The organism is Marinobacter sp. DS40M6 (assembly GCF_028581595.1).
Lineage (GTDB): Bacteria > Pseudomonadota > Gammaproteobacteria > Pseudomonadales > Oleiphilaceae > Marinobacter > Marinobacter salarius.
Genome location: NZ_JAFCAE010000001.1, coordinates 1 through 461,373, shown reverse-complemented (window position 1 = coordinate 461,373; position 461,373 = coordinate 1). Strand labels below are relative to the sequence as shown.

The following is a 461,373-nucleotide window of genomic DNA, read 5'->3' as shown; positions in this document are numbered from 1 at the left end:
AGGGGCTGATCACTGTCGCCAAGACGCATATCCAGGGAGGCCACCTCGCCAGTGCCGCTAAAGGTACCCGTCAGCGGGTCTTGCTGTTGATCGAGATCCAGATTGCCATCGACAGACAACAGGCCATCCCTGACATCCAGGTTCGCCGCCTGGTTGATATAGGCGCCAAACTGCGACAGGGCAATCCCGCTGCCAGACAGCCCGGCTTCCAGCGTGAAAGGTGCCAACGTGGCCTGACCATTGATCGACAGTTTCCCACCACCGTTCAGCGCACCACTGGCGTTGTAATTGACCGGTTCCTCCAGGCGATGGGAGATCTCATCGATGCTGATCGACAGGTCCTCAAGGGCCAGTTCTGCGGGCAGTTGCGACTGCTCGTCCCGCCAACTGACCGCGCTGTTGGCCAGTTCCACGCCGGCCACCGTCCAGCGGAAAGGCGCTCCTGTGCCAGTGTCGTCACCACCTGATTCATCCGCACTATTCTGAAGTGGCGCCAGAAGATTGAGCTGGCCGTTCGCATCACGGAGCAGTGACAGGCTGACACCATCGATGTTCACGGTGCCAGTGGACAGCTCCTGTTCGCTAAGCCCGAAACGGATATCACCTACGCTCAGACGATCCGCACTCAGAAGCCCATCATCGGCATCAGCCTCAACGCCGAGATCGACATCGTCGATCGTGAGCTGGCCCTCCGAGGTGGTCAGATACAGTTCACCGGCAGAACGCAGTTCGTACTGCGAGCTAAGGGTCACACTGCCGTTACGAAGCTGATAGGGAAGATAGGGCTTGAGAAAATGCTGCAGGGTTTCATGGGACACGTCACCCAGTTTGAGGAACCCTTTTGAATAGAGAGGGGCGATGCTCAGGTCGCCTTCCCACTCAATGGTCTGGCTGCCGACCGCCGCCAGCAGGTAATAGCTGCTGTCGGCGTCCTCGCGGGGCCAGGTGGCCAGGTCGTTCAAAGCCAGATCCAGGGGCGTAACCCGAAATTCTTCCTGGCCTTGCTGACTGAAATCCCGGAACAGCAGTTCGCCACCCGAGACCCTGATCCGGTCAAAATAGATTCTGGGCGGTTCTCCGGAATCCGCCTCCTCGGGCGCCGGTTGTTCGCCACCCGGATTATGGGCCTGCCAATCCCGGGCGAAGTTGACACTGTAGTCCTCCAGCAAATCCAGGCGAACGTAAGGGTCTTCCAGTTCGATGTCCTGCAGCGCGACAATTCCGGTGAGCAATCGCCAGACCCCGAGGTTGGCATAAAGGCTGTCAAAGGCAACCACCGGTTCGCCTTCAGCGTCCCTGGCCTCCAGGCCAACGGCTTCAACGCTCATGGCGAAGGGGTTCACCTGGACCTCTTCAATCTCGGCCTGCCACCCCATGTGTTGTTCCAGCCGCTCCGGCAGCGTTCGCTCCAGCCACCACGGCAATAGCGCAAACCCGGCGATGGCATAGATCACCACCAGAACCAGTACCACTATCGAGATATTTCTGGCAGACAATCGTCGTTTGCGGTTCGCAGGCACCGGGCTCTCCTTGTTGTCCATTGCTGACAGGCGCGATCTGTCGCCAATCTATCCACCAAGGATAGCCCGCCGGTGACCGGTTTGTCAGCCGGATGGGTTGATGAGGAGGGTGATGAGGAAGGTGATGGGGGGTTATAGAGGGTGATGGACTGACATGGGGCAACGAACCCGATATTCTGTTTTCACTGACTCAGGCAACGAAATCCCTCATTCAGGAAACCCGGATGGATATTAGCGATATGCGCCGAGACTTCGAAAGCGAAGGCCTTGAGCGCGATGCCCTTGATGACAACCCCGTCAGACAATTCCATGTCTGGTTCGAGAATGCCCGTGAGGCCGGCATTCTCGAGCCCAATGCCATGTCACTGGCCACCTCAGGCGGAGACGGCATGCCCGACATACGGACCGTCCTGTTGAAATACTTCGACGACGCCGGTTTTGTGTTCTATACCAACTACGGCAGCCGCAAGGCCCACGAAATGGCAGAAAATCCAAAAGCCGCCCTGCTGTTCCCCTGGATCGGGCTGAACCGCCAGGTGCGGATTCAGGGCCATGTGGAAAAGGTCAGCAAATCCGAATCCCTGAGGTACTTCACCTCTCGCCCCCGGGGCAGCCAGATCGGTGCCTGGGTATCGGAACAGAGCAGGGCGATCAACTCCCGCGGATTGCTGGAACAGAAAGTGGCCGAGATGAAACGCCGGTTCAAGGACGGGACGATCCCGCTACCCGATTTCTGGGGCGGTTACCGCGTGGTGCCGGAACGAATCGAGTTCTGGCAGGGGCGGCCAAGCCGCCTGCATGACCGCTTTGAATACGTCAGGCAGGGCGATCGCTGGCACATCGACCGTCTACAGCCGTAACCCGCACCGCTCCACCAACTTCAGACGAGAAGGCAGGACTATGGACAATCAACAACGCTGCCCCTGGTGTGGCGATGACCCGCTCTACGTTCACTACCACGACACCGTATGGGGCCGCCCCGAGTACGACGACCTGGCGCTGTTTGAGAAGCTGTGCCTGGATGGCCAGCAGGCGGGCCTGAGCTGGATCACCATACTCAAGAAACAGGACAACTACCGCGCCGCCTACGACCATTTCGACCCTGAAAAAATCGTCCGTTATGACGAGGCCAAAGTCGACGCCTTGATGCAGGACACTGGCATCGTCCGTAACCGCCTGAAAGTCGAGTCCATCATCCGCAACGCCCGGGGCTACCTGGAGCTACGGGATCAGGGCCACTCGTTCAGTGACTTCCTGTGGTCGTTTGTCGGTGGAGAGCCTATCCAGAATCACTGGCAGCGTTTTGCCGACGTGCCGGTTTACACGCCCGAGGCCGAAGCCATGTCCAAGGCACTGAAAAAACGCGGCTTCAACTTTGTGGGGCCCACCATTGTATATGCCTTCATGCAGGCCACGGGCATGGTCAATGACCACCTCGTTCAGTGCCCTCAACACGCCGCCTGCCGTGAGCTCGCGGACAATGTCTGACTATTATTTCCTCGGCGTTACACGACTGGAATGATCCCAAACGATCCGTTGCTCGTAAGTCCGTGGGTAGCACATCATCCCCGCGTTTTACGGTGAGAGTCATACGGTGAGAATAACCCTGGAAGAACTCAGGCAGTCGATCAACCCGGCCATTGAGTTGGTGGGTACGGAGCCCGCCGCTATCGGACCAATGAGGATTCGGGTTCAGGGGAAGCACTCGTGATTGCCGTCGCCAGACTGGCGATCGTGGTGGGCATTGGCGGGCTGCTACCGTTCCTTGCCGCCATTTTCGGACTCTTTGCGCTGCCTGAACAAAGCCTGGCCATCTCCCGCTATTTCTACCTGTACAGCGCGGGCATTCTGGCCTTTATGGCGGGCATCTACTGGCCACTGGCCATGCAGCTTGAGAATCGCTGCTACCCGATTTCCCCCCTGGTAACCATGTTGTTGAGCCAAGTGTTCTTCATCACCGCCGGCATTGGTCTGCTGCTGCCCATTGCCGGCCAGATCCTGGTTTACACGCTGGCCTATGTCGCGCTGTATGTGGTCGACGCTCGCTGGATGAGGGGTTATTGGCCGGACTGGTATCTGAAGTTGCGGCTGGGACTGACAGCTGTTGTCCTGGCGTGCCAGGTAGCGGCGGGCGCCTGGTTCATTCTGGCCCAGGGCTAAGCCGGTCGATACCGGCCCTGAATACTAGCCCCGGAGCTCGTCGTTAGGGTCGATAAAACGGCCCCGTAACTTTTTCAGGGCGCATTTCTCTATCTGCCGCACCCGCTCCCGGCTTATTCCCAGGTCATCGGAGATCACCTGCAAGGTTTCCGGTTCTGGGAGGCCCAGGCCGTAACGCCTGGCCAGGACATCCTTTTCCCGCGAACTCAGTTCCGCCAAGAGAGCGGTCAGTGTCCGTTTGCGGTCACGCTGGGCCATGTCGTGGTCCGGCGCGGACTGATCGTCTGCACTGAGGCTGTCACCCAGCGTAATGCCACCCTCCATGCCCACCGGCAGATCCACTGACACTTCCAGACTGGCCAGCGCCCGCAGCTCACCAATGCGGGAAGGCGACACCTCAATCTCCCGCGCCAGTTCGGTCTGCGACGGCGTGCGGCCCAATGTCTGGTGCAGTACCAGGGATTTTTTCTGCAACAGGCGGATTTCATCGACCACGTTTTCAGGGGTATGCACAAGCCGGGTTCCACGCTTCATGCACCGCTTCACCTCTTCGCTGATCCACCAGTAGGCATAGGTCGAGAAACGAAAGCCCTTGGTAGGATCAAACCGCTCCACGGCCTTGATCAGACCGACATTGGCATCCTGAATGACATCCGACATGGGAATGCCGCGGTTGGCGTAGCGCCTTGCGATGTGCACCGCGAGCCGGAGATTGCTGCGAATCAGCCGCTGACGACTGGCGGTGGCGAGATGGTAGGCACGACGACACCGCCTCGAAAAAGCACAGGCGTCGCCCAGGCTTCCAACCACTTCGCGGAATGTCTGAGGGGTGCCTTCCGGCAAGGCAAGCTCGGTAGATATGATCCGATAGCAGAAGGTCAGGCGCCGTGAAAGTCGGCGCTCGCCCTCATTGGTGAGCAATTCGTAACGGGACGCATCCCTGAAGTACAGCCCTACCAGGGATTCCGTTTCGCCGGAATGGGCTATGGTCGGAGACGGCCCCGGGCTCTGAACGTCAGTCATGGCACAGGTTCCGATCGCGAATTTCCAGAGAATACGCGCGGAACAGCGTCGTGGATCCCCCGTTGCCGGGGGCACAGACTGTCCGTTGTGGCAATTACCGACGTAGAGAAACCAGCAGGTTACGCTGCAACAATCGCGTACTCGTGGTTGTGAGGCTCAATCAGCGCGCCGTGAAGCGCCACAATGGTCTTCTCATAGGCGTCTTCGTCCACTACGAACTGGATGTCCACCTGCCGCATGCACTGGTGCAGGGCCAGAACGCTGATATCCTCGTCCGCCAGGGCCTTGACTGACCGAGCCAGGATGCCCGACACCTTGATATCGCTGCCAATGGCAGACACGATCGCCACCTTGCGAGTGCTGATTTCGGCGTTGGGAAATTCGTCTTTCAGCGCCCTGACCACCCGTTTGACGTGTTTGAGCGTACTGTCCACGTAGTGGGTAATGGTGTTGGCGTTGGTGTCCTTGGATACGAAACGCACCTTGAAGCGACCCAGCACTTCCAGAATGCGACGGTCGGAACCGGGCTCACCCTGCATGTCCTGATCGAACACCTCAATGGCAAACACGCCTTTGTTACCCGCGATGATCTCTACCTGAGGCTTCTCACTGACGTAGTCGCCGGTGATCAGGGTACCGGTGTGCTCCGGCTCGAAGGTGTTCATCACCCGCAGCGGAATCTCGTTCTGACGCATGCCCTTGCCAGCGCGCGGGTGGATCGCTTCCATACCGAGGTTCGCCAACTGGTCAGCAACGTCATAGTTGGTGCGCCCCAGGGGGACGACCTTATCCGCACCGACAATGTTGGGGTCCGCGGAACTGAGGTGGTATTCCTTGTGGATGATCGCTTCGCGGGCGTTGGTAATCACCGCGACCCGGCTGAAGGTCATCTCGCTGTAGCCCCGGTCGAAGGTACGCATCAGGCCTTCCTTGCACTGGGCATACCCCGTCACGATCGGCAGCTCACGGCTCAGGTCCACCGCGTCGAATGCCTGCTTGAGCTTTTCATCCAGCGGCAGCAGTTCATTGTCGCGCCACCCGGTCAGGTCCACGAACCGCGCATTGATGCCTTCCTGCTGAAGCTTCAGGGCAGTGTTGAAGGCACTGTGGGCCTCACCGATACCGGCCAGCATTTCACGAACCGTCAGCAGATGCTCCTCAAGCTGGAACTGCCCGTAGGAACACAGACGTTGCAAATCAATCAGGCAGCCGCGAACGCCTTCGATGCGGTCAGTGATGAACTGGTCCGCCTGCTGCTTGAGCATGGGGTCCGGGAACAGCTCGCCATTGATGTCGGTCAGGAACTGGATCAGTTTGGTGAGGTCGTCGCCCCAGGCCCAGTCCGACTCGGCATCGGCGAACAGGGCATAGACACCCGGTTCTCCGGTTTTCTTGTGCTCCAGCAATTCGTCGGTGACACCGCCATAGGCGGAGACCACGAAGATGCGCTGGTACAGGTCGTCCTTGGAGCGCCCGCCGAGAATGATGTTGTCGCGCACCGCCTCATAATTGCTCATGGAGGTGCCGCCGATTTTCTCTACGGTATGTTGTTCGCTAGTCATAATGTTACCGTCGTTATCCTGCAGAATGAGTGTCGGGAGATGGCAGGCGTCTCAGGACGCCTTGCTCATTCCCTCCTGCATGATTTCGTCCACGCTTTGACCTAGAAGTTTAGCACCTTTGCGCAGATCGTCCTCGCTGGTGGTCAGCGGCATCAGGCATTTGATCACTTCGTCATTGGGGCCGCTGGTTTCAATAATCAGGCCCTTCTCAAAGGCACGACCGGTGATCTTGTCCGTCACTTCAGCGTCGGTGGCTTCAATGCCACGCATCATGCCCCGGCCTTTCATCTTGAACTCGCCCGGGTACTTGTCACAGATTGCCTGCAGCCCTTCAGCCAGAACCTCGGTCTTGGCTTTCACTTCATTGGCAAAGGCATCGTCTTTCCAGTAGGTCTCGACCGCTGCGCGGGCGGTTACAAAGGCCATGTTGTTGCCCCGGAAGGTGCCGTTGTGCTCGCCCGGCCCCCAGACATCAAGCTCCGGCTTGAACAGCACCAGGGCCATCGGCAGGCCGTAACCGCTCAACGACTTGGATACCGTTACGATATCCGGCTTGATGCCCGCAAATTCGAAACTGAAGAACTCGCCGGTACGGCCGTTCCCTGCCTGGATATCGTCGACGATCAACAGAATGTCGTACTTTTTGCACAGCTTCTCGAGGCCCTGCAGCCATTCAGCGCGGGCGACGTTCAATCCGCCTTCGCCCTGGACCGCTTCAACGATGACCGCTGCCGGCAGTTCAAAGCCGGAGGAGCCGTCGGACAACACCTTGTCCATGATTTCCAGGGTGTCTACGTTCTCACCCAGGTAGCCGTCATAGAACATGAAGTCCACATTCCCCAGCGGGGTGCCAACGCCACCACGGTGGTGCTTGTTACCTGTGGCCGCGACCGCGCCCATGGTGACGCCGTGGAAGCCATTGGTGAAGGACACGATGCCATTGCGGCCTTTCACCTTGCGAGCCAGTTTCAGGGCCGCTTCCACGCAGTTGGTGCCGGTAGGACCGGTAAACTGCATTTTGTAGTCCAGGCCACGGGGGTCCAGGATGTGCTTCTTGTACGACTCAATGAAATCGTGCTTGGCGGTGGTAAACATATCCAGGCCCTGGCTGACACCATCGCTTTCAATGTACTCGAGCAGCGCTTTCTTGAGAATGTCGTTGTTGTGGCCATAGTTCAGTGACCCGGCGCCGGCCAGGAAGTCCAGGTATTCCTTGCCATCTTCGGTGTACAGGTGCGCGTTCTTGGCACGGTTAAAGATCACCGGAAAGGCACGGGAATAAACGCGTACTTCGGATTCGGTCGACTTGAAAAGTTCCATTGTCTTGCCTCTTAGCATGTCAGGTTCGAGGTAACTGTGCGGTAGCACGTTGGTTGAAGCCGTTGTGACAGATTCACCTCAGCAATCTGCCGGCTAGTCCAAACAGGGGGATCGGTCGTTCGGGAAGGCTGCTACGCCGTCTTTGTGAAAGGCCCGATGCGGAGCAGGAACTCGGAGTCGTGCTTGCCGCCAAAGTGGGTGTCTTTCTCAAAGTGCTCGTGGTAAGTCAGTTCAGCACCCATGTCACGGGCAAAGGACCGGAACAGCGCCCAGGAAGCCTCATTGTCTTCAGTGATGGTGGTTTCCATGTGGGTCACGTCTTTACACGCGTCCCTGGCCACAATCGCCTTCAACATCCGCTTGGCAAGACCTTGCCCACGACCTTTCTCGTGAACGGCCACCTGCCAGACAAAAACGGTTTTGGGCTGTTGGGGGGGAATATATCCGGAAATAAAGCCGACCAGATCGCCGTCTATCTCCGCGGCCACGCCGGTTTCGGCAAAATGGCTGCACTGCAGGAGGTTGCAGTAGATCGAGTTAGGGTCCAGCGGGGGGCATTGTGCCACCAACTGGTGAAGCCTGTAGCCATCATCCTTGACCGGCGTGCGGAGGGTGATGGCGGTGGTATTCGAGCCTTCTGATGTCATAACGTGATCGATTCGCCTCAAAAAGTTAGCGTTAAATTATATAGACCACAAAATATATTTCAAGTCGGCGCTCTGGGGCCGCCAGCCCCGATGGCTACCTCTCACCTTCAGAATAGACATTATTACACCAACCGCCAGTGACAAATTCGTTACCCTATAGAGCCCCTTCCAGGGGGAAACGTAATATCGTCTGCGGTTATCGAAGTCCCTCCAACGATCCGGTCCCGGTACGACACAGCGGCGGCCGAACCCGCCGGCCAGAGCCGGTCAAACTGCTCTAACCAGGCGTCGACGTCATAGTCCACGGGTAACAGTGAGACATTCAGGCCCTGCCGCTCAAGACCGGCAACCGGCTCAGCCACGGGGCTCGCCAGACCGATCCGGGTGATCAACCCACGGGGGTCCTGCCGCAGATTCCCCATTCCGGCTGCCCCGTTGTTGGCAACCACACAACGTCGCTCGTTCACCATTCCCGACCACAGTACTGGCAGGCAGGTGTGGGTGGAGACAATCACATCAGCACCGCTGGCCAGGAACCACTCCGTCAGCTTCGCCTCGTTACCAGCCACAAAGGATTCATAGGCCAACCCCCAACCGGCGAGGGACTCCGGATCGCCGTGAATCACCAAAACCTTTAGGCCTCCAAATATCAGGCAACGGTAACGGGGTAAGAGGGATAACCGCGCCTGAATATCGGAATGCTCCCCGGCCACCCCCTGCAGCCGCCCCATAATGGCGTTGGAACGTGCCACGACGCCCTCATCCACGAAATCCGGATAGGCACAACCGCAGCCGGCGCCATCATTGGGGTTGGCCAGTTCATAATCCACGTTGCCCAGGCTGACGGTGTGCTCCAGCACCCGATTGTTGATCTCCCGGAACAGCCCGTCGGTGGCGTTAAACCAGTTAAAATCCCCGTTAAACACCAACGTCACCCGGCGACCCTGTCGCTCCTCCGCCCGTGCCAATCGCTCGATTTCATCCAGGGCAAGGGGATTTCCGTACAGGCCACCGATAACATACAGCACGTCCCCGGCCACCTGTTGCGGCTCAGCACACAGCGACGCCGGATCGTAGCGATACGCCAGCGGACAACTCCGGCCCTCGGTCACGACACCACCTCCTAAACCTCCCCGGCCGCCAGAGAGCGCCCGGCAAGTCGGCGGACGACCAGCGGCACAAAGAAACCGGCGGTGCAGATCAGGAAGCCGTAGGCGTTTACACCCAGCAGCATGGCGTATTTGCCGTCACCGATGGCCCAGCTGGCGGGAATCAGCCCCGTTGCCAGCAGCACACCCAGACCCAGGCCGGTCCAGAAACTGAGATGAAAGCTCCAGGGCGACCAGCGGGTAAAACCGTAAAACAGGAACACCGGTGCCAGCCCCATCACCATGGTGCCGGAAATGGTGGTGGCCTTGAGAATATCGGTGCCGGCAAACATCGGCAGGTTACCCAGCAGTGCGAACACAATCATGATGACCGCGCCCACGCGAACGCTCGGCAAGCGGTCTTTGGCACGTTTCGCCAGCCGTGGCAGATCCACCGCCAGGGACTTGGCCAGTGAACTGAATGTGGAATCCAGCGTGGAGCCGGCGGAGGTCATCATCACCACACTCATGAAGAAGAGCGCCGCCAACCCAAGCGATTGTCCGACAGCCGCGGGCGCATTACCCATGGCCTCAATGCCATTGAGCCGTGCGTGAACACCGACGAGGCTGAAGATGAACACCGCCACAAAGCCCAGCAGTCCTGCCACCACGAAGCTCTTCAACATCGTTTTTTCCTTGTTCACAAAGCCGCGGTCGGTTAGCACCGGATCGTGGAAGGGGTAGCTGAACATCTGCAACAGCGCGACGAGCAACAGGTCAAAGCCGGCATTGAGCTTGAACTCACCGTCGGTGAGCAGGGCACTGGTGTCATTGGCCGGCACAATCAGGAACAGCACCGCGCCGACAAAGAACACAAACACGAACGCCTGAATCACATCCGTGAATATCGACGACCGCAGGCCACCTTTCAGGCTGTAGGCGAGAGTAAAGACGGTAAACAGCATCGCCGCGGAGTAGTACTCCCACTCACCCGGCAGCCCGAAATAGCCGCCCACCACGGCGGTGTTACTCCAGACTTCGTTATACAGACGGATCAGGATGGCCGCCGCAAACGCCAGACTGGCCAGCCGGCCAAAGCGCGACGTGAGGAAATCCTGCAGGCTGCGGGCACCGGTCTGGGTCCGAATCAAATAGATGATGTAGCCGGCCACGGGAATCGACAGCCAGTAACTGGCGTACGCCAGACCGCCGGTGACACCATAAGCAGCCCCCAGGTTGGCCGCGTTGGTCACCGACTTGGCAAAGATCCAACTGATGAAAATACTCGCCGTCAGCGACCACTGACTTACCGGGTTACCCTGATCATCCGCACCTTTATAGAACGAATTGGCGTTTTTGCTCTTGGGCGACAACACATACATCACCACCCCATAAACCACCAAAAACCCCCAAAACAGGGTCGCTTCCGTGAAATTCATCGTCTGTCTTTTCCTCGTCCGTTCTTTGTTCTAATCCAGCGAATTGCAGTCATTCAACCGCGGTCTGGGGGTGGTGTTTTATTTCCGCCAGGAAAAAGGTGTCTGAACAAAGCGAGTTCTTTTTCTCAAGGAAATAAAACACCACCCCCAGACCGCCAACTCCCAGCAACCAGTCCTAAAAAAGAATCACCCAGGCGCCGAACAACTAGCCCCAAACCGATAACAGGCAAAACACCGGTGATGCCGCAACATAATCCGCTCATCCATGCTCTCCGCCAGTGTCCCGCCAAGGTCATACTGCGGATCGTCATCCACCAACGTACAGGCATACACCCGCACCCGGTCATCCCGCTTCACCAGCATGCGCGTATAAGTGCACATGAAGTGCGACCGTGCCTCTTTGGTGGGGTATTTCTCCATGCAGGTTTCGGTAATCTCCGGGCTGCCGTCTTCTGAGCCGGGCGTCCCCAGATCAGGGAACGCGGTGAATGCCAGCGTTTCAGGAATGCCCCAGTCCCGCAGAATCTCGCGGAAAGCCGCTTCCACATCCGCCGGAATCTCCTCCGGATCGGTCTGGCGAGCAATCGATACCTGAAAACCCTGGTCGACCAGCCAGCGAATCCCCTCCAATGCCTTATCGAAACTGCCTTCACCCCGGTCCACGTCATGCCGGGCCCGGTCAGGGAAGTCCAGGCTGACGCGGAAATGGATCGGGTACGCGTTGTCCAGTAACGGCAGCACCTGATGACGGCGTTTGAGCAGCGGATCCGTGGCATTGGTCAGGACAAAGCAGGGACGGTGCTGGCTGGCGTAATCGAGGATATTGATGAAATCCTTGATCACGAAAGGCTCACCGCCGGTGAAGGAGAACTGCTCCACCCCCATATCCAGGGCTTCGTGAATAAAGGGTTTCACGTCGCTCAACTTCATGCCCGGAATACGGCCATCGCCGGGGTGTGACCCTTCCAGGCAAAACGGGCAGGCCAGGTTGCAGGCGGTGCCGGTATGAATCCACAGTTCCTTGAGCTTGTCGGAATCAATGTAGCCGCGCGGGTCGCCGTTGCGGGTGTGGGTCCAGCTGTCGCGGGCCCTCGGTTCCAGCACTTCCACGGCGGGAATACGTCTTTCGGCGGTTTGGGTCAGGGGCATAGCTGCTCCGTGTTGACGATGAATCTATGAGTGCCAAAAAAGGTGCAGGCCCTGTAACACCTGCACTTATTCTGTTTTACGTTGTTACTTCCCGGCCGGCCTTGTCGCCGGTCTGTTTGCCACGGCGCCAGCCGTGAAGTTTCTCAAGCAGTTTGAGAATGCCCTGGGGTGCGTGTTCGCGCTTCCACTCTCCAGCGGCATACTTGGCTGATTCGTTCCAGGTCGGGTAAGGGTGGATAGTGCCCAGAATTTTGTTCAGGCCCAGGCCGTGCTTCATGGCCAGGGTGAACTCGGCCAGTATCTCGCCGGCGTGCACACCGACCACGACGGCACCCAGAATCTTGTCCTTCCCTGGCGGCGTGAGCACCTTGATAAAACCGTAATCCTCACTCTCAGCAATGGCACGATCCAGGTCGTCCAGGCCATAGCGGGTGACTTCGTAAGCCACACCTTTTTCCTTGGCTTCGGCCTCGCTAAGGCCGACCCTGGCCACTTCCGGCGAGGTAAAGGTCACCCAGGGCATCACCCGGTAATCCACCTGGAAACGCTTGAACTCGCCAAACAGACCGTTCACTGCCGCGTACCAGGCCTGGTGAGCCGCCGCGTGGGTAAACTGATAGGGCCCGGCCACATCGCCACAGGCGAAGACGTTGGGGAAGCGCATACTCATGTCTTCTGCCACTGGCACAGTGCCATTGGGCAGGGTTTCCACCCCTATCTTTTCCAGCCCCAGGCCGTCAGTTCGAGCGGCACGACCAACAGCAACCAGAACCTGGTCAAACACGATCCTCACGCGCTCGCCGTTGAACTCGCAGTAGGCCACCTTTTCTCCGTCCTCGACAGCGAACTCCTTGGCGGCGTGGTTAAGCCGCAGATCAATGCCATCCTGTTCAAACTGTTTCCGGATGACCTCGGAGACATCGGCGTCTTCCTTGGCCAGCAAACGCTCGCCCATTTCCACCTGGATCACCTTGCTGCCAAGCCTCGCAAAGGCATGGGCCAGTTCCGAGCCAATGGGGCCGCCACCAAGTACCAGCAAGCGCTCAGGCTGGGTCTGCAGGGACCATAGATTGTCCGATGTCAGCGGCTCCATGTCCGCCAAACCGGGAATGGGCGGCACTGCCGGCTTGCCCCCAGTGGCCACCACAATACTGCGCGCGGTCAGGCGCTCGGTGTGACCGTCGCTATGGACCACTTCCAGCTCCCAGGGCGATACGAAGCTGGCGGTACCGGAGATGCAGTCAACACCCAGTTTGCGGAAGCGCTCGGGCGAGTCGTGGGGTTCCACCTTGGCGATGACTTCTTTCACCCTCGCCATGATATTGGCAAAGGAGCCTTTTACCGGTACCGACTCCAGGCCATAACGATTCGCCTGGCGCAGGGTGTCGGCCGCCTTGGCACTGCGAATCAGCGCCTTGGACGGTACGCAACCGGTGTTGAGGCAGTCTCCGCCCATTTTGTCTTTCTCGATCAGCGCCACCTTGGCCTTAACCGCTGCGGCAATGTACGCCGACACCAGGCCCGCCGAGCCACCGCCAATCACCAGCAGGTTGTAATTAAACGACTCTGGTTTCTGCCAGCCGGCGTACACCCGGCGCTTGCGAATGAAACCGACAACAAACTTGGCGATCAGCGGGAACACCCCCAACAGCGCGAAAGACAGCAGAATATTGGCGGACACAATGTCGCTGGTGGTTTCAATCGTCGACAGCTGAGTGCCGGCGTTTACATACACAAAGGTACCCGGCAGCATCGCCGCCCAGCTCACCAGAGCGTAGGTCTTCAGCTTCATGGCGGTCAGGCCCATCGCCAGGTTAATCAGGAAGAACGGAAATACCGGTACCAGACGCAGGGTGGCAAGATAGAACGCACCGTCTTTTTTGATGCCACGGTCCATCTTTGCGACGGTTTCCGCGTACTTCTCCCGCAAGGTATCCCGCATCAGAAACCTGGCCACCAGGAACGCAAGTGAGGCACCGATGGTCGATGCGATGGATACTGCAACCAGACCATAGACATTACCGAAAAAGGCACCGCCGGCCAGCGTCATGATCGCGGCACCGGGCAGCGACAGCGCCGTTACCACCACATACACTCCAGCAAACCCAAGCACCGCCGCCAGCAAATTCTGATTGATCCACTGTTCAATGGCAGACTGGTGTTTCTGCAGGTTTTCCAGCGTGAGTATCTCGTGACCGCCAAAACTGACAAACAGTGCAACCACGACACCGATAACCAGCAGCAAAACGAGCTTTTTGGAGTTCATAGCTAAATCCATAAATTAAAAGTGAAAACGGTTGCTCTGAGAGACACGCCAAAGCGCTGGATGTTACAGCAGCCAGGGTCTAAAATTTTTTTGAGCAGTGACTCATCATTACTGGAACTAATGGCTGCGACTATAGACATACCATTGTCCAGGCCGCTCTGGATGTCCAATAACATGTTTATAACAACGCTCTAACGCGGGTGTCCTGGGGTATACGGAATGGAAACCACAACGCACCAATCTGACGACGACATCCTCATCACCGGCCTGAAGTCGGGGAACCAGGGCGCCTTTCGCGAGGCTGTGCGTTTATACACCCCTGGCATGATGGCCGTCGCCCGCTTTTACCTTGATCACGCCTCGGCAGAGGAAATTGTCCAGGATTGCTGGGTGACGGTTATCGACGCCGTTCAGACATTTGAGGGCCGTTCCGGCCTGAAGACATGGTTGCACCGTATCGTGGCAAACCGGGCCAAGAATCATCTCCGAAAGACCAAGAGGGAAGTGAACGCGGATTTTTCGGAAGCGCTGGACCCGGACCTCGCCGCCCGCTTTGCGCCCAATGGTCGCTGGGCCACACCGCCGAGCCTGAAAACCAATGAGTCCGCCCAGGCACTGATGGAGAACGGTGCACTGAGCGACTGCCTTGATCGACACCTGTCCGCACTGCCGGAAACACAACGATCAGCATTGATGTTGTACGAAGCGCATCAGCACAAATCCGACGACGTGTGTAACATTCTGGATGTCAGCGCCTCTAACCTGCGCGTGCTCCTGCATCGGGCACGGCAGAAAATCTTTCTGATGGTTGAGACATTTCAGGAGACAGGCGAATGTTAATGTGCCGGGATCTGGCTCGCATCGCCAGCGATTACATTGACGGTGAGCTGGGCACCGGGAAAGTAATGTCTGTGAAAATGCACCTGCTGATGTGCGGTCGATGTCGTAGCTTCATTGGCAGCCTGCGGGCCAGCATAGAGCTTATGAACGCCCACTCGAGCCAGCAGCTGGACGAAGATCTGGTACGCCGGATTGACGAACGTGTCAGTGAGTCGCTCAACGCTCGGCACTCCGGAAACGACACGTCGGACCCGTGATGCTCTTCGCTTTCGTTTAACGACACCCGCCCCTTCCGGACGTTACACCAGGCTCTGACAGAACCACTCTTTTCGCTTGCCAATGGAACTCCCACACCGCCGCTCTGTCTCTGGAACGATCATTCAAAATTCGAAAGGAGATATGGAATGCCCAAGCAGTTACCCCTTGCCCTGCTGTTACTTCGACTTGGTGTTTTCGTTGTTTTTCTGGTCTGGACCCTGGATAAACTGGTTCAGCCCGAGCACGCTATCAAGGTTTTCGATTCATTCTACGGGCTCGATGGCCTTGGCGAGACAGCCGTCTACCTCATCGGCATCGCACAACTTGTGCTGATACTGATGTTTGTTGCTGGCCTTCTGAAAACCTGGACTTACGGCGCACTCCTGATCTTCCACGGTGCTTCCACCCTGTCCTCATTCGCGAAATACCTGCAGCCTTTCGATAACCTCCTGTTCTTTGCGGCCTGGCCCATGCTCGCCGCATGCGCGGCGCTGTATCTGCTTCGTGATTACGATACGCTTACGCTTTCGAGGCAACCGGCTCCCACTGCTGCGTAAAACGGCGCCAGGGCGTTGTAACAGTCAGTCCGGTTGTTTGTCCTTGTTGCTATCAACCTACCGCCAACAACCGGAGTACCGATGCTACTGAACTGGCTGTCACGGCGCCTGACCACCTATCTTTCAAAGCAGGTCACCCAACACTCGGTGCGCACCTCCGCCTGGGAGGCCCTGGAAAAAACTCTTCAGCCCGGCGACGTTTTACTGGTGGAGGGAAATACGCGAATCAGTGTAGCCATCAAGTACCTGACTCAGTCAACCTGGTCGCACGCCGCCCTTTACCTGGGACCGAACGCGGGCCTTGGCGCCGCCGGCAATGGCGAGCCACATGTACTGATCGAGGCGGATCTTGAGGAAGGTATTCGCCCGCTTTCGCTGTCGGCATACCGCAACACCCATACCCGCATCTGTCGCCCGGTCGGACTCACCGACAATGATATCGACAAGCTTGTGGATTACTCGAAAAGCCGGCTCGGCCACCAGTACGACCTGAAAAACGTCTGGGATCTGGCACGCTACCTGTGCCCGACGCCACCGGTACCGTCCCGTTACCGACGTTCGCTTCTGGCCCTTGGCAGCGGTGATCCCACGCGGGCGATCTGCTCCACATTCATCGCCGAGGGATTCCAGGCCCTCCGTTACCCGATACTGCCCGTAAGCCTGTCCGAATCAGAAGGTGATCCGGCTTGCGACGCGCAAAAGCGCGAGTACTTCCGGATTCGCCACCATTCTCTATTTGCGCCCCGGGATTTCGACGCCTCCCCCTATTTCGACGTCGTTAAACCCACGCTGGAACAGGGGTTTGATTACCGGGGGTTCCGGTGGGCGGAATGACACTGAGAATCGCCATCGTTGTTGTGGTAATGGCTGCCCTGGCAGGTGCCTGGTGGCTGCTGCAGATATTGGGAATACCTGCGGACCTGTCTCCAGATGCCCTTGCACAATGGCTGAAAAGCCAGGGGGCTGCCGGCCCACTGTTGCTGATGCTGCTGATGACGATGGCGGTTGTGATAGGCCCGATTCCCACACTTCCGGTCAGTGCAACCGCAGGTCTGGCGTTTGGTGTGCTTGAGGGAACCGCCATTGCAGCAACCGGTGCCCTGCTGGGCGCCATGGCGGCGTTCTGGGTTGCCCGTTGCCTCGGACGCGAGGTGATCTGCAAACGTTTTCCGGACAACCCTGTGCTTGCACGGGATGGCTCGCAACGCTTTCTCACCATTGCCATCCTGCTGACCCGGCTGATACCCGTTTTCTCGTTCGCCCTGATCAGTTACGCCGCCGGCGTCACTGCCATACGCGCCTGGCGCTTTGCGATTGCCACCTTCGTTGGCATGCTGCCAATGACGGTGGTGTTTGCAGGCCTGGGGAACACGTTCACGTTGAATCCGGTACTTACCGTCGCCGCAGGCGCGATTATCCTGGCAGTGATGGTATGGTTGCCGTGGTCCATCAGCCGAAACCCCGGCTCGCAGCTGGCGCGCTGGCTTCAACTTAACCAATAACAACAAAGAGACGACCTTATGCGCCGTCCGGTCAAAGCCGATGTTATGCCCTGGCTCGCCCGTGCCCTTTCCAGTGCGCCCAGATACGCTCTGCAACGATCCCTTCACAACATACGGGCAAAAACGCGGGGTGAGAGCGATCTTGTCCAGGTGTTCGTAAACCCCCGAGACCCATTTGGGCTGCCCCTGTTGCAGGCGCTTATCCAGCTACAGGAACGTTTTTATGTGCGTTTCCGGGTCCATACTGTCTGGCAACTGGACGACAACATGTACCCCGAGCCGGCTCTCTGGCGCACCTGGGCGCAACAGGACGCCACAAGGCTCGCACAACTATACGGCTTCACGCCTCCAGACCGGCCGACGGCGCCCTCCGAGACCGAACTGACGACAGCCACGGCCCGTCTGCTCAATGCAGAAAAAACCGGTGAAGGGCTGATAACCGCCGTGCGTGTGCTGGAAGATCTATGGCATTCACATTCCGGCTCGCCACCGGACACAGCGCCCGCAAGGTATGACCACGCACAGCTGTCCGAGAATGAACGGTTGCTCCGGAGGCTAGGGCACTATCAAGGCAGCATGACGAGGTACCTGGGTGAATGGTTCTGGGGTGTGGACCGCCTGGATCATCTTGAGCGGCGTCTAAACGAACAGGGACTGAACCGGGACGTCCCCGATGCGGTCCTTTTCACGCGCACATGGTCCGATTTGATGAGTAGCAGCCCCAGCCCGGCTGACGGCCATCGAGCGACCACCACCCTTGAGGTCTTCTTTTCCATCCGCAGCCCATACTCCTATCTGGGCCTGGAGCGAGCAGTCCAGTTGGCCAAGGCGTGGAATATTCCTCTTCAACTGAAACCGGTTCTGCCCATGTTGATGCGCGGGCAGTCGGTACCGGATGCCAAAAAGTGGTACATCTTCCACGACACCAAAAGGGAAGCCAACAAACTGGGCATTCCGTATGGTTTCGTCGCCGATCCTTTGGGGCCGGGCGTGGAAAGATGCTATGCCTTGTTCGAATACGCCCGCTCACTCGGTCGCGAGACCGACTACATGCTGGCCTACGCCAGGGCCGTCAATGCCGAAGGCATCCGCTCCGAAACCGATGCCGGTCTGAAAGTAATCGTCGAACGAGCCGGCCTGGACTGGCAGAAAGCCAAGGCTTTATTGAACGATCAAAGCTGGCGTGAGTGGGCGGAAAACAACCGCAAAGCCATGTATGACTGCGGGCTATGGGGCGTTCCCAGCTTCCGTTACGGGGAGGTCAGCTGTTGGGGGCAGGATCGGTTGTGGGTGATCGAAAAGAGCATCGTCGCGGCTACCGCGACTCTCAATAAACGCCAAGGGCGCGTATGATAACTCCATGCTCGTCCCAACGTGGGCCGTGAAGGCGACAAACTCTGGAAGGAGGTTCTATGAAAACACTATTGATTCATTCGTTGATCATCGTATCCATGATGGTAAGTGCTCCTGCTCTTGCCCAGGGAGACCCCTTGAGAGTCGGAATGTCCGGCCAGTATTTCCCGTTTACCTTTGTGGAGCAGGATACCCTCAAAGGGTTTGAAGTTGATGTGATGAACGCAATTGGCAAGGAAATGGGGCGTGAAATCCAGTACCAGACCGCCAACTTCTCAGGCCTGTTTGGCATGTTGGAATCCGGGCGCATCGACACCGTTGCCAACCAGATCACCATCACCGAGGAGCGCCAGAAGGCCTACATTTTCAGCGAACCGTATGTCTATGACGGTGCTCAGGTAGTAACCAAGGAAGGCAACACCGAGGTCGAGGGTGTGGAAGATCTGAAGGGTAAAACCGTCGCGGTGAATCTGGGCTCCAACTTCGAGGCCCTGTTGCGGGAACTGCCCTATGCAGACCAAATCAACATCAAAACCTATGAGAGCAATCTGGAGCGTGATACCGCTCTGGGTCGCGTGGACGCCTTCGTTATGGACCGGGTCAGTGCCAGCCAGATCATCAAGGAGAAGCCACTGCCGCTGGAGCTCGCCGGCCCAACGTTCTCCCAGATCACCAACGCCTACCCGTTTCGCGACACGGACGCCGGACGAGCGCTGCGTGATGAAGTAAACGCAGCCCTGACAGCCCTGCGTGACAACGGAACCCTGGCCTCCATTTCAGAGAAGTGGTTCGGCACCGACATCACCCAGCCCTGAGGGGCGCCACCAAGGCCTGACTCGCTATGGACGTGTTGAACGTCGAATACATGCTTGGGCTGGTACCTGTGTTGCTCGGGTACCTGCCCCTCACCCTGCAACTGGCCGGCGTCGGGATGGTGCTGGCGCTGATCCTTGCCTGCCTGTTCGCCGTCGTCCGGGTGCTGCGCATCCCGGTGCTCAATCAGCTGACCATCGTGTTCATTTCCTTTTTCCGGGGCACTCCGCTGCTGGTGCAGTTGTTCCTGTTCTATTACGGGCTGCCGCAACTGGTCAGTGCATTGACGGTCATAGACGGCGTTACGGCGACCATCATGGGCCTGACCATGCATTTTTCGGCGTACATGGCGGAATCGATACGTGCCGCCATCGTGGGTGTGGACCGCAGCCAGACCGAAGCCGCCCTGTCGATCGGCATGACCAACGGCCAGCTGATGCGACGGATAGTGTTGCCCCAGGCCACACGTGTGGCACTGCCCACGCTGATGAACTACTTCATCGACATGATCAAGGCCACCTCCCTGGCATTTACCCTGGGGGTTACCGAGCTGATGGGTGCCACCCAGAAAGAGGCCGCCGGCAGTTTCCTGTACTTCGAGGCCTTCATTGTTGCCGCCATCATGTACTGGATCGTTGTTGAGATGCTCTCCAAGCTTCAGCACTACCTGGAAATCCGTCTGAACAAGGCCTACAGCCGATGATCAAACTGGAATCACTGAGCAAACATTTTGGCAAGGCCGTGGTTCTCGACGGCATCGATCTCGCCATCGAAGAAGGTGAGATCGTGGTGATCATCGGTCCCTCAGGGACCGGAAAATCCACCCTGTTGCGCTGCGTCAACTTTCTGGAACAACCCACCAAAGGCACCATGACCGTGGGTGATCTGACCGTGGACGTGAACCGCGCCAGCCGCGCGGACATTCTCTCCATGCGCCGGCGAACCGCGTTCGTTTTCCAGAACTATGCCCTGTTCTCCAACAAGACCGCGTTGCAGAACATCGCGGAACGGTTGCTCGTGGTGGATCGCTGGCCGAAAGAAAAAGCCTACCAGCGCGCACGGGAGATACTTGATCGGATCGGCCTCGCCGACAAGGCAGATGCCTATCCGGCGTCCATGTCCGGCGGACAGCAACAGCGGGTCGGTATCGGCCGTGCCATGGCAACGGGCGCGGAAGTCATCCTGTTTGACGAGCCCACCTCGTCACTCGACCCCGAGTGGGTGGAAGAAGTGCTGGGGCTGATGAAACAGTTGGCCTCGGAACGCCAGACCATGATGGTGGTTACCCACGAAATGTCCTTCGCGCGGGACGTGGCCGACCGTGTGATCTTTATCGACGGAGGTCGAATCGTGGAGCAGGGGCCTCCCAGTGAGATTTTCCATAATCCCAAGGACCCACGAACCAAGGACTTTCTGAAGAAAATCCTGGCCACCAATCCGGTATGAACGGCGGTCGGGCCGACCAACACCGATTATCGGAATTCAGAAAAATTGTCGGGCTTGTTAAGCGCCCAGTCGTAATCGATGTACTCCATCGCAGACGTTTGCGCGACGCGACTCGCCACTGACGCATCCGCCCAGGCCCTGATAAACGCCTTTGGTGTTCCCGATGCCTCTTCGAAATCCGTCGCGTACCACTTGAACAGTTCGGTGACATACGCTGTATCAGTATCGATCCTCAGATGCCGATCCGTATTGAACGCACGCCGGGTATTCTCTGCCAGCAGGTTTTCCAGATTGTCAGCCGTGTAGACAGTCTCCCGCAATGGCGGGCAGCCAACGGACGCACAATTCACCGCGAAGTGTACCCGCGCGTCTTTCCACCCTTTATCTGCGTATTCCTCCCCAAGAAGGATATCCTTCTCCATCTGGTTCAGGCTGTATTCCTGTCCGCCTATCTCAAACTTTTCCCGGTCAAAAACACTGTCCACAAAGGGATTGACGCGACCGCCGTAGTCCCAGACCGAGTCGACGAGTTCTCCGTCCGGTCGCTCAGTCAGGATCTGGTCGATCATGAAGAAATTATAGGCGTTGAGCCAGAAGGCGACGGATTCAGCCTCGCCATCGAGGGTGCCGGTATCGAAATCTGCAAGGCGGTCACGCTGATCCGCCAGCAGGCCGTCGGTCTGCGATGAGGCCAGGGCCGCCTCATAGTCAAATGCAGAAACCAGGCCACCGTCGGTCGTTGTCGACTCTGTCAGGTACTGTGTTAGCAGACGCTGAAACGGGTCAAACGTTGCTTCAGCGGCGGCAGCGGTCACCGGCATGATGACGGCGAACATCATCAGGCCTATCAATCGTCCAGGTTTGTTCACGTCACTCTCCACAGGTCTAAAGGTTCCGAAGGTCTACAGGTTCATCGACTTTGCTCTTTCACCGACACGAAAAGCCGGCCATTGTTACAATGCAATTAGTATTGATAATCGATTACATTTAGTTTAGTTTCCGCATCGTGACGAAAAACAACCATCAGGTGCCGAGAACCATGCTCAAACAACCCAACCCTCTTCGCTATTCCCTGATCTTCGCGCTTGGATGCGCCACAACCGCAACTGCTCAGGAAGGCACCGATCAGGCACCGAAATCTCTTGATACACTTGAAGTAACCGCCACTCGCGGTCTCGACTCCCTCAACGTTAACCCCGGTGCGGTCACCGTGGTTGACCGCGACGCCATCGACAAACAGTCCTCATTGGGTGGCAACGTGGGCGATATTCTGGCCAAAACCGTTCCAGGCCTGTCGCCCTCTACCCACGGTTTAACCAGTGTGGCGCAGACGCTGCGTGGCCGAAACCTGTTCGTACTGATTGACGGCATCCCCCAGACCATCAGCCTGCGCGACGGGCTTCATTCCCTGAACTCCATTGACCCGTCATCGATCGAGCGCATCGAAGTGATCCGGGGCTCCAATGGTGTGTACGGCTTTGGCGGTACCGGCGGCATCATCAACATCATCACCCGCAAGAACGAGAAAGGCGCCCCCCTATACCGCACCGAACTGAATGGTGGTTTCTCGACCGAGCACATCAAGGACAGCGAACAATTCGGGCTATCCCAGAGCGTGACCGGTGGCTCAGGAGCCCTTGACTACCAGCTCCGAGGCTCCTACGAAAAACGCGCTAATGTCTTCGATGCCGATGGCGACCGCATCCCGCCGGACCCGAACGGCCAGGGTGGCATTGCCGACTCCCGCGAGTTCGACGTGCTGGCAAAGCTCGGCTTCGACCTGGACGCCGACAAGCGCCTGGAACTGACCACCAGCTACTACGACATCAAGCAGGACACCAATTACGTCCTTGAAGCGGGCGTGTACGGCGAGCAGAAAACCCGCGCCGTCAAAGGCGACCCGGGCGGCGAGGATCAGGGCACTGAAAACCTGAACGTGAACCTGACCTACAGCGACCAGCAACTGTTCGGCAATACCTCACTGGGTGCGCAGCTGTATTATCGCGACTACATGACCCGATTCGGGTACTTCGCCACCTTCTATCCCGGCGGTGGACAGTCGCTGACCGAATCGGAGCGCATCGGCTCCCGTCTGGACTTTGAAACGCCGTTTGACGTCATGTCTGGCGCCAAGTTGCTCTGGGGCCTGGACACCCTGATGGAAACCACGGCCCAGCCCCTGGAAGACGGGCGGACGTTCGTACCTGAAATGGACCAGAACAGTGTGGCGCCGTTCCTGCAGGCGGAACTTCGGCTGAATCCGAAGTGGACCGTTAATGCTGGTGTCCGCTACGAAAAATTCTGGTTCGAGGTGGACGACTACACCACGGTGTTTGGTGCAGACGTCGAAGGCGGTGAGCTGGAGTACAGCGAAACGGTCTTCAATACCGGGGCCCGATACCAGGTGAACGATGTCTGGGCAGCCACCGCCAGCTTCTCTCAGGGCTTCACGGTGCCGGAGATTGGCCGCACCCTGCGCCAGCCCCAGCAGGGCACATCGCTGGATCAGATCCGCCCTGAGCCACAGGTGGTCGACAACTACGAGGTTGGCACCGAGGCCGTCTGGGATCGCGCCGATCTTGCACTGACGCTGTTCTACAGTGAGTCGGAACTGGGAACCAGCCTTGCGGCAGCCAACGCCAACGAGCCCATTCCCGTGCTGCGCAGCCCTGAACGTATCTACGGTTTCGAGGCAGAGCTCAACACCTATCCCACCCGCGACCTGAGTGCCGGCGGCACCTTCACCTGGATGGAAGGCAAAGTCGATTCTGACGATGATGGCAGCTACGACACCTATCTTGCCGGCAACCGGATTTCACCACTCAAGCTCACCGGCTATGTGGAACACGATACTACTGCGCGCTGGAGCAATCGCCTGCAGGCCATGGTCGTGGGTGATCGCGACCGCTTTAGCGGTAGCGGTTTTGGCCAGGGCGAGGTGGAGTCCTTCACGGTTCTGGATCTGACCAGCACCTGGCGGACCGGCAACGGGGATATCACCCTGGCCATCAACAATCTGCTGAATGAGGATTACTTCCCGGTGATCTCGCAGATCTACAATTTCGACACCCAGTACACCACTGCACCCGGCCGATCGGTGATGGTCAGTTACGGGGTCGACTGGTAAACGGAAGACTGGCAGAACCACACATAAGGCCGCTCAAAGCGGCCTTATGTTTTTTACCACCCAGCAAAGCGACGCCGTAGGGCCCTCGTCCAGGTCCGCACAGGTATCGACGCGCACGACCTCCATGGTGCCGCATCGGGCTGTCAGTGCCCCGGAATCATCATTCGACGCCCAGTCCACTTGCACCACAACCTCCTTGCTGTCATCACAGGAAGCTTCCGGACCAACTGACAGTGCCGCACAAATGTTTCTGTCAGAAAGCCACTCCAGGGCGGAGATTTCAGCGCACTGTTGGGCAGGCGTCAGCAGCGACTGGCCACGATAACAGGGCAGGTAGGGAAGGCCATCTGCCTCATGCTGCAGAAAAGGCAGCACCTGTTCCGGCGCAACGCGGCCGTATTTACGCATGGACGGGAACACCATGATGCTCGCCGCAAGCCGGCATCCGCCCAGATGGGAACTTTCCCAGACCTCAAACGGCAGGTCCCGGTCTGCGACTGTACGGGCGAGCTCCTGATAGGTCGCATATCCAAACTTGGCACAGCACTTGTCCTTGCGGCCATGGGTGCAACACAGCACCAGGGAGTCGGTCATCGCTGCGCCGGCCCACCCACTCAGGTCGTTGCCGGACGCCAGGGCCTCCAGAAACGCCGGCAGGTCACGCCGCTCAACGTCAAAGCTGCGGCCTTCCGGCAACAGGTAAAGCCGGTGACTGTGCTCCGGACGACCACGCTGGTGAATCAGGTTCACCCGCCGTCCACTGGCCGCAAGACGATTGATCCGTGATGCCAGGTCGTCATCCATATCACGGGCGATTCGCAGGCTTCGCGACCACTTCGGCCGCGGCCAACTGATCAGCAGATTGCTCTCGGCATGGGTTGCTGTGCCGGCAAGAGGATCGCCGGCCTCAATACTGTCGACAGTACAGAACCGATGGACGGAGGCACTCATGCCGTTGCCGCCGGCGAGGTGAAGGAAGCAGTCTCTGCCACGGTTCGTTTTACCGGCACACAAACAGGCCGGCCCGCCAAAGGTTCACGGATGACCTGGGCATCAAGATCAAACACCTGCTTGAGGTTGTCGGCGGTAAACACGGTCTCCGGTGGGCCGTCGTGCAGAATCCGGCCCGCCTTCATCATTACCAGCCGGTCGGCGTAGGCCGCCGCCAGGTTGAGGTCGTGGAGCACTACCAACAGCGTCCGCCCCTGTGTGTGCGCCAGGGATACCAGCAGTTCCAGCAGGTCCACCTGTACCTTCAGGTCCAGAAACGTGGTGGGTTCATCAAGCAAAAGCAGATCGGTTTCCTGGGCCAGCACCATGGCAATCCAGCAGCGTTGACGCTGCCCGCCACTGAGCGCATCCACCGGCCGGTCGGCAAACGTCGCAACATCAGCCACCCTCATGGCCTCCTCAACAGCGGCTTCGTCGCGCCGGGACCACTGGCGCATCAGGCTCTGATAGGGGAAACGTCCAAGCCCTACCAACTCCCTGACAGTCAGCCCATCCGGTGCGGTGGGGCTCTGTGGCAGTATTCCGAGCCGTTGCGCGACGGTGCGGGTGGGCTGACGATGGATATCGCTGCCGTCAAGAAACACCTTGCCGGCGCTGGGGGCCAGAGTTCGGGCCAGGGTTTTCAGCAGGGTGGACTTGCCCGAGCCATTCGGTCCCAACAGAACGGTGACACTGCCCTCACGCACCGTGAAATCCACGTCCGTCAGCACCTGCCGGCCGTCGTATCCCGCGCACACTGAGTCACCCCGCAGTCGCGGCTGGCGATCGTAATCCGGGGATGGGGAATGTCGATTCAGGGGCATATTAGAGTCGCTTTCGAGTGAAGTCAGATGATATTATCTCCCATTCTCATTATCAAATTGACCCCATCAAATCAGCCCATAGTTGCTGTCCGCTAAACAACCGGATTTATCATGCACCGCTACGCCAGCTTCCTGCTGCTCGTTACCTGCTTCTTTCAATTCCCCGCAGCAATCGCTGCCATCGCTACCATCCCAACTACTCCGGTAACCACCGTGGAGCATGCCCTTGGTGAAGCAACCATCACGGGCCGGCCAGATCGCGTGATATCCCTGTATCAGGGCGCCACCGATACCGCTGTGGCGCTGGGGATCGAACCCATAGGCGTGGTGGAGTCCTGGACCGAAAAGCCGATGTATCAGTATCTGCGTGAAGACCTTCAGGGCGTGACCTATCTGGGACTTGAAACCCAGCCTGACCTGGAGCGCATCGCCTGGCTGTCGCCGGACCTGATTGTCGGCGCCAGAAACCGGCATCGCACCGTCTACCCCCTGCTGGAGCGCATCGCGCCCACGGTCATACCGGGCGATGTCTACGACTTCAAGGCGCTGCTTACGATGATGGCAAAGGCCACCGGCCGCACGGCTCGCGGTGAGGAATTGCTGAAGCGCTGGCAGGAACGGGTTGCGGATTTCAGAACCCGCATCCGCCAAAAGCTGGGTGAACAGTGGCCTCAGGAGGTGGCAATCCTGAGCTTTCGGGCCGACCATGCCCGCATCTACTATGGCGGCTTCGCCCGCTCCGTGCTGGACGAGCTTGGCTTCTCCGCCCCAGCCTCCCATCGCCAGGAAAGCTGGGGCATAAAACTCACCAGCCAGGAAAGCATCCCGGCCATGGACGCCGAAGCCGTCTTCATCTTCATGGAGGACGATCCCGCCGTTCAGCGCACGTTCAACACCTGGTCCAGCCACCCCCTATGGAAAAACCTGAAGGCCGTGCGGCAAAACGACGTCTATCAGGTGGACCCGGTCACCTGGAACATGGGCGCTGGTATTATTGCCGCCAATCGGATGCTGGACGAACTCTACCAGCACTACGACCTTCACCAACCTGAACATCAGGGGTGCCCACGATGCTGACCACCCCACCGGCAAAAACGCTGGGCGCCATACTCTGCCTGGGACTGCTGCTGGCCGCGACGGTATCAAGCCTGATATTCGGACACATTCCTGTGTCACTGGAGATGCTGATCAACAGCCTGACGGACTACGATCCCGGATCCCTCGAACATCTGGTCATTCACTCGGAACGCTTTTCGCGAACCGTGACCTCCGTGGTCGTAGGTGCCGGCCTGGCCATTGCCGGAGCGCTGATGCAGACGCTGACCCGCAACCCACTGGCGTCACCCGGCATTCTCGGCATCAATGCCGGCGCCATGTTTTTCGTGGTTGTCGGCGCCACGCTGTTTTCGCTGACCTCGCCATCGCAACTGGTATGGGCCGCCTTTACCGGCGCCGCCACGGCCGCCGTGCTGGTGTATTTCCTGGGGCAGGAAGCCGGGCGCGGTGTTTCGCCCGTGCGCACGGTGCTCGCCGGCGTCGCGGTGACAGCGCTGTTTGTCTCCTTTGCCCAGGGGTTGCTGATCCTCAACCAGGACCGTTTCGAAAGCATCCTGTTCTGGCTGGCGGGTTCCGTTTCAGGGCGCGACCTGGATGCGATAGCGCCATTGTTGCCGCTGTTCGGCGGCGCCCTGATCCTCGCGTTGCTATTGTCCCGGCAACTGAACCTGCTCGGGCTGGACGATGAGGTCATCCGCGGCCTGGGGCTCAGAGTAGGGCAGGTGCGATTGTTGATCGGTCTGGTGGTGATTGTCCTGGCAGGCACTTCGGTGGCCATGGCGGGGCTGATCGGCTTTGTCGGCCTGATCGTGCCACACATGGCTCGTGGCCTCTTTGGCACGGATCATCGCTGGCTGCTACCCCTGTCGGCCATTATTGGCGCCACGCTGCTGCTGGCAGCCGACACCCTCGCCAGGCTGGTGATACCACCCCAGGAGATTCCCGTGGGAGTCATGACAGCGCTGCTGGGCACACCGCTGTTCCTCCATCTCGCCCGACACGTGAGGAAAGTATCGTGAGCCGAACCCTGATACTTCGCTCCCGTAACGACCACTGGTCGATCAAACTCAATACCAGGGTTCTGGTGGTCACCAGTGTGCTCGCAGTGTTACTGGCTGTCAGCAGTGTTCTCGCGCTTACATCCGGCAGCCATCCCACCTCGGTTACAGACGTACTCGCCACCCTGGCCGCCCCGGATCAGTCAGAGCTGGCACTGATTATTCTGGAAATTCGCCTGCCCAGAATACTCATGGCCATACTGGTGGGCGCTGCTCTGGGCTCAGCCGGTCTCATCCTGCAAGGTCTGGTGAGAAACCCGCTGGCGTCACCGGATGTCATTGGCATCACCAGTGGGGCGTCGGCCGCAGCGGTGCTGTTTCTCTGGCTCGGAGGTGTCACCGGTACCTCGCTGTTACTGGCGCCCGTCGCCATGGGGGGCGCCTTTGCCGTGGCCCTGGGCATTACGGCCCTGGCCTGGCAGGGGGGGATCAGCCCCGCCAGGCTGGTGCTGGTGGGCGTCGGGCTGGCAGCCGGGCTGACCGCAGTGACCACCCTGCTGTTGGTCCTGAGCCCCGATGCCACCGCAATGAACGCCTATATCTGGCTCACTGGCAGCCTCTACGCCTCGCAGTGGCACGACGTCACCGCCCTGGCTCCCTGGCTGATGGTGTGCTGGCCCCTGGCGCTGATCAAGCTCAGACACCTCGATGCACAATCCATGGGGGAAGATATGGCGCTGGGCCTGGGTAGCGCCCTACAGGGCCATCGTTTGCTGTTCCTGATGCTGGCAGTGGCCCTCGCCGGCTCTGCCGTGGCCTATGCCGGGGCGGTCGGGTTCATCGGCCTGATTGCGCCACACATGGCGCGACAACTCGTCAACAGTGGCCACACGGGGCTGTTGCCCATCGCGGCGCTGGTCGGCGCGTTGATTCTTCTCTATGCGGACTGGGTGGGTCGGGTAGCGTTCATACCCAGGGATCTACCGGCCGGCATTTTCGTTGCGGGCATCGGTGCGCCCTTCTTCGTGTACCTGCTGTACCGACTCAGGCGGGAACTGGGGTGACAGTAAAAGCCCGGAGCACTGAGGCCCCGGGCTTTGGGATGCCGACTGCTCAGAAGTCGAGCTGATAACCAAGGGTGACGGTGCGGCCACGGCCCTGGAAATAGTACTCGTCACTCACCCGGGCAGACTGGGAGTAGTACGTGAAGTAGTCCTTATCCAGCAGGTTCTCGATGCCCAGGGAGAACTTCCCGGCACGGGTCCGGTAGGCCATAGAGCCATCCACCAACCCGTATCCGTCGAAGTCCAGGTCATCTCCTTCGATGTCCCGGTCCAGGAACTGGGTGAACTGAAGGTGGCTCGACAGCCTCTTCGTCCAGGCAGCTGACCAGCTCAGTTTCAGGGTTTCCGGCGCAATATTGATGCCGCTCAGCTCAGTGTCTACATCGCCATCACCGTCGGTGTCGGACTCACCATCCGCATAGGTGTAGGAAAACGCCAGGTTATGCGCGTCGTTCAGGTCCGCATCGGCGGTGACTTCCACGCCCTGGATTTCGGTTTTTTCACGCTTGCCGACCCAGGTGCCATTCACTTCGGTCAGGCGCTCACCAAAGTCAGAATCCGACTCGTAATAACTCACCTCCAGATGGTAACGGTCCCAGTCAAAACGACCACCGATCTCACGGTTATCGGTTACGATCGGCTCCAGCACCAGCAGGTTGTCAACATCCTGACCTTCGTCGCTGATTCCGCGTAGTACACGGCCAACATCTGGCATGCCAAACCCTTCGGAATAGTTGGCAAACAGTTGCACATGATCCGTCGCCTGATAGACAACACCCGCATTGAACAGGGTTTCGTTGAAATCCGGATTGCCACCCTGGACGGTGACGTTGTCCTGGGTGACATTGCTACGGTCGATGGTGTTGTAGGTATCAACCTTAAGCTCCGCATGTTCATAGCGGACACCGGTGTGCAGGGTCAAACGGTCGGTGGCTGCAACATCGCCCTGCAGGAAGGCTGCGTAGTTGCGGAACTGCGATTTGGGTACGTAGGTACGCCCGGTTTCCACCAGCGTCTGGCGGGTTTCATCCTGAAGAACATCCAGGCCCGTTGTCAGGGTCAGGTAATCGTTCAGCAGGCCGTCGCGGGTGAGGGTGAACTTGGCGCCCACCTTGTCGGATTCGTTGCGGGTCTGGTCGAGCTGATCGTTGCCATTGGCGTCCACATAGGGGAAGAACGGCGTGGTGGCAAACCGGGCCCGGAAGGTCTGGCTGTATAGCTGGGTATCCACCTGGTTGCCCAGCCAGTCGCCGTGCGAGTAGGAAAGACGAGCGGTGGTAACCTCATTTTCTCCGGGCTTACCGTCAATGATGCCCGGGCGTGCGGTTGTGGGCACGCCGCGGTCACGGTCTCCAGGTTGTGGCTTTACCGGTACGTATCCACCCTTGCCTTCAAGTTGAAAACGGTTGATGAAAAATTCCACGTTCTGGTCATCGTCCAGCCAGTAACCCAGCTTGGCCAATACGTCATAGCTTTCGGTGTTCTGGAGTTCACCGGGATAAGCCACACCGATCAAGCGATCCTCACCGTCGTAGAACACACCGCGCTCCTGAATGTTCCCGCCCAGAAGATAGTCCCAGCGGCCCTGCTGACCGCTGATCCGGTAGCCCACTTTGTAACCCTGGCCATCGGAGTCCACGTTGTCGTCACTGGTCACGCTGGCCGACACAGACTGGGAAACCTCACCGCTGTCGGGCCTGCGAGTTACAAAATTGATGATGCCACCCGTCGCACCCAGGCCGTGCTCAGCACTGGCACCGTGGATTACTTCGATACGTTCGACCATATCCAGATCGATGGTGTAGCTGTCCCGCGCGCTGTCCCGCAGTGGATTGCTCTGCGGCACACCGTCCACCAGGAACAGGGGTGACCGGCCCCGGAAGGTTTCACCGGCGTTGGACAGTTTCTGACGGCCCGGAGAGTAGGAAGGAATCAGGTTGCTCAGCACCTGGCCGGGGTCATTGGAAATCGCCTGCTGTTGTTCGATCTGCTCGCGGGTAATGATGGTTGTCTTCTGCGGAGTCTCTCCCGCTGTGCTTTTGTTGCGGGTGGCCGTGATAACCAGGTCCGGTAACGCTTTGGCGTTGTCGCCGGATTGGGTATTGGACGAAGATTGCGCCAGTGCAGAACCGTGAACAGCCGCTATGGCCAGCGCCAGCAGCAGGGGACGTGACTCCGGAGTTTTCATAGACAAATCTCGAATGGTTAATGCATTTTGCCCGCACCTTCAGGATGACAGACATTACCTCATGTTAACGAGGTGCAAATGCTAACAATTCTCATTGTCTAAATCAAAACCATCAGTTCTTACAACGAGAGGCGCTCGACGGCCAGCCGGGAAACGGCATTCAACTCTGCCCCGTCCGACGTTGCATAATCGCTGATCTGCTGTTTCATACTCCGGGCCCAGAACTTCCTGATGTGGGTGGCGACCACCTCCGCCGCCTCGCCCTCATCGCCATGATGGAGGTTGTTATCACTGATCTGGTTGATCATCTTGATCAGGTTCCGCAACTGCTGGTCACTCATGCTCGCGTTCCTCGGAAGGTTGGCCACTGTCGCCCCGATTGTAGATGACATGCCGCCCAGGGCGGGCGAACCCGATCAGGGTCATGCCGGCCGTTCGCGCTTCCCGGACCGCCAGTGCCGTGGCCGCAGAGACAGCCACCAGGCAACCGATACCGACACTGGCACTTTTCTGCACCATCTCGAAGCTGGCGCGACTGGAAACCAGTGCAAAGCCATCGTCGAAGGCCGACTCGCCCTTCTTGTGTATCCGTGCGCCGATCAGTTTATCGAGTGCGTTATGACGGCCGACATCTTCCCGAACCAGTTCGATGCGGCCCTGGCTATCGCACCAGGCTGCACCGTGGGTGGCGCCGGTCTGTTCCTGCAGGGGCTGGTAGTGCCGAAGGCTGCTCAGAGCGCGCTGAACGTCTTCATCATCCGGTATCGGGCGAAGCGGCACGCGTGGGATCGCCCGGACCGCATGGGCCAGGGATTCGGTGCCGCATAGCCCGCAGCCGGTTCGTCCGGTCATATTCCGTCGCTGTTGGCGCAAACGGGCAAAACAGTCGCCGGCGATGTGCATCTCGATAGCGATGCCCTCGTCGACGGCATGTACGTTCAGGTTAAACAACTGCCCGGGGCTGTCGATAATGCCTTCGGTCAGACTGAAACCCAGTGCAAAATCCTCCAGATCACAAGGCGATGCCATCATTACCGCATGGGATATGCCGTTATAAACCATCGCCACCGGCACCTCTTCGGCGACACTATCCTGACCGGGGGCGCCCTCAATGCCCCCATGAACCTCCACCGGGAGGTCACAGGACGCTGGCGCACCCTTCTCAGGGTCCGGCCCCATCACTGGCATGACTGCCAGCTCCGGGTTATTTGAGTGCCGTGGCATCGGGTTGCTCCATATGGCTGGCCGACGGTTCCAACAACCCTTGCTGGCGCTGGTCAAACTGCTCGAAGTGGCGTTGCCATTCCGACGGCTGCGAGACCTTCTCCACCTGCACCGCAGTCACCTTGTATTCCGGGCAGTTGGTGGCCCAGTCAGAACTGTCGGTGGTAATCACATTGGCACCGCTGCCCGGGTGGTGGAAGGTGGTGTACACCACCCCCGGCAACATGCGATCACTGATTCTTGCCCGCAGGACCGTCTGGCCCACACGGCTGGTGATGCCCAGCCAGTCGCCCTCGCGGATGCCCCGGAGTTCGGCATCGCTGGGATGAACTTCCAGTACATCCTCCTGATGCCACTGGCTGTTCTCGGTGCGTCGGGTCTGGGCACCGACATTGTACTGGCTCAGGATGCGACCGGTGGTCAGCAACAGCGGGAACTTGCGATTGGTTTTTTCCTCGCTGGCAACATACTCGGTGACCGCAAACTTGCCCTTGCCGATCGGGAAATCGAGGGTGTGCATGGTGGGCGTGCCGTCGGGATGCTCGTCGTTACAGGGCCACTGGATGCTGCCCAGTTCGTCCAACTTGTCGTAACTGACACCGGTAAACGTCGGCGTCAGCCGGGCGATCTCATCCATGATATCGGACGGATGACGGTACTGCATCGGATAGCCCAGCGCGTTCGACAATGCCATGGTGACTTCCCAGTCTTCCATGCCCGCCACCGGCGCCATCACTTTACGCACCCGGTTAATGCGGCGCTCGGCGTTGGTGAAAGTGCCGTTCTTTTCCAGGAACGTCGAACCCGGCAGCAGCACATGGGCGTACTTGGCGGTTTCGTTGAGGAAGATGTCCTGCACGATCAGGCAATCCAGCGAACTGAGCGCGGCTTCCACATGCTGGGTATTGGGATCGGACTGGGCAATGTCCTCGCCCTGCACATACATAGCCTTGAAGCTGCCGGCGATGGCGGCATCAAACATGTTGGGAATCCGCAGGCCCGGCTCATCGTCAATGGCCACATTCCAGGCCTCCTGAAACCTGGCTCGAACGGCCGGGTCGCCCACATGCTGATAGCCCGGCAGTTCGTGGGGGAAGGAGCCCATGTCGCAGGAACCCTGAACGTTGTTCTGCCCCCGTAACGGATTCACGCCAACGCCTTCACGGCCGATGTTGCCGGTGGCCATGGCCAGGTTGGCAATGCCCATCACCATGGTGGAGCCCTGGCTGTGCTCGGTGACCCCGAGGCCGTAATAGATGGCGCCATTACCCGCTTCACCATAGGCCCGCGCGGCCTGGCGTACCAGGTCGGCAGACACCCCCGTGACCGCCTCGAGGGCTTCCGGAGAGTGTCGCTCCTCGGCAATGAATTCCCGCCATTGTTTGTACTGCGCGGGCTCACACCGGCTTTCGATGAACGTTTTGTCTTCCAGGCCCTCGGTCACAATCACATGGGCCAGGGAATTGATCATCGCCACGTTGGTGCCCGGGCGTAGCGGCAGGTGAATGCCTTCGGTGCCGTGAGGTGTTTTCAGCAGGTCGATGCGGCGTGGATCGATCACAATCAGCTTCGCGCCCTGGCGCAGCCGCTTGCGCATCTGGGAGGCGAACACCGGGTGTGCATCGGTAGGGTTGGCACCGATTACCACGATGGTGTCGGCCTTCATCACCGAATCAAAGGTCTGTGTTCCCGCGGACTCGCCCATGGTGGTCTTCAGACCAAAGCCGGTGGGGGAATGGCAGACCCGCGCACAGGTATCGGTGTTGTTGTTGCCGAACGCGGCGCGGATCAGCTTCTGCACCAGATAGGTTTCCTCATTGGTGCAGCGTGAGGAGGTGATACCACCGATGCTTTCCCGGCCATATCTGGCCTGGGTGTCCTTGAGCTTTCTGGCGGAGAACTCGATGGCCTCCTCCCAGGACACCACTTTCCAGGGGTCGTTGATGGAGTCCCGGATCATCGGCTCCTTGATGCGGTCCTTGTGGGTGGCATAGCCAAAGGCAAAGCGGCCTTTCACGCAGGAGTGACCGTGGTTGGCATCGCCGCCCTTGTAGGGAACCATGCGCACCAGCTGGTCGCCTTTCATCTCCGCCTTGAACGAGCAGCCCACGCCACAGTATGCACAGGTGGTGACCACGCTGTGCTCGGGCTGGCCGGCGTCGATCACGCTCTTTTCCATCAATGTGGAGGTGGGGCAGGCCTGCACGCAGGCGCCGCAGGACACGCACTCGGAATCCATGAACGGATCGTTCTGGCCCGCAGATACCTTGGAGTCGAAGCCGCGGCCGTCAATGGTCAGGGCAAAGGTGCCCTGCACTTCCTCGCAGGCACGCACGCAACGTGAGCAGACAATGCACTTGCTGGGGTCGAAGCTGAAGTAGGGGTTGGAATCGTCCACTTCCACGTCCAGGTGGTTCTCGCCCTCAAAACCGTAGCGCACTTCCCGCAAACCCACGGCGCCGGCCACGTCCTGCAGTTCACAGTCGCCGTTGGCCGGGCAGGTCAGGCAGTCCAGCGGGTGGTCGGAAATATACAGCTCCATGATGTTGCGCCGGAGCTTGGCCAGCTTGCCGTTCTGGGTAGTGACGGCCATGCCCTCGGACACCGGCGTGGTACAGGAGGCCGGATAGCCGCGGCGGCCCTCGATCTCCACCGCGCACAGGCGACAGGAACCGAAGGCTTCGAGGTTGTCCGATGCGCACAGCTTGGGAATGTTGATACCCGCCAGGGTGGCTGCCCGCAGCACCGAAGTGCCTTCGGGCACTGCGATATCGGTGCCGTCAATGGACAGGCTAACCAGGGTTTCGGAGGTGCTGGGCTGCGTACCATAGTCGATATCGGGGTTCAGGCCGCCTGTACCTCGATTACCCGTACCTCGATTTAAAGTGCCCGGATCAAAATATTGCAACATCGTTATTGCCTCCACTCGCGTCGGTCAGGCTGTCAGGTCGTCCGGAAAATGTGTCATCACGCTCTGTACCGGGAACGGGGTCATGCCCCCCATTGCGCAAAGGGAACCGTCGACCATGGTCTCGCACAGCTCTTCCAGCAGAACCAGATTGGCCTCACGGTTCTCACCGGCGCGTATCCGGTCAATCACCTCCACACCACGTACCGATCCAATCCGGCAGGGCGTGCATTTGCCGCAGGACTCCACGGTGCAGAACTCCATGGCGAACCGGGCCTGCTCTCCCATGTCCACGGTGTCGTCAAAAACCACCACGCCGCCATGGCCGATACCCGCGCCAAGCTGGCCGAAGGCCTCGTAATCCATGGGCGTGTTCCACTGATTTTCCGGCATATACGCCATTAGCGGGCCGCCCACCTGGACGGCTTTCATGGGTCGGCCCGAGAAGGTGCCGCCACCGAAATCTTCGAGGATCTCCCGTAAACTAACGCCAAAGGCCAACTCGATCAGGCCACCCTGGCGGATGTTGCCCGCCAACTGGATCGGCAGGGTGCCCCGTGACTTGCCCATGCCGTAGTCCGCATAGGCCTGGCCACCCTGAGCCAGAATGAACGGCACAGCGGCAAATGACAGTACGTTATTGACCACGGTAGGCTGGCCGAACAGCCCCTTGATCGCGGGCAGGGGCGGCTTTGCCCGAACCAGGCCGCGCTTGCCCTCCAGGCTTTCCAGCAGCGAGGTTTCCTCACCACAGATGTAGGCGCCCGCCGCCAGCCGCACTTCCAGATGGAAGGCACGACCGCTGCCCCGGACATCCTGGCCCAGATAGCCTTCGGCTTCGGCACGGCGGATCGCTTCATTCAGAATGCGGTGCGCCACCGGGTATTCCGAGCGCAGATAGATGAATCCCTGGGTCGCCCCCACCGCCAGCCCGGCAATAGTCATGCCTTCAATCAGCATGTAGGGGTCGCATTCCATGGCGAGCCGGTCTGCGAAGGTGCCGGAATCGCCCTCATCGGCGTTGCAGACGATGTACTTCTGCAGCTGCCAGGGCTCGTCATGCACCGTCTGCCACTTGATACCGGTGGGAAAGGCTGCGCCACCCCGACCACGGAGGCCGGAGGCTTTGACCTCGTCGACAATGCCCTGGGGCTCCACGCTGATCGCCGTTTCCAGGCCGTCAAAGCCGCCATGATCACGATAGTCGGTAATCGACAGCGGATCGGTGATGCCAATACGGGAAAAAGTCAGGCGTTGCTGGCGTTTCAGGTAGGGAATATCGGCCACCGGGCCAAGAAACAGAGGATGGTCGGGCGCACCATCGAACAACCCGGCCTCCACCAGCCCCTGAACGTCATCCGGTTCCACCGGGCCATAGCCGATCCGGCCGCTGGCCGTCTCGACTTCCACCATTGGTTCAAGCCAGAACAACCCTCGGGAACCGTTACGAACCAGTTCAATAGCCACACCCTGAACTCCGGCATGGTGTTCTATCAGTCTCGCCACGTCATCCGCCCCCATGGACAGGGCGGTGGTATCGCAGGGCACGTAGATTCTGGTTGCCATCATCGATGCTCCCGTGATCACCGGATGTCCAGCGCGGATGTGGTGAGCTTGTCCGCCAGGCGATCAAACTTCTGCGGCGTCATCCGACCGTGGATATCGTCATTCACGCGGATGGAAGGGGCACAGGCGCAGTTGCCCAGGCAGTAGACTGGCTCAAGGGTGAATTCGTTGTCGGCAGTGGTACCGTGATAGTCCACACCAAGGCGATCCTTGATGTGGGCTTCGAGCGCCCGGCCGCCCATGGACTGGCAGGCTTCCGCACGGCACACATGGATAACCTTGCTGCCCACCGGATGAGTGCGGAAATGGTGGTAGAAGCTGATCACACCATGGACTTCGGCACGGGTCTGCTGCAGCGCCTCAGCGATGATGGCCACGGCGCCCTCGGGGATGTAACCAATCCGGTTCTGGACGGCGTGCAGGATGGGGAGCAGGGCGCCAGGCTTGTGTTTCAGGGCGTCCACTTCCGCCCGGACCATGTCAGGTGTCCAGTCGCTGGCGTAAGCCATGGCGCCGAGTGATTGCTGATTCACCTCTGACATATGCATAATTGTTCCTATTATTTCTTGTTCTGTTACAGTATCTGAACAGTGATAGTCATACGCTACCACTCCATCATCGCCGACGGAATATGAATAGGAATGCATAAGAAAAGGCTGTCTATTTCCCCTGCCTGGGTCTTCCGAACCGATAACGGTGAGCTGTTCGAGCCGGTATTATTCCGCCTGCTCGAAACGATCCGAGACAGCGGCAAACTGACCGCGGCGGCAGAGGCGGCCGGCGTGTCTTACCGCCACGCCTGGAACCTGCTCAATCGCAGCTCCGATGTTTTCGGAATGCCACTGGTGATCATGCGCAAGGGGCACGGCACCGAGCTGTCCGCCCTGGGCGAGAAATTGCTGTGGGCAGATCAGCGGGTCAAAGCCCGGCTCGGGCCTCAGATCGACAGCATGGCGTCCGAATTTAACGACCAGATCCAGCAACTGCTGGCCGGTGAGCACCCGGTCCTTCGCCTTCACGCCAGTCATGGTTATGCCGTGGCCCTGCTCCCGGAGTTCTCAGATCGCGTTGAAGTCAACCTCCAATACCGCAACCCCGAAGAGGCACTGACCGCCCTCAATCGCGGCGAATGCGACCTGGCAAGCTTTCACTTTCCCACCTGCCCGGAACGGGCCCGGGAAATCATGGCCCATTACCAGCATCAGCTGGCCGGCAAACAATTCCGGCTGATTCGTTTTGTCACCCGGCGCGAAGGCCTGATGATGCGCAAAGACGCCCCGGTGAAGGTCCATAACCTGTCGGAACTGGCCGCTTCCGGGCTCCGTTTTATCGGCCGTGATCGCCATTCCGGCACCCGCATCCTGTTCAACCTTCTGCTACGTCAGGCGGGACTCACTGAAAAGAGCATCAACCGCTCGCCTCAGCACGAGTTCACACACACAGCCGTCGCTGCCTTTGTCGCGTCGGGAATGGCGGATGTAGGCTTCGGCGTGGAAGCGGCGGCCAGCCAGTTCAACCTTGATTTCGTGGAAATGGCCAGCGAGCACTACCTCCTGCTCTGCCATGAAGAGCGGCTGGGGCAGGACAACCTGTCGCACCTGATTGAGCTGATGCGCTCGCAGGCCTTTATCGATCGGATCGAACACCTTCCCGGCTATGAGCCGGACAGTCCGGGAACCATCACCACCTTTGAACAGCTACTCGCAGGCACGGGCTGAACCGAGTCGAAAATCCCCGTAAATGGTCGCGCATAAAAAAGCCGGACGTCGGTCACCCGACATTCCGGCTTTCTTGCGGATGGCGCCTGTCTGTGGCTACTCAGTCTTTACGTAAATCCGGATTCAGCGTGTAGGTACCGGTCACCCGGGCGCTGGCCAGAACGTGACCTGCCATGGCTTCACGAACTGCGGCACCATCGAACTCACCATCCAGCCCCAGAGTTTCAACATCCAGCGCGTGCACTTCGTAGTGGTAATGATGGAGGATCTCATCGTTCCAGGGCGGACAGGGACCATCGTAACCGGCATAGGTTCCTGCCATGTCGGGATTGCCAGCCAGGAACTGGGTGTAGTTGTTCACGCCACGAATACCGATCGGGCCCGGACCGGGCTCCTTTCCCTTGGGAATCACACCATCGCTGTCCTCGCCCTCGGGGATGCGGGACGTGGCGGCCGGCACGTCCACCAGCAGCCAGTGGAAGAAATCCACCCGGGGAATGTCCTTCGACACGGTTTTGCCTTCCTGATTGACGTCGTCCGCCACGCTGGGCACGTCCGGGTCAAACATCATCACCACGAAACTCCTGGTGCCCTCCGGCGCGTCCTCCCAGACCAGTTCCGGGTTGCGGTTGGGGCCAAAGCTCATGTGGTCCTGTTCGCTGTAGACACCAAACGCGAATTTCTCCGGCACCGGCTGGCCTTCTTCAATACCTCGAACCTTGATTTTCACAGTCCTGTTCTCCTGTACCCTTGATGGTTTTGCTTACCTGATAGCACGGTTTTAACAGTGGCGTTGTGGGTCTGTCCAGATCCATACCGTACCCAAGTCCAATTCTTGGCTGGCTCCAGGCGTGTTACGGTTGCCCAAGATTCGCTATGAAACCAGAGGAAAACCATGAGCCACGACAAGCCAACCAGGCCCCAGAACCCCGACAATCAACAGGACGAAGACGCCATTGCTTTCGCCCAGGGGTTGTTCGAACTGGCCCGGAATGGTGGTGCCGGCCCCCTCAGCGTGATGCTCAACGCCGGCGTACCCGTGGACATCCGCACCAACACCGGTGACAGCCTGCTGATGCTCGCCTGCAGCAACAGCCACAAAGACACCGCGCGCCTGCTGCTGGAACAGGGTGCCGACCCCAACCTGGCCAACGACCAGCTACAAACGCCCCTGGCCAGCGCGGTGTATCAGGGCAATACCGACATTGTAGACCTGCTGCTGACCTCCGGCGCCGACGTCGACCATCGCCCGGCAGGCGCCAAAACACCGCTGATGGTCGCCGCCATGTTCAATAGGGTGGATATGATTGGGCGTTTGCTGGAAGCAGGCGCGGATAAATCGTTGAAAGATGAGGATGGGCAAACGGCAGAGGATCTGGCCCGGACCATGGAAGCGAACGAGGCTATCGGGGCGTTGTCGTCGTAGCGGCAGAATCACGAACAAAACGCCTCAGCGTGACTTCGACCGTCACCGCCAGGGTTTCGAGTGTCTCGGCACGAACCCGCCCCTCCGCAGGCGCCCGGTAAAAATGCGGCGTCATCGCCAGCAGGTCGGCAATCGCCTCCTGGCTTTCCAAGGTCAGTGAATAACGAATCGTCTCTGTCCCCAGACTCAAAAAACCTTCAGGCACGTCAACAGCTGGCGGCTTTTCGGGTTTGAGCGACGGATAGATAATCTCCCGCAGTTCCCGCAGGTGATCGGGGCCAGCGTCGGCCTGGATCAGGATGCCGCCGGGTTTGAGCACACGGGCAAACTCACTGTAGACGGGAAAGCCAAACAGGCAGAGTACGCAATCCAGGCTGCCGTTCAACACCGGCAGGTTAGCGTTACTGCCGACCAGCCAACGGGGGCGCTTATCCTGCTTCGCGGCGGCCAGGGTCGCCCACTTGGAGATATCCACTCCCACCAGCGCAAGAGACCTCTCCGTATTTGCCGCTGCCAGTTGCCGGAGGTAATAGCCCTCTCCACACCCAGCGTCCAGGCAGGCCAGTGGTTTGGCATCGGCGGCTCCGGGCGCCACCGCTTTGTTCACGGCCTCGGCAATGGGCTGATAGAAACCGGCATTCAGGAAGCGCCGGCGCGCCGCCACCATGTCCTTGCTATCACCCGGGTCCAGCGAGCGCTTCTTCTGGACCGGCAGCAGGTGCAGGTAGCCCTGGCGGGCAACATCAAAACTGTGACCAGCCGGGCAACGCCAGCAGGTACCGGACTGGTTCAGGGGCTCACCGTCCAACGGGCAGGCCAGGGCGCTGAAGGTGTCCATGCTCACAGGCTCGCGGCCTCCGGCCCTGACGTGCGGCTTGAGAAGCGGCGGATAAATGCCCAGAATAACGACGCAGCGATCAGACAAGGGACGCCACCGTGAAGGGCGAGATTATCCATTACACCCGGGACGCACTCGGTGGCATTCTGGTGGTCGACTATCGCAAACATCGGGTGATGACCTTTGATTCGGTGTTTGAGCAAAGCAAGATAGATCGCCGCAGGCCCCATCTTCCCGTTCATGAGTACAGCCGCGCCATGCTGTTGCCAGTTGCCTTTGCACAGCCCGCACACGCCACGATTCTTGGCCTCGGCGGCGGCGTGATGGCCGGTGCGCTGTTGCACCTGCTGCCTGACTGCCAGGTACACGCGGTGGAATTGCGGCCCCGGGTGCTGGAGGTGGCCCGCGAATACTTCAGCCTGCCGCATTCCGCCAACCTGACAATGACCATCGGCGATGCCAGGGACGCCCTCGGCAAAGCGCCGGACGGTAGCAGCGACCTCATCCTGGCCGACATGTACAACTCCGACCGCATGAGCCCGGCCCAGGCCCAGCGGCAGTTTATCAGACAATGCAGCCGGGTACTTGGCGACGACGGCTGGCTCGCCATCAATTATCACCGCACGCCGGACATCAATGGTCCGTTGTTCCACCAGCTGCGCGCGGGGTTTGCAGTCCTCCTGCTGTTCAAGAGTAAAACCAACAACACGGTGATCTTCGCCAGCAAGCGCCCCTTTGAAGCCCTGCACACCAAAGACCCCACCCTGGTGGCGCTGGAAAACCGCCTGCCTATCGACTGGCGACGTTTAATGGGGCGGGTGATTCGCCTGAACTGATCGACCTCTGCTTTCCTTCTCAGCCTCCATTTCTCCTCACAAAGTAGCACCTGCCCGGCCCGGAGGTCGCATTGTGCCCGCATGGCAAATCTCTAGCATGGATCTGACCAACAACAAGAAATCGATGGAGAGAGACCATGCCCTTGCGGCTATTGCTGCTGTTGGTCCTAGCCTGTTTTCCCCTGGCGACGTATGGCGCCCTGGACGATGAGAAGCAGACGTTAATCCAGGAACTATTCCCCAAGGCCACAGACATTCGTGACCGGTTGCCGGACTACCCGGTGTACCCGGTGTATCAGCTTCAGGAGCTGATAGGCTACGCCTACGAATCCCGCGATATCAGTCCACTCCAGGGCTTTGCCGGGAAACCCGTCAGCATGTTGATCGGGCTCGACAGCCGCGGCCGCTTTACCGGCATTCGCATTCTCAACCATCACGAACCGGTGTTTCTTCATGGACTTGGCGAAGAGCCACTGTTCGAGTTCATCGACCAGTACGAGGGCCGCTCCCTCACCGAACAGATTGTTATTGACACGTCAGGCTCTCGCAGCGGCAAAAGCCCGGACGGCAACGTGGTGCATTTCGACGGCGTGAGTAAGGCCACGGTGTCCGTGCTGATCATCAACGACACGGTTCTGTCCTCGGCCCTCAAGGTGGCTCGAAAGAAGCTCGCCGGATTTACTCAGGAAGCGCCTACCCGGGCGAAAACCGATCTCTACCAACCGCTGTCGTGGGCGCAACTGTTCGAACGGGGGTACATCGGCCACTGGCGTATCAGCTCTGCGGCGATCGAACAGAAACTGGGCTCGCCCCTGGTGGATTATCCCGAGGCGTCGCAACCTGACCCTGGCGAGCCTTTCGCCGAGCTGTTTTTCGGCTACATCAACGCACCAATGGTGGGCCGCAATCTGTTGGGCGACGAAGGTTTCCAGCGGCTGAAAGAAAAGACGGGGCCAGACGCCCAGATACTGGCCGTCATGTCCCGCGGACTTTACCCACACCTACCGGATGACTTCACCCCAGGAAGCTCACCGGATCGCCTGGGATTGCAGCAAAATAGTCTGTCGCTGGACATTCGCGATATCAACGTGTTCGACCAGAACATACAGATCAACGCCGACGGCATGCCGGAGTTCGCCCGGACAACCCTGTTCCGGGTCGGCGGCAACGCAGGCTTCAATCCCGGTGCCGAAGCGACTCTGAAGCTGGGCGTCACATTGCGGAAGAATCACCTGGTTGCCGACAGCACCGAGCTGGAGATCCCGATGGCCTTTGCGCAGGAGCTGTTCGAAGCCGTCGAGGTGACACCTCGGCCAGAAGACAATCGCCAACCGGTGTGGATCGGGCTATGGAAGGAACGCTGGTTGACCATTTCCCTGTTGGTCCTCAGTCTCACCCTGTTGACGGTGTTCTTCGCCCGCCAGCGCACCCTGAGCCAATATCCGAAACTGGTGCATCGGTTCCGCTGGGGCTTTCTGTTCTTCACCCTGTTCTTTATCGGCTTCTATGCTCAGGGTCAGCTTTCGGTGGTGAATATCTACACCCTGTTCCTGGCCATCTGGGACGGTTTTTCACTCAACGTATTCCTGATGGACCCGGTGCTGTTTATCCTGTGGACCTACACCTTTATCAGCCTGTTTGTCTGGGGGCGCGGGCTGTTCTGTGGCTGGCTATGCCCCTTTGGCGCGTTGCAGGAGATGGCGGCCTGGTTGGGCGAGAAACTGAAGTTCCGCCAGGTGAAAGTACCGGAAAAATGGCATCGGCGGCTGATTCTATTGAAGTACCCGATACTCCTGGTGCTGGTGGGAACGGCGTTCTATTCACTGGAACTGGCGGAGAAGCTGGTGGAAGTGGAACCGTTCAAAACCGGCATCACGCTCATCTTCGTGCGTTATTGGCCGTTCGTGGCCTATGCCGTTGGCCTGCTGGTGGTGGGCATGTTCATCCACAAGTTCTACTGCCGCTACCTTTGCCCGCTCGGGGCCGGCCTGGCGGTTCTGGGCAAGCTGCGCCTGTTCAGTTGGCTCGACCGGGTGGAGCTGTGCGGCAAGCCTTGCCAGCACTGCAAGAACAGTTGCGGAATCAATGCGATCCATAAAGATGGCCGGATTGACTACAACGAATGCATCCAGTGCCTGGAGTGCGTGGTGATTCTGAAAGACCAGAGCCAATGCGTGGACAAGGTGCTGGAGAAGAAACGCCAGCGCCAGGCGCAAATACTGGCAACGGATGCGGGCTGAACCGCACCCGTAGCGTCAGGGAATCGTTCCGTTACTTCTTCTTTTCCCAGGCAAACTTCTGGAATGGCTCGTCAACCGGCGTTTCCGCAATGTGGTTGATGTAGTTGCTCATGACTTTCTGGGACAGCACCAGGATCACTTCCAGTACCTGACGATGCTTGTAGCCAGCACCATAGAACGCATCCAGGTCTTCCTTACCGACATTGCCTTTCTTGTGCATGACAGCCAGCGTGAACGTCCTCAGGGCTTCAAGCTTGTCACTGGGCAGTGGCGTCTCGTCGCGCAACGCGTTGATGATGTCGTCCGACACTTCCATCATCTTGGCGATTCCGGTGTGCGCCGGTACGCAGTAATGGCAGGCATTCTCTACGTTGATGGTCTGCCAGACAACGGTTTTCTCATCATTGTCAAAACTGCTTTCCAGCACCAACCGGTGCAAGGTCTGATAACCCTCAAGAGTTCCTGGTGCTTCTGCCATGATCCCGTGCAAACTGGGAATCATGCCAAAGCCCTTGACTGAATTTTCCAGAAGCGGTTTTGATTTTTCGGGCGCCGATTCGACATCGTGGATGGTGAAATCCGTCATAACACTCTCCTTTCGGTTAATATTGAGCGTTCATTCAATTACAGACCCACGGTAACTGTTTTTGAGCGATCACTCAAGTTATCATTACGAGGAATTAAATCACCCGTCGTTGGCAGGTACCCATGGCCAGAAACGCTCGTTACGATCGACAAATCGCGCTAGACAAAGCAATGAACCTGTTTTGGGAGCGGGGCTATGCCGGCGCTTCCATGAAGCAGATTGAGCAGGCTCTGGACATGCGCCCTGGCAGCATTTATGCAACCTTTGGCAGCAAGGATGGACTGTTCAGCGAAGCGCTGGCTGCCTATGCACAGAGAAGCGGGCTGGAACTGCGCGAGCACTTGGCTGGAAGTCCGTCGGTGATGGACGGGCTGCAAGAGCACCTTCGTTGCATCGCACGACAGGCCAGCCCCGGCGGCGAGTCGCCATCCCGCGCCTGCATGGTCGTTAAAACCCTGCTCGAAGCCAGTAACACCAATACGGCCATTGCAAACCAGGCGAACTCGATCCTGAGCGCTATTGAGCAGGCCCTGACTGAACTTCTGGAGCAGGCGAAACGCCAGGGCGAGCTGGCACCAGGAACCCATTGTGCCCGGCTGGCAAGACTGCTTCAGGCACAGATCATTGGCCTCCGGTCTTTTGCCCAGCGGGAGATCAGCTCTGAACAGGTCGCTGAGCTTGCCGAAGACATGGCCGCCATGCTCGATCACTATCGTGCCCGCCACTAGACCCCGCCCGCTCAGGGCCTGCCCCGGATATAGGTACTAACGGCGAATTGTCCCTGTCACAACAGTGCGTTAGCATTACCGCTCTGTGTCGTTGCCTTCCCCAGTGAGGACAGCCAAGGGTTTTTGACGAGAGTTCTTGGCTATCTTCACTTCAGGAACCCTTGTCATGGATAATCTGCATCACATCGTCGTCGTAGGCGGCGGCGCGGGCGGTCTTGAGCTGGCCACCCGCCTCGGTAACAAACTCGGAAAGAAACGCAAAGCCCGTATCACCCTGGTCGACGCCGGCCTGACCCACGTCTGGAAACCCCTGCTTCACGAAGTGGCCTCCGGCTCGCTTGATGCCAACGCCAACGAAATCAACTACCGGGCCCACGCACGCAAGCATCACTATGAATTCCAGCTCGGGCGCATGAACGGCCTGGATCACAACGCCAGGGAAGTGATCATCGCGCCATTCCACGATGAGGACGGCGGCGAAGTCGTGCCGGAACGCCGCATCGGTTATGACACCCTGGTGATTGCCGTGGGCAGTACAGCGAACGACTTCGGAACCCCCGGCGCCCAGGATCATTGCCTGTTCCTGGACAGCCTCAACCAGGCCCGGCGTTTCCACAACCTGATGCTTAACGCATTTTTGCGTAAGAACCACGATGCCCAATCCGGCAATGGCCATGAACTGCCCATCACCATCATTGGCGCCGGCGCAACCGGCGTTGAACTGGCAGCGGAACTGCGACTGGCTTCCAGGGAACTGCCCATATACGGTATGAATCACCTGCGGCCGGAGGATGTATCCATTACCGTTGTCGAAGCCGCTGACCGCATTCTGCCGGCGCTGCCGGCCCGGCTCTCCGAGGCTGCAACCCGCGAACTGGATCACCAGAATGTCAGGGTGATGACTGGCGAACCCGTCAGCGAAGTCCGCGATGGCGTGGTGGTGCTCAAAGACGGCACTGAAATCGCCTCGGAGATGACCATCTGGGCCGCCGGCATCAAGGCGCCTGCGTTCCTGGCAACACTGGACGGCCTGGAAACGAACCGTGGCAACCAGATCAAGGTGAAGCAAACCCTGGAGGCCACCACGGCTCCGGCCATCTTTGCCTTTGGCGATTGCGCGGAGTGCCCCCAGCCCCAGTCAGAACGGCCCGTACCACCGCGTGCTCAATCCGCGCACCAGCAGGCGGACACTCTTTTCAAGACCCTGTGTCATCGACTGGAAGGCCGTGAGGCGGTTCCGTTTGTCTACAACGACCATGGTTCGCTGATCAATTTCAGCCGCTACACCACCGTGGGGAACCTGATGGGGAATCTCTCCGGTCGCAGTATGTACATCGAGGGCAAAGTCGCGCGCCTGTTTTACCTGTCGCTCTACCGCATGCACCAGGTCGCGCTGCACGGCGTCGTTCGAACCGGAATCATCTGGTTGATGGACCGGATAAGCCGGGCCATGCACCCGCGTCTGAAACTGCACTGATCCGCTCGTGACCCTGCTATCATCGAGACATATTCCCAGGCCGGAGCAGGAATGGATCCGCTAGTTACTCTGATCGGCGCTCTGATGCTGGTCATCAGCATCATGCTCAGCCCGCTGTCCAGCAGGCTGGGCATGCCGGTACTGCTGATTTTTCTCGTGGTCGGCATGATCATGGGGGAAGACGGTCCCGGTGGCATCCTCTTCGACGACTTCGAGCTGGCGTTCCTGATTGCCAACCTGGCGCTCGGCGTGATCCTGCTGGATGGCGGCATGCGCACCCGGGCAGAAACCTTTCGTGTCGGTCTCCGCCCGGCATTGGTACTCGCATCCGTTGGCGTATTCCTGACCGCCTCCGGGGCCGGCCTGGTGGCCTGGTGGGTGTTCGACATGCACTGGCTGACAGCACTGCTGATCGGCGCCATTATCTCCTCCACCGATGCAGCGGCAGTGTTTTCACTGCTTCAGGGGCGCGGCCTTCATTTGAACGAACGGGTCAGTGCAACCCTGGAAATCGAGTCCGGCAGCAACGACCCGATGGCGATTTTCCTGACCCTGATGCTGGTCACCATGATTGAGGCAGGCGGAACATCCGAAGGCTGGATGGCGCTGATAATGCTGGTGAAGCAATTCGGCATTGGCGGTGCGGTAGGCGTCGCCGGCGGTTTTATCGTAGTGGAACTGGCCAACCGGGTTCGGCTGACCCCGTCGCTATACCCTTTGCTGGTGGTGGCCGCCGGCATCATGGTGTTCTCCGGCACCAACGCGCTCGGAGGCAGCGGTTTCCTGGCGATCTATCTGGCCGGTGTGGTGGTTGGCAACCGCCCGGTTCGAATGATGCCGATGATTCTCCAGGTTCACGATGGCCTGGCCTGGCTGGCCCAGCTATGCCTGTTCCTGATGCTGGGGTTGTTGGTCACGCCCTCGGAACTGTTGCCTCTCGCCGGGGGCGGTCTGATCCTGGCGCTGGCGCTGATTTTCCTGATCCGGCCGCTGACGGTGATGGCGACACTCTGGCCGTTCGGCTTTAATCGACGCGAGCTGGGCTTTATCAGCTGGGTTGGTTTGCGAGGCGCCGTGCCCATTGTGCTGGCGTTATTCCCGATCATCGCCGGGCTGCCGGAGGCGCAGCTCATCTTCCATGTCGCCTTCTTCATCGTACTGGTGTCGCTGGTGGTTCAGGGGACCACCATGGCGCCACTGGCCAGGAAGCTGCGACTGGAAGTCCCCGCCGGTGAAGATCCCTACCGCCGCCTGCCCCTCGATGTCCCGGCCGCCGGGGATCACGAACTGATGCTGTTTCCGCTCCGGGGCGGCGCCTGGGAGTCATCCAGACCCCTGGGCCAGCTCCGGTTACCGGACAACACGGCCATTGCTGGCGTTTTCCGCAAACGGACGTGTTATCAGCCGAGCCCGGATATGGAAGTCGCCAGCGGCGATGTACTGGCAATGTTTGCAACGCCAGCGATGCTGCCCGAGCTGGGCAAAGCCCTCAGCGGTCGCCATGCCCCCAAATACCTCGCCGAGCGCGCCTTCTTTGGCGACTTCGTGCTTAATGGTGATGCTCTGCTGGGGGATGTCGAACAGGTCTACGGCATCGAGTTTGACCAGTTGCCCCCAGAATTGTCCCTGGCGGAATGCTTTGCACGGCGCACCAAAGGGCATCCGGTGGTGGGCGACAAGGTGGTACTGGGCCCCGTTACCCTGGTCGCAAGGGCAACCGAGGCCGACCGGGTGACGAAGGTAGGCCTGAAAATGGACAACCAATAAAAATCTTTAACAAAAACACTCAAAACCCTGGTTCGATTAACAAAAGTCCTGTGCTATAACGTGTACAAAGATTAATCATTGACTCCTTATGCTACTGAAAATGTCGATTTCACTCTCCGGCACCGGCCGGTCCTCAGTTGCCATTGCCAGCTTTCTGGCCTTTGCTTTCTCGTTGTTGCTGGCGCCCCTATCTCCGCTATCGGCATCGGAGCTGCCGATGGGTGCCATGGATGAAACGCCGGAAGTCAGCGAGGTTCTGGTTCGCAAGGAAGAGCGCAGGCTTTACCTGCTGTCCGGTGACCAGGTGGTGCGCAGCTACCGTATCGGGCTGGGCGACAACCCCTCGGGGCACAAGCTCTACGAAGGGGATAAGCGCACCCCCGAAGGTAAATATGTGCTGGATTGGCGGAACTCCAACAGCGATTTCTACAAATCCATCCACATTTCCTATCCCAATGCTGAAGACCGCGAGCAGGCTTCTGCCTGGGGGCTCGATCCCGGCGGTAGCATCATGATTCACGGTTTGCCAAACGAGGCCGGTGATATGGCATTCGCGTTCCTCGGATTGGACTGGACCGATGGCTGCATCGCCGTCAGTAACGAGGAAATGGACGAAATCTGGCAATTGGTGGCTGATGGTACGCCAATACGGATTGTCCCCTGACACTGATCCAATCCCCGCTTCATGCGTAGATTCTTGCTGCAATATTAAGTTGTTGTCATAACCTAGGAACTTTTACGTATCCTTAGTTAACATTTCTGTCTAGACTGATTTACACTGTTTGACGATGTCGTTGGCCAAACGCTAACGACCCCGTTTTGACAGAATGTCTGCACCAACGACTTCTGGAACGCAGGAAATAAAACGACCAATAAGGGGATATACAATGCGTAAACTGACGATCGCAGGGTTTGCACTGGCCACCGCACTGACCGCAGGTTGTGCGACAACCGACCAGGGCGCTCTCGACGAAGCAAATGCAACCGCTTCTTCCGCCGAGCAAACCGCTGAAAATGCACTGAACACCGCTAACAGCGCTTCCAGCGCTGCACGCTCCGCTCAGCGCACTGCTGACGAAGCACTGGCTGCCGCCAAGGCTGCCCAGAAGGCTGCTAACGAAGCCAACGAGCGCGCCAAGCGTATGCTCGAGCGTGCCAGCCAGAAGTAAGGCTGTTACGTAAAAAAAGGCCGGGATTCGTCCCGGCCTTTTTTGTGGGCGCCTGGTAGCACTCATCAGGATTCGTCGTTATCGCTCTTCGGCTTCTGTGGTGAGGGCGTTTTGCTCATAAAGGCAGACATCATTTCCATCGGCAGCGGGAACACAATCGTGGAACTGTTGTTGGTGCTCATATCCGCCAGGGTTTGCATGTAGCGCAGCTGCATTGCTCCAGAGTTGGCGGACATAACTTCGGCCGCTTCAACCAGCTTTTTCGATGCCTGCAATTCACCCTCCGCGTGAATCACCTTGGCACGACGCTCCCGCTCTGCCTCCGCCTGACGGGCAATGGCACGAATCATCGACTCGTTCAGGTCCACGTGCTTGATTTCAACGTTGGCGACCTTGATGCCCCATTCCTCGGTCTGGGCGTCGATAATACTCTGGATATCCGAATTCAGCTTGTCACGCTCTGAGAGCATTTCATCGAGATCATGCTTACCCAGTACCGAACGCAACGTCGTCTGGGCCAGTTGACTGGTAGCAGAGCCGAAATCCTCGACCCGTATAATCGCACGCTCAGGGTCGACCACCCGGAAATACAGCACGGCATTGACCCGCACGGTCACGTTGTCTTTCGAGATAACGTCCTGGCTTGGCACGTCCAACGCAATAACACGCAAATCCACGCGGGTTATCTGTTGGATACCTGGGATTACGATGATCAGGCCAGGCCCTTTGACACCCTGAAAGCGCCCCAGGAAGAAAACCACGCCACGCTCGTATTCCGGCAGAATCTTGATCGCCGACCCAAGAATCAGCAGGAGCACCACCGTGGGTGCGATATAGGGAATCAGGTCTGTGATGTTCATAAGGCCTCCTTCGTTGGCTTGATCGCCGGGTAACCTGTCAACATTCTCCAGGCCGGCGTCAGGGTTCCGCTTTGTCGGCTTCGACGTACACCGTCAAACCTTCCAATGCAGTCACCCTCAGCTTGTCACCGTTGCCTACTGGGGATTTACAGGCGGCATTCCAGCGTTCACCGCTCATGCGCACGTGCCCCCTGAAATACCCGTCGTCTTCCTGAAAGTCATCAAGTGCGGTCACTCTCTCGTGGACAATCTGTTCGCTTCCGCTGACCGGGTGCTTCCGGCGCAAGCCGATGAACTTGATGACGGTCCAGAGGATAAAGCCGGCCGCGACCAGTGCCGTGCCACCGATGGTGGGCAGTGAAATCTCCTGATGGCTGCCGTCCATCAGTATGATGGAACCGGCTACAAACGCGACAATCCCCCCTATGCCCAGTATGCCGAAGCTGGGCATAAAGGCCTCGCCGACAATGAAGGCAAGCCCCAACAGAATCAGCGCCAGGCCCGCGTAATTGACGGACAGCACCTGGAAGGCAAACAGTGCGAGGATCAGGCAGATAGCGCCAATCACACCCGGGAATATCGCCCCGGGGTTGGATAATTCGAAGATAATGCCGTAGAAGCCGATGATCATCAGGAAGTAAGCGACATTCGGATTGGTGATCACCGATAGCAGTCGCGTGCGCCAGTCCGGGTCTGCTCGCGTCAATTCAATGTTCGCGGTGGCCAGCGTTTTCTCGCCATTGGCCATTTTCACGGTGCGCCCGTCGATCTGCTGCATCAGGCTGTCCATGTTGTCAGCCACCACATCGACCACGTTCTGCGCCAGTGCTTCTTCGGCGCCCAGGTTGACGGCTTCGCGCACTGCCTGCTCCGCCCAGTCGGCGTTGCGGCCATGTCGCTCCGCCAGGCCACGGATGTAGCTGACGGCATCTTCCAGAACCTTACGCTCCATGGCCGTGCCGCCTCGGCGTTTATCGGAGGCGTCATCCTGCGCCGATTCCTCGTTTCCGGCGCTTTCCTTGTCATCGGGATTGGCATCCCCGGCATCTTCTGCAGGCTTCTGTTCCTCGGAACCGGGCAGCCCGCCCATCTGGACCGGCGTGGCCGAACCCAGGTGGGTGGCCCCTGCCATGGCCGCCACGTGACTGCCATAGAGAATGTAGGTACCGGCGCTGGCGGCACGCGCCCCTGCCGGCGACACCCAGGTCACCACGGGTACCTCTGAAGAAAGGATTTCCTTGATGATACCGCGCATGGATTCCATCAGACCGCCAGGGGTATCCATCCGGATAACAAGCAACTCGGCACCTTCGGACTCGGCGCGGCGAATGCCACGCACCAGGTAGTCCATGGTGGCAGGGCCGATAGCCCCGTCGACGGTCAACACAAGACCTCTCGGAGCGTCATCCTGCTGGGCGATAACCGTATGGGACAGAGAGGCCAATGCCAGCACCAGGCCCAGCAGGAACACGGCCAGCCACCAGTGCAGGCGGCCGGAGGGATTGGATTGGTTGGGTCGGTTAGCGATCATCACTCCTCCCCGGATCCGTTCAGCGGATCAGAGCCTTCGGTATCAGAACCAGAGGCGTTGCTTCTCACCTTTATTGCCATCTGGGGTACTTCGCATCGGCCCGGCAGACTCATCCGCGACGCGGGTCAGACGTTCACCCACCATCCGCGGCAGGCCGTCCGCCTGGTCCACAGCCAGTTCAATGGCCATGCGCTTCACTTCCACACCGGGCATTTTCTGGCGGAAGTCTTCCACCTTTTTCTGCACCTGCTTCCACAATTGTTCACGGTCCTGCTGACTGTAGTCTTCTTCAGGGCGGTGTACCTCCAGCCAGACCTCATTACCTTTCAGGCCGATCTTCACGGGCTCATGGATAACCTGCACCGGCGTGCCCTTACTGACTTCGTAGACAAACCGCGATATATCCTCGTTGTACATGCGGAAACAACCGTGACTGACCTGCATGCCCACTCCGAACAACTTGTTGGTACCGTGAATCAGGTACCCTTTCTCACTGAGCATCAGTGCGTGGGACCCCAGAGGATTACCCGGCCCCGGTGGAATCATCCTGGGCAGGTACTCTCCCGCAGCTTCGTATTCGGCACGGATGCTTGCAGGCGGATACCAGGCCGGCGACTCCAGTGGCATGGTCACTTCAGCGTTGGTCAGTGGCGATGGGTTGTCATCGGTGCCTACCCCCACCGGATAGACCTGTACCTTTCCCTCAGTAAAGTAGTACAAACGGTATTCCGCCAGATTGATGATTATGCCCTCGCGCTTTACATCCGGAAGCACGTAGTGTCGGGGCACGGTTATCCGGGTGCCATCACCGGGCAGCCAGGGATCAACACCGGGGTTGGCCTTAACGAGTTCCAGATAACCAAGACTGTTCTGATTGCCAATGGCCGCAAAGGTGTCTTCATAGCGGGTGGTCATCACCGACAGCTCCCCGGCCAGATCCCCGTCAATGGAAAACCGGGGAACACGGGGCTTCTCGGGGGTGTCGCTTTTTCCTTTGGCTGTAGTCAGTTCCTGACCCGCGGCCTGCGCTTCCGTTTCGGCACCAACCACGTTGGCCGACACCAGGGCCAGCAAAACCAGCAGAAAACCTGTCAACTGCGTTCGATACATAGCGTCTCAATCCGATATCCGGTCTGCGGCGACAACAACGCGCTTCAAACCGACGTCAGGGCTGTCCAAACGGTGGCAACAGCCAGAATCATAAATAGAAGGCTGGCTCCAATTCTGGCCGTCGCCAGTGGTAACCGCTCCATCAACCATTTACCAGCCATGATAACCGGTATATTAGCCAGCAGCATACCAACGGTGGTGCCCATAATCACCCAGAAGGTGTCCGTATATCGCGCGGCCAGCACCACGGTTGCAACCTGGGTCTTGTCGCCGATCTCCGCCAGGAAGAACATCACCGTCGTGGCCATGAAGGCGCCCATCCCCAGGAACGCCGAATCGCCATTGTCATCCTTGTCCGGAATCAACAACCAGAGCGCAATGGCCACGAAGCTGGTAGCCAGGATCCAGGGTAGCCAGGCTTGCGGAATCCACTCTGCGATCCAGGCACCCAACAGCGCTGACAAGGCATGGTTCAGCAGGGTGGCGACAAGTATGCCAAGAATGATGGGCGCACGCTTGGCGTAACGGGCAACCAGGAAGAGAGAGAGTAGTTGGGTCTTGTCGCCGATCTCCGCAATGGCGACCGCAAACGTTGAAGCGAGAAAAGCGTCCATGAAAAGCTCCGGGGCGGACATTCAGACATGAGACAGCCCACCTTCCGCCCTGGGAGGTGAAACTGCCTCAGGTCTTGCCAATTTCACCAATGTACCGGTGAAACATGATAGCCACGGAGATTGAGCCCCAAGTATGTTGACTACCATCCGCCCCTGGAAACGGGTTCCGTTGCGGAGGCTACTCCCCTGAAGAGTGCCGAAATGTTAATCAATACCTGGGCGGATGGCAACTATACGCGCATTTTCCACACTGGAATGGCCGCCATCGCCACGAATACAGCCACCAGCCACCAGGCTGAATGAAATGCCCCAATGGTGGGGATGCCGCCACTGTGGTCACCAAATTCAATGGTCAGGGCCACGATATTGACGCCAAAGGCCCCACCCAGCTGGCGGGTAAAGTTAATGGTGCTCGAACCGGCACCGAGTTGCTCCGGCGCCAGTGGATTCAGGGCACCCGTTGAGAGGGCTGGCAGCATGAAGCCGATACCGATTCGCCCCAACACGGTCCATAGCGCCAGCCAGCCGAAGGCGAGCTCAATGTCCGATACCGCAAACAACATGGCAGACATGGCGAACAGGACAATGCCGAATATCACCAGCTTACGGGCGCTCAGGCGGTCCGCCAGTCTCCCGGCCAATGGAAAGGTCATGCCCAGCACAATGCCTGCTGGCAACATCAGCAAACCGGCTTCGGTGGCGGTGAATTCCAGGGCCGTCTGCACAAACAGGGGTACCAGGTAGGTGGAGCCAAACAAGGCGAGCCCCAACGCCATGGCGCCCACGTTGGCGTAAACGAAGGCCGGATTGCGTAGAAGCTCTATGTTCACCAATGGGTGTCGGGCGCGTCGCTCACGAATCACAAACAGCACCAGGGCGATGACCGCAACAGCGCCCTCGATGGCAATTCGTGCTTCCTGTCCCGCCAGTTCCTGAAGCCGGTTGAGGGTGTCCAGCGACAGACCGATGGCAGCGCCCAGGAGCACCAACCCAGGAAAGTCAAAACGGTAGGGAGCCGGGCGGGAGACCGGCAGCGGCAGAAAGCGCCATGCCATAAACACCCCGGTCAGGGTGACGGGCACGGGGGCGAACATCACATAGCGCCAGTCCAACTGATCCACCAGGAAGCCCCCGAGAACCGGGCCCAGGGCTGGAGCGAGAATTACACCCATGCCGTAGATACCCATGGCCTGCCCACGACGGTTGCGGGGGAAAATCCGGAACACCAGATACATACCCATGGGCTGCATGAGCCCCGCCATGGCACCCTGGCCAATGCGGGCGGCAATCAACTGTTCCGGGGAGGTGGCAAAACCACCAAGGAGGGAGATCACCGTGAACAGGAACATGGCCGTCGCCAGGGTCTTGCGCACGCCAAAGTGATCCAGAAGCCACGACGAGGCCAGCATGGTGGTGGTCATGGCCGCGATGAACCCGGTGGCCAGCCAGTGCACCTGGCCCTGCCGAATACCGAATTCCAGCATGATGTCGTGCAGGGCAACATTGACCACGGTTGCGCTGAGCACCGTTGCCATGGTGCCCAGCATGACCGTGGCAACCGCCAGCCAACGCCAGCGTTCGCCGTAACGGGCCCTTAACCCCTCAACCGTGTTATCACTCAGACCAAGACCCCTTCAGGCCGAGATATCGACCGCACACCATTACCGTTGCCGCTCCGCATTCTCCAGGATCCTGTGGAACACCTTGACGGCACCTTCGATGTCCCGGTCGCTAATACCCTCCAGCATCTCTTCACGCAGGCGGGCCGCACGCTCGGTCAGGACGTTCATGAATTCGGTCCCGTCCTTGGTAAGGTGAAGACGGCGGGCACGACGATCATTGGGACAGGGACGGCGCTCAATCAGGCCCTGCTGCTCCAGGCTGTCCAGCAATCGCACCAGCGTCGGATTCTCAATGGCCATCAGGCGGGCGAGCTCACGCTGGGTCAGCCCTTCGCCCCCTTGTTGCAGATAGACCATGGTGGTCCAACGAGCCTGGGTGACACCCAGATCCTTAAGGCGTTCATCCAGCAATTTGCGCCAGCGACGGGTGACCCGGGCTACGGCAAAGGGAAACTGATCTCTCATGATCTGGGACTCCGGTAATGGGGTATCGACTGCTGTACTACCTGTAACGAATACCACTGCCGAAACGGTGCAGTGACGGACAACGTTACCAATAGTAAGCTAACCATTACGATAAAAACAGATATGCAAGGTGAAACAAAATTGGGGAAAACCGAGAGACGCGGCCCGATAGGCGAGAAAGACCGGCCTATCAGCCGGTCCTGTGTAGGTCTTCGTGACGCTCCTGAGCCGCTGGTGACTCGTGAAATTCCTCGTTACGGGGGTCCATTTCCGTCAGCACCGGCGAGGTCTCAGGCATGGCAGGTATGAAGTGTTCCTGCTCCGCCACCGGCACGTCTTCCGTGTGGCTGATGCGATAACTGGTGATAATCGCCAACACCACCAGGAAACCGGCGTTGCCGAAGAACAGCCCCCTGGGGCCCAATATGCCCACCAACTCGGCCATCACGATGGGGCCAATGACACTGCCCACGCCGTAACTCAGCAGCAGTGTTGCGCTGGCGGCCACAATACGATTACTTTCCATCCGGTCGTTGGTGATTGCAACCGCGATCGGATACAGCGTGGCCGAGAGGCCCGTAAACAGGCCAACCAGCAGGGTCAGTAGCCACATCCGTTCAGCCCCGAGGATGCCAACCGACACCGCCGCGGTGCCCGCTGCCACCGCCACCCAGAACATGACGCGGCGACGATCAAACCGGTCACACACCAGCCCCAGCGGCCAGGCCAGGAGCATGGCCGCCACAATGGCACTGGCCATGAAGGTGGACACCCGGCTGACCTCCAGACCCACCAGGGTGGCGTATACCGGGCCGAGCGCATAAAAAGAACCGATCATGACACCGCAGATCAGCGCACCGGAAACCCCGGTGAACGACTCACGGGCCAGGGTGAAGAATGACAGTCGCTCGGACTGCTCAATCACCGGGGCATCCATACGTGTCAACGACAATGGAATCAGCGCCAGCGTCAACAGGACAGCGGCGAGCGAAAACGGTATGAACGAAGACGGCTCACCGACGTTGATCAGCAACTGGCCACCGGCGGCGGACAGGTAGAACACAATCTGGTAAACCGCAAAAAGGGCGCCCCGGTTGGCGTTGGTGGCGCGACTGCTGAACCAGCTCTCAATCACCACCAGAACGCCGGCCACACTGAAGCCCGACAAGGCACGCAAAATGGCCCAGAACACCTCGGACACCGCCATGGGATACAGCAGGGCGCACACCGCCGCCATGGCGGCAAAGACCGCGAAAGCCCGGATATGCCCGACACGACCGATGATGAGATGGACGTAGAGCGTACCCAACACGAAGCCAATGGAGTAACACACCAGGATCCAGCCGATAATGTTCGGCGAGACCGCTTCAATACTCAGTCGCACACCCAACAGAGTCATCAGAAAGGCGTTGCCACTGACCAGCAGGACAATACTGAGGATCAGGGCTGAAAGCGAGGTGACCATTCGGGTCATCGGTCTGGCTCCGGCGTACTTTAAACAGGTTGATACAGGAATGTAATGAAACTAGCAGCAACGCCGGAACATTGCAGAGCACGAATTAGAACAGGGCGTAATTCACAAAACCACTACGCAGTTCCCGAAATCCCCAATACCGCTTGCAGCGCCGTGATGACTGGATTTAACATCATTTTACATTAAGGTGACGTAACACACGCTGGCGACCTGAAGGGTTAACATGTGGGTAGTTTGATCGCTGCCTATTTGAACCCACGAGAGTCTCTCATCTCATGCAATCCACGCTAACCATGAGCGCCTGGTTATGAAAAAGACGGACTGGCCCATTCGATGGGATCTGTTGCTTCGCTACCGGCTGATTGAAATCATCGCCCTATGGGAAGGACGGCTCACCACCAATCATATCTGCCACAGTTTCGGCATTGGGCGACAGCAGGCTTCCAAGGATATCAACACCTACCTGCGGGAACTGGCACCGGACAATCTGGTTTACGATCGCCACCTTAAAGGCTATGTGCCATCGTCCAGTTTCCGGCCGGTGGTCACCGCCGGCAACGCCAGTGAATACCAGGATCTGCTGGCTCGCCAGGACGCCCTCAGTGACACCTTTGAATCGCTTAATATCAGCTTGCCTGACAGCACCATCGTCCGTGGCCCGGAACGGGTTGTTAAGCCGGAAGTCATGCGTGCCGCAGTTGCAGCAGCTCGCCACGGCCGGGTGATGAAGGCAGAGTATGCCTCCCTAAGCCCTGCTGGCGTTTCCCAGCGCACTCTGGAACCCCACACTCTGGTGTGTGTCGGCCAGAACTGGCACCTCCGTGCCTGGTGCGACGCCAACCGGGAATTTCGGGACTTCGCCCTCAGCCGTTTCCGCGGCAAGCCGGAAACCACCCGGCAACGCAGCCGTCACACCATCCAGCATGATGATGACTGGAACCGTCAAGTCTCACTGGTGATGATGCCTGATAGCCGTTTGAACAAGGCACAGCAGGATATTGTTGCCACCGATTACGGCATGGTCAGCAACCGGCTCGAACTCACCATTCGCGCGGCCCTTGCACCCTACGTACTGTCCCGGCTCGGCCTGGGTTCAGACAGCCAGCACCCGGACCCAATGGTCCAGCAGCTGGAACTGGCCAACGAGGAGCAGCTGGGCATTGCCGAGTCGGCTCGCGAACGGGCTATTAAAGCAGTAGCGGGGCTCTGCTAGACTGAGCGGGTGATCACAACCAACCCTTTCCTGTTCTGGCGCCTTGCCCTCGCCCTACTCATAGGCCTGCCCGCTGTCGCGGCGGGGGATTGTGGTACCGGGGTTATCCCGGTTTCCCGCATTCAGGGCACGGGCGATCATTCCTCTTTCGCCGGCCAGACCGTTTCCGTTGAAGGCATCATAACCATGGATGCTCGCCAACGAGGCGGCTTCCGCGGTTTTTATCTGCAACAAGCCGATGGCGAAACGGACAACGATCCGCAAAGCTCCGAGGCCCTGTTTGTTTACACCCATCGCACCGACGGACAGCACGGGGATAGGGTGCATGTCTCAGGGCGGGTGAAAGAGTTCCATGGCCTGACCGAGCTCACCGATATTACCTCCATCACCCGTTGCGGGAATGGCCGTCTGCCTGAGCCTGTCTCCGTCACGCTGCCGTGGCAGGATGGCGAACCTCCGGAACACCTGGAAAACATGCGGATCAACGTCGCCGGCGAGCTAACGGTGATCAATCACTATAACCTGGCCCGTTACGGTGAACTCACCCTCGCGGCAAAGCCTCAGACGATGGCCACGGAAATCCTGGAACCAGGGCCGGGCGCTCAATCGCGCCACAGGTGGCAGGCGATCAACCGACTGTTGCTGGATGACGGCCTGGGGGCGCGCAACCCGCGCCCGATTCCCTGGCCTGGGCCACAACTGTCCGCAAACAACACGGTTCGCACCGGCGACAAGGTCAGCGGGTTAACAGGCATACTGGATTTTCGGTTCGGCGCCTGGCGACTGCAGCCGCAATCAACGCCGGCGTTCAGCCCCGCCAATCCACGCGCACCAGCACCCGAGCGACCGGAGTCGGCCACGCTCAGGGTGGTCACACTCAATCTTGGCAATTTCTTCAATGGCGATGGCCGTGGCGGCGGTTTTCCGGCAGCTCGGGGGGCCCGATCCGCCACTCAGTTTGAGCAACAGAAAGCACGGCTGGTTGCCGCGCTGACGGCGCCGAACCCGGACATCATCGCTGTCACAGAAATGGAAAACGACGGCTATGACGGCGACAGCGCCATTGCCGAATTGGCCGGCGCCTTGGGTTCACACTGGCGCTACGTGGAAACAAGCGACAACACTGGCAGTGATGCCATACGCACCGATCTGCTGTACCGCAGCGACCGTGTGGTCGCGGAAGGCTCTCCCAGCCGCCTGACAACAACACCATTTGATCGTCGTGGCCGGCCACCAGTCACTCAGGTATTCCGGCTCATTCACAGTGATCGAGCCCTGAGGGTTGTCGTTCCTCACTTGAAATCAAAGGCCTGCCGTGGCGCCAGTGGTCAGAACCGGGATCAGGACGACGGCCAGGGCTGCTACAATCACAGCCGCGAACAAGCGACCCGGGCCATTATCCGCTGGACCAATGCCCTGCCGCACCCGGATGGCCTGTCCGGCACCCTGATCACCGGGGATATGAACGCCTACGCCCGGGAGACGCCGCTGCAACTGCTGGAAGCGGCAGGCTTTATCAACGCCGTTCGTCACATCCACGGCTGCACCAACACCACCTGTAAGCACACCAGCTATAGCTATCACGGCCGTAGCGGAACCCTGGACTACAGCCTGGTCTCGAAAAGGCTGCTCCCACGGATCGTCGATGCCCGCACCTGGTCGATAAATTCCGATGAACCCCGGGCGCTGGGCTACAAGGGGCCGGTTACCGTACCCACCGGCCAGCCCTGGCGCTCATCGGACCACAACCCGGTCATCACCGACCTGTCACTCTGATTCCACCTTGCCCGCGAGCCGCAGCATCAGGGCAGGCAGGCCAAAGCCCGGCGCGGGATACGCGGTACACTGGCTCCAATCCAGTTGAAACGGAAACCGACCGTGAAAATACCCACTCCAAACTTATGGCCTGCCGCCCGCACCAGTCAGCGATGGCTGGTACAGGCAAAACGTCGTGAAACCGTGATCGATGGCCACCGCATGGTGTATCTGGAAAAAGGGACCCCTACCGGGGACCAACCCACCGTTATACTGATGCACGGTTTTGCCGCCATGAAAGAGAACTGGGCGCTCTGGCTGCAGCGGCTGCCCGAACACTGGCACATTCTGGTTCCGGACCTGCCAGGGCTTGGAGAAAGCGAGTACCGTTCGGACGCCGATTACGGCTACGAGGCCCAGGCGTCAAGACTGGAAGCCTGGATCGAGACTCTGGCCACCAACAACCTTCACCTGGTCGGCAGCTCCATGGGGGGTGCCATTGCCACCGTCCTCGCTCACAAAATGACGCCCGCACCCGCTTCCCTGACGGTGCTGAACAGCGCCGGCATACCCGAACATACAAACGTGGACCTCGATGCCCCCTTCGAGTCCGACCGCGACGCCATTCTGATTCCCCGGGACTGGGCCGGTGTCTACCGGATGTTCAACAGCGTCGGCACTGGCAGGCCAACGGCTATGGGCGTCGCCATGACGGGGCTCCTGGGGCCGGACCTGCTGCAACGAACCACGTCCTTGCGTCACATTTTCAACGATATGCTCGCCGACGCGTTGGCACCAGCACGCTACCTTGGCCCCAACACACCTCCCCTTCAGGTCCAGTGGGGGGACCGGGACGTGATCACGCCCACACGCTGTGTGGACTGGTATCGAAAGGTGACGCCCCAGGCCGATATCCACGTGTTCCGGCGGGTAGGCCATCTTCCCATGCTGGAGAATCCCGGTCGCTCAGCCCGTAAACTGGCAGCCTTCATCGACCGCCACTCAGCGGGCGGCCAGCTCTGTTAATTGGCCTGCATATCCTGTTGACCCGTCAGCGAAGTCATGGGGTGGGAGGAACATTCCGTTCATAATCGTGGAAGAAGTTTCATCCCTGACATAACAACAACAGGAAACACGAGGAAATCCCATGCGCGCCTCAGTATCTACCACTCAGGATCTGGGCATGCCGGCCATTTACCTGCACTTGCTGGCGGAGTTGCTTAGTACCATCGGCGTCGATGAAAAAGCGCTGCTCAAGCGTGTCGGCCTGGACCCGGTGCGCCTGCAGTCAACCGATTTAAGAGTCAGTCAGTCACAGGCCAGCGAGTTCGTGACCCGAGCCATCATCGAAAGCGGCGAGCCCGGGCTCGGCATCATGCTGGCCCGGGAGCTTCGACTGCCACTGCACGGAGCCCTGGGCACCGCGGTCATGAGCAGCCGCACGCTGGCAGAGGCTCTGGACCTGATGACGCGATACCTGACCCTGCGCGCCCCGCACCTGCACGTCAAGCGCCGACAGCAGGATGGCCAGTCTATCTACGCCATCTCGTGTGGCATTGATCTGGGCCCATTGCAGGGCTTTATCATGGACGCCATGCTGTTCGGCTGCGCGTCCATGGGAGCACAGCTAACGGGCTCACCGGTCGCCGGCTCGTCGATTCAGCGACGCGGACCGGAACCGGCCTACTTCCATCGCTTTCGCCAGCAAATCCCCATCCCCGTGGTGTACGGCGCTGGCGAAGATGCGATTGTTATTCCCGATCCGCAGCTGGCATTGCCCATCCGCTTCTCTGACGATCAGTTGGCCGCCTCCTCGAAAGCCCAGTGTGAGGAAGCCTTACGCCTTCTAACCGAAGATGCCGGCTTTGCCTGTCGGGTCAGGCGGGTGATTGAAACCAGTCACCCGTTCCCGCCGAAACTGGCCAGGGTAGCCACAACGCTGTTTGTGTCGGAGCGCACCCTGAAACGGCGTTTACAGGCGGAAGAAGCCAGTTTTCAGCACCTGGTGGATCAGGTGCGATTGGAAAGAGCGGGGGAGTTGCTGCAGCAAACTGCCATGAACCTGAGCCAGATTGCCGACGCCCTGGGCTACGCCGACGCCGCCAACTTTACCAGGGCGTTCAAGCGCTGGACCGGACAGAGCCCCAGCCAGTACCGAAACCAGGAGTCATTGCCAACAACAACGTCGATCAAGAGAACACCAACCAGTGCGATGGCCTGAAACACTCAGTCGATGCCTATGATCTTGTGCATCTGCAGGGTCAACCGCCACTGCGGGTGGGTCAGGCAGTAATCCGTGGCTTTGCGGGTGTTACTTTGCTTGACGGGGTCAGCCTCACCCTCTGAGACAGTCGGCGACGCCATTGGCGAAAGGAAATAGTGGCTGGCGTTAATGTCGGTGAAACGCTCCGGCATCGCCAGGGGCTGAGGGTACACCACTTTCAGCTCGTCACACTGGCGCAATACCACCGGCGCGTCCGCCTTGGGGCTCACACACAACCAGTCAATACCGGACGGTGCCGGCAGTGTGCCGTTGGTTTCCACGCCCACTTCAAAGCCGGCCCGGTGAAAGGCATCCACCAGCTTGTCATCCAGTTGCAGTAGTGGCTCACCACCCGTGCACACCACATAGGGTTGCCCAGGCGCATCCGGCCAAAGGCGACGAATATGCGCCGCCAGCGCATCCGCGGTTTCAAACTGGCCGCCGTTCTGACCATCGGTACCTACGAAGTCGGTATCGCAGAAGCTGCATACGGCATTGGCCCGGTCCTTTTCACGGCCAGTCCAGAGATTGCACTTGCTGAAGCGGCAAAACACCGCTGCCCGCCCGGCCTGGGCACCCTCTCCCTGCAATGTATAGAACGCTTCCTTTACCCGATACATCAGGTTTCCACCTCATACCGCAAGGGATCTGAAACGCCGTTGGCGGCAAACGCCTCCAGGCGCTCCACGCAGGAGCCACAAACGCCACAGGCTCGGTCCCGGCCGTTGTAGCAGGTCCAGGTTTTGCCGTAATCGAGCCCCAACTTCAGGCCCTCGGCCAGGATGGCCCCCTTGTCCGAGCCCATGAAGGGCGCTTCTATTTTCACCGGCTCATAGTTCGCCACCTGACAGACGGCGTCCATTTTCTCCACGAACTCCGGTCGACAGTCCGGATAGATCGCGTGATCGCCGCCATGGGCGCCGTACCAAACAGCAACAGCACCGGCGGTAACCGCATAGCCGGTGGCCAGCGACAACAGAATCATGTTGCGGTTGGGCACCACGGTGGCCTTCATGTTGTCTTCTTCGTAGTGCCCCTCGGGCACGTCCACTGCGTCCGTCAGGGCCGATCCGGCCATGACTTCACTGAGCGCACGAATATCGATCACCTTGTGCGGCACCGATAATTCTTCGCACACCTGGCGGGCGCATTCCAGTTCGCGAACGTGCCGCTGGCCGTAGTCAAACGACAGGGCATGAACCTTATACCCTCGGGCACGGGCAAGGTGGAGCAGGGTGAACGAATCCATTCCCCCAGAGTAGATTACAACGACGGTTTCGGTCATCAGGTCATCCCGGTTTCAGACAGCCAGCAGGGCGTCACTGGATTGTTATAGGGTCGGAGTAACATCCGTGGACACATTGTAACAGTGGAATGCGACGATGGGTTCGCGTCTGCAGTAGCGTGCGGGTAAACTCTGATGACGGCACATCAACAAAAACCAGGCGGAATGAGAACCAGAACCAGCCCAGCCTTTATTGACTTCGAGGCCTCCAGCCTCGATCTGATCGCCAGCTATCCGATCGAGGTGGGCATATGCTTGCCCGACGGCACCTTGCACAGCTGGCTGATACAACCCCATGTACTTTGGCAGGACTGGTCAGAAAGTGCCGAGCAGGTTCACGGAATCACCCGGGAAACCCTGGAAACGGAGGGTACACCGGTGTCGGAGGTTGCGGCACACCTGAACCAGCTGCTCTCGGGGCAGGTATTCTGTGATGCCTGGACGTTTGACAGCTTCTGGCTTCATCGCCTGTTTCGAGCCGCCAACACCCGCGCCGACTTTCAACTGGAATCCATTTCCATGTTGCTGGATGCCAATCAGGTAAGGCACTGGTCGGCATCGCGTCAGCAGGTTATCAAGCGTCTGGGGTTGCCCGTGCACAGGGCGGCAAACGACGCGCTTATCCTCCACAGAACCTGGGAAGAGATCCAACTGTTCGCTGCGGACGACCAACCGCTTCACGGACGCAGCCGGCAGGTCTGAGGTTTCCATCATGGAGCACAGCGCGCCGGCATGGAACTCAGCGCTGGGGACTATTCACCTTGGGGACGAGGACTTCGAGTCACCTTGAGGGCGAGGACTTCGAGGCCATCACGCATGGTGTTCAGTGTCCAGTAGGTTACCAGCACCATCAGCGCCGCCCCAATGACGGTAAAGGAAAAATTATCACCCACCATCTGGCTGCGGGCGATGAACAGGTATACGGCGAGCGCGAGGACAAGCAGCACTTCGACTATGGCGTGTGACTGTAACCGGTTTTTTGCAGATCCGTTTTCTTCGGACATCTTACTGGGTTTCAACCTCTCATTTCTGACGATACATTGCATTGATTAGTGTGCAAATTATCGCCAAATATGGTCCGGGCGTCTGTACGAACTAGTGGCTACGAGGTTTCCACGATGCCGTCAGGAACACACTTTTCGGACGGCCAAAAAAAACGCAGCCCCGAGGGCTGCGTATAAAGGAGAGATCCATGCGGTACGCCACAGATAAAAGGTGGGCACCGGAGGATTGCACAACGTAAAACACGTGACAGAACAAATTATGATCGCTTCGAGGAGCCGCGTCTGTAGGGGTTTGCCGAAGCACTCTGCCCCTTGCAAAGCCATGGGCACGCGATACACTGATGACAGTACCGAAACCGATATGCTCGGCAAACGATGCCGGAAAAGGCCCATGACAATGCTTCAGAAATACCAGTATCTGATGATTGACGCGATTGCGCACCGCAAGGGTGAAGCGTGTGCGCACTCCATGGTGAACGACATCTAACGGCTTTCGGTCAGTCCCGGGAGCCTTTGGAGCGACCGGGCAAGCTTCTCCGCGAGACCCCGGTTGCCCAGAGCGCCGGGGTTTTGTTTTTGCAGCCGCAAAACGACAAGGAGAAGATCATGAAGAGACATCCGACAAAAGCAGCAAACCAGCCGGCAAGCAGCCGCACGGGGCCTATTCGGCGCCCGGAAAAGCTGCCTCTGCTGGATGCCATCTGCAAAAAACTGAACCAGCGCGTCAACCTGGACGACGAACAACGGGTGCTGGGGCTGTATGAGCGAGGCTGGATATTCAAGGGTGTTCTGGGCAATCTGAACGATGGCGAGGCACGATACGTGCGTGCTCTTGCCACTCGCTACGGTTCCTGGATCGCCCGCCAGGTTGCGTAATGGGAAACCCGATGGGCCGAACCGTCAATGCTGGCGGTTCAGTCCCTGTATCATGGCGGCATCGCCGCCGTGCACCATGGCGTAGTTGTTCACCACGTCGTGAATTTTTTCCTGGGAATAGGGTTTGACCACGTAACCGTTGGCCCCGGCACTGATTGCTTTCTGGATGCTGTCGATGGAGTCATCCGCTGTCACTAAAACAATGTGCTGATCCTTGCGCTTGGCCTTGAACTCCTCCATCAACTGATGACCGTTGCCGTCCGGCAGCCCCAGGTCCAGCAAGATGATCTGGAAGACGTCAGCCTCAAAGGCAGCCCTGGCACCCGCAATGTCCGGACACTCAACCACACTGCTTGCACCTGCCGTGTAGAGCATGTCTACCAACCGCTCCCTCATGACCGGCTCGTCTTCCACCACCAATATTCTCATATCACTCATACCCCGCCTCCTGATTCTATTTTATACCCGGTCCCACAAGGCACTTCAAAGGGAATCACCGCCGGTTCGCCGGGGAATCGCCAGCGGCTCATGCTGGGCAGTGGCTGGCGCAGGTTCTCCAGTCTCGTCCAGGCGAGCGCCAGCAGTGCGGGACGAACTGGCGTTTACCCCGCCGGACCGGGTCAGAATATTACTGATACTGACGGCCGTGGTGTAGAGGGAAATCGCGATGATCAGCAGGATAGGCTGAACAAACGCCACGAACCCGGGCACTTCGCGATGACCAGCGATACTGAGCATAAGGATGATGGCCGGCCCCAACACTACAAACAGCGTCAATGCGATAAAGAACACAATACGCTCCTTGAAACGGCCCAAGTCGCGGTTACTGACCAGCCCCAGCACGAATTTTCCGATGGCCAGCCCGGCCAGTATCGCAGCCGCAATGCTCAGATCGGGCCTGAGTAGCGTCTCATAAAGCTGGCCATCCCATAACCGTTGCATGCTGATGACCAGGAACGGAAAGAGGACAAACAGAATGTCGGCGTAGGTGCCATACATCATACTCAGCGAGTGCTGTTCGCTTTGCTGGAGGTTTTCACTCATCAATCACGATTCCTGTTTTATCGGTAGCCGAAATGTCGGTTGTCATAGACGTGCCTCCCGCCCCTGCAATGCCCTGTCGATCATGTCAGCCAGGGCTTGCAGCTGGCTGTGAACGTGGTCCCAGTCACGGTCTTCAACGTTCACGCAAGCCTCCAGTTTCCCTGCCTGCCGTGTCATGTCAGGGTAGCCCATGGCGCCGGCGGTGCCTTTGATCTGATGGGCTTCCGATGCCAATCGCTGCTGATCACGACGCGCGGCTGCGGCTTCCATGGCCACTTTTCGGGACGCCAACCCATCGAGGAAGCGTTCGACGAGGTGACCAATGTCCTCATCCTCCGTCGAGTCTCTGCTCGGGCCATTGGACTCTGGGAGGAAATGGTCCAGCGTGCTCAGCAAATGCCTACTGTCGATGGGTTTGTTCAATACGCCATCGCACCCGGCCGCCATCAACGCATCGGTTTCCGACTGGTCACCGGCGGTGAAGGCAATAACTGGCCGGCGGAAGCCCGTCTGCCGCAGTAACCGGGTAGCCTCCACTCCGTCCAGACCCGGCATATGGCGGTCCATCAGCACCATCTGCACCGATTCGGACAGCGCCGTTCGGACCGCATCATCGCCACTGGCAACGGTGATGACATCCAACCCCTGGGCCCCGAGCATGCGCTCCACCAGACGACGGTTGTCCTCGTTGTCCTCCGCGACCAGTATTGTGCTGCAATAGCGCCGGTGGCCATCGGATTCACTCTCCGTCCGCACCACCAGATATCTGGCCATGACTTCGTAGAAACGCTGTTTGTCGATGGGTTTGGCCAGATGGTCATTACAGCCTGCGAGGCGATAGTCTGCAATATCCTCCGCCATCACGTTTGCCGTCAATGCAATGACCGGGATATTCAGGCCAGCTTCACGAATGGCCGCCGTTGCATCCCGACCGTTCATGACCGGCATCTGTATGTCCATCAGAATCAGATCAAAGGGCTCCCTCAGCGCCAGATCCAGTGCTTCAGCGCCATTGCCGACATGGACCAGCTCAGCGCCCGTGCGACCCACCAGCAGGGACACCAGGCGACGATTCACGTCATTGTCCTCCGCCAGCAGGATACGGCCGGAAAGCCTTGGCGCAAGCACCATGGGAATGCTCCGCCGACGTTGCGACAATTCCGACGCGTCGCGCAGAAAGTGGACATCCTCCAATGGGCCGGTGGCGATGGAAAGCTCAAACTCACTGCCTTCGCCATACGTGCTGGAAACGGATATGTTGCCACCCAGCAACTCCGCCAGCCGACGGGAAATGCTCAACCCGAGACCGGTTCCTCCATATTGCCGGGCAATCGCGGCGCTACCCTGGGCGAACGGGTCAAACAGCCGGCCCAACTGTTCGGGTTTCATGCCGATGCCGGTGTCCACCACCCTGGCCACCAGGGCCTGGCGCTCGCGATCACACCGAACATTCAGAGAAATAGAACCATTTTCCGTGAATTTAAGCGCATTTCCGCACAGATTTATGATGATTTGGCGAAAGCGGGTCGGGTCCGTGGCAACCTTTTCGGGCAGGGGATACTCACAGATGATATGAAATTCCAGCCCCTTTTCCCGCGCCCTGGGTGCGAAGAAAGCGCGGATTTCGTCAAGCAGTTCCGGCAAATTAACCGACACTATATCCACATCCAGCTTATTGGCGTCGATCTTCGAGTGATCCAGGATGTCGTTAATCAGGTCCAGCAAGTGACGGCCACTGCGCACCACCGTTTCCGCACTGGTGTGTTTCTCCCTCTCGGTCAGGTCGGGATCGAGCAGGGTTTCGCCATAACCGATAATCGCCGCCAACGGTGTGCGAATTTCGTGGCTCATGTTGGCCAGGAACTGGCTTTTTGCTTCGGCCGAATTGCGGGCCAGTTCTTTTTCCAGACGTTCCTGCTCCCTCTCCCGCTCGATACGCTGGCGCTGATGGCGCTCGGTGGCGTCAATGCAGGTGCCCTCAAGATGGGCGGGATCGCCATCGGGGGTATACACGGTATGTAACGAAATGGTGGCCCAGCGCTCTTCACCGGAACGGGTGTAATAGCGTGCTTCGATACCCTTGACGGTGCCCCGGGATTCCAACTGCCCAATCACCCAGCGGCGCACTCTCTCATCCGCAAAACAGGTTTCCAGGACGTCCGGGTCAAGATCCAGCAGCTCCCGGCTGCTGGTGTAGCCCATCAACCTTGCCATGGCGGGGTTGGCGGTGACGAAACGTCGGCCCAGCGACATCTGGAACACGCCCTCTATGGCGTTGTCGAACAGCGACTGGTATCGACGCAGGTTGGCCAGAGCCCGCTGGCTCCAACCCAGGGCTTCGCCCTGCACCTGTTTGATCCGGTCAGCCAGGGCAAAGGAAAACAGGATAATCTGGGCCGTCAGGCCGAACTGCGGGGCGTAGGAAGTGAACATGTTCAACGGCAGGTAGCCCATCACGGTCAGACCATAGATACCGAAACCCACCAGCGCCAGGGTCCAGGCAAAAAAGTAGGAGCGCGCAGCCGGGTTGTAATAGCGCCAGGACAGGTAACTGACCACAATCAGGATGATGCTGAGCAGGATCGACGCCAACACGATCCATTCCATCGCCGTGTGATAGGGCAGGAACAGGGATAGCACAAAGGTCGCCACAATGGCGTACAGGCAAAGCTGGATCACCTTGTCCAGGTCCGCCGACCGCTCCCGGGTTTCCAACAGGGACCGGGCCATCAACAGGCCCCAGAACCAGGTATTGATGATCTGGTAATGGAGGTATTCCTTGTGCAACAGCGCAGGACGATTCTCCAGTAGCTGGATACCGTGCACCTGCTCGGTGGCGATGAATACCGTGGCTGATACCAGATACATCACGTAGTAGATATTGCTGCGCTCGCGAACCGACACGGCAACAAACAGGTTGTAGGCGAGAATGGCCAGGATGCTGCCTAGCAGAATGCCCCGCACGGCTTCATCGACCGACACCTTCTCAATATAAGCATCGGGGTGCCACAGGGTGATCGGCAGGCGGAAAGTGTTGGTATTGGTGATGCGCAAATAAATGCGGGTTGAGCTTCCCGGTTCCAGTGACAAACGGAACGTGGGGTTGGGTACGGCCAGGTCACGCCCGGACCAGTCACCCTCGTAGCCAGCACGGCGCTGCTCTATCAGCTCACCATCCTGGACCAGATAGAGCACCACCTCATCCACCAATGGCAGGGCGAGCTCCAGTATCCAGTCTGTCAGTGCTGCGCCAGCTCCTACCTCGACATCAAATCTGGCCCAGTATGCCGATTCCGTGTAGCCAAAGTTCAGCACACCGCCTTCGTGACGGGTGAAAGGCGCGGTATCGCCACTCAGTATATCGTTGAAATCGACGGCGTGTTCCGGGTCCTCCAGGTACCAGATACAACTACCCAGATCACGCACACTGCTGGTGGCGCTGTTCAGAACAATCTCGCCGTCCTGGCATCGCTCCTGCGCTGCGGCGGAGGCCGGAATAATAATAGCCAGAACCGCAAGCGCGATGAAACGGAACCATCGGGCGTGGCATTCCCATTGCTGCAAAATGTGATCTCCGCGAGGGCAGATGCCTTTTTTATGGTTTATTGTCAGCAGTCACGCAGGTGCCGAATGAATTCAGCGGCACCCTGGCTAAACACTTTAGCGTTTTACCGACAACGACGCATCTCAGGGTCACTTGAAATGAGACATTCCTGCATTTTCGCCACCGTTCCCCTGTTTGCCCTGACATTGGCCGGCTGTGGGCCAGATGACTCTTCAGACAGTAATTTCATCAACCCGGCAACCAGCGTGGCGTTGACGTTCGAAAGCTTTGATATCCAGAACGAAGATGGGCTGCCCCCCGTACTGCCCCAAACCATATTCTACGATTTTTACCGGGGCGTTGAGCCCGCTGACGGGGAGGACGACGAGGGAATAGCAACGCAGCTGCGTGAGCGTCTTAATACGCTGATGGGCCTGACGCCAAGCAACGATGGTACCCGCTACACCAGTGCCCGCAATCCGATGGACTTCCTGCAACATGTCATTTCATCGAACCAGGTGGACTCATTCAACCGGGGCCGCCGACTGATGCGGGACAGCATGAACAGCGGTGACCCCGCTACTTACAACACACCGGACAAGAACGCGCAGATCCACTTTACCGAAACCGGTGGCAACAATGGAACCGAGCCTGAACCTGACCAGATCTGGGTCTATCCGCTACTGGACTGGACCAGCAACCCGCAACTGAACAAGATTTTCCGGTCCTTTCAGTTTATCGCCAGGGCGCCCGATCAGAATGACAGTTCACCGTCAGAGATTGCCAGTGCGTTCTGGAGTGGCCGCTTTGCAAATGAAAGCTTCTCGGTGAGCGGTTACAACCGGCCAGAGTTTGCGTCGCTGAGTTTTACCGGTCGCTCACTGGGCCACGGGGAACTGTTTCAGGAGTTCATCAGAAACAAATCAGACATGCTGACATTCCTGGACACATCCGGCATTACCGTTGACGGCCAGGAACCGGACTGCATTCGGGTCAGAGTGGACTATGAGGCTGCAGAAGTGCGCGTTTTTACATCCAGTGGCGAAGACCCTACCATCGAGGATGACGAAACCGGGGAAACCTCTCCCAATCCGGCACATTGCGGAAACCAGCAGAACGGCAGCGAGGCCATTTTCTACCAGTCCGTGACTATCGATGAGCGTCAGTAACCGGTATTGCCCTGCATATCCCAGTTCTTGAGGAACCCCTTCTTGCGGTCGATCATGCGCTCGTAGGTCGAGATCATGATGGCGGCATGAGGGGCTTTGGTCAGTCGGAGGGTTTCAATACGGCGCTCAAGGCGTGCCACTTCGGTACTGACCTGCTGGCAGACGTGGGACCGAACACTGTCGTGATGGTCAAGCTTGACCGGGCGCGGCTGTTCCGGCCCAGGCTGTGGCTGCGTGTGTTTATCCATGATCGTCCTCTTCCACTGAGTATCCAATGATCAATACGCCGAAACCGATGATTCCGCCCATGTTTTAGTGGCTCTTTTTGGCCGGGCTGGAAGTCCTTTTATCCTTCTGTTTCGTCGGGCTTTTCCAAAGCCTCAGTACATACTGTAGCAGGCTTTGTCCACGTTGTATGATTTGGCGTAATTCTGCACAACTGTCGGACAAAACTCAATAAAAATGAATAGAGTTTCATATTTTTTGCAGCGAATACGACGCTGCTACCCAAACTACACGAACAAACCCCTGCTATAGTTCCCTTCAGATCACCATATATGCGCAGCCATTTGCCGTAACAGCCCCATTCCATCCCGGCCAGGAAGACCGCTTATGAACCAGACATCCGTTGCCGACACACTAAGGGAATACCTTTCCCTGCTGGAGCTGCTTGACGATGCGTACTGGGAGGCGAGCTCCATTCAGCACAAGGACATGCTTTACGACATCATCAGCATCTTCAGTCAGGAAGTGGCTGAGATCAACAAACTCAGCATCATGGACCACCATTACCCCTACGAAGTTATCACTGAGGGAATCCGGCGGGTGGTCCCCAAGCTGGAGCGGCTGGATGAAAGTCGGGAGGATGTGATCCAGCGAACCCAGACACTCACCGACTTCCGGGATATCCTGTCGTCAGTGCTGGGGATACTGGAGGAACAGCTGGCGACCCTTTAAGGGGTCAGGCCGCCACCAGGGGCCTGCGGTTTTCCGGTATCAACGGAAAACGGTCGCACACTGTGTAGACAAACCGCGCCAGCGCCGGCAGATGGTGGCCAACAATGGGGATGCCGGTGTTGAGCAGGCTGACGGAAATGTCCCGGGCTGCATCGGCCCAGCACAGCTTGTTGATCAGACCAATGTGACCAAAGGCATGCCTGCTTTGCTGGCCCCAAAGCCCCACGGGGTTGCCTCCAAGCATCATGCCCGCACTGAAGCGCATGGGGATCATCATCGTGCGGTCAATCTGTAGCGAGCCAAACTGTTGGATGGAGCGCCTCACGGTCATCTCGCCGCAAATACGTTTGCCATTCCAGACCCCGCCATTGAGCATCATCTGAAAGAAACGCCCCATTTCCTCGGCGGTGCCACACAGGTTGCCTGCAGGGATAACCGCCTCCTGGAAGCGGGGATCATTGGAGACTCGTTCCACGGTGCGTATATCGCCTCCCAGCGCCCGGTTCACAATCCAGGATACCGGAAAGCGCGGCGTTGGGCCGGTGGCATAGTTGCCGGCCAGCTTATCCACGTCTGCGGGTGCAATCCCATAGGTAAACCACTTCATACCCATGGGCTTGCGGAGGTGTCGGTCGATATACGCCTCAATGGTATCGCCGGTCACTTTCTCCAGTACCCGCTGCAACACAAAGCCCCCGGTGATGGCGTGGTACGCCACTTTGGCACCATCCACCTCCACCGGCTTCGCTTCACACAGCAGGCGCCAGATTTCGTCCCTGTCCCAGAGCACATCAATGGGGGTTTCCCGGGGAATCGCCGGAATGCCGCCACGGTGGGACAACACCTGGTGAATGGTAATGGTGCGCTTACCACCCCCCGCAAACTCCGGGCAGTAATACGACACCGGGTCCATCAGATTGACCAGTCCCTGTTCCGCCAGGATGTGGATTAGCAGGGCCGTGACTGCCTTGGAGGCGGAGAAATAGCAAATGGGTGTCTCGGTGGTCATCGGCACCTTCAGCGCGTCCACGGCGTCATGGGGCCCGTTGCCACTGGCATGGCCGATGGCTCGATGCAGGATCTGTTCGCCCCGGTGCCTGACCGACAGCTGTATGCCCGGATGCACTCCGGTTCGGTACAACCGCTCAACGCTGTGCCAGATGGCCTCGACAACCTCGGGGCTCACTCCGGCCAGCTCCGGTTTCTCGCCAGCCTCATCGCGGTGGGTTACTGACGCCAGGTCAGTGGGAACGGCGGAGGTGTGGAGCGCACGGCGGGCAATTCGGTTCATCGCTTGACCTTTGATTCCGGAGACTGTCTTTTCGCACATCCTGACGCTGGATATCACCCGGCACATTGGCCGGATAGCGGGCCTGGCTGCGTCAACTCATCCAGCACATCGTCTTCAGGGATTATGGGCTTCCTCGGTCAAGGGTGCCAGTACCACCTGATTGCGGCCATCGGCCTTGGCCTGATACATGGCCCTGTCGGCTGCCGCGCACAGGGTATCGGCGCTTTCACCATGGTCGGGAAATACGGAAACGCCGATACTGACGGTCAGTGCGACCGTGTTGCCACTCCCCAGAGACTGTGGGGCATCACTCACCAGTCGGCGCAGTCGCTCTGCGGTATCCAGAGCCTCGCGATAGTCCATTTCCGGCAACAGGATAACAAACTCTTCGCCGCCAAACCGACCGACACTATCCACACTCCGCACGCTCTCTGCCAGCAATGCGCTAACCGCCTTCAGCACGGAATCGCCAGCGGCGTGCCCGTACAAGTCATTGATGTGCTTGAAATGGTCAAAGTCGACCCAGAGCAACGCCAGGTTTCGACCATAGCGCGTGGCACGGACAATTTCCTCATCCAGCAACCGGGCCATCTCCCGACGATTCAGCAACCCTGTCAGCGGGTCCCGGGCCGCCATCTCGGACAACTCGTTTTCAAGTGCTTTACGGTCAGAGATATCCAGCACAATCCCCTCAAGCACCAGCTCACCCTCACCTTCGACACTGCGGCCGCATTCCCAGACCCAGATCCGAGTTCCATCCTTGCGAACAAGGGAATACTCGATGGAAAACAGCTCCGCATTGCCGACGGCCAGGTCCACTGCTTGCAGCGTCGCCTCATCGATGCCTTCTGCGATCAGCTCGGCAAAACTGATCACTTTGTTGTTGATCAGTTCATCCGGCTCGTAGCCGGTCAGCTGACGACAGCCTTTGGAGGCGGATATCAAGGTCCAGTGCTCATCGTATAGGCAGCGGTAGGCCATGCCGGGCAGGCTATCCAGTATGGTGGCTAACTGGCGCTCACGCTGACGGGCCATAGTCTCCGCCTGGCGAATATCGGTAATATCCTGTCCGATAGCGATTGACCCTGCGAGTTCACCCGTTTCATTCCGCAGGCTGCGCGAGTTCCAGGACAGCTGTCTCTCACGTCCATCGCGGGTGGTTATCCAGGTTTCGTAACCGACAACCTCGCCCTCATCGCGGAGAATTTCGTTCGCCCTCTCACGGATTCTGGCCCTGTTTTCCTCATCGGGATACAGCAGCTGCCAGATCTCATCGGACCCGATCACTGCCTCCCTGGGATAGCCGCTGATGTCTTCCGCGGCCTTGTTCCAGAGTACCACCCGGCCCTCCGGATCCAACACGTTGATCCAGACATTGGCGCGCTCAATCACGCTTTCACGGAACTGGCTCAGTTCCCGATTTTCCTTGCGCTGATGGCGGTAGAGCGACAACAACTTCCGGTCATTGGTGAACTGTCGAATCAACAACAGGAAAAGTGCGAGCCCGGTCACCAGGACGAAAAGCGCGCCCTTGTAGGTTTGTATCCTGCTAACTACGTCCGGATCGGGAAACCATTGCTGCACCAGATAGTCGGAAAACGTAATCCACAACCATCCCACCAGCAAGTAGGTTCCAACAACCCACAACGAACGTCGCAGCGGCGTAGGACGGCCTTGAAGTTTCTCCATCTAAACAGTTTCCCCGGGTTCCGGCTGCTTCCCTGTTGGTGTGAACACCTCGGGCCCAAATCGAAGGCATGACACCCTGAAAATAGACACAGACGGCGCCGCCGTCGAGCGAATATTGCAATTGATGAGGCATAAAAAAACCCGGAGGGTGCTTCCACCGTCCGGGTTTTGCCAGGCTTTATAGACTTACTTTACCTGAGCGCGAGCCTCTTCGAGAATGCGATTGAAGGTCTCACTGGGCTGCATGATCTTGCAGACGTTCTCGGCCGGTGGGTGATAGTAACCACCGATATCGGCCGGATGGCCCTGGATCACACTCATTTCTTCCAGGATTTTGTCCTTGCTGTCTTCCAATTGCTTCGACAGCTTCGCGAAGAAGTCCTTCAGATCCTTGTCGTCATCCTGGTTGGCCAGTTCCTCTGCCCAGTAACGGGCAAGATGGAAGTGGCTGCCACGGTTGTCCAGTTCACCGGTGTTGCGCGACGGTGACTGGTTGTTCTCCAGCAGGCGCTCGGTGGCCTTGTCCAGGGTCAGGCCCAGCAGGCGCGCACGTTCGTTGTTCTGCTTCTCACCCAGTTCTTCCAGGGAAACAGCCGTCGCCAGGAACTCACCCAGCGAGTCCCAGCGTAGGTGATTTTCCTGCAGCAGTTGCTGAACGTGCTTCGGCGCGGAACCGCCAGCACCGGTCTCGTAAAGGCCGCCGCCGTTGAGCAGGGGCACGATGGACAGCATCTTGGCACTGGTGCCCAGCTCCAGGATCGGGAACAGGTCGGTGAGGTAGTCGCGCAGGACGTTACCGGTGACCGAGATGGTATCCAGACCACGAATCAGTCGCTCCATGGTCCAGCGAATGGCACGTACTGGCGACTTGATGAGGATATCCAGGCCGTCGGTATCGTGCTCCTTGAGGTACATTTCGACTTTCTTGATCAGCTCAGCGTCGTGCGGGCGCTCATCGTCGAGCCAGAACAGGGCGGGCATGCCGGTGGCACGGGCACGGTTAACGGCCAGCTTGACCCAATCACGGATCGGCAGGTCCTTGGTCTGGCAGGCACGCCAGATGTCGCCCTTCTCGACTTTGTGCTCAGTCAGTACGGCGCCGTCTTCAGCAATAACGCGAACAACCCCGTCTTCCTTGATTTCAAAGGTCTTGTCGTGGGAACCGTATTCCTCGGCCTTCTGCGCCATCAGACCAACGTTCGGCACCGTGCCCATGGTGGTGGGATCAAACGCGCCATGGGTCTTGCAGAAGTTGATCACTTCCTGATAGATGGTGGCGTAGGTGCTTTCAGGCATCACCGCTTTGGTGTCCTTGAGCTTGTTGTCCCGGGCCCACATCTTGCCGGAGTTACGGATCATTGCCGGCATGGAGGCATCAACGATGACGTCGCTGGGTACGTGCAGGTTGGTGATGCCCTTGACGGAATCTACCATGGCAATTTCCGGACGATGCTCATAGCAGGCGTGCAGGTCTTCAAGGATCTGCTCCTGCTTGGACTCCGGCAGTTGCTTGATCTTGTCCGTCACACTGGAAAGACCGTTGTTGGGGTTCACGCCCAGTTCGTCAAACAGTTCGCCATACTTGTCGAACAGCTCCTTGTAGAAGATCTTTACCGCGTGACCGAAGACGATCGGGTGGGAGATCTTCATCATCGTGGCTTTGACGTGCAGGGAGAACATCACACCGGTTTTTTCGCAGTCTTCAATGCAATCATCAAAGAACTTGCGCAGCGCCTTGCAGCTCATGAACATGCCGTCCAGCACTTCGCCTTCCTGCAGTGCCAGCTCACTCTTGAGAACGGTCTGCTTACCTTTGGCGTTCTCGAAGACGATGCGGGCGTTGGTGGCCTTGTCCAGTGTCAGTGACTGTTCGTTGGAGTAGAAATCACCACCGCGCATGTGGGCCACGTGAGTGCGTGACGCCGGGCTCCACTCGCCCATGGTGTGGGGATGTTTACGGGCAAAGGCCTTGACGGCGGTCGGAGCACGACGGTCGGAGTTGCCTTCACGCAGGACCGGGTTTACCGCGCTGCCCAGGACTTTGGAGTAGCGGGCGTGGATTTCTTTCTCTTCGTCTGACTCAGGGTGTTCCTTGTACTCGGGAACCTTGTAACCCTGGTCGTTAAGCTCCTTGATGGCAGCCCGCAGCTGGGGAATTGAGGCACTGATGTTGGGAAGCTTGATGATGTTGGCTTCCGGGTCCTTGGTGTAGTCACCCAGCTCTTTGAGGTCATCCGGGACTTGTTGCTTCTCTTCCAGGTAATCAGGGAAGAGCGCGAGAATACGGGCAGCAAGCGAGATGTCGCTGGTGCCGAACTCGATGCCTGCGGGCTTGGCGTAAGTTTCGAGGATGGGAAGAAGTGACCGTGTCGCGAGGGCGGGGGCCTCATCGGTCAGTGTGTAAATGATCTTGGCTTTGGATGATGTCATTTTCGTCCTCAGGCTGATGGGTGAGTTCAGGACGGTCACCGCAGGGTCAGCCGTCTTGTGAACGTCTGGCTTGAGCGATGACTGATTCGGGAACTTTTGATAGACCTACTAAGATAGCATTTTTTTGCCAATTCTGGTTACGATCTTAGTATAAGAACCGACTAAAAGTTCGCTAAAAGCCGTTACAGGGTGATGAAAAGGCAGGAATTTACGAAACTTTCGGACATTTAGGTTTGGGAGTATCGCGCTGGGGGTAGGGGCAACCAAAACACGCTCAAGCACATCCCTGTGGCGCTTGGGCTCCGCCATCCATGGCTCCGCACAGTTTTGGTTGCCCCTACCCCCAGCGCTCGGCAAATTTCATGCATGCCCGCCGGTTACAGCAGCCACCGTAGGTCGGATTAGGCGAAGCCGTAATCCAACAACAAGGCTCAAACATCAGCCCCCGTCGCATTTCGCTACGCTCTATACGACCTACGAGCTAACTCACCCCTTCGGCAACAACCCCGCCTCGTCTAGGCATTCCCGAATCCGGTCCAACGCCTCCGGATTGCCAAGAGCATCCCGGTTGTCGGCTTTGTTGGAACCGTTGATCAGGCGCGCCACCGCCAGCTCTACTTTCTTGCCGCTGCGCGTGTAGGGAATATCCGGCACCTGGATGATGTGTTTCGGTACGTGGCGCGGGCTTGCGCCCTGGCGGATGCGGGTTTTGAGGTTTTTCTGAAGGTCGTCGGTGAGGGCCTGGCCCTCTGCCGGGACCACCAGCAAGACCACTTCCACGTCACCTTCGATCTGACGACCAACAACCAGGCTGTCTTTGACTTCCGCCACGGTTTCCACCTGGCGGTAGATCTCAGCGGTACCGATTCTCACACCGCCCGGGTTAAGGGTGGCATCTGAACGGCCGTAGATGACGGCGCCGCCGTGTTCGGTGAATTCGATGAAGTCGCCGTGGGCCCAGACATCCGGGAAGGTGTTGAAGTAGGCGTCTTTATAGCGCTCGTTGCCGGGGTCGTCCCAGAAGGCGACGGGCATGGAAGGCAGCGGCTGCCGGCAGACGAGTTCGCCTCGACCGCCACTGACGGGCTGGCCGTCGTCGCCGTAGGCCACGGCGTCAACGCCCAGGAAGCGGCACTGGATTTCGCCACGGCGCACCGGCAACAGCGGTGTGGAGCCCACGAAGCAGCCGCAGATGTCGGTGCCGCCGGCGATGGAGCCCAGCAATACGTTGGGGGCGCCGTCGCTGTAGATCCAGTCATAGTCTTCCGGCAACAGGGGTGAGCCAGTGGAGAAGACGACTCTCAAGGCCGTCAGGTCCAGGTTTTTCGCCGGGGCCAGTTCAGCCTTGCGACAGCCGGCGATGAACCGTGCGCTGGTGCCGTAATGGGTGACTTTCTCGTCGGCCACCACCTGCCATAGATAGTTCAGGTCCGGGTAGCCAGGTGAGCCGTCGACCGTGATGACGGCCGCGCCAGTCAGCAGGGCAGACGCCTGCCAGTTCCACATCATCCAGCCGCAGGTGGTGAAGTACAGGAAGCGGTCGTCGGGGCCGACATCGCCATGGAGCATCAGTTCTTTGGCGTGGTTGACCAGCAGGCCAGCGTTGCCATGCACGATGCACTTGGGTTTGCCGGTGGTGCCGGAGGAATAGAGGATGTACACCGGGTGCTCCGGTGGCAACGGTGTGAAGGAGGGCGCCTGGCCCTGTCCCTCGGCAAGGGCCTCGTCCCAGTGGGTAACCTTGTCGCCAGCGACGGCGGGTTCGCCTGGCAGCTGTTCGATGCTGACAACGCAGCGCAGGCTGGGCAGGCCGTCAATCAGGCCGGCGAAGTCATCCTGGCGGTTGAAGACCTTGCCGCCATAGCCGTAGCCGTTGACCACGATCAGCGCTGCCGGCTCAATCTGGCCGAAGCGATCAAGGATGGCGCCCACGCCGAAATCCGGTGACGCGGAACTCCAGACGGCGCCCAGGCTGGTGGCCGCCAACATACCCACAAGGGCCTCATAACCATTGGTGACCACACCGGCCACGCGGTCACCCTGTCGAATCCCTTTGTTGCGCAGGAAGGCTTCCAGGGCACCGGTGTCCGCTTTCAATTCAGCGTAGGTGCGGCGCAGTACCGGGCGGGTTTCGCAGTAGGCCACAACCGCTTCGCGCTCGGCGTGGTCGCCTTCCGCCAACCGCAGCAGGTTGGCCGCAAAGTTGAGTTTCATACCTGGGAACCACTCCGCGCCGGGCATATCACGTTTGCCCAGAACCGCATCGGCTGGCGTGTCGCATACCAGGCCACAGTAGTCCCATACCTTTTGCCAGAAGGTCTCTAGGTTCTCAATGGACCACCGGTGGAGGGCGTGGTAATCGGCAAACGGGCCGAAACCCTGTTGCTCCAGCCAACCCTGGAACTGGCCCATCTGGCAGTGTTTCAGTGTGTCCTGCGAAGGAGACCAGACCACTGGTGATTGTTCTGTGTTGCTCATCCGTCTCTCCTGTTGCTTACTGCATATGCCAGCCGTGACTGACCACAATGGATTGGCCAGTCAGTGCCGCCGAGGGGAAGGCCGCCAGGTGCACTGCCAGCTCGGCGACGTCTTCCAGGGTGGTGAATTTGCCATCGACGGTATTCTTCAGCATAACCTTACTGATGACCTCTTCTTCGGAAATGCCCAGCTCCTTGGCCTGCTCCGGGATCTGCTTGTCCACCAAGGGCGTTCTGACAAAACCGGGGCAGATGATGTTACTACTCACACCATGCTCGGCACCCTCTTTCGCCACCGCCCGGCACAGGCCCAGCATGCCGTGCTTCGCCGCCACGTAGGGCGCCTTGAGGGGAGACGCTTCCAGGGAGTGGACAGACCCCATATACAACATGGTCCCGCCCCCACTGGCGTACATCTGTTTGAGGGCTGCTCGCGTTACCAGAAACGCCCCGTCCAGATGAACATTCATCACTTTACGCCAGTCGGCAAAGGCCAGTTTATGCAATGGGTCGATATGCTGGATACCGGCGTTGGCCAGGGCCACGTCGAGGCCACCCCATTTTTCCACGATGGCGGCCACGCCTTGGTCAACCGCCTTCTCATCCGTAACGTCCATGGCCAGGGCCATGGCGGTGCCCCCTGCCTTTTCAATGGAATCAACGGCGTCCTGGGCGCTTTCCAGGGTGAGGTCGGCCACGGCCACCCGGGCGCCCTCACGGCCATAATGTTCGGCTATGGCCCGGCCAATTCCGCGCCCCGCCCCGGTGATCAGGGCTATCCGGTTTTCTAGACGCATGTTTCTCTCTCCTTAGTCGTAAGCCACGCTAGGCAGCCAGGTCGCGATTTCGGGCACCAGGAAGACAATCGCCAGAGCCACCAGCTGAATAATGATGAAGGGTATGACGCCCTTGTAGATGTCGGTCACCTTGATTTCCGGCGGTGCCACACCCTTGATGTAGAACAGTGCAAAGCCGACAGGTGGCGTCAGGAACGACGTCTGCAGGCACATGGCGAAGAGGATGGTGAACCACACCAGATCAAAGCCCAGTTGCTGAACCACCGGTGCCACCAACGGCAGGATGATCAGGGTGATCTCGACCCAATCCAGGAAGAAGCCGAGCAGAAAGACACCAAACAGGATGGTAAGAATCACGCCATAGGGGCCGAAAGGCAGTCCCAGCAGAGCGTCCTCGATAACCTGGTCACCACCCAGCCCCCGGAGGACGACAGAGAACGCCGTGGCACCCAGGAAAATGGCAAAAATGAACGCCGCCGTGCGGGTTGTCTGCTGCATGGAAGAGTTGAGCACTTTCATGCTCAGGCGACCCGACATCAGCGCCAACAGCAAAGCGCCCAATGCGCCAACACCGGAGGCTTCCGTTGGTGTTGCGATTCCGGCAAAGATAGAACCCAGCACGCCCAGAATTAACGCGGCTGTCGGCACAACGGCCTTTGCCACTTCCCAGACGATGCCCCAGGTCACTTTCTCAGTACCCTCGGGCACCGGCGCAATGTGCGGTTGCAGCATTGGGCGGATAATGGCGTAGGCCACGTACATGGCCCCCAGCATAAGGCCAGGAAAGAACGCACCCATAAACAGATCGCCAACTGACGCGTCAGGAACCGCCAGCCGATCCGCCATCAATACCAGCATGATGGACGGAGGAATCAGGATGCCCAGGGTTCCAGTCGCACAGGCCGTCCCCACAGCAAATCCCTTGTCGTACTTGTTCTCCATCATCACGGGCAGGGATAGCATGCCCAGCAGCACAACGGACGCACCGATGATACCCGTGGTCGCGGCCAGCAGTACGCCGATAACAATCACGGTTACCGCATAGCCGCCGCGAACAGCGCCAAACAGTTTGACCATACTGTTCATCAAACGCTCAGCCACCCCGGACTGGTCAAGCATGATGCCCATGAAAATAAACATGGGCAGAGCAACAAGAGTCTCGCTGTTTACAACCTTCCATATCCGCTCGGGCACGAGCCCCATGGAGGAGGAATAGTCAAACCACAGATTTGCTCCAAAATTCTCGACGGCGATTACACCGACAACGGTCCAGATAACTGCGGTGCCACCCAACACCCATGCAACCGGAAAACCGGTCATCAACAATGCTCCAAATGTCAGGAACATGCCGATTACGAAAAGGGTTTCAAGCTCCATCAGGACGCATCCTCTTTATTGTTATCCCCGGACTCGATCCGAATTGGCTTCGGAAAACCGAAAAGCAGAGCAGTGACTTTCAGCAGACGGGATAGCGCTGCCAGAATCAGAAGAACAAAAGACAGTGCCAGGATACTCTTGAGAATCCAGCGATAAGGAAGCCCGGCAGGCGCTTGGCTGGTCTCGCCCTGGGCCCAGGAACTGAAGGCATAGGGGATCATTTCGTAAACTGCCAGCCCGAGAAACGGTAACAGCAGGAATACAAGTCCGAGCAGTTCGATCCAGGCCTGGCCCCTGAGAGACAGGCGCTCATGGATCACATCGACTCTGACATGGTCATCCGTCACCAGGGTATAGCCCAACCCCAATAACCAGCCTGCACCGGCCAGATGCCATTGGACTTCTTCCAGAGTGACCGAACCCATGCCAAAGGCATAGCGACCTACCACTGCATAGATGATCACGCCGGTGACCACGATCCAGAGCCAGGAAGCACTCTTGCCTATTGCGGAAATTACACCGTCCATAAACTGGCTGAGCCAGGTCGTCGGGAATTCCGTGTGATGATGAATAAATTGACCGGCGTCCGACGCCGATGCATGCACATCGGGCGGTGAGCCTTTATCAGACACTGTCATACAACAGTTCCTCGTTCAGAAAGCCTGCCGTGAAACAAGGATGGCCCCGAAGGGCCATCCAGACTTAATCAGAGAATACCGACACTCTGGTCGGCATCTCGGGGTCAGCCCCGAACCTTACAGGTCCGCCGGAACATAGGCGCGGGTGTCCCACACCTTGTAGGATTCCATGAACTCCTGCTGGCTTTCATAGACGCGCTTGAAGTCAGCATCCTTGGAGGCTTCTTCTTCGAGCACTTCCTGAGTTACTTCCTTCAGCTTGAGCAGAACGTCGCGGGGGATCTGATCGGCCTGAACGCCCTTGTCCTGGAACTCGGCCAGAACCTTGCCGTTCTTGTACTCGCCTTCTGCGAGACCACGCGTGGTCGCTGCGGTGCAAGAAGCCTCAACCAGCGCCTTCTGGGCGTCAGTCGCACGAGCCCACTCATCCTTGTTGATCAGCATATACTGAGCCGTGAACTGCTGGTGCCAGCCCGGGAACAGGTTGTACTTGACCACCTGATTGAAGCCGAGAATCTGGTCGATGGCGGGCATGGAGAATTCGGTGGCATCAATGGTGCCTTTCTCCAGTGCCTGGTAAAGCTCGCCGCCGGGCATCATGGTGACGGACGCGCCAAGCTTCTCCAGAACCTTGCCACCCAGGCCGGCGAAGCGGATCTTCAGGCCTTTGTAGTCTTCCAGTGTTTCGATGGGCTTGGAGTACCAACCCGCTGTTTCAGGCCCAATGATGCCGCACAGTTGTGCGTGTACATCGAAGCCTTTATTGGCATAGGTTTCCTGCAGCATTTCATGCCCACCGCCGAAGTAATACCAGCCGATATAGGCGGGTGGCTTCATGCCGAACGGAACAGCGGCAAACAAGGGAATCGCTGGCACCTTGCCCTGGTCGTAACCAATCCAGGTGTAGCCGGCGGATACCTTGCCATCGGAAACCGACTGCAGAATATCGAACGCAGGTACCAGCTTGCCGGGCTCGTAGACCCGAACCTGGATGCTGCCATCGGAAGCGGTATTGAGGTTGTCGGCGACCCAGGCAGCAGGTGACCCCAGGCCGGGCAGGTTAGTGGCGAAGGCGACCGGCATTTTCCAGCGCAGGTCATCTGCGAACGCCGATCCGGTAGTCAGGGCGATCGCACCGGCGATACCGGTAAGTGCCTTGAAGAGTTTCATTGGCAAGTCTCCTAGCATTGTTGTTGTATTCGGCCAAACAGGAACGTTCCCGACGGGCCTTATCTGAGTGTAGTCAGACATCGCAGGAAACGAGACAGACAAGATGTGTTTTGGGTCCAACGATAGCGCCAGTCTTGTTTTCTGCGTTGTTCTGACGTCCTGCATCCGGGATATAGCAGGCACTGTGCCAATCACAATATTTTGTTATTTATCAAACAGATAAAAACGAGGAAAGACATCGCACATGACAGACAGTCCGGAAAACCGGACGCATATAGACATCCGTCGTAGGGGTTTGTACGGATAACAGGACAGGTGTCCTGATTTCAGGACATCTTGGCGAGTTTTTCGTAAAGCACCGAACGCGAAATACCCAGCAGTTTGGCTGCCCGGGTACGATTACCACGACTGGCGACCAACGCTTCTTCAATTGCCTGGGCTTCGGCATCGGCCAGGGTTTTAGCCAGTGGACGCACTGGCTGTGGCACCAGCGATGAGGCTGGCCGGTTGCCATTGCGGGGCAACACCTTGAAAATGGCATCGGCGTCCAGCAGACCACCGTCTTCACCCATGGTCAGGGCCCGCTCCAGCACATTGCGCAGCTCACGGATATTACCGGGCCAGTCGTAACCGCCCAAAGCTGCCACACCAGCGTCGGTGATTTCACCCCGCATCTCCAGACCGTCGCAGATTTCACCCAGCAGGGCCTCACACAGCACGCCCAGATCGGCCAGGCGGTCCCGCAACGGAGGAATAGGGATTTCCAGCACGTTCAGCCGGTAATACAGGTCCGACCGGAACTCACCTTCGGCAATCATCGCCTCCAGGTTGCGACTGGTCGCGGCAATGACCCGCACATCCACCGAGGCCACCTTGTTGGAGCCCAGAGGCTCAATCTCACCTTCCTGCAACGCCCGCAGCAGTTTTGCCTGCAACGGCAGTGGCATATCCCCGACTTCATCCAGAAACAGGGTGCCGCCGTTGGCGAGCTGGAACTTGCCTTCCCGGGTGCGGCGATCCGCCCCGGTGTAGGCTCCGGGTGCCACGCCGAAAAATTCAGCTTCCAGCAGGTTGTCTGGAATAGCCGCAACGTTCACGCCCACGAAAGGTTTTTCGGCACGGGTTGAAACGGAATGAATGGCCTGCGCCAGCACCTCCTTGCCTGTGCCGGTTTCTCCCAACAACAACACCGGCATGTCACGACCGGCCGCCAATCGGGCCCGGCGCTTCACCTCCAGCGCTGCGGGACTGGCCCCCACAAAGTCGGCGAGGTTGTAGCGAGTGCCACGCGCTTTCTTCGCCAGCGCCTTGCGGGCTGCGGCCAGATCCTGGTGCAGGCGACGGTACTTGGCCACCAACGGCGTCAGCGGTTGCAGGTCGTCATACAGCACAAACGCCACCGCCCCCATGATGCGCCCTTCGTCGTCATAAAACGGCAGCCGGGTCACCACCAGTTGTTGCTTGCTGTGCTCCATGATATCGAGCAGCAAGGGTTTACCGGTTTCCACCACTTCCGGCATGCGGCTCTGGGGGATCACCTGGCGAACAGGTTTACCGATGACGGCCCTGGGGTCTTCCAACCCGAGCAGATGGGCATAACTGTTGTTGATCCAGGTAATACGGCTTTGGTGATCAACCGCAATCGCGCCGGCACTGGCTTCCTCAAACATGGGAAACAGTGCCTCGATCAGATCCCTGGTCAGGCCACTCTTGTTATTCTCGGTAAACAGCTCTGTCATGTACCCTGTACCACCGGGTTGGATGTTATTCATGGCAATATCCAGAGCACCCGGCGAACCGGGTGCAGAGACGGAAGTATATGGCGCCCCCGGAACAGGGGCAAACAATGCCGGCCCGGAACCTGCCCGGGCCGACCGACAGGTGTGTCAGTCTGGAATCTGTACCTGATCGTCAGCGAACACGATGCGGTCGCCGGCATCCGGGGCAGGATCGATCGGGGTCAGGTTAGCCTCAGACAGAGGGGTGGCCATATCGCCACGCGGTACTGTTCTGACCACCTGACTGGGCGGCAAGGCCTGCTTGTCGGCAAGGTTCGCCCACACCAGATCCAGGGCCTGGAAGAAGTAGTGATGCAGCGGCACATACCGATCCGCAATACCCGGGAAGCCGTTGAGGACATCCAGGTGATGGGCATTGAGAATCTCGTAATACCTCAGCTTGCTGTTGCTGCCCTCAACCCGCTGGTTCAGCCCGAAATAGGGCCGCGAGGTGTGGTTGATGGGCAGGATGGCGTCGGCACGACCGGTCACAAAGACCGTTGGCTTGCCCCGCAGGTTGCCAGACGCGCGAATTTGCTCAACGCCATCAGCAATACGCTCTGACCATTCCGCGGCATCACCCGACAGCGGGCTTCCGGTCACGGCATCGGTGCCCAGGGCAAGGCTTCTCAGACACAGCAGAGCATCCAGACCGTAATCCTGCTGACTGGTGCTGGGCGATGCACTGGCACCCAGATTGGTGGGCTGACCTTCGGCACCGTCGTAAACCAGATTCACCCCGGCACTGGGGGGAATACCGTTACTCGCGGAGAACAGCGCTGCTTCCTGCGCCGCAGTGATCGGCGTGACCGCTCCGCCAGCCCCCGTAGCCGCCAGGCTGATATCACACAACCTGTCCTCAACACCGGCCTGACCGTAGGCGTTGGCATAGGTGGTGGAGATGCTCTGGGCAACCGCCAGCCCGAAATGAACCGGTGCCAGCAGGTTCTGCTCCGGCTGGATACCCACTTCCTCTTCCAGGATGCGCAGCGCATCGGAGGCGCGGTCGTCGGTGGTAGCGCCTGTCACCAGGCCCTTGTTGGCCAGCGAGTTACAGATGTTCTCCGCAATCGTGAAGTTGTTGAATGTGGCGTTCAGTGGCGCCACATCACGCACTTCCGGTGCAATGTTCGCGCAACCCTGATACACCGCCAGCGCCGTGGTGTAATCCAGCAGGCTGCGGCTGTGTTCGGCCAGTTCGGGGCCACTGCCCTGGCGGATGGTAAAGCTGGTATCCACCTGCGGATTGACGTTGGGCTCCGACACCGCCACCCCGTCGATCAGCCCCTTATCGTCAAGCTCAGCGGCACGGACCGAAGCCCCACCGCCGTTGGAAACGCTGGACGCAATCACCAGGGTATCCTTCGGCTTCACCTTGATCACTTTGCGACCATTTCCGGTTTCCTGCCCGAATTCCTCGTTCAGCACATAGAAGCCGAATTCAATCGACTGCAGTACATGCCGCCCCCAGTCAGCCTCGGGGTTGGCCTTGGAGTGAGCGTGCTTGTAGGCGAAACGGTCCGGCCAGGCGGCATCAAAATCAGCCCGCGCCTGGGCATCCAGATCGGCCCGGAACTGCACCGGCTCATCCGCCTGGGTAAGAGTACCGTCGATACGCTGGGCAGAGTTGGTGGCCAGGTTGTGGGAACCGGTTCCCGTGCCCTTGTCGGTGTAGACCACGGCGCAGCCTTTCTTCAGGCCCCATTCGCCGGCGGTGCCGATCGCGCCGTAAATGCCGCGGGAGCCGGACGAGGGCGCCGTTACCATACAGGCCTGCTCGGGGTCGAAACTGGCCGGAACCTGGACCATCACGGTCACCGGCACATCACTGCCATTAACCGTCATGTAAGCCAGGTATTCATTACCCGCAATCAGCCCCTCACCACTGCTATCGACCTGGGGACCAAAGAATTCGCCGTAACCACCACCGGGCACGGTGTCCACAAGAGCCCGATAGTTGTTGTAGATGGCCAGCGTCCGGAGTTCTTCAGGCGTGGGGTTGAGCGGATCATCAAAGGCCGGTGCCGTTGCACTGGCCAGGCCGCTGGCGCCAAGGCCACCGGTCAGGAGATCATCGGTGACGCCATCATACTGGGTGGAATGGACCTCTCCCTGGATGAATCCCGGGAGTTGGTTGAACGGTTTCTTGCTGCTGTCGTTGCAGGCGGTACCCGTCAGAGCCACCGCACCAATCAGCGTGTACTGAAATAGCGTTTTCATAGGTTGTTCCCTGTTGTTTTTGTTAGACATGAGAACCCGGCGTACACGAACGAAGCCGGGTACCATGACAGGGGCCATGCGTATCCTGTGCCAATACAGCAGGACGTTGATTTTCATTGCTTTTTCTTTGAATTGCTCTAATTCTCAAGCACTATTTCCGGATTTCCGGACAGTGGTTAGAGGGGGAGGTGGGCGGAAATGCCCTCTACGGGCCGTCTCGCGACATTGTCCTGAAGCCAGGACAGTGTCCCGTTTTCAGGACAGCGCTGAGCACCGCACAATGCATCCGTGGTCATATTCGAGACGTATAAGTCTTCGTTTCCGCCCGGATGAACGGAGAGTCCATGCACATCAACCGCCTGCTGGCATTGGCCGCCAGCACCTTGCTATCTGCCTGCGCCTCACACCTGAACGCGCCAGCGGAAACGGTGTCGGTACCCGATACCGGCTTTCGCACCACAACTGGCATCACCTATTCCCCGGACAACTGGCCTCAGGAGCTCCAGGCGGATCTTTATCTGCCAGACAGCCCCGACCCCGCACCTGCAGTACTCCTGGTGCATGGCGGTGGTTGGGAACGGCGTTCGCGGAAGGACATGACATGGATCGCAGAGCACCTGGCCGGCCGGGGCTTTGCCGTGATGAACATTGATTATCGGTTTGCACCTGAACACACCTTCCCGGCGCAACTCCACGATCTTCAGATAGCCATGAACTGGCTTCATGCCAGGGCGGGAGCCTACAACCTGGACCGGAATGCGATCAGTGCATTTGGCTTTTCTTCCGGCGCTCACCTGGTCAGCTTGTTGGCCGTGATTGCCGAAAGCCAACACCCGTTGAACCAACCACACGGAGGCGCGGACGCGCGGCCGGTGGCTGTTGTTGCCGGTGGCTTGCCAGCCGACCTGCGAACCTTCGGGTCCGGAAAGCTGATCCGTCAGTTCCTGGGCGGTGATCTGCAGGACATTCCGGGTGTTTATGAGGCCGCCTCGCCGATCACCCACATTACCGCCGGCACGCCTCCGTTTTTCCTGTTCCATGGCGCCCAGGATATGCTGGTGCCTGCGGATCAGGCGCGGGATTTTCGGGCACGCCTTGCGGAGCATCACGTTGAGAGTGAGCTTTACCTGATGCACCTGCGAGGCCACATCACCAGTTTCCTGACGGCCGGCAATGCTGTTGAGAAAGCCACAGACTTCCTGATCCGGCACACGGAAAAGCGGCCGGAGTGACTAAAGAGTCACAAACGGAGCAATTGTTAATGCCAGGATGACAACGATGGCCAGGCAAGCCGCCAGGGTCGTCACCGGCTTGCGGCGAAGCCGATGCCAGAATCCGCCGACCCGGCCCGCCGCCAGATCCTCCTCGTAAGCGTCACGCTGACGCTGCAGGCGCTCCTGCTGGTAGGTTTGCAGCAATTCCCGGGCTCGTTGGGCCTCCTCATTGTCGTGGACCCAGAATCCACCCATGCTGATACCCCAGCGACTGGGAGGCGTCTCGTAGTAGGACACGTTGTGCGTCTCGAACAGCTCGCGTATTTCGTCCGCCTCGTCGTCGGGGACGTGACGAAGGTTCATGAGGTGGTTGGTCATGGTAGGTCCGACACCGGTTTATGGGATACCCTTATCATCCTAGACCCTTATCCTAGCATTCCGCGGCGGCTCTCACCGCCCAGTCGATCAGGATACTCGATGCCAGACAGCGCCATTCGACGATTACTGGAGTTCGACAATCAGGTTCAGCGCGACCGCGACCAGAACCCGGTGTTCCTGCACCGGCGGGATCGCCGTTTTGCCCTGGACTGCCACAACCAGGGCGTCAGCCCGGGTCCGGATCGGTGGCTTGAACATGTCAGGCGCCTGTCCCGCCGTAGACCGACCGATGACCCGTTGAAATTCTGGCGAAGGGTGACCACAGGTTTTGCCCTGGCGGGGCTCGTTGCCGGAACGCTGGCCATGCTGGGGCTACTGTTCTACGACGGTGGCCAGCGAATCAATCTGACGGTGATCCTGGCCTTCGTGCTGCTCCAGTGCATCCTCGCTGTGGTTACCACTGTCCAGGCCTTTGCCGGCTGGCAGCCCTGGCGCTGGCTGCTGAGGAAGTTTGCGGTCGCACGCCCCTCGGGCGCCCTGCGAACACTGCAACCACTGTTAATGGCCCGTGCCGCCCATACCGGCGGACTGGCGTTTGGTGTCGCCGGACTGATAACCCTGCTGGTACTGGTGGTGATCCAGGATCTCGCCTTTGGCTGGAGCACCACCCTGAATACCGGCACCGACAGCTACTACCGCATGCTATCCGCCATCGCCACACCCTGGCAGCATCTGTGGCCTGCGGCGATGCCGGACCGCGAACTGGTGGATGCCACCCGGTTCTTCCGCAGCCAGTCTTCCACAACGACCGATCCGGCCCTCTGGGGGAGTTGGTGGCCGTTCGTGGCAATGGTCTGGATGATCTATGTCGTCCTGCCCCGGCTCGCTCTGCTGATGGTGGCGATCGTTCATCCCCAAATGCGCGCGCGTAAGGCGCTCCGAGCCCATCATGGCTGGGTCGCCCTCCAGTACCGCATGGAGACACCCACCGTGGACACGGGCAATCGCCACAATGACGCCGCCGACCAACCGGATACGACAACGTCTGCGAAATTGCAGCCTATCCCCAGGGCCCAGGCTATTATTCGCTGGGCGGAAGCCGGCAGGCCAGCGCTGCCGCAAACCATCATCGCAGGAGACCAGGAGCCCCTCGCCGCCGGCGGTAGCGCCTCGCTCGAGCACGACCATCACATCATCGAACTGGCAAACCAACGACTGACCAGTGCTCTCACTCCCGCGGCCATTATCGTCACCCGCAGTTGGGAACCACCCACCGGCGAGCTTGCGGATTTTCTACAACAGGCCCGCGAAACATGGCCAAGGCAGACCACCATTGCGCTGGTACCGATGGCAGCTCAACCAGACCAGTCGCCACCGGACCATCAACTCAGCCAGTGGCTGCGGTTTGCGGAGCGTACGGAGGATGAGAGGATGGTGGTCAGCACGCCGATTACAACACCGCCGGATATCCTTATGCACCGCGCACTGCAGGACCAGGACGAATAATGAAAGCCCCCGTGTTTGCCGTGGTCGGCCACCCCAACAAGGGCAAATCCAGCATTGTGGCCACGCTGTCCCAGAACGACGCCATTGCCATCGCGCTGGAGCCTGGAACCACCCGTAAACATCAGGCCTATCCGTTGGCTGTCGATGGCAAGACACTGTACACACTGGTGGACACGCCGGGGTTCCAACGCCCCCGGCGTGTCCTGGAATGGCTTGAAGCCCACAGCGTGTCTGCCTCTGACCGGGCCGAAACCGTCGAGGCCTTTGTGGTCCAACACCGCCAGGACAACGGCTTTGTCGATGAATGCGAGCTCTTGCAACCGCTCATTGAAGGCGCGGGCATCATCTACGTGGTTGACGGTTCGGTTCCCTACAGCACCCAGCATGAAGCGGAGATGACCATCCTGCGCTGGACCGGCCGGCCGAGCCTCGCCTTGATCAACAGTATTGGTGAAGACGACTACAGCGACACCTGGGCCAGGGCGCTCGGCCAGTTTTTCCAGGTTGTCCGGACCTTTGATGCGGTTCGCGCGCCCTTCGAGCAACACCTCAGCCTGTTGCGAGCCTTTGGGCAACTTGAGCCGGACTGGGAGCAGCCCCTGGACAGCGCGACGGCGTTTCTCTCGGCGCAGAGACGGCAACGCCGCACCCAAGCGGCCACACTCATCGCCCGTAGCCTGGAAGACATGATGTCCTTCCGCGAAAAACGGACACTGACCACACTCCAGACCAGCGAAATCTCCGATCACGACCTGGCCGCACAGTTGCGCAAAAGCTGGTATGACAACCAGAGAAAACGGGAACAGCACCTTCGAATTGCCATTGAGAAGCTCTACGAGCATCACCGTGTACAACGACAGGAAGCGGAACTGGAATGGCACAGTGAACACGACCTGTTCAGCGAAGACAGCCACAAAGCCTGGGGAGTAAACCGCCGCTACCTGGCCACCGCAGGCTTCGGGGCCGGTGCCGTGAGCGGGGCCGGGGTGGATGCGTTGACCCTTGGCCATTCACTGGGCGCCGGAGCCCTGGTAGGCGGGCTGATCGGTGCCGCAGGCAGCTATTTTTACGGCGACCGCCTGGCACTGCCGGTGCTCAATACCGGTGTACTGAAAAATGGGCTCAGGACCGCCACCTTCGGGCCTGTACAAGACAGCCAATTCGGCTATGTTGTATTAGGAAGGGCCGTTAATCACTGGTGGCATATCAGCCACCGAAATCATGCCGGCCGGGAACTGCTGGATCTTGAACCTGCCGATGACCATTGGCTTGAGCAACTCGACCGCAGGCAACGCCGGACCATCCATCAGGCCTTTGAACGTTGCCGGAAAAAGCGCGCCCTGGATGACAAAATGAGGATAGCCTTTATAGTCGCCATCGAGCAGTCGCTGGACGCCTACGACGATTGGCGGTTGAACCGAACCTGACGGGGATGTTTATACTGTAAGGCTGCTCCATCACACAGCGAGGGATAAGTATGAAAATTGTACGAGTTCAGGACATCATCGGCTCCGAGCGCGAAGTATCAGGGCCGGGCTGGACCAGCCGCCGCATGCTGCTGAAAAAAGACGGCATGGGCTTTTCATTCCACGAGACCATCATCCCTGCGGGCGCCGAGCTGAACCTCTGGTACAAGCATCACCTTGAAGCTGTATATTGTGTCGCCGGTAACGGCAGCATCTACGACAAGGCCACTGGCGAAACCCACGAGATTTCCGATGGCACGCTTTACGCGCTGGACAAGAACGACCCGCATACGCTGCGTGGTGGCACCGAAGACATGCGACTGATCTGTGCCTTCAACCCGCCCGTCACCGGCCGTGAAGTCCACGACGAAGACGGCGCCTATCTCCCGGACACCGGCGACAACTAAGCCCGGCCCCAGTGGCTGACGTTTCAGGCACAACAACACCGCCACCGGCAGCCAAGCTGCTCCCGGTGGCGGTGTTGCTTTGGCTGGCCGGTGTTTATCTGCGCATACCGGTATTGGTTGCACCTCCCCTGGCGCCGTTCATCAGCGACGAACTCAGCCTGTCCCAGGCTCTGACCGGTGCGCTCACCACTCTTCCAATATTGATGCTGGCTGTCGGTTCCATGCCCGGTTCCCTGGCCATCGCACGGATGGGCCCACGCAATACCCTGGCGCTGGCCATGGTGATCATGGTCATCGGTTCCGCCGGTCGCGGGCTGTCACCCGATACCATCACGCTTATGCTGGCGAGTGCCGTCATGGGCCTGGGTGTGGCCATGATGCAGCCCTCCCTGCCGGCACTCCTGCCACGCTGGCTCGAACCCAAACATCTGGCCATCGGCTCCGCTATCTACATGAACGGCATGCTGATGGGCGAGTTCATCGGCGCCGGCATCACCCTCCCGGTACTGATGCCACTGATGGACGACAGCTGGCGCGCCACCCTGCTGGCCTGGTCACTGCCCGCGTTGCTGGTCGCTGCCGCTCTGTTCCTTCCCCGCCGGGAAATGGCACGGCCGGTGAAAAAACCGGCCTGGCTACCCGACTGGAAAAACCCACTGACTCTGCGAATTGGCCTGCTGCTGGGCCTGTCAGGCTCCCTGTTCTTCGGCCTTAACGCCTACATGGGCAATATCCTGGAGCAACAAGGCAACTTCGACATGCTGGCGGACGCCTTGTTCTGGTATAACTTCGCCCAGGTGATCGCCTCCCTGGTCATGCTGAAAATGGCGAGATATTGGGTAGGCCTCAAAGGCCCCATCATGGTGATGGCAACCTGCAGCATCCTGGGCACAGTGGGAACGGTCGTCTTCACTGGCTGGTGGTCAATAGCCAGCGCAACGTTTATGAGCTTCACGGCCGGCATTCTGCTGATCCTGCTGGTGGCTTTACCCCCTGTACTGGTGGAATCAAGAGAAACGGGGCGACTCTCAGCAGGAAACTTTCTGGTTGGTTACACAGTGGCGTTTTCTGTTCCCATGATCGGCGGGTTACTGGCCGATTGGGGCAACGACGCCCGATACGCCATTATCTTTATCATCGCCTATTGCGCTCTGGTTCTTCCCCTGACTTTTACCCTGGACCTGAAACGACAAAAGGGCCAACCCGAAAGTTGACCCTCTGTCTGGTGCCATTGATCTATGCTTTGCCGGGCCGCGGGGTGGGGGTATTTTTTCCTTGGAAATGGAACTCGCTTCGCTCAGACACCCATTTCTGGCGGAAAATATACCCCCACCCCACGTCCTTACCGCTGGCTTAGATGTAATAGTCCTTTAACGGGGGGAAACCGTTAAACTCTATGGCACTGTACGTCGTGGTGTAGGCACCGGTGGACAGCCAGTACATGCGGTCGCCGATGGCCAGATTCAGCGGCAACGGATACTTGTGGTGTTCGTACATGATATCGGCGCTGTCGCAGGTTGGGCCTGCAATTACACAGTCCTCGCCTTCGCCGGATTTCTCTGTATAGATCGGGAACTTGATGGATTCATCAAGCGTTTCGATCAAGCCACCGAATTTACCAACATCGGTGAATACCCAACGGTGTAGGGCAGTACGCGATTTACGTGAAATCAGCACCACTTCACTTACCAGAACACCTGCGTTGGAAATCAGCGAGCGGCCCGGTTCGATAATAATCTCCGGCAAATCATCGCCAAAATCCTCATCCAGGAAACGCTTGATCTCTTCCGCGTAGGTTTTCAGGTCATTCGTACGGGTGATGTAGTTGGCCGGGAAGCCGCCGCCCATGTTGATCATCTTCAGTTCGATGCCGTCTTCTTCCTTCAGACGCTCGAAAATCACCTTCACCTTGCCCAGGGCGGCGTCCCACGCGCCGATTTCCCGTTGCTGGGAACCCACGTGAAAAGAGACGCCGTAAGGCACCAGGCCCAGATCGCGGGCCAGGATCAGCAAGTCCATGGCCATGTCGGTCTGGCAGCCGAACTTGCGGGACAGCGGCCAGTCAGCGGTCAGGGTGCCTTCGGTCAGGATGCGAACATACACTTTCGAGCCCGGAGCCGCCTTGGCGATGTTGCGCAGGTCCGCTTCCGAATCCGTCGCGTACAGGCGAACACCTCGCTCGTAGAAGGTGCGGATATCCTTGGCCTTCTTGATGGTGTTGCCGTAACTGATGCGGTCGCCCGTCACACCCAGGCCCATGACCTTGTCGAGTTCGTACACCGACGCGATATCAAAGCTGGCGCCCTTGTCCCGCAACATCGTCAGAACCTGCGGGGCAGGGTTGGCCTTCACCGCATAGTAGACGTTGGCATAGGGAAAGCCTTCCACCAGTTCATCGTACTGGCGGTTGATGGTCGCGGTATCAATCACGACGCAGGGCGTGTCCTTGGTATCGGCAAATGCCTTGATACGGGCAAAGGTCTCGGCGTCGTAGTAGTCAGTGATGATGGCGTTGGTGGATTCGGTCATGGATAGGGTTTCCCTCCAAAGGGCAAACGGGTCGTTCAAACAACATAGGTACCGATCCGGTACCCGTCAATCGCGCGATCATCGGTTCTTTTCCGGGGGCGTGATATGAGCATATCTACCCATAACCACCGTCTGGCCCGTTTGCCTTCAGCTCACACTGCGACTGGCCACAACGGCGCCGGCCCGGTGGGGCCGTTCGGGTCTTCGGGCTCGTCCTGGCGCTGCAGGTAATCCAGAATCGCAGTTTTCAGATCACTACCCTGACCGAGTCCCTGATTGCCGAATAGCCGATTGAACTCAAGCACATAGGGATACCCCTCCACCAGGGCAATATCAAACCCCGCGTGATCCACCTCCAGCTCCCGCGCAAGGCGCAGTGCCAGATCGGTTACCACGGAAGGCACTGGCCCCCGGTCGATGCGCCCACCCTGCGACACGTTATTGTAGAACCCCTGGTCCGCCTGGGTTCGCCAGTAGGCGGATACCACGTTGTCCCCGACAATCACTACCCGCACATCCCGATCAATCGGCAGGTATTCCTGGGCATAAAGAACATGGGTCCGCTCGCAATAACGCTGCCAGTCGGCTTTGTTTTCAATCAACCACACGCCTTCGCCCATGCTGGCCTTGGGCAGCTTGGCTACAAAGGGCACGACCATGGCATCCCACACCGCCTGCCGTTCCTCCGGGCCGTTGGCTTTAATCAGAGTCCAAGGGGTATGCTCAGGTGCGACCGTCTGGAAAGCCCGGGTCATTTCCACCTTGTCGTGGCCGATGCGATAGCTGGCGACACTGGGGAAAACGCGGCATTTCAGCCCGTGTACGAGGGCATTCAGCTGCCAGTATTCCGGGAACAGTACCCAGTCTGCATCTTTAAGCAGTTCTTTGTGGGCCAGGAATTGTTCGGGCTTTAGGGTTTTGGTATTCGGGAAGCCGAGGGTGCGGAATATGTCGAAGGAGACCAGTTTCATTTGGGTTGGGTGCGTGGTTGGGTTGGTCGCATTTTATACAGGTTTGGGTTGGGTGCAATGTTTATTCTTTGCTTTGGCTTTGGGTTGGACTGGGGGTTTAGGGGAGGGGCATGGGGGTGTTTTATTTTTCAAATGAAAATGAACTCGCTTCGCTCAGACACCATTTTCTTTATTGAAAAATAAAACACCCCCATACCCTTAGTTAACAACAGTTGTCGCGACGATTTACCCTGATTTTTCCTGGGTTTGTCGGAGAGCTCGAAATCAAAACACCGCCAGACCCTCGCTTTCCGTAACGACATCACCCTTTGCCAATAGAGCGGGGAGGTGGGGGTATTTTTCCGCCGGGAATGGGTGTCTGAGCGCAGCGAGTTCCATTCCCAAGGAAAAATACCCCCACCTCCCCGATCCCCACAAAGGCCTCAGTCCTACCCAAAGCCAAAGGTAAAGAATCAACGAACAGGACGCTTCTTAGTCCCCTGACTCGCATCTGCCGTCAGGGGATCTTCCGGCCAGGGGTGCTTGGGATACCGACCGCGCATGTCCTTGCGGACCTCCGGGTAGGCGTTCTGCCAGAAGCTTGCCAGGTCGGCCGTGACGGCCAGAGGGCGCTGGGCTGGGGACAGCAGGTGGATCACCACCGGCACTTGGCCTCCGGCAACCGTAGGAGTTTTGGTCCAGCCGAACAGGGCCTGGAGCTTGGCCGCCAGTACCGGGCCATTTTCTGCGGTGTAATCCAGCGCCACGGACTGGCCGGTTGGGATCGTCAGGCGGGTGGGCGCCAGGTCTTCCAGTGCCTGTTGTTGCGGATACTCCAGCAGGCTGGCAAGAGCCTGGATCAGGTTGAGCTTGTCCAGGTCACGCCAGTGGGTCATCCCTGCCAGGAACGGACCAAGCCAGGTTTCCAGGTTATCTGTCAGCCAGCGCTCGCTGACCGTTGGCCATTCTCCGGGAAAGTACTCTGCCAGCAGGGTGACCCGGGCAAGCCACTGCTCCGCCGCCGGCGTCCATGGCAGGCTCCCAAGGCCCTTCTTGCGCACGGCGGCGAGCAGCCCCTGCTGCACCAGTTCCGGTGACGGGGCCGGCAAGGCTGTTTCCTCCAGCTCCAACTGCCCCAGTTTTCGGACGCGACGGGCCACCACGGTTCCGCGTCGCTCGTCCCAGACCGCCTCCTCGTATTCTTCAATGTGGCCGGACAGGTCCTGTTCCAGCACCGCTGGGGTAACCGGTGCAGCAAGATAAATCGTGGCCTCCCTGGCCTTGCCGTCCAGTTCAGCTGCAACCAGCCACTCATAGCGAGCCAGCCGGTCGTCGCTGCGAAGGGCTGCGCCGCGGCCGTTGCTGAGCTGGTATCGCGGTTCCTCGCCCCGCCGTTTACGGGCAATCCGGTCCGGGTAGGCCTGTGCGAGCACGCGTCCTACCTCATCCTCGGAGGGCATCGCCTGTGGTCGTTCAAGCCCTGCCGCCAGGCGGGACACCGACTTGGTGATCGATATCACCCTGGCGGTATCCACACCCTGTCGCGGGCCAGAACCCCGCAGCATCCTGACCCGCTCCTGCATATCCGCCCCGGCTGATCGGCCCGCCAGATCCCGTTCTTCCAGCAGCGCCGCCAACTCGGCCGCGAGATAGCCATGGCCAATGTCCCGTCCGCGTAGAATCATGTGCGCCAGCCGTGGATGAACGCCCATGTCCCGCGCCGCCTTGCCATGTTCGGTAATGGCGCTGTCGGCATCCAGCATATCCAGCCACTGCAACAACGCCACAGCCTGCTGCCAGTGCGCAGCAGGGGGCGGGTCAATCCAGTCCAGCTGATCCGGCGACCGCGCGCCCCATTGCGCCAGTTCCAGCACCAGGGGTGCCAGGTCCGCTTCCTGTATTTCCGGCGGGGTGAACTCGGCCAGACCAAACTGGGCGGACTCGCTCCACAGCCGGTAACAGGCGCCAGGCTCAATACGCCCGGCCCGTCCCTTGCGCTGCTCCGCAGACGCTTTTGACACCCAGCCCGTCACCAGCCGTGTCATACCGCTGTTGGCATCAAACACCGCCCGGCGTTGTTGACCGCTGTCGATGACGACGCGCACGCCTTCAATGGTGAGACTGGATTCGGCAATAGCCGTGGCCAGAACCACTTTGCGGTAACCTTCGGGCGCCGGCGCGATGGCCCGGTCCTGCTCCTCGCTTTTCAGGTTGCCGTACAACGGTGCCACGATCACATCGTTGCCTGTCTGGTTCTGAAGCTGACGCTCAACCCGACGAATCTCGCCCGCACCGGGAAGAAACACCAGCAACGACCCACTCTGATCCGCCAGTGCCTCATGAATAACGGACACCACCTGTTGCTCGATCCGGCCATTACGCGGAATGGGGCGATACGCCACCTCCACAGGGAACGCCCGGCCGTCACTACTCAGCACCGGCACATCACCCAGCAACCGGGCGATGGGTGCGGTATCCAACGTGGCGGACATGACGATGATCCGCAGGTCCTCCCTCAAGGCCTGGCGGGCTTCCCGCACCAACGCCAGGCCCAGATCGGCCTGCAATGACCGTTCGTGAAACTCATCGAAAATCACAACGGCGTAGTCTTCCAGCGCCGGATCATTCTGGATCAACCGCGTGAGAATACCTTCGGTGACCACTTCTATCACCGTGGCAGACGTCACCTGCGTATCAAGCCGTGTGCGATAACCAACGGTCTGGCCCGGCTTCTCCCCCATCTGCCCGGCCATGTACCTTGCCGCGGACCGGGCTGCCAAACGTCTCGGCTCCAACATCAGGATCTTGCGATTCTCACGCCAGGGGGCATCCATCAAAGCCAGTGGCACCCTGGTGGTTTTACCGGCGCCCGGTGGTGCCTGTAGCAGGATGGTTGTTTGGGACTCCAGGTTGTTCAGGAGGTCCGGGATGATGTTGTTGATTGGGAGCATTTGTTTTTGGCTGTGTTCAGGACTGGTTGGGTTGGGGGAGGGGCGTGGGTGTGTTTTATTTTTCAAATGAAAATGAACTCGCTTTGCTCGGACACCATTTTCTTTATTGAAAAATAAAACACACCCACACCCTTAGGTAACTCGTCGATTTCTCAAAAGCGTACTATGGGCCTGCTCCGGTTTGCACGAGACAGCGATGCTCATACCTCCTCAGACGCGATAACTGTGCGTTACATAAGAGTGGGGTGGTGGGATATTTTATCCGCCAGGAATGGGTGTCTGAGCACAGCGAGTTCCATTCCCAAGGAAAAATATCCCACCACCCCGCTCATGCACCCTAACGATCAGTCCTGCCAGGACATCCAGGCAAAGGCACAAAAAACGCAAACACTGCTCCAAGAGCCAACGCCACCACCCCGATGCCAAAGGCTGTGGTCAGGGTGCCGCCGGCTTCCAGCCATTGCTTGGTGAGCCACGGGCCGGCCATCTGGGTGAAGCCGTAGACCGACACCATTGCCGCTGACAGTCGCGGCCCCTGGTGCGGATGCAGGGCCCGGCCGATGCGTTGGGTGAGCATCACCGTACCCACGAACGTGCTGCCCACCAGGGCGGCACAAACCGCCAGGCCCAAGGCACCAGGCAAGATCACTGCTGCCAGGACGCCGGCAAGCTGTACCACGAAATTCATGCGCAATGCAGGGAGATCGCCGATTTTTGCACCAAGATAGTTCCATATCGAGGGTGACAGGATCGTCGCCACAGCCGCCAGGAACCAGGCGCCATCCAGCAGCCAGTGGTCGGCCGGTAACTGGTCCTTGGCCAGCAATGGCAAGAACGTCATCGGCAGTATGTAACCGAGACCAGCCCCGGCGTAGGAGAGAAACAGGGGCACACTTGCCCGGTCAAACAGGGGCGATTTTCCCGGCGGGGTTTCGCCGTCGCTTTGCGCCCTCACCGGTACGTCCAGTCGGAGTAACCGCGCCGTGGCCCACCAGGCCAGGGGGATGGAAAGCACGACGGCAGGCCACCAGCGTTCAGTCCCCTCAAGCCAGTGGGCGCTGGAGCTGACCAGGCCACTTGATACCAAAAGGCCCAGGCCTACACCAATGTAGAGATGCCCACTCAGAGTGGCGCGGTTGCGCAGCACCAGCCATTCCAGGATCAACGCCGGAGCCTGGACAAAGACAACGCCGTTGGCGATGCCATTGAACAGGCGGGCGGCGGACATGGCCACAAGGTGGTCAGTCTGCGTCATCGCAAGGGTGGTCAACAGATGAACCACGAGGGACGCCGGCAGCAGCATGCGAATGTGGCTGATGGTGTGCCAGCGGATGGCCAGCAAGGCGCCAAGCAGGTAGCCAAGGTAGTTCCAGGTAGCCACCGCAGCACCCTGCCCGGCAGTGATCTGGCCATCGTCCACCAGATACGGCAATAGCGGCGTGTAGATGAAACGGCCCAGGCCGTGGGTGACCAGCAACAGAATGGCACCCGCTACCACGACCAGATAAAGATCCCGCGGCGGTGTGCAGGAAGGGTGGGAATTTGGCATCACAGAACCCCTGGGGAAAGCCGGTAGGCAGTCAAAGTCAGTGGGAGCAGGAAGTCAGCCGAGTCAAAGCGAGGAGCGCAGGGTCATGACTGGGACGCTCGCGGATGATTTTCCCGGGCCCACTCGTAGATCTCACGATAGGCCTCAACCAGGTCTTCCGGCTTGTGGGGAGGCTGAAGCACGGCGGTCATTTCGCCGTCCGGGTTGATCAGCGTGAAATGCCCGCTGTGTTCCACCAGCCGTTCGCCATCCACCTGACGTTGGGAGAAAACCGCGTTCATGCTTCTGGCGAGCTCTCTCAGTGTCTCAATGTCGCCAGTCAGGCCGTGAAAGTCGTCGCCGAAAAAGCCCACATAGTCTTTCAGTCTCTGGGGCGTATCGTGTTCCGGGTCGGCGGAAATCAACAGGAACTCCGGCTGCGGTAGCTCCTCCGGTAGCATTTTGTCGGTTTTCCGCAGGGTCGCCATGGCGGCGGGGCAGATGTCCGGGCAATTGGTATAGCCAACGAAAGCAAACGTCCATTTGCCCTTCAGGCTGTCCCGGGTGACCGTTTCGCCCTGTTCGTTAAGCAGCTCGAACTCTGCAAGTTTACGACTGTTGTCGTACACGTAGGCGTTGATACTGCTGAGTTCCGGTGGGGGTGAAGGCTGGTCATTTCCGACCAGCAACACCTGCCGTCCAACCACCAGCCCGAAGATCAGCACGACAACCAACAGCAGCAGGATCAGCGTCAGGCGAATCGAACGGTCCATGAAATCTCCGGTAAATCAGCATTCAGAAAAACACAAAGTGGTCGACCAGCAGCACCACAAACAGGGCCATCAGATAGGTGATGGAATATTTGAAGGTGTTGAGCGCAACACGACGGTCATCACCTCTGAGCAACCGTACGGCATACTGCAGGAAACGCAGGCCGAGGGCCAGTGCACCCACCAGATAGATAACGCCAGACATACCGGTGACAAACGGCAGCAGGCTGACAGCAAGCAGCATCAGGGTGTACAGGAGTATATGTAACTCTGTGTACTTGTTGCCATGGGTGACTGGCAGCATGGGAATACCGGCCTTGGCGTATTCTTCCTTGCGATGGATGGCCAGTGCCCAGAAATGCGGTGGCGTCCAGGCGAAGATGATCAGCACCAGCAACAGGGCGTGACCTTCCACCTGCCCGGTCACCGCGGTCCAGCCCAGCAAAGGCGGCATCGCGCCGGCCAGGCCACCGATAACGATGTTCTGCGGGGTCATACGCTTGAGAAACAGGGTGTAGACGCCCGCATACCCCACCAGTGACGCCAGGGTCAGCCAGGCTGTCAGCGCATTCACCTGCCACACCAGGATGACCATGCCGGCAACCGCCAGCACCGTTGCGAACAGCAGTGCGTCCAGCGGCGAGATTTTCCCGGTGGCGACGGGCCGTTTGCGGGTACGGGCCATGACCGTGTCGATTTTCTGATCCACCACGTGATTGACCACGGCTGCCGCGCCCGCCAGCAGGGCGATGCCCAGGTTACCGTAGAGCATAACCTCCCAACCCGGCACGCCCGGTGTGGCCAGTAGCATGCCTATGACTGAGGTGAGGATCATCATCGCCACCACAGTGGGCTTGGTCAGCTCCAGAAAATCCCGCCAGGAAATGCCCGCGGCAGCGGACTCGTTGGTCGTTCCCTGCGCCGGCAGTGCCTTTACGTGCTCGCTCATGCCGTCACCTCTCGCTCGATTGTTGTTGTAGGTTCTGTTTTTGCTGCCTCTGGCAGGGCCTGTTGATGAAATCGCCAGAGCAGATTGATCACTGCCAGCAAAAGCCCTGCGCCCATTGCGTTGTGCGCCACCGCCACTGACAGAGGTATATGAAACACGATGTTGGCCAGGCCCAGCGCAATCTGCGCAACCAGGGCCACGGCCACCAGCTGCACATGCCACGCCAGTGGTGTTCGCTTTGTCCTGCGCCACAGTAATGCCAGAAAAACCGTGAAGTACGCAAGCACTATCATCGCTCCCAGCCGGTGACTGACATGGATGGCGACACGACCGTCAGCCGTTAGCTGCCCGCCCAGGTAATTCGGCCCCACATGCTGGGTGACATCGAACCCATGCTGGAAGTCCATCTCAGCCGGCCACCATTCGCCCTGGCAGGTGGGCAGGTCAGTACAGGCCACAGCCGCGTAGTTGGCCGCTGTCCAGGCCCCCAGGGCAATTTGCATAACAACCAGCGCCAGACCACCGTATAGCCACGGCCGGAAACGGCGCAACCCGGGGGGCCGGCCTGCGCCGGGTGATTCCCCTTCAGGTTGCGGTCTACGGCGTAGGCGAAGCGTGAGCAGTGTCAGCAGGCTCAGGGTGGTAAAGCCCCCTAACAGGTGCAGGGCAACCACCTGCGGCCAGAGCTTCAGGGTCACTGTCCACATGCCGAAGGCGCCCTGGAGCAGAATGAAGGCAGCAATAAACAGTGGCAACCGAAGCGGCACGCCGTCACGACGATGACGGAACGCGTAGGCCGCCAGGCCAAACACCACCAGCCCCAGCGTGCCGGCGGCGTATCGGTGGATCATTTCAGGCCAGCCTTTTTCCACGTCGACGGGCGTGTCGGGAAAGCGCGCATTGGCGATGGCCATCCGCGACTCATCATGGGGCACCGTCAGAAACCCGTAACAACCGGGCCAGTCCGGACAGCCAAGGCCCGCGTCCACCAATCGGGTCCAGGCCCCAAGCATGATGACGACCACCGCTAGCAGGGTGGCCAGTAGCGACCAGCGCGCCATGAGGTGGGCCGGGCGGGAAAGACGGGGTTGGGTGGTGTTCAACGGGGCATCTCCGGTTACTGATGGTCAGCCGATCTGTGACAGCTTCAACAGGTGTTTCAGATCCTTCAGCATATCCTTTCCCGTGTGTTCGGTGCCGTAGTGCATGATCACGTTACCAAAGGGGTCCACCAGCAGAATCCGTGGCTGGTGCTCCGGGTTGATGCCGGACGGCCATTTCGGAGCGCGGCCCTCCAGGATACTCAGCCGTTCCATGGAGCTGTATTCGTCGCTCCAGCGAGCCGAAAGATCGTCAGGGATAGTGCCGAGCCAGGCCGAACGATTTACCCGGTTAGCATTCTTGCCCAGGGCAATATTGACCTGGCGCGCCAGATACAGAAGCTCTTCACACTCCGAGGCGCATTGCTCGGAAACCACCACCATCATCCATTCGGCGTCGGGTTCGTCAGGGCCAAAGCGGTCGACAAGCGGGTTGCCGCTGGCTCCCTGAAGCTGCATTTGAGCCAGGGGCGCCGGCGGCTGGATCAGCTCGCCATTATTGCTATTGCCGGCAGGATTCAGCCAGCCGGTGTAGTACATGATAGTGGCAAAAATCATCGGGCCGAAACCGATGGCAAACAGTAAAAGGGCGGTTCGCCTGCCGCGGCGTACCTGCTCTGGAGAGACGTTGTCGTCCGGGTCTTTCTGGTCCATGCGCTCAGCCGTTGTCATTGTGATTACGGACTCCTGTTTTGCGATAGCTCGCTACGACCGTCAATATAACCAGCGCGATGGCCAGTGAAAACCATTGCACCGCATATCCATAATGGGTTTGTGGCCCCATCCGGTCTGGAGCCCAGTCGGCGCGGTAGGCGCCAGGTTGCTCCGGCCCGGAAAGCCTGAGTACCAGGCTGGCAACATCATTCTCAATTTCCCGAGCCTGCCCGTGGGACAGCGACTGTGTTCGCTTCGGCCAGCCCGCTTTGTCAGATGGCACGGACTTGAGCACCGGGGGTTCCGGAAACTCACTCAACCGCCCCTTCACACTAAGCTCTCCGGACGGATAACTGACATCGGGCAGTTGATCACGTCGCCGGGGAGCTTGTACCCAACCGCGATTCACAACCACCGGGCGGCCCTGAACCGGGTGGAACAGGGTCAGTACCTCATAGCCCGGCGCGCCATCGCGTGTACGGTTATCGAGGAGCCAGGATACCTCGCTGTAACGGCCGGACAGTGTCACCGGTTGCCCGGCTTCGTGGCCGGCCGCCAGATGTTGCGACCAGCTCAGGTTTACGGCCTGTTGCTGCCACTGTTCAAGCTGGGCCTGTTTCTCTCCTGCTCGCTCCAGCTGCCAGATCCCCAGGCCTAACAGTACCGGCAGAAAGAAGCCGGCGAACACCAACAGGCGCCAATCAAAGTGCCATTGGCGACGAGAACGATCGGTTGGATCAGACATGCTCTGCTATAGTGGGCTCTGGATCTACATTCCCGTTTACAGGATTTCCCATGCTGAAGATTCTCATTGTCGTACTCATGCTGGCCGTTCTGGTGAGCCTGTTCAGCGGTCTGTTCTTCCTGATCCGGGATGGCGGGAAAACGAACCGTGTCCTGAATTCCCTGGCGTTGCGGGTCGCCCTCAGCGTACTGCTGCTGGCAGTCATTCTGATTTCGGTATGGCAAGGGGGCCTGACCCTGAATCCGACCCCCTGACGCGCGTCGTCAGAGCACGTAAACGAAGACGAACAGCCCGAGCCAGACCACATCCACGAAGTGCCAGTACCACGCCGACGCCTCGAAACCAAAGTGGTAATCGCCGGTGAAATGGCCTTTGTGTATGCGGATCAACATGATCGTGAGCATCAGGGTACCCAGTATCACATGGGCGCCGTGAAACCCGGTCAGCATGAAGAAGGTGCTGCCATAAATGCCGGACTGCAGGGTCAGGTTCAGATCCTGATAGGCGTGAGCGTATTCATAGCCCTGGACACACACAAAGATCAGCGCCAGCGCAATGGTGGCGCTCAGCCAGAGTTTGACCTTCTTGCGGTTGTCTTCCTTGAGGGCATGGTGCGCAACCGTAACCGTAAAGGACGACGTCACCAGCAGAATGGTGTTGATCAGTGGCAAACCCCAGGGGCCGATAATGCCTTCCGGTGCCGGGTAGGCGTCGGGGTCAGGATTGTTGATCAGCGGCCATGTCGCCTGGAAACCTTCCCAGAGGATATTGGAACTGCCACGGTCGCCTTCACCGCCAAGCCAGGGCACCGCGAACATCCGGGTGTAGAACAGGGCACCGAAGAAAGCCGCGAAGAACATGACCTCGGAAAAAATGAACCAGCTCATACCCCAGCGGAAGGAACGATCCATCTGTGGGCTGTACAGGCCTGACCGGCTTTCCTTGATGACGGTCCCGAACCATCCAAACAGCATGTAGGCCATGATCAGGGAACCGATCAAGAACATCACCCAGGAGCCGGTGGTGCTCTCACCCTGCTGGCCGTTCACCATAATGGCCGCCGCGCCGTAGAGGGTAACCCCCAGCCCGACGGTGGCGACAATCGGCCACTTGCTCTGTTCCGGAACGTAGTACGTCTGGTTTTCCGCCATGACAATCTCCGATGGCTTATCCGTTATCGTTTGTTGTTGTGGGCGCCAGTCAGCCTCTGTTTCACTTCACTTCCGGCGGCGTGGCAAAGGTGTGGTAGGGCGCCGGAGAGGGCACTGTCCACTCAAGGCCTTCGGCACCGTCCCACGGCTGGGCAGAGGCCTTTTCACCGCCTTTGACGCACTTGACCACAATCACCAGGAACAGGATCTGACTGGCACCAAACATGAATGCGCCAATGCTGGACACCATGTTGAAGTCGGCAAACTGCAGCGCGTAATCCGGAATACGCCGCGGCATACCCGCCAAACCGAGGAAGTGCATCGGGAAGAAGGCCAGGTTCATACCGATGAACGACAGCCAGAAATGCGTCTTGCCCAGTGTTTCGTCGTACATATGGCCGGTCCACTTGGGCAGCCAGAAATACGCCGAGGCAAAGATGCCGAAGATGGCGCCCGGTACCAGTACGTAGTGGAAGTGTGCTACCACGAAGTAGGTATCGTGATACTGGAAGTCAGCCGGTGCAATGGCCAGCATCAGGCCGGAGAAACCGCCGATGGTAAACAGGATGACGAAGGCGACCGCAAACAGCATCGGCGCCTCGAAGGTCAGTGACCCCCGGAACATGGTCGCCACCCAGTTGAACACCTTCACGCCCGTGGGCACGGCAATCAGCATGGTCGCATACATGAAGAACAGCTGACCGGCGATGGGAATGCCGACAGTGAACATATGGTGAGCCCAGACCACAAACGACAGCAGGGCGATGGCGCCCACCGCATATACCATCGAGGCGTAGCCAAACAACGGCTTGCGGGAGAACGCCGGAATAATGTGGGACACCGCCCCGAACGCAGGCAGGATCATGATGTAGACCTCGGGGTGCCCGAAGAACCAGAACACATGCTGGAACAGTACCGGGTCACCACCGCCGGAGGCATCAAAGAAGCTGGTGCCGAAGTTGATGTCCATCAGCATCATGGTGACGACGCCGGCCAGCACCGGCATAACGGCAATCAACAGGAACGCCGTAATCAGCCAGGTCCAGACGAACAGGGGCATCTTCATCAGCGTCATGCCTGGTGCCCGCATGTTCAGGATAGTGGCGATCACGTTGATAGCACCCATGATCGACGACACACCCATGATGTGAACGGCGAAGATAAAGAACGTGGTGCTCGGTGGGCCATAGGTCGTCGACAATGGCGCGTAGAAGGTCCAGCCAAAGTTGGGCGCCCCCCCTTCCATAAACAGCGTGGACACCAGAATCAGGAACGCGCAGGGCAGGAGCCAGAAGCTCCAGTTGTTCATTCGCGGCAGCGCCATGTCCGGGGCACCCACCATCAATGGAATCATCCAGTTCGCCAGGCCAACGAAGGCCGGCATCACCGCACCAAACACCATGATAAGACCGTGCATGGTGGTCATCTGGTTAAAGAATTCCGGCTCAACAATCTGCAGGCCAGGCTGGAACAGTTCCGCCCGGATCACCATGGCCATGGTTCCGCCGAGCAGGAACATCGCAAAACTGAATATCAGGTACATGGACCCGATATCTTTGTGGTTGGTCGTCAGCAGCCACCGAGAAAAGCCCTTTGCGGGGCCGTGGTGATGATCGTCCTGGGCGTGGGTATCTGCAACCGCACTCATGAAAAACCCCCGTTACCGCCGTATATTCAGGCTGGTGATGTCATTAATCTGGCGTCATTGGATAGGGTGGACTGGAGCCTTCGCTCCACCCCACCCGGTTCATCATTCCTGATTCTTGTACTCGAAGACTTCTTTTGGCGTCACCATTTCACCGGTGTCATTACCCCAGGCATTCCGCTCATAGGTGATGACCGCTGCGAGGTCGACTTCGCTCAGCTGACCGCCAAACGCTTGCATGGCGGTGCCGGAAACGCCGTTTACAACAATATCCATATGCGCCTGCATGTCTTCGGTCACGACTTTACTGCCCTTCAGAGCCGGGAATGCTGGCGGCGCACCGCTACCGTCCGCCTGGTGGCAGGCAGCACACGCGCTGGCATAGGCTTTTTCGCCACGTGCCATCAGCTCCTCCAGGGTCCAGTCTTTCTCGGTCAGCTCACGCTCACGCTGGGCCGCCTCCTTCTGCTCAGCCACCCAGGCATCGTATTCGTCCTGAGGCACCGCCTTGACCACCACAGGCATGAAACCGTGCTTTACGCCACACAGCTCGGTGCATTGACCACGATAGATACCGGGCTCGTCGACCCTGGTCCAGGTTTCGTTCACAAAGCCGGGAATGGCGTCCTTTTTCACGCCGAAGGCAGGCACCCACCAGGAGTGGATAACATCATTGGCGGTGACCAACAGGCGGATTTTCGCTCCAACAGGCACTACCATCGGGTTGTCTACTTCGAGCAGGTAGTTCTCGGTTTTCTCGGTGCGGTTGTAGATTTCGTCATCGCTGGTGGTGATATTGGAAAAGTATCCAAAATCATCCTCTATGTAGTCGTATTTCCAGCGCCACTGATAGCCGGTGACCTTGATGTCTACGTCAGCTTCGCTGGTGTCGTACATGTCCACAAGCGTTGCAGTGGCAGGAATCGCCATTACCACCAGAATCACGAGGGGAATGATGGTCCAGAGAATCTCGACCAGGGTATTCTCGTGAAAGTTTGCCGGTTTTCGGCCCGGGGACTTGCGATGGGCGAAGATGGACCAGAACATGACCCCAAACACCACGATGCCGATGACAACGCAGATCCAGAGGATCGTCATGTGAAGGCTGAAGATTTCATTGCTGGTACCGGTGACCCCGGGACTCATGTTCAGCGTCCAGTCCGCCATGGACAACGCTGGCGTCATAAGCCCGCCCAAGAGGACACCTGCCCGCTTAGCGTGCACGCGCATAATACTGTGTCTCCACAGAGTGTTATTCTTGTCGGATTTTGCGTCCAATCCCCCTGTTCCAGACAGTGCTCGCACACACTATCCAGGTCAGGGTGGAAGTCTGCTATGGATAATACACAACCCAGTATAGACACAGATCAAAAAAATGCGAAAGTCCGTCCACCCATAAATGTATTAAAGAAGGAAAGCCTCTCATTCCCATAGAATCCGCTCCGCAACTCGCCACCACCGACCGCAGGCTCTGGGCGCTGGCCTGGCCACTGATGCTCACCAATCTCACTGTGCCGCTGCTGGGGCTTGTGGATACGGCCGTGCTGGGACACCTCGATACACCGGAATATCTGGGGGCTGTCGCGGTGGGCGCAAACCTGTTCAGCATACTCTACTGGACCTTTGGCTTTATGCGCATGGGCACGACGGGGCTGGCTGCCCAGGCCTGGGGCAAACGCGATGAGTTTGCGCAGATTGCCCTGCTGCTACGCTCCGTGTTGCTGGCTATCGGTATCGGCCTGTTGCTGATTCTGTTCCATCAGCCGTTGATCAAACTGGGCCTGACTCTGATGAACCCCAGTGAACGTGTTGCCGCGCTGGCAGCAGAGTACGCCAGCATCCGTATCTGGAGCGCGCCGGCCGTGCTCTGCCAATACACGCTGGTGGGCTGGCTGATAGGCACCCAGTACGCGCGGGGCCCCATGGTCATGCTGATTGTGGCCAACGGGCTCAACATTGTTCTCGATGTGCTCTTTGTGACCGGTTTTGGCTGGAACAGCCGGGGCGTTGCCATGGCCACCGTGATGGCAGAGTACTCGGCGGCCGCCATCGGGTTCTACATGGTGCTGAAACGCATGCCGGACGGCCAGGGGTTTGAGCGGGCGCTGTTCGGGCAGCTGCGGGACTACCTCAGAATATTACAGGTCAACCGGTACATCATGGTGCGCACCATTGCCCTGCTTCTGGTGCTGGCCTTCTTCACCGCACAGGGTGCGCGACAGGGCGACACCATACTGGCCGCCAACGCGGTGCTGATTACCTTTCTACTGATCATTTCCAACGGCCTTGACGGCTTTGCCAATGCCGCCGAGGCACTGATTGGTGAAGCGGTGGGAAGAAACAATCGGCGCCAGTTCAAAAACGTCTTTCGGGTGGCATTCCGGTGGTCGTTGTGGGGTTCCGTGCTGTTTACCGTCGCCTTTGTTCTTGGCGGGCGCTTCCTCATCGGCTTGCTGACCGGTATCGAGGAAGTGCGCGCAACCGCCTGGGACTATCTGCCCTGGCTGTGGATGCTGCCGCTGGCCTCGGTGTGGGGCTTCCTTCTGGATGGCGTGTTTATCGGCGCAACCCGCACACGGGACATGCAGAACACCATGCTGTTTTCGGCGCTGGTGGTCTTCCTCCCGGTCTGGTGGCTGACGACCGGGTGGGGTAATCATGGACTGTGGTTCTCGCTGATCTGCCTGATGCTGGCACGGGCAATTTCCATGGGTTGGCTGTTTTTGAGCCATTCGCGGCACGATCGCTGGTTTTCAGAACAGTGAAGAAGCTTGAAGCCAATCCATGGACAACACGTTCAGGTTTAATGCACACACCACAGCAGCCTGTTAAATCTCGTCTACACTTGTGAGAAAAGGCAGGCATGTTGCGGTAGCCAGCCGCTTCCCCATGCCCCTGACGATCCCATGCGTATAACGGGAGGCGCCTTGCGACCCCATTCCGTTCAGAGACCGGCATCTCCTGAAATGACACCAAAGGTAGTTCTCGACATCATTGATCAGGCCCGACGGCAGGAAGCCCGTTCCGGCACCTTTCTCAAGCAGATGCGGGAAAGGGCGTCGTCGCTGCCTGCCACCATCACCATTGACGGTTACCAACCGGCGACCTGCCTGTTCCAGTTTGCCATTGAGTACATCGAAATGGCGCCACGACTGATTGAGTGCGTGGAAGCCTGTGCGAGAGAAGCCGGCAAGGCCGAGTTGTTTGCGCCTTTTGTAGAGGCTGCCATCGGTTATTTTACTCAACCGTCGGTTCTTCTGGTACGTTATGATGGCCTTGACGGGCTTCTGATCCGAGCCTATCTCTGCCACCGCCTGATGGAGGAAATGTACGAGAACAACCGCTCCACCCGCGCCAGCGAACTGGTCGACGTGGAGGCAACACGGGCAAATCTGCTGGCGCATCAGTTGATCGGCGAACCGTTCGCCAACGAACTGGACCAGTCCATCACCGTCACCGTGTTGCAGATTGCCGGCTCACCGGACTATTACGAACTAAACTTGGACCCGTTCGTAGAACAGACAAGGAACGTTGCATGGGACTGGATGAGACACTATTGGGAAAACCTGCTGGTCCGTAACCACATACGCTTGTCGTTAGGAGCGGGTCTTTAGAAAATACGGATGAACAACATTGATGTACAAGCTGACCGTTACCCTGTTTCTGTTGCTTGCAGGCTCTCTCTGCAACGGCGCCGAGACCAACACCGTACCTCTTCAACTGACCGATAACCTGTCAGGAAAGCCGGTCGCCAATGCCGTGGTGATTCTGGAAAACGGCCTCTCGGAATCCCCCGTAGAAGCTGAGATTGTCCAAAAAAATCGCAACTTTCACCCCCATACGTTGATCATACCCAAGAATTCCAGAGTGGATTTTCCCAACCAGGACAACACTCAGCACCACGTCTACTCATTCTCACCCGCCAAGGCATTCAACATTGAGCTATACGCCGGACGTCCGACGGAACCGGTTGTCTTCGACAAGACCGGTGTGGTGGAAATTGGCTGCAACATCCATGACCACATGCAGGCGTTTATTCTGGTCACCGACAGCGCACCCTCCGGCCGAACCGATGAACAGGGCCGTTTGACGGTTGAGATTCCGCCGTCGGCAGACGATGGGTCCGGTAAGATTGAGCTCCAGATATGGCACCCCCGATTGACAGACAACACCCGTATGGCCCGATTCACCGTTGAGCAACCCTACCCTGCATCACTCGAACTGTCGGTGGAATTGTCCCCGGAACCCGCGAGTGATGACAGGCTGGATGGCCTGCAAGAACGTTTCCGGGAGCTTTGATGGCGGTCGCTAGCCGAATAGGGTTTCGTGGACGTTTGGTGACCGTCATGGTCACCATGGTGGCCATCGTCAGCCTGAGCATCGGTGCACTGTTGATGCTTTACCTGTTCGAGGATGAAAAGGCACGTGCACTTGAGCAATTGAGTCTCGGCGAGCAAGTGGCAGAGGAGGTGCTTGAGCGCCGCACCAGCCTGATTCTTTCCCGGCTGGACGTTGTGATCCGTGATTTTGGCTTTCGCTCTGCCGTCGCCAGCGGAGATCGCGCCACCACAGACAGTGCGCTGACCAATCAGGCCCGAAGGGTGAATGCCGATTTTGCCGTCTTGCTTGGCAGCGACGGGCATATCCTTGCCGACACCGATGGGCTGCCCGATGCGTTTGCCAATAGCCCGCTGGTTACAGAAATGCTCTCCAAGGCGCGACAAACAGGCTTTGCCAGCCAGATGAGCGTTTTCGGTGCGGACGGCTTTGAACTGCTCACCATTCCGGTGGAAGCACCTGGATTAAGGGCATGGCTGATTGCCGGTTTTAACCTCAACAATGATCTTACCGACATTATCGGTCGACTAAGCGGAACCGAGGTGTTGTTCAGGGCCTCCTCTGGTGAGGAAGGCAGTTATCAGATTCTTACCGACCCGGGTTCCATCAACGCATCGAGGCTCGATGAACTGAACAATGCCATGGCCAGGACGTCCGGCGAGGACCAGTTTCTTGAGAGTACACATTACTTCACCCGCATCATAAGCCTGACCGGGGACGAAACGCCGGCCCTGCAGCTGCTGCTCTTAATCAACCGTGAGGCCCGTCTCAGCAACTACTATGAGCGTGCTGTGGAAATTCTTACGCTGGTCAGTGCCGTTCTGGTGCTGGCTGCCCTGATTGCGCTCATTATCGCTCGCAACATGGGGCAACCAGTCCTGCAACTGGCGGACTATGCCAAGGCCATCGGCGATGGCCACACGCCCGCACCTCCCCGTATCCGCGCCGGCGGTGAACTGGCCGAATTACGCAGGGCGCTCGGCGACATGCTGAGCAAACTGCGGGACCGCGAGGAGCAGATACACTACGCCGCCAGCCACGATGAAATTACCGGGCTACCCAATCGAAACGCCTTCCTGTCGCGCCTGCGGGAGCAATTCGACAACCACCGCCCCTGCAGCCTGATGGGCCTGCGCCTCAATGATATTTCTGACGTCAATGACACTCTGGGCCTCGAGTTCGGGGACAAGGTTTTACAGGCGGTGTCGGCCAGGTTGGAGGAAGCACTGCCCGGCAGCTCAGCACTGGCAAGGACCGGAGGCGCCGAATTCCTGATGATGACTGGTCTCCAGCCGCAATCCGAGCTCGATAAACTTGCCACCAGGATCAGCGAAATCGTGGAATCGCCGTTGTTCATCGACAACACTCCGTTCTCCCTTCGCTGCACCATGGTTACGCTGCAGCTACCCCAGGACGCCATCGATACCGACCAGGTTCGCAGGCGCCTGAACCTCACGTTCGAACAGGCACAAAAAAGCCGGCTGCCCGTAACCCATTATCAGCCAGGGCAGGATGAGAACCACCTGAGGGAACTTCAGCTGATCTCTGATCTGCACCACGCCATTGCCAGCAACGGCTTGCATATGAACTACCAGCCCAAACTTGATATGGCGTCTGCCGGCTTTCATCAGGCCGAAGCACTGGTGCGCTGGATTCACCCGGACCTGGGGTTCATCTCGCCGGAAGAATTCATTTTCCTGGCGGAGCAATCCGGCCAGATCACCGAACTGACCCGACACATCCTCCGCCGTGTTGCCAACGATGCTGGCAAGTGGCACGCCGCGGGCCTGAATATTGGTGTTGCCATCAACCTGTCGGCGCTCGACCTGACCCGCCCGGAACTCGCCAAGGAAGTTGCCGAGGCGTTCTCCCAATGGCAGTTACCCATGTCCAGTATCACTCTGGAGGTAACCGAGAGCGCCCTGATGGAGGAACCCGAAACGGCCTTTGAAACCCTGCGGCGCTTACGCCAACTCGGTGTCACACTGTCGGTGGACGACTTTGGCACGGGCTATTCCTCGCTGTCGCAATTGCGCAACCTGCCGGTGCAGGAACTCAAGATCGACAAATCCTTCGTCCTGCGCCTGAATACCGAACCCCAGGACCAGCTCATCGTGCGCTCCACCATAGATATGGCCCATGGCCTGGGGTTGCGGGTTGTCGCGGAAGGAATCGAGAACGCCGAAAGCTGGGCGCTGTTGCGGGACTGGGGCTGCGAGATCGGGCAGGGGTACTTTCTCAGCCGCCCCGTCGCCGCTGGCGACCTGAAGGAGACAGAACAGTCGCTGACGGACCGTCAGCAGGAACTCAGATACGCAGGAGAAACCACGTCATGACACGCTTGGCCAGGGTACTAGGCACCGGTTTACTGGCATTAACGGCATCGGCGAACCTGTTCGCAGACACGGGCAGCAGACTCTGGGCCACCGGTGGGGTAACGTCCATCGGGGGTGCCGCCGGGGGCGGTCTGTCACCCTGGGCCCTGCTTGGCGGTTATGCCAGCGATGAAGAGTGGGGGGGCACGCTGACCCTGTCCCGCGCCGAAACCGACGACTATACCCTGTCGGTGGTCGGGACAGGCGTCACCTGGAACAATCGTGTTGAGCTCACGCTGGCACGCCAGACTCTGGACCTGGATAGCCTGGTGTTCACCCTGAAAAACGGCTTTGGCCTTGAAGAGGACGAACTGGTACAGGACGTTTTCGGGCTCAAAGTGAGACTCGCCGGCGACGCCCTCTACAGCCCCTGGGGGCAATGGTCAGCCGGGCTTCTGCACAAACGCAACCGCGAGTTTACCGTACCCGACGCCATCGGCGCCAAAGATGACAGCGGCACCGATATCTACGTCGGAGGCAGCAAACTCTTCTTCGCGGCGGTGATGGATCGCAATCTGCTGGTCAATGCCACCGTTCGCGGGACCAAGGCCAACCAGGGCGGCCTCCTGGGTTTCGGTGGCGACCGTAACGACAGCTACGAGGCGATGTTTGAAGGCAGTGTCGGGTTGTTTGTGACCCGCCAGTGGCTGGTGGGTACCGAATACCGCCAGAAACCGGACAACCTGGGTTTCGCCACCGAGGACGACTGGTGGGATGTTTTCGTAGCCTGGGTACCCGACCGTCGCTTGTCGGTCACGGCCGCCCTGGTCAATCTTGGTGACGTTGCCACTCTGGAAGACCAGCGCGGTGCCTACCTGTCACTGCAGGCCAGTTTCTGACAACCCGGGAGGATACTATGAAACATTCCGTCATCATCATGGTTCTGCTGCCCCTGCTGGTCCTCTCCGGTTGCCAGTCCATGGTTGAATCCAGTCAACAGAATACTTCTCTCTATCAGCAGCTTGGGGAGCGTTCCGGCATTGCCGATATCGTCGAAGACCTGCTCTACCGGATTGTCGAAGACGAGCGTATCAACGATCAGTTTCGTGGCATTGACGTGCGCCAGTTCCACACCAACCTGACGGACCAACTCTGCGAACTCAGTGGTGGGCCGTGCACCTATTCCGGGCGCGGAATGCGCGAAAGCCACGCCGATATGAACGTGACGGACACCCAATTCAATGCCCTGGCTGAGAACCTCATCCTGGCCATGGAAGAGAACGGCATACCCACGGGTGCGCAGAACCAACTGATCAAAAAACTGGTGCCGCTGTACCCCCAGATCCGCAACCTTTGAGCCGGGCGACAAACCGGTTAAGCTTGCCCGCTGACCAATAAACCTTTCCTGACGGGAGAATAAACCTTGCTCGACAACGCGGATCTGGGAAAACTGATTGTTCGACTGACCCTGGGCGGACTATTGCTGTTTCATGGCATCGCCAAGCTGTTCCATGGCGTGGGCTTCATCGAAGGCCAACTGGCCAGCCATGGGATTCCCGCCTTTTTCGCGTGGGGCGTGTTCATTGGTGAGTTGCTGGCACCATTAATGGTGATCCTGGGCTACCAGACCCGTATCGGCGCCTTACTCATCGCCTTCAACATGCTGGTGGCCATAGCGCTGGTACACAGCCATGAACTGATGACATTGGGCAATCACGGCGGCTGGGCACTGGAGCTGCAGGGTTTCTTCCTGTTCATCGCGGTAGCCGTTATTTTTCTCGGCCCCGGCCGCTACAAGCTGAAAAACTGACGTTAGGAACCGGCGATGGCCTCTGCGCCCGACTCCCGGAATACCATCACCTGGTTACGCCCTGCGCCCTTAGCGGCATACAGGGCCTCATCGGCCCTGCCGATGAGGTCCTCGGGGCGGCTACCCGGTTCCGGCAGGATGGTGGCCACCCCGGCGCTCACCGACAGGTTCAATGGGCTGCTGTGGTCACCAACGTAAACCGATGTGCCCGCCACAGCCACCCGCAAGCGTTCAGCCACATTGGCGGCCCCGGCCTCCGGCGTCGCCGGCAGGAGCACACTGAATTCCTCGCCGCCGTATCGCGCCAGCAAATCTCCTGAGCGCTGGATTTCGGCGGCGCAGACCCACGCGACACTGACCAGGCAATCATCCCCCGCCAGATGGCCAAAGTTGTCGTTCACCCGTTTGAAGTAATCAATATCCAACAGGACCAGGCTCAGGGGATGTCCCTGGCGCAGGGCACGGTGCCATTCTGCCTCCAGTTTTTCGTCAAACTGGCGACGATTGGCAACCCCGGTCAAGCCATCAGTAATGGAAACCGCCTTGAGTTGCTCATTGACTTGCTCCAGCTCTTCCGTACGCGCCTGAACGCGGGCTTCCAACGTCTGGTTGGCTTGCAGCTGGATGTCCAGGGCATGGTCCTGGGCCTCAATCCTGAGGCGGCGCTCAAGGTTGATTCTGTACGCCAGTGCAAACGACATCAAAATGACCTCCAGCGCCACACCCGTCTGGGGTGCAAGCTCTGTTACCGTGCTGGTAGGAATAAGGCCGATTTTACTGATCGACATAACCAGATGCCCGAGCAGTAACGGGGTCCATGCCACCACGTAGAACCCCGCCAATGCCTGGCCCTTGCGCCAGACGACCAGGCCAAGAATCCAGGTAAGGGGAGTGATTACCGCCGCGAATACGCTGATGATGGCTGTAGAGCTCTGGTAAGACCCGAAAAGGCCGTAGACAAGACTGCACCCACTGACCAATGCCACCAATTGCAACACGCGGTAGGACACCCGGCTGTAATTTCGGACGGCGAGAAAGTTCAGTGCAAACATCACCGCAAACAGAATGTTGGCCGATATGGCCGGGGCCGTGAAGTAACGGTTCAGAATCGGCAAATCCGGCCAGAGCCACTGGAACACCAGGCCGTTGAAGTTCAGCAACACCAGTGCAGAAGCAACCACGGTCAACACGTACCACAGATAGGCCTGTTGACGGACGATGACGAATACAAACAGGTTGTACAGGGCCATGGCAATCATGATGCCCAGGAAAACCGCCTGCCAGCCGTAGTCCAGTTGCTCACGCGCCAGAAAGTCCGCCGACTCGACAACCTGGGCCGGGATCTGCACCGCCCCCTCACTCTGAACACGGACATACGCTGTGGTGGGGTCACTGTTCGAAGGTACCGGAAAAACAAAGTTGCGGTGGTAAATCGGGCGGGAGCCGAACTTGCGACTGTCCCCGGTGACATGGCGTTCCACCTGCTCGCCCCCGATATACCAGTAGACCCGCACATCGTCCAACAGGGGATAGCCGATTTCCAGCACCCGGTTAACCGGCTCAGCAGGCACCTCAACTCGTAGCCAATAGGTGCTTTTGGTGAAGCCAAAATTCAGGGTTTGTTTACGGGCAACTGGTTGCCATTGCGCTTCCGCCAGGCCACGGATATCCTCCACATCCGTCTCCGGCCCCGATGCTTCAAACCAGGCAAACGATGCCCTTTCACCGTAGGCAGGGCCCGCGGCCATGGTCAGCGCCAGCAACAGTATCCGCACCAGTCGGCAAACTGAAAAAGTGCTCATAGTGGCCGTGTTACCCGGAACAGGAAAACTCAACTAAACTGTCGATGCCAACAGTCAGTCCCAATGCCTCCTTGCGTTTACTTCTTACCAGTCTAGACGTTTACTGGGAGTAAGTCCGCCTCAAAAATGCGTAGCAATCAACTACGTATGGAGAAACACGATGACCGATAAGAAATCAGAGCTACGCCCTGGCCGCTACCGCCACTACAAAGGCAGGGACTATGACGTTATCGGCGTGGCCCGCCACAGCGAAACCGAGGAACCGATGGTCGTTTATCGCTGCCTGTACGGCGACTACAGCCTATGGGTACGACCATTGGCGATGTTTCAGGAAACCGTGGAAGTCGCTGGCGAGGACGTTCCCCGGTTTACCTACGTGGCTGACGACCACACGTAAACACGATTTTTGACTGCAGCACGCGTTTCCGGCACATTAGCGCGCTTTCCTGAACCGCCCCACCTCCGGGGCGCTGAAAGCCATCCCCGACATCCCGGAGTCTGCCATGAATGCCGTTGTTGCTGCGGTAGCGATCATGCTTGTACTGAGCCTGTGTCGCATCCACGTTGTTGTTGCCCTGATTATCGGTGCCGTTGCCGGCGGCCTGATCAGCGGCTTGTCACTGGACGCCACCATTGCCGCGTTTAACGAGGGCCTGGGAGGCGGCGCAACCGTTGCCCTGTCCTACGCCACCCTCGGTGCCTTCGCCGTTGCCATCGGCAAATCCGGCCTGGCCCATGCCCTGGCGGACAAAGCCCTGAACCTGGTGGGCCGGCAGGACAACGGCAAAGCCGCTGGCGGCATCCGCCTGCTGATCGTTGGCCTGCTACTGGCCATTGCCATGTCGTCCCAGAATATCCTGCCCATTCACATTGCGTTTATTCCTCTGGTTGTACCGCCACTGCTGTATGTGATGGCCAAACTGAACATGGACCGCCGCCTGGTGGCCTGCGTGCTCACGTTCGGCCTGATCACACCCTACATGTTCCTGCCTGTGGGTTTCGGAGGGATTTACCTCAATGAAATCCTGCTGGCGAACGTGGGTGACAACGGCATCGACGCCACCGACCTCAACGTCATGTCCGCCATGGCCTTGCCAGCACTCGGCATGCTCTGTGGACTTCTCGTCGCCGTCTTTTTCAGCTACCGCGGCGACCGACACTACAACCTGGACGCCATCGCCCGCACCGAACGGGTGGATGTGACCTACAACGGCAGCACGCTGCTCATGGCCCTGGTCGCCATCGTGGCGGCGTTCGTGGTTCAACTGTGGTTGGGTTCGATGATCCTCGGGGCGCTGGCTGGCTTTGTACTGTTCAACCTGTCCGGGGTGGTGAAATGGAAAGAAGCCGACGACCTGTTCACCGAAGGCATGAAAATGCTGGCAATGATCGGCTTCATCATGATCGCCGCCTCCGGCTTTGCGGAAGTCATGCGCGAAACCGGTGACATCGCCACTCTGGTGGAGGGCTCCGTCTCTGCCATCGGCGACAACAAAGCCCTGGCCGCCCTGCTGATGCTGGTCGTCGGTCTACTGATCACCATGGGCATCGGTTCATCCTTCTCCACCATCCCCATCATCGCCGCCCTCTACGTGCCACTCGCCCTGGAACTGGGCTTCAGCCCCCTGGCCATCGTGGCCCTGGTCGGCACCGCCGGCGCGCTGGGCGATGCCGGCTCCCCGGCCTCGGACTCCACCCTCGGCCCTACCGCTGGCCTCAACGTCGACGGCCAGCACAACCACATCTGGGATACGGTGGTGCCGACGTTCCTGCACTACAACCTGCCGTTGTTGGGCTTTGGGTGGTTGGCGGCTATGGTTCTTTAGGCTTTTGGAGTTTGCCCTCCTTTTCTAGCCTGGTTGGTGTGGGGGCTGCGAGGGGGCAGGGGGAGTTATTGCTCTTGAAATGGAACTCGCTGCGCTCAGACACCCATTTCTGGCGAGTAAAAATCCCCCTACCCCCTCACGAACGAACCGCGTCAATATCGCCTAGAGAAAGCCGTGAGCTCGACTCGAACGGCGATATCCGTGTGGTTCAAACCGGAGGGTGTTGGGGTGCTTTCTGCCGGGAAAAAGGTGTCTGAGCGCAGCGAGTTCTTTTTCCCAGAAGAAAGCACCACGACGCCGTCCAGGCCTCCAAAACCAGCAGGCTACAACAGGAAGGCAAACTCCAAAGCCTCAATCATCCTTGGAAGAAAAGAACACCACCTGCTTAACGGTATGATCATCTTCGTTGCCGAGCTTGTTCACCCGGGTTTCCAGTTCGGGATTGGTCGGCTCCGGGGTATCAGACACCGCATCCGTGAAACCGCAGGCCACGCACTCGCGAACCTGATCATCGTCGTCGGTGGTAAACATCATGATTTTGTCCATCTCCGCACAGCGGGGACAGACAGCGCCGGCGATAAAACGTTTGGGGGTCGCCATGGTTAGAACTCCAACAATTCCAAAACCCGGCCAGCCACAACACTGACCGGGTGATATCGGCTTAAGCCGCGTCTTCGGTGATACCCGTCTGTTTCAGCAGGGCACCCACCTCCGGTTCACGGCCACGGAACGCCTTGAACAGTTCCATCGGTTCCTGGGAACCGCCTTTTTCAAGGATGTTCTGCAGGAACGCCTTGCCGGTTTGCGGATCGAAGATACCCTTCTCCTCGAACAGCGAAAACGCATCCGCCGCCAGCACCTCGGCCCATTTGTAGCTGTAATAACCCGCGGCGTAGCCACCCGCAAAAATGTGGGAGAAGCTGTTGGGGAAGCGGTTGAATGACGGTGCTTCCACCACCGCAATCTCGCTACGCACCTTGCGGTGCATATCCAGCGGGTTAGTGGGGGCATCCAGGGTGAATTCCGCGTGCAGGCGGAAGTCAAACAGCGAAAACTCCAGCTGACGCACCATCGCCATGCCGGACTGGAAGTTCTTGGCCGCCAGCAGCTTTTGCAGCAGGTCGTCCGGCAGCGGCTCACCGGTTTCATGGTGCGAGGCGATCAGGGCCAGGGACTCGGGGTTCCAGCACCAGTTTTCCAGGAACTGGCTGGGCAGCTCGACGGCGTCCCAGGCAACGCCATTGATTCCGGATACGTCCAGCACATCCACCTGGGTGAGCATGTGGTGCAGGCCGTGCCCGAACTCGTGGAACAGCGTGGTGACCTCATCGTGGGTCAGCAGTGACGGCTTGCCGTTCACCGGCGGCGTGAAGTTACAGGTCAGGAAGGCCACCGGCAGTTGCAATTGGCCGCGCAGGTTTCGCCAGCGTACCCGGCAGTCCGCCATCCAGGCGCCGCCACGCTTGCCTTGGCGAGCGTACAGGTCAAGGTAAAACCAGGCCAGGGGTTCGCCATTGCAGCTGATGCAATAGGCGGTCGCGTCCGGGTGCCAGGTTTCTACGTCTGGTTTGGCTTCAATCTGCACGTCGAACAGCTTCTCGGCCACGGCAAACAGGCCCGGGACCACCTTGTCCACCGGGAACCATGGGCGCAGGGTTTCCGGGGAAATGTCGTAGCGTTCCTGGCGCAGTTTTTCACTGTAGTAGCCGATGTCCCACGCCTGCAGGTCGTCAACGCCGTGGGTGTCCCTGGCGAAGGCCTTCAGCTCGGCAAACTCCCGCTCGGCAATGGGTTTGGACTTGGCCGCCAGCTGGTTCAGGAAGTCCAGCACTTCGTCCACATTGCGGGCCATCTTGGTGGCCAGTGAGCGCTCGGCGTAGTTGTCGAATCCGAGCAACTGAGCCATGGCGTGACGACGCTTGAGGATTTCCGCCATCACTGGCGTGTTGTCCCAAGTGCCAGCATCCGGGCCCATGTCGGACGCTCGGGTCACAAAGGCTTCGTAGACTTCACGGCGCAGGTCGCGGTTGTCACCGTAGGTCATCACGGGGTAAAAACTGGGAAAATCCAGGGTGATCACATAGCCGTCCAGATCCTTCTGTTGTGCTGCCTGCCTGGCGCCATCGAGTGCGCTCTCAGGAACACCCGCCAGCTCTTCCACATCGGTGATGTGCTTGAACCAGTGTTGGGTGGCATCCAGAACGTTGTCGCTGAAACGGTTGGAGAGCTCCGACAGCTCCATCGACAGATTGGCGTACTGCTCTTTCTTTTCCTGGGGCAGATCGACGCCACCGAGGTGGAAGTCCCGCAGGGTGTTGTCCACGGATTTACGCTGTGCCTCGCTGAGTTCATTGTACTGGTCGCTTGCTGCCAGCTTCTTGTAAGCCTCGCAGAGCTCAGCATTCTGGCTCAGCTCGGTGCTGTACTCGGTGAGCTTTTCCAGGCAGTTCTTGTACACTTTGCGCAGGTCGTCGCTGTTCATCACACCGTTCAGGTGGGAAATCACCGACCAGGCTCTTTCCAGCCGGTCTTCGGTTGCCTGCATCGGTTGCGCCAGGGTTTCCCAGGTGGGTTCGTCCTGCTGCGCCAGTTGTGAGATTTTCACGCGGTTCTCGCTGAGAATCTGGTCGATTGCCGGTTCCATGTGCTCGGTGCGAACATGGTCAAACTTGGGCAACAGGTCGTCGGTCAATAACGGGTTATTCATAAGTCCCCTTCTCAGCTCCGGGTGTCTGATGTAATTTGAAGTAACTCCAACGCTTGGGGAGTCTCTGGGTGAGGCCTTTCCAAAACTGTGCGGAGCCATGGATGGCGGAGCTCAAGCGCCACATGGATGTGCCTGAGCGTGTTTTGGAAAGGCCTCACCCAGAGACTCCTTCCCCACAAGCAATAATCCATTTCAAGAGTATATGTAATGTCGAATGTACGAACACACAAGGGTAACACGCCACAATTTGGAGAACGCGCCTGGATTGACCCAAGCGCAGTAGTCATCGGGGATGTCCAGACCGGGGATGACGTCTCTATCTGGCCGATGACCGTGGTGCGCGGCGACATGCACAAGATTCGCATCGGCAACCGCTGCAGCATTCAGGATGGGTCGGTGCTGCACATCACTCATGCCAGTGATTATAACCCCGGTGGCTATCCACTTCAGGTCGGGGATGACGTGACCGTTGGCCACAAGGCGCTGCTGCACGGCTGCACCATTGGTAATCGGGTGCTGGTAGGTATGGGTTGCATCATCATGGACGGCGCCGTGGTGGAGGACGAGGTGATTGTCGCTGCTGGCTGCCTGGTGCCGCCGGGCAAAACCCTGGAGTCCGGTTACCTGTACGTTGGGTCACCCTGCAAACAGGCCCGGGCGTTGTCGGATCAGGAAAAGACCTTCTTCAAGTATACCGCAGCCAATTACGTCAAACTCAAGGACGACTATCTCAATGAGGTTTAGTGGAGAGATCCGCCATTGAAGCGACTGTTACTCACCACCATCCTGCTGAACGTTCTGTTTCTGGCGTTGCTGCTGCCTCACTATTCCCAAATGCCCTGGTTGGCTGCGGAAGCCCTGTTGATAAGTGGACTGTTCGCTCTTCTACCTGAAAGCACGGGGAAGCGTGTCGGAGCGGCAACTGTTGGCGCTCTCTTTGGCCTGCTCGCCTTCTTTGCACTGAGTGATGTTCTGGTTCGCCACAGCATCGGGCGACCTTTCAATCTCTATCTCGAGTTGGGCCTTGCCGGTTCGGTGTTTAACCTGTTGCAGAGCAACCTGGGCGTGACGCTGTCGCTGGTGCTGATCGTCATGGCCCTGGCTGTCTTCGTGGGGTTGGGCATCTGCGTGAGCCGGTTGCTCCGGCAGGTTGATGCAAACCGTTCCCGCGCCGCGGCAAGGGCTGTTGCGTCTCTGGGCATCGTCGCCATCGGGGTAACATTCTTACCGCAACCATTCGTAGGCCTGACGGCAGCCCGGGCAGCCACTCAGCAAGTTGAACTGGCCGCTGATACCTATCAGTCAACGGCCTCTTTCCAACAACATTTGATGGATAACCCGGGCGCCAGCCAATCCAGGCCACTGCAGGCGCTTGCTCAAACCGATGTGATCCTGGGGTTCATTGAGTCCTACGGCATATCATCCGTCACCGACCCGCGTTACGGGCGCCTGATCCAGCCTCGCCTCCAACAAATGGAGCAGGTGCTGGCGAACGCCGGCCTGCATATGGTCACGGGCCGCCTGCAATCCCCCGTTCAGGGTGGTCAATCCTGGCTGGCGCATACCACGCTGCTCAGCGGCCAATGGATCGATACCCAACTCGATTACGACACTTTCCTGGCCAGTGACTATCCCACACTGATTGACGATATGGGCGCGACTGGCCATGATTCCGTGGCTGTTATGCCCGCCATTACCCGCGAGTGGCCGGAGGGTCTTGCGTTCGGCTACAACCGCATCTATCACTCCACCTCCATGGGCTATCGTGGACCCGCCCTGAACTGGGTCACCATGCCGGATCAGTACACCTGGTCATGGTTCCAACGCCAGATTCGGGAGCGCGCCGATCATACCCCTGTGTTCGCTGAAGTGGCACTGATCAGCAGCCACGCGCCATGGGTCCCCATACTCCCGGTTCTGGACGATTGGGACAGCATTGGCGATGGAGAAATCTTTAACCGCTGGAAAGATGCCGGCGAAGCACCAGCAAGCCTGTGGCGGGACCCCGAGCGCGTACGCGATCACTACGCCCGCTCGCTGGATTATGCGCTGAACGTGGCCACCGAGTACGCCAAACGTCATGTGGATAACAAGACCCTGCTGGTGCTGACAGGTGACCATCAGGCGGCCCCTTTGATCACCGGCGACAACGCCAGCCGCGACGTCGTTGTTCATGTGATCAGCGCCGACCCCACAATGCTGGCACCGTTTGTTGGCAGCGGTGATCAGGAAGGCTTACGCGGGTTCCGTTGGGGCGCGCGCCCCCACTTGGGTCAACGGGGGCCTTCAATGGCCAGTTTCCGGCCCTTCCTTCATCGGACTTTCAGCGGTCCGCACATTCCGGTAAAAGTATCCGCTTCAGGCTTTATTAAGCAGTAACCCGCAAAGAAGGAGAACGGCGAGATTCAGCTCCCGGCCTCCGCCATTGTTTTTGCGCCGGCTTTGCGAAGTGTCTCAGCGTAAGCGGTGCTACGACGGTGCCGCGACACCAGGTCCAGGATAGTCTCACCATTTTCATCAACTGCGTTGAGATCCCGCCCCGCTTCCACAAAGAAACCGACGAAACGGTCAAAGTCTTCGGCAATCATGGCCTGGTAGGCCTTGATCAGGGCATTGAAGTCAGGATTGATGTTGCTGTCGTAGGGCGTAATGGCCAGGAAGCTCTTTACCCGCTCATCGCTCCATTCCTCACCAATCACTTTCGGTTTGTCAGGTCCGCTCATAATCTCTCTGGCCTTTTCGTTACAGCTTTTTACAGCAAATAGTTACGACAAATGTGTTTGCGTTGGGCTGCACAGTATAAAGATCTAAAAGCGCCGGGGTTATATAAATTCACTATGAGGAGCTTCCCGGCAGGCATATGCGAACTTCACGGGTTAATTTCCACCGGTAACTGATCCGTCTCCACGCTGTCGTCGCATTGCGGGTTGCGGATGGCGATCTCCACTCTTCGGTTCTTGGCCCGGTTCTCCGGGCTGTCGTTGGGCGCCAGCGGGTTGGTTTCCGCCCGGCCCGCCGCGACAACCCGCTCCGCCGGCACCTGACGATTCAGCACCAGCTCGTGAACCACCGACACGGCACGCGCGGCAGACAGGTCCCAGTTAGAGCGATAGCGGCCACTGGCTATCGGGCGGTCATCCGTGTAACCCGCCACCAGAACGTCACCGGTGCAACCAGACAACACCTCTACCACGCGCTCGATGATCGGCACCATTCCCGGCTTGATCGCCGCTTCTCCGGAGCGGAACGTGGCTTCCTCCGAAAACCGGATCACCACCCGGCTTTCATCGTAGTTGACGCTCAATGCCTCCGAAGCCACTTCCGGTTCAAGCTCTTCGATCATTCGGCTGGCCAGATCGATCACACCCGCCGGAATTTTGGTCGGGGCATCCCCCTCCGCGCGTTCATCAATAAATTCGGGCTCGTCGGTCGCCGTCTCCATTGGCTCCGGCAGGGAAACCGTATCCGACTCAATCAATGTCAGCGGCGAGCCCCCCACCGCATCGCCGAGCACCTGGTTGCTGCCGAAGGCCACCGCCATGGAATTGGCCATAGCACGGTATTTTTCAACATCCATTTCGGCGAAGGACAGCAACAGGATAAAAAAGGTCAGCAGCAGGGTGGCCAGATCGGCAAAGGTGACGATCCAGGCCGGGGAGCCACGACCATGCTTCTTCTTTTTAACGGGCTGGCGGACCACCAAAACCTACGCCTCCCGCTCCGGCGCAAGACCGTTGCGCTGCTCCGGCGTTACGAAGGACGACAGCAGTTCGGTCATCACCCGGGGATTCTCGCCGCGCATGATAGTACGCATCGACGTGGTGATCAGTACCTGGTTACGTGCCTCATCTTCGGCCTTGAGCTGCAGCTTGTCGGCCAGGGGCAGGGCGATCAGCTGGGCGATGAAGGCGCCATAGAGCGTGGTCAGCAGGGCGATCGCCATGGCCGGGCCAATGGAGGACGGATCGTCGAGGGTGTTGAGCATCTGCACCAGGCCAACCAGCGTACCCAGCATACCGATGGCCGGAGCGGATTCACCAATACCACGAAATACCCTTTCGGAGACTTCGTAACGCTCAGCCGTCTGTTGGGTTTCCTGGGCCAGAGCTTCTTCAACCAGCTCCGGTGGGTGGCCGTCCACGCACAGATTGATGGCCTTTTGCAGAAACTCGTTTTTGGTGGGGTGGTTTTCCAGGCCCAGGATACCTTCCTTGCGAACGACAAGAGCCAATGTGCCAACTTCGCGGATCAACTCCGCCGGCCGTTCTACGCGGTCCTTGAATGCCGCTGAAAACGCCAGCCTGAAAGCACTCATCACCGAAGGCAGACGAAACTTGATCAGGGTAACGGCAAACGTGCCACCCAGCACAATCGCCAACCCCGGAAGGTTGAAAAAAGTCAGTATCGACGCGTTAGCCAGCATCGCAAGCACGACAATCAGTACGCCTGCCACCAGCCCGACAAGGGTGAGTATATCCATCAGAGACCTTAAATCAGCGATTAATCAGCGATCTTCGGGAACCGTTTGCACCTGCGAAGCATAGCCCATTCATCCGGGTTGGGCTCAGTCGTTTCGCAATTCTTCAATCACCGGACGGGTGTCCGGAGTTTTTCCACGCCATATCCGGAACGACTCCGCCGCCTGTTCCACCAGCATGCCCAGGCCATCGAACACCCGGGTGGCTCCCTGGTCCAGAGCCCACTGGTTGAAGGTGGTGGTCTGCAGAGAATACATCATGTCGTAGATCACCGTGTCGGCACCGATCACACTTGTGGAAACCGGCGGCAAATCTCCCTGCAGGCTGGCACTGGTGCCGTTGATGATAACGTCGAAAGCGTCGGCCGGCTGTTCGAATCCGCAGGCCTCCAGGTGCGTATCGCCGGCCACGGATTCAAAGAAACTGACCAGCCCCTCGGCTTTTGCCAGGGTGCGGTTGGCAATCGTCAGGGCAGCGGGCTCTTCAGCAAGAATCGGCCCCAGAACACCACGAACGGCCCCGCCTGCGCCCAGCACCAGCAGGCGTTTACCCGCCAGGCGAACGCCATGGTTGACCATCAGGTCGGTAACCAATCCTTTGCCATCAGTGTTATCGGCGGTAAGTGAGCCTTTACTGTCTTTGTAGAGTGTGTTCGCCGCACCCGCTCGCTCGGCGCGCTGGGTCCGCAGGTCCGCCAACTGCCAGGCCTGCTCCTTGAAAGGCACGGTGATATTCAACCCTTTGCCACCGCGTTCAAAAAAGCCTTTTACGGTATTCGCGAAATCGTCTTCCGGCGCCTGTATGGCCGTGTATTCCAGCTGCTCGCCGGTCTGGCGGGCAAACAGGCTATGAATGCGGGGGGATTTGCTGTGACTGATCGGATTGCCAACCACCGCATACAGATCATTGTGCATCAGCGCTCTCCAGCCAGTCCCGCCCGGTAAGAAAGTAGTCCGTCAGCCGCGCTTCCTCCGATCCGGGCTCCGGCACGAAGTCGTACTCCCAGCGCACCAGCGGAGGCAGCGACATCAGGATGGATTCGGTACGGCCACCGGACTGCAGGCCAAACAGGGTGCCCCGGTCGTACACCAGGTTGAACTCCACGTAGCGGCCGCGGCGGTACAGCTGGAAATCGCGCTCGCGATCGCCCCACACCATGGCTTTTCGTCGCTCGATAATGGGCTCATAGGCATCGATGAAGCTGTCCCCGACTGACTGCATCAAGGCAAAATCACGGCTGAAATCCCCGGTGTTGTGGTCGTCAAAAAACAACCCTCCCACGCCCCGCGGCTCGTCCCGGTGTTTGAGGTAGAAATAGTTGTCACACCAGTGCTTGTACTCACGATACAGTTGGTCGCCGAAAGGATCACAAGCGGCTTTCGCAACCCGGTGCCAATGGACGCAATCCTCGTCGAAGCCGTAATAGGGCGTAAGGTCATAACCCCCGCCAAACCAATAGACCGGCTCTGCATCCTCGGGGGTCGCAACAAAAAACCGGACGTTGGCGTGGGACGTGGGTACGTAGGGGTTCGAAGGGTGCATGACCAGAGACACCCCCATGGCTTGCCAGGGCGCACCCGCCAGGTGGGGTCTATGCGCGGTGGCTGACGCAGGCATGGTCTCGCCCATCACATGGGAGAAGTTTACACCGCCTTTCTCGAACACCTCGCCATCGGTGATCACCCGGCTGATGCCACCTCCGCCCTCGGGCCGGTCCCAGGCATCGGTTTCAAAAACGCCCTTGCCATCGACCGCAGCCAGCCGTTCGCAGATTCGATCCTGCAGGCCAAGCAGGTATTGTTTCACGGCATTGGTGTCGGGGTGCTGGACAGGGTGCTGAGACATGGGAACTCCTAGCGCAGTTGCTTTCCGCTGACGATATCGATGATACGGCTGGGTTGACGATTACCGCCCAGGTCTCCTGGCACCAGCCAATCCAGTTGGCCCTCGAAGTAACGACGTACCTGCCAGGAGGAACGGGCCGGCTGGCGTCCTGCCGGATTACAGGAGGTTGAAACCAGGGGAAAGCCGACCGCCTCGCACAAGGCGCGCACAACAGGGTGGTCACTGACCCTGACAGCGATGGAGCTGTGATGCCCCCGAACCTGTTGTGGGATTTGCTTGCGGATATCCGGCAGAAGACAGGTAACCGGGCCAGGCCAATGACTCATCGCCTGGCGCTGCTGCTCCTTCGGCAATGGGTCCAACAGGAACCGTATCTGATCAACAGACGCCGCCACAAGGATCAGTCCCTTCTCCATGGGACGCTGCTTGAGCGACAGGACCCGTTCAACGGCGTCCTGATCCCAGGGGTCACAACCCAGCCCCCAGACGGCTTCCGTGGGATAGGCAATGACCCCGCCACCAAGGACGGTGCGGCGGGCGCAATGAAGGTGCCAGTCGGACAAAGGTTGCTGTGGTAATTTCATGAAATCTTCAAGTCTGTAAACGTGGCTCAGCCAATCCGTTGAAACCCTCCCGGCGCAGAATCCACCAATCCCTGTAACTCCAAGAGAAGCAGCGACTGCATCAACTGATCGGCGGGAAGACCGGTCACTGAACACAAATCATCGGTTGACTGCGGATCATACCCTAAAGCCTCCAGCACCGCGATTTCCCGGGAGTCCAGGCCTTCGGGTGCTGGCCTTTTCATGATCACCGAAGAGGAATCGCCCTCGTTCTGACTGGTCCACCAGCCGCCGAGTTCCTCGCAGATATCGTCCACGGTTTCCACCAGCTTCGCACCCTGGCGTATCAGGTGATGGCAGCCCCGTGCCAAAGGATTGTGGACCGAGCCCGGAATCGCAAATACCTCCCGCCCCTGTTCCAGCGCCAGTCGGGCGGTGATCAGGGAGCCGCTTTTGAGTCCCGCCTCTACCACCAGGATACCTCGACTAAGGCCGCTGATAATCCGGTTTCGGCGAGGGAAATGGCCCGCCTTGGCGGAGGTGCCCGGCGGGTATTCGGACACAATCACTCCCTCTCCGGCGATGCGCTCACTGAGCGTGCGGTGGCGGTAGGGGTAAGGCTTATCAACACCATTGCCAATCACGGCGACGGTCGGGAAGCCGGCATCCAGGGCGCCGGCATGGGCGGCGCCGTCCACCCCCAGTGCCAACCCGCTGGTCACCAGCAAGCCTTTTTGGCCGAGCGCCGCGGCAAAGGAACGGGCATGTTCCAGCCCGGCCCGGGTGGCGTTGCGGCTACCCACAATACCGATCTGCTCGCGCCCCAGCAGGGAGCGATCACCGCGCACATAGAGGACCAATGGCCCGTCGTGAATATGCCTGAGAGGCTCGGGGTAGTCGGCATCGGCGATGGTCAGGATAGCCGTGCCGGTCCGCAGGCAATCCCGGTATATGCCGTCGGCGCTGGCGATCACAGGGTGAGCGCTATCCTGGCAACGCCATGCTTCCAGAGCGTTGATCGTTTCCGTCGCCAAACCCAGTGCTTTCAGCGTGGCGGCATTATGGGTCAGGAGTTGCTGAAAATCCGGAATCTGTTCGAGGATCGCCTGCTGGCGACGGGCTCCGAATTTCGGCAGACAGGACAGAAATATCCAGAACCCGTGTTCCGACTGGAACAGGTTCGGGACAGACAGGGGCTCGGTAGAGAGGGGCATGGCATCCTTCCGTGGATCAGGGTTGGGTAATGGGGGCTTGCCTTCCTGGCAGGCCGAGGGTGAATTATGCCATAAAAAAAGGAGCCGGCGATGCGGCTCCCTTATCTACGGACATCTTACGCTGTGGTCCGCTCAGGGATTGGTCACCTTGTCACCAACCGACAACGGACGGGTCGCCTGCAGGATCAGGCCATAGCTCATTTTCTCGTAGGTCTGGAACACCATCATCAGCCCGGCACGCTCGGAGGGCAGCTCAATGGTTTCATTGGTGACCGGATCCCGAACCAGATTGCCACTTTTCAGCACGGCCATGACATTGCCCGGCTTCAGACCTTCCCGTTCACCGCGGTTGATAGCCACCACGTCAAACTGCCCGATCTGGCTGACACCACCATCGACCGAGATCATCTGGGCCTCGATGTCACTGTCGGGAGAGCTGGGCACAAAACTGGTGGTGATGCGACGCTCTTCGCCAACCAGCAGACGGTCCCCGATGCGCACTTCCTCATTGGACTGCTTCAGTCGGAGTGTCAGAACGTCTTTATTCTCGGCAATGACTTCACCGCGGGCAATACTCCGGGCCTCAAGGCCAAGAAACTCGCCGGTTTCCGGATCGCGGAATTCCTTGCTGCGGCGGAAGACGCCCACATTGTCAGCCGGCTTCTCACCACGGGCGTAAATCCGATCACCCGCGCCGGTAATAATCCGGCCGTCCTCGCCTTCCAGCACGTAAGGCGCGCCATTGAGTGCCTCAACGTCAACAATACGCGTGTCGGTCAGGAAACTGCTGATCGCATCCAGGGGAATCGCGGGAATCGGCGTATCGATGGGCTCGGAACGCACTTTTGGTGAAAGCTTCACCACCCGATCACTGGAAACCTTGGTAACACGCGGCTTGCCGTCAATATAGACCAGCGCCAGCTCGTCACCCGGATAGATCAGGTGTGGGTTTGCAACCTGTGGATTCACGTGCCAGATTTCCGGCCAGTACCAGGGGTTATTCAGGAAGCGGGCGGAAATATCCCACAGGGTGTCACCCTTCACGACAGTGTAACGCTCGGGATGATCGGACCTCAGTTCCGGGGCGGCGTGGGCCCAGGAGGTTAGCAGCAGCATGCTTGCTGCCAGAGCGTACAGCAGTTTCCTCATTGTTTAAGTCCTTGATCGCGTGCCTTGAATCGATAGATTCTGTTCTTGGTAAGCAGCCGGTACTCTGCCTTTTATACCACTACTATAGAAGATGTCTCGCAAATTGTGATGTTATCTTTTGTTCTTCCAGTAAATTCTACGCTATGGTCGAAAGCTTTTGACTATCAACTGATCAGTTTGTACTCAATGAGCGAGTTGAGGGATAATAGCACCATAAACGGCAAAAACCCGTTGAAACCGGCTCTTTCATCCCGATCATAATAGTCACGGGATGGAAAAATGCGCAGTACGCTGTCGCATTTCGGAGACAGTATTCACACCGTTACAAAAGATAACGGTGAAAGCCAGAATCAGACACCAAAAGTACGAGCGCCATGATACTAGATATTCTCGAATACCCGGACCCCCGCTTGCGCACCCTTGCCAAGCCAGTGGACGAGGTAACAGACGAGACCCGCAAGCTGATCGACGACATGTTCGAGACCATGTACGATGCGCCCGGCATTGGCCTGGCAGCCACCCAGGTCAATGTACACAAGCAGATCATCGTCATGGATCTGTCCGAAGACAAAAGTGAACCGCGGGTATTCATCAATCCGGAAGTGGAAGTGCTTGATGGCGAGCTTGAGGAGATGCAGGAAGGCTGCCTGTCGGTACCGGGTTTCTACGAGGACGTCTCCCGTATCGAACACTGCATGATCAGGGCTATTGGCCGTGACGGCAAACCCTTTGAGCTGGAAGCCCGTGGCCTGTTGGCGGTATGTATCCAGCATGAGATGGATCACCTCAACGGCAAGCTGTTTGTGGACTACCTGAGTTCACTGAAGCGCACCCGTATTCGCAAGAAACTGGAAAAGCTTCACAAGAAAAGCGCCTGAAGCCGCCAAAACAGCGTAAATCGGGACCGGGTGAAAACCCGGTCTTTTCGTATTCAACGGACCAGGAAGCGATACCCGTGCGACTTGTTTTTGCCGGCACCCCCGAATTCGCAGCCACCGCGCTGAAGGCACTGCTCACGACCCATCATCAGGTGGTTGGCGTTTACTCCCAACCCGACCGGCCCGCTGGCCGTGGCCGCAAACTGACACCCAGCCCGGTCAAACAGGTGGCGGTTGAGGCGGGCATTCCCGTGTTTCAACCAGAGTCCCTGAAATCGCCCGAAGCGCAGGAACAGCTCCGCAGTCTTAACGCAGACGTGATGATCGTCGCTGCCTACGGACTGATTCTGCCGCAGGCGGTGCTGGACCTCCCTCGTCACGGCTGCCTGAACATCCATGCCTCGTTACTGCCTCGCTGGCGCGGTGCCGCGCCTATTCAGCGCGCGATCGCCGCGGGTGACCGGGAAACCGGTATTACCATCATGCAGATGGACGCTGGCCTCGACACCGGCGCAATGTTGCTGAAAGCCATTACCCCAATCGAAGACGCGGATACCGGCGGCAGCCTTCACGACCGTCTGGCTGGCCTGGGTGGCGAAGCCATCGTCAAGTCGCTGGAGCAGCTTGAGAAAGGCGAACTGCAGGGCGAAGTCCAGGACGAGGCTAGGGCTTGCTATGCCCGTAAACTCAGCAAGGAAGAAGGGCATATCGACTGGACCCGGGATGCCCCCGCCATCAGCCGGCTGATTCGTGCCTTTAATCCCTGGCCGGGCACCTACACCGACCTGGACGATCTGCGCATCCGCATTCATCAGGCGGAGATTCTGGACGACACCAGCGACAAACATCCCGGCACGGTGATTCGCCGCGACCGCGAGGGCATCGACATTGCCTGCGGCCTGGAATCCCTGAGGATCACCCGTTTGCAGTTGTCCGGCTCGCGGCCACAATCGGTGAACGACCTGATCAACGGCGGCAAGGACATACTGATGCCCGGCCAGGAGCTGAACTGAATGAGCCAGCAGGGCCAGCCACTGCGGGCGGTTGCTGCCCGGGTTTTGCAATCCGTTGAGAACGGCCAGTCGCTGTCCCAATGCCTGCCCCACGCCATGGGTGATGTGGCAGACAACGAACGACCACCACTACAGGCACTGTGCTACGGCACCTGTCGCTGGTTTCACCGGCTCGATGGCGAGTTACAGGCGCGCCTGAAAAAACCGCTGCGCAAATCCGACCGGGTGGTCCACCACTTGATGCTGGTGGCACTGTTCCAGCTTCGCTTCAGTCAGCAGGCCACCTACGCGATTCTGAATGAAACCGTGGAAGCCTGCCGCGCCCTCGAAAAACCACACCTGACAGGGCTGGTGAACGGCGTTCTTCGGGCTGCGGAGCGGGAAGGGGAGCCGCCCATTGCCGACGAAATCGGTCGTTTCAGCCACCCTCCCTGGATGCTTGAAAAACTGCGCCATAACTGGCCTCACGACTGGCAGGCTATTCTCGAAGCCAACAACACCCAGGCCCCCATGACCCTGCGGGTGAACGCCCTGCGCTTCAGCCGCGACGACTACCTGCAATTACTGTCCGATGCCGGTATCGATGCCAACGCAACCGTGTTTGCGCCCCACGGCATCCAATTGGCCGCCCCGGTGCCGGTGGATCTTCTGCCCTGGTTTTCCGAAGGCGCGGTCAGTGTGCAGGATGAAGCAGCCCAGCTCTGCACCACCCTGATGGACCTGGCGCCCGGCCAACGGGTGTTGGATGCCTGTGCCGCACCGGGAGGCAAAACCTGCGCTATCCTTGAAAGCTGCGGACAACTGGAAGAAGTGGTCGCTATCGACGAATCCGCTGATCGACTGCCACGGGTGCAGGAAAACCTGGAACGGCTGGATCTCGTGGCGACACTGAAACAGGCCGATGCCGCAGATATTGACCAGTGGTGGGACCGGAAGCCGTTCGATCGCATCCTGCTGGACGTTCCCTGCAGCGCCACCGGCGTGATTCGCCGCCATCCGGACATCAAGTTGCTGCGCCGTGAATCAGACATTGTCCCGCTCGCCAGCATTCAGCTGGGTCTGCTGGAGTCGATGTGGCAAGTGCTCGCACCCGGAGGGCGCCTGGTCTATGCCACCTGTTCGGTGTTTCCGCAGGAGAATCACCGTATAATTCGTCGATTCCTGAAGCAGCAGGACGACGCTGCCCTGGTGGAGCCCGATGTCCTTTGGGGGCGCGATATGGAAACAGGCCGCCAGATGCTGCCTGTTCCCGAAAGCCACGATGGATTTTTCTACGCTGTGCTGGAGAAACCCGAACCATGAAAATCCTGATTCTCGGTGCCGGCCAGGTGGGCGGGACCCTGGCAGAAAACCTCGCCAACGAAGCCAACGACATCACCGTGATCGACAGTGACAGTACCCGCCTGCGGGAGCTTCAGGATCGACTGGACATTCGGACTGTCCAGGGCATGGCCTCCTTTCCCACGGTTCTGCGCCAGGCGGGCGCTGAAGATGGTGACATGGTCATCGCCGTGACCAACAGTGACGAGGTCAACATGGTGGCCTGCCAGGTCTCCAAGTTGCTCTACAAAACCCCGACAACCATCTGCCGGGTCAGGGCCAACGCCTACCTGGCAAAACCAGAACTGTTCTACCAGCGGGATCAGAAAAAGGATCTGGACAGCCTGCGGGGTTTCCCCATCGATGTTCTGATCAGCCCGGAGCACCTGGTCACCAAGCACATTACACGACTGATCGAATACCCCGGCGCGCTGCAAGTACTGGAGTTTTCCAAGGGGCTTGTTCAGTTGGTCGCCATTCGGGCGACGGAAGGCGGCCCACTGGTTGGCCACGAGTTGTCGTACCTGCGTAGCCATATGCCCAAAATCGAAACACGGGTCGCCGCCATTTTCAGGAAAGACCGGGCGATCATGCCTCAGGGGGATACGGTGATTGAAGACGGCGACGAGGTCTTCTTCATCGCTGCCTCCGACCATATTCGCTCGGTCATGAGCGAGTTGCAGCCACTGGAAAAACCCTACAAGCGCATCTTCATCTGTGGGGGTGGTAACATTGGCCAGCGCCTGGCCCATACTCTCGAATCCCGCTACCAGGTGAAACTTCTGGAACGGGACCACGAACGTTGCGTGATGCTGTCCGAGAACCTTCGCAAAACCGTGGTGCTGGAGGGCAACGCCGCCAACAAGGACATTCTGCTGGAAGAGAACATCGAAAATACCGATGTTTTCTGTGCAGTCACCAACGATGACGAAGCCAACATCATGGCGTCACTGCTGGCCAAGCGCCTGGGCGCCCGCAAGGTACTGACCCTGATCAACAACCCGGACTACGTTGACCTGATCCAGGGCGGCGACATTGATGTCGCTATTTCGCCCCAGCAAACCACCATTGGCAGCCTGCTTACCCACATTCGCCGCGGGGACGTAGTGAACGTTCACTCACTCCGTAGGGGCGCTGCCGAGGCCATTGAGGCCATCGCCCATGGCGACCACCGGTCCTCCCGGGTAGTGGGTAAGCGGCTTGACGAAATCAACCTGCCGGAAGGCACCACCATCGGCGCCATCGTCCGCCACAGCGAAGTCCTCATTGCCCACGACCACCTGCGGGTACAGCCGGATGACCACGTCATCCTGTTCCTGGTGGACAAGTCGCGGATACGGGATGTGGAGAAACTGTTCCAGGTGGGACTGACGTTCTTCTAGCGCAAAATCAATCTTCTGAACCCAACTTAGAAATACGCGATTGGCAAGCGTATAATGCCCCTTTTTTCCGGAGTGCCCCGGCCAGATGCCCGGGCACCACACACAGACTGACCAGCAGGCAAACGTCGTGACAGACAAGGCAACTTCCGCAAACACGCCGGACATCAAAACCTTCCAGGGCCTGATCCTCGCCCTGCAGAACTTCTGGGCGCAGCACGGCTGCGTGGTCCTCCAGCCACTGGACATGGAAGTGGGTGCCGGCACCTTCCACCCGGCCACCTTCCTGCGCTCCATCGGTCCGGAAACCTGGAACGCCGCCTACGTTCAGCCCAGCCGCCGCCCCACCGATGGCCGCTACGGGGAGAACCCCAACCGCCTGCAACACTACTACCAGTTCCAGGTGGTGCTGAAACCGTCCCCGGACAACATTCAGGAACTGTACCTGGATTCCCTGAAGGCTCTTGGGCTGGACCCACTGGTCCACGATATCCGTTTTGTTGAGGACAACTGGGAATCACCCACCCTCGGCGCCTGGGGCCTGGGTTGGGAAATCTGGCTGAACGGCATGGAAGTAACCCAGTTCACCTACTTCCAGCAGGTGGGTGGCCTGGAATGCTATCCGGTCACCGGCGAGCTCACCTACGGGCTTGAGCGCATTGCCATGTACCTGCAGGGCGTGGACAGCGTCTACGACCTGGTCTGGACCGAAGGCCCGGATGGTGTGGTCACCTACGGCGACGTGTTCCATCAGCAGGAGGTGGAGATGTCCACCTACAACTTCGAGCACGCCGACACCGAGTTCCTGTTTCACAGCTTCGATGTGCACGAACGCGAGAGCGCGCGCCTGATCGAAGCCGGCCTGGCATTGCCCGCCTATGAGCAGGTGCTCAAGGCTTCACACACTTTCAATCTGCTTGACGCCCGCCACGCCATCTCCGTGACCGAGCGCCAACGTTTTATCCTGCGGGTTCGCACCCTGGCCCGGGCCGTTGCCCAGGCGTATTTCGACAGCCGCCGCAAGCTTGGCTTCCCGCTGGCACCGGATGCCCTGCGCAAAGAGGTACTGGCAGCGACCGAGGCCGCCGCCGAAAAGGCGAATGGCAAGAAGGGTAAGAAAGCGAAAAAAGCTCAGCAGGAACAGGGGAACGCATAATCATGGCAAAACAGGATTTTCTGGTCGAACTGGGCACTGAAGAGCTGCCTCCCAAGGCCCTCAAGCCACTGTCGGACGCGTTTACCCGTGGCATTACCAATGGCCTGGAAGAGGCCGGTATTCGGTTCGGCAAGGTGGAAGCCTTTGCTGCACCACGCCGGCTTGCCGTCAGGGTACGGGACCTGGAAGACGCTCAGCCGGACAAACCGGTGGAAAAACGCGGCCCGGCCGTGAAAGCTGCGTTCGACGATTCCGGCAACCCCACCCGGGCACTGACCGGCTTCGCCACCTCCCTGGGCGTGACACCGGACCAGCTTGATACGATGGAAACCGACAAGGGCGCCTGGGTAGTCTATCGCACCATCGAGAAAGGCCGTCCCACCGTTGAACTGATGCCGGAACTGGTAGACCAGTCCCTGGCCGCACTGCCGATTCCAAAACGCATGCGCTGGGGCGCGCACAGAACCGAGTTCGTGCGTCCAGTGCACTGGGCCATCCTGCTGTTCGGCAACAAGGTGATCGACACCCCGATCATGGGGCTGACTCCGGGTAACAAAACCCGCGGTCACCGTTTCCACTGCCCGAAATCATTGATCGTGCCCACGCCCGGCGACTACGAAGTGGTGCTGCGCCAGGAAGGGTATGTGACCGCTGACTTCGCCGAACGCCGCGAGCAGATCCGCGACGGCGTCACCGCCATTGCCAGGAAGGAAGCGGGCGGCCAGGCGGTTATCGATGAAGACCTGCTGGACGAAGTCACCGCCCTCAACGAGTGGCCTGTGCCGCTCATGGGCCGTTTCGAGGAACGCTTCCTGGAAGTTCCCGCCGAGGCACTGATTTCCTCCATGAAGGAACACCAGAAGTACTTTCACGTCGTCTCCGCCGACGGCCGGATGCTGCCGCTGTTCATCACCGTTGCCAACCTGGAAAGCAAGGACCCGCAACAGGTCATTTCCGGCAATGAGAAGGTCATCCGCCCACGCCTGTCCGATGCGGCTTTCTTCTATGACACTGACCGCAAGACCCGGCTGGAAGACCGCATCGACCAACTCAAGCCGATCGTGTTCCAGGACAAGCTGGGCAGCATTTACGACAAGTCCGTGCGGGTGGCCGCACTGGCGAAGAAGATCGCCGACGCCATTGGCAGCGATCCCGTTCTGGCTGAACGCGCTGCCATGCTCGCCAAGACCGACCTGGTCACCGAGATGGTGCTGGAATTCACTGACCTGCAGGGCATCATGGGCCAGTACTACGCCGCCAACGACAGCGAGAACGAAGACGTGGCCAGCGCACTGAACGAGCAGTACATGCCCCGCTTTGCCGGTGACGACCTGCCCGCAACACTGACGGGCTGCGCCGTGGCCATTGCCGACCGCATCGATTCCCTGGTGGGGCTGTTCGGCATTAACCAGCCACCGTCCGGTACCCGTGACCCGTTCGGGCTGCGTCGAGCCTCACTGGGCGTATTGCGCATCATCATCGAGCGGGAGCTGCCACTGGACCTGCAAACCCTGTGCGAGTGGGCGGTAGAGGAACACAACAGCATCACCGAACCGAATGTGGCCAACACAGTGGTGGACTATATGCTCGAGCGGTTCCGTGCGCATTATGAAGAGCAGGGCATCAGTGCCGAAGTCTACCTCGCCGTGCACGCCCGCCGTCCAACACGCCCGCTGGACTTTGACCGCCGGGTGAAAGCCGTGGAAGCCTTCCGCCAGCTACCGGAAGCCCTGGCCCTGGCCGGCGCCAACAAACGGGTGTCCAACATCCTTACCAAGCAGGGTGGCGACAGCATTGGTGAAAGCATCGACAGTGAGTTGTTGCAGGACAAGGCGGAAATAACGCTGGCCGACCAAATTCGCCAGCAAGCCGACAAGGCATTGCCACTGTTTGAAAAAGGCGATTACGCGACGGCCTTGAGCTCTCTCGCCAGCCTGCGGGAGCCGGTGGATAACTTCTTTGATGAAGTCATGGTGATGGCTGACGACGAGGCCGTGCGTAATAACCGCCTGGCCATGCTCAACCTGCTGCGTAACCTGTTCCTGCGGGTGGCGGATATCTCGGTATTACCCACTGCCAGTGGGCAGTGAAAATCATACGGGGGCTGGTAAAAAACCAGCCAATCCGTATAATACCGGCCGTTGATCGGCGTGTGGCGCAGCTTGGTAGCGCACTTCGTTCGGGACGAAGGGGTCGCAGGTTCGAATCCTGCCACGCCGACCATTTTCCCGCATCTCAGTCCCTTCTTTACGACGAAATACTCCCCTTTAAGCGACTCTTTTCTTTCAATTGACATAAAGCTTTCACATTGGACATGTACAACGGTGCTCTCATCCCAACGGAGCAGCAGTAATGTCCGACCAATCCTCCCTTTTGGTAGAGAAGCTCTGGCGACTCAAACGTCGCATCGACAAGGGCCAGTGCCCGAGCGTCGACTTTGTCCATCTCAACGTCTTGCTGAGAGAGCCCAACTACCGCAATGACGTTCTGATGCGTGTGGAAGCCAATGGCACGCCAGAGCTTCAGGCGCTGGCACGCGAGATCATGGCCAACGATGATGGCCGTCCGCTGATGGCCAAGTCCTCGAACCAGAAACTTCAGGCCAGTCCCGTCACGCCGCAAAAAAGACGCGGTTGGTTTGCCCGTCACGCGCTAGTACTGGTTCCCGTCATTGGCACGGTTGTCGCCACGGTCGCCGGTTTTACCGCATTTGAGAATCGCAACGTGCGTATCAGCGCCGACATTACCACAGACACCGTCTGGGAAAGCGGTCATCGATACACCCTTGAAAACACCGTGTTTGTGGAAGGCGCGAACCTGACCATTGAACCCGGCGTAACCATAGAGGGCGAACCCGGTTCCGCCCTGGTTGTCACGTCCAGTGCCAAACTGTTTGCCCGCGGCAGCCGTAACCAACCGGTGGTCTTTACCAGTAGCAAGGAACCCGGAGCACGGGCTCGCGGTGACTGGGGTGGCGTTGTGCTTCTTGGAAAGGCACCGGTGAACGAGCCGAACGCCCGCATTGAAGGCGTACCTGAAAACGACACCCGTGGGCAATTCGGTGGCAGCGACACGCAGCATAGTTGCGGCGTGGTGCAATACACCCGCATTGAATTTGCCGGTTTCGAGGTCTATCAGAACAACGAGCTGAACGGCTTAACCCTGGGTGGCTGTGGCTCCAACACCATCATCCAGAACGTGCAGGTTCACCGTGCTCTGGACGACGGTATCGAAATGTTCGGTGGCACCGTCGACCTGAAAAACATCCTGGTGACCGGTGCTGCCGATGACAGCATCGACTGGGACTGGGGCTGGCGAGGCAGGGTACAGTTTGCCATTATTCAGCAGTACCGGGATGTCGGCGATAACGCCTTTGAGGGCGACAACAACGGTTCCAGCCACTCGGCCGTGCCACGGTCCGAACCCACATTCTACAACGTCACCCTTTATGGCAGCGGCCGTTCCGCCAAAGAACACCGCGCTATTATGCTAAGAGAGGGATCCGGCGGCCACTTCCACAATATGATCATCGACAGTTACGCCATTGAGGCCCTGGATACCAGGGATGAGGTCACCGCGCTGGTGGGCATGAATGCCCTGACGTTCAGCCACAACCTGCTTGCCAACAACGGTAGGTTAGGCAACCTCACCATTGTGAACGAAACCGATGATGACGATTTCGGCTTCAACGAAGAGTTGTGGATACGCAGCCCCGAACTGCAGAACACCGTACAGGTTGAAACCGGCTTGCAACCCTCTGTCACCAGCGAGTCGTCGCCGCATTTCCGCCCCAGAAGCTCAGTGCGCGCCATGACTGCCAAACGGCCTCCGAAAGCCGAATTCTTTGATGAGTCGGCAATGTACCAGGGCGCTGTTAACCCCAGGGCCACATCGACCTGGCTGGATGACTGGACGGCATTTCCGGAATCCTGACGAGCTTACCAATGCCTGGGAGGGTGGCTACCTCCACAAAGGAATGCAGAGGTCTGAACTTTTCTGTACCCTGCGCGGCTCTTCGCGAAAGGAACAACCATGACCTCCCAGACAAACTCCCTGGCTACCGATGAACGGCCGGGCGCTTTCTCCGATAGCGACCCGATCGTTCTGACGCTTACGATTGGCTTCATCCTGCTGTTCGTTGGTGCTTCCATTATTGACAGCAGCGCCGTCGCCACAGCGATTGGCGCCGGATTCACCTGGACGGCAAAGTACCTGGGGTCGTTCTTCCAACTACTCCTGCTGGCAACCTTTTTCATCGCACTTGGAACAGCGGTCAGCAAGGCCGGCAATGCACGGATTGGTGGCCTGGACCGGCCGGAAATCAGCCGTTTTCGCTGGCTTTCAATGATCATGTGTACATTGCTGGCCGGTGGAGGGGTGTTTTTCGCCGCCGGGGAACCGGTCTATCACTTTGTGGTAACACCACCGGCGTTTGATACCGAAGCCGGAACGGCTGCGGCCACCGCTCCCGCCATGGCGCAGTCGTTTACTCACTGGGGCTTCCTTGCCTGGGCCGTGCTCGGCTCGCTGACCGCACTGGTTCTCAGCAGGGCTCACTATGATCAGGGCAAACCGCTGCAGCCGCGAACCCTATTGTATCCGGTGTTTGGTGAGAACGCTGTTCAAGGCAAGCTGGGTGGGGTGATTGACGCCCTTTGCGTCATTGCCGTGGTGGCGGGAACCGTCGGCCCTATCGGTTTCCTGGCAACCCAGGTGAGTTTCGGGCTGCACGAGCTGTTTGGCATCACCGATGGCTATGGCACCCAGCTCGCGGTACTGATCATTCTGGCCGGGGTGTACATGACCTCCGCCATGACCGGCCTGCACAAGGGTATTCAGTTGCTCAGCCGGTTCAACGTGCTCCTCGCCCTGGCCATCGCCGCGGTGATTTTCCTGTTCGGTCCCACACTGTTTCTGGCCAACACCTTTACCCAGTCATTCGGCGAGTACCTGACGTCTTTCATGGCAATGTCGACGATGACCGCTGAAACGGCGCCGGACTGGTGGATGAAATGGTGGACGGTGTTTTTCTTCGCCTGGTTTATTGGTTACACGCCTTTGATGGCAGTGTTTGTGTCGCGAATTTCCCGCGGACGCACGGTTCGTGAAATGATCCTCGCGGTTGCCGTATTGGCACCTATTGCCACCACAATCTGGTTTACGCTGCTGGGTGGCTCGGGGATCTATCACCAGCTGGCCGGCACCTTTGACCTGACCGAAGCGTTGAACAATTTCCGTTTTGACGTCGCCACACTGACCGTGGCCCAGGCGCTGCCAGGAGGCACCTGGATGGCCGCCGCGATACTGCTGCTCACCACCATTTTTGTCGCCACCACCGGCGACTCCATGAGCTATTCCATTGCCATGGTGGGTGCGGGCCATGATGAGCCAAATCCTTGGATCCGGGTATTCTGGGGCGGTGCTATGGCGATGATGGCCGCCATTCTGCTGTATATGGGTTCAGGGCAGATTGGCGTGCTTCAGCAGTTCATTGTGATAACCGCCATACCGGTCTCCTTTGTCATACTGCCATCGCTATGGACAGGGCCGAAAGCGGCTATGGCCATGGCCCGTGATCAGGGGCTTGCCTGACCATCATCACCAGTTCGATGCTGCTGTTCCCAGAGCCTGGCGTAATGCCCCTTCTGGCCCAGCAGCTCGACGTGGTTGCCACTCTCGACAATGCAGCCGCCGTCCATCACCAGAATGGTATCCGCATCGCGCGTCGTCGACAGCCGATGAGCGATAACCAGGGAGGTGCGCTGGCGGCTGACTTCCTTCAAGGCCCCCAGAATCGCCTGTTCAGACAGCGAATCCAGAGAAGATGTGGCTTCGTCCAGAATCAATAACGGTGGGTTCTTGAGAAGTACCCGGGCAATGGCGACCCGCTGTTTCTCGCCGCCGGAAAGTTTAAGCCCCCGCTCACCAACCTGTGTGTTATAGCCATCGGGCAGGCTGTGGATAAACTGTTCCAGGTGCGCCATTCGGGCTGCCCGGTACACCTCTTCCTCGCTGGCATCAGGCCGACCGTAAGCCAGGTTCCGAAAAAGCGTGTCGTTGAACAGCACCGTATCCTGGGGCACCACGCCAATGGCGGAACGCAGGCTGTCCTGGGTGACCTCACGGATATCCTGACCATCGATGGTGATACTGCCCCGGTTCACATCGTAAAACCGGAAAAGCAGGCGGGCGAGGGTCGATTTCCCCGCGCCGCTGGCGCCCACGACGGCTACGGTATGCCCAGCGGGAATAGAGAAACTCACGTTCCGGAGGATCTGACGGTTGGGACGATAACCAAAGTGAACCTGGTCGAAACGAACCTCGCCTTTGTCCACCACCAACGCTTTGGCGTTCGGCGCGTCCTCAATGACCGGTTCGTCGCCGAGCAACCCGAACAGCCGTTCCACATTCACCAGCGCCTGGCGGATCTCCCGATACACGAACCCCAGTGCATTGAGCGGTATAAACAGCTGTAACAGGTAGGCATTAATCATGGTGAAATCCCCCAGGGTGATCTCACCACTGGCGACTTCCTGCACTGCCATGGCCATGATGACGATCATCGCCACACCGATGATCAGGGCCTGGCCCGAGTTCAGGGCGGCCAGCGACAGCCGGTTTTTGAGCCGTGCCTGTTCCCAGTCATCCAGGTCCTTGTCGTAGAGCGCTGCCTCGAAGCGTTCGTTATTGAAATACTTTACGGTCTCGTAGTTGAGCAGGCTGTCTATCGCGCGGGAATTGGACTGGTTGTCCCGGGCATTGGCTTCGCGCACGTATTTCGTGCGCCACTCGGTAACCTTGATGGAAAACACCACATACACCACCACCGCTACCAGGATCGCCAGCACATAGCCCACGTTGAACACCACGAAGAGAATACCGGCCACCATCAGGATTTCGAGGAGGGTGGGGACAATGTTGAAGAGAGTGAAACGCAGTAGGAAGCTGATGCCGTTGGTGCCCCGTTCAATGTCCCGGGCCAGTCCGCCGGTTTTCCGGTCCAGGTGAAAGGACAGCTCCCGGTTGTGCAGATGTTCGAAAACCCGCAGTGACACTCGTCGCATGGCCCGTTCCGCGACTCGGGCGAACACCGCGTCCCGCAATTCGCTGAACAGGGTGCTGCCAAATCGGAGCAGGCCGTAGGCGACGACCAGTATGACCGGTATCCACAGCAGTACCTCGCCGCCCTGATTTTCGTCCAGATAGTCGACGATGTATTTCAGGGCGACCGGTGTAGCCACCGTCGCCAGTTTGGAGAAGATCAGGAACCCCAGTGCCAGCATGACTCGACCACGGAATTCCGCCAGATAGGGCCATAGGCCGGCGATGACTTTCCAGTCGGGTTTGTGGTTGGCGGGGTACTCGTTGTCAGCGTAGGCGCGCACTCGGGTTTCCCTTCAATAACGGAGTAGTCGAGCGCACGAGATGGGACTTGTCTGCCAGGACACGCTGTAAATACGTCCCTGTACGCTCGACAAAAGCCATCCATGGCTTTTGACAGTCCTGGCAGACAAGTCCCACCCCGCACGCTCTTACGTAGCTGTATGATAGGTTCTAATACGAGTAAAAACCGTATTGTTATCGGAGTTTACAGTACCCCTTATCCTGGAGGCACACCATCAACACCCGTCATCGGAAGGCTCTGAAACTGGTTGTCGATTTTATCAGCCCTTACAAAAGGGCTGTTACCGGCGCTCTCGTGGCTCTGGTTATTACAGCCGGCATCACACTTGCCCTGGGTCAGGGCCTACGGATTCTGGTGGACCAGGGCCTTGCCACCCAGTCTCCCGCGATGTTGTCCAAAGCGGTTGGGCTGTTTTTTGTCCTGGTGATTGGTCTCGCCATTGGCTCCTTCGCTCGTTTTTATCTGGTGTCCTGGATTGGCGAAAGGGTGGTGGCGGATATTCGAAAGCAGGTGTTTAACCATCTGATCGACCTTCACCCTGGCTTCTACGAGAAAAACCGAAGCCTGGAAATACAGTCGCGGTTTACCGCTGATACGACAGTGCTGCAATCTGTCATCGGCTCCACGGTCTCCATCGCGCTGCGCAACACCCTGATGCTGGTGGGCGGTCTGATCCTGCTCTTCATAACCAATGCCAAACTTGCCGGTATCATCATCCTCGGCTTCCCACTGGTGATCATTCCCATCCTGATCTATGGTCGCCGTGTGCGTCAGCTGTCCAGGCTGAGCCAGGACCGGGTCGCGGAAGTGGGCAGCTACGTGGGGGAGAACCTCACCCAGATCAAGACGGTGCAGGCGTTCAACCATCAGCCTCATGACCGCCGGTTTTTCTCACAGGTGGCGGAAAATGCCTTCGAGATTGCCCGTGTGAGGATTCGCCAGCGGGCCTGGCTGACCACCATCGCCATTACCCTGGTTATGGGTGCCATTGGCGTGGTGATCTGGATTGGCGGGCTGGATGTGATCTCAGGTCGTACCAGCCCGGGCGAGCTGGCGGCATTTGTATTCTACAGCCTGTTGGTGGGACTGGCCGCCGGCGCCATCAGTGAAGTGATTGGTGAGTTGCAACGCGCAGCCGGGGCAGCGGCGCGGATTTTCGAGCTGCTGCAGACACCCAGTGAAATCCTCAGTGGGGCAAACGCCACCCAGGCTCCGCCCGACCCCCTTCGCGGCGACATCGAGATCAGCAATCTGACCTTTTCCTATCCGGCCCGTCGCGATATCGAGGTTCTGCAAAGCCTTTCACTTCACATCCAGGCAGGCGAAACCGTGGCACTGGTTGGTCCCTCCGGTGCTGGAAAGTCTACGTTGTTCGATCTGCTCTTGAGGTTCTATGACCCCGACACGGGGCAGATTCTTATCGACGGCGTCGACAGTCGTAAGTTAGCGCTTACAGACCTGCGCCAATGCTTTGCGCTGGTGCCACAGAACCCCGCGCTGTTTCACGGCACCATTGCCGACAACATCCGCTACGCCCGCCCGGAGGCCAGCGACACTGCCATGGTGGAGGCCGCCAGGATTGCCCATGCCGATGAGTTTATCCGCAAACTGCCAAAAGGCTATGAAACGCCACTGGGCGATACGGGTCTCGGGCTATCGGGGGGGCAGAAGCAGCGGCTGGCGATTGCCCGCGCACTGCTTGCGGATGCGCCTATACTGTTATTGGATGAGGCGACCAGCGCACTGGATGCAGAAAGCGAACACCTGATCCAGCAAGCCATGCCGGGACTGATGTCCAACCGCACGACATTGGTCATCGCACACCGGCTGGCCACCGTCAGGCACGCCGATCGTATCATTGTGATGGACGCCGGAATTATTCAGGATATCGGCAACCACGATGAACTTGTCGAACGGAATCCGCTGTACCGGAGACTTGCGGAGCTTCAGTTCCGGGAGGACATTGGCGGCCGCAGTACGTAGAAACAACAGGGCCGGGTTTTCAAACCGGGCCATCATTTCGTGTATGCTGACAGTACCAAACCGAATTCGAGGAGAGGCAAAGTGACGAACAAAGAATTGCAGGCACTCAAAGAACGTTATGTCGCGGCCGGTGCTGCCAGCCCCAACGAGCAGTTTGCCGACCATGCGACCAATGCCGAGCTCTGGGATGCCGATGGCAAGCGTATGATCGACTTCGCCGGCGGCATTGGTGTACTGAATATCGGCCATCGTCACCCCAAAGTGGTTGAAGCGGTGAAGGCGCAGTTGGACAAGCTGATGCACACCTGCCAGACCGTCATGCCCTATGAGGGCTATGTGAAGCTGGCGCAGAAGCTCAGTGAAGTGGTTCCGGTAAAGGGCCACGCCAAGGTCATGCTGGCCAACTCCGGCGCAGAAGCCCTGGAAAACGCCATGAAGATCGCCCGCGCGGCGACCGGCAAAACCAATGTGATCTGCTTTGACGGCGGTTATCACGGCCGTACCTTCTACACCATGGCCATGAACGGCAAAGCCGCTCCTTATCAGACCGATTTCGGCCCAATGCCGGGCACCGTCTTTCGCGCCCCCTATCCGGTTCCCTATCACGGTGTCAGTGAGGATGAAGCGCTCCGTGGCCTGAAGATGGCCATGAAGGCCGATTCACCCGCCAGTGACACCGCCGCCATCGTGATTGAGCCGGTATTGGGTGAGGGTGGTTTCTACGCCGCACCAGCCAGCTTCCTCAAAGAGATCCGCAAGATCTGCGATGAGAACGGCATCCTGATGATCGCGGATGAGGTTCAGAGCGGCTTCGGCCGGACTGGCAAGATGTTCGCCATCGAACACAGCGGTGTTGAGCCCGACATGATGACCATGGCCAAGAGTATGGCCGATGGCATGCCGATCTCAGCCATTGTCGGTACCGACAAGGTTATGGACTCGTCCGGCCCGAACTCCCTCGGCGGCACCTACACTGGCAGCCCGACGGCCTGTGCGGCAGCCCTGGCAGTATTTGACGTGTTCAAGGAAGAAGACATTCTGGGCAAGAGTCAGCGCCTGGGTGACACCCTGCGCAAACGCTTTGATCAGTGGCAGGAACAGTTCCCCCACGTGGACAACGTGCGCAACCTCGGGCCCATGGCTGCGATTGAACTGGTCACCGACAAAACCAGCAAGGAACCGCGGGCAGACCTGGCGGCGGCCGTTACCAAGAAAGCCAAGGAAAACGGCCTGATCCTGCTGAGCTGCGGCATGTACGGCAATACCTTGCGTTTCCTGATGCCGGTCACCATCGAGGACAATATTCTTGAGGAAGGCCTGGCGATCGTTGAGCAGGCACTGAAAGAGGTGGGCTAACACCTTCTGGCAGGGTCATTAACACACCTGCCGCTGTATACCGGAACGCTGGTCAGTGTGAAGCTGACCAGCGTTTTTTTTATGGGCTCTATCCGTTCTAGATCAACTTCCTGATTTCCTTCCACAAGCGCCGATAGGCATCGGCAGCTGCGGATGACCGATCCATCAGTTCCACCGGCTGGCCACTCTCACCCATCTTCTCCACCACACTGGCATTGGGAATCAGCGCGTTCAGCCCATTCTCGAGGCGCTGTTTGCGATGGATCACCATCTCGCGATGCAGATTCTTGCGGCGGTCGACGATGGAGAAAAACGGGTGCAGACGACCGGGTTTGAGTTTCTTGTCCTTGGCGAAGGACTGGAGCTGTTGCCAGCTATTCAGAGCGAGCCAGGTCGGAACCACCGGCACGAACACGCCATCGGCGGTTTTCAACACCTGCTCGGACAACCGCGACATCGAGGGCGGGCAATCCAGTACGACCAGGCTGGTTTCCTCCGATAGCGGCGCCAGCCAGTTTTTGAGGGTATTGGCGCTGTCGTCCTTATCCAGCCGGACATCAAGGTTGCGAAAACTGTTATGGGCCGGGATAAAATCGAGGTCAGGGTAGGCGCTGGCCCGAATGAATTTGCCGATGGGGGTCTTGCCATCCATCAGTGCAGCCAGTTTCCGACCCTTGATCTCGTCGGTTCCCGCCAGGTACCAGCTGGCCGCGCCCTGAGGGTCGAGATCCCATAGCAGGGTGGGAATGCCAGCCTGGCTGGCCAGGTAGGCAATGTTTACAGCCGCAGCGGTTTTACCGACACCGCCTTTAAGGCTGTAAAACGCAATGATCTTCATGCTTCCTCCTAAAGCCCCGTCAAAACACCGGCTGCAAGCTTAACCGATCCCACTGGCAGGCGTGTTTCAGTTTAGTGACACGTATTCAGAAGCTACGTAAATATTGCAACTCCTCCCCCTGACTACTCCCCGCAAACTGCCTGAAAGGATGTTTTGGCTAACGATTGAACACTTCATGTTGACGATGGACATCCACAACTGCCGTCAACAGCCGGCAGTGGCCATTGGATCGTCTCCACAACAAATACAAGACAGGAGCACACAATGATCTCCATACAACGCCTGGTAACCGGTGTCAGTCTCGGCCTGACACTTGCGTTGCCCATTAATACCGCCCACGCCGGTACCTTTGTCCATCTGTTCGAATGGAAGTGGAGCGATGTCGCCACTGAATGTGAACAGTTTCTTGGGCCCAAGGGTTACAGCGCCGTTCAGGTGTCACCGCCGCAGGAACACATTCAGGGCAGCGCCTGGTGGACGCGCTATCAACCGGTCAGCTACCAGCTCCAGAGCCGCAGTGGTAACGCCAACCAGTTCGCTAACATGGTTTCGCGCTGCAACGCGGCCGGAGTGGATGTTTACGTGGATGCAGTGATCAACCATACCGCCAATGGTACGGGAACCGGCACCGCCGGGTCCTATTACAGCAGCGATTCCCTGACCTATCCTATCTACAGTGGCAATGATTTCCACGCCGAATGCAGTATCAACGGCTCGGATTACAGTTCGGATGCCTGGCGCGTTCGCAATTGCCGACTCGTCGGCTTACCGGACCTGGATACCGGAAGCGGCTACGTGCGCGACACTCTGGCCGGCTATCTCAATCAGCTCACGTCGCTGGGTGTGAAGGGTATACGGGTGGATGCCGCCAAACATATGTCGCCCGGTGATATCGGCGCCGTCATCAATCAGGCCGGCGGCCCGCTGTACGTATTCCAGGAGGTGATCGACCTGGGTGGCGAAGCCGTCAGTGCCACTGAGTACACGGGTACGTCAGACGTCACCGAGTTCCGCTACAGCGCGTCCATCGGCAACGTCTTCAAGAACCAGCAACTGGCCAACCTCAACGCCTTTGGTGAGAGCTGGGGCTTCCTGTCCGGCGGTGATGCCGTTGTATTCACCGACAACCATGACAACCAACGTGGCCACGGTGCCGGTGGCAGCAATGTGTTGACCTACAAGGATGGTGATCTCTACAACCTGGCCAACGTGTTCATGCTGGGCTGGCCTTATGGCTACCCCAAGGTAATGTCGAGCTACGCATTTTCCAACGGTGACCAGGGCCCTCCAGCCCAAAACGTCTACCAGAACGGCACTGCTCAGTGCGGGTCCGCCTGGGTATGCGAACATCGCTGGGACTCCATTGCCAACATGGTTGCCTTCCGAGCTGAGACCGACGGCCAGGGCGTGAACAGCTGGTGGGACAATGGCAATAACCAGATCGCCTTTAGTCGGGGCAATAAGGGGTTCGTCGCCATCAACCGTGAAGGCAGCACACTGTCACGGACTTTCAACACCGGGCTGGCCGATGGAAACTATCGCAATGTGGCTGGCAACGGTGCCTGCGTAACGGTGCAGAATGGCCAGGTGGCACTGACGGTACCGGCGATGGAGGCAGCGGCACTTCATAGCGGTGCCCCCTGTGACGGAAGCGATCCCAATCCGCCAACAGCAGGGACGGCATCCGTCACCTTCCAGTGCCAGAACGGCACTACCACCATGGGGCAAAGTGTGTACGTTACCGGCAACAACAATGCTTTGGGTAACTGGTCACCTGCCGATGCGGTAAAACTGGATCCAACAGCCTACCCAACCTGGAGTGGGTCGATCAATCTACCAGCGGAGACCTCCATCGAGTGGAAATGCCTGAAGCGCAGCGAAACCGATCCCAGCGCCCAGCAGCAGTGGCAGTCAGGGGATAATAACCTGGTACAGACCGCAGGTGAGGGCACCAGCAGTTCCACTTCCGGTTCTTTCTGAAGCGCATCTGCCACTACCACACCAACTGAAACGGCCCGCGTTAGCGGGCCGGTACCGCCGACCTCGGTTACTCACACTCACGGTTTCATCGTATACTGCCTGACGACTTTTTCGGTATGCTGGATTCCACCGGCATCACTTCCCCGAACGATCAGGCTGATTTATGACCGACCCGGAAATCCAATCTCCACCGACCCACAAGCCAAGGCCCTGGGTTGATCTACTCGTGAGTATCATCATTCCCTCCGTCATTCTGATGAAATTGAGCGGGGATGAATATTTGGGCAGTGTCATGGCCCTGGTCATCGGGCTTGCGTTCCCCCTTGGATGGGGACTGTTCGAGTTGGTGCGCTATCGCAAGTACAACTTTATTGCGGTGCTCGGCATTGTCAGCGTCGGTTTGACCGGCGGTATCGGCCTGATGGAGCTGGATGCCGGCTGGCTGGCGATCAAGGAAGCGGCTGTTCCCGCCGTCATCGGTATTGCCGTGCTTGTTTCAACCCGTACACGCTATCCGCTGGTTAGAACGCTGCTGTACAACCCGTCCGTGCTCAACGTGGACAAGATTCAGGCGGTGCTGAAAGAAAACGGAAGTGAGGAAGAGTTCGAGGCCCGCCTGCTCAAGGCCAGCTATTTCTTCAGCCTGACCTTTCTGTTCTCCTCCATCATGAATTTCGTGCTGGCCAAGTGGATTGTCACCAGCCCGTCCGGAACCCAGGCGTTCAATGAAGAACTGGGCAGGATGACCTTGGTGAGTTATCCCATGATCGCTATTCCCTCGATGATCATGATGATCGCCATTTTCTACTACCTCTGGCGTTCCATTCGCCGGCTCACCGGCTACACCCTTGAGGATGTTATGGCGCCGCACCTTGCGGCCCAGCACGACAACAAGTCGTCTGACACATCCACAGGTAACGGTAGCTGACGCCAGTCAGAAATACTGAATTCCTCTAAATAACTGAATTATAAATAAAAAAGGCGACCACCAGGTCGCCTTTTTCGTATCCCCGGATAACCCGGGTCCGATCAAAAACCCGCCGTGATCACACGTCCAGGTTGGTCACTTCAAGCGCATTACTCTGGATGAACAGGCGCCGTGGCTCGACGTCATCGCCCATCAGGGTGGTGAAGATCTGGTCCGCCGCAATGGCGTCCTCGATGGTGACCTTCATCATGCGACGAGTCTCCGGATCCATGGTGGTTTCCCATAACTGCTCCGGGTTCATCTCACCCAGCCCCTTATAGCGCTGGATGTTCAGGCCGCGTTGGGCTTCCTTCATCAGCCATTCCAGAGCGCCCTCGAATGACAGCACCGCCTGCTTGCGCTCGCCACGCTGGATATAAGCGCCGTCTTCGATCAAGCCGTCCAGTGTCTCACCCATCCTCGCGATGGCCGCGTAAGAGGACGACTCGAAGAACTCATGGCTGAACACGTGGTTATGGGGAATCCCGTGCACATAAATCACCACCTTCGGCAGGTAGAGATTGCGCTCGGTGTCCTTTTCCACCGAGAAGGTGTACTTGGTGCCGGTGCGAGTATCCAGCTGAAGGCCGTCACCCAGGCGAGCCACCCAACGAGCCACTTCTGCCTCTTCCTTCAGGTGTTCCGGCTTCAGGGTCACGTTATCCAGCATTTGTTGGAGTACCTTGGCCGGGTAGGCGCGGGACAGACGATCAATCATCGCCATCACCGCCTGGTAGTCCTTCACCATGGTTTCCAGAGCGGAATCCTTGATAGCCGGCGCTTCCGGATTGACATAGAGCTGGGCGCCTTCCAGGGCGGTCTGTGTCAGATACGCTTCCTTGGCTTTCTCGTCTTTCAGGTACTGCTCCTGCTTGCCACGCTTGACCTTGTACAGCGGCGGCATGGCAATGAACACATGGCCACGCTCAATAATTTCACGCATCTGACGGAACAGGAAGGTGAGTAGCAGCGTACGGATGTGGGAACCGTCCACGTCCGCATCGGTCATGATAATCAGGGAGTGGTAGCGGAGTTTTTCCGGATTGAATTCCTCTCGCCCGATGCCGCAGCCCAGCGCAGTAATGAGCGTACCCACTTCCGCCGAGGACAACATCTTGTCGAAGCGGGCCTTCTCCACGTTCAGGATCTTACCCTTGAGTGGCAGGATGGCCTGTGTCTTCCGATCGCGCCCCTGTTTGGCACTACCACCGGCGGAATCACCCTCCACTATGAACAGTTCGGAAAGAGCGGGGTCTTTTTCCTGACAGTCCGCCAACTTGCCCGGCAGACCGGCAATGTCCAGCGCCCCCTTGCGGCGCGTCATGTCACGGGCCTTGCGGGCCGCTTCACGGGCGCGGGCCGCTTCAATCATCTTGTTGACGATCAGCTTGGCCTCGTTGGGCTGCTCCTGCAGGAAGTCCGCAAAGGATTGATACAACTCCTGCTCAACCGCGGTTTTGACCTCGGAAGAAACCAGCTTGTCCTTGGTCTGGGACGAGAACTTGGGGTCAGGAACCTTCACGCTGATAATAGCCGTCAGACCTTCCCGAGCGTCATCACCGGACGTGCTGACCTTGGCCTTTTTGCCCAGGCCTTCGTGCTCAATATAGTTGTTGAGCGAACGGGTCAGGGCCGCACGGAACCCAGCGAGGTGGGTACCACCGTCGCGCTGCGGGATGTTGTTGGTAAACGTATAGATATTTTCCTGGAAGGCATCGTTCCACTGCATGGCCACTTCCACCGCAATACCGTCTTCACGTTCCTTGATGAAATGAAACACGCGGTTGATCGGTGTCTTGTTGGAGTTCAGGTGCTCAACAAAGGCACGCAGGCCACCCTCGTATTCGAATACCTCTTCCTTGCCACTACGCTCATCCTGCAGGCGGATACGCACACCGCTGTTCAGGAACGCCAGCTCCCGCAGGCGTTTGGCCAAAATATCCCAGTGGAATTCAATGCTGGTAAACGTATCCGGGGATGGAATGAAGTGAACCTTCGTACCACTGGCGTCGGTGTCGCCAACCACATCGAGCGGCGCTTTTGGTACGCCGTTGTTGTAGGTTTGCTCGTAAACCTTGCCATCACGTCGAATGGTCAACGTAAGGGAGGAGGAGAGGGCGTTTACCACCGACACCCCAACACCGTGAAGCCCGCCTGAGACCTTGTAGCTGTTGTCATCAAACTTACCACCGGCATGGAGAACCGTCATGATAACTTCCGCAGCGGAGACACCTTCTTCCTTGTGAAGGTCGACCGGAATACCACGGCCGTTATCCCTAACCGTGACTGATTCGTCCGGATGGATGATCACCCCGATTTCAGAACAGTGCCCAGCCAACGCCTCGTCAATGGAGTTGTCCACCAACTCAAAGACCATGTGATGCAGGCCCGTGCCATCATCAGTGTCACCGATATACATGCCGGGCCGCTTCCGAACGGCATCCAGTCCTTTCAATACCTTGATGCTTGAGGAGTTGTAGTTCGATTCACTCATTAGGGTACTCCTGAAGGGTGATTTCCCGGCGTGAAGCCATTGCCGCTGTTATTTTAGAGCGATGAAAGTGGATCATCCGGGTTCCTGTTCTTCCGTCAATTTGCCATGTTCCACGTGGAACAATCTGTATTCCGGCATGGTGTGCCGCCATAATTCATCCGGCCTGGGCGCCTCTATCGATGTCACAAACACCTGACATCGTAATTCGTAGAGCTTTTGGGCAAGCATGGCCCTGTGGACGACATCCAGCTCCGCATTGATATCGTCCAGCAAAAAGGTAACCTGCTTTCCAAGATCGCTTAGCACCATGCCTTGCGCGATCTTCATCAAAATGACCAACGTCTTTTGCTGGCCCCGGGAGAAGGTCTCCGCCACAGGCCTTCCCTGGTATCGCAAACGGATGTCAGCCCGATTGGGACCGTACAGGGTATGGCCCATTTTCTGTTCCTGCTCCCGGTGGGAACGTAGTACCTCGACCAGGGGTTGGCTGGCGTCCCAGCCCACGTAATAGTCCAGCTTAAGCCCATCAACCCAGGGGGCGTCTATCTCACCGAGTAAACTGTAAAAAGCCTTGGTAAAGAGCCGAAAGGTTTCGTTCCGGGCTTGCGTCAGGCGCTCTGCCAACTCCGTGTACTGGGAATCCCAGACCTTCATCAGAGCGTCATCTATTCTACCATTTCTCAGGATCTGATTCCGCTGTGACGTCACTCTTTGACACTGCTGCCACAACGAAGCAAACGAAGGTTCCACGTGGAACACTGCCCAATCGAGAAACTGCCGGCGTTTTCCGGGTCCGCCGGCAACAATATCAAACACCCCCGGATCGATAACCGAGACGGGCAGATGCCGGGCAAGCGAAGACAGGTTACGAACTGCTTCCCCATCCACTCTAAGCGTGGTTTCTTTAGCGGTCACATCCCTGGAGATGCCCACACGATGGTTAAGCTCTCCAACTGATGATTGTTCCCCTCCCGACATTCCCTGATCCAGGCCACCGAACACCGTCAGTTTGTGTTGGCCGTGGCTAACCACCGCCTGATGTCGACTTACCCGGAATGAGCGGCCAAGCCCCAGGTAGCCAATCGCTTCCAGAACGCTGGTTTTTCCACTGCCGTTGGCGCCATATAACAAATTAATGGAAGGTGAGAAACTGACCGGCGCAGGCGAGAGATTGCGGAAATGTTCCGATTGAAGTTTAACAAGCGCCATAGGTCACGATAGGTTATTAACCAGCAGGAGACGGGGACAAAAAAGGCAGCGTGCCTTACCGACAACGCTGCCCCAGTGTACAAAACCTCGCGGGTGAACGCGATTAATGCAGCATGTTCAACCGCTCGTCCATGAAGACATCCATTTCCGGCGCCAGTATGTGAACGTAACGGTCGAAATACAGGAACTGCTTCAACAAGAGCGCAAACTCTCTTGGAAAATGCAGCCCGTGGCCCTCACCAATCCGTACCATATCCATCAGGATGTTGTTCACGTCATCCTCAGCTTGTTCAGCCTGATACGGCACTTCATCCGGCACCATGGTGTCCATTTGCTGGTAAAGGCGCCGCAGGTCGGCTGCCAGTTCAGCCACCTGAACCTTTTGATGGGTGATACCGATACGAATCATCGCGTCGGCCATGCCTTCAAAATTGCCGACCATGACCGTTGAAATAAAATCGCTGACGGCCTGCCAGGTATCCGGACGGATGCGACCGACAATACCGAAATCAATAAAACCAACCCGGCCGTCTTTCAACACCATCAGATTGCCCGCATGAACATCGGCGTGGAAAAACTCACACTGGGTGAGGCTGGAAAACCAAGTGTTCATTGCCGTAATCAGCGTGCGCTCCGGATCCCGCGCGTAACCCCGGATGCTTTCAAGATCCGTCAGAGGTACACCGTGGAAACGCTCCATGGTAAGAATGCGACGAGTACTGGAGCTTTCGTAGACCCGTGGCACGGTAGCATCTTCATTGTGGGTGTTATGGAGAAATTCCCGGAACACCTTAAGGTTGTTCGCTTCCTTGATGAAGTCGCACTCCTCCAGCATGGTGCGCTGGATTTCCTCCACGATTCCGGACAACGAAGTCCAAGATAGTTTGGGCGCCAGGGTCTCCAGAATTTTCGCGGACAGGTACAGGAAATTGAGATCCGTCAGCAGAATGTTTTCCACACCCGGCTTTTGCACCTTGATCACCACATCCTCACCAGTAACCAGCTTTGCGGCGTGAACCTGTGCAATCGATGCCGACGCCAAAGCCACCGGGTCAATGTCAGAGTAAACGTCTTCGATTGGTCGGCCCAGTTCGTCCCGGATAATTTTCCGGATCACACTGAATGGCAGGCTTGGGGTACGGTCCAGACAGTATTGGAATTCCTCCACGTATTCCTTGGGGAAAAACGTGGGGGAGCTGGCAATAAACTGGCCGAGCTTGATGTAGGTGGCACCCAGGGATTCAAACGTCTGCCTGAGCAACCGCGGCGCGGGCGGGCGGTCGCCCCGCACCCAGTTCACTCCAGCGCGTCCCAACACCGATACGGTCTGACCGATTCGAAAGGCACCCTTGAGGCTGTTCGTCACCGTTCCCATGACTCTCTTCCTTACTGATCCGGTAAATATCTGGCGGCCACAACCAATCCGGCGGACCTACAGCCGCATCGGCATGACGACATAGAGGCAGCGATTGTCGTTCTCGGCCTCAATCAACGCACTGCTATTGGGATTCGCCAGGGTTATCTTGACCTGATCTTCATCCAGCGCGTTCATCACATCCACCAGGTAGCCTACATTAAAGCCAATCTGTAGTGATTCGCCCTGATACTCGACCGGCAGCGCGTCTTCGGCCTGTTCCTGATCCGGGTTGTTGGCAAATACCTGCAACTCGTTGGGCGCCAGGTTCAGGCGTACGCCACGGATGTTTTCATGGGATAGAATGCCGGCGCGCTGGAGTGTGTTCTTGAGGGTAGCGCGATCCGCCAGGACAACTTTATCCCCACCGCGGGGAATTACCCGGTTATAGTCCGGGAACTTGCCTTCGATCAACTTCGAGGTAAAGGTATAGGAGCCTACCGTCGCGCGCAGATGATTGTCTCCGATCACCAGGGTCACCGGGGTTTCCACATCATCCAGCAAGCGCGCCAGTTCCAGCACACCCTTACGCGGCACGATCACCTGGCGGGGTTCCGGGCAGCCGGTGGGCAAATCAAAATGCGCCATGGCCAGGCGATGGCCATCAGTAGCCACGGTGCGAACGTGATCCTTGTCGACTTCCAGCAACAGCCCGTTCAGGTAATAGCGAACATCCTGTTGAGCCATTGCAAAAGCAGTGGCGTCGAACATTCGGCTGAGTTCTTTCTGGGGCAGTTCCAGGCCGAAACTTTCCGCATCATCCTCAACGTTGGGAAAATGCTCCGCCGGCAAGGTCGACAGCGTAAAGTGGCTAGCGCCACAACGCAGATGCAGGCGGTCGCCCTCCAACGCCAACTCGATAGGCGCCTCATCACCCAACGCCCGGCAAATATCAGACAGTTTCCGCGCCGGAACTGTAATGCGGCCAGGCTGGTCAACGTGCACCGGTGACACCCGGCCCACCAGTTCCACTTCCATATTGGTACCAGTCAGCGTGAGGGTATTATCCTCGGCCACCAGCAACACGTTGGAGAGAACGGGCATTGTCTGTTTTCGCTCCACCACACCGGCAATGGACTGAAGGGGGGTGAGCAGAGATTCTCGGCTGATCGTCAGTTTCATGGCACTCAGCATTCTTTTATTGGAAGGTGAATGTGTATTGGCTGCCGCTAACCCGGTCAGGTTGTCAGTAGCCGCATAAAGTTCTGATAATCCTCTCGGATGCCAGGATCCGTTTCCTGCAGCTCTACAATCTTTTTGCAGGCATGCAATACCGTGGTGTGATCACGGCCACCAAACGCATCGCCAATTTCCGGCAGGCTGTGATTGGTCAATTCCTTGGCCAGGGACATGGCAACCTGTCTTGGCCGGGTCACAGTGCGGGTACGCCGTTTTGACAACAAATCGGCCACCTTGATCTTGTAGTACTCCGCCACCGTGCGCTGGATATTATCGATGCTGACCTGCTTTTCATGCAGCGCCAACAGATCCTTGAGGCTTTCCCGGATAAACGGCGGGGTGATCTCCGAACCAGTGAAGTGAGCATTCGCTATCACTAGGCGCAGCGCCCCTTCCAGCTCACGAACGTTCGATCGAATTTTTTGCGCGATGAAAAACGCCGCCTCGCTGCTGAGTTTGACGTTCACCTGCTCCGCCTTTTTCATCAGGATGGCGACCCTGGTCTCCAGCTCCGGTGGCTCTACCATCACGGTCAGGCCCCAGCCGAAACGGGATTTAAGGCGCTCTTCCATATCCACAATTTCTTTCGGAAAGCGGTCACAGGTCACAATAACCTGCTGTCCGCCTTCCAGTAACGCATTGAAAGTGTGGAAGAATTCTTCCTGAGAGCGCTCCTTGCGGGCGAAAAACTGAATATCGTCTATCAACAATGCGTCCACAGAGCGGTAATAGCGCTTGAACTCATTGATGGCGTTTAACTGAAGTGCCTTCACCATATCCGCCACAAAACGCTCGGAGCGAAGATAGGCCACCTTGGCTCTCGGGTTGCGCCGTACAATGTCATTACCAATGGCATGCATCAGGTGGGTCTTACCCAGACCCACACCACCATACAAAAACAGTGGGTTATAAGCTCCACCAGGGTTCTCCGCCACCTGCATCGAGGCCGCCCGGGCCAACTGGTTCGATTTACCCTCCACAAACGTGTCAAAGGTAAAGCCTTCGTTCAGGAAACTCTGGTGCTTGATGTCACCCTCAACCTGAACCGAACGTCGTTCGCTGGTGCTCTTGGCCTTCACCGAAGGCGTGGTCACTGTGGCCGCAACGCCTTTCTCTTCTTCCGTTACCCGGCTACCCGCTTCTTCCTGCTCGGCGGCCACACCACTGACCGCGTTCTCGGAACGGACCACCAGGTCAGATGACCGTGGCGCGGAACCCACCTTCATATCAATCCGAGGTGCCTGGCCACCGTGCAGATCCTTCAGGACTTCTTCAATTCTTCTGAGGTATTTTTCGTTCACCCAGTCCATGACGAACCGATTGGGTGCGAACAGCATCAACTGACCCTCGCGGTGATCCGACTGCAAGGGTCTAAGCCAGGTGTTGAATTGCTGGGCGGGAAACTCGTCCCGGAGTACTTCCAGACACTGATGCCATATGTTGTTCGGCACGACAGTCTTGCCTCCGATGCCTCAGAAATTTCTCGTCACGGATCTCCATGACCCGACGAAAGAGATGACCAAGGATTCTAACCTGAGGGCCTCCCGAGTGAAAGAGCCAAACGCATTTAATAAACAGCCTGTGGAAATTTATTTTCTTTTATTTCAATTTTTTACAGACTTACCTACAGGCTTGTGTACAGAAATATCGTGCATAAAAAGTTACCCACAGACCTGTGTGTACAAAGCGCTCTCAACCCTGTGGACGACACCCCGATGTTCGGTGGATAAATCGCGATCTGAGCAAACCTCCAACTTACCCACATTTCCTGCCTCGGATATACACAGGCCTCATCCCCACTTCTCAACCACTTTATGAACCATCCAATCCACTGTTTCCAAATCAATTCCATCGGTTTTCCACAGAAAAAGGCCTGCCTAATAACAGTAATAATAATCCTTAAAGAGAATACAAAAAGACCTAATGAATTTATTACCTGAACCGTGAATCAGCGGAGATGGAAATAACCCGACACTGGTCTCGAATAACCATTGAATTCCACCGCCACATTGCATAGAATGCCGCTCCTGTTTTGGCTGTTCATTTTCCAGCCAACGATTGAATTTCCAACATCTGTAATGTGAGACCGACACCATGAAAAGAACGTTTCAACCAAGCGTACTGAAGCGTAAGCGCGTTCACGGTTTCCGTGCCCGCATGGCAACCGCCAACGGCCGTAAGGTAATTTCCCGTCGTCGCGCCAAGGGCCGTGCCCGTCTGTCTGCATAAGACATTGACCGCCTGATGAAGGCTTTGACCTTTCCAAAATCGTCCCGGCTGCTCAAGCCATCCGATTACGGCAAAGTCTTCGATGACGTACAGTTAAGGGTTTCGCACCGACATTTCCTGATCCTGGCCACACCCAATACTCTGGGGCACGCCAGGATTGGGTTGGTGTTTTCAAAGAAGAATCTCAAACTGGCTGTACAACGAAACCGCGTTAAACGCCGGGTTCGGGAAACCTTCAGGCACGAACGGGAATACCCTGCCCTGGACATCGTGGTTCTTGGACGGCGAGGATTGACGGAGCTTGATAATGCCGCGCTCAATGCTACCCTGACGGAGCTCTGGGCACGCCTCAGGAAGAAAAACCGCCAGCTCCAGAAACCAACCACATCGGAACTTTCCGGTACCGGCAAAGGAACGGGTTAATGCGCAAACTGCTGCTCCTGCCCATCCGAGTCTACCAGTACGCGATCAGCCCGATGATGGCCAGTCATTGCCGTCACTACCCCACTTGTTCCCAATACGCTGTCGAAGCCATCACCGCCCACGGCGCCATTAGAGGCCTTTTTCTTTCGGTCAAACGTCTAATGAGGTGTCATCCATGGGCAAAAGGCGGGTATGATCCCGTTCCGGGCACTGACGTTCGCACTGAGGTAGTACCTTCCATCTGCTGCGGGCCGGCCAGCCAAACCCATAACGCTAACCAGACCAAACAGTAAGTTTATGGATATTCAACGCATTGTATTATTTGCCGGCCTTGCCATTGTCAGTTACATGATGGTGCTTGCCTGGAATGAAGACTATAACCAGCCGCAGACCCAACCCGCTACGGAACAGGCCAGTACCAGTACCCAGCCTGCATCGACGGATGACATGACTCTCCCGAGCGAGAGCGCCAGTGGCCCGGATACCTCAAGCGAAGAATTCACCACTCCGGAAGGCGATGGCCAGACAATCTCGGCCTCGGAGACATCCTCCGTTTCTGCCAGTGATCAACTCATCACCGTGCGTACCGATGTCTACGAACTCAAGATCGACCGTGTAGGCGGTAATCTGATTGAAAGTTCTTTGTTACAGCACGACCGGTCCCTCGACAGTGAAGAATCACTGAGGGTGTTGACCAATACCAGCAAGCGCACCTACATCATGGAAAGCGGGCTGATTGGCCGCGATGGCATCGACAGCAAACGCAATGGCAGTGCTCCGGTTTACAACACGTCTGCGTCAGAATACGAACTGCAGCAAGGCGAGAATACACTGACGGTCGATCTCACCTTCACCACGGACAACAATGTCGAAGTCACCAAACAGTATCTGTTTAGCCGTGACAGCTATGAGATTGATGTTCGTTATCAGATCAACAACCAGTCCGATAGCGTCTGGCAGGCAAACATGACGGGCAAGATTGTCCGTGATCAGGCACCGGACCCAACCGCACAGAACAGCCTGGGCATACGTGCTTTCCTGGGCATGGTGGTCAGTTCGCCAGAAGATCCTTACGAGAAGTTCGATTTTGACGATCTCTCCGAGAACCCGATCAACCAATCAGTGACCAATGGCTGGTTGGCCTTCCTCCAGCATTACTTCCTGGCTGCCTGGGTGCCCGAACGTGATCAGCCGGCCCAGTTCCAGTCCACTCGTCGTGGCCCGCTCTATGTCATGGGCTTTGTGTATCCCGCGACCGTCGTGGAGCCGGGTCAAACCAGCGAAGTGTCCGCCAAGGCCTATGTCGGTCCCAAGATCATTGAGCGCCTTGAGAACGTTGCCCCGAACCTCGACCGGACGGTTGATTTCGGCTTCCTGTTCTTCATTGCCCTGCCATTGTTCATTATTCTCGACTGGTTCCACGGGCTGGTTGGCAACTGGGGTGTGGCTATCATCCTGCTGACAGTGCTGGTCAAGGCGGTGTTCTTCAAACTGTCGGCGACCAGTTACCGGTCCATGGCAAGAATGCGTGCGGTAGCTCCCCAGCTGACACGGTTGAAAGAACTGTATGGCGACGATCGCCAGCGCATGTCCCAGGAAATGATGGCGTTGTACAAGCGGGAGAAGATAAACCCGTTGGGTGGCTGCCTGCCGATACTGGTGCAGATGCCGGTCTTTATATCCCTGTACTGGGTGCTGTTTGAAAGTGTCCAGTTGAGACATGCTCCCTTCATGCTGTGGATCCAGGATCTGTCGGTCATGGACCCCTATTTCATCCTGCCTATCCTGATGGGTGCCAGCATGATGTTGCAGATGAGTCTGAACCCGACACCACCGGACCCGATGCAGGCGAAGATCATGAAGCTGATGCCGCTGATCTTTACCGTGTTCTTCCTCTGGTTCCCGGCAGGTCTGGTTCTGTACTGGTTGGTCAACAACATCCTGTCCATCAGCCAGCAGTGGTACATTACCCGCAAGATTGAAGCAGAAGTTGCGGCCAAGAAGAGCTGACCGGTCATCCAACGGTTCCAGTGATTGCGGAGGCTCCTTTTGGGAGCCTCTGTTATTTCAGGGGCCCCAATGGGCAAGGGGGAAGGGGAAAGTAACGATGTTTTATGCCACCGATACCATTGCAGCAATTGCCACGGCCCCGGGCCAGTCCGGGGTGGGTATTGTTCGGGTATCTGGCCCGCAGGCAACGGCCATTGCGCGCCAGATGCTGGGGTTCGAGCCCAGGCCGCGTTACGCACACTATGGTCCGTTCCTGGACACTCGGGGGGAACTGATCGACGAAGGTATCGGGCTGTATTTTCCCAATCCCCATTCGTTTACCGGCGAGGATGTGTTTGAGCTCCAGGGCCACGGTGGCACCGTTATTCTCGACCTGCTGTTGAGAACGGTGTGCGAACTTGGGGCTCGCCTGGCCCGGCCCGGAGAATTTTCAGAACGGGCTTTCCTGAACGACAAACTGGACCTGACCCAGGCCGAGGCTATCGCCGACCTGATTGAAAGCAGTTCGGAGCAGGCAGCGCGCTGTGCGGTGCGTTCCCTGCAAGGCGTATTCTCCCGCAGAATTGACGCCCTGGTTGAGGCTGTTACCCACCTACGGATATATGTCGAGGCTGCGATCGATTTCCCGGAAGAGGAAATCGATTTCCTGGCTGACGGCAAAGTGGCGAACGACCTGCAGCTCATTATCCAGGACCTGGATGTTATCCTTGAGGAAGCCCAGCAAGGCACTATTCTACGAGATGGTATGAAGGTGGTGATTGCCGGGCGTCCCAATGCTGGCAAGTCCAGTCTGCTCAATGCCCTGGCGGGACGGGAGGCGGCCATTGTGACCGCAGTTGAAGGCACCACCCGGGATGTGTTGCGCGAACACATCCACATTGATGGCATGCCCCTGCACATCATCGATACCGCCGGCCTGCGGGACAGCCCCGACGAAGTGGAACAGATCGGGATTGCCAGGGCCTGGGACGAGATTCGTCAGGCCGACCGTATATTATTGATGGTAGATGCCACCACCACACCGGAAACTGAACCCCATCAACTGTGGCCAGACTTTATCGACCAGTTACCACCCGGCGCGCCCCTGACCGTCATCCGCAACAAGGTGGACCTGACTGGCGAACCAGCGGGCATCGAGCAACTGGACGCCAGTGCCGCGCCGGTGGTGCGCATTGCGGCCAAGTCAGCGGACGGTCTGGAAGTGCTGCGCGATCATCTGAAGCAGTGTATGGGATTTGCCAGTACCACCGAAGGCGGCTTTATCGCCCGGCGTCGTCACCTGGATGCCCTTGAGCGGGCCCGCGTTTCCCTGCTGCAGGGCGAGGACCAGTTACAGGGCTATGGAGCCGGTGAACTGTTGGCAGAGGACCTTCGTGCTGCCCAGGATTCTTTGGGGGAAATCACTGGTGTAATGACACCTGATGACTTACTGGGGAAAATCTTCAGCAGTTTTTGCATCGGCAAATAAGCCTCAAAAGAAACGGTTTGAACCTGCCTTCTTCCGTGTAAAACTAGTCGCTTCATCGACTGCTGAAAACGGCTAGTGAGTGTAGATGTATCGTCCGTATTCCTGTCTTCTGATTTTGCTCTTTCTAAGCGGATGCGCAAGCGTCGACGGTGATCGCTTGTCCAAGGCGTCGTCGGATTTGCTGGAACGAACCGGGCAGGTGATGAAGAAGATCGTTAACCCGCAAACGCCGAATTCCTACCAACGGGAACAGCGGGCGTTGTTTGAACAGCCGTACATCGACCCGCTGACGGAATACCTTGCGGAGTACCGCGACGATCCATCCCGCGCTTCCGTACTACATAACGTGGAACGGGAACGGGATCTGCGTTGTGAAGCCATTGCAGACGAGTACGCCAATGAGCCGGCGACCAACGCGATGCTTCAGCGCTATCAAGCCGGCTACCGTTACTCATGCCCGGGCGAGGTTGCCGCCTTTGCGGAGCGGGTGAAGCGGCAGCCGTCGACACCGGAACCCGAACCTCGTGCTGAGCCGGAGTCAGCCACGGTAGACGTTGCCGATGAAAGCGGCGTTTCCGACCAGGCCCTGAGTGACTGCTACCTGTTGATGGCCATTCGCAATTACAGTGAAGCCAGAGAGGCCTGCCAGGGTCCGGCTGACAACGGCGACGTGCGCGCGCAGTCCAATATGGCCATTATTTTCCATGCCTTTGAAGACTACGCCAGTGCACGGGTATGGGCCGAAAAGGCGGCGCCTGCCTCTGGCGAAGCCGCGTTTCTGTTGGGCCAGATGTACGCCACCGGACGTGGTGTCGGGCAGGATATGGATCAGGCCGTTTATTGGTACACTGAGGCTGCCAAGCGGGGCCACAAGCAAGCACAGGCAGCGCTGGACCGGCATCTGGAAGACCTCCCTGCCGGAGACACCTGACTCACTGCCCGAGGATATCCGTAATGCCGGGGATACTTCCCAGCCGCCTGACTCGTCGGAAAACCCCGTCCTCACGCCAATCCATCATGTGGATGCTGGGTTTGTTATTGCTGGTGTTTGTTGTCGGAATGCTTCTGTTATCCAGCCTGAATCTCAGTTACTCACGGGATGCCCTCTCCGAGCTTCGGAGGCAACAGATCAATGAGGTGGTGGGTGCAGGACTGTCGCGCATCAATGCCCGTCAATCCGCTTTGGCAAGCTACACCATTACCCTCGCCAACGTTGGTGAGAGTTTCCACGAGATGGTCGAGAGTGGGATGTCCGGTCGTGCTCTGTCTATAGTGCGTGGGAGCCTGGAGCACACCTTGAACGCCCATTTGCAGGATTTCGAGGGAGCGGCGGGTGCCGGGCTCTGGTTTGAGCCGGGCGTGTTGTCAGAAACAGGCACCAGCTATATGCCCTACTTTTTGCAGGGTAGCGACGACAACACACTGACAAGGCTGGATACTGAATCCCGTTTTGACCACTATCGCAACGCTCCCTGGTTCGGTCGCACATTGGAACAGGAGTGGACGGCCGATCCCGACAATTCCGGACACGTGTACTGGTCGCCGGTGTATTTCGATCTCAATACTGAACGCGCGGTGCTGACGCTCGCCAGTCCTATGTACGATCGTGACGGCAACCTGTTGGGCATGGCTACAACTGCTTGGGGCGCTGACCAGATCATCGATGTTGTCAGTCGCATCACCGTCACCCAACACAGTTTCGCGTTCCTGAATGACCGCAACAATCGCAATCTATCGAGCCTCAGTCAGGGGAAAGACACCCGCAGGGAGCAGGCCCTGATTGATGCCATCCTGGCGCTGGATCTTGGTGCTGATGTTGACTCAGCACGGTCCTTGGGCGAGGTCGGGGAACTGACCACTCGAGGCCTCTCAGCGGGCAATGAAGACTATGAGCTTTACTATGCCGCCACCGCTGGGGGCATGGTGTACGGGGCCGGCGTTCCGCGAAATGAGATCAATGCAGTGCTGCTGCCGATGGAGCGCACCAATTACCGGATTCTGGTCGGTACCGTCTCGGCGATGCTGATCCTGAGCCTGTATCTGTTGTACCGGATTATCCAGCTGATTCGTGAATTGCAGGCGTCCTATACCGACGACCTTACCGGTCTCCCGAACCGTGTCCGTTTGTTGCGGGATCTCCAGAACCGCCAGGCAGCCGCGTTGCTGATCATCAATCTGGACCGCTTCAACCAGATCAACAGCTTGTTCGGTAATGTCTGTGGCGACCATGTGCTTTTGGCGGTTGCCACACGATTGACCGCGTTCAGCCGCGATCATAACCGCGAAATTTTTCGGGTATACCGTCTTCCCGGTGACGAATTTGCTGTCCTGGCACCGGCAATGGCGCCGGAAGTGGCTCACCAGCTTGCTGTCCAGGTCCGGCATCTGGTTACTGGCGACCGGGTGTATTGGCAGGAACAGCGCCTGACGGTGGATGTCAGTATCGGCATCGCGCTTCGCAATAACCGGAAGCCGGAAGATGCCGCCGATCAGTTGGTCAGCCAGGCAAAAGTGGCGGTATTACAGGCCCGGGAAACAGGACGCCATCATCTGTTGTATGACCCGGCCGTAGGGGTTGAGGAAAACTACGAAAACAATCTGTACTGGGCCAATCGCCTGAAAGAAGCCATTGACCATGATCGCCTGGTGCCGTGGTTTCAGCCTATCCAGGATAACCAGAGCGGCCGTATCTCCAAGTACGAATGCCTGGTGAGGATGGTGGAGCCGGATGGCAGCGTGATCAGTGCTGGCCGCTTTATGGACATCGCCAATAAACTGCGGCTGAACCGACGAATCACCGAACTGATGATCGAGAAATGTTTTGCTTGTTTTACCGGGCGCGACGACGAGTTTTCGATCAACCTCTCCTACGGTGACATCACCGAGCCGGAGACCGTCGCTCAGATCCTCTCCGCCATCGAAACCTCAGGCATTGGCGATCGCGTTATCTTCGAGATCCTGGAATCGGATGGTATTACCAACTACGACGACATCCGCACGTTCATCGAACAGGTCAAACCCTATGGCTGCCGTATTGCCATCGACGATTTCGGCACTGGCTACTCCAATTTTTCCCACCTGCTGAGCCTGAACGTGGACTTCATCAAGATTGATGGCAGTCTGATTCGCAACCTCCATGAAGATCAAACCGCGTTCCTGGTGACCAGTGGCATCGTCCAGTTCGCCCGCAGTCTGGACATTCAAACGGTGGCGGAATTTGTCCACAACGAGCCGGTTCAGGCAAAGGTAAGGGAGTTAGGGATCGACTTTTCACAGGGCGAGTACGTCAGCATGCCGGTGCCGGCCCCCGGGTCTGCTGACTAGGCAGATGCCGGTTCATTCCATTACGAAAACACACATTTTTATTGTCAAATACCGTGAAAACCTGGGGTAGACTCCGGCGACACAGAGAATGACAGACCGTGACATCAGCTCATGGCGACCACGCATATCAAGGAGATAAACCGTGCGGAACCTGCCAGTGTTCTTACTCGCTGCCCTCGTCTTGATGACGGGTGTTTCCAGCGCCCAGGCTTCAGACAAGCTGTATCTGTATACCGAAAACTTCCCCCCGTACAACATGAGCGCTACCGGCCGGGCGTTCGAGCATAACGGCACCAACATTGATGGTCTGTGCACGGAAATGGTCAAGGCCATCCTGAACAACACCGATCTGGATTACGTGATCAAGCTGCGCAATTGGGATTACGGTTACAACCGGGCACTCAGCAAGCGTAACCACGGTATTTTCTGCACCACCTACACGGAGTCCCGCGCGCCGCGTTTCAAATGGGTTGGCCCGCTGACCCGGAACCTTTGGACCATTTTCGCGCCGGCGGGTACAAACCTGCAGATTGATAACCTTGAGGACGCCAGGGGGCTGCGTTTTGGCGGCTATCGCAATGACGTAATGACCGAATACCTGCTCGAGCGCGGCTACGAGGTGTCCACTCTGGACAGCGATGACCTCAACCCGAAACGCCTGGAGCTCGGCCAGATTGACCTGTGGATCGCAGACCGCCTGGCCGGCCCTTATTTTGCGTCCCAGCAGAACGTTGAGGGGCTGGATCCGGTCTACTCGTTTAACGACACCGAGCTTTTCCTGGCGATCAACCTGGATACGCCGGACGCCACGGTCGAAAAGCTTAACGCCGGGCTTCGAAAGGTTCATGAAACCGGCATGTTTGAGGCCATCGAAACCAAGTACGGCCTGTAAGTTCGTACTACAGGCCGTACTCGCTTCAGTCGGTGAAGGCCATGTGCTCGGGCGCCAGTTGCATCAGGCTTCTTGTCGGGCTCAACATGCAGGTGGCGTGAGCCTGCGCCCGGGGCAGCAGGCGTTCATAGTAGAACTCTGCCGTGGCCAGCTTGGCATGGTAGAAATCTTCCGAGTCGTCACCACTCTTGTCCAGTTTCTCTGAAGCGACCGCCGCCATCCTTGCCCACATGTAGGCCATGGTCACGTAACCGCTGTACATCAGGAAGTCGTTGGCAGCGGAACTCACCACATCGCGGTCCTTGCGGGCGGCCAGCATCAGCCGCACCGTAAGCACATTCCATTGCGCTGTCAGTTTGAGCAACTCCACCGAGAAAGGCCGTACCCGTTTGTCGGTCAGGGTCTTGCGGGCAAAATTGGCGACCTTGAGGGTGAACTCCCTGACCGCCCCGCCCTGAGTCATCAGCAGCACCTTGCGGCCCAGCAGGTCCAGCGCCTGGATACCGGTGGTCCCTTCATAGAGCGTGGCAATGCGGGTGTCGCGGACAATCTGCTCCATGCCGTGCTCGCGGATATAGCCGTGGCCGCCGAACACCTGTACCCCCAGATTGGCGGCTTCGTTGCCCAGCTCGGTCAGGAAGCCTTTCAGAATGGGGGTCAGAAAGCCCAGCCTGTCATCGTAAGCATCCGCTTTCTTCTCATCACCAGCGGTGTGGCCTTCCACCATGTGATCGGCCAGCCGTGCGGCGTAGTACAGCATGGCACGCCCGCCCTCGGCGATGGCTTTCTGGGTCAGCAACATGCGGCGGACATCGGCATGGTGAATCAGGCTGTCGGCCACCTGGTCGGGTTCTTTCTTACCCGACAGGGCGCGCATGGAGCGGCGTTCCCTGGCGTAATCCAGCGCCCACTGGTAGGACAGTTCCGCCGGGCCGACACCCTGGATGGCAGTGCCGATCCGCGCGGTGTTCATGAAGGTGAACATGCAGTTCAACCCTTCGTTCTCCGGGCCGATCAGGAAACCGGTGGCATCGTCGAAGTTCATCACGCAGGTGGCTGAGGCCTTGATCCCCATTTTCTTTTCCAGGCTGCCACAGGTCACGCCATTGGCTTCGCCAACGCCACCGTTCCCGTCGGGCAGGAACTTGGGCACGATGAACAGACTGATGCCCCGGGTGCCTTTCGGGGCATCCGGCAAACGGGCGAGCACAATGTGAACGATGTTCTCGGTCAGATCATGGTCACCGGAGGAAATGAAGATCTTGGTACCGGAGAGCTTGAAGCTGCCGTCTTCCTGAGGGGCCGCTTTGGTTTTCACCTGTCCCAGATCGGTCCCGCACTGGGGTTCGGTCAGGCACATGGTGCCACCCCAGCGGCCTTCGGTCAGCGGCACCAGGTAGGTTTGTTTCTGGTCTTCGCTACCGTGAAGAAAAATGGTATTCATGGCGCCCATCGACAGGCCCGGGTACATGGAGAAGGACCAGTTGGCGGTACCCATCATCTCCTGCTTGAACAGGCCCATGGAGGCCGGCAGTCCCTGCCCGCCGTACTCCTCCGGTGCAGACAGGCCCTGCCATCCGCCCTGCGCGTACTGTTGATAGGCTTCACGATAGCCTTTGGGGGTGATGACTTCGCCGTTATCCAGTTTGCAGCCTTCCTCGTCGCCGCTCTGGTAGAGCGGGCTCAAGACTTCTTCGCAGAATTTGCCGCATTCGTTGAGTATCGCATCGACGATATCAGGAGTGGCGTTCTCACCGGTTTTCAATCGTGTGTAGTGCCCCGGGTAGTCGAAAACCTCGTTGAGCAGGAACTTCATGTCGCGTAGGGGTGCCTTGTACACCGGCATAGCAAATACCTCTGTGGTTCTGTTTCCATTGCCCGATGTTTTACGGCATTGCCGGCGACCTGCCATTGACGGAAACCGCCATGCCCCCTGTCAGAAAGGACAATTGGCTGAAATGACGCGAGCATGGATGTCGACGTTGCCTAATGATCGATAACAACGCTATAGGCGTATTTGAAGGACCGACCATCCGTTCTGAATCGCCAGGGGAGTGTAAATATCATGCAAATATCGATTGGGACCAACAGGATCACTGGTCTGCCCCGCTGTCTCTGGTTATTGTTGGCGACAGTGTTGCTTGCGGGCTGTGCCGGGCCGTCGCTTGAGGATTACAGTGACCGCGGGCCGGTGTTGACGCCCCAGGAATTTTTTACCGGCGAACTTTCTGCCCGGGGTGTGGTCAAGGATTTCTCGGGCGAAGTGATTCGCACTTTCGATGCGGACATTTCCGCCAGTTGGGACAGCACCGGCATCGGCACTCTGAATGAGGAGTTCCGCTTCGACGACGGCGAAGTCCAGACCCGGGTATGGACGCTGACACCCGACAACGGTGCATTGCACGCCGATGCCGGTGATGTGGTGGAGCCGGGCACCATGCGTTGGCAAGGCAATGCCATTAATATGAATTATGTCCTGCGGGTGTCCTATGGCGACGGCACCATTGATGTCCGCATGGATGACTGGATGTACCTGATTACACCGGACACCCTGATTAACCAGACCACCATGACGAAATGGGGGATAGAAGTCGGGGAGATCGTGCTGGTGATCAGCAAACGATAGCCCATGTCGAACCTTCAGCCGGTTGTTGGGGCACAATCAAGCAGACGGATAATGCAATTATGGTTAAGCAATGGTTGATCGCTCTGGTACTCGTGGCTTTGGCCGCCGGGGGGGCATTCTCCTGGCAGCATCTGACCGGGGAGCAGGCGGCGGACGCCCAGCGGGAACGCCCTGCCAGCAAGGTGAATACGGTCACCCCCGAAATGGAGCTGGTCAGTGACACCGTCAGGGCGGTGGGTAGCCTTCGGGCCCGGGATCAGGTGGAACTGACCACCGAAGTCAGCGGTCGTGTCGTTGAAATGAACCTCGATGCGGGAAAGCGGGTCCAGTCCGGTGACCTGTTGCTGCGGCTCGATGATCGTCAGGCCAGCGCCGATCTGCAGGTGGCGGAAGCCACCCTCTCCGACGCCCGTCGCCAGTACGATCGCGCCCGGAAACTCCAGGCCAACAACAGCATATCCCAGTCCCAGGTGGATGAATTGCGCACCGCTGTCGATGTGGCGGAAGCTCAGCGCGAGGCGGCCCGCACCCGCCTCGACAACCACCGTATTGAAGCGCCGTTTGCCGGGGTTATTGGCCTTTCCGATATCAGCTTGGGAACTTATCTCGGTGCAGGCACGTCGGTGGCCACCCTGGATTCCACCACCAGGATGGAACTGGGGTTCGCAATCCCCGAGCGTTTCCTCGGCCAGATTCACACTGGCCAGACCGTGCGGGGCACGTCGCCGGCCTATACCGGGGAAACCTTTGGCGGTGAACTGGTGGAGTTGGGCACGCGAATTGATGAACTGAGCCGAACACTGCCGGTCAGGGCGCTGATCGACAATCCCGATGGCAAGCTCCGGCCTGGGCAGTTCATGTTGGCCACGCTGACACTCCGCGAACGGGAATCCCTGGTCATTCCCGAGCAGGCAGTAATGATTCGCGGTGACGAGAAGTATGTGTTCGTGGCCGAAGACGGTATCGCCCGACGGGTTTCGGTGACCCTGGGGTCCCGGATGCCTGGCCTGGTGGAAATCGTTGACGGACTGTCGCTGGACGAGCAGGTGATTGTAACCGGCCAGGACAGATTGAGCAGTGGCGACAGGATCAGTGTGGTGGAAGGGGAAAACGTGATTCCCGACAACCGCTTTGCCAACTCCCTGGAGTCCTGAACCGTGATCCTGTCTGATGTCTCCATCAAACGCCCTGTCTTTGCGACGGTTCTCAGTCTTCTTATTGTAGTTTTCGGGTTGGCGGCGTTGCTGGGGCTTCCTGTGCGGGAGTATCCGGACATTGACCCACCCGTGGTGTCCATTTCCACGGATTACATCGGCGCCGCCGCCGAAGTGGTGGACACCCAGATCACTCAGGTGGTTGAAGGGGCTATCAGCGGGATTGAAGGTATTCGCTCCATTGAGTCCTCCACCGAACAGGGCGAATCCCGAACCAGTATCGAATTTACCATTTCCCGCAACGTCGACATCGCCGCCAACGATGTGCGCGATGCCGTGTCCCGCATTGCCGATCAGCTGCCCGAAGAGGCTGAGGCGCCGGTCGTCCAGAAGGCCGACTCGGACGCCCGCCCGATGATGTGGGTGACCTTGCGCAGTGACATCTGGGACAGTGCGGAATTGAGCGATTTTGCCGAACGGGTGCTTGCCGACCGACTGTCCGTGCTGGATGGCGTTGCCGACGTACGCATTGGTGGTGAGCGGCGCTACGCCATCCGGGTCTGGCTGGACCGTGAACGGTTGGCCGCGCGGGATATCACCGTGGCCGAAGTCGAGCGCTCACTGAGGGCCAATAACGTTGAACTGCCCGCCGGCTCGGTGGACTCTTCCACCCGTAACTTCACGGTGCGTGCGGAAGGCCGGCTCACCAATGTGGAGCAGTTCCGTGATCTGGTGATTCGTCGCGACGGCAATGATCTTCTGCGCCTCGGCGAGGTGGCCAATGTCCAGATGGGGGTTGAGTCCGATGTCAGCCGACTGCGGGCCAACGGCAAGACTGCAATCGGCATGGGCATCATTCGTCAATCCAAGGCCAACACGGTGGCGGTGTCCGATGCCGTGCGTGCGGAGCTGGAGAAGATACGCGAGACCCTGCCCCCGGAAGTGACTATTGCCGAAAGCTACGACGAGTCGATATTCATCCGCGCGTCGATCAAGGAAGTGGTGTTTACGCTCGCCATTGCGGTGTCCCTGGTCATTCTGGTGATCTTCCTGTTCCTGCGGTCCTGGCGGGCTACCTTGATACCGGCGGTGACCATCCCGGTGGCGGTTATCGGCGCCTTTATCGGGCTGGGCTTCCTCGGTTTCTCCATCAACGTACTGACCCTGCTTGCAGTCATTCTGGCCATTGGTCTGGTGGTGGACGACGCCATCGTCATGCTGGAAAACATCCAGCGCCGGATCGATGAGGGCGAACCGCCACTGCTGGCGTCCTATCGCGGCGCCAAGCAGGTGGCCTTTGCCGTTATTGCCACCACGCTCACCCTGGTGGCGGTGTTTGTGCCGATTTCGTTTATGGGCGGCAACATCGGGCGACTGTTTGCCGAGTTTGGCTTCACCCTGGCGGCGGCGGTGGTGGTGTCCAGCCTGGTGGCGCTCACCCTGGCGCCCATGCTGTGTTCAAAATGGTTGCGACACAGCCCGGAATCGGCGGAAGGACATCGCTTGTGGGCGGCCAGTGAAAAAGTGCTCAATGGCCTGACCCATGGTTACGAACGCATGCTCCGATTCGCCCTCAACCAGCCCGGATTGTTGCTGGGACTTGGGCTTGTCGGGCTTATCGTTGCCACAGCGATTTTTCCAAGATTGCCGCAGGAGTTGGCGCCTACGGAAGACCGGGGCGTGATCATCATGCCGACCAGTGCCCCCCGGGGCTCGACGGTCGAGTTCACCGATCATTACGTGCGTCAGGCGGAGCAGGAACTGTTGCCCTATCTGGAAGACGGTGTCTCCAATCGGTTGTTGTCGATCGTGGGCTTCCGCGACGAAGAGGACAACGCGTTCATGATCATGGGCCTGGTGCCCTGGGAAGACCGTGAGATCAAACAACAGCAGATCACCAGCGAGCTGCGAGGCAAGCTTAGCCAGGTCACAGGTATTCGCGCGATTGCGGTGAACCCACCGGGGCTTGGGCAGCGCGGCTTTGATCAACCAGTGGAATTCGTAGTGGCCGGGCCGGATTACGAAAGTGTGCAGGCCTGGAGCGAGGAAATCGTCGAGCGGGCGAAGGACAACCCGAACCTGCTGAATCTGGACACTGATTTCGAACTGACCCGCCCCGAACTGCGTGTGTCCATCGACCGGGAGCGCGCCGCGGACCTGGATGTCACCATCGAAGATGTGGGCCTGACACTGCAGACCATGCTGGCATCACGGCAAGTCACCACCTACCTGGACCGCGGACGCGAATACGATGTCATCCTCCAGGCCGCGGACGCTGACCGGGCAACGCCGTCGGACCTGGGGCAGATTTTCCTGCGCCCCCGTGAGGGAGGCACCCTGATCCCTCTCCAGGCGCTGGTGTCGGTGGAGGAGATCGGCGCCAATCCCGACCTGAGACGCATCGACCGCTTGCCGGCGGTTGTCATCAGTGCCTCCCTGGCCGATGGCTATGATCTTGGGGCGGCACTGACGTATCTGAACAACCTGGCTGTGGATAACCTGCCGCCGGAGGCGAGGGTAAGCTACAAAGGGCTATCGCGGGAATTCCAGGAATCGTCGTCGGCGATCTACGTCACTTTTGGCCTGGCATTCGTGATTGTCTTCCTGGTGCTGGCTGCCCAGTTCGAAAGCTGGATTCACCCGCTGATCATCATGCTGTCGGTCCCATTGGCGGTTACCGGAGCCCTGCTGGGCCTGTGGTGGGCCGGCATCAGCCTGAATATCTACAGCCAGATCGGCATCATCATGTTGCTGGGGTTGATGGCGAAGAACGGCATATTGATTGTCGAGTTTGCCAACCAGCTCCGGGATAAGGGCTATGAAGTGAGGGACGCGATTTTGGAAGGTGCCAGCCTGCGCTTCCGGCCGGTGTTGATGACCACCATATCCACGGTCTTCGGTGCCGTGCCTTTGGTGCTCGCAACGGGCGCGGGGGCGGAAAGCCGGGCGTCGATCGGTATCGTGATCCTCGGCGGGCTGGTGTTCGCCACCACCCTGACCCTTTTTATTATTCCGGTGCTGTACAACCTGTTGGCACGGTTTGCCAAATCCACCAACGCGATTGCACTGGAGCTTGAACAACAGGCCAGCCAGTCTCCTGGTGGTCGCGGCATGACGGCCGCCCCGCAATCGAAAGAGATGGATCAGTTCTGACGACCGCAGGCAGCACCAAGCTGTGGATAATTTATTGGATAACCTTCGGATAAGCTTTGGTTAGAACAAAAATAAGTTATTTAAAACAAATAGTTAGGCTGAATAATAAGGCGTTATAGGGCACATCTGATATGTGGATAACTTTCTTGAAAAGTTTTCTGAGAAGGTGTCTACAAGCCGCTGATATCTGTCAGATTTCGGTTATCCACTATTCGTGAAACCCTGCGTGAAACCGCGTGTATCGGGTAGGTAGCGCTCGGGGTCTTTCGATAACCCGCCTGTCTGGTTAAAATTTGCACATTCTGACTGCAATTTACCGGGTGAGACGTTATACTCCCCGCCCTGATTTTCAGGCAGTTTCCTGATACCGAGAATTTTTCTGAGTCCCCGTTTGCCGAGGTGATGTTGTGGATTATCCGACCCGTTTCGATGTCATAGTCATTGGTGGTGGCCATGCCGGCACTGAAGCCGCTCTGGCGGCTGCACGCATGGGCTCCCAGACCCTGCTGCTGACCCACAACATCGAGACCCTGGGTCAGATGTCCTGCAACCCCGCCATTGGCGGCATCGGCAAGAGTCATCTGGTCAAGGAAATCGATGCTCTCGGCGGCGCCATGGCGATGGCGACTGACAAGGCGGGCATCCAGTTCCGCGTGCTCAACTCGCGCAAGGGACCGGCAGTACGAGCCACCCGCGCCCAGGCAGACCGGGTGCTGTACAAGGCGGCGATCCGCGAAATCCTCGAGAACCAGCCCAACCTGACGCTGTTCCAGCAGGCTGCTGACGACCTGATTGTGGATGGTGAGCGCATCACCGGCGTGGTGACCCAGTCGGGCATCCGTTTTCGCGCGCCCACGGTGGTGCTGACCACCGGAACCTTCCTTGGCGGTGTTATCCACATCGGCATGCAGCAGCATTCCGGTGGCCGTGCCGGTGACGCACCGGCCAATGCGCTGGCACAGCGTCTGCGGGAACTGCCGTTCAACGTCGGGCGCTTGAAAACCGGCACCCCACCCCGTATCGATGCCCGCAGCGTGGATTTCTCCGTGATGCAGGAGCAATGGGGTGATGACCCGGCGCCGGTGATGTCCTTCCTGGGTTCCCGCAACCAGCATCCTGAACAGGTCTGTTGCTACGTTACCCGCACCACCGAACAAACCCACGACATCATTCGCAGTGGCTTTGACCGGTCGCCCATGTTTGCCGGTAACATCGAAGGCATCGGGCCTCGCTATTGCCCGTCCATCGAGGACAAGGTCAACCGGTTTGCCGACAAGGACTCGCACCAGATTTTCGTGGAGCCGGAAGGGCTGACGACGAATGAGCTGTACCCCAATGGTATCTCCACCAGTCTGCCGTTCGATATTCAGTTGGCGGCTGTGCGCACCATTCCCGGCTTCGAGAATGCCCACATTACGCGGCCTGGCTACGCCATCGAGTACGACTTCCTGAACCCACAGGATCTGCGCCACACGCTGGAAACCAAGTTCATCCAGGGCCTGTACTTTGCGGGCCAGATCAATGGCACTACCGGTTATGAAGAAGCCGGTGCCCAGGGCCTTCTCGCAGGTATCAACGCGGCATTGCGTGCTCAGGACAAGGACGAATGGTACCCCCGCCGTGACGAAGCCTACCTCGGCGTTCTGGTGGACGACCTGATCACCATGGGTACCTCCGAGCCGTACCGTATGTTTACCAGCCGTGCTGAATACCGGCTGATCCTGCGGGAGGACAACGCCGACCTTCGCCTGACGGAAACCGGCCACAAGCTCGGGTTGGTGGATGACCAGCGTTGGCAGGCCTTTAACAGCAAGCGCGAAGCCATCGCCGCAGAACGTCAGCGCCTGGAAACCACGCGCATTCATCCGGGAACATCTGGCGGCGACGCCGCCAACAGCCACCTGCGTCAGCCCATGAACCGAGACCAGACACTCGCAGAGCTGCTGCGGCGCCCGGAAATCAACTATCGCCACATTGCTGACATGGCCGAAGGCCAAGCAGACGACCCGGCGGTGGCGGATCAGGTGGAAATCGAGATCAAGTATGAGGGTTATATCTCCCGCCAGGCGGACGAAATCGAGCGTCTGCGCCGGAATGAAAATACCCGTTTACCGGATGATATTGATTTTGATGCCATTGGTGGCCTGTCCAATGAGATCAAGCAGAAGCTCAAGGAAGTACGGCCGGAAACCGTGGCCCAGGCCTCACGCATCCAGGGCGTGACCCCGGCCGCCATTTCCCAGGTGCTGGTGCATCTCAAGAAGCGCGACCTGCTGCGCAAGCAATCCGCCTGAGTGCGCCCATGAGCGACGCACTCTGGCAACGCCAGCTCACCCAGGGCCTGGCTGACCTCAACCTGGAACTGGACAGCGCCAGCCAGCAACAGTTGCTGGCGTTTCTGGCCCTGCTGAATAAGTGGAACCGGGCCTATAACCTGACGGCTGTACGGGAGCCACGACAGATGGTGTCGCGCCAGTTGTTGGACAGCCTCAGTATCCTGCCATTTGTTACCGCGGACCATCTGCTGGATGTTGGCGCCGGAGGAGGGTTGCCTGGCATCCCCCTCGCAATCACGTTGCCCGAAAGGCGTTTTACCCTACTGGACAGCAACAGCAAGAAAACCCGCTTCCTGACCCAGTGTGTGCTGGAACTCGGCCTGAAGAATGTGGAGATCATTCACGGCCGGGCTGAAAGCTGTGATCCCGCGATCCGATACCAGCAGATCAGCAGTCGAGCGTTTACGGCACTGGATAACCTCGTCAACTGGTGCGGGCATCTGCTTGCGGATGAGGGCGAGTTCCTTGCCATGAAAGGCCAGTTTCCGGATGATGAGGTGGCTGCCCTGCCAGTGGGTTGGCAGGTAACATCCCGACAGTCATTATCGGTACCTGGCTCGGACGGCGACCGGCACCTGCTGGTGATCGGTCGGGATTCCAGCCATCAGAATTTCACGACAGGAGGCGAGTCATGGCGCGTGTGATTGCAGTGACCAATCAAAAAGGCGGTGTGGGTAAAACCACCACCTGCGTCAACCTGGCTGCGTCATTGGCCGCAACCAAGCGCCGCGTGTTACTGGTGGATATGGACCCCCAGGGCAACGCCACCATGGGCAGTGGTGTGGATAAGAATGCCCTGGAGCTCTCCGGCTACGACATGCTCACCAAACGGGCAACGGCAGCCGAGGTGATTTTCCGGGCCGAAGTCTCTGGGTTTGACATATTGCCGGCTAACGGCGACCTGACCGCCGCCGAAGTGGAGCTGATGAACGAAATCGGCCGCGAGCATCGTCTGCGCCTGGCCCTGAACAAGGTTCGGGAGAACTACGACTACATCCTGATCGACTGCCCGCCGTCCCTCAGCCTGCTGACCGTCAATGCGCTGTCAGCGGCGGATACGGTGCTGATTCCCATGCAGTGCGAATACTATGCCCTGGAAGGTCTGGCGGCCTTGATGAACACGGTTGAGCAGATTCAGGAGACCGTCAACCCGGATCTGCAGGTGGAAGGCATCCTGCGCACCATGTATGACCCCCGCAACAGCCTGACTCTGGATGTGTCCAGTCAGCTCAACGAGTTTTTCGGTGACAAGGTCTACCGCGCGGTGATCCCCCGCAACGTGAGGCTGGCGGAGGCCCCCAGCTATGGTATGCCGGCCCTGAAATACGACCGCGCGTCCAAGGGCGCGGTGGCCTATCTGGCCCTGGCTGGTGAGATGGTACGCCGGCATGGATCGCAAAAGACATCCGCGGCTGTTGCCGTGTAAACTACCTCTCCTTTGCACACAGATATTTCATCGGGAAGAATGACAAACACCATGGCGGCGAAGAAACGAGGACTGGGTGAGCGCGGACTGGGCGCTCTGTTGCAGGGCTCCAGGGTCAACCTGGACCAGGAACTGAAGGATCACGATGGTGAGCTCCGGGAAGTTCCGATCGACCTGATCCAGCGTGGCCGGTTCCAGCCTCGCCGTGACATGGATCCGGCGGCCCTGCAGGAACTGGCTGACTCCATTCGCCAGCAGGGCGTGATGCAGCCCGTGGTGGTGCGTCCGATTGCCGAAGGCCGCTTTGAGCTGATCGCCGGCGAGCGCCGCTGGCGAGCCACCCAGATGGCCGAGCTCGACCGCATTCCCGCCATTATCCGCGACGTGCCGGATGATGCCGCTATCGCCATGGCGCTGATTGAGAATATCCAGCGCGAGAACCTCAATCCCATCGAAGAAGCCTTTGCGCTACAACGCCTGCAGGATGAGTTCGGCCTGACCCAGGCTCAGGTCGCGGAAGCGGTGGGTAAGTCCCGTACCACCATCACCAACCTGCTGCGGCTGATCAGCCTGTCGGAAGACGTTCGTGTCATGCTGGAGCACGGTGATCTGGAAATGGGTCATGGTCGGGCCATGCTTACGCTTCAACCCGAGCAGCAGATGCAGGTGGCGCGACAGGTGGTCGCGAAATCCCTGTCAGTGCGGCAGACGGAAGCCCTGGTTCGCCGGGTGCAACAGGAATCGCCGAACCGCAAGAAAGCCAAGGGTGAAGTGGATCCGAACATCCGTGCCCTGCAGGACGACCTGGCCGAGCGACTCGGTGCCCGGGTGTCGATTGACCATGGCCAGCGCGGCAAGGGCAAGCTGGTGATCGAATACACCTCCCTCGACGAACTGGATGGCATTCTGGGCCATATCAAGTAACGTCCCTGGCAGGATTTCCATAGCGCCACTGTTAACAATTTAGTGTTGGCACTCTGCGACCAACGGCGGGGTACCAAAGGTCAGTTTTGACTAGGTACCACTACATATAGTGCTGCCCCTTCATGTTGGTGTCTATTTGTGTCCCTCATGCCCCCCAACGCCAGTTTTTCTGCGTGTTTCGGGGCGGAGCGACCGTTCCGGTTTTGTTGATTCGTGTAGATTGAACACATATAATCTGCGGCGCTTGTATCGGTGCGATTGTCTAATTAATAAACGGCACCGAACCAAAGCGGTGTGGCAACCGGGAAATACCATGACGAAGGCTGAACAGGGTGGCATACAGCGTCCGCCCATCGCACGATGGTTTGTAATAGAAAGTGTGGTATTGGTCGTCGTCAGTCTGGCATTCCTCTTTAAAAGCCAGGTGGCCGGTTATTCAGCACTGTTTGGGGGGCTTATTTTTCTTCTGCCCCACGGTTATTTTGCCTTCAAGGCTTTCCGCTACTCCGGCGCGCGGTCTGCCAGGCAGATCATGAGTTCTTTTTACCAGGGTGAGGCCGGCAAGCTCATCCTGTGCGCCATCCTGTTTACGATGGTGTTCAAATGGATTCCGTCGCTTGATATAGCGGCACTTTTTTTATCATTTGCGATCATGTTGGTCACCAATTGGTTGACTCCGCTCCTAGCGGGCCGCAGAACGCAGCGAAGCTAACAGGACCTGAGAGAACGTTATGGCAGGCAGCGCATCAGAGTATATCCAGCACCACCTCCAGAACCTCACCTACGGTAAACTTCCGGCCGGTTACGAGCGTGCGGACGGTTCGGTGATGTCAGAAGCGGGCTGGACCATGGCCCATAATGCCCGGGAAGCCTCCGATATGGGATTCTGGGCCGTTCACGTGGATTCTCTTGGATGGGCTGTTGCACTGGGCGCCCTGTTCCTGATCCTGTTTCGCATGGCGGCCAAGCGTGCTACCTCTGGTCAGCCCAGCGGCCTTCAGAACTTCGTTGAAATCCTGATCGAGTTTGTTGATACCAGCGTGAAGGAGACCTTCCACGGCCGAAACAAGGTGATTGCACCCCTGTCGCTGACCATCTTCTGCTGGGTCTTCCTGATGAACCTGATGGATCTGGTGCCGGTAGACTTCCTGCCCCAGCTGTTCCACATGATGGGTCTGGAATACATGAAGGTGGTGCCGACCACGGACGTTAACGTCACACTGGGCATGTCGCTCTCCGTGTTCTTCCTGATTATCTACTACAGCATCAAGGTCAAAGGTGTTGGTGGTTTTGTCGGCGAGCTGACCCTGCACCCGTTCTCTTCCGACAACTTCTTTCTCAAAGTACTGCTGGTACCGGTCAACCTGCTGCTGGAAGGCGTGAGCCTGCTGGCCAAGCCCATTTCACTGGCACTGCGTCTGTTCGGTAACCTCTACGCCGGTGAGCTGATCTTTATCCTGATCGCCCTGCTGCCATTCTGGGCACAGTGGGCGCTGTCGGTACCCTGGGCCATTTTCCACATTCTGATCATCACGCTGCAGGCGTTCATCTTTATGATGCTGACGATTGTTTACCTGAGCATGGCTCATGAAGACAGTCATTGATCGGAACCATTAAACCGTAGTTTGAAAACCGAAACCCTTAAACTGAAAACCTAACTGAAAACTGGGAGTTATCATGGAAACTGTAGTTGGAATGACCGCGATTGCCGTTGCACTGCTGATCGGCCTGGGTGCCCTGGGTACTGCTATCGGCTTTGGTATCCTCGGTGGCAAATTCCTGGAAGGCGCCGCGCGTCAGCCGGAAATGACCCCGATGCTGCAGGTTAAAATGTTCATCGTTGCAGGCCTGCTGGACGCCGTAACCATGATCGGTGTTGGTATCGCTCTGTTCTTCACTTTCGCCAACCCGTTTGTCGGCCAGATCGCCGGTTAATCGAGTCGCCGCCGGGGAACTTCCCGGTCTGATGATTCTTTACACAACAGGCGAGAGGTGAAGACGTGAACATTAATTTGACGATGATTGGTCAAGCCATCGCGTTCTTTATCTTTGTCGTGTTCTGCATGAAATATGTGTGGCCGCCGATTATGGCCGCACTGCAGGAGCGTCAAAAGAAGATCGCTGACGGACTGGCTGCCTCAGACCGCGCTGCGCGCGATCTGGAACTGGCTCAGGAAAAGTCAGCTCAGGAACTGCGTGAAGCCAAGCAGCAAGCGGCTGGCCTGATCGAACAGGCCAACAAGCGTGCGGCCCAGATTGTGGAAGCATCGAAAGACGATGCCCGCAAGGAAGGCCAGAAGCTGATTGAGCAGGCCAAGGCCGAAATTGAGCAGGAGCGCAATCAGGCTCGTGACGCGTTGCGTGCGGAAATCGCCGCCATCGCGGTTGCTGGTGCTGAGAAGATCCTGGAAACCTCTGTCGATGCCAACAAGCACAGTGAGATGCTGGACAAGCTGGCAGCAGAACTCTAAACGACGAGGTTCATCATGGCACAACTGAGAACGCTGGCCCGCCCCTACGCAAAGGCAGCATTTTCGGCCGCTCAGGACCAGAAGCAACTGGCTGAATGGTCTGAAGTGCTAACCGTTGCCGGGCAGATTACAGCCAACGAAGACATTCGACAGCTTCTCGCCAGTCCAGGCACCGAAGAGCAGAAGAAGGCAGACATGATTCTGGAGTGCGTTGGAGACAACGTCACAGAGTCGGTTCGCAATTTCTTAATGATTCTGGCGGCCAATCGCCGGTTGAGTCTTCTGCCCGAAATTGCAGCGCTCTTCAACACGTACCGGGCTGACTTTGAGCGTACTGTTGATATTGAAGTCACCTCGGCATATGAGCTGACGGACGAACAACAGCAGAAGCTCGCCCAGGCACTGTCGACCAAACTCGAGCGCCAAGTGTCACTCGCAGCGTCAATGGACAAGTCTTTGATCGGTGGTGTGATTGTACGCACCGGCGACATGGTGATTGACGCATCTGTACGCGGAAAGCTGACCAAACTGGCCGACGCTCTGGGCTCCTGATTTCAGCACAAGGTTTGAGGATAAAGGCATGCAGCAACTGAATCCATCCGAGATCAGTGACATCATCAAGAAGAGAATCGAAAAGCTCGATATTTCTTCCGATGCAAAGAACGAAGGTACGATCCTCTCCGTTTCTGACGGTATCGTACTGATCCACGGTCTCGCCGACGTTATGTACGGTGAGATGATTGAATTTGCCAACGGCATATTCGGTATGGCCCTGAACCTGGAGCGTGACTCCGTGGGCGCGGTTGTACTGGGTGACTACGAAGACCTGGCGGAAGGCCAGAAGGTTCGTTGCACCGGCCGCATCCTGGAAGTACCGGTGGGTCCGGAACTGATGGGCCGTGTGGTTGATGGCTTGGGTAATCCCGTCGATGGCAAAGGCGAACTGGGCACCGATCTGACCTCACCGGTCGAGAAAGTGGCTCCCGGTGTTATCGCTCGTCAATCCGTTGATGAGCCGGTCCAGACCGGTCTGAAAGCCATTGACACCATGGTGCCAATCGGTCGTGGCCAGCGTGAGCTGATCATCGGTGACCGCCAGATCGGTAAGACCGCCGTCGCCATCGACGCGATCATTAACCAGAAAGATTCCGGCATCAAGTGTATCTACGTGGCAGTTGGCCAGAAGCAGTCTTCCATTGCCGCGGTTGTGCGCAAGCTGGAAGAGCATGGCGCTATGGATCACACCATCGTAGTTGCCGCCGGCGCCGCCGATCCTGCAGCGATGCAGTTCCTGGCACCCTACTCCGGCACGTCCATGGGTGAATACTTCCGTGACCGCGGTGAAGACGCCCTGATCATCTATGATGATCTGTCCAAGCAGGCTGTGGCCTATCGCCAGATCTCCCTGCTGCTGCGTCGTCCGCCGGGCCGTGAAGCATACCCGGGTGACGTTTTCTACCTGCACTCCCGTCTGCTGGAGCGTGCGTCCCGGATCAACGCCGAGGAAGTTGAAAAACTGACCAACGGCGAAGTGAAGGGCCAGACCGGTTCCCTGACGGCTCTGCCGATCATCGAGACCCAGGCCGGCGACGTTTCCGCGTTCGTACCGACCAACGTGATCTCGATCACCGACGGCCAGATCTTCCTGGAGACCAACCTGTTCAACTCCGGTATTCGTCCGGCGATGAACGCGGGTGTCTCGGTATCGCGGGTGGGTGGTTCAGCCCAGACCAAGATCATGAAGAAGCTTGGCGGTAACATCCGTCTGGCGCTGGCCCAGTATCGTGAACTGGCCGCTTTCGCACAGTTCGCTTCCGATCTTGACGAAGCGACCCGTAAGCAGCTTGAACACGGTCAGCGGGTAACCGAACTGATGAAGCAGAACCAGTACAGCCCGATGTCCGTGGCTGAAATGGGTACGGTTCTGTTCGCAGCCAACGAAGGCTTCCTGGACGACGTTGATGTCGACAATGTAGTGAAGTTCGAAGCACTGATGCTGGACTGGATGCGGTCCGAGCAGAAAGAACTTCTCGACAAGATCAACGAGAAAGGCGATTACAACGATGAAATCGCCGCGAGCCTGAAAGCTGCACTTGAGAAATTCAAGACCACTCAGAGCTGGTAACGAATGGGCCTGCAACGTGTTGCAGGCCGATTTTAGAGCAATGAGTGTCTAACTTGAGAAGGCAGTGAGTTATGGCCGTCGGAAAAGAAATACGTAACCAGATATCCAGCATCAAGAGCACGCAGAAGATCACCAGCGCCATGGAAATGGTCGCGGCGAGCAAGATGCGTAAGGCTCAGGAACGCATGAAGGCGACACGCCCTTATGCGGAAAAGATGCGTCAGGTTATTGGGCACATTGCCAAGGCGAACGTCCAGTACAAGCACCCGTTCATGGTCGAGCGTGAAGTAAAGCGCGTGGGCTATGTGGTGGTGTCTACGGATCGAGGCCTGTGCGGTGGTCTGAACATCAACCTGTTCAAAGCGCTTGTCCGTGACATGCGAGCGTGGAAGGAGAAAGGGGTAGAGGCTGATCTGTGCGCCATCGGGCAGAAAGGTGCTTCTTTCTTCAGGAGCTACGGCGGTAACGTCGTTGCGGCGCTGACCCATCTGGGGGACAGCCCGAGCTCTGACAAACTCATCGGCAACGTCAAAGTCATGCTGGACGCGTTCTCGGAAGGCAAGATCGACCGTCTTTACCTGGTCAGCAACGAGTTCGAGAACACCATGACCCAGACCCCGCAGGTGGAGCAGATTCTGCCGCTGCCTCCGGGGGAAGACGAGGAAGAGATCAAGAACCAGTGGGATTATCTCTACGAGCCCGATGCCAGGCAGATCCTCGATGGCCTTCTGCCACGTTACATTGAATCCCAGGTGTACCAGGGTGTGGTAGAAAATCTGGCATGTGAACAGGCCGCCCGTATGATCGCCATGAAGAGCGCAACTGATAACGCCGGTGGCATCATCGACGAGCTTCAGTTGGCGTACAACAAGGCGCGTCAGGCAGCCATCACCCAAGAGATTTCGGAGATTGTCAGCGGCGCGGCTTCGGTCTGATCCGCCAACAATCCAACTGGTTTTATTGACTATCTAGATAACGAGGAACCGAGCATGAGTAGCGGACACATCGTTCAGATCATTGGCGCGGTTATCGACGTGGAATTCCCACGTGACTCCGTACCCAACGTATATGACGCACTGCTGCTTGAAGGTGGCGAAACAACTCTGGAAGTCCAGCAGCAGCTGGGCGACGGCATTGTTCGTACCATCGCCATGGGCAGCACCGAGGGTCTCAAGCGAGGCCTGAAAGCAGACAACACCGGTAAGGCCATTTCGGTACCGGTTGGCACCCAGACTCTGGGCCGTATCATGGATGTTCTGGGTCGTCCGATCGACGAACAGGGCGAGATCGGCGAAGACGAGCGCTGGGCAATTCACCGCAAGGCACCGGGCTATGCAGATCAGTCTGCATCTGCCGACCTGCTGGAAACCGGCATCAAGGTTATCGACCTGATCTGCCCGTTCGCCAAGGGTGGTAAGGTTGGCCTGTTCGGTGGTGCTGGTGTTGGTAAGACCGTCAACATGATGGAGCTGATCAACAACATCGCGAAAGAGCACTCCGGTCTCTCCGTATTCGCCGGTGTTGGTGAGCGGACTCGTGAAGGTAACGACTTCTACTACGAAATGAAGGACTCCAACGTCCTTGATAAAGTAGCGATGGTCTACGGCCAGATGAACGAGCCTCCCGGAAACCGTCTGCGTGTGGCCCTGACCGGTCTCACCATGGCTGAGAAGTTTCGTGATGAAGGTCGTGACGTACTGCTGTTCGTCGACAACATCTACCGTTACACCCTGGCGGGTACCGAAGTATCAGCCCTGCTCGGCCGTATGCCGTCCGCGGTAGGTTACCAGCCGACTTTGGCCCAGGAGATGGGTGAGCTGCAGGAGCGGATCACGTCGACCAAGACCGGTTCCATCACGTCTATCCAGGCGGTCTACGTACCGGCGGATGACTTGACTGACCCGTCCCCGGCGACCACCTTCTCCCACCTTGACGCGACCGTGGTACTGAGCCGTGACATCGCTTCCAAGGGTATCTACCCGGCGATCGATCCGCTTGACTCCACCTCTCGCCAGCTGGATCCACTGGTCATCGGTGACGAGCACTACGAAGTGGCTCGTGGCGTGCAGACCAATCTGCAGCGCTACAAGGAGCTGAAAGACATCATCGCCATCCTGGGTATGGACGAGCTGTCAGAAGAAGACAAGCTGACCGTTGCCCGTGCCCGTAAGATCGAGCGTTTTCTGTCCCAGCCGTTCCATGTTGCTGAAGTCTTCACCGGTTCCCCCGGTAAGTACGTTTCCCTGAAGGAAACCATCAGCAGCTTTAAGGGCATTCTCAACGGTGACTATGATGATATGCCTGAGCAGGCGTTCTACATGGTTGGTACCATTGAGGAAGCGGTCGAGAAAGCGAAGGAAATGAAGAGCAAGGCGAAGAAGTAATCTGAGCCTAAAGCGCTTGTTTCCGGATCGATCAGAGAGGCAACAACATGGGTATGACCGTGCATTGTGACGTGGTAAGTGCCGAAACAAAGATCTATTCCGGATTGGTTGAAATGCTGATCGCAGCGGGCTCTGAAGGTGACCTGGGTATTGCCCCGGGTCATACGCCGCTGCTGACCCAGCTTAAGCCGGGTCCTATCCGTATAATCAAGCAGGGCGGAGAGGAGGAGATCCTCTACGTGTCTGGTGGTTATCTGGAAGTTCAGCCGAATCTGGTAACGCTGCTCGCGGACACAGCTGTCCGTGCCAAGGATGTGGACGAAGCAGCGGCGATCGAAGCTCAGCGTGAGGCTGAGAAGGCACTCGCCAACCAAACGGGTGAGTTCGAGTATTCCCGTGCCGCTGCCGAGTTGGCCGAAGCTGTTGCCCAGCTTCGCACCATCCAGCAGCTGCGCAACAAGATGCGTTAAGCATTTCTGTTCGGGACTGCCGATCACCGAAACCGCATCCTGAGTCGCCTGAGAACAGCGAAACGTTGTCAGGCAACCAAGGGTGCGGTTTTTTTGTATTCAGGCATTGAAACTGGCTACCGATCCGGAGCGTGGTAATCGTATGACTCCCCTTCACGTTGTGATTCTGGCCGCCGGCCAGGGTTCAAGAATGAAATCGTCGCTGCCGAAAGTTCTCCACCGGGTGGCTGGCAAGCCCATGCTCCATCACGTTATTGATACCGCCCGCCAATTGGGCGCCTCCGGTATCCATGGCGTCATTGGACATGGTGCGGAGCAGGTTCGGCAGATTACCCCCGCCGAAGATCTCATCTGGGCACTGCAGGAACAGCAACTGGGCACTGGCCACGCGGTTGCTCAGGCCTTGCCGGCTCTGCCGGATGAGGCTCGGGTGTTGATTCTCTATGGCGACGTACCGCTAACCAACGTTGAAACGCTCCAGAACCTGGTCTCTCAAGTAAGTGATCGTTCACTCGCGTTGTTGACCGTGAACCTGGAAACGCCGGATGGTTACGGGCGTATCCTGCGGGATGACAGTGGCAAGGTGCGTGCGATCGTGGAACAGAAGGATGCCACTGACGCCCAGAAACAAATCCGGGAGGTAAATACCGGCATCCTGGCGGTCTCGTCACGCCACTTGAAGGACTGGTTGCCGCAGCTCTCCAATCGTAATGCTCAGGGTGAGTACTACCTGACCGACATCATTGCCATGGCGGCTGATCGCGGTGTGGAAATCGCCGTTGCCCAGCCTGCCAGCGAATACGAAGTCCAGGGCGTTAACAACCGTCTTCAACTTGCCGAACTTGAGCGCTGGGTGCAGCGTCAGGAAGCGGACCGTTTGATGACTGAGGGCGCCACCCTGGCCGACCCTGCCCGTATTGACGTGCGTGGTGAATTGTCGGTGGGCCAGGATGTCCTGATCGATGTTAACGTGGTGTTTGAAGGCAAGGTGTCCCTGGCAGACGGCGTCAGCGTCGGGCCCGGTTGTGTGATACGGGACAGCCAGATTGCGGCTGGTGCGAAAATTGAAGCGCACTCAGTGATCGAGGGTGCGGATGTGGGTGCAGGCGCCAGTATCGGGCCGTTTGCACGTCTCCGGCCGGGTACCCGGCTGGCGGCCAGGACCAAGGTGGGCAACTTTGTCGAAACCAAGAAAGCCGATGTCGGCGAGGGTAGCAAGATCAACCACCTCAGTTACGTTGGCGATACCTCACTTGGCCGTAACGTAAATGTGGGTGCAGGAACCATCACCTGTAATTATGATGGGGTGAACAAGTCCAGAACCGTTATTGGTGATGACGTGTTTGTCGGGTCCAACACTTCACTGGTGGCACCGGTCAGCGTTGCCTCTGGGTCCACCATCGGTGCGGGCTCTACCATCACCCGTGATGTAGCGGAGAGTGAGCTGGCGGTCGCACGAGCTCGCCAGCGCAATATCTCCGGCTGGGAACGGCCGACGAAAAAGTGATTTAAACGATTTACAACGGACAGGTGAGAGCGACATGTGTGGCATTGTAGGTGCGGTATCAGAAAGGGATGTTCAGGGAATTCTTCTCGAAGGCCTGCGCCGTCTGGAATATCGGGGCTACGACTCCGCCGGCATGGCCGTAATTGACGGCAAACAAGCCATCAACCGGGCCCGCGAAGTGGGTAAGGTTGCGGCCCTGGCCGATGCCATCACTGGAAACGGGCTTGAGGGAGCCGCCGGCATTGCCCATACCCGCTGGGCAACCCACGGTGAACCGTCCCAGATCAATGCCCACCCGCATATGTCCGGTGACCGCCTGGCCATTGTCCACAACGGCATTATCGAGAACTACCAGGAGCTACGGGAAGAACTGAAAGCCGAGGGGTTTGAGTTCACCTCCCAGACGGACACCGAAGTCGTTGCGCACCTTATCGAAAAGCAGTTCCGTCTCAGCAACAGCCTTTACGAGGCCGTGAGCACCGCCATTGAACGTTTGCGCGGTGCCTTTGCGCTGGCAGTGATTCATGCCGACGAGCCAGACCATATGGTGGTGTGCCGTGAAGGCAGTCCGTTGGTGGTAGGTGTCGGCATAGGCGAGAATTTCATCGCTTCCGACCAGCTCGCGTTACTGCCTGTCACCGACCGTTTCATGTTCCTCGAAGAAGGGGATATCGCCGATATCCGTCGTGATCACATTGAGATTCATGATCGTAACAAGCAGCTGGTGGAACGCGCGGTTAACCGTTTTGAACACAGCCAGGACGCCGCCGAAAAAGGCGAGTATCGCCACTTCATGCTCAAGGAAATCCATGAGCAGCCGAGGGTCATCCGCGCCACAACGGAAGGCCGGGTTACCAACACCCGTGTGCTGGAACAGGCACTGGGTACCCAGGCTGGCAACCTGCTGGAAGACGTTCGCCATGTTCAGATCATCGCCTGTGGCACCAGTTACCATGCCGGCATGGTGGCACGCTACTGGATAGAGGACCTGGCGGGCGTGCCCTGTTCCGTGGAAGTGGCCTCCGAGTTTCGCTACCGCAAGCATGTGATTCAGCCGGACACCCTGTTCCTGTGTATCTCCCAGTCCGGCGAAACCGCCGACACTCTGGCTGCCCTGCGCCAGGCGAAAAAGGCCGGTTTCCGCGCCGCCATGGCCATTTGCAACGTGCCCGGCAGCTCCCTGGTGCGGGAATCTGACCTGGTGATCATGACCCAGGCCGGCCCGGAAATCGGGGTTGCGTCCACCAAGGCGTTTACCACCCAGTTGACCGCGCTGTTGATCTTCACCCTGGCGCTGGCTCGCCACAACGGCCTGGAAGAGTCGCGCGAAGCAGAAATTGTTGAGGCGATTCGCCTACTACCCAGCCAGGTGGATCAGGTACTGGCACTGGATGGCGATATCGCCGAAATGTCGAAGTCGTTCATGGACAAGAACCACAGTCTGTTCCTGGGTCGTGGCGCCATGTTCCCGGTGGCTCTGGAAGGTGCACTGAAGCTCAAGGAAATTTCCTACATCCATGCCGAAGCCTATCCGGCCGGCGAGCTCAAGCATGGCCCCCTTGCTCTGGTAGACGGGGAGATGCCGGTGGTCACCGTGGCCCCCAACAACGAGTTGCTGGAAAAGCTGAAGTCCAACCTGGAAGAAGTTCGCGCCCGCGGTGGCGAGTTGTTTGTATTTGCCGACCAGGCAGCGGACGTGCGGCCACAGGAGGGTATCCACGTAATGCCGCTGCCGTCGGTACACCCGATCACGTCTCCGATCGTCTACACCGTGCCATTGCAGTTGCTTTCTTATCACGTCGCCGTACTGAAAGGTACCGATGTGGATCAGCCACGCAACCTGGCGAAAAGTGTGACTGTTGAGTAGCGGGCATATACGTAGGCCTGGAGATGTCAGAGGACATTAAAGTTTGATCAAAACAAGCCCCCAGCTATTCTCAACATAGCAGGGGGCTTTTTTCATGACAGATGCCAACAAACCGCTTGATCCAAAACACGAGAAATTGCTGAAAACTCGTGGTCGGGGATCAGGCAAAGATTATGAACCTTTCATCAAGGTTCATGAGCTCAGCAGTTCAGGTGAGAGCGTTCGAATTCGCAGTGCCTCAGTGGGCCGGATTCATCATCTGCTGTCCGGTATAGAACTGCTGGCGTTCCTTGTATTCGATCAGTTCGAGCAAACGATGGGTATCCGCGAACAATACCCCCTGCAGATAGACGATACCCTCGACATCTGTGCTCGACTGGGAATCCGTCATCCCCAGATGCATGGCAGTTTAACGGTGGTTTCAACGGACCTATTAGTCGACTTGTCGTCAGGCAGTCGGTTAGCGATTGCAGTGAAATCTTCGTCGGAGTTATCCAAGCCGCGAGTGATGGAGAAGCTCCAGATTGAAAAAAACTACTGGGAAACTCGTGATATGGAATGGAAGATTTTCACAGAGAGGGAAGTCAATGATGGCATGCGGGAAAACCTTCTGTGGATCCAGCCCTATCTAAGCCCGGATATGTCGGCACATCAAGAGGTGGATTATTCCGATGTGTAGGATCTTTTCTATCGGCTTCAGTCGCGTCCGCGAACCAAGATCACACGGCTTTGTGCGAAGCTCGATGACCAATATGAAGTAGATCGCGGATTTCATTTGAGTATCTTTCGATACGCTGTGGCCCACCGTTTCATAAAAGCACCTCTCAACAACGCATTTCACAGCTGAAAATTTGGAGACCTGGCTCTAAGAGAGCCAGAGTTCGTCACCGAGGTGAACAATGCTTCTTAATCGTGTATTCCGGGATCCTTCGACAGGCAAGCGGTATCGTGTGGTCCTGGAGCACCTCTCAGATTTGATGTTGATCGACGTCGACAGTGACAAAGCCTGGCCTTTCCCAATGTCTGAAGAAGAGTTCCGTTCGGTTGGGTATGATTTCATTTCCGACCCGTACCCGATACCGGGTGTTGACGATGACAGTATTGGCGCTAAAAGGCGTGATGAAGCCTGGGCCGCGATCAGTCCATTGTTGGAACACTATCAATCACTTTTGATTAAGAACGAGCGCAATCGGCTGATCAATGAACTCCTTAAATCAACCGGTAAGCCGAGGTTATATATCACCCGACAGCTTCGTCGCTACTGGCAAAGGGGAATGGCCCCGAATGCCCTGGCACCGGATTATCACAACTGCGGGGCCAAAGGGCGTCCCAGACGTGAGGTGGAGCAAAAGGTTGGCCCAAAACGTACGATTACACCCGGAGTGGGGGTGCCGGTAACAGAGGAAGTTGCGGAGCTTTTTCGAATGGCACTTGATGGCTTTTATCTGACCAACGAAAAGGTCCCCTAGGCTGCTGCGAGGGACAAGGCTGTCGGGCTTTTCAAAGCGCGCTATCCCACCGCAACAGAGAAAAGTATGCCCACGATGAGGCAATTCCGGTACTTTTATGAAACGAATTACAGAAATCTGATGTGGTAAGGACGCGGACTCCAAGCCGCATCTATCAAAAAGATAAACGGGCGTTGACCAGCACGTCAGGCAATCTCAATTTCGGCCCGGGGGCCCGGTATGAAATAGACGCGACCATAGCGGATCTCTACTTGGTGGCAGAGGATGATCCTGCTCCCATCATTGGCCGTCCGGTTTTGTACTTTGTCAAAGATGTATTTAGTCGGATGGTTGTGGGTATGTATGTGGGCCTCGAAAATCCCTCATGGGTTGCTGCGATGGTGGCGCTTAGCAACGCCTTCAGCGATAAAACAACGTACTGCCAGGGTTATGGAATAGCTATCAGTAAAGAAGACTGGCCAAGCTTCGGCCTTCCCGCCTCCATCATGGCTGACCGCGGTGAGCTTCTTTACAAACAAGCGGATGTCTTAGTTAACAAATTCAACATTCAATTGAGCAATTCACGCGCCTATCGCGGTGATGACAAAGCAATCTGTGTGCGATTCTTCAACACTATTCAAAGTAAGTTTCGGCCCTATGTTGGCGGGGTAGTTGAGCCTGTAAATGGGAAAAAGCGTGCCGGGAAGCGCTACGAGCTGGATGCGGAACTGAACCTCTCTGACATTCACGCAAATGTTGATTAATCTGGTCATCATCTACAACACCCAGCATGTTGTTGAAGGTTATGATTTCGCGCCTGATATGCCGACTGAGTTGCCCGCAGTGGCCCGGGGAGCTCTGGAACTGGGGAATTCAAAACCGCACCGGCCAGCTTCGCTCCTGTGACGAAGACTTGGCCCGCATTAATCTCCTGCCCTATGAAAGTGGAACGGTGTCACAGGTTGGCATCACCTTCAAAGGACTTGTGTACACCTGTCAAGAGGCGTTGGCGCAGGGCTGGTTTGATCGGATCCGCCCGAACCGCCCTTCAAGAGTTGAAATCGCTTTTGACCCGCGACGGACTGACACTGTTTACCTGAGACCTGACTCTACATTCGAAAACTACTGGGTATGTGAGTTTTCGGACCGAAGCCGGCGATACAAAGGCATTAGCTTCGTGGAGGCCGCTGGAATGGTGAAAGAGATGAATCGTACCAAAGCCACTGCCAAACAAGAGGAGGATTATCAGAAGCCGGACGCCCTATCCGCGGTTGAGGAGATTGTTTCTAACGCGAAGAAGCGGCAGAAAGCCAGCAAACCATCCCTTACTGACTCTGAGCGACTTCGGGGCATACGGCAGAACCGCGCCACAGAAAAAGAAGTTGAGCGAAATCGCAGCGGAATTAAATCCAAGAATCAATCAAAGCGTGACCGTCCAGCGGATGTAGTGCCGTTCCGCTCAAATAAGACCCAATCAAACGACAGTCTCGATTACCCGGATATGGATGCCTTCCTGGAGGACGATGATGATTAAACTGCCGTTCGCACAGTATAGGCAAGCAGAAATCTGTGAATACGAAGGTCAGCCTCTGATTAATGCCCTGCCTCCCATAAATTCACCACAGGATACGGCTAAGATGCTGGCTCGTTTCCCAAAAGTCGACGAGGCTGAAAAGGCATTGCCAGCCCATATCCGGCGCCATGCAATGATGAGGATTCTTGATCAGTTCCTGTACCCAACGAAATCCCATCTTCAACTAGAGCAAATGATTTCTGGAATGATCCGTCGTGGCTATCTGAGCCGAAATATTGCCGTGCCGGACTATCACCGCAACTTGGATGCCGTTGCCCATACAGATTTCAATGCTATCGTTCGAAATGCCGGAAATGAAGCCCTCGTGAGTTCCATTATCGGGTGTTCCGGTACTGGCAAATCCACCGCGGTAGAGGCAATTCTGAAAACCTACCCGCAAGCGTTTTATCATCCAGAATACCAGCACGCCTAATTGGTCTGGCTGAAAGTGGAGTGCCCTCATGATGGTTCGGTAAAGAATCTGTGCACCAATTTTTTCCGAGCCGTCGATGACGCGCTGGGTACGGACTATCAGGCGCTCTATGTAAAAAGCCGATCCTCAGCGGAGTCCATGCTTGGAGATATCGCCCGCGTTTCAGCCTTACATTCAGTGGGTGTCCTTGTTATTGACGAGATTCAGCATTTGGAAAAATCGCGGTCAGGCGGGGTTGCCAAGATGCTTAACTTCTTCGTGACGCTGACTAACGTTATCAAGGTCCCGGTGCTTTTCATCGGAACGCCCAAGGCATTGGAGCTTTTCCAGCCAACCATGCGGTCGGCGAGGCGAGCGGCGCAATTCGGTAGCTTGGATTGGGGGCGATTTTCACGGGCTGAGAATGAGGGCGCTGATGGAGAGTGGGAGCGATTTTTCAAACGGCTATGGAAACTGCAGTGGTTTGAGCACGCAACTCCCATCAGTCAAGAAATGATGGATCTGTTCTGGGAGTATACTCAGGGAATCGCGCACATTGCCGTTGCCTTTTTACCTCAGCCAGGCGCGGGCTGTTGTCGCCGGGAGGGAAGTGATTGACCAGACTCTTGTAACCAAGGTCTATCAAGAGGAGCTCGCCATGGTTCATCCAATGATCGCTGCGTTGCGAAGCGGGCGTGAGGCAACGATTCTCCAATATGCGGACCTCGATGTGCCGAGGGAATCGATACGTGCTCAAGCTACCCTCCAGGAGGTTCCTTACATTGCCTCGCCCGGAGAGGTTCTGAAGGATTCTGAAACCTCAAAGCAGGATCAACTGATCTCGCTGCTGATTCAAATGGGCATCGGTGAGGACATTGCACCCATTGTCGCAGAGTAAGCCCTGGCAGAACGTCCCGAGGTGAGCCTTTTTGGGTTAGTAGCTCATATCAAAAGTCTTGAAGAGAAGACTCCAGCAACGTTTACACCGAAAGCGAATAAACGAGCAGAGAAAAAAAGACAACCGGTTTATCTTGAAGACGACCTTCGACTGATCAGGGGTGATGATCCTGAAAAAAGCTACCAAAGCTTGAGGAAGAGGGGTGTGGTTATTGAGCTTTCGGCTTACCTTTGAGGGCGCAAGGTGGAATTGACGGGTACCGAGTTTACCATCCATCGTCGCGGGTTGCTGCCCTTCTGTCTACAGCGCGAGTGTTTTGAACAGGTGTAGCTTCTATCATCGGAGCATTCAGGTTTAGCGAAACAGTATGGGCTCTTCTGAGAACAACCTCAGACTAGGTGACGTACTGGCGAATAGCGTCGCCATTAGGGTTTACGTCCAACTCATCCTGGGCATTGATCAAAGTGGTCTGGGGCGTCTATTGATCCGGAAAGCAGAGAGGGATCTCGTGTCCGGCAACTTGTTCGAATTTATTGTGGGATTCAAACGAAGTCGTTAAGTTCAAATTTAAGTTGGTAATCGTCTGCATCAATTACCGACGCAACAAATCCTGCGTTCCCCCAGTGAGAACCGACGCTAACGTACCCAACCGGCTCCAACCGTCAAAATTTAGTTACCTTACGACCGATCGGGTTTTATATTTATATTGACCATCCGGATAGTATGTGTTTTATTGGTCAAAACACGCACTCACTACCAACAAAAAACGTGGGAGAAAGAACGATGCTTGAACGACAGGATTACGAAGAGTTTCGCAAGGCGGTGAGGCGTCTGGCCGAGACCAAAATTCAGCCTCATGCTGCGGACGTTGACGAAAAAAAGCGATTTCCCGAAGAGGCACTTGCGGCATTCAAGGAATTACAACTGATTGCGCTGCCCTTTGATGAAAGTATTGGTGGTCAGTCTGGGGATGTATTGGCCCAATGCATTTGTTTGGAGGAAATCGCCCGTGTCTGTGCCACCTCATCATTAACGCTGATGGTGATCTGGGCCGGGCTTGGTCCGATAGCCTCATTTGGTTCGCCACAGCTGATCGAAGAGGTTATGGAACCGGCCATCAATGGCAATACCGTTGCCTCCATCTGTTTGACCGAAATTCACGGCGGCTCTGATGTTTGGGGTGCTCGCACTCGCGCCCAATACAAGGATGGCCAGTGGGTGATCAATGGCCAGAAACGCTACATCACCAATGCCACCCGCTCCGACTGGTACTCGGTCCTGGCGCGTACCGGTGAAGACAGTTTTGGCGTGTTCGCAGTGCATAAATCTGACCCTGGCCTCTCCTTTGGCAAGCTGGAATCGAAGATGGGTGTAAGGGGCAGCCCCACCGCCGATGTGATTTTCGAAGATTGCCGTGTTGAGGATTACCGGCTACTTGGTGATTCGAGAGAGGGCCGACAGTACATCACTGATTCTCTGGCCTACACCCGACCGTTGATCGGAGCTCAGGCGCTTGGTATTGCCCAAGGGGCGCTTGATGCCTCCATCAAATACGTGAAGGAGCGGGAAGTGTTTGGTCAGCAGGTAGCACGCTTTCAGATGATCCGCGGCACTATTGCCGATTTGGCAACGGAGATCGAAGCTGCCCGCCAACTGCTGTATCGCTCATGTCAAGCGGTTGAAAACGAGGAGCCCGAAGCCCGCACCCTAGCCTCCATGGCCAAGCTATTTTGCAGCAATGTTGCGATGAAAGTGGCCACCGAGTCCGTACAGCTCCATGGCGGTGCCGGTTATCTGACCGATTTCCCCGTCGAGCGCATGATGCGGGACGCGAAAATTACTCAAATATACGAAGGAACCAGCGAGATCCAGAAATTGATCGTCGCTAAAGCCATGCTTTCAGATTAAGGCGAAAACCATGATTGCCCAAATTAACTACCTGACTAATATTCGCTTAGGCGCAGGCGCAATAGCTTCACTGAATGATGAGCTGGCAAATCTGAATGTGAGTAAGCCGTTGATCATCACTGATGCTGGCCTGGTATCCACTGGCCTGCTTGATAAGGCAAAGGCAACTGCCAAGCTTCCGGACAGCGTTGCTATGTATGATGGCACGCCGGCTAACCCAACTGAAGCGGCTGTAGAAGATGCCTTACATGTCTATCGTTGCAACGATTGCGATAGTATTGTTGCGGTCGGCGGCGGTTCCAGTATAGACCTTGCCAAAGCTGTTGCGTTGCTGGCAACCCACGAGCTGCCGCTGCGCCAATATGCAGCGATTAATGGCGGCGTTGCCAGAATCGGCCCAACTGTTCCACTTGTGGCAGTACCAACCACTGCAGGCACTGGCAGCGAAGTAGGCAGGGCGTCCCTGATAACGCTACGCGATGGCCGCAAACTTGGACTTTTATCTCCTTACTTGATCCCAGACTTGGCCATTTGCGACCCGGAACTGACTCGCTCACTTCCGGCCGGGCTAACCGCCGCAACCGGGATGGACGCCATTGCCCACTGCGTTGAAACTTACCTGAGTCCCAAGGTTAATCCGCCGGCCGATGCCATTGCGCTGGACGGCCTGCGCCGAGCTTCGAAGTATCTGATTCGTGCCGTCAACGACGGAACCGATATGGAAGCCCGCAGTGAAATGATGATTGCGGCTCTGGAAGGCGCGCTGGCATTCCAGAAGGGCTTGGGGGGAGTGCACTCCATGTCCCACGCTCTTGGGGGCCTGAAGGAGCTTAAACTTCACCATGGCACCCTGAACGCGGTATTGCTGCCCCCGGTATTGCGTTTTAACCAGAGCCATTGCGGTGACAAATTCGACCACCTCAAGGCCGCCATGGGCCTGCCGGCCGATGCCGATCTGCCAGCTGAATTCGAGCGTCTGAATGCCGAGCTTGGCATGCCAAAGAATCTTCGCGAAATGGGTGTGCCCGACAATGTGCTAGAGGATATGGCCCAGTTTTCCAAGGAAGACCACTCCACCGCCACCAATCCGCGTCCAGCGTCGGCTGAGGACTTCCTCGCCATGCTGAAAGAAACCATGGACTGAAGTTGTGACTGTGAGGAGTCTGATATGACTGGCCAGAATTCGATCCTGAAAGGCACGCGGGTACTGGACCTGACTCGCCTTGCACCAGGCCCATACGGCTCAATGTTGCTGGCGGATATGGGGGCAGAGGTTATTGTTGTTGGCGGCGGTCGCTCCGGCTTACCAATTGACAGCTACCGACGTGGCAAGCGTTTTATAAACCTTGACCTGAAAAGCGAAGAAGGTCTTGATGCCTTCCGCCTGTTGGCTGCCAATGCGGACGTCTTGATGGAAGGTTTTCGTCCTGGTGTTATGCATCGCCTGGGCCTCGGCTATGACGCACTCAGGCAAGACAACCCCAAACTGGTGTACTGCTCGGTGACCGGCTACGGCCAAGATGGTCCACTCGCTCAGGAGGCAGGCCACGACATCAACTATGTTGGTCTTTCTGGCGCCCTTGGTGCCATGGGCCCGCTCGATGGGCCACCAGCACTGCCGCTGAATATTATTGCGGACTTTGCCGCGGGCGGGCTTTACGCTGCCTATTCTATTCTCGGAGCCCTGCTGGAGCGGGAGCGCTCGGGACTAGGCCAGTTCCTGGATGTCGCCATGGTAGATGGCTGTCTTTCCCTGATGACAATGCACTATCCGGACTGGGGTAAACCAGTGCTGCCATCTCGTGGCAAAGGGCTGCTGACCGGAGAGGCTCCTTTCTACCGGTGCTACGTCTGCAACGACGGCAAATACCTAGCGGTCGGGGCTTTGGAAGGCGCATTTTTCACAAATCTGTGGCGGGGGCTGAACCTTGAGCAACCAATGCCAGATCACATGCGTCCGGATACTTGGCCCGCCATGACCGAGCAGTTCGAGCGACTATTCGCCAGCCGGTCCCGGGACGCCTGGGTGAAGCACTTCGAGGGCCGGGATGCCTGCGTTTCACCGGTGTTAGCGCCAGATGAGGTGTTCGAACACCCGCATGTGCAGGCACGATTCCCTGGCAGCGACAGCTACGCTACTCCGGCTATTCCCCACTATTCCCGAACCCCGACCATGCCGGGTGTTACTGGTGGCACGGACGATTCGTATGCGGTCCTCCGAGCGTTAGGCCTGTCAGAAGCGAAGATCAACAAAGCTGTTCCTGAAACCTCGAACGTGACAGGGCTGGAGTGGCCACCGGTTAAACCCAGTCAACCCTGAGGCTGCAGAGCCAAGCCGTCACAACAGCCCATAACAACAAGAACTGGACGGATCACCGTCAGGGTGAACCGGCCAATTACGCAAGACTGAGAGGAGTTCAATAATGAAAACGCTTAAAAACCCTATCAAGGTGGCTATTATTGCCGCCAGCCTAACCCTTGCTGCCGGTAATGCCATGGCCGAGGAAGTAACCTGGAAAATGGCCACGCCCTGGGGCGGCGGTCCCTGGCTGGAGAGGGATGCTAAAGGCTTTGCCAAGAATGTGGAGGACCTTACCGGTGGACGCATAAAAATCAATGTCTTTCCGGGCGGTACGCTTTCCAACCCGCTGAAAGTCACCGAGGCAGTCAACCGCGGTGTTGTTGAGATTGGCCACAACTGGATGGCCTATGACTGGGGCAGGGACCGAACCACTGCGCTGTTTGCTGGCTATGCTGGTTCCCCTACCCCGGAAGGCTATCTGATGTGGCTCTACGAGGGTGGTGGCCTGGAACTTTGGCAAGAGTACCGCGATGAAGAGTTCAATGTGGTGTCTTTCCCCTGCGCGATTATTGGCACGGAAATTTTTCTGCACTCAAATAAGAAAGTTCAGACCCACGAAGACTTCAAGGGTCTGAAGCTTCGCACCTCCGGCGCCTGGGCCGAGATTGCGTCAAACCTTGGTGCTTCCACCATTGTGATGCCTGGAGCCGAGGTATATACGTCGCTTGACCGAGGGGTTATCGACGCCACTGAATGGGGCAGCCCGGAGATCAACAAGCCGACCGGTTTCACGGATATAGCTAAGTATGTGGTCGTACCCGGCATGCACCAGCCCGGCGGCGTCCTTGAGTGCGAAATCAACAAGGACGTCTGGACTGGCCTGTCCGAGGAAGACCAGCAGGCGATCGCCACGGCGGCAAGGCTCTCCATGTATGAAAGCTGGAGTGCCGGTGCCAATGCTGATCTCTCCGCATTCAAGGAGATGACCGAAGGTGACAATGAAATTGTGCACCTTGATCCGGACTTCATGGCGACAATTGAAGAAGCCACGAACAAGTGGGAAGACGAGCAGGCCGAGGACAATAAGTGGTTTGCCAGGGTGCTTAATTCCCTGAGGGACTTCGAGGATCAATTGGCAGTCTGGCCCGAGTATCGCTTTCCCATCGGCGGTAAGCAGTAACGACAGGGTGTTACCCAGGCCTCTATTTCTATGTACGAGGCCCTACGTTGTAAGAGACACGATGCCCCCGGCCCAAGCCAAATTGCTCCCGGGTCGGGGTCATCGGCAGCAACAAGGCATGCATAATGAAAGTTTTCAGCTTCCTCGGAAAAACTGTGGATGCGTTCTCGAAAGCCGCTGCGCTAATCGGTGCATTGCTGATCGTGCCGCTGATCGGCTCGCTGACCTATGAAGTCGTTAGCCGCTATATCCTGAACTCACCAACAGCCTGGGCCTACGAAATGAGCTACATGTTCATGGGCTCAATTTTTCTATTGGGCATGGCGTACGCGCTGAAGGTCCGCCAACACGTCAACGTAGATCTCTTTTATGCCATTATGCCGCCGCGAGGCAAAGCGACCATGGACATGATCGGCCTGGCCATCTTGTTAGTGGCGCTGGTCTGGATTGTTGACGCGTTATTTCTGTATGCGCTGGAGGCCTACGAGTACCAGGAAACCTCCGGAGCTTCAGGCTGGAATCCCTTGATCTGGCCGTTCCGAACCGTCTGGGTTGTCGGGTTCGGTATACTAACCGCGCAAACCGCGGTCGAATTGGTGCGCTCCATTGCCATTCTAATTAAGGGCGACAAAGAGCCGGGGGTGTGGCATGACTGAATACATCGGATTCTGGATGTTCCCGGTTCTCCTGATTTTCCTTCTGGGTGGTTTTCCCATTGCGTTGTCGATGATCTGCACAGCGTTTATCTTTGGTGTTATTCAGTTCGGCGATGCCGCGTCATTCCAGCTGATTTCCCAGATTGACAGCGTGGCGGGCAACTCGGTACTGGCCGCAGTGCCCCTGTTTGTCTTCATGGGAGCCTTCCTGGAGAAAAGCGGTATTGCATCCAAGTTGCTTGAGGCTATTCATATCTGGACATGGCGACTTCCCGGCGGCATGGCTCTTAGCACCATTATCATGGGTGCCATCTTTGCTGCCATCAGCGGAGTGGTAGGCGCCACAGAGGCCGTGATTGGATTGCTAACCGTCCCGGTTATGCTGAAACACGCCTACGACAAACGGCTGATTTCCGGCACCGTGTGCGCCAGTGGGTCGCTGGGCACGGTAATTCCGCCTTCCATCACAGTGATTGTGCTGGGTCCGGTTGCTAATGTTTCGGTGGGTGAGCTGTTTGCCGGTCTGCTGTTGCCTGGCCTGATCATGGCTGTGCTGTTTGGTCTTTACGTGGTTGGTGTTGCTGTTGCCAAACCGGCCATGGCTCCCCGCACTATGGAGGGTGGCCCCAAGTACAGCCTTGGACAGAAACTGCGAATAACTGCAGTAGCGCTAATTCCGCCCTCAATACTTATCTTCGCCGTGCTCGGCAGCATCCTTATGGGTGTTGCTACACCCACGGAGGCAGCTGCATGGGGTGCGCTGGGAGCGGTTGGTTTATCGGCTATCTATCGCACGTTTACCTGGTCCTTGTTTGGCAACGCCCTCATGAAAACCCTGCTAATAACTACAATGATCCTGCTCATCGTTCTGGGCGGCAGTATGTTTGCGGGGGTGTTCTTTGCATCAGGTGGGATGTTGGCAATCCAGACGCTGCTAAACGACCTGGGTATCCCAGCCTGGGGTGTGATTGCATTGATTCTGCTTCTGACATTTGTAGCTGGCTTTGTCCTTGACTTGATTTCGGTGGTGCTGATCGTCATCCCGATTGCCATGCCTCTGGTGCTGAACCTTGGCTTTGACCCGATTTGGTTCTGTATCGCCTTCCTGGTGGTACTGCAAACCAGCTATCTGACTCCACCCATGGCACCGTCAATATTCTATCTTCGAGCGGTGGCGCCGCCGGAGATCACCCTACGGCATATGTACAGCGGAGTTATTCCGTTCATCATCCTCCAGATCATAACGTTGGTGGTGGTGCTGGTATTCCCGGAGCTGGCGACCTGGTTGCCAGATGTGCTGCTGGGTTAAGTGGCCGGAGCTAAAACTTTGGAAATAATCCAACCACCGGTGGCGATCAGCCACCGGAACATACGAAGGAGATCATTATGACTGTATCAGGGCATCAATTGATTGGTCAGACCAGCCACCGGGGCGACCAAGCCGCCCTTGAACCGGTCGACCCGGCTACTGGAAAGCGCCTGGAGCCAGACTTCCCGGGCGCCAGTAGAAAAGATATCGAGCAAGCGTGCAGCTTGGCCCTGGAGGCTTTTGGTGAGTACCGCGAAACTTCTCTGGAAGCACGGGCCAATTTTCTCGAAACCATCGCCACTGAAATTGAGGCCCTTGGCCCTGGGCTGGTTGAGCGGGCGATGCTTGAAACTGGCCTGCCGAAGGGCCGAATTGAAGGCGAACGTGGTCGTACCTGTGGTCAGCTCCGGTTGTTTGCCGCGGTAGTGCGTGCCGGTGAGTGGCTGGATGTCAGGGTGGACCCGGCATTGCCGCATCGCCAGCCAATGCCGCGGCTTGACCTGCGCCAGCGACACATTGCTGTGGGGCCAGTTGCGGTTTTCGGGGCTAGTAATTTCCCGCTAGCGTTCTCGGTCGCGGGTGGCGATACTGCTTCAGCGCTGGCAGCAGGCTGCCCGGTGGTGGTCAAGGGCCACCCTGCCCATCCTGGCACATCGGAATTGGTAGGCCGGGCAATCCAACAAGCGGCCAAAGCCTGTCAGATGCCGAATGGCGTATTTTCACTGTTGTTCGGTGTCGGTAACGAGATCGGCCAGGCTCTGGTGGCGAACCCCTGCATCCAGGCGGTTGGCTTTACAGGCTCGCGGCGTGGCGGGTTAGCCCTGACAGCGATTGCGCAGCAGCGCAGCGTACCGATTCCGGTCTTCGCTGAAATGAGCAGCATTAACCCCGTATTTCTCCTGCCTGAAGCTGTTGCGACCCGGGCTAGCAGTATTGCCAAGGATTTTGCGGCATCCCTTAATATGGGCGCAGGTCAATTCTGCACCAACCCAGGGCTGATAATTGGCTGTCGCGGCAAAGCCCTTGACGCCTTCCAGCAAGCTGCCACGGATGCCGTGGCGCAAGCGGATGCTCAGACCATGCTGACACCGGATATACACGCAGCCTATACGCAGGGCATCGAGCGGTTGTCCGGCCATGCCGCTGTTCAGTGTCTAGCGAGTGGACAGCAAGGCGTAGCCTCCAACACCTGCCAACCCCAGTTGTTTTCCGCCCGAGCCAGCGATTTTCTCACAGATGAAACATTGCAACAGGAGGTTTTTGGGGCCGCGTCCTTGATTATCGAGTGTGAGGGACTGGAGGAGATGCAGCGCGTTGCCGAGAGCCTCGAAGGACAGCTCACAGCCACTCTGCACATGGATGAGGGCGACATGGGGGCTGCGCAATCACTACTCCCAATATTGGAAACGAAGGCTGGCCGGATATTGGTCAATGGCTGGCCGACAGGTGTAGAAGTCTGCCATGCCATGGTTCATGGGGGGCCTTTCCCGGCCACCTCTGATAGCCGCACCACATCGGTAGGCAGCGCGGCTATTCGACGCTTTCTCCGGCCTGTATGTTATCAGAATTTCCCCGACGCCCTGCGCCCGCATGCCCTGAAGGAGGCAAACCCTTATAGGCTGCACCGCTTGTTGGATGGTGAGCGGGAAGCATAGATGTGACAAGCTAGGGTGATGGGCCCGGCCGCTAGAGCGTGCCGAGCAGATAAAAAGCACGATTTAGCGGCACTTTCCATTTACTGTATTATATACGAATGAACCTGTGCGCAAGCTGGAAACCATTTATTCGAGAGTTTGAATTCATTTAGGAAACAAAGTTGACTAAGACGGGCAAGAAACTTAACAAGAACGAAATATCTCGTGAACGCAGCATGAATCGGTTGATACAGGCTGCATTCGAATTGTTTGTGATACGCGGATACCATGCCACCAGCCTGGAGGCTATTTCATCAAAAGCCGGCCTCACTAAAGGCTCGGTTTATTTTTACTTTGGCAGCAAGGAAAAGCTGATCCTGCACATGTTTGAAGTTCTTCGTGAGGATCTTGTGGATGGTCTGGTGGCCACTCTGAGAAATCCTGTCGGCAGCCATGTGGACCGCATCATCCGCTATATACACAAGGGTGCTGATTTTGGCGCGGAACGGCCCAACGAGCTGCTCTTCATGATCCAGATAGCCATCGAATTCGCTCGCCAGGAGAATGTCATCGCCACGGCAATCAGGGAGCTATACGGAGATGTACACGCCGCTGTCGAGGCGGTGGTTAGCGAGGCCCAGGCCGTTGGTTCGATGTCGTCAGACATTGACGCACGCTCGTTCGCCTCCATGATCGTGGCGGTCCACGATGGCATGATGCTGGAGTGGCACCTGCGTGGCGCTGAAATTAGCGGCCCCGATCTGGTCAAAAATGTGCGGCGCATGTTGTTGCACGGTATCGGCTAAGCTATCCCATTGGGTTTACCTAATGCTGTTTATCTCTGGGAGATAAGCTCCTTTAGGCTGACGCCGGCGCCTTTGCGGTCCCAGGTGCTGGTTTGAATGCCGCGCTGTGATAGCTGCTTTTTCTTCACCTTGTTGGTGGGTGTTCTCGGTAGTTCGTCGATGATTTCTATATAGCGTGGCACCATGAAATGGGGCAGTGCGCGTGCCAGGAAACTCAACAGCGCCGGTGGTTCAACTACTGCGTCCTCCGTGGTTACGATATAAACCAGAATATCGTCGTCGTTCTCATAGCCCGACGGAACACCCACCGCCACGCATTCCTTCACACCAGGAAAGTCAGCCACTGCAGCTTCGATATCAAACGAGGAGATATTCTCGGCCCGGCGGCGGATACGGTCGCCTTTGCGATCGATGTAGAACATGTTGCCGTTGCTATCCCTGACGGCGATATCTCCGGTATGAAACCAAAGGTTTCGCCATGCGTTCACGGTTTCTTCCGGCATACCCATGTAGCACAACATGGTAGTCCAGGGGTGCCTGGGCCTGACCACAATTTCACCTGCGGTGCCGTCCGGTACCGGACGGTCTGTTTCCGGGTCGACGACTTCCACGTCATACCATTCCGTTAGTACTTTGCCGCAGGAGCCAGCAACCACCGGGAATTGCCGTGACGTCCAACATGGGCAACCAACTTCACTCATACCCCACATTTCGATACCCTTGACGCCAAACCGCTCCAGAAAGGCATCACCATGACGTTTGGGCAATGGGCAGCACATCAGACGGGTAAGAACGTTATCTGAATCTTCGGACCGTGGCGGCTCTGCCTGGATCATTTCTATCATCGGTCCATGGGCAATACTGATGGTTGCTCCACTTTCCCGGATGCGATCCAGCCAGCGTTTAGCGTCAAACTTTCGGTCAAGAACCAGTGTTCCGCCGGCGGCAAAGATGGCGAGTACTCCCATGAACTTACCGGCAATGTGAAACAGAGGGTGGGCGCTGTAGAACACGTCAGACGCGGTCATGTCTGTTTCCCCTGCGGTGGTGTTAGCCAACAGGCAGACATGGCCATGGGGTATCACCACGCCCTTGGCGGGACCAGTGGTGCCAGATGTGAACACCACAGACGCTGCATCGGAGGGCTGAATCTCTGGCCAAGGCTGTTTCAATAGTGTTGGCTTGGCGATGAGTTCTTGGTGATGTCTCACGCGGATATTCCCTTTTGCCTCAAATGTTTTGACCAGTTCGCTAGGACCAGTTTCCGTGTTGTCGATAACGACAATCTGCCGGACGCAGGAAAAGTCCCAAGTCAGTTCGGTAATACACGGCATTAAATCAGCATCGCTGACAATCAGGCTGGGTTTGGCCAGGTTGAGGACATGGGCCAAAGAGTTACCGCGATAGCCGGTATTCGCCGACACATCGACCGCGCCAACTAGCGCTGCAGCCATCCATGCGTGCAATGCGGCAATACTGTTGGCAGCAAATATCAGGATACGGTCACCGGGCTCAATACCTACCTGAAGGAAATGCGCTGCTAGCGCCTCCGCATGGGCCATAAACTGGCCATAAGTCTCTCGATTACCCGAGACCTCGCGGGCAAAAACTGCATCGGGTGAGGCCTCCAAGCGCCGTGCAGCCACTTTGGGTAATGTCCACTCAGAGAGCGAATCGGGAATCGCGAATGCAGGTAATTGTTCGTTTAGAACCATAAAGCGTCTCCGGCTATCAAGGCGTGCCTTGTGAAATAGAATAACGATCAGTACTTGTCAAACTGGCTTGTGTATATTAAATAAATACTATACGGTCAGTATGTAAAATGGAATGATGGAGGAAATCAATGAAACCACTTTCTGGGATCACCGTGCTAGAGCTTGGCATGGTTATGCAGGTGCCACTTGCCGGGCAGATGCTTGGGGATTACGGCGCCGACGTAATTAAGATTGAGCGACCGCCCCGAGGCGACATTATGCGGGATCTCGACGAGGTCGGCACCGCCCGCGAAGATATGAGCTGCTATTACGCTGCGGTTGGTTGTAATAAGAGGACCCTGTGCCTCGACCTCAAGCAGGATGAAGGCCGAGAAGTCCTTGGCAAGCTGATTGATAACGCCGACGTGTTGATTCACAACTTTCGGCCCGGTGCCATGGAGCGACTCGGCTTTGGTTACGAGGAAGTCTCTAAGCGCAATCCCCGACTGGTGTATGCGGTTGGTTACGCCTTTGGCGCAAAGGGCCCGTTATCAGGTATGCCGGGCCAGGATATGCTGGCGCAGTCTCTTAGCGGCTTTGCCATGAATGGGGTTGAGTCCGGTGGCCGCCCCCGTCTTACTGCCACCCCTACGGTCGACTATGCCACTGCGGCATCGTTATCTCAGGGGGTGCTGGCGGCACTTTTGGGACGGGTACGCACCGGTAAAGGTGACCTCGTAACTACTTCTCTGTTTGATGTCGCCATCGCCATGCAGCTTCTGGAAACCTCCAGCCGCACACTATACGACTACCGCACCGACTGGGTTCAGTACGCCATGATTTTCAAGACTCGGGACGGCTGGATCACCGTACTCACGCTGTTTCGGGACAACCCGCTGCAACTTATGTGCAAGGCGTTTAACGAAGACGACATGAGCGCAGACCCGCTGCTGGCCACCGCCACTCTGCAACGCAAGCATGCCAGCAAAGTACAAGAAAAATTCGGGCCTGTGATGGAACGTTACACCACCGATGAGTGTGTAAAGCGGTTATCTAAAACTGACATTCTGTGTGCCCCGGTGATGGATCTGGACGACACATTGAAACACCCGCAAACCCTGCAAAACGATATTTTGCGGGAGGTGGAAATCCCCGGCCATGGAACAGTTCAACTGGTTGGTAATCCAGTAAAACTGGCTGGCCAGGGTAAAGACAAGCCACGGCCACCGTCCGCTCTGGGCGAATTTTCACGTGAGATTCTGAGCGACTTCGATTACTCCGAAAGCGAGATCAGGGACTTCCAGGAACGTGGCGTCATTACCTGATTGACAACCATACAATACAGAGAGGCATCACTTAATGAACAGCAAATCGACATATATCAATGACGAAGACCGGTTATTTGACCACACCGTTGTAAGTCTGACAGAGCGGGCGCGTCACACCCTGAAGCAACCGTTAAAAGGCTTTCCCCACTATGCCGACACAAGGACCGGGGAGTGGACTACCACGGAAGATGGCTTCTGGACCGGGGGATTCTGGCCCGGCGTACTCTGGCTGAGCGGCTATTTTTCCGGCGATTCATCATTCTGGCAAGCGGCCGAGGAGTGGGCAGAGCGCCTGGAGCCGAGGGTTGACTCTGATTCGGTATTTCGGGGCTTCCTGTTCTATTTCGGATGTTCCGTCGGGGCAGATCTTGCGGGCAGCAAGAAAGCCGAGACACTAGCGTTAGACGCTGCCCGCAGCCTTTGTGCAACCTTTCGCTCCAATATTGGTCTTATGCCGTTGGGCACAACGGCGGAGGAAGCCCACACGGTAGGCGAGAACGAAACCAACATCGACAGCTTATCAGCGAGCTTGGTGCTGGCTTGGGCAGCTGAGAAAACTGGCGACGACAAATTTAAGGATGTGGCCATCCGCCATGCCCTTACCAACGCTCACTTTTGTGTACGCGAGGATGGTTCGGTGTGCCAATCTGCCAGCTTTGACAGCCAGACCGGGAAGGTGATCAAAACATATACCCACAAGGGCTTCAGTGCGAATTCTACTTGGGCCCGTGCGCAGGCCTGGGCCATGATGAGTTACGCTTATCTATCGGTACTTTACCCGGAGAATCGTGAAATCCGTGACTACGCCGAAAAAGTGTGTAGATGGTGGACCCAGAATGTGCCCGATGACGGGGTGGCTTACTGGGATTTCGATGCGCCCCAGGAAGCCGACACTCCGAAGGATACGTCCGCCACTTCTATCGCCTGCTATGCCTTGCTGACACTGGCTACCGTCCTTGACGACCGCCAAGCCGCGCGGGTATCTCAACGCAAGGCTCGAAACACCGTCAAAACCCTCTGTCGTGACTATGTCGCGGTCGTGCCGCGGGGCCAGGCAGAAGAGACCACTGGTGCCATCTCGCCCGCAGTGCTGACAAGGGGCTGCTTCGACCCAATGCGCGGTGTAGCCACCGAGCATGAGCTGATTTGGGGCGACTACTTCCTGCTGCACTGCCTGGGTATACTGACGGGTCTGTTGCCCACCAACAAACCTGGCTGATACCGAGGGACCAAGGCCTGAATGCTCAGCCTTGGGACATTGTGTTATCTGCTGAACATCTGGGAACTAAGTCTTGAACAGTACAATATCGGAGTCTACCTTCGAATTTAGCCGGTTAGCGGTCATGTTGAGTATATTCGGTGTTGACCCTACCCCAGAATTTCGGTCCATTAAAAACTGGAAAATCCGGCATGATTGAGCCTTGAGCAGGAGATCATGCCATGAAGCGATCCCGTTACACTGAAGAGCAGATTGCCTTTGCCCTGATGCAAGCCGAATTGGGTACGCCGGTTCCGGAAGTCTGTCGAAAGATGGGCGTCTCGGATGCCACCTTCTACAACTGGCGTAAGAAGTACGGTGGCCTCGGCCCGTCAGAGCTGAAGCGGCTCAAGCAGCTGGAGGAGGAAAATCAGCTACTGAAGAAGCTGGTGGCCGACTTGAGCCTGGACAAGGCCATGCTTCAGGACGTGGTGGCAAAAAAGCTCTGAGACCGCCTCGTAAACGCCAACTGGTGGCTGACTTACAAGCACGGTACGGAGTCAGCGAGCGCCAGGCGTGTGCGGTCTTGCAGTTTTCCCGGGCGTCTTGTCGATACCAATCGGTGGCGAGGGATTCATCGGCATTGTCGATGAAGATCCGCGAGATCACTCTCACGCGGCTTCATTACGGTTACCGGCGCGTGCATGTCCAATTGCAGCGAGAGGGCTGGCGAGACAATCACAAACGGGTTTACCGGTTGTATCGTGACCAGGGATTGTCGCTTCGCCTCAAGCGTCCCAGGCGCAACAAGGCAGCCAAGAACCGTCAGCCACTTCAACAAGCCAACCATCCCAATCACATCTGGGGCATGGATTTGTCTCGGATGCGCTTTTTGATGGACGAAGGCTACGCCTGCTGACGATCATCGACCTATTCACCCGGGAGTGCCTTGGCATTGTTGTTGGACAGAGCCTGAAGGGCCACGATGTTCAAGAAGCCCTGACGGCGATTGCGCGCTTCCGGGGCAACCCGGACCCGGACGTCCTTAAAACCGACAACGCAACGGTAGAATCGTTCAATGGACGGCTCCGGCAGGAATGTCTGAATGAAAATTGGTTCTTGTCACTGGCCGATGCCCGGGAGAAAGTCGAAGCGTGGAGGACGTTCTATAACCAAGTCAGACCCCATTCCGCATTGGAGTGGTCCACGCCTTCGGACTACGCCAGGAAACATGCGGTTTCTCGGCGAAAACAGCACCAACTGGAGCCGGATTTTTCCAACTCTGGGTGGACCTAATACAGGGTCAGGGTCAAGTAACGGACATTACTAGGGCGCGGTTGGATTAAAGACTGGGGGCAGGTCACAACTCTGGAGAGCCAAAGAAAATATCAAACTTTTGAGCTTGGTGAAGCTGAAAATGCGCGAAAATGAGGCCGGTTTTTATCAAACATTATTGTCCACCGACAGGAGAACCCACCGCCGAGGTATGGTTTTCAGGCCCCCGTGGCTATGATTCTCCGCTGAGCCCACGGATATTCCTTGACCGGCAAATGAATCACCGCTGACAGGGCGCCCACCCCAACGCCAACCCACCACACCAGAGTGTAGTTGTTGTAGATATCGTATAGGGCCCCACCCAGCCACACCCCCAGGAAACCGCCCAGTTGGTGTGAGAAGAACACCAGCCCATACAGCGTGCCCATGTATTTCAGGCCGTAAATATGCGCCACCAGGCCGGAGGTCAGTGGTACCGTGGCCAGCCAGAGTGAGCCCATGGAAACGGAAAACAGCACTACCGTCTCTGGTGTTATCGGCGTCATGATAAACGCCGCCGACACGAGAGTCCTTAGTAGATAGATGACAGCCAACAGGTATTTTCGGGAGTATCTGTTGCCCAGCCAGCCGGCGAACAAGGTTCCGCCAATGTTAAAAAAACCGATGAGTGCGATGGAAATGGCGCCCAGCCCGGATGCCGATGTCACCCCGAGGGTATAGAGCAGGCTGTCCGGTGCAATGGGGCCGCACATTTCAGTGATAAAAGCGGGGAAATGGGCCGTGATGAAGGCCAACTGGTAACCGCAGGAGAAAAAGCCGATAAAAATAAGCACGAAAGAAGGATCTTTAACCGCCCGTTTGATCACCACCCCCATCGGCTCTTCACTGCCGGTCGGCTGCTGCGGTTTTGGTGCCCGCATCAGCAGCAACGCCAACATGGACAGCAGGATAAAACCTGCGAAGACAATAAAAACCGACTGCCAGGGCATCTGGCTCAGCAAGGCATTGGCCACCGGCGGCCCGACGATCTGACCGGCAGAACCCGCCGCCGTCGCTATCCCCAACGCCATGGATCGGTGCTTGTCAGGCGCTGCCCGCCCGACCACAGCCAGAATCACCCCAAAGCCAGTACCGGCAATGCCGAAACCAACCAGCATTTCCAGCAACTGGTGTTGGCCAGGGGTGATGGCAAACGCCGACAACACCAGTCCGGTCACATAAAACGCACCACCACCAAGAATTGCTTTGCGGTCCCCAAAGCGTTCAGCGAGAGCTCCGAAAATTGGCTGCCCTATGCCCCAGAACAAATTCTGGATTGCAATAGCCAGGGAAAATGATTCCCTCGGCCAGGCGAATTCCAGGGCAATCGGCAACTGGAACAGCCCGAAGGATGCGCGAACCGCGAAACTGACGAGAATGATGATGCAGCCCGCGATCAGAACCGGATTGATCATCCGGGCATAGGTACCGGTAAAGGCTTTATCCACAATTTGAGCTCACTGTACCGACTGGCTTGAACCGGGTGGCAGGTGGGGAAATAGTTAACGATACCGTGGCAACATGCAACAGATAATCCGGCTGCCCCTGCCCCTGCCCCTGCCCCTGCCATTGCAGGAGCGAAATGACGCTTGCCGCCGTCCTGGTCTCCCAGATGCTGCATTACTGTGGTGATCGCGCCAGCGGATTTTTTCGCTGACTACCTGAACTGGCCATTGCCACCCGTTGGCCTGGCTAACAGAGCCAGCTCCTTCACTAGTCAGACCATGATCAGTGTCGCGAAAACGAGATATTTGCTATTGTGCGAAGCTGATTGGTTTAGATAATAAACCAGACATGTCAGCGGGAGAGACCGAGTCGCACAATCGTGCGCCCGGCGCCGAAGGAGCAACTGCCCCGGAAACTCTCAGGCAAAAGGACCGCTGACATGAAGACTTTCCGAAGAGTTGCCAACGACTGCGTCCGTTGGCACACCGAAGGAGCAAGCGGCCGGTTCCGTTGGAGCGGTGCGTGAATCTCTCAGGTCCAGTGACGGAAGGGGTGCTTTCTACCATGCTGTGGAGAAAGGAAACCCTGGACGCCCCTGGAGAGTATTATGAAGCGAGTTGCAGTTATTGGCGGTGGTATCACGGGTATCACCACCGCATACACCCTGGCCAAGCGCGGCCTGGATGTCACCGTTTACGAGAAACACCGTTATGCGGCGATGGAAACCTCTTTCGCCAATGGTGGCCAACTGTCCGCCTCCAACGCTGAGGTCTGGAACAACTGGCAGACCATCATCAAGGGCCTTAAGTGGATGTCCCGGAGGGATGCGCCGCTGCTGGTTAACCCCAAGCCTTCCTGGCACAAACTGAGCTGGTTCGCCGAGTTCATCGCCGCGATTCCCCAGTACGAACAGAACACCACGGAAACCGCACGCCTTGCGATTGCCGCCCGGGATCACCTGTTTGCCTGGGCGCAGAACGAAGGGATCGACTTTGATCTGAAGAAACAGGGCATCCTCCATATCTACCGTGACAAGGCCGGGTTCGACCATGCGGCGAATGTTTCCAGGTTGCTGGCTGCCGGCGGCCTGGAACGTCGGGCGGTCACTCCCGAGGAAATGCGGGCTATTGAACCCACGCTGGCGGGGACCTATTACGGCGGTTTCTACACCGAAAGCGATTCAACCGGTGATATCCATAAGTTCACCAATGGCTTGGCGGAGGCCATTCTTCGCCTCGGCGTCAAAACCTGTTATGAGCACTCGGTGACGGAACTGAGTGCGGATCAGTCCCACGCCTGGGTCACCTCGTTTGATGGTGAAGAGCAAACTCGTGACACCTTTGATGGTGTGGTGATCTGTGCGGGCGTGGGTAGCCGGGAACTGGCCGCCAAGCTGGGGGACCGAGTCAACATTTACCCGGTGAAGGGGTATTCCATCACCGTTGAGCTGGACGACCAAGCCTCCCAGGAAGCGGCACCGACGGTCAGTTTGCTGGACGATGCCACCAAGATAGTCACCAGCCGGCTGGGAGATGATCGGTTCCGGGTTGCGGGTACGGCGGAATTCAGCGGCTATAACCGTGATATCCGGGATGACCGAATCCGGCCGCTCACCCGATGGGTCGAGCAGTGTTTCCCTGGGGTTTGCACCCGCCGCGTCGTACCCTGGGCAGGGCTGCGCCCCATGCTGCCCAATATGATGCCGCGAGTCGGTCCGGGCCGGTTGCCCACCGTGTTCTATAACACGGGTCACGGTCATCTGGGCTGGACCCTGTCTGCAATCACTGCCGAGATGGTGGCGGATGCTGTTGCGTCCGCGGTGTCAGGCACAACAGCGACTACAGCCGGCTAGTGTTGGGAGATCGTGCCGAACTAACGTCGTTCGGCAGGCAGGAGTTCCTGGCTTTTGGCCGCGAGTACGGAATCAGCTACCGCTTTCCCGGCGTCGACGGCCATGACGCCCCCGATGACGATTCAACCATCGCCCGGGGGTGGATTGATGAAACCCCGCTACCGTCGGGGTTTCGCTTCACTCATTCCGACCTGACGATCTCCCACAGCTACGAATCGGTGTCGCTGGGCCATGCGCCCCTGTTGATGGTGATCGTGCTCGAAGGACGCATCCGCCTGTCGGTTGGTGCGGTCGAGCGGGAGCTTGGGAGTGGCATGGCTGCCAGCCTGCAATTACGACCGGAATATGCACTGGCAGCCTATCAGCCTGCTGGTCAACGTTTGAAAACCATTGTGTTGGCTTTTGATCCCGGTGGCCCGTTGCCGGCGCAGACCGAACAGGGGTCTCTGCGAGCCCTGCTCAGGGGGGTGCAGGACCCAGTGGTGCTGTGGGACGTTCCACCGGGTCTCATGACGGCTCTTGAGCAACCCCTTGGCGTCGGGCTGCCTGAGCTTCAGAAAACACTGGTGCTGGAAGGTCTGGCTCTGCAGTTGGTGGGTTATGGTCTTCCGGAGCCGGTGCCAGCGATTGAACGGAAAAGTCGCGCGTCCACCCAGGAACACCAGCGCCTGGAGGCCATTCGTCAGCTGATGGAATTCGCCCCGACGGACAATTACTCCCTGACGGATCTCGCCAGCCGTGCCGCAATGAGTCCCAGCAGTTTGCGTAGTAAATTCCGTGCGACCTACGGATTGTCGGTGTTCGGTTATCTGCGGAAGTGCCGGTTGAACCTGGCCTGGCATTACCTGGAGCAGGGATACTCCGTTCAGCAGGCTGCCCACCGGTCCGGCTATCGACATGCCACTAACTTTGCGACCGCGTTCCGGCGCCAGTTCGGTGTTTCTCCCAAAACCGTCGTTTGAATCACGGTATTTATCATTCCGCATATAAATTCTGTCACTTGGCATATCTAATGCTGGATCTAAAAGCGAATAATTCGCATTAAATTATCGTTAGACCCAAGTGAGGTTTTCATGTTCCGACATTCCCGTTTGTCATTTGCGGTTGCCATGGCCCTTGTCGGTGTCACCGGCGCGCCATTAGCCGTTGCCCAGGAACAGGGCGAACCGAAAATGCTGGATGCGCTAAACGTAACAGCGACCCGCAGCGCCACGAAAACCGATACCCCGGTGATTGAAACCCCGCAATCAGTATCTGTTGTCAGCCGCGAAGACTGGGAAGAAAAAGGCGCCCGTACGGTGCAGCGCGCCGCCAGCTATACCCCGGGTGTGGGTACGAACCAGGTGGGGTCTTCCAACCGCTACGATTATCTGATTCTCCGCGGTTTTTCCGATGGCAGTATCAATAACACCTATCTGGATGGCCTGCGGGTGATGAACGACGGTGGCTCCTACAGCTCCTTTGCCATTGATCCCTGGTTTCTTGAGCGTATTGAGATTGTTAAAGGCCCGACCTCCGTTCTCTACGGCCAGGGCTCCCCTGGTGGGATTGTTGCCCTCACCAGCAAGCGTCCGGAGTTCCGGGATGGGGGTGAAATCCGTGTCTCGCTCGGCAACAACGCCCAGCGCAGCTTTGCCTTTGATGTCACCGGTTCGGTGGATGATGAGCAACGGGTTGCCTATCGTGTGACCGGCATTGCTTCCGCTGCTGACGCGCAACAGGACCACGTGGAACTGGACCGTCGCGCCATTGCCCCGTCGCTGACCTGGGACATGACCGACGAGACCAGCGTGACTCTGCTGGCCTACCTTCAACGTGATCCGGAAGGTGGCTACCACAGCGGTTTGCCGTACGAGGGCACGGTGGAGTCCCGCGACGGCCAGAAAATCGACAACACCTTTTTTGAGGGCGAACCGGACTACGACCTTTTCCGGCGCGACATGACCATGGTGGGATACGATCTGGAGCATCGAATCAATCGTAACTGGTCCGCCTTGCAGAAAGCCCGTTACCTGGATTCGGACGTTGAGTTGAAACAGGTTTATGCCTACGGCTGGGCCTCGGCCACTGAGCTTAACCGCTACTACTCCGGTGGCGATGAGGATCTGCAGGCACTCACCGTTGATAACCAGATTCAGGGGGAATTGACGACTGGCGCGGTGGATCACACCGTATTGGTGGGGGTGGACTATCAGCAGCGTGAGAACGACGTGGTCTGGCCGTCGGGCGCCTTTCCGGCCATCGATGCCTTCAATCCTGAGTACGGGGCCGATCCCTCTGCCCTATACCCCCCGCAACGCAATCTCCGTAAGCAGAAACAGACCGGGGTCTATCTGCAGGACCAGCTGGCCACCGGTGGCTGGCGGTTGACGTTGGGTGGCCGTTACGACTGGGTGGAGATCGAGAACACCAATCGTGACACCGGTGTAGTGACAGAGCTGGACGAAACCCAGTTCAGTGGCCGTGCCGGGCTGCTCTACCTGTTCGACAACGGCATTGCACCCTACGTGTCCCACTCCACGTCGTTTTCGCCCAGCGCCTATACCGACGAGAACGGCGACCTGCTGGCCCCGAGTGAAGGCAAGCAGATAGAAACCGGGCTTAGGTACCAGCCGGTGGGAACCACGGACCTGTATACGCTCTCTCTGTTCCGCATCAACCAGGAGAATCTGGCCACCAAGCAGCCACAGGAGTCCTTCTACCGCAGTATTGGTGAGATTGAGTCCCAGGGTGTGGAGCTGGAAGCCAAGGCGCAGCTGACGGAGAACCTGAATGTCCAGGCCGGATATGCGTTCACGGACGTCACCTTTGAGAAGTCCGAGGCCTATCGCGAGGGCAATGCCGCCAGCCAGGTGCCGGAACACCAGCTGACCCTGTGGGCCGGTTACCGGTTCACGCAGGGAGTCCTTAATGGGGCAAACGCGGGATTGGGTGTCCGTCACAACGCAGACATCTACGCCGATGATGCCAACACCAAAAAGGTGCCGGACTACACCCTGGTGGATCTGGCACTGGGCTACGATTTCAGCGAGCTCGGCCTGGAAGGCGTTTCTACCCGGCTGAACGTGAACAATCTGCTGGACAAGGAATACGTGGCGTCCTGCTACAACAGTCTGGACTTCTGTTACTTCGGGGCAGAACGTAACGTTACGGCGTCGGTTTCTTACCGGTTTTGACACGTAAGCGGGAAGTGATAACGGTCATAATAAACCCTGAGTGCTGAAAACAGAGTCGATTCCGGCTCTGTTTTTAAGTAATATTACGAAACTCTTTTGAGTGGTCGTCCGGCCACTCTTCCTTGTTTCATGTAAGACCAAATAGGCACTCACCCTGTACCTTTGGGGGATTACCGGTTACACAAATATCAAGGAAGATGCGGGCCTTCTGCCACACAATTCCAACAAACCGTTTACTCAGAAGATTCCCGCAATGCCCACAACCGTTCTCTCCGGCTTTACCCACAACTTCCTGGGTAATGCACCCGCCTGGTACAAACAGGTCATCCTGCTTTTCCTGATTGCCAACCCGCTGATTGTCTGGACCCTTGGCCCGGCCGTGGCCGGTTGGGCGTTGGTGGGAGAGTTTATTTTTACCCTGGCCATGGCGTTGAAGTGTTATCCACTGTTGCCGGGTGGGTTGCTGGCGATTGAAGCCCTGTTGGTGGGTATGACGTCAGCGGACGCGGTGTACCACGAGGTGTTGGTGAACTTCCCGGTCATCCTGCTGCTGATGTTCATGGTGGCTGGCATCTACTTTATGAAAGAGCTGCTGCTAGTGACGTTTACCCAGATCCTGGTGGGTGTGCGGTCAAAGTCCGCGTTGTCACTGCTGTTCTGTGCTGCTGCGGCCGTTCTATCCGCGTTCCTGGACGCGCTTACCGTCACCGCAGTCATCATCAGTGTCGCTGTCGGTTTTTACTCGGTGTACCACAAGGTAGCTTCCGGCAAGGGTTATCATCACTCCGATCATAATGCCAACAGCGATGAACACGTGATTGAGTTGCACCGGGAAGACCTGGACAAGTTCCGGGCCTTTCTGCGTAGCCTGCTGATGCACGGCGCCATTGGTACGGCCTTGGGGGGAGTCTCCACTATGGTGGGCGAACCCCAGAACCTGCTGATCGCCAAGGTAGTAGGGTGGGACTTTGTCAGTTTCTTCCTGCGCATGGCGCCGGTGAGCCTGCCGGTGCTGGTGGCCGGCCTGACCACCTGCTGGCTGCTGGAAAAGCTGCGCTGGTTTGGGTATGGCGCCCGGTTGCCCAAGCCTGTCCGCCAGGTACTGGAAGAGTTTGCTGACAACGAGCGCACCAAGCGCACGAAAGCCGACCAGGCTGCCCTGTGGGTGCAGGCAATGGCGGCCCTGGTGCTGGTTGTTGGGCTGGCGTTTCACCTGGCAGAGGTGGGATTGATCGGCCTTCTGGTGATTATCCTGATCACCTCGTTCACTGGCGTTACTGACGAGCACCAGATCGGTAAGGCCTTCCAGGAATCGCTGCCATTTACCTCGCTGTTGGTGGTGTTTTTCGCTATCGTCGCGGTGATTCACGAGCAACACCTGTTCAAGCCGATCATCGATTTTGTGCTCAGCCTGCCTCAGGACCAGCAGCCGGGCATGTTCTTTATTGCCAACGGGTTGTTGTCGATGATCAGCGACAATGTGTTCGTAGCCACCGTTTACATCAGTGAAATCAAACAGGCGCTGGACGCCGGCAGTATCGACTACGAGCATTTCCAGGAGTTGGCCATCGCCATTAACACCGGCACCAACCTGCCCAGTGTGGCTACCCCCAATGGCCAGGCAGCGTTTCTGTTCCTGCTGACGTCTGCAATCGCTCCGCTGGTGCGATTGTCCTATGGGCGGATGGTTGTGATGGCGTTTCCCTATACCATCGTGATGGGCGCGGTAGGTCTGTTTTGCGTCATCAATCTGGTTTGACCAAGCTGACATCGCCATACCAGGCGGTGGCAGATGCTCCGGTGTTGTCGGAATCCGACATGATGGCGACGCCCACCAGCTTCGGTGGCTCGCGGTCAAAGGCCTTGCGGTAGTCCGCAACGATATCCCGTTCTACCGTGACCCATTCGCCAGTGTTGGTGACGCCGGAGTTCACGGCGACCATCATCGTGGTATCGGTGAACGGGTTGGCAACGATTTCGCCAACCGGCAGCCGGTTGGCCCATATGTAGTTCAGCGCATTGCCCGGCAGTTCCTCCCCGAACACCACTTCCACGGTCTTGCGTTTGGCGCGCTCGAAAAAGCCGGCTTCGTCCGGTTCGAACTCAAAGGCCACGTAGATTCGCGCAGGGTAGTCATCGCCCTCCTTTCTACGGGCGTTTCCCTGCTCATAAACGTTCGACACTTTCCACCGCCAGCGCAGGATCAGTGAATCCCCGGGTTCGACGGATACCCTTGCGATCAGCCCGGAGGCGCTGTTGTCCGTGCTCGCCATGACCACCTGCTCGCCGTCGTCGTCGGTCAACTGATAGCGACTGTGGCGGTCTATCTTTGGAAATTCCATCGGTTCCCAGCCATCTTCCAGGGACGTTATGGTCGAAAACGCGGTGATCAGTGAGTTTTCCGTGCTGTCAGCCTGGGCCGAAGTGGCCATCAACGAAAGGGCGAGGGCGGCCGTCAGGTATCTCGGTAGCGGTGTCATGGGATGCTCCTATGGGTTCGTTTACTGACCGGTAACCGTCGAAAAAGTGCCTTGTTGCGATTTACCTTAGTCTATATAGTGTTTATATCCTTGGCTTAGTACCAGATATAGTGATCAAAGGCTGATCAATCACAGATCGCCTTCGTCACGATGATCGTGGTACCGGGAATCCGGTGAGACTCCGGAACTGACGCGCAGCGGTATTGGGGAACGAGCGTGGCATAAAGACACTGGCGAATGCCGGGAAGTCGCCACGCAAGGCCGAGCCAACAGGTTCACGCCCCTGAGTCCGAAGACCTGCCAGGGAATACAACTGCACCTTCGCGTATCAAGGTGAGCAGATCGGTTTTGCGTTGTCTCTGTTCAGAGCAATGCTCGCCCCTGCGTACGCGAAGGTCTTGGCATAAACGCGTACTCAGGAGAACCGACATGTCCACTGCCACCCTGGCCGAGCCCGGCCAATCTGCCTCAACCAGCACCGCCTCCCTACAGGTTATTAAACGTAATGGCGCCCTGGTTGGATTCGACGCCAGCAAAATCAGTGTTGCCGTGACCAAAGCATTTCTTGCCGTCGAAGGCGATGAAGCAGCGGGCTCGGCCCGTATCCACGATTCCGTGGAACAGGTCACCCATCAGGTCATGCAGGCCATCAGCCGACGCTTGAAAGCTGGCGGCAAGGTGCACATTGAAGATATCCAGGACCAGGTGGAACTGGCGCTGATGCGGGCGGAGGAGCAGAAAGTGGCCCGCGCCTATGTACTCTACCGGGAGGCTCATGCCCAGGAGCGGGCCAGCCTGGCGCCGGTGGAGGCGCATCCCACGCTCACGGTGAAAAAAGCCAACGGTGAGGCCGCGCCGCTGGATCTGGGGCTGATGAAAGTCCAGGTGGAGCGTGCCAGCCAGGGATTGGAGGGCATCGATGGCGAATCCCTGGTGGAAGGGGCGCTGCGGAACCTGTACGACGGTATTGCAGAGGAAGAGGTGCTGTCAGCGTTGATCATGACCGCCCGCGGCCGCATCGAGCAGGAACCGGACTACAGTGCCGTAACCGCTCGTCTGCTGCTGGAACAACTCAGGCTGGAAACCGCAGCCGCCTTGAGCCTGCCCCTAAGTTTGCCGCTGGCGGAAATATACCCGCAGGCCCTGAGCACCTTCATTGAGCAGGGTATCCACTACGAGCTGCTGGACGACGCCATGGCGGCGTTCGACCTGGAACGCCTGGGTGCTGCCCTCAAGCCGGAGCGGGACCACCAGTTTGGGTTCCTCGGCCTGCAGACTCTCTACGACCGCTATTTCCTCAACTGGAAAGGTGACCGGCTGGAGTTGCCCCAGGTCTTCTTCATGCGCGTGTCCATGGGTCTGGCGTTGCAGGAAGACGACCCCAATGCCCGGGCCATTGAGTTCTACGACCTGTTGTCATCCTTCGACTACATGGCCTCCACGCCAACCCTGTTCAACAGTGGTACCCGACATTCCCAGCTTTCATCCTGCTACCTCACCACCGTTCAGGATGATCTGGAGGGTATCTATGGTGCCATCCGTGACAACGCCATGCTGTCCAAGTGGGCCGGCGGCCTGGGTAACGACTGGACGCCAGTCAGGGCTTTGGGCTCCCACATCAAGGGTACCAACGGCAGCAGCCAGGGTGTGGTGCCATTCCTGAAAGTGGTGAACGACACGGCGGTGGCGGTGAATCAGGGCGGCAAGCGCAAGGGCGCCGTGTGCGCTTACCTGGAAAGCTGGCACCTGGATATTGAGGAGTTCCTGGAGCTACGCAAGAACACCGGCGATGAGCGTCGTCGTACCCACGACATGAACACCGCCAACTGGGTACCGGACCTGCTGATCGAGCGCATGCGCAGTGATCAGGACTGGACCCTGTTCTCGCCAAACGACACTCCGGACTTGCATGACCTCTATGGCAACGCATTCCGGGCGCGGTACCAGGAATACGAAGCTATGGCGGCCAGGGGCGAGATCACTCTGTTCAATACGGTGTCCGCCAAACAGCTCTGGCGCAAGATGCTGACCGTGCTGTTCGAGACCGGTCATCCGTGGATCACCTTCAAGGACCCCTGCAACCTGCGCTCACCGCAGCAGCATCGGGGCGTGGTGCACAGCTCCAACCTGTGTACCGAGATCACCCTGAACACCAGTGCGGATGAGATCGCCGTGTGCAACCTGGGGTCCATCAACCTGGCGGCCCATGTCCACAACGGTGAGCTGGATGTCCAGCGCCTAGAACGCACGGTCAATACTGCGGTCCGCATGCTCGATAACGTGGTCGACATCAATTACTACGCAGTGCCCCAGGCGAAGAGTTCCAATTTCAAGCATCGGCCCGTTGGTCTCGGCCTGATGGGCTTTCAGGATGCGTTGTATCGGCTCAACCTGCCCTACACCAGCGCGGAAGCGGTGGAGTTTGCCGATGTGGCGATGGAGCAGATCAGTTATTTCGCGATCCGGGCCTCGGCTGCGCTGGCCGGTGAACGCGGTGCCTACGAGACCTACGAAGGCTCGTTGTGGCATCAGGGTATTCTGCCCATTGACTCAATCAACCTGTTGAAAGAGGCCCGTCAGGACGGCGACCTGAGCCTGAATACCAGCAGCCGCCTGGACTGGACGGCGGTGCGGAAGCTCATCGCCCGCAATGGCATGCGTAACAGCAATGTGATGGCCATTGCGCCAACGGCGACCATCTCCAACATCGTCGGTGTCTCCCAATCCATCGAACCGGCGTACCAGAACCTGTTCGTGAAATCGAATCTCTCCGGCGAGTTCACGGTGGTTAATCCATCTCTGGTTCGTGATCTGAAAGCTGAGGGTCTGTGGGACAACGTGATGGTGAACGATCTCAAGTACTTCGATGGCAGCGTGCAGCAGATTGATCGTATTCCCGCGGAACTGAAGGCCCGCTACGCCACCGCCTTTGAGATCGATGCCCGCTGGCTGGTGGAGGCGGCGGCCAGGCGCCAGAAATGGCTGGACCAGGCCCAGAGCCTGAACCTTTACATGGCGGAACCCAGCGGCAAAAAGCTGGATGAGTTGTATCAGCTGGCCTGGGAACGTGGACTGAAAACCACCTATTACCTGCGCTCGCTGGGGGCCACGGGTGCTGAGAAAACCGCGCCGGTAGCAGCACCGCAACCACAGGTATGCAGCATTGATGAGCCGGACTGCGAAGCCTGCCAGTAAACCCGACCGCCACCAAGATTCTAGAGGTTAAAAGATGCTCAACTGGGACGACGAACCAAACACCCAAACCCGCCCGGCTACCCAGGAGGGTCCGGCCCCGGTCAATGTCGATGACAAGCGCGTTATCAACGGCGAAACCGACATCAATCAGCTGGCACCCTTCAAGTACCCCTGGGCCTGGGAATACTTCATGAATGCCAACAAGAACCACTGGACGCCGCTGGACGTGAACATGGCTCAGGACGTTCACGACTACCATCACCGCCTGTCTGCGCCGGAAAAGCACGTGTATGAGAACGTGCTGGCCTACCTCACCACCTCCGACATCCTGGCGATGCGCAATATCGGCCTGGCGGTGATGGAGAAGATGAGTGCCCCGGAATTGCAGATTTACCAAGCGCGGCAGGTGTACGAGGAAGCCATGCACACCTGGGCCTACCAGCACTGCATTGAAACCCTCAACCTTGACCAGAGCGAGATCTACAATCGCTATCGGGTGGTCCCCGCGATCAACGGCAAGATCCAGATGGCCAACCGCCGGCTGGATGCCGCCATGCGCTCTGACATGAACCTGCGCAACAAGGACGACCTGCAGGAGTTCATTATGTCCTACCTGTTCTTCGCAGCGGTCTTTGAGGGTGCCTGGTTCTACAACGGTTTCAGCCCCATCTTCGCCCTGCAGCGTCGGGGCCTGATGCGGGGCACCGGTGAGCAACTGCAGTACATCCTGCGGGACGAAGCCATGCACTTCTCGTTCGGGCTGAAAGTGGTGAACCAGATCCTGGAAGAGGAAAACATCACGCTGGACCCCAAAGCCGTGCGCGATATGTGGGACGAGTCCGAAGCCGCTGAAACCGCCTACGCCAACTACATCCTGCGGGACCCGATCCTGGGCTATTCCGCCGAGTACCACAGCGAGCAGTTCCGTTTTGTGGCCAATCGCCGGGCCAGAACCGTTGGCCTGGACGAACCGTTCCCGGGCGCGAAGAACGTCTCACCCTGGCTGGATGAGCAGGCCACCCTGCGTAAAGAGAAAAACTTCTTTGAAACCCGGGTCATCGAGTATCAGACCGGCGCGCAGTTGGAGTGGTAGCAACGTACTGACCTTCAGTCCGGCGGGCTGGCCGGCACTTACGTGCCGTTCAGAATCCAGCCTGCCGCCTTCTCCGCAATCATCAGTGTGGGGGAGTTGGTATTACCGCTGGTGATGGTCGGCATGACACCGGCATCCACCACGCGCAGGCCGGCGACGCCACGAACTCTGAGGTGAGGGTCGACGACTGCCATGTCATCGTCTGCCCGCCCCATGCGGGTGGTTCCCACAGGGTGAAAAATCGTGGTGCCAATGTCTCCCGCCAACCGGGTAAGTTCCTCATCGGTCTGGTACTGAAGGCCCGGCTTGAACTCTTCCGGTTCGTACTTGGCCAATGCCTGTTGCTCTGCAATGCGGCGCGTTACCCGAAGGGAATCCGCTGCGACCTTGCGGTCTTCCTCGGTGTTCAGGTAGTTGGGGGCAATGGCGGGCTTGATTCTGGAGTCCCGGCTACGAATACGCACGGTACCGCGGCTCGTCGGGTTGAGGTTACAAACGCTGGCGGTAATGGCTGGAAAGTCATGCAAAGGCTGGCCAAATGCCTCCAGACTCAATGGCTGAACGTGGTACTGGATGTTGGCGTACTCATATTCTTCGGAACTGCGGGTAAACAGACAGAGTTGGGAGGGGGCCATGCTCATGGGGCCGGAGCGGGTAAGCAGATACTCCAGCCCAATTCGTGCCTTGCCAATCAGTGAGTTGGCCATGGTGTTCAGGGTCTTCGCGCCCCGAACCTTGTAGACCGATCGAATCTGAAGGTGATCCTGAAGATTCTCGCCGACGCCGGGTAAGTCGGCAACAACCGGGATATCGTGTTCCCGAAGCAGATCCGCGGGGCCAATGCCCGACAGCTGCAGCAACTGGGGGGATCCGATAGCGCCGGCTGAGAGGATGACTTCGCGGCGTGCGTGGGCGGTAATTTCCCCCTCTCCCGGTCGTTCAACACGTACGCCGGTGCATCGGGGCTTTTCACCGGCCGCCATGTCCAGCGCCATGACATGGGTGGAATGCCACAGTGTCAGGTTAGGGCGCGTCTTGGCTGGCCGCAGGAACGCCTTCGAGGTGCTCCAGCGCCAGCCGGAGCGCTGGTTGACTTCGAAGTAGTCAACGCCTTCGTTGTCGCCGCGGTTGAAGTCCCGGGTTCGGGGAATGCCAGCCTGAACGCAGGCGCTGGCAAAATCCTCCAGAACGGTCCATTTCAGCCGCTGATGCTCGATCCGCCACTCACCGCCGTGGCCGTGGTAATTCCCGTGTTCCGGATCGGCGTCGCCTTCTTCGTCCAACCGGTAGTGATCTTCATGACGCATAAAGTCGGGTAGGCAGTTATCCCATGACCACGCCTGCTCTCCGGTAACATCGGCCCAGTGGTTGTAATCCCGGGCCTGGCCACGAATGTAGAGCATGCCATTGATGCTGGAGCAGCCACCCAGGGTTTTCCCCCTGGGGTAGATCAGTGATCGACCATTCAGGCCGGGGTCCGGCTCGGTGCGAAAGCGCCAGTCCGTGCGCGGATTGTCGATGCAATAAAGGTAGCCCACTGGAATATGGATCCAGTGGTAATTGTCACGACCGCCCGCCTCGATCAGCAGCACCCGGTTGGCCGGGTCGGCGCTCAGACGGTTGGCCAGCAGGCAGCCGGCAGAGCCGGCCCCGACGACGATGTAATCAAACTCGTGCTGCCCGTGTGCATTGTTGTTATTGGACATGGTCTGTCTCCCGGACTGGTTTGCGTGTTACTTGGCGGTTGGCATCACAAACTCGGCACCGGCATCGATGGAGTCTGACCAGCGCTGCATAATGGATTTCTGCCGAGTATAGAATTTAACGCCCTCTTCACCGTAGGCATGGGTGTCGCCAAACATTGAGCGTTTCCAGCCACCGAATCCGTGCCAGGCCATGGGAACCGGAATGGGCACGTTGATACCGACCATGCCAATCTGAATGCGACGGCCAAATTCACGGGCGACGCTGCCGCTCTCGGTGAAACAGCTGACACCGTTGCCGAATTCATGATCATTGATCAGGCGGATGGCAGTCGCAACATCGGGAACCCGCACACAGGCCAGCACCGGGCCGAAGATCTCTTCCCGGTAAATTGTCATCTCCGGAGTGACGTGATCGAACAGCGTGCCACCCATCCAGAAACCTTCGCCGCAGCCTTCGCCCGTTGACGTTGCATCGAAGTCGCGGCCGTCGACCACCAGTTCAGCGCCTTCAGCCACACCTTTATCAATATAACCGGTAATGCGCTGGTGAGCGCTGGCACTGACAATCGGACCCATTTCGGCGTCCAGGTCCATGCCGTTCCTGACCTTCAGGCTGCGTGCCCTCTCGGCCAGCCTGGGGATGAGTTTGTCAGCGACATCACCGACCAGAACCGCCACGCTGATGGCCATGCAACGTTCGCCGGCACTGCCGTAACCCGCGCCAATGAGCGCATCCACGGCTTTGTCCAGATCGGCATCGGGCATAACCACCATGTGGTTCTTGGCGCCGCCGAGGGCCTGAATGCGCTTGCCGTGACGGGCGCCATTTTCATAGATCAGATTGGCAATCGGAGTGGAGCCGACAAAACTCAGCGCCATGACGTCCGGGTGCTCAATGAGCGCTTCCACCGCACCCTTGTCACCCTGCACCACATTGAACACGCCGTCGGGCAGGCCAGCCTGTTTGAGCAAATCAGCGAGCATCAGAGACGCACTGGGGTCGATCGGGCTGGGCTTGAGCACAAAGGTATTGCCGGCAGCGATTGCCACCGGGAACATCCACATGGGCACCATCACCGGGAAGTTAAACGGCGTAATACCAGCGACCACGCCCAGGGGCTGGCGGGTCGTCCAGTTATCGATACCGGTACTGACCTGTTCGGTATAGTCGCCTTTGAGAAGCTGGGGAATACCGCAGGCAAACTCCACGATATCAATCCCCCGGGCAACTTCCCCCTGAGCGTCGGTAAAGACCTTGCCATGTTCGCGAGTAATCGCTTCGGCCAGTTCGTCTTTGTGCTGGTTAAGCAGTTCCAGAAACCTGAACATGACACGTGCGCGACGAATCGGCGGGGTGTCCGCCCAGCTTGGGAAGGCAGCAGACGCAGCGGCCACGGCCTGATCAACATCATCGCGGTTGGCAAGAGCGGTCTGGCCTGAGACCTTGCCGGTAGCGGGATTGAATACGTCCTGAGTTTGGCCGGAGCTGCCTTCTGAAATTCGCCCATTGATATAATGCTGGATCGTTGGATTGCTCATGGTTGTCTTTTCCTGTTTTTGATTCAGTTTTTTGTAAGGGTTCTGGATGCCTTTATTCGGGGCATTCGTCGCCGCTGGATAAGAATTGAACAGTTAATTTACGGTCGGTCAGGTACCGAAGCAATTGAGTTATTTTAAATCATGATATAAGTAATGCTTATATTGGAGCTCAGGAGGGAAAGACGGCTATGCAACACTTGCAGGGATTACGTGCCTTTGTGTCTGTGGCTCGTGAGGGGAGTGTTTCCAGGGCTGCCGAGCGACTGCATCTGACACAGCCGGCCGTGAGCCTGAAGCTGAAACAGTTACAGGATGATCTTGGCCTCAGGCTTTTTCGGCGTAAGCCGCAGGGTTTGGTGCTGAGTGCTGATGGTCACAACCTGTTGCCGGTGGCCGAAAAGGCGTTGGCGGGGATAGCTGCATTTGAGCAAAGCGCCCAGGCATTGCACAGCACTGTTCGCGGACGCCTTAAGATTGGCACCATCGTGGACCCCGAATTTATCCGTCTGGGGTCGTTTCTACACCAATTGGTGGCTCGCGCGCCCCAACTTGAAACCGAGCTGCATCAGGGAATGAGTGGCCGGGTTCTGGAACAGGTCCGTAATGGCAGCCTGGACGTTGGTTTTTTTCTTGCCCCGCCAGGTCTGGGCGCTGGACAGTCATCGCCAGAATTAATGTACAGAGAGCTGACCCGGTTTGACTATCACGTTATTGCACCGGCGGGATGGGCGTCACGGGTGGCGGACAGTCGCTGGTCGAGCCTCGCCGGGCTGCCCTGGATCGTGACACCGCCGGATTCAGTGCACAATCGGTTATTGGCTGACGCAATGGAGCCTCATGGATTGGTTCCAAATGGCGTTGCACAGGTCGACCAGGAAGCCTGCATGCTGGACCTGGTCAGGGCGGGCGTCGGGCTCAGCCTGGCCCGGGATGCCCTGGCGATGGCAGAGCGACAGGAACGGGGGCTGGTCGTTGTGGAAGGCGTGCGTATCCCCTGTGCCCTGAGTTTTATCTGGCGCAAGGACCGGGAGGAAGAGCTGGTGATTGCAGAGGCGCTGGAGGCTCTTGCTGGTGTGTGGTTGTTTGAGACTCTTGATGACATCGATCGTGAAAACCGGCCCATTAGCCCGTGACACTTTCCATCAGACGCTGGCGGAACCAAATATGGGCCGGGTCATTGTCCATCACCGGTGCCCACAGCAGGTAGACCGGCAACGAGGGTACCTCTACCGGAAACGGCAGGGTCTTCAGCCCGAATGCCCGGGCGTACTGCTGGGCCAGACGTTCGGGCACCGTGGCAATCATGTCGGAGCGGCTGCAGGTGGCCAGCATACTGGCGAACTGGGTGACCCGGGCCCCGGTTCGCCGCTGCCAACCCGGTTCGTTGAGGATCTGGTCCAGGGGCAAGCGCCGGTTCCGATCCGGCAGTACGACGTGTTCGGCGTCCAGAAACTGCTGTTTGCTGCAATCGCCCTGCAGGTCTGGGTGGTCCTGTCGTGCCACCACCGCAAGCCTCTCCGCGAGAAGCACTTGCCGCCGTAGTCGATCGTTCTCTGTTGCAAAGGCATCCACGGCAAGATCCGCTTCGGCGGTATACAGCCTCTGGGGCATGTCATCGCCGGCCAGGGCGACCTCCACCACCACATTGGGCGCCTCGCTTCTCAGGCGTGTCAGTAACGTTGGTAACACCACCATTTCGAAATAGTCGTTGCTGAGCACGCGAAAGCGTCGCTGGCTGGTGCCGGGCACAAAGCGATTGGCCGGGTCCAGTGTGTCGCGCATGGCGCCGAGTTGCTGGCTGAGGCTTCTGTGCAGCTCACGGGCGCGGGGTGTCGGCACCATGCCCTGATGGGTACGCACAAACAGGGGATCATCCAGGGTATGACGCAGGCGCTGCAATGCGGCACTGATGGCGGGCTGGCTCATGCCCAGGGTGTCTGCGGCACGGGAGAGTTGCCCGGCTTCCATAATGGCATCGAATACCGGCAGCAGGTTGAGGTCGACGCTTCGTAAATTCAGTTTCATGGATAATACTTATACCAAATATTGAATAGAAAGATATAGCTCTCCCCAGTAGCGTCAGAAGACGTACAAACCCTCGTCTCGGAGAACAATAATGGACGACCAAAAACTGACGATGCTGGTTACGGCTTTTATTGTGGTTACCGCCCTTTGGGAGGTAGTCAGCGGCCGTACCCGTGAAGGTCGCAAGAACACGCAGGACTGGCGCATGGCATTTCTTGCCACGTTCATGATGGTGGCGGTGCAAAGGCCGTTGGTGTTGCTGTTGCTGACGCTGGGTCTGTCAACGCTGATTCCTGGCAGCGCCGGTTCACTGGCCTGGCTCGAACAGGCGTATTTCTGGCCCACGTTGATCGTGTTTTTCTGCGTGGAAGAGTTTATCCACGGCAGTTTCCACCTGTTTGCCCACCGGCGCCGACCCAATAACCGTGTTCTGCAATGGGTTCAGGCGTTTTACAAGATGAGCCACCGCCCGCACCACATGTCGGGCGGCCAGGACAACAAGGGCCAATTGACGGTAACGCAGACCTTCGTCAATGGCTGGGCCTGGTGGCTGATCATGCCCAACTACACCTTCCAGTTGCTGTGTCTTTATCTGGGGCTGGTAGAGGTGTTCCTGATTGCCACCGCCTTCAAGGGACTATGGGCGGCCCATACTCATGTGAACTGGAATTATGACCTGTATTTCCACAACCACCGCTGGGCCTGGGTTCGCAAGACCATGTGGGCACTGGCGCATATTCTGGTCTTTCCCACTCAGCACCACCATCATCACGCCCGCGGGCCCAATTCAGCCAAGAATGTGACCTCCACGCTGGCGATCTACGATTGGCTGGTGTTTGGCACACTCGCCATTGAAACCAGCAAACCCAAGGTCTATGGCTGGCGCCAGAAAGACCATGAGGCGAACAGTGCATTGAAACGCTATTTCTGCTGGGATGTTCGACCCTATGTGCCAAAAACATAGGCGGTGATTTTTTTTTGGAATAAACGCCAGGCTCAGCCGTCTCCCTGATGAAAGCCACCCGAAACGGGTAAATCAGGAGGACGTAACCATGAAAAAGCATGTACTGACACTCGCAATCTGTTCCATTCTTTCCACCGGCGTTTTCGCCGCAGAAGGGTCTGGCGCGGCCAATGCAAACGCGCAGGCTGAAACCAACATGAGTGCGGAAGCCAGCACCCGCAACGGTGTTTCCGCGAATGGTGGTGCCTCTGCAAGCGCAGAGGGCAGTGTCAACGGCGAAGCCGCTCGAGACGAAGCTGCCGACCAACGCCAGGCGGCCAGTGAAGAAGCCCGCGGAAGGGCCGATCAGGCGGTCAGCGCTGGCGTTGAAACCGGCCAGAAGGTGCGAGCAACCGCCGATGCTACAGCGGACACGGCTCGCGATGAAGCTGGTGAGAAGCGCGAACAGGCGCAAGAGCGCATGAACGAGACCCGAAATGCTGAAATTCGCGCTGAAACCAATCAGCAGATCGGAACGTCTGTATCTGAGAGCGTCCGGAGTGAAGTGCAGAACACCGTCAAGGGGACCGTGAAAGGGTCCGGCAGTGGCGGCCTGCTATAACCACTCCTCCAGACTCGCCGGGCCATAGGGCCCGGCTTTCTTTTGGACGCCCAAGTGAAAGGAGCAGACATGCAGTTGATTCAACGTATTTTGACCTTGCCCCTGGCCATTGGCCTGGCGTCACCGGTATTAATGGTTCAGGCGCAGGAGAAAGCGTCAGCGAACGGATATCTTGAAGGCGGTTACGAGCACGACAGCAACGTGACCGTGGATGAACTGAACACGTCCGCCGATGAGAGCGATCAGGCCTGGGTTTTCGACGCCGGTCTGGAAGGCATCCTGAAACCCACCGAGCGGTTAAACGTGACGCTCGGCTATTCGCTCTCGGGCAGACGGTACCAGAACCTTGATGAATTCGATCAGGACATTCACCTGCTGTCGGCCGATGTCAGTTATGACTTCGACCCGGTCACCGTTGGCACCAGTTACTACTATTCCCACGCAACCCTGGGGTCAGACCCGTTCCTCGATTTCCGGCGTGCCAGTGTCTATCTGGGCAGCCTGCTCGCGGAGGACGTTTATCTGCGTGGCAGCCTGCAGGACAAGCGCAAGGAATTTGATGACAGTGATGCGCGGGATGCCGAGATAAAAGGCGCCAGTCTGGATGCGTTCTTCTTTTTCAACCAGGCCCAGAGCCACTTTCTACTCGGCCTTGACGGTGATCGCGAAGATGCGGAGGCGAAAGCCTACGACAATGACCTGCTTCGCGTTCGGGTAGCGTTGGTGCATCGGTTTATCCTGGCCGGCGAGGAAAACCGCCTGCGGTTTGGCTGGCGTTACGAGGACAGGGAGTATGAAGAGGTGACCGTCACCAGTACCAGCCCGGTTCTGACGGACCCTCTGACCGGTGACCTTACCGAACGCTCAAGCAATGAGCGGGCGGACAAAGCCCGTATTCTGGAGGCCAGCTGGCGGATTGGACTCAACGAGGTGTTTAGTGTTGAGCCCAGTGTTTCCTGGGGCCAGTACACCTCGAACGTGGATTCTGCGGATTACGACAAGACGGTGGCGGGGGTGACGCTCAGGGCGGATTTCTGAAACCCGACAGTCAGAAATCCAGAAAGCCGTGACCGAATTCGGTGTCTCGGCCAGGACGGCCAAGATCCTTCGCTGCATTGATCAGGGCACCAATGGCCTTGTCTTCCGAAAGTTCATTACGTTGGCAGGCCAGTGCAGCGGCAACCACCGGCGACGCCAGCGAGGTGCCGCTGTCTGCAACCATGCCGGCATCAGGGTGTGCTACCGGAACGGTGACGCCGTTGCTGGCAAACATCACCTGTTCACCCCGATTGGCCCAGCGGTAGAGCTTCCCGGAACTATCAGCCGCCGTCACACCGATCACTTCTGTGTAGGCGGCCGGATATAATGGCGGGGCAGAGGGCCCTTGATTGCCTACCGCCGCAACCATCAGCACGCCGCGCTCCCTGAGGCGGCTCACCGCCGCAGCGAGAAGCTGGTTGTCCGGGCCGGTCAGGCTGATGTTGATAACCGACAAATCCTGACCGGCCAGCCAGTTCAGGCCTTCCAGTAAATGACCAAGTGTGGCGCCTGAGAGGGTGCGATCCCGGTCATAGAACACCGAGGCATTGAAGATCGTAGCCTGCGGCAGCCGGGCAGGCCATTGCCCAGGCCGGTTGCCCACCAGCAGGCTGGCGACGGCCGTGCCGTGAATCATAGGCTCAGCGAGACTTCCTTCCATTTCCGCCAATGCCAGAAAACGCTCCTGCACAACCTGTGCACTTTCAAATACCCGATGGTCTGTGGCAATCGACGTATCCACCATTCCAACGCGAACCGGGGCGGTGCAGAGGCTACGCCACTGTGGCACTTTGGTCTCTGACAGGGGCTCTTTCGCACCCGTTTGCGGAGCATAGATATGGTTGCGGTCCAGCCGATCCGCGAGTTCTGGTAGGGCGTCCTGTAGGGCATTATGGGAATCCAGCTCGGCAGTGACCCGGAAGCGCACCACGGTCATTCCCAGGCCGGTCAGCTCTCGGCGTTCGAGAACTGTGATCTCCGGCTGGTCAAGGCGGGCGAGTTCCGCAGCGGTACCGGTCACCAGCCACTGACCTTCCACGGCACGGAAACCGTCGTCCAGTTGGATATCATTGAACGCTTTCTGTCCCTGACGCGTGAGAATGGAAAGGACTGACGGTAACGCTTCGAGCTGTTCCATGAGCTCTGTGGCCTGTGTGTTGATCTGCTTCTCAAGGCGACGGTCCATGGCCTGCTCCACCATGCGCTGTGTCTTCTGTTCAACCTGGCGGGTTATTGGATCTATCTGGCCGCTGGTTACGTCACCGACACCGATGGACAAGGCCGGTGCGGAAAGCGTGCAAAGAGCGATTGCAGGGAACAAGTGTCTCAAGAGAAAAGGTTTCATCGTGCCCGTCCGATTAAAGATGTGTGTCATACGATACAACGGCCCGGCGGAAAAAAAATTCCTTCGTTCATGGAATAAATCGGTTTCACGACCGTTTTACCGATAGCACCTTTGGAAATGGAAGGCTATGAAAGAGGAAATCACCGAACTATTACCAAGGCTCCGACGATTCGCCTACTCGTTGACCGGCTCCCTGTCAGACGCCGACGACCTGCTACAGAATACGGTGGAGCGTTTGTTGACCCGGGACATGCCGGACGACGCCGACCTTACCAAGTGGGCATTCCGGGTTTGCCGTAACGTCTGGATAGACGAGTGTCGCGCGCGTAAGGTTCGGCGGGACGCCGCGGAACATCCGGAGTTGACGGATGGCCAGGTGATCAATGGCGAGCACCAGACCACCAAAGAGATCGAATGGCACCGAGTGGACGCTGCGATGGCAAGATTGCCACAGGACCAACGCCAGATTATCTCCCTGGTGGCAATCCAGGGCATGCCCTACAAAATCGTGGCTGAGATTCTGGAAGTGCCCAAGGGTACGGTGATGAGCCGGCTGGCCCGAGCCAGGGCGGCATTAAGCGAGGCCCTGGCGCCTGTAACCATGAGGACCGATTCATGAAGATGACTGATGAAACCCTGTCGGCTTTCCTCGATAACGAACTGACCGACGCGGAGATGGAAGCGGTTCGGGACCAGATTGAGAAGGATCCAACGCTGGCAGATCGACTGGCCGAGATGGCGTCCGTGGATGCCGAACTACAGGCCCATTACGGCTCGATCGATGACCGTCCCATGCCGGCATCAATTACCCGAATGCTGGAGGAAAAGGCCTCCCGGAGTGCTGCGCCCGCGCAGGACAATGTGGTCACTTTTCCGTGGTGGCGCAGGCTGCCCGGCCACACGGGTAAAGCGATCGCCGCCGCTATCATCGCGGGGGTGGCGCTGACGCAATGGCTGACGGTAGCAACGGACGGCGATCCGATGTCGCCCGCGGTGGCGAACGTTCTGGATAGCCAGCCCAGTGGCGAAGTTTACCAGGTTAATGACCAGGTAAGCCTGACGCCGAGACTGACGTTCCAAAGCCAGGCCGGCCAATGGTGCCGCCAGTTCCGCCTGGAGACGCAAACGTCCGCGTCGGAGCAAATTGCCTGTCGCACTGGCGAGGGTTCCTGGGAACAGGTGGCCACTGCCGAAGCAGAGCCTTCCCTGGCACCTGATGTATACCAGACAGCGAGCGGTGGCAGTGTGCTTGACGAGGAACTGGACCGGATGATGGCCACGCCCCCCGTTGGGCCGAACCAGGAGCGTGCGTTGCTTGAACAGCAGTGGAGGCGTAATTAACAGTCCTGCGTCCCAGCGGTTTGCGGTTCCGGTGGATGGCAACACGGGGGAATCCAGCTAGTATCAAGGTGTTTATCCTTCGCTGACCTGATGGGGCTGTAATGACCGAATACTTTATCCAGGCGTTTATCTATCTGACCGCCGCTGTTGTCGCGGTGCCATTGGCGAAGCGCCTGGGTTTGGGGTCGGTATTGGGGTATCTGGTGGCGGGTGTCGTCATCGGGCCGGTGACGGGGCTGGTGGGCCAGGAAACCGCAACCATTCAGCATTTTGCCGAGTTTGGTGTGGTCATGATGCTGTTTCTGGTGGGCATGGAGCTGGACCCGAAATCCCTCTGGGCCATGCGGATTCGTTTGCTGGGCCTGGGCGGCCTGCAAGTGGTGCTCACCTCCGCTGCCGGAATGGCGATTGCCTGGTGGATGGGGCTGCAATGGCAGACCACCGTCGCCGTTGGCCTTATCTTCTCGTTGTCTTCCACCGCCATTGTGCTGCAGACCCTGAACGAGAAAGGACTTAGCAAAACCGAGGGGGGCCGGGGCGCTTTCTCGGTGCTGTTGTTCCAGGATATTGCGGTCATTCCCATGCTGGCGGTGATTCCCCTGCTGGCGATATCCGAACTGGCGGGCGTTGGGGCGACGGACCCCGGGCACCAGGGCGGTTTCAGCCTGGTGGCGCATCTGCCAGGCTGGGCTCACGCCCTGGTGGTGATCGGCTCTGTGACTACGGTGATCGTCGGCGGTCATTACCTGAGCCGGCCCCTGTTTCGTTACGTGGTTCAGTCCGGTATGCGGGAGGTTTTTACGGCCACCGCGTTAATGCTGGTGATCGGTATCGCCGCGCTGATGAGCATCGTCAATCTGTCGCCGGCGCTCGGGGCCTTCCTCGCCGGTGTGGTGCTGGCCAACAGCGAGTTCCGTCACGAACTCGTGGCCAACATTGAGCCCTTCAAAGGGCTACTGCTCGGATTGTTTTTCATCACGGTGGGTGCCGGTATCAACTTTGAGGTGCTGGCGGCGCAATGGGGCACAGTAATCACATTGGCGCTGGCGGTTATCCTGGTCAAGGCAGCAATTCTGCTGCTCCTGGCCTTGTTATTCGGGCTGCGGGGCCGTGATGGCTGGCTGTTCACCCTCGGGCTGGCCCAGGCCGGCGAATTCGGCTTCGTGCTGCTGACCTACAGCATGCAGAACAGTGTGATCCCCGCGGACATCGCCCAGCTTCTGGGATTGGTGGTGGCGCTGTCCATGTTCCTGACGCCGCTGTTGTTTATTGCCTACGACCGGCTGATCTTGCCGCGGTATCGTGAAGCCCGCAATGAGCAGCGGGAAGCCGATGTGATCGAGGAGCAGGCGCCAGTGATCGTGGCCGGGGTTGGACGATTTGGCCAGATTGTGTGCCGGTTGTTGCGCGCCAACAAGATTCCCATTGTCGCGCTGGATCTGGCCCTGGATCAGATCGAAAACCTGCGACGTATCAACATCAAAAGCTATTTCGGTGACGCCAGCCATACGGGGTTACTGGAAACGGCGGGCATCGCCCACGCGCGCTTGCTCGTGGTTGCGATTGACGACCGGGATAGAGCCGTGGCCCTGGTGCACCATGTCAAACAACACTACCCCGGCGTCTGGGTACTGGCACGGGCGTTCGATCGGGGCCATGGCTATCAGTTGCGCCAGGCCGGCGCTGACGACGTCGTGAGCGAAACCTACCATTCTGCGGTGGAGCTGGGTGGCCATGCACTGACCGCATTTGGCGTTCACCCATTGCGGTCGCGGCAGATGACCTGGGCATTTATCAATAATGAGAAGTCCCACGAGGACGAACTGTTCGACGCCTGGAAGGAAATCGAAGAGGGTATCCGCTTTAGCCCCCGTTATGGTGAGCTGTTCATGAAGCTGGAGGACACCCTGAGTGACGTGATGCAGCAGGACTGGGAGCCGCCCAGCCGTGAGGAGGTGCCCTTGTGGTCACCTCCTAAAACGGACGAGTGATGTTTGCGATGGCTAGTTGGTGCTGAACCGGCGCCGACCCCATCCCATCATAAACAGCAGGGCCAATAACGGCCAGGACATGCTACCGCCGCCACCGCCTGACGATGAGTCGTCAGAGGCCGAGCCGGAGGAAATGGAGTTGTCCACTTGCTGGACGTTGTAGGCCGACAGCTCGGCGTCCGGATCAAGGGAGCTGTAGATCCGCCCCACACCCTCCGCAAAGGCCTCAATTTCAATAGTATTGTCCAGAAGCTGTCCATCCATGGTGATACGGGTTTGTCTGAGTGTGACCAACACGGCACGCGGCTCGCCGTCTACGCTGGTTGTGGACTCCTCAATCAATTCAATGGTCGTGGTGAAATTGACCTTATTGCCCTGCCGGCCATTGATGTAGCTGGAGAGGGTGGCACGTGAAGTGACACTCGTGCCCAGCTCAAGCGAGCTGGGGATCATTAGCAGACCATCCCCGTAGGTGATTCGAATCCGATCTCCTTCCGAATCAACAAACCGGCTTTCAAGCAGATAGACGCCAGTAGTACGACGTACCAGGCGGTCATCGCCATTGGGAAAAATGAACTTGAACATACCTGCGCCGCTTATGGATTCGCTTCGGAACTGGTAGCCATCCGATGGGTCGGAGAAAACCCAGGTGATGTCCCCCAAGGGGAAAAAGTCCATCGTATTGTGGGTGGGAAAGTCGTCAGAAACGTCGGGATTGTAACCGGAGGCGACTTCTGAGGCGTTCGTGGCGCCGTCACCGTCATAGTCCTGGGACGCATCATCGGGATTGTATGGGTCGAGCGCCAGATACTGGTCTTCCAGCGAGTCTGGCAGGCCGTCTCCATCGGAATCGAGGTTGGGATCCCCTGCAGGATAATCCTCCTCATCGGTCATGGATGTACCGTTGAGGTACTCGCTCAGATTGCTGTAACCGTCTGCGTCCAGGTCTTCCTGGGCATCGGCACTGTCAAAGGGATCCAGTCCCACTGCGAGTTCGTCTGTGTCGGGGATGCCGTCGTTGTCGGAATCATTGTCACAGGCGTCGCCAAACTCATCGCCATCATGATTGTCTTGATTGGCATTGGCGGTGTTGGGGCAGTTATCTTCGAGGTCAAACAGCCCGTCGTCGTCAGTGTCCGCTGTGAAATCGAGTACTGAGATGTCAGGCCCCCCGCTTGCGGCCATTTCAATCGCCACCAGGTGGGCGCCATAGGCCAGAATACGGGTGTCCAGGGCATCGAATATAGAGTTCTCTTCAAGGAGCTCGTAGTTGTCGGACCAGGTTTGCAGCACGGCATTGCCATCAACTGCTGCAATGGTGTGGAGGGTATCTCCCGTCCAGGCGGCGTCTGTTATTTCATTGGACAGATAGTTGAGTTCGGCGAGGGAATAGGCGTCGTGGAGCTTGCCTCCGCCGGTCAGCAGCAATTGGCCTGCAGGGTCGAAGTGCAAAGGTGCGGCTGCGTAGCCGCTGCTGTGATAGGGGGAGTCGCCCTTGCTGCCCAAAAGCCCGGTGGTTGAGCTCAGCTCGGACCATTCAATGTCATTGGGCGATGTTCCGGACCGGAAGTGATAGATACGCTCGGTGACAGGATTCCATAGGTATTCTGAGCTGGCGTGCCGCCATTCAACGGAGTCCACCATTGTTCCGGATGCGTCAAAGCTGTAGAACCGCTCCCAGGCACCGGAGGCATCCACCGCAAAGAGATAATCGCCTGCGGATTCCAGACCCAGAACACTTTGTGGCAGGTTGGTGAACGGAGTTTCCTGAAGTGTCCCGGTGGACATGACTATCTGGCTGATCTTTCCACCAGTGTAGCCCAGGTAAAGTCGCCCATGGGCTGGGGAATACGTCATCCACGTGGGTGGGTTCAGCAGGCCGATGCTGTCAACATAGGTTTGCGTTTCCGCCGACCAGATGTGAATGGCCAGTGTCTCCCGGTCGGCCAGATACAACAGGCCTTCCTGGCTGTCGAACTCGATGAAATCCGGGATGAAATCCGAAGTTTCCGGATTGGGGGGCTCGCCTGGCGATGGCGTGGCAAGACTGTCGAGGTCCAATACTTCAACACCGATCTGACTGCTGTTCTCGTAGAAAGCAAAGACAGCGTCACCGTAGCTGGCAATTTTCAGAGGTTGCTGGTTGAGGCCCATCTGAGCCACTTCCAGCATGGCGTTGTTGTATTGATGAACGGTATTGCCACGGAGCACCAGCAGGTCGCCCTGCCAGAAAGTCATATCGTCAAACGCGCCAGCAAGGCTGCCGGCGTAGGTCAGGTCGTTGGCGAAATAAAGGATGCCCTGATTGTCGAGTACGCGACTTTCATCCGGGAACAGGTAAAGTTGACTGGCACTGGGATAATCCCCGTGGGCGGGGCTGTCCATATCGCTCCCCATTGTGCCATCCGCATTGAGTGGGATTTTAACAATATCGGACGGTGAAGTGCCGTCTGACCGATAGTACAGCGCTGACTGTGCTGGTGATCCCACAGACCCGGTCCCCCTGTAGAAAACCGTTTTTTCTTCTATGAGTGTGTAATCTGACAGGTTCCGAGCCATGACCCGGTTGAAACCCTGTACCAGATAAAGGGCGTTTCCTACCGCATGGAGTGCCGTCATGTCTTCGCCGGTGTTGGCAATGAAAGTCGGTGTCTGCGAATCGAGATCTATTGCGTAGGCACTGCGCCGATAGGCCACATACAGATTGTTACCCTGAATTTCTGCGGCTGTTGGTACGTTATTGAGGGGAATATCCGACAACATGGATTGCGACACCATGTCGTAGCGGACGACTTTATTCGGGGCAGCGAAAGTGAAATAAATCACACCATCGTCCTGGTCGATATCAACCAGCGCAGCGTGAGAAACGGTCGAAAAAAAGCAAAAACACACCAGAAAGAACGCTTTCAGCGCCTTTGGAGAATGTCGCATACAACGTTCCCTGTTTAAGTGACTGGACAACGATACTGAACGCGGATCAGGCGTTCTTCACACACATCACGTGCGTCGTGCACGGTATGATATTAATTGATTAAGGATAGTTAATCATCCGCGGCATTAACTTGATAGGTGTCTCATTGGGGAAACCCCAGTCTGTTGATTCTCCACTGAAGGTTCTGTTCATTCATGCAAATACAGCTATCACATTTGTGGAATATCTGTTCGTTTTTGAAAGGGGTAGTCTGAATTCACTGAAACACGAAGGAGAATTCAGACATGAAGGTACTGATTGTACTGGCCCACCCGGAAAGGCGGTCATTCAGTGGGGGTTTGGTGGATGTGGCTACGGAAACCCTGAATCTGGCGGGGCACGAGGTAGAAATAGACGATCTCTATGGGGAAGGTTTTGATCCGGTGGAGCGTTCGTCGTGGTATGGCAAGCGTCAGGATGAGTGCTATTTTGCTCCGCTGACGGAGCAGCGGGCTCACTATGATGCCAATGCATTACCTCAAGACGTGCAGCGTGAGATAGCCAGGCTGAATTGGGCCGATCTGGTGATTTTCCAGTTTCCGCTATGGTGGCATTCTCAACCCGCCATATTGAAGGGCTGGTTTGATCGTGTGTTGGTCTATGGCGGACTTTACTCGGGAAGCATGCGCTATGATCGTGGCTATTTTCGCGGTAAACAGGCGATGTGTTCCGTGACCACAGGTTCGCCGGAGCAGGCGTTCATGCCATTTGGCCGCGCTGGCAATATGGTGGAATGGCTGTGGCCGGTTCATTCTTCACTGTATTACGTGGGCTATGACGTGCTGGCACCGCACATAAGCTATGGGGTGCAGGGTGGCGGCATCCGCTATCAGGAGGAAGGCGCGTTCCGGGACCATCTGGAGGCACTGAAAGACCAGTGGGCGCACCGGTTGTCGGGGATTGAACAGGACGCGCCAATTCCCTTTACTGGCTGGAATGACTGGGACGATGCCGGAGTGCTCAAACACTCGAATCCGACGCGTTGGCGGTTGTGAGCAACGTTGTGATTTGCCCTGAGAAGACTATGCTTGAGCTAAGGCCCGGCAGAGGAGAGCATCGCCTTGGCACAACAACGGGACGTCACGGTCTTTTACGATGAACGGGTATTGGCCCATCACCCCGATACCAACATGGATTTCCTGCCCGGCCGCCTGGACAAACGGGTACGTTCCATTCTTTCAGGCCTCAATGTGCAGTGGAAGTACCCCGAGCATCCAGGCCGTATTACCGCGATCATGGACTTGCTCGCCCGTGATCCCATTCCCGGTGTCCGGATCGAGCCTGGTAAGGCGGCAACGCCGGATCAGTTGAGCCGGGTTCATACGACTTCGTTCCTGGACGACATATTCTCATTGCGGGACGAAAGTGCGTGGCTGGATGTGGATACCACAGCCGTTTCACCGGGCAGTGTTGAAGCTGCCGAAGTGGCTGCAGGCACGGCCATTGCAGCCGTGGAAGCGGTGGTTGAGGGCCGAACGAACAGCGCCTTCGCAATGGTCAGGCCGCCTGGTCACCATGCTGAGCCAGTACGCGCAAGGGGGTTCTGCCTCTTCAATAATGTTGCCGTTGCGGCTGCACACGCGCAGGCGGAGCTGGGCTGTGAACGGGTATTGATCGTCGACTGGGACGCCCACCATGGCAATGGTACCCAGGACATCTTCTGGGCGGATCCGGACACCATGTTTTTTGATATTCACCGGGCCGCACCATTTTACCCAGGCAGTGGCGCGTTAACCGACGTAGGCGCCGGCCTGGGCGAGGGCACCACCATTAACGTGCCCATGCCCGGTGGCGCGGGCGATGTCGCTTACCTGAAAGCGCTGCGGGAGATACTGGTACCCGCCGCAGACTACTTCAAACCGGACCTGGTACTGGTTTCCGCCGGCTTTGATGCCCATTGGTACGACCTGGCGCTCAATGTGTCCTACGAAGGCTTCTCAGCCATGACGGGCATTGTGCAGGAAATTGCGGACAAGCACTGTAACGGCCGGCTGGTCATGGTGCTGGAGGGCGGTTACAATACCGAATCATTGTCTCATGGCGTGCACGCAGTGCTTCGGGCACTGGCCGGTGGCACGTTGGCGGAACCAAGGGTCTGCGGCATGGAAGAAGTGGACACTGCCATCGATTTTCATAAGGGCGCCTTCGAGCCCGATAACACGGATTAGTCCTTCTCTGCAGCCTTCCCAAAAATAAAATAGCGGTTTCCTATCGAACGGCTAAAAACAATCAATTTGAATGTTTTTGATCAAATCAATACTTTAGCCAACTCAAGTTAGCCAATGCCTAAACTCAACCAACGGGAGATATCTACTATGGGTATGATTAACAGCGAAATTAAACCGTTCAACGCCACCGCCTTTAAAGGCGGCGAGTTCGTTGAAATTTCTGAAGCCGACGTAAAAGGGAAGTGGTCTGTCTTCTTCTTCTACCCGGCCGACTTCACTTTCGTATGCCCGACCGAGCTGGGCGACGTTGCCGACAAGTATGAAGAGCTGCAGAAGCTGGGTGTGGAAGTATTCTCCGTATCCACCGATACGCACTTTACCCACAAGGCGTGGCACAGCAGCTCCGAGACTATCGGCAAGATCAACTACTTCATGGTAGGCGACCAGACCGGCACCATCACCAACAACTTTGGTGTGATGCGTGAAGGCCAGGGCCTGGCAGACCGCGCTACTTTCCTGATCGACCCGGATGGTGTTATCCAGGCCATGGAAATCACTGCCGAAGGTATCGGCCGTGACGCTGACGACCTGCTGCGCAAGGTAAAAGCGGCTCAGTACGTTCGTAACAACCCCGGCGAAGTTTGCCCGGCCAAGTGGAAAGAAGGCGAAGCGACTCTGACTCCGTCACTGGACCTGGTTGGCAAGATCTAAGGTTTCGGTAACAGTGAAACCTGTAAAAGGCCCGCTCTGCGGGCCTTTTTTGTTTCTATCCAATTGATTTACCGAGTCGAATAGCAAAGACCTATCAAATACTTTGGATCAATTAATTTGAGCTGTGGAAGGCCAGTCCGTATCGTTCTCCTATATTCGATTCACGACTCAAACCGAGTTCGCACATTCAGTTTTACGCTATCCAGAGGGGAAAAGAGAGCATGTTGGACGCCAGTATCAAGGAACAGTTGAACGCTTACATGGACAAGCTGCAGCAGCCGATCGAGCTGGTTGCCGCTTATGACGACAGCGAAAAGTCCCAGGAACTGAAGCAGTTGCTGGACGAGCTCGAGCCCATGTCTGACAAGATCAGCCTGCGCACGGAAGAGTCAGAGCAAGTACGTCGCCCGTCATTTGCCATTAATCGTGTTGGCAGCGACATCGGCGTGCGATTCGCCGGCATCCCCATGGGCCATGAATTTACCTCCCTTGTTCTGGCGCTGTTGCAGGTAGGTGGTCATCCGCCCAAGGCCAGCCAGGAAGTGATTGAACAGGTCAAAGACCTGGACGGCGACTTTGAGTTTGAAACCTACTTCTCGCTGTCGTGCCAGAACTGTCCGGACGTGGTCCAGGCGCTGAACCTGATGAGCGTCCTCAATCCAAGGGTCAAGCATACGGCGATCGACGGTGCCCTGTTCCAGGATGAAGTGGAGCAGCGTGAAGTCATGGCAGTGCCCAGCGTTTATCTCAATGGCAAGCCGTTTGGCCAGGGCCGCATGACTCTGGAGCAGATTATCGCGAAGGTCGACACTGGTGCAGAGGCTCGTGACGCTGAGAAGCTCCAGCAAAAAGACCCGTTCGAGGTGCTGGTCATTGGAGGTGGCCCGGCGGGTTCTTCAGCCGCTATCTATGCGGCGCGCAAGGGTATCTCTACCGGTATCGCCGCAGAACGCTTCGGTGGCCAGGTGGCGGACACCATGGGCATCGAGAACCTGATCTCTGTGCCCTACACCGAGGGCCCCAAGCTGGTGGCGGCCATGGAGCAGCACGTCAAGGAATATGATGTAGACATCATGAACCTGCAGCGCGCTGAAAAACTGATCCCGGCGGCCCGTAAGGGTGGCTACCACGAAGTGCGTCTGGCCAATGGCGCCTCTTTGAAGAGCCGCACGCTGGTTCTGTCCACCGGCGCTCGCTGGCGCCAGATGGGTGTTCCGGGCGAAGAGGAATACCGCAATAAAGGTGTGGCCTATTGCCCGCACTGCGACGGCCCCTTGTTCAAGGGCAAGCGTGTGGCGGTGATCGGCGGCGGTAACTCCGGCGTGGAAGCGGCCATCGACCTGGCGGGTATTGTTGGCCACGTGACTCTGATTGAGTTCGGCGCTGCCATGCGCGCAGACGATGTGCTGCAGAAGAAACTGCGCAGCCTGAAGAACGTGGAAATCATTACCTCGGGCCAGACCACTGAGATTACCGGCGAGAACGGCAAGGTGAACGGCCTTCAGTATACCGACCGCACAACCGGAGAGAGCCACCATGTATCGTTGGAAGGTGTGTTCGTCCAGATTGGCCTGGTGCCGAACACCGAGTGGCTGAAAGGTGACATCGAGCTGAGCCAGCATGGCGAGATCATTGTCGACGACCGGGGCGAAACCTCCATCCCGGGCGTGTTTGCGGCCGGTGACGCTACCACCGTGCCCTACAAGCAGATCGTGATCTCTATGGGTGAAGGCTCCAAGGCCGCCCTGAGCGCGTTCGACTTCCTGATTCGAAACTCCGTTGATGAGAGCGAGAGTGACGAAGCTGCGGCCTGAAGCTCCGCCTGAAATTCGGCGTGAAAACAGGTTCACACACGGCTGACCCCTAACCAGTTCGTGTTTTTCCGCCCCGTTGTCCGGTTTCCGGATAGCGGGGCTTTTTTATGGGCGTCCCGAAACGTCAGTTGTGAGCGTATAACTGATGTTGAACAAGGCTGCGCAACTCACTGGGATTAATGGGCTTCTGCACCAGCCGGTAACCACTGGATCTGGCCTGCTTCAGTTTATCCGGATCGGTGGTGCCGCTGATAAGCACGCCGGGGATATTGGTGCGAAAATGATCTCTCAACTGGCTAATGATTCCAATGCCGTCGGGTCCTTTAAGCAGGCTCAGGTCGGTCAGGATGAGATCCGGAGCGGTTTGTGATTCGGGCATTTTTTGAAGCATATCAACGAGTGATTCAGCCACAATCACGGTGAGACCCCAGCGGGATAGCAGTGTGTGCATGGCATCCAGAACGCTAGGGTCATCGTCGATGACAAGCACGAGTTTCTGCCTGTCGTGCGCGTGGGGATGGTTGGCATCGTGCTTGACATGATTCTCTGCCTGGGCCTCGCTTCCTAGAGGGCAGCGGATTTCGAATGTGGATCCGTACCCCACCCTGGATCGTAGTGAAAGCGGGAGGCCCAGCAATTCACACAACCTGCGTACGATGGCCAGGCCGAACCCGAGTCCTTTTTCCTGTTCCTGGCCTGCATTGTCCAGTTGCTGAAACTCGATGAACGCCGTTTCCTGCTTATCCGGCGGTATCCCTGAGCCGGTGTCGATCACCTGGATGAGGACGTGGTCTTTGCGTCGTCGGGAGGCAATGAGTACGCCACCGGTGTTGGTGTAGCGCAGAGCGTTTGTTATCAGGTTTCGCAGGATGCGCTCCAGCAGCGCGCGGTCGGAATAAACGACGGTTCTTGATGAATGCATACGCAGGCTAAGGTGCCTGTTCCTGGCTTCCTCCCGGTATTCGCGCTCTAATCCTTCGAGACACTCTGCAATGTCAAAGTGATAGGGTTCCGGCTGCACGGCGTTGGCGTCCAGTCTCGAAATATCAAGAATGCCGTCAAACTGTTTTCTCAGTATGCCCAGACAGGTATCCAGGCGTCGAAAAATCCGATTGCCTTCCTGTCGGTTGTGTTTTGGCGTATCTCTTAGTGCATCAATGTACAGCGAGATGGCGTGTAATGGCTGGCGCAGATCATGGCTTGCTGTAGCGAGGATTCGCGATTTGGCGAACACAGCCTCCTGTGCCTCTCTGGTCTTGTGTTGCAGCTCACGGGCGAGATCAGCGCTGGAATAGTGCAATCGCATTTCCGAGCGAACGGTGGCGTTGAGCTGCTTTGCGATGTTTATCGCCGTCAGCAAGGCCAGCACCATAAGGCACGCGAGTGCAAGGTAAGGCAGGCTGCCGACGAAGGCCAATCTCAGTATCAATGCGATCAGAATGGGGACGCCGTACACATAGTATAGCGGCAGCCAGTGCGTACCGGAGGTAATGGAACCGATGCCAAGCGTCACAGCAACGGTAATCATGAACACCTGGTGAGGAGCAGAATGTTCATCAAAAAACGCAAAAGTCGCAATTACCCAAAGCGAACCCATGAAGGCGGTGCTCAGAAGCAGCCCCACGTGCCACTTGCTGGCGCTCTTGTCTCGTGAGGCGTGTAACTGGTAGTGCCGGGATAACAGGTATTTCGCGTAAATGCCCGCCATTGCAGCCAAAAGCCAGCCAATCAAGAGCGTTGCTTCATTGCGGGGCCATAGAACGATCACGACCGTGAGTGGCACGATCGCGGTTACGATCGACCACCTGCGCAGACTTGGAAAATACGGAGAGAGCGACTCAAACGTAATGCGTTCCTCAATGTCCAGTGCAGACATAGCGGCCTGGCTCCTGCGGTTCAGCGTTCGATAAGATCCCGTGTTCTGGCGATATGAACGCAATCGGTGCGGTTGACCGCATTCAGCTCAAGTAGCAGGGAGCCCACATGGGCTTTGACGGTGTGTTCGGTCAGGAAAAGCGCGGTGGCAATCTGGCGATTGGAATAGCCCCTGGCCATCAGTTCCAGAACCTGGCGCTGGCGTCTGGTGATATTGCCGGCGAGCGGCGTCCGTCTTGGTTTCAGGGTATCGATCTGTTTCTGGATGCCGGGTGGAATGTAGGTGTCACCTGACAGTACGCAGGCCAGCGCGGCCAGCATTTTCTGGCTGCTGTAGCTCTTGGGAATAAACCCGAGGATGCCCATTTCCAATGCCGTCTTGATGGTTCGGGCGCATTCCTCGCCGGATACCACGACGACGGGATACCAGATCCCCTGCTCATGCATTCTCTGAATAATCGATAGGCCATTAAGTCCCGGCATCACAAGATCAATCAGTACCAGATCAAATGATTCGTCAGACTCGAGTTGCGCAATGGCCTGCTCGGCACGGCTTGCTTCGGTGATATCAGGCTGGGGATGAATTTTCTGGAGAACGTGCCAGATGCCGTCGATAAAGAGCTGGTGGTCGTCCACGACGAGTATCTTCATAGCAATCGCCTGATCTGGGCCATCGAAACTGAGCAGAAGTGTAGCAAATACGCTGGCAAATACCCCTATTCCGTTGAAATTAGCGCTTATGGCTAATGATTCGTTCGCGCTCCTTACGGATACTTGTTTAGTTACAAATTGTTAACAACAACCATAAACACGAAGGTATCGTTCAGTCTGTTGAGCTTGGTCTGCCGTAATTATGGCTGCATCAGCTCCGAACCATACCAGCGTACGCTGAACGGAACTCGGAGCGATGATGAACACCCCCACTGTGAATAGCGGCAACGGATCAATGCAGGCCGGGTATGCCCGGTCTGGCCCTGTTTTATCCCCTGGAGTCTGGAAGAAACTGTCCCGCCTGACGGTTCTGGCGTTTGTGCTCCTGCTCGGCGCCTGCGGTGGCAGCAGTAGCGATGATGACACAGATTCAGCAAGCCAGATTGAACCGAATGCCGAGGAGCTTCCACCGGTCAGCGACGTCAAATCGCTCAGCCAGCGGTATGTTGAGGTGACGTTTGAACGGGCGGCCTCCGAAGACGCGGCTGAAAACATAAAAAACTACAACGTTGTACTCTCCAACGGAAACTCTGCGCCGGTTGTTGCGGCAAACATGGCGGCAGATGGCAGAACGGTGCTTCTTGAGATTGCCCCCGCCCGGTCAGACCTCCAGTTGGTGCCCAACGGCACCCTGGAGTTCGATCTGGTGGGCGTGGATGATCCGGCAACGGTGTTCACCGGCAACGGCACAAATGAGCCGATCATTGAGTCCGTCGCCTCCCTGAGCGATACGGTGGTCGAGGTGCTGTTCAATGAGCCGGTGTCAGACAATGCGGGCTTTCTGGAAAACTACCGGATTGAAACGCCAGGGGGCGAAACGCTGGAGATTCTGGCGGCCACTATGGGCGCTTCCGGTGATAGCGTGATTCTGACCACCGGGCCGCAGGACGATGTGCCCTACACCGTCACGCTGACCGGCGTTTCTGGCAAGGTGAGCGCTCTACCACTGCTTGCGTCCGCCAGTAACCTGAATTTCTCAGGCCTTTCCCGCAATACGGCAGCGTCCACGGCTCCTGCAGTGACCAGCGCGCGCTCGTCTGGCAATACTGGTGTGGTGATTGACTTCAACAAGCCAATGGGAATAAGCGCCATCAACCCGGCCAACTATGCGATTGGCCAGGAAAACGTTAATCCTGAAGCCAGTGGCCTGACGGTTGTCTCTGCTGAATTCTCCGGCGCTGATCGCAGTGCCGTTGTGCTGACCACCCGTTCCCAGAATTCGCTGACCTATCGGGTGACCGTGGGCAACGTCCGGGATATTAACGGCCAGTCGTTCAGTGTCGCTAATGGCACCCTCGATGTGATTGTCGCCAACAGCACCACCTTCGCCGGCACGGGGCCGGACGCCGGTACGCTGGTTGATACCGACGGCGATGGCCTCTACGACAACGAAGAACAGAGCGGTTATACCGTAATCATTGAGATGGCCAACGGCGACATCGTAGAACGCCAGGTCACCAGTGACCCGGACGTGGCCGACACCGATGGCGACGGTGTCAGTGATGGCGCGGAACTGCAGTACGGCATGAACCCCCGCGCCACCGACACCGATGGCGACGGCCTCGATGATAACCTCGAACTCAACACTATTTTCAGCAACCCGTTTGCGCAGGACTCTGACAACGATGGCTTACAGGATGGCTTCGAACACTTCGACTTGAAGACATCGCCACTGCTTGCTGATACCGACGGCGACCAACTCTCTGACTATACCGAACTGTTTGAGTTGAACCGGAACCCACTGCTTGCGGACCTGCCCAAACTGCGCATTGATGTGGGGAATGTTCGACTGCAGATTGACGAGCGCTACAGCTACACGGACGAGACCGGCGAAGTGATCTCCCAGGAGTCAAGCTCCAATTCGACGCTGGCGACCAGCGAGAGCACTTCGTTTACAAGTTCAAGCAGTGATACCACGGAGTGGGGCGTCGAGGCGTCACTTCGGGCGGGACTTGGAAGTGGCAATTTCTTCGGCGGGAGTAGCAATAACTTAAGTGGTGGCGCTGAGCTGACGGTTACTGGCGGTTACAGTGCGTCCAGCACGGTGGCCACGGACGACGAGTCGGCGCAGGAAAGCCAGGAAGTTTACGAGAACTCCCTGGTCAAGGGGGCAGAGCTGTCCACTACCAATACGGTAGCGAGGGAAGTTGTCGGGGCCCGGATTGATGTTGATCTGTCGATTCTCAATCTTGGCAACGTTCCTTTTAACGTGAGCGATATTGAAATTACGGTGTTGCAACAAGTCGGTAGTAGGACCAACTTCCTGCCGGTCGCTACGCTGGTGTCGAACTCAGAGCTAATTTCAGGGACGCCACTGAGTGTTAGCCTGGGGGCGTTCAGCACCGAGCGCGGACCATTTTTGTTCGCCAGCCGTGAAGTGTTCCCGAACCTAGTTGAGGACATAATGCGCAAGCCGGACGGCTTGGTCTTTCGAGTGGCCAATTACCGGGTGACCGATGAACTGGGCCGTACCTATACCTTTATCAACCAAGTGGCCCGCGACCGCACCGCCCGTATCGCGCTAGATTTTGGTGATGCAGATTCAGCAACGGATTATCTGGTCGCAACCAGCGGTGTGTTGGATGATGGCGGGGTCTCCGGTGGCGGGTATCTGGGAGGTTATGCCCCAAATGGCGACGCGATCGGTTTGCCGATTGGTTATGTGCTGGAGGCTATCATGGACGTTCCGCGGCACGACACCACGCTTGACCGAATCGTTTCCGGTGTTAATGGTCTTCTTGACACCGATAACCCGACATCGGTGGGCGGCGACGACATCGTCACCCAGTTTAATGGAGAGGCGGTGGTTACTGTTGGTCCGAATGGGTGGTTGGACAGCCGACCTGCAGGTGATGATTTAATCCTCAACCCTGATGTCGCCAGCGGCATTGTTGCAGGTTTGAACAAACGCGCCGACAGTCTGGCTCAGGGGGACGATGTCCAGATTGTGCCCCGAGATACCACCGGTTTAAGTATCGGAACGCTGGTGATTGGTCCAGGAGCCAACGGCAGATTGGACACGGGGCGCTTCGGCGACGATCAAGTTGAGTTTGTGAGTGGCTATGAGACCAGTCGCACTTGTGCGGTTAGCTCCAACAAAGCGGGTGACGTGTGTCGGGTCGCTGCAGACTGCGGGTGCGAGGCAGGCGACTCAGACGTTCGGTGCCTGGTTCCGGTTGTGGAACCGGTCAATGCCTGTAGCGGACCGGAACAACTGGTGCGCATTAACACCATGCGCAATGGTGACTTGAACCGGGGCTGGGTCGTACTGACGGCTGAAAGCCTACCGCCTGCAGCGGATTTCAATGAAATTCTGGTGGAAGCGGGCAACGACCTGTTTCTGGCGTTTCTGCAAGACTTGGACGGGGATGGTCTGTTTGCCCGCAACGAGTTCCTGTCAGGATCCACGGACAGCGGAACGGACAACTACGTCAACGGTTCCTTTGGGGAAGGTTTTGATCCGGATGTGGCCGGAGGGTGCCCGCTGCCCGAGCCTTTCTGCGACGGCATCCCGGATTCCAGGGATACCGACCGGGATGGCCTGGGAGATTTCGCAGAAATCAATGTGGGCTGGAAGGTTGCAGTGGACGGCGGCAACCTGAGGCAAACCTTCTCATCACCGCGCTTTCGGGATACCGATGGCGACGGGTTGCTCGACCCCGTTGAGCAGGACTTGCGTCGTTACTGCGAGGCGAATGACTCCCGAACGGACGCTTTGTGTGCATTTTTACAACGAGACCCTGTGGTCATAGATCAGGCCATTGGCATTATTGCCGGCAGAAATGGTGTAGCAGAGAGCCAGGCGAGCGATACCGATGAGCAGTTGGTGCCGGTGGGGGCCATCGTGGCGTATGGTACGGCGGTGGTTGGTCCTGGTACGGATAACATTCTGACAACCAGCCTGGCGGGCGACGATCTTTACGAATCGATCAACAGCATCCCGCCGGCGACGGACCCGACTCAGCGGGATACCGACCGGGATGCCATTTCGGACTTCATCGAGCTTGAGGGCTTTGATGCTGGACTGGCGATCGTGGATGGTGGCAACGGAATTGCCGATTCGTTAAAGAATGGTGACGATATTCAGCGCGTGTTTTCAGGCAACCCTGTCTATCCGGAAAGTGTTGTTATTCTTCCGGGAAACAATCAGTTGATTGATAGTGTCACCAAAGGTGATGACAGAGTTCGCCCCGCTATTGAGGGCCTGGTCAGTGACCCGTTGCGACGGGATACTGATGCGGATACTTTTGTAGACGGCCTGGAGCTGGCGCTGGGGTCGAACCCGACCGAGTTTGACGGTTCTGACTTCATCGATTCCGATCTCGATGGTCTTTCAGATCGGGAAGAAGACACGCTGGGATGGGTGGTGAGCGTGAACGGAGCCATAGGCCGTCAGGTTAATTCGAGCCCGTCGCTGCCCGATACCGATTTCGACGGCTTGCCGGATGTGATTGAGCGGGACCTGCGGACCGACCCCAATAATCAGGATACTGATGGTGACGGACTGTCTGACTACGAGGAAGTGAATGACCTGAGAAAGTATGCCGAGCTTGGGCAACTCTATCCGGTTCTGGATTTCCCGAGCTCGACCGGGGGCCTGGGAACCAATCCGTTACTTTCCGACAGCGATTCGGATGGCTTGTCGGATAAAGCAGAAACGCAAGAGGGTTTTCTCCTGCTTATCCCTGGCCGCTCGACCGCAAGTACGTTTTACACCAACCCATTGCTGGCTGATACCGATCTTGATGGCGTGAACGATGGTGACGAGGTGAATCGCGGCGGATTGAATCCTGAGCCAACGGATCCGACAGATCCCGATACGGATGATGACAATCGTAATGACGGTCAGGAAAGGGCAGCGAGCAGCAATCCGTTTGTTCCCGATGCAGTGGTCACTCTTCGCTACACTTTCTTATCGTTGAATGCTGCTGGCAGTGACAACGAATGGGATTGGACATTTTATGCCCAGGGAGGCGGCGATCGTTATCCAGGTAGAGTTGTCGTAAACACAAGAGAATTCACCGATAACTCTTCTTTCGTGTTAGTGGAAGCACCGGCCTGCAATTACATTGAAGTCGGGAACCTTGCGACTCTCTACTTTAGCGGCAGTTATGCAGACCAGACGTTTGTGATGCAGGCGGGGGATGCCATTGTGTTAAACGGGACAGTCAGAGAGATCGACGGGAGCGGTGGATTTTGCCCTGCTGGAGCTCCTGTAGAGGTCGATGAGCTAGCTACTTTCGAAAAGGTTCTGACCTTTGAAGACATTGTTGGTAGTGCTGCAGGTCGAAACGGGACTATTACAACGGTTGCATTAACGGGTAGCGCGACGCCGAATGTTGGCTGGCAGGTGCTGGTCGAGTAGCAGTCAGTCCGAAGTCGAGAGCTTCTCGAAACAGACTGGCTACAAATTCCGCCCGTTGTCCAGCTTCTGGATAGCGGGTTTTTTGTGGACGTCTATTCCGTGCACATAGGCCAGGTTGAATGGTTCGATTACTTTCTGTACACTTTATTTTAATTGAACGTTCAATTAATAAAACGGACAGGAAGCGCGATGCCGATTGTTGGCGTGAAAGACACCCGAAAGCAGCAACTGATTGATGCCACCATGGCGTCTATTGCCGAGCTGGGGCTGCAGAACACCACCATCATCTCCATCAGCCGTCGTGCCGGCATGTCGTCCGGCATCATCAGCCACTATTTCGGTGGTAAGCAGGGGCTGATCGAAGCCGCGTTGCGTTATTTGCTGGACCAGTTGGGGAAGGAATTGCGGGAGCGGATGGCCCGCACCGATGGGTCGCCGGAACAACGCCTTCAGTGCATCGTCGAAGCCAATTTTTCCGAGTTCCAGCGCACCGATCTGGCGGCAAAGACCTGGCTCAGCTTCTGGGCCCGCTCCATGCACGAGCCGGGTTTGCAGCGCCTGCAGCAGATCAACAACGCCAGGCTGTACAGTAATCTGCGTTACTCCTTCGCCCAGCGTTTGCCAAAACAGGCCGCCACCGAAGCCGCCCGCCAGCTGGCGTCGATGATCGACGGCTTCTGGCTGCGAAGTGCCCTGAGCACCGATCCCCAGGAAGGCTTCTCGGCGGCGGAAACGCTGTGTAAACGATTTGCGTTGAACGCACTCGAATCCACCACGAATTCACACGATCAGGTTTGAACCCCATGACTGAATTGCCCCGTTATCAGAACTTTATCAACGGCCAGCCCATGGCCAATGCCTCCGGTGAAACCTTCCCGGTTGTGAATCCGGCCACGGGCGAAGTGATCTATGAAATGGAAATCGCCGATGAAGCTATCCAAAAGGCCGCGATAGACAGCGCCCAGGACGGCTTCAAGGTCTGGTCTGCGATGACCGGTGCCCAGCGTGGCCGTATTCTCCAGCGTGCCGTGGCGTTGCTGCGGGAGCGTAATGACGAACTGGCTGCCCTGGAAGTTCAGGACACCGGCAAACCCTGGCAGGAAGCCCAGGTCGTAGACGTGGTAACCGGTGCAGACACCCTGGAGTATTTTGCGGGGCTGGCGCCCTCGGTAGAGGGCAACCAGCAGGACCTTGGCGGGGATTTCTATTACACCCGTCGTGAGCCGCTGGGCGTGTGCGCTGGTATCGGTGCGTGGAACTACCCGCTGCAGATTGCCTGCTGGAAGTCCGCCCCGGCCCTGGCTACCGGCAACAGCATGATCTTCAAGCCCTCGGAGGAAACGCCAATGGGCGCCCTCAAGCTGGCGGAGATCTTTGTCGAAGCCGGCGTACCGGCCGGCGTGTTCAACGTGGTCCAGGGCGCGGGTGATGTCGGTGCCTGGCTGACCCACAGCCCCGATATCGCCAAGGTGTCGTTCACCGGGGAAGTCGGCACTGGCCGGAAGGTAATGACCGCGGCTGCCTCCACCCTGAAAGACGTCACCATGGAACTTGGTGGTAAATCACCGCTGATCGTTTTCGACGATGCAGACATCGATAACGCAGTGTCCGCAGCCATGCTGGGTAACTTCTATACCCAGGGCGAGGTCTGCACCAACGGGACGCGCGTGTTTGTGCATGAAGACATCTATTCGGAGTTCATGGACCGCCTGCTGGAGCGGACACTGAACAATATCCGTATGGGCGATCCCACCGATCCGGACACCAACTTTGGCGCATTGATCTCGCAGAAGCACCAGCAACTGGTGCTGGATTACATCGAGAAAGGCATTGCCGAGGGCGCCACCCTCAGCCACGGCGGTAAGGCCGCGAAGCCAGGCTCCGCGCCCGGCGGTTACTTCGTGGAGCCCACGATTTTCACCGATTGCACCGACGACATGACTATCTGCCGTGAGGAAATCTTCGGGCCGGTGATGTCGGTACTGACCTTCTCCGACGAGGAGGAAGTGATCGACCGGGCCAACAATACCGACACCGGCCTTGCTGCTGGCGTGTTCACCAACGATATCCGTCGCGCCCACCGGGTGATTCACCGCATCCAGGCTGGCATCTGCTGGATCAACAGCTACGGAGCATCGCCTGCGGAAATGCCGGTGGGTGGCTACAAGCTCTCCGGTGTTGGCCGCGAGAACGGCCGAGTCACACTCGACCACTACACCCAACTGAAGGCGGTGTACGTGGGCATGGAGGACATAGACAGCCCTTTTTAAGCGGGTTGTCAGGAGTTGCGTATGAAAGAAGTGAACTACGATTACATCATTGTCGGCGCGGGGTCTGCAGGCTGTGTGCTGGCCAACCGGCTTACCGAGGATGGCCGCCACCGGGTGCTGCTGCTGGAAACCGGCGGCAGCGACAAGAGCATCTTTATCCAGATGCCCACGGCGCTGTCCATCCCCATGAACACCAAAAAATACGCCTGGCAGTTTGAGACCGAGCCGGAACCCTACCTGGATAACCGCCGCATGCACTGCCCCCGGGGCAAGGTGCTGGGCGGCTCTTCCTCCATCAACGGCATGGTATACGTACGTGGCCATGCCCGTGATTTCGACGAGTGGCAGGAGCAGGGCGCCGAGGGCTGGGACTATCGCCACTGCCTGCCCTATTTCAAGAAGGCGGAAACCTGGGCCTTTGGCGCTGATGACTACCGTGGTGACCAGGGCCCGCTGGGCGTGAATAACGGCAACAACATGCAGAACCCGCTCTACAAGGCCTTTGTGGATGCGGGCGTGGATGCCGGTTATTTCGCCACCGACGACTACAACGGCGAGCGTCAGGAAGGTTTCGGCGCCATGCACATGACCGTCAAGAATGGTCGCCGCTGGTCTACTGCTAATGCTTACCTGCGCCCCGCCATGGCGCGGGACAATCTGACCGTGGTCACCCATGCGCTGGTGCACAAGGTGTTGCTGGAAGGCAAACAGGCCACCGGCGTGCGCTACGAGAAAGACGGCAAACTGGTGGACGTTACGGCATCAGAGGAAGTGATCCTGTCCGCGGGGTCTATCGGTTCGCCCCATCTGTTGCAGCTTTCCGGCATTGGCAACCGCGACGTACTGGAGCAGGCTGAGATCCCCGTCAATCACGAACTGGCGGGTGTGGGCGGCAACCTGCAGGATCACCTGGAGTTCTATTTCCAGTTCCGCTGCAAGCAGCCGGTCTCTCTCAATGGCAAGCTCGACTGGTGGAACAAGCTCAAGATCGGTGTTCGCTGGTTACTTAAGAAAGACGGCCTGGGTGCCACCAACCACTTTGAGTCCTGCGGATTTATCCGCTCCAAGGCGGGCGTCGAGTGGCCGGATCTGCAATATCACTTTTTGCCAGCGGCCATGCGCTACGACGGCAAGGAAGCCTTCGATGGCGACGGCTTCCAACTGCATATCGGCCACAACAAGCCCAAGAGCCGTGGTTCGGTAACTGTGCAGTCAGACGATCCGCGCCAGCCGCCGCGCATCCAGTTCAACTACCTGCAGCACGAGGATGACCGCGAAGGCTTTCGTGATTGCGTGCGCCTGACCCGTGAGATTGTCAGCCAGCCGGCGATGGACGCCTATCGAGGCTCCGAAATCCAGCCCGGCGTTGATGTGCAGAGTGACGAGGAAATAGACGCCTTTGTCCGCCAGGCGGTGGAAAGCGCCTATCACCCGTCCTGCACCTGCAAGATGGGTGTGGATGATCAGGCGGTGGTAGGGCCTGATACGCGGGTTCATGGCCTCACCGGCCTGCGGGTAGTGGACTCGTCCATCTTCCCCACTATTCCCAACGGCAACCTCAATGCTCCCACCATCATGGTGGCGGAGCGTGCCGCTGACCTCATTCGTGGCCTGGCGCCACTGAATCCGTCTGACGCCCCTGTGGCGATGGACGAGCAATGGCGAGATCGCCAGCGCCCCGGAGGGGCCGCGCGCGAGATCGCCTGATACCGTTCCCGGCGGCGCAATGGCCGCCGGTTGTTATGCAAACCATCAGGACTTACCTATCGTCGCTGCGGCGCGATAACCGTGTCGTTCTGAGCGCGCGATAGTTAAGTGTTGACCCGTCAACGCGGGGGTTTGTGTCCGATTCGAATGAACACGTGCTTCAAAGTAGAGGAGGAACACCCATGTTGTCCCATATAATAAGTAACGCCAGAAACTGGAGGTGTGTATGACACTCTGGTTATCCACAGGCCTGATTTTCACTTTCGCGGCTATCGCGCTGATCCTGTTCAAATGGTGGGACCTGAAAGTCATCGGCGTGACGCCGGTACGTACCTTCACGTTTATCGCCATTCTGTTTACCTCGGGCCTGGATGTCGGCCTGATCATGTTTCCGCTGACGGAATTTGCCGGTTACGGCAACCTGACGGAAAGTCCTGAGTACGGCTTCGCTAACCCACTGGCGATTGAGTTCGGGTTCTGGGCCTTTCTGATCTGGGGGTTCTACTTCCTTACCTGCTTCTACTTCTGTGTGATCGAGCCGCGGGTCAAGTTTTTCGACATACCGCTGGTGCGAGTGGTCAACAATGTGGTGATCATCGGCACCTGTGCCTTTACTGCGTTCCTGTTGTTGGTCAACCTGCCCTGGTATCTGCCGGAAATTGGTGACGGCGAAACCGTCGTGCCGACGTTCTACCTGATCGTCTTCGCGGCGATTGCGGCGGCGGTTTATTCCAGCAGTAAAATCAAGTATGTGCGCATACTCAGCCTGGGTTCCAGTTGGCTGTTTATCGCGCTGATTGCGGTAATGTGGGGCCGTGCCTTCCTGACGGGCAACGGCAGTGTCGGCGACTTCTTTGGCACGGCAGGGTTGATTGGTGAGTACTTCACCAACCTGCATCACTTCATGTTGCCGTTGAACGACTACCACGAGTTTTATCTGTTCTGGTGGTTCTCCTGGAGCATCATGATCGGCCAGTTCACTGCGCGCTTTGTCAGTGGCCTGCGCACCTGGCAGTTGATGATCGCGATGCTGGTGTTTCCGTCCATTGCCATCGGTACCTGGTTCTCGGTGCTCTACCATTACCACGCTGAAGGCCTGAACATCGCCAGCTATATCAACATAGCCATGATCACGGTGGGTATCCTGATGGTGATCAACTCACTGGACTCACTGATCCGGCTCTACACAGACAATCTCAACCTGACCGCAAGCCGGCTGGGACAGTGGAAGTATTATTTCGGCAACCTGATTGTGATGTGTGGTTTGACGCTGCTGTTCCAGCTCGACTTCCTGCGCATTCAGTGGGTGGGCGCTCTGGTGATTGCGCTGTACTTCGGCTGCTTCGTGTACATTGTCACGAAACGTCGCGCTGAGGTGATGGGCATTGAAGGTTCGCCCAAAGAGAATACACTCGACTTCAGGAAGATTGAGTTAGCGAGCTAGATAGCATCACACACCATCAGGGGAAACCCGGGAGGGCTTTATGTTTCTCGCCGAGAAATCGACCGGACACATGATTGAGGTGTTGGACACCAAAATGCTGATCGACCCCAACGAATCGACCGTTAAGGGCAGTCTGCATTTTGGCGAAGAAGCCCAGGACCCGGAGTTTTTCGACAAGGCCGGCCTGAATTTCCCCTCCGGGGAATCCCTGCCGCAGTGCTGGACGGACCCGGATTACCGCAGGCGGTGATCCGGGTTAACCGCAGCCATCAAATGCCAGGTCGGGCTGCCCGCGATGTTTGAGGGTATGAGCCTGACAGAGATGGCGGGCCAGGCGGTCAGCCTGATTGCACTGGGCTTCTGCATTGTCGGCTTTGCCAGCAAGCGGGATGACCGTTTGATGGTGCTGCTGATCTCCGCGAATGTGGCCTTTGCCCTTCAGTTTGCCCTGTTCGGCAGTTGGACGGCGGCGGTGCTGAGTTTGCTGGTGATCGGCCGTATCGTGCTGGCCAGGCGATATCTGGGCAACTGGAAAGTCATGCTGGCGGCGCTCGCGGTAAACCTGCTGGCAGCGGCTCTGACCTGGCGGACGCCCGTCGATTTCTTTGCCATTGGCGCGGCCATGTTCGGCACCGTCGGCATGTTTATGCTGCGCGGCATTCCCATGCGGCTGATGCTGGCCGCTGCTGCGATCTGCTGGATGTTGAACAACCTGCTGATTGGCTCTGTCGGCGGCACGCTGGCAGAGGGTATGGTGGTGGTGACCAATTTCATCACCATCTTCCGCCTGGCGAGAATGAAGCGCCGTTATCCGGAGGCCTTCGCCAAACTGAACGAGCCGGACTCATAGCCGGCCGCGTTCAAAACCCTTCAGTACGTTCACCACATTTACGCCGATGGCGTCCACGTCGTAGCCGCCTTCCATGGTGAACAGGGTAGGTAGATTCAGTGTCGCCAGCCGCTCCCCCATCAGCAGGTAGTCCGCAGACGTCAGCTTGAAGAAGGAAATCGGATCGTCCTCGAAGGTGTCTACTCCCAGAGCGATCACCAGTGCTTCGGGCTGGTATTCCGTAATGCGTTGGCAAGCGGTTTCCAGCCCTTCGCGCCAGACCTCGAAGGGCGTGCCGGGTGGATACACCAGGTTCTGGTTATAGCCGTTGCCTTCGCCTTCGCCGGTTTCATCCTCAAACCCCAGGAAGTGAGGGAACACCAGGTCCGGGTCGCCGTGCAGACTGATGGTCAGCACGTCGCTGCGCTGGTAAAAAATGGCCTGGGTACCGTTGCCATGATGGAAGTCGACATCCAGTATCGCCACGCGTTTGGCGCCCTGGTCCCGAAATGCCTGGGCGGAAATAGCCGCGTTATTGAAAAAGCAGTAGCCTCCGAGCAGATCGGCATGGGCGTGATGCCCAGGTGGGCGGCATAGTGCAAACGCGGCAGGCTCCCCGTTGGCCACCAGTGCCTGAGCCGTCAGTGCGACGTTTGCCGAGGCGCAGGCGGCGTCCCAGGTACCCTCGGTGATCGAGGTCTCGGCGGCAAAGCTGTAGTAACCCAGGCGGCCGTCGATGTCTTTTGGCACCCTTTCCCGCATCCCCCGGCCCGGCCAGACGGCGGGAATGGCCTCGCCGGGTTTATCCTCGGCTTCCCAATCCTTCCAGCAGGTCTGGAGGAAGTTGACGTAATCCGGGGTGTGCACGCGCAGAATCGGTTCCAGGCCGAAGTCGTCCGGTGGAAGAACGTCTCCCAGTTGTTCCTGCTTGACCCGGCCCAGTATGGTCTCCGCCCGGGACGGTTTCTCGTGAGGGGCGATCAATACGCCGCCGTCCAGCTCGGTCGTGGCGGTACGGCGATTGTGCAGCGGGGAAAAAACGGTTTTCATGGAAAACGATTCCGTTCTGGTTGTGGAAAGTCAGTCGTTGGCGGTTTTCTGGATACTGGAATAGAGGCAAACCCGGTTTCGTCCGCCAGCTTTGGCCTGATACAGAGCCCGGTCTGCGTAGAGCAGCAGGGTATCCAGATTATCCGACTTGTCTGGCCAGAAGGTGGCGACGCCGGCGCTGATGGCCAAAGTAAGGTGCCCACTCTCCAGCGGAAGCGGGTTGTTCTCGATGAAGCTTCTCAGGCGTTCGGCGACCTCTTCCGCGCCCGGTTCGTCGGTGTTCTCCAGAAGCACGGCAAATTCCTCTCCGCCCACACGGGCAACAATGTCGATATCCCTCAAGGCTTCCGTTGCCAGCTTGCTGAGATGGACCAGCGCCTTATCACCGACGCCGTGGCCATGGGTGTCGTTCACTTTTTTAAAGTGATCCGCATCGAACATAATGGCCGACAAAGGCGCCCCTGATCGAACTGCTTTTTTAACCGCTGTCCGACCCAGTTCGAAATAGTGTCTCCGGTTTTTCAGGCCGGTGAGTGCGTCGGTGCGCACGGTTTCCTCCAATTGGCGGATCAGTGTTTCTCGCTCCCTGCGCATGGCGTCCCGCTGGATGATTTCATCCTCCAGCAGGGTGTTGGTGTTCTCCAGTTCCCGTGTTCGTTCCTCGACACGATATTCCAGGGTTCTATTGAGCTCGTTCATTGCCCGGGTTTTCTCAGTCAGGTTCAGGATCAGGTTTCTGAGAGTGGACGATAGGGTTTTTACCTCCTCGTAGTCGTCTCTCTGCTTAATCAGAGTGGAGGGCTGATCCGGGTCCAGGTTTCGGGCTTCCTCGGTCATCTTGATTAAGGGCCGAGTGGTCCAGCGTGCAGCCAGGGATGCAAACAGGATCAGCAAAAGCGAGACAACAAAACCTGTGGCAATCAACGTATGGCGAAGGTTGTTGGCCGGGGCAAAAGCTTCTTCAGCGGGCTGTCGTACCAGCACTCGCCAGTTGAAGCTGGCGTATTCCTCACGATCACGCAGGCGGCTGAAGCCAATCAGATATTCTGTCTGTTCATCTGAAGCTCCGGCGGTCATCGAGTCCGTCACATAGCCGGAAGGGTTGCGGCTCGCCGCATCCGCCAGTGAATCCGGAATGGCCTGACCAATGCTGTCTGTTGGCCCGATCAGGATGGTGCCTTTGTGATCGGCCACGACGAGTTCTGCCTGCAGGCGCTCTTGCAGTGGGGCCAGCAAGGACTGGCCAATGGACGCCACCCAGTCCAGGTAGAGGTGTGCACCAAGAACGCCTATGAGCTCGCCGTTGTCCCGATACAGTGGTACAGCAACATCCACAAACCGAAGGGGAACAGAGGATGGGTTATCGAGTTTGGACTCCAGCAACACCGCGAGGTGAGCGTCTCCGAGAAAGGGCCCTTTGGAGGCTTCACGGAACCAGGGGCGCTCAGACACATTGGCGCCCTGAAGCAGGTTGTCCGTGCTCGTGATGACGGTACCTTCGGGTGATACCAGGCCGATCCAGGCATAGCTTGGGAAGGCGTCCTGAAGTGCATTGAGGAGAGCCGGTACGCTGACGGACTGGTCGTCCTCAATGGACTGACTGGCAATAGCGGCTGCAATGCTCAGATCGCTGTAACGCTCGTGGAGATCAATTTCGATCTTGTCCCTCAACTGCACCGCCACTTCCTGGAGGTTTTGGCTGGTGGACTTGCGTAATTCTTCAACAGCCAGATTGGAAGCCAACCAGGTGCCAATGGCGGTGGTGACGAGTATCAACCCACCGAATAGAAGAATCAGTCGGCTTTTGAGGGTGTTGAATGGCTTGATGGCAATGGCCCCATTGGTGCTTGTTATTCGTCCCAGTCGTTGACGCTGGCGCTCCCTGGCCACTATCTGACAGTATATTACTCATCCGATCAAACCACGAACGCGTTATAGGACTCCGTCATGAAAATCGCTGTCTTCTGTGGCTCCAGCCGGGGAAATGATGAACGTTTTGCCCAAGCCGCCGGAGTGTTTGGCCAGTATATGGCCAGCCAAGGTATGGATCTTGTATTTGGTGGTGGCAAGGTGGGCCTGATGGGCGTGGTTGCCGATGCCGTTCTGGCCGGCGGCCGGGAGGTATATGGCGTTATCCCCGAGTCCCTTCGCGACCGCGAGTTGGCCCATCAGGGCCTGACCCGCCTGGATGTGGTGAGCAGCATGCACGAGCGCAAGGCGCTGATGGCGGATATGGCCGACGCTTTTGTGGCGCTACCTGGCGGGCCGGGTACTATGGATGAAATTTTCGAGGCCTGGACCTGGGGCCAACTTGGATATCACAGCAAGCCCTGTGCGTTTTACAACGTGGATGGTTACTACAATGAGCTGCTGGCCTTCATCCGCACGATGTCTGGCGCGGGCTTCCTGAAACCTGAGTACGCCGAGATGGTGATCGTGAAAGACCAGCCCACCGAACTGGTATCCGCCCTGAAAAACTACCAGCCGCCCTCGCGTAAATGGTCATGAACTCGCTGAAGGCTCAGGTTTTCCGCTGCCAGGGACTGTGAGGTCACGCAGAGTGCGCCACAGACCGCCCCGAGGCGAAGGCAGGTCTTCAGGTTTTCACCGTTAAGGTGGCCACACAGAAAACCACTGAAGAAGGCGTCACCCGCACCATTGGTGTCCTGCACCTGACCGACCGGAAACGCGGGCTGTTCCAACCATTGCCCGTCCCGGCTAAGCAGGGTGGCACCGTCACTGCCATGGGTGCACACCACCAACTCCTTGCCATCATCGATCATCTTTTTCATGAAACTGCGATAGTCCGGCAGATTGTCGCTGGACAGGAAAATGACGTTCGCCGCATCGATAAACGGCTGATGATGTGGGTTTCGACCGTCGTAGTCATGCAGATCGGTCCACACCGGTTTGTTCGCGTTTTGTGCCAGGGCCAGCGCCGGCTTTGTGTAGCTCAGGATATTGATCACCACCAGTTCGCAGCCTGAGATTGCGGAGGTCACCGGTGCCCAATCAACGACACTTGGGTCAGCCGGAGGTTGGACAAACAGCGAAACCCGCCCGCCGTGAGGGTCCATCAGGTTTACGTGCTGTTCGGTCGGTGTGTCGGTGATTTCTGCAAGCAGCTCAATGCCAGGCTTATTCAGGGCGTGGCGCACCAGATCGGCCTCCGTGTCCTGTCCCAGCAGCGAATGCAGGACTACGCTGCGCCCCAGCGCTGCAAGGTTCAGCGCCTTGCCAGCACCGGTGCTGCCGACGGATCTGTAACTGCTCTTGGGCCACAGGGTTTGCGGTGTTGGGGTTGGCAGGGCATCGAGCTGGATGATGGTATCCAGCGATGCGCCGCCGATAATGACGATGGGTTTGTTCATGGGTTGGCCTCGGCAGGAAGATTAGCCCATCTTATCCGGTGTGGAACGGGTAGGGCTCCTCCCTGCGGCTACGCCCCTTTCGTTGCCTGTGGTGGTCAGGTTCGTGCCAGACATTTGATGGCGGCAGCCGCGGCCGACGTGCGGTTTTCCACGCCCAGTTTGCGAAATACCTGCTCCAGATGCTTGTTCACCGTGCGCGGGCTCATTTCCAGAATCTGTCCGATTTCGCGGTTGGTTTTGCCATTGGCTATCCACAACAGCACATCGGACTCCCGGCCGGTCAGGCTGAAGCGCGTCCGAAGAGCGCCCGTGGCCTCGCTGGGCTTCTGCACCTCTTGCAGTCGCAACAGGTATTCCCTTTCGTCGACCAGAGTGAGGAATTCCACCGCGTGGAGCTCGGGCAGGAAATCCAGAGTAAGGCTGTGGCCGTTCTCCGGATTGTGGCTCAACCAGGTGGCCAGGTTATTGGTCAGTAGCTCAAGGTTGTTGGAGCCGCCGCCAGTGAGCCGCTGATGAACCTGGGGGGTGGACCACAGAATGGCTCCGTGACGGTCCACGGCAAACAGGTTCTGTCCGGCGGTATCCAGTGCGGCCCGAGCGCTGTGTGCCATGCGGGCGTTTGTCAGATGTACCTGCATGCGGGCCATCAGTTCGGTGGTGTTAATGGGTTTGGTGATGTAGTCCACGCCGCCGCATTTGAGCCCCATCACCACGTGCTCAGTATCGCTGAGGCCGGTCATGAAAATGATAGGGGTATTTGCGAAGTCCGGATTCTGCTTCAGCCGACGGCAGGTTTCGAAGCCATCCATGTTGGGCATGATGGCGTCCATCAGCACAATGTCCGGGGTGATGTTCTGACTGATGGTCAGGGCCTGGCTGCCTTCCAGCGCAATCAATACCGTCATGCCGGCACTTTCCAGGGCGTCGTTGATCATGCGAATGCAGTCAACTGCATCGTCCACCACCATAACGACCGTCTTTCGGGCTTCAGGTGTGCTCATGTTCCGTCACCTTGATCAAATCGATGATTTTTTCGAACTGGAAGTCGTTGGTGAGCTTCACAAGTTCTTCTACAAACACCGGATCGGCCTCGCTCCGGTAACGGAGTCCGTGCAGTGCCTCAAGAAGTCCTTTTTTGTGGCCGATGGTGGCCAGCCCCACCAGCGCGGCGCGATGTTCAGCCGCGGGCAGAATCAGCGTTTCCGATTCGGGCGTAATGGTGGCTGCCAGCGGTTCCGGGCTTTTCTCGAAGCGCCAGTCGAGGGTAAGCAGCCGGGCGATGTGGTCCAGCAGCAGGTTCAAGCGCACCGGCTTGATGATGTAACCGTTGTGCAGGGTGGGTGATTCCGGCCGGTTGCGTCCTTCGCTGGCGTCGGCCGATACCATGACCACGGGCACCTGATGGTTGTTGCTTCGCAATTGCGTAAGGATATCCCAGCCGCTGTAACCGGGCATGGAGACATCGAGTAACACCAAGTCGGGATGGCTGTTGTCGATGGCATCCACCACCGCCAGGGAGTTGCCGATGTCGACAATCTCAAAACCCAGCGGAGCTAGCATGGCTCGGATCACCTGGCGGTGGGAGGACTCGTCATCCACCACCATGATCTTGCGTCGCGGGCCTTTGTAGCCATAAATGCGCCGGGCCGGAGATGTCATGGATTCCGGGCGGGGGGTATGCAGGCTGGACAGCATCAGGCTGACGCGGAAGGTACTGCCTTCCCCGGGCGTGCTCTCTACAGAGAGATCGCCGCCCATGATTTCGGTCAACAGCCGGGTGATGGTGAGCCCGAGCCCGGTGCCGGTGCGACTTTGTCCGGGGGTGCGTATACGCTCGAAAGGTCGGAATATGCGCTCGATGTTTTCTTCGGCGATACCTTCACCGGTGTCCTTTATCGTGAACTCAGCCACCTGGCTGCGATATTTCAGGGTTAACGAAATGCTGCCGTTGTCGGTGTATTTGAGCGCATTGGACAGCAGGTTGATGAGTATCTGCCGCAGGCGCTTTTCATCCGTGGTCACCAGTTCGGGTAAGCGGGTAGGGCCGTGGTAACTGAAAGCCAGCCCTTTCTCTTCCGCTTGCAGCCGGAACATGTGCACCAGTTGCTCCATCAGCAGGTCAATACGCACTTCGTCCCGGTGCAGGTCCAGCCGCCCGGCTTCGATCTTGGAGATGTCCAGCAGGCCTTCGATTAGGTCTGCCAGATACTCACCGCTGCGGCGTATGACACCCAGTGCGTCCTTGCGGTTGTCGGGGATAGCGGTGTCGTTCTCCATCAGCTGGGCGTAACCCAGGATTGCGTTCAGCGGTGAACGCAGCTCGTGGCTGATGCCAGTCAGGTAGCGGCTCTTTGCGCCGTTGGCCGCTTCTGCGTGCTCCTTGGCCTGTTGCAGGGCCTGATCCGTGCGCTCGTGGGCCACGATTTCCTCAGTCAGAAGACGGGTCTGTCGCTGGGACTCCTCCTCGGCCACCACGCGGCTTTCATGGGCCAGCACAAACAGCCAGCACACCACGCCGGTGATAATGATCAGCACGAAGAACACCTTCCACAGGGTGATCGACAGCAGCGCGGCTTCGGTGGGCGAGTTCACCGGTGTCTTGGCGTATATCAGTGCCAGAAGAAGCCCGGACAGACCGTTGATCAGGAACAACAACGTCAGGAAGTGGCCAATGCGCGAGTGTAGTTTTGAGAGCACTGACTCGGGAATAAACAGGCCAAAAAACTGCTGCAGCTGATGCCGATAACCTGCACCGGGTTTACAGAAATCGCCGCAGCGGGCATCAAGGGAGCAGCACAGCGAGCAGATATTGCCGGCATAGGCCGGGCAGCCAGTCACGTCTTCCGGCTCGAATTCGTGTTCGCAGATACAGCAGGCGACAAGTTGTCGGTCAGTGGCGATGGGCACGAATGGGCGTGCGGTATAGAAGCGCCCACGAGTACGCCAGGCAATGACGGGCGCGATCACCAATGCTGAACCCAGGGTAATGAAGTGTGACAGCGCCTGGGGTACGTCGCCAATGGCGCCACCGTGGCACACCATACCAATGACCGAGGCCAGTATCATGGCACCGACACCAACGGGGTTGATGTCGTACAGGTGTGCCCGCTTGAACTCGATGTGCTTCGGGCTGAAGCCCAGTGGTTTGTTGATCACCAGGTCGGCCACCAGGGAGCCCACCCACGCCACCGCTACGACGCCATAAAAGCCCAGAGTCTCTTCCAGGGCGCGATAAACACCCAACTCCATCACCAGCAAGGCAATGGTCACGTTGAAGACCAGCCACACCACACGGCCCGGATGGCTGTGCGTCAGACGTGAGAAAAAATTCGACCAGGCAATGGAGCCTGCATAGGCGTTAGTGACGTTGATCTTGACCTGGCAAAGAATGACAAAGATGCCCGCGATGGCCAGCGCCACTTCCGGAGACGACGAGAGATAGCCGAATGCCACCATGTACATGCGGGTTGGGTCGGAGGCATCCAGTGCCGACACGCCATGGTTCAGGGCCAGTACAGCCAGGAACGAGCCCGCCAGGATTTTCAACGCACCAATGACGATCCATCCAGGCCCACCGGCCATCACCGCCGTCCACCACCGCAAACGCTGCCCTTGCTCAGGCTCAGGCACAAAACGCAGGAAATCGACCTGTTCGCCAATCTGTGCAATCAACGAGAACACCACGGCCGACGCTGCCCCAAAAAGCAGCAGGTTGAACTCGCCGCCCTGATTGGGAGCAGTGCCCTCAAACTGCGTCCAGTCCGACACCGAGCCGGCGTCCATGTAGATGATGAAAACAAACGGCAGCAGCTGCAGCACAATCCATGCCGGTTGGGTCCAGAGCTGGAACTTGCTGATGGCGGTTATGCCGTGGGTGACCAGGGGGATAATCACCACCGAACAAATGAGATAACCGATTACCAACGGTATATCCAGCAGCAGCTCCAGCGCCATGGCCATGATCGCTGCTTCGATTGCGAAAAAGATAAACGTAAATGAGGCGTAGATCAGCGAGGTGATGGTGGAGCCGATGTAGCCGAAGCCGGCGCCTCGGGTAAGCAGGTCTATATCAACACCATAGCGAGCGGCGTAGTAGCTGATGGGTATAGCGGTCAGAAAAATGATCAGCGCTACGGCGCAGATGGCCGCGACTGCGTTGTTGAATCCGTAGTGGATAGTGATGGCCCCACCGATGGCTTCCAGCGCCAGAAAGGAAATCGCTCCCAGAGCCGTATTAGTAACGCGGGCGGCGGACCAGCGCCGAGCACTCTTTGCGGTAAACCGCAAGGCGTAGTCTTCGAGCGTCTGGTTAGCCACCCACTGATTGTAATTGCGCCTTACACGGAAAATGCTTTGTCGTGCGGCCATCGTTGTGTTGCCTGTGTCGCTGGATAAGGAGTGCCCGAAAATAAGTGCGGTTGCGTGGCGCGGTGCACCGGACCTGAAAACACCAACAATTTTCGTGCCATGGACAGGAACGCAAGAAAAAGCGGACACATTTAAATCGTGTACCCGCGTTTTAGCCTGTATTGCCGGAATCAGGAATGCGTCAAATGACGTAGTGTGCTGGGGTGATTGCCGAATGGGCTCCCTTAAAGGGCGCAAGCAGAATGTTTGATGTGGACGCTGTGCTTTCGATGAAAAGCGCGGTACCGGATTTCAAACACTGCGAGGAATCACCATGGGTACGACAGATAAAAACGCCAGCATACGATCGCCTGGCAAGAGGCCAGGGTTTAGAAAAAGTCTGATGACACTGGCGGCGTCCGTTATGCTGGCTACCTCCGCGCAAGCGGCGACACCCAGTACGGCAGAAGTCAATACAACCGATCTGGCGGTGACGGATGACACCGTTACGGTTGGTATACTGCACTCTATCACCGGCACCATGGCAATCAGTGAGATTGGCTCGGTGCAGGCGGAAAAGCTGGCGATTGAACAGATAAACGCGTCTGGTGGTGTTCTGGGTCGCCAGATAGAGTTTGTTCAGGAAGACGGCGCCAGCGACTGGCCGACGTTTGCCGAAAAGTCCCGCAAGCTTCTGCGTCAGGATAATGTGGCCGCGATCTTTGGCGCGTGGACCTCTGCGTCACGCAAGGCCATCCTGCCGGTGATCGAACAGTACAACGGCATGCTGTATTACCCCACCTTCTATGAAGGTCTTGAGCAGTCCCCGAACGTGGTTTACACCGGCCAGGAAGCGACCCAGCAGATTCTTGCGGGTATCGACTGGGCGGTAAAGGAAAAGGGCGCCAAGAGCTTTTACCTGCTCGGATCCGACTACATCTGGCCGCGAACCTCCAACAAGATCGCCCGCAAGCACATCGATAAGCTGGGCCTGAAAGTTGTGGGTGAAGAGTATTACCCACTGGGCCACACCCAGTTCAACTCGGTGATCAACAAGATCAAGCTCAAGAAGCCCGACGTGATCTTCGCGTCCGTGGTGGGCGGTTCCAACGTGGCCTTCTACAAGCAGATGAAAGCCGCCGGTGTTGATTTCACCGACGAGAAACCGCTGCTGCTGACGATCTCCGTAACCGAGGACGAAATCCGCGGTATCGGCGGCGACAACGTGGAAGGTATCTACGCCTCCATGAAGTACTTCCAGAGCCTGGACAACCCCAACAACAAGGAGTTTGTTGCGGCCTTCAAGGAAACCTACGGCGATGACATGGTGATCGGCGACGTTACCCAGGCCGCGTATCTCGGTCCCTGGTTGTGGAAAGCGGCGGTTGAAAAGGCCGGCTCTTTCGACATCGACAAGATTCGCGAAGAGTTCGCAGGCATCGAATTCACCAAGGCGCCGGAAGGTTACGTACGCATCCACGAAAACCATCACCTGTGGTCCAAGACCCGGATTGGCCAGGCCCAGCTTGATGGTCAGTACAAGGTGGTTCACGAAACAGAAGAGCTGATGGAGCCAGACCCGTTCCCGGAAGGTTACCAGTAAAACGGAATGGCCGGCGCCACCGCGCGCCGGCCTTCATCGCCTCCGCAACGCAAAGCATGTTGGTTTGAAGGGGAGAAGGGTCATGTTCGATGGCTACACCAGCAGTGAATTGATGTCGATATTTGCCATGCAGGGGTTTGCCGGGCTCTCCCTGTTTTCAGTGTTCGTACTGATGGCAATGGGCCTGGCCATCATTTTTGGTCAGATGGGCGTGATCAACATGGCCCATGGGGAATTCATGATCCTCGGTGCCTACACCACCTACCTGACGTCGAGTTTTTTCCAGTCCTACCTGCCCGGACTGTTTGGCGGTTACTTCTTCTTCGCCATCATCCTGGCCTTTTTGATATGCGCTGCCTTGGGAGCACTCGTTGAGTGGCTGATGATACGGCATCTCTACCACCGGCCACTCGATACCTTGCTGGCCACCTGGGGGTTGAGCCTGATCATGCAGCAGGCCTACCGCTCCATCTTTGGTGCCCGCGAAGTGGGCGTTGATCTTCCTGAATGGATGATGGGCGCCTTCCAGGTGACCGATTTGGTGGAACTGCCGATCAACGGCTTGTTCGTGATGATCATCGCGCTCTCCATTGCAGTCGCCGTTTACCTGCTCATGTACCGCTCCGGCTGGGGCAAGAACGTGCGGGCTGTGGTTCAGAACCGTCCTATGGCTGAGGCTGTTGGTATCAACAGTGCTGGTATCGACCGCGCAACCTTTGCCCTCGGCTGCGGTATCGCCGGGATTGCTGGCGCCGCGTTCACCATGATCGGTTCCACCGGGCCGTCGTCCGGGCAGGCCTACATTGTCGATACCTTCCTGGTGGTGGTCTTCGGCGGCGCCCAAAGCCTGATTGGCACCATTATTTCCGCCTTCGGCATTTCCCAGGCCCAGTCCACCATGGAGTTTTTCCTGAGTGGTTCCATGGCCAAGGTTCTCACCCTGCTGGTTGTCGTCGGCATTCTGATGCTGCGTCCAGAAGGACTCATGGCCCTCAAGGTCCGTCGCTAGGAGATTGTCATGAAGAGTTCATCCCCCCTGAAATGGTTCGGCTCCCGCGAGGGCCTGTATTACCTGGCGCTGGCGTGTCTGCTGGTTGTCATCCTGCCGCTGGCTCTGGACCCGTTCCGGCTGAACATGGTGGGTAAGTACCTGACATACGCCTTCGTGGCGATCGGACTGGTGATGTGCTGGGGTAAAGCCGGCATCCTCAGCCTGGGCCAGGGCGTGTTCTTCGGCCTGGGCGGATACTGCATGGCGATGTTCCTGAAGCTGGAAGCCTCCACGCCAGAGGCGACGGCGATCCAGTCCACCCCGGGCATTCCGGATTTCATGGACTGGAACCAGCTCACCGAGCTGCCGTGGTTCTGGGAACCGTTCCATAGCTTCTCGTTCACGTTGATCGCGGTTATTGGCGTGCCCGTTCTGCTGGCTTTCGTGATCGGTTTTGCAATGTTCACCCGCCGTGTAGGTGGCGTGTACTTTGCCATCATCACCCAGGCCATTGCCGCAATCCTGACCATCCTGATTATCGGACAACAGGGGTACACCGGTGGCGTAAACGGCATTACCGATCTGCAGACCCTGAAGGACTGGGATATCCGCACCGATGAGGCACGGACCGCCCTGTACTTCGTCTGTGTCGGAATGCTGTTCCTTTGCCTGTTCGTGGCACGGCTTGTCCAGAACCGGAAACTGGGCCGCATTCTCGTGGCGATGAATGCCCAGGAAATGCGGGTGCGCTTTTCAGGCTATGACGTGGCTGCCTTCAAGATTTTCGTGTTCTGCCTGGCGGCGGCCTTCGCTGGTATCGGCGGCGCAATGTTCACCCTGATTGTTGGCTTCATGTCGCCGTCCTTCATCGGCATTGTTGCCTCCATCGAGATGGTCATCTTCTGTGCGCTTGGAGGCCGGTTGTCCATTCTCGGAGCGGTTTACGGTGCCTTGTTGGTGAATGCCGCCAAAAGTGGCTTTTCCGAATCCTTCCCGGAACTCTGGCCTTTTGCCATGGGGGCTCTGTTTATTGGTGTGGTGCTGGCATTCCCGAACGGCCTGGCAGGACTTTACCGCAGCTATGTCATGCCCCTGGAAGAGCGCTTGTTCAAACGCAAAGCGCCTGTGGCTAACGCCACCGCCGAGCCTTCGGCCACCAAGCCTGGTGCTGAAAAGGCTGACGATTATGATCCGATGATCAATACCTACAGCCCGGAGAAATCCTGATGAGTGCAGCCAAAAGCAAAGGCACGGATTTTCTGCTGGCGGTTGAGGGCCTGACCGTATCATTCGACGGCTTCAAGGCCGTGGATGACCTGTCTTTCTACCTCGACCCCAAGGAAATCCGGGTCATTATCGGCCCCAATGGTGCTGGCAAAACCACCGTTCTCGATCTGATCTGCGGCAAAACCAAGGCGACTGCCGGTTCGATCAAGTTTGCCGGCAAGGAGCTGACCAAACTCAAGGAACACCAGATCGTTCATTCCGGTGTGGGCCGGAAGTTTCAGACACCATCGGTGTTTGAAGATCTGACTGTGTTTGAAAACCTCGAGGTGTCCTACCCGCAGGGCCACAGCGTGATGGGGGCGCTGGCCTTCAAGCGGGACCGGGCGGTAGTTGAGGCTGTGGAAGAGGTGGCAGAAACCATCTTCCTGACGGACGCCCTGAACGAACCGGCGGCCTCGCTCAGCCACGGTCAGAAACAGTGGCTGGAGATCGGCATGCTGCTGATCCAGAAGCCGGATCTGCTGATGCTGGATGAGCCGGTGGCCGGAATGTCGGTGGCCGAGCGCAAGAAAACCGCCGAACTGCTCCGGGTGATCACCCGGGACCATACGGTACTGGTGATCGAGCATGACATGCAGTTCGTTGGTGACATCGCCGACCGGGTGACCGTGATGCACCAGGGCAAGGTTCTTTCGGAAGGGTCCATTGAGCACGTGAAGTCGGACCCGAAAGTCATCGAAGTCTATCTGGGGCACTGAGCATGCTGAGCGTCAAACATCATTCGGTGGCCTATGGCCAAAGCACCATCATCGGGGACCTGAACCTTGAGGTGGGAAAAAACGAGATTGTGGCCGTGGTGGGCCGCAACGGCATGGGCAAGACCACGCTGATGAAATCCCTGGTAGGCATGACCCCCACCAAAGGCGGTGAGGTCAGCCTGGATGGTTCCAACATTTCCAACCTGAAGAGCTTCCAGCGGGTAAGGGCTGGCATTGGTTTTGTGCCTCAGGGCCGGATGATTTTTCCAACCCTTACGGTAAGGGAAAACATTGAAACGGCCCTGTCCGCCGTGGGTGAAAAGAAGGTACCGGAGGATCTGTACGAGATGTTTCCGGTACTGAAGGAAATGCAGAACAGGCGCGGCGGTAATCTGTCTGGTGGTCAGCAGCAACAGCTCGCCATTGCCCGCGCACTGGCCACGCGGCCCAAGGTGCTGCTGCTTGACGAACCCACCGAAGGCATTCAGCCCAATATCATCAAAGAGATCGCTCAGACACTACGGCGTATCCGCGATGAGCGCGGTTTGTCGATAGTTGTCTCTGAGCAGGTCCTGAGCTTTGTGATGGACGCGGCGGACCGGATTCTGGTGATCGAGAAGGGAACCATCGTGCACGAAGAGAACAGGGCTGAAGCAGACCAGGAAAAGATTGCCAGTTACCTGGCGGTTTAACGAGGAGCGAATTAATGAGACACGGTGATATTTCCAGCAGTAACGACACCGTCGGTGTGGCGGTGGTGAACTACAAGATGCCCCGGTTGCATACCAAAGCCGAGGTATTGGACAACGCCCGCCAGATTGCCAACATGATCAAGGGTATGAAAGTGGGCCTGCCCGGCATGGACCTCGTGGTGTTTCCGGAATACAGCACCATGGGCATCATGTACGACAATGACGAGATGATGGAAACGGCTGCCACGATTCCCGGCGACGAAACCGCCATCTTCTCTGCCGCCTGCCGTGAGGCCAATACCTGGGGTATCTTCTCACTAACCGGCGAACGGCATGAGGAGCACCCCAGTAAGGCACCCTATAACACCCTGATTCTCATCAACAATGAAGGTGAGATCGTCCAGAAATACCGCAAATGTATTCCCTGGTGCCCGATTGAAGGCTGGTATCCGGGGGACACCACTTACGTCAGCGAAGGCCCCAAGGGTATGAAGATCAGCCTGATCATCTGCGATGACGGCAACTACCCGGAAATATGGCGGGACTGTGCAATGAAAGGTGCCGAGCTGATCGTTCGCTGCCAGGGCTATATGTATCCGGCCAAGGAGCAGCAGGTGATGATGTCCAAGAGCATGGCGTGGGCCAACAACTGTTATGTGGCCGTGGCAAACGCCTCCGGTTTTGATGGGGTGTATTCCTACTTCGGCCACTCCGCCATTATCGGCTTTGATGGCCGCACTCTCGGAGAGTGTGGCGAGGAAGATATGGGAATTCAGTATGCCCAGCTTTCGATCAGTCAGATCCGCGACGCACGCCAGAATGACCAGTCACAAAACCACCTGTTCAAACTGCTGCACCGGGGCTACACCGGTGTTCACAACTCCGGCGATGGCGACAAAGGCGTAGCCGACTGCCCGTTCGAGTTCTATCGCACCTGGGTGATGGACGCTCAAAAGGCACAGGAAAACGTTGAAGCAATGACTCGCAAAACCGTGGGCACCGCTGAATGTCCGGTGGGTGAGCTGCCATTCGACGGTAAAGAAAAATCTGCAGGCGCTTAATGCCGGGAGTTGCTGATGCCGTTTATCAACGAACGGCTGGAAGCCAACCGGGAATCCATAAAACAGAACCGGGCTGCCTCAGGCCCGGTTCGTGCTTCCCGGTTTCGCTTTGAGCCAGATGTCGTCATGTCCCGCCTGCGGGAGAACATCGTTGGCCAGGACGATGCCCTGACAGCCATGGAATCCATGCTGGTGCGAGTGAAAGCCGACATCGGCGAAGAAAACCGTCCGCTCGCGGTGCATCTGTTCCTTGGGCCCACTGGTGTGGGGAAAACCGAAACCGTGCGGCTGATTGCAGAAGCCATTCATGGCAGCCGGGATGGCCTGTGCCGCATCGATATGAACACCTTGGCTCAGGAGCACTATACCGCCGCACTTACCGGCGCGCCGCCGGGCTACGTGGGCAGTAAGGAAGGCCACAGCCTGTTTGATCTGGACAAAGTACAGGGCTCGTTCAGCAAGCCCGGCATTGTGTTGTTTGATGAAATCGAGAAAGCCAGCCGGGAAGTCGTCCGCGCCCTGTTGAACGTTCTGGACACCGGCCGGCTGATGTTTCCCTCCGGTAACCGGGAAGTCGATTTCAGCAACACTCTGATATTCATGACCAGTAATGCCGGAGCTCTGGATGCTGAGGCGCACCAACAGCGTTATCAGAAAGGTTGGCGCCGCTGGCTCAGGTTGTCGGCCGGTGAGGGTGGGTACTTGCGCGATGTCGCTCTGCGTCGGCATTTCGACCCTGAATTCCTGAACCGTATTGATCAGATCCTTACCTTCAACAGCCTTGCTGATAACTGGCTCGAAGCACTGTTGGACATCGAGTTGGTGGGGCTCAACCGGCGGCTGGGCAAAAAACATGCAGTGCTGTCACTGTCAACTAAGCTTAGGAGCGAACTGTGCTGTGGCTACGATGCCCGTTATGGAGCCCGGGAGATGTTGCGGGCTTTTCGCCAGCGTCTGGAGCCCGCTGTAGCCAGAGCACTGTTGGCGCATCCTGAGTGTCAGCGGTTTGAGGCCGATACTCAGAATGGGGCGGTCACCGTGCACCAATACGTCGAATGACGTAGGTGTGGGGGGCATTTTGCGAATACCTCCGGGGCGCGGGATCTCGGATAGTAAAACCGTTACCAAATTGTGCAAGCCAACACCAAGGAGCGCCCGTTATGGCTGAAACTATTATCAAGATTGATCTGAACAAGTCGGCTTACGAGAACGACAAAATCCACAACCGCTGGCACCCGGATATTCCGCTGGTGGCCACCGTTAAACCCGGTGATGACTTCATCGTGGAATGCTATGACTGGACCGGTGGCCAGATCAAAAATGACGACAACGCCGACGATGTGCGGGATGTGGACCTCAGCCAGGTGCACTTCCTGTCTGGCCCGATCGGGGTGGAAGGCGCCGAGCCGGGTGACTTGCTGGAAGTGGATATTCTCGACATTGGCACTTTTGAAGAGAGCCAGTGGGGCTTCAACGGCTTTTTCTCCAAGCAGAACGGTGGCGGCTTCCTGACTGAACACTTTCCGGACGCCCAGAAAAGCATCTGGGACTTCAACGGCATGTTCACCAAATCGCGCCACATTCCGAACGTAGAGTTTGCCGGCCTGATTCACCCGGGACTGATAGGCTGCCTGCCCTCCAAGGATCTGCTGGACACCTGGAACAAACGTGAAGCAGGACTGGTAGCGACAGACCCGGAGCGGGTGCCGGAACTGGCCACCCTGCCCAACGGAGATACCGCCCACATGGGCCAGCTGAAAGGCGACGCCGCCAAAGCGGCCGGTGCTGAGGGTGCTCGCACCGTACCGCCCCGGGAACATGGTGGTAACTGTGATATTAAAGACCTTTCCCGCGGTTCCAAGGTTTACTTTCCGGTCTACGTGGATGGTGCAGGCCTGTCGGTTGGCGACTTGCACTTCAGCCAGGGCGATGGCGAAATCACCTTCTGTGGTGCCATCGAAATGGCTGGATGGATTCACCTGCGGGTGAACCTGATCAAGGATGGCGTTAAGAAATACGGCATCAAGAACCCGGTGTTCAAACCAAGCCCGATCAAACCCCGTTACGACGATTACGTGATCTTTGAAGGGATCTCGGTTGATGAAGACGGTGGCCAGCATTACCTGGACGTGCATGTGGCCTATCGCCAGGCCTGCCTGAATGCCATCGAATACATGACCAAGTTTGGCTACACCAGGGCCCAGGCCTACGCGATTCTGGGTTGCGCGCCGGTAGAGGGCCATATCAGCGGCGTGGTGGATATTCCGAACGCCTGCGCCACACTCTGGCTGCCCACAGGTATCTTTGATTTCGACATCAATCCATCCGCAGAGGGTCCGAAGAAAATGACCAGTGGCGGAATGGACGTACCTCTGTCGAAAGACAAGGAGTAGTCACCATGCCCGTATACGACTACAAATGCCGGGAACACGGTTTGTTCCACACTCTGGCAACGATGGAAGACAGCGCAAAACCGATGGCATGTCCCACTTGCCAGGTGCTTTCGCCACGAGTGATTGTGCTACCCCCGGAAATCGCAAACATGGACCCTGCCAGGCGCACTGCCCAGGACCGAAACGAAAAGTCCCGCCACGAACCGGTGTTCTCCACCGCCGATCGCCGGGAGCAGGACCCTGAGCACGGCCGCAGTTGCGGCTGTGGCTTGCCAAAACCCGGAAAGTCGATGCTGTTCTATACCGCTGACGGGAAGAAAATGTTCCCCTCCATGCGGCCTTGGATGATCAGCCACTAAGGCTGTGCCAAACCGACAGTCACTGTCACGTGTTTGCCCCCACTTCGGGGGCTTTTTTATAGCCGTTCAACCCAGCGGACTACGAACGCCGGCGACCCCTTGGCCTAGAATGTGTGGCCGCCGTTCAGCGCCCCAAAACGGTGCATGCCTTGTCCTGTGATTGATCGTCGTGCGTTCGCAGGGCGCAATTCTGTGATTTTCCCATTTCCAACTCTATCTTCCGAGTCCAGGCATTCAGCGGAATAATTGGTTTCCTAGCGCCATCAGGTTGATTCGGCCTGAACCTTGCTACAAGCCCTTGTGTTCCGGATTGGCTGCACCGGCATTGTGCCTTGCGGTCCTGGTGTACGGATTGGAGGAGGCGTAAATGACCCTGAAAAGCGAAACTATGAAACTGACCGGTGCAGAGCGAAGCTGGTTACCGGTTTGGGGCGCAACGGGCAAGCTTGCCATGGGCTGGTCCTGTTTTCTGAACAGGAATATGTATGACACCAATGAACAGATTTTCGAGAGTATCGCCCGAACACGGCGTGATGCTCTGATTGCCTGGGCGGATAACAAGTGGTCCTTTCTAGAAACACTGGCAGCCCGGCTTGACGGGCAGGCTGATGAGGGCGTCAGGGAGTTGCTCCAGGCCTCGTCCGGCAGACTCCGGGAGATCTCTGAACTCTTCGTGGTGAACGCGGACGGTGCCGTGCTGGAGTCCTCCGCAACGGGGCGCCGCGGAAAACGGGACCTTCCCCAGAAAGCGGTTGAGGCCGGGGTCCGGTCGCGTTTTCTCCATGGCCCCCACAAGGACCCTGTTACCCTGGCTCTCGGGGCTACGACCTCTCGCTTCCATGATGCCGTGACTCTGATGTTCTACCAGCCCGTGACGTTGAAAGAGGGGCGTCAGGCGGCCATCTGTGCACGTATTCCCAATGACGTGATGAGCGACCTTATTCAGCGCGAAGCAGGGCACGTGTTTGAGGAATCGGGTGACAACTACCTGTTCATGATTGACAGCAAGTTCGACAACACCATCCTGACCGGGACTGCGCTTTCACGGTCCCGCTTCGAAGACGCCACGTTCAGCCACGGTGACAACCTGAAAGATGGCATTCGCACGGGGTTCGGCACGGTGGGTGTACGTGAACACACCGAATTCGAAATTCGCTTCACCGACCCCGCCACGGGGCAACTGCATCCCGGTGTTCGGGAAACCATCGCCAGGGGCGAGAATCTCTACGTGAAGTACCCGGGCTACTCGGATTATCGCCATATTCCAGTAATCGGCAAGGGCGTGACGGTTCAGATGCCTGGCTCACCGGATCGGTGGGGCATGATGTGCGAGGGAGATCTCGAAGAGGTCTACCGTCGGCGTTCTATCTCCTGGAGCCTGTCAGCGCGCCTGACCATCTTCATGGGGCTGCTCTGGTCTATCAATTTTGGGCTCGCCTGGAGTGGCGTTCCCCTATGGTTGGAAGGCACCGTGAATGCATTGGCCGCCTTGGTCACGGTGATGCTGTTTCGGGCATCTTCGGCTAAACCTCTCTCGGAAAAGTTGGGCACTATGGCGGATGTGATCAGAAACATTGCAGAAGGGGGAGGCAACCTGCGCCAGCGTATGGACCTGTCCCGTATGCGTCGGGACGAGACCGGGGATCTGGCCCGCTGGATTAACAGTTTCATCGACAGCCTTGATGGCATGGTTGGTCAGGTGCTTTCCCTGGCTGCGGACTCCCGCCAGGCCAGCGATCAATTGATGAACCAGAACCAACTGGCCGACGAGCGGATTCGTGAAGTACTGACGCACATCGAAGATATGGTGCGTGGTGCCACTGAACAGGAGAACGAGATCAAAAATGCTTCTACCACGGCGCAGGAAATGCGCTCGGGAATGGAGGATGTGGTGGAGCGGGCGCGGGAGCAGTTTGCCCTGGTTAGCAAGGAAACCCAGAGTATTCGGGACGTTATCAATCGTTCGGCGGAATGTATTCGGGCGGCCAACGATCGCACAGAGGAAATCAGCAAGACAGCGCTGGTGATCAATGACATCGCGGCTCAGACCAATCTTCTGGCGCTGAACGCCGCCATCGAGGCCGCCCGTGCGGGAGAATCTGGCAGGGGCTTTGCTGTGGTTGCCGATGAGGTCCGACAGCTGGCGAGCCGAACCGCCCAGGCCACCAAAGACATTGGCGAGCGGTTGGACAATGTGCAGGAGGAAACCCGTCGGGCTGTGGTGACGATGGAGGGTGGCATGTCGGAGATGGAGGAGCGACTTCGCAAGGTTGAGGCCGCAGCGGACGATAACTCGGCGCTGCACGACATGGTGGAAAAGCTGTTCCGAGCCATTTCGGGCATTGAGGACACCAATCATCAACAAAGTAGCCAAACGGCGGGTGTGGCTGAAAGTGCAGCCATCATGAATGGGGTTGTCGAGCAGTTGATGCTCAGCTCCGAGCGCACCCAAGCCTCAGCCACCAAGCTGCAAAGACTGACTGGGCAATTTCAGGTGTCGGCCGAGGTGGCCTGACGGGTCAGTTGATGGCCGCGACAAATAATTCTAAGAACCAGGCGCTGGGAAGGGCTTGAGATCTCTCGCATCCTTTTATAGGCTTCCCAAGTGCTGCCCTCAAATACCAGTGATCTCATTCATCTGCGCATCATTGGTGTGTATTCTTGGCCACGGCTGTGAGTTTCGCGCTATCCAGCGCGGCGTGTCACTTTGAGAGGCTCATGCCTAATACATTGCTCATTCGGTAGGCCCCTTTCCCTGCTTTTCACTGCATGAAGGAAACACGAATGCTTATAGACCTTGAGTCGATCGAGGCACAGCACATCCACCCAATCCTGACCCAGACCGTCATCCCGCGGCCGGTGGCGTGGGTGTTGTCGCAGAATCCGGGGGATGACTACAACCTGGCGCCGTATTCGTTCTTTACCGTGGTCACCGGTAAGCCGCCAATCCTGATGGTGTCTGTGGGCAAGAAGCCCAGCGATGGTAGCTTCAAGGACACGCGGGTGAATATTGAGGCTCGTAAGCAGTTTGTGGTGCACATTGGGAGCCGCAGCCAGGCTCAAGCCATGACGGAGTCGTCCCGCCATCTGGACCACGGCCAGTCTGAACTGGACCGACTGGATATGAAGTTGGTGCAGGAAGAAGGCTGGCCGATGCCCCGGGTCGAGGGGTGCCTGGTGGCGTTTTACTGCGAGTTGCGAGAGGTCATTGAAATGGGTGACACGCCGCAGTCGCTGGTGTTTGGCAACATCAAGAAGGTGTTTGTGGATGATCAGGTTGCCAGCATTAACGATCAGGGGCGTTACATTATTGATGCCAAGGGCATCGACCCGATTTCACGTTTGGGGGGCAGCGAATACGGCACGCTAGGCGACATTCTCAACGTGCCGCGCCCGGACTGAGGCAGACTGCAACAGGCTCAAACGAGCTGACAGAACTGACCGAAACGGCGCCGAATTCATCGCATGGGGCCAATTTCGGCGTTTTCCCTCCTGGGCTATTCTCATCCTGTTGGCGTGTGATCCGCGCTGAAATGTTGATAAAACAACGGCAGATGCCGACAGGGTGGTTATGAGCGAACAACATGTAGACGTACTGATTGTCGGCGCCGGCGTTTCCGGCATTGGCATGGCCTGTCACCTCAAACGAGAGTGCCCGGGTAAGTCTTTCACCATCATTGAGCGCCGTGAGTCCCTTGGAGGCACCTGGGATCTGTTCCGCTACCCGGGTATCCGTTCCGATTCCGACATGTACACCTTTGGCTACAACTTCCGCCCCTGGACCGGGGGCAAGGTGTTGGCGGATGGCCCGTCGATCAAGCAGTACGTTCACGATACCGCCAGGGAAAACAACGTTGAACAGCATATTCAGTATGGCCTGGCGGTTGTTTCCGCTGAGTGGTCAGGCACAGACAAGTGCTGGACACTGACGGCCCGCAAGGAAGCCACCGGCGAAACCGTTACCTTTACCGCCAGCTTTCTGGTGGGCTGCACAGGGTATTACAACTACGATGCCGGCTATAAGCCCGACTTCCCTGGCGAGGCCGATTTTGGCGGCCAGATTGTGCATCCGCAGCACTGGCCTGAGGACCTGGACTATACCGGCAAACGTGTGGTGGTGATTGGCAGTGGTGCCACGGCCATCACCCTGGTGCCAACGATGGCGGAGGAAACCGCTCACATAACCATGTTGCAGCGTTCGCCCACCTATCTGATGCCGCTGCCATCCCGGGACGCCGTGGCGCTGGGCCTTCAGAAGGTTCTGCCCGCCAATGTCGCCTATCGGCTGACCCGTGCCCGTAACGTCAGCATTGCACGGCTGCTGTTCAATCGTTCCCGCAAGAACCCCAAGGCCATGCGGCGGTTGTTCCTGGCCATGGTACGCCGGCAACTGGATGGCAAGGTCGATATGCGCCATTTCTCACCCAGCTACAACCTCTGGGATCAGCGCCTGTGTGTGGTGAAGGACGGTGATCTGTTTGAGTCTATCAAGGCGGGCAAGGCGTCGGTTGAGACGGACCATATCGAACGCTTTACCAAAAACGGTATTCTGCTGAAATCCGGCAAGGAACTGGAGGCCGACATCATCATTCCGGCGACTGGGCTGGATATCCAGATGCTGGGTGGCATGGACCTGGTGGTGGATGGTCATCCGGTCACGCTGCGGGACAAGGTGATCTACAAGAACGTAATGGTGGAGGGCGTACCCAACGCCGGTATGATTTTCGGGTACACCAACATCTCCTGGACCCTGAAAGCCGATATCGCGGCTGAATACCTGTGCCGCCTGTTCAATCATATGGACAGCAAGGGGCAGAGCGTCTGTATACCCCGTGACACCGGCGACAGTCGCGCCGGAGACACCATGATGGGCGGCCTGGATTCCGGTTATATCCGTCGGGCTGACGACAAGTTGCCAAGGCAGGGAACCCATGGCCCCTGGAAGGTCAGCCAGAACTATCTGGAGGATGTGAAAACTCTCAGGTTTGAGCCTATCGAGGATGGTTACCTGGAGTTCGATGGTCGCCGGCCGGTTCAGCAAACCAAACCAAAACGCGGTTTCATGAGGCCGTTGCGTTCAGCGCTGTTTGGCTCTTGAAGGTGTGACACAGCTCGATCATTGATGAATGCAACTACAAATCTGCCGCAAAATATGGCAGTCTCATTGCCCGTTTTTGAACAGGCAATGATGTATGTCCGGCCGTAAAAATAAGAAGAATATGCCGTTGTGGCATCCGGTTCTCTGGCCTTCGTGGCTTCTGGTCTTCACGCTTTATCTGCTTGCCCTGCTGCCAATGTCGGCCAAGCAGCGTTTTGGCCGGCGGCTGGGCTGTTTTCTGGAAGGCAAGCTGACGTCACGGGCCAAGGTGGCCAATACCAATATTGCGACCTGTTTTCCGGAGCTTGATGACGCCGCTCGTGAGCGATTGGTGCGGGATAACTTTGTGGCCTGTACCCGTGGTTTCCTGGAAAGTATTCACGCCTGGTGGCGGGATATGTCGGGCTTTTGCGAGGGCGCCGAGGTTCAGGGGCTGGAGCACCTGCGAGAAGCCCAGGCCAGAGGTAAAGGTGTGCTGTTAATCGGCGGGCACTACAGTATTTTCGACTTTGCGCTTCCGCTGATTGCCTGTCACCTGAAGAAACCGGGGTATATGTACCGCCCCAACAATAATCCGGTGATTGACCGGATGATTGAAAACGGTCGCCGGCGTCACTTCGGTATCCGCCCGTTCACCAAGCGTGAGTTGAGGCCGTTGGTGTCGTTCCTCAAAAAAGGCGGGGAAGTCTGGTTTGCCTGCGATCAGGACTTTGGCAAGAAAACCGAGCTGTTTGTGCCGTTTTTTGGCACCGAGGCCGGGTGTATTACCTCACCCAGCTACATTGCTCGAGTGTCCGGTGCCTCAGTCATCTGTGTGAGCCATCTGCGGATGCCTGATGGTCGTTACCGGGTGATATTCTCGCCAATCCAGGAGGGATTTGGTGTCTGCAAACAGAGCGATACGGAAACCTGGAGTCGTTACATCGAAGACACCGTTCGTGAACAGCCAGACCAGTACCTATGGCTGCACAAGCGCTTCAAAACCCGGCCCGAGGGGTGTGCCAAGGTCTATTGATGCCTCGGGCTGTTTTCAGGATTACTCGCGGCCCAGGTAGCGCCGGACAATGTCCTTCCAGCCTGATGATTCCGTGACCTCAAGAATCTGCTCGGACACCGGCCCACGCAATGGACTTTCGGACGGCAGGGCCAACCCATAGAGTTGCTGCTGGAAAATACCGGGCAGCAGGGTCAACCTCTTGTCCCCCAGTTGCAGGTTGCGGTATTGCAGCAGGGCCCTGTCGTAGACCACGGCATCGGTTTCACCATTGGCGACTGAGAGCATGGCGCTGGTCAGGTCTGGATAGAGTTGGTGCCGAATGCGCTGATCTTGCAGATACTGCTCGCTGGCGGTGTTAGCGATGGTGGCTACGTTGGCGCGGTTGAGGTCGTCGGGGCCCTGAATCTGATATTGCAGGTTGCTGACGGTGAGCGATGAGGTAATCGCTGCGGTAAAGCTTGCCACCATGATCAACCCGGCAAACATCCACACCAACGCAACCATTCGGCCCGCCAGCGACACCGGAGCCTTGTCACCATAACCAACAGTGGTCATTGTCACAGCCGCCCACCAGAAGCTCGCTCCTATTCCCTGTACCGCGGTGCCACCAAACTGCTCCGGATTGCGCCGACGCTCAAACAGCCACAGCACAAATCCCACAGCCAGAAGCAAGCCACCCAGGGCGATAACCACGCTCATAAATTGCCAACTGATCAGCGCGCGAAGGCTGGCGAGCAGCCCCTGCTCAGGCGCCGGAGGTACTGCGATGGACAGGCCTGTCTGGTAGAAGGGGTGGGTGAAGTCGAATGCCGCTTCCCGTTCGGCGGTCATGGTGAGAGCTCCCACCGCCACGTCGACTTGTCCGCTTTCGACCTGCGTCAGTAGATCACTGAAGGAGAGAGGAACGAATGTGTATTCCCGGTTCAGGCCATCGGCAACCTGGCGCCACAGATCGATACTGATGCCTTCCCATTCGCCGCTGTCGGTTTCCATGACAAAGGGCGGGACAGTGGTGATGCCGACTTTGATCGGCTCCGGTTGCCCCGCCGCCTGACTGGTAAACAGCAGCAGGAGGGGCAGGGCAAGCCGTGAGATCCATCGTTTCATGGGTAAGTCCGTGTTGTCAGGAAGTTAGTCAAACGCTGAGCTGATCACATCACGGTAGTTCCGGATGCGCTGTACATAGTGTACCGGTTCGTAGCCACGGGCGTAGCCGTAGCGGGTACTCGGGTAGTAGCGCTTGTCGGCTTTCAGCGGCAGGACTTCTTTCATATCGTCCCAGGAGTCAGGGTTTTTGCCCAGCTCGCGCGCAAGCTGGCGGGCATCCAACAGGTGACCACGGCCAATGTTGTAACTGGCCAGGGCAAGGAAGGTGCGGTCTGGCTCAGGAATGGTTTCGGGTAACCGGCGATGGCGATCCGCCAGGTAGCGGGCACCGCCATCAATGGCCGCCACGGGGTCCAGACGGTCCATTACGCCAAGGGATTCGGCGGTGTTCCGGGTCAGCATCATGATGCCGCGAACGCCGGTGGGTGACACTGCGGCCGGGTCCCAGTGGGACTCCTGATAGGACAGCGCCGCCAGCAAGTCAGCCGGCATGCCGGTTGTGGTTTCTGCTTCGGCGAAGCGGTCAATAAAGTCGGGAAGCCGCTCATCTATCCGGCGGTTGAGGGCGCGCAGGTCGACGAAATCGAATTCGCCGATGTACGCGTAATAGCGGCTCTCGATATAGCCGATGGCTTCGTCACCGTCGGTGCTGTTCATCCATTCCCGGGTGGATCCCGCCAGATCGTCGGAACCGGCTGGCAGGTACCAGCCCAGGTTATTGCCCTGGGTGAGGTTCATGGCCACTTCCAGGTGGGGGAAGTGGCGGCGCATGACCTGAACGATGTTGGAGTCAGCGACGGTGCAGTCGATGTCCTGCTCAGCGACTTCAGAAAGCAGAACTTCGGTCGTTCTGCTGTCATCTTCGGTGAACGTGATACCTTCGTGTTCGCTGGCGAGCTTGTTCAGAGTTTCTACGTAGCTGGAATCGGCGGTGACCGCAATGCTGACCTCAGGCATGCTTTCCGGTTTTCTGGGCATGGGTCGCATGTCGCGATGACACACCAGTTGCTCGGTGATTTCGGTGTGCGCGGGCCCGCGTGTGAACCGTTCTGTCCGTGATGGCAGGTGGGTCAGCCCGGCGGCCGCCAGATGCGTGTTGCCAGCCTCCAGCGCCTGCAAGACCTCGGCGGTTGAATCGTGCATGGTCCAGTTGACGGTCCAGCCTTTGCTCTCGGCGAAGCGTGACACCAGGCTGAACTCTGGGCCAATGGGGTTCTGGTGGCGGTCGAGATAGTAGGTGGTGGCGCCGTTGCGAGTTGCCACCTCCAGTACGCCGGTCTCTTGCGGCGGCGCGAGTTGTTCGGCCGGTTTATGGGTGGATGCGGTTTCAGATTCGCCCTGGCTACAACCAGCCATGATGGCAATGAGCGGAAGCAGGGCTCCCTTCAGCGCATGAGTCATAAAGACCTCGTTTTTTGGATTTATAAAATTATAAGGGTTTCTACGTACTCTGTGTGGAAGCGTATCACTTTGATTTTGAGCGGCCTGTGCAGGCCGGAGTTAACTGGCCTATGCTGGAGTGGTTCGATATTCCAAGGAGATGCGTAATGAAAGTCTGGACCAGAATCCCGATCCTTGCAGCTTTGCTGATTCTGCCACTGGCCGCGATCGGTGCCGATGGGGCTGATGGAATGGTAACGACGCAAAGTAATCACAGCGTTGCGATGACGGCGGACAAGCTGGTCTCGACCCTTAAAAGCAAGGGTATGACGGTGATGAACCGCATTAACCACACGGAGGGGGCCAGCAAGGCGGGGCTGGAACTACGCCCAACCGAGGTGGTGATTTTTGGCAACCCGAAGGTAGGGACGCCCCTGATGCAATGTGCCCAGAGTGTGGCGATTGATTTGCCGCAGAAAGCGCTGATCTGGGAAGACAGTGAGGGAACGGTCTGGTTAGGCTATAACGACCCGGAGTATCTGAAACAGCGTCACGACATTGAAGGCTGTGATCAGGTCATCAAAAAGATAGAGGGAGCACTGGCCGGTTTCGCAAAAGCGGCAACGGAATAACGTTTACTGATGCCCGGCAGTCACGTGTGCACGTGGGTTGGTATCAGAATCCGACGGCCAGGCTGGCGGTGACGGTGTGGCGATCGTAGCTGTAGCGATCGATGTTGCTGTTGTTGTCGATACGGTCCAGATCCAGACTGAGAGATGTTCGACGAGAGAAACGATACGTGGTGCCAACGGACAGTGTATGACGCTTGTCTTCACGACGTATCGTTTGTCGGCCCTCGGGAACAATCAGTTGGTGTGGCGTACGATAGTAACTGAAGCGAAAGCCCGCCCCGGCTTCAACACTCAGTTGGTCAGTCAGGTCGTACTCAATGCCTGCATCAAGGCCATGTCGCTCGGGCGACACACTGAAGAACTCCTCTCCGGTATCCAGATTGTCCCGGTCATTGTAGTCAGCCCGGTATTTGAGTTCCGCTGTCCAGTTCCCGGGCCGGAGACGGTAATGGGCATCAAGCCGGTACATCTGGCCCCGATAGGCATCGAATCCAGGTAACGGAAAAATCTGGGTGGCCTCTGCTCTAACCAGGCATCGCGCGCCGGGGCCTGGGCAGTCGAGGGTGGTTATGCCGGCCATCAGGCGAGCGCGACGTTCCCTTGATCGCCGATCCCGCCATATATAGTCGCCGCCAAGGCCTACGCTGATCACTCCCGGTGCGGTTTTCTGAACCCATTTTGCACCCGCCTGAATCACCTGCAGGTCAAACGTGTGCTCGGAAGGGTACTGACGCGAATAGAACTTGATGTCCGAACGCAGTCCCGCCGAAGAGTCGCCATAGAGGTAATAGGAGGCAGCCGCCAGAGTTTCCACAAAGCCGCTGTCGAGCTTTCTGGGGGCGGTATCCGGGAACAGCGCAACGTTGTCTTCATAGCCACCCCCGATGGAAACCAGGCCAGCCCAACGTTTTTTGGGTGAGGCAGCATGCATCGTTGGATCGAGGCGTTCAAGTTGACGGGTGGCGAGCGATATCAGGTTGTCGTCAGGATCGGACGCAAGCACGTTCTGGAACGCTTGTGTTGCGGCGTCCTGATTTTCACGGGCCAGGGCGGTCAACCCGATGTTGTAGTAGGCAAGCGCTTTCTGACGGGTGGGGATAAGGGTCCGGAAGGTTTGCTCTGCGTCCTCGTAAAGCCCGAGTTTGTAATAGACAACGCCCAGGTTGTAATTGAGTGAGCGGGAGCTCAACCCCTTCGAGACGGCGGACTCAAGTAAGCGGCGAGCTTCATCCAGGTCACCGGCGTTAAACGCCTGGATACCCTCACGGAAGAGCGTCTTAGCCTCGGTCGTATGCTCCTGAGCATGGGCGGTTGACAGCGCGAGACACAACACCAGTGCGATGGTCAGAAGACGGCGCAAATACTCTCTCCGGAATAGTCTGAACTCGGACTCAGAGTATAACAGCCATTGGACGGGCGAGCGCCAGTCCTGAAGGGATCAGGTGTGACGTCTGTATCTAATCTACTGCTGTCCGGTTTCCTCCAGATTCAGGCCACTGTCGTTTAACAGGTCCAGATCGGTATCGCCGGTGCCTGGCAGGTCCAGTCCAGGGTCTTCGATGCCCGGCAGGTCCAGTTCTGGTTCGTCTTGGATGATCTCGCCAGGCAGTTCGATGCCGAGCGCGTCACGAGACTCCTGTGACTGTTCGGAGAGAGTGCTCTCGATATCCAGCATGTCTTCCCGGGTATCGGAAGCGAAGTCGCCGGAATCCGTCTGCATATCACCGAACCCGTTTGCGCCGGCGGGCGCGTCCACGGACTCCGGAAGCTCAAGTTGTTGCACAAAGGAATCGTCCAGCTCCTGATCGTCCGCGACCATTCTCATGGTCACATCAAGATCGTCCTGAGCCCAGGACAGAGCCGGTGTAGCAAGCAGAAGGCCGAGCATGGCCGGAGCAAGCCAGCGTATATGGATATGTCTTTTCATGATGAAGGCTCCGTGTTTCCTGGAATGGCGGTGCTGAACGTTTTGCGCCGGGTTCCATCGTCCAGGTGCGCAACCAGTTTGCCGGAACCAGGGAACAGTACGTTGATGGGCAACGCCAATACGTTATCGCCTTGCTTGAGATCCACCGTCCAGCTGATGGTCTGGCGCCCCGGGAAGGGTGCCAGTTCTGCGTTGGGCGGTAGTTCCAGGGTCAGGGTGACGTTGTCCATCGCCTTGCGGGAATTGAACGCCAGCCTGACGGTTTTCAGTTCCGCTCCACTTTCGGGTTCAGCAACGGTTTCTGTTGCTGTCTGCCCGGGAGCATCTGCGATGTCTTCGGGCAATCCCGTATCTGCCGGGCCGACCTGCATACCGATGAAGATACCGAGTGCCAGCACGGCGGCAATTGATGAAGCCCAGAGTGACGTTTTGCGTAACGTGGAATTCCGAGGTGTCTCGCCAGCGAGTGCCATTGCACGAACGCGGGATTCGAAATCGTCGTCGGGCTCTGGAACGGTCTGGGCCATGATGCCTTTTTGCAGGCGTTGTTCATCCTCCCAAAGTTCTGAGCAACTGGCACACGTCGATGCGTGAGCTTGGAGGGCTTCCTGTTCATGCAGCGGAAGATCGCCGCGAACCAGGCTGTCGACCTCCTGATGGAACTGACGACACGTCATGGCATTCACCTCTTCACCCTTCACGTTGTTGCTTTTCGAAAGGTTCCATTTGTTTTTTCAACCGTTCCCGCATAAACGCTCTGCTGCGATGCAGGCGTGATTTTATCGTACCGACAGGCACATCCAGAACCGTTGCAATGTCCTCCTGGCGCCAGCCATCCGCGTCGTGAAGCAGTAACAGGGTTCGTTGGTCTGGTGGCAGGGTATTCAGTAACCGCTTGACGGTTTCGCCAATGCGCGTTTGGTCGATACCGGCGGACGCATCCGGGCTTGCCTCGCCGAGGGATTCTATGAAGGCGGTCTGGCTCTCCGCAGCGACCAGTGTACTGACGCTGATTTCTCTTTGGCTGGATTGTTTTCGGGTGAGGTCAACAAAGTGCCGGTACAACACACGGTTGAGCCATGGCTGGGGTTGCTGCACGTTTTCCAGTTCGTCCAGCCGGGGGTACATCTTGACCACGACATCCTGCACCAGATCCTCTGCGTCCTGTTTCTGGCCAGTCAGGCGGTAGGCGAAAATATACATGCCTTTCATGTAAGGCAGAATCAGCCGGTCAAATCGCTTTGACGACGACGAACGAAATGGGAGCAAAGCCAATCTGATTCCCTCGGTCTGTGGTTGGCACGGTTTGGCGGGTGCCCCGTCCTCAGGCCATTCTTGTAGGTGTTCGGATGTCAGATTCTGAACATACCATCATTATTGCCTTTTGTTCGAGACAAATTTCTCGCTACAAGAACCAGTTAGCCCTTCCTTTTGCGATTTCTCGTCTATTCGGGAAAATTTTTTTGGAACCACCGCAATTAGACTTCCGTGTTAGGCCGAAAGACACAGGACGAGTCTCGAACTACAAAAAAACGTACAGAGGTAAACAAGTATGTTCATGCGCCAAACGCGACTGATGTCGATGGTCATTTTGTCGGTCAGCCTGACGGGTTGTTTTGAAAGCAGCAGCCAGACTACAAAGAATGCGGACCCAGACTACGACATTACCAATCCGGCCGTGGAGCGGGGAACTCACCCATTATTTGACCCGTTGACCACCCAATTCCCGATTCCAAGCGATTCCCTTTTCTATCTCAGTGAGGTTGACGACGGCACCATGCTGAACGGCAGCGATCCTGCCAACCCAGTGACCACGGGCATTGGATTTCTCGATGGAAATTCAGTACTGGCACCCATTGATATCAAGATCAGTGGCAGCCTGGACAGCCAGCAGACCCTTGATGCACGTGACTTTATCTCCGTGGAGGGCGAAGTTGTCCCCAACCCGGATCAGAATGTGTTCCTGATTCCCCTGGAATATGCCGGTGGCGATAGCCTCCGTCAAACCTCCGGAGAGGTCGCCGGAATTTCATCGGCGATTCAGTACCGGCGGGCACTGGCACTTGAGGAAAGCGGTAATACCGCCGAAGCCGATGCGATTTTCGATGCCCTGGTTGAGGACAGACTTCGGGTTGAGCTGCTGGATATCGATGGTGGCCAGAACAATATGATCCGGATTCTGCCGGTCAAGCCACTGGCTGAGAAAACCCGGTACGCCCTGGCCATCACCGATGACATCGTGGACACCAACGGCGACCCGCTCGTTGGCGCTCCGACCTACCAGTCGGTGGCGGACCCGGAAGCGGTGCTTTCCAATGTTGCGTTCGAGCCATTCCGCGAGGCGTTGTTACCTGCCCGCCGACTCGCTTCCGACTATTTTGAGTTCAAGCAGGCGTTTTCCATCGCTGGATTCCCAAAGACGTTCGATGACGTTGTGTTTTCCACAACGATCACCACAACGGCGGTAGACGACGTGCTGCTGGCAAATACAGCCCCGGTGACGTTCTTCCGCAACAGCCTGGGTATTGCTGCCCGACAGGAAGGGCTCCAGCAGTTGATCTCCGGATTCTACAACCTGACTCAACAGCCGCTGGAGGGGGCCGCGACGGCGGAACAGCAGAACATCAACGATGAAATCCATGCAACGCTGACGGACACAGATTTCCGCCTCTACGACGCCGAGCTCGCCGGCCTGCTCAGTGATGCCCGGGACGCTGGCATGGTTGTTCAATATCAGGACCTTGTCAGCAATGATCAGGCGGACCGCAGAGTCGCCTATGCTTTGCAGGCCGCAACAGCGATGGCCGTCGATACTGTCGCCGACAACGAGGGTGACGCGCTGGCGCTTGCAACCGCCGCTGACAACCTTATTGATGCCCCGAAGCCGCGAACGGTAAGGATGTTCAACCAGCGCGACGGTGGTGAAATAAATCCGGCGTTGGCTCAGGAAGTTCAGGGCACTCCTCTTAATATCCATGTCTATGAGGGCGAGATTACCCTGCCGTATTTTCAGGGCGTGCCGGAGGCGACGGATGGGTCAGCCCTGCGCTCGGCCAGTTGGCTCCCGGCGGACTTCAGCGCCGAAGAGTCGCTCGATCAGGCTCCCTCCGATCGGGTGACCTACCGCTTCCCGTTTGCTGAAAAGTCCGGTGAAACAACGGTTCCCATTGTGGTTGCCGCGCCCGACACCAACCAGGCCTTGATTGCCCCGCAGACCCCGGCAAATGGTTTTCCGGTGATCATCTATCAGCATGCCGTGACCACCGACCGTTCGGCGATCCTCCCTCTGGCGACAGCCGCTGGGTTGTCCTGCGCCGACCCTGGCAATACCTTTGACTGCTTCGTCACCATCGGTATCGATCAGCCGCTGCACGGTATTTTCGGAGAGGGCGTGGTTGGTCTTAATCCCATCACCACTCAGGATGGTGCTTCGGCGGACGCCGTCGAGCGTCACTTTGGCTTCGCCGCTGACGCGGATCTTAATCCGGTACCGGCGGGTGAACTGCAGGAGCCCGAATCGGGAAGTCTGTACCTGAATTTCACTAACTACGCCAACACCCGTGACAACATGCGCCAGGGCACCCTCGACCTGCTTAACGTGAACGCCTCGTTGCAGGCGATCGAGGACGCCATCAGCGCGTGTCAGGCCGCCGGCGATTGTGCCCAGGGCCTGAGCATTGATCCGAGCCGGGTCTATTTCATGAGCCATTCGCTCAGTGGTATGGGTGGCGCGGCCTTCCCACCGGTTAACAATGCAGCGAGTGCTGCGGGCAACTCCAATCTCAGCCCGGTTCTGGCCTCTAATCTGCTGAACACCGGCGGTCAGTTCACACGTCTGTTCGAAAACTCGCAGTCACTGGCACCACAGCTTCTTCCCGTGCTGGACGCCGCCTCTGATGGCGTGCTGGCGCAGGGACGTACGGAACTCAACATCTACTTCAATGTGTTTCAGTCGCAGCTGGATTCGGCAGACCCTGTCGCCTATGCCGGCTTTTATCAGAACACCAACACGTTGCTGACTGAAATCGTTGGTGTTGATGATGACCCTGAGCGCCCAACTGACGACACGATTCCCAATGCCGCGGATGATCAGCTTTACGCCATGGGGCCCCTTGAGACCACGGTTCCGGAAACCGGATTTGTGATCAGTAGTGAGCGCGCACCTCTGGCGGGTACGGATCCCCTGGCTGCGGGTATGGGCGCTGAGTCAACGCCGCTGGCAAGTGGCCTCCCAGCTATAACCCGCTATCTGGAAGGGTCACATGGCAACCCCGTGTCTGCCGGTCAGAAAGCGGCGGATGCCTTTTCTTCACGTGCGGTTTTCGACGAGATGATCGCGCAGATGCTGGAGCTGTTCAGTGATGGCACCGTTTCTGTCAGCAACCCCTGTGTCGTAAAGGATGCCGATACCTCAGGTACGGACTGCTCCGCCGAGGGCAACACCGATCCAGGCAGTGAGCCGGACGGCGGCGGAGATGGTGGGGGTGATGGAGGTGATGGTGGCCTGATTGGTGGCGGCCTGATCTAGAAACCCAACGGCCAGACAACCAGCGCTTCGGAGATCCCGGAGCGCCCGTTCCCGATAAACACGTGTATGTCGATGGCGATTCTCTCCATCAATGGGGAAGCTTTGCCTGAAAAACTGGAGCTACAGACCAATGACAACAAAAAACCGAGACCGTAAACGCCTGGCGCTGGCTATCGGCGCAATCGTATCCACAGCCCCGGCGATGGCATTCGATTTCGACATCTACGAGATCGACGCCTCGCTCTCAACGACCCTGACGGCAGGGATTGCCTATCGGTTGGAAGATCAGGACAAAGATCTGATCTCCCAGGGCAACCTGGGCCCGGAATTCGCATTCAGTAACACGGGCGCCTCGTCCAACAACTTCGACGACGGCAACCTGAACTTTGAAAAGAACGAGCCATATTCCCAGATCCTGCGTGGCCGTAGTGAACTGTTCCTGGACTACACCCCCGACAGTGACACGCTGACACGGGTCGGGGCGCTGGTGCGAGGCACCTATTATTACGACCATGAACTGAAGGATAACCGTCGCGCCAAGGACCCGGTCGGCCAGCGACGTGAACTGAACGATGAGGCCAAAGATAACGCCTCCGGTGTGGATCTTCTCGACGCCTACGTGTTTACGGACTGGTACTTCGGCGATACGCCGGTGTCGATCCGTTATGGCCGTCAGGTGGTGAACTGGGGCGAAAGCACGTTCATCCTGGGCGGTATCAACGCGGTCAATCCGATCGACGTTCCCGCGTTTCGTGCTCCCGGCGCGGAGCTGAAAGACGTATTGTTACCGGTGGAGATGTTGTATACGTCAGTTGGCCTGACGCCTGAAATCACCATGGAGGCGTTTGTTCAGACCGACTGGGAAAGCTTCAGGATTGACGACTGTGGCACCTATTTTTCCTCCGCCGACGTGGCGGCCGATGGCTGTGGCCCGGTATTACTGGCGGGCCAGGTGCCTGATTCCCAGGCACTGGAAGAGGGATTCGTGTCTCCGCGCCTGGGCGACCGCGAGCCCGGGGACAAGGATCAGTTCGGTGCCGCGTTGCGTTGGTATCTGACCGACCTGGGGGCCGAGCTGGGGTTCTACTACACCCGTTATCACAGCCGTCTTCCGTACATCAGTGGTGTGGTCAACAACCCTTCGGACCCATCGGCAAACCAGAAAAGCGACCCCAACCTGCCCAACTCCAGGTTTCCCAGCTATTTCATCGAGTATCCGGAAGACATTGATCTCTACGGCATCAGTATCAACACCACACTGCCAACGGGCACTTCGCTGGGGGCGGAATACAGCTTCCGGCCAAATCTTCCCATCCAGTGGAACACGTTTGAGCTGATCTACGGGGGCTTGCAACAGCGTGGTCCGGATGGACAGGTAGTGAGCAAGCTGGAGCAACGCCAGCGTGAGAAGGATCCCAATTTCAACTATGCCGGTAAGGCTGTTGATGGCTACGACCGTTACAACGTTTCCCAGGCCCAGGCCACATTCATTCACTTCATTGACCGGGTAATGGGCGCCGCCCGTTTCATCATTGTTGGTGAGGTTGGTGCCACCTATATCCACGATCTGCCCAGCACCTCGGAAGCCCGCTACGGGCGATCGGGCATCTACGGTGTGGGGCCGGTGCCGCTGGAGGGTGACAACTTTACCGGTGACTACTGCAGCCAGGGCACAGACAGTGACCCGCGTTTGAACATCAACCCCAGCAACTGTGGAGGTGGTGGGTTTACCACGTCCTTCTCCTGGGGCTATCGCACGCTGTTTGTCTGGGACTATCCGGATGCCGTCGCTGGCGTCAACTTGCGCCCCCGGCTCTTTTTCTCTCACGACGTGAAGGGCTACGCACCAGATCCTGGTGGCAACTTCCAGGAAGGCAACAAGTCACTGGGCCTGGCCGTCGAAGCCACCTATCAAAACGCCTACAAAGCCAATCTGAGCTACACCAACTATTTCGGGGGTGATTACAACGTCATCAATGACCGGGATTTCGTGTCGGCCTCAGTGTCCTATTCATTTTGAACCATTGTCTGAAAACCGAGGAGTAATCCATGATTAACCGAAAAAACCTGCTTTACAGTGCATTAGCGTGCTCGATGCTGTATTCCGCATCAGCCGGCGCAGCGGTGTCGGCCCAGGAGGCCGCCAAACTGGGAGATACGCTCACGCCAATGGGCGCCGAGAAGGCCGGTAATGGCGATGAAATTCCTGCCTGGGACGGGGGGCTGCTTCAGGCACCGGGTGCCTACCAGGGCGACGGCCGATACGTGGACCCGTTTCCCAAAGACAAAGAGCTGTTTCGTATCGATCAGAGCAACGTTGACCAGTACGCGGACAACCTGACGCCCGGCCAGATTGCGATGATCAAGACGTACGACAATTATTTTATGCCGGTCTACCAGACCCGGAGAACGGCGACCTATCCTGCCGACGTGCTGGAGAAAACCAAGGCCAATGCCACCGAAGTGGAGTTGGTGGAAAGCGGGAACGGTCTCAAGAACTACAAAACAGCGACCCCGTTTCCGATCCCCCAAAATGGCCTTGAGGTGATTTTCAACCATATCACCCGCTACCGCGGCGGTTCCTTTACCCGCAATGTGGCACAGGTAACACCGCAGCCAAATGGCGATTTCAGCCCGGTCAGGTTCACCGAATCGTTTACCGAGCGGGTGGCGCTGGAGGATTTCGATCCGAGCGAAGATCCCAATGTGATGTTCTATTTCAAGCAGGCCATCACCGCTCCGTCTCGCCTCGCAGGCAACGTACTGCTGGTGCACGAGACCATCAACCAGGTTAAGGAGCCCCGCCGCGCATGGTTGTACAACTCCGGGCAGCGTCGTGTTCGCCGTGCTCCCAATGTGGCCTACGATGGGCCGGGTACCGCCGCAGATGGTCAGCGCACGTCTGACAACCTGGACCTCTACAATGGCGCGCCAGACCGTTACAACTGGGAACTCAAGGGCAAGAAAGAGCTGTACATTCCGTACAATTCCTATCGCCTGACCGACGAGAGCCTGAGCTATGACGACATCATAAAGCCCGGCCATGTCGACCAGGGCCTCACGCGTTATGAGCTGCACCGGGTATGGCATGTAACAGCGACACTCAAGGATGGTGAGCGGCATGTCTACGGCAAACGGGACTTCTACATTGATGAGGATACCTGGCAGATTGCAGCGGTGGATCACTACGACGGCCGTGGCAACCTGTGGCGTGTTGCCGAAGCGCACGCGATGCAGATATACGATGCCAACATTCCGGCCTATGCCTTTGAAACCCTGTATGACCTGTTGTCAGGGCGCTATCTGGTGATGGGGCTGACCAACGAGGAAGACGAGCCTTACCAGTATGGTACCGAGCGTCGCTCCCGTGAATACACGCCGGCTGCGTTACGCCGGGACGGCGTGCGTTAATCGTTAATGGCGGACCGATAACCCTGCCTGGCCTGGCAGGGTTATCCCCGACGGGGGACCACATCAAAGATCCCTTCCCGGTAAAGTTCCTTATAGCTATTCCCGAATCACTCTGTTAGTGTGCCCAGCATCCTGCCTCTAGGGATTTCCGCAATTCAAGGCTTCAAGCCCGTGCGAACCATCCATACGACCTGTCAGAGGACGTCACCCCGTTAACGGTGTGTGGCCGTAGTCGTCTTTTATTCCATGAATCTTCATGGCATCTGCCCGCATTCGCCGAGATCGGTGTTCGTGGAGGCAGACTAATCAAGAGTTGATCCACTATGAGTTTTTCTTCACTCGGTTTGTCCGAGCAACTGGTCCGTGCCACTGCCGACCAGGGTTACGAAACCCCATCACCCATCCAGGCCAAGGCCATCCCCGCCGTTTTATCCGGCAGGGATGTGATGGCGGCTGCCCAGACGGGTACCGGTAAAACCGCAGGGTTCACCCTGCCATTGCTGCAGCGCCTGGCGGAAAACCCCCGCACTGGCAAAGGCCCGCGTGTACTGATCCTGGCGCCTACCCGCGAGCTGGCGGCCCAGGTACATGACAGTGTGGCCCTTTACAGCCGATACATGCCGACCAAGTCCGCCGTGGTTTTTGGTGGCGTAAAAATCAATCCGCAGATGATGAAGCTGCGTAAGGGCCTGGACGTGCTGGTGGCCACACCCGGCCGTCTGATGGACCTGTATCAGCAGAATGCAGTTCGCTTCAACGAAGTGGAAATCCTGGTGCTGGACGAAGCCGACCGCATGCTGGACATGGGCTTTATCCGTGACATCCGCAAGATTCTTGCGCTGTTGCCCGCCAAGCGCCAGAACCTGTTGTTCTCCGCCACCTTCTCCAATGAAATCCGCACCCTGGCCGAAGGCCTTCTGGATAACCCGGTGCAGGTGGAAGTGGCAGCCCGAAACACTGCTGCGGAAAGCATCAAGCAGTCGGTCTATCCGGTTGATCAGAGCCAGAAAACCGCCTTGCTGAGCAAGCTCGTGCGAGACAATGGCTGGGAGCAGGTGCTGGTGTTCACCCGTACCAAACACGGTGCCAACCGCCTGACCCAGAAGCTGGAGCGTGACGGTATTACCGCTGCTGCGATCCATGGCAACAAGTCACAGGGTGCTCGTACCCGCGCCCTGGCTGATTTCAAACAGGGTGAAGTGCGTGTACTGGTCGCAACCGACATTGCAGCCCGTGGCCTGGACATCAAACAGCTGCCCCAGGTGGTGAACTTCGAATTGCCGAACGTGCCGGAAGACTACGTTCACCGCATTGGCCGTACTGGTCGTGCCGGTGAAAGCGGCCATGCACTGTCGCTGGTCAGCGCCGATGAGGGCAAGATGCTTGCCGGGATTGAGAGGCTGATCAAGAAGCAGTTGCCGCGCAAGTCTGTTGAAGGCTTCGAGCCCCAGAACAACCTGCCATTGAAGCCAAAAGCCAAGGCAGACCCCAGCCGGGCCCGTGGTCGCAGCGGTAACGGTGGTGGCAATGGTAAGCCCGGCGGAAATGGCCGTAGTTTTGGCGGCAAGCCGGGTGGTCGCAGTGGCGGCCGTAGCCAGAATGGCAACGGTGGTCAGGCAAGGCGCTCACCCCAGCGCGAAAACGCGTAGTCCTGCCTACTCCACAGAAAACGGGGCCCCAGGGCCCCGTTTTGGGTATTGGCTCAGGCTGACTTTTTGCCGTCCGGTGTCTTTTTCTCGACGCCGGTGTCGGCGCCTTCCGGCACAAACACATCACGTACGGTCAGCGGCTTGCCGTCGGCATCCTGAACTTCAACCGGTAAAATGGCACGCCCGGTTTCGCGGTCCCTCAGGTCCAGCGGTGTTTGATCTGGCGCCGGATTCCATTTGTCGCCCCACTGGCGAAGGGCGATCACAATCGGAAACAGGTCCCGGCCTTTTTCGGTCAGCCGGTACTCGAATCGTGAGCCGTGTTCGCCCACATCCACCTTCTTCAATACCTCGTTGTCCACCAGCCTCGCTAACCGGTCGCAGAGAATGTTGCGGGCAATACCCAGCTCTTGCTGGAAGTCCACAAAGCGGCGGGTGCCATACATCGCGTGCAGCACTACAAGCAGAGACCACCAGTCACCCACCTCGTTAAGGGCGCGGGCGACGGAGCAATTGGAGTCATCAAAACGTTTTCTGGCCATGTTTCGGAGTGTACCTAATAGGGTTGCATTTTAAAACCAGATTCAATATGGTTGCTTAAAGAAACCAGATTAGTAAGGTTGCGATCTACCATGAGCATGAATCTTGGCCCTTTGTTTGAACCCTTTGAACTCCACAACCTGACCCTGCGCAATCGCGTGGCGATGGCTCCGATGACCCGCAATTTCTCGCCGGGCAACGCCCCGAGCCAGGATGTGGTGGACTATTATCGCCGCCGCGCTGAAGGCGGTGTTGGTTTGCTGATTACCGAAGGCACTACAGTGAATCATCCTGGCGCCAACGGTTATCCGAATGTGCCGTTCTTTCATGGCGACACAGCTCTCGCCGGCTGGAAGGATGTGGTTGATGCGGTCCACGAGGCTGGCGGGGCCATTTTCCCGCAGTTGTGGCACGTGGGTGCCGTACGCAAGGAAGGCACCGAGCCGGACCCATCCGTACCCGGTTACAGCCCGTCCGGTCTGTTTTCACCGGGCAAACCCAACGGCAAGGCGATGAGCAAGGACGACATTGACGACGTCATCACGGCGTTTGCCGACGGTGCTCAGGATGCCAAAGCGCTGGGCTTTGACGGTGTGGAGATTCACGGCGCCCACGGTTATTTGCTGGATCAGTTCCTGTGGGAAGGCACCAACCAGCGTGATGACGAATACGGCGGCAGTATGGAGAACCGTCTGCGCTTCGTGGTTGAGATCGTTGAAGCTGTCCGCCATCGGGTAGGCCCGGACTTCCCCATCATGCTGCGTTTTTCCCAGTGGAAACAGCAGGATTATGAAGCGAAGCTGGTGAACACACCCGAGGAACTGGAGCAGTTTCTGAAACCGTTGGTGGATGCCGGTGTGGATATCTTCCACGCCTCCACGCGCCGCTTCTGGGAGCCCGAATTCGAAGGCTCTGACCTGAACCTGGCAGGGTGGACTCAGAAACTGTCTGGCAAGCCGACCATGTCCGTTGGCAGTGTGGGCCTGACGGAGGACTTCATCAGCGGTACTTTCGCCAGTAAGAAGGAAGCGGTGGAGCAGTCTGGTATCGACGAGCTGGTTGAGCGCATGAACAACGGCGAGTTCGAATTGATCGCCGTTGGCCGTGCATTGCTACAGGACCCGGAATGGCTGGTAAAAGTGAAGGATGGCCGCATTGGCGAGGTGGAGCCGTTCGCGAAGAAGTCGCTGGCAAAGCTCTACTGATCAGACAAGGCGTTGACGATAGGCCCCGGTGAAACACCGGGGCTTTTTTGTGTCTGTCCGGGCTGTAATTTAACCTGTTGCCGAAACCCGTATGATTGATGCTCTTGTTTTCAACTAAAGGGATACACCATGAAGTCTGTAACTTCTCTTTCAGCCATTGTCCTGCTTGCGTTGACGCTGGTTATGGCCGGCTGCGCCACGGTCGGCCAGGACTTTGCCACCCATAACGTTGACCAGATCGAGATCGGTGATACCACCCGCGCCGATATCCAGGAGATGTTTGGTGAGCCCTGGCGCACCGGTATCGAGGATGGCAAGCGCACCTGGACCTACGGCAAGTATCGCTGGTCTGCTTTCGGTGACGCCGAGACAACGGACCTGGTGGTGCGATTCAACGAAGATGGCACAGTGTCTTCCTACGTCTACAACACCACCAAGTAACGATCAGATTTCCGGAGGCTGGTGAATGGATGACCAGGGTGATCCGGCGGATATCGAACAGTTACTGGACCGGATAGAAGCAGGGGCCGCTGGTCGTTCTCACGTTTCCATCGGTGAAATGATGGATGCAGTCGGGCGCCGGACCTTTGGGCCGCTGGTGCTTCTGGTTGGCCTTATTCTGGTGACGCCCCTCAGTGGCGTGCCGGGAATGCCGACCCTGTTGGGCCTGCTCACACTGCTGACGTTGGGGCAGGTTCTGTTGGGTCGGACCCAGTTCTGGCTGCCCAGCTTGTTGCTCCGGCGTCAGGTTCCCCGCCAGAAGCTTGTACAGGGGCTCCATTTACTGCGCCCGGCCGCACGGCGGATCGACCGCCTGATACGCCCAAGATTCACTTTCCTCGTCAAGGGTCCTGGCCTCTACGCCATGGCGCTTGCGTGCATGGTGATTGCGATCGTGATGCCGGCGACGGAGCTCGTGCCATTCAGTGCCAGTATTGCTGGCGTGGCGCTGATGACATTCGGCCTTGCGATGATTTCGAAAGATGGTCTCCTTGCCGTGCTTGCCTGGGGTGTTTCGCTGGCGGGGCCGGTGATGTTGGTGCGAACCATCGGCAGCTGAATAAGGCCAGATTACGTAAAATCGGGGGTTATGAACTAAATTGTCAGTAGAAGAACGCCTCATTCACAGGCGAAAGAGGAGAAACACCATGATACGTTTATTCTATCTGGTATCTTCGATTGACAGTGCAAAAGAAATCTCCGACGACCTTCACGAGCACGACGTCACTGACTGGCGCTTCCACATTGTCAGCAAGGACGAGGCCGGCCTCTACACTCACCAGTTACACACCGCGTCCATCCTGGACCGAACGGATCTGCCCAGGTACGTGGAGCGCGGCGCCATAGCCGGCTTTGTGCTGGCGCTGGCCTTCCTTGTACCGTTGGCCTTGCTGGAAGTTCTGAACATGCCGGCGGCCGCCTGGATCGCCCTGTTTATCTTTGTGGTGGTAGCGGGCGCCTGGGTTGGTGGCTTTGGTGGTATCCAGAGTGAAAACTACCGTATCGAGCCGTTCCATCATGATATTGAGGCAGGGAAGTACCTGATCATGGTGGATGCCCCGAAGGACCACATTCCCAAGGTCAAGGAACTGATGGCGAAGAACCACCCCGAGGCCAAGTTGCAGGGCAAGGATTCCAGCATTAACAATCCGTTTGCCGGCCGGCGTCGGCATAAGATCAAACAGGCCTGATGCGAGGCACTGTTCAAAACGGAATGGCTTCATGACAAAGAACGGTGTCATTCTCACCGGCGGTGGCGCGCGGGCGGCGTATCAGGTCGGCGTGCTTCGCGCTATCGCTGACATGTATCCGGACTGGAACCACCCGTTCAATGTCATTATCGGTACCTCGGCCGGGGCGATCAATGCCATGGCCCTTGCCGGTAACCGGGGGCTGTTTCGCCACAGTATTGATCATCTCGATAAAGTCTGGTCGGAACTGACCATGGACCGGGTATTCCGGGCGGATACCTTTAGCCTGATGCGCAGCTTCAGCGCCATCGCCCGCAAGATGATCAGTCGCCCCATTGAGAGCGGGCCGGTTTCCTTTCTGGATAATTCGCCACTGCGGGAATTGCTGGAGCGGGAGATCGACCTGCAGAGCATTCGGCAAACCATTCAGGAGGGCCACATCGACGCTGTGGGCCTGAATGCCTGCGGTTACGCGACTGGCCAGAATGTGTGTTTCTTTGAAGGGGCTGAAGGGCTGCAAGGCTGGTCGATCGGACAGCGTGGCGGCACCCGCACAGAGCTGGCAGTGGACCACATCATGGCGTCTGCGGCTATTCCCACTCTGTTTGCGCCGGTGAAGATCAACCGCGAGTACTTTGGTGATGGCGTGACCCGCCAGATGGCCCACATCAGTCCGGCATTGCGACTGGGTGCACGCAAGGTGCTGGTGATCGGGGTTAGTGCCAACGCGATGTGCCCGTCCAGGCGCCCGGAAAAACCCGGTATGCCAACGCTGACTCAGGTACTGGCCCACGTGTTCAACGGCATGTTCCTGGATACGCTGGACTACGACATCGATCGATCACGGTTGATCAACCAGTTGCTGGAACTGATCCCCGAGAAGAAACTGAAGGAATCCGGGCTGGACCTGAACCCGGTGGATATTCTGGAAATTTCCCCTTCCGAGCCCATCAACGAAATCGCCATGAAATACATTGACGCCATGCCGCTGGTGTTGCGACGGTTGACCGGTGCTTCGGACAACGCGCCTTTTTCCAGCGCCAATCTCGCCAGCTTCCTGCTGTTCGACAAACGCTTCTGTCGCGATTTGATTGAGCTGGGCTACCGGGACGGCCAGAGCCAGTCCCGGCAGATTGAGCGGTTTTTTGAGAAGGAATCCGGGGCTGAAGAATCAGCCCCTTAACCCACCAACCAGCTTGTCGATGCTTTCCTTGGCATCGCCAAACAGCATGCGGGTGTTGTCTTTGAAGAACAGCGGGTTTTCCACGCCTGAATAACCCGTGGCCATGCCCCGCTTGAGGACAACCACCTGGCGCGCTTTCCACACCTCAAGCACCGGCATACCGGCAATCGGGCTGCCCGGGTCTTCGGCGGCGGCCGGGTTTACGGTGTCGTTGGCACCGATAACCAGCACCACATCGGTACTTGGGAAATCGTCGTTGATTTCGTCCATTTCCAGCACGATGTCATAGGGCACATGGGCCTCGGCGAGCAGCACGTTCATGTGTCCGGGCAGTCGACCCGCCACAGGGTGAATGCCGAAACGCACGTTGACGCCACGGTCCCGCAGGATTTTCGTCATTTCGCTGACGCCGTTCTGGGCCTGCGCCACAGCCATGCCGTAACCCGGCACGATAATCACTGAATCGGCATTGCGCAGTTCCTCGCACACATCATCCGCGGAGGACTCATAGACAGACTGGTCAGTATCGGCCGCGCTTGAGCTGCTGCTGGTCTGGCCGAAGCCGCCCAGGATGACGCTGATAAACGACCGGTTCATAGCCTTGCACATGATGTAGCTGAGGATGGCACCGCTGCTGCCTACCAGGGCACCCACCACAATCAGCAGGTCATTACCCAGCATGAACCCGATAGAGGCCGCCGCCCAACCGGAGTAGCTGTTGAGCATGGACACCACTACCGGCATGTCGGCGCCGCCGATGGCCATGATCAGGTGAATGCCGAGCACTGAGGCGATGACCGTCATGATGACAAGGGAAATCAGCCCAAGCGCCATGCTGTCGGTACCGAGGAACCAGGCACCCAGCAATACGCAGGCAATGATGGCCACCAGGTTCATCAGGTGTCGGCCCGGCAGGGTCAGGGCTTTGCTGTCGATGCGGCCATCCAGTTTGCCGCAGGCCACCAGCGACCCGGTGAAGGTCACGGCGCCGATAAAGATACCGACAAACACTTCCACCAGCTTGATGGTGTGTTCGGCACCCGTGGTGGCTACCAGGGGCTCGATATAGCCTGAGAAACCGACCAATACCGCCGCCAGGCCCACAAAACTGTGCAGCAAGGCAACCAGTTGCGGCATCTGGGTCATTTCCACCTTGTTGGCGATGGGGATACCAATACCGGCGCCCAGCAGCACCGCAATCACGATCGCGATAACACCACCGTCCACGCTGGCCAGGGTGGCGCCAACAGCGATGATGATGCCGGCGACACCATAAAGGTTCCCGCGCCGGGCGGATTCCTGATGGCTAAGGCCACCCAGGCTGAGGATAAAACAGATACTTGCGACCACGTAGGCCACGCTCACCAATCCTGTGCTCATATCGGGCGCCTCCTACTTGCGAAACATTTTGAGCATGCGATGGGTGACCCGGAAGCCGCCCCCCACGTTGATGCTGGCAATCAGCACCGCGAAAAAGGCCATGATGCCAACGGCCAGATTCTCCGCCTGGGCCAGGTGGAGAATGGCACCGATCACAATGATGCCGCTGATGGCGTTGGTCACGCTCATCAGAGGCGTATGCAGGGACGGCGTCACGTTCCAGATAACCTGCCAGCCGATAAAGCAGGACAGGACAAACACCGTGAAGTGCTGCAGGAAGCTTTCCGGCGCATGGGCACCAACCCCGTAGAGCGCCAGGGCCGTGACCAGCAGCAGCGCGCCCTTGCCAAACTGGCTGCGGCGTTTGGCGTCTTGCCTCGCGGCCTCCTTGTCGGCAGCCGTGGGTTCTTCAGTGCCGGGCGCCGGCTTGGGGCTGACCGGCGCTTCCGGTTGAGGTGGTGGCCAGGTAACGTCGTTCTCCCGCACCACCGTCAGGCCACGGATCACATCGTCTTCCATGTTGACCTGGGGCTGGCCGTCTTTCTCTGGTGTCAGTTCAGTGATCAGGTGTACCAGGTTAGTGGCATAGAGATCGCTGGCCACCTTGGCCATACGGCTGGGCAGATCGGTGTAGCCAATCAGCGTTACGCCATGATGGTGAGCGACCTTGCCGGGCTCCGTCAGCTCGCAGTTGCCCCCGCGTTCCGACGCCAGATCGACAATCACACTGCCGGGTTTCATGGATTTCACCATATCGGCGGTGATCAGCTTGGGCGCAGGCTTGCCGGGAATCAGGGCAGTGGTGATGATGATATCCACCTCTTCGGCCTGTTCCGCGAACAGCGCCATCTCCGCCTTGATGAACTCGTCGCTCATCTGCTTGGCGTAGCCGCCGCCACCGCTGCCGTCCTCGTCGTCGAAATCCAGCACCAGGAACTCGGCGCCCATGCTTTCAACCTGTTCTTTCACTTCCAGACGGGTATCAAACGCCCGCACAATGGCGCCCATGCTGTTCGCGGCGCCGATCGCGGCAAGGCCTGCGACGCCGGCCCCGATTACCATGATTTTCGCCGGTGGTACCTTGCCAGCCGCCGTCACCTGGCCGGTAAAGAACCGCCCGAAGTTATTGGCCGCCTCAATCACCGCGCGGTAGCCGGCAATATTGGCCATGGCGCTCAAGGCGTCCATCTTCTGGGCACGACTGATGCGGGGCAGGCTATCGATGGCGAAGGAAGTAATCTTTTTGGCCGCCAGTTTCTCCAGCAGCTCGGGATTCTGCGCTGGCCACAGGTAGCTGACCAGGAACGCCCCTTCCTTCATCAGATCCACTTCGTGTTTCTTGAGCGAAGGGTTTTTCATCGGCGCACGGACCTTGAGGATAAAATCCGCGTCCTGCCAAAGCGATTTGGTGTCCGCCGCAATGGTAGCGCCCACTTTTTCGTAGGCGTCGTCCGTGTAATTCGCGGCCTCACCCGCACCGGCTTCGACCATCACGTCATAGCCAAGGCCTATCAGCTTATGCACCGAGGGCGGCGTTGCCGCTACCCGTCGTTCATCCTCGAAAATCTCCCTGGGGATACCGATCTTCATTGTAAGTACGTCCTCCGGAATGACCGATTCACTGAAAATCTCGGTTTTTACTTATAGGTAGACGCTAACAGATTTACAAAGGTTTTCCTAAAAACGAACAAAGCGAAAAAACGGAAAGGTAAAACGAAAAAAATAATAAGCCCGTTAGAGGTCCTTCTCTAACAGTGCCTGTACCTCACTTTCGGCCAGCCCATCCAACATTGCCCCCCGAAACTGGCGGTTGATAAACCGCTCGGTTTCATGTTGGATCATTGCCCGCTGCGCCGGTTTCTCGATGTAATCCATTGCCCTGAAAAGGATATAGCGAATGGTCATGCGGGAGATCTCATGAATCGTCTCCGTCGGCACAGCACTGACCAGCCGCCGCTCGATAATATCCTCCGCCATCTCGCGCGCGCTGGCATCCAACTGCGCCTCAAGCGCCCTGCGCAACAAAGCCGACGGCCCGTGAAGCTCCCGCACCGCCACGGTCGTCGCTGCCGGATTGGCCAGGAAGTAGTGGTAAACAAACGTCACCGTATCGTGGGACGCCTGCTCCGACGACTCCGCCATCCGCCGCAACTCCCGCACGCCGGCCTTCATGTCCTCGGCAATGTACCCAAGTACCTGCAGACCGAACTCGTCCAGATTCTTGAAGTGCCGATAAAAAGTATTGGGATTCAGTCCGGCCTCACGGGCCAGTTCCCGGAGACCGAGAGATGTCAGGCTGCGGCTCTGGGTAATCAACCTGAGCGCCGCCTGAATCAGCTTCAGTTTTCCACCGGTAATCATGTTCATTGAGCATGCACCTAAAGTATGCGGACGAGTTGGGGGAGGGGGTTCCCGAAACTGTGCGGAGCCATGGATGGCGGAGCTCAAGCGCCACATGGATGTGCTCGAGCGTGTTTCGGAAAAGCCTTCCCAATTGCCCCAGCCCCCGAAGTTTGATCTGGGGGACAGTTAGTTATCAAACGAGGCCAAACAGCCAGATCCTGATGTTTGGAAGTATACAACTGTCTACTCTGTTGGGTATACATGTGTCTACCGCCAATCATCATGGCGAAACAGACAACAACAGGCAAGGCCAGAAGGCCAGCGAACAGCGAGGTGGAAAACATGAGTCAGACAGCAAAAATCGCCATCATCGGCACCGGATTCTCCGGCCTGGGCATGGGGATCAAACTCAAGGAAGCCGGATACGACAACTTCGTCATCCTCGAACAAAGCGACGACGTCGGCGGCACCTGGCACGAAAACCACTACCCCGGCTGTGCCTGCGACGTCCAATCCGCCCTCTACTCCTTCTCGTTCGAACAAAACCCCAATTGGACCCGCATGTTCGCCCAGCAGAAAGAAATCCAGGCCTACCTGCGAAGCTGCGCCGAAAAATACGACCTCATGAAACACGTGCGCTTGAACACCCACGTGGCGGGTGCCCGCTTTGACGAGAAAACCCAAAGCTGGACTGTCGAAACCTGCGACAGCCCCAAACTCTGGACCTACATGCAGGACAAGGGCCTGAACCCCGGCGACAAACTCAACCGCAAAGACAAGGGCCTGCCCAAATTCAGCACCTTCAAGGCGGATGTTGTGGTTTCCGGCATGGGCGGCCTTAGCACCCCGGCATACCCCAACATCAAAGGCATCGACACCTTCACCGGCAAAAGCTTCCACTCCCAGGACTGGGACCATGACTACGACTTCAAGGGCAAGCGCGTAGCGGTGATTGGCACCGGCGCCTCAGCCATTCAGTTCGTACCGGAAGTGGCCAAAGACGCAGCTCACCTCGACCTCTACCAGCGGACTCCACCATGGATCGTACCCAAGCCTGACCGCGAGATCCGCTCGCTGGAACGGATGATGTTCCGCAAGTTCCCGCAGACCCTGAACGCCTTTCGCCAGAGCATCTACTGGATGTTGGAAGCACGGGTACTGGGCTTTGTAGGCAATCCGCGAATCCTCAAAATCGGCGAATTACAGGCACGCCGCCATATCCGCAACCAGATCAAGGACAAGGAACTGCGCAGGAAAGTTACCCCGGATTTTCACTTCGGCTGCAAGCGGGTGCTGATTTCAAACAACTATTACCCGGCGCTGGCCCAGAATAACGTCGACGTGCTGACCGACGGCATCCGCGAAGTGCGCGGCAATATGATCGTGGATAACAACGGCCATGAGAGGGAAGTGGACTGCATCATTTATGGCACCGGCTTCAAGGCCCAGGACCCGATACCCGCAGGCATGGTACATGGCCGTGGCGGCCAGGACCTGCTGGATGCATGGAAAGGCGGTGCCGAAGCCTACAAGGGTAGCGCCATTGCCGGCTTCCCCAACTTCTTCATGCTCATGGGCCCCAATACCGGCCTCGGCCACAGCTCCATGGTCTATATGATCGAAAGCCAGATCCAGTATGTGCTGGATGCCCTGAAGAAAATGGACAAGCACGGCTGGAAGAGCGTGGAAGTGAAGGAAGACGCCCAAAGCCAATACAACGCCTCTATTCACGCCAAGCTCGGCGACTCCGTGTGGCAGACCGGCTGCAAGAGCTGGTATGTGAACGAGAACGGCAAGAACACCACGCTGTGGCCGGGCTTCACCTGGCAATTCCGCCAGCAGACGAAGCGGTTTGACGCGGGGCAGTATGTGTGTGAGCCAGAGGCTGTTGAAGCGGGCGAGGCTGTTGTGACTTGATCGCTGGCCCCAATGGGGCCATGGTTTGGTAATGGGAGCAAATGGAGCACGCACCATGACCAAACCAACCCTTCCTGACCTATCCCAAATTCAGGCAGCAGAGCAGCGCATTCGACCGAAGCTGGGCGAAACACCGCTCCTGACTGTGCCTGACCTGAACGCCGCAATCGGCCAGCCACTGGGTCTGAAATGCGAGAGTCTTCAGCGCACCGGCAGCTTCAAGGCCCGGGGTGCGTTGAACTGGTTGTTGACCGCCACGGAAGATGAACTCAAGGCTGGCCTAGTGACGGTGTCCGCCGGCAACCACGCCATCGCCCTGGCTTGGGCGGCGGCCATGCAGGATGTACCTCTCACCGTGGTGATGCCTGAGGGTTCCAGCCCGCTGAAGATTCGTCGCACCCGGGCGCTGGGTGCCGAGGTTATTGTGCACGGTAATATTCAGCAAGCGGTGGCCCGGTGCCACGAATTACGGGACAACAGCGGGTTAACATTGGTCCACCCTTATAACGACGTTCGAATTATGGCCGGGCAAGGCACCGTTGGCCTGGAATTGCTGCGCCAGCAGCCGGATGTGGATCGGATACTGTGCCCCATCGGAGGCGGCGGTTTGATTTCCGGGCTGGGGCTGGCCATTAAGGCACAAAAGCCGGAGGTGGAACTGATCGGCGTGGAGCCGGAAGGCGCGGCTACCATGTTCAACGCCTGGCAACTGCAGGACGCCAGTGCGAGTCTGGATTCGGTGGATACCTGGGCCGCCAGCCTGGCACCGGCAGTGGTCGGTGACTGCACCTATGCCGTGTCCCGTCAGGTGGTGGACCAGATCGTGACGGTTACCGAGTCGGCTATCCGGGAAGCCACACGTCGCCTGCTGACCGAAGCCAGGCTCTATGTAGAGCCTGGTGCCAGTGTCGGGCTGGCGGCGTTACTGGAAAACCAGGTTGCGCCTGATCCGGACAGGGCCACGGTTCTGATTATCACCGGTGGCAACCTGGATCCGGAACAGGTCAGTCAGTGCCTTTGACCGTCTGAATAGGCTGGCTTAGCTGACCAGCGTTCCGCCATCCACTGCCAGGCATTGCCCGGTAATGTGTCGTCCGGCTTCAGACGCCAGCAACACCGCAGCACCTTTCAGGTCTTCTTCACCACCAAAGCGCTTCAGCGGAATCCGCTCCAGCATCTTGTCGCCTTGTGCATCCAACAGTCCCTGAGACATCTTGGACGGGAAGAAGCCTGGACAAAGCGCGTTCACATTGATGTTGTAATGACCCCATTCGGACGCCAGTGCGCGGGTGAAGTTCACCATGGCGCCCTTGCTGGTGTTGTAGGCGATCGTCTGCATGCCCTCCGGGTTGCCGGATAGCCCGGCGATGGAGGCGATGTTGATCACCTTGCCGGTGTTGCGCGGGATCATGCAGCGCTTGCCGACGGTCTGGGTGAGGAAGAAGCTGGCGTTCACGTTCAGGTTCATCACCTTCATCCAGCCTTCGGGCGGATAGTCTTCCGCCGGGGCGCCCCAGGTGGCGCCGGCGTTGTTCACCAGAATGTCGATGTCGCCTAGCTGCTCGACCACCTGATCCACCACCTTGGGAATGCCTTCCAGATCGCCCAGGTCGGCGGCGATGGTCACCACCGTCACGCCCTGGCTTTCCAGGTGTTCTTTCGCCGCATCCAGCTCGTGCTGTTTGCGGGCGCTGATGGCGATTTTGGCGCCCAGTTCACCCAGCGCCTCGGCCATTTGCAGGCCAAGGCCACGGGAGCCGCCGGTGATGAAGGCGACTTTGCCGGACAGGTCCAGTAGTTGTTTTACGCTCATAGTCGATTCCTTGTTATCAGTCCGAAGGTTCAGGCGCTGGCGGCCAGCAGGCCGTCGCTGACTTGGGCCAGATGATGATCCGCGTCGCCGAACAGCAGGTTGATGGTGGTCAGCCGCTTGAACATGTGAGCGGCAAACATCTCGTCCGTCACGCCCATACCACCGTGCAGCTGCACACCTTCCTGTGCGACATAGCGGGCACCCTGGCCGACCAGGGTCTTGGCCATAGACAGCGCGTTGCGGCGCTGGGCCTGGTCGTCGGAATCGGCGGTGTTGGCCGCCAGAATCGCCATGGATTTGGATTGTTCCGTCTGAATGAACATATCTGCCATGCGGTGCTGCAATACCTGGAATTTGCCGATAGGTACACCGAATTGCTTGCGGGTTTTGATGTAGTCCAGCGTGGTTTCGTTCATGGCTTCCATGGCCCCCACGGCTTCGGCACAGACCGCCGCAATGCCCAGATCGGTGGCTTTCTCAATGTGCGGGAACGCCTGGTCCAGCTCACCCAGAAGATTGTCGGCGCTGACGGCGACATTGGAGAAACTGATGTCTGCGATGCGGTAGCCGTCATGGGCGGCGTAGTCGTCAATTTTCACGCCTTTGGCATTGGCATCGACGATGAACAGGGACAGTCCGGTCTCATCATTGGTGTTGCCGCTGGTGCGCGCAGAGACGACCAGTTGGTCCGCCTGGCCGCCATGGATGACTGCGGTTTTCTGGCCGCTGACCATGAAGTGGTCGCCGTCCTTGCGGGCAGTGGTCTGTACCTGGCTCAGGTTGTAGCGCGCGCCGGGTTCGTAATGTGCAAAGGCCATCTTGCGCTCGCCGGAAGCGATCGCCGTCAGGTACTCGTCTTTTTGGGAGTCGTTGCCCACATCACGAATCAGCCCGCCGGCCAGAACGACCGTAGCCAGATAGGGCTCAACCACCAGGCCGCGACCGAAGTTTTCCATCACCACCATGGTGTCGACGGCGTTGCCATCCAGACCGCCAAAGGCTTCGGGGAAGGTGAACGCCAGCAGGCCCATATCCGCCAGGGCGGCCCAGGTGTTCGGGTCGGTGCCATTGCCGGATTCGATGAAGGTGCTGCGCTTTTCAAAGCTGTACTCGTTGGTCACAAAGCGGCGCAACGAGTCGTTCAGCATTTGCTGTTCGTCGGTAAGATCGAAATTCATAAGATCGCCTCCTTTAAAGACCAAGCACGAGCTGGGCGATGATGTTGCGCTGGATCTCGTTGGACCCGCCAAAGATCGACAGCTTGCGCATGTTGAAGTAATCGCCGGCCGCCGGGGTGGCGTCAATGGATCCGGCACGGGGGCCGCTGTAGTCCAGTTCCAGGGCGTCCGGAATATGCGCGATGGCGTCCTGCCCGGTGGCTTCCATTAACAACTCAAACAGCTTCTGGCCGATTTCGGTGCCACGGATTTTCAGAATTGACGCCTGCGGGCCGGGGCCGCGTTTGTCGGTCAGGACCCGCAACACGGTCAGCTCCAGCGCGCGCAGTTCGATGTCCAGTTGCGCCAGACGATCGCGGAAGCGGGTGTTTTCGATCAGTGGGCGCTGGCCGTCCTGTTCCTCGTTGGCCACGACTTTCAGGCGCTTCATCAAGGCTTTCCACTGCCCGACGTTCGCCAGCCCGGTACGCTCGTGCCCAAGCAGGAACTTGGCGTAGGTCCAGCCCTGGTTCTCTTCGCCGATCAGGTTCTCGGCGGGCACTTTCACGTTATCGAAATAGACTTCGTTAATCTCGTGCTCGCCGTCCAGCATGATGATGGGCTTCACATCGATGCCGGGATCGTTCATGTCGATCAGCAGGAAGGAAATGCCCTGTTGCGGCTTGCCTTCGTTGCTGGTGCGCACCAGACAGAAGATCCAGTCGGCGTGCTGGCCCAATGTGGTCCAGGTTTTCTGGCCGTTGACGATGTAGTGATCGCCTTCGCGCTTTGCGGAACAACGCAGTGACGCCAGATCGGAACCGGAACCCGGCTCGGAATAGCCCTGACACCACCAGTCTTCGCCGCTGAGAATGCCCGGCAGAAAGCGTTGTTTCTGCTCGTCGTTGCCAAAGGTCATGATCACCGGGGCGACCATGCGCAGGCCGAAGTCTAGCTGGCGTGGCGCACCGGCGAGGGCACACTCTTCTTCAAAGATGATCTGTTCAATCGGGCTCCAGCCCGGGCCGCCGAATTCTTCCGGCCAGGTGGAGGCGCCCCAGCCTTTGTCATGCAGAATCTTCTGCCAGCGCTGGGTCATGTCTTTGTCGTGGCGCAGGCGTTTCTGAACGCGTTCGCGGATGTCGTCCGGGAGGTTGTCGTCCAGGAACTGGCGAACGTCGGCTCGGAAGGCCTCTTGCTCGGGTGTGTAATTTAGATCCATGTTGCACCTCTTGTCTGTTTGGCTGAGGTAGATGGTTTTAACTTGTGAGTGGCCTTTTGGTTTCTGATGCCGGGCCTATGTACTCGGGGGCGGCGCCGAATGGGTATCCCCTTTCAAAACACGCTCCTTCGGCCCATCCATGGGGCGCTTGGACTCCGCCATCCATGGCTCCGTACAGTTTTGAAAGGGGATACCCATCCGACGCTTCGACACTGTGCTTGCCTATTTTTGAGAACACTTTGCGGGGCACCGCACTGCGCTTAACGGTTGCACCTGTTCGCCTTCGCACACAGCTCTGGGTGGCCGTTGGGAGTGGGTGTCCAAAACCGTGCGGAGCCATGGATGGCGGAGCCCGAGCGTCACATGGACGTGCCGTAAGGAGCGTGTTTTGGACACCCACTCCCAACGGGCACTTCCACCCAAGATAAGGGCAATCGAGGCTTCAGGCAGCAACCAAAGCTTTAGGCAACCTCAAACAAGCCGGCAGCACCCATGCCAGTGCCTACGCACATGGTGACGACCACGTATTTGACGCCGCGGCGTTTACCTTCGATCAGAGCATGGCCGACCAGACGGGAGCCGGTGGTGCCGTAGGGGTGGCCTACGGCGATGGCGCCGCCGTTGACGTTCAGGCGGTCCATGGGAATGCCGAGTTTGCGCTGGCAATAGAGAACCTGAACGGCGAAGGCTTCATTCAGTTCCCACAGACCGATGTCGTCGACGGACAGGCCGGCGCGTTTGAGCAGTTTGGGAACCGCGAAGACCGGGCCGATGCCCATTTCGTCGGGTTCGCAACCAGCAACCGCGAAACCACGGAAGATGCCCAGCGGAGTGGCGCCGCGCTGTTCGGCCACTTTGCTGTCCATCAGCACGCAGGCAGAGGCGCCGTCGGAGAACTGGCTGGCGTTGCCGGCGGTGACCACGCCGCCTTCCATTGCTGAGCGGATCTTGCTGACGCCTTCCAGGTTGGTTCCCGGACGGATGCCTTCGTCCTGGCTGATGGTGACTTCCTGGCTGCTGAGCTGGCCGGTGGCTTTGTCAGCGACGCCCATGGTGGTGGTGATGGGCACGATTTCGTCATCGAACTTGCCGTCCTGGCGAGCCTGATCGGCCAGGTTCTGGCTGCGGACGCCGTATTCGTCCATGTCTTCTTTTTTGATGTCGTAGCGCTTGGCGACGGTTTCGGCGGTGTCCAGCATGGACCAGTAGAGCTCAGGCTTATTCTTCGCCAGCCAGGGTTCCATGAAGTAGTTCTGGTTCACGTTGGCCTGCACGGTGGAGATGGATTCCACGCCGCCGGCGACCATGACCGGTACTTTATCCACAGCAATGTGGTGCGCTGCCATGGCGATGGCCTGCAGGCCAGATGAACAGAAGCGGTTGATGGTGGCGCCGCCAACGGTGACGGGCAGGCCAGCACGGATGGCGCCCATGCGAGCGACGTCGTTACCAGTGGAGCCTTCCGGCAGGGCGCAGCCCATCAGCACGTCTTCGATCTCGTTGGGGTCGACCTTGGAGCGCTCGACCGCGTGCTGGATGGCGTGACCGGCCAAAGTTGCGCCGTGGGTCATGTTCAGGCCGCCGCGCCAGGATTTGGCCAGGGGCGTGCGGGCGGTGGATACGATGACAACATCATTAGACATAACAATTCTCCTTCGTTCGAAGCGCCTGTTTATCGATAAAGGGCAGGCGCCTCGAGGGTATTGGTGGACCGGTTATTTGGCGTCGAAACCTTTGCCTTCTTCGGAACGCTTGGCCAACAGGGCCGCAGGCTCCCAGAAACCAGGCTGGGTGTGGCGGTCTTCGGTGAAGGCCTGCATGGCGCGCACCACGTTGGGCAGCCCGACTTCCTCGGCGTAGTGCATAGGGCCGCCGCGGAACACGGGGAAGCCGTAACCGGTCAGGTACACCATGTCGATGTCAGAGGCGCGCTGGGCGATGCCTTCGTCCAGAATCTGGGCGCCTTCGTTCACCAGCGCATACACGCAACGCTCGACGATTTCCTGGTTGCTGATCTTGCGCGGGGTGATGCCCAGTTCGGCGCGGACCTCGTCCACCACCTTGTCCACTTCCGGATCGTGCAGGGCGTTGCGGTTGCCCGGCTCGTAGCGGTAGAAACCGGCACCGGTCTTCTGGCCGTAGCGGCCCATTTCACAGATACGATCGGCCAGCACCATCTTCACCATGTCCGGGTTTTCTTCGTACTGGCGCTTGCGGATGGCCCAGCCGATATCGCCGCCGGCCAGGTCGGCCATGCGCAGTGGGCCCATGGCAAAGCCGAACTTCTCGATGGCCTTGTCGATCTGCTGCACGCTGGCGCCTTCTTCCAGCATCAGCAGGGCTTCGCGCTGGTACTGGTTGATCATGCGGTTGCCGATAAAGCCGTCGCACACGCCGGAGACCACGGCGGTCTTCTTGATGGTCTTGGCGAGTTTCATGGTGGTGGCCAGTACGTCCTTGGCAGTTTTCTCGCCACGGACGACTTCCAGCAGCTTCATGATGTTGGCCGGACTGAAGAAGTGCAGGCCGATCACGTCTTCCGGGCGTTTGGTGAAGCTGGCGATCTTGTCCAGGTCCAACGTCGAGGTGTTGGAGGCCAGGATCGCGCCCTGTTTGCACACCTCGTCCAGCTTCTCGAACACGGACTGTTTGACGCCCATCTCTTCGAATACGGCTTCGATCACCAGATCCACGTCGCTCAGTTCGTCATAGGTGAGGGAAGGTTTGAGCAGAGCCATCTTGGCCTTGGCGTCGTCTTCGCTCATGCGGCCTTTCTTCACACGGCCCTCGTAGACTTTGCGAATGGCTTCCACGCCACGGTCCAGGCCTTCCTGCTTCATCTCCACCAGCGTCACCGGAATGCCGGCGTTCAGGAAGTTGATGCTGATGCCGGTGCCCATGGTGCCGCCGCCGATTACGCCGACAGATTTGATGTCTCGGGTCGGGGTGTCAGACGGCACGTCGGCAATCTTGCTGGTCAGGCGCTCGGAGAAAAACGCGTGACGCAGGGCGCGGGATTCTGGCGTTTGCATCAGGTTGACGAACGCTTCGCGCTCCACTTCCATGCCCTTGTCGAACGGCATGGTGACGGCGGCTTTCACGGCTTCGACGCACTTCAGCGGGGCCGGGTAGTTCTTGGCCATGGCACCCACGGTGTTCTGGGTGAACATGAAGAAGCCTTCCGGGTTCGGGTGCTTGGCTTTCAGGTCGCGCACTTTTTTCAGTGGAAGGTTCTCGCTGACCACCTTGGTGGCGTAGGCAATGGCCGCGTCCAGCAATTCGCCGTCGATAATCTCATCGAACAGGGCGCTGCCCTTGAACTGTTTGGCAGGTACGACGCTGCCGGAGACGATCATATTTACAGCGTGCTCAGCTCCGATGACTCGTGGCAGGCGTTGAGTACCGCCGGCGCCTGGCAGCAGGCCCAATTTTACTTCCGGCAGGGCGATTTGCGCGTCCGGCTTGGCGATGCGGTAGTGGCAACCCAGGGCCAGTTCCAGTCCGCCGCCCATGCAGGCGCCGCTGATGGCCGCGATCACCGGCTTGCGGCTGCTTTCCACGTAGTTGACTACCGTGTTCAGGTTGGGTTCGGCAAAGGCTTTGGGAGAGCCGAACTCGCTGATGTCGGCGCCGCCGGAGAAGGCACGGTCGGAGCCGATCAGTACCACGGCTTTCACTGCATCATCGGCTTCTGCCTGCTGGATACCGTTAACAATACCCCGGCGGAGTTCAAGGCCCAGGCCATTGACGGGCGGGTTGTCGAGTCGGATGACGGCGATGTTGCCGTTCACATCGTAATGGGCAGTACTCATGTAGCAGCTCCCTGTGGATAGTAGGCGGTGTACGGAAGACCTGTTGAATTATCCATACACTGGTGTATTGTTTGTCCATACACTAATGTATGTTTTGGGCGGGGTCAACGCTTTCAAACATGGCTCCGCTGTTGATGTAGAATTCACACCCAACAGCCAGTAGCAGGACCAGATTCCACCATGACGGATGTCAAACCTCAGAAACGCCGCAGCCGCAAGACGCCGGAAAAAGCTCAGTTGACCCGCGACGACTGGCTGGATGCGGCCGCCGGCGAGGTTGCAGCCGGTGGTTTCAGCAACCTGAGGGTGCTGACCCTGGCAAAAAAGCTGGGTGTGACCCGTGGCAGTTTTTACTGGCACTTCAAGGACCACGAAGACCTGGTGGTGCGTTTCCTCAACCGCTGGCGGGACCGGCGTCTGCACGAGCTTCAGTACTGGAAACCCAAGGGTGGGGATGTCGAAACCGAATTGCGGCAAATTCTGGAACTGTTGCTCACGGATGCGTCCCGTAATATCCGTCGCCTGCAGGTGGAGCTGGCGGTGCGGGATTTTGCCCGCAGAAATGACTACGCGGCTGATCTGGTCACGCAGGTGGACGAAGCGCGCATCAACCAGAACTGCGAGCTATATGAACGGCTGAGCAGCGATCCCCAGCGCATTCGCGATCTGTCGCTGCTGATGTACGTGGCCACCATCGGCTCCCAGGTGGTGCTTACGGGGAAGAAGGGCGATGCTGAAACCATACGCCGGGTGGAAGACTTGATGGCGCGCGTGGCGTTGGGGCAGCGTGATGACGGTTAGATGGCTGGCCCTGATCCTGCTGGGGCTCTGTGCCGGTGCCGTTCTTGCAGCCGGAGATGAATGTATGGACGGCGCCACCACTGAACTGGAACAGATGTATTGTCGCGTAGTGAGCGAAGGGCTTGGCGGGGGCTTGCCGTCCCCCACGGATTTCAAGCGCAACGATCCGCAGGTGCAGGCATTGCTTCTGCGGCGCCCTGCCGGGCGACTGGGCCTGGAAGTGCCTGAGCCGGGTGCTCCCGCGCAAGCCGACTCCAGCCCCGGATCGTCTGGCGCGGAACCGGAACCCGTTCGAACCGGGTCTGAAGAAGACCCGCCGCAAAGCGGGTTGCTTTCGGATTGCCAACTGGAAGGCCAGCGCATTGCCTGTCCCCGGCAGCGCTATGATCTGGTCTCAAACCAGCCCAACAGCCAGCTGGCGGAAGGGGCCCTGGCGGAGGATAACCGCCTTGGTCTGCGTCCGTTCGAGGGCAACCGCGATGATTCAGAGGCCGTGCGCCGATACCTCTCCAAGGCGTACGACCGCTACATCCCCAAGATGGTGGACATCGGCCTGGGCGCCAACACCATGAGCTTCACGGCGTTCCACAACGCCTTTCACACCATTGAGGATGGCGGCGTCGACTTTGCCCGGCGTATGGAGCAGACCTTCACCTTGCTGAAGCAGGACAAGAAAAAACTCGCGGTAAAAGCCCGTTACCACAACGAGCTTCCGCAGGACCTGTCCCTGTGCACGGTGATCAACCGCGAGATCGTGGTGTGTGACAACGTCGGCACCAACTGGGTGTACGTCAGCCCGTCGAGGTAATAGCTCAGGCTGTGTCCAGGAAATCGTTGAGATACCCGGCGACGGCTTCGGGTTGCTCTTCCTGCAGGAAGTGGCCAGCCTCCACCTCCTTCACTCGCAGGTCTGCGAAGCATTCCTCAATATGATTGAGGTACTCCGGAATGATCACCTTGTCCTTGTTGCCGTAGATATACAGGGCGGGCATGGGCCACGTATGGCCCGCCGTGGTGGTCCAGCGTTTGGCGTCTTCGTGGAAGGTGCGGTAGTAATTGGAGCTGGTACCCGGCGTTCCCGGAATCCGGAAGGTGCGCACGTATTCGTCGAACGCGTCCCGTGGAAACGGTTCGCGGTTCCAGGTGCGCAGGAAATGCCCCAGCCAGGTCTCTTCGGCGCCGGGAATCATCGCTTCAGGCAGGCCTGGCGTCTGCATGAAGTGCTGATACCAGTAGGCTGCACCGCTGCTGGCGCGGACCTTCTCGATCACTTTCTGGTTGCCCTTGAGGTTGTTGATGATGGCGATGTTCATGATCACCAACCTTTGCACCCGGTCGGGAATGGCCAGTGCGACTTCCTGGGCGACGATGCCGCCCCAGTCGTGGCCCACCAGCTGAAACTCATCAATACCGAGCTGGTCCAGCAGGCTGATCACATCCTGTGCCATTTCCTGCTTGCGGTAGTGTTCGATGTCCGGGCTGCGTTCACTGTCACCCAGTCCTCTCAGGTCGGGGGCGATGATGCGAAAGCCCGCCTTCAGATACGCTGCCACGTGCTCCCAGCAGTAGGAGCTCTCCGGCCAGCCGTGGATCATCACCAACGCCTTGCCACCGGGTGCCCCGCCTTCTCGCCAGGCGAAGCGTCCCCGGGGTGTTTGTCGCTGTTTTGGTTCAGACAGGTGCATGGCTGGGCTCCGTGAATGCGAATGGTACTGCTGCCAGACCATAAACGGACTGACGCAATCGCGCAATCAGAGGGTGTCCACCGGCCTGCCCAGATCCCGGAGCACCGTGTCCACAACCATGGGGCTCCATAGCAGGCGGTGGTGGCCCAGGCCACGGGTGCGGAGTACGTTGGCATTTTCCCAGTTGTTGAAAACCCGTTCACTGTCGTCTGGCGAGATGGAGGTGTCATCGTTATCAATGACCATCAGGCCCCGCTGGGTGAGGGTCTGTGACAGGGCTTCCAGGTCCAGTTGCTCCCAGACGGATTTGCCGAAACGCTCCTCCATCAATTGCAGATGCACCGCCAGAACGTCCTGGCTCAGGCCGAGTTGACGGCCCAGGTTATCCATCACCGCCGTGAGGCTGACAGGGGGCGCCAGCATGACCAGATAATCAGGCTGGAGACCGTCCGCGATTGCGCGGGCAGCGGCAATGCAGCCAATGGAATGGGCCAGCACCCCGTGGACCCGGCCGACGCTGGCCGCCACCCTGGCAACGACTTCGGCCATTTCGAACAGGTTGGTGCTCTCGCCCTGGGCACGGCCGTGGGCGGGGGCGTCGAACAGCACCACGCGATAGCCGGCTTCCACCAGCGGGTTGACCCAGGCGCCGAACTGGATGCCGGCACCGGCCCAGCCGTGAACGCCCAGAATCACAGGCCCCTGGCCCCAGGAGTACACTGGAATGGTGCGGGCGCCGTGCTGGAGTTGGGTATAGCTGTCGGCCTTGTCCAGCAGGTATTCATAGCGGGACGGCATGGGCAGGCGCGAGGGCCTGAACGCCATGCGGTTAACCAGCCGGCCGGCTTTTTCAGGAGCCATTCGACCGTAGAGTTGAAGTGCCAGGCGGATGGGCGAAAACCCCTTCGGGCCTTCAACCTTGTGGGTTGTCGGTCGCTCGAAGATCACTGATTGAGTGTTCAGTTGTGAGGTCATGGTGAAAGTCCTTCTTCCAGTGGTAGTGGATGACAGGTTCAGGTTAGGGCTTGCGGGTTGCCAGCAGGAGTGTCATATTTGACATATAAAGTGCTGAAAGGGCCATTTCCATGTTCAACGTTGCCATTGTTGCCTTTCCCAACTGTCATGCCTCCGGTGTGCACGGCATCATGGATTTCTTCACCGTTGCCAACTTCTGCGGCCGCGCTCCGGCTGGCCACAGCGAGCCCCTGTTTAATTGCCAGGTGGTGACGGTGGACGACCAGCCAGTCCGCGGGTACAGCGGTGCGGTGGTGACGCCAACCTGCAAGCGTGGGGATTTCGAGCCGGACCTGATCGTGGTGGGCTCCTCGGTGGAAGCCGCCGTGGGCGCGGAACGGCTGGAGCAGACGCTCGCACCCTCAAGACCGCTTTACGGCTGGTTGCGGGAAGGCCTGGAGAGGGGCGCCGTGCTGGCGAGCGTCTGCACCGGCAGTTTCGTACTGGCGGAGGCGGGTTTGCTGGACGACCAGGTTGCCACCACCCACTGGCGGGCAGCGCCGCTGTTCCGTGCCCGCTATCCGCACCTGCGCCTGGAGGAAGACCAGTTGCTGGTGGATAACGGCCGCATCATCTGTGCCGGCGGCGCCACTGCGTTTGTGGATCTGTGTAGTTACCTGGTGGAGCGCTTCTCGTCACCGGCGGTTGCCCTGGCCTGCAGCAAGATGCTGGTGCTGGACGGCCGCCGGGCGGAGCAAACGCCCTACATGGCCTTCTACAGCCAGAAAGCCCATCAGGATGACGCTATCCGCAAGGCACAGTCCTGGCTTGAACAGCACTACGCCGATGCACTGACCATCGACGAAGTGGCTGCCGTAGCGGGCCTCGGCACCCGCACCTTCAAGCGTCGTTTCAAGGAAGCCACTGGCGAAACCCCGATCGGCTACCTGCAGCATCTTCGGATCGAGGCGGCCAAGCACCTGCTGGAATCCAGCCGCGAACAGACTGCACGCATCATCTGGAGTGTGGGTTACGAAGATGCCAGTTCGTTCCGGAGGCTGTTTAAACGCACGGTAGGCTGTACCATGGAGCAATACCGCAAGCGTTTCAGCTATGTATCCCCAAAAGTGGCCTGATGCCCCGACGATCCCCGACCGAAGACAGGACTCCCATGCCCGGCAAAAACTCCACCCGCCTCAACAAATACATCAGCGAGAGTGGCATGTGTTCCCGGCGGGAGGCCGACCGCTATATCGAGAACGGCAACGTTGCCATTAATGGCAAGGCGGCCCAGGTGGGCGATCAGGTGCTGCCCGGTGACAAAGTCACGGTGAACGGTCAGTTGATCGAGCCGCGAGACGAAGAGGACCTGATCTTTATCGCCCTCAACAAGCCCGTGGGCGTGGTCAGCACCACCGACCCGGCAGAGCGCCGCAACATCGTTAACCATGTTGGCCACGGCGAGCGGATCTTCCCCATTGGCCGACTGGACAAGGACTCCCAGGGGCTGATTTTCCTCACCAGCAATGGCGATCTGGTGAACAAAATCCTGCGCGCGGGCAACAACCACGAGAAGGAATACCTGGTCACCGTCAACAAGCCGGTGACCGCAGAATTCGTGCAGGGTATGAGCGCCGGGGTACCGATACTGGGTACGGTCACCAAACTCTGCCAGGTCGAAAAGGTGTCCCGTTTCGTGTTCCGTATTACCCTGGTTCAGGGCCTGAACCGACAGATTCGTCGCATGTGCGAGTTCTTTGATTACGAGGTCACGAAGCTCGAGCGTGTGCGCATCATGAATATCAGCCTCAAAGGACTAGCAGTCGGAGAGTGGCGGGATCTGGGGCCGAAGGAGCTGGCCGGGTTGTTTGACATGATCCGCGATTCGTCCTCGGAAGTGAGCCCCGAAACCCGTAGCGAAACGAAAAAGCCGGCGAGCAAGCGGCCTGGCAAAAAGCCCGGGACATCGCCATCGGGACCGCGTGGAAAGGGCGCAAAGGCAGGACAGCCCGGTAGGCCAGGAAAGCCCGCTGGAAAACACAGCAAACCCTCGCGCCCGGGAAAACCCGGCAAGCCGGGAAAGCCAGGAAAGCCAGGAAAGCCAGGAAAGCCACGCAAACCCAGGCAAAGCAGCGTTAAGCGCTAGAATACGTTCACTTCCGTACGGCACGAAGGCGCCACTGTCGCTATGCTATACCGCTTTTACCCCTGACCGGATATTCCGAATGTTTGAAGCGTTTATCAGTACCTACATCAGCAGCACGATCCGCTTTATGTTCCTGCTGGCGCCGTTTTTCGTGGTCACCATGTTTCTGGCGTTAACCCGGGGGCTGCCGGCGTCTGAAAAGCGTTCGATTATCCGCCGTTCCACCGTATCCGCAATGATTCTGGGGTTGGTACTGTTCTTTGCCGGCCCACTGTTGTTCAGTGCCATTGGTATTACCCTGAACTCGTTCCGGATCGGTGCCGGCAGCCTGCTGTTCCTGACCGCCATCAGCCTGGTCACCAGTGGTACCCGTAACCATGCCACCGGGCTGCCGGATGAAGACCGCGATGACATTGCCGTGGTGCCACTGGCGATTCCGGTGATGATAGGCCCTGCGACCATCGGTGCCATCCTGGTTTACGGGGCCGAGCTGAACGCTGTGCCGGAAGTGGCCGGAGGGCTTCTGGGGCTGGTGTCGGGGCTGGTTATCCTGGCGGTTTTACTGCACTTGTCCGGATACCTGGAAAAGGCGCTGGGTAAGACCGGGCTGAACATACTCTCCAAGATCAGCGGCCTGATTCTGTCTGCCATGGCGGCGGAAATTGTACTAACAGGCATCGCTGGATTTATTGCTTCCACGTCGGCCACCTGATGTCTTTCGATACCGTAGCGCACAATCGCAGTCGCCAGCAGTTTGACGGGGTGTCCTCCGTGTGGCTGTTCGGTTATGGCTCGCTGATTTACAAGGTGGACTTTCCGTTCCTTGAACGACGGCCGGCCACAATTGAGGACTGGGCCCGACGTTTCTGGCAGGGCTCCCATGATCATCGCGGTACTCCGGAGGCTCCCGGGCGTGTGGTCACGCTGGTCAGCCAGCCTGGTGCGACATGCAAGGGCATGGCCTATCGGGTATCACCGGACGTGTTTGAGCACCTGGATGTACGTGAGAAGAACGGCTACCTGCGCTTCAGCACGACCATGACATTTGATGACGGTAGCAATGCGGAAGGCCTTGTTTATATTGCCACCGAGGACAACGCTGCTTTTCTGGGGCCCGCTTCGACGCTCGACATTGCCAGCCAGATTGCGCGCTCCTCAGGCCCCAGTGGCCCCAACAGCGAGTATCTGCTGAAGTTGGCGGACGCTTTGCGTGCGCTGGGGGATCATGATCCCCACGTGTTCGAGCTGGAATCCCATCTGCTTTGATTCGGTGTTTGACAGTTAGCCAGCCACGGCACCTGTAAAGACTGTTCGCGCTTACGTAAAACAAGTGCAAAGCCGCCGCCGATCGCCTGACTTTCCCCGGAAGTTCCGTACTCTGAAATTAGGGAGCAGCCACAGAGTGTTCGTGGATGCTAATCCGGGATCTGAAAAGATCGGGAGAAGAACGATGAAAGCATTTCTGATTGGCAGTTGTCTTGTTGGCCTGATAATGGCCACCAGCCCGGTTGTGGCAGACTCTGACAGGCGGGAGAACCACAGGGCAGGGTTCCACCAGAAAGTGGACCACGACAGGGGCATACCCCACCACAAGAAGCTTCTGTCATCCCGGCACCGCGATGCGGATGCACACCACGGCCACCGGGATCGCAAGCATGGCTGGAAAAACAAGGCTAACAACCGACACAAACACGGTTGGAAGCATAAGAAGTACCACCAGAAAAGGCATGGTTACCATGGCCACAAGCGCCATTGGAACAAACACCGTCACCATTACCGGGATGATCGTGGCACCCATTTTCGGTTCTACTACAACAACGGCACCTACCCCATGGAGTATCAGGTGCTGCAGGGCGCTCAGCTACTGATTGACGTCACTCGTTGATTGTTGGGATTGAAGCCCCTCGCCGGCGCCTGTGAACGGCGCCGGCTCTTTAGTCCAATCATTATCAGCGGGGATTCTGCCTCAAAAAAAGACCGCTTCTAAACAAAGGCGAACATTAGTGCCTCTCACCCTGCAGGCAGTTTTCAGCCGTTCCGGATCGGACATGACTGCAGCGGCCAATGGCCGTAATCTTCGCGTCAAAGATTGTATTTTACGTGGCTTTTAGATTGAGTTAATCAATCAGAAAAGATAGGAGTGATTCCGCCTTGTCTAAAGGCATTCGTTGGATATGTTCCTTTAAGCGGAGCCTCGCTAACTGTCCGCTTTGAGCGCGGGGTTCTTCGCTTTGAAGTGGCTCCCCCTCTCCCGTTATCACCCAGTGCAAACTTGGTTTCGTTCCGTCTTGGCCAACATTGGTAGCGAGTAGATAGAGCTTTTCTGCGTCAGGGAAAGTTTTTCCCTGCCAAACTCGCCATAGCGTTGTGGTATTGCTATAGCCCATCCTTGAGGATGCTTCCTTATCAGTCAACTCTAGAACATCATGTACTAGCACTTTGAGTCGTGCGCACATTTGGGTCCGGAGCTGTGAGTTTTTTCTAGTTCGCGACATTCTTTGATAATAACAGTTGAATTTGATAATATCATTATATAATTACACTGAAAGTACGTTCAACCGGGAAGCGCGAAATATGGTAACTACAACAAGCAAGGTGCTCAGAAAGAGCCCATCTATGTTCGTGAGGATGCGCAAGCCAAAACCTTCCTTGGTGTTCGATACCTACTGGCGCTTTGCAGCCGAGAGGCAAAACGTCTTCATGAGGCGTGTAAAAGGGAAGCGTATGCCATGGACCGAAGATCCAATTATCTCGGCTCACAAGTTTACTAATGCTTACCGGGCGTCCGACCGTGTGAGTCAGTACCTCATCAAAGAAGTCATTTATGGAAAGCGTTATGGGCTGGAAGATACTGTTTTCCGGATAATACTCTTCAAAATATTCAATAAAATAGAGACTTGGGAATTCCTATCGAATGAGTTGGATAAGCAGATTTCCCTTGATGCGTTCGAGTCGAAGCACTTTGGTAAAATGCTAGATGCAGCGAAAGCTCATAAAGGAGCCATATACTCCGCAGCTTACATTATGCCATCTGGGAAAACCCATGGGTCTGGAAAGAGCTCTAAGCACCAGTTTCACTTAGAGCTACTGGAATCGCTCAAATGGTCCGGATTTTTCTCAGAGATTGCGAGCGTTAGCTCGATGGAGGAAGGCTATAATATGCTGCTTTCGTTGCCTTCAATTGGAGCGTTTCTAGCTTATCAGTACATTACCGATCTCAATTACTCCGATCATTTCGATTTTTCAGAAACAGAGTTCGTCATGCCCGGTCCGGGAGCTCGTGATGGGATTCGAAAGTGTTTTAGTGATTTTGGAGATTACAGTGAGGCCGACATCATTAAAATGGTGTGTGAACAGCAAGAGGAGCACTTCGACAGGCTGGGGTTGAGCTTTCAGTCGTTGTGGGGAAGGCCCCTAAAGCTGATAGATTGCCAGAACCTTTTTTGTGAGGTAGATAAATATTCTCGAGTTGCACACCCGGAGTTTGCGGGGCGTAGTGGCAGGACTCGAATTAAGCAAAAATACGCGCCAAGCTCCCGAGAGAGCATTTCACCTTGGTTCCCACCCAAGTGGGGACTCAATGAGAGTATCCGAGCAGAGGCTTTGCCTGATGTGTCCGAAAAGACTCAAGCGTTTAGCTTCTCGGAAGGCTCTAGTCTCCCCCTGTTTGCTTGACTGACTTGATGTCTTTTTGACGCTCGGCGATCTGAGTGTATGTTTTTAGAAAAAATGCCGGTATCGTCTAGGACTTAGTGATTTCGATAGATCTCTGTTCAGCGTCGAATGATATTTTCCCTGTGAAGCCATTTCGCACTTCTCGAAAAATGCCCATGGCTTTTAAAATGTAATCTTGCCATTCCCATGGTTCAGCGGACTCGACTTCATACCCTTGGACTAGGCTTTGGATTAGTTTGATGAGGTCAGCATCTACTCTCTTGATGTTTTCTAGATAATTTTTAGTTCGAGAGTATGCGAATATTTGACCCACGATTGCCTCTTCTAGTATTGCGGCTCTTGCACCATCCTCCACTTCATCGATTCGGGCATCGCTCTTTCTTTTCTTTTTTAGCATCCGCCTAAATACGGGAGACCATCCGAGGCAGCATGCCGCTGACAAATGAAAAATATCATGATATCGGTATCCGTCGATTTCGTGGTTATTGTCTGTCAACCGATCTCCCAAGTGCATCCCGTCAATAGAAATGATTAGTTCATTCGGCAGCCCCTGGTCTTGATGCTTAAGCTCTAGAAAACTGACCTCGAACTTTCTAGGAAGCCTTTCGTATTCCGGAAAGTTTTGATCGTACCTCGCCGCCGGTTTTTCAGCATCTTCCAGCCAATGAGCACGAATTTTTTTAGACGACGCCACCGCGACGCTTGCCATGGTTAGCCCAACAGCATTAACCATATTGGCCAGCTCTTGGAATACTTGATGGATATTTGCTGCTGTACTGCTGGATGCTTTTGAAGATCGTGTGTCGTTCACCATGAGCTCAGTGACGCTTTCTTCAACAGCGAGGAGGTGGTGAAACAAATCCCTCGTTTCTTTAGGGATAGGCCACGACTGCAACTTCTCGCCGCGACTATATGAGATTACGACCAGGTACCACAGAAGATCCCCAAGTTCTTCCTTCAGGTGCTCGTCGTACCCTTCATAAGAGGACGAGTCACGGATGCCCCTTTTGAGGACCGTAGCAAGCGAACCTAACTCCCCAAGGAGTCCAAGAGGGGCTATCTTCCGTTGCTCTTTGTCCGTCCAGTCAATTACAGATGTCTTCAGCGCTAACTTTAGGTACTCGTCAGGAAGCAACTTAGGTCTCCTTGTTCAGGAAATTTTTTCCAAGTTCGTTTCGTGCTTTTCGGGTTTTTCCTTGTGGGTAATCAAGCTTCGCATAGGTTGCGTGACAAACAAGCGAGCCAGGGGCAAGGCCAGTTTCGTTGGCTACGAATTTAAGAAGACGAGCTAAGCCAAGAAAGTTTCCGAGTGCTTTACTGAAGTAGTACTGACTTCTATAGAGGGCTGTTAAGTGGACCGCTTTGCAGTCTTTCGAAAGTTTGAAGCTGAGATGGCTCATACAAGGAAAGGCGCGGATTGCTTTACCATTTTGGCTGATGGAAATATCACATGGCTGCGCTACTGCGACTTCGTAGCATAGTCTTATTCTCGTGCCGTTCTGGCCTGTTTGGCTCTTTATTCTAGATATTATGTTTTCAAGTGGGCGTGTCGTCGCACCTTTGCTGTCCACTCCTCTCAAGATGCGGTAGGCATATGTTCCTTGTTGGTTCGCGCTAAATCTCCGTACCTGGGGATAAACCACATCTGGGTAGACACTATAAACGCCTTTAGCTTTGTGACGTCTGTACTCTGATGCTGGAAAGATTGTCTCTGCGACTGTATTCACCGGATTCTTCGTGAGGTATTGGTCGATCCATTTTTCTACTTCGCGATCCTGTTTTGTGCTGCTGCACGGCTCGTCTATCTCGATAATTAGATTATATAGTTCGTTTTCAGGTGCGGAAGAAAGCTTTTGCACCGCCTTTAGCCATGCCTCCGACCTAGATACTCCATTACAGACTTCTATCACTTACGCCTCCAGCTCTGCTACGTTTGCCGCCTTATTTGAGTACAGGCACTTTGTGATCCAACCATGGCCAGCGTCTCCCCATGAGTCTCCCCAGCTATTCCTCACGAGAATTACTAGCTCGCCTGATGGAAGCTCACCGTATCCAACTGCTAGCACCGCATGCATTCCTCTCGTGCCGACCTCGTCACTAAAAATCGCTGATGGGTCATTGCGCAAAAACCCCTGAGTCACCTCAAGTCCAAGCACAAACAATTTTCCTTGTGAGAGGCCTTGGATTATTTCATCGAATTTAGGAAGCTTGATGAGCAAAATAGCTTTGTAGAGAGGTGTGTAGTGCGATTTATCGTATTTGAGAGGCCTTGTCAGCTGCTTGGAGGTAGGATCGTAAGGGAACTTATGTTCTAGTGGTTGTCCTTGGTTGTGCAGAGCGAGCGCTATTGATTCAAAAGTAAATCCGCTGCCTCCACACGTCTGGTTGTTTGCTGCATGGAGAGCTAAGTATTCCACTGATAAGCAGTCTTGGGTTCCATTGGAGTAGGAGTTCGCATCACTCGCGGCGAACGTCAGGCACTGTGGGCGCGACCCTTGATCACGTATTCCAGGTAGCTGAGCTCTATAGTCGCAAATAACTTTGACGGGGCTAGACATAGTCAGAGGGCCTCCCGTGCAACTCGTGGAAGCCCTTCTTCACGACCTCGAAAATCGACGTTTATTCCGAACTGGTTGATATATTCCCGATCTCCCCATGATCTACACTCTGTAAGCAGAAGATCGACTTTAGATTCTCCCGTAAACGTCAGGTGTCTAAGCACCGGGGAACCGAAAACACCTTCAGGCGAAGCTCCACTTCTCTTATCATCTAACCAGTGTACGAGTGGGCTAATGTCGGGAACTGTCCACTGAAATCCTCCTGACGTATGTTCTGGAAGAGACATAATGACGTGGTCGCCGGGCTTTAATAACAGCTGCCGACCGTGATCGGTTTTGTCCAAAAGAATCACATCAGAATGCGGGTGCTCGATTGAGGTCCCCTCGTCTATGCATTCTTGCTTGATCTGCTTTGGGGTGAACTGTGTGAGGCGGTTCAGCGCCTGAAAACTAACTAGTTCATTGGACCTGAGGGCATAGCAGGTGGCTTGATAGCTTGTTCCGAGTCTCAATGCCAGTTGATAAACGTTCTTTGGGTTCATTATTCCCGCTTTGTTCAACCCCATTTTTTTGCAGGTGCTAACAATCAAGGCTTTTGGCATTAAAAATTCGGAGGCGAACATCTCAGCTTCAGCTTCGAAAATGGGTACATCAGTAGGCGCTGTTTCGGCTCGCTGCAAGCTCTCTTGGTCATTAATATTGTGGGCGTCGTCCACGCTGTTGCCATGCCCCATACATAGATGGCCGAGCTCATGAGCGGCCGTGTAGCGTTGCCTAGCCGGATTAAGCGCATCCGAAGATGAGATAAGGATGCCTTTTTCCGGGCTTGATAAATAAACACCGAGCACGCCTTCGAGGGGGCGGAAGAGAAGTGGTACATCTAGGTCAATGATTGATTTGTAGACATCTATTGGCCGAAGTCCTTCTCTAATTTCAGACCTCAAGTTTAGTTTGCGATGCAAGTCGCTAGCAGCCGCTGTAGCTTTGAGGCGCGCCCCTCGAATATTCATTCACTCGTCCTTGTTTTCTTTCTTGATGCCAGGAACTGAGCAAACTGGACAAGCTCAGTCCGATCATTGTCGGAGAGGTTCTTGTAGTTTCTTGCGAGAAGTGCGATTGCTGGGTCTTCTTCATTCGAATCGTTGTCAGTAAAGTAGCTTACTGGTCGGTGGTAAAGCGAGGAAAGCTTAACAAGCTCATCGCTTCTGACTCGACGGCTTCCCGACTCTATCAATGAAACAGCAGAACGAGGAATGCCTAGATGCTTTGCCACGAAATCCTGAGAGAAGCCCATATATTTTCTTGCCTCCCTGAGTCGTTCAGCTATGAGTCCGATTTCGTCATTGCTCATGAATGGTTATCCTCATTTCTCCAAGACCTTTTTGATGGCCTCGATCAGGGAACTTACTGCTTCGTCTACTGTGCCGAAGCCACCCGGTGTAATCCATTCTTCAGGGTCAAGCTTTATTTTTAGCTCGTTCTCGGCTATCGGGTTTAGCTGAACAACTGCTTTAGAATCTACGCTCGCCGCGCCTCCGCTAAAAATGTCATCGTCGGCGTCGGGATCATCTAGACCTTCCTCACCCTCCAATATGCTCTCAAGCTCATTAGTAAATAGTTCTTTGAGCTCTTCTAGATTGGAGAGAAACTTTTCCAGCGTTACTTTGGCCATGAAAACTCCCGGTTTGTTTTCCAAACATATTGGTATCAATGTGTTCGAAAATCAAACCATTTTTATTGCGGAGAGCACAATCCTTCGATGTACAATAGCTCGCCCATGCAGGGTTACCCCTCTAAAGTGGCAAGCTACTGCGAAGCCTTTGTTGCTATCTTCGGAAAACGTCACAAGAATTTCACGCAATGGAATGTTGGCGCTGTCCATGCCAGAGGACGATAAGCATTTAAAGGCAGCTTCCTTACATGAAAAGAGAATGTTTGCTTTCCAGTCGAAGCTAGGGGAATCTTCAAGCTCGCCTTCGTTTATGAAGTTCTTCCATACTGACTCTGTTAGAGGCTGGTTAAACTCAAGATCCAGCCCAACTGAGGCAAGGGCTTCACTTTTAGCGACGATAGCGCCGCATACTCCTTGTTTGTGAGTGATTGACCCGCAGTAGCCGTCAGGCCATATAGGCATTCCGTCATATCCTCTTAAAACTGGTTGAGAAGGACATCCTAGAGCTGCGAGCAAGAAGCGGCTAAGTGTTCGTCCTGCTACAAACTCTCTACACCTTGCAGTAGACATACCAGACAACAGTTTTTCTTCGGTTTGGTAAAGGTTGTCTTGGAAGTCTTTAACCAACGATAGATGACTGCAAGCACCATTGGGTAGCAAGGCGCTTAGCCAGCCATTTAGGTGATACAAGGGCTTTTCTTTGGGCAGGGTAATGGGTGAGTGTTTGCTCATTACCTAGAGTGTAACGAATTTTGGTTGATAGGGAGTGGGTATTTGGACATCGAGGACGCCTATGAAACCGTGAATGGACTTGCCCCAATACGGATGACACATAAGACCCTCAAAATGAGCCCTTCGTGCACGGATCTGAATGCTCGCTTTGCGACCGTCCCGCATCCCACGCGACACCAAAACAAAAGCGGACACTGAGCCGGAAGGCTCTCCGATGACTTTTGGTCCCCGCGCTGGCTACCGGAGATCAACCACAAGTGTCGCAAAACTGTTTGCGTCCGGTGATCCCATCTTGAGCTCTGTGCTGCAAACGTCTCTCTTGTTTCCACTTACTGCACCGGGGTAAGTCCACAGACTTTTTAAAAACGTCTGTGATAACGAGGTAGAAGCCCCTGCAGCCCCCGCCAGTCGCGCTCAAGCAGCCCGTTGAATTAATAGAGATGAGTGACAGCTCGAACCCCCGCTGGGAAATCGAAGCGTCATTGTCTCGAAACGCTAAATAAGTCTGGAAACACGTTTTCGAAGTCACTTCGAGAAGTGTTGTCCAACAAGAAAAGCGCAAATTTAACGAGGAAAATCTATGAGCCGACACGAACTGATAACCAGCACACCGAAAGCACTGAAACAACTTGCGGGCGGATTGTCCGTGGCAAACAAAGCAGCTGCCTGCTTCGACATATCCGGAACCATAACGACAGGCATTTACTGCGTTGCTGTCACCTGCCTATTGCTTGCCAGGGGGATAGAAACCGCCAACATGCGCGGTTGGATTCGCTGAAACTTGGGGCGCAAGCCCCAGAGACCCTTGCATTTTTGAAAGCTGAGAGACAATTCAGTGTAAATGAACAAGGATGCGCATCGCATGAATTCTCGACACGCCAGCGGATAGCCAGAAACCCTAAAGCACTGATGGACTACAAGGTAAGGGGCAAGCTACCTCGCGAATTCAGGTCCGAGTCTGAACCGATACCCTAGTTATCAGCGTTGGGTTCTACACCGTTACTGCGGACATTCCTAAAAAGAGGCTGAATTTCTCCGAGGAAGGGTGTTGGTCTCTCCGCCTGAACGTCCGCTTTGCGACCGTAGCTTCAGTTCCGTATCTCGGCCAATCAAACTTTGGAACACCGCATTCAGTTTCGTTTGACCTACGAAGCTGAGGAGTAACCGCAGAATTAGGTCCATCAGATGGGCGCAGGTTACTCCTTGGTATCTCTATGGACTGAACGCGTCAACTATTCACCGGCTGAGGCTGCAATACCCGGCGACTCCGATGACGCGAACGCAACCCCACCATGATAAGTGGCACCACAATCATGGCACTGCCCACGGCGAACCAAAGGTCGGGCATTTCATTGAAACCTATCCATCCAATTAGCACCGCCCAGATCAGGCCGGTGTATTCGGCGCTGGTCACCTGGTTGGCATCCACCTGCTGGTAGGCCAGCAACACGGTGATGTTGTAGCCCAGAATAAACAGGGCAGATCCAAGTGCACTGATAAGTATGGAGCTGTCCCAGGCGGCGCCTTCCCATAAGGCCAGTGCGCCGGCAGCCGGGATGATCAGCGCGTAATTCAGGAACAGCTTGTGAACGGTGGACTGCTGCTTCGGCAGTTTACGAACCATGACGGCGTTGATGGCCAGTGCAAAGGCGGAGGCCAGTGCGGCGATGGCCGCCCAGTTGAATTCTACTGGCCGCAGGATGACGACGATGCCGCCAAATCCGCTGAAGACGGCAAAGACGCTCAGCGGGGTCAGCTTTTCCCGGAACAGGATGACGGACAGCACCATGACCAGGATGGGGGCGGCGTAGAACACGGCGTTGGCGGTGGCCAGCGGGAGATTGCCGAGGGCAACAACCATGCACAGGATGCCAGCCAGGTGTATGTGGGCCCGCATGGCGTGGACCTTGATGCCGGAAAACAGGTGTTTCCGGCTGAGTTGGCCGGCCAGGGGCAGTAGCAGCAACAGGGTGATGACGCAGCGCAGGAAGGCAAACTGGAATACGGGGGCGCCGGGTTCCAGCAGTTTGATGAACACATCGCTGATCAATGCCATGGCGTTGCCGATCACCAGCAGAAGGATTGCACTGTTTACGGTTTTGCCTGACATGATTTCGGCTCCTCTTGGTTTTGCTCCGACATCGGAGTTGTCGCCCTGCACACCACCCTTTCCAAAACACGCTCCTTCGGCACATCCATGTGACGCTTGGACTCCGCCATCCATGGCTCCGTACAGTTTTGGAAAGGGTGGTGTGCAGGGCTCCCTGAATCTTGTGGTGGTGAGTCTAGTGGTGTATTACTATCCGATAAAATGATCTTTAATCACTTATCATTAGAAATTTAGATAATGAAGCTTCCACCTCTCAAAGCCCTACCCGTCTTCGAAGCCGTTGCCCGGCTGAACAGCTTTTCGCTGGCGGCGGAGGAGCTGGCGGTCAGTCAAAGTGCGGTCAGTCACCAGATCAAGCAGTTGGAAACCTATCTCGGTGAGAAACTGTTCTGGCGCAGTGGCCGCACTCTGACGTTGACCGACGAAGGCCGGCAGTATCTGGATGGCGTGGGGTCGGCGTTGTTGCAGATTGAACGGGTGAGTGAGCAGTTGCTGGGCCATGAGGAGTCGCGGTTACGGTTGTCGGTGTTCAGTTCATTTGCGGTGCGCTGGCTGGTGCCGCGGTTGCCGGATTTGCAGCGGGAGTATCCGCAACTGGATCTTTCCCTGGAGATGAGCAGTGAGAACCCGGTGCTGTCCGACCGGGTGGCGGACTGTTTTATCACCATCAAGCCGTCTTCCGCGGCATTCAGTTATGAGTTGCTGTATACCGAGCGGCTGTTTCCGGTGTGCAGCCAGGATTACTGGCAGCGCATCCGTCGGGAACTGGGGCGGGATTCAGAGGTTGAGGGAAGGGATGAGCCAGAGTTGTCGTCGGAGGAGGTGAGTCGCTTCCCACTGTTGTCCACCCACAGCATTTTCGACAAGGCGGCCGGTGACTGGGAAGCCTGGTATCGGGCGGTGGATCAGAAGATCCCCGGTACGGCGCGGATACAGCACTTCAGCCACATGTTGCTGGCTCTGGAGGCGGCCCGTTTTCATCAGGGCATCGCGCTGACCAACGATTACATGCTGAGCACACGACTGGATTCCGGCGATTTTGTCCGTTTGCCCAGTCACTCGGTGATGACGGGCGACAAGTTCTATTTCGCCTGGAAAACCAGCCGTCGGCGGGAGCGTGGGCTGCAGGTGTTGCGTCGCTGGCTGGTGGATGAGGCTATCCGCGGCGGCTTGCGGGGCGAGTAACAAGCCCCGGCGGCCTATTTATCCGCTTTCTTCTTCAGCAGCCGATGCTGTATTTCACCGACGATACCGCGGCGGAATACCATCACGCAGACGACGAACACAGTCCCCAGGATCACCTGTACCCAGGAGCCGAATGCCGACAGTTCGTGGCTGAGTGCACCGACGGTAATCGCGCCCAGTACTGGCCCGAAGATGGTGCCAAGGCCTCCCACCAGTGTCATCAGGATGACTTCGCCCGAGGTTTGCCAGTGCGCATTGGTCAGTGCGGCAAACTGGAATATCACGGCTTTTGTGGCGCCGGCGGTACCCGCGAGTGTGGCGGAAATGATAAACGCCAGTAGCTTGAAATGGTCGACGTCGTACCCGAGTGAGAGTGCTCTGGATTCGTTTTCCCGGATGGCCTGGAGGACTTCGCCAAAGGGCGAGTTGATGGTTCGGTGGATAATGGCGAAACCAATCAGGAACACCGCAAACACAAAGTAGTACATGGCGATTTCGTTGTTGAGGCTGATGAAGCCGAAGAGTTCGCCACGGGGAATGCCCTGGAGACCGTTTTCACCTCCGGTGAACGGCATCTGAAGCGCCAGAAAGTAGATGATCTGCGCCAGCGCCAGAGTCACCATGGCAAAGTAGATGCCCTGTCGGCGGATGGCGAGGAAGCCGAATATCGTGCCGAGAATCAACGCAAACCCGGTGCCGGCAAGAATGCCGAATATCGGCCCGAATCCCCACTCTTTGGTCACATAACCGGTAATGTACGCGGCACCGCCGAAGAACGCGGCGTGCCCGAACGACAACAGGCCGGCGTAGCCGAGCAGCAGGTTGAAGGCGCAGGCGAAGAGCGCGAAGCACAGCAGGTCCATCACAAAGACCGGGTAGGCATAGAAGGGCGCGCCAAGGCCGGCGACCAGCATGATGATAAACAGAACGCGGTTGATCATGGCCTTACTTCTCCTTACCGAATAAGCCCGCAGGGCGGAACAACAGCACCAGCACCATCAGGAAGAAGATCACGGTGCTGGCCGCTGGCGGGTAAAACACTTTGGTAAGGCCCTCAATCAAGCCCAGCGCAAGCCCGGATAGAATGGCGCCCATAATCGAGCCCATGCCGCCGATCACCACCACGGCAAACACGACGATGATCAGGTCCGCCCCCATTAACGGGCTGACCGAATAGATTGGCGCGGCCAGTACACCTGCCAGGCCGGCGAGGCCGGCCCCGAAGGCGAAGGTGAGGGTGATCATCAGTGGCACATTCAGGCCAAATGCCTGGGTCAGGTCCGGGTTCTCGACACCGGCCCGTAGCCGTGAACCCAGTTTGGTGTGTTCGATGACGTACCAGGTGGCAAAACAGACCACCAGGGAGAAAATGATGGCGAACAGCCGGTAGGTGGGGAAGTACATGAACCCGAGGTTTACCACGCCACTGAGACTTTCCGGTTGCCCCGGATAGGGTGTGCCGGAAACGTTGAAGTAGTTGGCAAACAGGCCCTGCAGGATCAGCGTGATACCGAACGTCAGCAGCAGGCCATAGATGTGGTCAAGGTCATAGAGACGCTTGAGCATGAAGCGTTCAATGGTCACCCCCAGAATACCGACGATCACGGGCGCCACCAGCAGTGACGCCCAGAATCCGATCTGAAGGCTGATACCGAACCACTGCTCCAGCAGAGAGTAGCCAATCAGTGCGATAAAGGCACCCAGCATGTACATGGCACCGTGGGCAAAGTTGATGATATTCAGCAGCCCGAATATCACCGCGAGCCCGAGACTCAACATGGCGTAGAACACACCCACATTCAGCCCAAGCAGCGCCTGGGCCAGTATGACCTGCATCGACACGTTGGCTATCTCCCCTGAAGCAGTGGTTAATCGGTGTGGTTAGTTAACCAGCGAACACTTGGTGTCTTCCAGCGAGATGTAGGCCTGATCCGCAGGGATCTTCGAGACTACCCGCAGCAGGTCCCATTCCTCACTGGCTTCGTCCGGCTTCTTCACTTCCACCAGATACATGTCGTGGAGCATGGAGCCGTTGGGCAGAATCTTGCCCCCTTTCACGAACATGTCGTTAAGGGTCATGTCGCCCAGTTCGGCACGCACGGTATCGCTGTCGTCAGAACCGGTGGCTTTGACTGCTTTCAGGTAATTGGTGACCGCCGAGTAAACGCCGGCATGAACCATGGTGGGCATGGCGTTGTGGCGTTCATAGAAGCGGCGGGACCAGGCTTCGGTCTCGTCGTTCTGGTTCCACACGAAGGCCGTGGTGAACTGCAGGCCCTGGGCAATGTCTAGCCCCATGCTGTGGACGTCGGTGATGAATACCAGCATGCCGGCCAGTTTCTGTCCGCCCTGCACGATGCGGAACTGGTTGGCCTGTTTGATGGCGTTCACTGTGTCCTGGCCGGCATTGGCCAGGCCAATGACATCGGCTCCGGAAGACTGGGCCTGGAGCAGGTAGGAGGAGAAATCGTTGGTGGACAGTGGCGCATTGACGTTACCGACCACCTCGCCACCGAGACTTTCCACCACGGCGCCGGTGTTGTCCCGCAAAGAGTGGCCGAAGGCGTAATCGGCGGTAATGAAGAACCAGCTTTCACCGCCGTTCTTGACCATCGCCGTAGCAGTGCCAACCGGCAACGCGTGGGTGTCGTAGACGTAGTGAATACCGTAAGGCGTGCACTGTTCTTCTGTCAGTGCGGTGGTGCCGGCGCCGGTGTTCATGGTGATGATTTTCTTGTCGTTGGCCAGGCCCTGAACGGACAAGGCAACGGAGGAGTTGTCGAGGGCGGTGATCATGTCCACCTCTTCCGCATCGATCCATTCCCGGGCGGTACTGGCGCCGATATCCGGCTTGTTCTGGTGATCCGCGGAAATGATCTCAATGGGTTTGCCCATCACCGAACCGCCAAAATCCTCGATCGCCATTTTGGCGGCAGTCACCGCGCCCGGCCCTTCGAGGGCCTTGTAAACGCCGGACATGTCACTGAGGACACCGATTTTTACTTTGCCGTCGGTCAATTCGGCCGCTGCCGTGAGGGGCATTGCCAGGGTAGCCGCTGCCACGGCGCCTGCCAGTCCAGATTTCCAGTGCTTGAACATGGTGGGATTCCTTTTGTTATTAGATTCGGGTTCAGACACTCAGGTGCCTGTTCAACTGCTCTTTCTTGGCCTCGAGATCGGCCGCTTCTATCTGCTCAACCACTCGTCCGTGCTCAATCACATAGTGTCGGTCGGCCAGCGGAGCGGCAAAGCGGAAGTTCTGCTCAACCAGAATGATGGTGAATCCCCGGTCACGCAGTTTGCGGATGACATCATCCAGGGATTTGAGGATAACCGGCGCAAGCCCTTCGGTGATCTCGTCCAGTAACAGGAGATTGGCGCCGGTACGAAGGATGCGGGCAATGGCCAGCATCTGTTGCTCGCCCCCGGAGAGCTTGGAGCCCTGGCTTTTGCGGCGCTCTTCAAGATTCGGGAACATTTTGTAGATCTCGTCCGCGGACATCCCGCCATCGGCCACCACGGGGGGCAGCTCCAGGTTCTCGTCCACGTTGAGAGACGCAAAAATCCCCCGCTCCTCGGGGCAATACCCCAGCTTGCCAACGTGGGCAATGCGGTGGGTGGGCATGTTGATGATTTCGGTGCCGTGGATCTTGATGGAGCCGGTGCGTTTGCTGACCAGCCCCAGAATCGACTTGAGCGTGGTCGTGCGTCCGGACCCGTTGCGGCCAAGCAGGGTAATTACCTCGCCTTCCCGCAGAGTCAGATCGAGGCCATGGAGAATGTGGGATTCGCCGTACCAGGCGTGAAGATTCTCGATTTTGAGCATTTCCGGGCGTTGATCAGGCTGCATCGGTGGTTCCCATGTAGGCTTCCATGACGGCGGGGTTGGTCGATACCGTGTCGTAGTTGCCTTCAGCCAACACCTCCCCGCGGTTCAGGACGGTGATGGTGTCGGCCAGCGTGGACACCACATTGAGGTTGTGCTCAACCATCACGATGGTTCTGCCATCCACCACCTTGCGAATCAGCTCGGTGACCGTGCCTACGTCCTCTGAACTCATGCCCTGGGTGGGTTCATCAAGCAGCATGAGCCTGGGTTTGAGTGCAATGGTGGTGGCAATCTCCAGCGCCCGCTTCTGTCCGTAGGCGAGTTCCACCGCCTTGGTATCGGCAAAGGGCCCCAGGCCGACCTGTTCCAGGGTGGCCTGCGCTTCTTCATTCAGTTGATCAAGAATTCGTACCGGCCGCCAGAAGTGATAGGAAATGCCCAGCTTGCGTTGCAGGGCGACCCGAACGTTTTCGCGGGCAGACAGGTGGGGAAATACCGCCGAAATCTGAAAAGAGCGAATCAGACCCTGCTGGGCAATACCCGCGGGGCGCGCGTTGGTAATGTCTTTGCCAGCGTAGATAATCTGCCCGGCGCTGGGCTTGAGGAATTTGGTCAACAGGTTGAAAAACGTCGTTTTCCCGGCCCCGTTCGGGCCTATCAACGCATGTATGGAGCCTGTCTTGACGTTGATGCTGACGTCACTGATGGCGGTAAAGCCTTTGAAATCCTTGGTCAGGTTCCTGGTTTCAAGGATGGTTGAGGATGGTTGTGTCTGCTCGCCTACAGCCTGCTCTTCCACGGAAAGACACCCCTTTCAATTCAGGTGAGCGGCGCTGATGCCGCGTGTTTTTATTCGTTGTTGTGACAGCTGGTTTCTTGAAAGGTCGCAAATACAGCTATTTGAACCGACATTCAGTAATAGTTGGCGAATGTGGATTCTGTCAAGAATGGGCGAGGGGAACAGTGGGGGAGACACGCCCCGTTCAGGGCGTGCCTTTAGTGGTTATTCCAGTGGTTATTCTTCGTCCCGTGGCGGGCGTTCGACCACTTTGCGCTTACCTTTGGCACACCGGGACAGGGCTTTCAGCCCGTCGGCTTCGAAGGCATCCACGCGGATGACATCGTAGAGTGCTTCCAGTGCCTCAAGAAGTTTGTCGCATTCGTCTTTCTGAACAACGCCCTGCTCGCAGGCCCAGTCCACCAGTTCCTTACGCTGGTGCCCCATCAGCAGGTCGATACCGCCCAGCTCGTCTTCATCCCGATTGCGCAGGGCTTCATGCAGGCGATCGCGCATGTCCTTGGTTTCATTGGCCAGCCGGTACGCGTTCAGTACACGGCCCAAAGGGTCGTCCGGATCGGTATTGATGTAACTGCCACGGCTGATGCGCTGGCGTAGCGGCGTATCGTTCACAATGCTGGCGGCCACCTCCGTGCCCAGGGCGTCGTCCGGGCCGTTGAGGCCGGTGGCGCCCAGAGGGAACACCAGCATCCGCAGCGGCCAGCGCAACAGCGGAACCGGGAAGTTGATGATCAGCTCGCGCATGGATGTCTTGAGGTCGCGCAGACTGGTCTGAAGGCACCATTCCACCAGCGGCCGCTGGTCTTCCGGATAGCCTTCCTCGTGCCATTGCTTGATCACCGCCGTGGCGTAATACAGGTGTACAAGGCAGTCCGCCATCCGCCCGGACAGGCGCTGACGTGCCTTGAGGCCGCCACCAACCGTCAGCAGGGTGACGTCGGTCATCAGGGCAAACGCGGCCGAGAACCGGGCAAGCTGGCGATAGCTGGACTGGATGTTACCCTGGCGGGGCACGGTTTCCAGCAAGCCGCCGCTCAGTGCCAGCACTAACGAGCGTAACGCGTTGCGGGTGGTGTGGGCGATATGGCGGTAGAAGATGCCGTCGAACTTCTCGACCGCCGCCTTTTTATCGTCCATGCCCGCTGCTTCGATTTCTTCAACAATAAACGGGTGACAACGGATGGCACCCTGGCCGAACACCATCAGGCTGCGGGTCAGGATGTTTGCGCCTTCCACCGTGATGCCGATGGGGACCGCCTGGTACGCCCTGGCCAGGAAGTTGCGGGGGCCGGTAATAACACCGCGGCCGGCAACCACGTCCATGGCATGGTTGATCACCGTGCGCATCAGGTCGGTATTGCGGTACTTGAGCACCGCTGACGGCACGGAGGGGCGTACGCCCCGGTCCAGCATGCCGGATGTCAGTAATCGGGCAGCATCCATCATGTAGGTGTAGCCGGCGATGGGCTCCAGCGCTTCCTGAACCCCCTCAAACTGGCTGATGGAGCGGCCGAACTGTTCCCGGGTCAGGGCATAGGAACCTGTGGCCATGCTGGCCACTTTGCCAGCGCCGGTACCCAGTGCGGGCAGGGAGATGGAACGGCCGATGGACAGGCATTCCAGCAGCATTTTCCAGCCTTTTCCCAACATGTCCTGGCCGCCAATCACCTGATCCATGGGGATAAACACGTCGTTGCCCCAGGTCGGACCGTTCATGAACACGGTATTCATTGGCAGGTGACGGGCGCCGGAGTGAACCCCTTCAAGGTCCTGTGGAACCATCACGCAGGTAACGCCGATGTCGTCGGAGTCGCCCAGTAGTTTGTCCGGGTCGTAGACCTTGATGGCCAGGCCAATCAGCGTCGCCACCGGTGCCAGTGTGATGTAGCGCTTGTTCCAGGTGACTTTCAGGCCCAGTACTTCCTCGCCATTCCACTGGCCCTTACAGACGATGCCCTTGTCCGGAATAGCTCCGGCGTCAGAACCGGCGACCGGCGACGTCAGTGCAAAGCAGGGGATTTCCTCGCCGCCGGCCAGCCGGGGCAGGTAATGTTCTTTCTGGGCATCGGTGCCGTATTCCATCAGCAGCTCGCCCGGGCCAAGCGAGTTGGGCACCATGACGGTCACAGCGGCGGATACGCTGCGGGTGGAAATCTTCATCACGATCTCGGAGTGGGCGGTGTGGGAAAAGCCCTTGCCGCCCTGTTCCTTGGGAATCATCAACCCGAAGAAGCCATTCTCGCGAATGAACTTCCAGACCTTGTTGGGCAGGTCGTACTCTTCGTGGGTGATTTTCCAGTCATCCAGCATGCCGCAAAGCTTCTCGACCGGCCCGTCGAGGAACGCCTGTTCTTCGCTGGAGAGGTGGGCCGGTTTGGCATCGAGCAGTTTCGACCACTTGGGTTGCCCGGAGAAAAGCTCGCCATCCCAGTCTACAGTGCCCGAGCGCAGGGCCTCGGCCTCGGTATCCGAGAGCTTCGGGAGCCGACCGCGCACCCAGTTCAGCAACGGAGCGCTGAACTTCTCGCGCCGCAGGTCACCTGGCAACACCAGTACCAGGCTGAGGGCAAGCAGCCCGCCACCAAACAGTATACTGAGGATGTGCCAGCCATCCTGAAACAGCCCGACGACCGTTGCAATCACAAGCACGGTGGCGGCAGTGGTGCCGCCGATGCCAAGATAGATCAGTACCAGCGCACTGATCAGTAGAAGCAGAACACTCATGGGCGGATCTCCATATCGAGAAGAAATTCAACCTGAATCGTTCTTACCTTCGGCCAAAGCCAGAGAGGTTGCAAGCGCTTGCGTTAGTGATCTTGACGCATCGGCGAGGATTCCGACATTGATCGTTATCTGAAGCGGTTCATACATAGCCGGCTGTAAAGACCAGGCCCAGCACAATCGGCATCACCACAAGGCTTCCGAGGTTACTCATAAGCACCAGTGAGGCTACTTTATGAGGTTCCTGTTGATACTGCTCCGCCAGCATGTAGTTCAACACAGCAGAGGGCATGGCGGCGAAGACCCACAAAGCAGCTATCTGCAGGCCCGGCAGATCCAGAATCGCTATCATTGGCCAGGCAAGAATCAACCCGGATGCAGGCGCGGAAATAGCGCCCAGAACCCCGAGTTTCCAGTCGCTGAAATCCACATCCAGCATGCGAACACCAAGCGTAAAGAGCATGAGCGGGATACACACTCCGCCTAGCATGTTCAGGGTTTCCAGCAGCCATTGTGGCATGGGTACGCCACCGAAGTTGACGGTAAGGCCGGCGATGCTTGCCGCAATAACGGGTATGCGAAGCCGTCTGATGATCGACGTGTGCGGGTCCAGCATGTAGATGCCCACCGTAAAGTGCAGCAGCATTTCCACGACAAATAGGACAACGGCCGCGGGCAGGGCTGCCTCGCCGAACGCAAATACCAGTACGGGAATGCCCATGTTGCCGGAATTGTTGAACATCATCGGCGGCAGGAAGGTTTTAAGGTTCAGGTTCAGAATCCTGGCCAGCGGATAGAGCACGATGCCGGAACCCAGAACGACCACCGTTGCCGCCAGAGCCAGGCTGGTGTAATCCTGCAGCGGAGCCTGTTGATCAGCCAGAACCGCGAACACCAGCATGGGGACGAACAGCTCCATATTGAGGGTGTTCAAGCCTTTGATGTCTGGAGTGCGATATCGGCCGTAAAGGGCACCACAACCGGCGATCAGAAAGACCGGCAACATCGTGGACAGGATCTGGGCAAGCATTCAGGGGCTCCGAGGGTCGATCAGGGTAAGCAAATAACTCGTTAGGTTCGCAATTATACCGGGTTCCAGGCAAGTAAAACCTGTGCCCTTGCGACCAAAGATAACCCCTTCTATAAGCTGGGGAAGCAGCGCCCAACTTGCACGGATTGTAACGACTGCCACAGAATAACCTTGCCTAACTCACCATCCTAGCGGAGAGCCACTTGTGCCTGAGACCTTTGACCAGCCTGTTGAGCGGGAAAACACCTGTTCCGTAAAATTTGACGCCCGCAAAGCGGTATTCGGCAAAGATGACGTTATCCCCCTATGGGTGGCGGATATGGACTTTCCAGCGCCGGAAGCGGTGACCAGGGCTCTGGAAGAACGGGCAAGGCACCCGGTATACGGTTATACACTGTTTCCGGAGAGCCTGTACCAGTCGGTGATTGACTGGTTTGAACATCGGCATGGCTGGGTCATTGAGCGGGAATGGCTAATGATGGCCCCGGGGGTGGTGCCTTCGCTGCACGCGGCGGCACTGGCGTTTGCTGGCGAAGGTGAAGGGGTGATAATACAGCCTCCGGTTTACCCGCCTTTCTTCAGTGCCATTCGGAAAACCGGTCGTGCGGTGATTGAAAACCCGCTGGAACAGGTGGATGGCCGTTATCAGATGAATCTCGAACACCTTGAGGCCTGTGCAGCGCGGGGCGATGCCAGAGTGTTGCTGCTGTGCTCGCCCCATAACCCGGTGGGAAGGGTGTGGGGCGAAAGCGAGCTCAGGGAGGTATTGGCCATTGCCAGGCGCCACAACCTGGTGGTGCTGTCGGATGAGATTCATTGCGACCTCACCTATCCGGACAAGCCTGCCCATCATGTACTGGCGAAACTGGCCGATGAGGAACAGGCCCTGATTACCACCGTAGCGCCCAGTAAATCCTTCAATATGCCCGGTCTGGGCTTGTCGGCGCTGGTGGTGAGGAATCCAGAGCATCGGAAGTTATTGAAAGACGTGTTCGACACCATGCACATGAACCAGTGCAATCCCTTCAGTATCGCCGGCTTCGAGGCCGGGTATCGCCAGGGTGGCCCGTGGCTGGACGAACTCATGATCTACCTGCAAGGCAATCGTGACAGGGTGATGGACTACATCCGCCAACACCTGCCTGACATCCGGGTAACGGAGCCGGAGGGCACCTACTTGTTGTGGCTGGACTGCCGGGGCCTGGGCATGAGCGACGCGGAACTGAAACGGTTCTTTGTGCAGGAAGCGGGTATTGGCATGAACCCGGGCATCACCTTTGGTGAGCCCGGCAGCGGGTTCATGCGTATGAATATTGGTTGCCCGCGCCGGGTTCTGGACACGGCCCTGGAGCAGATCCGGCAGGCGCTGAATAAATAACCGGATCAGTCGGCGTTTTCAGCGCCGTTACTGCAGGGATCGTCTACCGGCTGCCAGTGAGGCGGCTGGCTCATGCCTGGCATCTGGCCGTTGCTGGGGCGGATGGCGCGGTAAGTCTGCCCTTCATGGATGGCCATCTGGCCCACGGTATAGCTGCCGCCAAAGCTCCATCGCCCGGGTTCTTTGCAGGCCTGTGGGCGCTCGTTGGAGGCTTTTACAGGCGGTTGGCCGGCGTCGGTCGGTGCCTGTGGCTGACGGTTCAGCCCACCTTCCGATTTGCGCTCAGCGACGTTGCTGTCATCACGACCGACGCCGCAATCAGGCACAGACGCCAGTCTTTCCCATTCGAAATCCGCACCGGGTGTTTTACCCTCGTGGAGTTCGCGGGACTGGTACCAGTCACCCTGGTGAAAGACCGCCTGTCCCGGTGGGTAATAGCGGCTCGGTATCCAGGTATTTTCCTCAGGATCGCAGGGGGCAGCGACCGCTGGGGTGTTGAAAGCCGCCAGTATCAGTACGCCGGCCCATCTGAAGCGCCTTGTCATGCCATTGACCATGAATGCCTGCCTTGTCGATATTTGTTGTTGGGTGCTCAACGGTATTTGCGGCGAAGTTCGGTGGTTCGGGTGGCCAGGAACAGTCCGGCCAGAATCAGAAGGCCGCCAATAACATGGAACAGGCCCAGGCGTTCCCCGAGGAAAATGCCCGCCATCACCGACGCAAATACAGGGGTGAGGTACATGAAGATGGCCGCTTTTGCAGGACCAATCCGATGCACCCCATGATTCCAGAACGCGTAAGCCAGAATACCGGGGAAGATTGCAAAATACATCATGGGCAGCGCGGTTGATGCGTTCAGCTCGAATCCACCTGAGAAGAACAGTAGGTCCACCAGGAAAAACGGCAAGATCACCATAGTGCCGCAGGCGATCTGGACGGTCAGAAAGGTCAGCGGTGGCAATGGTACCGCTTGGCGGCGAAGCAGTACTGAGAACAAGCCCCAACTGGATACCGCCAGTACCATGATCAGATCACCGGGTTGCGCCCGCAAACCGGTCAGTACCGAGAGGTCCCCCCGCGCCACAACCGCCAGGATGCCCAGTACCGCCAGCCCGATTCCGAGAGCCTGAATGGGGCGTGTGCGATCTCCCAACAGTAACCAGGCCAGTAACGCCACCATGATGGGTATGGTGGCGTTAATCAGCGCGATGTTGGTGGCCGTGGTGGTCACCGCGGCAAAATAAAGCAGCGAGTTGAACGCCGCCACACTGAACGTGGCGAGTGCCAGTATCGACAGTGCGTGTTCGCGGATGACCCGGCGCTGGCGCCAGACCCCCGGCAGCCCGAAGGGCAGGAGTATCGTCAGGGCAATCACCCAGCGCCAGAACGACATGGACAGGGGAGGAATCTCGCCAACCACACTTTTGGCCACCACGGCGTTGCCCGCCCAGAACAACGGGGTCAGGACCAGGCCGGTGTAGGCCAGCCATAGTGGTTTCGGGGTTTCTGAGGGCACACCGACTCCTGTCAGGGTTTTTGGGTTTCTGATCTGGTTCGGAAGCCCGAAGGATACTACGCCCTGCGAGCTAATGCCTTGTTACCAAAGTGGTAGTGGAGATATTGGTTGATCGTATCCGGCTGGTGACTGTCTGATTGGGTGTCAGGATTTCTTACAAGCCCGCTGCTGGATAAATGCAGGATTCAATATAGATTCTTGTTTTAGATTGGAAATTCAGATGTTGGTATAGCAGGTGCCTGTATGGCGGGGCAGTAAAACGAATGAAATGTGGGATAACCCAGGGAGCAGCTATGCGACATCTTAAACTCACCATTGCACTACTGATTTCCATGTGCCTGCCGGCCATGGCAAGCGCGGCAATGATTTCTGCCAGCTATCAGGTCAACCTGAATGATTCAGACCCCGGACTGGTTGTTGATTCTGCAGACTATGCAGCCAACCCGTTTTCTTTTGATCTGAATGCCGGTGAAAGTACGACCTTTAATCTGTTCAAAATCTGGACGACTGAAGGCACGGTCAACAGCGATGACAAAGTCGCCAAACCGATTTCCGTCGATTTCAACTTCACAGCACCGGAACTGATGAGTGGCTCTGTCAACGGGAACACCTCCGGAGATTCCGTACTCTTTGGCCTTTACCAGGAAGGTGTGCTGTCCTGGAACGGTTCGCTTGACCTGGTGTTTGGCGCATTGGGCGATGGTCTGCTTCGTGTGTCCCTCCTCGACACCACTTTTAACGAAGGCATCTTTGGGCTGGGCAGCTACGGCTCCAAGGTTAAGGCGAAGATTGAACTGATTTCTGAAGCCAGCGAAGTACCAGAGCCTGGAACTCTGGCCATCCTGAGCCTCGGTCTTCTCGGTATGGGGCTGCGTGCCCGCCGCCGTTCAGCCTGAACGGTTGCGTTTAGTATCCTGACAGTTGAACGATAAAATCGGGTCAGAGCTTGCTCTGACCCGATTTTTTATTCTCCCGGCACTTCCGCTTCTGTGCCGACGTGATAGGCCGCAAAACCGGCCATGACCACCTGATCCACCGCCATGCCGATAATTCGGCCGCTGCTGCGGGCGCGGATGGGATGCTGGGCGTTGGTGATGGGATCCGAAACATAACCCAGGATTTCACCTTCAGAAACCTTGGCCCCCAGCTTGGTTTCGCTGAACAGAATGCCGCCGTGTTCGGCCCGTATCCACTCGGAATCGTAATAGACGGGTTCGGGGTCTCCCCAGACGAACATCCTTGAGATCATGCCTTCCTTGTCCATCAGACTGGTCAGGCTGTTCACCCCGGCCTTGATCTGGTGCTCCTGGATTCGCAGTGATTCACCGGCCTCCATGGTGACGGACCGGATACCGGCTTCGACAGCGGCGTGACGAAGCATGCCGGTGGTGCCTGTACTGTGGACGACTGCCATGCGGTCAAATCCACGGGTGAGTTCCGCCACTTCCGGGTTATTCATGTCCGCACGCAGTTGGGGCAGGTTGGTGCGCTTGAGAGACCCGGTGTGGATATCCACCAACATGTCGCAATGACGGATTACGTTCTCGAACAGCGAGTGGGCAATCCGGTCCGCCAGGCTGCCATCGGTGCTGCCGGGGAAGTGACGATTGAGGTCACGGCGGTCGGGCAGGTAGCGGCTGCCTTGCTGGAAACCCGGCAGGTTGACGATGGGAATGCCGATCACCCGGCCGGAGAGCTTGTCTGGCTCCAGGTCGTACATGGTGCGGCGGATGATCTCGATGCCGTTGAGTTCATCACCGTGAACGGCACCGGTCAGGCATAGGTTAGGGCCGGGTTTGGCGCCATTGACCACCAGAACCGGTGTTGGTTGCGACAGGCCGGCAATCTGGATGGCAGGGGACCAGGCCAGGCGAGTCGACGTTCCGGGCAGAACCTCGGCACCGAGCATTTTCAGGCTGGTGGCCTTTTCGGGTTCCGTCACCTCAGCAGACTCTTCCACGCCGTTATCATCGGTCGCCGTTGCGGGGTCTGCGCCCTGGGCAGTGGGTTTGGGCTGATCCGCCGTTGCGTCGGGCTTCGAAGGTTCGGGCTCCGAAGTCTTCGACTCCGCTGGTTCAGCGGGCTTTGGAGGCGGCGCCACCTCCTTTAAATCAACATTGGGGGCCACTTCTTCCACGGCCGGTTCTGCCATGGAATCTGGTGTTTTATCCTGTGAGGCGAGCTCCTCATCGGATTTCTGAGTGGTGTCTGCTTTACCGCTATTCTTTTTCGGTTCAGACGAGCGCAAGGGTTCCGAATGCTCGACATCCTCAACACTCTCGTCCTCGGCAAGCTCCGCGACGAGCATCTCCGTGTTATCGGAGTCATCGGACTTGTTTGCGTAGACGGCAGGGATTGCGACCAGGCTGCCAGTCAGGGTAAACATCAGGCCAGCGCGAAACAGATGTGTCAGCCAGCGATACAGCATAATTCCTCTCGAGTCTTCAGCCAGTTTGAGGCTCGTTGTCCGATCTGTGAAAACGGTACAAGGATAGAGACCCCATTGTTTCATGAATACGGCTGTGACAAAGGTTTAATGCCACTTTCATGAACTCATTGTGTAATTCCGCAAAATGACCTATTCAAAGAGGTTACAGGATGCGGATTGCAGTTCTGTATCCGTTATACGTTCGATGGAGGATAAACTGTATGGATCTTTTGCGAGTTCTGGTTGCGATTTTGTTACCGCCGTTGGGCGTCTTTTTACAGGTGGGGATTGGCAAGCACTTCTGGATCAACATCCTGTTGACGATTCTCGGTTACATTCCCGGTATCGTGCACGCCGTCTGGATCATCGCGAAAAAATAGGCCGCCCCTGAGCAGGAACCAAGTGTCTGTGAGGGGCGGGCTTCAAATGTCGGGAGTGGTGCGCCAGATGTCGCCTTCTCGCGCAGCCCGGCCATCTGCCTCCAGTTTTAGCAGGTGCGCCAGCGCGGAGCGGGCGGCGACGCCATGGATCGCCGCTGGAACATCGTCATAGGCCTTTGCGGTCAGATCTTTCAGGCTGGCCGGGGCGAGGCTTTTCAGCACCCTGACAACCTTGTGCTCCCGTGCCAGACGATGCGTGATGAGATAATCGATCACCGATTCGGGGCGTGCCATCAGGAAACCGTGGGCAGGCGCTATGTAACGCACGGACTCGGCCAGCAGGTCGTACAGCGACTCCAGGTAGGCCTTCATGTCACCGTCTGGCGGATTAATGACCACGGTGGAGCCCTGCATGATGTGGTCTCCGGAAAACAGCAGCTCTTGTTCCAGGAGCAGATAGCAAAGATGGTTGGAGGCATGCCCCGGGGTGTAAAGGGCTTTCAGGGTGCCAGCCTCGGTGACGATCAGGTCACCATTCACCGGCTCTACATCCGGCGAAAACGTCTGGTCCTGGGCCGGGCCTTCGGGAGCCGGCTGGCCGTAAACGCGACAGCCGGTTCTTGCCTTCAGTGCCACTGTTGCCGGCGAGTGGTCCTGGTGGGTATGAGTGACCACCACTTGATCAATCGCTCCACCAGTGAGTTCCAGAATGCGCTCAATATGCGTTGCGTCGTCCGGGCCGGGGTCCAGTACCGTAAACCGTTTGTGGCCAAGCACATAGGTGTTGGTGCCGGGGCCGGTCATCATTCCCGGGTTTGGCGCTGTCAGGCGAATCACACCGGCCGCCACCTCCACCGGTTTCCCGGGAACAATGTCCGCGTGTGTAGAGCCTGCACCCTCCGGGTCCAGCTTGACCGCTTCATCATAGGCGGGTGCCCCCGGCTCCAGCATCGTGGTCCTGTCTTTCTTGACCACCGGCCAAGGCTTGTTGGGATAGGGTTCCGGCGGATTAGCGTGGACATAGCGCATGAGGGCTTCCGTGGTGCCGAACTCCGCCAGTATCCGCAGCGTCCCAATGGTTGGTAACCCTAGCAGGCGGCGGCCACTGCGATGATCTTCCAGGGCTTCCGCCGGGCTCAGCCATACGTGGTCAATGGTTTCATTGCCGTCATGACTTGCCCGTTGCCCTTCCGGTGCCACTGCAATGAAGAAGCGGGTATCAAAGCGCCGGGGAGGTCCCGGCGGTGTCACCCAGTGCCCGAGGTAGCCCAGACGGTCCAGGGGAATGGTGAGGTTATAGCGATGGCACAGTTCCGCCAGGGTTAACTCACCTTTAAACAGAGCTTCGCGGTCGCTGTGAATGGGATGGTCCTGAGTCAGCGCAGCCCCTTTTTCATCAACGGCTAACAGAATGCCGGCTTCCTCAAAACACTCCCGGACAGCCGCAAGCATGTAGTCGGCGCCACCTTCATCCATAGCCATTGTCTGGCTGATTTCAGTGTCAGCCCGCCCGATTGCGTGGGCCCGCCCATTGTTTTCCTGATCGTCGACAGAACCACCGGGAAAGACAAAATAGCCCGGCATGAATACCGCGTCCCAGGTTCGTTGCAGCAACAGTATTTTCGGACCTTCGTCGGTGTCTTTGGTCAAAACCAGCGTAGCAGCAGGGCGAATATCCATGGAGTGTCCGTTGTTTTCACATAGTGGTGCGCGCCAGATTCCTGAGCGGGGATCGGGATGGCCTTTTCAAAACTGTGCGGAGCCATGGATGGCGGAGCCCAAGCGTCACATGGATGTGCTTGAGCGTGTTTTGAAAAGGCCATCCCTATCCCTGCGACTCTAAAGCCAGACGCGCCGAAAATAACTCCCAAGATAACCAATGTGCGGTCTGCTGTCTCGGGGTGTCGGCATGGTTACAACCAAGTATCATTGGGTTTACAGAAAATCCCCCCACACAGGAACGCCGACTTGGCTCGCATCAAGCTCTCTTTTCCGGATAACGCCTTTTATTTTGAAACCAAGATGCCGGTTCGGATCACCGATATCAATGGAGCCAACCATCTGGGAAACGATGCGTTAATCTCCATGCTGTCTGAAGCCAGGGCACAATTCCTGGTGAACTATGGTGTCGAGGAAGCCGACAAAAACGGCGTGGGTATTATCGTGACCGACCTGGCAACGATGTACCAATCGGAATCGTTCTTTCCGGAGATGCTCCGCTTTGAAGTGGGGCTGATGGACTTCAACAAATACGGCGGGGATTTCGTATTCCGCGTAACCAAGGCGGAGAGCGGTCAACCCGTGGCCCTGGCCAAGTACGGTTTCGTGTTCTTCAATTACCAGCGCAAATCGGTTGTGCCGATGCCAGAGAGTTTCCGCGCACGCTTCGGCGATTAGTATTTAGTCCTGGAGTGCCAGCTTTCGGATGCCTTGCCGGTAGAACAGGTAGGCCATGACACCTGCCATCAGATTGCCAACCAGCGCACCGCTCATCAGGCCGTTGATACCGCCGAGCTGTGAGCCGAGCCAAAGCAGTGGCAGAAAGCAGAGGAATAACCGCAGGACCGACACCAGCAGCGCCCGCATGGCAAGCCCCAGCGCATTGCACACCGACACCATCAGCATGCAGATGCCCAGGCCGGTATAGCTCAGCGGCACCCGAACCAGATAACTGCCCAACACATCGCTGACGGCGCGATCGCTGGTAAACAGCTCTGAGACCACTCCTGACGCTAAAAGCCAGATCAACCCAATGGCCAGTTGCCACACCACCACAAAACGAACCGCCAATCGCACGAGAACGCGAATCCGCGCAAGCTCACCGGCCCCAAGCATGCGGCCAATCATGGGCGGCATCGACATGGTCAGTGCCAGCACCACTACAATGGAGAAGAACTCGAGGCGAGTGCCCAGGCCCCAGGCCGCGACGGCGGCGGAGCCAAAGCCAGCCACCATGGCGGTCGCGAACATGGCCGAGGCTGGCGGCATCAGCTGGCTGACCATGGCCGGCGCCATGATGCCATTCAGTTGTTTCAGTGCCTTGCCGAGGGCCAGCTGGGAAAGGTCGAAGCGTATCCAGCCAGAGCGCAGCAGTTTGGGGTAGATAAACAGGCAACCGATACCGAAGGCGGTCACGGTTGCCAGGGCAGCGCCTTGCAGGCCCCACCCGAAAACGAAGATGTACAACGGGTCCAGGGCGATGTTTGCCACGCTGGTGGCGACCATCATATAGCCAGGGAGTTTGGTGTCGCCGTGGGAGCGGCACACGCTGTAGCCAAAGTAGAGCATGGCGCCGGTCCAGGCGGAGAGCAGCCAGGGTATCCAGTAGCTGCGGATCAGCGGCAGTAGGCTCTGTTCGGCACCCAGGCCAGCCATGATTTGGGTTTGCAGCAGCCAGAGGGCGATACACAGGATAATCACCAGAGTGGCGCCCACGGTGACGACGAGACCGCCCAGGCGTTCAGCACGGAGTTGGTCGCCGGCGCCTAGCGTTCTGGAGATGATGGCGGTGGTGGCGATGCCAAGGCCCACCTGCAGGCCGATGATGAGCTGCTGCATGGGCAGTGTGAAGCCCAGTGCGGCCAGTGGGTCGCGGCCGAGTTGGCCAATAAAGGCGCTGTCGACGAGTTGGAAGGTCATCAGTGACAGTACGCCGAAGAGCATGGGCCAGGTCATGGTGAACAACTGGCGCGGCAGGCTGGCTTGTGGGGTGGCGTTCGTCACGTTGGTGGCTTCTGTTCCAGGTGTTTGCTCGGTGGGCGATTCTAGCAGCTATCGGTTTGTGAGTGGGTGCAAAGGCCGGGGCGCCTTCCCCAGACACGCCGTGAACCCATCCATGGGGGCTCGGCATTGCCATCCCTGGCAATGCACGGTCTGGGGAAGGCGCCCCGGCCTTCGCACATCGATTACGGAGTCGCTTTCAGTAAGTCGGAGTGCTGGGAATCAAAGCGCCGAAAGAGCGGCTTCGTAATTCGGTTCTTCCTTGATCTCACCAACCAGCTCACTGTGCAGAACCCTGTTGTTCTCGTCCAGAACCACCACCGCGCGGGAGGTCAGGCCAGCAAGTGGGCCGTCCTGGATGGCAACACCGTAATCTTCCTGGAAGCTGTAGTTTCGGAAGCTGGAAAGGGTAGTGACATTTTCCAGGCCTTCGGCACCACAGAATCGACCGGCGGCGAAGGGCAGGTCGGCAGAAATGACCAGCACCACCGTGTTGTCCAGGCTGCTGGCTTTTTCATTGAACTTACGGGTGGAGGTGGCGCAGGTCGGGGTGTCTACGCTGGGGACAATATTCAGAACTTTGCGCTTACCAGCCCAGTTGTCGAGGGTGACGTCTTCCAGGCCCTGAGTGGTTAGGGTGAAGTTGGGGGCGGTGTCGCCGGTTTGCGGAAGGGTGCCGCTCACGGTGATTGGATTGCCGCCGAGTGTGACGTTGCTCATTTGGAACTCCCTGATACTGGTCTAATGGATTTGTGTTTAACAGCTTACTCTGTGTAGCCCATTTTGGATGTTTTTTCATCCGGGAGTCGAGTTAAGTTGGTTTCAGGCGGGCTCAAATCCGGGAGCAGGATGGCGCTGGACCATTAGCAGGTAGCTGCAGAGGGCCGCAATGGCACAGGCAGCGATGATGCCTGCCATCACCAGTGACGTGCCGTCGTGGAAGTGCCCCACGAGAGCACCCACAATGGCTGCAACCACCATCTGGGTGAAGCCGAACAGTGCGGAGGCCGAACCGGCCATTTGGGGAAAATTAGCCAGGGCCCCGGCCATGGTCTGAGGCAGGACCATGCCCACACCGACCATAAACAACGCTTGTGGCAGCACCACTGCCCATACGTTGTAAACCTGCGAGGCTGCCAGTGCGGCCATGAAGCCGCCACCGATAACCGATATCGTCAGGCCTCGCACCAGTATCTGATCTGGCGCAAACGAGCGGCCCAGGCGGATGGCCGTGAGGTTGCCGCCAATATAACCGGCCACGATACAGGCGAAGAACAGACCGAAGTGCTGGGGTTCCACGCCCAGGAAATCAATCAGCACGAACGACGAGCCTGACAGGAACGCAAACAGGCCGGCGAAGGTCAGGGAGTTGGTCAGGGTGTAGCCCAGGAAGCTGATGTCCGAGGCAATTGCCCGGTAGTTCTTCCATAGGCTGCTAACGCGAAGGGATTGCCGGTTTTCCGGGCGCATCGGCTCGGGAATACCCACTGCAACCACCACAGCCATGATGAGCGCGTAGCCACCCAGTGCCAGAAAAATTGACGACCAGCCCAAGCTGACCACCATAAAACCGCCGAGAGTTGGTGCAACAGCGGGTGCCAGGGCCATGATGCTGGCCAGAATAGCCATGATTTTTGCGGCGTCCCGTGGGGAATAGATATCCCGTACGGCTGCCCGGCCCAGCACTGGGCCGGCCGAGCCGCCAAGCGCTTGCAGGAAGCGGCACAGGATCAGTGTTTCAATATTGGTCGCAAGAGCACAAACAACGCTGGCGATCGCAAACAGCAGGAATCCGCCAATCATGATGGGCTTACGCCCGAACCGGTCCGCCAGCGGGCCGCAGACCAACTGCGCTAGGGCGAACCCGACCATGTAGATACTCAGCGTAAGCTGTACTTGACCTGTATTGGCCGAGAGCGCCTCTCCCATAGCGGGCAAGGCAGGCAGGTACATATCAATCGCCAGCGGCCCGAGGGCGACAGCGGCTGCCAATAGTATCGTTGTCCATACACTGGTGAGTGCGAGCATTACTGATCCCGGAATCTTTGGAGTACGGCACTGGGTGAGAGCCGGCCTTCTGAAACACGCTGTAAATACATCCCTGTACGCTCGGCTCCGCCATCCATGGCTCCGCACGGTTTCAGAAGGCCGGCTCTCACCCAGCGCTCAATCTGATATGGGGAGTCTACGCTCGTCCTGTCCTGGGATAACGGCCAGCTATTTCATACAATGTATGAACAAATCAGATGAATTAGGTATTGAGGCCATTGATGGTCGCTGCTACGCCGTTGACGTGGTTTCGAATCCAGCGGTGAGCGGGGTCGTTCTGGTTGCGTTTGTGCCACAGCATCAGCAATGTGAATGGCTTGTAGTCGAACGGTAGGGGCGTCCATGCAAACTGCTGCAGTAAGTCCTCACTCATGCGCTTGGGTGCTGTTGCGAGCATGTCAGTGCCTTGCAGGAAGGCTGGCAGGCCGGAAAAATTGGACACGGTTACGGCGGTTCTCCGGGTCAATCCCTGGGCGGCTAACGAACCTTCGAAAGCTGTTTTTTCACCCGTGCCAAACAGGATGGCGATGTGGTCCGCCTTCAGGTAATCCGCCAGGGACTCCGGGGCCTGGCGGATGGCGGGATCGTAGAAAACCACCATCTGATCCGCCATCAGGCCCCGCTGCATGATGTCGGTAGCTTCCGGTGCGTGAGGGGAAATAATCAAGTCACACAAGTCTTTACGCAACATGTCGGCGGTCGGAATGCCCGAGGGGACAACCTGCAAGCGGATGCCAGGCGCTTCTTGTCGGATCACGGACAACAGTCCGGGTAACAGCAGGTCGCGCTGATAGTCGTTGGCGGCGATGGTGAAGGTGAACTCGGCCGTGGCCGGGGCAAACGGCGGTCCGGAAGACAGGGAGTGCAGGTCGTCCAGTATCTGGCGAATGTGTGGGCCGGCCTGGAGAGCATACCGGGTGGGGACAATGCCTCGGCCGGATTTGACGAACAGAGCGTCGCCCAGGGCTTGGCGTAATCGGTCCAGGGTGTGGCTGACAGCCGATTGACTCACGCCCAGTCGCACAGCAGCTCGAGAAACGCTGCCCTCATCCAGCACTGCAATGAAGGTGCTGAGGGAGCGAATGTCGAGGTTAAATGTATCAACAGGGTTCATGAATAGCAGTGTACCCGAGGCGTGGGAGGTTGCCCATTCCGGAGTACTTTGTTGTTGGTGGTTTGAGTAAGCATTCAAAAAACGATGCGGACTGGTTTACGATGTCGTGACACTGGTTGAACAAATTTAGGAGCACCCGATGAAACCGATCCTGGCGTTCGATGTATACGGAACCCTGGTGGACCCCATGGGAATGGCAGATCTGTTGGCGCCGGACGCAGGCGAGGCGGCGGAGTCCGTGAGTGCCCAGTGGCGGGAAAAACAGTTGGAATTTTCCTTTCGCAAGGGGCTGATGCGCATGTACGAGGATTTCGGAGCCTGTACGCGGCAGGCGCTAAGGTATGCGATGGCCAGCCATGGGTTGAGCTTAAGTGGAGAGCGGGAAGATGAGTTGATGGGGGCCTATCTGTCCCTACCTGCGTTTGACGACTCGTTGCCGGCACTGGAATCCCTGCAGGGCGAGTATCGGATGTTTGCCTTTTCCAATGGCACCTATCCGGCGTTGGAGAAGGTGCTGGGGCATAACCATTTGCTGGATCAGTTTGAGGGGCTGGTGTCGGTGGATGACATCAAGAGCTTCAAGCCGGACCCGGCGGTGTATGCCTATGCACGACGGGCAACCGGGGCGATGGATAAGCCTCTGTGCCTGGTGTCCAGTAACGCGTGGGATGTGATTGGTGCCCGGGCGGCGGGGTTGGCGGCCATCTGGGTGCAGAGGGATGCCGGGAAGGTGTTTGAAGATTGGGGGATTGAGCCTAATGCGGTGGTTCGGAGTCTTTCTGAGCTACCTGCTACATTGGATAACCTTTAACTTCCGGGGTGGCGCGTCTCGTAGCGTCCCTTCCAAAACACGCCTCAAGACGTCCTGTTCGGCTTGGGCTCCGCCATCCATGGCTCCGCACAGTTTTGGAAGGGACGCTACGAGACGCGCTTCCGACTTATGTGCCGGCGGTCTCCCAGTCGCGCGTTCTGTGTGATTCAGTCCGATCTTTCAGCCAACCACTCCGCCATCTCCAGCCAACTTTCCTTCGGCGCCTTGCTCCCGGCCAGAATGCCCATGTGGCCCCCGGGGGTAACCCGGAAGGTAACGTCCTTCGAGCTGACATGGTCTTCGATGCGTTTCACCGCGCCGGGGGTTGCCAGGGTGTCGGTATCGCCGGCGATGGCAAGTAAGTTGGCGTTTACATTCTCCAGCCGGGCGACGTCTTCGCCGATCTGGATCTGGCCTTTAGAGAGTTCGTTGTCGATCCACAGGCGTACCACGGCATCCTGCACGATGCCGCCGGGGTAGGCGACCATGCGGTCGAGGAAGGCGGAGGTGGTGGCGTGGCTGGCGACGAAGTCGCGGTCGCCCAGGCGGACGATGAGTTCCCAGTAGCCCATCACGCTGCCGATGGGATTGGTGAGTTTGAAGCCGATGGTGTTGGCCCAGCCCGGAGAGTGGAACCAATGAGGTTTCACGTCATGCAGGCGGAAGCCGGTGCGCTTACGGACGAAATCGGCGACGTCGGACACCCGCTGGTACATCAAACCCATCAGGCCTGACGCGTGGCTGTCGATGGGCGAGCCCAGCACGATGGCGTTGCGGATGTGCTGGTCGCGGCTGAGGGCAGAATAGAACAGCGTAAACATGCCGCCCAGGCTCCAGCCGTGCAACGACAGCTCCTGCTCACCGCTGTGTTCCCGCACCCGGTTCAGGTATGCCGGCAGTAACTCCGCCACGTAGGTGTGCAGGTTGTAGTGACTGTGCTGGCGCGTGGGTACGCCCCAGTCGATCAGGTACACCTCAAACCCCTTGGCCCGCAGGAACCGCACCAGACTGCGTTGGGGAAACAGGTCGTAGATCAGCATGTTCACCGCCAGTGGCGGCACGATCACGATGGGCGTCTTGTGGGGCGTGCGCTCCACATCAATCATCTCGCCGTCCAACTCGATAAAATCCTCGGCCAGCGGTGGGTAGTATCGCAGGCTCACCAGCCCATCGGTGTACAAGGTCTCGAACGGTGTCTGCCCTGCCTGCACCAGGCTGGCGGCCCGGAATACGCGGTCGAAGGCGTTACCGGCGTATAGTGCGGTCTGGCGAGTCAGCCCCGAGACTTTGTTGAAGGCGTACTGCAGTGGATCAGGCATGGAAGTGTCCATCGTTGCTGCGGGCTTCACCCAAAAAATCTATGTTGTTTATGGCATTGTGATGGCCAGAAGGCGTTAACTGAAGAGTAACAGGGGAGGAGTGGACAGGCCTTTGACAGACCGTGCATTGCCATGGATGGCAATGCCGAGCCCCCATGGATGGGTTCACGGCGTGTCTGGCGAAGGCCTGTCCACTCCTCACCATAGCTCAGCGGCTAACAGGCTGGGGCCAAGATTACCGGCCAACCTCAGGTGCGACTATGGCAAGAACGTCCATCACCAATGGCAAACCGGTCACTTCAGGCCACTGCCCAAACCTGCCAACCATTGGTATCATTCAGCCATCTTAAAAAAACCAACAACAGGACCACCATGCTCAGCTTCCTGCCAGCTCCCGTTATCGGCGTCATCAGTTCCATCCTCCTGGGGCTGAATACCCTGTTCTGGTGCCTGCTTCTCTATATCCCGGCGATATTGAAGCTGATTATTCCCCACACCGGTTTCCGGGTGCTGTGCACCAAAGTCATCATCTGGATCGCCGAGGCCTGGGTTGCCTGCAACACCGGCTGGATGAAACTCACCCAAGGCACGGAATGGACCGTCCACGGCGACGAAAAGCTTAAACGGGAAAGCTGGTACCTGGTGTTGAGCAACCATCAAAGCTGGGTCGACATCTTCGCCATGCAGCGGGTGTTCAACCACCGTGCACCGTTTCTGAAGTTCTTCCTCAAGCAACAACTGATCTGGGTGCCGGTCATAGGGTTGGCCTGGTGGGGGCTGGATTTCCCGTTTATGAAACGCTACACCCGTGAGTACCTGATCAAGCACCCTGAAAAGCGCGGTGAAGATCTTAAAGCGACCCGTACGGCCTGTGAGAAGTTCCGCTACACCCCGGTGAGCGTGATGAATTTCGTTGAAGGCACGCGCTTTACCCAGGCCAAGCACGACAAGCAGAAATCAAAATACACCCACCTGCTGACGCCCAAGGCCGGTGGCGTGGCCTTTGTGCTGGATGCCATGGGCGACTCCATCGAAACACTGGTGGATGTCACGATTGCCTATCCAGGGGGCGCTCCAACGTTCTGGGATTTCATGTGTGGAAGGGTGAGTAAAGTCGGCATGGAGATCGACACAGTTACCATCCCGGCGCACCTGAAGGGCCGGGATTACGCGACGGATGCCGAGCATCGCAAAAACGTGAAAAACTGGCTGGCGGAACAGTGGCGGGCGAAGGACGAGCGTCTGTCGAGGATGCTTGAGCAGGGCTAATTGCTGCCTTCGTCATCTTCGATTTCGTCCGGGTGCTCTTTCTTGTAGCGCTCCCACTCTTCCCAGTCATGGGGTGTGCCAGCATGAGGGCGCTTCAAGTGCTTTGCGTGTTCCATCGCATTGTGGCGCAGGCTGTGGTCGCGCTCCTCTTCTTCCTCTTCGAAGCCGTACTTCTTCAGGAACTCGGTTGGGCTGATAGGCATCCGGATTCACCTCCGTAACGAATAAGTGCCCGCTTATTCACTAAGATGGCGCTCCGGAGCCAGATTTTCAAGCCTCGTCGGTGTTCGCGGGCTCACGGCCTTCAGTCGGCGCATCCACCAGATTGAACTGGATCTGTTTTCTTTCGTCGTCGACGCCGGAGAAGGTCACAGTCACGGGTTGTTCCAACTGGAACGTACGGCCGTTTTTGTTGTGAATCAAGCGCAACGTAACGGGATCGAAGCTGAACTTACCTTCAAGTGTCTTGCAGCTCACGAACCCTTCCAGGCCGTTGGCGTCCAGCCGTACAAAGAACCCAGCAGGCGTTGTGCGGCTGATCACGCCAGTCATCGAGTCCTCGCCAAGGGTTTTCGCAAAATCGCTCTTGAGCCAGTTCTCAAGGCTGTTGGCAGCCTGACGGGCGCGGATCTGGGTCTGTTGCAGTTCGGCCAGTTGGTCATCGTTGAGCTCGTTCAGCGATTCCTGCCACAGGATCGACTTGATCAGCCGATGCACGTGGAAGTCGCTGAACTTGCGAAGTGGCGACGTGAACGTGGTGTAGGCGGCCAGCCCCATGCCCTGATGGGGGGCGGGCGTGAACGACAGCTCGGCGCGGGCAAGCTGGCGGGAAATGATGGCTTTGACAGGAACCTCTGCGTCCAGCCCGTCGGTCTGCTTCATCAGGTCGCGAAAGCCTGCGGCGCTGGTGGCGTCGATATCGGCGAGCTGTGGGGCATAGCCTTCCAGCAAGGCGCGGACGTTGTCGGTGCGGTCGTCCCGCAAACCGGGATGCTGGATAAACAGCCCCTTGTCACGTTGCCCCAGGAAGTCGGCCGCGCAGCGGTTGGCGGCGATCATGCATTCTTCCACCAGGCGATGGGCCTCGTTCTGAACGGAGGGCTCGATCAGCCGTATCCTGCGATTCTCGTCCAGGCGCAGCCGGAATTCGGGGCGGTCACCGTTCACCAGTGCGTGCTCGTTTCGCCATTTGCGCAGAGCGGTGGCGATCTGGTGGAGCTGGTCGAGGCTGTTGGAAACGGTATCCGGAAGCGCCTTGATATCGTCGTCTTCCCGGCCTTCGATCAGGTTGGAGACCAGTTCATAACTGAGTTTGCCGTGGGAGCGAATCACTGCCTGATGAAATTGATAGTCGCCGAGGCTGCCATCGTTGTTCACCTGAAGGTCGCAGACCAGTGCCAAGCGCTTGGTGTCCGGCATTAACGAACACAGGCGGGTACTGAGGGTATCCGGCAGCATGGGCAGTGGTTCGCCGGGAAAATAGATGGCGGTGGCGCGGCGAAAGGCCTCCTGCTCGGCAGGGCTGCCCGGCTCGATAACAGCCGTCGGGTCAGCAATGGCAATGGACAGTTTCCAGCCAGTGGCGTTGGGCTCTGCCAGCAGGGCATCGTCCATGTCCTGGGTGCCGGGGCTGTCGATGGTCACATAGGGCTGGTCGGTGCGATCGTCCCGGCCTTCGCTTTTTGCGTCAACGGTTGATTCATCCAGCGCACTGGCCTGTTTCTGCACGGCGTCGGGCCAGGTGTCTGGCAGGTGGAAGGTGGCAACGGTGAGTGCGCGTTCGATGCCGGTATCACCGGCTTTGCCGAGGACCTTGAGGATCTTTGCCTGGCCTTTGCCATCCTTGATCGGATGTTTGTGAATCTGGCAGTAGATGTAATCGTCGGGCTCGGCACCCTGGCGTTCTTTCGGCGGTATGAAGATCCAGCGGTTGATGCCGGGGGTTTCCGGCACCACGAAGTGGCCTTTACCTTTCACCAGATAGCGACCAACGAACGTGTCCAGACTGGTGTCCAGCAGTTCGTCGATCATGCCCTGGGTCTTGCCTTTGTCACCCTCTTCCTCGGTGATCTTGACGCGGTCACCGGGCAGCACTTTCTGCATTTCTTCCGGTGGCAGGAAGACGTCTCGCCCCTCATCCAGCGCAACAAAGCCGAAACGCCCATTGGTGGCTTTGACGGTACCCGGAAAGACAACCTTGTTTTCCTCGATATTGGTTTTCAGCTGGCGCAACTGGCTGAGGGCGTCGGCATTGAGCATGAACAGAACCTGGCTGGATAAAATTTGAGTGTCGCTGCGGAGTATACCGGTTATGGCGGTATGAGTCAGACCATGTTACGCGGGGTTAATTTCCTGGCCTGATCCATCCGTGATAAGCACTTTGTTCCGCCCCTGCTGTTTCACACGGTAAAGCGCCTGATCGGCCTGTCGCAGAATGGTGTCAACGTCGTCACCGGGTTGGCAGAGGTACCCGCCCACGCTAACGGTCACCGGCGTGCCGGTGCGAATGCTGTCCCTTTCGATGGTTTCGCGTATCCGCGCGGCAATCTGGCACAGCGTATCTTCATCGCAGGGCGAGAGCACCACCACGAATTCGTCGCCGCCCCAGCGGCCGGGGTGGTCGTAGGGCCGCACGCCGGCCTTGAGCCACAGTGCCACGCGGCAGAGAATGTCGTCACCGGCCTGATGGCCAAGCTCGTCGTTGATGGCCTTGAAGTGGTCAATGTCCAGCCAGATCAGACCAAAGCCCGTGTTCTGTCGTTTTGCCCGCTGTATTTCTTCATCCAGGGCTTCGTCCAGACCACGGCGGTTCTTCAGCCCGGTAAGGGCGTCAACACGCGCCAGCCTGTTCAGCTCGTCAGTACGTTGCGCAACCTTCCGTTCCAGTTCGCGGGTTGAATGCTCGAGGGTGTCGGTCATTGTCTCGAAATGACTGGCAAGCCGGCCGATCTCGTTGTCCGGTTTTTCCAGGTGCGGAAGCGCAAAGCTGCCACCTCGAACCTTCTCAACCGCACTCTCAAGGCTGACGAGGGGTTTGAGGATGCGCGAACGGATAATCAGATGGAACAGGATCAGGGTGACCAGCAAACTGGTCAGGAACACGGCAACCAGAGGCCATAGGTAACTGCGGGGCAGGAGCGTTTCAAGATCCAGCAGGGTGATCTCGAACCAGCCGATGGCAGGCAGGAAGGCCACGCCAGCCAGGTGTTTTCGGCCGTCCACGGTCACAAAGCTGCTCTCCACGGCACCGGTGGCGCCGCCCCGGTTTTTCAGAAGTTGCAGCATGCCGAGCACCTTCTGCTTGTCTTCCGGGTTATCAAACAGCAGGTCGACGGTGCTTTTCTGGCCTTCGGGTTTGATGATGCTGGCAAAGTCGATGTAGTTGCGGTCGCGGTAGAGCTGTATCGCGCCGTTGTAGTCCACGAACAGGGTGGTGATTCCCTCTTGGTCAATATCCACGATATCTTGCAGGAACGCGTCCAGGTCCAGGCCGGTACCAACCATGCCGACGATGCGATCTTCCTCATCCCGCATTAGCACGTCGATCCAGAGTTTGGTCACACCGAGCTCGGTATCGGGGTTTACGTTCAGATGAAAGTTGCGGCCTTCCTCAATCAGTTGGAAGAACCAGGCATCTTCGGGTTTGTCGGGGTCCAGGATGTAGCGGAACTGATCATTCGCAAATTCGTTGTTGGCATTGTTGTAGTAGTAGCGGCGGGAATCACGGAGGGCGACGAAATAACTGTTGTCGCGGAAATTGCTCCGGAAGCTTTCCATTTCGCGTATGGCGTCGCTTTGTAACGCCTTATCTTCCGGTGAGGTAGCCCAGTTGACCAGCGTGGAGGAGTCGGCCATCTGGCGGGCGAGCCCGATTTCCCGTTCCAGGGATTGCAGCAGGCGGGCGCTGTCATAGCGCACCTGTATTTCGGCAACCTGCTGCCCCCAGCGCTCGATGATGTCGTCTGAAAGCTCACGATACGCGAGCCAGGAGGCGACTGAGGCGATGATCATCAGAGCCGCTGCCAGGCCCAGTAGTCGGGTTTTCAGGCTCAAAAGCTTTCCTTATGCACAGTCTGGATCTATCTGGAAGGTATGATAGAGCAGGCATGGCAAAGTGTGTAGGAAAACTAGTTGTGTTCTGCGAAGACTTTGGTCTGGCCGCTGTCGTTGAACATCAACACCTGATAGTGGTCCTTGCGATCCCCCACTTCCATGCCGGGTGAGCCAGCCGGCATGCCGGGCACCGACAGACCCTTTGCTTTCGGGGCCTGGGCGATCAACCGGTGAATGTCGTTGGCGGGCACATGACCTTCAATCACATAGTCGCCAACAAACGCGGTGTGGCAACTGGCGAGTGACGGTGTCAGGCCGGCGTCGATCTTTATCGGATTCAGGTTATTGGTTTCAGTGACTTCCACCTTGAAACCGTTTTCCTTCAGGTGGTCCACCCAATCCGTGCAGCAACCGCAGGTCGGTGACTTGTAGACATGGATGTCTTTCAGCCCGTCTTCGGCCTGTAACTGACCGTTCAAGCCGACGGTTGCGACGAGGCCAAGGGCCAACAGTTGTTTTTTCATGATGTTACCTCAATGATGATGGCTGTGATCGTGGTTTGGTTCTCCGCCGCCAGAGGGTGACAACCAGAACCACCAGACGATGGCGGCCATCAGGATCAGTCCTCCGGCATTGACCAGAAGTGCGTTCATTGGTTCCCCTCCTTGCCTGCGTTACTGGTGGTTTTGAACAGTCGCAGCCGGTTGGCGTTGGTAACGACCGTGACCGAGGACAGCGACATCGCGGCGCCGGCCAGTATTGGGCTCATCAGAATCCCCCACAGTGGGTAAAGCAGTCCGGCCGCGACGGGTATGCCCAACGAATTGTAGGCAAAGGCGCCGAACAGGTTCTGATGGATGTTGCGTACCGTGGCCCGGGATATCTCAATGGCGTCGGCAACGCCGTGGAGAGAGCCCCGCATCAGCGTAATACCGGCGCTTTCAATGGCGACATCGGTGCCGGTGCCAATGGCAAAGCCAACGTCCGCCGCTGCAAGGGCAGGCGCATCGTTGATGCCGTCGCCTACCATTGCCACGGTATAACCTTTGCCCCGCATCTCGCTGACGATGGTGGCCTTGTCTTCCGGCAGAACTTCAGCGCGGTAATCGTCGATCCCGGTTTTCTCGGCGATGGCCCTGGCGGTGCCGTCGACGTCGCCGGTCACCATCATCACCCGGATGCCGGCGTCGTGCAGTCGCCGTATGGCGGCTTCCGAATCCTGTTTCACCGCATCGGCAACGCCGACCACCCCCAGGGCTTGATTGCCCAGGGCCAGGAACAGTGGGGTTCCGGCCTCGGCGGTGATGGCATTGGCCTCCTCCTGCAGTTCGGCCAGATCAATGTTCTCGCTCTCCAGCCAGCGGCGGTTGCCCAGGCGCGCGGTTTGTCCATCCAGCTCGCCCTGCACGCCTTTGCCGTTGAGGGCTTCGAAGCGGGTGACATTGTCCGGCGTTGCCCCTTGGTCCTTCGCCTTCGCCATAATGGCTTCGGCCAACGGGTGCTCCGAGTGTTGTTCCAGACCGGCGGCCAGGGCCAGCAACCTGCGGGTATCGCCGTCGGTGGCATGAAAACGGGTGACGGCCGGGTGCCCCTCGGTAATGGTGCCAGTCTTGTCCAGGATCACCAGATCCAGCTTGCCGGCCGTCTGCAGGGCGTCCCCCTGGCGAATCAGTGCGCCGTATTCGGCCGCCTTGCCGACGCCCACCATCACTGACATAGGCGTGGCAAGCCCAAGGGCACAGGGGCAGGCGATGATCAGAACTGTTGTCGCGGCCACCATCATGTGAACCACGGCCGGTTCCGGCCCGACGTTGTACCAGACCAGTGCCGATACCACGGCAATCAGCATCACGCTGGGTACGAAAATCGAGGAAATCCTGTCTGCCAGGCGGCCGATAGCGGGCTTGGAGCCCTGGGCCTTTTTCACCAGACGGATGATTTGTGCGAGGGCAGTTTCGCTGCCCACGCGGGTGGCCTTGTAGATAATGGAGCCGTGGGTGTTGATGGTGCCGGCGGACACTTCGTCGCCTTCGCCCTTGCTGACAGGCATGGGCTCGCCGGTGAGCATGCTTTCGTCAACGCGGGTGCTGCCTTCGGTAATCTCCCCGTCCACCGGGAGTTTTTCACCCGGACGAACGCGGATGTGATCACCCGCCCGAACCTGCTCCACCGGCAGGTCTTGCTCCTCGCCATCACGGATTACGCGTGCGGTTTTGGCGCGCAGATCCAACAGCCGGCGCACGGCTTCCGAGGTCTTGCCCTTGGCGCGAAGCTCCAGTGCCTGCCCCAGATTGATCAGGCCGATAATCATCGCTGACGCCTCAAAATACACGTGCCGTGCCATTTCCGGCAGTGCATCCGGGATGCTGGCTACCGTCATGGAATAGACCCAGGCAGTGCCGGTCCCCAAGGCGATCAGCGTATCCATGTTGGCATTGTGGTGCCGGAACGCTTTCCACGCTCCGGAGAAAAAGTGACCACCGGTGACAGCCATGACGCCCAGGGTGACCACGCCAAGGGTCAGCCAGATCGGTTGGTTCTCGCTGGTCACCATCATGGTGCCGAAACCCATGCCCCAGATCATCAGGCCGAGACCGAGTCCCAGACTGACAGCCATCTTCACCAGCAGGGTCTTGTACTGCTTACGATCCTCCTCCTGCTTGCGGTCGTCCGCCGCGTCAGGGTCTTCGATTTGGCTGGCTCCATAGCCGGAGCTTTCCACCGCCCTGATCAGAGCCTGAGGGTCAGCATGCCCGGTCGCTGTGGCAGTTCGGTCGGCCAGGTTCATGTGAGCGCCGGTGATGCCGTCCACCGACTTCAGGGCGCTCTCAATCGTATTCACGCAGGAGGCACAGTTGGCGCCGGTAACGGCCAGTTGAATCTGGCCGTCGTTCAAATCGGTTTTCTCATTCATCGAGCCTTACTCCTTCCAACCGTCGTCCGGCAGGGATTCATCCCAATGTTCAATCAGCCTGCAAATCGTGTGTCCGTCCGGTGTGCCGTCCGGCATATCCTGCCAGGCGGACAGCGCGGCGGTCATACGACTACGCAGTTGCTGTAACTCGGCAATCTCACGCTCCACTTCCACCAGCCGCTGCTGGAACACGTCCCGCACCATCGGGCAGGGTGAATGATGATCATCTGCCTGCTCCAGAATCTGTCGTATTTCCGGCAGTGAAAATCCGAGTTGCCGGGCTTTGCGGGCAAATCGTAACCGCCGCAGGTCTTCAGAATCGTATTGCTGGTAGTTGTTGTCCGGGTTCCGCGTGGGCTTCAGCAACCCCTCACGGGTATAAAACCGAACGGTGTCCGGGTTAACCCCGGCGCCAATAGCGATTTCTTTGACTTTCATAACGTTGCCGGCCATTCCGAACGTCGAACAAGTGAGTGGAAGGTATCTGTTTCCAAAACTGTGCGGAGCCATGGATGGCGGAGCCCAAGCGTCACATGGATGTGCCGCAGGAGCGTGTTTTGGAAACAGATACCTTTCAATCACGAACAGGCACCCAATGTCGGGTACCACCAGGCATTGCATTAGGAATAGACTAAAACCTATGAGCTACTCACAGGTCAAAGGTTTTTCAGGAAGAGTTTTTAGCGCGCAGGAAAGTGCCACAGGCTTTGCACTGGTCCGGGGCCATCAGCTTGGCCTGCCAGCCAATCTTCTGCCGACAGGCGGGACATGCAAGACGCAGTTGCAGAATGATAATGGGGGTAACTAAAGCGGCAATCAGAAGTCCCAGCGGCCCCCAGCTGTCGCCACTGGACAGCCCGAGCTGGCTGCTGAAGACCAGAACAATGACCAGCGAGAAGAACGCGAAAATAAAGTAACGCTTGTTCCAGGCTTCCCACCGTCGCAGACGGACATCCTGTTCCGCCGTCAGATACTTTGAACTCATGAGGCCACACCTTGAAAATGAATACGGCAATAGTGGTGAATTGCGGCACTCATTTCAATCAGCTACCAACCGGCGTGTCGATATCCAGCAAACCAGCGCTCAGCGCTCGCTCCAGTTCACCTGCCGGAATCGGGCGGCTGATCAGGTAACCCTGAATCAGATCGCAGCGGTGATTCTTGAGGAAAGTCAGCTGCTCATGGGTTTCCACGCCCTCCGCCACCACCTGGATGCCCAGGTTATGGGCCAGGTTAATCACCGCGCGGGTAATCACTGCGTCGTCGTGGCGCTCGGTAACGTCGGTAATGAAGGAGCGGTCGATCTTCAGCAGGTCCACTGGGAAATCCCGCAGGTAACCCAGCGAAGAGTAACCCACGCCGAAGTCATCAATGGCCAGGTGCATGCCCAGCTTGTGTAGCTTGGTCAGCTGGTTCAGGTTGTGCTCGATATTCTGGATGAAGATCTCTTCGGTCAGCTCCACCTCCAGCCGGCTCGCGGGAACGCCATTGCTTTCCAGCGCTTCCTGGATATGGTCGACAATGCTTTCGTCATCCAGTTCGCGCCCAGAGAGATTCACCGCAATGCGCAGATGGGAGTAGGGGCCTTTCTGCCATTTCGCCAGTTGCCGACAGGCGGCCATGACCACCCAGCGACCAATGTCGGTAATGCGGCCGCTTTCCTCCGCCAGGGGAATGAAGTCCACTGGTGGCAACAGGCCACGGCGAGGATGCTGCCAGCGTATCAAAGCCTCCACGCTGTTGATGGACGAGTCGTTGAGATCCAGTTGCGGTTGGAAATAGAGCACGAACTCGTCGTTGGCCAGCGCGTGGTTAAGATCCTTGTCCAATTCCAGGCGCATGACCTCCCGGTCCTGCATGCCCTCGGTGTAGAACTGATAGGTGTTGCGGCCCTGTTCCTTGGCGCGGTAGAGCGCCACATCGGCATTGCGCAGCAAGGTATCGGCATCCAGGCCGCTTTGAGGATAGACAGCCACGCCCATAGTGGCAGTGATACTATGTTCCTCACCCTGCACGGCAAACGGCTCTTCGAAGCATTGCTTGATCTGGCCCAGCAGATTGATTACATCATCAATGTTTTCAACATGCTGCTGGCACACCATGAACTCATCGCCGCCGGAATAGGCCACCATCACTTTTTCGTCGCTCAGGGCATTCAGGCGTTCAGCGACTTTGATGAGCAGTTCGTCGCCGAATTGATGGCCGAGAGAATCGTTGAGCGTCTGGAACCGGTCCAGGTCGATCATCACCAGCGCTGCCTGGCGCATCTGACGGTCGGCGATGCTTAGGGTGTGCGCCATGTCTTCCATGAAAAAACGACGATTGGCGAGGCCGGTCAGCGCATCTGTGGTTTCCAGGCGAGCGAGATCTTTTTGCACCGCCTGACGTTGGCTGATTTCCGCATCCAGCTCCCGGCGGGTTTTCAGCAGTGCATGGTTGCGCTTGAGAGTCAGCTGCACCAGGAGTGTGGTAAGGCTGGTCAGCAGGCCCATGAACAGCATGACGATGAAGGTCACAAATGGCCAGCGGCTGCGTTGTTCCTCGACCCACGAGATGGAGGGGGTTACCGCCAGTGTCCAATCAAGTGTTGGCAGGTCAACATCCAGGGTGCGGGAAAACCTGGAGTCTGTTTCCATGGAATCGTTAAGCACATAGGCGGGTTCGCCTTTTTCCCGGATTTCGATGTGGAAGGAGGTCAGGGCGCGGTTGGAAAGCATGTAATTAGCCAGGGTTTCCATCCGGAACACACCGGCAATAAAGCCGTTGTTGGCGTTGCCGGTGAATATGGGCGCGTAGATGACCATACCCTTGCCACCCTGCTTCAGGTTCACAATGCCGGAGATATCGAGGTTCCCCGTGGTCTGTGCCTCAAGCAGTGATGCCCGTCGTTCCGGGGAGAAGGCCACATTGAAACCAATGGCGTCTTCGTTACCTTCGATCGGCACCATCCAGCGGATGACATAATCGCGGTCAATCCACTCGATCGCCTGGTAGACGCCAAAATCTGACAGGTATCGGCGGGCGTCTTGCTCCCAGATCTCTTTTGGCGTGTCCGGTAGGGCTTCAAATCGTTTCGCCATGCGGCTGATGGAGTTTGCGTGAACACGGAATTCCCGCTCCAGCCGCTTTGCCATGGAACTGGCTTCGCTGCCAAGATTGGACTGGATTTGGGTGTGGTCCTGTTTTTCGATGCCGTACTGCAAAACCAGGGCGATTCCCAGAAACACCAGGAAAATCAGTGCCGGAAATGCCGGGTTCAGCAGTCCCCTCACGAACAGGGTTAGCGCCGATGCAGGTTTGTCCACAAAATGCTCCGGTTGATGAGGTGAGTGACTAACATATCGGCCGTATTCATCTAATTATGAGGGATAAACGCTATGATCTGTTACCAATTGCTGAATCCTTCCCTTCAGTGAAATTCCGAAAGCGCCATCCGGCAACGGATGGTGAATCGCTTGCTGCTCTTCGGTTGTCGGGTTTGCCAGGTCAACGATTCGGGGAGGGACCGGCTTTTTGTTGGCATCCATCAGTATCTCAATCCTGGGTTTGAGTTTTTTACCCGGGTGCACGGTCACGATAAGGGCCACTTCCCCGCTGTTGAGCTCCACCAGTGTTCCAGGTGGATAAATGCCCACCATGCGAATAAAGGCTTCTACCATGTCAGCATCGAACTGCCGGCCGCGATTGCGGTATAGAACGCGGATGGCGTCAGATGCCGGAATTCCGTCGCGGTAGCAGCGGTCACTGGTCATGGCATCGAACGCGTCAACGATGGAGACCAGTCTGGCAAAGCGGCTGATCTGCCATTCCTCCAGTTGTTGCGGATAGCCGCGGCCATCCAGACGCTCATGGTGGTGACGGGTCACGTCCCCGATAATCGGATCCAGCTTCGGGTCAGAGCTCAGCAGCTCATAGCCGAACGTCGTGTGCTGTTGCATGATCGCATATTCAGCCGGGCTCAGAGCGCCAGGTTTATTAAGAATTTCGTCAGGAACCTTAAGCTTGCCCAGGTCGTGAAGCAGTCCGCACATACCGGCAATTTCCAGGTCCTCGTCGGGCAGGCCCAGAAAGCGTGCGAAGGCAACGGTAAAGATGGCCACCCGCAAACAGTGTTCCGCGGTATAGGCGTCGCGGGACTTGATGCGGCTCATCCAGAACATTGCACTGGCGTTGGCTTTGATACTTTCCACGCATTCCCGGATAACAGGGCGGGCGTCTTGCAGGTTCAGGTCATTGCCCCGTTCAATGGCAAGGGTGATCTGTTCCACGAATGCCTGGGTCTTGCCCCATACCTGGTTGGCGCGGGGGATCTCTTCCGCGAGGGAGCGGGTTTCCGGAAGTGGGGTAGCCGTGCGCTGTTTGTGACTGGTGACCCTTGCCAGGGCCTCAGCCAACACTTGCTCGTCGCCTTCAACCAGCGCCCATTCGCAGTACTGACGGAGTATGCGAGCCTGGTGGTCGTTCTCAAGAGTGAAACCCTGGAACAGTACGGGCACTTCGATCCAGGGTCGGTCCAGCTTGACGATGCGCATGCCGTAAGTCAGCAGATCGACGGGCAGACGGACGCGCTCAACTCTGGTTTGGGCGTCAGGGTCAAGCAAACCTGCCTGCGAACGGGCAATCGGTTTTCGTGAAGGTGGTGTGCTGGTTTTACGTCGGAACCACATGGCTCTGCCAGTCTTCTGATTGTCTGGCTAGATTATGGCAGAAGTGCTGTCTTCAGAACAGGCGGGGGATTTCCTGCTTGGGACACCGGTCCATGACCACTGATATGCCAGCGTTTTCCGCTCTTCGGGCCCCGGTTTCGTTGATCACACCAATCTGCATCCAGACAACCGGAATGCCCTTTTCAATGGCGGCATCGATAACAGAGTCGGTGTGGTTCGGTGCAAGGAACAGGTCGGCCATGTCGATTGTCCCGGGAACGGATGCAAGATCGGCGTAGACGGTTTCGCCCAATAGCGTCTTGCCAGCCAGCCGCGGGTTTACAGGGATCACCCGGTAGCCACGCCCCTGCAGGTAGGCCATTACTTCATGGCTGGGGCGGTGGGGTTTGTCACTGGCGCCCACGAGCGCAATCGTGCGGACGGTTTCCAGAATTTCGCGCAGTTGTTCAGGACTGTTTCGGGACATGCGATATCAACTCTTCAGGAATCCCGGTGTGCCTCAAGGCGAACGGACACCGACTCGGCATAGCGTAGCGCATGGGGTTTGTCGATTTCCACTGCCGCCCAGTGAACCGCTTCGTGCTCCATGACAATACTGAGCACCTCGTGGGTCAGCCGTTCCAGCAGGGCAAAACGGTTGCCGTCCACGTGGCCGATGATCTGCTTGGTAATGGTGCGGTAGTTCAGTGCCGCGCGAATGTCATTCTCGTTGATGGCGGCCGCGGCATCGTAGGTCAGGCAGACGTTGATCAGCACATCCTGCTGGTTGTTGATCTCTTCTTCCTTGATGCCGATATAGGCGCGCAGCAGCAAATCCTTGATGCGTACGGTTGCCTGGTGATTTCCGGTCACTGCAGTCATCTGGCCTCCTGGTCAACAATGGATGTTCAGCGATCCCGAATCAGGGTCAGGAACTCAGTGCGCGTGGCTTGTGACCTGCGGAACTGGCCCAGCATCATCGAGGTTTTCATGCGGGAATTCTGCTTTTCAACGCCACGCATCATCATGCACATGTGTTGGGCTTCAATAACCACAGCCACGCCCTTGGCGCCGGTCACCGTCTCAATGGCCTCGGCGATTTCGCGAGTCAGGTTTTCCTGGATCTGCAACCGGCGAGCGTACATGTCGACGATACGGGCAAACTTGGACAGGCCCAGCACCTTGCCATTGGGCAGGTAGGCAATGTGACATTTTCCGATGAACGGCAACATGTGATGCTCGCACATGCTGTACAGCTCAATGTCCTGAACCACGACCATTTCGTCCATGGCGGACTCGAAAACCGCGTTATTGACCAATGTATCCAGGCTTTGCTTGTAACCCTGCGTCAGGAACTGCATAGCCTTGGCTGCCCGTATGGGGGTGTCCTGAAGTCCCTCGCGATCAGGGTTTTCGCCCAGGCCTGCAATGATCTGCTGAAAATGGCTGGCCAGGTCGTCGAGCTTGTTGGTCATAGTCGCTTCCGGTTAAATGAATCAGTTCAGGGCGAAAGCTTAAGGGAATTTGCCCGCGCCCTCCAGATTTACGACCACACAGGGCGAAAAGACCACCCCGGAACGCTCTGGTTCGCAAATTGTCGGACCAGATCTGGCAGGGGCGGTTGGTTTGATTTAGAGTTTCAGTCTCAGGCTGGTTTCAGGAAACCGCAATGGAACAGGTAATACCGGGAGTTCGGGGTGCCGCCCCCGGCGCAGGGAATGCGACACTGGAATGGTGGCAACAGGAGGGCAAGTGGTTTTCCTATGGCGGCCACGCGATCTTCAGCAGAATGGCGGGCCAGGGCGATCCCGTGGTTTTGCTGCATGGCTTTCCGACGGCCAGCTGGGACTGGAGCCGGCTGTGGCCAATGCTGCAGCAGCATCACAGCTTGTTCACCCTCGACATGTTGGGCTTTGGCTTTTCCGATAAGCCGGCACTGTACGACTACAGCATCGAAGACCAGGCCGACATGTTCGAGGGTTGGATCGCCGGTCTGGGATTGAAGACAGTCAGTCTGTTCGCCCACGATTATGGCGGCAGCGTGGCCCAGGAACTGTTGGCCAGGGATCAGGAAGGGTTACTGCCTTTCTCCATCGCCCGGGTCGGCTTTCTCAACGGCGCCCTGTTTCCGGAAGTCCACAGTCCACTGTTAATTCAGAAGCTCCTGGGCAGCCCTCTCGGTGGCCTGATCAGTCGCGGTCTCACCCGTCGTACCTTCGAACGCAACTTCCGGCGTCTGTTTGGCCCGGAGACCCCGCCGTCACGGAAAGATATGGATGACTTCTGGTACCTGTTGACCTACAACAATGGCCGCGGAATTCTGCATAACCTGATTCACTTCATGGAAGAGCGCCGTTGCCATCGTAACCGCTGGGTGGGTGCCTTACAGAAGGCAGAACAGCCAATGAGGCTGATCTCGGGTGTGGCGGACCCGGTGTCCGGTTCCGCTATGGCCAGACGTTACCGGGAGCTGGTGCCGAACGCGGACGTGGTGAGCCTTCGCAACGTCGGTCACTACCCTCATTTCGAATCTACCGGTGAGGTGTATCGGGCGTGGCGGGACTTCTGCAAGCAGTCGGAGTAAGGCCCGAGGTGCTACAGGTCGTTGGCCAACGCTTTGTCTTCAGTATCTTCGGGTGGTTGCTCGTGCGGTCTCCTGGCGGCGCTGACTACTTGGTTACGGCCTCTCGCCTTGGCTTCGTAGAGTGCCTGATCCGCCCGGTTCAGCCAGACCGACCAGGTTTCACCCTTGCCGACTTCCGCCACACTCGCGCTGGCTGTGATCTGTATCCCTTCTACGAACGGGCGGGCACTGATGCTGGTCAGCAATTCCCGCGCGACTTTGTCAGCATCCTTCTGGCGGGTTTCCGGTAGTACCAGCATGAATTCCTCACCGCCAATACGGAATAGACGGTCGCTCTCTCTCAGCCGCCTGCCAATCCGCAGTGTCAGCTCCTGTAGCACCTTGTCACCGGCCAGGTGGCCCCAACGATCGTTGATCATCTTGAAGTAATCCAGATCCAGCAATATGAGACTGGACACTCGCTCGTATCGCTCACGCATCTGGATTTGGCCGTTGAGAATATCCGCCAATTGCGAGCGGTTGAGGCAGCCGGTCAGGGGATCGGTGGTGGCCAGGCGAGTCAGCTCGACCTGCAGGCGGCCCACAAGCCAGGCAAAGATCATCACGAACAGGCAGGTCAGGCCGAGGGAAAAGGTGATACGCCAGAAATCCGCTTCTGGAAACGTAATAAACGATACAACGGACATGCTGACTACAAACACGATATTGCTGGCGGTGGCCTCCTTCAACGGAAGCAAAAAAAACAGTGCGGCGGCGGCCGGGTATGCCCAGTACAGCCCGGCGTGGCCATTGATCAGGGTGGAGTACACCGCGCAGACCACTGCCAATGTCGGGAACAGTCGCCCCTGGAGAAAATAGACACCGCGGAACCGAAGGAATGCAATAACGGCCACTGCATTCAGGCAGAACAGAATAAGAAGCGATGCCAGCAGAACATTGCCTTTTTGCCATTGCACCATCACCAGCGGAGCGACGGCAATAAAAGCCCAGAAATGCAGGTGATAGACGATCTGACGCTTGAAACCAATCACGGCCAGGGTGGGGTTGGTGGCCAGGTTGTCTGTAGTGGCAAGAGGATTCACAGCACACTCCCGCTGTTTGTGGTGGGCCCGCATTCCTTGATCCGGGCTTTTGCAAAGTCTAGCACGGCCTTCACGGGAAGGTAGTTGGTTTTACACCTTTCAACGGGCGAGAATCGCGCTCTGGCTGCCGGGAGCCCAGTTCGCTAAACTGGCGGGCTCGGAACAAGGAGCCGTTATGAGCGCAGTACACACCCGTTCTCCCGCATTGACCATACGCGCCGGCCGCCGTGCTTTTGAGCGGTTGCGGGAGCAACCGTTTGCGGCGGGCGACGTGCACGTCATCCCTGGCGCAGCGGGTGGCCCGAAGGCGTTGGGCATTTCCGGCCTGGATAAAGCCATCTTTGGGGACTTTCTGCCCAGGGCGCCACAGGAGCGCTCGCTGATTGGCTCATCCATCGGCAGTTGGCGATTTGCAGCGGTGGCCTCGACGGATGACCCCAAGGCGCAGCTGGCCCGGCTGGCGGACCTCTACACATCCCAGCGCTTCGCCAAAGGCGTCAGCATGGCGGAAGTCAGCCGCAAGAGTGTGTTGTTTCTGGAAGAACTGCTGGGGGGCCATGAAGACCACATTCTCAATCATCCCTGGTACCGCCTGAACGTTGTTGTGGTTCGCAGCCGCGGCATGCTGGAGCACGATACCAGGGGGCGCCTCAGTCTGGGCCTGATGAATGCCATCAGTGCCAACATGGTCAGCCGCCGACATCTGGGCCGGTTCATGGAGCGGGGCATCATCCATGATGCGCGAGTGAAAGCACCCCTGGCCAAGCTGGTGGATTTTCCCAGCCATGAAGTGCCATTGAGCCGCGATAACCTGATGTCAGCGCTGCTTGCGTCTGCGTCCATACCCATGGTGATGTCCGGTGTCCGCAACATTCCCGGCGCTCCTGATGGGTTATATCGGGACGGGGGCCTGCTGGATTATCATCTTGACCTGCCGTACGAACAGCCCGGGGTGATCCTCTATCCCCACTTCACCGATAAGGTGGTTCCGGGCTGGTTCGACAAAACCCTGCCCTGGCGTCGCGGCGATGCCACCCGGCTGCAGGATGTACTGTTGGTGTCACCCTCCCCGGAATATCTGGAATCCCTGCCAGACCGGAAACTGCCAGACCGGAAGGACTTCGAGCGCTACATCGGAGACGACGCTGGCCGCGAGCGCGCGTGGCGCAAGGCGATTGCCGAAAGCGACCGGTTGGGTGACGAGTTCATGGAATTGGTGGAATCCGGGCGTCTGAAGGACGTCATTCGACCTCTGGATGGGAAGCGCTGAGCGCAGGCAATACGCCCCGCTTTGACTATACTGCCCTTGGATACAAAGGATAAATCAGGGGCTGACCAATGACTGATGAGAAGCCGGAAATTCCCAGAACCACGCCGTGTTCAGTGCTGGTCGAGGGCGGCAAGAACTACTTCTGGTGCGCCTGTGGCCGCAGTAACAGCCAGCCATTCTGTGACGGCTCCCACAAGGGAACAGGATTTACGCCGGTTAAATACACGGCTGAAAAGAAAGAATGGGTGTGGTTCTGCGGCTGCAAGCACACCGGCAACCCGCCGTTGTGCGACGGCACCCACAAAACCCTGGATCAGGGTGCCTGAATGCCGGGCTGGAGGCTTAGCCGGTAACCGCTGAAACCGTGTAGCGTATCCTGCAATGCCAGTACTCTCAGCGTAACAGAGACTTGGCGATCATCGGCATCCAACAGCTTGAGGTCGATACGCTGTATTTGTCGCTCCTGGCGGGACGCCTGTAGGGTCCTGAGGAAGTTTTCCACGTAGGTGGGGTCGACCAATTGCTCGAATGGGGTGCCGGCCAGGTCCGCCGGTGCCTTATTCAGAAGCTCCACCACCTGGGGTGAAATGTATCCGGTCAGTGCCTTTTCATCCAGCTCACAGATCGTTGCGCCGGAAAGGGCGACCAGGTCCCGGCTGCGTTGTTCGCTGTCATTCAATGCCTGCCGCAGGATCGATTTTTCAACCTGCATGTTGTTCAGTTGCTGTTCGTACCCGTGGGATACTTTTTCGGCGTTTCGGTAGTGGCTTTGCCACCGGCGGATGCGCAGGCACAGGAAAACCACGACCACCGTCGCCAGCACCGTCATCGCCAGCCCCGCAAGCCAGATAAAACGGAAGGAACGACGGGCAGGTTGAGACAGGAATCCGGAATCCGGCAGTGTGGTTACCAGCCAGCGATGATCTCCAATTTTGACTTCAGAGCGCAGGGACTGGGAACGATCCGGGCTTTCTGCGCGAATGGCCTGGAACAAGGGGGTTTTGGTATGCCGCTCCAGGGTGTCCACGCGCAAATTGAGCATACCGGGTACCGCATCCTTGAACACAGTGGCAAGCCATAGCTCTGCGGGCGCTACGTTATTAATGGTTCTGGCTGGTGCGACTCCATCTGTATAGAGCGGCGGAAGCTCGTCATACCCACGTAGGCGGGCGACAAGCGCATTGTGCTGCTTGCGGTATACCTGCTCAGCGAGTGACCGTGATTGTTCCTCAAGCGCCTGCGCGGTCAGGCCGGTAACAACAAGGCCGGCAAACAATACCAGCAGGGGCGCCCACAGGTGTGGCAGCGCCATAGCGTGTCCTGTCCCTGTCAATCTGGGGCTTTCCATAGGTTGATCCATAACCGGTGGCGAACGTGTAGGGAACTTCCTGCTCTTATACTTTAGACCACTGCTCGTGCCCTGGGAAACTTTGCTCAGGAATCCATCGCTGTCAGGTCTGGACCTGCCGTGCCGAACCGTATACCAGCAGGAATACGGCAAAACCCGTCACCACCACCGAGGGGCCGGCTGGTGTGTCCAGGTGCCAGGACATCGTAAGTCCACCACTGACGGCGATAAAACCGAACAGGATGGCCAGCCCCACCATATGTTCGGGGTTGCCGGCCAATCTTCTGGCGGTGGCTGCCGGAATGATCAGTAATGCGGTAATCAGCAGGACCCCGACAATCTTCATGGCCACTGCGATCACGATGGAAAACATCAGCATCAGCACCAGCCGCAGACGTTCAACCGGTACGCCCTCAACCCGCGCCAGTTCCTCGTGAATGGTGCTCATCAGCAGACCGCGCCAGAGTACAGTCAGTAACGCCAGAATCAGGACGGCACCGCCGTATATCCACAACAGGTCGTTTCGGCTCATGGCCAGCAGGTCCCCGAACAGCAGGCCGGTCAGGTCCACTCGAATGTCGGGCATGAAGCTGAGTGTGACCAGACCGATGGCCAGGGCACTATGGGCGAGGATACCCAGCAGGGTATCGGTGGCCAGAGTCTTGCTGCGAGAGAACAGCACCAGGGCAATCGCCAGCACCACGCAGGTCACGATAACCCCCACATTCAGCGGAACACTGATCAGAAAACTCAGGGCAATGCCCAGCAATGCCGAGTGCGCCAGGGTGTCGCCGAAATAGGCCATCCGCCGCCACACCACGAAGCAGCCCAGCGGACCGGCGATCAGGGCTACACCGAGACCGCCAATCAGCGCCCGCCAGAAAAAGTCGCCGAGCACGGCATCAATGATGGGCATGGGAGCACTCCGCGTGGTCATCGTGGTCGGCGGACACCACATCGCCATGCAGATCGTGGCTGTGGTTGTGGTGGTGATGGTATACCGCGAGACTTTCCGCTACCGGACGACCGAAGGTTTCGATAAAGGCGGGATCGTGGGAGATATCCGCCGGATACCCGCTGCAGCAGACGTGCTGGTTCAGGCAGATAACCTTGTCGGTGGCGGCCATGACCAAATGCAGATCATGGGAGATCATGATCACACCGCAGTTCAGTTCGTCCCGCAGGCTACGGATCAGCTCATAGAGCGAGGCCTGGCCATTGATGTCCACGCCTTGGGCCGGTTCGTCCAGAACCAGTAGATCTGGCCTGCGAGCCAGCGCCCTTGCGAGCAGCAATCGCTGTTTTTCGCCACCGGACAATCGATGAACCGAGGCGTCGAGCAAATGTTCCACACCGGTCTTGGTCAGCGCTTCAACGCACTCCTGGTGTGATCGGCCACTGAGCAGCATGAACCGCTTTACGCTGAGTGGCAGTGTCGTTTCCAGTGTCAGGTGCTGGGGCACGTAACCGATGGTGAGCCCGGGCGCGATAGTCAGGGCACCGCCCGAGACCGGCTGGATACCCAGTATAGCCTTGATCAGTGTGGTCTTTCCGGCACCATTGGGGCCGATAATGGTGATGATATCCCCGCGCTGGACTCGCAGATCCACACGGTCCACCACGGGGCGGTCATCGAAGTTGACAGTTAATCGGTTCAGCTCTACCAATGCATCAGTCATGGGCAGTGTCCGATTTACAGCCGGGGCAAATGCCGGATACCTCGATGGTCATGTTGTCTGGCTGGAAAGCCTCGTCCGCCGCGGCACTCTGGACCGCATCGGATACGCCGGGCGCCGTCAGTTCCAGCACGTTGCCGCAACAACGGCAGATCAGGAACAACCCATGGTGGTTCTTATCCGTGTGAGTGCAGCCGACGAATGCGTTCAGTGACGCAATCCGGTGAACAAGTCCGTGCTGCTGCAGAAAATCCAGTGCACGGTACACCGTGGGGGGCGCCGCATTGTGACCATCCGCAGCCAGCACGGCAAGCACGTCGTAGGCGCCAAGTGGCTTGTGGGATTGCCAGATCAGTTCCAGCACCCGCTCACGGGTGGGTGTCAGGCGGGCATTGTGCTGCTGACAGATAGTTCGGGCCTCTGTCAGCGCCTGGGCAACACAGGCGTCATGATTGTGCGGTCGATAGGGAAGAGCGCTGGGTGACATGGGCACTGTCCTGTAGAATTTGCAACATTATAACATTAGCAAAAGACAGTGCCAGGTGTGATGGTGTGCTGATCACCGGTGAGCGCTAGCGGGAGGCCTCCAGTGCCAATGACTCAAGGTAGCCGAGGTCGGGAATAAAGGCGGTTTCGCCTTCGACTTCAACCGCCATCAGGTCGGCAGGGCCGGTGTCGCCGTCAACCTTCTTCAACTGATCTTCGGTCAGACGTGTCTGGCTGGGGATGCCTTGGGTGACCAGCGCCATAAAGGGGACCGAGTTATGGTGATCACCGATGGTGTTCAGTATGACGATTCGGCCACGATTGCCACCGGGCACGGTCAGTTTGCCGCCATTCGCGGCATCGTAGGAGATCACCGGCAGGTTCAGGCCCCGCCAATCAAGCTCGCCCACCAGCCACTCCGGTGAATGCGCAGCGGGGTCGGAGCTGGCGAAGTCCACCACTTCCGCAATCGACACGTTAGGCAGCAGCAATTGCTTCTCGCTCATCGGTATCATGACGCAGGGCAGGGTTTGGCTGTTATCGTTCATCACTCATTTCCTCAGGCGGAATCCCGTTTTTGCCGGCCCTTGAGCAGGCAGGATTCTTCAATCGTTTTGACGAGTTCGCGGGCGAGCTGTTCCGGTGTACCACAGTATACGGAACACCCGGTTGCTGCCACGGAATCCGGCATGGAACTGTTACCGCAGCTGCCGCTCTCCTGGACCCATATGCGGCTACCATAGGCTTTCAGCAGTGGTGCGGCAATGGCACCATCGTTGCCCATACCGGAAAAGATGATGGCATGGCATCGGGCACCGTAATGGTCGCCGATGTTCAGCAGTACCTGGTCAATGGAGGGGCCATAGGGGCCGGGCCAGGGTGTTTCCCTTTCCCTGAGTGCACCGCTGTCGTCCAGAGTCCACTCTCGCTCCACCGGCATCAGCACAACATCGCCATTGTGAACACGATACCCGGTTTCAGCCCGTTTGAGCTGGTAGTGGGCGTGACGGCCCAGCACGCGAGTCAGCACGTCGGTGAAATTGTTGTCGATGTGTTGGGCATAGATAAAACCCACTGGTAATCCGGGCGGCAGGCTGTCCAGAAAGGTTTTCACCGCGGCCGGGCCGCCCAGTGACGCCCCCAGAATCCAGACCTCTTCCGCCGGCAGGTCCGCTGAGGCCGGCTGGATCCAGTGAGGCAGTTTGGGAGAGGTTTCCGATTGCGGTTGTTCGGTGGCCAGCTCTTCAATAGCGGCCGCGGAATCCAGCTTTTCCAGGTGCCCGAGGGACTGCTCCAGCTTGTCCAGCAACCGGCGTTCCCAGCGGAAGTACTCCGTGGTGCCCGGTTTTGGGGCCGGGTCGAGACCAAACAGTACGGGGGCTTCGGTGTTCTCCAACAGGTGGTCAAACAGCACTGGGTGATCGGCTTCGTCTTCCAGGGTAATCAACCACAGGCTGGCTTCCGGGAATTCAGGGTAGCCCTGCAGGCGATCCGGGTCTCCGGAAAAGCAAACGTCCAGGCCGAACCTGGACGAGGCTTCCTGCAGGCGATGACGCTGCAGGACGATATCCGAGACGATACCGACCGCTGGCCGTCCTGGCTGGCCGGTCATCACTGATTCCTGGTCAGCCGCGTGATGGTGTCAAGCAGCTCGGTTTCCTGGAAAGGCTTGCCGAGGTATTCATTGACGCCAATGGCCAGGGCTCGCTCGCGGTGTTTCTCACCGGTTCGGGAGGTAATCATGCAGATCGGCGTGTCCCGCAGGTTGTCATCGTGGCGCACAAAGCTCGCAACCTCGAAGCCGTCCATTCGGGGCATCTCGATATCCAGCAGGATAATATCCGGCTTGTGATCCTGTAACTGTGCGACCGCATCCAGGCCGTCTTTGGCCGTGATCACTTCCATGCCATTACGCTCCAGCAGGCGGGACGTTACCTTGCGCACTGTTACCGAGTCATCCACCACCATCACCACGGTGGACTGCTCCTCACGGCGGGAGGCTTCCTTCGCATTCTCAAGGTTCGCCAGGCGCTGGCGCTCGGAGAGAATATCGGAACGGATCATGGCCGGCAGATCGAGAATCACCACCACGTTACCATCACCCAGAATGGTGGCACCGGACACACCCCTGACCGTACTGAACTGCGGTCCGAGCGATTTAACCACGATTTCGCGACTACCCATCAGGCTGTCCACCTGCAGGGCCATGGGCTGTTCGGCACCCCGCACCAGGATAACCGGTAACGGCAGGGCCTGACCCTGCAGCTTGGGATGGTGATCACTGTTCAGCAGGCTGCCGAGATACTGCAGGCGGTACTGCTGTCCTGCGTATTCGTACATCGGTGCGTCAGGCTTGTAGTATTCCTCAAGCTCGTAGGTACTGACCCGAACGATGCCCTCAATGGTGTTCAACGGAATGGCGTAGAAGTCCTCGCCGGTAGACACCATCAATGCCCGGTTGACCGATACGGTGAAGGGCAATCGAACGGTAAAGACGGTGCCCTTGCCAACGGTGGAGTCGATGTCCAGGCTGCCACCTAGCTGCTTGATCTCGCTGGCAACCACATCCATGCCTACGCCGCGGCCGGAAATCTGGGTAACGGCCTGGGCGGTGGAGAAACCGGGTTGCAGGATGAACTGCAGGATTTCTCGTTCGCTCAGGTCCTCGTCCTTGGCCATCATGCCCTGGCGAATGGCCTTGTCGCGAATGACCTGGGCGGGGATGCCCGCACCATCGTCGATCATCCGCAATACCACATCGCCACCTTCCCGGGTCAGCGACAGCGTCACTTCGCCGGTCTCCGGCTTGCCGGCCGTCTTACGGTCGGCCGGCTTTTCGATGCCGTGGTCCAGCGCGTTACGCAGCATGTGCTCCAGCGGTGCGATCATGCGCTCGAGGATGTTGCGGTCCATTTCCCCTTCCGGGTTGCGGACATCGAACTCAACTTTCTTGCTGAGCTCGCCGCTGATCTGACGGACAATCCGGCGCAGCCTGGGCACCATGGAGGCAAACGGAATCATCCGGGTCTTCATCAGACCTTCCTGGAGTTCCGTGTTGATCCGCGATTGTTGTACCAGCAGGGTCTCGGTGTCCCTAACCCGGTCGGACAGGGTTTCCCTCAGATCCGCAAGGTCCGACGATGACTCCGTCAGGGCCCGTGACAGCTGCTGGATGGCGGAATAGCGGTCCATCTCAAGCGGGTCGAAGTCGTCGCCGTAATCCGGGCCGTGCTCTTTCTCTGCGCGGAACAGGATCTGGGTTTCGGTTTCGATTTCCATCCGGCGCAGCTGCTCGCGCAGACGCTCGATGGTGGCGGCCATTTCGTCCAGGTTGTGGCTGAAATCGCTGGTTTGTTGTTCCAGTCGACCACGGGTAATACTGGTTTCACCGGCCAGGTTAACCAATTCGTCCAACAGCGGCGCGGAGACCCGGATGGTTTCCTGGGGCGCACGCTGGGCGGCAGCCGCTTTCGCGGGCGTCTTGGACGGAACCTTGTTGGGTTTGGGCGCGGGTACGACCGGTTTTTCCGGTTTGGCAGGCGCTTCCGCCGCCGGCTCCTGGGTTTTCGGCAATTTCTCTGTTTTTGCGTCCGGTTTGGCGGGCTCTGGAACAGCGCCTGTGTCTTCAAACCGCTTACGGATATCTCCCACCAGCGCCACAATTGCGTCGTGGTCATTGGTGATGGCCTGCCAGGCCTCGTCGCCCGGGGTATTACCGCCCAGGTCGATCAGCCGCGTTTCCAGCGCGTGGGCCTGGTCGCCAAGCTCGACAAGCTGCGACAGCCGCGCACCACCTTTAAGGGTATGGAGGGCGCGCTGGGCTTCCTGGTTAAAGTGGTGGTTAGCCGGGTCCTTACGCCAGTCATCCAGTAACTGCTCCAACTGGTCGAGGATCTCGCCGGCCTCTTCCAGGAAAATCTCCAGGACTTCGGCATCGACGGTTTCACCGTCTGCAGAGGGTTCAGCCTGAGTGGCGGGCTCGGACAGCTCGTCACCGGAGACTTTGTGGGCGTCGTTCAGTGCTTCAACCAACACCATGTCCGCAGCGGGCTTGTTGCCCTCTTCCAGGCTGGTGAGCATGGTTTTCAGTGTGCCATGCGCTTTTTCACTGAGTTCCAACAGGATTGACTGATTGCTGGAACCGGCGATCAGAGGGTCCAGGGCATCAGACCAGGCCTCGGCCAGATCGGCAATCGGGTCGACATCGGACAGACGAGCGCCACCCTTGAGGGTATGCAGCTCCTGCTGCAACTGGGTAACGCCAGCCAGTTCTTCAGGCTCGTCGCGCCACTGGGCCAGGCATTCGCCAATGGCTTCGTGAATCTCCAGGCCTTCGTCGAGGAAGATGCCAACCAGGTCATCGTCGGAGGCCTTTGCAATAGCCTCTGTGACGGATGCCGGTTGTTCGTCGGCTGTGGGTGCCTCGTCGACGGGTTCCGGTTCTTCCGCTGGGTCTTCAGGTTCCGCGGATGGTATTGGCTTGCCAGAGAGGATGGCTTCAACCTTGGCCACCAGTTCTGTTGCCGGCGGGCAGGGTTTCTGGGTGGCAACCTGTTCAACCATTTGCGCCAATCGGTCGTGGCAGGCAAACAACAGATCGTTCATGTCGCTGCTGGCGTTCAGTTGGCCTTCGGCGACTTTTTCGAACAAATCTTCAAGTACGTGGGTCAGGTCGCCAATGGCATCGACGCCCGCCATCCGGGCACCGCCTTTGAGCGTGTGCACATCGCGTTGCAGCTCTGCCGCCACATCGCGATTGTTGGGGTCTTCACTCCAGGTATGTAACGCGCTGCCTGTGGAGTTGATCAGGTCGTAGGCTTCTTCCAGGAAGATGCCGATCAGTTCCGGATCCAGATGAGACAGATCGGTGGCGTGTTCCTCTTCAGGTTCCTCCACCGTGGTTTCTGGCTCTTCGGTATCATCCTCTTCCAATTCGGCCAGCGGAATCTCGTCATCGTCTTCCGGTTCAGCGTCCTGCTTTCTGACATCGGTCACTGGCCTGGAGCCCGTGGCGCTGTCCATGTAGGCGTGGATTTCACTGATCAGGTCCGGCGCCGGGCGCGGTGGCTCCTGTTGCTCAAGGGCATCGACCATACCTGCCAGTCGATCATGGCAGCGGAACAGCAGGTCGGAAAGCTCACCGGTAACGGCAAGCCGTTGCTCGGTCAGTCCTTCAAACAGGTTCTCCAGCTCATGGGAAAGATCGCCCACCGGTTGGATATCCGCCAGGCGAGCGCCGCCCTTGAGGGTATGCAGGTCCCGTTGTAGAAGGCGTAAAAGATCCAGGTTTTCGGTGTTGTCGCTCCAGCTCTGCAAGGCATCGGCGGTGCTGTCGATCAGGTCTCGGGCTTCCTCAAGGAAGATCTCCGCGAGTTCCTGGTCCATGTCTTCATCGGTGTCCGCCAACGGTGGCTGCTCGCCATCGGGTTCCGGGGCATCTTCCGCCTCGGCTTCCAGGCTGCGATCGATCTCTTCCAGATCCCCGGTGAACTCCTGCTCAAACGCATCCGGCTCATTGTCTGCGGGCGTCGCGGGAGCGAGGGTGTCCAGCTCGGCAATCAGATCGGCGTTGGCCTCGGTGGCCAGTCCGGCCGCGACCTGATCCATCATGTTGATCAGGTGTTCATGGCCTGCACGCACACTGTAGTAGAAAGGCGAATCGGGAACAAAATCGGGGTTTGAGGCACGCTCGTAAACCTGTCTCAGAGCACCTGACAGCTCAGCAACATCGGCCAATCCGGCGTCCTGTGCGCCCTCAGTGAGCAGGTGCAGCTCCTTGCGCAGGGTGTCCAGGGCGGAGGTTGCTTCGGGATGTTCCGACCACTCATCAAGAATCCGGTCGGCATCCAGCAGGATATCCAGACCTTCGTTCAGGAACAGCTGAACCAGTTGCGGTCGTGCGCTTTCTTGCGGTTCATCGGTTCGGGAGCCATCGCCACGCAGGGTGGCATTGCTGACCTGCTCCAGTTTTGCCAGGAAGGTTTCGGTGCCCGGCAGGTCCGCCTGGGGATTCTCCCGAATTTGGCCAAGGCCCTGGGTCAGGAAATGACAGGTATCGCCAATCAGGCTTATAACGTCGCGATCGGCCCGTTTGTTTTGTGCCCGGGCTTCCTTGACGAAGCGTTCCAGGGGCGTGATCACCGCGGCAATAGGTGCGATACCGGCGGTGTGTGCGCTGCCTTTGAGGGTATGAAGCGCGCGAGACAGGTCATCGGTATAAGCAACGCTCGCTTTGTCGCCTGCGGCATCGAGGAAATCCCGCAGGGTTTGCAAGTGGGTTTCGGTTTCACTTTCGAAAATGTCCAGCAGCACTGGGTCGACGACGGTGTCGTCTTCCTCTTCCGCTGCTGTCAAATCTGGCTCGGCTTCTCCGTTCGTCGCTCCTGACTGTGGCTCAGACGGAGGCATGGTGCTGGCATCGGGAATTTCGCCGTTTGCCAGGGCGTTGGCGCGTGCTTCCATGCTCGATGTGTCGCGGGAAGGGGGCTGGCGTTTCTCGAAATCGTCAACCAATTCCGGCAGGGCCGCGGTAACGTCTTCCAGCAGCGCCGCAATGTCGTCGTTCATGAAAATGCTGCCGTCAATCACGCGGTTCAGCATGTTCTCAACAGACCAGGCCAGTTCGCCGACAACCAGCGCACCCACCATCCGACCACTTCCCTTGAGGGTATGGAAAGCGCGCCGGACTTCCGAGAGCGCCGTGCGGTCGTCGTGCTGACGTAGCAACATGGGCAGGTATTCGCGAACGGTATCCAGTACCTCACCGGCTTCCTCGATAAAGATCTCGAGAATTTCATCGTCGATAAGGTCATCGTCAAACTCAACTTCAGCTGCGGACGGTTGCCCGGTACTGACAGCTTCGCCGTCGTTGCCACTGTCGATTGTGGGTAGCTCATCATCCGCTGAACTGCCGTCTTCCGATGCGGTGTCGATGTCAGTTTTTCGCGTGGTAGACAGAGCTTCAGCGCGTTCAATCAGCTCTCCAACCTCGCCATCGGCCTGTCCGTCACGGAAGTCGTTGATCAGCGCAGGAATTCGACTGTTGACGTCATCAATCAGGCTGAACATGTCATCGGTGGGTCGTAGCGTCTGGTCGATCACCCGGTTGAGCAGGTTTTCCACGGACCATGCCAGTTCACCGATGCTGGTTGCGCCCACGAGCCGGCCACTGCCCTTGAGGGTGTGGAACGCGCGGCGGACTTCAGTCAGTGCGTCGCGATCGTCGTGGTTTTGGCGCAGGCGAGGATAGAATTCATTGATGGTTTCCAGGACTTCTTCGGCTTCCTCAATGAAAATGCCGAGGATCTCATCATCCAGCAGTTCTTTATCGGAGCTCTTGGATTCGGCTTCTACCGATTCGACGGGTACTTCCGAATCAATAACCGGCACGTCGTCAGCTGTTGGATGCTGCCAGGTAGGCTCCTCGCCAACCGGGAAGCCCAGGGAGTTTAGGCTGGCCTCGGCAACCCCGAGTACGCTCTCATTGTCGCTGATGCCCTCGGCGAGCCGCTCCAGATAGTACTCAATACTGGTAATAGCGTCGGCCAGCGTGTCGAGCTGTTTCCAGTCGGGAACCTGCTTGCCCCCCAGCAGTACGTCGGTGATGTAACGTTCGGCGGAGGCGAGCATGTCGGCCACGCGGTCAAGGGGAATCAGGCTCAGGCCACCACGGATGCTGTGCAGGAGGCCGGGGACGTGTTCGATTTCACCGGTTTCCCATTGGGAAGCGATGAAATTGACGATGGCCGTTTTTACCTGCTCCAGCGTATTGCGGGACTCCCGCAGCAAAGCGCTGCTGGCTTCACCCAGTTCGCGGGAGCCAAGGTTGATGGTTTGGGTGTCGTCGCCGGTGGCATCCGATTCCGACTGTCGGTCACTGTCCAGGCCAGCCAGACTGGCTTCGACGTAGAGCAGAGCGCCGGCAATATCCATCAGGGTGCCGTCATCCACCGAGTCAGACTGGTTGGCCAGCTTCTCCACCAGTTCGATCTGTTCGGTAATGACCTTGCGGGGTATGCCCAGGCCTAGCACCGCCAGGGTATTGGCGACCTGGCGCAGGCCCGGAAGCAGTTCTTCCAGTTCATCGTTCTGGCGTAGCTCGGAGCGCACAAACAGATCGAGCTGGTCTTTGAGTTTGGCCAATTCTTCGTTGAGGGCGCTGACCACCGAGTGGATGGCGTCACGCCCTGGGCCCGAAACCCGGTTCTTGGCGGCGTCCACATCATCGTCGGAAGGCAGTGCGTGATCGAGCCGGTAGCTGTCGCGCAGTTCCCTCACGAGTGGTGTATCGAGATCGCGAGCACGAGCAACGTAGTAGAGCAGATGTTTCAGGAGAGCTTCTGGAACCGCCTGCTGCAGGATATCAATGTGCTCGTCTGTAAGACGGCGAATTTCGGCGTCCAGCTCGCGCAACAGGGACTTCACGGCTGTATTGACCGGGTTCGCATGCTGCTGGAGCGTTTCCACGAATGCTCCGGCTGCTTTCCAGAGTTCGCCCCGGGGCGTTTTCTGGCACAGGCGGATCAGCCGCTGGATCACCTTCTGCATGTAATCGAAATGGGCGTCCAGGTCGGCCTCGCGAATCACGCCAGCGAGGGCGAACTGATACATCTGGCGCAATTTGCGGATATGTCCAAGTACCTTCGGATCCTGAAGGCGCTGGGACACATTGGCGGCAGCCGTTGCCCGTGAGGGCGACAGGTCTGGCTTGAACAGCGATGTATCGGACAGCAGGGACTCACCCCGTGCAGCACGGAGATCGTTCAGCAATGGTAGTAGCACCATCGGGAAATCGTCTTTGCTACTGGCCAGGTGCTCCAGATACTGGGGCAGTTGCAGGATGGCCTGCATCAGCACATCGACGGCATCGTCCACACTGGCGACGGTTTCGTTCAGGACCGCCTGGGTCAGTTTCTCCATTTCCTCGGTCAGCAGGGCCGCGCCGTAAAGCTCGACCATCTGCAGGGTACCGTGAACCTGGTGGAGATAGTTCAGGCAGAAGCGCAGGCGCGCGGTGTCGTCACGATTCTCGACATACGCTTCCAGTGCGTGCTGACCCTGGGTCAACGTGTCCTGTATTTCGCCCCGAACCCAGTCCAGGGCGATGCTGTCATGGTGATTGCCCATAACCACTCCGGTTATTCTTCGTCAGTCTGGCGTTTGATCCACGCCAGCACATGTTCCGAGGGTACCCTCTGTAAGCCAGGGGGCTGCCAGTCGGTCAACTCTCCCTGGCCCAGGACCAGCAACCCCCCGGGCGCCAGCCGCTCTGCAAGCCTTTTCACGATTTCCCGCCGGCGCCAGCGCCGGAAATAAATCAGCAGGTTCTGGCAGAAGATAATGTTCATTCCATGCATCGGAGCGTGTTTCAGATCCAGCACATTCAGTCTGGTGAAACACACCCGCTCCCGGATGCTTTCTATAATCTCGACGTTGTTCCGTTCCGCCGGCCGGAAATACCGGGCTTTCATGGCGTCATCCATTCCCATCAGCTTGCGGGCACTGAACAGGCCGGACTGGGCCTTGTCGATGGCCGGTTTACTGATATCGGAGCCGGTAACGCCAAACAATGGTTGTAGCGACAACCCCTCCATACTCTCATTCAGCAGCATGGCCAGCGTGTAGGGTTCCTCGCCGGTGGAACATCCCACACTCCAGGCCTCCAGAGGGCGCCGTTTCAGCGTCTCCCGGGGCCGGGTAAGCACATAGTCAGACACCAGCCGGAAGGCATCCGGATCCCGGAAGAACCGGGTTTCCTGAACCGTCAGACGATCCACCAGGGTGGACCATTCAACGACAGCGTCCGGGCCGGATACGATCTTCTCGTAATAGGCCTGATAACTACTGCAACCAATCTCCCGCATGCGAATCCCGAGGTTGGTCTCGAGAAACGATTTGCGCCCGGAAGACAGGGTAATGCCGGTACGATGTTCAAGCAGCGTCTGCCACTGGTTGAACTGCGCCTCGTCCATATCGGGAAGTCGGCGCAGTGACCAGATGCCTTCGGCAGGTGACAGATGGTTGCGTGTTTCAGCCATAAACTGTCAGCAGCCTCGGAGCGGTTGTCAGCTCACCACCGGTACGTCGCTGTCTTCCTCTTCTTCCTGATCGGCCGACTCTTCTTCGGGCAGTGTGAAGCCCGCAACAGAGGACCGCAGTTCAGACGCCATTTCTGCCAGGTTACCGATAGACTTCGCGGTCGCGTTGGTACCGGAGGACGTCTGCGAGGTGATTTCCTGGATGACGTTCATGGTGTTGGAAATGTGCGCCGCAGAGGACGACTGCTGACGGGCGGCGTTGGAAATGTTCTGGATCAATTCCGCCAGGGACATGGATACGTTCTCGATTTCCTCGAGCGCAATACCCGCGTCCTGTGCCAGACGTGCACCACGGACCACCTCGGCGGTGGTGTGTTCCATGGAGATAACGGCTTCGTTGGTGTCTGACTGGATCGTCTTAACCAGTGCCTCAATCTGCTTGGTTGCTGCAGAGGAACGTTCCGCCAGTCGCTGAACTTCGTCCGCAACCACCGCGAAGCCCCGGCCTGCGTCACCGGCCATGGAGGCCTGGATCGCGGCGTTCAGGGACAGGATGTTGGTTTGGTCGGCGATGTCGTTGATCAGGGATACGATGTCACCGATTTCCTGGGAAGATTCACCCAGACGCTTGATCCGTTTGGAGGTTTCCTGGATCTGCTCACGGATGTTGTCCATGCCGCGGATGGTGTTCTGTACCACTTCCGCGCCTTTCTTCGCGATCGCAACCGACCGTTCCGCAACCGCGGAGGATTCAGCCGCGTTGGAAGATACCTGGTCGATGGACACGGCCATCTCGTTCACAGCGGCAGAGGCGCCGGCAATTTCCTGGGCCTGGTGCTCGGAAGCATCCGCCAGGTGCATTGCTGTGGCCTGGGTTTCCTGGGCGGCTGACGCTACCCGTACCGCAGTACCACGGATCGCCTGTACCAGTCCACGCATCTGGTCGATCGCGTAGTTGATGGAGTCGGCGATGGCGCCGGTAAAGTCCTCGGTAACCGTGGCCTCCGTGGTCAAGTCACCGTCCGCCAGGTCAGCCAGTTCGTCCAGCAGTCGCAGGATCGCGTTCTGGTTCTGCTCGTTCTGTTCCTGGGTCGTTGCCAGACGCTCCTGGGCTTCGCGGTAGAGCACCACACCGATCATCACAACGATACCGACCATCGCGGCCAGGATGATGAATGCCAGCGTGGGGCTGACGAAACGGGATCCGGCCTGGCCGGTGAATTTCTCGGACAGAACCGACAGTTCGTCCAGCAGAACCTGTGAGTTCTGGAAGATGTCGCTGGCCGCAGTACGCACCTTGAAGAGGTCGGGAGAGGCTTCAAGGATGGCGTCTACGTTCTGGGAAACGAATTCAAACAGTTCGCCAACGGCTTCCAGGCCGTAGATGGCATCTTCATCGTTTACCTGGGAGATGCCCATGGCCGGGTTGCCATTGACCTGGCCGTCTAGAACCCGGCCAAACAGGCTGGCGTCGCGGCCAAACCGGTCAGCGGCGATAACCGCGTCTTCGTCACCGGAAAGTACGTTGTTAACCGAGCGCACAATCCGTTCCGCCAGCAGGGACTGGCGCTGTGCCAGTGCGATCTGTTCAGCGGGTGCGTTGTTATCCAGCAGGATCTGAACGATGTCGTCGTATTCAACCTGCAACTGCGGAATGGTTTCGTTCAGGGTCCGTGCCACTTCGTGGAGGCCGAGTACCGCGTCCTGGGTGGACAGGATGCTGTCGGCGTTGTCACGAACCGATTCCCAGGTCGCCTGCACGTTGCTGTCCTGTGCAACCTCGCTTGGGGGCAGGCCGGTTTCCGGATTACCGTCAACTACATAGCCCCACAACCGTTCGAACTCGTCACGGGAACGTCGCAGTGCGTCGAAAGCTGACGCGGTACCACCGGCGGCTTCCGTCGCGTTTTTCGCGATTTCCTGAGACAGCACCCTCAGTTCGGCTGAGTGAGCGATGTATTCCTGATCGTTCTGGCTGTCCCGATTGATAATGAACAGCACCGCAACGAGCAGGACGGTCAATGCGATCAGCGCGGCAATCAGGCCGGCAACCAGTTTGTTGCCTCCCTGTCCCATACTGAGTCTTCCGGCTCTATTTTTCATTTTCTGGCTCCCGGCCTCTTCGTAATAGTGGCAAGTTTGTTTCTGCGGGCGTTGGGCAGGCGGGAAGATGTTCCTGCCAATGTCACCACCCTTACCATTGCGCTACATCCAGGAAGCGTTCGTCACCGAGAAGCTCGGCGGCGGAAAACACTTTCCAGACTTCCTCGTTACGCTCGTAGCCGCCATTCACAAACGGCTGAACGCTTGCAGGCACATCCTGTGGCGATGCCACGAAGCTGTCCACTGCGAAATACTGCATGCCTGAGACGCTGTCGACCACCAGGCCACTGAATACGTCCCCCTGTTCGACAACCAGCACCCTGCGTTCGCGGGTGCTGCGAGAAGAACGGGGAACTTCAAAAAAGCCGGCAAGGTCGACCAGTGGCAGGAGGCGGCCACGCACGTTGGCAGCGCCCATCATAAACGGATGAACCCCCGGTATGTGGGTATAGCGGGGGACATGGAGAATTTCAGTGACTTCACCCATGGGCGCTACGTAACGCTCACCCGCCAGAACAAATCCGATTCCGTTCCAGAGTTCAACGGCTTCCTGTTGTTCCGGCAGACCGGCAGCCATGGCACGGCTGCGTCGGGCGATATCCGTCAGAACGGCAAAAGGGGCGGCCTGGGCGGACATGCTTACTCCACGGTTGGGGATCAGGCAATCAGGCTATTGATTGTTTTGATCAGGTCGTCTTCAACGACAGGTTTGACGAGGTAACCCTTTGCACCCTGGCGTGTTCCCCATACGCGGTCTGTTTCCTGATCCTTGGTGGTGACAATCACCACCGGAATGGAAGCGGTTTCCGGGGCGCGGGTCAATTGACGAGTTGCCTGGAAGCCGTTCAGGCCGGGCATGACGACGTCCATCAGGACCAGATCTGGTGTTTCAGCGCGTGCCTTGGCAACGCCGTCGGCGCCGTTGTCAGCGGTCAGCACTTCGTGCTTGTGCTTTTCCAGAATGGTCGAGATTTTCTTAACCTCGGTCGGGGAATCATCAACAATCAGAATGCGGGCCATGGTGTCCTCAATAGTTCTTTGCTGCAGCAGTTTTATTGTTCCGCCTGGGGAACATACTGGCGAATCGTGTTTAGAAGCTCGTCCTTGCTGAACGGTTTGGTCAGATACTGGTCTGAACCGACAATCCGGCCTTTGGCCTTGTCGAACAGTCCGTCTTTACTGGAGAGCATGATGACCGGCGTCTTTTTGAAAGAGGAGTTGTTCTTGATCAGTGCGCAGGTCTGGTAGCCGTCCAACCGGGGCATCATGATATCGACGAAAATGATATTGGGTTGGGAATCGGCGATTTTCGCCAGAGCGTCAAAGCCATCCGTTGCGGTAATGACTTCGCAACCGACTTTCTTAAGAAGGGTTTCGGCGGTGCGACGAATGGTCTTGCTGTCGTCGATCACCATAATCTTCAGATTCTCGAAGTTGTCATCCATTGTCCAACTGCCTTGCGCTCAGCGACTGTCGTTATTTTCAACCGGGGTTTTTAACACAAACATTAACGATGTTCTATAAATCCCGCTCATTTATAGAGTATTGGCGGCCGGATAAAAAGTATAACTTTGTGACCAAATGTACTTCTGCCCGGAAAGTCACGTAATTGATACGGGATTTCTCCGGATGCATTCGCGGCTCGGGTACAATACCATCTGTGTCCACAGCATAGCACTTATTCCCAGGATCGCTCTGCAGACCGGTTCGTGTTTTCAACCTTTTACCTGGCGAGGCAATATGACAGTCCGACTCGGCATCGTGATGGACCCCATCGAAAAGATCCATTTCAAGAAAGACAGCTCTCTGGCCATGTTGCTGGCGGCGCAGAAGCGGGGCTGGGAAATCGAGTACATGGAGCTACCGGACCTGTACCTCAAGGGCGGACAGGCGAGGGCGCGAACCCGTGACCTGACCGTACACCTGGACCCACAAGACTGGTTCGGTTTCGGTGGCGCCCAGGACCGGGCGCTTGGTGATCTTGACGTCATCCTGATGCGTCAGGACCCACCGGTGGACCGGGAGTTCCTGATGGCCACGTTCATTCTAGAAATTGCCGAGCAGCAGGGCGCCCTGGTGGTCAATCCGGCTTCCACGCTGCGGGATTGTAACGAAAAGCTGTTCGCCGCCCAGTTTGAGGACTGCACGCCGCCGTTGATCGTTACCCGCTCGGCTGAGCGACTCAAGGAATTCTACGCTGAGCATGGTGATGTCATCATGAAACCGGTGGACGGTATGGGTGGGCGCTCCATCTTCCGGGTCAAGGAAAACGACGACAACCTTGGGGTGATTATTGAAACCCTGACCAACTATGGCGCCCACCAGGCCATGGCGCAGAAATACATACCCGAGATCAAGCAGGGCGATAAACGCATCCTGCTGATCGACGGCGAGCCGATTCCCTACGCGCTTGCGCGTATCCCCTCGCAGGGTGAAAATCGTGGAAACCTGGCCGCTGGCGGGCGAGGAGAGGGTCGTGAACTCACGGTACGCGATCGGGAGATCTGTGACCGCGTGGCGCCAGTGCTCAAGGAAAAAGGGCTCATTTTTGTCGGCATCGACGTCATCGGTGACTACCTCACTGAAATCAATGTCACCAGTCCCACCTGTATTCGGGAACTGGATGCCGCCTACGACATCGATATTTCCAGCGAGTTGCTGGATGCCATCGAGCGCCGTCTGAAATAATGACCTCCAGCCAGGTCTAACCGAGGGTAAATAGCAGGAATGGCAGTACAGGTCAGCGATTTTGATCGGTTTTCGTTCACGCTCTTCATGGCGCTGGCGCTCCACGCCATCGTGGTGCTGGGTATTACCTTTGCGCCCGAGTCTCCGCGCTCCTCGGCTCAGACCATGGAAATCACACTTTCCCAGTTTGACGACGAAACCGATCCGGAGGAGGCTGATTTCCTGGCTCAGACCAGCCAGAAAGGCAGTGGTACCGAGGATGAGCCGGTGGAAATGACCACGCCGCAGCCTTCCGACGTCAGCCAGCCGGAGGTCGCTGAGGTTCAGCCGGAACCTCCGTCTCGCGTTGAGCCCAGGCAAGAACAGGAACAGCCGGTGGTGCAGACACAGGCTCAGAATGAACGCCAGGTATCAAAGCCCTCGGCAGCGGAACCAACATCGGAAGAGCCGCTACCGGTGAAGGAAAAGAAAAGCCTGATGGAGCGCAGCCTGGAAATTGCCAGTCTGGAGGCGCGGTTTGATCAGCAGCGCAGGGCCTACGCCAAGAAACCCCGGGTCATGCGGGTAACCGCGGCCTCGACGTTGAAATCGACCAACGCCTGGTACGTTCAGAACTGGGTCAGCAAGGTAACCCGTGTCGGCAATATCAACTATCCTACCGAGGCCAGGCGAGCCGGAATCTATGGCACTCTGCGGATGCTGGTTTCCATGAGGGAGGATGGCACAATAAAGGAACTGGCTATACTCGAATCATCCGGCAGTAGTGTGCTTGATGATGCGGCAATACGCATCGTGAGAATGGCAGCACCTTTCGCGCCTTTCCCGGATGAGATGCGAGAGAATGTCGATGAACTGGAAATTATCCGCACCTGGGTATTCGAACGGCGGGGGCTGACATCGGGATGACAGCATCAAAACACTCTCCACACAGTCTGCGGCACCAGTTTCTGGTGGCGTCTCCTTATTTGCAGGATCCACGTTTCCACGGTGCAGTGATCTATCTGTGCGAGCATTCGGATGAAGGCGCCCTGGGGCTGACGGTGAACCACCCTCTGGACATCCACCTGGGGGAAATTCTGGAGCAGCTGGACATGGAGGGTGGCGAGCTCGACGTGCCAGTATACGGAGGCGGCCCGGTTCAGCCCGAGCGCGGGTTTGTGCTGCATTCCCCGGACGCAGGCTGGCAGAACACTGCGCAGGTGGCTGACGACGTCTTGCTGACCACCTCCCGTGACGTGCTGTCTGACATTGGTGCAGGCAGGGGGCCGACGAGTTACCTGGTGTGCCTGGGCTATGCCGGCTGGAGTGAGGGACAGCTGGAAGAAGAGCTCTCCAGCAACGCCTGGCTGACCTGCCCCGCCACCGCCGATATCCTGTTCAGGACACCCTGGGAAGACCGGTATCAGGCCGTGCTCAAGCTTATTGGCATTGATCTCAACCAGCTCAGTGAGTTTGTGGGCCATGCCTGAGGCTGGCAACCGGCGTGTAATGGCGTTTGATTTCGGTACCCGCCGGATCGGTGTGGCCAGTGGTCAGGAAATTCTGGGGACTGGCAAGCCTCTGACCATGCTGCCGGCCCGTGATGGGATTCCCGACTGGGAACAGATTGGTCGGCTGTTGAAAGAATGGCAGCCGGACCGGGTGCTGGTCGGCCTGCCCCTGAACATGGATGACACTGAAAATGACATGTGTGCACGGGCGCGGAAATTTGGCAAACGCCTGCATGGTCGCTTTCACGTCGAGGTTGAGATGGTGGACGAACGTCTCACCAGTTTTGAGGCCAAGGGCGATGTAATGGCGTCCGGTGGCAGCCGTGATTTCGGTCGCGATGGCGTCGATGACCGCGCCGCCGTTCTGATTCTGGAAACCTGGTTTCACCAGCAGGAGTCTCGTTCGTCCTGACCGGGCCCGGGCTGCTGACTATGGGGATTTAAATGACTGCATTGCTTGAAATCGACCGGCTGCTGGATGACCTGGAAGCTGGCCTGCGCAAGAAACTGGAAGAGCGGGGCGTAGCCTCCCCGGCGCTCATTGGCATTCGTACCGGTGGTGTCTGGCTGGCGGATGTCATGAGTAAACGCCTGGGTCTCCAGGAACCCTGGGGGGAACTGGATATTTCCTTCTACCGTGACGACTTCAGCCGCATAGGGCTGAACCCGAAAGTGAAGCCCTCCAGCCTGCCGTTCAGCACCGAAGACCGAGACATTATCCTGATCGATGACGTGATCATGAGCGGCCGTACCATTCGCGCGGCCATGAATGAAATCTTCGATTATGGCCGGCCGGCGAGTATCATCCTCGCCACGTTGGTGGATCTGGGCGCTCGGGAGCTGCCCGTTCAGCCAGATGTAACCGGACGGGTGCTTGCCCTGCAGTCGCATCAGCGTGTCAAACTGCGCGGGCCGGACCCACTGCACATAGAACTCCAGGAAACAGGCCACTAATCAGCGAACGCATAACATCAACAGGCGACCCATGACGGCAACCGATCCCTCACAAACCTCCCTGCAGCTGACCGCGGACGGCCAGTTACGCCATTTCCTGACCCTCGACGGTCTGAACCGCGCGCTGCTGACGGAAATCCTGGATACCGCGGATTCGTTTATCGAAGTGGGGGAGCGCAGCATCAAGAAGGTGCCACTGCTGCGGGGTCGCACCGTGGTCAACCTGTTCTTCGAATCCAGTACCCGCACCCGCAGCACCTTCGAACTGGCCGCCAAACGGCTGTCCGCCGACGTGCTCAATCTGGACATCAACACTTCCGCAACGTCCAAGGGCGAATCCTTGTCGGACACACTGCTGAACCTGGAAGCCATGGCCAGCGATATGTTCGTGGTGCGCCACTCCCAGAGTGGTGCCCCCCATTTTATCGCCGAGAGCGTTACCCCTGGAGTTGCCATCATTAATGCCGGCGACGGCCGCCACGCCCACCCAACCCAGGCCATGCTGGACATGCTCACCATTCGCCAGCACAAGGGCGGATTTGAAGGCCTGAAAGTGGCGATTGTCGGTGATGTGCTGCACTCGAGGGTGGCCCGTTCCCAGATTCGTGCCCTGAATGAACTGGGCGCCGCTGAAGTGCGCGTTATTGCGCCCGCCACCCTGCTACCAAGGGACGTTGAGAGCCTGGGGTGCACTGTGGAATATGACATGACCCGGGGTATGAAGGATCTGGACGTGGTGATCATGCTGCGCCTTCAGAAAGAGCGCATGGAGGGTGCACTGCTGCCCAGCGAACGCGAGTTTTACCGGCTCTACGGCCTGAATCAGGAGAAGTTGGCGCTGGCCCATCCTGAATGCATCGTCATGCACCCGGGGCCGATCAACCGGGGTGTGGAAATCGAGTCCGCAGTCGCCGACGGGCCACAATCCGTGATCCTCAATCAGGTCACTAACGGTATCGCCATTCGTATGGCGGTGATGTCCATGGCCATGGGAGGTCAGATGGCCGAGCGCAGTCGCAAACTGGCGGGGAGGGCCCAGGGATGAGCAGCCTTAAGATTATCGGTGGCCGCCTGGCCGACACCAACGCTGAAACCACCGTTCTGGTCCGTGACGGGCGAATCGCCGCCCTGGGTGAAGCGGCCGAAAAGGAACCCGCCGACCACGATTTCAACGCCACAGGCTGCCTCCTGACACCCGGATTTGTGGATCTGTGCTGCAACCTGCGTGAGCCGGGCAACGGCCAGAAAGGCAATATTGCCTCGGAAAGCCTCGCCGCCGCTCATGGCGGCTTCACAACCCTGTGTGCCTCACCGGACACCTCGCCGGTCAATGACTCCGGCGCGGTGACCAACCTGATCCTGGACGTGGCCGCGAAGCGCTCTTCGGTGCGGGTATTGCCGGTTGGCGCAATAACCCGTGGCCTGGAAGGCGAACTGCTCAGTGACATGGCCGGCCTGGCCGGTGCTGGCTGTATCGCACTGGGCAATGGAGCCCGCCCGGTGAAAAATGCCAGAGTGTTGCGCCGTTGTATGGCCTATGCCCGGACATTTGGCCTGACGGTGATGTTCAGCCCCGAGAACCAGGCGCTGGCAGCGGACGGCTACGCCCACGACGGCCTGGTGGCTTCGCGGTTGGGCCTGCTGGGTATCCCGGAGGTGGCGGAAACCGCCGCGATCATGGAAATGCTGTTGCTGGCGGAGGAAACCGGGGTTCGACTGCACCTTGGCCAGCTTTCCTGTGCCCGCAGCGTGGAAATGCTGGCCGATGCCCGCAAGCGTGGCATTGCAGTGACCGCCGATGTGGCCATGCACCAGTTGATGTTCACCGAGGACGCCCTGTCAGGATTCGACAGCCGCTATCACGTGCGACCGCCACTGCGCTCTGAAAAAGACCGCCAGGCGTTGCTCGGCGGTGTGCGGGATGGCGTGATCGACGCCATCACCAGCCAGCACCAGCCCCACGATTCCGCTGCCAAACAGGCGCCTTTGGCGGCGACGGAACCGGGCCTGTCCACCATCGAAAGCACGCTGTCCATGGGGTTGTTGCTGGTCGAACGTGGCGAGCTGGACATGGCTAGCCTGATCCGCTCGCTGACTGGTGGCCCGGCTGAAGTGATTGGCCGTTCTGCCGAGCTCCGGCAGGGTGCGGTTGCAGACCTGTGTGTGTTTGACCCCGATGCCACCTGGGTTCCCAACGACAGCAGCCTCAGCTCTGTTGGGCGTCATGTGCCGCTGCCAGGAAAGGCCCTCCCGGGCGTTGTTCGCCTGACTCTGTGCGATGGGCGGCAGGCGTGGCCTCAATCTGACCTGTAGCTCCCCGCTTCATATTGGCAAAGTGTGGCAGAGGTTGCGTAACCTCTGTCGAGCCCGTCACAGTTCCTTACCTTTTTGCCCCAGAGCCCTTGAAGACAGGCACCTGTGCCAACGTATTCTTACCATCGCCGGCATAGTCTCGGCGAAGGAATGCGGTGACCTGTACACATGTGGATGTGCCGTCGCCCAACAATAATAATTCAGGAGTCATCCCCGTGAAATCAGTCAACCTCCCGCGAAAGGCCACTGCGGTGGCAGCCCTGTGTGCCACTCTTGCGTTGTCGCCGTTCGTCCAGGCGGAATCAGACATCATGGAGCGAAGCTTCTGTGTGTTTGATCCGGTCGGTGCCAACGGTCCCCTGTTTGCCATTACCAAAACCTTCCAGCCGGTAGCCCTTAAGGAAGGTATCAAGCTGGACCTGCGTGCTTATACCGACGAGAAAGTCGCGGCCGAGGATTTCAAGGCCGGGCAGTGCGATGCGGTTTTGCTCACCGGTACCCGTGCCCGCGAATTCAACAAGTTTACCGGCACCCTGGAAGCCATGGGCGCTGTGCCCGGTGAGGAGGAAATGCGGCTGCTGTACAACACCCTCAGCCAGGAAAAGGCACGCCCGTTCCTGATTGACGGTGACTACGAAGTGGCTGGCGTATTTCCCGGTGGCGCGGTGTATCTTCACACCCGGGATCGGGCCATTGATTCCGTGGAAAAGCTGCAGGGCAAGCGCATTGCCACGCTGGATTTCGATACCGCGTCCGTGCGCATGGTGCGCCACGTAGGGGCATCTGTAGTGGGCTCCAACTCCGCCAACTTTGCTGGCAAATTCAACAACGGCAGTGTTGACCTGGCCTACGCTCCGGCGGTTGCTTATTCGCCCCTGGAACTCTACAAGGGCGTGAACCCGAACGGTGGCGTATTCAAGTACGCCCTGGCCTATATGAACTTCCAGGTGATCATCCACCGCGACCGCTTCCCGGACGACGCCGGCCAGATGGTGCGTGACCAGGCCATCAAGCGTATTGACGAGGCCTATGAAATCATTGCCGAAGCCGAAGCCGGTATCCCCGACGACATCTGGATGCATCCGCCACAGGAAGACGTTGCCGAATACGACAAGATGCTGCGCAAGGTGCGGTTGTCGTTGCTCGAAGATGGTGTCTACGACGAGCGTGCGATCAGTCTGATGAAGGCGATCCGCTGCCGGGTGGACGGTGCCCGTTCCGAGTGCGCCTCCTGAGCCGACAATGAAAGGGGCCCGGGCGGGCCCCGGTTATCGCTTTAACGGATGGAGTCTTTCAGTGCCTTACCTGCCTTGAAGCCGACAGTTTTGCTGGCGGGTATCTTGATGGTTGCACCCGTTTGAGGGTTACGGCCATCCCGAGCCTCACGGCTGCGGATGTTGAAGGTGCCGAAGCCAATCAGAGTGGTGTCTTCGCCACGGGCCGCGGCGGCGGAGATCTGGTCAGTAACAGCGGTAATGACTTCGCTGGCTTTGTCCCGGGACAGTCCGGTTTTATCCGCAACGGCGGCGGCAAGTTCAGGTTTGCGCATCAGGTACTCCTTTTTGTCGTTTTTGGTCACTGGCCGACGGATGCGACGCCGTCGGCTGATCAAAGCTATAGCGGTTTGCGGGCCAATGTGCAAACCGGCAATTGAAATGCATTTGAAGCGCCGTTTCCATTTGCGGGATGTGTCTCATAAAAACAGGGAGTTGTCGGCGATAATGCCGATTCGGTTACAAACCGTAACAGATTGTGAGTGCGGCCCTGGCCTGGTGACACTCCGGTTCTGAACCAACGCTCCGAACAACAAAAACGCAGAAGAGTAGAAGGTACAACGTTATGACGAGTATTCAGAAACCTGTCAGTCAGGCTCATCGGGGCAATACACGTTTCCGTAGTGCAATGGCCGCTGTGCTTGCCAGTGTGGTTTTGAGTGGTTGTGGTGTCGTCAACAACATGATCTATAAAACCACCGGCGACGTGATGCAGGGCTTTTCCCGCAATCACACCGTGCCCTATCTACTGGAAAGTGACGACCTCGCCATGGGGTGCGCCATGAGTGAGGCCACCGCGCCCCTGCTGATGTCTTTTGGCCGGGTTACCAGTGAACCTGACCAACTGGCGGTGATGCTGTACCTCTCGGCTGGCGGGTGTGCAGAGGAGCAGGCACGGGAACACGAACTGGATGGTCTGGCCGCCCTGCGTGCGATGGACGCGGAAGAAGCGGAAGACGCCATGATTCGCCAGAAGCGCGCGCTTTCCCTGGCCGCCAAACGCTATCACCGGGGCTGGAAGCACCATAACGCCTTCTATGGCAAACCCGATGCAGGTGAGTGCCCTGATTTCGATGACGACCTGGGCGAGTTCATCTACATGGCGGGCTTGTTGTCGGGCTTGCAGGCCCTGAACGCTGAAATTCAGTCCACCTCGTCCATTGGCGTCCCCAAGAACATCGGCTCCACGGTTTCTCGCGCGACCCGTTGTCTGGAAAACGACAAATGGTGGGGGGCTCCCATGGCACTGCGTGCGACGGTCTGGGCAATGATTCCTGGCGCACTGCCAGAGGGCGAGGATCCTTTTGAGCGGCTGGAAATTGCCGACGCGCAGGGCGAGGAAGCCGGTGTCAGGATCAGCCACGTGTTCCACGCCATCGCGGCCCAGAACAAAGGTGACGAAGAACGCCTTCGCGATGTGATCCGTAGCCACGCTCAGGCCATCGAGGAAACACCAGCGAACGAGGAGTGGGTCTTTGTCGATGCGATGGCCACGGACATGATTGTGGCGATCTCCGATCGGCTGTGGATGGAAAACACCGGGCACCGGACGCCCATGGGGCAACTGGGTACCTTCTGGGACGACGAGAAGGAGGCGGTCGAAACCATGGATCTGGACGATCTGCTGTAAATCAATGTTCCCAGAGTGAGCTGTTATGTCCCAGGGTGGTTTTCGACGTAATGGGTTGGAGTGGTTGTCCTCTCTGCCGGCCTGTCTGCTTTTGCTGTCGGTGGTGCTGTTCTCCACCAGTAGCGACATCCACAATCAGATGCTGCGTGGCGGCGAGCAATTGTGGAGCGGCTACTACAAGCTGAGAGTCGACCCGGTACAACCCACCTGTGACCCGAACGTGGACATCGACGCCGCCGTTCAGGAAGAGTTGGCGAAAGAGGGCTCCGACAATCCCATGGCGGCCCTGCTGGGAGAGTCGGAAAAGGATCCGGATGAAGTTCGCCTGGCCATTGAACGTTCGGTGGCGGATTGCCGCCAGAGCTACCAGAGTTACGAGAACCTCAAAGACAAGCTTACTCCCGGCGTAAAAGCCTACCGGGCAGTGGAGCTGTTTGTGGCCGACCTGATTGCCTTCGGCCTGGAGTCCCAGCGCTACATACTGGTGATCCTGGTAATGCTGTGCGCGGTGACCGCCACCCTGACTCGCCACCACATTGCCATGCGGGCCATGGAGACCCGCCTGGACTACATGGTTTCCCACACGCTGCAGACCGTCGCCAATGCCATGCTCCTGGGGTCCAGCGTGATCTTCCGCCAGTCCAGTTTTGGCGCCGACACCACCATGTCGTCCGATGAGCTGTTGCTCCATAACCTGTGGATTACCGGTTTTGCCGCATTGACGCTCACCAGCCTGTATCGGCTTGTCAGGGTGCCGAATGACCTGAGGGAAGGCGGTGATCTGAACAAAGCCTTCCTGGCGGTGCCTCTCTATACCGTCATGTGCCTTATCTCGGGGACTTACTTTGCGCTGATTGGTCACGCCTCTGGTATCGGTATCTATCTGGGCAAAATGATGGAGCTCTCCGACATGTTCCTGAACGTCGGGCTTTACGTGTGGGTAGGCATGATGCTGAAGCAGACGCGCCTGGCCACCCTGGTGTTCAATGTCTTCCGGCCCTGGCGCATGCCACCTGAAATGCTTGCTGTTGTAGCGGTGCTGGTGGCTGCGGTGCCCACTGCCTACACTGGCGCGTCGGGGATCTTTGTCATTGCGGCCGGCGCGGTTATTTACAGCGAACTACGCGCTGCCGGTGCCCGCCGTCATCTGGCGCTGGCGGCAACCGCCATGTCCGGGTCCATGGGTGTGGTCCTGCGGCCCTGCCTGCTGGTGGTGGTCATTGCCTACCTGAATCGGGAAGTCACCACCGACGAGTTGTTTGGCTGGGGTATATGGGTGTTCGTGCTCACCGCGACCATGTTCACGGTCGTTGCCCTCACGGTGAACCGTCAGAGCAAGTTCAATCTGGCTCCGGCCTCCACGGCCTTTCCACCCATGATGTCAGCGTTGAAGCATCTTATCCCTTATGCGCTGGTCATCGCTGCGGTGGTACTGCTGTACCGTTTTGCACTGGATGTGCAGATGGATGAATTCTCTGCCCCTCGGCTGTTACCAGTGATCATGCTGGCCATCCTGCTGTACGAACATGTCAGCCTGAAAAACCGCAAAGGCCGGGCCAGTGGTGAGATTAATCACCAGGGCCTGGAACGCAGCTTGCGCTCGGCTACCAACGACACCACGGCGGAAATCGGCGCGCTGTTGCTGCTGCTGGGTCTGTCGGTCAGTATCGGCGGGGTGATCGAACGCTCCCATATTATGGGAACCTTCCCCCAGGCATTCGACAGTGCCTGGTCTGCCATGCTGCTGATGGTGCTGATCCTGGTGGTATTGGGCATGATCATGGACGCCTTCGGCGCCGTTATCCTGGTGACCGCCACCGTGGCCACCATCGCCTACAGCAGTGGCATACACCCGATTCACTTCTGGATGGTGACCCTGGTCGCCTTCGAGCTGGGTTACCTGAGCCCGCCGGTGGCGCTGAACCACCTGTTGACGAGGCAGGTTGTCGGGGAAGCGGAAGTGCTGGCAGCACAGCAGGAAGAGGGCACCTTCTACCAGCGCCACGAGCGTATCATCATGCCACTGATTGCCATGGGCATTTCACTGGTACTGGTAGCGTTTGTGCCGCTGCTGTTCTACGCCTGAGTGTGAGGGGTCAAACTGGCTCTGCTGCCCGGTGTTCGCCACGCAGAAGCGTAACGTCGGCCCTGGGCGGTGCACCGAACAGGCGGCTGTACTCGCGGCTGAAATGCGAAGGGCTTTCGTAACCCACCCGATAGCTGGCGGTGGCAGCCTCAAGCCCCTCGGTCAGCATCAGGCGCCGGGCCTCATGCAGACGCAGCTTCTTCTGAAACTGCAGTGGCGACATCCGGGTCACCTGCTTGAAACTATGGTACAGGGTGGATTCGCTCATATTGGCCGCTTCCGCCAGTTCACTGATTCGTAGCGGTTCGGCGTAATGATCCTTCAACGTCGAGATAACCGTGGAAATGCGGTGTGCCTGGGAATCAGCGGCCGCAAACTTACGCATCCGTGACCCCATCTCGCCAATCAGAGCGCGATAAATGATTTCCCGCCGAGCCAGGGGTGCCAGAATAGGAATATCACCGGGCGAATCCAGCAGGCTGAGCAGCCGGTAGAGCGCGCTCTGCATCCGTTCATCCATCGACGACATACACAGGCCGCATTGCACCTCCGGGCAGGATTCGGTCGGGTGCAGCGGGGGTGCCTTGTCACCCAGTTCGAGCACCAGCTCCGCCACTTCCTGAGGGTCTACCTTGAGCTTTACCGCCAGATAGGGGTGTTCCTCCGAGGCATCAACAATTCGCCCCAGTACAGGCAGGTGGACTGAACTGGCCAGATAGGACAGGGGCTGGTAGGTGATCTCGCGGTCACCCAATTGGATGGTCTTGGTGCCCTGAATCACGAAACACAATGAAGGTTCATAGACACTGGAACCGCAGCTGGACGGTTCGTTGCAGCGTATCAATTCCAAGCCATCAATGGCTGAACCCTGAATGCCCTGGTGTGTCGTCCATTGACTGGCGACACGGGCGAGCTGTTGCTGCAGATTGAGCGTGAGATTTCCGGAAATCTCAGGAACGTTGGCAGTCATCGGTGGGTCTCCCTTTGGCGGCAGTATAATCCTTCATAACCTGAACTGTACGGGTTCTCAGGCAATTTCTGCAGGATCAGGCAATGACCACGCAGAAATTGGCAACCCGGCCTCTCCGGCATAAACCATGCCGGCAGAATCGGGCAAGCTTCCCGCAGTAACCCGATACCGCTTTATGCCTTCCACTGGATATTGTTGTGCTCCCGTTGGGTAAACATTACCCGATCCGATTAACCGGCGCTATGTCACCCATAGCCAGCATCTCGATTCAAGGTTATTGACCTCAAGTTAACTTGAGGAAATAAGCTTCGTGTCGAATTCGTTTTACCCCAAGCGACTTAACAAGCGATCCAACCGATTACTTGGCAAAAACGGGAACGCCCACAAGGTGAACCCGATAGCGGAGCGAGAAACCATGGAAAGTCTGACTGCAAAACCGTTCAGAGGGTCTGGCCGTGTACTGGGCCTGGCTGTAGCGATCACTGTTTTATTGACCGGCTGCGAGGCGCAAAGCGATGAAGCTGCAAGCATGCCGCCTCCGCCGGAGGTGGATGTGGCGGAAGTGGTCGTGGAACCGGTCACTCTCTGGGAATCATTCACAGGCCGTGTGGCATCGCCGGAAACGGTGGACTTGCGGCCTCGCGTCAGTGGCTACATCGACAAGGTGGCCTTTGAGGAAGGCGAACTGGTGCAGGCCGGCGAGCTGTTGTTCCAGATAGATCCACGTCCGTACGAAGCCCAAAAGCAGGCGGCGAGTGCCGAACTGGCGCTGGCCAACAGCCAGCTTGATCTGGCCAGAAGTGAAGCCGGCCGGGCCAAGACGCTGCTGGAAAGCCGGGCAATATCCCGTGAGGAATACGATCAGCGCAATACCGCGTTGATGAGCGCCCGGGCCCGTGTACAGGCTGCCCAGGCCGCGCTGGATACCGCCGAGCTGAACCTGCAGTACACTCGTGTAACTGCACCTGTCAGTGGACGGACTGGCAGGGCCCTGGTGACCCAGGGCAACCTGGCGAACGCCGACCAGAGCCTGCTCACCACGGTAGTTTCGGTAGACCCGGTGCACTTGTATTTCGAGGCCGATGAGCAATCGGCGTTTAGTAGCCAGCAGCTGCTTGCCAATGGTCAGCCCAGGGATGTGCGCATTTCACTGGGTGGCGAGGATGGCCGTCAGTACCAGGGCGAGCTGGATTTCGTCGACAATCACCTGAATCCGGGGACCGGCACCCTGCAGTACCGTGCCGTGCTCAACAACCCGGACGGTCTGATCAAGCCCGGCCAGTTTGCCCGTGTGGAAATGCCCGTGGCCGAGCTGGACCAGGCACTGCTGGTCAACCGCAAGGCGGTGCTGACCGATCAGGACCGTCGTTTCGTCTACGTGGTGGATGAACAGGATCGGGTTGCGCCCCGGCAGGTCACTACTGGCCGTCAGGTGGATGATCTCCAGGTGATCCGTGAAGGTCTCAACCATGGCGATCTTGTGATCATCAATGGTGTGCAGAAGGTGTTTGGCGCTGGTATGCAAGTCAAGCCGCAGCTGGTTGCCATGAAAGAATCCGACCAGGGAGAAGGCGCCGTTGCCGTCGCCCAGGAGCTGGCGCAATGAATATCTCCCGATTCTTTGTCGACCGGCCGATATTTGCGGCGGTGCTGTCCATCATCATCTTTGCCATCGGGTTGATTTCGATTCCGAACCTGCCGGTCAGCGAGTACCCGGAAGTGGTGCCTCCGTCGGTGGTCGTGCGCACCGTCTACCCCGGCGCCAACCCCAAGGAGATTGCCGAAACCGTGGCCACACCGCTGGAAGAAGCCATCAGTGGTGTCGAAGACATGATGTACTTCAAGTCCGTGGCGGGCTCGGACGGCGTTCTTCAGATGACCGTCACCTTCCGGCCAGGCACCGACGCCGAGGAGGCCACCGTACGGGTGCAAAACCGTGTCAGCCAGGCCCAGGCCCGGCTGCCGGAGGAGGTGCGGCGGCAGGGCGTGACCACCCAGAAGCAGTCGCCCACGTTCCTGATGGTGGTGCACCTGACATCACCGAGCGGCACCTACGATACGCTCTACCTGCGTAATTACGCGCGGTTGCATGTGCGCGACCGGCTGGCCCGGATCCAGGGTGTTGGCGACGCGCAGATATTCGGTGGCGGTGATTACGCCATGCGCGCCTGGCTGGACCCGGACCGTATTGCGGCCCGTGGCCTGACGGCGAGCGATGTCGTCCGCGCCATGCGTGAGCAGAACGTACAGGTGTCTGCCGGCCAGATTGGCGCGGAACCGGTGCCGGACAGCGACTTCCTGACACTGATCAACGCCCGTGGCCGACTTGAAACCGTGGAAGAGTTTGGTGACATCGTGCTCAAGCGCGGTGACAACGGCGAGATTCTGCGCCTGGAAGACGTGGCCCGGTTGGAAATGGGGGCCGGTGACTACACCCTGCGCTCGCAACTGGATGGCAAGGATGCGGTGGCCCTGGGTGTTTTCCAGGCGCCGGGCGCCAACGCCCTGGAGATCCGCGACGAAGTGATCGCCACTATGGATGAACTGTCTGCCCGCTTCCCGCAAGGGGTGGAGTATGAGGCGGTTTACGATACTACGATCTTCGTCAGCGATTCCATCAAGGCGGTCATTGCCACCCTTCTGGAGGCGGTGTTGCTGGTGGTACTGGTGGTCACGCTGTTCCTGCAGACGTGGCGGGCGTCGATTATCCCGTTGCTGGCGGTACCAGTGTCGGTCATTGGCACCTTCGGCGCGCTGTACCTGTTGGGCTACTCCATCAATACCCTGACGCTGTTCGGCCTGGTGCTCGCGATCGGTATCGTGGTGGACGACGCCATCGTGGTGGTGGAGAACGTCGAGCGTAACATCGAGGAAGGCCTGAAACCGCTGGCGGCGGCTCATCAGGCCATGAAGGAGGTCTCTGGCCCTATCATTGCGATCGGTCTGGTGCTGTGCGCCGTGTTCATTCCCATGGCGTTCCTCTCCGGGGTTACCGGCCAGTTCTACCGGCAGTTTGCGGTGACCATTGCCATTTCCACGGTAATTTCCACCATCAATTCGCTGACCCTGTCGCCGGCGCTGGCGGCGATGCTGCTGAAACCTCACAGCGCCCCCAAGGATCGGCTGCAGCGTGTGATCGACGCGTTGTTTGGTTGGCTGTTCCGGCCCTTTAACCGCTTCTTCAACGCCAGCGCCGAGAAGTATCAGGGTGGCGTGTCCAGCTCCCTGCGCCGGCGCGGTGCGGTGTTTGTGGTATACGCGCTGTTGCTGACGGGTACCGGGCTGATGTTCAAGGCGGTGCCGCCGGGCTTCATCCCCATCCAGGACAAGCTCTATCTGATGGCGGGCGTGAAACTGCCGGAAGGGGCCTCCCTGGAGCGTACCGATCAATTGCTACAGAAAGTCACCGACATCGCCATGGAAACCGAAGGTGTGGCCAACGCCGTGGCATTTCCCGGCCTGAACGCACTGCAGTTCACCAACACCTCCAACACCGGTGTGGTGTTCTTTCCCCTGAAACCGTTTGACGAGCGCAGCCTCAGTGCCGGGGAGATCAACGCCCAGATCAACCAGAGAATCAGTGGGCTGAAAGAAGGCTTTGCCTTCTCCTTCATGCCACCGCCGATCCTGGGCTTGGGTAATGGCTCCGGCTATCAGTTGTTCATCGAGGACCGTGGGAATCTCGGTTACGGGGCCCTGCAGAACGCGGTGAACCAGTTCCAGGGGGCCATCAGCCAGACACCGGGCATGGGGTATCCCATCACCAGTTACCAGGCCAATGTGCCGCAACTGGATGCGGAAGTGGACCGGCTCAAGGCCAAGGCCCAGGGCGTGCCCCTGACTGAAGTGTTCGACACCCTGCAGACCTACCTGGGGTCCACCTATGTCAACGACTTCAACCGGTTTGGCCGTACCTGGCAGGTCATCGCCCAGGCAGACGCCCCCTACCGCGACAGCGTGGAGGACATTGCCCGCCTGCGCACCCGTAACGACCAGGGCGAGATGGTGCCGATCGGCTCGATGGTGAACATTCGCCAGAGCTTCGGACCGGACCCGGTATTGCGTTATAACGGCTACCCCGCAGCGGATATCGCCGGGGAGGCGGACCCAAGGGTGCTGTCATCGGCCCAGGCCATGGATACGCTGACAGCGCTGGCGGACCAGGTGCTGCCAGCCGGAATGGCGTTTGAATGGACCGACCTGAGCTATCAGCAGGCCACCCAGGGTAATGCCGCGCTGGTGGTGTTCCCGCTTGCCATCCTGCTGGTGTTCCTGGTTTTGGCAGCGCTTTATGAGAGCTGGACCCTGCCGTTGGCGGTGATCCTCATCGTGCCCATGTGCATGCTCTCGGCATTGATCGGCGTGTGGTTTAGCGACGGGGACAACAATATCTTTGTCCAGGTGGGTCTGGTGGTGTTGATTGGCCTGGCCTGCAAGAACGCCATCCTGATCGTGGAATTTGCCCGCGAACTGGAGCTTCAGGGGCGGAGCATTGTGGAGGCGGCGCTGGAAGCCTGCCGGTTGCGGCTGCGGCCCATCATCATGACCTCCATCACCTTTACCGCTGCGGTTGTGCCCCTGGTGCTGGCCACCGGCGCGGGCGCCGAGGTGCGTGAGGCTTTGGGCACGGCCGTATTTGCCGGCATGATCGGGGTCACCCTGTTTGGCCTGTTCCTGACTCCGGTGTTCTACGTGGCGCTGCGCAAGCTTTCTGGAAGCCACCCGCTGAAGAGCCATCATACATCCACACTGTCTTCCGATGACGGCGATAGCGAAGACGCATTGCCAGGAGGTAGCCATGCTTAAAGTCATCACCATGACGGGGGCTCTGGCCCTGTTAACAGGATGCGCCGTGGGCCCAGATTACCAGGCCCCGACGACGCCGGAACCGAATGCGTTTTCGGAAGGGCGAACCATGGTTGCCGGTGGAACCGATCAGCAGCGTTTCTGGCAGGGATTTGATGATCCTTTGCTGGCACGCCTGATTGATGATGCCCTGGCCGCCAACCTCAGTCTGGAAGGCGCCGTCGCTCGCTATGAGCGCGCGGCCGCCCTGCTGTATGGCGCCGAGCGGGATCAATGGCCCAGCGTCACGGCCAGCGCCTCTGGCGCCGAACAGTATCTTGCGGATATTGAGCAATCTCCCCCCGGTGCCGGGCCAGAACGGGTGCAGCGTTACCAGGCTGGCGTTGCCGCCAGTTGGGAGCTGGATCTGTTCGGGCGCCTTCGCCGTGCGACGGAGGCCCAAAGGGCGGAACTGGAGGCAGCCGGTGCCGATCTCGGTGCCGTTCAGGTAGCCATCGCGGGCCAGTTGGCCAGCAGCTATTTTGAGCTGCGAGGCCTTCAGCAGCAGTATCAGGTTGCCCTGCAGAGTGTGGCTTTGCAGCAGCAGTCACTGGACATCGTGGAAGCCCGGGTAAAGGCCGGGCGTGGTACCGAGTTTGATCAGGTCCGTGCCCGTGCCCAACTGGAACGGACCCGGGCCGAATTGCCCACCCTGCAGGCGGGGATACGAGGGGCCATGCACCGCATTTCCGTGCTGACGGGCCAGCCGCCGATGGCGCTTGTCGATACGCTGTCACCTCGTGGAGCGCTGCCGGAAACCCTGCCGACGATTCCCGTGGATAGCCCGGGGGAAGTTCTGCGCCGCCGCCCGGATATCGCCGCTGCTGAGCGACGCCTGGCGGCCTCCACCGCCCGCATTGGGGTGGCCACCGCTGACTTGTTCCCTCGCTTTACCCTGAGCGGGCTAATCGGTTCCGTTGCCGGCGACACCAGCGATCTGTTCACCGGTCCGGCGGAAACCCGACGCGTTGCCCTGGGCATTGACTGGACTTTCCTGGACCACGACCGGGTCAAATCCCGTATCGAGGCGGCAGGAGCCGATAGCCGTGCGGCATTGGCCAGCTACCAGCAAACGGTGCTGGAGGCCCTGGAAGAGGCAGAAACGCGGCTGGTGCGTTATCAGCGAGCGCAACAGCGGGAAGAGCGGCTGGAACAGGCGATGAATAATGCCGAGCACGCCGTGGAACTGGCCCGGGCTCGCTATGAAGAAGGGTTTATCGGCTATTTCGAGGTGCTGACGGCGGAACAGGAGTTCACCGCCACCCGGGATGCGGCCGTGCGTAGCCGCACAGCGGTCACCCTGGCGATGGTGGATGTCTACCGCTCGCTGGTAGGTGCGCCGGGGTAAGTCTCCCGGCGATCCTGATTACTTCATCTCGAAGCCCTTGCCGCGCAGGAAATCCCGCATGTGGGGGCGCAACTTGGATGTAAACAGTGGTTTCAGCTGTTGCGACCAGTTGGTGTCCTTGGTGCCCCCGGTGCGGGCCTGGTAATAGGTGTTCATGGTGGTGTCGAATTCCGCCACCAGTTCCGGATCGCGTTCGCTTTGGTAATAATCCTCTTTGAGGATGGACGCCAGTGGCAGTCTCGGTTTCACCTCGGGTGCCTGGTCCGGATACCCCAGGCACATACCGAACACCGGATATACATGCTCCGGCAGACGTAGTAGCTCGCTCACCTCCGCTGGGTTGTTACGTATGCCCCCGATATAACACAGGCCCAGCCCCGCCGATTCTGCTGCGGTGGCAACGTTCTGGGCCACCAGGGCAGTATCGATGCTGGCCACCAGCAACTGCTCGGTCATCCCGCGGACTACCTCGGCACCTGCGCGTTCCGCGGCATCCGTGGCCCGTTTCATGTCTGCGCAGAACACCAGAAAATCTGAACTTTCCGCCACATAGCGTTGGCCGCCACTCAACTCCGCAAGGGCCTCTCGGTTGTTCGGATCGACCACATGGATAATGGAGTAAGCCTGCACATGACTGGACGTAGCGGCGCTCTGGCCAGCCCGGATCAGTTCCTCGAACAGCTCGCGGGGAATCCTGCGGTTCTGGAACTTGCGGATTGAACGGTGTGATTTAAGAAGCTCAATGGTGGGATTCATAGCGCCCTTCAGCATGACAACGGAAAGCGCTTATCCTGCCATTGGCAGGCGATGATGGCAAAAAGGGCCCCGCAATCATCATTACGGGGCCCTTTTAGAGGTCGAGCGTTTTTTTAGCCAGCGACTAGCGGCGACGGCGAAAGCCCAGGCCGAGCAGACCTAGCCCCATCAGCGCCAGCGTGCCCGGTTCAGGGACCTGTGCGGTTACTCTTACGTCGTCGAGGAAGTTGCCGACGGTGCCATCCGGGCTCACGGAAGTGAACTTGATGGTGGTTTCCAGAGCGCTGGCAATGAAGCTTCCTGAGAAGATGCTCCAACCACTCGTTACATGATCATTCAGCAGCGAATCGGCACTGTTTCCATTGGAAATCAGGGACAACATGAAGCTTTCAGAGTTGTTCTGGCGAGCGCGGTAAGCAAAGCTCAGGTCATAACGCTGGCCAATGGTGGTATCAATGGTCTGGTAGATGCCAAATGGGCCATCCATGTCCGGGTGGGCATTCAGCTCGGCAAACTGGCTGCCGTCATAAGCGTTCACGCTGTTGAAGCCACTCTCCCAGATTTCAATGTTGCTGCCGGTCCAGCCAGCGACCTGGTCAGATGTAAAAAACTGCCAGGTGCCCGTAGTCACGTTGGGGTTTTCGAAGCTGCCATTCTCGATCAGGTTAGCGGTTGCCGGAGCGGCGAATGCGAGGCCTGCGGCAAGGATGCCCAGTGTGGCGATACGGTTGATAATGCTCATGTGGCCTTTCCTTAATGGTCATCAGTGTTGATCTGCACTGATAAAGGCAACATGTGGGCCACTGTCAAAAATTCTCCTTGAATTCAGATGCCACGATGATTTTTGAGCGCAACCTTGAAGGCAGTGTGTAAAGAATTCTGACAGGCCGGCAGCTGTTGCTGGCGATCAGAAGTGCTTCACAATAGCGCCCCCGAGGTCTCTGATAGCGCCATTACGTTCATCAAAAGACGCACCGGTTTGCGTTATATAGATCGCGATCACCAGAGGCGGGCGATGGGGTGGCCATAGCACGGCAGTGATTGAACGGGAGCCGTGGCCGCCGGCTCCAGAGCGGTCTCCGATTGTCCAGTCCGGTGGTATCGCTGCCCGGAGCAAGTTGTCACTGACACGGTTGCCTTTGAGCCAGGTAACCAGAGTATCCCGGGAACCTTTGGATAGCGCCTCACCAAGTACCAATTTGCGGAGGTTCGCGACCATCGCCTTGGGACTTGTGGTATCTCGCAGGTCGCCCGGCGTGGCCTCATTGAGTGAGGTTTCCGTCCGGTCCAGCCGCGTAACGGTATCGCCCAGATCGCGTGCATACGCGGTAACGCCGTCGGGGCCATCAATGGCCCCCAGTACCAGATTGGCGGCGGTGTTGTCGCTGGTGGCCATTGTCGCTTCACACAGCTCCCGCAAACTCATACCTGCCTCTTCCCCTACACGTGTCTCAGTGACCGGTGAATAGGTCACCAGATCGTCCTTGCTGAAGATCACTCGCCGATCCAGATCAACAGTGCCGTTATCCACCTTTGCCAGCAACGCCGCACAGGCCAGGGTTTTGAAGGTGCTTGTGATGGGGAAACGGTCATCGCCGTGATAGTCCCAGGATTCTCCAGTCCCGGAATCATAGAGGGCGATGCCCACGCGTGCGTCCAGGCGCTGTTCCACGGTTTTCACCGCCTCAAGCAACGGGTTGGCGTGGACCAGAGAAAGCGTGGAGGTCATCAACCAAAGGGCGAGCATTAACAGGGCGGAACGCATCTAATCTCCCACTGAGTAAGACAGAATTCGCGACAGGTGGCTGTAGGGCAGGCCAGTTTCCTTATGCCAGTCGTTGAAGGCCTGCTGTGCCTGCATCAAGGCCTTTTTGCTGCCGGGGCTGGCATCCAGCCGTTCCTCCCGATGCAACCCGGCGGCCACATCCGACGACAGGATAAACCCATCCCAGCCTACCCGACGCAGGAAATATTGGGCGGTGTTGCCGCCGAGGCGGGCACCGTGGCGTTTGAACCACATCAGCAAGCCGACCTGATCGTGCGAAGGCCACTGGCTCAGGAAGGCTCCAAAGCCACCGTGCTCACGGGCGCCATCCACAATCATCCGGGCGTTGTCCGGCACCGTGCGAATTTTCTGCATGTTGCGCACAATGCGTTCATCCTGTGCCAGATCCTCCAGCACTTCTGGCGGAACCTGCTGCCAGTACAGCGGCACGAACCCCTTGAAGGCATCTTCAAATCCCGGCCACTTGTTCTCGATCACTCGCCACACGAAACCGGCCTTGAAGACGCAGCGTGTGACCTCGGACAGGTAGCGGTCGTCACCCATGGCTTCAAGCTCACCGGGCGCCGCAACCCGGGGCAATATGGCGCGTAGCTCGACTTCGCCGCCTTTGCGGGCGGCTGCCTGATTGTAAATTCTGGAGAAGGACATCGTAATTTCCGGAATCCGGTTGTCGGGTTGAAGGCGTGTGGTCCACTATAAGGTAAATGGGTTCAATGAAGGAGCCAAGCCATGCCACTTATCGGATGGGTTTTTGTCATAGTCGCGCTGGCCCTGGTGGTCGGCAGCCTCTTCGTGCTGCGGGACAGCGCCAACAGTATGAAGATCTCTGACGAAAAGATGAAAAAGATCCAGGAACGCAAGGCCGAGGTAGAAGCTGAGGAAAGTGCGGAGGACCGGGAGCAGTGGTAATTTGCTGTCCCCGTTAGACATTTCACGAAAATTCACATTGTCGATGAAACGGTAGCGCAAGAGCCCCGTATCTCTGATGAATTTCTCATTTCACGGCAGTTTGGCCATTGGCGAAACCGGTCGTGAACAGTGTTCATCCAGAAAAACGGGTTTCAGAATGACGGGATATTACGATTACACCCTGGTGGCCGCCTCCTTTGTGGTTGCGGTACTGGCATCGTACAGCGCGCTCTACTTCGGCGCACAGCTTGCTACGCTCGAACAGGCAAAAGCCAGGCTATGGCTGGCGCTCGGGGCTCTGACGATGGGAACCGGGGTCTGGGTCATGCATTTCGTAGGCATGCAGGCCTATGTGATGCCGATGGAAATGAGCTACGACCTCACCATTACCCTGATTTCCTGGGTTGCCGCTGTGGGTGCTTCGGGACTGGCCCTGCATATCATCGGCAAGGACCGCGCGGGCCCGCTGCAGATCGTTATCGGCAGCCTGTTCATGGGCGGCGGTATTACGTCCATGCATTACGTCGGCATGGCGGCCATGGAGATGGAGCCGGGGATGCGCTACGACCCGGTTCTGTTCAGTGCTTCCGTTGTCATTGCGGTCGGGGCCTCGGGTGTGGCCATGTTCATTTGCCGCCGCTTGCAGTCAGTACAAGGCCTCAAAGGAACCGCCCTCCAGCTCGGCGCCGCCCTGGCCATGGGCGTGGCTATCTGTGGAATGCACTACACGGGCATGGCTGCCATGATCTATCCTGAAAACGCCATGCCCGCTGCAGACAATCTGCTATCGGGTGATTGGCTGGGTGCCCCGCTGGCCCTGTTCAGTGGCGTATTGATCCTGGTCGCTCTTTTTGCCTCCGCCAATGACGTCAAGCAGCGCCGGAACGCTGAAATCCAGGCGCTGGAGGAATCCCGGCGTGTCGAGCGCAAAGCACTGTACGATTCGACCACAGGACTGCCCAACCGGGCCAGCCTGGCGAATCATCTGGTCAAGGAACTGGCAAGGAGTGAAACCGACAAACACGAGTTCGCTGTGCTCTACCTGGAGGTTGCCAACCATCGGGAGATTCCCGACAACCAAGCTGAAGACGCAATAGCCGCCCTGGCCAGAACCGTGAGGACAGCCGTCGATGAAGGAACCTACCTGGCACGCCATTCAACCAGTGCGTTCGTGTTGCTCGTGACAAACCCCGCAGACGACAAACACAAAGACCTGTATCAGCGCCTTCGGAATCTTCCGACGGAAACAGAAAGTGGCGTTACACTTGAACTTCGAGCCGGGCAGAGCGTGTTCCCCAACTCCGGGCGTAATAGCCGGATGCTGATGAAAAAAGCGATGGAAACCTCAGAGCTTCGAAAGCTGGGGCTCGCCAGCATGAACGAAGAGGTAAAATCGGCGGATTACTTCGAGGCGCGTTCAGCATTGCCGGAAACATGATGCTGGCGGGTCAACGACGCCAGTTCATTTTGCAGCGGATCCAGCAACCGGGCCCTGACGGTAGGATGCACTCGCGATTCCGGGTAGCAAATGACCAATCGAATGTGGGATATGTGTTCGTCCTTCGGGAAAACAATATTCTCAACGTACTGGCCTGATTGGCTGGCTTTCATCAGGTTGCGCTCAGGCTTTTGATCGGACCCAAGCCGGTCGCCCTCTGAGAAAAAATTAAGGCACCTGAAGACGTTGGCCGGCGCCTTGCGGGGGTTGAATCCCCATTGGGCCGGCAACGTTCGGCCCAGGCCGCCTGCCGCAATGGTCACAACCAGGTCGACTGTGATGTCACGCCGGGCGAGTTCACGTGCCACCTTGATCGCCTCGAAACCGCCCTGACTATAGCCGACGATGGCTATTCTGCGGTTGGCGCCAGCTGCTTCGCTTAAATCGTCCGCGATGGCTTTCGTGGGATGCATATGGCTGTACATCGTTGTGTCGTGGTAACCGGACTCCTTCATCATGCGAAGCAGGTGTTTCCGCATAAGGTCATGGCCCATAAGGCCGTGAATCGCCGCCACCTTTGGTCCATTGAAACCAGGTTCAACTGCCGGGTAGTCCGGTGCCTGGGGAAAAGGAATTCGTATCATCGACTGCTTTTCTCTCTATTGGGCTATTGGGAGGAGCTTTGATCCACCAGCCGAATCGCAACACCGGCATGCTTCGCCCCGGCTTTAGTTTGGTGATGGGATTCGAAAAGACTCACCCATTGGCCTGCTTCCAGTACCAGCGTCCCCTGGCCCGCGAGGTTGCCATCACGGGTTGTGTATTCACTGGCATAGGTGAGCTGGAATGAACCAGAGGGCTTTTCCACCGGGCTGATCTCATATCCCATGGACAGCTCCCGCGACGCAACAAAGTTACTGTGTTCGGTTGTGACTGCTCCCACCCGCAGAACCCTCGAATCATCCAGAAACTCCGGCAACACATCGGCTGGGTCGCCATCAGGTTCGGTAGCCTGGCATTCACAGTAGCGGATTTCCAGAAGCAAAGGTTGGCTATCGAGATAGTCTGAAGGCGTGGGCTGGCCGGCTAACGTCAGGTCAGGGAGGGTGGAAAGTGCTAGCAAGCTGATATTGCGCAATGTCTTCCTTGGCATTTGGGGCTCCTAAAGATTGTTTACACCACTGGCTCTGACCAAACGGCATACTCATTGCCATTGGGGTCCGAGAAATGAAAACGGCGACCGCCCGGAAATGAAAAAATGTCCTGCACGATGGCACCGCCCGAGGACGTCACTTTTTCAAGGGTGGCTTCCAGGTCGGCACTGTAGAGGACTATCAGGGCACTTCCGTTGCTGGTGGTAGCGACCTTATCCGATTTGAAGAAGCCACCGTCCAGCCCGGCATTCTCAATAGCAACGTATTCCGGCCCGTAGTCTACAAACGACCAGCCAAACGCGCTGGCAAAGAACCGTTTCGTGACGTCAAGATCCCGTGAAGGGAGTTCAACATAGTTGATCTTTCCGGTTTCTCTCATGTCCCTAATCTCCCTCGACGACGGCTTCCCGTTCCCTCTCGTACTCATCGTACGATTTGTTGGAGCGCGCCATACACTCTTCGTACTGAGCCGGCGGAACCGTATTACATTCCTGTCGGTTGTTGTGCTGGATGTTGTCGTAAACGGCCTTGTTGCTGCATCCAGCTACCGAAAAAATGAAACACGTCATCAAAACTCTGTGCATGATTTTACCGTCCCTAGAAGGCAGCTTTGGCGCAGCTACCATTTTCAGTTGGCGGAAGGCAGGTTGCCTCCCAGCATGTTCTCAACCACCGCTGCATTGTAGAAGGCTTCAACGGTCTGGATCTTATCGTTGCGCACGCGGAACCAGACGGCCAGCCGCACATCCCCAATCGGTTCAAAGTGGGTCTGGTAATCCAGAATCGCGAATACGTGCTCCCCGTCGGCACTGAGCTGCCGGAGGACGAGGTCTTTCTGGATGGCGGCCATACCGAACTGGTAGGACAACATGTCATCCGGACTGAGGAAATGCATGTTCGGCCCCACATATTCAAACCCGTCGGCAACCAGCCACGCTTTTGCCTCATCAAAGCGATGAGCACGGGTATCGGCGATGAACTGCTCCACGACGTCTTTTGGCTGCATGTACAGACTCCATTCCAAGACAGGACGATTTAAGTGCCTGGATCTGCGTAGATTGCATTGTTCTGCCACCCAGATCAAAGCATAGCGATTATTGTTATCGTCGTGGAGTCTTAAACCTTATTTAATCCCTGGCATCCCGATGTATCCAGGCAGCGATTTTATACGGTCGATCCAGGCCTGGATGGCTGGGTATCGCTCGAGTGTTACGCCACCTTCCCAGCCCGTTGCGACGTAAGGAAACACGGCACAGTCGGCAATGGTGGGCCGGCCCAGTGCCAGCCATGGATGTTCGCTGAGATGTTTCTCGATCAACGGAAGAACTTTAGCACTGACTTCCAGTGCGCGCGCCTTGTCCAGCGGGTACCCGAACTTGTCGATCAAACGGGCGGCGTTCGGGCCAGCGTGAATCTCGTTGGCGGCGGTCGACAGCCACTGCATGACTTCGCCCTGCTGTGCTGCGCCGTCTGGCCACCACTGGTTGCCGCCGTATTGGCGAGCCAGATACACCAGAATCGCCTGAGAGTCGCGCAGAACAACGCCATCATCGGCCAATACCGGCACCTGGCCCCAAGGGTTGAGTGCGATAAACGGTGATTGTTTGTGATCGCCACCCGGGAGATCCACCGGCTCCAGTTCGAGATTGATGCCCGCCAACGCAGCATACAGACGGACTTTGTAGCAGTTCCCGGACAATTCCAGATCGTATAGTTTCATGGCATGTGCTTCCTGAGCGTTAATGGTTGTTGCTGGTGGGTGTGCTGGCAGGCCCTGATTCAGGCAATAACTGATTGAACTCCAGTACGTTCCTGTCGGGATCACGAATAAACAGCGTGATCCGGCGTGGGCCGAGACGATGAATGCCTTCGGTAATGGCAATGCCTGCCTGATCAAGCCAGTCTTTCAATGCGTAAAGATCATCGACCACGAAGGCGGGATGGGTTACACCGGGTAGCTTGATGGGCTCATCCAGCAACACGTTCCGGCCGTGAGGCAAACGCGTAGCGTTGAAGATCAGGTTGATGCGCACGCCGTCTGGCGTTTCCATTTCATTGGCTTCGTACTTGTCGAAGCGGCGTACCTCCTGAAACCCGAGTTGTTCATAGAAGGCCACGGCCTGTTGGCGGTCGCTGACCCGGATACCGACGTGATCGTACTGACGAATCGGCTGGGGTTGTTTCATGACGGACTCCGAATGAATGACGTTGTGCCACCAGTAAACGCCTCAACGCGGATTCAATAAATGCCGTCCACCTGTTAGGATTATTCAGGTTTTTGCACAAATCCCTGCCACACGCTGCGACGGTGCCTGCCGATGGACAAACTCAAAGCCATGAGTACTTTTGTCGCCATTGTGGATCAGGGCAGCCTCTCCGCAGCCGCTGACAAACTGGACCGATCCCCGGCCGCTGTCGTGCGAACCCTCGCCAGTCTGGAGCAGCACCTTGGTGTTCGCTTGCTCAATCGCAGCACCCGCCGTATCGCGCTTACTGATGAGGGGCGCGAATACCTCGATCACTGCCGCCGTATTCTGGCGGACATCCAGACCGCAGAGTTCCAACTCGATAGCCGGCGCGCCGACCCCGCTGGCAAGCTGACGATCACTGCGCCTGTAACGTTTGGCCGTCTGCATATCGCACCATTACTGAACCAATGGCTGAAACAGAACCCCGCCATGAGCGCGGAACTGATCCTGCTCGACCGCATCGTCGATGTGATAGAGGAAGGTTTTGATCTGGCCCTGCGCATTGGTCACCTGGCTGACAGCTCACTGGTGGCGAGACAGGTCGGCAGTACGCCCTATGTACTCTGTGTGAGCCCTGAGCTCATCGAACAGCGCGGACAGCCCAGCCATCCCGAACAGTTATCAGACTGGCCGACCGTGGGGTTCACGCCCGCCGGCGAGGTGTGGCAATTTCAGGTAGAGGGAGAGCTGTGGGAGCAGCGCATTCATCCCGTAGTCAGTGCGAATCAGATTGACACCGAACTCGCCGCCGCCCGGGATGGCCTGGGCATATGCCGGGTGTTGGGCTACCAGGCGCAGGAGGATTTTGAGCGCGGCACCCTGGTACCGGTGTTGGCGGAATACAATGCCCCGGCGTTGCCGGTGCAGTTCGTGTTTCCGCACAGCCGTTTGCTGTCACCACGAGTGCGGAAATTTCTGGATGCGGTGGTGGGGCCGTTGCAAGAGCGGTTGAGTGGGACGTACTGATTCAAAGCGCCGTTGTTAAGCAGCATGTAGCGGCTTGATTCGATCCACTTCTTCCTTGACCGACTGAGCGGCCGTCCAAAGATCAACAGATCGCTGCGCATTTAGCCAGAATTCCGGCGAATTACCAAACAAACGGGCAAGCCTGAGCGCCATTTCAGGACTGACAGCACGACGTTCGCGCAGTAGTTCATTAACTGACTGACGAGAAACGCCCAGAGATTCAGCCAACCCGGCAACGGAAAGGCCATAGTCCGGAAGGAAATCCTCCCTCAGCATCTCGCCAGGATGAGTCGGCTTGCGATGCATGCCGGCAGTATTAAGAATAGCCATAGTCATCACCTCACTCAGTGGTAGTCACACACTTCGACTTCATACGCATCGCCATCTTCAAAACGAAAACAGATACGCCACTGATCATTGATTGAAATTGCGTGCTGCCCCTGCCTGTTTCCCGCCAGCGGGTGAAGGCGATTGCCAGGCGGCACTTTCAAATCCTCCAGCTGCACGGCCAGATCCACGTATTCAAGTTTTCTAGCGGCTCTCGGTGCAACATCCGCAGGAAACTTCTTTGACTTGCCCTTGGAGTAAAGTTCTTGGGCTCGCTTGTCAGAGAAGGATTTGATCATGAGAAGGAGTGTATTGTGTCACGTGACGCTTGTCAACGTGATATGGCGATGCTGCATAACGCTCCGCTAATGTGCGCCGCCTGCGGCGTCACCATTGAGCGGTTTATTAGCAGATTCTGCCTGCAAACGCTCCACCAGCCACACCTTGATGATCGATTGGCGGGTAACGCCAATGCGTGCAGCCTCACGATCCAACGACTCGACAACCCAAGCCGGGAAATCGACGTTGATTCGCTTTTGTTCCTGATTAACGCGGCGAGCAGAGGACAGGTCCAGGTCATCAATGATATCTTCCTGACCTTCCTCAAATTTTTTATCGAAGTCTTTAGCTTTCATAGAGCTCAACCTCCTTCTTGCGGGAACGTCTGACTGAAATCAGACGAATACGAGTATCCCTGTACGTGACGACAGCCGACCAGTGCTTTTCACCAATCTTTCCTATCAGCAAAAACCTCTGTTCATCCTCTGATTTTGCGCGGATCTCCAGCAGGTATGGATCTTTCCACAGCCCTTGGGCGGCCACGAAATCGATACCGTGCTTGCCCAAGTTGGCCTGGCTTTTGGCTTCGTCGAATTCAAACTCATCCATGAGTATAAATTATTCCTTTTTTACTCACTCCGCAAGGCCCGGGACAAGCATCTGCTGGGAATGATTGCCCGGAATCTGCGAGCTGGGATTATGGATAACCAGCTATATGGATCAACTACTTTGGTATCGCCACCGGCTATCAGCGCTGCTGCGACATGGATCACTGGATTCGCCGTCGCGTCCGGATGGCCTACTGGCGACAGTGGCGCAAGCCGCGCACTAAAGTCAGAAACCTGATGAAGTTAGGTGTTCACGTGCAGGCCGCTGTGGCGTGTGGCATCACCAGTAAAGGTCCTTGGCGCAGCTCCAAGACGCCGGGTATTCAACAGGCACTGTCCAATGACTACCTGAAAGCCGAGGGACTGGCATCACTGCGCGATGGATGGATCAAGCTTCACCATTCCCGGTGAAACGCCCTGTGCGGAGCCGCCGGTCCGACGCATCGGTGGAGGGTGTTGTGGGGGCTGGGGATTAGATACCCCTGGCTACCCGGTTAGATGATTTTGGTTTTCCCGCTGACTGCATGTATGTAAATTTCTCCCCGTGTCTGTGCCGCTTTGATCTTTTTATCGAGCATTTCTGAAAATGACTGGAATTCTTCCAGAACCATCATTAAATCTTCACCATCGACAAAAATGGTCTTTATGGCTTTGCCATGAACAAGAGAATTAACTACATTATCGCTGAATCCATTAACAGAGATGAAAACACCCCTGCCGTAAAACTTACCTTCGATTTTTCCAACAAATTGGTATACGGGTTCATTTGCCGATGCCTTATCCTGCCACTTCGCTTCGACGAGATAATGCTCCCCTTCAAACTTAATAGCTCCATCAATTTGCTCGCCATTAACTCGGTAAGGCTCTGTTACTTCCAATCTTGACAGCTTACCAAGTTCTTGAAGCAAATTCTCTAATTCATACCCTCGACGTGCCGGTGGCAAACTACCTTGGATAAGCGCGAGGTACTTTTCTTTAAGCTCGCTAATGGTTTGTTTCGGATTTTGTGAGGCGGCTTCTTTGGCTGCACGTGCTTTTCGTTCTTTTTGAATTTTATGGTCTCGAATTTCTTGCAGTTGCTTAAGGTGTGTAATCGAACGCTCCGCGTCAGCTCTATTGAGCTTTTTCAACTTATCGAAATAATATGGATCAAAGGAAGACCATCCGACCAAGGATTTTAGCATTGAGCGAAAAGGCCCGAGGCCGCCATCCGGTTTTTCTGCCAAGTGACCAAACATGCAATCGACAATCTTGTATCTCGCTAGTTCTTTATGATCACCCAGAACCCGAATATCTGAATTGGTACAGCCATTGTCGACGAAGAACTGAACGATATGATCCTTCGGCCAAAATATTTTGAGAATGCAATCTCGCATTCCACTTTTAATATCTGAAGGAAAGCTCATTGGTATCCTTTTCTACACCCTCGTTAGGTTTCATCATCCAACAATTCATTTAACACGTCATCAATTCCGGAGGACTGCTCCTTTGCACGATCAAACAAATTCGCTAGAGCAGTTGTCGTGTCGTAATAATCCCATATGAGGTGCCCAAATAAATCCACGATGCATATTCCAACTGATACACTCCAAGAGTAATCAAATTCATCGTGAAAATATTTTGAGCGCTTTTCGAATAATCCAATTTTTTTTCCTTTGTAGACTCCCTCTAGATACAAAGGAACCAAATCATCAGTGCCACTAGTCAAGTATGCGGGAGCCTGGTTCCTAACCCACTTCATTTCATCATTGACAGTAGCCCTTGTAAGCCTCTGGATCAGTTGTGTCGCTTTGCTGTCTATGCTCATTTTCAATCCCACTTTGTATCTTTTACCAGTTGCTCCAAGACGGTAATTACAGCCGACAACTCATTGTAGTAACTCCAAGCCTGATCTAACGTTGCGTCATTTACGGGCTCCATCCGAAATAGACGCCGTTCGCATAATTTTGTTATTGCGGCGTGAATACGCTTCCGTTCGCCCTCAGGAACCTTGCCCCCAGCATTTCTGAGTAGATTAACCGCGATGTGTATCTGATTCACGCCGAGCCGTCGTTCGCAAGGCCAATTTTTAAGCGCCTTGGAAAGAGTGCTACTTGCTTTGCCCAGATCTCTTACCAATTCGGGCAATCTCGCTCTTCGAAGATAAGACTTGCGAATACCTCTCACTTCGAAATAGACAAGCAAAGCAAGGCCCGCCCCAATTATCGAGCAAGCTGCTGCTATGTAGTTAAGCCAATTCGGCAAATTAAACCTCCATGAAACCTAATGCTTGCAGCATGCGCGCTCACGGAATGGAGCCGAAGGCGCAATGTAATGGGTGTCGTCGTGCCTGCACTTAGGCATCACGATCCTTATTCAAAGTGATTATGATTCTTCGAGAATCTTCAATGATGCTGTCGATAGTGACAGGGCCCGAGTTCTCTTCAATTCGTTTCTGGATCTGAGGCGGAGTGCTTAGATCAACTCGAACAGTAAGCTCGCCCTGTTCGTCGGTTGTCTTGTTCACATCCTCAATGACGTAATTGTCAAAGGTCCAGCCATCGAGAACTCTGTCGATATTTCTGTCTAAAACCTCTTTGCGCTGGGGACCACTTAGGTAGGCCACCAGCTCTTTGTGCATATTACTCTGCTGCCATGCTTCCTTGATCGACTCCCCGATGGTCTGCTGTAAAAGCCAAATCCCGAAGGCCGTGAGAGTGACGGTGAGTGTCAGACTCCCTCTCTCTAACCTCTCAAGATAATACGCTTCAATATGATTGAGCTGACCATCCAATCGGTCGCGAAGCGACTGCTTCTGCGAGGGCGTTGTCTCGCTAGATCTAATAAGGTAAGCAACCTCCTGGTATTGGATCTCGCGGAGGATAGTTGAAATTCTTTTGAGAAGAGATCTTATCGTTCTATCGGAGATAAGGTCTAAATGAGGGTGGTAAAAGACAAAATTAACGTTTTTCATGCTTTTTGGGGCCAGAGTTCAGGCTTCTACCTTTTGGTCAGTAGAATTTTTTCGCTGTCACCTCGGAGTATTGCTCAGGAATAGAGCATACCCTCTCGGACAGCGGCACTGAACCGCGCAGCCAACTCCATGTTATTGAATTATTTACCCAGGCGCAATCGGGGGCACTAGCCTAACATTTATATATGAGTCGCCACGACGGCATTCTCAGCGACCAATATCTCAATTCTAACGTTCCCCAAAATTAGGAAGAAAATACTGTCAGGTCAATAAGTTCCGGCTATTTTCCTAACCATCACCCCGGAAAAAGCGGTCATAGTGACCGCTATCTTCATCCAGAGACTTGCCGCCACAATTTGATTTCGAAGGAAAAATAGAAAGATTATTGAAGCCTGCAAAAATCATGGTTGCAGTGACCACTTTCTAGTGTTTTTTGATGTATTCATGTGAGATAGCCACGAAAAAAGCGCCGTGCTCATAGAGCAGGGCGCTTTCTTCAGTAAAGGCGGGCTTACGCTTTCGGCCCGGCCTCCACGATGGCGTCGGAAACATCAAACTTCTTGAAGTTTTCCACGAACTGGCCAATCAGCTCGGCGGCCTTGGCGTCGTAGTCTTCCTTGCTGGCCCAGGTGTTGCGGGGGTTCAGCAGGTTGTTGTCTACGCCCGGTACGTCAACCGGCACGTCCACGTTCAGGGTGGGCAGGTGCTCGGTTTCGGCATCGTCCAGGTCGCCATTCTGGATGGCAGCGATGATGCCACGGGTGGTGGGGATGCTGAAACGCTCGCCCACGCCGTAGGGGCCGCCGGTCCATCCAGTGTTCACCAGGAAGACCTTGCTGCCAAACTCATCCATGCGCTTCATCAGCAGCTCGGCGTAGACGCCGGCCGGGCGCGGGAAGAAAGGCGCGCCGAAGCAGGTGGAGAAAGTGGCTTTCAGCTTGGACGAAGAGCCCATTTCGGTGGAGCCCACCAGCGCGGTGTAGCCACTCAGGAAGTGGTAGGCCGCGGCTTCCTTGCTGAGGATGGACACGGGCGGCAGTACGCCGGTCATGTCGCAGGTCAGGAAGACGATGTGTGACGGCTCGCCGGCGCGGTTCTCAATAACGCGTTTCTCAACGTGCTCCAGCGGGTAGGCGCAACGGGAGTTTTCGGTGAGAGAGACGTCGGTGTAGTCCGGCTCGCGGGTTTCCGGGTCGATGGTGACGTTTTCAACGATGGCACCGAAGCGGATGGCGTCCCAGATAATGGGTTCGTTCTTCTGGCTCAGGTCGATGCACTTGGCGTAGCAGCCGCCTTCAATGTTGAAGACGGTGCCGGGGCCCCAGCCATGCTCGTCGTCGCCGATCAGGAAGCGATCAGGGTCGGCAGAGAGGGTGGTCTTGCCGGTGCCAGAGAGGCCAAAGAACAGGCAGGTTTCGCCGTCTTCGCCAACGTTGGCGGAGCAGTGCATGGGCAGCACGTCTTTTTCCGGCAGCAGGAAGTTCTGTACGGAGAACATCGCCTTTTTCATTTCGCCGGCGTAGTGCATGCCTGCCAGCAGTACCTTGCGCTTGGCAAAGTTGATGATCACGCAGCCGTTGCTGTTGGTGCCATCGCGCTCGGGCACGCACTCAAAATTGGCGGCGTTGAGGATCTGCCACTCCTGCTTGTCGGCCGGGTTGAAGCTGTCAGGGCGAATAAACAGATTCTGGCCGAAGAGGTTCTGCCAGGCGGTTTCGGTGGTCATGCGCACCGGCAGGTAGTGTTCCGGGTCGGAGCCAACGTGTACCTGGCTTACAAAGCTGTCTTTCTCGGCGATGTAGGCTTCAACGCGATCCCAGAGGGCATCAAACTTGTCCGCATCGAACGGGCGGTTGATGGGGCCCCAATGGATATCGTCAGAGGTACTGGGCTCTTCGACGATGTAGCGGTCTTTCGGGGACCGGCCTGTACGTTCACCGGTTTTGACCACCAGGGAACCATTTGCGGCCAGTTGGCCTTCGCGTCTTTCCAGTGCCAGCTCAACCAGTTGTGCTGCACTCAGATCATTATAAGTGTTACTCACTTCGACCTCGCCCTCGGGATGTGATCGTGATTACTCAGGCCGTCCCCCCTAAAAATTGACGGAAATCTGAGCAATCGGGTCAATTCAGGCGCGCTATTATGCCAGAGACGCCGGTAAAAAACGACTGCCCCGGAAACCGCTCTATGACTGGCTTCCGGGCCGTTCAGCCGGGTGTTCAGTGTAACGTATGGCCGGTGAAAAGGTGATCAATATCATTTCTATCGAAGCGATAGTGTTGATGACAGAACTGGCAGTCCATTTCGATGGAACCCTGCTCGTCGAGGATACTGTAGCACTCCTCCTTGCCGATGGATTCCAGGGCGCCCAGCGTTCGCTCCCGCGAGCAGCTGCAGCGGAAGGCGACGGGCTCGGCATCGAACAGGCGCACAGTTTCTTCGTTGAACAGGCGATGGAGCACGGTTTCGCTGTCCAGGGTCAGTAGTTCTTCGGCTTCGACGGTGCTGGCCAGGTGGTTAAGGCGATCCCACAGGTCGGAGTCCTGTTCGGTGTCGCCGGGCAGTTTCTGCAGCATCAGGCCGGCGCTACAGTTTTCATCGGCAAACAGGAAAAAGCTGGTGGGGATCTGCTCGGAGCGTTCGAAGTATTCTTCCAGGCAGCCGGCCAGGCTTTCCTCTTCCCGGGGCACCACGCCCTGGTAACGCTGGCCTTTGTCCGGGGAGATGGTGATGGCCATGCGGCCCTCGCCCAGCAGCGCATTCAGGGAGTCCTCGGTCACAGCGTGTTCGTCGTAACGGGCCAGGCCACGGATGAAACGATCATGGCTGCACTCTGCCATCAGTGTGCGCAGCGGGCCTTCGCCCTGGGCTTGCAGCGATAGGGTGCCTTCAAACTTGAGGGTGCTGCTCATCAGCACGCTGGCCACCAGGGATTCGCCCAGCATGCGCCGCACGGACGCGGGGTAGGGAGCCTGGCTGCCAATTTCACTGTAGCTGTCGTTCAGTTTCACCCAGGCTCCCCGGACCTGGCTGTCTTCAAAAATAAATCGCTGGAACTGGTCCCGGGATGCCATTGGTATTTCTCCTGAGCGTTAAAGTCGGAAACGGTAATCATTGGGGCGGGAAACAGGAATGCTAGAGCCCGTTCTGTTCCCGGAAGCGTTGTATATCCCGTCGGTCTTTCTTGGAAGGCCGTCTGGCCGGGGGTAGCTGCGCCGCCTGCATGGTTTTGCGCTGCCACGAGAGTTCTTCCCGGCGTTTCACGCTGTCGTCGGTTTCGTGATAGAGCTTCTGGGCTTCGGGGGCGCCCCGGCGCCGGTCACTGATGTCGTCCACCACCACAATGCATTCCTGCCAGCCCAGCCGCAGGGTCACTTTGGCGCCGGGCTCCACCAGTTTTCCGGGTTTGGTTCGCTGGCTGTTGTAGTGAACCTTGCCCCCTTCGATGGCTTGCTTGGCGAGGTTGCGGGTTTTGTAGAAGCGTGCTGCCCACAGCCATTTGTCGAGTCTTACGCGGGTGTCGTCAGTGGTGGTTGCCGTCATGTCTCCTCACCTGATGAGCGTATACGCATAGTATAGCTGGCTCACTGGCCGGATGGCAGGGGTTGGCGCTGACGCAGTGCCGGCAGGATTTCATCAAAATGATGAATCGAGGGGATGTCGGGGTGCCGGTCGCGGGCGGGCTGCCTGCTGTCTGGTGCCAGAATGGCAAGGCACTGGGCGATGCCAGCGGTGCGGGCGCTTTCCAGTACCGGGAAGCTGTCGTCCACCATCAATGTTGCGGCGGCCTGATAGGCTTCCAGCCCGGCGAGGTCCTGCCAGAAGGCGGGATCTTCCTTGGGTTTGCCCAGCTGGTGGCTCGAGATGATGTTGTCCACCCGGCTGTCCAGGCCGGTGCGCTGAAGCTTCAAACTGAGCGGGTCCGGATGGCAGTTGGTGACAATCACGGAGCGCAAACCGGTATCACGGACGGCATCGAGAAAATCCGTCACATGCGGGCGGTAGCCAATGCGTTCGCCCACTTCGGCCTTGAGCCCGGTGATGTCCATGTCCAGCCGGTCGCTCCAGTAGTCGGTGCAGTACCAGTTCAAAGAACCACGTTCGGCCATGATCATCGGAATGATAGTGTCACGGGCTTCTTCCGGGCTGAGATTGTTGTACTCGGCGTAACGCCTGGGCAGGTGCTCGAGCCAGAAATGGTTGTCGAAATGCAGGTCGAGCAGTGTTCCGTCCATATCCAGGAACACCGTCTCAAGGGAGTGCCAGTTCACCATAAACAAAAACAGCCTGAAGTTGGTTAAACGTCAGGCTGCCGAAGAATGCGCAAATTGGCAAGGCGGGTTTTTACGGATCAGTTACCGTTTTGTTCAATGGGCTGTTGTTTCCTGCCGGTGCGAGTACAACCGAGGCAGCGAACAAAGGTGGCTTTGGCCGGGCCAACAACCAGGACTTCGCCGGCTTCCGCTGCGTTACCGCCCAGTGCGGAGAACGGCAGGGATACCAGGTAAACCACGCTTCCCACGATGGTGGTGGCAAACAGGGCCGGGCGAACAAACAGCGCATCGCCTGTCATTGCCAGTGCTGTAGGCTCTTCGTCGATGGCTTGAGCGTGGCCGACGGAGGAAAAAGCCAGCAGGCAAACCGCTACGGCTGTAATAACGATGTGGGAAATCTTACCGGTCATTTCTTGTTTCTCCTGAGCTTACCTTAGCTTGTCGGCGTTCTGATCTGGCCGATGGTCGCCCTGCCTTGGATGGCTGACGATACATATACCGCACAGTGTAGCTTACGATTATGGATACTCTGTTAACTATGAATCATATTTGCGTATTTTCAAACGATTTTTCTGTTTCATTAGTTGTCTGGCCGCCGTTCAGCGCTGGCATTTTCCGCAGTAAACCGTCGAGCGCTGGTTCATCCGGATTTCCTTCAGCGGATGGCCGCACTCGCGGCAGGACTCGCCATTACGGCCATACACCAGCAGCGACTGGGCAAAATAGCCCGGTTTGCCATCGCTGTTCACAAAGTCCCGCAGGGTGGTTCCACCCATGAGAATGGCCGCACTGAGCGTTTCGCGGATGGCTTCCACCAGGCGGTTGTAGCGGTCCAGGCTGATGCGGCCGGCGGCGCGACGGGGGTGGATGCCGGCCTTGAACAAGGCTTCGTTTGCATAGATGTTGCCCACGCCCACCACCACATGGTTGTCCATGATGAAGGATTTTACCGGTGTCTTCTTGCCCCGCGAGAGTCGATAGAGCAGGCGCCCGTTGAATTCCGGTGCCAGGGGTTCCGGCCCCAGGCTGGCGATCAGTGGATGCTGGTCCGGTGTTTCGGACCAGAGCCAGCAACCAAAGCGGCGGGGGTCGTTGAAGCGCAGGCGAATGCCGTTGTCGAGTGTCAGTTCCACGTGGTCATGAAGTAGGGGCTCACTCTGATCGGTGATCACCCGCAGGCTGCCGGACATGCCCAGGTGCACGATCAATGTTCCGGCAACGGTGGCCGAGCTTACGCCAATCAGCAGGTATTTGGCCCGGCGGTCCACGGTGTGGATGACAGAGCCTTCGATCAGTTCCGCGAGGTTGCCCGGCACGGGCCAGCGCAGGCGCCCGTCGCGCACGGTTACCTGAGTGATGGTCCGGTTTTCACAATGGGGGGCGATGCCGCGTCGGGTGGTTTCTACTTCGGGCAATTCGGGCAAAGGGATATACTCCAGCGGCACGGGCGGTAACGGATAAGTGTAATCGGTAACAAATTCGCATCCAAATGCGGTTGTTCGGGCTAACAACTGTACGCTAAAGTGGCTCAATACGGTTTGTCGGGCAGTGCCGGACCCGGATTTCGAACGAGGAAAACTCTATGTGGTACAACGGTCTTCTGGACCTTTCGGTGATGCAGCTGATTCTGGTTGCGCTGGGGCTTACCCACATCACAATTATCAGCGTTACGCTTTACCTGCATCGTCATTCTGCCCACAACTCGCTGGATCTTCATCCGGTGCTGGCGCATTTTTTCCGCTTCTGGCTGTGGCTGACCACGGCCCAGAACACCAAGCAGTGGACGGCGATTCACCGTAAACATCACGCCAAGTGCGAAACCGAGGAAGACCCTCACAGCCCGGTGGTCCTGGGTGTCCGCAAGGTGCTGCTTGAAGGTGCCGAACTGTACGACGAGGCCGGTACGCCAGAAACTCTGGAGCGTTATGGCCAGCGCACCCCGGAAGACTGGGTAGAGAACAACGTGTATAGCCGCTATAAACTGCTGGGCATTCAACTGATGGCGGTGATTGATCTGCTGCTGTTCGGTGTTCACGGTATCTGGATCTGGGCGGTGCAGATGATGTGGATTCCGGTCTGGGCGGCCGGTGTGGTCAATGGCATCGGGCACTTTATGGGGTATCGCAATTTCGAATGCAGCGATAACGCCCGCAACATTTCGCCCTGGGGCATCCTGATTGGCGGCGAAGAGCTGCACAATAATCACCACACCTATCCCAATTCCTCCAAGCTGTCTCGCCGCTGGTATGAAGTGGATATTGGCTGGGGCTATATTCGTCTGTTCCAGTTCTTCCGGTTGGCGAATCCCAAGGGCTTCAAGCCGATCGCACATTATGTACCTGGTAAGCAGGAAGTGGATGTCGAGACGGTTCAGGCCATTACCAACAGCCGGTTCGATATTATGCGTCAGTATCGTAAGCGGGTGATGGAGCCGGTGTTGCGTCAGCAGAAGGCGGTGATGGATGAGGAGATTCGTCCGCGTTATCGCAGTCTGAAGCGGTTGCTGTCCCGTGAGGTGACGTTGATCAAGCCGAAGGAGAAGGAGCACCTGGAAATTGCTCTGGAGAGCAATGCGGTGCTGCGGCAGATTTATGAGAAGAGTAATGAGTTGCAGGAGTTGTGGCGTCGCCGTGGTTTGAAGCCGCAGGAGAAGTTGCATGCGCTGATGGAGTGGTGCCGGGAGGCGGAGGCCAGTGGCATTCGTTATCTGGAAGACTTTGCGGCGCATTTGCGGGCTTATTCTCTTCGGCCTTCTCCGTAATTCTCCTTGTAGCCTGAGGGTTCAGGTGTCTGGTCCCGAGGTGGGGTGCCTTTTCTTCTGGGAAAAGAACTCGCTTTGCTCAGACACCTTTTCCCGGCAGAAAAGGCACCCCACCCCGAGACCGTCTGACCACTTCGGGGTCGCTGTTGCGGTTTCTTCAGACAGGTTCTGATTCTTCTACTCTGAATAAACAGTAGGTCACCTGGCCTGCTGTTTTTTGTCGATGCAGGGTCCAGTTGGCTGGTGCTGTGGGTGTCTGCATCTCGCTTTCGTGTTCCACGTAGACCCAGCTTCCCGGTTTTACCCAACCATTGTCCGCGATCATCGGGAGCAGTTTTTCCAGCCAGCCCTGGCGGAACGGCGGGTCCATGAACAGGATGTCGACGGGTTTGGCCGGTGGCTGGGCCAGGTAGGTGTCGACGGTCTGGCAGGCCACTTCTCCGTTTTCTGATTTCAATAGGCGCAGGTTGCTTCTCAGAGCCTGGGCGAGTGCGGGCGTGTAATCGACGAAGACGGTTGTGCCAGCGCCTCGGGAGAGGGCTTCGAGGCCGAGGGCGCCGGAGCCGGCGAAGAGGTCGAGGCAGCGGCTGCCGGCGAGGTGGTGCGTTAACCAGTTGAAGAGGGTTTCGCGGGTGCGGGCGGGAGTTGGGCGCACGCCGCCGGCTTCGGGGAAGCGGAGTTTGCGGCTGCGCCAGTCGCCGCCGATGATGCGGAGTTCGCCGCCGTTGCTGGCTGGCCTGGGTTTCTGGGTGCGCGCCATGGGGATGAGGCCTCTCGAGCATGGTTTGGTACGCCTGCCGGTGCAGGTTGCGCCATGTTACGAAGGTTTATGGGGCGAGTCACCTGCGGCCATCACTTAGGCCGGTCAGTCTGCTAGAATACCGCCTTTCTTGTATCCCGCGAATCGACGATCAATGGTATGACTATGACGGCAGAGTGGATTGCTATCGGCCTTCTGGCCCTTCTTGTCCTTGTGTTTGTTCTGGATGTGGCGGCAAACCGTCAGCGTATACCCCGGCCAAAGCCGGTGCCCCAGAAGAAGCCGGAGGCTCCGGAAGGTGCTGCCCCGAAATCCGGGTCGGAGGAGAAGGCGGAGCCTAAGTCCGAGCCCGATAGCGCGCCGGTCGCGGAAGCACCTGAAAAGCTTGCTGATAAGGAAACGCCCGCTGAAACCCCGACAACGCCGGAGCCTGAGCCTGAGCCAGAGCCGGAAGCACCTCAGGTCAGTGTTTTCGAGCGTATCCGCAATGGGTTGGGTAAAACCCGTGCCAATCTGACCGGTGGTTTTGCGGATCTGTTTTCCATCGGCAAAAAGGTAGACGAGGACCTGCTCGAGGAAATCGAGACCACCTTGCTGATGGCGGATGTGGGTGTGACCGCCACGTCGGAAATCATTGAGTCGCTCACCGACAAACTGGAGCGCAACCAGCTCAAGGACGGCGAAGCCCTGCGCAAGGCCCTGAGGGATGAGCTCCATGGCCTGCTGGCGGATGTGACAAAGCCCCTGGAAATTGAAGCCGGCAAAAAGCCCTACGTCATCCTGATGGTGGGTGTGAACGGTGTTGGTAAAACCACTACGATCGGTAAGCTCACCAAGCTTTTTCAGCGGGACGGCAAGTCGGTGATGCTGGCGGCGGGGGATACCTTCCGTGCCGCGGCGGTTGAGCAGTTGCAGGTGTGGGGCGAGCGTAATGACGTTCCCGTCGTGGCCCAGCATACCGGCGCCGACAGCGCATCCGTCATCTTTGATGCTGTTCAGTCTGCGCAGTCCCGTGGTGTGGATGTGGTGATTGCGGACACCGCCGGCCGCCTTCAGAACAAAGACAACCTGATGAGCGAGCTGGAGAAGGTTGTGCGGGTCATGAAGAAGCTGGATGAGTCCGCGCCCCACGAAGTCATGCTGGTTCTGGACGCCGGCACCGGCCAGAATGCTTTGAGTCAGGCCCAGGTGTTCCAGCAGGCGGTGGGGGTCAGCGGCATTACCCTGACCAAGCTGGACGGCACGGCCAAGGGTGGTATTGTGTTTGCCATCGCCCGGCAGTTGCAGCTACCCATCCGTTACATTGGTGTGGGGGAGCAGGTAGACGACCTGCGCAGCTTCGATGCCCGCACCTTTGTGGATGCGCTGTTTGATGAAAGCCCGGATAAGTAACCTTCAATGATCGAGTTCCGCCAGGTCACCAAACGTTATGACAGCGACCATACCGCGTTGCGTCAGGTCAATTTCGGCCTGGAGCGTGGTGAGTTGGCGTTTCTTACGGGGCATTCCGGTGCTGGCAAAAGTACGCTGCTAAAGCTGATTATGGTGATGGAGCGCCCCAGCGCCGGCGAGGTGATTGTGGGCGGGCAGGTGCTCAATACCCTGCCGCGCCGTCAGGTGCCGTACATCCGCCGACACATCGGTGTGGTGTTCCAGAATCACCAGTTATTGTTTGATCGCACCGTGTTCGACAACGTCGCCATGCCTTTGGAGGTGATGGGCACCCCGGCCCGGGATATCGGTCGCCGCGTGCGGGCCGCTCTGGACAAGGTGGGGTTGTTGAGCAAGGAAAAGATGAACCCGATGCAGCTATCCGGGGGTGAGCAGCAGCGGGTGGGCATTGCCCGTGCCGTGGTGAACAAGCCCCCGGTACTGTTGGCGGATGAGCCCACCGGTAACCTGGACCCGGAATTGTCTGCCGATATCATGCGGCTGTTTGCGGAATTCAGTCAGGTCGGGGTCACGGTGTTGATTGCTACCCACGATATTGCACTGATTAACGATCTTGGTCGCCGTACGTTGACTCTCGATCATGGTCGGCTGGTGACAGGCGTTGGCGCAAAAGGGGGGCTTCATGGCTAACGATCCCCGACGGCAGCCTGCCCGGGGCGCCAAAAGTGCCCGTTCTCCCTGGCGCCAGCAGGCCGAAAGTTACCTGAATCATCATCGTAAGGTGGCCCGGGACAGCGCGCAGCGTCTTTGGCACTCACCAGTGGCGAGCATGATGACCTGGACGGTGATGGGCGTGGCGCTGGCGCTGCCAGTGGCGCTCATGCTGTTGCTGGCCAGTCTGGAAGGCGTCAGTGCCGGCTGGGAAAGCTCGGCGAGGGTGACGGCCTATCTGAGTGACACCGTTTCTATTGAAGATGCCCGGTCATTGAAAGCCGAGGTGGCTGATGACAGCCGGGTGGCGGAAGTCGAGCTGATCGACCGTGAGACTGCGCTGGAAGAGTTCCGCGCTTCTTCCGGCCTTGAAGACGCCCTCGATTACCTGGACGGAAACCCGCTTCCCCATACTCTGCTGGTCACACCCAGTGAAGGTTCCCGCACCGCCGACGGCGTGGAAATGCTGCTGAAGGTTATTGAAGGGCTGGACGGTGTTGACCGGGTACAGGTGGATCTCGGCTGGTTGCAGCGTCTGAACGCCATGACCGACCTGTTGGGCCGTGCCGTCTGGGCGCTGGCGCTGTTGTTGGCGGCCGCCGTGGTGCTGGTGATTGGCAATACCGTTCGCCTTGCGATTGAAAATCGCCGCGACGAAATTCTGGTGGCAAAGTTGGTGGGTGGCACCGACGCTTTCGTGCGCCGGCCGTTCCTCTATACGGGGGCCTGGTTTGGCCTGGGCGGTGGCATTGTGGCCTTTATCCTGCTCCAGGTGTCGCTCTGGTGGCTCAGTGGCCCAGTGGAGCGGCTAGCCGGGTTGTACCGCAGTGAGTTTTCCCTGAGCGGGCTGAGCGTCGATGGCGCGCTGGCGTTGATAATTGCAGCCATGCTGTTAGGCTGGTTAGGCGCCTGGGTTGCCGTCAAGCGCCATCTGGATGACATTGAGCCGGGGGAAATTGCCGGCGGATGATCTCCGATCTCGGAAATACCGTATTGAAGCCAATACAGGTTTCGGCGTAGCTTGAAGATAGAATTCGAAGGCAGCCAGATTTCCAGTTTGTTGATTTGAAACAGTTTAGATGGAAATTTGGGTTATTTGCAGAGTGCTTGGCGGGCTGAATTAGAGTTGCTATATTTATCGGTCGTCATGTTCGGAGGATAAGACATGGGTACGAGTTTACAGATCATCGACAGACTGGTTCCGGGTGCCAACCTTGAGTCCTATATCCAGGCGGCCAGCCGCATTCCGGTACTGTCTGTCGAGGAAGAGCGCAAGCTCGCCGAGCGACTGCATTACGATGGTGATGTGGAAGCCGCGCGTGAGTTGGTTCTTTCGCATCTGCGCTTCGTGATCCACATTGCCCGCAGCTATGCGGGTTATGGGCTGTCCCAGGCAGATTTGATCCAGGAAGGTAACGTAGGCCTGATGAAGGCGGTCAAGCGTTTCAATCCGGAATACGGTGTTCGCCTGGTGTCCTTTGCAGTGCACTGGATCAAGGCCGAGATTCACGAGTTTATCCTGCGCAACTGGCGCATCGTGAAAGTGGCGACCACCAAGGCGCAGCGTAAGTTGTTCTTTAACCTGCGCAGCCAGAAGAAGCGTCTGGCGTGGTTGAGCCATGATGAGGTTAATGCCGTGGCCAGTGATCTTGGGGTTGAGCCCAAGGTTGTGCGGGAGATGGAAGGCCGTCTGGCTTCCCACGATACGGCGTTCGATGGCCCCCAGGATGATGACGACGACAATGCTTATCAGGCGCCGGCGTATTATCTGGAAGACAAGCGCAGCAATCCGGCCACGCAGTTGGAGCAATCAGACTGGACGGACGATTCCAATGGTCGTCTGATGGCGGCGCTGGGGCAGTTGGATGAGCGTAGCCAGGATATCCTTCGTGAGCGCTGGTTGTCGGATAGCAAGTCGACACTGCATGAGCTGGCTGACCGATATGGTGTTTCCGCTGAGCGTATTCGTCAGTTGGAGAAAAACGCCATGAAGAAGATTCGTCTGCATATGACAACGGAAGAAGAGGCGGCTTAACCCTTAGTTGACTTGGGGTTTGTCAGAACGCCACCACCCTTTGCGGGGTTGGTGGCGTTTTTGTTTGTATACTCTTTTAGAGCAAACCTTGGGTAAGAACAAATGACTGAAAATCGGTTTCATATAGCCTTCCTTGGTGTTGGCCTCATGGGTGCGCCCATGGTTCGGAATTTGTTGGATGCGGGTTATCCAATGACGTTGTGGAATCGGACGGGGAGTAAGTGCGAGCCTTTTGCCGATGAAGCTACCATTGCCGGTACACCGGAAGACGCGGTTCGAGATGCCGACATCGTCATCACCATGCTGGAGAACGGCGATGTGGTGGATGACGTGATGGTGGCCCAACGCGGTATCGCGGCGCTCAAGGCCGGGGCGGTCTATATTGATATGAGTTCGGTTCAGCCGTCGCTGGCGCGACGCCATGCGGCTTTGGCTAAGGAGCAGGGGGCCGGGTATTTGGATGCGCCTGTGTCCGGCGGCACTGTCGGCGCCGAGCAGGCAACGCTGAGTATTATGGCCGGTGGTTCTGGCGCAGACGTTGAGCGGGTGCGGCCGGTTTTTGAGGTGCTGGGGAAATGCACGCCCATTGGTCCGGTAGGGGCGGGGCAACTGGCGAAGCTGGCGAATCAGGCGATCGTGGGGATTACCATTGGCGCGGTGTCAGAGGCGTTGTTGCTGGCAGCGAAGGGTGGGGCTGATCCTGCCGCTGTTCGGGAGGCGCTGATGGGCGGTTTTGCGGGCAGTCGGATTCTGGAGTTGCACGGTCAGCGGATGATTGACCGGGACTTTTCGCCCGGTGCACCGGCGCGAATTCAGTTGAAGGACCTGCGGATGATTCTGGATGAGGCCCGTTCCGAGGGTCTGACCCTGCCGCTATCGCAGCAGGTGCATAATGAGTATCAAAGCCTGATCGCCAACGGGCACAGCGATGTGGATCACAGTGGTTTGTTGCTGGAACTGGAGCATCTCAACGGGGCATTGTTGGGTTCTTCGTCGGCCATCAAGCGCAAGTAGCAGGCTCGCTATGAATGTCTCCATGCTGTTTGCCGAGGTGAAATGCAGGAGCACGGCGCGGGTGAGATTAACTTTCGGAATGTTTTCGCAGCGCTGGACCGCCTGGGCTATGGTGGTTGGATGAACGTGGAATATTGCCTTGCGGGCTATACGGTGTCGAGACTAGGCTGGTTCGGGGTATGTCGTGACCGTCGCCATTGGCGACACCCTCTTACAAGATCGTAACTGGTCGGCAACGGATGTTCTTCGTACCCTAGCTGTTAATGTAATCCGCTATCGGGAGGAAAACCGGTGAAAGCACTGGTAATTGAAGACGATCAGGACGTGGCAAACTACCTTGTTAAAGGGCTGAAAGAGTCTGATTTTGTCGTGGACCACGCGGCGGATGGCAAGGAAGGCATGATGATGGCCGCCAGCGAAGACTACGACATCATGATTGTGGACCGCATGTTGCCAGGTATGGACGGCCTGTCGATCATCAAAACGGTGCGTGCCACTGGCAACCAGGTTCCAGTGTTGATCCTTAGCGCCCTGGGCGATGTGGATGACCGGGTGGAAGGCCTGCGTGGTGGTGGCGATGACTATCTGACCAAACCGTTCTCTTTCACCGAGCTGCTGGCCCGTATCGAATCCCTGGTGCGCCGTAATCGCCAGTCTGCGGAAACCGAGACCGTGCTGCGGGTGGCAGATCTGGAAATGGACCTGCTTGCCAGAACCGTTAAGCGGGCCGGGCACAACATTGATGTTCAGCCCCGGGAGTTCCGTCTGCTGGAATATCTCATGCGAAATGCCGGGCAGGTGGTCACTCGTACCATGTTGCTCGAAAAAGTATGGGACTATCATTTCGACCCCCAGACCAACGTCATCGACGTACACATCAGCCGTCTGAGGGCGAAGATCGACAAGGAATTCGAGACCCCCTTGCTGCAGACCATACGGGGTGCAGGGTACATGTTGCGTGAAACTGCTTAGCCAGCTCAGAACCTCATCGTTCCAGTTAGCCCTGCTGTACATGGTGGTGTTCGCCACCTCGGTTTTTTTGCTGCTGGCGTTTATCTACTGGCGCACGGCAGGGTTCATGACTGCCCAGACCGATGAGACCATCGAGGCCGAGATTGCCGGCCTCGCGGAGCAATACCGTGGCAGCGGTATCAATGGCCTTATTTCCATCATCCGCGAGCGTGTTGCCCGCGACCCCAACGCCAAATCCATCTATCTGTTGACGACGGACGACTTCGTCAAGCTCGCCGGTAACATCGAAAACTGGCCCAAGGGTTCTCGCTCTGACAGCGGCTGGATCAATTTCACCCTGAATCCGTCAGTGGGCTGGAATGGTCCGGAGCGACTCGCACGGGCTCGCATTTTCGAAGTGCAGGGTGGCCTGCGCCTGTTGGTGGGCCGTGATGTGGACGAGCTCACTAACCTGAAACGGGTGATCGAAACCGCCATTAACTGGGGGATGGGCATTACCCTGGCGCTGGCGCTGTTAGGCGGGTTCCTGATGAGCCGGAGCACCACGCGGCGCATTGAAGTCATCAACAACACTTCCCGGCGCATCATGAATGGGCATCTGTCCCTGCGTATACCAACCCGAGGTACCGACGACGACTTCGACCAGCTGGCGGAAAACCTGAACCAGATGCTGGATCGCATTGTTTACCTGATGGAAGGTATCCGGCATGTGTCCGACAGCATCGCCCACGATTTAAGAACCCCGCTGACCCGGCTGCGCAATCAGCTTGAAAACACCCTTATGTCGGTAGACAACGACGAGGCCCGGGAGCAGGCCGGCAAGGCCGTGGCAGAGGCGGACCAGTTGTTGGCCACCTTCAATGCCCTGCTTCGGATCGCGCGTTTGGAAACCCGTGGCAATACAGCGGACATGCAGCAGGTACCCCTGGGAGAGCTGGTTAGCGATGCGTGTGAGCTGTATGAAGCGTTGGCGGAAGACAAAGAGCAGCAGTTCGAGCAGTCCCTGGAAGATCATGTGGTGATCGAGGGCGATCGGGACCTGCTGTTCCAGATGGTCAGTAACCTGATTGATAACGCTATCAAGTACACCCCGGAACAAGGCGAGATCCGGGTAAACGTACGCAAGGATGGCAACGACGCGATTTTCGAGGTTGGGGACAGTGGCATCGGTATCCCCGATGACGAAAAAGACCAGGTGTTCCAGCGCTTCTACCGGGTTGGCAAAAGCCGGTCATTGCCCGGCAACGGCCTTGGGCTCAGCCTTGTCAGCGCGGTCGCGGAGATCCACCAGGGTGTTATCTCATTGAGCGATCATCACCCAGGGGAAGATTATCCGGGGCTGATGGTCACCATTCGGTTGCCCGCCTACTCGCCGAACCGGAAACGTCTGAAAGACACCCAGACCATTTCCGCTTCGGAAGCCGGAGAACAGAGCTCCCCGGGGGAGCTCAGGGGCGTTTGATCAGTTGCTGGATGCGCCGCGGAACTGATTTACGCGGCTGATCACTGGCTTCAGCAGCGTGTCTACCTGTGAGCGGCGACGATCGAATTTGGCCTGGATGCTGTCCCACTCACCTTCCAGATGTTTCTGTTCCAGCATGATAAACGCCGCCAGGTTATGACGGTTCAGCTTGCCGGTGATGCCGTATTGGTCAAGCCGATAGCCGATACTGTCGAGACCATTGAGGGCCGTGTTGAGAAGCTTTTTGGTGTTCATTCTGGTATCCCGTGCTTGGACGTTAAATCGGAAATTCAGTTAATTGAACGCTAACGCCTGCGTCTAGAGTGCGCAACCTAATCTGGCCCTGACCAAAACGTAATTCGGCCGCCACCACTGTGTAACCTGTTCTGTGGAAAATGGAAGGTGTAGCTAAGGAAGCCAGCGGAAACTCCGCTTGCTTCTCCCTCCAGCACAGCGCTAGCCTTACCCCGTTTTTACGGGGTTTTTTTATGTCTACACGGTGGTTTTTCTATGGCCAGAACCCGCTACATAACCGCGGAGGGCGAGCAGGCTCTTCGTGAGGAATTGCGTTTTCTCTGGAAGGAGAAGCGTCCGGAAGTGACGCAGGCGGTGCGGGAAGCAGCCGCTCAGGGCGATCGCTCAGAGAACGCCGAGTACATCTATGGCAAGAAACAGTTGCGGGAAATTGATCGACGCGTGCGCTTCCTGACCAAGCGGCTTGATGAGCTGACGGTGGTGGATCGTCTGCCTGATGACCGGGGCAAAGTGTTTTTTGGCGCCTGGGTGACCATCGAAAACGAAGGCGGCGACGAAAGCACTTACCGGCTGGTTGGGCCGGATGAGTTCGATCTGTCTCGCGGTTACCTGAGCATCGACTCTCCCATGGCGCGTGCGCTTTTGGGCAAACGCATTGACGACGAGGTGGGGGTGCGAACACCGGATGGCTGGAATCACGTTGTGATCACCAACATTCATTATGAACCGCTAACGCCCGACAAGTGAGGAGTGTCACAAAACTGGCGACTGACCGGGTTTTTTGTCGTTTTTGGCGATAGACTGATCAAAAATTGTCAGCCTGAGATGTATTTGTTCAAATAATGGTCAGGCTCGGCATGACATAAAAAGGCAGTCGTTATGGGCGGATTCGATACAAAAAGGACTATGATCGGCGCGACCGTGCTGGTGGTGGCGTTGTCACCTCTGGTGTGGGCCCAAACCGGCGAAGAAACCGTCGAGGGTGGCGCCTTCAACTATGAAGAGCGTTCAACGCTGGAAACCATTCCGTTCAACTCCATGGAAGAAGAGTCTCTGGCCAATACCGTGATCGAAGGTGGCCTGGAAGCGCCGGCGGCTGGCGTGCCCGTGCAGCCGCGAACGGACGAGGATTTCTACCTGGATCCCCTTGCCCTTCAGCCCCGTGATCCACGCACGGATCTCGGGCGAAGCGAAATTCCGGTCGAATTCCGCTTCAGCAACCCCAAGTCCATTCCCGGGCAAACCCACGGCGACAACTACATTATCCGCCCACCGACCAATCGGAACTACGGCGCGTTCAATACCACAACGACGGAACGATAATTCGTCTGCCGCGAGGGTTCAGGCGGCAACAATGCCCTCGGGCTCAGTTCTGCCCAACACATCTTCGTAGAAGAACGCCAGCGCCTGTTTGGCCTGATTGAGGCGTGCCCGTGACACTTCCAGGCGTTCGCTCAGGTAAGCCAGGAATAATTGCCGGTCGCCGGGTTGCAGCGTTTCCGGATTTTTCAGGTCGTGGAAAAGCACGAACCGGGAAATCCAGTGGAGATAGGTTTGCTCTGCGCGGTGGTTAAGCTGATGTTTGCGGATGGCGCCAGTCACTCGACTGACAAGCCCGGGCTGCGACTGTTCCAGCGCCTCGGTGATATCCATGATGCGTCTTCCGTGTGAATTGTTGTTCTTATGATGCGCGCATCTTATGACAATCGTTTGACCGCCGCAAAACTTTTGCGAGGGAAATTGAGTGGGAGCAGAACCGTCGGTGCGGCGGCTGCTCCCGATCAAGCTGGACTACGGGTTACTTCAGGGATTCCAGCTTATCGATGTACTTCTGCATGGCTTCCTCGGAGGAGGTGCCCTTGACCTTTTCCCAGGCGTCGTACTTGGCGCGGCCGACAAAATCCATCATGCCCGGGCGTTTGCCACTGACATCACCTTCGGTGGCCTGCTTGTAGAGGGCATAGAACTCCAGCTTGAGTTCGTTGGAGGGTTTGAAGTCGCCCTCGGCGTTCTGGATGTAGTTGACGGCTTCGTCAAAGCGGGTTTTCAGGTCACTCATATGGCGGTTCCTTTTCTGGTGTTGAATCCGATATTCACGATGCGGAAGAGTATATCCAGAGACAGTGTGACCGTCATTGGCCGATCGTTCCAATCCTTCGACGAATGGGGTATTGTCCGCATCCTTCTTTTAAGATAAACGGAGATGCCCCATGGCCGCCGCCAACAAACTGGCAAGCATTGTTGCCAAGATCAATCAGTTGCCGGAATTTGCCCGGCCCAAGGCTTTGTCGCTGTTTTTCGGCAAGGCGGTTCCGTTCACTGGTACCACCGGCATTCGCATTGAAGCCCTCGATCAGGAACGTTGCGTGATCTCCCTGAAGAACAAGCGCAGGGTCCAGAATCACATCAAGGGCGTACATGCCGTGGCTTCCCTGTTGTTGGCGGAATCCGCTACGGGCTTTCTCGTCGGTCTGAACGTGCCGGATGACAAGGTGCCCGTGATCAAAACCGCGCATGCCGAATACACCCGCCGTGCCAAAGGCGATATGAAGGTGGAGGCGTACCTTACCGCTGAGCAGCGTGAGCGTATGCTGACCGAAGAGAAGGGCGAAACCTCGGTGCCGGTGACCATCCACGACAGCGAAGGCCAGCAGCCGATCGAGATTGAAATGATCTGGGCCTGGACGCCAAAGCGTCGCTAGTTGCGATAGGTCATTGTTGTGAAAGGCCCCGGGATGTCGAATGGTTGGCAATTCTTTGCCCGGGGTCGAAATATTGCCAGAAGCTGGCCAATTTTTGCTTGAGTACCCGATTTATCCTGTGTAGAGTTCTGCCTGTAGCGTGCCAGGATGGTGCGCACAATGGACTGTAACACCGCAACTGAGTTTGCACATGGACCACAGGGAGCAAGCGCATGTCTTCAAAAGACGGTTCCGTCGCGCCGAAAGAGCGCATCAATATCAAGTATGTCCCCGCCACCGGTGATCAGCAGGCTGAAACAGAACTGCCGCTGAAGATGTTTGTCGTTGGTGACTTCAAGGGGCAAGCCGAAGAAACTCCGATCGAAGACCGTAAGGCGATTTCCGTCGACAAGAACAACTTCCGTTCTGTGATGTCGGAAGCCGGTCTCACCCTCTCCACCACGGTCACCAACAAGCTGGACGAAGAAGCCGAAGAATTGCCGGTTAACCTCGAGTTCCAGACGCTGGACGACTTTTCCCCGGATAGCATTTCCCGTCAGGTACCTGAGCTGAAGAAGCTGATTGAGCTTCGTGAAGCCCTGGTTGCCCTCAAGGGCCCGCTGGGTAACGTGCCATCGTTCCGATCCAAGCTGCAGGAACTGCTGGACAACGATGACGCCCGCGACAAACTCCTCCAGGAGCTTGAGCTGGCCACGGACGAAAGCGGCGAATAATCCGAACTCTTGATTCGAATTCTGCCATTGCTGGCAGGTTTCACTTTTCTATTAAAACGTACTGAAGGGATGTGGTATGTCTGATACTGCTGAGCAGCAATCTGCTGCCTCCGAAGCTGCTGCGGAAGGCTCACTGCTGGACCAGGTAATGGCCAACAGTCGCATGGCTCCCGCCGATGAAGGATACGATGTGGCGCGCCGCGGCGTGGCAACGTTTATCTCCAACCTGCTGAAAAGCGACGAGAAAGGCCAGCCGGTCAACAAGGCACTGGTCGACCAGATGGTGGTCGAGCTGGATCGCAAGATCAGCGCCCAGATGGACGAAATCCTGCACGCGCCCAAGCTGCAGGAACTGGAGTCTTCCTGGCGCGGCCTGAAGCTGATGGTGGATCGCACGGATTTCCGCGAGAACATCAAGGTGGACATTCTTCACGCCACCAAAACCGAACTGCTGGAAGACTTCGAGTTCGCACCCGATGTCACCCAGACCGGTTTCTACAAGCACATCTACTCCACAGAGTACGGCCAGTTTGGCGGCGAGCCCGTGGGCGCAGTTGTCGGCAACTATGCCTTCACACCCTCCACGCCGGACATGAAGCTGCTGCAGTATGTGTCTTCCGTAGGCGCCATGGCCCACGCGCCGTTCCTCTCCTCCGTTGCGCCAACATTCTTCGGTGTCGACAGCTATCAGGAACTGCCGGCCATCAAGGAACTGAAAGCCGTCTTCGAAGGCCCGAAGTACGCCAAGTGGCGCTCCCTGCGTGAGTCGGAAGACGCTCGCTACCTGGGTCTGACATCACCGCGCTTCCTGCTGCGTGTGCCTTATGACCCCACTGAAAACCCGGTACGCAGCTTCAACTACAAGGAAGACGTGTCCGGTGATCATGAGCATTACCTGTGGGGCAACACCGCCTACCTGTTGGCGACACGCCTGACCGAAAGCTTCGCGAAGTACCGCTGGTGCCCGAACATCATCGGCCCGCAAAGCGGTGGTTCGGTGGAAGATCTTCCGGTTCACACGTTCGAATCCTTCGGCCAGCTGGAAGCCAAGATTCCGACCGAGGTGCTGATCACCGACCGTCGCGAATACGAAATGGCTGACGAAGGCTTCATCGCCCTGACCATGCGTAAGGGCAGTGACAACGCAGCGTTCTTCTCTGCCAACTCGGTACAGAAACCCAAGCAGTTCCCGAACACCAAGGAAGGCAAAGAAGCGGAAACCAACTACAAGCTGGGTACGCAACTGCCTTACATGATGATCGTGAACCGCCTGGCGCACTACATCAAGGTGCTGCAGCGTGAGCAGATTGGTTCCTGGAAAGAGCGTCAGGATCTTGAGCGTGAGCTGAACACCTGGATTCGCCAGTACGTGGCCGACCAGGAAAACCCGCCGGCGGATGTTCGCAGCCGTCGACCACTGCGCGCCGCCAAGGTGACCGTTTCCGATGTGGAAGGCGATCCGGGCTGGTACTCGGTATCCCTGGCAGTTCGTCCGCACTTCAAGTACATGGGTGCGAACTTCGAACTGTCACTCGTCGGCCGTCTGGACAAGGACTAATCCGTGTTCAGGAACACCGGTGCAGACGGTGTTCAGGCTTCGGGCGGCAGTCTGTTCGAGCGTTTGGAACAGGCTGCCGAACCTGCGGGGCAAAGCATGGGGGAAGTAACCCATGTGGTGGATTCCATCAAACGCCACCTGGTTCGCCTGCTGAATGCCCATCCGGGCAACAGTGAGAGCGTGCCGGATCTGGGGTTGGTGGATTTCAACGACGCCACGCTCGGTACCCATGACCTGAGCATTCGTATTCGAAGCGCTATACGGCAGTGTATTGAGAAGTTTGAACCCAGGGTGAGCCGGGTGGATGTGATGGCGATGCCCCAGGGGCCCGATCCATTGCAGTTGCGGTTTCAGGTGACGGTCTACCTGAAGGTGGGTTCGGAAGACGATAAAACGACCATTGATTTGTTATTGGATGACAAGCGCTATTACCGGGTGATTTAACGCCACGAAATAGCTTGAAGACACGGATGAGAGTGGGGGTGCAGTCAGGCTTCCAAAAGTGTGCGGAGCCATGGATGGCGGAGCCCAAGCGCCCATGGATGGGCTTGCAGCGTCTTTTGGAAGCCTGACTGCACCCCTGCTCGGAGTCAGAGGCGATGGCGATACCTTTCCTTCTGGGAAAAAGAACTCGCTTTGCTCGGACACCTTTTTCCCGGCAGGAAAGGTATCCCCATCCCCTCGGCCGAACTTTGGTGTAGTAGTCGTTATGAAGTTGAATCGATTTTACAGGGACGAACTGAGTTTTCTCAGGCTACAGGGCAGAGAGTTTGCGGATGCGCATCCTCAGCTGACCCGGTTTCTTTCTGAGCAGAGTACTGACCCGGATGTCGAACGACTGCTGGAAGGCTTCGCCTTTTTGACCGGGAAGCTCCGGGAGAAGGTCGAGGACGAGTTTCCTGAGCTGACGCATTCGCTGCTGAACATGCTGTGGCCGAACTATCTGCGGCCAGTGCCCAGTTGCACCATCATGCGGTTTGATCCGCAGTTGCACGCCATCAGTGAGCGTCAGCGGGTGGATCGGCATACCGAGATCAAGAGCCGCCCGCTGGGAGACGCCACGCGTCAGACCCAGTGCCGGTTCCGTACCTGTCGGGCGGTGGACGTGTTTCCAGTCAGCGTGGCGGATGCTCACGCAGAGCACTCACGGGAAGTGTCTTCCGTCACCGTCGACCTGGCGTTGCACACCGACCAGCCGCTGTCGTCCCTGGGGCTGGACAACCTGCGTTTTTACCTGGGCGGCGAGAGCCATATTTCCGAGACGCTGTACCTGTGGCTGAACCATTACCTGCAGCGTATGGAACTGGTGGTGGGCGATTCGGTGTTTTCCGTTCCGGCCAGCCAGTTGAAGCCCGTCGGGTTCGCTAACGACGAGGCGCTGTTGCCGTACCCGAAGAACGCCTATCCGGGCTACCGGATTCTGCAGGAATTCCTGAGTTTTCCGGAAGCTTTCCGGTTTGTGGATATTCAGGGCCTGAAAGCACGGCTGCCAGCGGTGCAGGCGGATGAGATCAGTCTGCGGTTTCACTTCAGCCGTATCCTGCCGCCGGATGCAAAGATTCGTGCGGAGAATTTCCAGCTTTACTGCACGCCGGCCATCAACCTGTTTACCCACGAAGCCGACCCGGTGGACCTGAACGGCCGCCAGACGGAGTACCGGATTGCGCCGTCCAGCCGGTCGCCGGAGCACTACGAAGTATTCAGTATTGAGCAGGTGGAGGGCTGGCTGGAAGGCCGGTCCGGACGCGGAGAGCCGCGTTTGTATACCGCGTTTGAGAGTTTTCAACATGAGGTGGAGCGGGATCGTGGCCGCACCGCCCTGTACTACCGGGTGAAAGCCCGGGAGAGCGTTCGTGGGGATGGCTTTGACCACTACATATCCTTCGTGCGCGGTGACGAGTCCGAGTGCCTGAACCGGCAGGAAGCGGTATCGCTGACTCTGACCTGCACCAACCGTCAGTTACCGCATCAGCTGGCGGTGGGGGAGATCTGCATGGCGACAGAAACCACGCCGGCATTCGCCTCATTCAGCAACATTACCCGGCCCACGCACACCCTGCGGCCGACACTGGATGGCAGCCTGTTGTGGACACTGATCTCCAACCTGTCGCTGAACTACCTGTCGCTGCTGGATGTGGACGCCTTGCGCACGGTACTGCGGGTTTATGATTTTCGCGCCCTGGTGGATCGCCAGGCGGAGCGGGTATCCCAGAAGCGCCTGGCCGGCATCCTGGACATCGAAACCACGCCGGTGGATCGGATGGTGCGGGGGTTGCCGGTGCGGGGTATTCGCTCGGTGATGCGGCTGGATCAGCAGTCGTTCGCCTCGGAAGGCGATTTGTACCTGTTTGGTACGGTACTCAGCCAGTTTTTCGCACTTTACGCCAGTATTAACGCCTTTCACCAATTGGAAGTGGTGAATACAGACAATCAGGAACGGTACACATGGACGTTACAACAAGGGCAGCAGCCTCTGATGTAGCCGAGCTGCAACCCGTTCTGGGCAATGCACGGCGCTACAGCTTTTTCCAACTGGTGGATTTGATCCATCGTCACCACGGTGATGATCTGGAACGATCCCAGGACGAGCAGCCACAGCGGGAGCGCATCCGCTTCTCCGCGTCGGCCGGCCTGGGTTTTCCCGGCAGTGATGTGGTGTCGGCGGCGTCGCCGGAGCACGAGCACGCGCCCTATCAACTGGAAGTCAGTTTCCTGGGCTTGCACGGTTCCCAGTCGCCCCTGCCAGGCTATTACCTGGAGGACCTGGCCTGGGAGGCGGGGCAGAACCTGGGCATTCGTCGCCACTTCCTGGATTTCTTCAATCACCGGCTGGTGACGCTGTTTCATCGGGCGTGGCGCAAGTATCGCTATTACGTGCGGTTTCAGCCGGAGGCCTCTGACGGCTTCTCCGAGCATATTTTCTCCCTGGTGGGTCTCGGTGACCCGCAGGTCAGGGCGGCAACACCGGTTAACTGGTCGAAGATGCTGGCCTATGCCGGGATGATGGCGGGCCGTAGCCGTTCTCCGGAAGTGGTCAGCGGCATCATCGGTCATTGCTTTGATCTGGACGATGTCGGCATTGAGCAGTGGGTATTGCGTCGGGTGGAGATCCCGAAGGATCAGCAAACTCGGCTGGGGCAGGCCAACGCCGCCCTCGGTGAGGACACGCTGGTAGGCTCGGGCATTCGCGATCGCAGCGGCAAATTCATCCTGCGCATCCGCAACCTCGACCGACAGCGATTTGCGGATTTTCTGCCCAACGGCGACGACCACGACCGGCTGGTGAAGCTGGTGGAGTTTGTCACCCGGGAACAGCTGGCTTACGACCTGGAACTGCAGATGCGCCCGAGGGATGTAAAGCCAATGCAGTTGGGCGCGGATGTGCGGCTGGGCTGGAACTCGTTTGTCACCCCGGAAAAAGCCCGGAAGCTGCCAGCGGTGCGGTTGCAGATTCGCCGCTGAATTCTATGGATTGCTTAGCAGGTTAATAAAGGAAACCGGATATGGAACATCAACCAACCCATAACCTGAAACTGGTGGTCAGTAATCCCACCCAGGTTGCCAGCGGCCTGGCCCGGGAACACGTGTTCGGGATCAGCGGCGGCTCAATCGGCAGTGCCGGCAGTGATACCTGGCAGCTGTCTTCACACCGCACCGGTGCTGTTGGCGGCCATGCAGAAGTTCGGTTTATGGACGGCGTGTTCTGCCTCATTGACCGCAGCGGCCGCACCTATATCAACAGCGGCACCCAGCCAGTCGGCCGGGGCCGCCGGGCACGCCTGAAGAGTGGTGACACCATCACCATTGGTCGCTATCAGCTCAAGGCAGAGGTACTTAGCGGCCGGCGCCAGGACGGTACCCTGCCGGAAGAGGTTGAGGACGCCACTCTGGTCAATGTCGACGAGGGCGAGCTGATGCGCGCCGAGGAGCGTGAACTGGAAACCGTTGGCGACGAGCCGCTGCACGGTTTGCAGCCGGCGCCGGGTGAAACCTTCAGCGACGATCCCCTGCAGGCCTGGTCAGACCCCCATGGCGAAAGCCAGCACGCTGATGTGGCCGAAAGCCGTGACCGGGAGTCCCTGCTGGCGGACAAGCCAGAGTGGTACGCCAGCGAGGGTGCCGTAACCGACGAGTATCGCGAGAACCGTGACGTAGCCATGGGCTTGCCCATGCGAAAAGGAGAGGGTGACAGGATGTCAGAGACCACCAAGCCGGCCCGCCGCCGGGAGACCAGTGATCAGAGCCGCCAACACATCAGCGGTGCGCCGCTGTTGCGCGGCATGGATACCGATCTGGGCTTCGCCGACAGCGACGAAATGCGCCTGTTCCTGGAAGAGGCTGGCCAGACCCTGAAAGCCACCGTGGAAGGCCTGCTGGCCCTGCATCAGGGTGAGGACAGCCGCCATCAGGCTCTGCGCACCCGCTTGCAGCCCATTGAGGACAATCCGTTGCGCCTGGGCGAAGACTACAACGAGACCGTGCAGACCCTGTTCGCCAGCCAGCGCAGCCCGGTTCATCTGTCCGCACCGGCGGCGGTCAGTGAGAGCCTGCAAAGCCTTCACCATCATCAGCTCGCTACCCAGACCGCCATTCGCGAGGGGCTGGATGCCATTCTCCACGCTTTCTCACCCGAGGCATTGCTGCGCCGGTTCCATGGTTACCGCCGGGGCCTGAAAACCGACGAAGATGAAAGCAACTGGGCATGGGAGATGTACCAACACTATTACCGGGAACTGAGTTCCAGTCGTCAGCAGGGTTTTGAGCGCCTTTTTCAGGAGGTGTTTGAACAGGCTTACGATCAACAACTGCGTCAATTACAGAGGGAGAACCTGTCGTGAAGTACTGCAAATGGAGTTTGCTGGTCGCCATTCTCGTTTTGGTGGGGTGTAGCACCCCCTACAACGCTGTTACCAAGACCGCCAAGGTGATGTGGGATCCGGACATACCTGTGGGTTACCCGGATGAGCTGCCAAGCCGCGTGGACCTGACCATGTTGGCGGAGCCGGACGTGAACCCCAACGAATCCCTGGCGCCGACACCCATCGCCTTCCAGATCATCCAGATGCGGGACAGCTCGCGCCTGATGGCGGCAGATTTCGACCAGTTGCTGGGCGAACTGGAGCCGTCCCTGGGTCGCAACTACGTCGACCACAGCGATTACACCCTGGTGCCGGGGCAGTTCAAGTTCATTGAGCCGTTCGAAATCGCCGAGGATACGCGCTTTATCGGTGTGATCGCCTTCTACGCCTATCCCAACCTGTCTCAGTGGAAGAAGGTGGTGAAGGTGGATCCCATCGGCGGTCGGTACCACCTGTTGGTCAATCTGCGCGAGCGTGAAGTTCAACTCAGAAGGTCGGATGAGTCCTGATGTCTGCAACGAATCGAGTCGTCTGGAGTGATGGGCTGTTCATCAAACCCCAGCACTTCCAGCAGCAACAACGTTACCTGGAACACCAGATCAACGAACGAGCCCTGGCCATTTCTGATTACCTGTACGGTTTCAGTGATCTGGAGCTGAACGCGGAATACCTGAGCTTTGGCCGGGTAGGCCTGGTACGGGCCAGCGGCCTGTTTCCGGACGGCACCCGTTTCTGCCTGCCCCAGGACGACGTGATGCCGGAACCCCTGGAGATCACCGATGCCTCCGTGGCCAATCAGGTTGTTTACCTGGCCCTGCCGCTGGGCAGCGAGAGCCTGGCGGAAGTGGAGTGGCCGGAAGCCGCCATCGCTGGCCGTTTCCGGGCCCAGAGCGAGGAAGTCCGGGACCTGCATTCCATTGACGGAGACTCCCACACCATCGACGTGGCCCGGGTGGCCCCGAAACTGATGTTGGAACGGGACGATCGCAGTGCCTACGCGGCCCTGGCCATTGGCCGGATCCTGGAAAAGCGCCCGGACGGCAGCCTGGTGATGGACCCGAACTTCATCCCCACCATGCTCAGTGTACGGGCAGCGCCCCGGCTTCAGCGTTTCGTCGGGGAAATGGCCGGGCTGATGCGTGAGCGGGCCAAGAACATTGCCGAGCGCGTGGGTGCCCCGGGGCAGGGTGGCGTCGCGGATGTGGCGGATTTCATGCTGTTGCAGATGCTTAATCGCGCTCATCCCCGTTTCCTGCATCTGGCGCGTTTGCGTCAGTTGCATCCGGAGCGGCTCTACGAGGCGTTGCTGGAGTTGTGCGGCGAACTGGTGACCTTTACCGATGAAAACCGCCTGCCCCAGGAATACACCGCGTACGATCACGACCTGCCGGAGGATTCCTTCACCCCGCTGATGCAGGTACTGAGGCAATCACTGAGCACGGTGCTGGAGCCGCGCGCGCTGGCTATCCAGCTGCAGCAACGCCAGTACGGCCTCACGGTGGCGCCGGTCCAGGATGCACAGTTGATCGGCCAGGCCGAGTTCATCCTGGCAGTGAAGGCGGACATGCCGCTGGACGATCTGCGCAAGCAGTTCACCCAGCAGTGCAAGGTGGCGTCGGTGGAGAAAATCCGCGATCTCATCAGCCTGCAATTGCCGGGGATTCCGCTGTCGGCCTTGCCGGTGGCGCCCCGTCAGTTGCCGTATCACGCCGGGTTCGTGTACTTCCGGTTGGACGACCAGAGCCAGGCCTGGCAGATGCTCGACAACGCCAGCGGCTTTGCGTTCCACGTGGCCGGCAGTTTCCCGGGAATGGAAATGCAGTTCTGGGCAATCAGGAGCTAAATCATGGCAGATGCACCGGTGATGGATTCACCCAATGGCAACACGGAAGCAGGTGGCAGTGCGTTTGATGACCTGATGTTCGCGGACAGTAACCGCGATGGTCGCGTGGGCGATCAGGGCTTCGGTAATGACCAGTTCCAGCTGCGGGGCCTGGAGGATAACCGGCTGATTGATGCCGCGACGCCCCTGCTGGGGCTGGTAATCCGGGTGCGTCGGCTGGCGGATTTCCACGGTGTGGAAAACCTGTACCAGCAGGTGGTCGACGAAGTGGCCGCCATTGATCGGGAACTGGTGGAGCAGGGCTACGAGCGGCCGACGGTGGTGGCCTATCGCTACGTACTCTGCGCCTTTATTGACGAAGCCGTGCTGGGCACCGACTGGGGTGCCCACAGCGTGTGGTCCCAGCATTCGTTGCTGTCCCGTTTCCACAACGAAACCTGGGGTGGCGAGAAGGTGTTCGCCATCACCGCCCGCATGGAGCAGGAACCGGAACGTTACCGCGACATGCTGGAGTTCATCTATCTGTGCCTGTGCCTGGGATTCGAGGGCCGCTACAAGGTAATGACCAACGGCCGGGACGAATACGAACAGATTATTCGTGGGCTGTATGAACAGATTCGCGGGTTGCGTCGCGACGAGGAACCGCAGCCCCTGACCCGCGCACTGGACAACGTAACCCCGGCTCGCAACCGGCTACGGACAGGCCTGCCCCTCTGGGGCATTGGCGGACTGTTTGTGGCGGCCATGGCCGGGGTATACACGCTTTACAACATAGCGCTGAACGAACGCATCAGGGATGTGCTCAGCGTACTGGAACAACTCCCGAAATAAGGAGATCACTGTGATTCGGGTAGAACTGCCGGCGCTGATTGGGCGCCTCAACGAGATTTGTCGCCAGGGAATGGAAAGCTCGGCGGCCCTGTGCATCAGCCGCCAGGGTGCGGAAATCACTCCGGCCCACCTGCTGTTCAAACTGCTGGAAACTCCGTTTACGGACGTGCGCCAGATTCTGGAAAGCACCGGTATTGATCACCACACGCTGCAACCGGTGGTGGGGGACAGCCTGAACGGCGAGCCTCAGTCCGCCGAGCCGTACCCGTCGTTCTCGCCGCTGCTGATCGAACTGCTGCAGGACGCCTGGCTGATTGCCTCCACTGAACTGGGCCACACCGACCTGCGCTCCGGTGCCATCATGCTGGCACTGCTGATGAACGCAGACCGCTACCTGATGCCCCAGGTCAGTCAGCGTCTGAAAGACATCAACCGCGAACAGCTGCGCCGCCAGTTCGATTCCATGACCCGCGGCTCGGTCGAACAGCCTCGCGCTGAGGATGGCCCCAGTGCCGCCAATCAGGCGCAGGTGGACATGGACCCGCTCAAGCGCTACGCCACCGACTTCACCAAACTGGCCCGGGAAAAGAAACTGGACCCAGTGGTGTGCCGCGACACCGAAATCGATCAGATGATCGACATCCTCTGCCGTCGTCGCAAGAACAACCCCATTGTTGTCGGCGATGCCGGCGTGGGCAAAAGCGCCGTTGTTGAAGGCCTGGCCCTGCGTATCGTCAATGGCGATGTGCCGGAGCGCCTGACGGGCGTGGAACTGTGGACTCTGGACATGGGGGCACTGCAGGCCGGTGCGTCGGTGAAGGGCGAGTTCGAAAAACGCCTGAAAGGCGTGATTGAAGCGGTGAAAAGCTCCGCGACCCCCATCATTCTGTTTATCGACGAAGCCCACACCCTGATCGGCGCTGGCAACAGTGAAGGTGGCTCCGACGCCGCCAACCTGCTCAAACCGGCCCTGGCCCGTGGCGAGCTGCGGACCATCGCCGCCACCACCTGGCGCGAGTACAAGAAATACTTTGAGAAAGACCCAGCCCTGAGCCGCCGCTTCCAGCCCGTCGCGCTGGATGAGCCAACCCCGGCTCAAGCGGTCCACATCCTCCGTGGCTTGCGTACTGTCTACGAAAAGGCCCATCAGGTCCTGATCGCCGACAGCGCCCTGAAAGCCGCTGCCGACATGTCTGCCCGCTACCTCGCTGGCCGTCAGCTCCCGGACAAGGCCATCGACGTGCTCGACACCGCCTGTGCACGGGTCAGCCTCAACCTCAGCACGCCTCCGCGCCGCCTCAGCCACGTGCGCAGTGAACTGCACCAGTTGGGCATGGAACAGGAATTGATGACCCGCGAACAGACACTCGGGCAGGCCATCGACCACCAGCGTGAAAACGAACTGGTGGAGCGCCTGGAAACCCTGCGTGAGGAAGCGGAAGAACTGGAACAGCGCTGGAATGACCAGCGGGAACTGGTGGCGCGTCTCGTCGACATTCGCGAGCAACTGCTGAGCGAGGACACTGCCGAGACTGACGCGGATGTATCAGCGGAAGACGCCACGCCGGAAACCAGCGAAGAGCGCCCTGACCTGAAAAGCGAAGCCGCCGCCATCGAACAGGAACTGGAAGAGCTGCAGGCCGACGAGCCACTGGTACACGCCCGTGTCGATGCCCGCCAGGTGGCTGAAGTCATCGCCGACTGGACCGGTATTCCGGTCAACCGCATGACCGCCGACGAGCTGGAAAAGATCACCCGCCTGCCGGAGTATCTGCAATCGCACATCAAAGGCCAGGACACCGCCATTGGTGCACTGCACCAGCACCTGCTCACCGCCCGCGCCGACCTGCGTCGCCCGGGTCGCCCAATGGGCGCCTTCCTGCTGGCCGGCCCCAGTGGTGTGGGTAAAACCGAAACCGTGGTGCAACTGGCCGAACTGCTCTACGGCGGCCGCCAGTTCCTCACCACCATCAACATGTCCGAATACCAGGAAAAACACACCGTCTCCCGCCTGATCGGTTCACCCCCGGGCTACGTGGGCTTCGGCGAAGGCGGCATCCTCACCGAAGCCATCCGCCAGAAACCCTATTCGGTCGTGCTGCTCGACGAAGTCGAAAAAGCCCACCCGGAAGTCCTTAACCTGTTCTACCAGGCCTTCGACAAAGGCGAACTGGCCGACGGCGAAGGCCGCCTGATCGACTGCAAGAACGTGGTGTTCTTCCTCACCTCGAACCTGGGCTACCAGACCATCGTCAAACACGCGGACGAGCCGGAGAAGATCGAGGAAGCGCTGTACCCGGAACTGGCCGACTTCTTCAAACCGGCACTGCTGGCACGTATGGAAGTCGTGCCCTACCTGCCGCTGGGCGAGGACACCCTCAACCGCATCGTGGCCGACAAACTCGGCCGCCTGGCCACCCAGATCGGCGACCGTTACCACACTGAAGTGGAACTGGAAGACGGCCTGGTAGAAGCCATCCGCAGCCGTGCGACACGCAGTGAAAACGGCGCGAGGATGCTGGAGTCGATTATCGAGGGTGAACTGTTGCCGCCAGTATCACTGGCACTGCTGGAAAAGCTGGCAGCGAGAGAGCCGGTCGCCAAAGTGACCCTTGGCGTTGAAGATAACAAGTTCACCGGAACCGTTGCCTAAGGCAACGCGAAAGTAGCGGGTGCTGGGGCTCGGCTTTCCAAAACCCTGCGGAGCCATGGATGGCGGAGCGGAGCGTACAAGGATGTATTCACAGCGTGTTTTGGAAAGCCGAGCCACAGGGCCTGCGGTCGGCGAACTCAACATCTCAGGGAATAGAAACATGGGACGGATGCAGACGGAGTTGCACACCGGCATAGACCTGGCGGTTGAACTGCTCCGGCAGGACAACCTGCCAACCCTGCTAAAAGTCGCCTCACGGCAACTCGAAAACACCTTCGGCCTCACCCGCTGCTGGTCGCTCGAACTCGACCTCAGCGGCCGCACGCTCCACTGCGCGGCACTGGGCGAGCAGGGCGAGTTCGACTGCGGTGACTTCAGCCACCCCTTTGCCCACCTGCTGCAACAGGGCAAACCCAGGGAATTGTCACGGGCCGCGAGCTACCGCCTGGATCATCCGGGCTTCCAGGCCCTGGTCGACGCCAGCAACCGGCCCCGCTCATTCTGGCTGGAACCCATCAAAGGCGAAGACGGCCGCACTCTTGGCATCCTCGTGCTGTGTAATGAAGAACCCGAATGGGACGGCATCACCGCCCAGCCACTGTACCGCGGTTTGTTAACCCTGCTGTCTCACCAATGGGTCAGCCAGCTCAAGACCAGCGACCAGGTCTGGCAGCGGCGCATGCTCAAGCGCTCCCTCGACCACCTCCACGACGCAGAAGCCGTACGCCAGCGCTGTGAAGAGTTGGCGACCACTCTGGTTGGCAACTCCAAAGGCATGACCGACCTTCGCGCCCAGATTGTCCGGGCCGCCGGTAGTCAGCTGTCGGTTCTGGTGCAGGGTGAAACCGGCTGCGGCAAGGATCTCGTAGCCCAGGGCATTCACCGGTTTTCGGATCGGGCCGAAGGGCCCTTGGTGGTGGTCAATTGCGCCGCCATCCCGGACTCGTTGCTGGAAAGTGAACTTTTTGGCCATACCAAGGGTGCGTTTTCCGGTGCCGACCGAGCCAAGGAAGGTCTGCTGGCGCAAGCGGATGGCGGCACCCTGTTCCTGGATGAGATCGGCGACATGCCCATGGCTCTGCAGTCCAAACTGCTGCGGGTGCTGGAAAGCCGACGCTTCCGCCCACTCGGAGCTCAGCAGGAACAACACTCTGATTTTCGACTGGTCGCGGCCACCCATCAGCCACTGAGTGACTGCATCGAAGAGGGCCGGTTCCGCCGCGACCTGTTCTACCGGCTCAGCCAGTTCCCGTTGCGGGTCAAGCCATTGCGGGAGCGCCCGGAAGATCTGGAGCCCCTGTGCCGGCATTTCATCCGTGAGTACACGGCCCGCGAGGGCGCCGGCCCACTGGGTATCAGCAGCCATGCCTTGGGCATGCTGGCGGCATATAACTTTCCCGGCAATGCCCGGGAACTGAGGAACATTGTTGAGTTTGCCTGCCTGCAAACACCGGTGGGTGACGATATCCAGCCGGAAGTACTGCGCCTGGATGACCTGTTTCCGAGCCAGGAAACCTGTGTGGCCAGTGACTTTCAGGGGACTGCCGTACCGGGCATGCCCCTGGCGGATGAAGTGGACGACCTTCGGGCCGCGGCCCAGGCGTTCGAGGCTGCCATCATTCGTGAACGCCTGCGCCAGTACGGTGGCAACCGTGCCCAGGCAGCGGAAAGCCTGGGGCTGCCCAAGCGCACCCTGGCCCATAAATGTCTGAAGTATCAGGTGACAGAAGCGTGAACCCAAGTATTCGAAGTAACAGCCTCCTTGCCATTGTGCTCTGCGCCCTTGGTACGACGATGTCTCTGGCTGCCAATGCGCAGGGCAATCCCCAGGTGGCCGAGGCCATGGCGTGTACCGAAGAGAGCCAGCGCCTGGAACGGTTGGCGTGTTTTGACGAGGTGTTTGGTACCCCGTTTTCAGTGGCGGTTGAAGACGCCATCGTTGGCAACCAGCCCGAGCGCTGGCGCCAGGCCTTTGCTCAGGAACAGCGCCGCCGCCCGGGTGACGGCCCGCTGTATCGCAATACTTCGGAGCTGGCAGGACATCTGCTGACGCTCAGTGCCCTTGGGGTCAAACCGCCGAGGCCGCTGCTGGCGGTGCAGTGTCACAACAACATCACCGAACTGACGTTGATGATGCCGGAGGCAGTGAAAGAGGAACGGGTCACCGTCGATTTTGGCCAGGGCCGTCAGATCTGGCGGGCCCGGGACGACGGTTTCGTGATCAGTGGTGGTCGGGGGCTGCCCGCTATCCGAACCGTGCGAAACATGGCGGCCGCGTCCGGAGTGACTGTGGCGTCGTCCAGTGGTGTCGTCGACGGGTTGATGTTCGACCTGACCGGGTTTCGGGAAACCCTTGAGCCACTGCGGGAAGCGTGTGGCTGGTAGTGATCTTTATCAAGAATGTGTAGTGCCATTTGCAAAGACAGGGATTGGACATGCAGGCAGTAGAGCAGCATCCATACGTTGAACAGGTGTTGAATAGGCTTTCCGGTGAGAGCGCCACGGGTGAAAACCTGATGGACGACCCCACCATGGAATACCTTGAGAACGAAATCATGAAAGTGGGCTCGCTGGCCCACACCGGTGTTGAATGGGGCAAGGTGGAGAGTGAGTCGCTTCGCTTGCTGTCAGACACCAGTAAAGACCTCAAGGTGCTGGGTTTTCTTCTGCTGTGCCTGCAGCGTGGCGGCAACGGTGAACGGTTTGCGCTGTCGCTGTACCTGTTGCACCGGGTACTGGACAGTTGGTGGCACGACGCCTGGCCCTATCCGGGCGACAAGGGCAAACGCGCCCGCAAGATGCTGATGACCCAGATTCTGCAACGGGCCCTCAAGGAAGTGTCGGCACTGAGCTTCGACGGCGGCGTGGGCGATGGCCGGGAATTCTGCCTGACCACGCTCGCCAAGCTGCTGGAACAGGCGAGTGCACTGGAGCTGCCGGATGACGGCCTGGTGGACTTGCGTCGGGCCGTGGAAAAACTGCCATCGCCATCTGATACGCCCAGGCCGTCGGAAGCCACCGAGAATACCGAAACCACGGGTACGTCATCGGCCGGCGCCTCTTCGTCGCAAGCCAGCAGCACCTCTTCCGCGTCTCTGGGCAGCCTGACCCTGGACCCCGCCAATGAGCGGGCCACCCGCCAGAGCCTGCTTAAAGTGGCGGATATGCTGACCGAAACCACGCCCGCCGATGCATTGGGCTATCAGCTCCGCCGTTACGCCATCTGGCAGACCATTACCTCGGTTCCACCAGCACGCGACGGCATCAAGAGCGATCTGGCGGCGGTCAGCGCCGACAGGGTGGCTGACTATCGCGAGAGCCTGTCCAAATCCCCGGATCTGGCACTTTGGCAACGCATTGAGCAAAGCCTGTCGGTCAGTCCGTTCTGGTTGGAGGGCCACTGGTTAAGCGCACAAGTGGCGTCTTCGTTGGGGCATGAGACCTGTGCCGAAGCTATCCGCACGGCGGTCAAAGCCTTCGTTGAGCGGTTGCCAGAGTTGGCGGACATGACCTTTAACGACGGCACGCCTTTTCTGCCCAAAGCGGTAGCCGACTGGATGCTCAGCGGCCCGGCGAAAGGTGGCGCCGCAGGCGGCGCGAGTGCATGGGAACAGGCTTACGAGGATGCCCGGGCAGTGTTGGATCAGAAGGGTCTGGCGCCGGCCATGAAGCTGCTGGAAGAAGGCCTGGATTCCGCGCGCGAGCCCCGTGACCGATTCTACTGGCGGCTGATGAGCAGCCAGTTGATGAAAGACAGCGGTATGAAAAGCCTGGCGAAACAACAGGTGCAGGATCTGCGTGAGCAGACCCGTGGGATGAATCTTGAAGACTGGGAGCCCGGCCTGGTGGCCCGGCTGGACAGACTCGCATAACAACTGACGGATCAAATTGACAGGAATGGACACCATGTGGAGACAAGCCCTACTCATTGGACGACGGATACTGCCCTTTGTGCGCAGTGCGGCGCCGATTACCCTGGCGCTGGGTGTGGTGGTACTGCTGGCCGCAACCTGGTGGTTGGGCCCGCGCCTGGAAATCGGCGGTGAATACCCGTTGGCTGCCTGGCAGATGCGTGCCCTGGTGACGCTGGTGGTGGTACTGCTGGTGGCTATGGTCTGGGGCATGATGCTGGCGCGCAAGCTGCGTAAAGTGAACGTCGCCAAGGCGGAAGAGCAGAAGGAAGAGGAAGATCCCATCCTGCCGCTGGAACGGCGTCAGCAGCGCCTGCTTGATCGCCGCCTGACGGAACTCAAGAGCAACCTGCCGGGACGCAAAGGTGTTTATCGTTTGCCCTGGTACCTGGTGATGGGCCTGGAAGATGCCGGTAAAACCAGCCTGATTCAGCGTTCCGGGCAGACATACACGCTTACCAATGTCACCCGTAACCCTCGTACCGAGCGAAATCCTTTTGGTTTTGAATGGTGGGTCGGCGATAACGGCGTACTGATTGATCCGGACGGCGAACTGCTGAGCCAGAACGACGGCGAGGGCGCCACCAGCGATATCCAGCAGCGGCTGTGGACCCACTTCATCACCTGGCTGGAAAAGAATCGTCCCCAGCGCCCTCTGAATGGCGTTGTGCTGGCGGTTGATCTTGCTCGCCTGAGTACCGGCAACGAACAGCAGCGCCAGGCCCAGGCCATCCTGCTTCGTACCCGGCTGCGGGAACTGATGGAGCAGTTGGGCTCCCAGTTGCCGGTGTACATCAGCTTTACCAAAATGGACCTGCTCTACGGGTTTGCGCCATTTGCCCGCACACTCTCCAAAGCCGAGCGTGAACAGCCCCTGGGCTTTACCTTCCAGTTGGACGGCCAACTGGATGCCGACGACTGGCTGGGCGAGTTTGACCAAAGCTTCAGCAAACTCGCGGAGCAACTCGGTGAGCGGCTTCCGGATGTGCTGTCTGCCACAAGGGATGCTGAAGAGCGTGCCGCTGCTTATTCCTTTACCCGCCAGTTGGCCGGCCTGAAGCCAGTGCTTGAGCAGTTCCTGGCAGACCTGCTTTCTGCGGATGCCTTTTCAACGCCGGCCCTGGTGCGAGGCACCTACTTCACCTCCGTGGTTCAGGAAGGCGTGCCGGAAGATGCGTTTGTCTCAGCCGCTGCCGCGAATTATGGGCTTGCCAGCCCGATACAGCCGGCTCAGCGTGGTGGGCAGTCCTCAAGCCTGTTCACCGAAAAGCTGTTTCCCAACATTATCTATCGCGAAGCGGGCCTGGCTGGTGACAACCAGAAAGTGGTTGGTAGTCGGCGTCGCCGCATTGCTGTCGCGGCCGTCGTGGCCGTTGCCGCCGGCCTGGGTATGACCGCCGGATGGCAGCACTACTTTATCGAAAATGCACAGGCCGCTACCGCGGTGGAGGAGCGGGTACGCAGTTTTATCGATAACTGGCGCCCCATCGGCTACGAACCTGACACCACTGGCCGCAATTTGCTGGAGCCTCTGGACCAGCTGCGGGAAGCCACCCTGGCGTTTGGTGATTACCGGGCGGAACCGGCTGTCGTGGCGGATATGGGCCTGTATAAAGGCCACAAGGTTGGTCCGGAAGTGGAAGAATCCTACCTGGACATGCTGGCCTACCAGTTCATGCCCGCGCTGATGCTGGGCGTGATGGAAGAGATGAGCGATGCCCCGGACACCAGCTCTGAGCGCCTCGACCACTTGCGTGTATTGCGGATGCTCTACGATGCCAGTGGCCGCCGCCGGGACATTGTTCACAGCTACATGAGCGATTATTGGCAACGCGCCTACCCGGCGCAGCGGGATCTGCAACAACGGCTGCTCAGCCACCTGGACTATGCGATGCTGCACACGGACCTGAACCAGAGGGTGGAAGCGGGTGACAAGACCGCGGACATGGCCCTGGCCCCCTTCCGCAGCAGTGTTCAATGGGCTCAGCACGAGCTCGGCCGCATTGCGACTCCGGACCGGGTTTATCGGGATCTGGAGAAAGAAGCGGAGCAGAACTTCCGCTCACCGCTGGATCTGGCCCGGGAGTCCGGACCGGCCTTCAGCACCGTGTTCGTACGCCTGGATGAGTTCGGCGAACCTCTTGATGAGGAGAACACCGAACAGGAAGATCCGGTGGTGATTCCATCACTGTTGACCCGTGAGGGCCTGGATTCCTGGTTCCTGCGCAAATCCGGCTCGGTGACGGAACTGGCTCTGGTTGATGCCTGGGTATTGGGCCGTCGGGACGATGTGAACTTCAGCAAGGCGGATGAAGCGCGGCTGCAGGCGCAACTGCAATCCCTGTACGCGGAAAACTACGTGGCGAGCTGGCGTCGGGCGCTGAGCCGGCTGGACATCCAGAGCTTCAGCGACCTTAACCATGGTGTGCGTATTCTGGAAAGCCTGACCAGCGGTCACGAGCCGTTGAATCAGTTGCTGGCGCAGGTTACCGCCAATACCCGATTGATTCCCGGTGGTAGTGAAGAAGCCGAAGCGGCCCGCAAAGTGATGGAGCAGTCCGCCCACTTCCAAATGGTTCAGGAAATTGAACGACAGTTCACCGACCTGAACGCATTGATCGACAAACGGGGTGACAACCCCAGCGATATGGAACAGGTGATGGACGTGGTTCAGAACCTGCACACCTATCTGCGTGGCATCCAGGAAGCACCGGATCGTGGCAAGGCTGCGCTTTCCGCCGCCCGTGCCCGGATGGGCCTGCAAGGCGCGGACCCGATCTTCACCCTGCAACGGGTAGCCTCAAATCAGCCGGCACCGCTGGACCGTATGCTTGAGAAGCTGGCATCGGAAAGCTGGCGCGTGGTGCTGGATCAGGCTGTGGCGCAGCTGGAACGCCAGTGGTACCAGGAAGTCTACCAGCCGTTCCAGCAGAGTCTGGCCAGGCATTACCCGTTCAATCCGGGCGCCGGCCGCGACGCCGCACTGCAAGATTTCGAGCGCTTCTTTGCGCCGGACGGTGTGCTGGACCAGTTTTACAACGACAATCTGAAGCTGTTTCTGGAAGACCATCCGGAACACATTGCCGGTTCCAAGCGCGCCAGCCTGGTTCGTCGTGATGTGCTGGCCTCGCTGGAGAAGGCTGAGAATATCCGCCGTGCCTTCTTCACGCGAAGCGGCTCATTGGATGTCGAGTTTGCACTGGAGCCGTTGCACCTGTCTTCCAACAAGCGCCGCAGCGTGATGAACGTGGACGGGCAACTGGTCGAATTCAGCCACGGCCCCAGCCAGAGCATTCCGCTGGTGTGGCCCAATACACTGAGGGATTCGGTTGAGAGCCGGGTGACCCTGGTGCCCACGGAAGTGAACCGCTCGCCACGCAGTATTTCGGAAAACGGCCCCTGGGCGTTGTTTCGCCTGCTGGACGAAGCCGACATCACCGGCGTGAGCAGCAGTGCCGTGGATGTGCGGTTTGCGTTGGACGATGGCGAGATGCGTTATCGCCTGCATGCGGGCAGTAATACCAACCCGTTCACACAGCAGTTGCTGGCGGGGTACCAGATGCCACGCAGTCTGTATTAGACTATGCACCAGAGCCAATACGGAAACAGGACGTTTTCCGTATTGGCGGTTCAGGATTTTACTGCTTCAAGGATCGAAGACATGCCCCAGGCAACCGGACTGCAGTTCACGGCCACCCTTGGCCAACTCCCCAAAGACCTGTTCGTG

404 protein-coding genes, 1 tRNA gene, 2 pseudogenes and 2 riboswitches (1 of these 409 only partly in view) are annotated in these 461,373 nt (G+C 57.9%); of the genes and pseudogenes, 219 read left to right on the top strand and 188 right to left on the bottom strand.

The features are described from left to right. Window positions 1–1,520: the 5' portion of a DUF748 domain-containing protein gene (locus JJO78_RS02030; protein ID WP_226909997.1), read on the bottom strand. 1,393 nt of this gene lie to the left of the window's left edge; 1,520 of the gene's 2,913 nt are visible here — the first part of the coding sequence; it begins with the start codon at window positions 1,518–1,520; its stop codon lies off the left edge, out of view. Window positions 1,521–1,744: 224 nt separating this feature from the next. Between JJO78_RS02030 and pdxH the strand changes: the two genes are divergently transcribed. The 3 genes from pdxH (at window position 1,745) to JJO78_RS02015 (ending at window position 3,680) form a co-directional block, all read left to right on the top strand. After that, window positions 1,745–2,380, top strand: a complete 636-nt coding sequence (gene pdxH, locus JJO78_RS02025; protein ID WP_075196326.1) for a pyridoxamine 5'-phosphate oxidase — start codon at window positions 1,745–1,747, stop codon at window positions 2,378–2,380. Window positions 2,381–2,420: 40 nt separating this feature from the next. After that, entirely contained in the window at window positions 2,421–3,008 is a 588-nt protein-coding gene (locus JJO78_RS02020) for a DNA-3-methyladenine glycosylase I (RefSeq protein WP_127402069.1), read from the top strand. 219 nt (window positions 3,009–3,227) lie between these two features. Further along, window positions 3,228–3,680, top strand: coding sequence for a DUF3429 domain-containing protein (locus tag JJO78_RS02015; RefSeq protein ID WP_041332826.1), 453 nt, complete (start codon window positions 3,228–3,230; stop codon window positions 3,678–3,680). A gap of 24 nt (window positions 3,681–3,704) precedes the next feature. Here JJO78_RS02015 and JJO78_RS02010 read toward each other — a convergent pair whose 3' ends face one another. The 8 genes from JJO78_RS02010 to JJO78_RS01975 form a co-directional block, all read right to left on the bottom strand. Further along, window positions 3,705–4,703, bottom strand: a complete 999-nt coding sequence (locus JJO78_RS02010) for a sigma-70 family RNA polymerase sigma factor (RefSeq protein ID WP_127402068.1) — start codon at window positions 4,701–4,703, stop codon at window positions 3,705–3,707. 119 nt (window positions 4,704–4,822) lie between these two features. Continuing rightward, on the bottom strand, window positions 4,823–6,265 hold the full coding sequence (locus JJO78_RS02005; protein WP_075196330.1) for an aspartate kinase: 1,443 nt from the start codon (window positions 6,263–6,265) through the stop codon (window positions 4,823–4,825). 51 nt (window positions 6,266–6,316) lie between these two features. Continuing rightward, window positions 6,317–7,585, bottom strand: a complete 1,269-nt coding sequence (ectB, locus tag JJO78_RS02000) for a diaminobutyrate--2-oxoglutarate transaminase (RefSeq protein ID WP_075196331.1) — start codon at window positions 7,583–7,585, stop codon at window positions 6,317–6,319. A gap of 131 nt (window positions 7,586–7,716) precedes the next feature. Next, window positions 7,717–8,232, bottom strand: a complete 516-nt coding sequence (gene ectA, locus JJO78_RS01995; protein WP_075196332.1) for a diaminobutyrate acetyltransferase — start codon at window positions 8,230–8,232, stop codon at window positions 7,717–7,719. 149 nt (window positions 8,233–8,381) lie between these two features. Beyond that, complete coding sequence (locus tag JJO78_RS01990) at window positions 8,382–9,344, bottom strand: metallophosphoesterase family protein (protein ID WP_075196333.1); 963 nt, start codon at window positions 9,342–9,344, stop codon at window positions 8,382–8,384. A gap of 11 nt (window positions 9,345–9,355) precedes the next feature. Continuing rightward, window positions 9,356–10,759 (bottom strand): sodium:solute symporter family transporter, encoded by a 1,404-nt coding sequence (locus JJO78_RS01985; protein WP_007154860.1) that lies wholly within the window; start codon window positions 10,757–10,759, stop codon window positions 9,356–9,358. A gap of 186 nt (window positions 10,760–10,945) precedes the next feature. Continuing rightward, the gene (locus tag JJO78_RS01980) at window positions 10,946–11,908 is read right to left on the bottom strand and encodes a radical SAM protein (protein ID WP_041332820.1); all 963 of its coding nucleotides are present in this window, start codon (window positions 11,906–11,908) and stop codon (window positions 10,946–10,948) included. A gap of 76 nt (window positions 11,909–11,984) precedes the next feature. Next, complete coding sequence (locus tag JJO78_RS01975) at window positions 11,985–14,174, bottom strand: FAD-dependent oxidoreductase (protein ID WP_075196334.1); 2,190 nt, start codon at window positions 14,172–14,174, stop codon at window positions 11,985–11,987. Window positions 14,175–14,393: 219 nt separating this feature from the next. On the opposite strand from JJO78_RS01975, the gene JJO78_RS01970 reads away from it, so the two are divergent. The 9 genes from JJO78_RS01970 to JJO78_RS01930 all read left to right on the top strand — a co-directional run bounded on the left by JJO78_RS01970 (window position 14,394) and on the right by JJO78_RS01930 (window position 20,943). After that, complete coding sequence (locus JJO78_RS01970) at window positions 14,394–15,014, top strand: RNA polymerase sigma factor (protein WP_007154863.1); 621 nt, start codon at window positions 14,394–14,396, stop codon at window positions 15,012–15,014. Further along, window positions 15,008–15,271 (top strand): zf-HC2 domain-containing protein, encoded by a 264-nt coding sequence (locus tag JJO78_RS01965; protein WP_041332818.1) that lies wholly within the window; start codon window positions 15,008–15,010, stop codon window positions 15,269–15,271. Before JJO78_RS01970 ends, JJO78_RS01965 begins: the two co-directional genes overlap by 7 nt. Window positions 15,272–15,418: 147 nt before the next feature. Then, window positions 15,419–15,829 carry a hypothetical protein gene (locus tag JJO78_RS01960; RefSeq protein WP_007154865.1) on the top strand — a complete coding sequence of 137 codons (411 nt, stop codon included), beginning with the start codon at window positions 15,419–15,421 and terminating at the stop codon, window positions 15,827–15,829. 81 nt (window positions 15,830–15,910) lie between these two features. Next, a complete protein-coding gene (locus JJO78_RS01955; RefSeq protein ID WP_041332814.1) occupies window positions 15,911–16,663 on the top strand; it encodes a YiiX/YebB-like N1pC/P60 family cysteine hydrolase in 753 nt (250 codons plus the stop codon). After that, on the top strand, window positions 16,660–17,331 hold the full coding sequence (locus JJO78_RS01950) for a TVP38/TMEM64 family protein (protein WP_041332810.1): 672 nt from the start codon (window positions 16,660–16,662) through the stop codon (window positions 17,329–17,331). Before JJO78_RS01955 ends, JJO78_RS01950 begins: the two co-directional genes overlap by 4 nt. An 18-nt stretch (window positions 17,332–17,349) precedes the next feature. After that, the gene (locus JJO78_RS01945; RefSeq protein ID WP_075196335.1) at window positions 17,350–18,684 is read left to right on the top strand and encodes a DsbA family protein; all 1,335 of its coding nucleotides are present in this window, start codon (window positions 17,350–17,352) and stop codon (window positions 18,682–18,684) included. A 59-nt stretch (window positions 18,685–18,743) separates the two neighbouring features. Continuing rightward, window positions 18,744–19,499: an amino acid ABC transporter substrate-binding protein gene (locus JJO78_RS01940; protein ID WP_075196336.1), complete on the top strand. Its 756-nt coding sequence runs from the start codon at window positions 18,744–18,746 to the stop codon at window positions 19,497–19,499. 26 nt (window positions 19,500–19,525) lie between these two features. After that, complete coding sequence (locus JJO78_RS01935; RefSeq protein WP_075196337.1) at window positions 19,526–20,200, top strand: amino acid ABC transporter permease; 675 nt, start codon at window positions 19,526–19,528, stop codon at window positions 20,198–20,200. Continuing rightward, window positions 20,197–20,943, top strand: coding sequence for an amino acid ABC transporter ATP-binding protein (locus JJO78_RS01930; protein WP_036201846.1), 747 nt, complete (start codon window positions 20,197–20,199; stop codon window positions 20,941–20,943). The genes JJO78_RS01935 and JJO78_RS01930 overlap by 4 nt, the downstream gene beginning before the upstream one ends. Window positions 20,944–20,969: 26 nt before the next feature. Here JJO78_RS01930 and JJO78_RS01925 read toward each other — a convergent pair whose 3' ends face one another. Continuing rightward, window positions 20,970–21,812 carry a DUF547 domain-containing protein gene (locus JJO78_RS01925; RefSeq protein WP_226909996.1) on the bottom strand — a complete coding sequence of 281 codons (843 nt, stop codon included), beginning with the start codon at window positions 21,810–21,812 and terminating at the stop codon, window positions 20,970–20,972. Window positions 21,813–21,982: 170 nt separating this feature from the next. Between JJO78_RS01925 and JJO78_RS01920 the strand changes: the two genes are divergently transcribed. Then, on the top strand, window positions 21,983–24,070 hold the full coding sequence (locus JJO78_RS01920) for a TonB-dependent receptor (protein ID WP_075196339.1): 2,088 nt from the start codon (window positions 21,983–21,985) through the stop codon (window positions 24,068–24,070). A 33-nt stretch (window positions 24,071–24,103) separates the two neighbouring features. On the opposite strand, the gene JJO78_RS01915 is transcribed toward JJO78_RS01920, so the two are convergent. Together JJO78_RS01915 and JJO78_RS01910 are read right to left on the bottom strand one after the other, a co-directional pair. Then, on the bottom strand, window positions 24,104–25,021 hold the full coding sequence (locus tag JJO78_RS01915; protein ID WP_075196340.1) for a sucrase ferredoxin: 918 nt from the start codon (window positions 25,019–25,021) through the stop codon (window positions 24,104–24,106). Then, window positions 25,018–25,884: an ABC transporter ATP-binding protein gene (locus JJO78_RS01910; protein ID WP_075196341.1), complete on the bottom strand. Its 867-nt coding sequence runs from the start codon at window positions 25,882–25,884 to the stop codon at window positions 25,018–25,020. The genes JJO78_RS01915 and JJO78_RS01910 overlap by 4 nt, the downstream gene beginning before the upstream one ends. A gap of 111 nt (window positions 25,885–25,995) precedes the next feature. Here JJO78_RS01910 and JJO78_RS01905 point away from each other — a divergent pair, with 111 nt between their 5' ends. The 3 genes from JJO78_RS01905 to JJO78_RS01895 are packed head-to-tail and all read left to right on the top strand — an operon-like array spanning window position 25,996 to window position 29,002. After that, window positions 25,996–26,961, top strand: coding sequence for an ABC transporter substrate-binding protein (locus JJO78_RS01905; protein ID WP_075196342.1), 966 nt, complete (start codon window positions 25,996–25,998; stop codon window positions 26,959–26,961). Further along, a complete protein-coding gene (locus JJO78_RS01900; RefSeq protein ID WP_075196343.1) occupies window positions 26,955–27,959 on the top strand; it encodes a FecCD family ABC transporter permease in 1,005 nt (334 codons plus the stop codon). The genes JJO78_RS01905 and JJO78_RS01900 overlap by 7 nt, the downstream gene beginning before the upstream one ends. Next, the gene (locus JJO78_RS01895) at window positions 27,956–29,002 is read left to right on the top strand and encodes a FecCD family ABC transporter permease (protein ID WP_075196344.1); all 1,047 of its coding nucleotides are present in this window, start codon (window positions 27,956–27,958) and stop codon (window positions 29,000–29,002) included. The genes JJO78_RS01900 and JJO78_RS01895 overlap by 4 nt, the downstream gene beginning before the upstream one ends. A 49-nt stretch (window positions 29,003–29,051) precedes the next feature. On the opposite strand, the gene JJO78_RS01890 is transcribed toward JJO78_RS01895, so the two are convergent. From JJO78_RS01890 to JJO78_RS01865, 6 genes are all read right to left on the bottom strand, one after another. Then, window positions 29,052–31,190 carry a TonB-dependent receptor gene (locus tag JJO78_RS01890; protein WP_075196345.1) on the bottom strand — a complete coding sequence of 713 codons (2,139 nt, stop codon included), beginning with the start codon at window positions 31,188–31,190 and terminating at the stop codon, window positions 29,052–29,054. A 119-nt stretch (window positions 31,191–31,309) separates the two neighbouring features. Next, on the bottom strand, window positions 31,310–31,531 hold the full coding sequence (locus JJO78_RS01885; RefSeq protein ID WP_075196346.1) for a formate dehydrogenase subunit delta: 222 nt from the start codon (window positions 31,529–31,531) through the stop codon (window positions 31,310–31,312). After that, on the bottom strand, window positions 31,524–32,414 hold the full coding sequence (gene fdhD / locus JJO78_RS01880) for a formate dehydrogenase accessory sulfurtransferase FdhD (protein ID WP_083637256.1): 891 nt from the start codon (window positions 32,412–32,414) through the stop codon (window positions 31,524–31,526). Before fdhD ends, JJO78_RS01885 begins: the two co-directional genes overlap by 8 nt. Then, on the bottom strand, window positions 32,395–35,325 hold the full coding sequence (gene fdhF, locus JJO78_RS01875; protein ID WP_151983088.1) for a formate dehydrogenase subunit alpha: 2,931 nt from the start codon (window positions 35,323–35,325) through the stop codon (window positions 32,395–32,397). Before fdhF ends, fdhD begins: the two co-directional genes overlap by 20 nt. 24 nt (window positions 35,326–35,349) lie before the next feature. Beyond that, window positions 35,350–36,888, bottom strand: a complete 1,539-nt coding sequence (locus JJO78_RS01870; RefSeq protein WP_075196438.1) for a formate dehydrogenase beta subunit — start codon at window positions 36,886–36,888, stop codon at window positions 35,350–35,352. A gap of 17 nt (window positions 36,889–36,905) precedes the next feature. Next, a complete protein-coding gene (locus JJO78_RS01865) occupies window positions 36,906–37,397 on the bottom strand; it encodes a formate dehydrogenase subunit gamma (protein WP_075196439.1) in 492 nt (163 codons plus the stop codon). 132 nt (window positions 37,398–37,529) lie between these two features. Between JJO78_RS01865 and JJO78_RS01860 the strand changes: the two genes are divergently transcribed. Next, window positions 37,530–38,606 carry a substrate-binding domain-containing protein gene (locus JJO78_RS01860; RefSeq protein WP_075196349.1) on the top strand — a complete coding sequence of 359 codons (1,077 nt, stop codon included), beginning with the start codon at window positions 37,530–37,532 and terminating at the stop codon, window positions 38,604–38,606. Window positions 38,607–38,706: 100 nt separating this feature from the next. Here the strand turns inward: JJO78_RS01860 and JJO78_RS01855 are convergent, their stop codons facing one another. Then, window positions 38,707–39,336, bottom strand: coding sequence for a YbhB/YbcL family Raf kinase inhibitor-like protein (locus JJO78_RS01855; RefSeq protein ID WP_036207624.1), 630 nt, complete (start codon window positions 39,334–39,336; stop codon window positions 38,707–38,709). 165 nt (window positions 39,337–39,501) lie between these two features. Between JJO78_RS01855 and JJO78_RS01850 the strand changes: the two genes are divergently transcribed. Next, complete coding sequence (locus JJO78_RS01850) at window positions 39,502–40,032, top strand: ankyrin repeat domain-containing protein (RefSeq protein ID WP_075196350.1); 531 nt, start codon at window positions 39,502–39,504, stop codon at window positions 40,030–40,032. Here the strand turns inward: JJO78_RS01850 and JJO78_RS01845 are convergent. After that, window positions 40,010–40,957 carry a putative RNA methyltransferase gene (locus tag JJO78_RS01845; protein ID WP_227662328.1) on the bottom strand — a complete coding sequence of 316 codons (948 nt, stop codon included), beginning with the start codon at window positions 40,955–40,957 and terminating at the stop codon, window positions 40,010–40,012. The two genes, JJO78_RS01850 and JJO78_RS01845, sit on opposite strands and share 23 nt — an antisense overlap. Window positions 40,958–40,968: 11 nt before the next feature. Here JJO78_RS01845 and JJO78_RS01840 point away from each other — a divergent pair, with 11 nt between their 5' ends. Together JJO78_RS01840 and JJO78_RS01835 are read left to right on the top strand one after the other, a co-directional pair. Next, on the top strand, window positions 40,969–41,706 hold the full coding sequence (locus JJO78_RS01840; RefSeq protein WP_075196351.1) for a spermidine synthase: 738 nt from the start codon (window positions 40,969–40,971) through the stop codon (window positions 41,704–41,706). Window positions 41,707–41,843: 137 nt separating this feature from the next. Beyond that, window positions 41,844–43,946 carry a NosR/NirI family protein gene (locus JJO78_RS01835; RefSeq protein WP_075196352.1) on the top strand — a complete coding sequence of 701 codons (2,103 nt, stop codon included), beginning with the start codon at window positions 41,844–41,846 and terminating at the stop codon, window positions 43,944–43,946. A gap of 31 nt (window positions 43,947–43,977) precedes the next feature. Here JJO78_RS01835 and JJO78_RS01830 read toward each other — a convergent pair whose 3' ends face one another. Beyond that, on the bottom strand, window positions 43,978–44,532 hold the full coding sequence (locus tag JJO78_RS01830) for a carboxymuconolactone decarboxylase family protein (RefSeq protein WP_075196353.1): 555 nt from the start codon (window positions 44,530–44,532) through the stop codon (window positions 43,978–43,980). 122 nt (window positions 44,533–44,654) lie between these two features. On the opposite strand from JJO78_RS01830, the gene JJO78_RS01825 reads away from it, so the two are divergent. From JJO78_RS01825 to JJO78_RS01805, 5 genes are all read left to right on the top strand, one after another. After that, on the top strand, window positions 44,655–45,260 hold the full coding sequence (locus JJO78_RS01825; protein WP_036207639.1) for a TetR/AcrR family transcriptional regulator: 606 nt from the start codon (window positions 44,655–44,657) through the stop codon (window positions 45,258–45,260). A 166-nt stretch (window positions 45,261–45,426) separates the two neighbouring features. Next, entirely contained in the window at window positions 45,427–46,737 is a 1,311-nt protein-coding gene (locus JJO78_RS01820; protein WP_273622713.1) for an NAD(P)/FAD-dependent oxidoreductase, read from the top strand. A 51-nt stretch (window positions 46,738–46,788) separates the two neighbouring features. Then, complete coding sequence (locus JJO78_RS01815; protein WP_273622712.1) at window positions 46,789–48,504, top strand: potassium/proton antiporter; 1,716 nt, start codon at window positions 46,789–46,791, stop codon at window positions 48,502–48,504. Window positions 48,505–48,721: 217 nt separating this feature from the next. Then, window positions 48,722–49,168, top strand: coding sequence for a L,D-transpeptidase family protein (locus tag JJO78_RS01810; RefSeq protein ID WP_226910032.1), 447 nt, complete (start codon window positions 48,722–48,724; stop codon window positions 49,166–49,168). A gap of 223 nt (window positions 49,169–49,391) precedes the next feature. Beyond that, window positions 49,392–49,673, top strand: a complete 282-nt coding sequence (locus tag JJO78_RS01805; RefSeq protein WP_007154661.1) for an Lpp/OprI family alanine-zipper lipoprotein — start codon at window positions 49,392–49,394, stop codon at window positions 49,671–49,673. A 65-nt stretch (window positions 49,674–49,738) separates the two neighbouring features. Here the strand turns inward: JJO78_RS01805 and JJO78_RS01800 are convergent, their stop codons facing one another. The 7 genes from JJO78_RS01800 to JJO78_RS01770 all read right to left on the bottom strand — a co-directional run bounded on the left by JJO78_RS01800 (window position 49,739) and on the right by JJO78_RS01770 (window position 57,349). Then, window positions 49,739–50,533 carry a slipin family protein gene (locus JJO78_RS01800; RefSeq protein WP_041332783.1) on the bottom strand — a complete coding sequence of 265 codons (795 nt, stop codon included), beginning with the start codon at window positions 50,531–50,533 and terminating at the stop codon, window positions 49,739–49,741. 58 nt (window positions 50,534–50,591) lie between these two features. After that, window positions 50,592–52,064: an NfeD family protein gene (locus JJO78_RS01795; RefSeq protein ID WP_075196354.1), complete on the bottom strand. Its 1,473-nt coding sequence runs from the start codon at window positions 52,062–52,064 to the stop codon at window positions 50,592–50,594. A gap of 42 nt (window positions 52,065–52,106) precedes the next feature. Further along, complete coding sequence (locus JJO78_RS01790; protein WP_075196355.1) at window positions 52,107–53,174, bottom strand: L,D-transpeptidase family protein; 1,068 nt, start codon at window positions 53,172–53,174, stop codon at window positions 52,107–52,109. Between the two features lie 44 nt (window positions 53,175–53,218). Further along, entirely contained in the window at window positions 53,219–53,788 is a 570-nt protein-coding gene (locus tag JJO78_RS01785) for a TMEM165/GDT1 family protein (protein ID WP_036207659.1), read from the bottom strand. A gap of 230 nt (window positions 53,789–54,018) precedes the next feature. Further along, the gene (locus tag JJO78_RS01780) at window positions 54,019–55,410 is read right to left on the bottom strand and encodes a DHA2 family efflux MFS transporter permease subunit (RefSeq protein WP_036207660.1); all 1,392 of its coding nucleotides are present in this window, start codon (window positions 55,408–55,410) and stop codon (window positions 54,019–54,021) included. A 39-nt stretch (window positions 55,411–55,449) separates the two neighbouring features. Further along, a complete protein-coding gene (locus tag JJO78_RS01775) occupies window positions 55,450–55,875 on the bottom strand; it encodes a MarR family transcriptional regulator (RefSeq protein ID WP_036207661.1) in 426 nt (141 codons plus the stop codon). A gap of 190 nt (window positions 55,876–56,065) precedes the next feature. Then, window positions 56,066–57,349 carry an MFS transporter gene (locus JJO78_RS01770; RefSeq protein WP_075196356.1) on the bottom strand — a complete coding sequence of 428 codons (1,284 nt, stop codon included), beginning with the start codon at window positions 57,347–57,349 and terminating at the stop codon, window positions 56,066–56,068. Between the two features lie 307 nt (window positions 57,350–57,656). Between JJO78_RS01770 and JJO78_RS01765 the strand changes: the two genes are divergently transcribed. The 4 genes from JJO78_RS01765 (at window position 57,657) to JJO78_RS01750 (ending at window position 62,538) form a co-directional block, all read left to right on the top strand. Next, complete coding sequence (locus JJO78_RS01765; protein WP_036207665.1) at window positions 57,657–58,562, top strand: WYL domain-containing protein; 906 nt, start codon at window positions 57,657–57,659, stop codon at window positions 58,560–58,562. Window positions 58,563–58,571: 9 nt separating this feature from the next. Beyond that, complete coding sequence (locus JJO78_RS01760) at window positions 58,572–60,338, top strand: ExeM/NucH family extracellular endonuclease (protein ID WP_151983087.1); 1,767 nt, start codon at window positions 58,572–58,574, stop codon at window positions 60,336–60,338. 102 nt (window positions 60,339–60,440) lie between these two features. Continuing rightward, window positions 60,441–61,343 (top strand): alpha/beta fold hydrolase, encoded by a 903-nt coding sequence (locus JJO78_RS01755; RefSeq protein ID WP_151983086.1) that lies wholly within the window; start codon window positions 60,441–60,443, stop codon window positions 61,341–61,343. A 121-nt stretch (window positions 61,344–61,464) separates the two neighbouring features. After that, entirely contained in the window at window positions 61,465–62,538 is a 1,074-nt protein-coding gene (locus JJO78_RS01750; RefSeq protein WP_036207671.1) for an AraC family transcriptional regulator, read from the top strand. A gap of 5 nt (window positions 62,539–62,543) precedes the next feature. Here JJO78_RS01750 and queE read toward each other — a convergent pair whose 3' ends face one another. Both queE and queC read right to left on the bottom strand, forming a co-directional pair. Beyond that, a complete protein-coding gene (gene queE, locus JJO78_RS01745) occupies window positions 62,544–63,200 on the bottom strand; it encodes a 7-carboxy-7-deazaguanine synthase (protein WP_036207673.1) in 657 nt (218 codons plus the stop codon). Beyond that, window positions 63,200–63,865: a 7-cyano-7-deazaguanine synthase QueC gene (gene queC / locus JJO78_RS01740; RefSeq protein WP_036207677.1), complete on the bottom strand. Its 666-nt coding sequence runs from the start codon at window positions 63,863–63,865 to the stop codon at window positions 63,200–63,202. Before queC ends, queE begins: the two co-directional genes overlap by 1 nt. A gap of 165 nt (window positions 63,866–64,030) precedes the next feature. Here queC and JJO78_RS01735 point away from each other — a divergent pair, with 165 nt between their 5' ends. Then, window positions 64,031–64,567, top strand: coding sequence for a 3'-5' exonuclease (locus JJO78_RS01735; protein ID WP_075196359.1), 537 nt, complete (start codon window positions 64,031–64,033; stop codon window positions 64,565–64,567). 50 nt (window positions 64,568–64,617) lie between these two features. Here the strand turns inward: JJO78_RS01735 and JJO78_RS01730 are convergent, their stop codons facing one another. Next, window positions 64,618–64,884 carry a hypothetical protein gene (locus JJO78_RS01730; RefSeq protein ID WP_226909995.1) on the bottom strand — a complete coding sequence of 89 codons (267 nt, stop codon included), beginning with the start codon at window positions 64,882–64,884 and terminating at the stop codon, window positions 64,618–64,620. Window positions 64,885–65,475: 591 nt separating this feature from the next. Between JJO78_RS01730 and JJO78_RS01725 the strand changes: the two genes are divergently transcribed. Next, window positions 65,476–65,745 (top strand): hypothetical protein, encoded by a 270-nt coding sequence (locus JJO78_RS01725; protein WP_036207831.1) that lies wholly within the window; start codon window positions 65,476–65,478, stop codon window positions 65,743–65,745. A 24-nt stretch (window positions 65,746–65,769) separates the two neighbouring features. Here JJO78_RS01725 and JJO78_RS01720 read toward each other — a convergent pair whose 3' ends face one another. Genes JJO78_RS01720 through JJO78_RS01710 form a run of 3 tightly spaced genes read right to left on the bottom strand, consistent with a single transcriptional unit; the run spans window position 65,770 to window position 70,353 of the window. Next, entirely contained in the window at window positions 65,770–66,183 is a 414-nt protein-coding gene (locus JJO78_RS01720; protein ID WP_036207689.1) for a response regulator, read from the bottom strand. A gap of 45 nt (window positions 66,184–66,228) precedes the next feature. Next, entirely contained in the window at window positions 66,229–66,789 is a 561-nt protein-coding gene (locus JJO78_RS01715; protein WP_036207692.1) for a hypothetical protein, read from the bottom strand. A 42-nt stretch (window positions 66,790–66,831) separates the two neighbouring features. Next, window positions 66,832–70,353, bottom strand: coding sequence for a response regulator (locus JJO78_RS01710; RefSeq protein WP_075196361.1), 3,522 nt, complete (start codon window positions 70,351–70,353; stop codon window positions 66,832–66,834). 138 nt (window positions 70,354–70,491) lie between these two features. Between JJO78_RS01710 and JJO78_RS01705 the strand changes: the two genes are divergently transcribed. Then, window positions 70,492–71,502, top strand: coding sequence for a hypothetical protein (locus tag JJO78_RS01705; RefSeq protein WP_075196362.1), 1,011 nt, complete (start codon window positions 70,492–70,494; stop codon window positions 71,500–71,502). Here JJO78_RS01705 and JJO78_RS01700 read toward each other — a convergent pair. Next, window positions 71,496–71,750 (bottom strand): hypothetical protein, encoded by a 255-nt coding sequence (locus JJO78_RS01700; protein WP_036207701.1) that lies wholly within the window; start codon window positions 71,748–71,750, stop codon window positions 71,496–71,498. The two genes, JJO78_RS01705 and JJO78_RS01700, sit on opposite strands and share 7 nt — an antisense overlap. Window positions 71,751–72,114: 364 nt before the next feature. On the opposite strand from JJO78_RS01700, the gene JJO78_RS01695 reads away from it, so the two are divergent. Continuing rightward, entirely contained in the window at window positions 72,115–72,459 is a 345-nt protein-coding gene (locus JJO78_RS01695) for a hypothetical protein (RefSeq protein ID WP_036207704.1), read from the top strand. Window positions 72,460–72,463: 4 nt separating this feature from the next. On the opposite strand, the gene JJO78_RS01690 is transcribed toward JJO78_RS01695, so the two are convergent. The 10 genes from JJO78_RS01690 to JJO78_RS01645 all read right to left on the bottom strand — a co-directional run bounded on the left by JJO78_RS01690 (window position 72,464) and on the right by JJO78_RS01645 (window position 88,326). Next, window positions 72,464–73,750 carry an EstA family serine hydrolase gene (locus JJO78_RS01690; protein ID WP_041332770.1) on the bottom strand — a complete coding sequence of 429 codons (1,287 nt, stop codon included), beginning with the start codon at window positions 73,748–73,750 and terminating at the stop codon, window positions 72,464–72,466. Window positions 73,751–73,864: 114 nt separating this feature from the next. Further along, entirely contained in the window at window positions 73,865–75,439 is a 1,575-nt protein-coding gene (locus tag JJO78_RS01685; protein WP_075196363.1) for a sensor domain-containing diguanylate cyclase, read from the bottom strand. A gap of 186 nt (window positions 75,440–75,625) precedes the next feature. Then, window positions 75,626–77,869: an NADP-dependent isocitrate dehydrogenase gene (locus JJO78_RS01680; protein ID WP_075196364.1), complete on the bottom strand. Its 2,244-nt coding sequence runs from the start codon at window positions 77,867–77,869 to the stop codon at window positions 75,626–75,628. A 486-nt stretch (window positions 77,870–78,355) separates the two neighbouring features. Continuing rightward, window positions 78,356–80,347 (bottom strand): acetoacetate--CoA ligase, encoded by a 1,992-nt coding sequence (locus JJO78_RS01675; protein ID WP_075196365.1) that lies wholly within the window; start codon window positions 80,345–80,347, stop codon window positions 78,356–78,358. A gap of 16 nt (window positions 80,348–80,363) precedes the next feature. Beyond that, entirely contained in the window at window positions 80,364–81,143 is a 780-nt protein-coding gene (locus JJO78_RS01670) for a 3-hydroxybutyrate dehydrogenase (RefSeq protein WP_075196366.1), read from the bottom strand. 12 nt (window positions 81,144–81,155) lie between these two features. Next, window positions 81,156–82,520: a TRAP transporter large permease gene (locus JJO78_RS01665; RefSeq protein WP_075196367.1), complete on the bottom strand. Its 1,365-nt coding sequence runs from the start codon at window positions 82,518–82,520 to the stop codon at window positions 81,156–81,158. Beyond that, window positions 82,520–83,158 (bottom strand): TRAP transporter small permease subunit, encoded by a 639-nt coding sequence (locus tag JJO78_RS01660; RefSeq protein ID WP_075196368.1) that lies wholly within the window; start codon window positions 83,156–83,158, stop codon window positions 82,520–82,522. Before JJO78_RS01660 ends, JJO78_RS01665 begins: the two co-directional genes overlap by 1 nt. Window positions 83,159–83,275: 117 nt before the next feature. Beyond that, window positions 83,276–84,328, bottom strand: coding sequence for a TRAP transporter substrate-binding protein (locus tag JJO78_RS01655; protein WP_036207728.1), 1,053 nt, complete (start codon window positions 84,326–84,328; stop codon window positions 83,276–83,278). Between the two features lie 326 nt (window positions 84,329–84,654). Next, window positions 84,655–86,100 carry a sigma-54 interaction domain-containing protein gene (locus JJO78_RS01650; RefSeq protein WP_227662330.1) on the bottom strand — a complete coding sequence of 482 codons (1,446 nt, stop codon included), beginning with the start codon at window positions 86,098–86,100 and terminating at the stop codon, window positions 84,655–84,657. A gap of 114 nt (window positions 86,101–86,214) precedes the next feature. Then, complete coding sequence (locus tag JJO78_RS01645) at window positions 86,215–88,326, bottom strand: 3-hydroxybutyrate oligomer hydrolase family protein (protein ID WP_075196441.1); 2,112 nt, start codon at window positions 88,324–88,326, stop codon at window positions 86,215–86,217. Window positions 88,327–88,670: 344 nt separating this feature from the next. Here JJO78_RS01645 and JJO78_RS01640 point away from each other — a divergent pair, with 344 nt between their 5' ends. Next, window positions 88,671–89,558: an alpha/beta hydrolase gene (locus JJO78_RS01640; protein ID WP_081899282.1), complete on the top strand. Its 888-nt coding sequence runs from the start codon at window positions 88,671–88,673 to the stop codon at window positions 89,556–89,558. Here JJO78_RS01640 and JJO78_RS01635 read toward each other — a convergent pair whose 3' ends face one another. Continuing rightward, entirely contained in the window at window positions 89,559–89,918 is a 360-nt protein-coding gene (locus tag JJO78_RS01635) for a DUF6164 family protein (protein ID WP_075196369.1), read from the bottom strand. Window positions 89,919–90,017: 99 nt separating this feature from the next. On the opposite strand from JJO78_RS01635, the gene JJO78_RS01630 reads away from it, so the two are divergent. Genes JJO78_RS01630 through JJO78_RS01615 form a run of 4 tightly spaced genes read left to right on the top strand, consistent with a single transcriptional unit; the run spans window position 90,018 to window position 94,511 of the window. Next, on the top strand, window positions 90,018–91,424 hold the full coding sequence (locus tag JJO78_RS01630) for a DUF2868 domain-containing protein (protein ID WP_127402055.1): 1,407 nt from the start codon (window positions 90,018–90,020) through the stop codon (window positions 91,422–91,424). After that, window positions 91,421–92,851 (top strand): GTPase/DUF3482 domain-containing protein, encoded by a 1,431-nt coding sequence (locus tag JJO78_RS01625; RefSeq protein ID WP_091642632.1) that lies wholly within the window; start codon window positions 91,421–91,423, stop codon window positions 92,849–92,851. Before JJO78_RS01630 ends, JJO78_RS01625 begins: the two co-directional genes overlap by 4 nt. A gap of 50 nt (window positions 92,852–92,901) precedes the next feature. Next, window positions 92,902–93,297, top strand: coding sequence for an ectoine synthase (locus JJO78_RS01620; RefSeq protein WP_007155480.1), 396 nt, complete (start codon window positions 92,902–92,904; stop codon window positions 93,295–93,297). Between the two features lie 11 nt (window positions 93,298–93,308). Further along, complete coding sequence (locus tag JJO78_RS01615; protein WP_085678174.1) at window positions 93,309–94,511, top strand: MFS transporter; 1,203 nt, start codon at window positions 93,309–93,311, stop codon at window positions 94,509–94,511. Window positions 94,512–94,650: 139 nt separating this feature from the next. Here the strand turns inward: JJO78_RS01615 and JJO78_RS01610 are convergent, their stop codons facing one another. From JJO78_RS01610 to JJO78_RS01570, 9 genes are all read right to left on the bottom strand, one after another. Further along, window positions 94,651–95,826 carry a type III PLP-dependent enzyme gene (locus tag JJO78_RS01610; RefSeq protein ID WP_126810903.1) on the bottom strand — a complete coding sequence of 392 codons (1,176 nt, stop codon included), beginning with the start codon at window positions 95,824–95,826 and terminating at the stop codon, window positions 94,651–94,653. Window positions 95,827–95,978: 152 nt separating this feature from the next. Then, complete coding sequence (locus JJO78_RS01605) at window positions 95,979–96,797, bottom strand: ATP-grasp domain-containing protein (protein WP_127402053.1); 819 nt, start codon at window positions 96,795–96,797, stop codon at window positions 95,979–95,981. A 452-nt stretch (window positions 96,798–97,249) separates the two neighbouring features. Next, entirely contained in the window at window positions 97,250–99,727 is a 2,478-nt protein-coding gene (gene hrpB, locus JJO78_RS01600; protein ID WP_151983085.1) for an ATP-dependent helicase HrpB, read from the bottom strand. 337 nt (window positions 99,728–100,064) lie between these two features. Further along, the gene (locus JJO78_RS01595; RefSeq protein ID WP_151983084.1) at window positions 100,065–101,276 is read right to left on the bottom strand and encodes a YbfB/YjiJ family MFS transporter; all 1,212 of its coding nucleotides are present in this window, start codon (window positions 101,274–101,276) and stop codon (window positions 100,065–100,067) included. 83 nt (window positions 101,277–101,359) lie between these two features. After that, window positions 101,360–102,028, bottom strand: coding sequence for an SCO family protein (locus tag JJO78_RS01590; RefSeq protein ID WP_151983083.1), 669 nt, complete (start codon window positions 102,026–102,028; stop codon window positions 101,360–101,362). Between the two features lie 22 nt (window positions 102,029–102,050). Continuing rightward, on the bottom strand, window positions 102,051–102,974 hold the full coding sequence (gene cyoE / locus JJO78_RS01585; RefSeq protein ID WP_036207795.1) for a heme o synthase: 924 nt from the start codon (window positions 102,972–102,974) through the stop codon (window positions 102,051–102,053). Beyond that, entirely contained in the window at window positions 102,971–104,077 is a 1,107-nt protein-coding gene (locus JJO78_RS01580; protein ID WP_369810871.1) for a COX15/CtaA family protein, read from the bottom strand. The genes cyoE and JJO78_RS01580 overlap by 4 nt, the downstream gene beginning before the upstream one ends. A 24-nt stretch (window positions 104,078–104,101) precedes the next feature. After that, a complete protein-coding gene (locus tag JJO78_RS01575) occupies window positions 104,102–104,746 on the bottom strand; it encodes a hypothetical protein (RefSeq protein ID WP_051946976.1) in 645 nt (214 codons plus the stop codon). After that, entirely contained in the window at window positions 104,733–105,473 is a 741-nt protein-coding gene (locus JJO78_RS01570) for an SURF1 family protein (RefSeq protein WP_075196379.1), read from the bottom strand. The genes JJO78_RS01575 and JJO78_RS01570 overlap by 14 nt, the downstream gene beginning before the upstream one ends. Before the next feature lie 50 nt (window positions 105,474–105,523). On the opposite strand from JJO78_RS01570, the gene JJO78_RS01565 reads away from it, so the two are divergent. Next, window positions 105,524–105,727: a twin transmembrane helix small protein gene (locus JJO78_RS01565; protein ID WP_007152938.1), complete on the top strand. Its 204-nt coding sequence runs from the start codon at window positions 105,524–105,526 to the stop codon at window positions 105,725–105,727. A gap of 9 nt (window positions 105,728–105,736) precedes the next feature. Here the strand turns inward: JJO78_RS01565 and JJO78_RS01560 are convergent, their stop codons facing one another. The 3 genes from JJO78_RS01560 to coxB all read right to left on the bottom strand — a co-directional run bounded on the left by JJO78_RS01560 (window position 105,737) and on the right by coxB (window position 109,499). Then, window positions 105,737–106,624 carry a cytochrome c oxidase subunit 3 gene (locus JJO78_RS01560; RefSeq protein ID WP_075196380.1) on the bottom strand — a complete coding sequence of 296 codons (888 nt, stop codon included), beginning with the start codon at window positions 106,622–106,624 and terminating at the stop codon, window positions 105,737–105,739. Between the two features lie 61 nt (window positions 106,625–106,685). Next, entirely contained in the window at window positions 106,686–108,272 is a 1,587-nt protein-coding gene (ctaD, locus tag JJO78_RS01555) for a cytochrome c oxidase subunit I (RefSeq protein ID WP_075196381.1), read from the bottom strand. Between the two features lie 102 nt (window positions 108,273–108,374). Then, complete coding sequence (coxB, locus tag JJO78_RS01550; RefSeq protein ID WP_075196382.1) at window positions 108,375–109,499, bottom strand: cytochrome c oxidase subunit II; 1,125 nt, start codon at window positions 109,497–109,499, stop codon at window positions 108,375–108,377. Window positions 109,500–109,762: 263 nt separating this feature from the next. Here coxB and JJO78_RS01545 point away from each other — a divergent pair, with 263 nt between their 5' ends. The 7 genes from JJO78_RS01545 to JJO78_RS01515 all read left to right on the top strand — a co-directional run bounded on the left by JJO78_RS01545 (window position 109,763) and on the right by JJO78_RS01515 (window position 116,732). Next, a complete protein-coding gene (locus JJO78_RS01545) occupies window positions 109,763–111,034 on the top strand; it encodes an MATE family efflux transporter (protein WP_197061327.1) in 1,272 nt (423 codons plus the stop codon). A gap of 201 nt (window positions 111,035–111,235) precedes the next feature. Then, window positions 111,236–111,883 carry a hypothetical protein gene (locus JJO78_RS01540; RefSeq protein WP_036207815.1) on the top strand — a complete coding sequence of 216 codons (648 nt, stop codon included), beginning with the start codon at window positions 111,236–111,238 and terminating at the stop codon, window positions 111,881–111,883. A gap of 22 nt (window positions 111,884–111,905) precedes the next feature. Further along, complete coding sequence (locus JJO78_RS01535; protein WP_041332744.1) at window positions 111,906–112,568, top strand: methylamine utilization protein; 663 nt, start codon at window positions 111,906–111,908, stop codon at window positions 112,566–112,568. Continuing rightward, on the top strand, window positions 112,568–114,943 hold the full coding sequence (locus JJO78_RS01530; protein ID WP_075196384.1) for a putative bifunctional diguanylate cyclase/phosphodiesterase: 2,376 nt from the start codon (window positions 112,568–112,570) through the stop codon (window positions 114,941–114,943). Before JJO78_RS01535 ends, JJO78_RS01530 begins: the two co-directional genes overlap by 1 nt. After that, on the top strand, window positions 114,940–115,821 hold the full coding sequence (locus tag JJO78_RS01525; RefSeq protein ID WP_036211837.1) for a DUF3034 family protein: 882 nt from the start codon (window positions 114,940–114,942) through the stop codon (window positions 115,819–115,821). Before JJO78_RS01530 ends, JJO78_RS01525 begins: the two co-directional genes overlap by 4 nt. Window positions 115,822–115,838: 17 nt before the next feature. Further along, complete coding sequence (locus tag JJO78_RS01520) at window positions 115,839–116,279, top strand: group I truncated hemoglobin (RefSeq protein ID WP_036211834.1); 441 nt, start codon at window positions 115,839–115,841, stop codon at window positions 116,277–116,279. A 66-nt stretch (window positions 116,280–116,345) separates the two neighbouring features. After that, on the top strand, window positions 116,346–116,732 hold the full coding sequence (locus JJO78_RS01515; protein WP_036211832.1) for a DoxX family protein: 387 nt from the start codon (window positions 116,346–116,348) through the stop codon (window positions 116,730–116,732). Between the two features lie 2 nt (window positions 116,733–116,734). On the opposite strand, the gene JJO78_RS01510 is transcribed toward JJO78_RS01515, so the two are convergent. After that, entirely contained in the window at window positions 116,735–118,534 is a 1,800-nt protein-coding gene (locus tag JJO78_RS01510) for a sensor domain-containing diguanylate cyclase (RefSeq protein ID WP_226909994.1), read from the bottom strand. Window positions 118,535–118,694: 160 nt separating this feature from the next. Between JJO78_RS01510 and JJO78_RS01505 the strand changes: the two genes are divergently transcribed. Both JJO78_RS01505 and JJO78_RS01500 read left to right on the top strand, forming a co-directional pair. Further along, window positions 118,695–118,931, top strand: a complete 237-nt coding sequence (locus tag JJO78_RS01505) for a DUF1653 domain-containing protein (RefSeq protein WP_041332743.1) — start codon at window positions 118,695–118,697, stop codon at window positions 118,929–118,931. A 106-nt stretch (window positions 118,932–119,037) separates the two neighbouring features. After that, window positions 119,038–120,360 carry a Na+/H+ antiporter family protein gene (locus tag JJO78_RS01500; RefSeq protein ID WP_075196385.1) on the top strand — a complete coding sequence of 441 codons (1,323 nt, stop codon included), beginning with the start codon at window positions 119,038–119,040 and terminating at the stop codon, window positions 120,358–120,360. 351 nt (window positions 120,361–120,711) lie between these two features. Here JJO78_RS01500 and JJO78_RS01495 read toward each other — a convergent pair whose 3' ends face one another. Together JJO78_RS01495 and prlC are read right to left on the bottom strand one after the other, a co-directional pair. Continuing rightward, window positions 120,712–120,960, bottom strand: a complete 249-nt coding sequence (locus tag JJO78_RS01495) for a YheV family putative zinc ribbon protein (protein WP_007152953.1) — start codon at window positions 120,958–120,960, stop codon at window positions 120,712–120,714. A 61-nt stretch (window positions 120,961–121,021) separates the two neighbouring features. Then, on the bottom strand, window positions 121,022–123,067 hold the full coding sequence (prlC, locus tag JJO78_RS01490) for an oligopeptidase A (protein ID WP_075196386.1): 2,046 nt from the start codon (window positions 123,065–123,067) through the stop codon (window positions 121,022–121,024). A 207-nt stretch (window positions 123,068–123,274) separates the two neighbouring features. On the opposite strand from prlC, the gene JJO78_RS01485 reads away from it, so the two are divergent. Then, window positions 123,275–123,811 carry a gamma carbonic anhydrase family protein gene (locus JJO78_RS01485; protein WP_075196387.1) on the top strand — a complete coding sequence of 179 codons (537 nt, stop codon included), beginning with the start codon at window positions 123,275–123,277 and terminating at the stop codon, window positions 123,809–123,811. 15 nt (window positions 123,812–123,826) lie between these two features. Next, window positions 123,827–125,446, top strand: a complete 1,620-nt coding sequence (locus tag JJO78_RS01480) for a hypothetical protein (RefSeq protein ID WP_075196388.1) — start codon at window positions 123,827–123,829, stop codon at window positions 125,444–125,446. Between the two features lie 26 nt (window positions 125,447–125,472). On the opposite strand, the gene JJO78_RS01475 is transcribed toward JJO78_RS01480, so the two are convergent. The 8 genes from JJO78_RS01475 to JJO78_RS01440 form a co-directional block, all read right to left on the bottom strand. After that, a complete protein-coding gene (locus tag JJO78_RS01475) occupies window positions 125,473–125,790 on the bottom strand; it encodes a PA4642 family protein (RefSeq protein ID WP_075196389.1) in 318 nt (105 codons plus the stop codon). 146 nt (window positions 125,791–125,936) lie between these two features. Beyond that, window positions 125,937–126,770, bottom strand: a complete 834-nt coding sequence (locus JJO78_RS01470) for a flagellar motor protein MotB (protein WP_075196390.1) — start codon at window positions 126,768–126,770, stop codon at window positions 125,937–125,939. Between the two features lie 3 nt (window positions 126,771–126,773). Further along, window positions 126,774–127,547: a MotA/TolQ/ExbB proton channel family protein gene (locus tag JJO78_RS01465; RefSeq protein WP_075196391.1), complete on the bottom strand. Its 774-nt coding sequence runs from the start codon at window positions 127,545–127,547 to the stop codon at window positions 126,774–126,776. A gap of 84 nt (window positions 127,548–127,631) precedes the next feature. Then, a complete protein-coding gene (aroE, locus tag JJO78_RS01460) occupies window positions 127,632–128,459 on the bottom strand; it encodes a shikimate dehydrogenase (protein ID WP_041332733.1) in 828 nt (275 codons plus the stop codon). Further along, window positions 128,449–129,390, bottom strand: a complete 942-nt coding sequence (gene hemF, locus JJO78_RS01455; RefSeq protein WP_075196392.1) for an oxygen-dependent coproporphyrinogen oxidase — start codon at window positions 129,388–129,390, stop codon at window positions 128,449–128,451. Before hemF ends, aroE begins: the two co-directional genes overlap by 11 nt. A gap of 8 nt (window positions 129,391–129,398) precedes the next feature. Further along, complete coding sequence (locus JJO78_RS01450; protein ID WP_075196393.1) at window positions 129,399–129,974, bottom strand: L-threonylcarbamoyladenylate synthase; 576 nt, start codon at window positions 129,972–129,974, stop codon at window positions 129,399–129,401. A gap of 26 nt (window positions 129,975–130,000) precedes the next feature. After that, window positions 130,001–131,167, bottom strand: a complete 1,167-nt coding sequence (dprA, locus tag JJO78_RS01445; protein WP_075196394.1) for a DNA-processing protein DprA — start codon at window positions 131,165–131,167, stop codon at window positions 130,001–130,003. 132 nt (window positions 131,168–131,299) lie between these two features. Continuing rightward, window positions 131,300–132,316 carry a LysM peptidoglycan-binding domain-containing protein gene (locus JJO78_RS01440; RefSeq protein ID WP_075196395.1) on the bottom strand — a complete coding sequence of 339 codons (1,017 nt, stop codon included), beginning with the start codon at window positions 132,314–132,316 and terminating at the stop codon, window positions 131,300–131,302. Window positions 132,317–132,690: 374 nt separating this feature from the next. Here JJO78_RS01440 and def point away from each other — a divergent pair, with 374 nt between their 5' ends. The 9 genes from def to JJO78_RS01395 all read left to right on the top strand — a co-directional run bounded on the left by def (window position 132,691) and on the right by JJO78_RS01395 (window position 143,654). Continuing rightward, a complete protein-coding gene (def, locus tag JJO78_RS01435; protein ID WP_036211796.1) occupies window positions 132,691–133,194 on the top strand; it encodes a peptide deformylase in 504 nt (167 codons plus the stop codon). 77 nt (window positions 133,195–133,271) lie between these two features. Beyond that, window positions 133,272–134,207 (top strand): methionyl-tRNA formyltransferase, encoded by a 936-nt coding sequence (fmt, locus tag JJO78_RS01430; protein ID WP_036211793.1) that lies wholly within the window; start codon window positions 133,272–133,274, stop codon window positions 134,205–134,207. Continuing rightward, entirely contained in the window at window positions 134,208–135,509 is a 1,302-nt protein-coding gene (gene rsmB, locus JJO78_RS01425) for a 16S rRNA (cytosine(967)-C(5))-methyltransferase RsmB (protein ID WP_075196396.1), read from the top strand. Continuing rightward, window positions 135,506–136,909 carry a Trk system potassium transporter TrkA gene (gene trkA / locus JJO78_RS01420; RefSeq protein WP_036211787.1) on the top strand — a complete coding sequence of 468 codons (1,404 nt, stop codon included), beginning with the start codon at window positions 135,506–135,508 and terminating at the stop codon, window positions 136,907–136,909. Before rsmB ends, trkA begins: the two co-directional genes overlap by 4 nt. Window positions 136,910–137,036: 127 nt before the next feature. After that, window positions 137,037–138,062 carry a glycine--tRNA ligase subunit alpha gene (glyQ, locus tag JJO78_RS01415; protein ID WP_036212087.1) on the top strand — a complete coding sequence of 342 codons (1,026 nt, stop codon included), beginning with the start codon at window positions 137,037–137,039 and terminating at the stop codon, window positions 138,060–138,062. A gap of 2 nt (window positions 138,063–138,064) precedes the next feature. Continuing rightward, the gene (gene glyS / locus JJO78_RS01410; RefSeq protein WP_075196397.1) at window positions 138,065–140,152 is read left to right on the top strand and encodes a glycine--tRNA ligase subunit beta; all 2,088 of its coding nucleotides are present in this window, start codon (window positions 138,065–138,067) and stop codon (window positions 140,150–140,152) included. 56 nt (window positions 140,153–140,208) lie between these two features. Then, window positions 140,209–140,285: transfer RNA gene (locus tag JJO78_RS01405), tRNA-Pro, on the top strand. A gap of 129 nt (window positions 140,286–140,414) precedes the next feature. After that, window positions 140,415–141,995, top strand: coding sequence for a hypothetical protein (locus JJO78_RS01400; RefSeq protein WP_075196398.1), 1,581 nt, complete (start codon window positions 140,415–140,417; stop codon window positions 141,993–141,995). A 99-nt stretch (window positions 141,996–142,094) separates the two neighbouring features. Next, the gene (locus tag JJO78_RS01395) at window positions 142,095–143,654 is read left to right on the top strand and encodes a BCCT family transporter (protein WP_036211780.1); all 1,560 of its coding nucleotides are present in this window, start codon (window positions 142,095–142,097) and stop codon (window positions 143,652–143,654) included. Here JJO78_RS01395 and JJO78_RS01390 read toward each other — a convergent pair. Continuing rightward, window positions 143,639–145,447, bottom strand: coding sequence for an ABCB family ABC transporter ATP-binding protein/permease (locus tag JJO78_RS01390; protein WP_075196399.1), 1,809 nt, complete (start codon window positions 145,445–145,447; stop codon window positions 143,639–143,641). The two genes, JJO78_RS01395 and JJO78_RS01390, sit on opposite strands and share 16 nt — an antisense overlap. Window positions 145,448–145,704: 257 nt before the next feature. Between JJO78_RS01390 and JJO78_RS01385 the strand changes: the two genes are divergently transcribed. Continuing rightward, on the top strand, window positions 145,705–147,450 hold the full coding sequence (locus JJO78_RS01385; RefSeq protein WP_075196400.1) for an ABC transporter transmembrane domain-containing protein: 1,746 nt from the start codon (window positions 145,705–145,707) through the stop codon (window positions 147,448–147,450). Window positions 147,451–147,531: 81 nt separating this feature from the next. After that, window positions 147,532–148,806: a 4-aminobutyrate--2-oxoglutarate transaminase gene (gene gabT, locus JJO78_RS01380; RefSeq protein ID WP_007152976.1), complete on the top strand. Its 1,275-nt coding sequence runs from the start codon at window positions 147,532–147,534 to the stop codon at window positions 148,804–148,806. A gap of 97 nt (window positions 148,807–148,903) precedes the next feature. Here the strand turns inward: gabT and JJO78_RS01375 are convergent, their stop codons facing one another. Continuing rightward, window positions 148,904–149,644, bottom strand: a complete 741-nt coding sequence (locus JJO78_RS01375) for a ParA family protein (RefSeq protein ID WP_075196401.1) — start codon at window positions 149,642–149,644, stop codon at window positions 148,904–148,906. A 264-nt stretch (window positions 149,645–149,908) separates the two neighbouring features. On the opposite strand from JJO78_RS01375, the gene JJO78_RS01370 reads away from it, so the two are divergent. Continuing rightward, window positions 149,909–151,624, top strand: coding sequence for a carbohydrate-binding module family 20 domain-containing protein (locus tag JJO78_RS01370; protein WP_075196402.1), 1,716 nt, complete (start codon window positions 149,909–149,911; stop codon window positions 151,622–151,624). A 163-nt stretch (window positions 151,625–151,787) separates the two neighbouring features. Beyond that, complete coding sequence (locus JJO78_RS01365; RefSeq protein WP_075196403.1) at window positions 151,788–152,552, top strand: VC0807 family protein; 765 nt, start codon at window positions 151,788–151,790, stop codon at window positions 152,550–152,552. 118 nt (window positions 152,553–152,670) lie between these two features. Here the strand turns inward: JJO78_RS01365 and gyrB are convergent, their stop codons facing one another. From gyrB to dnaA, 5 genes are all read right to left on the bottom strand, one after another. Then, window positions 152,671–155,085 carry a DNA topoisomerase (ATP-hydrolyzing) subunit B gene (gene gyrB / locus JJO78_RS01360; RefSeq protein ID WP_036211765.1) on the bottom strand — a complete coding sequence of 805 codons (2,415 nt, stop codon included), beginning with the start codon at window positions 155,083–155,085 and terminating at the stop codon, window positions 152,671–152,673. Between the two features lie 72 nt (window positions 155,086–155,157). Then, window positions 155,158–156,294 (bottom strand): DNA replication/repair protein RecF, encoded by a 1,137-nt coding sequence (recF, locus tag JJO78_RS01355; protein WP_036211762.1) that lies wholly within the window; start codon window positions 156,292–156,294, stop codon window positions 155,158–155,160. A gap of 103 nt (window positions 156,295–156,397) precedes the next feature. Continuing rightward, window positions 156,398–157,669 (bottom strand): ABC1 kinase family protein, encoded by a 1,272-nt coding sequence (locus tag JJO78_RS01350; protein WP_075196404.1) that lies wholly within the window; start codon window positions 157,667–157,669, stop codon window positions 156,398–156,400. A 57-nt stretch (window positions 157,670–157,726) separates the two neighbouring features. Next, on the bottom strand, window positions 157,727–158,830 hold the full coding sequence (gene dnaN / locus JJO78_RS01345) for a DNA polymerase III subunit beta (RefSeq protein WP_036211756.1): 1,104 nt from the start codon (window positions 158,828–158,830) through the stop codon (window positions 157,727–157,729). 56 nt (window positions 158,831–158,886) lie between these two features. Further along, on the bottom strand, window positions 158,887–160,338 hold the full coding sequence (gene dnaA / locus JJO78_RS01340; protein WP_036211752.1) for a chromosomal replication initiator protein DnaA: 1,452 nt from the start codon (window positions 160,336–160,338) through the stop codon (window positions 158,887–158,889). Window positions 160,339–160,981: 643 nt separating this feature from the next. Here dnaA and rpmH point away from each other — a divergent pair. The 8 genes from rpmH (at window position 160,982) to JJO78_RS01300 (ending at window position 169,233) form a co-directional block, all read left to right on the top strand. Then, entirely contained in the window at window positions 160,982–161,116 is a 135-nt protein-coding gene (rpmH, locus tag JJO78_RS01335) for a 50S ribosomal protein L34 (protein WP_008172542.1), read from the top strand. A gap of 15 nt (window positions 161,117–161,131) precedes the next feature. Next, window positions 161,132–161,539 (top strand): ribonuclease P protein component, encoded by a 408-nt coding sequence (rnpA, locus tag JJO78_RS01330; protein WP_075196405.1) that lies wholly within the window; start codon window positions 161,132–161,134, stop codon window positions 161,537–161,539. After that, entirely contained in the window at window positions 161,539–161,832 is a 294-nt protein-coding gene (gene yidD / locus JJO78_RS01325) for a membrane protein insertion efficiency factor YidD (protein ID WP_036211745.1), read from the top strand. The genes rnpA and yidD overlap by 1 nt, the downstream gene beginning before the upstream one ends. 4 nt (window positions 161,833–161,836) lie before the next feature. Continuing rightward, the gene (gene yidC / locus JJO78_RS01320) at window positions 161,837–163,549 is read left to right on the top strand and encodes a membrane protein insertase YidC (protein WP_075196406.1); all 1,713 of its coding nucleotides are present in this window, start codon (window positions 161,837–161,839) and stop codon (window positions 163,547–163,549) included. A gap of 97 nt (window positions 163,550–163,646) precedes the next feature. Further along, window positions 163,647–165,017 (top strand): tRNA uridine-5-carboxymethylaminomethyl(34) synthesis GTPase MnmE, encoded by a 1,371-nt coding sequence (gene mnmE, locus JJO78_RS01315; RefSeq protein WP_036211739.1) that lies wholly within the window; start codon window positions 163,647–163,649, stop codon window positions 165,015–165,017. Between the two features lie 157 nt (window positions 165,018–165,174). Next, window positions 165,175–165,948 carry a tetratricopeptide repeat protein gene (locus JJO78_RS01310; protein ID WP_075196407.1) on the top strand — a complete coding sequence of 258 codons (774 nt, stop codon included), beginning with the start codon at window positions 165,175–165,177 and terminating at the stop codon, window positions 165,946–165,948. Window positions 165,949–165,971: 23 nt separating this feature from the next. Beyond that, window positions 165,972–168,341, top strand: a complete 2,370-nt coding sequence (locus JJO78_RS01305) for a bifunctional diguanylate cyclase/phosphodiesterase (RefSeq protein WP_226909993.1) — start codon at window positions 165,972–165,974, stop codon at window positions 168,339–168,341. 142 nt (window positions 168,342–168,483) lie between these two features. Next, complete coding sequence (locus JJO78_RS01300) at window positions 168,484–169,233, top strand: substrate-binding periplasmic protein (protein ID WP_036211737.1); 750 nt, start codon at window positions 168,484–168,486, stop codon at window positions 169,231–169,233. 25 nt (window positions 169,234–169,258) lie between these two features. Here JJO78_RS01300 and JJO78_RS01295 read toward each other — a convergent pair whose 3' ends face one another. Further along, window positions 169,259–171,079: an acyl-CoA dehydrogenase C-terminal domain-containing protein gene (locus JJO78_RS01295; protein WP_075196408.1), complete on the bottom strand. Its 1,821-nt coding sequence runs from the start codon at window positions 171,077–171,079 to the stop codon at window positions 169,259–169,261. 219 nt (window positions 171,080–171,298) lie between these two features. Between JJO78_RS01295 and JJO78_RS01290 the strand changes: the two genes are divergently transcribed. The 34 genes and pseudogenes from JJO78_RS01290 (at window position 171,299) to JJO78_RS01130 (ending at window position 205,802) form a co-directional block, all read left to right on the top strand. Beyond that, complete coding sequence (locus JJO78_RS01290) at window positions 171,299–171,859, top strand: DUF3833 domain-containing protein (protein ID WP_075196409.1); 561 nt, start codon at window positions 171,299–171,301, stop codon at window positions 171,857–171,859. Between the two features lie 59 nt (window positions 171,860–171,918). Next, window positions 171,919–173,013 (top strand): efflux RND transporter periplasmic adaptor subunit, encoded by a 1,095-nt coding sequence (locus tag JJO78_RS01285; RefSeq protein ID WP_075196410.1) that lies wholly within the window; start codon window positions 171,919–171,921, stop codon window positions 173,011–173,013. Window positions 173,014–173,016: 3 nt separating this feature from the next. Further along, window positions 173,017–176,166: an efflux RND transporter permease subunit gene (locus JJO78_RS01280; RefSeq protein ID WP_075196411.1), complete on the top strand. Its 3,150-nt coding sequence runs from the start codon at window positions 173,017–173,019 to the stop codon at window positions 176,164–176,166. A gap of 407 nt (window positions 176,167–176,573) precedes the next feature. Continuing rightward, a complete protein-coding gene (gene mnmG, locus JJO78_RS01275; protein ID WP_041332705.1) occupies window positions 176,574–178,460 on the top strand; it encodes a tRNA uridine-5-carboxymethylaminomethyl(34) synthesis enzyme MnmG in 1,887 nt (628 codons plus the stop codon). A gap of 8 nt (window positions 178,461–178,468) precedes the next feature. Continuing rightward, window positions 178,469–179,146 (top strand): 16S rRNA (guanine(527)-N(7))-methyltransferase RsmG, encoded by a 678-nt coding sequence (gene rsmG / locus JJO78_RS01270; RefSeq protein ID WP_036211723.1) that lies wholly within the window; start codon window positions 178,469–178,471, stop codon window positions 179,144–179,146. Further along, entirely contained in the window at window positions 179,134–179,928 is a 795-nt protein-coding gene (locus JJO78_RS01265; protein ID WP_036211720.1) for a ParA family protein, read from the top strand. The genes rsmG and JJO78_RS01265 overlap by 13 nt, the downstream gene beginning before the upstream one ends. A gap of 51 nt (window positions 179,929–179,979) precedes the next feature. Next, window positions 179,980–180,852 (top strand): ParB/RepB/Spo0J family partition protein, encoded by an 873-nt coding sequence (locus JJO78_RS01260; protein ID WP_036212072.1) that lies wholly within the window; start codon window positions 179,980–179,982, stop codon window positions 180,850–180,852. A gap of 313 nt (window positions 180,853–181,165) precedes the next feature. Further along, complete coding sequence (locus JJO78_RS01255; protein ID WP_036211717.1) at window positions 181,166–181,564, top strand: F0F1 ATP synthase subunit I; 399 nt, start codon at window positions 181,166–181,168, stop codon at window positions 181,562–181,564. Between the two features lie 19 nt (window positions 181,565–181,583). Beyond that, a complete protein-coding gene (gene atpB, locus JJO78_RS01250; protein WP_036211714.1) occupies window positions 181,584–182,456 on the top strand; it encodes a F0F1 ATP synthase subunit A in 873 nt (290 codons plus the stop codon). A 73-nt stretch (window positions 182,457–182,529) separates the two neighbouring features. Continuing rightward, a complete protein-coding gene (atpE, locus tag JJO78_RS01245) occupies window positions 182,530–182,787 on the top strand; it encodes a F0F1 ATP synthase subunit C (RefSeq protein WP_012138088.1) in 258 nt (85 codons plus the stop codon). A gap of 65 nt (window positions 182,788–182,852) precedes the next feature. Next, entirely contained in the window at window positions 182,853–183,323 is a 471-nt protein-coding gene (locus tag JJO78_RS01240; RefSeq protein ID WP_036211711.1) for a F0F1 ATP synthase subunit B, read from the top strand. 15 nt (window positions 183,324–183,338) lie between these two features. Further along, complete coding sequence (locus JJO78_RS01235; protein WP_007153009.1) at window positions 183,339–183,875, top strand: F0F1 ATP synthase subunit delta; 537 nt, start codon at window positions 183,339–183,341, stop codon at window positions 183,873–183,875. A gap of 28 nt (window positions 183,876–183,903) precedes the next feature. Then, window positions 183,904–185,448, top strand: a complete 1,545-nt coding sequence (atpA, locus tag JJO78_RS01230; protein WP_036211708.1) for a F0F1 ATP synthase subunit alpha — start codon at window positions 183,904–183,906, stop codon at window positions 185,446–185,448. 71 nt (window positions 185,449–185,519) lie between these two features. Beyond that, window positions 185,520–186,383, top strand: a complete 864-nt coding sequence (gene atpG, locus JJO78_RS01225) for a F0F1 ATP synthase subunit gamma (protein WP_036211705.1) — start codon at window positions 185,520–185,522, stop codon at window positions 186,381–186,383. A gap of 54 nt (window positions 186,384–186,437) precedes the next feature. After that, window positions 186,438–187,832, top strand: a complete 1,395-nt coding sequence (gene atpD / locus JJO78_RS01220) for a F0F1 ATP synthase subunit beta (RefSeq protein ID WP_036211702.1) — start codon at window positions 186,438–186,440, stop codon at window positions 187,830–187,832. A 47-nt stretch (window positions 187,833–187,879) separates the two neighbouring features. Continuing rightward, window positions 187,880–188,302, top strand: a complete 423-nt coding sequence (locus JJO78_RS01215; protein WP_007153013.1) for a F0F1 ATP synthase subunit epsilon — start codon at window positions 187,880–187,882, stop codon at window positions 188,300–188,302. 142 nt (window positions 188,303–188,444) lie between these two features. Further along, window positions 188,445–189,809, top strand: a complete 1,365-nt coding sequence (glmU, locus tag JJO78_RS01210) for a bifunctional UDP-N-acetylglucosamine diphosphorylase/glucosamine-1-phosphate N-acetyltransferase GlmU (RefSeq protein ID WP_075196412.1) — start codon at window positions 188,445–188,447, stop codon at window positions 189,807–189,809. 34 nt (window positions 189,810–189,843) lie between these two features. Beyond that, a complete protein-coding gene (gene glmS, locus JJO78_RS01205) occupies window positions 189,844–191,676 on the top strand; it encodes a glutamine--fructose-6-phosphate transaminase (isomerizing) (RefSeq protein ID WP_036211699.1) in 1,833 nt (610 codons plus the stop codon). Between the two features lie 94 nt (window positions 191,677–191,770). Continuing rightward, on the top strand, window positions 191,771–192,355 hold the full coding sequence (locus JJO78_RS01200) for a TnsA endonuclease N-terminal domain-containing protein (protein WP_087148957.1): 585 nt from the start codon (window positions 191,771–191,773) through the stop codon (window positions 192,353–192,355). 15 nt (window positions 192,356–192,370) lie between these two features. Then, window positions 192,371–192,523: pseudogene (locus tag JJO78_RS20575) on the top strand (TnsA endonuclease C-terminal domain-containing protein); the annotation flags it as partial. 52 nt (window positions 192,524–192,575) lie between these two features. After that, window positions 192,576–193,145, top strand: coding sequence for a hypothetical protein (locus JJO78_RS01195; RefSeq protein ID WP_198324885.1), 570 nt, complete (start codon window positions 192,576–192,578; stop codon window positions 193,143–193,145). Between the two features lie 254 nt (window positions 193,146–193,399). Further along, a complete protein-coding gene (locus tag JJO78_RS01190) occupies window positions 193,400–193,888 on the top strand; it encodes a hypothetical protein (protein WP_226909992.1) in 489 nt (162 codons plus the stop codon). A gap of 149 nt (window positions 193,889–194,037) precedes the next feature. After that, complete coding sequence (locus JJO78_RS01185) at window positions 194,038–194,658, top strand: Mu transposase C-terminal domain-containing protein (RefSeq protein WP_198324887.1); 621 nt, start codon at window positions 194,038–194,040, stop codon at window positions 194,656–194,658. Further along, a complete protein-coding gene (locus JJO78_RS01180; protein WP_198324888.1) occupies window positions 194,648–195,130 on the top strand; it encodes a hypothetical protein in 483 nt (160 codons plus the stop codon). Before JJO78_RS01185 ends, JJO78_RS01180 begins: the two co-directional genes overlap by 11 nt. Continuing rightward, a complete protein-coding gene (locus JJO78_RS01175; RefSeq protein ID WP_198324889.1) occupies window positions 195,131–195,727 on the top strand; it encodes an ATP-binding protein in 597 nt (198 codons plus the stop codon). Next, entirely contained in the window at window positions 195,720–196,007 is a 288-nt protein-coding gene (locus JJO78_RS01170) for a hypothetical protein (RefSeq protein ID WP_198324890.1), read from the top strand. Before JJO78_RS01175 ends, JJO78_RS01170 begins: the two co-directional genes overlap by 8 nt. A 783-nt stretch (window positions 196,008–196,790) precedes the next feature. Next, a complete protein-coding gene (locus JJO78_RS01165) occupies window positions 196,791–197,915 on the top strand; it encodes an acyl-CoA dehydrogenase family protein (protein ID WP_075196414.1) in 1,125 nt (374 codons plus the stop codon). A gap of 13 nt (window positions 197,916–197,928) precedes the next feature. Then, on the top strand, window positions 197,929–199,059 hold the full coding sequence (locus JJO78_RS01160) for an iron-containing alcohol dehydrogenase (RefSeq protein ID WP_087148998.1): 1,131 nt from the start codon (window positions 197,929–197,931) through the stop codon (window positions 199,057–199,059). Window positions 199,060–199,083: 24 nt separating this feature from the next. Beyond that, complete coding sequence (locus tag JJO78_RS01155; RefSeq protein WP_075196416.1) at window positions 199,084–200,235, top strand: CaiB/BaiF CoA transferase family protein; 1,152 nt, start codon at window positions 199,084–199,086, stop codon at window positions 200,233–200,235. Window positions 200,236–200,338: 103 nt separating this feature from the next. Continuing rightward, a complete protein-coding gene (dctP, locus tag JJO78_RS01150; RefSeq protein ID WP_075196417.1) occupies window positions 200,339–201,397 on the top strand; it encodes a TRAP transporter substrate-binding protein DctP in 1,059 nt (352 codons plus the stop codon). Window positions 201,398–201,522: 125 nt separating this feature from the next. After that, a complete protein-coding gene (locus JJO78_RS01145; protein ID WP_075196418.1) occupies window positions 201,523–202,053 on the top strand; it encodes a TRAP transporter small permease subunit in 531 nt (176 codons plus the stop codon). Further along, window positions 202,046–203,362, top strand: a complete 1,317-nt coding sequence (locus JJO78_RS01140; RefSeq protein WP_075196419.1) for a TRAP transporter large permease — start codon at window positions 202,046–202,048, stop codon at window positions 203,360–203,362. Before JJO78_RS01145 ends, JJO78_RS01140 begins: the two co-directional genes overlap by 8 nt. 77 nt (window positions 203,363–203,439) lie before the next feature. After that, on the top strand, window positions 203,440–205,017 hold the full coding sequence (locus tag JJO78_RS01135; RefSeq protein ID WP_075196420.1) for an aldehyde dehydrogenase (NADP(+)): 1,578 nt from the start codon (window positions 203,440–203,442) through the stop codon (window positions 205,015–205,017). 215 nt (window positions 205,018–205,232) lie between these two features. Then, window positions 205,233–205,802, top strand: a complete 570-nt coding sequence (locus JJO78_RS01130; protein WP_151983082.1) for a TetR/AcrR family transcriptional regulator — start codon at window positions 205,233–205,235, stop codon at window positions 205,800–205,802. A 29-nt stretch (window positions 205,803–205,831) separates the two neighbouring features. Here JJO78_RS01130 and JJO78_RS01125 read toward each other — a convergent pair whose 3' ends face one another. Then, window positions 205,832–207,517, bottom strand: a complete 1,686-nt coding sequence (locus JJO78_RS01125) for an AMP-binding protein (protein ID WP_083637261.1) — start codon at window positions 207,515–207,517, stop codon at window positions 205,832–205,834. A 128-nt stretch (window positions 207,518–207,645) separates the two neighbouring features. On the opposite strand from JJO78_RS01125, the gene JJO78_RS01120 reads away from it, so the two are divergent. From JJO78_RS01120 to JJO78_RS01110, 3 genes and pseudogenes are all read left to right on the top strand, one after another. Continuing rightward, on the top strand, window positions 207,646–208,821 hold the full coding sequence (locus JJO78_RS01120; protein ID WP_075196422.1) for a CaiB/BaiF CoA transferase family protein: 1,176 nt from the start codon (window positions 207,646–207,648) through the stop codon (window positions 208,819–208,821). A 34-nt stretch (window positions 208,822–208,855) separates the two neighbouring features. Beyond that, window positions 208,856–210,043, top strand: coding sequence for a glycoside hydrolase family 88 protein (locus JJO78_RS01115; RefSeq protein ID WP_075196423.1), 1,188 nt, complete (start codon window positions 208,856–208,858; stop codon window positions 210,041–210,043). Window positions 210,044–210,264: 221 nt separating this feature from the next. Further along, window positions 210,265–211,318 (top strand): annotated as a pseudogene (locus tag JJO78_RS01110) (IS3 family transposase). A 197-nt stretch (window positions 211,319–211,515) separates the two neighbouring features. Here the strand turns inward: JJO78_RS01110 and JJO78_RS01105 are convergent. After that, window positions 211,516–212,784 carry an MFS transporter gene (locus tag JJO78_RS01105; protein ID WP_226909991.1) on the bottom strand — a complete coding sequence of 423 codons (1,269 nt, stop codon included), beginning with the start codon at window positions 212,782–212,784 and terminating at the stop codon, window positions 211,516–211,518. Between the two features lie 343 nt (window positions 212,785–213,127). Beyond that, window positions 213,128–213,226, top strand: a riboswitch (glycine riboswitch). Between the two features lie 163 nt (window positions 213,227–213,389). Here JJO78_RS01105 and JJO78_RS01100 point away from each other — a divergent pair. The 4 genes from JJO78_RS01100 (at window position 213,390) to nhaB (ending at window position 219,569) form a co-directional block, all read left to right on the top strand. Further along, the gene (locus tag JJO78_RS01100) at window positions 213,390–214,634 is read left to right on the top strand and encodes a D-amino acid dehydrogenase (protein ID WP_273622703.1); all 1,245 of its coding nucleotides are present in this window, start codon (window positions 213,390–213,392) and stop codon (window positions 214,632–214,634) included. After that, a complete protein-coding gene (locus JJO78_RS01095; protein ID WP_041332870.1) occupies window positions 214,634–215,596 on the top strand; it encodes a helix-turn-helix domain-containing protein in 963 nt (320 codons plus the stop codon). Before JJO78_RS01100 ends, JJO78_RS01095 begins: the two co-directional genes overlap by 1 nt. 111 nt (window positions 215,597–215,707) lie before the next feature. Next, window positions 215,708–217,810 carry a TonB-dependent siderophore receptor gene (locus JJO78_RS01090; protein ID WP_273622702.1) on the top strand — a complete coding sequence of 701 codons (2,103 nt, stop codon included), beginning with the start codon at window positions 215,708–215,710 and terminating at the stop codon, window positions 217,808–217,810. Window positions 217,811–218,063: 253 nt separating this feature from the next. After that, a complete protein-coding gene (gene nhaB, locus JJO78_RS01085) occupies window positions 218,064–219,569 on the top strand; it encodes a sodium/proton antiporter NhaB (protein ID WP_036211681.1) in 1,506 nt (501 codons plus the stop codon). Here the strand turns inward: nhaB and JJO78_RS01080 are convergent. Continuing rightward, window positions 219,556–220,290: a DUF3047 domain-containing protein gene (locus tag JJO78_RS01080; protein WP_227664907.1), complete on the bottom strand. Its 735-nt coding sequence runs from the start codon at window positions 220,288–220,290 to the stop codon at window positions 219,556–219,558. The two genes, nhaB and JJO78_RS01080, sit on opposite strands and share 14 nt — an antisense overlap. A gap of 125 nt (window positions 220,291–220,415) precedes the next feature. Beyond that, window positions 220,416–220,609: riboswitch (cobalamin riboswitch) on the top strand. 110 nt (window positions 220,610–220,719) lie between these two features. Between JJO78_RS01080 and JJO78_RS01075 the strand changes: the two genes are divergently transcribed. Then, window positions 220,720–223,485 (top strand): ribonucleoside-diphosphate reductase subunit alpha, encoded by a 2,766-nt coding sequence (locus tag JJO78_RS01075; RefSeq protein ID WP_273622701.1) that lies wholly within the window; start codon window positions 220,720–220,722, stop codon window positions 223,483–223,485. A gap of 34 nt (window positions 223,486–223,519) precedes the next feature. Beyond that, entirely contained in the window at window positions 223,520–224,578 is a 1,059-nt protein-coding gene (locus JJO78_RS01070; RefSeq protein WP_075196426.1) for a ribonucleotide-diphosphate reductase subunit beta, read from the top strand. Window positions 224,579–224,616: 38 nt separating this feature from the next. Here JJO78_RS01070 and JJO78_RS01065 read toward each other — a convergent pair whose 3' ends face one another. Both JJO78_RS01065 and JJO78_RS01060 read right to left on the bottom strand, forming a co-directional pair. Continuing rightward, complete coding sequence (locus tag JJO78_RS01065; protein WP_075196427.1) at window positions 224,617–226,284, bottom strand: GMC family oxidoreductase; 1,668 nt, start codon at window positions 226,282–226,284, stop codon at window positions 224,617–224,619. A gap of 27 nt (window positions 226,285–226,311) precedes the next feature. Beyond that, window positions 226,312–227,823, bottom strand: a complete 1,512-nt coding sequence (locus JJO78_RS01060) for a CoA-acylating methylmalonate-semialdehyde dehydrogenase (protein WP_041332875.1) — start codon at window positions 227,821–227,823, stop codon at window positions 226,312–226,314. Between the two features lie 188 nt (window positions 227,824–228,011). Between JJO78_RS01060 and JJO78_RS01055 the strand changes: the two genes are divergently transcribed. After that, complete coding sequence (locus JJO78_RS01055) at window positions 228,012–228,956, top strand: LysR family transcriptional regulator (protein WP_075196428.1); 945 nt, start codon at window positions 228,012–228,014, stop codon at window positions 228,954–228,956. Here JJO78_RS01055 and JJO78_RS01050 read toward each other — a convergent pair. Then, a complete protein-coding gene (locus JJO78_RS01050) occupies window positions 228,946–229,848 on the bottom strand; it encodes a LysR family transcriptional regulator (protein ID WP_136633731.1) in 903 nt (300 codons plus the stop codon). The two genes, JJO78_RS01055 and JJO78_RS01050, sit on opposite strands and share 11 nt — an antisense overlap. 91 nt (window positions 229,849–229,939) lie before the next feature. Between JJO78_RS01050 and JJO78_RS01045 the strand changes: the two genes are divergently transcribed. The 3 genes from JJO78_RS01045 to JJO78_RS01035 all read left to right on the top strand — a co-directional run bounded on the left by JJO78_RS01045 (window position 229,940) and on the right by JJO78_RS01035 (window position 232,451). Next, window positions 229,940–230,812, top strand: coding sequence for a sterol desaturase family protein (locus JJO78_RS01045; RefSeq protein WP_085678273.1), 873 nt, complete (start codon window positions 229,940–229,942; stop codon window positions 230,810–230,812). Window positions 230,813–230,900: 88 nt separating this feature from the next. After that, on the top strand, window positions 230,901–231,413 hold the full coding sequence (locus tag JJO78_RS01040) for a hypothetical protein (RefSeq protein WP_091644436.1): 513 nt from the start codon (window positions 230,901–230,903) through the stop codon (window positions 231,411–231,413). 69 nt (window positions 231,414–231,482) lie between these two features. After that, the gene (locus JJO78_RS01035) at window positions 231,483–232,451 is read left to right on the top strand and encodes a surface lipoprotein assembly modifier (protein ID WP_036211659.1); all 969 of its coding nucleotides are present in this window, start codon (window positions 231,483–231,485) and stop codon (window positions 232,449–232,451) included. Between the two features lie 10 nt (window positions 232,452–232,461). On the opposite strand, the gene JJO78_RS01030 is transcribed toward JJO78_RS01035, so the two are convergent. Continuing rightward, on the bottom strand, window positions 232,462–233,796 hold the full coding sequence (locus JJO78_RS01030; RefSeq protein WP_169052495.1) for a S8 family serine peptidase: 1,335 nt from the start codon (window positions 233,794–233,796) through the stop codon (window positions 232,462–232,464). A gap of 127 nt (window positions 233,797–233,923) precedes the next feature. Here JJO78_RS01030 and JJO78_RS01025 point away from each other — a divergent pair, with 127 nt between their 5' ends. From JJO78_RS01025 to JJO78_RS01015, 3 genes are all read left to right on the top strand, one after another. After that, window positions 233,924–234,415 carry an RNA polymerase sigma factor gene (locus JJO78_RS01025; protein WP_041332886.1) on the top strand — a complete coding sequence of 164 codons (492 nt, stop codon included), beginning with the start codon at window positions 233,924–233,926 and terminating at the stop codon, window positions 234,413–234,415. Further along, window positions 234,412–235,137: a hypothetical protein gene (locus JJO78_RS01020; protein ID WP_136633451.1), complete on the top strand. Its 726-nt coding sequence runs from the start codon at window positions 234,412–234,414 to the stop codon at window positions 235,135–235,137. Before JJO78_RS01025 ends, JJO78_RS01020 begins: the two co-directional genes overlap by 4 nt. Before the next feature lie 101 nt (window positions 235,138–235,238). Beyond that, a complete protein-coding gene (locus tag JJO78_RS01015) occupies window positions 235,239–237,128 on the top strand; it encodes a monovalent cation:proton antiporter-2 (CPA2) family protein (RefSeq protein ID WP_036211655.1) in 1,890 nt (629 codons plus the stop codon). Window positions 237,129–237,140: 12 nt separating this feature from the next. On the opposite strand, the gene JJO78_RS01010 is transcribed toward JJO78_RS01015, so the two are convergent. Next, window positions 237,141–240,059 carry a YncE family protein gene (locus tag JJO78_RS01010; protein ID WP_273622700.1) on the bottom strand — a complete coding sequence of 973 codons (2,919 nt, stop codon included), beginning with the start codon at window positions 240,057–240,059 and terminating at the stop codon, window positions 237,141–237,143. Window positions 240,060–240,344: 285 nt separating this feature from the next. On the opposite strand from JJO78_RS01010, the gene JJO78_RS01005 reads away from it, so the two are divergent. The 4 genes from JJO78_RS01005 (at window position 240,345) to ahpF (ending at window position 244,792) form a co-directional block, all read left to right on the top strand. After that, the gene (locus JJO78_RS01005; RefSeq protein ID WP_036211652.1) at window positions 240,345–241,094 is read left to right on the top strand and encodes an NAD(P)H-dependent oxidoreductase; all 750 of its coding nucleotides are present in this window, start codon (window positions 240,345–240,347) and stop codon (window positions 241,092–241,094) included. Between the two features lie 66 nt (window positions 241,095–241,160). Next, a complete protein-coding gene (locus JJO78_RS01000; protein ID WP_036211650.1) occupies window positions 241,161–242,267 on the top strand; it encodes a histone deacetylase family protein in 1,107 nt (368 codons plus the stop codon). A gap of 147 nt (window positions 242,268–242,414) precedes the next feature. Further along, window positions 242,415–242,978 (top strand): alkyl hydroperoxide reductase subunit C, encoded by a 564-nt coding sequence (ahpC, locus tag JJO78_RS00995; RefSeq protein ID WP_007153032.1) that lies wholly within the window; start codon window positions 242,415–242,417, stop codon window positions 242,976–242,978. A 221-nt stretch (window positions 242,979–243,199) separates the two neighbouring features. Beyond that, entirely contained in the window at window positions 243,200–244,792 is a 1,593-nt protein-coding gene (gene ahpF, locus JJO78_RS00990) for an alkyl hydroperoxide reductase subunit F (protein WP_136633369.1), read from the top strand. Between the two features lie 124 nt (window positions 244,793–244,916). On the opposite strand, the gene JJO78_RS00985 is transcribed toward ahpF, so the two are convergent. Beyond that, window positions 244,917–246,668 carry an ATP-binding response regulator gene (locus JJO78_RS00985; protein WP_228210604.1) on the bottom strand — a complete coding sequence of 584 codons (1,752 nt, stop codon included), beginning with the start codon at window positions 246,666–246,668 and terminating at the stop codon, window positions 244,917–244,919. 20 nt (window positions 246,669–246,688) lie between these two features. Further along, on the bottom strand, window positions 246,689–247,318 hold the full coding sequence (locus tag JJO78_RS00980; RefSeq protein ID WP_075194613.1) for a response regulator: 630 nt from the start codon (window positions 247,316–247,318) through the stop codon (window positions 246,689–246,691). A gap of 259 nt (window positions 247,319–247,577) precedes the next feature. On the opposite strand from JJO78_RS00980, the gene JJO78_RS00975 reads away from it, so the two are divergent. The 7 genes from JJO78_RS00975 to JJO78_RS00945 all read left to right on the top strand — a co-directional run bounded on the left by JJO78_RS00975 (window position 247,578) and on the right by JJO78_RS00945 (window position 259,014). Then, entirely contained in the window at window positions 247,578–252,743 is a 5,166-nt protein-coding gene (locus JJO78_RS00975; protein ID WP_127401991.1) for a hypothetical protein, read from the top strand. A 189-nt stretch (window positions 252,744–252,932) separates the two neighbouring features. Beyond that, a complete protein-coding gene (gene betI / locus JJO78_RS00970) occupies window positions 252,933–253,541 on the top strand; it encodes a transcriptional regulator BetI (protein ID WP_199446786.1) in 609 nt (202 codons plus the stop codon). 5 nt (window positions 253,542–253,546) lie between these two features. Next, window positions 253,547–255,013 carry a betaine-aldehyde dehydrogenase gene (betB, locus tag JJO78_RS00965; protein ID WP_273622699.1) on the top strand — a complete coding sequence of 489 codons (1,467 nt, stop codon included), beginning with the start codon at window positions 253,547–253,549 and terminating at the stop codon, window positions 255,011–255,013. Between the two features lie 21 nt (window positions 255,014–255,034). After that, window positions 255,035–256,720, top strand: a complete 1,686-nt coding sequence (gene betA / locus JJO78_RS00960; RefSeq protein ID WP_036211638.1) for a choline dehydrogenase — start codon at window positions 255,035–255,037, stop codon at window positions 256,718–256,720. A gap of 226 nt (window positions 256,721–256,946) precedes the next feature. Next, window positions 256,947–258,164: a choline transporter gene (locus tag JJO78_RS00955; RefSeq protein WP_041332893.1), complete on the top strand. Its 1,218-nt coding sequence runs from the start codon at window positions 256,947–256,949 to the stop codon at window positions 258,162–258,164. Between the two features lie 40 nt (window positions 258,165–258,204). Further along, window positions 258,205–258,414, top strand: coding sequence for a hypothetical protein (locus tag JJO78_RS00950; RefSeq protein WP_041332895.1), 210 nt, complete (start codon window positions 258,205–258,207; stop codon window positions 258,412–258,414). A 45-nt stretch (window positions 258,415–258,459) separates the two neighbouring features. Continuing rightward, the gene (locus tag JJO78_RS00945; protein WP_273622697.1) at window positions 258,460–259,014 is read left to right on the top strand and encodes a YgjV family protein; all 555 of its coding nucleotides are present in this window, start codon (window positions 258,460–258,462) and stop codon (window positions 259,012–259,014) included. On the opposite strand, the gene JJO78_RS00940 is transcribed toward JJO78_RS00945, so the two are convergent. Together JJO78_RS00940 and JJO78_RS00935 are read right to left on the bottom strand one after the other, a co-directional pair. After that, the gene (locus tag JJO78_RS00940) at window positions 259,009–260,043 is read right to left on the bottom strand and encodes a histone deacetylase family protein (protein WP_273622696.1); all 1,035 of its coding nucleotides are present in this window, start codon (window positions 260,041–260,043) and stop codon (window positions 259,009–259,011) included. The genes JJO78_RS00945 and JJO78_RS00940 overlap by 6 nt on opposite strands. Before the next feature lie 30 nt (window positions 260,044–260,073). Continuing rightward, window positions 260,074–261,933 (bottom strand): sensor domain-containing diguanylate cyclase, encoded by a 1,860-nt coding sequence (locus tag JJO78_RS00935; protein WP_273622695.1) that lies wholly within the window; start codon window positions 261,931–261,933, stop codon window positions 260,074–260,076. Window positions 261,934–261,990: 57 nt separating this feature from the next. Here JJO78_RS00935 and JJO78_RS00930 point away from each other — a divergent pair, with 57 nt between their 5' ends. Beyond that, window positions 261,991–262,551, top strand: coding sequence for a TIGR00730 family Rossman fold protein (locus JJO78_RS00930; protein ID WP_041332903.1), 561 nt, complete (start codon window positions 261,991–261,993; stop codon window positions 262,549–262,551). Here JJO78_RS00930 and JJO78_RS00925 read toward each other — a convergent pair. The 3 genes from JJO78_RS00925 to JJO78_RS00915 form a co-directional block, all read right to left on the bottom strand. Beyond that, window positions 262,521–263,414, bottom strand: coding sequence for a carbohydrate kinase family protein (locus tag JJO78_RS00925; RefSeq protein WP_273622693.1), 894 nt, complete (start codon window positions 263,412–263,414; stop codon window positions 262,521–262,523). The genes JJO78_RS00930 and JJO78_RS00925 overlap by 31 nt on opposite strands. Before the next feature lie 95 nt (window positions 263,415–263,509). Further along, on the bottom strand, window positions 263,510–264,415 hold the full coding sequence (locus JJO78_RS00920) for a response regulator transcription factor (protein WP_273622692.1): 906 nt from the start codon (window positions 264,413–264,415) through the stop codon (window positions 263,510–263,512). Beyond that, a complete protein-coding gene (locus JJO78_RS00915) occupies window positions 264,402–267,782 on the bottom strand; it encodes a hybrid sensor histidine kinase/response regulator (RefSeq protein WP_007153044.1) in 3,381 nt (1,126 codons plus the stop codon). Before JJO78_RS00915 ends, JJO78_RS00920 begins: the two co-directional genes overlap by 14 nt. Window positions 267,783–268,164: 382 nt before the next feature. Here JJO78_RS00915 and urtA point away from each other — a divergent pair, with 382 nt between their 5' ends. From urtA to JJO78_RS00850, 13 genes are all read left to right on the top strand, one after another. Further along, a complete protein-coding gene (gene urtA, locus JJO78_RS00910; protein WP_007153045.1) occupies window positions 268,165–269,364 on the top strand; it encodes an urea ABC transporter substrate-binding protein in 1,200 nt (399 codons plus the stop codon). Window positions 269,365–269,446: 82 nt separating this feature from the next. Continuing rightward, a complete protein-coding gene (gene urtB / locus JJO78_RS00905) occupies window positions 269,447–270,373 on the top strand; it encodes an urea ABC transporter permease subunit UrtB (RefSeq protein ID WP_007153046.1) in 927 nt (308 codons plus the stop codon). 9 nt (window positions 270,374–270,382) lie between these two features. Further along, a complete protein-coding gene (gene urtC, locus JJO78_RS00900; protein ID WP_127401980.1) occupies window positions 270,383–271,582 on the top strand; it encodes an urea ABC transporter permease subunit UrtC in 1,200 nt (399 codons plus the stop codon). Then, window positions 271,582–272,340, top strand: coding sequence for an urea ABC transporter ATP-binding protein UrtD (gene urtD / locus JJO78_RS00895; protein WP_007153048.1), 759 nt, complete (start codon window positions 271,582–271,584; stop codon window positions 272,338–272,340). The genes urtC and urtD overlap by 1 nt, the downstream gene beginning before the upstream one ends. A gap of 2 nt (window positions 272,341–272,342) precedes the next feature. Beyond that, a complete protein-coding gene (gene urtE, locus JJO78_RS00890; RefSeq protein WP_075194623.1) occupies window positions 272,343–273,032 on the top strand; it encodes an urea ABC transporter ATP-binding subunit UrtE in 690 nt (229 codons plus the stop codon). 14 nt (window positions 273,033–273,046) lie between these two features. After that, complete coding sequence (locus tag JJO78_RS00885; protein WP_273622690.1) at window positions 273,047–274,093, top strand: aliphatic amidase; 1,047 nt, start codon at window positions 273,047–273,049, stop codon at window positions 274,091–274,093. Between the two features lie 15 nt (window positions 274,094–274,108). Further along, window positions 274,109–275,152, top strand: coding sequence for an AAA family ATPase (locus JJO78_RS00880; protein WP_273622689.1), 1,044 nt, complete (start codon window positions 274,109–274,111; stop codon window positions 275,150–275,152). 101 nt (window positions 275,153–275,253) lie between these two features. After that, window positions 275,254–276,486 carry a formamidase gene (gene fmdA, locus JJO78_RS00875; protein ID WP_273622688.1) on the top strand — a complete coding sequence of 411 codons (1,233 nt, stop codon included), beginning with the start codon at window positions 275,254–275,256 and terminating at the stop codon, window positions 276,484–276,486. 5 nt (window positions 276,487–276,491) lie between these two features. Then, entirely contained in the window at window positions 276,492–276,845 is a 354-nt protein-coding gene (locus tag JJO78_RS00870) for a zinc ribbon domain-containing protein (protein ID WP_127401975.1), read from the top strand. A gap of 367 nt (window positions 276,846–277,212) precedes the next feature. Further along, on the top strand, window positions 277,213–279,360 hold the full coding sequence (locus JJO78_RS00865) for a methyl-accepting chemotaxis protein (RefSeq protein ID WP_273622685.1): 2,148 nt from the start codon (window positions 277,213–277,215) through the stop codon (window positions 279,358–279,360). A 269-nt stretch (window positions 279,361–279,629) separates the two neighbouring features. After that, window positions 279,630–280,247 (top strand): flavin reductase family protein, encoded by a 618-nt coding sequence (locus tag JJO78_RS00860; protein WP_136633012.1) that lies wholly within the window; start codon window positions 279,630–279,632, stop codon window positions 280,245–280,247. Window positions 280,248–280,416: 169 nt separating this feature from the next. Then, window positions 280,417–281,943 carry a flavin-containing monooxygenase gene (locus JJO78_RS00855; RefSeq protein WP_273622684.1) on the top strand — a complete coding sequence of 509 codons (1,527 nt, stop codon included), beginning with the start codon at window positions 280,417–280,419 and terminating at the stop codon, window positions 281,941–281,943. Window positions 281,944–282,037: 94 nt separating this feature from the next. Continuing rightward, on the top strand, window positions 282,038–282,958 hold the full coding sequence (locus tag JJO78_RS00850; RefSeq protein WP_036211605.1) for a lysophospholipid acyltransferase family protein: 921 nt from the start codon (window positions 282,038–282,040) through the stop codon (window positions 282,956–282,958). A gap of 21 nt (window positions 282,959–282,979) precedes the next feature. Here the strand turns inward: JJO78_RS00850 and JJO78_RS00845 are convergent, their stop codons facing one another. Beyond that, on the bottom strand, window positions 282,980–284,047 hold the full coding sequence (locus tag JJO78_RS00845; protein WP_127401971.1) for a transporter substrate-binding domain-containing protein: 1,068 nt from the start codon (window positions 284,045–284,047) through the stop codon (window positions 282,980–282,982). Between the two features lie 24 nt (window positions 284,048–284,071). Then, the gene (gene mltF / locus JJO78_RS00840; RefSeq protein WP_273622682.1) at window positions 284,072–285,448 is read right to left on the bottom strand and encodes a membrane-bound lytic murein transglycosylase MltF; all 1,377 of its coding nucleotides are present in this window, start codon (window positions 285,446–285,448) and stop codon (window positions 284,072–284,074) included. 146 nt (window positions 285,449–285,594) lie between these two features. Between mltF and JJO78_RS00835 the strand changes: the two genes are divergently transcribed. Further along, window positions 285,595–286,059 (top strand): DUF302 domain-containing protein, encoded by a 465-nt coding sequence (locus JJO78_RS00835; RefSeq protein WP_273622680.1) that lies wholly within the window; start codon window positions 285,595–285,597, stop codon window positions 286,057–286,059. A 43-nt stretch (window positions 286,060–286,102) separates the two neighbouring features. On the opposite strand, the gene JJO78_RS00830 is transcribed toward JJO78_RS00835, so the two are convergent. From JJO78_RS00830 to JJO78_RS00815, 4 genes are all read right to left on the bottom strand, one after another. Then, window positions 286,103–287,419 carry a tetratricopeptide repeat protein gene (locus JJO78_RS00830; protein ID WP_273622678.1) on the bottom strand — a complete coding sequence of 439 codons (1,317 nt, stop codon included), beginning with the start codon at window positions 287,417–287,419 and terminating at the stop codon, window positions 286,103–286,105. A gap of 102 nt (window positions 287,420–287,521) precedes the next feature. Further along, entirely contained in the window at window positions 287,522–287,986 is a 465-nt protein-coding gene (locus tag JJO78_RS00825) for a hypothetical protein (protein ID WP_273622677.1), read from the bottom strand. Then, window positions 287,983–288,663 (bottom strand): anti-sigma factor family protein, encoded by a 681-nt coding sequence (locus JJO78_RS00820; RefSeq protein WP_041336465.1) that lies wholly within the window; start codon window positions 288,661–288,663, stop codon window positions 287,983–287,985. Before JJO78_RS00820 ends, JJO78_RS00825 begins: the two co-directional genes overlap by 4 nt. Window positions 288,664–288,676: 13 nt before the next feature. Continuing rightward, window positions 288,677–289,255 carry an RNA polymerase sigma factor gene (locus JJO78_RS00815; protein ID WP_075194718.1) on the bottom strand — a complete coding sequence of 193 codons (579 nt, stop codon included), beginning with the start codon at window positions 289,253–289,255 and terminating at the stop codon, window positions 288,677–288,679. A 283-nt stretch (window positions 289,256–289,538) separates the two neighbouring features. Here JJO78_RS00815 and JJO78_RS00810 point away from each other — a divergent pair, with 283 nt between their 5' ends. The 4 genes from JJO78_RS00810 to JJO78_RS00795 all read left to right on the top strand — a co-directional run bounded on the left by JJO78_RS00810 (window position 289,539) and on the right by JJO78_RS00795 (window position 297,574). Next, window positions 289,539–292,514, top strand: a complete 2,976-nt coding sequence (locus JJO78_RS00810) for a hypothetical protein (RefSeq protein WP_273622676.1) — start codon at window positions 289,539–289,541, stop codon at window positions 292,512–292,514. A gap of 130 nt (window positions 292,515–292,644) precedes the next feature. Then, entirely contained in the window at window positions 292,645–294,534 is a 1,890-nt protein-coding gene (locus JJO78_RS00805; RefSeq protein WP_041332926.1) for a DUF1302 domain-containing protein, read from the top strand. 29 nt (window positions 294,535–294,563) lie between these two features. Beyond that, window positions 294,564–295,925 (top strand): DUF1329 domain-containing protein, encoded by a 1,362-nt coding sequence (locus JJO78_RS00800; protein ID WP_041332928.1) that lies wholly within the window; start codon window positions 294,564–294,566, stop codon window positions 295,923–295,925. A gap of 323 nt (window positions 295,926–296,248) precedes the next feature. Beyond that, entirely contained in the window at window positions 296,249–297,574 is a 1,326-nt protein-coding gene (locus JJO78_RS00795) for a DEAD/DEAH box helicase (RefSeq protein WP_273622675.1), read from the top strand. A gap of 53 nt (window positions 297,575–297,627) precedes the next feature. Here the strand turns inward: JJO78_RS00795 and JJO78_RS00790 are convergent, their stop codons facing one another. Beyond that, window positions 297,628–298,116, bottom strand: a complete 489-nt coding sequence (locus tag JJO78_RS00790; RefSeq protein WP_085678331.1) for a winged helix-turn-helix transcriptional regulator — start codon at window positions 298,114–298,116, stop codon at window positions 297,628–297,630. A 90-nt stretch (window positions 298,117–298,206) separates the two neighbouring features. On the opposite strand from JJO78_RS00790, the gene JJO78_RS00785 reads away from it, so the two are divergent. From JJO78_RS00785 to JJO78_RS00765, 5 genes are all read left to right on the top strand, one after another. Beyond that, on the top strand, window positions 298,207–299,319 hold the full coding sequence (locus JJO78_RS00785) for an NADH:flavin oxidoreductase (RefSeq protein ID WP_126810963.1): 1,113 nt from the start codon (window positions 298,207–298,209) through the stop codon (window positions 299,317–299,319). A gap of 129 nt (window positions 299,320–299,448) precedes the next feature. Next, on the top strand, window positions 299,449–299,760 hold the full coding sequence (gene bamE, locus JJO78_RS00780) for an outer membrane protein assembly factor BamE domain-containing protein (protein WP_041332932.1): 312 nt from the start codon (window positions 299,449–299,451) through the stop codon (window positions 299,758–299,760). A gap of 25 nt (window positions 299,761–299,785) precedes the next feature. After that, entirely contained in the window at window positions 299,786–300,379 is a 594-nt protein-coding gene (locus JJO78_RS00775) for an exopolysaccharide biosynthesis protein (RefSeq protein ID WP_075194639.1), read from the top strand. Window positions 300,380–300,467: 88 nt separating this feature from the next. After that, a complete protein-coding gene (locus JJO78_RS00770) occupies window positions 300,468–301,010 on the top strand; it encodes a hypothetical protein (protein ID WP_036211583.1) in 543 nt (180 codons plus the stop codon). Window positions 301,011–301,041: 31 nt separating this feature from the next. Beyond that, window positions 301,042–302,193: a patatin-like phospholipase family protein gene (locus JJO78_RS00765; RefSeq protein ID WP_091644050.1), complete on the top strand. Its 1,152-nt coding sequence runs from the start codon at window positions 301,042–301,044 to the stop codon at window positions 302,191–302,193. Here the strand turns inward: JJO78_RS00765 and pntB are convergent. From pntB to JJO78_RS00750, 3 genes are all read right to left on the bottom strand, one after another. Beyond that, on the bottom strand, window positions 302,182–303,573 hold the full coding sequence (gene pntB, locus JJO78_RS00760) for a Re/Si-specific NAD(P)(+) transhydrogenase subunit beta (protein ID WP_075194641.1): 1,392 nt from the start codon (window positions 303,571–303,573) through the stop codon (window positions 302,182–302,184). The two genes, JJO78_RS00765 and pntB, sit on opposite strands and share 12 nt — an antisense overlap. 12 nt (window positions 303,574–303,585) lie before the next feature. Then, window positions 303,586–305,163, bottom strand: a complete 1,578-nt coding sequence (locus tag JJO78_RS00755) for a Re/Si-specific NAD(P)(+) transhydrogenase subunit alpha (RefSeq protein ID WP_273622674.1) — start codon at window positions 305,161–305,163, stop codon at window positions 303,586–303,588. Between the two features lie 144 nt (window positions 305,164–305,307). After that, window positions 305,308–305,940: a TetR family transcriptional regulator gene (locus JJO78_RS00750; protein WP_041332933.1), complete on the bottom strand. Its 633-nt coding sequence runs from the start codon at window positions 305,938–305,940 to the stop codon at window positions 305,308–305,310. A gap of 318 nt (window positions 305,941–306,258) precedes the next feature. Here JJO78_RS00750 and JJO78_RS00745 point away from each other — a divergent pair, with 318 nt between their 5' ends. Then, window positions 306,259–307,833 carry a flavin-containing monooxygenase gene (locus tag JJO78_RS00745; protein ID WP_273622673.1) on the top strand — a complete coding sequence of 525 codons (1,575 nt, stop codon included), beginning with the start codon at window positions 306,259–306,261 and terminating at the stop codon, window positions 307,831–307,833. A 55-nt stretch (window positions 307,834–307,888) separates the two neighbouring features. Then, window positions 307,889–308,854: a threonine ammonia-lyase gene (locus tag JJO78_RS00740; protein WP_126810969.1), complete on the top strand. Its 966-nt coding sequence runs from the start codon at window positions 307,889–307,891 to the stop codon at window positions 308,852–308,854. 18 nt (window positions 308,855–308,872) lie between these two features. On the opposite strand, the gene JJO78_RS00735 is transcribed toward JJO78_RS00740, so the two are convergent. The 5 genes from JJO78_RS00735 to JJO78_RS00715 all read right to left on the bottom strand — a co-directional run bounded on the left by JJO78_RS00735 (window position 308,873) and on the right by JJO78_RS00715 (window position 315,837). Continuing rightward, entirely contained in the window at window positions 308,873–309,646 is a 774-nt protein-coding gene (locus JJO78_RS00735; RefSeq protein WP_136634076.1) for an SDR family oxidoreductase, read from the bottom strand. A gap of 29 nt (window positions 309,647–309,675) precedes the next feature. Further along, a complete protein-coding gene (locus JJO78_RS00730) occupies window positions 309,676–310,824 on the bottom strand; it encodes an acyl-CoA dehydrogenase family protein (protein ID WP_136634075.1) in 1,149 nt (382 codons plus the stop codon). A 13-nt stretch (window positions 310,825–310,837) separates the two neighbouring features. Beyond that, window positions 310,838–312,025 carry an acyl-CoA dehydrogenase family protein gene (locus JJO78_RS00725; RefSeq protein ID WP_273622672.1) on the bottom strand — a complete coding sequence of 396 codons (1,188 nt, stop codon included), beginning with the start codon at window positions 312,023–312,025 and terminating at the stop codon, window positions 310,838–310,840. A 461-nt stretch (window positions 312,026–312,486) separates the two neighbouring features. Further along, entirely contained in the window at window positions 312,487–313,668 is a 1,182-nt protein-coding gene (locus tag JJO78_RS00720) for an acetyl-CoA C-acyltransferase (RefSeq protein ID WP_273622671.1), read from the bottom strand. Window positions 313,669–313,740: 72 nt separating this feature from the next. Then, the gene (locus JJO78_RS00715; protein ID WP_273622670.1) at window positions 313,741–315,837 is read right to left on the bottom strand and encodes a 3-hydroxyacyl-CoA dehydrogenase NAD-binding domain-containing protein; all 2,097 of its coding nucleotides are present in this window, start codon (window positions 315,835–315,837) and stop codon (window positions 313,741–313,743) included. 180 nt (window positions 315,838–316,017) lie between these two features. Here JJO78_RS00715 and JJO78_RS00710 point away from each other — a divergent pair, with 180 nt between their 5' ends. Both JJO78_RS00710 and JJO78_RS00705 read left to right on the top strand, forming a co-directional pair. Continuing rightward, a complete protein-coding gene (locus JJO78_RS00710; protein ID WP_273622669.1) occupies window positions 316,018–316,638 on the top strand; it encodes a TetR/AcrR family transcriptional regulator in 621 nt (206 codons plus the stop codon). Continuing rightward, window positions 316,628–317,446, top strand: coding sequence for a hypothetical protein (locus JJO78_RS00705; RefSeq protein ID WP_273622668.1), 819 nt, complete (start codon window positions 316,628–316,630; stop codon window positions 317,444–317,446). Before JJO78_RS00710 ends, JJO78_RS00705 begins: the two co-directional genes overlap by 11 nt. A 4-nt stretch (window positions 317,447–317,450) precedes the next feature. Here JJO78_RS00705 and JJO78_RS00700 read toward each other — a convergent pair whose 3' ends face one another. After that, window positions 317,451–318,323 carry an alpha/beta fold hydrolase gene (locus JJO78_RS00700; RefSeq protein ID WP_273622667.1) on the bottom strand — a complete coding sequence of 291 codons (873 nt, stop codon included), beginning with the start codon at window positions 318,321–318,323 and terminating at the stop codon, window positions 317,451–317,453. Between the two features lie 66 nt (window positions 318,324–318,389). Continuing rightward, window positions 318,390–319,298, bottom strand: a complete 909-nt coding sequence (locus JJO78_RS00695; protein WP_273622666.1) for an alpha/beta hydrolase — start codon at window positions 319,296–319,298, stop codon at window positions 318,390–318,392. A 110-nt stretch (window positions 319,299–319,408) separates the two neighbouring features. Between JJO78_RS00695 and JJO78_RS00690 the strand changes: the two genes are divergently transcribed. The 6 genes from JJO78_RS00690 to JJO78_RS00665 all read left to right on the top strand — a co-directional run bounded on the left by JJO78_RS00690 (window position 319,409) and on the right by JJO78_RS00665 (window position 325,098). Then, window positions 319,409–320,413 (top strand): GlxA family transcriptional regulator, encoded by a 1,005-nt coding sequence (locus JJO78_RS00690; RefSeq protein WP_273622665.1) that lies wholly within the window; start codon window positions 319,409–319,411, stop codon window positions 320,411–320,413. A gap of 35 nt (window positions 320,414–320,448) precedes the next feature. After that, entirely contained in the window at window positions 320,449–321,423 is a 975-nt protein-coding gene (gene rluF / locus JJO78_RS00685; protein WP_273622664.1) for a 23S rRNA pseudouridine(2604) synthase RluF, read from the top strand. Between the two features lie 79 nt (window positions 321,424–321,502). Then, complete coding sequence (locus JJO78_RS00680) at window positions 321,503–322,135, top strand: MarC family protein (protein ID WP_273622662.1); 633 nt, start codon at window positions 321,503–321,505, stop codon at window positions 322,133–322,135. Continuing rightward, the gene (locus tag JJO78_RS00675) at window positions 322,135–322,689 is read left to right on the top strand and encodes a gamma-glutamylcyclotransferase (RefSeq protein WP_273622661.1); all 555 of its coding nucleotides are present in this window, start codon (window positions 322,135–322,137) and stop codon (window positions 322,687–322,689) included. The genes JJO78_RS00680 and JJO78_RS00675 overlap by 1 nt, the downstream gene beginning before the upstream one ends. Window positions 322,690–322,873: 184 nt before the next feature. Continuing rightward, window positions 322,874–323,308 (top strand): hypothetical protein, encoded by a 435-nt coding sequence (locus JJO78_RS00670; protein WP_273622660.1) that lies wholly within the window; start codon window positions 322,874–322,876, stop codon window positions 323,306–323,308. Window positions 323,309–323,997: 689 nt separating this feature from the next. Then, on the top strand, window positions 323,998–325,098 hold the full coding sequence (locus tag JJO78_RS00665) for a nucleotide kinase domain-containing protein (RefSeq protein ID WP_273622659.1): 1,101 nt from the start codon (window positions 323,998–324,000) through the stop codon (window positions 325,096–325,098). 67 nt (window positions 325,099–325,165) lie between these two features. Here the strand turns inward: JJO78_RS00665 and JJO78_RS00660 are convergent, their stop codons facing one another. Genes JJO78_RS00660 through JJO78_RS00630 form a run of 7 tightly spaced genes read right to left on the bottom strand, consistent with a single transcriptional unit; the run spans window position 325,166 to window position 330,060 of the window. Next, window positions 325,166–326,233, bottom strand: coding sequence for a MazG nucleotide pyrophosphohydrolase domain-containing protein (locus JJO78_RS00660; RefSeq protein WP_273622658.1), 1,068 nt, complete (start codon window positions 326,231–326,233; stop codon window positions 325,166–325,168). 1 nt (window position 326,234) lies between these two features. Continuing rightward, window positions 326,235–327,008: a hypothetical protein gene (locus JJO78_RS00655; RefSeq protein WP_273622657.1), complete on the bottom strand. Its 774-nt coding sequence runs from the start codon at window positions 327,006–327,008 to the stop codon at window positions 326,235–326,237. Further along, window positions 327,009–327,656: a C1 family peptidase gene (locus JJO78_RS00650; RefSeq protein ID WP_273622656.1), complete on the bottom strand. Its 648-nt coding sequence runs from the start codon at window positions 327,654–327,656 to the stop codon at window positions 327,009–327,011. It abuts the gene before it with no gap. Between the two features lie 2 nt (window positions 327,657–327,658). Then, entirely contained in the window at window positions 327,659–328,666 is a 1,008-nt protein-coding gene (locus JJO78_RS00645) for an ImmA/IrrE family metallo-endopeptidase (protein WP_273622655.1), read from the bottom strand. After that, window positions 328,663–329,007 (bottom strand): helix-turn-helix domain-containing protein, encoded by a 345-nt coding sequence (locus JJO78_RS00640; protein WP_273622654.1) that lies wholly within the window; start codon window positions 329,005–329,007, stop codon window positions 328,663–328,665. Before JJO78_RS00640 ends, JJO78_RS00645 begins: the two co-directional genes overlap by 4 nt. A gap of 12 nt (window positions 329,008–329,019) precedes the next feature. Next, window positions 329,020–329,328: a hypothetical protein gene (locus tag JJO78_RS00635; RefSeq protein WP_273622653.1), complete on the bottom strand. Its 309-nt coding sequence runs from the start codon at window positions 329,326–329,328 to the stop codon at window positions 329,020–329,022. Window positions 329,329–329,379: 51 nt separating this feature from the next. Continuing rightward, window positions 329,380–330,060, bottom strand: a complete 681-nt coding sequence (locus JJO78_RS00630) for a 4'-phosphopantetheinyl transferase family protein (RefSeq protein ID WP_273622652.1) — start codon at window positions 330,058–330,060, stop codon at window positions 329,380–329,382. A gap of 580 nt (window positions 330,061–330,640) precedes the next feature. Between JJO78_RS00630 and JJO78_RS00625 the strand changes: the two genes are divergently transcribed. Beyond that, window positions 330,641–330,838, top strand: coding sequence for a hypothetical protein (locus JJO78_RS00625; RefSeq protein ID WP_273622651.1), 198 nt, complete (start codon window positions 330,641–330,643; stop codon window positions 330,836–330,838). Between the two features lie 450 nt (window positions 330,839–331,288). Here the strand turns inward: JJO78_RS00625 and JJO78_RS00620 are convergent, their stop codons facing one another. Beyond that, window positions 331,289–332,170: a DMT family transporter gene (locus JJO78_RS00620; RefSeq protein WP_273622650.1), complete on the bottom strand. Its 882-nt coding sequence runs from the start codon at window positions 332,168–332,170 to the stop codon at window positions 331,289–331,291. 237 nt (window positions 332,171–332,407) lie between these two features. Here JJO78_RS00620 and JJO78_RS00615 point away from each other — a divergent pair, with 237 nt between their 5' ends. After that, window positions 332,408–333,355: a LysR family transcriptional regulator gene (locus tag JJO78_RS00615; RefSeq protein ID WP_085678433.1), complete on the top strand. Its 948-nt coding sequence runs from the start codon at window positions 332,408–332,410 to the stop codon at window positions 333,353–333,355. A 14-nt stretch (window positions 333,356–333,369) separates the two neighbouring features. Here the strand turns inward: JJO78_RS00615 and JJO78_RS00610 are convergent, their stop codons facing one another. From JJO78_RS00610 to JJO78_RS00580, 7 genes are all read right to left on the bottom strand, one after another. Then, a complete protein-coding gene (locus JJO78_RS00610; protein ID WP_036211493.1) occupies window positions 333,370–334,296 on the bottom strand; it encodes a branched-chain amino acid ABC transporter permease in 927 nt (308 codons plus the stop codon). 4 nt (window positions 334,297–334,300) lie between these two features. Next, entirely contained in the window at window positions 334,301–335,191 is an 891-nt protein-coding gene (locus tag JJO78_RS00605; protein ID WP_036211490.1) for a branched-chain amino acid ABC transporter permease, read from the bottom strand. A 45-nt stretch (window positions 335,192–335,236) separates the two neighbouring features. Next, window positions 335,237–336,454: an ABC transporter substrate-binding protein gene (locus JJO78_RS00600; protein WP_091643082.1), complete on the bottom strand. Its 1,218-nt coding sequence runs from the start codon at window positions 336,452–336,454 to the stop codon at window positions 335,237–335,239. 31 nt (window positions 336,455–336,485) lie between these two features. Further along, window positions 336,486–337,205: an ABC transporter ATP-binding protein gene (locus JJO78_RS00595; RefSeq protein WP_041332967.1), complete on the bottom strand. Its 720-nt coding sequence runs from the start codon at window positions 337,203–337,205 to the stop codon at window positions 336,486–336,488. Beyond that, complete coding sequence (locus JJO78_RS00590; protein ID WP_007155128.1) at window positions 337,195–337,983, bottom strand: ABC transporter ATP-binding protein; 789 nt, start codon at window positions 337,981–337,983, stop codon at window positions 337,195–337,197. Before JJO78_RS00590 ends, JJO78_RS00595 begins: the two co-directional genes overlap by 11 nt. 216 nt (window positions 337,984–338,199) lie before the next feature. After that, window positions 338,200–340,707, bottom strand: coding sequence for an acyl-CoA dehydrogenase (locus JJO78_RS00585; RefSeq protein ID WP_041332969.1), 2,508 nt, complete (start codon window positions 340,705–340,707; stop codon window positions 338,200–338,202). Window positions 340,708–340,846: 139 nt separating this feature from the next. Beyond that, window positions 340,847–341,734 (bottom strand): AEC family transporter, encoded by an 888-nt coding sequence (locus JJO78_RS00580; protein ID WP_036211478.1) that lies wholly within the window; start codon window positions 341,732–341,734, stop codon window positions 340,847–340,849. Between the two features lie 205 nt (window positions 341,735–341,939). Here JJO78_RS00580 and JJO78_RS00575 point away from each other — a divergent pair, with 205 nt between their 5' ends. Then, window positions 341,940–343,112 (top strand): MalY/PatB family protein, encoded by a 1,173-nt coding sequence (locus JJO78_RS00575; RefSeq protein ID WP_091643090.1) that lies wholly within the window; start codon window positions 341,940–341,942, stop codon window positions 343,110–343,112. 5 nt (window positions 343,113–343,117) lie between these two features. Here JJO78_RS00575 and JJO78_RS00570 read toward each other — a convergent pair whose 3' ends face one another. Then, window positions 343,118–343,657, bottom strand: a complete 540-nt coding sequence (locus JJO78_RS00570; RefSeq protein ID WP_228209977.1) for a carbohydrate-binding protein — start codon at window positions 343,655–343,657, stop codon at window positions 343,118–343,120. A gap of 47 nt (window positions 343,658–343,704) precedes the next feature. After that, on the bottom strand, window positions 343,705–344,628 hold the full coding sequence (locus JJO78_RS00565; protein WP_036211473.1) for a DMT family transporter: 924 nt from the start codon (window positions 344,626–344,628) through the stop codon (window positions 343,705–343,707). A 293-nt stretch (window positions 344,629–344,921) separates the two neighbouring features. Here JJO78_RS00565 and JJO78_RS00560 point away from each other — a divergent pair, with 293 nt between their 5' ends. Next, entirely contained in the window at window positions 344,922–345,524 is a 603-nt protein-coding gene (locus tag JJO78_RS00560; protein ID WP_177190635.1) for a PEP-CTERM sorting domain-containing protein, read from the top strand. Between the two features lie 68 nt (window positions 345,525–345,592). Here the strand turns inward: JJO78_RS00560 and JJO78_RS00555 are convergent, their stop codons facing one another. After that, entirely contained in the window at window positions 345,593–347,056 is a 1,464-nt protein-coding gene (locus JJO78_RS00555; RefSeq protein ID WP_091643097.1) for a succinylglutamate desuccinylase/aspartoacylase domain-containing protein, read from the bottom strand. Window positions 347,057–347,277: 221 nt separating this feature from the next. On the opposite strand from JJO78_RS00555, the gene JJO78_RS00550 reads away from it, so the two are divergent. After that, window positions 347,278–347,436, top strand: a complete 159-nt coding sequence (locus JJO78_RS00550; RefSeq protein WP_007155136.1) for a YqaE/Pmp3 family membrane protein — start codon at window positions 347,278–347,280, stop codon at window positions 347,434–347,436. Window positions 347,437–347,478: 42 nt separating this feature from the next. Here JJO78_RS00550 and JJO78_RS00545 read toward each other — a convergent pair whose 3' ends face one another. Further along, window positions 347,479–349,116, bottom strand: coding sequence for an MBL fold metallo-hydrolase (locus JJO78_RS00545; protein WP_091643100.1), 1,638 nt, complete (start codon window positions 349,114–349,116; stop codon window positions 347,479–347,481). A gap of 288 nt (window positions 349,117–349,404) precedes the next feature. Here JJO78_RS00545 and JJO78_RS00540 point away from each other — a divergent pair, with 288 nt between their 5' ends. Further along, window positions 349,405–349,833 carry a thioesterase family protein gene (locus JJO78_RS00540; protein WP_036211464.1) on the top strand — a complete coding sequence of 143 codons (429 nt, stop codon included), beginning with the start codon at window positions 349,405–349,407 and terminating at the stop codon, window positions 349,831–349,833. 3 nt (window positions 349,834–349,836) lie between these two features. On the opposite strand, the gene JJO78_RS00535 is transcribed toward JJO78_RS00540, so the two are convergent. From JJO78_RS00535 to JJO78_RS00520, 4 genes are all read right to left on the bottom strand, one after another. After that, the gene (locus JJO78_RS00535; RefSeq protein WP_051947109.1) at window positions 349,837–351,111 is read right to left on the bottom strand and encodes an MATE family efflux transporter; all 1,275 of its coding nucleotides are present in this window, start codon (window positions 351,109–351,111) and stop codon (window positions 349,837–349,839) included. Between the two features lie 267 nt (window positions 351,112–351,378). Continuing rightward, a complete protein-coding gene (gene tpx, locus JJO78_RS00530; RefSeq protein WP_036211458.1) occupies window positions 351,379–351,876 on the bottom strand; it encodes a thiol peroxidase in 498 nt (165 codons plus the stop codon). 102 nt (window positions 351,877–351,978) lie between these two features. Beyond that, window positions 351,979–353,184 carry a Bcr/CflA family multidrug efflux MFS transporter gene (locus tag JJO78_RS00525; RefSeq protein WP_075194675.1) on the bottom strand — a complete coding sequence of 402 codons (1,206 nt, stop codon included), beginning with the start codon at window positions 353,182–353,184 and terminating at the stop codon, window positions 351,979–351,981. A 223-nt stretch (window positions 353,185–353,407) separates the two neighbouring features. Beyond that, window positions 353,408–354,319, bottom strand: a complete 912-nt coding sequence (locus tag JJO78_RS00520; RefSeq protein WP_036211452.1) for a LysR family transcriptional regulator — start codon at window positions 354,317–354,319, stop codon at window positions 353,408–353,410. 139 nt (window positions 354,320–354,458) lie between these two features. On the opposite strand from JJO78_RS00520, the gene JJO78_RS00515 reads away from it, so the two are divergent. Further along, window positions 354,459–355,130 carry a haloacid dehalogenase type II gene (locus JJO78_RS00515; RefSeq protein ID WP_273622649.1) on the top strand — a complete coding sequence of 224 codons (672 nt, stop codon included), beginning with the start codon at window positions 354,459–354,461 and terminating at the stop codon, window positions 355,128–355,130. A 167-nt stretch (window positions 355,131–355,297) separates the two neighbouring features. On the opposite strand, the gene JJO78_RS00510 is transcribed toward JJO78_RS00515, so the two are convergent. Further along, on the bottom strand, window positions 355,298–356,449 hold the full coding sequence (locus tag JJO78_RS00510) for an alpha/beta fold hydrolase (protein ID WP_269400194.1): 1,152 nt from the start codon (window positions 356,447–356,449) through the stop codon (window positions 355,298–355,300). Window positions 356,450–356,821: 372 nt separating this feature from the next. On the opposite strand from JJO78_RS00510, the gene JJO78_RS00505 reads away from it, so the two are divergent. Continuing rightward, complete coding sequence (locus JJO78_RS00505) at window positions 356,822–357,718, top strand: acyltransferase (protein WP_127401951.1); 897 nt, start codon at window positions 356,822–356,824, stop codon at window positions 357,716–357,718. On the opposite strand, the gene JJO78_RS00500 is transcribed toward JJO78_RS00505, so the two are convergent. The 12 genes from JJO78_RS00500 to folE form a co-directional block, all read right to left on the bottom strand. Next, entirely contained in the window at window positions 357,715–357,921 is a 207-nt protein-coding gene (locus tag JJO78_RS00500) for a hypothetical protein (RefSeq protein WP_036211442.1), read from the bottom strand. The two genes, JJO78_RS00505 and JJO78_RS00500, sit on opposite strands and share 4 nt — an antisense overlap. A 67-nt stretch (window positions 357,922–357,988) precedes the next feature. After that, on the bottom strand, window positions 357,989–359,977 hold the full coding sequence (locus JJO78_RS00495) for a ribonuclease R family protein (RefSeq protein ID WP_273622648.1): 1,989 nt from the start codon (window positions 359,975–359,977) through the stop codon (window positions 357,989–357,991). 75 nt (window positions 359,978–360,052) lie between these two features. Beyond that, complete coding sequence (locus tag JJO78_RS00490; RefSeq protein WP_075194687.1) at window positions 360,053–361,771, bottom strand: sensor domain-containing diguanylate cyclase; 1,719 nt, start codon at window positions 361,769–361,771, stop codon at window positions 360,053–360,055. Window positions 361,772–361,845: 74 nt separating this feature from the next. Further along, window positions 361,846–362,295: a DUF411 domain-containing protein gene (locus tag JJO78_RS00485; RefSeq protein WP_036211433.1), complete on the bottom strand. Its 450-nt coding sequence runs from the start codon at window positions 362,293–362,295 to the stop codon at window positions 361,846–361,848. Window positions 362,296–362,420: 125 nt separating this feature from the next. Beyond that, complete coding sequence (locus JJO78_RS00480) at window positions 362,421–364,685, bottom strand: heavy metal translocating P-type ATPase (protein WP_051947086.1); 2,265 nt, start codon at window positions 364,683–364,685, stop codon at window positions 362,421–362,423. 6 nt (window positions 364,686–364,691) lie between these two features. After that, window positions 364,692–365,123 (bottom strand): MerR family transcriptional regulator, encoded by a 432-nt coding sequence (locus JJO78_RS00475; protein ID WP_036212011.1) that lies wholly within the window; start codon window positions 365,121–365,123, stop codon window positions 364,692–364,694. Window positions 365,124–365,352: 229 nt separating this feature from the next. Next, window positions 365,353–365,670, bottom strand: coding sequence for a hypothetical protein (locus JJO78_RS00470; RefSeq protein ID WP_091643123.1), 318 nt, complete (start codon window positions 365,668–365,670; stop codon window positions 365,353–365,355). 58 nt (window positions 365,671–365,728) lie between these two features. Continuing rightward, window positions 365,729–367,990 carry a bifunctional diguanylate cyclase/phosphodiesterase gene (locus JJO78_RS00465; protein ID WP_091643126.1) on the bottom strand — a complete coding sequence of 754 codons (2,262 nt, stop codon included), beginning with the start codon at window positions 367,988–367,990 and terminating at the stop codon, window positions 365,729–365,731. Between the two features lie 54 nt (window positions 367,991–368,044). Continuing rightward, entirely contained in the window at window positions 368,045–369,352 is a 1,308-nt protein-coding gene (locus tag JJO78_RS00460) for an HD-GYP domain-containing protein (RefSeq protein ID WP_051947085.1), read from the bottom strand. 52 nt (window positions 369,353–369,404) lie between these two features. Next, window positions 369,405–369,818, bottom strand: a complete 414-nt coding sequence (locus JJO78_RS00455) for a CoA-binding protein (RefSeq protein WP_091643128.1) — start codon at window positions 369,816–369,818, stop codon at window positions 369,405–369,407. Between the two features lie 14 nt (window positions 369,819–369,832). Then, entirely contained in the window at window positions 369,833–370,213 is a 381-nt protein-coding gene (gene folX, locus JJO78_RS00450; RefSeq protein ID WP_036211420.1) for a dihydroneopterin triphosphate 2'-epimerase, read from the bottom strand. Between the two features lie 26 nt (window positions 370,214–370,239). Further along, window positions 370,240–370,806 (bottom strand): GTP cyclohydrolase I FolE, encoded by a 567-nt coding sequence (gene folE / locus JJO78_RS00445; RefSeq protein ID WP_036211417.1) that lies wholly within the window; start codon window positions 370,804–370,806, stop codon window positions 370,240–370,242. Between the two features lie 194 nt (window positions 370,807–371,000). On the opposite strand from folE, the gene JJO78_RS00440 reads away from it, so the two are divergent. After that, window positions 371,001–371,915, top strand: a complete 915-nt coding sequence (locus JJO78_RS00440; protein ID WP_036211414.1) for an alpha/beta fold hydrolase — start codon at window positions 371,001–371,003, stop codon at window positions 371,913–371,915. A gap of 11 nt (window positions 371,916–371,926) precedes the next feature. On the opposite strand, the gene JJO78_RS00435 is transcribed toward JJO78_RS00440, so the two are convergent. Next, window positions 371,927–373,030 carry a GGDEF domain-containing protein gene (locus JJO78_RS00435; protein ID WP_051947084.1) on the bottom strand — a complete coding sequence of 368 codons (1,104 nt, stop codon included), beginning with the start codon at window positions 373,028–373,030 and terminating at the stop codon, window positions 371,927–371,929. 142 nt (window positions 373,031–373,172) lie between these two features. On the opposite strand from JJO78_RS00435, the gene JJO78_RS00430 reads away from it, so the two are divergent. Together JJO78_RS00430 and JJO78_RS00425 are read left to right on the top strand one after the other, a co-directional pair. Further along, window positions 373,173–374,267 carry a patatin-like phospholipase family protein gene (locus JJO78_RS00430; protein WP_036211410.1) on the top strand — a complete coding sequence of 365 codons (1,095 nt, stop codon included), beginning with the start codon at window positions 373,173–373,175 and terminating at the stop codon, window positions 374,265–374,267. Between the two features lie 68 nt (window positions 374,268–374,335). Then, a complete protein-coding gene (locus JJO78_RS00425) occupies window positions 374,336–374,593 on the top strand; it encodes a CDGSH iron-sulfur domain-containing protein (RefSeq protein WP_036211407.1) in 258 nt (85 codons plus the stop codon). On the opposite strand, the gene JJO78_RS00420 is transcribed toward JJO78_RS00425, so the two are convergent. The 12 genes from JJO78_RS00420 to pilG form a co-directional block, all read right to left on the bottom strand. Continuing rightward, the gene (locus tag JJO78_RS00420) at window positions 374,581–375,579 is read right to left on the bottom strand and encodes a PAS domain-containing protein (RefSeq protein ID WP_273622646.1); all 999 of its coding nucleotides are present in this window, start codon (window positions 375,577–375,579) and stop codon (window positions 374,581–374,583) included. The two genes, JJO78_RS00425 and JJO78_RS00420, sit on opposite strands and share 13 nt — an antisense overlap. 139 nt (window positions 375,580–375,718) lie before the next feature. Further along, entirely contained in the window at window positions 375,719–376,531 is an 813-nt protein-coding gene (locus JJO78_RS00415) for an iron chelate uptake ABC transporter family permease subunit (RefSeq protein WP_036211404.1), read from the bottom strand. Then, window positions 376,518–377,294, bottom strand: a complete 777-nt coding sequence (gene znuC, locus JJO78_RS00410) for a zinc ABC transporter ATP-binding protein ZnuC (protein ID WP_036211401.1) — start codon at window positions 377,292–377,294, stop codon at window positions 376,518–376,520. The genes JJO78_RS00415 and znuC overlap by 14 nt, the downstream gene beginning before the upstream one ends. Further along, on the bottom strand, window positions 377,287–377,778 hold the full coding sequence (locus JJO78_RS00405) for a Fur family transcriptional regulator (RefSeq protein ID WP_036211398.1): 492 nt from the start codon (window positions 377,776–377,778) through the stop codon (window positions 377,287–377,289). Before JJO78_RS00405 ends, znuC begins: the two co-directional genes overlap by 8 nt. Before the next feature lie 85 nt (window positions 377,779–377,863). After that, window positions 377,864–378,325 (bottom strand): chemotaxis protein CheW, encoded by a 462-nt coding sequence (locus JJO78_RS00400; protein WP_036211395.1) that lies wholly within the window; start codon window positions 378,323–378,325, stop codon window positions 377,864–377,866. A gap of 11 nt (window positions 378,326–378,336) precedes the next feature. Continuing rightward, window positions 378,337–379,389, bottom strand: coding sequence for a chemotaxis protein CheB (locus JJO78_RS00395; protein WP_036211392.1), 1,053 nt, complete (start codon window positions 379,387–379,389; stop codon window positions 378,337–378,339). Continuing rightward, a complete protein-coding gene (locus JJO78_RS00390; protein ID WP_273622645.1) occupies window positions 379,389–386,903 on the bottom strand; it encodes an Hpt domain-containing protein in 7,515 nt (2,504 codons plus the stop codon). The genes JJO78_RS00395 and JJO78_RS00390 overlap by 1 nt, the downstream gene beginning before the upstream one ends. A gap of 11 nt (window positions 386,904–386,914) precedes the next feature. Further along, complete coding sequence (locus JJO78_RS00385; RefSeq protein WP_036211386.1) at window positions 386,915–387,814, bottom strand: CheR family methyltransferase; 900 nt, start codon at window positions 387,812–387,814, stop codon at window positions 386,915–386,917. Between the two features lie 27 nt (window positions 387,815–387,841). Beyond that, window positions 387,842–389,917: a methyl-accepting chemotaxis protein gene (locus JJO78_RS00380; protein WP_036211383.1), complete on the bottom strand. Its 2,076-nt coding sequence runs from the start codon at window positions 389,915–389,917 to the stop codon at window positions 387,842–387,844. Between the two features lie 91 nt (window positions 389,918–390,008). Further along, a complete protein-coding gene (locus JJO78_RS00375; protein ID WP_007154226.1) occupies window positions 390,009–390,554 on the bottom strand; it encodes a chemotaxis protein CheW in 546 nt (181 codons plus the stop codon). A gap of 20 nt (window positions 390,555–390,574) precedes the next feature. Beyond that, window positions 390,575–390,937, bottom strand: coding sequence for a twitching motility response regulator PilH (gene pilH / locus JJO78_RS00370; protein WP_007154227.1), 363 nt, complete (start codon window positions 390,935–390,937; stop codon window positions 390,575–390,577). A gap of 32 nt (window positions 390,938–390,969) precedes the next feature. Then, the gene (gene pilG, locus JJO78_RS00365) at window positions 390,970–391,362 is read right to left on the bottom strand and encodes a twitching motility response regulator PilG (protein ID WP_007154228.1); all 393 of its coding nucleotides are present in this window, start codon (window positions 391,360–391,362) and stop codon (window positions 390,970–390,972) included. Between the two features lie 295 nt (window positions 391,363–391,657). Here pilG and gshB point away from each other — a divergent pair, with 295 nt between their 5' ends. From gshB to JJO78_RS00325, 8 genes are all read left to right on the top strand, one after another. Further along, entirely contained in the window at window positions 391,658–392,605 is a 948-nt protein-coding gene (gene gshB / locus JJO78_RS00360) for a glutathione synthase (protein WP_273622644.1), read from the top strand. 39 nt (window positions 392,606–392,644) lie between these two features. Next, window positions 392,645–393,511: an energy transducer TonB gene (locus JJO78_RS00355; RefSeq protein WP_273622643.1), complete on the top strand. Its 867-nt coding sequence runs from the start codon at window positions 392,645–392,647 to the stop codon at window positions 393,509–393,511. Then, complete coding sequence (locus tag JJO78_RS00350) at window positions 393,508–394,074, top strand: YqgE/AlgH family protein (protein WP_273622642.1); 567 nt, start codon at window positions 393,508–393,510, stop codon at window positions 394,072–394,074. Before JJO78_RS00355 ends, JJO78_RS00350 begins: the two co-directional genes overlap by 4 nt. After that, window positions 394,067–394,507 carry a Holliday junction resolvase RuvX gene (ruvX, locus tag JJO78_RS00345; RefSeq protein WP_273622641.1) on the top strand — a complete coding sequence of 147 codons (441 nt, stop codon included), beginning with the start codon at window positions 394,067–394,069 and terminating at the stop codon, window positions 394,505–394,507. Before JJO78_RS00350 ends, ruvX begins: the two co-directional genes overlap by 8 nt. A 32-nt stretch (window positions 394,508–394,539) precedes the next feature. After that, window positions 394,540–395,049, top strand: coding sequence for a bifunctional pyr operon transcriptional regulator/uracil phosphoribosyltransferase PyrR (pyrR, locus tag JJO78_RS00340; protein ID WP_213479735.1), 510 nt, complete (start codon window positions 394,540–394,542; stop codon window positions 395,047–395,049). 31 nt (window positions 395,050–395,080) lie between these two features. Then, a complete protein-coding gene (locus JJO78_RS00335; protein WP_036211371.1) occupies window positions 395,081–396,094 on the top strand; it encodes an aspartate carbamoyltransferase catalytic subunit in 1,014 nt (337 codons plus the stop codon). Continuing rightward, a complete protein-coding gene (locus JJO78_RS00330) occupies window positions 396,091–397,362 on the top strand; it encodes a dihydroorotase (RefSeq protein ID WP_273622640.1) in 1,272 nt (423 codons plus the stop codon). The genes JJO78_RS00335 and JJO78_RS00330 overlap by 4 nt, the downstream gene beginning before the upstream one ends. Window positions 397,363–397,673: 311 nt before the next feature. Beyond that, a complete protein-coding gene (locus tag JJO78_RS00325) occupies window positions 397,674–398,597 on the top strand; it encodes a putative solute-binding protein (protein WP_226910031.1) in 924 nt (307 codons plus the stop codon). Window positions 398,598–398,638: 41 nt separating this feature from the next. On the opposite strand, the gene JJO78_RS00320 is transcribed toward JJO78_RS00325, so the two are convergent. After that, a complete protein-coding gene (locus JJO78_RS00320; protein WP_036211361.1) occupies window positions 398,639–398,911 on the bottom strand; it encodes an HU family DNA-binding protein in 273 nt (90 codons plus the stop codon). Between the two features lie 290 nt (window positions 398,912–399,201). Between JJO78_RS00320 and JJO78_RS00315 the strand changes: the two genes are divergently transcribed. Beyond that, window positions 399,202–400,266, top strand: a complete 1,065-nt coding sequence (locus tag JJO78_RS00315) for a hypothetical protein (RefSeq protein WP_075194702.1) — start codon at window positions 399,202–399,204, stop codon at window positions 400,264–400,266. A 25-nt stretch (window positions 400,267–400,291) separates the two neighbouring features. After that, window positions 400,292–402,352, top strand: coding sequence for a TRAP transporter large permease subunit (locus tag JJO78_RS00310; RefSeq protein ID WP_273622639.1), 2,061 nt, complete (start codon window positions 400,292–400,294; stop codon window positions 402,350–402,352). A 10-nt stretch (window positions 402,353–402,362) separates the two neighbouring features. Here JJO78_RS00310 and JJO78_RS00305 read toward each other — a convergent pair whose 3' ends face one another. Beyond that, a complete protein-coding gene (locus JJO78_RS00305) occupies window positions 402,363–403,322 on the bottom strand; it encodes an AraC family transcriptional regulator (RefSeq protein ID WP_273622638.1) in 960 nt (319 codons plus the stop codon). Window positions 403,323–403,737: 415 nt separating this feature from the next. Here JJO78_RS00305 and JJO78_RS00300 point away from each other — a divergent pair, with 415 nt between their 5' ends. From JJO78_RS00300 to JJO78_RS00290, 3 genes are read left to right on the top strand one after another with little or no spacing between them, the layout of a single operon-like run. After that, the gene (locus JJO78_RS00300) at window positions 403,738–404,928 is read left to right on the top strand and encodes an efflux RND transporter periplasmic adaptor subunit (RefSeq protein ID WP_273622637.1); all 1,191 of its coding nucleotides are present in this window, start codon (window positions 403,738–403,740) and stop codon (window positions 404,926–404,928) included. Beyond that, window positions 404,925–408,128: an efflux RND transporter permease subunit gene (locus JJO78_RS00295; RefSeq protein ID WP_126811101.1), complete on the top strand. Its 3,204-nt coding sequence runs from the start codon at window positions 404,925–404,927 to the stop codon at window positions 408,126–408,128. Before JJO78_RS00300 ends, JJO78_RS00295 begins: the two co-directional genes overlap by 4 nt. Beyond that, entirely contained in the window at window positions 408,121–409,515 is a 1,395-nt protein-coding gene (locus JJO78_RS00290; protein WP_075194706.1) for an efflux transporter outer membrane subunit, read from the top strand. Before JJO78_RS00295 ends, JJO78_RS00290 begins: the two co-directional genes overlap by 8 nt. An 18-nt stretch (window positions 409,516–409,533) precedes the next feature. Here the strand turns inward: JJO78_RS00290 and nfsA are convergent, their stop codons facing one another. The 4 genes from nfsA to JJO78_RS00270 all read right to left on the bottom strand — a co-directional run bounded on the left by nfsA (window position 409,534) and on the right by JJO78_RS00270 (window position 412,705). Then, a complete protein-coding gene (gene nfsA, locus JJO78_RS00285) occupies window positions 409,534–410,271 on the bottom strand; it encodes an oxygen-insensitive NADPH nitroreductase (protein ID WP_041336492.1) in 738 nt (245 codons plus the stop codon). A 124-nt stretch (window positions 410,272–410,395) separates the two neighbouring features. Beyond that, window positions 410,396–411,013, bottom strand: a complete 618-nt coding sequence (locus JJO78_RS00280) for a PEP-CTERM sorting domain-containing protein (RefSeq protein ID WP_083637149.1) — start codon at window positions 411,011–411,013, stop codon at window positions 410,396–410,398. A gap of 165 nt (window positions 411,014–411,178) precedes the next feature. Next, window positions 411,179–412,036, bottom strand: coding sequence for a class A beta-lactamase (bla, locus tag JJO78_RS00275; protein ID WP_075194707.1), 858 nt, complete (start codon window positions 412,034–412,036; stop codon window positions 411,179–411,181). Continuing rightward, a complete protein-coding gene (locus JJO78_RS00270; protein ID WP_041333014.1) occupies window positions 412,037–412,705 on the bottom strand; it encodes a DNA-3-methyladenine glycosylase I in 669 nt (222 codons plus the stop codon). Window positions 412,706–412,786: 81 nt separating this feature from the next. Between JJO78_RS00270 and JJO78_RS00265 the strand changes: the two genes are divergently transcribed. After that, window positions 412,787–412,966 carry a DUF2897 family protein gene (locus tag JJO78_RS00265; protein ID WP_036211340.1) on the top strand — a complete coding sequence of 60 codons (180 nt, stop codon included), beginning with the start codon at window positions 412,787–412,789 and terminating at the stop codon, window positions 412,964–412,966. 157 nt (window positions 412,967–413,123) lie between these two features. Then, entirely contained in the window at window positions 413,124–414,404 is a 1,281-nt protein-coding gene (locus JJO78_RS00260) for an MHYT domain-containing protein (protein ID WP_197061359.1), read from the top strand. On the opposite strand, the gene JJO78_RS00255 is transcribed toward JJO78_RS00260, so the two are convergent. The 7 genes from JJO78_RS00255 to JJO78_RS00225 form a co-directional block, all read right to left on the bottom strand. Further along, window positions 414,368–415,048 carry a hypothetical protein gene (locus JJO78_RS00255; protein ID WP_052479407.1) on the bottom strand — a complete coding sequence of 227 codons (681 nt, stop codon included), beginning with the start codon at window positions 415,046–415,048 and terminating at the stop codon, window positions 414,368–414,370. The two genes, JJO78_RS00260 and JJO78_RS00255, sit on opposite strands and share 37 nt — an antisense overlap. A gap of 23 nt (window positions 415,049–415,071) precedes the next feature. Next, a complete protein-coding gene (locus JJO78_RS00250; RefSeq protein ID WP_273622636.1) occupies window positions 415,072–415,557 on the bottom strand; it encodes a hypothetical protein in 486 nt (161 codons plus the stop codon). Between the two features lie 20 nt (window positions 415,558–415,577). Then, complete coding sequence (locus tag JJO78_RS00245; protein WP_075194708.1) at window positions 415,578–415,937, bottom strand: VOC family protein; 360 nt, start codon at window positions 415,935–415,937, stop codon at window positions 415,578–415,580. A 4-nt stretch (window positions 415,938–415,941) separates the two neighbouring features. Further along, complete coding sequence (locus JJO78_RS00240) at window positions 415,942–416,127, bottom strand: hypothetical protein (RefSeq protein ID WP_226909987.1); 186 nt, start codon at window positions 416,125–416,127, stop codon at window positions 415,942–415,944. A 59-nt stretch (window positions 416,128–416,186) separates the two neighbouring features. Continuing rightward, on the bottom strand, window positions 416,187–416,564 hold the full coding sequence (locus JJO78_RS00235) for a nuclear transport factor 2 family protein (RefSeq protein ID WP_041333026.1): 378 nt from the start codon (window positions 416,562–416,564) through the stop codon (window positions 416,187–416,189). 117 nt (window positions 416,565–416,681) lie between these two features. Continuing rightward, on the bottom strand, window positions 416,682–417,278 hold the full coding sequence (locus JJO78_RS00230; protein WP_091643144.1) for a glutathione S-transferase family protein: 597 nt from the start codon (window positions 417,276–417,278) through the stop codon (window positions 416,682–416,684). A 19-nt stretch (window positions 417,279–417,297) separates the two neighbouring features. Beyond that, on the bottom strand, window positions 417,298–417,744 hold the full coding sequence (locus JJO78_RS00225) for a VOC family protein (RefSeq protein WP_091643147.1): 447 nt from the start codon (window positions 417,742–417,744) through the stop codon (window positions 417,298–417,300). A 132-nt stretch (window positions 417,745–417,876) separates the two neighbouring features. Here JJO78_RS00225 and JJO78_RS00220 point away from each other — a divergent pair, with 132 nt between their 5' ends. Next, a complete protein-coding gene (locus tag JJO78_RS00220) occupies window positions 417,877–418,773 on the top strand; it encodes a LysR family transcriptional regulator (protein WP_091643149.1) in 897 nt (298 codons plus the stop codon). Between the two features lie 15 nt (window positions 418,774–418,788). Here the strand turns inward: JJO78_RS00220 and JJO78_RS00215 are convergent, their stop codons facing one another. The 4 genes from JJO78_RS00215 to JJO78_RS00200 all read right to left on the bottom strand — a co-directional run bounded on the left by JJO78_RS00215 (window position 418,789) and on the right by JJO78_RS00200 (window position 419,988). After that, the gene (locus JJO78_RS00215) at window positions 418,789–419,103 is read right to left on the bottom strand and encodes a HigA family addiction module antitoxin (RefSeq protein WP_091643152.1); all 315 of its coding nucleotides are present in this window, start codon (window positions 419,101–419,103) and stop codon (window positions 418,789–418,791) included. Window positions 419,104–419,117: 14 nt separating this feature from the next. Continuing rightward, on the bottom strand, window positions 419,118–419,399 hold the full coding sequence (locus JJO78_RS00210; protein ID WP_091643155.1) for a type II toxin-antitoxin system RelE/ParE family toxin: 282 nt from the start codon (window positions 419,397–419,399) through the stop codon (window positions 419,118–419,120). A gap of 66 nt (window positions 419,400–419,465) precedes the next feature. Next, window positions 419,466–419,735, bottom strand: a complete 270-nt coding sequence (brnA, locus tag JJO78_RS00205) for a type II toxin-antitoxin system BrnA family antitoxin (RefSeq protein ID WP_091643158.1) — start codon at window positions 419,733–419,735, stop codon at window positions 419,466–419,468. Further along, on the bottom strand, window positions 419,725–419,988 hold the full coding sequence (locus JJO78_RS00200; protein WP_091643161.1) for a BrnT family toxin: 264 nt from the start codon (window positions 419,986–419,988) through the stop codon (window positions 419,725–419,727). The genes brnA and JJO78_RS00200 overlap by 11 nt, the downstream gene beginning before the upstream one ends. Before the next feature lie 104 nt (window positions 419,989–420,092). Here JJO78_RS00200 and JJO78_RS00195 point away from each other — a divergent pair, with 104 nt between their 5' ends. Next, window positions 420,093–420,398, top strand: a complete 306-nt coding sequence (locus JJO78_RS00195) for a group II intron maturase-specific domain-containing protein (RefSeq protein ID WP_220387383.1) — start codon at window positions 420,093–420,095, stop codon at window positions 420,396–420,398. Window positions 420,399–420,481: 83 nt separating this feature from the next. Here JJO78_RS00195 and JJO78_RS00190 read toward each other — a convergent pair whose 3' ends face one another. The 9 genes from JJO78_RS00190 to mutM form a co-directional block, all read right to left on the bottom strand. Next, complete coding sequence (locus JJO78_RS00190) at window positions 420,482–421,393, bottom strand: restriction endonuclease (protein ID WP_091643164.1); 912 nt, start codon at window positions 421,391–421,393, stop codon at window positions 420,482–420,484. Between the two features lie 23 nt (window positions 421,394–421,416). Further along, window positions 421,417–421,794, bottom strand: coding sequence for a hypothetical protein (locus JJO78_RS00185; RefSeq protein ID WP_091643167.1), 378 nt, complete (start codon window positions 421,792–421,794; stop codon window positions 421,417–421,419). Between the two features lie 528 nt (window positions 421,795–422,322). Beyond that, the gene (locus tag JJO78_RS00180; RefSeq protein WP_091643177.1) at window positions 422,323–422,940 is read right to left on the bottom strand and encodes a hypothetical protein; all 618 of its coding nucleotides are present in this window, start codon (window positions 422,938–422,940) and stop codon (window positions 422,323–422,325) included. Window positions 422,941–423,451: 511 nt separating this feature from the next. Further along, window positions 423,452–424,984, bottom strand: a complete 1,533-nt coding sequence (locus tag JJO78_RS00175) for a phosphoenolpyruvate carboxykinase (protein WP_075195801.1) — start codon at window positions 424,982–424,984, stop codon at window positions 423,452–423,454. 175 nt (window positions 424,985–425,159) lie between these two features. Next, complete coding sequence (hslO, locus tag JJO78_RS00170) at window positions 425,160–426,014, bottom strand: Hsp33 family molecular chaperone HslO (RefSeq protein WP_075195800.1); 855 nt, start codon at window positions 426,012–426,014, stop codon at window positions 425,160–425,162. Window positions 426,015–426,075: 61 nt separating this feature from the next. Then, window positions 426,076–426,483, bottom strand: a complete 408-nt coding sequence (gene hslR / locus JJO78_RS00165; protein WP_036211307.1) for a ribosome-associated heat shock protein Hsp15 — start codon at window positions 426,481–426,483, stop codon at window positions 426,076–426,078. Between the two features lie 41 nt (window positions 426,484–426,524). After that, complete coding sequence (gene yrfG, locus JJO78_RS00160; protein ID WP_036211304.1) at window positions 426,525–427,214, bottom strand: GMP/IMP nucleotidase; 690 nt, start codon at window positions 427,212–427,214, stop codon at window positions 426,525–426,527. Window positions 427,215–427,291: 77 nt separating this feature from the next. Beyond that, window positions 427,292–427,624, bottom strand: coding sequence for a hypothetical protein (locus JJO78_RS00155; RefSeq protein WP_091643179.1), 333 nt, complete (start codon window positions 427,622–427,624; stop codon window positions 427,292–427,294). Window positions 427,625–427,813: 189 nt separating this feature from the next. Next, the gene (mutM, locus tag JJO78_RS00150; protein WP_036211298.1) at window positions 427,814–428,638 is read right to left on the bottom strand and encodes a bifunctional DNA-formamidopyrimidine glycosylase/DNA-(apurinic or apyrimidinic site) lyase; all 825 of its coding nucleotides are present in this window, start codon (window positions 428,636–428,638) and stop codon (window positions 427,814–427,816) included. Window positions 428,639–428,796: 158 nt separating this feature from the next. On the opposite strand from mutM, the gene JJO78_RS00145 reads away from it, so the two are divergent. Beyond that, on the top strand, window positions 428,797–429,975 hold the full coding sequence (locus JJO78_RS00145) for a DesA family fatty acid desaturase (protein WP_036211295.1): 1,179 nt from the start codon (window positions 428,797–428,799) through the stop codon (window positions 429,973–429,975). Between the two features lie 157 nt (window positions 429,976–430,132). Here JJO78_RS00145 and rsmD read toward each other — a convergent pair whose 3' ends face one another. Beyond that, a complete protein-coding gene (gene rsmD / locus JJO78_RS00140; protein ID WP_091643181.1) occupies window positions 430,133–430,735 on the bottom strand; it encodes a 16S rRNA (guanine(966)-N(2))-methyltransferase RsmD in 603 nt (200 codons plus the stop codon). Between the two features lie 165 nt (window positions 430,736–430,900). Here rsmD and ftsY point away from each other — a divergent pair, with 165 nt between their 5' ends. From ftsY to JJO78_RS00105, 7 genes are all read left to right on the top strand, one after another. Beyond that, window positions 430,901–432,127 (top strand): signal recognition particle-docking protein FtsY, encoded by a 1,227-nt coding sequence (ftsY, locus tag JJO78_RS00135; protein ID WP_273622813.1) that lies wholly within the window; start codon window positions 430,901–430,903, stop codon window positions 432,125–432,127. A gap of 6 nt (window positions 432,128–432,133) precedes the next feature. Beyond that, window positions 432,134–432,817 (top strand): cell division ATP-binding protein FtsE, encoded by a 684-nt coding sequence (ftsE, locus tag JJO78_RS00130; RefSeq protein WP_007155690.1) that lies wholly within the window; start codon window positions 432,134–432,136, stop codon window positions 432,815–432,817. Then, window positions 432,810–433,808, top strand: coding sequence for a permease-like cell division protein FtsX (ftsX, locus tag JJO78_RS00125; protein WP_273622635.1), 999 nt, complete (start codon window positions 432,810–432,812; stop codon window positions 433,806–433,808). Before ftsE ends, ftsX begins: the two co-directional genes overlap by 8 nt. A gap of 195 nt (window positions 433,809–434,003) precedes the next feature. Continuing rightward, entirely contained in the window at window positions 434,004–434,873 is an 870-nt protein-coding gene (gene rpoH, locus JJO78_RS00120) for an RNA polymerase sigma factor RpoH (RefSeq protein WP_041333049.1), read from the top strand. 102 nt (window positions 434,874–434,975) lie between these two features. Further along, entirely contained in the window at window positions 434,976–435,887 is a 912-nt protein-coding gene (locus tag JJO78_RS00115) for an NAD(P)-dependent oxidoreductase (protein ID WP_085678556.1), read from the top strand. Between the two features lie 291 nt (window positions 435,888–436,178). Beyond that, on the top strand, window positions 436,179–436,859 hold the full coding sequence (locus tag JJO78_RS00110; RefSeq protein ID WP_007155393.1) for a winged helix-turn-helix domain-containing protein: 681 nt from the start codon (window positions 436,179–436,181) through the stop codon (window positions 436,857–436,859). After that, window positions 436,846–438,321, top strand: coding sequence for a sensor histidine kinase (locus tag JJO78_RS00105; RefSeq protein ID WP_036211274.1), 1,476 nt, complete (start codon window positions 436,846–436,848; stop codon window positions 438,319–438,321). The genes JJO78_RS00110 and JJO78_RS00105 overlap by 14 nt, the downstream gene beginning before the upstream one ends. Here JJO78_RS00105 and JJO78_RS00100 read toward each other — a convergent pair whose 3' ends face one another. Next, window positions 438,322–438,576 (bottom strand): hypothetical protein, encoded by a 255-nt coding sequence (locus JJO78_RS00100; RefSeq protein ID WP_075195795.1) that lies wholly within the window; start codon window positions 438,574–438,576, stop codon window positions 438,322–438,324. 255 nt (window positions 438,577–438,831) lie between these two features. Here JJO78_RS00100 and greB point away from each other — a divergent pair, with 255 nt between their 5' ends. Beyond that, the gene (greB, locus tag JJO78_RS00095; RefSeq protein WP_036211269.1) at window positions 438,832–439,323 is read left to right on the top strand and encodes a transcription elongation factor GreB; all 492 of its coding nucleotides are present in this window, start codon (window positions 438,832–438,834) and stop codon (window positions 439,321–439,323) included. Window positions 439,324–439,482: 159 nt separating this feature from the next. Continuing rightward, the gene (locus JJO78_RS00090) at window positions 439,483–439,899 is read left to right on the top strand and encodes a hypothetical protein (RefSeq protein WP_075195794.1); all 417 of its coding nucleotides are present in this window, start codon (window positions 439,483–439,485) and stop codon (window positions 439,897–439,899) included. A gap of 18 nt (window positions 439,900–439,917) precedes the next feature. Here the strand turns inward: JJO78_RS00090 and JJO78_RS00085 are convergent, their stop codons facing one another. Further along, complete coding sequence (locus JJO78_RS00085; RefSeq protein ID WP_036211263.1) at window positions 439,918–440,229, bottom strand: site-specific integrase; 312 nt, start codon at window positions 440,227–440,229, stop codon at window positions 439,918–439,920. Between the two features lie 145 nt (window positions 440,230–440,374). Further along, window positions 440,375–440,635 carry an acyl-CoA-binding protein gene (locus JJO78_RS00080; RefSeq protein ID WP_036211260.1) on the bottom strand — a complete coding sequence of 87 codons (261 nt, stop codon included), beginning with the start codon at window positions 440,633–440,635 and terminating at the stop codon, window positions 440,375–440,377. 151 nt (window positions 440,636–440,786) lie between these two features. Between JJO78_RS00080 and JJO78_RS00075 the strand changes: the two genes are divergently transcribed. The 15 genes from JJO78_RS00075 (at window position 440,787) to tssM (ending at window position 461,226) form a co-directional block, all read left to right on the top strand. Next, complete coding sequence (locus JJO78_RS00075; protein ID WP_041333055.1) at window positions 440,787–441,278, top strand: DUF4442 domain-containing protein; 492 nt, start codon at window positions 440,787–440,789, stop codon at window positions 441,276–441,278. A gap of 212 nt (window positions 441,279–441,490) precedes the next feature. Beyond that, a complete protein-coding gene (gene tssB / locus JJO78_RS00070; protein ID WP_036211254.1) occupies window positions 441,491–441,991 on the top strand; it encodes a type VI secretion system contractile sheath small subunit in 501 nt (166 codons plus the stop codon). Window positions 441,992–442,067: 76 nt separating this feature from the next. Beyond that, window positions 442,068–443,549, top strand: coding sequence for a type VI secretion system contractile sheath large subunit (gene tssC / locus JJO78_RS00065; RefSeq protein WP_036211251.1), 1,482 nt, complete (start codon window positions 442,068–442,070; stop codon window positions 443,547–443,549). Between the two features lie 3 nt (window positions 443,550–443,552). Next, window positions 443,553–443,993, top strand: a complete 441-nt coding sequence (tssE, locus tag JJO78_RS00060; protein ID WP_036211248.1) for a type VI secretion system baseplate subunit TssE — start codon at window positions 443,553–443,555, stop codon at window positions 443,991–443,993. Between the two features lie 265 nt (window positions 443,994–444,258). Then, window positions 444,259–446,031, top strand: coding sequence for a type VI secretion system baseplate subunit TssF (gene tssF, locus JJO78_RS00055; RefSeq protein WP_091643193.1), 1,773 nt, complete (start codon window positions 444,259–444,261; stop codon window positions 446,029–446,031). After that, complete coding sequence (gene tssG, locus JJO78_RS00050) at window positions 445,995–447,011, top strand: type VI secretion system baseplate subunit TssG (RefSeq protein ID WP_036211243.1); 1,017 nt, start codon at window positions 445,995–445,997, stop codon at window positions 447,009–447,011. Before tssF ends, tssG begins: the two co-directional genes overlap by 37 nt. Before the next feature lie 41 nt (window positions 447,012–447,052). Beyond that, window positions 447,053–448,387, top strand: coding sequence for a type VI secretion system-associated FHA domain protein TagH (gene tagH, locus JJO78_RS00045; protein WP_085678562.1), 1,335 nt, complete (start codon window positions 447,053–447,055; stop codon window positions 448,385–448,387). Continuing rightward, window positions 448,384–448,917, top strand: coding sequence for a type VI secretion system lipoprotein TssJ (gene tssJ, locus JJO78_RS00040; protein WP_091643198.1), 534 nt, complete (start codon window positions 448,384–448,386; stop codon window positions 448,915–448,917). The genes tagH and tssJ overlap by 4 nt, the downstream gene beginning before the upstream one ends. After that, window positions 448,917–450,251: a type VI secretion system baseplate subunit TssK gene (tssK, locus tag JJO78_RS00035; protein ID WP_075195790.1), complete on the top strand. Its 1,335-nt coding sequence runs from the start codon at window positions 448,917–448,919 to the stop codon at window positions 450,249–450,251. Before tssJ ends, tssK begins: the two co-directional genes overlap by 1 nt. Window positions 450,252–450,254: 3 nt before the next feature. Next, entirely contained in the window at window positions 450,255–451,082 is an 828-nt protein-coding gene (gene icmH / locus JJO78_RS00030) for a type IVB secretion system protein IcmH/DotU (RefSeq protein ID WP_036211235.1), read from the top strand. A 10-nt stretch (window positions 451,083–451,092) separates the two neighbouring features. Further along, on the top strand, window positions 451,093–453,735 hold the full coding sequence (tssH, locus tag JJO78_RS00025) for a type VI secretion system ATPase TssH (RefSeq protein WP_177190636.1): 2,643 nt from the start codon (window positions 451,093–451,095) through the stop codon (window positions 453,733–453,735). A 169-nt stretch (window positions 453,736–453,904) separates the two neighbouring features. Continuing rightward, a complete protein-coding gene (locus tag JJO78_RS00020) occupies window positions 453,905–455,470 on the top strand; it encodes a sigma-54-dependent Fis family transcriptional regulator (protein WP_091643215.1) in 1,566 nt (521 codons plus the stop codon). Further along, a complete protein-coding gene (gene vasI, locus JJO78_RS00015; protein ID WP_126811170.1) occupies window positions 455,467–456,120 on the top strand; it encodes a type VI secretion system-associated protein VasI in 654 nt (217 codons plus the stop codon). Before JJO78_RS00020 ends, vasI begins: the two co-directional genes overlap by 4 nt. 50 nt (window positions 456,121–456,170) lie before the next feature. Further along, the gene (gene tssA, locus JJO78_RS00010; protein WP_273622634.1) at window positions 456,171–457,607 is read left to right on the top strand and encodes a type VI secretion system protein TssA; all 1,437 of its coding nucleotides are present in this window, start codon (window positions 456,171–456,173) and stop codon (window positions 457,605–457,607) included. Between the two features lie 34 nt (window positions 457,608–457,641). Further along, a complete protein-coding gene (tssM, locus tag JJO78_RS00005) occupies window positions 457,642–461,226 on the top strand; it encodes a type VI secretion system membrane subunit TssM (protein ID WP_273622633.1) in 3,585 nt (1,194 codons plus the stop codon). Window positions 461,227–461,373: the final 147 nt, after the last annotated feature.

Bases quoted from the DNA above. Each gene is read 5' to 3' on its own strand.
- pdxH (WP_075196326.1), top strand. From the start codon at position 1,745: ATGGATATTAGCGATATGCGCCGAGACTTCGAAAGCGAAGGCCTTGAG.
- JJO78_RS02020 (WP_127402069.1), top strand. From the start codon at position 2,421: ATGGACAATCAACAACGCTGCCCCTGGTGTGGCGATGACCCGCTCTAC.
- JJO78_RS02010 (WP_127402068.1), bottom strand. From the start codon at position 4,703: ATGACTGACGTTCAGAGCCCGGGGCCGTCTCCGACCATAGCCCATTCC.
- JJO78_RS02005 (WP_075196330.1), bottom strand. From the start codon at position 6,265: ATGACTAGCGAACAACATACCGTAGAGAAAATCGGCGGCACCTCCATG.
- ectB (WP_075196331.1), bottom strand. From the start codon at position 7,585: ATGGAACTTTTCAAGTCGACCGAATCCGAAGTACGCGTTTATTCCCGT.
- ectA (WP_075196332.1), bottom strand. From the start codon at position 8,232: ATGACATCAGAAGGCTCGAATACCACCGCCATCACCCTCCGCACGCCG.
- JJO78_RS01985 (WP_007154860.1), bottom strand. From the start codon at position 10,759: ATGAATTTCACGGAAGCGACCCTGTTTTGGGGGTTTTTGGTGGTTTAT.
- JJO78_RS01980 (WP_041332820.1), bottom strand. From the start codon at position 11,908: ATGCCCCTGACCCAAACCGCCGAAAGACGTATTCCCGCCGTGGAAGTG.
- JJO78_RS01975 (WP_075196334.1), bottom strand. From the start codon at position 14,174: ATGAACTCCAAAAAGCTCGTTTTGCTGCTGGTTATCGGTGTCGTGGTT.
- JJO78_RS01970 (WP_007154863.1), top strand. From the start codon at position 14,394: ATGGAAACCACAACGCACCAATCTGACGACGACATCCTCATCACCGGC.
- JJO78_RS01965 (WP_041332818.1), top strand. From the start codon at position 15,008: ATGTTAATGTGCCGGGATCTGGCTCGCATCGCCAGCGATTACATTGAC.
- JJO78_RS01960 (WP_007154865.1), top strand. From the start codon at position 15,419: ATGCCCAAGCAGTTACCCCTTGCCCTGCTGTTACTTCGACTTGGTGTT.
- JJO78_RS01955 (WP_041332814.1), top strand. From the start codon at position 15,911: ATGCTACTGAACTGGCTGTCACGGCGCCTGACCACCTATCTTTCAAAG.
- JJO78_RS01950 (WP_041332810.1), top strand. From the start codon at position 16,660: ATGACACTGAGAATCGCCATCGTTGTTGTGGTAATGGCTGCCCTGGCA.
- JJO78_RS01945 (WP_075196335.1), top strand. From the start codon at position 17,350: ATGCGCCGTCCGGTCAAAGCCGATGTTATGCCCTGGCTCGCCCGTGCC.
- JJO78_RS01940 (WP_075196336.1), top strand. From the start codon at position 18,744: ATGAAAACACTATTGATTCATTCGTTGATCATCGTATCCATGATGGTA.
- JJO78_RS01935 (WP_075196337.1), top strand. From the start codon at position 19,526: ATGGACGTGTTGAACGTCGAATACATGCTTGGGCTGGTACCTGTGTTG.
- JJO78_RS01930 (WP_036201846.1), top strand. From the start codon at position 20,197: ATGATCAAACTGGAATCACTGAGCAAACATTTTGGCAAGGCCGTGGTT.
- JJO78_RS01920 (WP_075196339.1), top strand. From the start codon at position 21,983: ATGCTCAAACAACCCAACCCTCTTCGCTATTCCCTGATCTTCGCGCTT.
- JJO78_RS01915 (WP_075196340.1), bottom strand. From the start codon at position 25,021: ATGAGTGCCTCCGTCCATCGGTTCTGTACTGTCGACAGTATTGAGGCC.
- JJO78_RS01910 (WP_075196341.1), bottom strand. From the start codon at position 25,884: ATGCCCCTGAATCGACATTCCCCATCCCCGGATTACGATCGCCAGCCG.
- JJO78_RS01905 (WP_075196342.1), top strand. From the start codon at position 25,996: ATGCACCGCTACGCCAGCTTCCTGCTGCTCGTTACCTGCTTCTTTCAA.
- JJO78_RS01900 (WP_075196343.1), top strand. From the start codon at position 26,955: ATGCTGACCACCCCACCGGCAAAAACGCTGGGCGCCATACTCTGCCTG.
- JJO78_RS01890 (WP_075196345.1), bottom strand. From the start codon at position 31,190: ATGAAAACTCCGGAGTCACGTCCCCTGCTGCTGGCGCTGGCCATAGCG.
- JJO78_RS01885 (WP_075196346.1), bottom strand. From the start codon at position 31,531: ATGAGTGACCAGCAGTTGCGGAACCTGATCAAGATGATCAACCAGATC.
- fdhD (WP_083637256.1), bottom strand. From the start codon at position 32,414: ATGCCACGGCACTCAAATAACCCGGAGCTGGCAGTCATGCCAGTGATG.
- fdhF (WP_151983088.1), bottom strand. From the start codon at position 35,325: ATGTTGCAATATTTTGATCCGGGCACTTTAAATCGAGGTACGGGTAAT.
- JJO78_RS01870 (WP_075196438.1), bottom strand. From the start codon at position 36,888: ATGGCAACCAGAATCTACGTGCCCTGCGATACCACCGCCCTGTCCATG.
- JJO78_RS01865 (WP_075196439.1), bottom strand. From the start codon at position 37,397: ATGGCTTACGCCAGCGACTGGACACCTGACATGGTCCGGGCGGAAGTG.
- JJO78_RS01860 (WP_075196349.1), top strand. From the start codon at position 37,530: ATGCATAAGAAAAGGCTGTCTATTTCCCCTGCCTGGGTCTTCCGAACC.
- JJO78_RS01850 (WP_075196350.1), top strand. From the start codon at position 39,502: ATGAGCCACGACAAGCCAACCAGGCCCCAGAACCCCGACAATCAACAG.
- JJO78_RS01835 (WP_075196352.1), top strand. From the start codon at position 41,844: ATGCCCTTGCGGCTATTGCTGCTGTTGGTCCTAGCCTGTTTTCCCCTG.
- JJO78_RS01830 (WP_075196353.1), bottom strand. From the start codon at position 44,532: ATGACGGATTTCACCATCCACGATGTCGAATCGGCGCCCGAAAAATCA.
- JJO78_RS01825 (WP_036207639.1), top strand. From the start codon at position 44,655: ATGGCCAGAAACGCTCGTTACGATCGACAAATCGCGCTAGACAAAGCA.
- JJO78_RS01820 (WP_273622713.1), top strand. From the start codon at position 45,427: ATGGATAATCTGCATCACATCGTCGTCGTAGGCGGCGGCGCGGGCGGT.
- JJO78_RS01815 (WP_273622712.1), top strand. From the start codon at position 46,789: ATGGATCCGCTAGTTACTCTGATCGGCGCTCTGATGCTGGTCATCAGC.
- JJO78_RS01810 (WP_226910032.1), top strand. From the start codon at position 48,722: ATGGGTGCCATGGATGAAACGCCGGAAGTCAGCGAGGTTCTGGTTCGC.
- JJO78_RS01805 (WP_007154661.1), top strand. From the start codon at position 49,392: ATGCGTAAACTGACGATCGCAGGGTTTGCACTGGCCACCGCACTGACC.
- JJO78_RS01800 (WP_041332783.1), bottom strand. From the start codon at position 50,533: ATGAACATCACAGACCTGATTCCCTATATCGCACCCACGGTGGTGCTC.
- JJO78_RS01795 (WP_075196354.1), bottom strand. From the start codon at position 52,064: ATGATCGCTAACCGACCCAACCAATCCAATCCCTCCGGCCGCCTGCAC.
- JJO78_RS01790 (WP_075196355.1), bottom strand. From the start codon at position 53,174: ATGTATCGAACGCAGTTGACAGGTTTTCTGCTGGTTTTGCTGGCCCTG.
- JJO78_RS01785 (WP_036207659.1), bottom strand. From the start codon at position 53,788: ATGGACGCTTTTCTCGCTTCAACGTTTGCGGTCGCCATTGCGGAGATC.
- JJO78_RS01775 (WP_036207661.1), bottom strand. From the start codon at position 55,875: ATGAGAGATCAGTTTCCCTTTGCCGTAGCCCGGGTCACCCGTCGCTGG.
- JJO78_RS01770 (WP_075196356.1), bottom strand. From the start codon at position 57,349: ATGACCCGAATGGTCACCTCGCTTTCAGCCCTGATCCTCAGTATTGTC.
- JJO78_RS01765 (WP_036207665.1), top strand. From the start codon at position 57,657: ATGAAAAAGACGGACTGGCCCATTCGATGGGATCTGTTGCTTCGCTAC.
- JJO78_RS01750 (WP_036207671.1), top strand. From the start codon at position 61,465: ATGCGCGCCTCAGTATCTACCACTCAGGATCTGGGCATGCCGGCCATT.
- queE (WP_036207673.1), bottom strand. From the start codon at position 63,200: ATGTATCGGGTAAAGGAAGCGTTCTATACATTGCAGGGAGAGGGTGCC.
- queC (WP_036207677.1), bottom strand. From the start codon at position 63,865: ATGACCGAAACCGTCGTTGTAATCTACTCTGGGGGAATGGATTCGTTC.
- JJO78_RS01735 (WP_075196359.1), top strand. From the start codon at position 64,031: ATGAGAACCAGAACCAGCCCAGCCTTTATTGACTTCGAGGCCTCCAGC.
- JJO78_RS01725 (WP_036207831.1), top strand. From the start codon at position 65,476: ATGAAGAGACATCCGACAAAAGCAGCAAACCAGCCGGCAAGCAGCCGC.
- JJO78_RS01720 (WP_036207689.1), bottom strand. From the start codon at position 66,183: ATGAGTGATATGAGAATATTGGTGGTGGAAGACGAGCCGGTCATGAGG.
- JJO78_RS01715 (WP_036207692.1), bottom strand. From the start codon at position 66,789: ATGAGTGAAAACCTCCAGCAAAGCGAACAGCACTCGCTGAGTATGATG.
- JJO78_RS01705 (WP_075196362.1), top strand. From the start codon at position 70,492: ATGAGACATTCCTGCATTTTCGCCACCGTTCCCCTGTTTGCCCTGACA.
- JJO78_RS01700 (WP_036207701.1), bottom strand. From the start codon at position 71,750: ATGGATAAACACACGCAGCCACAGCCTGGGCCGGAACAGCCGCGCCCG.
- JJO78_RS01695 (WP_036207704.1), top strand. From the start codon at position 72,115: ATGAACCAGACATCCGTTGCCGACACACTAAGGGAATACCTTTCCCTG.
- JJO78_RS01690 (WP_041332770.1), bottom strand. From the start codon at position 73,750: ATGAACCGAATTGCCCGCCGTGCGCTCCACACCTCCGCCGTTCCCACT.
- JJO78_RS01685 (WP_075196363.1), bottom strand. From the start codon at position 75,439: ATGGAGAAACTTCAAGGCCGTCCTACGCCGCTGCGACGTTCGTTGTGG.
- JJO78_RS01680 (WP_075196364.1), bottom strand. From the start codon at position 77,869: ATGACATCATCCAAAGCCAAGATCATTTACACACTGACCGATGAGGCC.
- JJO78_RS01675 (WP_075196365.1), bottom strand. From the start codon at position 80,347: ATGAGCAACACAGAACAATCACCAGTGGTCTGGTCTCCTTCGCAGGAC.
- JJO78_RS01670 (WP_075196366.1), bottom strand. From the start codon at position 81,143: ATGCGTCTAGAAAACCGGATAGCCCTGATCACCGGGGCGGGGCGCGGA.
- JJO78_RS01665 (WP_075196367.1), bottom strand. From the start codon at position 82,520: ATGGAGCTTGAAACCCTTTTCGTAATCGGCATGTTCCTGACATTTGGA.
- JJO78_RS01660 (WP_075196368.1), bottom strand. From the start codon at position 83,158: ATGACAGTGTCTGATAAAGGCTCACCGCCCGATGTGCATGCATCGGCG.
- JJO78_RS01655 (WP_036207728.1), bottom strand. From the start codon at position 84,328: ATGAAACTCTTCAAGGCACTTACCGGTATCGCCGGTGCGATCGCCCTG.
- JJO78_RS01650 (WP_227662330.1), bottom strand. From the start codon at position 86,100: ATGAATAACATCCAACCCGGTGGTACAGGGTACATGACAGAGCTGTTT.
- JJO78_RS01645 (WP_075196441.1), bottom strand. From the start codon at position 88,326: ATGAAAACGCTATTTCAGTACACGCTGATTGGTGCGGTGGCTCTGACG.
- JJO78_RS01640 (WP_081899282.1), top strand. From the start codon at position 88,671: ATGCACATCAACCGCCTGCTGGCATTGGCCGCCAGCACCTTGCTATCT.
- JJO78_RS01635 (WP_075196369.1), bottom strand. From the start codon at position 89,918: ATGACCAACCACCTCATGAACCTTCGTCACGTCCCCGACGACGAGGCG.
- JJO78_RS01630 (WP_127402055.1), top strand. From the start codon at position 90,018: ATGCCAGACAGCGCCATTCGACGATTACTGGAGTTCGACAATCAGGTT.
- JJO78_RS01620 (WP_007155480.1), top strand. From the start codon at position 92,902: ATGAAAATTGTACGAGTTCAGGACATCATCGGCTCCGAGCGCGAAGTA.
- JJO78_RS01610 (WP_126810903.1), bottom strand. From the start codon at position 95,826: ATGACCGAATCCACCAACGCCATCATCACTGACTACTACGACGCCGAG.
- JJO78_RS01605 (WP_127402053.1), bottom strand. From the start codon at position 96,797: ATGAAACTGGTCTCCTTCGACATATTCCGCACCCTCGGCTTCCCGAAT.
- hrpB (WP_151983085.1), bottom strand. From the start codon at position 99,727: ATGCTCCCAATCAACAACATCATCCCGGACCTCCTGAACAACCTGGAG.
- JJO78_RS01595 (WP_151983084.1), bottom strand. From the start codon at position 101,276: ATGCCAAATTCCCACCCTTCCTGCACACCGCCGCGGGATCTTTATCTG.
- JJO78_RS01590 (WP_151983083.1), bottom strand. From the start codon at position 102,028: ATGGACCGTTCGATTCGCCTGACGCTGATCCTGCTGCTGTTGGTTGTC.
- cyoE (WP_036207795.1), bottom strand. From the start codon at position 102,974: ATGAGCGAGCACGTAAAGGCACTGCCGGCGCAGGGAACGACCAACGAG.
- JJO78_RS01575 (WP_051946976.1), bottom strand. From the start codon at position 104,746: ATGACAACGGCTGAGCGCATGGACCAGAAAGACCCGGACGACAACGTC.
- JJO78_RS01570 (WP_075196379.1), bottom strand. From the start codon at position 105,473: ATGTCTGATCCAACCGATCGTTCTCGTCGCCAATGGCACTTTGATTGG.
- JJO78_RS01565 (WP_007152938.1), top strand. From the start codon at position 105,524: ATGCTGAAGATTCTCATTGTCGTACTCATGCTGGCCGTTCTGGTGAGC.
- JJO78_RS01560 (WP_075196380.1), bottom strand. From the start codon at position 106,624: ATGGCGGAAAACCAGACGTACTACGTTCCGGAACAGAGCAAGTGGCCG.
- ctaD (WP_075196381.1), bottom strand. From the start codon at position 108,272: ATGAGTGCGGTTGCAGATACCCACGCCCAGGACGATCATCACCACGGC.
- coxB (WP_075196382.1), bottom strand. From the start codon at position 109,499: ATGCGCGTGCACGCTAAGCGGGCAGGTGTCCTCTTGGGCGGGCTTATG.
- JJO78_RS01545 (WP_197061327.1), top strand. From the start codon at position 109,763: ATGCTCACCAATCTCACTGTGCCGCTGCTGGGGCTTGTGGATACGGCC.
- JJO78_RS01540 (WP_036207815.1), top strand. From the start codon at position 111,236: ATGACACCAAAGGTAGTTCTCGACATCATTGATCAGGCCCGACGGCAG.
- JJO78_RS01535 (WP_041332744.1), top strand. From the start codon at position 111,906: ATGTACAAGCTGACCGTTACCCTGTTTCTGTTGCTTGCAGGCTCTCTC.
- JJO78_RS01530 (WP_075196384.1), top strand. From the start codon at position 112,568: ATGGCGGTCGCTAGCCGAATAGGGTTTCGTGGACGTTTGGTGACCGTC.
- JJO78_RS01525 (WP_036211837.1), top strand. From the start codon at position 114,940: ATGACACGCTTGGCCAGGGTACTAGGCACCGGTTTACTGGCATTAACG.
- JJO78_RS01520 (WP_036211834.1), top strand. From the start codon at position 115,839: ATGAAACATTCCGTCATCATCATGGTTCTGCTGCCCCTGCTGGTCCTC.
- JJO78_RS01510 (WP_226909994.1), bottom strand. From the start codon at position 118,534: ATGAGCACTTTTTCAGTTTGCCGACTGGTGCGGATACTGTTGCTGGCG.
- JJO78_RS01505 (WP_041332743.1), top strand. From the start codon at position 118,695: ATGACCGATAAGAAATCAGAGCTACGCCCTGGCCGCTACCGCCACTAC.
- JJO78_RS01500 (WP_075196385.1), top strand. From the start codon at position 119,038: ATGAATGCCGTTGTTGCTGCGGTAGCGATCATGCTTGTACTGAGCCTG.
- JJO78_RS01495 (WP_007152953.1), bottom strand. From the start codon at position 120,960: ATGGCGACCCCCAAACGTTTTATCGCCGGCGCTGTCTGTCCCCGCTGT.
- prlC (WP_075196386.1), bottom strand. From the start codon at position 123,067: ATGAATAACCCGTTATTGACCGACGACCTGTTGCCCAAGTTTGACCAT.
- JJO78_RS01485 (WP_075196387.1), top strand. From the start codon at position 123,275: ATGTCGAATGTACGAACACACAAGGGTAACACGCCACAATTTGGAGAA.
- JJO78_RS01475 (WP_075196389.1), bottom strand. From the start codon at position 125,790: ATGAGCGGACCTGACAAACCGAAAGTGATTGGTGAGGAATGGAGCGAT.
- JJO78_RS01465 (WP_075196391.1), bottom strand. From the start codon at position 127,547: ATGGATATACTCACCCTTGTCGGGCTGGTGGCAGGCGTACTGATTGTC.
- aroE (WP_041332733.1), bottom strand. From the start codon at position 128,459: ATGCACAATGATCTGTATGCGGTGGTTGGCAATCCGATCAGTCACAGC.
- hemF (WP_075196392.1), bottom strand. From the start codon at position 129,390: ATGTCTCAGCACCCTGTCCAGCACCCCGACACCAATGCCGTGAAACAA.
- JJO78_RS01450 (WP_075196393.1), bottom strand. From the start codon at position 129,974: ATGAAATTACCACAGCAACCTTTGTCCGACTGGCACCTTCATTGCGCC.
- dprA (WP_075196394.1), bottom strand. From the start codon at position 131,167: ATGCCCCTCTCTACCGAGCCCCTGTCTGTCCCGAACCTGTTCCAGTCG.
- JJO78_RS01440 (WP_075196395.1), bottom strand. From the start codon at position 132,316: ATGAGGAAACTGCTGTACGCTCTGGCAGCAAGCATGCTGCTGCTAACC.
- def (WP_036211796.1), top strand. From the start codon at position 132,691: ATGATACTAGATATTCTCGAATACCCGGACCCCCGCTTGCGCACCCTT.
- rsmB (WP_075196396.1), top strand. From the start codon at position 134,208: ATGAGCCAGCAGGGCCAGCCACTGCGGGCGGTTGCTGCCCGGGTTTTG.
- trkA (WP_036211787.1), top strand. From the start codon at position 135,506: ATGAAAATCCTGATTCTCGGTGCCGGCCAGGTGGGCGGGACCCTGGCA.
- glyS (WP_075196397.1), top strand. From the start codon at position 138,065: ATGGCAAAACAGGATTTTCTGGTCGAACTGGGCACTGAAGAGCTGCCT.
- JJO78_RS01400 (WP_075196398.1), top strand. From the start codon at position 140,415: ATGTCCGACCAATCCTCCCTTTTGGTAGAGAAGCTCTGGCGACTCAAA.
- JJO78_RS01395 (WP_036211780.1), top strand. From the start codon at position 142,095: ATGACCTCCCAGACAAACTCCCTGGCTACCGATGAACGGCCGGGCGCT.
- JJO78_RS01375 (WP_075196401.1), bottom strand. From the start codon at position 149,644: ATGAAGATCATTGCGTTTTACAGCCTTAAAGGCGGTGTCGGTAAAACC.
- JJO78_RS01370 (WP_075196402.1), top strand. From the start codon at position 149,909: ATGATCTCCATACAACGCCTGGTAACCGGTGTCAGTCTCGGCCTGACA.
- JJO78_RS01365 (WP_075196403.1), top strand. From the start codon at position 151,788: ATGACCGACCCGGAAATCCAATCTCCACCGACCCACAAGCCAAGGCCC.
- gyrB (WP_036211765.1), bottom strand. From the start codon at position 155,085: ATGAGTGAATCGAACTACAACTCCTCAAGCATCAAGGTATTGAAAGGA.
- recF (WP_036211762.1), bottom strand. From the start codon at position 156,294: ATGGCGCTTGTTAAACTTCAATCGGAACATTTCCGCAATCTCTCGCCT.
- JJO78_RS01350 (WP_075196404.1), bottom strand. From the start codon at position 157,669: ATGGGAACGGTGACGAACAGCCTCAAGGGTGCCTTTCGAATCGGTCAG.
- dnaN (WP_036211756.1), bottom strand. From the start codon at position 158,830: ATGAAACTGACGATCAGCCGAGAATCTCTGCTCACCCCCCTTCAGTCC.
- rpmH (WP_008172542.1), top strand. From the start codon at position 160,982: ATGAAAAGAACGTTTCAACCAAGCGTACTGAAGCGTAAGCGCGTTCAC.
- rnpA (WP_075196405.1), top strand. From the start codon at position 161,132: ATGAAGGCTTTGACCTTTCCAAAATCGTCCCGGCTGCTCAAGCCATCC.
- yidD (WP_036211745.1), top strand. From the start codon at position 161,539: ATGCGCAAACTGCTGCTCCTGCCCATCCGAGTCTACCAGTACGCGATC.
- yidC (WP_075196406.1), top strand. From the start codon at position 161,837: ATGGATATTCAACGCATTGTATTATTTGCCGGCCTTGCCATTGTCAGT.
- mnmE (WP_036211739.1), top strand. From the start codon at position 163,647: ATGTTTTATGCCACCGATACCATTGCAGCAATTGCCACGGCCCCGGGC.
- JJO78_RS01305 (WP_226909993.1), top strand. From the start codon at position 165,972: ATGCCGGGGATACTTCCCAGCCGCCTGACTCGTCGGAAAACCCCGTCC.
- JJO78_RS01295 (WP_075196408.1), bottom strand. From the start codon at position 171,079: ATGCCGGTGTACAAGGCACCCCTACGCGACATGAAGTTCCTGCTCAAC.
- JJO78_RS01290 (WP_075196409.1), top strand. From the start codon at position 171,299: ATGCAAATATCGATTGGGACCAACAGGATCACTGGTCTGCCCCGCTGT.
- JJO78_RS01285 (WP_075196410.1), top strand. From the start codon at position 171,919: ATGGTTAAGCAATGGTTGATCGCTCTGGTACTCGTGGCTTTGGCCGCC.
- rsmG (WP_036211723.1), top strand. From the start codon at position 178,469: ATGAGCGACGCACTCTGGCAACGCCAGCTCACCCAGGGCCTGGCTGAC.
- JJO78_RS01265 (WP_036211720.1), top strand. From the start codon at position 179,134: ATGGCGCGTGTGATTGCAGTGACCAATCAAAAAGGCGGTGTGGGTAAA.
- JJO78_RS01260 (WP_036212072.1), top strand. From the start codon at position 179,980: ATGGCGGCGAAGAAACGAGGACTGGGTGAGCGCGGACTGGGCGCTCTG.
- JJO78_RS01255 (WP_036211717.1), top strand. From the start codon at position 181,166: ATGACGAAGGCTGAACAGGGTGGCATACAGCGTCCGCCCATCGCACGA.
- atpB (WP_036211714.1), top strand. From the start codon at position 181,584: ATGGCAGGCAGCGCATCAGAGTATATCCAGCACCACCTCCAGAACCTC.
- atpE (WP_012138088.1), top strand. From the start codon at position 182,530: ATGGAAACTGTAGTTGGAATGACCGCGATTGCCGTTGCACTGCTGATC.
- JJO78_RS01235 (WP_007153009.1), top strand. From the start codon at position 183,339: ATGGCACAACTGAGAACGCTGGCCCGCCCCTACGCAAAGGCAGCATTT.
- atpA (WP_036211708.1), top strand. From the start codon at position 183,904: ATGCAGCAACTGAATCCATCCGAGATCAGTGACATCATCAAGAAGAGA.
- atpG (WP_036211705.1), top strand. From the start codon at position 185,520: ATGGCCGTCGGAAAAGAAATACGTAACCAGATATCCAGCATCAAGAGC.
- atpD (WP_036211702.1), top strand. From the start codon at position 186,438: ATGAGTAGCGGACACATCGTTCAGATCATTGGCGCGGTTATCGACGTG.
- JJO78_RS01215 (WP_007153013.1), top strand. From the start codon at position 187,880: ATGGGTATGACCGTGCATTGTGACGTGGTAAGTGCCGAAACAAAGATC.
- glmU (WP_075196412.1), top strand. From the start codon at position 188,445: ATGACTCCCCTTCACGTTGTGATTCTGGCCGCCGGCCAGGGTTCAAGA.
- glmS (WP_036211699.1), top strand. From the start codon at position 189,844: ATGTGTGGCATTGTAGGTGCGGTATCAGAAAGGGATGTTCAGGGAATT.
- JJO78_RS01200 (WP_087148957.1), top strand. From the start codon at position 191,771: ATGACAGATGCCAACAAACCGCTTGATCCAAAACACGAGAAATTGCTG.
- JJO78_RS01195 (WP_198324885.1), top strand. From the start codon at position 192,576: ATGCTTCTTAATCGTGTATTCCGGGATCCTTCGACAGGCAAGCGGTAT.
- JJO78_RS01180 (WP_198324888.1), top strand. From the start codon at position 194,648: ATGATGATTAAACTGCCGTTCGCACAGTATAGGCAAGCAGAAATCTGT.
- JJO78_RS01165 (WP_075196414.1), top strand. From the start codon at position 196,791: ATGCTTGAACGACAGGATTACGAAGAGTTTCGCAAGGCGGTGAGGCGT.
- JJO78_RS01155 (WP_075196416.1), top strand. From the start codon at position 199,084: ATGACTGGCCAGAATTCGATCCTGAAAGGCACGCGGGTACTGGACCTG.
- dctP (WP_075196417.1), top strand. From the start codon at position 200,339: ATGAAAACGCTTAAAAACCCTATCAAGGTGGCTATTATTGCCGCCAGC.
- JJO78_RS01145 (WP_075196418.1), top strand. From the start codon at position 201,523: ATGAAAGTTTTCAGCTTCCTCGGAAAAACTGTGGATGCGTTCTCGAAA.
- JJO78_RS01140 (WP_075196419.1), top strand. From the start codon at position 202,046: ATGACTGAATACATCGGATTCTGGATGTTCCCGGTTCTCCTGATTTTC.
- JJO78_RS01135 (WP_075196420.1), top strand. From the start codon at position 203,440: ATGACTGTATCAGGGCATCAATTGATTGGTCAGACCAGCCACCGGGGC.
- JJO78_RS01130 (WP_151983082.1), top strand. From the start codon at position 205,233: ATGAATCGGTTGATACAGGCTGCATTCGAATTGTTTGTGATACGCGGA.
- JJO78_RS01125 (WP_083637261.1), bottom strand. From the start codon at position 207,517: ATGGTTCTAAACGAACAATTACCTGCATTCGCGATTCCCGATTCGCTC.
- JJO78_RS01120 (WP_075196422.1), top strand. From the start codon at position 207,646: ATGAAACCACTTTCTGGGATCACCGTGCTAGAGCTTGGCATGGTTATG.
- JJO78_RS01115 (WP_075196423.1), top strand. From the start codon at position 208,856: ATGAACAGCAAATCGACATATATCAATGACGAAGACCGGTTATTTGAC.
- JJO78_RS01100 (WP_273622703.1), top strand. From the start codon at position 213,390: ATGAAGCGAGTTGCAGTTATTGGCGGTGGTATCACGGGTATCACCACC.
- JJO78_RS01090 (WP_273622702.1), top strand. From the start codon at position 215,708: ATGTTCCGACATTCCCGTTTGTCATTTGCGGTTGCCATGGCCCTTGTC.
- nhaB (WP_036211681.1), top strand. From the start codon at position 218,064: ATGCCCACAACCGTTCTCTCCGGCTTTACCCACAACTTCCTGGGTAAT.
- JJO78_RS01080 (WP_227664907.1), bottom strand. From the start codon at position 220,290: ATGACACCGCTACCGAGATACCTGACGGCCGCCCTCGCCCTTTCGTTG.
- JJO78_RS01075 (WP_273622701.1), top strand. From the start codon at position 220,720: ATGTCCACTGCCACCCTGGCCGAGCCCGGCCAATCTGCCTCAACCAGC.
- JJO78_RS01070 (WP_075196426.1), top strand. From the start codon at position 223,520: ATGCTCAACTGGGACGACGAACCAAACACCCAAACCCGCCCGGCTACC.
- JJO78_RS01065 (WP_075196427.1), bottom strand. From the start codon at position 226,284: ATGTCCAATAACAACAATGCACACGGGCAGCACGAGTTTGATTACATC.
- JJO78_RS01060 (WP_041332875.1), bottom strand. From the start codon at position 227,823: ATGAGCAATCCAACGATCCAGCATTATATCAATGGGCGAATTTCAGAA.
- JJO78_RS01055 (WP_075196428.1), top strand. From the start codon at position 228,012: ATGCAACACTTGCAGGGATTACGTGCCTTTGTGTCTGTGGCTCGTGAG.
- JJO78_RS01050 (WP_136633731.1), bottom strand. From the start codon at position 229,848: ATGAAACTGAATTTACGAAGCGTCGACCTCAACCTGCTGCCGGTATTC.
- JJO78_RS01045 (WP_085678273.1), top strand. From the start codon at position 229,940: ATGGACGACCAAAAACTGACGATGCTGGTTACGGCTTTTATTGTGGTT.
- JJO78_RS01040 (WP_091644436.1), top strand. From the start codon at position 230,901: ATGAAAAAGCATGTACTGACACTCGCAATCTGTTCCATTCTTTCCACC.
- JJO78_RS01035 (WP_036211659.1), top strand. From the start codon at position 231,483: ATGCAGTTGATTCAACGTATTTTGACCTTGCCCCTGGCCATTGGCCTG.
- JJO78_RS01030 (WP_169052495.1), bottom strand. From the start codon at position 233,796: ATGAAACCTTTTCTCTTGAGACACTTGTTCCCTGCAATCGCTCTTTGC.
- JJO78_RS01025 (WP_041332886.1), top strand. From the start codon at position 233,924: ATGAAAGAGGAAATCACCGAACTATTACCAAGGCTCCGACGATTCGCC.
- JJO78_RS01020 (WP_136633451.1), top strand. From the start codon at position 234,412: ATGAAGATGACTGATGAAACCCTGTCGGCTTTCCTCGATAACGAACTG.
- JJO78_RS01015 (WP_036211655.1), top strand. From the start codon at position 235,239: ATGACCGAATACTTTATCCAGGCGTTTATCTATCTGACCGCCGCTGTT.
- JJO78_RS01010 (WP_273622700.1), bottom strand. From the start codon at position 240,059: ATGCGACATTCTCCAAAGGCGCTGAAAGCGTTCTTTCTGGTGTGTTTT.
- JJO78_RS01005 (WP_036211652.1), top strand. From the start codon at position 240,345: ATGAAGGTACTGATTGTACTGGCCCACCCGGAAAGGCGGTCATTCAGT.
- ahpC (WP_007153032.1), top strand. From the start codon at position 242,415: ATGGGTATGATTAACAGCGAAATTAAACCGTTCAACGCCACCGCCTTT.
- ahpF (WP_136633369.1), top strand. From the start codon at position 243,200: ATGTTGGACGCCAGTATCAAGGAACAGTTGAACGCTTACATGGACAAG.
- JJO78_RS00985 (WP_228210604.1), bottom strand. From the start codon at position 246,668: ATGTCTGCACTGGACATTGAGGAACGCATTACGTTTGAGTCGCTCTCT.
- JJO78_RS00980 (WP_075194613.1), bottom strand. From the start codon at position 247,318: ATGAAGATACTCGTCGTGGACGACCACCAGCTCTTTATCGACGGCATC.
- JJO78_RS00975 (WP_127401991.1), top strand. From the start codon at position 247,578: ATGAACACCCCCACTGTGAATAGCGGCAACGGATCAATGCAGGCCGGG.
- betI (WP_199446786.1), top strand. From the start codon at position 252,933: ATGCCGATTGTTGGCGTGAAAGACACCCGAAAGCAGCAACTGATTGAT.
- betB (WP_273622699.1), top strand. From the start codon at position 253,547: ATGACTGAATTGCCCCGTTATCAGAACTTTATCAACGGCCAGCCCATG.
- betA (WP_036211638.1), top strand. From the start codon at position 255,035: ATGAAAGAAGTGAACTACGATTACATCATTGTCGGCGCGGGGTCTGCA.
- JJO78_RS00955 (WP_041332893.1), top strand. From the start codon at position 256,947: ATGACACTCTGGTTATCCACAGGCCTGATTTTCACTTTCGCGGCTATC.
- JJO78_RS00950 (WP_041332895.1), top strand. From the start codon at position 258,205: ATGTTTCTCGCCGAGAAATCGACCGGACACATGATTGAGGTGTTGGAC.
- JJO78_RS00945 (WP_273622697.1), top strand. From the start codon at position 258,460: ATGTTTGAGGGTATGAGCCTGACAGAGATGGCGGGCCAGGCGGTCAGC.
- JJO78_RS00940 (WP_273622696.1), bottom strand. From the start codon at position 260,043: ATGAAAACCGTTTTTTCCCCGCTGCACAATCGCCGTACCGCCACGACC.
- JJO78_RS00930 (WP_041332903.1), top strand. From the start codon at position 261,991: ATGAAAATCGCTGTCTTCTGTGGCTCCAGCCGGGGAAATGATGAACGT.
- JJO78_RS00925 (WP_273622693.1), bottom strand. From the start codon at position 263,414: ATGAACAAACCCATCGTCATTATCGGCGGCGCATCGCTGGATACCATC.
- JJO78_RS00920 (WP_273622692.1), bottom strand. From the start codon at position 264,415: ATGAGCACACCTGAAGCCCGAAAGACGGTCGTTATGGTGGTGGACGAT.
- JJO78_RS00915 (WP_007153044.1), bottom strand. From the start codon at position 267,782: ATGGCCGCACGACAAAGCATTTTCCGTGTAAGGCGCAATTACAATCAG.
- urtA (WP_007153045.1), top strand. From the start codon at position 268,165: ATGACACTGGCGGCGTCCGTTATGCTGGCTACCTCCGCGCAAGCGGCG.
- urtB (WP_007153046.1), top strand. From the start codon at position 269,447: ATGTTCGATGGCTACACCAGCAGTGAATTGATGTCGATATTTGCCATG.
- urtC (WP_127401980.1), top strand. From the start codon at position 270,383: ATGAAGAGTTCATCCCCCCTGAAATGGTTCGGCTCCCGCGAGGGCCTG.
- urtD (WP_007153048.1), top strand. From the start codon at position 271,582: ATGAGTGCAGCCAAAAGCAAAGGCACGGATTTTCTGCTGGCGGTTGAG.
- urtE (WP_075194623.1), top strand. From the start codon at position 272,343: ATGCTGAGCGTCAAACATCATTCGGTGGCCTATGGCCAAAGCACCATC.
- JJO78_RS00885 (WP_273622690.1), top strand. From the start codon at position 273,047: ATGAGACACGGTGATATTTCCAGCAGTAACGACACCGTCGGTGTGGCG.
- JJO78_RS00880 (WP_273622689.1), top strand. From the start codon at position 274,109: ATGCCGTTTATCAACGAACGGCTGGAAGCCAACCGGGAATCCATAAAA.
- fmdA (WP_273622688.1), top strand. From the start codon at position 275,254: ATGGCTGAAACTATTATCAAGATTGATCTGAACAAGTCGGCTTACGAG.
- JJO78_RS00870 (WP_127401975.1), top strand. From the start codon at position 276,492: ATGCCCGTATACGACTACAAATGCCGGGAACACGGTTTGTTCCACACT.
- JJO78_RS00865 (WP_273622685.1), top strand. From the start codon at position 277,213: ATGACCCTGAAAAGCGAAACTATGAAACTGACCGGTGCAGAGCGAAGC.
- JJO78_RS00860 (WP_136633012.1), top strand. From the start codon at position 279,630: ATGCTTATAGACCTTGAGTCGATCGAGGCACAGCACATCCACCCAATC.
- JJO78_RS00855 (WP_273622684.1), top strand. From the start codon at position 280,417: ATGAGCGAACAACATGTAGACGTACTGATTGTCGGCGCCGGCGTTTCC.
- JJO78_RS00850 (WP_036211605.1), top strand. From the start codon at position 282,038: ATGTCCGGCCGTAAAAATAAGAAGAATATGCCGTTGTGGCATCCGGTT.
- JJO78_RS00845 (WP_127401971.1), bottom strand. From the start codon at position 284,047: ATGAAACGATGGATCTCACGGCTTGCCCTGCCCCTCCTGCTGCTGTTT.
- mltF (WP_273622682.1), bottom strand. From the start codon at position 285,448: ATGACTCATGCGCTGAAGGGAGCCCTGCTTCCGCTCATTGCCATCATG.
- JJO78_RS00835 (WP_273622680.1), top strand. From the start codon at position 285,595: ATGAAAGTCTGGACCAGAATCCCGATCCTTGCAGCTTTGCTGATTCTG.
- JJO78_RS00825 (WP_273622677.1), bottom strand. From the start codon at position 287,986: ATGAAAAGACATATCCATATACGCTGGCTTGCTCCGGCCATGCTCGGC.
- JJO78_RS00820 (WP_041336465.1), bottom strand. From the start codon at position 288,663: ATGACGTGTCGTCAGTTCCATCAGGAGGTCGACAGCCTGGTTCGCGGC.
- JJO78_RS00810 (WP_273622676.1), top strand. From the start codon at position 289,539: ATGTTCATGCGCCAAACGCGACTGATGTCGATGGTCATTTTGTCGGTC.
- JJO78_RS00805 (WP_041332926.1), top strand. From the start codon at position 292,645: ATGACAACAAAAAACCGAGACCGTAAACGCCTGGCGCTGGCTATCGGC.
- JJO78_RS00800 (WP_041332928.1), top strand. From the start codon at position 294,564: ATGATTAACCGAAAAAACCTGCTTTACAGTGCATTAGCGTGCTCGATG.
- JJO78_RS00795 (WP_273622675.1), top strand. From the start codon at position 296,249: ATGAGTTTTTCTTCACTCGGTTTGTCCGAGCAACTGGTCCGTGCCACT.
- JJO78_RS00790 (WP_085678331.1), bottom strand. From the start codon at position 298,116: ATGGCCAGAAAACGTTTTGATGACTCCAATTGCTCCGTCGCCCGCGCC.
- JJO78_RS00785 (WP_126810963.1), top strand. From the start codon at position 298,207: ATGAGCATGAATCTTGGCCCTTTGTTTGAACCCTTTGAACTCCACAAC.
- bamE (WP_041332932.1), top strand. From the start codon at position 299,449: ATGAAGTCTGTAACTTCTCTTTCAGCCATTGTCCTGCTTGCGTTGACG.
- JJO78_RS00775 (WP_075194639.1), top strand. From the start codon at position 299,786: ATGGATGACCAGGGTGATCCGGCGGATATCGAACAGTTACTGGACCGG.
- JJO78_RS00770 (WP_036211583.1), top strand. From the start codon at position 300,468: ATGATACGTTTATTCTATCTGGTATCTTCGATTGACAGTGCAAAAGAA.
- JJO78_RS00765 (WP_091644050.1), top strand. From the start codon at position 301,042: ATGACAAAGAACGGTGTCATTCTCACCGGCGGTGGCGCGCGGGCGGCG.
- pntB (WP_075194641.1), bottom strand. From the start codon at position 303,573: ATGAGCACAGGATTGGTGAGCGTGGCCTACGTGGTCGCAAGTATCTGT.
- JJO78_RS00755 (WP_273622674.1), bottom strand. From the start codon at position 305,163: ATGAAGATCGGTATCCCCAGGGAGATTTTCGAGGATGAACGACGGGTA.
- JJO78_RS00750 (WP_041332933.1), bottom strand. From the start codon at position 305,940: ATGAACATGATTACCGGTGGAAAACTGAAGCTGATTCAGGCGGCGCTC.
- JJO78_RS00745 (WP_273622673.1), top strand. From the start codon at position 306,259: ATGAGTCAGACAGCAAAAATCGCCATCATCGGCACCGGATTCTCCGGC.
- JJO78_RS00740 (WP_126810969.1), top strand. From the start codon at position 307,889: ATGACCAAACCAACCCTTCCTGACCTATCCCAAATTCAGGCAGCAGAG.
- JJO78_RS00735 (WP_136634076.1), bottom strand. From the start codon at position 309,646: ATGAGCGTAAAACAACTACTGGACCTGTCCGGCAAAGTCGCCTTCATC.
- JJO78_RS00730 (WP_136634075.1), bottom strand. From the start codon at position 310,824: ATGAATTTCGATCTTACCGACGAACAGCAAATGCTGAACGACTCGTTG.
- JJO78_RS00725 (WP_273622672.1), bottom strand. From the start codon at position 312,025: ATGGATCTAAATTACACACCCGAGCAAGAGGCCTTCCGAGCCGACGTT.
- JJO78_RS00720 (WP_273622671.1), bottom strand. From the start codon at position 313,668: ATGTCTAATGATGTTGTCATCGTATCCACCGCCCGCACGCCCCTGGCC.
- JJO78_RS00715 (WP_273622670.1), bottom strand. From the start codon at position 315,837: ATGAGTACTGCCCATTACGATGTGAACGGCAACATCGCCGTCATCCGA.
- JJO78_RS00710 (WP_273622669.1), top strand. From the start codon at position 316,018: ATGACGGATGTCAAACCTCAGAAACGCCGCAGCCGCAAGACGCCGGAA.
- JJO78_RS00705 (WP_273622668.1), top strand. From the start codon at position 316,628: ATGACGGTTAGATGGCTGGCCCTGATCCTGCTGGGGCTCTGTGCCGGT.
- JJO78_RS00700 (WP_273622667.1), bottom strand. From the start codon at position 318,323: ATGCACCTGTCTGAACCAAAACAGCGACAAACACCCCGGGGACGCTTC.
- JJO78_RS00695 (WP_273622666.1), bottom strand. From the start codon at position 319,298: ATGACCTCACAACTGAACACTCAATCAGTGATCTTCGAGCGACCGACA.
- JJO78_RS00690 (WP_273622665.1), top strand. From the start codon at position 319,409: ATGTTCAACGTTGCCATTGTTGCCTTTCCCAACTGTCATGCCTCCGGT.
- rluF (WP_273622664.1), top strand. From the start codon at position 320,449: ATGCCCGGCAAAAACTCCACCCGCCTCAACAAATACATCAGCGAGAGT.
- JJO78_RS00680 (WP_273622662.1), top strand. From the start codon at position 321,503: ATGTTTGAAGCGTTTATCAGTACCTACATCAGCAGCACGATCCGCTTT.
- JJO78_RS00675 (WP_273622661.1), top strand. From the start codon at position 322,135: ATGTCTTTCGATACCGTAGCGCACAATCGCAGTCGCCAGCAGTTTGAC.
- JJO78_RS00670 (WP_273622660.1), top strand. From the start codon at position 322,874: ATGAAAGCATTTCTGATTGGCAGTTGTCTTGTTGGCCTGATAATGGCC.
- JJO78_RS00665 (WP_273622659.1), top strand. From the start codon at position 323,998: ATGGTAACTACAACAAGCAAGGTGCTCAGAAAGAGCCCATCTATGTTC.
- JJO78_RS00650 (WP_273622656.1), bottom strand. From the start codon at position 327,656: ATGTCTAGCCCCGTCAAAGTTATTTGCGACTATAGAGCTCAGCTACCT.
- JJO78_RS00645 (WP_273622655.1), bottom strand. From the start codon at position 328,666: ATGAATATTCGAGGGGCGCGCCTCAAAGCTACAGCGGCTGCTAGCGAC.
- JJO78_RS00640 (WP_273622654.1), bottom strand. From the start codon at position 329,007: ATGAGCAATGACGAAATCGGACTCATAGCTGAACGACTCAGGGAGGCA.
- JJO78_RS00635 (WP_273622653.1), bottom strand. From the start codon at position 329,328: ATGGCCAAAGTAACGCTGGAAAAGTTTCTCTCCAATCTAGAAGAGCTC.
- JJO78_RS00630 (WP_273622652.1), bottom strand. From the start codon at position 330,060: ATGAGCAAACACTCACCCATTACCCTGCCCAAAGAAAAGCCCTTGTAT.
- JJO78_RS00625 (WP_273622651.1), top strand. From the start codon at position 330,641: ATGAGCCGACACGAACTGATAACCAGCACACCGAAAGCACTGAAACAA.
- JJO78_RS00620 (WP_273622650.1), bottom strand. From the start codon at position 332,170: ATGTCAGGCAAAACCGTAAACAGTGCAATCCTTCTGCTGGTGATCGGC.
- JJO78_RS00615 (WP_085678433.1), top strand. From the start codon at position 332,408: ATGAAGCTTCCACCTCTCAAAGCCCTACCCGTCTTCGAAGCCGTTGCC.
- JJO78_RS00610 (WP_036211493.1), bottom strand. From the start codon at position 334,296: ATGATCAACCGCGTTCTGTTTATCATCATGCTGGTCGCCGGCCTTGGC.
- JJO78_RS00605 (WP_036211490.1), bottom strand. From the start codon at position 335,191: ATGCAGGTCATACTGGCCCAGGCGCTGCTTGGGCTGAATGTGGGTGTG.
- JJO78_RS00600 (WP_091643082.1), bottom strand. From the start codon at position 336,454: ATGTTCAAGCACTGGAAATCTGGACTGGCAGGCGCCGTGGCAGCGGCT.
- JJO78_RS00595 (WP_041332967.1), bottom strand. From the start codon at position 337,205: ATGCAGCCTGATCAACGCCCGGAAATGCTCAAAATCGAGAATCTTCAC.
- JJO78_RS00585 (WP_041332969.1), bottom strand. From the start codon at position 340,707: ATGAGTGTTCTGCTTCTACTGATCAGTGCGCTGGTACTGATCTATCTT.
- JJO78_RS00580 (WP_036211478.1), bottom strand. From the start codon at position 341,734: ATGCTTGCCCAGATCCTGTCCACGATGTTGCCGGTCTTTCTGATCGCC.
- JJO78_RS00570 (WP_228209977.1), bottom strand. From the start codon at position 343,657: ATGACAAGGCGCTTCAGATGGGCCGGCGTACTGATACTGGCGGCTTTC.
- JJO78_RS00560 (WP_177190635.1), top strand. From the start codon at position 344,922: ATGCGACATCTTAAACTCACCATTGCACTACTGATTTCCATGTGCCTG.
- JJO78_RS00555 (WP_091643097.1), bottom strand. From the start codon at position 347,056: ATGCTGTATCGCTGGCTGACACATCTGTTTCGCGCTGGCCTGATGTTT.
- JJO78_RS00550 (WP_007155136.1), top strand. From the start codon at position 347,278: ATGGATCTTTTGCGAGTTCTGGTTGCGATTTTGTTACCGCCGTTGGGC.
- JJO78_RS00545 (WP_091643100.1), bottom strand. From the start codon at position 349,116: ATGGATATTCGCCCTGCTGCTACGCTGGTTTTGACCAAAGACACCGAC.
- JJO78_RS00535 (WP_051947109.1), bottom strand. From the start codon at position 351,111: ATGACCTGGCCCATGCTCTTCGGCGTACTGTCACTGATGACCTTCCAA.
- tpx (WP_036211458.1), bottom strand. From the start codon at position 351,876: ATGAGCAACGTCACACTCGGCGGCAATCCAATCACCGTGAGCGGCACC.
- JJO78_RS00525 (WP_075194675.1), bottom strand. From the start codon at position 353,184: ATGCTCGCACTCACCAGTGTATGGACAACGATACTATTGGCAGCCGCT.
- JJO78_RS00520 (WP_036211452.1), bottom strand. From the start codon at position 354,319: ATGAACCCTGTTGATACATTTAACCTCGACATTCGCTCCCTCAGCACC.
- JJO78_RS00515 (WP_273622649.1), top strand. From the start codon at position 354,459: ATGAAACCGATCCTGGCGTTCGATGTATACGGAACCCTGGTGGACCCC.
- JJO78_RS00510 (WP_269400194.1), bottom strand. From the start codon at position 356,449: ATGCCTGATCCACTGCAGTACGCCTTCAACAAAGTCTCGGGGCTGACT.
- JJO78_RS00505 (WP_127401951.1), top strand. From the start codon at position 356,822: ATGCTCAGCTTCCTGCCAGCTCCCGTTATCGGCGTCATCAGTTCCATC.
- JJO78_RS00500 (WP_036211442.1), bottom strand. From the start codon at position 357,921: ATGCCTATCAGCCCAACCGAGTTCCTGAAGAAGTACGGCTTCGAAGAG.
- JJO78_RS00495 (WP_273622648.1), bottom strand. From the start codon at position 359,977: ATGCTCAATGCCGACGCCCTCAGCCAGTTGCGCCAGCTGAAAACCAAT.
- JJO78_RS00485 (WP_036211433.1), bottom strand. From the start codon at position 362,295: ATGAAAAAACAACTGTTGGCCCTTGGCCTCGTCGCAACCGTCGGCTTG.
- JJO78_RS00480 (WP_051947086.1), bottom strand. From the start codon at position 364,685: ATGAATGAGAAAACCGATTTGAACGACGGCCAGATTCAACTGGCCGTT.
- JJO78_RS00475 (WP_036212011.1), bottom strand. From the start codon at position 365,123: ATGAAAGTCAAAGAAATCGCTATTGGCGCCGGGGTTAACCCGGACACC.
- JJO78_RS00470 (WP_091643123.1), bottom strand. From the start codon at position 365,670: ATGAGTTCAAAGTATCTGACGGCGGAACAGGATGTCCGTCTGCGACGG.
- JJO78_RS00460 (WP_051947085.1), bottom strand. From the start codon at position 369,352: ATGTGGTTCCGACGTAAAACCAGCACACCACCTTCACGAAAACCGATT.
- JJO78_RS00455 (WP_091643128.1), bottom strand. From the start codon at position 369,818: ATGTCCCGAAACAGTCCTGAACAACTGCGCGAAATTCTGGAAACCGTC.
- folX (WP_036211420.1), bottom strand. From the start codon at position 370,213: ATGACTGCAGTGACCGGAAATCACCAGGCAACCGTACGCATCAAGGAT.
- folE (WP_036211417.1), bottom strand. From the start codon at position 370,806: ATGACCAACAAGCTCGACGACCTGGCCAGCCATTTTCAGCAGATCATT.
- JJO78_RS00440 (WP_036211414.1), top strand. From the start codon at position 371,001: ATGGAACAGGTAATACCGGGAGTTCGGGGTGCCGCCCCCGGCGCAGGG.
- JJO78_RS00435 (WP_051947084.1), bottom strand. From the start codon at position 373,030: ATGCGGGCCCACCACAAACAGCGGGAGTGTGCTGTGAATCCTCTTGCC.
- JJO78_RS00430 (WP_036211410.1), top strand. From the start codon at position 373,173: ATGAGCGCAGTACACACCCGTTCTCCCGCATTGACCATACGCGCCGGC.
- JJO78_RS00425 (WP_036211407.1), top strand. From the start codon at position 374,336: ATGACTGATGAGAAGCCGGAAATTCCCAGAACCACGCCGTGTTCAGTG.
- JJO78_RS00420 (WP_273622646.1), bottom strand. From the start codon at position 375,579: ATGGCGCTGCCACACCTGTGGGCGCCCCTGCTGGTATTGTTTGCCGGC.
- JJO78_RS00415 (WP_036211404.1), bottom strand. From the start codon at position 376,531: ATGCCCATCATTGATGCCGTGCTCGGCGACTTTTTCTGGCGGGCGCTG.
- znuC (WP_036211401.1), bottom strand. From the start codon at position 377,294: ATGACTGATGCATTGGTAGAGCTGAACCGATTAACTGTCAACTTCGAT.
- JJO78_RS00405 (WP_036211398.1), bottom strand. From the start codon at position 377,778: ATGTCACCCAGCGCTCTTCCCTATCGACCGCACAATCATGACGCCTGT.
- JJO78_RS00400 (WP_036211395.1), bottom strand. From the start codon at position 378,325: ATGAACGATAACAGCCAAACCCTGCCCTGCGTCATGATACCGATGAGC.
- JJO78_RS00395 (WP_036211392.1), bottom strand. From the start codon at position 379,389: ATGACCGGCCAGCCAGGACGGCCAGCGGTCGGTATCGTCTCGGATATC.
- JJO78_RS00390 (WP_273622645.1), bottom strand. From the start codon at position 386,903: ATGGGCAATCACCATGACAGCATCGCCCTGGACTGGGTTCGGGGCGAA.
- JJO78_RS00385 (WP_036211386.1), bottom strand. From the start codon at position 387,814: ATGGCTGAAACACGCAACCATCTGTCACCTGCCGAAGGCATCTGGTCA.
- JJO78_RS00380 (WP_036211383.1), bottom strand. From the start codon at position 389,917: ATGAAAAATAGAGCCGGAAGACTCAGTATGGGACAGGGAGGCAACAAA.
- JJO78_RS00375 (WP_007154226.1), bottom strand. From the start codon at position 390,554: ATGTCCGCCCAGGCCGCCCCTTTTGCCGTTCTGACGGATATCGCCCGA.
- pilH (WP_007154227.1), bottom strand. From the start codon at position 390,937: ATGGCCCGCATTCTGATTGTTGATGATTCCCCGACCGAGGTTAAGAAA.
- pilG (WP_007154228.1), bottom strand. From the start codon at position 391,362: ATGGATGACAACTTCGAGAATCTGAAGATTATGGTGATCGACGACAGC.
- gshB (WP_273622644.1), top strand. From the start codon at position 391,658: ATGACAGTCCGACTCGGCATCGTGATGGACCCCATCGAAAAGATCCAT.
- JJO78_RS00355 (WP_273622643.1), top strand. From the start codon at position 392,645: ATGGCAGTACAGGTCAGCGATTTTGATCGGTTTTCGTTCACGCTCTTC.
- JJO78_RS00350 (WP_273622642.1), top strand. From the start codon at position 393,508: ATGACAGCATCAAAACACTCTCCACACAGTCTGCGGCACCAGTTTCTG.
- ruvX (WP_273622641.1), top strand. From the start codon at position 394,067: ATGCCTGAGGCTGGCAACCGGCGTGTAATGGCGTTTGATTTCGGTACC.
- pyrR (WP_213479735.1), top strand. From the start codon at position 394,540: ATGACTGCATTGCTTGAAATCGACCGGCTGCTGGATGACCTGGAAGCT.
- JJO78_RS00335 (WP_036211371.1), top strand. From the start codon at position 395,081: ATGACGGCAACCGATCCCTCACAAACCTCCCTGCAGCTGACCGCGGAC.
- JJO78_RS00330 (WP_273622640.1), top strand. From the start codon at position 396,091: ATGAGCAGCCTTAAGATTATCGGTGGCCGCCTGGCCGACACCAACGCT.
- JJO78_RS00325 (WP_226910031.1), top strand. From the start codon at position 397,674: ATGGAGCGAAGCTTCTGTGTGTTTGATCCGGTCGGTGCCAACGGTCCC.
- JJO78_RS00320 (WP_036211361.1), bottom strand. From the start codon at position 398,911: ATGCGCAAACCTGAACTTGCCGCCGCCGTTGCGGATAAAACCGGACTG.
- JJO78_RS00315 (WP_075194702.1), top strand. From the start codon at position 399,202: ATGACGAGTATTCAGAAACCTGTCAGTCAGGCTCATCGGGGCAATACA.
- JJO78_RS00310 (WP_273622639.1), top strand. From the start codon at position 400,292: ATGTCCCAGGGTGGTTTTCGACGTAATGGGTTGGAGTGGTTGTCCTCT.
- JJO78_RS00305 (WP_273622638.1), bottom strand. From the start codon at position 403,322: ATGACTGCCAACGTTCCTGAGATTTCCGGAAATCTCACGCTCAATCTG.
- JJO78_RS00300 (WP_273622637.1), top strand. From the start codon at position 403,738: ATGGAAAGTCTGACTGCAAAACCGTTCAGAGGGTCTGGCCGTGTACTG.
- JJO78_RS00295 (WP_126811101.1), top strand. From the start codon at position 404,925: ATGAATATCTCCCGATTCTTTGTCGACCGGCCGATATTTGCGGCGGTG.
- JJO78_RS00290 (WP_075194706.1), top strand. From the start codon at position 408,121: ATGCTTAAAGTCATCACCATGACGGGGGCTCTGGCCCTGTTAACAGGA.
- nfsA (WP_041336492.1), bottom strand. From the start codon at position 410,271: ATGAATCCCACCATTGAGCTTCTTAAATCACACCGTTCAATCCGCAAG.
- JJO78_RS00280 (WP_083637149.1), bottom strand. From the start codon at position 411,013: ATGAGCATTATCAACCGTATCGCCACACTGGGCATCCTTGCCGCAGGC.
- bla (WP_075194707.1), bottom strand. From the start codon at position 412,036: ATGCGTTCCGCCCTGTTAATGCTCGCCCTTTGGTTGATGACCTCCACG.
- JJO78_RS00270 (WP_041333014.1), bottom strand. From the start codon at position 412,705: ATGTCCTTCTCCAGAATTTACAATCAGGCAGCCGCCCGCAAAGGCGGC.
- JJO78_RS00265 (WP_036211340.1), top strand. From the start codon at position 412,787: ATGCCACTTATCGGATGGGTTTTTGTCATAGTCGCGCTGGCCCTGGTG.
- JJO78_RS00260 (WP_197061359.1), top strand. From the start codon at position 413,124: ATGACGGGATATTACGATTACACCCTGGTGGCCGCCTCCTTTGTGGTT.
- JJO78_RS00255 (WP_052479407.1), bottom strand. From the start codon at position 415,048: ATGATACGAATTCCTTTTCCCCAGGCACCGGACTACCCGGCAGTTGAA.
- JJO78_RS00250 (WP_273622636.1), bottom strand. From the start codon at position 415,557: ATGCCAAGGAAGACATTGCGCAATATCAGCTTGCTAGCACTTTCCACC.
- JJO78_RS00245 (WP_075194708.1), bottom strand. From the start codon at position 415,937: ATGAGAGAAACCGGAAAGATCAACTATGTTGAACTCCCTTCACGGGAT.
- JJO78_RS00240 (WP_226909987.1), bottom strand. From the start codon at position 416,127: ATGACGTGTTTCATTTTTTCGGTAGCTGGATGCAGCAACAAGGCCGTT.
- JJO78_RS00235 (WP_041333026.1), bottom strand. From the start codon at position 416,564: ATGCAGCCAAAAGACGTCGTGGAGCAGTTCATCGCCGATACCCGTGCT.
- JJO78_RS00230 (WP_091643144.1), bottom strand. From the start codon at position 417,278: ATGAAACTATACGATCTGGAATTGTCCGGGAACTGCTACAAAGTCCGT.
- JJO78_RS00225 (WP_091643147.1), bottom strand. From the start codon at position 417,744: ATGAAACAACCCCAGCCGATTCGTCAGTACGATCACGTCGGTATCCGG.
- JJO78_RS00220 (WP_091643149.1), top strand. From the start codon at position 417,877: ATGGACAAACTCAAAGCCATGAGTACTTTTGTCGCCATTGTGGATCAG.
- JJO78_RS00215 (WP_091643152.1), bottom strand. From the start codon at position 419,103: ATGGCTATTCTTAATACTGCCGGCATGCATCGCAAGCCGACTCATCCT.
- JJO78_RS00210 (WP_091643155.1), bottom strand. From the start codon at position 419,399: ATGATCAAATCCTTCTCTGACAAGCGAGCCCAAGAACTTTACTCCAAG.
- brnA (WP_091643158.1), bottom strand. From the start codon at position 419,735: ATGAAAGCTAAAGACTTCGATAAAAAATTTGAGGAAGGTCAGGAAGAT.
- JJO78_RS00200 (WP_091643161.1), bottom strand. From the start codon at position 419,988: ATGGATGAGTTTGAATTCGACGAAGCCAAAAGCCAGGCCAACTTGGGC.
- JJO78_RS00190 (WP_091643164.1), bottom strand. From the start codon at position 421,393: ATGAGCTTTCCTTCAGATATTAAAAGTGGAATGCGAGATTGCATTCTC.
- JJO78_RS00185 (WP_091643167.1), bottom strand. From the start codon at position 421,794: ATGAGCATAGACAGCAAAGCGACACAACTGATCCAGAGGCTTACAAGG.
- JJO78_RS00180 (WP_091643177.1), bottom strand. From the start codon at position 422,940: ATGAAAAACGTTAATTTTGTCTTTTACCACCCTCATTTAGACCTTATC.
- hslO (WP_075195800.1), bottom strand. From the start codon at position 426,014: ATGGCATCCCGGGACCAGTTCCAGCGATTTATTTTTGAAGACAGCCAG.
- hslR (WP_036211307.1), bottom strand. From the start codon at position 426,483: ATGACGGCAACCACCACTGACGACACCCGCGTAAGACTCGACAAATGG.
- yrfG (WP_036211304.1), bottom strand. From the start codon at position 427,214: ATGGTGAACTGGCACTCCCTTGAGACGGTGTTCCTGGATATGGACGGA.
- JJO78_RS00155 (WP_091643179.1), bottom strand. From the start codon at position 427,624: ATGACCGGTAAGATTTCCCACATCGTTATTACAGCCGTAGCGGTTTGC.
- JJO78_RS00145 (WP_036211295.1), top strand. From the start codon at position 428,797: ATGTGGTACAACGGTCTTCTGGACCTTTCGGTGATGCAGCTGATTCTG.
- rsmD (WP_091643181.1), bottom strand. From the start codon at position 430,735: ATGGCGCGCACCCAGAAACCCAGGCCAGCCAGCAACGGCGGCGAACTC.
- ftsY (WP_273622813.1), top strand. From the start codon at position 430,901: ATGACGGCAGAGTGGATTGCTATCGGCCTTCTGGCCCTTCTTGTCCTT.
- ftsE (WP_007155690.1), top strand. From the start codon at position 432,134: ATGATCGAGTTCCGCCAGGTCACCAAACGTTATGACAGCGACCATACC.
- ftsX (WP_273622635.1), top strand. From the start codon at position 432,810: ATGGCTAACGATCCCCGACGGCAGCCTGCCCGGGGCGCCAAAAGTGCC.
- rpoH (WP_041333049.1), top strand. From the start codon at position 434,004: ATGGGTACGAGTTTACAGATCATCGACAGACTGGTTCCGGGTGCCAAC.
- JJO78_RS00115 (WP_085678556.1), top strand. From the start codon at position 434,976: ATGACTGAAAATCGGTTTCATATAGCCTTCCTTGGTGTTGGCCTCATG.
- JJO78_RS00100 (WP_075195795.1), bottom strand. From the start codon at position 438,576: ATGAACACCAAAAAGCTTCTCAACACGGCCCTCAATGGTCTCGACAGT.
- greB (WP_036211269.1), top strand. From the start codon at position 438,832: ATGGCCAGAACCCGCTACATAACCGCGGAGGGCGAGCAGGCTCTTCGT.
- JJO78_RS00090 (WP_075195794.1), top strand. From the start codon at position 439,483: ATGATCGGCGCGACCGTGCTGGTGGTGGCGTTGTCACCTCTGGTGTGG.
- JJO78_RS00085 (WP_036211263.1), bottom strand. From the start codon at position 440,229: ATGGATATCACCGAGGCGCTGGAACAGTCGCAGCCCGGGCTTGTCAGT.
- JJO78_RS00080 (WP_036211260.1), bottom strand. From the start codon at position 440,635: ATGAGTGACCTGAAAACCCGCTTTGACGAAGCCGTCAACTACATCCAG.
- JJO78_RS00075 (WP_041333055.1), top strand. From the start codon at position 440,787: ATGGCCGCCGCCAACAAACTGGCAAGCATTGTTGCCAAGATCAATCAG.
- tssB (WP_036211254.1), top strand. From the start codon at position 441,491: ATGTCTTCAAAAGACGGTTCCGTCGCGCCGAAAGAGCGCATCAATATC.
- tssC (WP_036211251.1), top strand. From the start codon at position 442,068: ATGTCTGATACTGCTGAGCAGCAATCTGCTGCCTCCGAAGCTGCTGCG.
- tssF (WP_091643193.1), top strand. From the start codon at position 444,259: ATGAAGTTGAATCGATTTTACAGGGACGAACTGAGTTTTCTCAGGCTA.
- tssG (WP_036211243.1), top strand. From the start codon at position 445,995: ATGGACGTTACAACAAGGGCAGCAGCCTCTGATGTAGCCGAGCTGCAA.
- tagH (WP_085678562.1), top strand. From the start codon at position 447,053: ATGGAACATCAACCAACCCATAACCTGAAACTGGTGGTCAGTAATCCC.
- tssK (WP_075195790.1), top strand. From the start codon at position 448,917: ATGTCTGCAACGAATCGAGTCGTCTGGAGTGATGGGCTGTTCATCAAA.
- icmH (WP_036211235.1), top strand. From the start codon at position 450,255: ATGGCAGATGCACCGGTGATGGATTCACCCAATGGCAACACGGAAGCA.
- JJO78_RS00020 (WP_091643215.1), top strand. From the start codon at position 453,905: ATGCAGACGGAGTTGCACACCGGCATAGACCTGGCGGTTGAACTGCTC.
- tssA (WP_273622634.1), top strand. From the start codon at position 456,171: ATGCAGGCAGTAGAGCAGCATCCATACGTTGAACAGGTGTTGAATAGG.
- tssM (WP_273622633.1), top strand. From the start codon at position 457,642: ATGTGGAGACAAGCCCTACTCATTGGACGACGGATACTGCCCTTTGTG.